Origin of the sequence: Citrobacter youngae, from assembly GCF_003818115.1 — a bacterium.
GTDB classification, from domain to species: Bacteria; Pseudomonadota; Gammaproteobacteria; order Enterobacterales; family Enterobacteriaceae; genus Citrobacter; species Citrobacter youngae.
The window spans coordinates 1-349884 of sequence record NZ_RPOI01000010.1 but is presented as its reverse complement, the minus strand read 5'-3'; the positions used below and the strand labels follow the sequence as shown (position 1 = coordinate 349884).

Here is a 349884-nt window from a genome sequence, read left to right as displayed (position 1 = left end):
TCCCAGCAAGGGGAAGGTCAAGGGTGTTTTTAGAAAAGATGAAAAAAGGAGGCGAAGGGGGAAAAACGGGAACGTCACGTCAGAGCGTTCCCGGTCTGTTATTGATTGAGGACGATAAGCGGCGTTCGATGCTCCGGTTCATTTATGACCGTGAGATCGGCACCGTACAGCGCGTTCAGCGCCCGTTGCTTCAGGACATCCTGCGGATACCCGTTATCAACAATCCTGCCGCGTTCCATCAATACCACGCGGTCGGCATAACGCGCTGCGAGGTTGAGATCGTGCAGGACGCAGCAGACGCTAAACTGCCGTTCACGCACCAGGCGACGCAGCAGACGAAAAAGGTGCTGCTGGTGGTGAATATCCAGGGCGGAGGTGGGTTCATCGAGAAACAACCATTTGGACCGAGGCTCGGGCTCCCAAAGCTGAACCAGCAGACGCGCCAGCTGTACCCGCTGTTGTTCTCCTCCCGACAGATGCCGGTAATCGCGCGCGGCCAGCGCCTGGCAGTCGCACAACGTCATGATGTGCTCCGTTTCATCGCCCGTATTGCGCGTGCGATACGGATGCCTGCCCATGCGAATGACCTCCTGAACGCTAAACGGGAAGGCCATATGACTGTTCTGGCGCATCACGGCACGGATTTTTGCCAGCTCGGTGATTGACCACTCGTCCAGCGGCTTGCCGAATAAGCTACAGCGCCCACTGTGAGGTTGCAGATAACCTGTGAGCTGGCGTAGCAGCGTCGATTTCCCGGCGCCATTCGGGCCAAGGATCGCGACGATCTCTCCTTGGGGTAGCGTCAGGGAAACATCGTCGGTCAGTCGTCTCCCCTGAATGTTGTAGATCAGATTTTCTGCGACGATCATGACACCCTCCGGCTACGCAGGATTAACCACAGAAAATACGGTCCTCCGATCAGGCTGGTTAACAGGCCAACGGGCATTTCGGCAGGCTGCACCAGAGTGCGGGCCAGCGTATCGGCAATCAGGAGTAGACAGGCGCCCGCCAGCGTAGAGCAGGGAATCAACCAGCGATGATCGGCGCCGGTAGTCATTCTGATCAGATGCGGGATCACCAGGCCTATAAAGCCAATTACGCCGCTGACGGAAACGGCAGCGCCAACCAGTAGCGAGCTGAGCAACAGTAACTGCTGGCGCTTACGCTTGACGTTCACGCCGAGGTAATGCGCCTCTTCATCACCCAATTGCAGCAAATTAAGCGTGCCCGCCATACAGACGGTGACAGCAATGGCTGGAAGAACAAAGGTACTGGCAACCAGCAGCGTTGGCCACTGGGCCTGGCCGAGATTGCCCATCATCCACAGTGTAAGTTGACGTAGCTGCTGCTCATCGCCCACATAGCTCAGCACGCCAATAGCCGAACCGCACAGAGCATTGATAGCGATACCAGCTAACAGCAGTTGCATCATTCCGCCGTGGTTATGCCGCTGGCTTATCAGGAAAATAATCGTGCAGACCACCATGCTGCCCGCGACGGCAAAAATCATCTGCTCATACAGCACCAACACCACGGGAAACGAAAAGGGGATAACTATCGCGATACCGACCATCAGCGCGGAGCCGCTACTGACGCCAAGCAGGCCAGGATCGGCCATCGGATTGCGAAAAAGCCCCTGCATAATGACCCCTGCCGTTGCCAGCGCTGCGCCTACCAGAACGGCCAGCAACACGCGGGGCAGGCGGATGTTCAACCAGATGTCACGGTATTCGTCGTTGAACAGCGCGCTGAAGCTAATGTTCAGCGCCCCCTGGCTGGCTCCGAAGAGCATCAGAGCGACCAACAACAGAGAAAGACCCGTCAGAATGCTGACGGAAGAAAGCGAGTCCTTAAGCACGCAACGCTCCATAACGTCTTTGCGGCGCGAAGTTCCCGCGCCGCGAGGGGTTTACGCGGGTTTCAGTCCTGGCTCAACCAAACTGTAAATCTGGTTATTGAGTGACGGAGCTGTAGCCAGTTCGTGAATGTGCCTGGCAACATCTGCGCGCATCACAAAACCATGGCACTCCTCGGCCTGTATCCGTTGCGCCTGACCTGTGGCTGCACCGTTCAGTAAACCGCCGGGGCGGAGAATGGCGTAGTCCAGTTGACTGGTTTGTAGCCAGCTTTCAGCCAACGATTTTTCGCGTACCGCCTGACCAAATGCGGCCCTGGCGCGTGGGGACAAAAAGGGCCAACTGTCGCCACAGCCAAGCGAAGTCACCAGAATCATGCGTTTGATCTCCGCTTTTTCTGCTTCATCAATGACGGTTCTGTGCGCCAGATAATCCTCGGCACCGCCCATGGAGGAGATCACCGTGGCATGTTGACCCGCTGCGCGACAGGCACAGGCGGTGACCTGGCTGTCGCAGGCGTCGCCAATGAAGACCTGCACACCTTTTTCCTGCAACCCGGCAGCGACCTGCGCGTTGCGAACGACGGCAATCACCGGACGTTGTTCCGCCAGTGCGAGTGCCAGTGTTTTCGCGCCGACGCCGCTACCACCTGCACCAAAAATGAGCCATGGAGCCATCAGGCATGTTCCTTTAAGGATGAAGACAGCGCGTGAAAGGCGCTGACCTGGTCGGCCAGTAGCTGACGATGCTCATCCCGACCGAGGAAAATTTTGAACATAGCGCTACCCGCCTGGTTAAAGAAGAGAATGGACGCGGTGTCCATGCCCATAAATTTGCGTTCAATCAGGGCAATATGCGTGCAGTTTTCTGCCTTGATATGACCGGTCATGCCTTTTTTGCCGCGCAGGTTGAAGTAACCGTGGCGGTGGAATCCTGAAGGTAATTCACCCGTGAATTCCAGTATGACATCAGCAGTATGGACCAGGGTGGTGACTTTGCCCCATTCGCTGACGGTTTCCCAGACGGTATCAAATTGACTGCCGGAAACCAGCGTCGGGGAGGGGAGGTTTTTCACCACCTCCAGCAGCGTGGTGTTGTACTGGGCTGCGATAGCTTCCAGCGTACCGTCCGGCTCAGTTTTCAAAAAATCCTGTAAAGAGACATGGCTCATACTTCACTCCTTTTATGGTTGCTCTACCGCAATGCGCGGCGCGTTAAGTGTTTGAATCAGTTCATCAAGAGACTGCAAAATATTGCTCGCCCAAAAACGCCCTTCATTGGTCAGGCGCAAACGGGTACTGGCATCTCGCGTCAGTCCTGCGTGATGCCACTGGGTCAGTAGCGGGGCCAGTTTTTGTGCGTGAGGCGTGAGTTCATCCAGCGGGACGCGGGCCGTTTCAATGCCGGCCTGGAGGGTGTGTCGCCACTGGAAACCACGCTCGGCGGTTCGCATCATCATCATGAGCGGTTTTTTTCCGGCGGCGATGGATTCATGCCATGTGGTCAGATTGCGCTCGACCATCCAGGAATAGCCATTGACCGATCCTCCTGCGCCAGAGCCGAATGCCAGACAGTCTGCTCCCTGTTTAATCAGCAGGTTGTACAGATTGCGTTCCCGCGTGGTTCGCGCCCAGTGGCTGTTGCTGATGCAGCGCCAGCCCGCGTTGTCCATAAAATCGCAACCCTGAAGATAAAGATCGCGACGTTCGGCAGGGGAGGGAACCGTTGTACGCCCGGTTTCAACCGCTTTGCCAAGCGGCGTATTGGGGAGCAGGTTCAGCGCATAAAGATCTACGCCGTCGAGGCCGATGTCGCGAGCAATCGCCAGATCATCGCCCCACAGTTTGGCGTCCTGTCCTGGCAGACCAAACAGCAGATCGCACACCACGGCGGCTCGATCCCGTTTTACCAGCCCCTGCATAAAGGCCGTCGCGGTCGGGCCGTCCGAAGTGCGCGCCATTTTCTTGCGGATCCGGCTGTTAAATGACTGAATGCCGATCGAAAACCGATTGGCACCAGCGTCAAGGCAGGCATCGATTCGCGCATCGTCAAAATTGAGTACCCGCCCCTCAATGGTGATTTCGCAGTCCGGCGCCAGAGGTAGCTTGTCACGCAGTGCGGTGATGATTCTGGCCAGATCCCGTGCCGACAGCGCAGACGGTGTACCGCCGCCAAAATAGACGGCGTGAATCGGGGCCGACTGATGCAATGGGCTATCGGCTTCCATCTCTATTTCGCGCAGCAGCGCGTTGGTATAGCGGGCGCAGTGATCCTCTTCAAAGCGGTTTTGATAAAAACCGCAGAAAGTACAATGTGTTGCACAAAAAGGGATATGCAAGTACACCAGCCGTTTACGCGGCGGGGTGGGTTGGCTGATGACATCCTGCCAGGTTTGTGACAATAGCTCTTTGGCAACCGGGATCGCCCCACGCCAGGGCATCGTGGCGCGGCGATCCTTAAAGGGCTGACTTCCCTCGAGCGCAAAATGCGCGGTGAGATCCAGCGAGTGTTCAGTTTTCATTGTTCTTTATAAATCCAGTTAGTGAGGCCAGAATTGCTGGTGCAGGGCTTCAACCGCATCGGCGACGCGCGGCCCCATACCCAGAATCAGCGCCTGGTCTACCGCCACAATGCGCTGGTTTTTCCAGGCTGCAGTGTGGGTAATACCGGCGATTGCGCTCAGACGAGCCAGACCGCCATCCACCATTTGCGACGTCACCACGATCACCTCTGGGTTGGCGGCGATCAGCGATTCCGCGCTGTAGCTTTTGTACTGTGCGTGAGTGGCGACATTTTGTGCGCCCGCAAGGGTCATAATGGCATCGGCAACGCTACCCTTGCCGGCGACCTGTGGCGCGCTGCCGCCAGCGGAGAGAATGAACATGGCTTTGACCGGCGCGTTTTTCGCTGCCACGCTGTGCTGAACGCGATCCAGACGTTGACGAATGCGATTGACCAACGTCTCACCTTGTTCAGGAATGCGCAGGGTTTGAGCCAGTTCCCGGATGTTGGCGTACATTTGCTCAACGGTGGCCGGGACGCGCGGCAACGTCACGACGTTAACTTTTTGCGCCCTAAGTTGATCCAACACGATTTGAGGGCCTGCATCCTGCCAGGTGATAAAGCTGTCCGGATGCAGCGATAAAATGCCCTCGCTGTTTAACTGCTTCCAGTAGCCGATATGCGGGAGTGCGGCAGTTTCGGGCGGATACGAGGTGGTTTCATCGACGCCGACCACCCGGTTGCCGACACCCATGGCGTAAATCAGTTCGCTAAGCGATCCGCCCGCCACCACCAGGCGGTCGGCGGACTGGGCACTAAAAACGCAGGCGAGGCTCAGTAAGCCAATCAAGAGTTTTTTCATCGTCAGAAATTCCACGCAAAGCCAACGGCGGCATTGAAACCAGCGTCTGGAATAGATTCATGCGCGGTTCTGTAACGCTTGTCGGTCAGGTTGTTGAGCGCGAGGTTGACCTGATACTGATCCTGCGGACCGAACTCGGTGTTGAATGCAAGGTTAAGCGTGGCCCAGCCTGGGTAGTTGATTTCCGTGGTGCCGGTATTATCTTTGGCGCTGGACGCTGCGCGGATAAAGACATCGGACGTCAGGTTAGCGACGTTCATCAACCAGGTATGTTTCAGGCCGACGCGTCCGGTCAGAGTGGGTTCGCCGGTATCCCAGGTTTTAAGGGTATTGCCTTCGTACTGACGGCGAATGAAATTACCGCTCAGGTAAGGTGAAACCGCCCAGCCGTTGTATTCTGCGGTGAGTTCCATGCCCCAGGTTTTGGCCCGATCGATGTTGTCGTAGTAGTAATAGCCGCCCCGTGAAGAGGTGGTATTACCGCTGCATACGGGTTGACCTGAACAAGCCAGACTGGCGATATAGTCTTTAGCTTCGGAGTAATAAATGGCACCGTCTATCAGCCACATATTCCCTTTATACCGCGCGCCCAGCTCATAGTTATTCGAGTGTTCCGCCTTCAGATTTGGGTTGCCGTAGGTCACGCTGCCACCTGCGGACGTCTGTGTGAACAACTGAGTCAGCGTAGGGAAGACATAGCCCTGGGCATATGCAGCCCGGAGTTCAAGATCTTTAAAACCGGAATAGCGTAGGCTGGTTGAGGTCACCAGTTCATCATCGTGAACGGAATTTCCCCCGGTAGATTGCCAGGTCGTACCGCTGCTTTGGATAGTTTGCGTATCGTTACGATTGAGCTTCGAAGACAGCCAGTACTGGCGTGCGCCCACGGTCCACGTCCAGTCATCGGCAAAGCGCCAGTCGTTTTGCGCGAATAACGAGGTGTTACTTTGCTCCGCTTCGTTGTATGACAGGGTGCGTGTTTGTGTATCGAAGAAGCCGGTAGCCGCGGTCTGGCGCGTGCTGCCGTCCGTGTCCTGTTTTATTTTGTCATGCTGGTACTGAGCGCCAATCACCAGCTCGTTGTTAGCAGGCAGGGAGAAGTTGCTCTGTAGCGTTACCCCCTGGGTATACTGTTTGTCGTTGGTATTGGTCTGATTGCTGACCGTCAGCGCTTTAATCATCGGGCTGGGGATAACCTGGGTCGTTTTGACCCGGTTTTCAAATTTGCGCTCTATTGTCTGGGTGTATGCGTCAACATGGATGTTCTTCAGGTAATCCCCATCGGCCGCGTAGTCGTAGAAAAGACCGATTTTCTCGCGTTCCAGCTTAGGAATTTTGACGCTAAAGTCGTCGAACTGGCCTTCCGGATCGTCAAACCAGGTTTGAGTGGACAGTTTGTAACGATCGAGGGAGAGTCCGATTTTGTGGCGATCGAAGTTGTAACCAAGCCACACGCCCTGGCCGTTATTACGGAAGTTGGTGTCGGGCAATCTTCCGTCAGGTGTGTCGCGGTCGCCCTGGTCGGAATAGCTACCATTGATGCGGTAGTCAAAGTTTCCGATGCTGCCCCAGGCCGCTGCTGATTCTTCCCATCCTGCCGTTGCGGAGTTATAAACAGCCTTAACGCTGCCGCCGAGGGGCTTATCGCCGCCTTTTTTGGTAATAAAGTTCACGACGCCGCCAATCGCCTGCGAACCGTAGAGGACAGAATAGGGACCTTTGACCACTTCAATCCGTTCCAGCGCGGATTCGTCAATCAGCAAACCGGCTCCGTAGTTTTGTCCGGCACGTTGGTAACTGACGACCTGGCCGTCGATCAAAATCAGCACCCGCGAAGAGGCTTCGCCACGGATACGAATTTGTTTCCGCCCTGCGAGGGCGTTATCGGTGACTTCGACGCCGGGAATATCTTGTAAATCATCAGCAATAGAAACGCTGGTGGAATTTTGCAGCGTCTGGCGATCGATAACCTGGATGGTTGCCGGGCTATCCCAAAGACTACTTTCTGTGCGATTAGCCGTGACGATAACCGTGTCTTCGTCGGACGTAGAAGCGTGTGCTGGAGAGGTAGCTGCAAAAGTGGCGCCGGACATGCATAATGTCAGGGCTGAAAGAATAAATGGCCTTTGGTTATTCCGTGGCAACATAAGAGAACCTTTATTGAATGTAAATGATCATCATTATCATTCGCGTTTATATATAAAATTGTTTCCCTTTGTTCAAGACGAAAGATGTAGAACCAATATATCTTTTGATTTGAGTCAATTTCGTGCAGTCATTAAATGCATAAATGTGATCTGAATCGGATATAACAATGTGAATTAAAAGGATTTGTGCATCGCGGTGATGGTGGGAAATGTGCAGGGTTCTCGGGTAAATCATTACGACAATCTGGGCTATAATGGGGCTCAGTACCAACAAGATCCGCGGGGGAAATGTGAATATTAGCGATGTTGCGAAAAGAACCGGTTTGACCAGCAAAGCGATACGTTTTTATGAAGAAAAAGGCTTAGTGACGCCGCCGCTGCGTAGCGAAAATGGTTATCGCACATACAACCAACAGCATCTGAATGAACTGACGCTGCTGCGCCAGGCACGCCAGGTGGGTTTTAATCTCGAAGAGTGCGGCGAACTGGTGAATCTGTTTAACGATCCGGCGCGTCATAGCGCAGATGTGAAAAAGCGTACCTTAGAAAAGGTCGCGGACATTGAGCGGCATATCAGCGAGCTGCAGGCCATGCGTTTGCATTTGCTGGCACTGGCGGAGAGTTGCCCTGGCGATGACAGCGCCGAATGCCCGATAATCGATAACCTCTCCGGCTGCTGCCACCATAAAGCAAAGGCTTAACGGCGAGGGGGATTAAGCATAAATACCACCGTGCCGCGGTACCACGGGGATTTCTCAAGCTGCGCTTCCGCCTGCGGGTCCCGGCTACCGTTTTGCACCAGCCCCAGCTTAAACGGAATGCGCAGACGACTGAGTGCAGGCAGATACGCCTGATAATTCGTTACCGTATGACGGCCCTGATAGCTCTGGACCACCAGTTCATCGACCGCCAGCGCATTCAGCGTGGCGACGTCGCCCGTTTTTGCCCAATCCAGAAGTCCAGTCACGCCAAGTGCGAACTCGGCCGGTAGCTGTTGGCGTAATTGCTGCAGAAAGCGCGCGTAATCGGCAAGCTGATGGGTCGCCGCGTCAAAATCAACCTGCAGGCCGACCACGTGATTCCCGGCGGTCTGCCAGCGTTGCATCAATCTTATGATGCGAGCCGGGATCGCCTCCGGTACGTCGAGCGTGGTAAAGCGCACGGTCAGCCAGATCGAGGGAAAAGACAGGCGGCTGACCGGCAGCCCGAGACGCTGGAAAACCACGTTACCCGAACGAACCAGCACCTCACCCTGATGCAGATAGACCGTTTGTGCGTCTTTCAGCTCATCACTGGCCTTCACGCCTGACCACAGCCAGAAGGCCGGATGCTCACGGGCGGCGACGATATCCGCCGCCTGTGCCTGGCCTGTCAGCAGCGCGGTTACCAGTAGTATTTGAGTTTTTGCGCCCACGGACTTCCCGGATATTGCGTTTTCAGTTGGGTGAACCAGCCTTTACGCTGCAGTTTATCCACGTCCTCACCGCCGCACTCGTTAGAGCCTGACGGCGCATAGCACATGATGGCGCGATACAGCGCGAAGCTCTTGTCTTCAACCTCAGCTTTCGGCGAAGTGATCACCTGCTGATAGTAGCTTTGCCTGTCGAACTGGCCGAACGGCTCCTTGCGCGATATTGCTGATTCAAGTACGTCGTTGCCAGCACTGTTTTTCCACAAATCGACGTGGGTTTGCGTGGTGCGGAAGAATTCGCCTAAGCAGTTCAGCGCGTGGGCATCATCCGCTTTTTTGCTCAATACCGTTACCGTTTCATTGAGGCTGCGACAGGTGTAACCGCGCTCGGCAGCGTCGCCATTCCAGTCGAAAATACTCAGATTAACGTCATCAAACGCGTCGCTAATAACCGGTGGAGTAATGGCGCTGGCCAGTTTTCTGTCATTCAACCAGTCGCCAAAGCGGTTTTCGGTAAGATCGCGTACCAGCAGCGTATGCAGGGCGATGGTACGCTCTTCATTGTTAGGTCCATGGACGGCCTGCTGGCGCAAAAGTTCAGGCGAGGCCTGTGTTTTCAGTATCTGCGAGCGAAAACGCAGGTTGGTTACTGCGCTTTCTGGGGCAAAAACCGCCGCCACGTCGCCGCTATAAACCAGCGTTGCGGCGAGCTTAGCCTGTACATACTGCTGCTGTTCGTTGTCCTGGCTGAGTTTTAGCAACTGCTGCCAGAAATCACGCGCCGCGCGCCAGTTCTTCTGGCCCATCAGCGCTTCGCCGTACAGCACCTGCTCACTGAAGGCGAGGGTATCGTGAGCGGCAAGTTTCTGCGCTGGCGTAACGGCCTGAATAATCGCCGCGTAGTTCTCCGTCGCCAGCCACAGATTCAGTTGCAGATCTCGCCATAGCGGCAATTTTTGGCTCTGCTCAAACACCGGTTTGCTGGCATCGAGCTGCGCCTGGGTCAGCGTGGGTTTACTGTTGTTATCCAGACGCAGCGCGCGCAGCAGTTCGATATAGCTGACATGCGGCGCATCGGGGAAGGCTTCTACCACGGACTGTTCGTAGAACGCCATACCGTAGACATTATCGTATTCGATGACAATTTCACGCAGTTGCCGAGCGTCAGCCGACTGCTGGAGCGTCTGCTCATACAACCCGGCCAGCTGCGGCCACGCCTGTAAATACCAGTTGATGCGACGCAGCATACCGCGCGCGGAGTCGGCATACAGGCCTTGCGGGTAACGTTGCAGATAGGCTTGCGCCTGCGTCTGAGCCTGAGTCGCGTCCTCGCGGTTAATTTTTGCAATATCAAAATCGCCGTATTCGCCCACGCTGTTCTGGCTGCTCTTGTTCAACGCCGCACGCATCAGCATGTATTGCGCGGTCTCTGCCAGCCACGGACGCTCACTTTTGGCAAGCTGAGTAAAATCCCGTTCGGCGCTGGCATAATCACCGGCATAGAAACTGGCGGCCGCGGCCAGATAATTTTTATAGGACTGAGCGGGTGAATCAGCCGGGAGGGTGGCAAGTGAAGACTCAATTTGCTCGCGGGTTGCCCCGGATAGCAGCCCCGTACGCGCCTGGGCTAAGGCCTGGCGCTGTTCCGCCGTTAACGTCGAGTCCCCCAGCAGTGCGGCAAAAAACGCGCTGACGCTCCCGGTGTTATTCGAAACATGACGGTTCTCAAGCTCAGCGTCGTTGACGTTTATTTCGTCTGCGCTAATGTTCAGTTCGGCCATCTGTCGGGAGAGTGGGCTGTTTTCGCCGGATACTGGAGTAGCGGCTGGCGGCGGGGCAACGTCATCCCACTGCGGATGATAGGCAAAATAGAAATCCCGGGAGCGGGTGATATCCGCTGGCATTGATTGCACCGGCAGAGCAAATGATTTTTCCTGGCTCAGCAGCCGCAGCAGGTTATCGCGGCTGTCGTTTTCCGGATTAAAGGTCGGCGTGCCTTTCAGCAGGCAGCTGTCGTCGCTCCATTTGCAGTCTTCCATATCGAAAGAGGCGAATGCCTGCGGGGCGGCGGTCAGTAATGTGCAAAGGGCAAAGGCAAGGGGTGTCTTCCTGACCATAGTCTTATTTCCTGTCTTTTTAGTGTGATACCGCTTTAATAATCAGGGTTATCCCTTCAACGGCTATGACTTCAACCTGCGTTCCGGCGCTCAAATCGTCGCGGGCGCTGACGGGCCATGAGCTATCGCCGACGCGCATATGTCCACGGCCATTGACCAGGCCAGTTTCCAGAATAAATCGACGGCCAACCAGCTGCTGCCCGCGTTGGTTAAGATGGCTGTCGGCGGGTTTTTGCTCCTGAACGCGCCTTGCCAGCCATTTCCACCACAGCCAGGCCGCCAGCAGGGTGAGGGCGGCGAACATCGCCCCCTGCCACGCCCAGTCTAGCGGAACGAGCCAGACGACCAGACCGGTAATTACCGCCGCTACGCCGCTCCACAACAGATAGCCGTTACCGCCCAGCATCTCGGCGGCGAGTAGCAAACCGCCGAGGCTGAGCCAGAAGATGTGGGGGTGCACCAGAATCATCGCTATCATGATTTTTTCCGCTCGCTGGCGCTGTCCTTAACCAGTTCGGCAATCCCGGCAATAGAGCCCATCAGGCTGCTGGCATCCAGCGGCATCATCACCACTTTGCTGTTATTTGACGAGCCAATATGCTGCAGCGCTTCGGTGTATTTCTGCGCCACGAAGTAGTTCACGGCCTGAATATCCCCGGCGGCAATAGCCTCAGAAACCATCTGCGTTGCGCGAGCTTCGGCTTCTGCGGAACGTTCACGCGCTTCAGCCTGTAAAAACGCGGACTGGCGTTCACCTTCCGCTTTAAGGATCTTCGACTGCTTCTCACCTTCGGCCTTGACGATTTCTGCCTGACGGATCCCTTCGGCCTCAAGAATGTAGGCGCGCTTGGTACGTTCGGCTTTCATCTGCGCGTTCATCGCGTCGATAAGTTCGGCCGGAGGACGCACGTCGCGGATCTCGATACGGGTGATTTTGATGCCCCAGGGATTCGTGGCTTCATCAACAATATGCAGCAGGCGCGTGTTGATGTTGTCGCGCTGGGAGAGCATTTCATCGAGTTCCATCGAACCGAGAACGGTACGAATGTTGGTCATGGTCAGGTTGATAATCGCCAGTTCCAGGTTGCTAACTTCATAGGCCGCTTTCGGCGCGTCGATCACCTGAATAAAGCACACGGCATCAATGGCGACGTTGGCGTTATCTTTGGAGATGACTTCCTGAGAAGGGATATCAAGCACCTGTTCCATCATGTTGATCTTACGACCAATGCGGTCCATGAACGGCACAACAAGGCTTAAACCCGGTTGCAGGGTTTTGGTGTAACGGCCAAAACGCTCTACCGTCCACTGATATCCCTGCGGGACGATTTTGACGCCAGCGCCGACGATGACCAGCGCGACAAAAATAAGAATAGGAATAAAAATGAGCATTGATGAAACCTCCTGTTGTGCTGTCCTTTACTGCCTCATTAATCAAATTATACCCGATTAATCAAGGGGGGTTCCCTTATAATAAATTACAGGCATATACCCTTCATACTTCAAGTTGCATGTGCGTTAGCTACGTTAGCTCACCCCAGTCACATAGTTAGCTATGCTCCTGGAGATTAATGAGGGACATCCATGTCCCCCACCGGAGGCCAGCCTTAAGCTGGTCAAATTCGTTCCTGACGAATTTGTCGCTCACTTGCCGCCTTCATGCAACTCGAATTATTTTGGGTATAGACTGTCTGCATGAAAGAGGTAAAAAAGGGATATGTAATGGAAGAAAGCAGCATTCTGCTTCAGTTAAAAAATGTCGCATGGCAGGCAGGGGAGACGCAGGTTCTCAATAACATCTGTTTTGATCTCCGCGCCGGAGAATTTAAGCTGATTACCGGCCAGTCTGGCTGCGGGAAAAGTACGTTACTCAAGATTGTGGCGTCATTAATGAGTCCGACTGCCGGTGAGATTCTGTTTAAGGGCAAGGATATAACTACCCTCAAGCCGGAAACGTATCGCCAGCAGGTCTCTTATTGCGCGCAAACGCCCGCTTTGTTTGGTGACACCGTTTACGACAACCTCATTTTCCCCTGGCAAATCCGTAATAAACGTCCGGAGCCGGATGCGTTTCTGAGCGATCTGGCCCATTTTGATCTCCCCGAGACGATCCTCAAAAAAAGCATCAATGAGTTGTCCGGTGGCGAAAAGCAGCGCGTCTCGCTAATTCGTAATTTGCAGTTTCTGCCCAAAATCCTGCTGCTTGATGAAATCACCAGCGCGCTGGATGAGGCTAATAAACGTAATGTGAACGAATTAATTCACCACTATGTTCGTGATAAGAATATTGCGGTGCTGTGGGTGACGCACGACAAAGATGAAATTACGCATGCGGATAATGTCATAACCCTTCAACCGCACGCCGGAGAAATGCAGGAAGCACGCAATGAACGAGCATAATATTACCAATGAGTCCCTGGCATTAGCGATGATGCTGGTGGTGGTGGCAATCCTGATTAGCCACAAAGAAAAACTGGCGCTGGAGAAAGATATTCTCTGGAGCGTTTGCCGGGCGGTGGTTCAGCTTATTATCGTCGGCTATGTGCTGAAATATATTTTTGGCGTTAACCACAGCATTCTGACCTTACTGATGGTGCTGTTTATTTGCTTTAACGCGGCTTATAACGCACAAAAGCGCAGTAAATATATTGATAAAGCTTTCCTCTCGTCGTTTATCGCTATCACGGTGGGGGCGGGATTAACGCTGGCGGTGCTGGTTTTGTCTGGTTCTATCGAGTTCACGCCGATGCAGGTCATCCCGATCTCCGGCATGATTGCTGGCAATGCGATGGTGGCGGTGGGGCTGTGTTACAACAATCTGGGGCAGCGGTTTAACAGCGAACAGCAGCAAATTCAGGAAAAACTCAGCCTCGGCGCGACGCCGAAAGTGGCCTCCGCGGCGCTGATTCGCGACAGCATTCGCGCCTCGCTGATCCCAACGATCGACTCTGCTAAAACGGTAGGGCTGGTGAGTTTACCGGGGATGATGTCCGGATTGATCTTCGCGGGTATTGATCCAGTAAAAGCGATTAAGTATCAGATTATGGTGACGTTTATGCTGCTTTCTACCGCCAGCCTGTCGACCATTATTGCCTGCTACCTGACCTATCGGAAATTCTATAATTCGCGCCACCAATTAGTCGTAACGCATTTGAAGAAGACGTGACGTGATGCCGGATGGCGGCTAGCGCTATCCGGCAAATGCGGCAGATTAGTACAACAGCGCGTACAGCTGGCGGCGGTATTTTGAGGCCAGCGCATCGCCGGTGCCGAGTGCGGCAAGGATCTCCTGGAAGGTCTTACGTGCCTGACCGTCGGCAGCAGTGAGATCTTTCTTCAGGTGGCTGAACAGCAGTTCCAGTGATTCCTCGTTACGTCCGACCTGATGTAACTGGATGGCCAGTTGAGTTGCCAGCGCCGCATCCTGCGGATTGCTGGCGACCTGCTGCTGCAGTTGCTGGATTTCCGGCGTATCCGCCGCCTGCTTCAGCAGTTCGATCTGTGCGATCAGCCCCTGATAACGGGTGTCCTGATCCTGCAACGGAATGGTTTTCAGCACCGCTTCGGCTTCGTCAGAGCGGTTCAGGGCGATTTGCGTTTCCGCCAGCAGCAGGCCAATTTCGCTGCTCTGGTTGGAGATCTGCCAGGCTTCTTTCAGCAGCGGCAGCGCGTCGGCGTGATTACCTGCTTCGATGAACTCGATAGCCTGACGCGCTTTCAGCTCTTCTTCGCTCGGCAACACTTTTTCCAGCAGCGCGCGGATAACCTCTTCCGGCTGCGGGCCCTGGAATCCGTCCACTGGCTGACCGTTCTGGAACAGATAAACCGTAGGGATGGCGCGCAGGCCAAACTGAGAAGCGATCATCTGCTCGGCGTCGCAGTCGAGCTTGGCGAGAATAAACTGGCCGTTGTACTGGGCGGCAAGGCTCTCCAGTACCGGCGTCAATTGCAGGCAGTGCTGGCTGCGCTCAGACCAGAAATAGAACAGGACCGGCGTGGTCATCGACTGTTCAAGGGTCTGCTGCAGGTTAGATTCGTTAATGTTAACAATATTCTGTGTGGACATGGAGTTACTCTCTTTTGTCGATTTCTTGTTACATGGGGGCTGACGCGCGTGCTTCAACTCAACCCTGTAAAATTTTGTCCATTATGCGGCCTGGCAACAGGCGTTTAAGTAGCATCACTGCCCAGGTCACCAACGTAACCGGATAACGTAGCTTCGGTTTGTCGCTCTCAAACGCATGACGCACTTTGGCGACAACGGCCTCCGGGCCCAATGTAAATCGAGCAGCAATACCGGGGTTCTCGACGGGCTTATCACTCTGGGTCTGGTTGACGTTTTCGGTAAAACGGGTGCGAATAGGGCCGGGTTCAATCAGGCTGACCTTAATCCCGCTGTGGCGCAGCTCCATACGCAGCGCGTCGGACCAGGCTTCCAGCGCGTATTTGCTGGCGGCATAGGCGCCGCGTCCCGGCGTTGAGATCAATCCCATCACCGATGAGGTCATCACGATACGTCCTTCGCCGTGAGGTTGCATGGCGGGCAACAGGCGCATGGTCAGTTGATGCGCGCCAAAGAAGTTGGCGGAAAATTGCTGCTCCATTTGCTCGCGGCTAATGGTGGACAGCGGGCCATAGACGCCGTATCCGGCGTTGTTAAAGATCCCATACAAACGATTATCGGTCAGGGCGATCACCTCGTTGGCGGCGCGATCCACGCTTTCGGGTGAATCCAGATCCAGCAATACGCCAGTGAATCCCATACTGTTCATACGCGCGACATCGTCAGGTTTGCGACAGCCTGCCAGAATTTGAAAACCCTGGCGTTTAAGCTCAAGCGCACTTTCCAGACCGATTCCGCTGGAACATCCTGTTATTAAGACCGATTTTTGCATAACTTTACCTGTCAGGATCTCCGTTGAATTACGAGTCGTGATTTACTAAAGGGGTCAATTGTTTCGCCATCCAGTCGGCAATAAACGGCTGGGCGTCACGATTAGGATGGATACCATCATCCTGCATCCATTGGGGTTTCAGATAGACCTCTTCCATAAAAAAGGGCAGCAGAGGAATATCAAACTCTTTGGCAAGCTTGGGATAAATCGCGCTAAAGGTTTCATTATAACGGCGACCGTAGTTAGCTGGCAGATGAATTTGCATCAGTAGCGGTTCGGCATTTGCCGCTTTCACGTCTTGCAAAATGGTACGCAGGGTTTGTTCAGTTTGGGCTGGTGCAAACCCGCGCAGGCCATCGTTGCCGCCAAGTTCGACCAGCACCCAGCGCGGCTGGTGCTGCTTGAGTAATGCAGGCAGACGGGCCAGACCCTGCTGTGAGGTATCACCGCTAATACTGGCATTTACCACCGGTGTTTTGCTGTGCCATTTATCATTAAGCAGTGCAGGCCACGCGGCGCTGGCGGACATACGGTATCCGGCGCTCAGGCTGTCACCCAGAATTAATAACGTGTCCGCTGCGGCGGCGCGGAAAGTTAACAGAACCAGGAACAGGAAAGGCCAATGCCAGCGGAAAACATTGTTGAAGTTCATCATCTTAAGAAATCCGTCGGTCAGGGTGATCAAGAGCTATCCATCCTTACCGGAGTTGAACTGGTTGTCAAACGCGCCGAGACCATTGCGTTGATTGGCGAGTCGGGATCGGGGAAATCCACGCTGCTGGCGATCCTCGCCGGGCTGGACGATGGCTCCGGCGGTGAAGTCAGCCTGGTGGGGCAGGCGCTGCACGCCATGGATGAAGAAGCCCGGGCGCAGCTTCGGGCGCGGCACGTGGGTTTTGTCTTCCAGTCATTCATGTTAATTCCAACCCTCAACGCGCTGGAAAACGTCGAACTGCCCGCGCTGCTACGCGGCGAAAATAGCGGAAAAAGTCGTGATGGGGCAAAAACGCTGCTGGAGCAACTGGGGTTGGGAAAACGCCTTGATCATCTTCCGGCCCAGCTTTCCGGCGGGGAGCAGCAGCGCGTAGCGCTGGCACGGGCGTTTAACGGACGCCCTGATGTGCTGTTTGCCGATGAACCAACGGGCAATCTGGACAGGCAGACCGGAGACAAAATCGCCGACCTGCTGTTTTCTCTGAACCGGGAACATGGCACCACCCTGATTCTGGTGACCCATGACCCGCAGCTGGCGGCGCGTTGCGATAGGCGTTTACGCCTGGTGAACGGACAGTTGCAGGAGGAGGCATGATTGCACGCTGGTTCTGGCGCGAATGGCGCTCGCCTTCATTACTGATAGTCTGGCTGGCGCTGAGCCTGGCGGTGGCCTGCGTGCTGGCGCTGGGCAATATCAGCGATCGCATGGAAAAAGGACTTAGCCAGCAAAGTCGTGAGTTTATGGCGGGGGACCGGTCGCTGCAAAGTTCGCGCGCTGTGCCGAAAGCGTGGATTGACGAGGCGCGACAGCGTGGTCTGCAGGTGGGTGAACAGATCACCTTTGCCACCATGACCTTTGCCCGGGATACGCCGCAGCTGGCGAACGTCAAAGCGGTGGATGATGTGTATCCGATGTACGGCTCGTTGCAAACCAATCCGCCGGGGCTGAAACCGCAGCCGGGCTCAGTGCTGCTGGCACCGCGTCTGATGGCGCTGCTCAACGTAAAAATCGGTGATTCCATCGACGTTGGCGATGCCACCCTGCGCATCGCCGGGGAAGTGGTGCAGGAACCGGATTCCGGTTTTAATCCTTTCCAGATAGCGCCGCGCCTGATGATGAACATGGCGGATGTCGAAAAAACGGCGGCGGTCCAGCCGGGAAGCCGGGTGACCTGGCGCTATAAATTTGGTGGTACGCCACAGCAACTGGAAGCCTATGAAAAATGGCTGCTGCCGCAGTTAAAGCCGGAACAGCGCTGGTATGGGCTGGAGCAGGATGAAGGGGCGTTGGGGAAATCTCTGCAGCGTTCGCAACAGTTCCTGCTGCTGTCGGCACTGTTAACGCTACTGCTGGCGGTTGCTGCCGTTGCCGTGGCGATGAATCATTACTGCCGCAGCCGTTACGATTTGGTGGCGATATTAAAAACGCTCGGTGCGGGCAGGGCGCAGCTGCGCAAGCTGATTATCGGCCAGTGGCTGATGGTGCTGGCGCTGTCTGGCGTGACCGGCGGGCTGTTCGGGCTGTTATTTGAGCGGGTGCTGGTGGTATTACTGAAGCCGGTTCTGCCAGGTGAGCTGCCGCCCGCTAGCCTGTGGCCGTGGCTGTGGGCACTCGGTACGATGACCGTCATTTCTCTGCTGGTGGGGCTACGCCCTTATCGCCTGCTGCTGGCGACGCAGCCGCTGCGGGTACTGCGTCGCGACGTGGTGGCAAACGTCTGGCCGCTCAAGGTCTATCTGCCCGTAGCAACGATAGTTGTGGTTGCGCTGCTGGCCGGATTGATGGGCGGAAGTATGCTGCTGTGGGCTGTACTGGCCGGGGCGGTGGTGCTGGCGCTGCTGTGCGGCGTGCTGGGTTGGATGCTGCTCAACGTACTGCGTGGCCTGACGTTAACGTCGCTACCGCTACGTTTAGCGGTCAGCCGGCTGTTGCGCCAGCCGTGGTCAACGCTCAGCCAGCTGTCGGCATTTTCGCTGTCCTTTATGCTGCTGGCGCTGTTGCTGGTGCTGCGCGGCGATCTCCTCGACCGCTGGCAGCAGCAAATGCCGCCGGAAAGCCCAAACTATTTTCTGATCAACATTGCCACCGAGCAGGTGGCGCCGCTGAAGACTTTCCTTGCTGAGCATCAGGTGATCCCGGAGTCGTTCTATCCCATCGTGCGGGCGCGTCTGACGGCAATCAATGACAAAGCGACCGAAGGTAATCAGGACGAGGCGCTTAATCGTGAATTGAATCTGACCTGGCAGGATACCCGGCCGGATCATAACCCGATTACCGCCGGAAGCTGGCCGCCAAAAGCGGGTGAAGTGTCGATGGAAGAGGGGCTGGCGAAGCGGTTAAACGTAAAGCCTGGCGATCGTGTGACCTTTATGGGCGATACCCAGGATTTCAGCGCCACGGTCAGCAGTCTGCGCAAAGTGGACTGGGAAAGCCTGCGACCGAATTTCTTCTTCATTTTCCCCTCCGGTGCGCTGGACGGGCAGCCGCAAAGTTGGTTAACCAGCTTTCGTTGGGAGAACGGCAACGGCATGCTGACGCAGCTTAACCGCGAATTCCCGACTATCAGCCTGCTGGATATTGGCGCTATTCTCAAACAGGTGAGTCAGGTGCTGGAGCAGGTGAGCCGCGCGCTGGAGGTGATGGTGGTGCTGGTTACCGCCTGCGGTATGTTGCTGCTATTGGCGCAGGTGCAGGTGGGGATGCGTCAGCGTCATCAGGAACTGGTGGTCTGGCGTACGCTGGGCGCGGGCAAGAAGCTGCTGCGTACCACGCTGTGGTGCGAGTTCGCGATGCTCGGGATGGTCGCCGGCCTGGTGGCGGCCATCGGGGCGGAAACGGCGCTGGCGGTGCTGCAAACCCACGTGTTTGATTTCCCGTGGGAACCAGACTGGCGGCTGTGGGTTGTGTTGCCGCTTTGTGGGGCATTGCTGCTCTCTCTCTGCGGCGGATGGCTCGGTTCACGTCTTCTTAAAGGCAAAGCGTTGTTCCGTCAGTTCAGCAGTTAATTCATATTCGTGATGATTACGCACCGGTTTTTTTAAATCGGTGCGTTTTTTTATCTATGTAGCACAAATTGATAACTACTTGATATTTAACAGCACAAATCAATAAAAACCCGACAACACGAGTGTATTAATAAACGTTAATATTTGTATGCTGAATAATTGGCAGGCTATCTATCAAGGTACAAATAATGACTATAAAAAAAACGGCGCTGGCAGTATCGATCGGCGCAGCAGTGGCATTAACGACTTTCGCCTCTCAGGCGGAAATCACGGTTCTGAAACAAGATCCGCATGCGGGCAATCCGCTGAGCCGTCTTAATTTCACCGTCGGCGGGAGTATTCGTCCGCAGTTCCAGAATATGGCCGGTGACGATGGTAAGAATGGCTACAAACGTAATGGTTTCGACGGCGGGACGCGTTTCCGCTTCGCCGCTGACTACTATCTGTTTGATGACATCAGTTGGGTGAGCTACTACGAGCTGGGTGTTAACTTCCCGGCGATGTTCAACTGGGACAATCACTATGCTAACGGTGCCAACGATACCACGCGTCGTATGCTGTACACCGGTCTGAAGAGCGCGACCTGGGGTACGCTGACCTTCGGTCAACAGAACAGCATTTACTATGATGTGGTGGGTGCGAAAACGGATATCTGGGACTACGACATGATCGGCCAGGCGCCAGGTAACGGGATCAATGGCGACTACGACGGTTCCTATCGTACACGTAAATCACTGAAGTATAAAAATACGGTAGGCGATGTTGATCTTTACGCGTCTTATCTGTTCAGCGATGACTACAACCCGAATAACGGCCTGCGTTACAAACGTAAAGGCGGCGGCTCGCTGGGTGTGGATTATCACATTACCGATGACCTGACCTGGGGTACGGCGTGGAACTACACCCGCGCGGAAATGCGTGGTAACACCAGCAAAACCTACGATCAAAACATCGTCGGTACCGCGCTGAGCTGGAAACCGGACAACTGGACCTTCTCAATGGGCGGCGGCTGGTATCAGAACTTCATGACCACCAAAAAAGTCTCGGTTAACGACTACTTTGCCGGTGATGCCTGGGGTCTGGAATACTTCGCGGGTTACACCTTCCCGGTTGGTCAGTATGCGCTGAAATCCGTTCAGCCATACTTTATGGGCGATCGTATTGAATACGTGAATGGTCGTAACTACCTGCGCACCGACAACGGTGTGGGTATCAGCTTCCAGCTGGATTACGGTTTCCGTGTGGATTACGAACACGTCTTCACCTCCAGCACCGACAATCTGGGTGATATGAACCTGGTTCGTCTGCGTTACGATTTCTAATCAAACGCCCGCTGCCCGATGCGCTTGCGCTTATCGGGCCTAAGAAAGCTGTTGTAGGCCGGATAAGGCACTTGTGCCGTCATCCGGCTTTTTCATGCCATCTCACATTTAAAAACACACTCTGCAACATCATGAAATAATTTCAAGGACAGCAGGTTGTGATCTGTGTCATGTTAACAATCAGCCTGTTAAACAGGTTAACAACAACAACGCCGCAAGAACGGCGTGAGACATGACACCACAACGTTAAAATGGAGAGATTATGGGATTGCGTCAGAGTTTACGCGTCGCGACCGGGGCGCTGTTACTGGCCTGTGGATTACAATTTGCTCATGCGAACAGTGATCCGCACACCATCGTATTTGGCGTCGCACCTGGGCCGTACGGCGATATGGTAAAACAAGCCATTGCCCCTACGCTGAAAGAGAAAGGCTATAAGGTCGTGGTGCGCGAATTCAGCGACTACGTGCAGCCGAACATGGCGCTCTCCAACGGCAGCATTGATGCCAACCTGTTCCAGCACTCGCTTTACTTTGACAAATTCACCGCCGATAAAGGCCTGAAGCTGAGCAAGCTGATTGTGGTTCCAACGGCCGGGATGGGTTTTTACTCACATAAAATCAAAAGTCTGGATGAGTTGAAAAAAGGGGATGTGATCACACTTTCCAACGATCCCACCAACCTGGCTCGCGGTCTGCGTTTCCTGCAGTCAATTGGCCTTATCACCATCAAAGATAACATCGACCCGACTAAAGCCTCTGAGCGCGATATCGCCAGCAACCCGAAAGGGCTGGTGTTTAAACCGCTGGAAGCGGCACAGCTGCCGCGCACGCTGGACGGCGTGACCGGCGCGCTGGTCAACGGCAACTTTGCAGTAGCGGCAAAACTGGATCTTGCCAGCGCCATCAAGCAAGAGCATCTGGATGAAAATCTTAAAAATATCATTGCGGTACGCAGTGAAGATGCGGATAAACCGTTCGCCAAAGATATTGTTGAGGCGGTGAAATCTCCGGCATATCGCGCCGTGATTGACGACCCGAAAAATATCTACAGCGCCTTCCAGAAACCGGAATGGATGTCGGCAGCCCAATAATCGCTGCGCACAAGGGTTAACAGGGGCAGCGACGACTGCCCTTTTCGCATTTCTGAGGTGGCTATGATTGAGATAGAAAAGGTTTGCGTGGACTTCGCCGCAGGCCGTGGAGCATCAACCCGGGCGGTTGATGACGTTAGCTTGCGCATTGGCGCAGGTGAGATATTTGGCATTGTCGGGACCAGTGGCGCGGGGAAAAGTACGCTGCTGCGCACCCTGAACGCCTTAACGCGACCGAGCCAGGGAAGCGTGAAGGTGAACGGCGTAGAAATTTCCGCACTGGAAGGCGCGCATCTACGTAAAGCCCGTCAGCGTATTGGTATGATTTTTCAGCACTTTAATCTGATGCATACCCGTACCGTGGCGCAAAACGTCGCCTTTAGCCTGAAGGCTGCCGGATGGGAACGCAGTAAAATTGGCCCGCGCGTGAGCGAAATCCTGTCGCTGGTGGGGCTGTCAGACAAGGCGAACCGCTTTCCGGTTCAGCTCAGCGGTGGGCAAAAGCAGCGCGTGGGTATTGCCCGTGCGATTGCTAATCACCCGGATGTGTTGCTGTGTGATGAACCGACTTCCGCATTGGATCTGGAAACGTCAGCCACGATTCTGACGTTGCTCAAGCAGATCAACCAACAGTTGGGGATCACGATCGTGCTGATCACCCATGAGATGAACGTGATCAAATCCATTTGCGATCGCGTGGCGGTGATGTCCGGTGGCAAGGTAGTGGAGTCTGGTGAGGTGTTTGATGTTTTTGCTCACCCGCAGCACGTTTTCACTCAGCAACTGGTGTCGCATACCCTCAATCTGACGCTACCCGACCGTCTGCGCCAGCATCTGCCCGGTCAGTTGCTAAAAATTCTGTTCATCGGTGATTCGGCAGAACAGCCGGTGTTGTCAGAAGTGGCGGTTAAATTTGGCGTGGCGGTGAACATTCTGCACGGCAAAATTGAATATATCGGCGAACGTGCGCTGGGGATTCTGGTGGTGCAACTCACCGCGCCGCATAACCCTTCTGCGGTGGATGTCGCCGTGGAACATATTCGTCAACGTACTGCACAGGTGGAGGTGATTCGTGGATGATTTATTGCCGGATTTGACGCTGGCGTTCAATGAAACCTTCCAGATGCTGAGCATCTCTACGCTGTTGGCGATTATTGGCGGTCTGCCGCTCGGTTTTCTTATTTTCGTTACCGATCGGCATTTATTCTGGCAAAACCGTTTTGTGTATCTGCTCAGCTCCGTGCTGGTGAATATTATCCGTTCGGTGCCGTTTGTGATCCTGCTGGTTCTGTTGTTGCCGCTCACCCAGTTTTTGCTCGGCAATACCATTGGACCCATCGCGGCGTCGGTCCCACTTTCGGTAGCAGCAATTGCTTTCTATGCCCGTCTGGTTGATAGCGCGCTACGTGAAGTCGATAAAGGCATTATCGAGGCGGCGGAAGCCTTTGGCGCCAGCCCGATGCGCATCATCTGCACCGTTCTGTTACCGGAGGCGAGCGCGGGTCTGCTGCGTGGGTTGACGATAACGCTGGTGAGTTTGATCGGTTACTCCGCAATGGCTGGGATCGTTGGCGGCGGCGGGGTAGGCGACCTGGCGATTCGCTTTGGTTATTACCGCTACGAAACCCAGGTCATGGTAGTCACCGTGGTGGCGTTGATTATTCTGGTGCAGGTCGTTCAGGTGCTGGGCGACTGGTTGGCGAAACGCGCAGACAAGCGCGACAGACATTGATTACTGTACGCTAAGCCAGTCAGCCACCTCCTGCCATGAGCCGCGAAAGACAATTTTCGCGGCTTTCTTTTCCAGCTGATAGCGATACATCGGGTCGTAATATTCGTTGAGCAACGGCACCAGCCAGCCCATATGCGCGTCGGTACTGCCGTTGGCTTGTTGCTCTTGCAGGGCGACGTCGAGCAGTGCGGTCAGCTCGGCAAAACGCTGTAAACCCAGACGGCGGCGGATAGCAAACAGGCCGTGATGCAAATATTCACAGTACTCCTGCCAGCCCTGATTCTCGCCATAAACGTGGGTGAAATCGTGGTGCATACGGACAAAATACTCTTCGTGCAGGCGCTCCAGCCGTAGCTCAAAAGGATCGTCCACCACCGCAATAGATGCCTGGCTCATGCGCTCGCGCAGGCATTCGGGCAGATGATTAGCGCCGATCATGCGGCCTTCGTCCTCAAGTACCCACAGACGCAGATCCTGACGGCTGTCGGTTTTCAGCATTTCGACCGCCAGCAGGTTTTCAAAGCTTGCCTGGCTCAGCTGCGGCTCAACGGTGCGACCAAACGAGGAACCTCGATGGTGTGCCAGACCTTCAAGGTCAATGCCGTTTGGCTGCTGTTGCACCAACTGCGTTTTACCGTTCCCGGTACAGCCGCCAATTAAGACAATCGGTTTTTGCACCAGTTCTTCCGTCAGTTGAATCGCTGCCTGGCGCAATGCTTTATAACCGCCTTGTATTAGCGGGTAGTCAACACCGGACTCGTGCAGCCACTGCTGCACAATGTGCGAACGCTGGCCGCCGCGCGCGCAACATAAGTAGCCCGCAGGATTTTGACGACAGGCATTAAGCCATGCCTTCATGCGTTGCTGGCGAGTCTCGCCACAAACCAGTTGATGGCCAAGCGCGAGGGCGGCCTCAGGCCCCTGACGTTTATAACAGGTACCTACGGCGGCACGTTCGTCATCGTTCATTAAGGGAAGGTTTATTGCGCCCGGCATTGCGCCCTGCTGAAATTCGACGGGGGCGCGTACATCGATTAAAGGCGTACCGGCGAGCAGAATCGCGCGATAGTCCGTTCCATCGTTCATGTTCAGTCCTGAAAATACAAAACAGCAATGGAGGAGATTTTACGCGCCAGAAGAGGGGCCGGGGAAGGATAAAATCAACTCCCCGGCATTAATGGCTTATTTCAGCTTTGACTGCGCCCAGATAATGCCGCTGGCATATTCCGGCGGCAGCAGGGGGATAAGCGCCTCCAGCGTCGCGCTAAGACGTGCAGTATCGCTGTCGCTCAGGTTCAGATGACCCACCTTACGACCTTCACGCACTTCTTTGTCATACCAGTGCAGGTGTACCAGCGGCAGCTTCAGCCAGTCGTAGTTCAGGTCGCTACCAATCAGGTTTACCATCACCGAAGGATTATTCACCACCGGCGTCGGTAATGGCAGGCTGGTAATGGCGCGCAGGTGCAGCTCAAACTGGCTGATGCTGGCGCCGTTTTGCGTCCAGTGCCCGCTGTTGTGCACGCGAGGCGCCAGTTCGTTGATCAACAGACCTTCCGGGGTGATGAAACACTCCATCGCCATCACGCCGACATACCCCAGTTCCTGCATGATGGCAGAGAGCATCGCTTCGGCCTGTTCTTGTTGTCTGGCGTTAGCCTGCGGGAAGACCACGCTGGTGCGCAGAATACCGTCCTGGTGCAGGTTATGGGTCAGCGGATAGAAGACGGTGCTGCCGTCGTGCGCACGAGCGCCTACCAGTGACACTTCACCAGAGAAATTGATTCCCTGCTCGACAATACACTCGCCGTAGCAATCATCCGGCAGTTGTTCGGTTTCATTGGCGCGTAAACGCCACTGTCCACGACCGTCGTAGCCGCCGACGCGACGCTTGACGATAGCCAGCGCACCCAGTTTGTCGAATACCGCAGGCCACTCGCTTTTATCCGCCAACAGTTGCCACGGCGCAGTTGCCAGGCCGAGCTTGTCGAAAAGCTGCTTTTGCGTGAGACGGTCGGCAATAATCGGGAAAACGTCGCGGTTAACAAACGCCGGGTGGCGCGCCAGTTCGCGGGTTAACGCGGTTTCCGGCCAGCGCTCGATCTCAGCGGTAATGACGCTTTGCTGAAAGGGGACGGCGGCGGGCTCTGCATCCAGTCCGACGGGCCAGACCGAAATGCCCAGCGGCTCGCCGGCCTGACGCAACATGCGCCCTAACTGACCGTTACCGAGTACGCAGACCTGCTTCATGCCGCACCTCGCGGGTCCGGGTTCTCCAGTACCTCATCGGTTTGCGCTTTGCGCCAGTCGCTCAGACGCTGATGTAATGCTTTGTCGTGTGTTGCCAGAATTTGTGCTGCCAGCAGGGCCGCATTTGCCGCACCCGCTTTGCCGATCGCCAGTGTTCCAACGGGAATGCCGCGCGGCATTTGAACAATGGAGTAGAGGCTATCTACGCCGCTCAACGCTGCGCTTTGCACCGGAACGCCTAACACGGGGACCAGCGTTTTCGCTGCAATCATGCCCGGCAGATGCGCTGCGCCGCCAGCACCGGCAATAATCACCTGATAACCGTTTTCTTCAGCGCTTTCGGCGAAGCTGAACAGTTTATCAGGGGTACGGTGAGCGGAGACGACTTCAACATGATGCGGAACGTCCAGCATTTCGAAGATTTCGGCGGCGAACTGCATGGTAGCCCAGTCGCTTTTGGACCCCATCACGATGGCGACACGCGCCGGATTATTGCGGGAAGACATGCGTCTAAAAACTCCTGTGGGTGTGCTTCACACTGCTTTAGAGGCGAGAGAGAATAGCACGTTTTAAAAACAAGGAAAACGATTGCGTTGCGTGTATGCAGACGTTTTCAGCCGTGATTAAAACGGAAAAGCGATCAGTTCAACGTCGTCAGGTGTGACTTTAATCATCGAACCTTCGGTGTGCCAGGCACCTAACACCACGCGGAAAGCGGGTTGCTCATTGGCCGTGAGTTCGTGGACAGCAGGACGGTGTGTATGTCCGTGAATTAACCACTGGACCTGATGTTTCTCCATTTCGGCAATGACGGCCTGTGGATTCACATCCATGATCTCCAGCGATTTACTGCTGTTGGCGGCAAGGCTTCCGGCGCGCATCTTCGCGGCAATACGTTGGCGAATGAATAACGGCAGGGAGAGAAACAATTTTTGTAGCCAGGGCTGATGAACCTTAGCCCGAAACGCCTGATAGCCTGCGTCGTCGGTGCACAAGGTGTCGCCATGCATGATCAGTACCTTGCGACCATACAGGTTGAGCACTTTTTCCTGAGGTAACAGGGTCATGCCGCTCTCACGGGCAAAACGCTTGCCGATCAGAAAATCACGGTTGCCGTGAATAAAAAAGCAGGGAACGCCGGAATCCGTCAGCGCTTTTATCGCTGCGGCCATTTCACGATGTAGGGGATTGGGATCGTCATCGCCTATCCAGGCCTCAAACAGATCGCCAAGAATGTACAGCGCATCAGCCTTTCGTGCATCGCCGGCTAAAAAACGCAGAAAACCGGCGGTGATCGCCGGTTCTTCCGTGCAGAGATGAAGATCTGCAATAAACAGTGTTGTCACGATTACTCGCTGACGGTCACGTTTTCGATGATAACGTCTTCTTTTGGTACGTCCTGATGCATACCGCTGCGACCGGTGGAAACGCCTTTGATTTTATCAACGACATCCATACCTTCGACAACTTCAGCGAACACACAGTAACCCCAGCCCTGCATGCTTTCGCCGGAGAAGTTCAGGAAGTCGTTGTCGGCAACGTTGATGAAAAACTGAGCAGTCGCGGAGTGCGGAGCCTGAGTACGCGCCATTGCCAGCGTTCCACGGGTGTTTTTCAGACCGTTGTTGGCTTCGTTTTTGATAGCCTCTTTCGTGGCTTTTTGCTTCATGCCCGGCTCAAAACCGCCGCCCTGGATCATGAAACCATTAATAACACGGTGGAAAATGGTGTTGTTGTAAAAACCTTCGCGGCAGTAGTCCAGGAAGTTTTTAACTGTTTCAGGCGCTTTATCATCAAACGTTTTGATTACGATATCGCCGTGATTAGTGTGGAAAGTAACCATTTTTGCATCCTGTTCCGATAGAGTGGTGCTTCGACCCTGGTCAGGGTCACATGATAGGGGCTTGTTATAGCATAACCGCAAGGTTCGATCACCTTGCAAAGTGTGCTGCTTCGGGGCCAATTTATAGGTATTATAGGGCTTTGTTATCCACACACGTCTACACGGAATCTTCGATGTTAAAAATCTTTAATACACTGACGCGCCAAAAAGAGGAATTCAAACCCATTCATGCCGGGGAAGTCGGCATGTACGTGTGTGGCATCACCGTTTACGATCTCTGTCATATTGGACACGGGCGTACCTTTGTTTCTTTCGACGTTGTTGCCCGTTATCTGCGTTTCCTCGGCTACAAGCTGAAGTATGTGCGCAACATTACCGATATCGACGACAAAATCATTAAGCGCGCGAATGAAAATGGCGAGAGCTTTGTGGCGCTGGTTGATCGCATGATTGCGGAAATGCACAACGATTTCGATGCGCTGAATATTCTGCGCCCGGATCTTGAACCGCGCGCGACGCACCATATCGCCGAGATTATCGAAATCACCGAACAGCTGATTGCCAAAGGTCACGCTTACGTTGCTGATAACGGTGACGTGATGTTTGACGTGCCGACTGACCCGAACTACGGTCAGCTGTCCCGCCAGGATCTGGATCAACTGCAGGCGGGTGCGCGTGTTGATGTGGTTGATGTGAAGCGCAACCCGATGGACTTTGTGCTGTGGAAGATGTCCAAAGAGGGTGAGCCGAGCTGGCCATCTCCATGGGGTGCAGGTCGTCCTGGCTGGCACATTGAATGTTCTGCGATGAACTGCAAACAGCTGGGTAATCATTTCGATATTCACGGCGGCGGCTCCGACCTGATGTTCCCGCACCATGAAAACGAAATTGCTCAGTCCACCTGTGCGCATGACGGTGAATACGTTAATTACTGGATGCACTCCGGGATGGTGATGGTTGACCGTGAGAAAATGTCCAAATCGCTGGGCAACTTCTTTACCGTGCGCGACGTGCTGAAATACTACGACGCCGAAACCATTCGCTACTTCCTGATGTCCGGCCATTATCGCAGCCAGTTGAACTACAGCGAAGAGAACCTGAAACAGGCACGCTCTGCGCTGGAGCGTCTGTACACCGCGCTGCGCGGCACTGACAAGTCCGTTGCTCCAGCCGGTGGCGAAGCCTTTGAAGCGCGCTTCATTGAAGCGATGGATGACGACTTCAATACGCCGGAAGCCTACTCCGTGCTGTTTGATATGGCGCGTGAGGTTAACCGTCTGAAGGGCGAAGATATGGCGGCAGCTAACGCTATGGCTGCGCATCTGCGTAAGCTGTCCGGCGTGCTGGGCCTGCTGGAACAGGAGCCAGAAGCCTTCCTGCAAAGCGGTGCGCAGGCGGATGATGGTGAAGTTGCTGAAATTGAAGCGTTAATCCAACAACGTCTGGATGCCCGTAAGGCGAAAGACTGGGCGGCAGCTGACGCCGCGCGCGATCGTCTCAACGAGATGGGCATCGTGCTGGAAGACGGTCCGCAGGGCACCACCTGGCGTCGTAAGTAAATCTCTATATTGCCGGATGGCGGCTAGTGCCTTATCCGGCCTACGATGGAATGATCGGTAGGCCTGATAAGCGTAGCGCCATCAGGCACTATTAATGACGTCTGTACCACCACAACACACCCATCATGACGGCTCCTGGCAGCCATACCCATATTAGCTCCGAAAGAATAACCTGATGCCCGTACGGCGTGGCGTAGCGCGATAGCGCAAACGGTGCGACCTTAATGACCTGCCACGGTGCGAAGAAGCGTTCATCTGACCACGGCCACAGCCAGCCAACGCCTTTTCCCCCGGTAGTGACAGAATCCAGCAGGCTGTGCGACAGCAGTGAAACCGTCAGGAATAACCAGCAGCGAATCAATCCCGCCTTAAACCATCGTCGGCCAATCAAAACACAGAGTAGTGGCACGATAAAGGCGAACAGCAGCGAGTGGGTAAAACCACGGTGACCAAATACGTTGCCGTAGGCGATGCCAAGCTTAAACGACAGCACGTCGGCATCCGGCAACATAGCCAGAATGACGCCAGTAAACAGTAAGCGCGGGGGGATGACTTTAAGCCCGAGACCTAACCCTAAGCAGAGTGGCACGGCCGCGTGGGTAACAATTGTTGGCATGATGATCGCTTCGTGTGGAAAAACGACATGCTAACAATTCACTGTGAAGTGGTGATGAAGTGATTATCTGAAAATGAGAGAGGAAGTGGCCGGACAGGGGGTTAGCCTCATCCGGCACCGGGGATCACGCCACGACGGTAATACTTTGGCCTTCAAAGCTTACGGTCTGTCCGGCAACGATTTTGCAGCGCTTACGCGTTTCTACTACACCATCGACCTTCACCAACCCTTCGCCAATGGCGATTTTTGCCTGGGCGCCACTTTCGCTCCAGCCTTCCAGCTTCAGCAGATCGCAGAGTTCAACATGCGGGTGTTTACCCAGTGAAAATGTGGCCATCTTAAACGTCCTTTACATCATGATATTCAACACACGCCTGCAGCGTGTTTTCGATAAGCGTGGCGACGGTCATAGGGCCAACGCCGCCCGGCACTGGCGTGATATATGACGCGCGTGCGGCAGCATCTTCAAAGACCACATCGCCAACAACCTTACCATTCTCCAGACGGTTGATGCCGACATCAATCACAATCGCACCTTCTTTAATCCACTCACCGGGAATAAAGCCTGGTTTACCGACGGCGACGATCAGCAGGTCAGCATGCTCAACGTGGCGACGCAGATCTTTGGTGAACCGGTGGGTAACGGTGGTGGTGCAGCCAGCCAGCAGCAGTTCCATGCTCATCGGGCGACCAACAATATTGGAGGCGCCAATCACCACGGCGTTCAGGCCATACGTGTCGATGTTGTAGCGTTCAAGCAGGGTCACGATACCGCGTGGGGTACATGGACGCAGGCGCGGCGCGCGTTGGCACAGGCGACCGACGTTATACGGGTGGAAACCGTCAACGTCTTTATCCGGTGCAATACGCTCCAGCACTTTGACGTTGTCGATACCCGCCGGCAACGGCAGTTGTACCAGGATACCATCGATGGTGGCATCTGCATTGAGCGTATCGATCAGCTCAAGAAGTTCCGCCTCGCTGGTGGTTTCAGGCAGGTCCCAGGAGCGGGAGACAAAACCCACTTCGTCACAAGCTTTGCGTTTACTTGCCACGTAAATCTGCGAAGCCGGGTTGCTACCTACCAGCACAACAGCCAGTCCTGGGGCGCGTAATCCAGCCGCTAAACGCGCCTGAACTTTTTGAGCAACCTCAGAGCGCACCTGCTGCGCAATCGTTTTACCGTCAATAATCTTTGCTGCCATCAGAGAGAGGATTCCGTCTGTTACGTTAAGTCGAAGGGGATGTCACTATTTTGTCAGAAGCGGGGCGTGCTGTCAGTTTTCGTTTGCGTTTTTACGTGCGGTGGAGTGTTTCGCATAGCCCGTGAGCGCGGCAACAGGTGTTGGACGTTGGTACGTAATTCATAAGCATGCTAATGAAACTTAACCTAAATGAAACAACTCATCACCCTGCTATTTTCATGGGTAATATCTCAGAAACCAGACTGTTACGTCTTGTTATGGCCGTTTTTGCCTCATTTCCATCCGGAATTTTCTTAGAGTCCAATAAGAATAAGCCAGGGTCATTAAAAGGAATTGCAGGTATTTTTCATTAATTGAAATGTTTAATTTATCCCGGTGACGAATTGTCATATTCGTGAAGATTAATTAGTGAATCAAATACTCAGGAGAGTGGGAGTACACGTTTCGCTAATTCTCTCTCGATATATATCTTTACAGGATGCAGAGATAATTTGCCTGACATTTAATGTCGATAATGATTCAAACGGATCCCGCAGGACGCTGGAGCCGGATGTGTGTAATTCAAGGGAAATCCATGAAACGTAAATTAATGACCTCTTCTGTTTTTGCCAGCATGATGTTAATGGCGGGCGCAGCGGTGGCGGCAGATCCGGTAAGCGTGAGCGGCGGTACGGTTCACTTTGAAGGTGAACTGGTCAATGCAGCCTGTGCAGTGAGCACTCAGTCAGCCGACCAGGTTGTCACATTAGGCCAATATCGTACCGCCAGCTTCACCGCAGTCGGTGACACCACGGCGCAAATTCCGTTTTCCATCGTGCTGAACGACTGTGACCCGAAAGTTGCTGCGACTGCTGCTGTTGCTTTCTCGGGCCAGACGGACCTCACCAACAACAGCCTGTTGGCTCTATCTTCTTCGGATAACAGCACCACAGCGGGCGGCGTAGGGATCGAAATCCTGGACAACACCTCTACCGCACTGAAGCCAGATGGCGCGACCTTCTCAACCGCTCAGGCGCTGGTGGAAGGCACCAACACCCTGCGTTTCTCCGCGCGTTATAAAGCCACAGCAACCAGCGCCACGCCGGGTCAGGCAAATGCGGATGCGACCTTCATCATGAAGTACGAATAAGCCGTTTGATTCTTGCAGGGAAGACTACCGCCTCATGGGATGAGGCACTATCCGGGGATGATGAAGGATGTGGCAGATGATAGGGAAAGGCGTAGCGCTGGCGGGAATGGTCTGCGTAATGCCGGCGTTTGCTCACACCGTGATACTGGAAAGTGGCCGTCTTCATTTACGTGGGCAACTGGTTAATGGTGCCTGTACGGTTGCCACAGACAGCCAGAGCTTACGGGTGCAGATGGGGCAGTACCGCACTAACGCGTTTTCCGGGACGGGAAGTTTTGCTTCTACCAGCGTACCGTTTTCGCTGCGACTAACGTCGTGCAGTGCTGATGTTTATGACCATGTGGGGATTGCCTTTGCGGGCGTTACGCCAGCCGAAGATCCACAGGTCTTTCTTGCCAGCGGCGATGCGTCTGCGGTTTCGGGGATTGGTCTGGCGTTGTTTGATGAGCGACAGCGACAAATAATTCCGAATGCGCTGCCGCTTCATTATGCCCCGATTTTAACGCAAGAGATGACGTTTCATTTCACTGCTCGCTATCGGGCTGTCTCGGAATATATAACGCCGGGAACGCTTCGTTCAGATGTGTGGTTTACGTTGGTGTATCCCTGATTTATTTCCTAACGATAATCACGCCAAAGGTATTTGTAGCTATGTTTAATTATCTAAAATCAGGCTTTATCATTTTACTGGCCTTATTTTCTGCCACCAGTGTGCAGGCATCTGGTGGAATTGCATTAGGTGCAACTCGCGTTATTTATCCTGCCGAGGCTAAACAAACGTCCCTCGCCATTAGTAATAGTGATACCAAAGAACGTTTCCTGATTAATTCATGGATAGAGAACAGCGCAGGCGTCAAAGATAAATCGTTTGTGGTCACACCGCCGCTGTTTGTCAGTGAACCTAAAAGTGAAAACACGCTGCGTATCATCTACGCGGGCGAGCCGCTGCCCAAAGACCGTGAATCGCTGTTCTGGATGAATGTGAAGGCTATTCCGTCGGTCAATAAAAATAGCCTTGAGGGGAAAAACGTTCTGCAACTGGCGATTTTGTCGCGCATCAAACTCTTTGTCCGCCCAAATAATCTGCCACAAATCGCGGAAGATGCGCCAGGCATGCTGCAGTTTTCCCGTACCGGCAACCACCTGAAAATCACCAACCCGTCAGCGTATTACGTCACGCTGGTCAATCTCAATGTCGGAAATACGAAGATTGATAACGTTATGGTTGCGCCAAAAAATGACACGCAGGTCCTGTTGCCGACTGGCGTTCAGGGAAACGTTACGTTCCAGACGGTGAACGATTATGGCGCAGTCACCACCGCTAAAACGGTTAGCGTGCGTTGAGAAAACGATGAATAAGACAACGTATTTTCCTGGCCTGTTACCGGGGGTTACGCCACCGCTGGCAGGGGTGGCGTTGTCCACGCTGGCCGCGCTCTTTCCCTCCTTCAGCCAGGGTGAAAGCTATTTCAATCCGGCGTTTTTATCTGCCGATACCGCTACTGTGGCGGATTTGTCTCGTTTCGAAAAAGGGAATCACCAGCCTGAAGGCGTTTATCGTGTGGATATTTGGCGCAATGATGAGTTTGTGGCCACCCAGGATATTCGTTTCGCCACCAGCGCGGGGAAAGCCGGAGAAAAATCCGGCGGGCTGATGCCGTGCTTTGATCTCGACTGGGTTAAACGCCTTGGCGTCAATATCACTGCGTTTCCGGCACTCAGTCAGGATGCGAACAATACCTGTATTAATTTGCCAGAGGCGATTCCTGGTAGCGAAATTGCCTTCGATTTTTCTACACTGCGTTTAAATGTCAGCCTGCCGCAAGCCTCAATGTTGAACAGTGCGCGTGGCTATATTCCGCCAGAGGAGTGGGATGAAGGTATTCCGGCGGCGCTGGTTAACTACAGCTTTACCGGCAGTCGCGGCAGCGATACCGACAGCTATTTCTTAAGCATGTTAAGCGGCCTGAACTATGGCCCATGGCGGCTGAGGAATAACGGTGCATGGAACTACTCGAAAGGTGACGGCTACCATTCGCAAAGCTGGAAAAATATTGGCACATGGCTTCAGCGCGCGATTATTCCGCTGAAGGGTGAGCTGGTGATGGGGGACAGTAACACTGGCAACGACGTTTTTGACAGTATCGGTTTTCGTGGTGCTCGTCTCTATTCGTCCGACAGCATGTATCCCGACAGCTTACAGGGCTATGCGCCAACCGTCCGTGGGATTGCGCGTACCGCAGCGAAACTGACTATTCGCCAGAATGGCTACGTGATTTATCAAAGCTATGTTTCGCCAGGCGCTTTTTCGATAACCGATCTTAACCCCACCTCGTCGAGTGGTGACCTGGACGTAACGGTTGATGAGAAGGACGGCAGTCAACAGCGCTATACGGTGCCGTATTCCACGGTACCTCTGCTCCAGCGTGAAGGACGTTTCAAATATGACGTTGTCGCCGGGGATTTTCGCAGCGGTAATAGCCAGCAGTCTTCGCCATTCTTTTTCCAGGGAACGTTAATTGCCGGGTTACCAGAAGGTTACACCGCGTATGGCGGCACGCAGTTAGCTTCACGCTACACCGCACTAGTGTTAGGTACTGGCCGCAACCTGGGAGACTGGGGAGCCGTCTCTGTCGATTTAACGCATGCCCGGAGCCAACTGGCGGATGACAGTACGCATCAGGGGCAATCGCTGCGTTTTCTGTATGCAAAATCACTGAACAACTTCGGTACCAACTTCCAGCTGTTGGGGTACCGCTATTCGACGCGCGGGTTTTATACCCTCGATGATGTGGCGTATCGCAGTATGGAAGGTTACGAGTACGAATATGACAGCGAAGGGAATCGCCACGATGTTCCACAGGTGAAGAGCTACCACAATCTGAGCTACAGCAAAAAGGGACGTTTTCAGATCAACATTTCGCAGAACCTTGGCGATTACGGATCACTCTATGTATCGGGTAGCCAGCAAACGTACTGGAACACCTCAGATACCAATACCTGGTACCAGCTGGGGTATGCCAGCGGTTGGCAGGGGATTAGCTATTCACTCTCCTGGTCATGGAATGAATCGGTCGGGATCTCTGATACCGACCGCATCCTGGCCTTCAATGTGTCTGTACCGTTCAGTCTGCTGACCGGGCGGCGCTACTCGCGTGATAACGCACTCGATCGCACCTACGCCACTTTCAATGCGAACCGTAACAGCAATGGACAAAACAGCTGGCAAAGCGGTATTGGCGGCACGCTGTTAGATGGACGCAATCTCAGCTACAGCGTTAATCAGGGACACAGCAGCTCCAACGGATACAGCGGGAGCGCTAACGCGAACTGGCAGGCGGCCTATGGCACGCTGGGCGTGGGTTACAACTATGACCGTGACCAGCATGACTATAACTGGCAACTCTCCGGTGGCGTCATCGGACATGCGGACGGCATTACGCTCAGCCAACCACTGGGCGATACCAACGTACTGATAAAAGCACCTGGGGCCCAGGGGGTGCGGATAGAAAACCAGACCGGCGTGCAGACCGACTGGCGTGGCTACGCGGTCATGCCGTATGCCACCGTTTATCGTTACAACCGCGTCGCGCTGGATACCAATTCAATGAATAACAACACCGATGTGGAAAATAACGTTAGCAGCGTCGTGCCCACGCAGGGGGCACTGGTACGTGCGGCGTTTGATACACGCATTGGCGTGCGGGCGCTTATCACGGTTAACCGGGATGGAAAACCGGTGCCATTTGGGTCGGTGGTTCGCGAAACCACGAGCGGCGTCACCAGCATGGTCGGTGAGGATGGACAAATTTATCTGAGTGGCCTGCCGCTCAAAGGCAACTTGTTGATCCAATGGGGTGAAGGCGCAAACGCACGCTGTGAAGCGCACTATACCTTGCCTGAAGAGAGCCTGAAACAGGCTGTAACGCTCACCAACGTGATGTGCCAACGACCGTCGGCACGACAGGGATAATATGATGAAACGACAAACCGTTTTGCTACTGGGAAGCGCTTTACTGCTTATAGCTAATACGTCATGGGCGACGGTCTGCCATAACTCGAACGGAACGCCAACGGACGTTTATTACGATCTGTCGAATGTGTTTAACAGCAGCAATAACCAACCGGGCCAGGTAGTGACATTGCCTGAAAAGTCAGGCTGGGTTGGGGTGAATGCAACCTGCCCGGCAGGGACGACGGTGAATTACACCTACCGAAGTTATGTGACAGAACTCCCCGTGCAAAGTACGGAAAATAACTTTCAGTATCTGAAACTCAATGATTACCTGTTGGGGGCCATGAGTATTACCGATAGCTACGCGGGGTTGTTTTATCCTCCACGTAATTATATCCGCATGGGGAATCACCCAAACGTTTCCAAACAGCAGCCTTTTGGCGTGATGGATTCGAAGCTGGTGTTTAAATTAAAAGTGATTCGTTCATTTATCAACATGGTGCCGATCCCGCGACAGACGATGTTCAGCGTCTATGTCACTACCAGCACGGGAGATGCGCTGAGTACGCCGGTTTACACCATAAGCTACAGCGGCAAGGTGGAAGTTCCACAAAACTGCGAGGTGAATGCCGGGCAAATCGTGGAGTTTGATTTTGGCGATATTGGTGCCTCGCTGTTCAGCAAGGCGGGAGCCGGTAACCGGCCCGAAGGTATCAATACGCAAACGAAAACGGTCGCCATAAAATGTACAAATGTTGCCGCGCAAGCTTATCTGACCATGCGGGTCGAGGCCGAAAAAGCGTCCGGGCAAATGATGATATCGGACAACCCGGATTTAGGTTTTATCGTGGCCGACAGCAGCGGTAAACCGCTGACACCCAACAATCTGTCCAGCACCATTCCCTTTCAGTTGGATGATAACGCTGCCGCGCGGGTTGGCATTAGAGCATGGCCAGTCAGCGTGACGGGCAATAAACCAGCGGAAGGGCCTTTCACCGCCCGTGGCTATCTGCGAGTTGATTATGAATAAGCAGAAAACAATGAGACGTCGTGCACTTTTCGTATTGATATCAGCAGTGTCAGCCAGTTCACTATGCCAGGCGGATACCTCGCTGGGTGAGATTAATATCGAACTGCACGGTAATATTGTGGACTTTACCTGTGCGGTTATTGCCAGTGACAATAATAAGTTGGTTGAACTAGGCACCTGGCCGACAAAACAATTAAAGACCACCGGGGATACGACCCAACCGGTTCCCTTCACGTTGAAACTTGAAGGCTGCCCGCCGGGGTCGGCCTCGATAACCTTTTCCGGCACGCCGGCAGCGGGTACCACGTTGTTGGCGCTGGACGATGCCGTGATGGCACAAAAGGTCGCGATTGAATTGCACGATAGCGACCGTACGCGATTACCGCTTGAACAAGCCAGCCAGACAGTAAGCATTGATGAAAATGGCAACGCTATGCTGACTTTTTTTGCCAACTATATTGCGCTGGCAGATGGCGTTCAACCGGGGATCGCGAAAGCAGATGCTACGTTTATGATTAACTACAATTGACATCATGCGCTGATAACGCACTCCCGAACGACGCCTCGCCGGGAGTGCGATCACATTAATTCATGCATCTTTGCATAATCAATTAGCTCAACAATGGTATGTAGTCCGAGCTTGGAATAGATGTTAGCTTTGTGAGCGCTGATTGTTTTATTACTCAATAAAAGTTGCTCAGCAATTTCTTTATTAGATAACCCATTCGCCAGATAACGTAAAACCGTTACCTCGCGGTTCGATAACGGCATGTCATTCAGCACACCTTTACGTATATTAATATTATTAATAAAGTTAAGCGTGTCTGAAGGGAAAAATGAATATCCTGATAAAATCATTTTCACCGCGTTATAGATATCATTGAGATCCTTTCGTTTGCTGACGAAGCCATTGGCACCGGCACGGATCGCCCGTCCGGCATAAAATGATTCAGACTTTGAGGATAGAAACAGTACCCGAGTTTTTTCCTGCAGAGATTTTATTCTCTTGAGTAATGTAAACCCATCGGAGCCAGGTAGTTCAATATCCAGAATGACCAGATCGACTGGATAAGTCCGTAGATGATCTATTGCTGCGCGGCTGTCATCGGTTTCCAGAACAACCTGAATATTACTATTCTTTTCGAGCAGTACTTCTATCGACATTCTGACAATAGGGTGTTCGTCCATAATGATAACGGATGCTGGTTTCATTGTTGTATGCCTCAAACTGTTTGTGTATCTTGCGATTTTGATAAAACATCAGGCGTTATAATATTGTCAAATAGCCAAGGATTGCTCTGGAAGAAGAACCGAATAAATATTATGTCATCCTTGTTTATTCGGTTGTTCTACGTCAGAACAATGAGTTTGTGGAATATCCATTTCACACCAGGGAAAACTTACAATTAATCAGAAAACAGTGAGGATTATACCTGCTCTGCACTTTCGGAAAAGGCTTACAGCACGTAAGTTCATAATGTCTGTTAGGATATCCTGAAAGATCAGGGCATGGTAATGACTATTGATATTAATCTCCTGCTGTTTGAATTATGGCAGATTGAAAAAATTTTTTAAATAGTAAAAACGACACAATGGACTAATTGTTTAGGTTTTGTTAAGGCGGCGAGGCAATTCTTTTTTGTCGAAATGTACTGAATCTGTCAGCTAAAGCAGGATACCTGCGCGACATATAATACCAGGAATAGTTGTAAATATTAAATGTTTGTAAAAATCACATTCGTTTTCTCAGTTGAAAATAAGTAATTTCCTATAAATTCTTATATCACAGAGGGTTAGGGTGTTAAATTAAATGGGGATAGGTAACGCTGAGGCGATGTATCAGATGCAAAAAACGCTGACGATGTGGCAACCCCAGCAGCGTGATCAGCTGGTTCAGGCGATAGATAACGCGGTGATAGGGTTGAGCCTGCAGCAGAGCAATCTTCTTTAATGATTTACCTTGTGACAGTAATGAGATCATCTCCCAGTCAGCCTGATTTATGTGCCCGGAGTGAATATGGTCTGGCGGCATAGATAATAAAGCATGGCGCATCTCCGGGAGGCGCTGACGGCGCGACAGGATATAGAATGGCCCAGCCATCGCAATAAAGTGCCTGAGCGCTTCGTGGCGACTGGGAAGTAATATGAAAATTTGAATATTATCCTGTTCTTTAATGAGTCGGCGAAGATATTCCAGAACATCGAAATATGAGCTTGATGCACCATCCATATCAACCACTAACTGACTCGCTTCAGACTCTTTCAACAGTGGCAGGGCCGATTCAATCGTCTGGAAGATGGCCGTGTGTGTACCAGAAAATAAATAGCGATTTAACGTATAGCCGAGATAGTTGTCTGTTGTGATAATCGCTTGAGATATTGTGTCGCCCGGTAATGTGTAATCAAGTTTTTGAGCCAGATACTCAATTCTGTCAAATTCCTGCGGCGCACAGTGATCATATTGCCAGGTACAGTGGGCGTTTCGTAAACGGCGATGCCGTTCCCGGCGTTTTACACTGCGCATCCTTCCTTTTTCCCTGTCCGTATCTATTGCGCCTGCTCTGGATAAATGGCTGGCCACAAATATCCCTGACCCAAATTTGCGCCAGCGCGCAGGGCAATTTCCTGCTGTTTTTGCGTTTCAATTCCTTCAACTACCACCAGGCTGGCGATTGCGCGCCCCATCTGAATAACCTAGCGGAGTTTTTCCGGCACATGACTGAGTGTCCAGAACGTATTTTTATCTAACTTCACCCCTGACAAATGCCAGTTGGCTGCGGTGAATGTGCCAAGCAGTTCCTCATTGACGTCATCCAGCCATATTGGGATACCATGGTCTTCAAGATGTTGAATTACGCCGTAGACGATCGCCCGCTGGGGTGTACTTAAAGAATAAAACGTATTTGGATCTTGTATTTCGATAATCAAGCTGGACGGAGAGGGCGTAATCAGGGAATGGAATAGCGGCCAACTCAGAAAGGCTTGCATCGGTAAATTCAGTGAGTAGCGCAATCCCTGTTGGTAGCACTTAATTTTGTCAATTTGCTGATAAAACAGATGCTGTCGATGCTGAACCGACAGTTGGTGAAAATATTTCTCACTGTTTATATTGGCGGGAAGATGTGTGAGGACCTCACAACCGTATCTCAACGCGGTAGACAAATCGACAATGGGCTCGAATTTAAGTGCGAATTGCAGGGGTTCTGCATCGCTGTTTTTAGCGGTAAAGACCGAGTACTCAGATTTATCATTCCATAATAGCAGGCTCGGTGCCACGATATCCCCCCTGGCGTCAGAGCAAATATTACCGAGTGTGTCTATTTGTTTCCCCGGAAATAATATACATAGGGTATTCTGGCAGCATGCGATTAGGTACAGTAGGTGCCGATACTTAATTGATGATGAGACATTTCTCAATAAAATGCCCGACCGCAAGATTCACTCTACTGTTGCAGAAAACTCAGGTGCGTCCTGATATACCTTAAAAATTGCTGATCATTTTTCACATCCAGCTTTTTCATAATACGGCGGCGAGTTGCTCTGGCCTGGATATCGCTGATGGAGAGAAGATGTGCTGTTTCAGCGAGCGTGTTACCGCTGGCAAGTAGCATTAAAAACTGGCGTTCCTCCACTGAAAAGTGGCGGGTGGTACAGTAATGGCAGATGGTTGCAGGCACACTGTGGCGGAGCGCGCGTTTTTGCAGAATCAGAATCAATTTTTGGGTTATCGCTTCAACATTATCTTCGCGATAGATAAGCGGCAGCATATACAGGCAGGGACGAAACATCAGCTTATCTTTATCGCCTCCGTTGCAGATGATAACCCGATGCTGGCGTCTGGTGTGGACGGGAACCTGATAACATCCTGCGCTGAGCCAATCGTCATCCAGTGAAATAAAGGCGATGTCTGCGCGATCGATATCTTCGGTAGGTAAAAAGCAGATGTCCTGATGCCACTCATTTGCCAGGCGGGAGATGATGATTTTCAGCCCATGTTCGAAATGACTATTTTCTTCCTTGATAGCGATACTTAACATTGACGAGGTCCTGAACAGCAGGGAAGGGGTTGGGGAATGTTAAGCAAAATCATTAATTTTCTAAATACTTGTAACCTTAAATCCCGCATTATGCTGGCTGAGTTATTACCAGGTGATTTCCTGGAACCCCATGAACGACCAGAAAAAAACAACATTCGTACACTTCGTCAGCAACCGGAACAAAAGGCATTGACTCAGCAGGCGCTGACCGTATAATTCACGCGTTTCATCTGCATGAAGTCATCACTTCTCTATGCGCCCTTAGCTCAGTTGGATAGAGCAACGGCCTTCTAAGCCGTAGGTCGTAGGTTCGAATCCTACAGGGCGTACCATTTCGATAAAATATCCTCCCGGCAAAGTTTTATTCCAGTAGGCATAACGTCTACATCAGCGGCTCTGAATTTAACTTTTTCTGCAGCGTTTTGGGGATATAAAAACGGGAGCCTGATCGCTCCCGTTTTCCTGTTTTTCTAACCAATATCACCGCACAACAAGTACGGGGCATTTGGCATGACGTACTACGGCAGCGGCGGTTGACCCCAACAGATAGGTGCTGAAACCCGGTTTATGGGATGCAATGACGATCAATTCGGCGTCCACGGCATCTGCCAGTTTAAGGATCTGATCTTTCGGTGGGCCATAAACCACATGGGTCTGCGTTCTGCCGGCGGGGATATTGAATTGCTTAACAATGTCGTCGAGCTTTTCGGTGGCTTTCGCCTGTATACCACTTCTGTCCGGGAACTCGTTGGAGTAGGCAAGCCCTAGTGATGCGTAGAACGGAACGGTAGGAATGACCGCTAAAAAATGAACCTTAGCGGTTTTTGCATGCGCTTCAACCTGCGGAATAACATGGCGAGTTAAATCGGCTTCAGAGATATCAATGGGCACCAGAATAGAGCGATACATATTCACTACCTCCTGTTTGTTTACCTCTGTCCTGAGTGTAGCGAACTTTATTTCTGTATAATAAGTGACCAGATCAAGATTGTGCGCGCATTTTGATATTCATGAATGTTATGTGATGAAGATACAACAACCACAATGGTGATTATTATTCGGCCAGCACAATAACATCTCCTGTCGCGGGGGCTTCTTGTCCTGGTAACCACAAACGTCCCCACGCGCCGGTGCAGTGGCAGCCGAGAAGTTTTTCTGGCTGCTGTTGTTTAATAAATCGTCGGGTTTGCCATAACGTATAGGGCGATGCGCAGCGTAAATGGAAGCCGCCGACCAGGGCATGAATTTTGCTGATGCCCGTTATTTGCTGGCAGTGAGCGACGATATTGGCGATGCCCCGGTGTCCGCAGCCGGTAATGATGACTAATCCACGGTCTGACTTGTAGATCAATACCCCTTCGTCAGTGATGTAGTCGCGTTGGGGAGGATTCTCATTGATGACACCGTAGGCCTGCGGTGCGGATACGGATATTTCTCCTGACCACAGAAAGCGTTCGCTAAGGGGCAAAGGCTCACGGGAGTACGCCATCTGCAGACGAGAGTAATCATTATCGCGCGATAATTTCTTGATTTTACGGGTATATCCTGCAAGCGTGAACGCAGCGTAACGTTCGCAGGCAATGTGTGGATGACAGATGATGCGGCTGTTATCGGGAAGCCACGGGACGCCGCCACAGTGATCATAGTGACCATGTGAGAGCACGACAGCGGTTAACTGAGACAAGTCTACGCCCATTAATGCGGCATTGTGCCTAAAACTGTCATCAGGCCCGGTATCAAATAATATCGTGGTGGTTTCATCCTGAACTAACAGACTTAATCCAGGTTTTGCCCGTAGGACTTTTTCTGCACCGCGGGCGCGCCTGTTTTCAAGTAACACCGTAAGGGTTAAAGCCATGCCTGACTCCAGCGTTAAAGCAGCATACTGTAACGCACAGAATGTAAGAGCGCTGTGATCTCAGCGCTCTTTGGGACGGTTAAAATTGACACTAACCACGGGAAAGCGCGCAGGCTATGTTGCTATCCAGGCCCGCACGCGTGTCTTGGTGGAGAGATGGATTACCCTTGCGTTGCTGCCTGTTCGCGATGTTTTTTCGCCTGCAGCTCATGTGAATATGAATGACTGTTATTCATTGACTGATGAACGACCATCGCTTTTTCATGTTCATTCATTTGCGAAAAAGACGGTGCACTAGCCCGCGTGGATTGGCTATTCTGCACCTGTGCTTTATGTGTTTGTGCCATTTGCTGATGAGCAGGTGTATCGCTGTTATTCATCATCTCGTGAGCCATAGCTGCCTGCTGATGCGTTGTGGATGTTTCTGCCGCATTAACGCCAGCTGAGATAAAAAAGGCGATAGCTAAAAAGGAAGATATCTTATTCATCATATTTCTCCAGTGTCGGTTTACAGGAGAATTATAATAATCAGGGGCTGTCAGTGAGGTGACAGGATTATGACGATGATGTCAGAGAATAATAATATTAATATCAGGTTTAATCGATGGCGCATTAGCGCCACCAATAATTATTAAGCGGCATATTTGGGTAATGTCAGAATAAAGCGGGTAGCGCGAGCGTCGGATGTCACGGAGACTTTTCCCTGGTGGGCAATCACAATCGATTTCACTATCGCCAGGCCAATACCGCTACCTTCGCCTTTACGCTGTCGTGAGGGATCGACGCGATAAAACCGGTCAAAGAGTCGTGGCAGATGTTCCGCGGCTATTGGCGTACCAGGATTTTCCACAATAATATGCACGAGATCATCAGCCTCTTTCACTCGCACGGTGACAGATTCGCCTTTGGGCGTATAGCGCATTGCGTTAGAGAGCAGGTTGCTCATTGCCCGGCGTAACATTAACGGGTCGCCAGAAACCCGGCATGCCCGACCTTCAAAGCGCAGGCTGACTTCGCGTTCTTCCGCCCAGGCTTCGAAAAAGTCGAACACTTTACTGACCTCATCCGCAAGATTCAGCGCTGTTTTTTCCGGGATCAACTGATTATTGTCTGCCTGTGCCAAAAACAACATATCACTCACCATCTTCGACATACGCCCAAACTCTTCGAGATTAGAGTAGAGCACATCTTCCAGCTCTTTCGTGCTGCGGGGATGGCTGAGGGCAATTTCTGTTTGCGTGACCAGGTTGGTGATTGGCGTGCGGATTTCGTGAGCAATATCAGCAGAAAAATTGGACTGACGTTTAAACACATCTTCGATTCGTTCGATCATATGATTAAATGACTCGACCAGTTGCTCAAGCTCAATCGGCACGGCCTGCGGGTCCAGGCGAACATCGAGATCTTTAGAGGTGATATTTTGGATGCGCCGACTGACATTACGGATCGGTTCATGACCTTTATAGACGGCGAACAGCACAATAAAAACAATCATCATGCTAATTAACGATGCTGTCATGATCAGTTTGTTTTTCAGATCGTTAATATAGTGCAGATGAAAATCAATCGATAACGCCATAAACAACGTATAGGCCGGTTTTCCGTCTGGCAACTGCCCAATGGGTAAACGAATCATTCGCCAGTTGGAGGATGCGTTTTTCCCGTGCGCATGTTCTGATGTTTGCAGCGTTGGGCCGGAAATTAAAAAGACATTACGGGTATGTGCATTTTTATCCGGCGTTGCCGTGGCGATAAACTGACGAAGATCCGGCGCATTAGGTGAATGGAAAATGGCCCTCTGATTGGCATCTTCCAGAGAAATAATGACGTTAGAATAACCCGAAACTACGTTTTTTAGTGTTTCCAGCCGACGCGATTCCGGTTCGTTCGGGTGGTTAATAATACGCTCCAGCGTCGCGCTGATCTCTTTTAAATCATTGATATCCTGCTCTGCGAAATGGACTTTCACCGAGTGGATCATTATCCATGCGAAAGCGAAAAATGAGGCGATAGTCGCCAGACTGATAAAAAAGGTTAACCGTGTTGCCAGCGAAAAAGGGCGCTGTAATCGTTTAGTTGCCATCCGGCACCTCAAGCATGTACCCCACGCCACGCACGGTCTGAATCAGTTTCGGCTCAAAGTCATTATCGATTTTGGCCCGCAGACGCTTCACGGCGACATCAATCGCATTGGTGTCGCTGTCAAAATTCATATCCCAAACCTGAGAGGCAATCAGCGAACGCGGCAACACTTCTCCCTGATGACGCAGGAAAAATTCAAGCAGCGTAAACTCTTTACTGGTCAGGGTAATGCGTGTGCCGTTGCGGGTGACCTTTCTGCTGACCAGATCGACCATTAAATCCGCGACCTGAAACTGACTTTCGACAATGACCGCGGCTCCCCGTCGCAGCAGCGTTCTGACCCGCGCCAGCAATTCTGCAAAGGCAAACGGTTTAACCAAATAATCATCAGCCCCCAGCTCCAGACCTTTGACCCGATGCTCAATGGTACCCAGTGCGGTGAGTAGCAGAATGGGCATGCCTTTATTGGCGGTGCGCAGCATCCGCACGATATCCCAGCCGTTTACATCGGGCAGCATGATGTCGAGAATGAGCAGGTCATAATCACCGGTCATTGCCAGGTGATATCCGTTCAGACCGTTGTCCGCCAAATCCACAACAAAACCCGCTTCCGTCAGGCCTTTCGTCAGGTATTCGCCGGTTTTTTTTTCATCTTCGACAATCAAAATCTTCATGACATTCTCCATCACGCACTGGCTGTGCGGATTTTCAATTCTAGAGAAGGCGGATCGGATAGCAATCGGTTATTGGGAAAATGACAGTTTTGTCATTTTCCTGTCACCGCTTAAACAGAGTCATTCAGGTATAAATTCACACATCTTTTATGGTTATCAGTCCGGTCTGGACGAGAAGAACTATGTACAAATTTAAGCTTCTTACCCTCAGCGCTATTTTTGTTCTGGCTGGCTGCTCGTTGGCTCCGGACTATCAACGTCCGGCATTGCCGGTTCCGCAGCAATTCTCCTTAAGTCAGCACACGCTGGTTTCGGCCCCGACGGGATATCAGGATACGGGCTGGCGTAACTTTTTTGTTGACTCCCAGGTGAAGGCGTTGATTGGTGAGGCGCTGGTCAATAATCGTGATTTACGCATGGCGGTACTGAAGGTTCAGGAAGCGAAAGCGCAATACGGTGTGACGGATGCCGATCGTTACCCACAGCTTAACGCTGGCTCCAGCGGTACCTATAGCGGGAAATTAAAAGGCGATAGCAGCACTAACCGGGAATTTGAAGCGGGACTGAATCTCAGTTTCGATCTGGATTTCTTTGGACGACTGAAAAATATGAGTGAAGCCGATCGGCAGAATTTTTTCGCCAGTGAAGAAGCGCGTCGAATGGTGCATATCTCATTAATTTCTAACGTGGCGCAAAGTTATTTCAACCAGCGTCTGGCTTATGCGCAACTGCAAATTGCCGAAGAAACGTTGCAAAACTACCAGCGCTCTTATGCGTTTGTCGAGAAACAGTTGATGACCGGCAGTACGAACGTGCTGGCACTGGAGCAGGCTCGCGGCGTGATTGAAAGCACACGCAGCGATATTGCCAAACGTCAAGGCGAACTGGCGCAGGCGAACAACGCACTGCAACTATTACTGGGGACGTACGGGAAATTACCGGACGACCGCGTGCGCAGTCGCGGTGATATAAAACCCGTGACACTGCCCCCCGCACTCCCATCGCAAATATTATTGCAGCGCCCGGATATTATGGAGGCCGAACATGGATTGCTGGCGGCGAACGCCAATATTGGCGCTGCACGAGCCGCATTTTTCCCATCGATTACGCTGACCAGCTCTGTATCCAGCAGCAGTGGCGATCTCTCCAGCCTCTTTAATGCGGCCAGCGGCATGTGGAATTTTGTCCCGAAAATAGACATTCCGATCTTTAACGCTGGACGTAATCAGTCAAATCTCGATTTAGCAAAAATCCGCCAGCAGCAATCGGTGGTGAATTACGAGCAAAAAATTCAGAACGCATTTAAAGAAGTTGCGGATGCACTGGTGTTGCGTCAAAGCCTTGCCGATCAAATTACCGGACAACAGCGTTATCTGGACTCATTACAAATCACGCTGCAACGCGCTCGTGCACTCTATCAACATGGTGCGGTTAGTTATATCGAAGTACTGGACGCCGAGCGTTCTTTATTCACTACACAGCAATCGTTGCTCGACCTTAACTATGCCCAACAGGTTAATGAAATTAAGCTGTTTGCTGCCTTAGGCGGTGGCTGGGTTGAATGATCCTTAATCTTAAATTCTCAGGAGTATATTGCATGAAAACTACCGCTAAAGCCGCTTTGTTTACTGTGTTATCTGTAGTCATGTTTAACGCTCAGGCCAATGAACATCAGCATGGCGAGATGATGAATATGGCGCCTGCGGCCCAGCAGGAGCAAGTGATTAGTGCGACAGGCGTGATTGAATCTATTGATATGGATAGCAAAAAAGTCACGATTAAACATGAACCTATTCCCGCAGTGAACTGGCCGGCAATGACGATGCGTTTCACGCTGGTATCTGATACCAGGGCCGACGATATTCAGCCAGGCGATAAAGTTGCATTTACGTTTGTTCAGCAGGGAAATCTCTCTGTCTTACGCGATATTCACATCAGTAAATAACGGATCTCGCTGGTCTCTTTTATTCTTGCCCGGGTTTTCCTGGACACGGGCGAGACTATCGCGCAATGGAAATCACTATGGCGTCTTTAAATATTAAAAATACCGCGCTTATTCTCGGCAGCATGATTGTCGGCGGAATTATTTCTGTCGGTGTGTATACCTATTATTCATCCGCAAAAGTATCGGCCGATACCGGCGCTGCTCAAAAAAAAGAAGAGCGTAGAGTTTTATTCTGGTACGACCCCATGTATCCCAATACGCGGTTTGATAAACCGGGTAAATCTCCGTTTATGGATATGGATTTGATCCCGAAATATGCCGATGAAGAGACGGCGAGTACATCCACACCGGGTGTGCGTATTGACCCGACACAGACTCAGAATCTGGGGCTAAAAACCGAACCCGTGCGCCGTGGGCCATTGCAATATGCACAAACTTTCCCGGCGAACGTCAGTTATAACGAATATCAATTTGTCATTGTCCAGGCGCGTTCGGCAGGCTTTATCGAGAAAGTTTATCCGCTGACTGTGGGCGACAAAATTAAGCAGGGCTCGCCGCTTATCGATCTGACAATTCCCGACTGGGTAGAAGCACAAAGTGAATATTTACTGCTGCGGGAAACGGGCGGCAGCGCGACGCAGGTTGAAGGTATTCTGGAGAGATTACGCCTGGCGGGAATGCCGGAGGCGGACATTCAACGCTTGAAAGCGACGCGGAAAATTCAGACTCGCTTTACCCTGAAGGCCCCTATTGATGGGGTGATTACCGCGTTTGATTTACGTACTGGTATGAACATCTCAAAAGATAATGTGGTCGCGAAAATTCAGGGAATGGATCCGGTTTGGGTCAGTGCTTCAGTCCCGGAATCTATCGCCTGGCTGATTAAAGACGCCTCGCAATTCACCATTACCGTTCCTGCCTGGCCGGGTAAATCCTTCACCATTAGCAAATGGAGTATTTTGCCGAGTGTGGATTCCACGACGCGCACGCTCCAGCTTCGTCTACAGGTTGATAACCCGGATGAGGCCCTTAAGCCGGGAATGAATGCCTATCTGCAACTAAAAACGCAAAGCGAGCCGATGCTGCTGATCCCGTCTAAAGCGCTGATTGATACCGGTACCGAACAGCGGGTTATCACCGTCGATAATGAAGGACGATTTGTACCTAAGCAGGTAGCCGTATTCCATGAGTCTCAGGGGTTAACGGCCATTCACTCTGGTTTGAGCGAAGGTGAAAACGTGGTGTCCAGCGGTCTGTTCCTGATCGATTCCGAAGCGAATATTTCTGGCGCCCTGGATCGTATGCGCGCCCAGGCAAACGGGACGCTCGCTGTACCCGCGATGCCAGCCCAGGCGACCCATTCACACTGAGGACATGATAAATGATTGAATGGATTATTCGCCGCTCGGTGGCAAACCGTTTCCTGGTGATGATGGGGGCGCTGTTTCTCAGTATCTGGGGCACCTGGACCATTGTGAATACGCCGGTTGACGCGCTGCCCGATCTCTCTGATGTGCAGGTGATCATCAAAACCAGTTATCCGGGGCAAGCGCCGCAAATTGTTGAAAATCAGGTGACCTATCCGCTGACCACCACCATGCTGTCGGTGCCGGGAGCGAAAACGGTGCGTGGTTTCTCGCAATTTGGCGACTCTTACGTATATGTCATTTTTGAAGACGGGACCGATCCTTATTGGGCGCGCTCCCGTGTCCTGGAATATCTCAACCAGGTGCAGGGGAAATTACCCGCTGGCATCAGTGCTGAAATGGGACCAGATGCGACAGGGGTCGGCTGGATATTTGAATATGCGCTGGTGGATCGCAGCGGCAAACATGATCTTGCCCAATTACGTTCCCTGCAGGACTGGTTCTTAAAATATGAATTGAAAACTATCCCTAACGTGGCGGAAGTTGCCTCGGTGGGTGGTGTGGTCAAAGAGTACCAGGTTGTCATCGATCCGATGAAGCTGACGCAATATGGCATCAGTCTGGGTGAGGTGAAATCGGCGCTGGATGCCTCAAACCAGGAAGCCGGTGGTTCATCTGTCGAAATGGCAGAAGCGGAATATATGGTCCGCGCCAGTGGGTATCTGCAGTCCCTTGATGACTTTAATAATATCGTGCTGAAAACTGGCACAGATGGCGTTCCGGTCTATCTGCGTGATGTTGCCCGCGTACAAATTGGGCCGGAAATGCGCCGCGGGATCGCCGAGCTGAATGGCGAAGGCGAAGTGGCAGGCGGCGTAGTGATCCTGCGCTCCGGTAAAAATGCGCGCGAGGTGATCTCCGCGGTTAAGGCTAAACTTGAAACGCTGAAGAGCAGTCTGCCGGAAGGCGTTGAAGTAGTTACAACATATGATCGCAGTCAACTGATCGATCGCGCGATTGATAACCTGAGCTACAAGCTGCTGGAAGAGTTTATCGTTGTGGCGCTGGTGTGCGCGCTGTTCCTGTGGCATATCCGCTCGGCGCTGGTGGCCATTATTTCTCTGCCGCTGGGACTGTGTATCGCGTTTATCGTGATGCATTTCCAGGGACTGAACGCCAACATTATGTCGCTTGGGGGGATAGCCATCGCGGTCGGGGCGATGGTCGATGCCGCAATCGTGATGATTGAGAACGCGCATAAGCGGCTGGAAGAGTGGGGGCATCAGCATCCGGGTGAAACGCTGGATAACGAAACCCGCTGGAAAGTCATCACCAACGCCTCGGTGGAAGTCGGTCCGGCGCTGTTTATTAGCTTACTGATTATCACGCTGTCGTTTATCCCTATCTTCACCCTTGAAGGGCAGGAAGGGCGGTTGTTTGGTCCGCTGGCGTTTACCAAAACCTACGCTATGGCAGGTGCTGCGTTTCTGGCCATTGTGGTGATCCCGATCCTGATGGGATTTTGGATCCGTGGCAAGATCCCGGCGGAAAGCAGCAACCCGCTTAACCGTTTCCTGATTCGTATTTACCACCCGTTATTGTTGAAAGTGCTGCACTGGCCGAAAACGACCCTGCTGGTGGCGGTGCTGTCGATCCTGACCGTCATCTTCCCGCTGAATAAGGTTGGGGGCGAATTCCTACCGCAGATTAACGAAGGCGATCTGTTGTATATGCCTTCAACCTTGCCGGGGATTTCCGCAGCGCAGGCGGCAGATATGCTGCAAAAAACCGATAAGCTCATCATGACGGTTCCTGAAGTGGCGCGCGTGTTTGGTAAAACCGGTAAAGCTGAAACGGCGACCGACTCCGCGCCGTTGGAAATGGTGGAAACCACCATCCAACTGAAGCCGCAGGATCAGTGGCGTCCGGGGATGACGATGGACAAAATCATTGAGGAACTGGACAAAACCGTTCGTTTACCGGGGCTGGCGAATCTGTGGGTCCCGCCAATTCGTAACCGTATCGATATGCTCTCTACGGGGATTAAAAGTCCTATCGGTATTAAGGTTTCGGGTACCGTGTTGTCGGATATTGACGCCACGGCAGAGCAAATCGAAGAAGTCGCAAGAACGGTGCCTGGCGTGGCATCCGCATTGGCTGAACGTCTGGTCGGCGGACGTTATCTTAGCGTAGATATTCATCGTGAAAAGGCCGCCCGTTATGGGATGACCGTCGGCGATGTGCAACTGTTTATCACCTCAGCGGTAGGCGGTGCCATGGTAAGTGAAACGGTTGAAGGTATCGCCCGCTATCCGATCAATCTGCGTTATCCACAAAGCTATCGCGATAGCCCGGAAACGCTACGGCATCTGCCGATACTGACGCCAATGAAACAGCAAATCACGCTGGCTGATGTTGCAGATGTGCAGGTGGTTTCGGGGCCGTCGATGTTGAAAACCGAGAACGCGCGGCCAACCAGTTGGATCTATATTGATGCCCGCGATCGCGACATGGTGTCGGTGGTGAACGATCTGAAAAAAGCGATTGCTGAAAACGTCCAGCTAAAACCGGGAACCAGCGTGGCATTCTCCGGGCAGTTTGAGCTGCTTGAGCGCGCCAGCCACAAGCTTAAACTGATGGTGCCGATGACGCTGATGATTATCTTCGTGCTGCTGTATCTGGCATTCCGTCGTTTTGGCGAAGCACTGTTGATTATCACCAGTGTGCCCTTTGCGTTGGTAGGCGGAATTTGGTTTCTCTACTGGATGGGATTCCATATGTCGGTCGCGACCGGGACAGGATTCATCGCACTGGCAGGCGTGGCTGCCGAATTTGGCGTGGTGATGCTGATGTACCTGCGCCACGCCATTGAAGCAGAGCCTGCGCTGGAAAACCCGCAAACCTTTACCGTAGATAAACTGGATGAGGCGTTGTACCACGGAGCGGTACTGCGTGTGCGTCCTAAAGCAATGACTGTCGCGGTCATCATTGCGGGTCTGCTGCCGATTTTATGGGGAACGGGAGCCGGGTCTGAAGTCATGAGCCGTATCGCTGCACCGATGATTGGCGGCATGATCACGGCACCTTTGCTGTCACTGTTCATCATTCCGGCAGCGTATAAGCTGATGTGGCTACACAGGCATCGCACCCAGAAATAGCCCCTGGTAGCGCTCGCCTTCAATCCTTTGAAGGTGGGCGCTATGATTCCAGCGCCTTCACCCGTTTACGGTACTCACCAGGCGTACAGCCGAATTCACGCAGAAAAACTTTGTGAAAAGATGACTCACTGGCATATCCCACCGATTCGGCAATCACGACCAACGGCTGGGCGCCGCGCGACAGCATCTGGGCGGCGAATTGCAGACGCAATGTAGTGAGTACGGCGAGCGGCGTGGAGTTTGAAACCTCGCGAAACAGTTGAGCAAAACTGGCCCGGGACATATGCGCGCGCTGCGCCAGTTCTTCAACACTCCAGGGATGTGCGGGTGATTCCAGCATCTGGAACACCACCGCTCCCAGTCGGGGATGTAATAGCAGATTCAGCACATTTTTAGCAGGGGGGGCCTGAGATAACCATTCGCGAACGGCAAGCGTGAACAGCGTGGCGCATTGCTGGCTGCACACAACGTTGGAACCGGGCAGCATGCTCAATGATTCCTGCTGCATCAGCCCGATCATCGCCTTAAGCCAGTGGTAAACGGGGCTATTTTCGCCAGGTGCCAGCAGCAAAACTTCCGGCAGCGCGGTTAAAAAATAGCGGGAGGATGTCTGTAGTTGCAGACTTCCGCAAACAATATGCGTTTGCTCTTCACCTGACTGGCACAACCGATGCGCGGAGTTTTGCGGCAAGATGACTACCGTACCAGGACGCAGTGTATAAGTGTTGCCATCAGGCATCTCCAGTAAAGCGCCACCCTGGGTTACCGTATGCCAGCGGATCACGGATAACTCACCTGCTGCATGAGGGAGTTGCCAGTCTCTGCTCAATACGCAGTTTTGATCAATAGAACCCTGCGGATCGTTAAGCATTAGCAAGCGGCTAAGTGCATCCATAAAGACTCCTGAACAATTTTTATTGTTGTTGATAGAACCGTAATTATCGCCATATTTTTACATTAAATTAATTTTATCAAATAGTTACTTTTTGTTTTGTTTGGCAGATTTTTGGTTTTTATTATTTGGTCTTAGACGATTGAACAAAAAATTGCGCGTTATGGATATGCTGGCCTGACAGGGCACTGCCTATAATCCAGAGTAACAAATGAACAATGACTTTGCGGAGAGGCAGCATGAAACAATATCAGGCGATCATTATTGGATTTGGCAAAGCAGGTAAGACGCTGGCGGCTACGCTGGCAAAGACGGGCTGGCGGGTAGCAATTATTGAGCAATCCAACACCATGTATGGCGGAACATGCATTAATATCGGCTGTATTCCAACCAAAACCCTGGTACACGATGCTGAGCTGCAGCATGACTTTGCAACTGCGATGCAGCGTAAGACTTCCGTGGTCAGTTTTCTGCGCGATAAAAACTTCCATAATCTGGCCAATCTGGAAAATGTGGACGTGATTGAAGGGCGTGCTGAATTTGTCGACAACCATACCGTGCGGGTAATGCAGTCGACAGGAACGCTTGAGCTGAGCGGTGAGAAGATTTTTATTAATACCGGTGCACAGTCGACGATTCCGGATATTGAGGGATTATCCAGTACGCCGGGCGTCTTTGACAGCACCGGGTTGCTGAATTTGACCCAACGCCCACAGCGCCTGGGTATCCTGGGGGGGGGCTATATCGGCGTTGAGTTCGCGTCGATGTTTGCCAACTTCGGCAGTCAGGTCACTATTTTTGAGGCTGCACCGCTGTTTTTGCCCCGTGAGGACCGGGATATCGCCGATGCGATCGCTGATATTTTACGCGATAAAGGCGTAGAGCTGATCCTCAATGCTAAGGTGCAGTCGGTTTCGTCTCATGATGGCGCGGTGCAGCTACAGATGCCGGAAGGGGAACAGGTTGTTGACGCACTGCTGGTCGCATCAGGCCGCAAGCCGGCGACGGAACAGCTGCAACTGAAAAAAGCCGGTGTCGATGTGAACGATCGTGGCGGCATTATTGTGAATAAATATTTGCGGACGTCGGCGGATAACATCTGGGCTATGGGAGATGTAACAGGGGGGCTGCAATTTACCTATATCTCACTGGACGACTTCCGTATTGTGCGTGATGGCCTGTTAGGCGAAGGGGTGAGAAACACCGGCGATCGGCAAAATGTGCCATATTCCGTCTTTATGACACCACCACTTTCCCGCGTGGGGATGACAGAAGAGCAGGCCCGTGCCAGCGGTGCGGCGGTACAGGTGGTGACGCTTCCCGTCGCTGCGATTCCACGGGCGCGAGTCATGGATGATACGCGTGGTGTACTTAAAGCTGTGGTGGACACGGATACGCAGCAGATATTAGGTGTCTCACTGCTGTGTGTGGATTCGCATGAGATGATTAATATCATTAAAACTGTGATGGATGCCGGGTTACCTTATACCGTGTTGCGTGACCAAATATTTACCCATCCAAGTATGAGTGAGTCATTAAACGATCTGTTTTCTCTCGTTCAATAATAAATATAGAGTCTGCATCTTTGCCCCACCTGTGTGGGGGTTTTTTGGCCCACGTCAGTGTATCCGCTATTTCAGCGGCACCTTCTGATGTCGAAGAGGACATTGCTACACTGGCGCAAGAAAAGCTGGCATCATCATGGAAAATTACTTCGATGAGAATTGATAGCAGTACTTATGTCACTGCAATTTTGTACAAGTAGGATTGCCGTCATGGAAAAATATCTTCGTTTACTGGGGCAGGGGGATCGAATTGGATTAACCTTGACCGATTAGCCGTTGGTCAGGATTGATGGGGGAAATTCTGGCATTTGCAACGCCAGTGGTCACCTTGTCGCTTTTAATTACCACACCAGAAGTATGGGTTATGCCATTGGGTGATTTACACTACGGCTTTCCGTATTTATCGGGGCGGGACGTCTGGTGCTAAAAAACACGTTAATGTTGGCTGGGGCAGTGATGATAATTGCTGATTCTGCCCGGGCAATCGTTAAACAACGGTATTGAATTTTTAACGCTGTATCCTCTGTAAGAGAGTTTGCCACTCTAATTTAATTCGGTATTTACCGGGGCCAGCATCATGCTGGCCTTTTTATCACTTAAGTTAAATTACGATTAATATACCTGAATGATACATTCATTCCTGTGAAATGAGACGTAATGGTATTGGTATCAGTTGGCTAATGACCACCTGCTGGATATTGTGCCTATAGGTTCAGCACCCCCCGTCCACGCTCTGTATTGTCAACTCCTTAGTTTTACAGCATTTTTTCTATTTTATTTCTATGCGATTATTGCTATTTATTATCTCAAAATCGCATTTTGAAAAGTCTTGTTATTCGCTTTTGTTATAGCTATTGCGTAGGTTTGCATGGTTTTAGGCATGGCTTAAGCTAAAATTAATTCTGATTAAATGTTTTTACGTATCAATAAGTGACGAAAGATAGTTAAAAACTTAAGTTTTAATCAACTGTTCGACATGGAATCCACTATGGTAATTAGGCACCAGGGGTGGATGCTGATCTCGCGTTTTTGTCTGTCATCAGACCGGGGCCGAGACATATCTTAAATATGGAAATAAGGGTTTTAGAATGAACTTTGGATTAGCAAAGGACAACAAGTTTGAGATCATCGCTATCCTTCGTGAAGAGCTGCATAAGAAGACGAAGCTGGAAGTTTTATGTGAAAACACCAGCGTCATCACGCAGTTAGAAAGGATCGATTTCGAACGCTTTGTGGTCACCGGTCATGAAGACATCATTCCTGAAAAGATCCAATACTTTATCCTGCACAGTGACAGCGGGATTATAAAATTTAGCGCCAGATTTGAAGCCACCCCATCAACAGGTGCTGAGGCAGGAATATCCTACCTCATCCCGGATATGATTTTCTTTGCCCAACAGCGACAGAATCAGCGGTTTTCTTTTCTGAAGGGGTTCGATTTTTTCTGTTTTGGTCGTTACAAAAACGGAGAGAACTACTCACTTAAGATTAAAAACATCTCTCAGGGTGGTTGTGCGTTAATCGCTAAAGATGTTAATGCCCGTTTTCTTTACAAGGATGCAGTGATTAAAAATGCTGCTCTGGATTTTGATACGTTCGGCAGTTTTCAGCTTGATCTAAAAGTCATTGATGTCGTCGCGATCAACGAATTTGATGAGGATAATCAATTGTATTCCTGTCATCAGGTTTCTTGCGAGTTCGATTTTAAGAACCGTCGTGAAGAGGCTGAAGTTGAGAAAACCATTATTAAATTTTTAATGAGTAATAAAATTAGAAGCTTATAAGGAGCGGTGAACAGGATGTTGATGTGTGGCAGTGATAATTTTGTGGGCAACGGTATGTTTGCCTACCTGACAAGCAAACATGTGCCGATAAAAACATTCCAGTTTGAGGATATGTTGCAGCAGTCGTCATTATGCCAGCATCAGACAATGGTTTTTAATATCATTAACAATGAACAGCCTTGTTCTGCCATTGTGCAGTTTTTGAATAAAAACCGGTTCAAGTTTTATAATAGCGTTGTCGTTATCGTTGCTGATAGTTTGGTGGCGAAATTATGTGTTGAATTATTATACGTTGAAAAAACCATAGTATTGACTGAGAAATCCTCATTGCGTGATTTTGCTCAGTTGGCTACGTTGTCGGTCGGGAAATGGAATCCCCGACTGTATCGTTCGCAGAAGAGATTGACGGAAAGAGAACAACAAATCCTCAATCTATTGGTAAGTGGTTATTCTGCCAAGGAAATCTCTGAGTTGGTTAGTCTGAACTATAAGACTATTCAGGCGCATAAGATGAGAGTTGTCGCCAAGCTGGGACTGACTAATACCTCTGATCTGAATAAACTGATTGTCAGATTTACCCACAGCATGTCTTTTTTACCCTAACCTGGCTATTCTTTTCTGATGTAACGCACTTAACAGCAGGTACAACTCGGGAGTGACTTTGACTGGTTTTTAATTTATATGATTTGTAGAGGGAGAGGGGGAATGTTTAATTCCGATGAGGTGCTCACCGCGCTTGAAAAGGCATTGAATACCAGTCAACTTTATATGGTTTATCAGCCTATTTTTAATTTACATACCGAGTGTATTAGCGGATTTGAAGCATTAATGCGGTGGAACAGCCCTCAGATGGGTATGATTTCTCCTGATGTATTTATTACGTTACTGGAAGACAGCGGCAATATATTTTCAATTGAAGATATGGTTGCCAGCCCGCCGTGGAATGTTGCGAGTACCTGGCCCGAACCTCTTGTATTATCAGTAAATATTTCTGCGCTTGAATTCTGCGATCCTCTTTTACCTCAACGAATCAGACAAAACCTGGCCGCTTCCGGCCTTCCGGTTCATCGCTGCCAGATTGAAGTAACGGAAACATCGCCGCTGTGTGACAGCCAAATAGCGGCGAAAAATATGACGGAACTGAAGGCAATCGGGGTCAAGTTAGCGCTTGATGATTTTGGTACCGGGCACGCTAATCTTAATTATCTGTTGAAATATCCTTTTGATACCTTAAAAATTGATAAAGAGTTTGTCACCGAAATAGAGCCCGACACTAAATCGACAAGGATTATTGAGGGTATCATTTCTTTAGCGCACAATTTTGGCATTGAAGTCCTGGCCGAAGGGGTTGAAACCCAGTCTCAACTTGATCGCCTGACGCAGATTGGCTGTGACAAAATTCAAGGCTTCTTCATTTCTCCCCCGGTGTTGGCAGAAGAGATTCCTTCACTCTTAGCGCAATATAGCCGTTAATCTCATCCCTCTTTGTTGTTCCCCTTAGTCTGAATTCTTTCGCGTTGTCGGGTGGCGGCGCCTGTGCCTTATCCGACCTGCAAGAACGAACACTAATCCGTAGGCGTGATAAGTGCAGCGTTTCAGGCAGCGCTGTATTCTGGAGTGACAAAAAAAGCCCCCTGTGAACAGGGGGCTTGCGAGTTTATGCCTGCTTAAAACGATTTCTTAAAGCCAATCGACGCATTGACCGGGGCTTCAACCTGCGATTTATTGCTGCCGTTGCTGAACTGTGTCCCCAGTTCGCCGTAGACCTGCAGATTTCGGTCGATAGACCATGACAGACCCGCTGCAACCTCGGTGCTGGAGTACTGCTGTGAAGATTCCAGCGTGGTGGTGGCGACCGCGTTGCTGAAGTGCGTTTTATCTTTGGAACCCAGACCCTGCCAGACGTTTACCCGGCCGTACGGCTGGAACTTGCCATGGTTGGTGTCGTAGTCCGCGACCAGACGCACGCCCAGACGCGCGGTAAACGAATCGGCGGTATCCATTTTCACTTTCGTTTGGGTCACACCATCCAGCGTGCTGTTATCAAAGTTGCTGTACTGATAGATCAACTGGGCCTGCGGTTCCAGGCTCCAGGCGCTGGCACCTAAACGGAATGCTTTACCCACTTCAGTTGAGGCCGTCAGCGTATTGCCTTTGACGGTGTAAGAGCCGTTGTTACCCGATGCTGACAGGCGGGATTTATGGTTCCCGTATTGCAGCACGTTATCGACATACATACCGTCACCAGAGAACCAGGTAGCATAACCGCCAACGTAAAATGCGTTGTCGTCGATGTTGCCGCCTTTGCCGTTGCTGCCCGTTTTACTGCCTTTTACATTGCTGTCGATATCCAGAATGCTGGTATACATACCGGCTTTCCAGCTTTCATTGGCGTACATATCGACGCCGACCTGAATACCCATGGTATGGGAACTGGTTTGCGTACCGGCTGCATCATCCAGTTTGGTTTTACCGGAATAACCAATCATTCTCGCCCAGGCGCGATTGTCTTCATCAATACCCGGTTTAACCTCATCACCCATACGCTGGTGCATGTTGCCCAACAGACTGATATCCCCCTGGCGAACCACGCTGGCGAGACCGGAATACAGCATGGTTTCCGGACGATATTCACTCCTCAGGTACCAGTTTTCGCCCTGGCCCTGAGCGTTTCCGGCGTGGAGCTGATACTCAAAGGCACCCGCAGCCATACGTTCAGCGACAAGATGGAAGGCATCCCGCGACGTTTGCGCCGTCGTCGTTGCACCGTTGAGCGCCGTGACCACTTCGATACCGTCACCCACGGTCGGTGCGCCAAGGCCGGAGCCGTCGACATCCAGCAGCGTGCTTCCGCTGGCTTTACCGCCATCAATAATCAGGCGATCAGCAATACCTGTGCCGCCGGCATTCTGCCGGGCAGCCATGTTGATAGTGCCTTGTTCGCCGCTGTAATCCCCTTTAACCGTTAAGGTTGTGCCTGGTTGCTGGCCGGTGAGCGACACATCGCCACCGTTGCTCAGCCCTGCGACTGTCTGGTTATAACCCTGGGTATTTAGGGTGGTGCCCGCGACAACATAGTGGTGCGAGGCGGCGCTCAGAGTATTGGTATCACCGGCTTGCAATACCCCGCTGGTGATTAGCGTTGCACCGCTGTAGCTGTTTTGGCCTTGCAGCTCCGTTGTACCGCTACCGGTCTGATGCAGTTGGCCTGCACCACTGATGTTTCCGCTTAACGCCAACGTATCGGCGCGATTAACGTTGAGCACGCCGTTATCAACGATATCCCCTTCAATACTCCCTATCGTACCGCCCGTGCCGAGCTGCAATACACCTTGTTCGATGGTGGTGCCGCCGGTATAGGTGTTATCCAGCGTCAGCGTCAGTGAACCTTTACCGGTTTTGGTCAGTTGACCGTTACCTTCGACTTCCGTCAGCAGGGACACATCATGTCCGTTGGTGTCGAATGTCCCACCACCAGATTCCAGCGTCACCTGACGGGCGGTATCAAACGCTTCACCATATTTCAGCGTACCGCCGTTAAAGGTGATTCCGGTCTCTGCTGCGCCGAGGTTGGTATCGCCTGCAACCTGAAGCGTCCCTGACGTGATAGTCGTGCCGCCGCTGTAGGTGTTGTTGCCCGTCAGGATTAACGTACCGAGGTCGCCTTTATTCAGACCACCGGTACCGCGGATCACGCTGTCAATGGTTGCGGTGTAGTTGACGCCATCGACCGTACCATCACCGACGCGAATCAACGTATTGGCGGTATCGGTAGTAATGGCTTCACCGCCGACGCGATAACCATCGGTAGCGAACTGCGCGCCGCTGATGATGACATCGCCTTTACTGTTATCGACGGTCACATTACCGGCTTCCCCCTGGAAGACGGCAAATGCGGCATCGGTAAACGGTGCATTCAGCGCGCCTTCTGGCGTCGATTCATCGGTGGTCCAGTTGTCGTTCCCCTGGCTGGATTGCCAGATACCGTCGCCGCCGTTGATGACGCCGTTATTTTTCAGCTCGCCATTCTCACCGCCGGTGCCGTCCCAGAAGCGCAGCGTCAGTCCGGCATGGTTGACCAGGTTGACCTGATTTTTCACCGATGTTTGTACATACAGGCTGTCAGCCGCTTCCGGCGCGTTAGCAATATCCATCACATTGTTAGTCAATGTGCCGGTGTAGTTGATGACGCGATAGACACCAACATCAAAGCTACCGCCCGGTGAGGTTTCAATGTTGAGCTTACCGTCGAGCGTCAGGGAGCCATTCACGTCGATCAGGTCGTTGAAAGCACCGCCCGGGGTATAAGCCTGACCAAACTGATAATCCAGTTGGGCGTTATCGCTCAGCGTCAGTGAACCGGTGGTCAGTTTGCCCACGCTGTTGATGGCGGCACCGGCGGTAATATGACCGTCGTCCAGCACATCAACCGCGCCGCCGATAATACCGTTTCCGCCGAGGGTGGCACCCGATTTCACTGTGACCTGTCCGGTAGAAGCAGATTGATTGCCGTTGACCAGCAACACACCCTCATTGACATCCGTGATACCGGTGTAGGTGTTGTCGCCTGTCAGGATTAACGTACCGTTACCGATTTTCACCAGGCTGCCGTCGTTGCCGCTGATAATGCCGCTGATGGTGTCTGGAAGGTGTAGATTCCCCAGCGACAGTTGCTTACTACCCAGTTCGACATTACCCGCACCGGACAATGAACCGATGGAAGTCTTGCTGTTGACTGTGCTGACATCTACCAGACCGCCTGCAAGGTTGACCACGCGGGTATTTTCTGCCATCGCCTCATCGGCCATGGTCATCAGCCCACTGTTGGTCACCATGGCATTCCCGCCGCTGGCATTGTCTTCCAGCGCCAGCGTGCTGTCTTTTGCCACGCTGACCGTCGCGTCCCCGGCTGTTGCATTGTTTGAGAGTACGGCTTTGGCTTTACCTGTCAGATTCAGTTTGGCACTGGCTGCTGTGACGGTATCGGCCAGCGTTAACAGGCTGTCGGCAATGTTCATGGTCAGTGATTGCAGACGGGTGTCTGCGCCGCTGACGTTGAGCGTTGCCCCATTATTAACCGTGATGGTGCTGCTCTCGTTGCTGCCGAACACGCCGGTTTTGCTGGCATTGACCGTCACATTGTTGCTATTACCGGTACCGGCAATTTCTGTGTCGCCTTTGTAGCTGTTGGCACGGTCGAGCGTCAGAATACTGCCGGCATCGCTTGAGCTACTGGTGACTTTCAGTTTGCCATCACCGGTAATCTCCCCGGTCGGCGTGAAGTGGTGCGAATTGAGATCGAATACGGCCGCATTAGCATTGGCGCCCAGCTCGATGGTGCGATTGCTGATCAAATCCGCGCCTAATTGTAGCGTCGAGGCGTTGTCAATCGCCAAATCGGTTCCGCTCTGTCCGAGGTTGTTGTCGGAGGAGATCTGCAACGTACCGCCATCAATGCGCGTACCGCCGCGATACGCGTTATCACCACTGAGGATCAGACGACCGAGGTCGGTTTTCACCAGTGTCAGTTTGTCGTTGGTGCTGGCTTCACGAAGGATTGACTCAATGGTTGCCGTAAAGTTTTGTCCCGCACCGCCGGCGCCTACGCGCAGCAACAGTTCACCGGTCCCCGGCGTCTGCCCCGCATGGGTGGCGTTTTCTGTGGTGGCCCAGGCGTTAAGTGCATCGCCTTTTACGACGTAACCATCGGCATCAAACTGCGCCCCGGAGAAGTTAACTTCACCTGCAGCGTTATCCACGGTAACGGTACCGCCTTTGGTGGTGAAGACGGCAAATGACTTCTGCGCCCACGGGGCGTTGCCCTCACCGGTGGATGTTGTCCAGTTGTTGTCGCCCTGAGCGCCGATCGCCATCCATTTGCCATCGCCACCGTCAATCTTGCTGTTGCCTTCGATGCCGGATGCGCCGTGACTCTGATTGACGGTTGCGCCATCCCAGAATTGTAGGGTAACGCCGTTGGCGTTCACCAGGTTGACCTGTTTGTCGATAGAGGTCTGGACAAAGATGTTGCTCTTATCCTGAGTGTCCGGTACAGCACCTAACTCCAGCGTCTGGTTATTCAGCGTACCGCCGTAGTTATAAATACGGTACACACCAGGCCCGAAATTCCCGCCCGATGACGTGGTGACATCCAGAGTTCCATCCAGTTGCAAATTGCCTGCGACGTTAATCAGGTCATTCAGCTTACCGCCCGGCGTATAGGCCTGGCCCAGTTCGAAAGCGGAGGTCGTTTTGCTGCCAAGCTGCAGATTGCCGTTAATGGATAACGTACCCGCACCGCCATCGCCAGCGCTGATAGTTGTGGCATCGTTCATCAGCACGTTGCCGCCGATAATGCCATTCCCACCCAGTGTGGATGTGCCGCTGACGGTGGTTGCGCCACGTGCTGCGCTTTGATCGCCATTCACCAACAGCGTGCCATGGGTGACAGTTGTGTCGCCGGTATAGGTGTTGTTGCCGGTCAGACGGGTAATGCCGTCACCTATTTGCTGCAGTGCACCGATACCGGATATAACGCCGTTCAGCAGGACGTCGTTGGCGCGATTAATTGCCAGTATGCCGTTATCGATGATGTCAGATTCGGTGCTGACTTCGCCCGTGTTTCCGCCGGAACCTAACTGCAACGTACCTGTTTGCGCAATGGTGGTAGAGCCTGTGTAGCTGTTGTTGGCGGTAAAGACCGTGGTGCCGCCCGCCGCACGTTCAAACTTCCCGTCACCGCTGATAGTACCGTTATAGATTTGCGCCGCGGTGTTATCACCCTGGGTATCGAAGATAACCCTGCTGCCTGCGCCCTGGGTTGTGACATTGTAGTCGCCAATACTGGCGGCAGTACTGGTTGGCTCGACATGGTCGCCGGTGCGCAGCGTTGCACCATTGTTTACAGCAATAGTTTTGCTTGCCAGACTCAGGTTTTCAACGATGCGGACATCCGCGTTTGACCCGCTGAGGGTCAGCGAATCCCAGCCGGTGCCAATATTCGTGCCGGTAGTCAGGTTGTCGCTGACCAGCGTTCCAATCTTCGCATCTTTTGTATCGGTGAAGGTGAGGGCGTTGCCCGTACCGGCAGCGGTAATGATGTGGCGCGTGTTCTCCAGCGTCACATTGCCGATGTTGGCTTTATTGTTACCGCCAGTACCGGCGAAATTCACTTCACCGGCATAGGTGCCGCTACGCCAGTTGAAGGTGTCCATACCTTCACCGGTATTGATTACGCCGCTGGTGACACCGCCGCTGATATCAATGGTGTCATTGCCTTTACCAGACTGAATGACCACCGCAGTGTCGGTGATGGCCTGCAGGGTGCCGGTGTTGGTAATGGCTTTACTGCTGTCACCGCTGGCGTCGATTACCGGGGAGGTGGTGCTGGCAGAGATAATCTTGCCACTGTTGGTTAACGCGCTGACGTTTTTCGCGATGATTGCCGAACCGCCAGCGCTGTCGTGCACGTTAATGTCGGCCTTGGTGTCGATGCGGCCATCAGTATTGGCGCGGATACCGCTGCCTTCGCTGTTCAGTACCTCAATGGTATAGCCTGTGCCGATGGTCAGATTGCCCGTTACTGCGTCACCATTGCGCTGTTCAAAGGCGAAGCCGGTACCTTTACCGTTAACGTTAAGGATGTTGTTAAGCCCATCTTTCATGTTCAGGGCTACGCTGGTGCGGATCCCCGCGCCGTCGTTGGAATCGATGGTCACATTTTGCAGTGTGATATTGGTGTTGTTAGCATCGTTTTGAATGCCTGCGCCCGTGCCATCAGCACGGATCTTCACATGCTGCGCTGACAGGTCGCCGGCTTTATCTGCCAGGCGAATGCCATCAGCAGTACCGTTGGTGGTAATGCTGTCGCCACTAATGCCGTTAATCTGCAGGCTGGCCCCTTCCGTCAGTAATACGCCAGCGGTGCCATCATCAACCTTAACCTGGCCCAGTTGATTAATTTGCGCACTGGCACCCGACGCGCGAACGCCGATGCCGTTGCTGACATGCAGGGCGCTGGAGGAGTTGTTGGTTAAGCTACCGCCTTGTTGAACGTCCACGCCGATACTGTCGATGCTGGCCAGATCGATAATTGATTTGGTATCGAGGATCAGGTTACCCAGATTTCTCGCTATATAGGCGATCACTTCATTGCCACTGGCTTCAGAGGTGATCTTCGCGTTTGAAGTAAGCGTAGTGCTGGTGGCATTACCCTCTGCGCTGCCATTCAACCGATGCGCCTGGCCATCAACCACCCCGGCAACGGTACGTTCACCTGTTAAATTAATGGTGGTTTTGTCGCTGATATTACCGCTGGCGCCGCCTTCGATGACCAGTGCTGCGGAATCGCTACCCTGCACGGTAAATGTGGCTTCACCAGTATCGACTTGACTGCCTGCACCGGTAGCGAGAACGCCAACGGAGTTCTTACCGCTGAGGGTAAGGTCAAGGTTGGAGCTGGCCTGGCCGCCAGGAGGGGTGGTGTTACCGGCCAGCAATGCGCCATTGGCGATACGGAAAATGGTGGTGCGATCCTGACCGTTGTCATTCATCACCGCCTGACCAATATTGGCGATCGCGTCTTTCCCATACAGATAATAGCCAATCTGATCGGTGTTGTTGAACACCGGGCTACTCAGGCTATCAACGTTAGCAATGGCGTTATCACGCACGTGTACGCCGATGTTCCCGGCCTTGTCCAGCGTAATGTTGGAGTAGACGTTGACCACGGCCTGACCTTTGGCGCCTCCTTCAGCCCAGATGGCGTAGTTACGATCGTTGATGCCACCCGTACCGCCCACGATAATAGAGCCTGTGGCACTGGTGGTTACTTCGGCATTTTTGTTATTGGCGCTGACGTGGATCCCCACGTTATTCGTGCCGTTGACGTTAATCTTGCCGTCGTTGCGGATTTCCTGATTATTTTCCGTGCCGCTGTCACGCACGGAGATACCGTAGTTCTTGTTGTTCCCCGCATCCCCATTACCATTGATGACGATGTTGCCCGTATTCAGTACGTTGCCTGTTGCGTTGCCGATCAAAATTCCTGCCGCGTTACGGACACCGGTACCCAACGTGATGAGACCGTTGTTAATCACCTCTTTGGCGCTTTTGGTCATAATTCCTGCGCTCAGGCTGGCACCACCTGGCATGATGACATCCTGGGTCAGGTTACTTGCGTCACGACCAAGGTAAATAGCGGCATCAGCACTGTTGGTAAAGGTCGCATTTCCGGCGACTTCCACGCCAAAGGCGGTGCCGTCACCGTAAGACGCACCGTTTTTACGTCCGTCGACGACGTTAATATTGCCGTTATTGACACCTTTTGCCTCGCCGGACAACTGCATACCAATAGCCAACGTCAGCGACGTATCAGGTTTATCCTTGCTCCAGGGATCGGCGGCAGATGCGGTACCGAAGTTATCGGTGGTGATCGCCTGGTTGATGGTGCCTTCGTTGGTGATAACGCTGGTACCTTGTCCCTGCATACCGAATGCGCCGTAGCTGTTAACGTTCTGATTACCATCTTTATCAATGAACAGACCTGAGTTGATAGTCCCGCGGTTGGTTGCCTCGGCGTTTTGCGCCAACATGCCAATCGCCAGGCTTTGCCCGCCAGAACTGCGTAGCGCGTTCAGCTCGCCGAGGTTGTTGATAACCCCACCGTCAATGGCTTTCATGACGCCATTGATACTGCCGTCAACGGCAATTATCGCCTCTTTGTTCAGAGTACCGGTGGTGCCAGCGCCGTTGGCATAAATGGCATGCAACTCACCGCGGGCGGCAGTGGCGTTGTTGATATGTGACTTTCCATCGGTCCAGACTTTGTAGTCCCAGGTGAGTTCATCAGACGGCTGGCTGGAATTAATTAAGCTATCGATATACCCGGCATACTTTGCTTGTGCTGCTGTGACGGTGGTGACCTCTTCAGCCTCCAGCCACAATTGGATTTGGCTGACCTTATCGCCATTGGCATTTTCTGCGGCGTCGGCACTTCTGCCCAACAGGAAGTCGTTAAAATCAGCCAACTCCTGCGTACTGGTAATGGTGAATGTGCGCACCCCGGTTTCGATAACCTTGCCATCTGCATCATAGCCATAAGTCATCAGCGACACATCATCGCCAAAGACAGAGGTTTGCGCTGAGCCGGTGAACGTTTGTGTGGGGATCACGGGTGCTGCGTTAAATTTTATATAGTTGTCAGACTGCCAGTTTACCTGGCTGTTGGCGCCTTGTGCTTCCAGTAAGGAGGAGTCTTTAGCCAGTAACTCGATGGTATTGGCTTTGTCGCGTACATTGAGCGTGTCATTACCTATGTTCAGGTTGGCCGTAGCACCATTGGTTGCCAGCGCGATACCAAACTGCTTATAGATTTCAGACCTGGTTGCATCATAAGTATTTAATACGGAATCGCCGATTTGCGATTTAGTAAGAAAGCGACTTAACACATTGGTATCATAGACCTTAATGGTTTCTGTGCCGTCCGGGAATGCCGGGTCAACCACCTCGAAGTTTTCGCTTTGAGAAGGCGTAGCCGATTGGTTATACGTCAGGTATTCCGCCAGCTCTTCTGCTGTGGTGATTGTTTTTGCACCCTGGCCTGGGCTGGTAGCCTGCAGCGTGATTTTTCCAGTTCGCAGTAACTCACTGATGGTGGTTGATTCTACAACGCCGCTTTGACCCGGATTAATCGTCGGGATTGCGCCGCTGATATTGAGTGTCTGACTGGCAGTATTATTTTCATATAAGAAGCCGTAGTCGTGGGGAACCTGATAAACGCCCGCAGAAATACCGTTCTGGAAGTCGTCAGAAATATTTCGATCGCCCGTAGTGGTAATCTGCGCAGCTGAGGCCATCATCGTAGCGCCACTTAATGCGCTGGCGGCCAGTACCGCAACAGTTTTACGTGAACTGCTTTTTTTCTTACCTCTGGTTAATTCAGAGACGACAACCCAGATGCCGAGTGCCGCGTTCCAAATAATGCTGTAAACCTTATTCATATATAACCCTCGTTTACATTCCTGTTATGTATGTGTTAATGCGTTGAGTTGTTGGCGATGGTTGGCACGCGGATGTGCTACCCGGTATGTCGATTTTCGAAAATAGCGATCCCTTCCGGGCCAGGCGGAATTAAAAAATGAGCCGAAAGAAAATCTGTTAATAATTAACTGTGATTACTATCCTTAAATAAGTCAGTTACGGCTGGCTATAGTGAGAAATGGTGTACTTGAGCCGGGTATTACTTTTACCCAGCTTTCTGGCAATGTTGCTTTTGTACGCCCCGATTGTTTTTTCGCTTTTTTGCGATACTCCGGCGATTTGTGCCAGTGACCACCCGCGGGCTAGCATCATCATCACATTGAATTCGTTGGTCGTTATTTTTGTTTGTAGTTCTTTGATATTGCGTGGATTTTTTCTGTCGATGATACGAGTGATTGTTTGCAATAGCTGATCAAGACTGGTGTCCTGATCGAGGAACTGCAGGGCCATTCCGCACACTGTTTGAAAAATAGAAAAAGTGGCTTCATCGGCTAACACGATGATCGTTGTGGATGGTCGTATAGCCATGTTGCGGATAATCCTGGCATATTTTAAAAAATCTGACTTGTCAGGATTAATAATGATGCAATCCGTTTCATAAGATAGCGTTTGGACGGCAGAAAGCGTCTGGGAGGAATGGTACGCGATATCAATATATAATGATGAGCCACGTAGGATTTCTCGCATGCCTAGCCAGGGGTAAATTGAGTCACCCAAAAAAATAGCTTTAGACATAACGATCTCCTTGAAATTTTGGTGCAAGCAGTCGCCTCTTTTTTTGGTTAAAAAAGAGTTTCTCGCGATGCATGAAATGTTAATTAATTCTCGTATGCCCTAAATAATTCAAGCTACAGGAAGTCCGGGGAGAGAATTCCCTGGCGTACAGATACTATGTGGCTGAGGTGAACTAACGCAGCCAACGCATATGTAACTTGAAGTATGACGGGTATATTTCGCTCTTTGCTTTGAACGTATCCTTATTTATTCGGATATCAACAGATAATATCTGTCTTTATTTAAATCATTAACTATTCTTAAAGTGGATATTACACTTTGTTAAAATTTAAGATAAATCGTTTATATCACCTCTGTGAAGATGATTGATAGATTTCGCTTATTGATCGGCGAAGTTTTGTGTCCGTCGATTCGATAATGACAGGGGATTCCTATAGGTTTAGAAGGGGAATACTGTTAATTGTTATTAATTTCAAACAGATATGTGATTTTCTTAACGGGGTAGGAAACAACCAGGAGAATTCTTAATCAAAGGCCGGGCAGGGAAGGAGCTAAATGTTTGGAAGGAGAAAATAGTGTTTAATTTGAATTAATGGGCTGAAAATGAAAATAATTTAGATTTATATTCTTGTTTTGTTAATATTTTAAGGTGTTTAATCTGAAGTAAGCTTTTTGTGCTTAATCTGAAAATCAGTCTTGCAGCCGCTTTTTTGTCTGCTTTTTGTACGCGCATTTTCTCAGCCAGCCAATAGCTCTTGCTCCACTTGTTGTACCTGCATTTCCAGCGTAGTGCGGATTTCGGTCAGTGCCCGTTGCTGATCGGAGAAGTAGGCTTCTTTGTCTGTTACTGAAGTAGCAAGACGCCAGGCGTTTTCCGCTTCCAGATCGCTAATCTCTTTGAGCAGCGCATTAATTTGCTCCCTGAGCTGCTGAATCTTGCTACGTAAATGCTGCAGATCGTTTAATCGATCACTTGCCATCATCGGTTCGAGTCCGCTTTGTAACTGGGTCAGCAATGCCCGAACTGCGGCCAGATCGGCATTTTGTCGTGCCTGATTAAGCTGCACCATCATCTGATGGGCTTTCTCTTTCAGGTCATCCGCTACCACGTCCGGGTGGCAAAGGCGACTGGCCTGACGCCACAGGCGTTTTAACTCATTACGTTCATCCGCTGAAAGCCGCTGGTCGCGGGTGTAGCGGTGCTGCGCATCCTGCTGTTGTTCCTGATATTCATCATATTCGTGGCTGGCTTCCTCCTGTGCCTGACGGGTCGCGCTGTCGTCCTGGCGAGAAAAGTCGTTTTCCAGTTCACGAATTTCCGCCAGCAGGGCGGTGATAAGCTCAGTCTGTTGCTGAATGCGCTGGCGAGTTTCCACGGATTCGCGGGAGTCCGAACTCAGATTTACCCAGTGCTGCTTGAGTTTCGCCAGTTGATCAACGGCCTGTGAAATATAGTGCAGACAGGACTGATAATCTTTTTCGCGACGTTTTCGTTCTGCTTCCTGCTTACGTTGTGCGCTGGCGGCCAACTGCTTACGCAGTTCGAGAATTCGGCTCATTAACGGTCCGAGGCGAAGATGATACAGGTCATTGAAATCATCGAGGATTTGAATGCGCGTGTTGCGCTTATCAATCAGATCACGCAGTTGGGTTTCAAGCGCTTTCAGTTCGAGCTTACTGGCGGCAATGCCGGGGTCCTGCCACGTTGATACTGCGCGCTGGGATTGTAGCCAGTGCGTAATTTCACGCAGGGCATCGCCGAAACGCCGTTCTTCAATCGCCTGCACGATGACGCCGGGAATGACTGGCAAAGGTTCATTTTTCAGATGCGCCAGCTGCTGGAAAATAATCTCTTCATCTTCCAGTTCGATGGCGCTTTTGACGATCTCAAGTCGTTTAATGATCTTATTCATGACAGTCGTTGCCTGGCGTGGTTCAAAAACGAGTGACTGAACCACGACAGGTTCACCCGTTTGAAAATGTTGGAAAAACAGTAAAGTGCATTCTGTGGCCTGCGATGCCTTTTCGTCCAGAATAATTAACTGTAATTATGAAAAAGCGGTACTGGCGCGCACTTCTTCATGTCTTTAAACCCTCGTTTCATCTTTTTTATTCACCGGCTAATTATTCTTGATCTGATAAAGATAATGCGTATAGTTCTCATTCTCTTTTGATATTAACAATCTGCGTGAATTCTGGTAAGGATCCTGACAATGAAAAAAACAACATCCGCTCTGGCATTGTTGGCTGCCGTTGCATTGAGCGGCTGCACAGCTAACGCCACGCCAGCCAGTAACCCGCTGGCACAGGAAAAAGCAATCGCACCGGCAGCAACGGATATTCAGCAACGCGCACTGGCTGACGGCTTGTATGAAATGGCGCTGAGTCCTGCGGGTGATGCGCTGTACGTCGCCAGCGCGGAAGGGTTCAAAGATGTTCAGGGTGGGGTGGTTTACAAGCTGGATCCGCAAACGCTGAAGACCATCGGTCTGAGCCACACCGATCTGAAAAACTTTGGTATGGCTATCTCGCCAGACGGTAAAACGGTGTATGTCACCAACTCTCTGGATGGTGGTCTAAGCGCGCTGAATGCCGCAGACGGCAAAGTGAAGAATCGCGTGCTGTTCCCGGAACGTAACCCGCAAGGTTTCCCATACGGTGCGCGTCAGGTACTGCTGCATAACGGTCTGCTCTATATTGGCGCCGTTGCCGATCCGGCGGTGATCTGGGTGGTTGATGCCGAAACGCTGAAACTAAAAACCCGGATTAAAAATACCGGTAAATGGATGACCGGACTGCATTACTCAGAAATGACGCAGCGTATTTATGCGGCAAATGGCGGCGGTGAAATCCTGGTTATCAACCCGCGTACTCAGCGCGTTGAAAAACGCTGGCAGCCGCTGGGCGATAAACCCGCGTTGCTGTTGAATATGGCGGAAGACCCGCAAACCGGTCGCCTGTTTGTCACCGACAATTCCAAAGCGAAAACGACATTGGTGTTGGATATTCATACGGGCAAGCTGCTCAAACAACTGGATATCGGGGATTCTCTGGCGGTGAAATTCAATGCGAAGCGTAATGAAATCTATATTACCCAGCGTGATTCCGGAAAATTGCTTAGCCTGAACGCAACGGATTACAGCGTGAAGAAAAGCTGGGAGCTCCTCCCCAATCCAAACAGCCTGTTGCTCTCTGCTGATGGCCAAACCTTGTTTGTCACCGTGAAACAGAAATTCAATAAAGACCACTCCACCTCCGCGCCAGATAACGTGGTGCGTATTGATCTGAATAAATAATAACAACATGTTGCCGGGGCGCTCTCCGGCAACGTCGTCAGACTTTTAATGGCATGGCTATGGACAACACTAAAACATACGCACAATTAATGAGAAAAACTGTGCTGGCCGCTACTATTGGCGCGCTTTCCGGCACGGTGAATGCTGCTGAAACCCCGACAGAAGCGGAAGATACCATTGTCGTACAGGCTGCAGAGGGACGTGATTTTAAACCCGGTGGCGATACGTTACTGCCTGCTTTCCTCGACGGCCAGGTCGCCAATGGCGGCAGGCTGGGGATGCTTGGTCAGCAAAATGCCATGGATGTGCCATTTAACGTTATAAGCTACACCTCAAAACTGGTCGAAGATCAGCAAGCTAAGACCGTAGCCGATGTTGTCGCCAATGACGCGAGCGTGCAGGCGGTGCAAGGCTACGGTAACTACGCAGAGACATACCGTATTCGCGGTCTGAAACTTGACGGCGATGATATGACCTTTGGTGGATTATCAGGTGTGCTGCCGCGCCAGGTGGTGGATACGCAGATGATCGATCGCGTTGAAATCTTTAAAGGCGCGAATGGATTGCTCAATGGCGCGGCCGGTAGCGGCGTTGGCGGGATGATTAATCTTGAACCCAAGCATGCAGACGATACGCCGATCACACGCCTTGGTATGGACTACACCAGTGACTCACAGGTGGGAACGTCGCTCGATGCCGGACGTCGTTTTGGTGACAATAACCAGGCCGGCGCCCGTGTGAATCTGTTGCATCGTGAAGGGGAGGGGGCGGTTGACGACGATAAACGTCGTACCACGCTGGCATCGCTGGGACTGGATTACCGTGGCGACCGTTTCCGCAGTTCATTAGACGTCGGGTATCAAAAAAAGACGTTTCACGGCGGTAACATGGGGATCAATGTCTACTATGTGCCATTTGTCCCCGATCTGCCGAAAAATACGCACAACTATAGCCAGAGATGGGGTTATAGCGATATTGAAAATGAGTTCGGAATGGCGCGCACGGAATATGATCTGACCGATAACTGGATCGCTTATGCTGGTTTAGGTGCGCAGCACGCGCATGAAATTGGTTTGTACAGTGCCCCGGAAATATACAACCAGGCCGGTGACGCCAAAGCCGGACGCCTTGATACCAATCGTATTATTGATGCGTTCAGCGGGATGGCAGGGCTGCGCGGGAATTTTGATACGGGTTTTGTGTCACATAAGGTTAATGTAGGCTATTCCGCCGTCACTAAAGAAGACAAAATCGCCTGGCGCATGGGGTCACGTGCCGCACGTCCGGACGTCAATATCTACGATACGCAAGCTGTAGCAAAACCAGCGGTGACGGCGACGGGAGGTAACTACAGCGATCCGTTAACCAGTGGACGTACGCGTAGCCAGGGGTGGTTACTCAGCGATACGTTGGGCGTGCTTGATGATCAGCTTCTGTTTACCGTCGGTGCCCGCCACCAAAAGGTCGTGGTACGTGATTACAACAAAGAAACAGGCGCTGAAAACGTTAAGAACAGTTTTGATGACAGCCGCTGGATGCCGACGTACGGTGTCGTATATAAGCCGTGGCAGGAACTTTCTCTTTATGCGAATCATACCGAATCGCTACAGCCTGGCAGCACCGCGCCAAGCAGTGCGGTGAACTACGGTCAAAGCACCGGAATCATCCATGCAAAACAGAATGAGGTTGGGGTCAAAACAGACTTTGGGCGTGTAGGCGGTTCACTGGCGCTGTTTGAAATCAAAATGCCGGTTGCGCAGTTGGATAGCCAGACCCGGTATTACGCAATCAACGGTGAGCAGCGTAATCGTGGCGTGGAGCTGAATGTATTTGGTGAACCGGTGTTAGGACTGCGGCTGAACGCCAGTGCAACGTGGCTGGATGCGACGCTCAGTAAAAATCAAAACGGTGTCAACAACGGTAAGACGGCAATCGGCGTACCGGACTTCTATGCGGTGCTGGGGGCTGAATATGATATTAAACCTGTTGAAGGACTCACCGCGACGGCACGGCTGAACCATTCTGGCGCTCAGTATGCCAACGCGGCAAATACCAAGAAACTCGACAGTTTTACCACACTGGATTTAGGTGTGCGTTACCGTATGTCACTCAATCAAAATCAGAACCAGATGATTTTGCGTGCAGGGGTCGATAACGTCACCAACGAGAATTACTGGTCAGGTATTGATGATACCGGGACTTATCTGTTCCAGGGCGAGCCACGCACGCTGAAGGTTTCCGTCAGTTACGACTTCTGATTTTTTTCCTGGGCCTCGGTGCGTTGGGCAAGGATGCCCGGCGTATCCAAACGATTGCGCCTTGCGACAACCAGGTTGAAATGTTAAAAGAAGCCCCTTCAATAAAAACCACACAGGGGTAGGGCGTGAAAAACGCGTCAACTGCATCTGACACCAGCGTGTCTGATGCCGCGTCGACGAATGAACCGACGCTTCAGCGGGGGTTGCAAAACCGCCATATTCAGTTAATTGCGCTGGGCGGCGCAATTGGTACAGGCTTGTTTCTGGGAATCGGCCCGGCTATTCAGATGGCGGGACCTGCTGTATTACTCGGTTACGGTGTTGCCGGGATTATCGCGTTTCTGATCATGCGTCAGCTGGGCGAAATGGTGGTTGAAGAACCCGTTTCCGGATCGTTTGCCCACTTTGCCTATAAATACTGGGGTCCGTTCGCGGGTTTCTTGTCTGGCTGGAACTACTGGGTGATGTTTGTGCTGGTTGGCATGGCAGAACTCACCGCAGCCGGAATTTATATGCAGTACTGGCTGCCTGATGTCCCAACCTGGATTTGGGCCGCGGCTTTCTTCGTGATTATCAATGCGGTCAACCTGGTCAACGTGCGTCTGTATGGCGAAACGGAATTTTGGTTTGCGCTGATCAAAGTCCTGGCGATTATCGGCATGATTGGCTTTGGTATCTGGATGCTGGTTTCCGGCAACGGTGGCGAACATGCAAGCATCGATAACCTCTGGCGTTATAACGGCTTTTTCGCGACTGGCTGGAATGGACTGATCCTGTCGTTGGCGGTGATTATGTTCTCGTTTGGGGGGCTGGAACTGATCGGAATTACCGCTGCCGAAGCGCAGGACCCGCAAAAAAGTATCCCGAAAGCGGTAAACCAGGTGGTGTATCGTATTTTGCTGTTTTACATCGGCTCATTGGTGGTGCTGTTGGCGCTGTATCCGTGGGTGGAAGTGAAATCCAACAGCAGCCCGTTTGTGATGATTTTCCATAATCTTGACAGCAACGTGGTGGCTTCTGCGCTGAACTTTGTCATCCTGGTGGCTTCGCTGTCGGTGTATAACAGTGGCGTCTACTCTAACAGCCGTATGCTGTTTGGTCTGTCGGTACAGGGAAATGCACCGAAGTTCTTAACCCGAGTCAGCCGTCGTGGCGTACCGGTAAACTCATTGATTCTGTCCGGCGCGATTACGTCGCTGGTGGTGCTGATCAACTATGTGTTGCCGCAAAAAGCCTTCAGCCTGTTGATGGCGCTGGTGGTTGCGACGCTGCTATTGAACTGGATTATGATCTGTCTGGCGCACCTGCGTTTCCGGGCGGCAATGCGTCGTAAGGGGCGTGATACTCAGTTTAAAGCGTTGCTGTATCCGGCGGGTAACTACGTGTGCATCGCCTTCCTTGGTATGATTCTGGTGCTGATGTGCACCATGGATGATATGCGCCTGTCCGCTATCCTGCTGCCCGTGTGGATCCTGTTCCTGTTCGTGGCCTTCAAACTGCTGCGTCGCAAGTCCCGCTAATATCTAACCGATCTCATCCTGGTGATGAGATCGGTCCTTTCTTCATGCTACCGATTAACGCTGAAAGACACCTGCCAGGGCGCGAATATCATTTCCGCTAGGGGATTGATGAATGCGTAAACCAAACTCTTCGACGACGGCAAAAATATGGTCGAAGATATCAGCCTGAATACTTTCATATTCCAGCCACACCACCGTATTGGTAAACGCATAAATTTCAATCGGTAAACCGTGGTCATCTGGTGCAAGTTGGCGCACCATTAATGTCATATCTTTGCGAATACGCGGGTGGTGGCGTAAATATTCGTTCAGATAAGCCCGGAAGGTGCCGATATTGGTCATCTGGCGATGATTCAATACGGACTCAGGCGCATCTAATTGCTGGTTCCACTCGCTGATTTCCTGGTGACGCGTGGTTAAATAGGGTTTCAGCAGATGCGCTTTATGCAATCGCTGGCGTTCATCTTCATCAAGAAAATGAATGCTGGTGGCATCGATGCTGATGCTGCGTTTAATTCTCCGACCACCGGAAGCCGACATCCCGCTCCAGTTTTTAAACGAGTCTGATACCAGCGACCAGGTGGGGATAGTGGTGATGGTGTTATCCCAGTTGCGCACTTTTACGGTGGTTAAGCCAATATCAATAACCGCACCATCTGCGCCGTATTTCGGCATTTCCAGCCAGTCACCAAGCTTGAGCATATCGTTGGCTGAAAGCTGTATTCCGGCCACCAGACCGAGAATCGGGTCTTTAAACACCAGCATTAATACGGCTGCCATGGCACCCAGACCGCTTATCAGTATTGCCGGCGATTGGCCTATCAGCAGGGAAATCATCAGGATCCCGACGAGGATGGCGGCAATCAGTTTGATACCCTGAAATATACCTTTCAAGGGTAACTGGGATGCGGCAGGGAGTTTTTGCGACAGGTTGAGAATAACGTCCAGCAGAGAAAACAGGGACAGCAGGGCGTACATCATGATCCACAGCTGTGCGCAAGTCACTAATATATCTGCCGCTTCACTGCCTTTTTGTAGCCAGAGTGTGGCCTGTATATTGACGATGATACCTTGTAGCGTAAACGCCAGACGGTGGAATAATTTGTTCTGCGTGATAATTTGCAACCACAGACGGGAACTGGTGCTGGCACGTTTTTCAAATGCGCGTAATACCACCCAGTGCAAAATAACGTGAACAATAATGGCGGTGATAAAAATAATGCCAAAAATCATCACCAGCGAGGTGGTGTGATTTATTTCAATGCCGAGTTCTTCTACCTGAGATATCAATTCCTGCATAATGTCTCCTTAATAAACAGCGGTCTATGATGACCGCTGTGTGGAGCTTATGCAAATGTGGGGATCAGACTTCTGTCAGCGTCGTTTCTTGCGGCAGACGTGATTTTGGCAGGGCGGCGTTGAAGTCTTCTACGCTGTGATGACCCACCGGGACCACGACAACGCTGGTGTAACCTTTTTCTTTCAGACCAAACTCTGCATCCATCACTGCCGCATCAAAGCCTTCAATCGGCACTGCATCCAGACCCATTGCTGCAACGCCCAGCAGGAAGTTACCGACGTTCAGGTACACCTGTTTTGCCATCCAGTGGTTGTCATCTTTCAGTTCTTTGCGATGCATATCAGCAAAGAAGGTACGACCTTTGTGGTTTGCGGCTTTGGCTTCAGGGGTGGCGAAGCGTCCATCGCGCTCTTCTTGATCCACCACGCGCTCCAGCCACGCATCGTCCATCGCCGTTTTGGCGCAGAACACCACGACGTGGGAAGCATCCAGCATTTTACGTTCGTTGAACACAAAGCCGCCGGCTGCGGACTTGGCCACCCGCGCTTTACCTTCATCAGTGCTGGCAACGATAAAGTGCCATGGCTGAGAGTTGGTACTGGACGGACTAAACTGCAGCAGTGTTTTTAATTTTTCGGCCTGCTCAGCGGTCAGTTTTTTAGTCGGATCGAATGCCTTAGTGGAGTAACGTTTTAAGGCGACAGAAACAATATCCATAACTACTCCTGGTGGTTTTTTATACCCTGCGGGTACGTTTTGTTTCAGCAGGGTACAGGGTTAGCGGGAAAATGATAAGACCGAAAAATGCAAAAACACTTATCGACGCTAACGATAAATCAGCCAGGCCGCAGGCGTTTTTGATCCCGCTTAGGCAGGCCGTCTACCACCCGATGCCATGAGTCGTTCACCAGGTCAGTCAGTAATGACTCGCTAATATCATCGCCGGGGTAGACGGATATCCAGTGCTTTTTATTCATGTGATAGCCCGGTTCGATACTGCGGTAAATCTGCTGATTCAGCAGTGATTTTTGTGGGTCTGATTTCAAATTAACCAACGGACGACCGCGCTGCTCTGAGACAATCATAAAAATCTTACCGCCGACTTTGAAGACATCGTATTCCGGGCCGAACGGCCAGCATTGCTCAGTAAAAGGCAGTTCGAGCGCAATACGTTTAGCACAAGCATGCAGCGTTTGGCCGTCCATTATTTTTCCTCGCGGGTCAGCGCGCGCCACATGGCCTCAAACCCCATCGAAATATATTCATTCGCGCGGGCAGGATCGCGGGCGGCAAATTCCATGGTTGTTTCTGCCAGTGAAAGAAAAAGCCCATCACCGAAGGCACGATATTCGTCAGACATAAATTCAGGGCGAACGGAACGATGACATAAATCGCGCAGTTCCGGGAACATATCATCAGCCTGCTGTTCGGTTTCTTTGCTGATCTTTTCGCTGACGGCCAGTTGGCGGATAGTGCGATGTCCACAAGTATGGTCCAGACCCCAACTGATGTAGCTGTTCCAGATGTAGTGAGTCATGGTTTTGGCATCGGTCACTGAGCGATCCAGATTTGCCATCATTGACTGGCAGAGGTCTTGCTTTAAATGGAGGTAAAGCTCGTTGATCAGATCATCTTTTGTTGCGAAATAGCGAAACAATGTTCCCTCTGCGACACCTGCATTGCGGGCAATTACGGCGGTAGAGGCCGCAATGCCTGATTGTGCAAATGCTGCGGTTGCAGCTTCCAGTAATGCCTGTTTTTTGTCTTCACTCTTCGGACGAGCCACTACACTTTACCCCTAAGTCTGTAAAAAATAGGATTGAATCACGGCCTTTGCAGCACCGCAACGGCGAATGTCAAAGATTGAAAATCATCTTGACGACAAACTTTCGATTTCTATAATGAGTGCTTACTCACTCATAATCAAGAGTCAGTCGCGCAACCCAGCGGAAAGGGGGCGCGTTTAAGGTCAGGATATGAAGCGTCTCACAGTTTGTGTGGTTGTTATTATGCTCATTGCCGCAGCAGCAAGTTTACCGTTTGTCCTCAATGCCGGATTTGGTCAGGCGCCGCAAGGAGCACAACTGAGTCAGGTTGAACAGTCGCCATACTATCGTGATGGACAGTTTCATAATCAGGTCCCGACCCCGGGCTATACCGGCAACAAAGGTATGCTGGCGGCCTGGTGGGAGTTTCTGATCGCGAAGCGAGAAAACGCGCGACCCGCGCAGCCGTTGCCACTTGTTGCGACCGATCTCGCCAGTTTATCGCCAGAGCAGGATACCCTTGTCTGGCTGGGACATTCCTCGTGGTATTTACAGTTGGCGGGCCAGCGTATTCTTATTGATCCGGTGTTGAGCAATTATGCCGCACCGTTTTCATTCCTGAATAAAGCTTTTGCTGGTGAGTATCCGTGGACCGCGCAGACGATGCCGGAGATCGATCTTCTTATTATCTCGCATGATCATTATGACCATCTGGATCTCGCCACCATCAAGGCCCTGATGCCGAAGATTAAGCGCGTGATTACGCCACTTGGCGTGGGATCGCACCTGCGTTACTGGGGAATGAACAGCGAGATTATTGAGGAACGTGACTGGAATCAATCCGTCAAAGTGACGGACTCGCTGATCGTCCATGTCCTGCCGGCCCGCCATTTTTCTGGCCGGGGGATTAAACGTAACCAAACGCTGTGGGCCAGTTTCATGTTTGAAACGCCGGAACAGAACGTTTACTACAGCGGTGACTCCGGCTACGGGCCGCATTTTAAAGCGATTGGCGAGCAGTTTGGCAAGGTCGATTTGGCAATCATGGAAAATGGTCAGTATGACCAGGACTGGAAGTTCATTCATATGATGCCGGAAGAAACCGCCCAGGCCGCGGCCGATCTCCACGCGAAAGCGGTATTACCCGGACATGCGGGTCGCTTCGTTCTGGCAAAACACACCTGGGATGATCCCTACAAAAGACTGGCACTTGCCAGTCGCCGCCAACATTACCGATTGCTGACGCCGATGCTGGGTGAGCCGGTAGCACTGTCCGAACCGGACCAACAGTTTACGGCCTGGTGGCAGCAGGCAACGCAATGAACAGAGGGGAGAGCATGATGACGATTTCTGCTCAGGTAATTGATACGATTGTTGAATGGATTGATGATAATTTGAACCAACCCTTGCGCATTGATGATATTGCGCGCCATGCGGGGTATTCAAAATGGCATCTGCAACGCCTTTTTTTGCAGTACAAAGGCGAGAGCCTCGGGCGTTATATCCGTGAACGTAAGCTATTATTAGCGGCACGCGATCTGCGCGATACCGACCAAAAAGTTTACGATATCTGTCTGAAGTATGGCTTCGATTCGCAGCAGACTTTCACGCGTATTTTTACCCGTACGTTTAGCCAGCCGCCTGGGGCGTATCGTAAAGAAAATCACAGCCGCACACATTAACGGTATACGGGTTCTCGCGGGTCTATTCTGCCAGCGAGAACCAACGCCGCCAGATGAAGCGCAGTACAAAATATTCAATCACCCCGAGAAGCAAGAACCACAGACAAAACAACAAAGTATAAAACTGATTAAGATCCATTAAATGAAAGGTTGTGACTAACTTTTGCGCCAACGCCAGGCCAAGCGAAGGGGCGGGCAGCAGCAGGCAGGAAAGCAGAGCCAACAGCAGTATCCCGGCGGCGGTCATCAGTGATTCAAGCGGGTGTTTCATGGCATTGTTAAACTTGAGTTAAAAAGCCATTGTCCGGGATCTCGTTGGTTAACGCAAACGTCGCGCTTAATGCCCCGCCCAGATCTCACAGTGTTTTTTCACCAGTCCACTCAGCGAGCCACCGTTTGCCACAAAATCACGCATGTGCCGCACCTCATTGTGACCCTTTTTCACCTGCTGATGTAAGGTGTGAACGGCACTCGCTGCCCCCACTTTTTCAGCCGACGCAGTGACAGTGTTCAGTAAGCGTAGCGTGTCATCCGCCAGGCAGTGGTGATCCCCGGTATTCACGTCGGTGAGTATTCCTTCCATACCAAAACGACAGGCCTGAAAACGGTTGAACTTGTACAACAGATAATCATTTTCCTGATGCCTGAATGGCCGTTCGGTGAGTAACCAGTGGGCGGTAGCCTGAATTAGACCGGCTATGTTGAGAGCATGCTCAAGGGTCAGCGGGGTATCCATCACCCGTACCTCTACCGTGCCAAAATGCGGACTGGGGCGGATGTCCCAGTGCAAATCTTTAATGCTGTCAATCATGCTGGTATACGCCAGTCGGCGAAAGAGCCTGGTAAATTCCTGCCAGTTGCTTACCCACGGCATCGGGCCATTATCGGGAAATCCGGAGAAAATGTTCAGCCGTGCGCAGGCAAAGCGTGTATCGGCAGCCTGCATATAGGGGGAGGCCGCAGAGAGCGCAATAAAGTGGGGGACAAATCGTGACAGGCCGTGCAGCAGGTAAATCGCATCGTCACCGTTGGCACAACCGATATGAACATGCTGACCGAAAACCGTTGCCTGCTGAATAAGGTAGCCGAAGTTCTCCAGGTTCCGCCGATAGCGTTCGTCATCACACACTTCCTGACGCTGCCATGTCTGAAATGGGTGCGTACCACCACCGCAGATTTCGAGGTGAAGCGTTTGGGCTGCGCGCAAAACAAGGTGTTGTATGGTGGAAAACTGCGCGGCCGCCTGGTCAACATTGCAACACACCCCGGTCGCCATTTCCAGCATACTTTCGGTGATATCGTGCTTCACCTCGCCGACAGTGAGTTCTGACTTCACGGCGTCAATCAACCTGGACGCGTCCTGACTCAGATCGTAGCCCGGAGGATTGATTACCTGCATTTCCAGTTCAATACCTAACGTAAAGGGGTCTGAGACATGAAAATCGGGAAGTGACATAGTGTTCCCCTGAGCGTTGATTTTTAATCAGTATAGAAGAGCGGCGATTTTCTGTTCCGCGTGAGAAATCCCTGACCAGTGCTTTGAAGGTGAAATGGCGGGTGCTATAAATTGGTTTTTGCTTGCATAACAGGGGTTGAACAGTGCCAGAGATAAATCTGTATGGGCAGACGGTGGGAGATGCCCTGCCGGACTGGAATGGCGCAACTGCGCTGCCACGGAGTGTGCTTATCGGACAATATTGCCGTCTGGAGCCCCTGAATGCTGACCGCCATGCCGCCGATTTGTTTGACGCCTACGCGCAGGCACCTGACGAACGTGACTGGACCTGGCTTGCCAGCACGCGTCCGGCGAGCGTAGAGGAGGCCGTGCGCTGGGTCACGGGTAAATCAACGGATGCCACTTTGGTTCCCTATGCGGTGATTGATTTACAATCCGGTCGCGCCGTGGGGTTAGTCTCATTTATGGCGATCGACCTTGTAAATGGCTCGGTCGAGATAGGCCATGTGACCTGGTCGCCACGAATGAAGAATACGGTGCTGGGTACTGAAACCGTCTGGCTGTTGCTGCGCCAGGCGTTTGCGCTGGGCTATCGCCGCGTGGAGTGGAAATGTGATTCCCTGAACATTGCATCCCGACGTGCGGCGGAGCGTTTAGGGTTTATCCATGAAGGGCGTTTTCGCCAAAAGATGGTGCGCAAGGGCCGTAATCGCGACAGCGACTGGCTATCAATGATTGACGATGAGTGGTCACAGTGTGACGCTGTTTTGCAGCGTTGGCTGGCAGCGGATAACTTTGATGAAAACGGGCGACAACGCCGATCGCTGGCGGCGTTTCAACCGGCATAGTGCGTTTTCCCTGACCACTCAAACAGAAAAGGCTGGCGAGTATGATGGCGGGGCCGGGCATAGGGTAATGATGTTTTCTTCACGCTGCAACCAGCTAACGTTAACGCTCAGCCCGGCGAGGCTTTGCGAAAATGACGGCGTGATTTGCAAGGTGATCTGCGTCGTGGTGAGAGCGATAACGTTGGCGCTGGAGAAGCCCGGAAGGTGCGTCAAGTGCGCTGAAAACGCCTTATACAGACTCTCTTTGGCGCTGAAGGCCAGGGTTAAGGCAAGTGGAAAGGGGAGTGACGCATGAAGCAAAACCTTTCTCTCAGTGTTGTCTATAATGCTGTCAGCCAGCTCAGCTGCGACCTGCGGCGAAAAAATAGCCTCAATATCCAGTCCGACGGGGTGGCGTGAGACGACAGCCAGTGCCGTTGTCGCGCTATGACTGATACTGCCAAAGAGGCCATGTGGCCACAGCGGTTGTCGCTGCTCGCCGATGCCGGGCACCGTTTTGATACCGTATTCACGTAAAGCATGTATTGCGGCGATACGTCCTGCCAGGTGCTCTGCTTTACGTTTACGTGCGCCAGCGGTTAGCTGGGCATGGTGAGGGAGCCAGAGCAGATCGTGCTCGTGAAAGCTGTTGGGATCAAATTCGATGATCTGCAGCGAATAGTCTGCGAAAGGCAACGATGTGTGTGTTGTACGCATGATTTTGTATCGTTTCCCTCTCCCCACCGGGAGGAGAGGGAACAACGCTATCAGAAGTGTGTATTCACGCTCATGAACCACGTACGACCCGGTTCGTTATAGGTGTACGCGCCAGCGCCCGCCATATAATTACCGGTAACGATATCGCCAGTGGTCTGGGCATTGCCTTCACGCCACAGACGTTTGTCAAAGACGTTATCCACCCCGCCGGTCAGGCTGACGTTTTTGGTCACGTCCCAGGTCGCGCTCAGGCCGACGATGCTGTACGGACTCACTTCTTGTGCCGAGCTGCCGGTTACCGGTTTACCCTGGTAATCGTATTTCTTCGGCTGCTGTTTGCCGTACCAGGTAAAGGTGGATTGCAGTGACAGATCTTCACGCGCCTGCCAGCTCAATGTTGAGTTCAGCGTGTACTCAGGAATAATCGACAGACGTTCGCCAGTCTCTTTATTCTTGCTTTGCAGCATGTAGGTGATGTTGTTGGTCCAGGTAACGGTTTCGCTAACCGGCACGTTCAACGTTCCTTCCAGGCCTTCTACCACCGCTTTAGGAATGTTTTCCCACTGATAGATATCGGTGTAGGTTGTTGTAGTCTTGCCCGTTGTTGCGTTTTTCTTGCTGATAGAGGTTCTGTCAAACGGTACCGTACCCGCTTCAATCTTGTTTCGGTAATCGTTGCGGAACCAGGTGACGCCAGCCAGCCAACCATCACGTTTGAACTCGAGACCAATCTCTTTGTTGATGCTGGTTTCAGCTTTCAGGTCATCGTTACCCATCATGTAGCAGCCAATACCGCTGGCAGAACCGGTGGCATAGCAGCCCTGGCCTTTACTGTACAGAATGTAATTCGGGTTGAGTTGGTACAGGCTTGGTGCTTTATAGGCGCGCGCGATACCCATTTTCAGCGTAAAGTCGTCGCCCAAACCTTGAGACAGGTTCAACGACGGGCTCCAGTTGTCGCCCACAATGCTGTGGTGGTCGAAACGCAGACCCGGTGTCAGCATGGTGCTGTCGGTCAGCTCCATGTTGTTTTCGGCAAACAAAGAGAAGATCTCGGCTTTCGAATATGGGCTGCGATCGGTGCTGCTGTAGCCTGGAATATTACCGCCCATAAAGGTCTGCGAGTTAGACAGCATGTCCTTCATGCGCTGCTGGTTCCATTCAGTACCCAGCGTCAGGTTTTGATTGACCAGTAGATCCAACGGAATGCTGATCTCACTGTGCAGCATGACGTCATTCAGGTCGGCATCGACATATTTTTGTGAAGCAGTCGGGTCGAAGATCCCCTCTGTTCCACCGGCCAGACCTTCCGGCGTGCGAGAGTTCCGCGTATGTTCGTACTGCACCCAGTTGCTGGTGGTGACACCATTATCCCAGCCGCCGTTCCAGGTCAGCGAGTAGTTCTGACGGTACAGACGGTTAGTTTCTTTACCGTAGTTATCTTTCACCAACTGGTTAGTGTTGGTATTTTGCGTGTCACCCGCGTACAGGTTGCCCTGGCGGCTATAACCCGCTTCCAGTTCCAGTGACTGAAGTGGGGCAAAATCCCAACGCACAATACCGTTGATGTCTTTGTTGATCACCCCTTCACGACCGGCGGGTAAGGTATTTGAATATGTGCCGGTACGTTCTGACTGATGACCCTGGTTGATGTCCCATGCGTCGGCCTGGGTTTTATCGAGATTACCGTACAGACGGAAGCTGAAATCTCCGCCCATTGGGCCGTTCAGGCTAAAGTTGGTGCGTTTGGTCGAACCTTCGTCTTTGTGTTCCGGGGCATTGAAATAGGTATCCCAGGAGCCGTGCCATTCACTGCTGCCTTTTTTGGTGATGATATTCACCACGCCACCCGCAGCACCGTTACCGTAGCGTGCCGCGGCTGGGCCGCGCAGCACTTCAATACGCTCGATCATTTCCGGCGGCACCCAGGCGGTATCACCACGGGTATCACGCTCGCCGCGCCAGCCCTGACGCACAGAGTTGCGGCTGGTGACCGGCTTGCCGTCGATCAAAATCAGGGTGTTTTCCGGGCCCATGCCGCGAATGTCTATCTGACGGTTGTTGCCACGTTGACCGCTGGTTGAGTTACCGGTCAGGTTAACGCCTGGCATGGTACGGATGATTTCCGACACGTCGCGAGCCGGAGGGTTCTTACGGATTTCATCTGCGGTGATGGTCGAAACGCCTGGAGCCTGCAGGTTCTGCTGAGCGGCGGTAACGACGATGGTGTCTTCATGAGAGATGGCGGCGCTATCGGTTTTATCTTCTGCCATCGCGGGCAGGGCTACCCCGTAAATCCCTAAATTGACCAATAAGGCCAGTGAATGAATCTTGTTGTTCATTGTATGTCCTGCTTTCTTTTAGCCACGAGTACCCGTGTGCCGTTTTGGGCACCAGGCCTGATGTCGCCCGCATCTGCGTAAACCCCTCCGTTCCAGAAAAAGTACGCAGCGCCAGGTCGGTTTATAAGTGGTGAAAAACTGTGTGCGCTTCCCACAGCGCGTCAATACGCTATTGCAAATGCAAATAGTTATCAATAATATTATCAATATATTTCACGCTCAAATATAAAATTTCACAATAAACATGGGGTTATGGCGGTGACGACGTTAATGATGGGAAGCGAGGCGTGGTGGCAGTCGAAAAAAGGCCCGGAGTGGGAGCGTGAAGACAACGGAAATTATCGGGTAACGTTCTGGTGGCGTGACCCGCAGGGAACGGAAAAAGAGTCCGCCATTCACCGCGTGTGGGTCTACATTACCGGCGTCACCGATCATCATCAAAACGCTACCCCTCAGTCGATGCAACGCATTGATGGAACGAATGTTTGGTGCTGTAGCATTTCCCTGAGCGCTAACTGGCGCGGCAGTTACTGTTTTATTCCAACAGAACGGAACGATATTTTTGCTACGCTGGCACCGGGTGAAACACCCGATCGCACTGTGCTACGCGAAGGCTGGCGACAACTGCTGCCGCAGGCCATTGCCGATCCTCTTAATCCACAGAGCTGGCAGGGCGGTCGTGGTCACGCGGTATCTGCGCTGGAGATGCCAGATGCTCCCGTACAGCCAGGATGGGATCGCCCTGAAAATCCCGACTTGCCCGCAGTATGCCTGCAATGGCACAGCGATCGGTTGGGTAATACGCGCCGGGTGTGGGTTTTCACCACCGGTGAAGCCAACCCGCAAGAACGTCCCCTGGCTATTCTGCTGGACGGACAATTTTGGGCACACAGTCTGCCTGTCTGGCCGGCGCTGACCTCACTCACTCATCGTGGCCAGCTTCCTCCCGCGGTATATCTCCTGATTGATGCCATTGATACGCCGCATCGCAGCCATGAGTTGCCGTGTAACGCTGATTTTTGGCTGGCAGTTCAGCAGGAATTATTGCCGCTGGTCAAAACCACGACGCCATTCACCGATGACCCGCAGCGTACGGTGGTTGCCGGGCAAAGTTTTGGCGGTTTGGCTTCGCTGTATGCTGGCCTGAACTGGCCGGAACGGTTTGGCTGCGTACTCAGTCAGTCCGGATCTTATTGGTGGCCGCATCGCGGTGGTCATCAGGATGGCGTGATTATTGAACAACTGAAGGCCGGAACGGTAAGCGTTCAGGGTCTACGTATTGTGCTGGAAGCCGGGACCCGCGAGCCGATTATTTTTCGTGCTAATCAGGCGCTATTCGCCCAATTTCCCTCTGCACCACAGTCTATTTTCTGGCGTCAGGTTGAGGGTGGTCATGATGCGCTTTGCTGGCGCGGCGGCTTAATGCAAGGGCTGATGACGCTCTGGCAACCGCTCACCGACACGCTTTAACCGGACGATGTTCCACGACAGGAGTTGAGTATGGAATTCAGTAACCCCTTCGATAACCCGCAGGGACAGTTTTACATTCTGCAAAACCCACAACGTCAATTCAGCCTTTGGCCTCAGCAGTGCTCACTTCCTGCTGGCTGGACGGTTGTGTGCGAACCGCAGTCGCAGGAAGTCTGCCAGCAATGGCTGGATGCGAACTGGACCACGCTGACGCCAGCGAACTATGTCGATGTACAGGAGGCGCAATGACTCAGCGCTTACCTTTAGTTGCGGCCCAGCCGGGGATCTGGATGGCAGAAAAGCTCTCCACATTGCCCTCGGCGTGGAGCGTTGCACACTATGTCGAATTAACCGGTGAACTGAATGCACCACTGCTGGCAAAGGCAGTCGTGGCCGGTCTGGAGCATGCGGATACCCTGCGGATGCAGTTCACTGAGGATAACGGTGAAATCTGGCAATGGGTTGATCCTACGCTCACCTTTGCTGAACCTGACATTCTCGATTTACGCAATGAATCCAGTCCGCACGAGGCGGCACGTGCGTTGATGCGGGCGGATCTGCAACAGGATCTGCGCGCTGACGGTGGCAAGCCGCTGGTCTTCCATCTGCTCATTCAGGTGGGAGATAAACGCTGGTACTGGTATCAGCGCTATCATCACTTACTGGTTGATGGCTTTAGTTTCCCGGCTATTACCCGCCAGATTGCTGCAATTTACACAGCGTGGCTGCGCGGTGAATCCACGCCAGCCTCGCCATTTACGCCGTTTGCCGAGGTCGTGGAAGAGTATCAACAGTATCGTCAAAGCGATGCCTGGCAACGTGATAGCGCATTCTGGGCTGAGCAACGCCAACAACTGCCGCCGCCGGCTTCATTGTCGAACAAACCGCTGCCAGGTCGCTCAGCCAGCGCGGATATTATTCGCATGAAGTTAACTGCACCTGAAGGTTCATTCCGCCAGCTTGCGTCACGTATGCCAGATGTTCAGCGTGCGGATCTGGCGCTGGCGCTGGTTGCATTGTGGCTCGGTCGTTTATGCAGCCGAATGGACTATGCTGCCGGGTTTATCTTTATGCGCCGTATGGGATCAGCTGCGCTTACCGCTACCGGACCGGTGTTAAATGTCCTGCCCTTTGGCGTGAGACTTGATGCAGCAGAAAGTCTCCCTGCGCTTGCGCAACGGCTGGCCGGGCAGATGAAGAAAATGCGCCGACACCAGCGCTATGATGCCGAACAAATTGTCCGCGACAGCGGGCGTGCAGCCGGGGCTGAACCACTGTTTGGCCCGGTACTGAACGTGAAAATATTCGATTATCAGCTGAATATTCCCGGCGTACAGGCGCACACCCATACGCTGGCGACAGGACCGGTGAACGATCTGGAGCTGGCGCTGTTCCCGGATGAAAACGGTGGGCTGAGCATTGAAATTCTGGCGAATAAGCAGCGATATGACGCCGCTACGTTGGCGCAGCATGCCTCGCGTTTAATCGCGCTTATCGAGCAGTTTGCCGACAATCCATCGCTATGCTGCGGCGACGCCGAAATGTTGTTACCGACAGAACATGAGCGGCTGGCGAAGATTAACGACACGAGCGTGGAGATCCCGTCCACTACGCTGAGCGCGCTGGTGGCGCAACAGGCCGATAAAACACCGGATGCCCCGGCGCTGGCCGATGCCCGCTATCAGTTTAGCTATCGCGAAATGCGTCAGCAGGTGGTGGCACTGGCAAAACTGCTGCGCGAACGCGGTGTGCGCCCGGGGGACAGCGTGGCGGTTGCCTTACCGCGCTCCGTTTTCCTGACGCTGGCGCTGCACGGCATCGTCGAAGCGGGGGCAGCCTGGTTACCGCTGGATACCGGATATCCGGACGATCGTCTGCGGATGATGCTGGAAGACGCCAAACCTACGTTGCTTATCACTACTGATGAACAACGGGTTCGTTTTAGCGGTATCCCTGGGCTGGAAAGCCTGTGCTACACCGCTCCGCTGCCAGAGCAAGATGACACACCATTCGCTTTATCACGACCAAATCATACGGCCTATATCATCTTCACTTCCGGATCGACGGGCAGACCAAAAGGAGTGATGGTGGGGCAAACCGCAATCGTTAACCGTCTGCTATGGATGCAGAATCACTATCCGCTGACGGCCGACGATGTGGTGGCGCAAAAAACGCCATGCAGTTTTGATGTTTCGGTCTGGGAATTTTTCTGGCCTTTCATTGCCGGCGCAAAACTGGTGATGGCTGAACCAGAGGCACATCGCGACCCGCTGGCGATGCAACAGTTCTTCGCGACGTTTGGGGTGACGACAACGCACTTTGTACCGTCGATGCTGGCGGCATTTGTGAGCTCACTGACGCAAGAAACGGCGCGGGAAAGCTGCTCCACGTTGAAACAGGTGTTTTGTAGCGGTGAAGCGCTGCCGGCAGAATTGTGCCGCGAATGGGAGCAACTGACCCACGCGCCGCTGCACAATTTGTATGGGCCAACCGAGGCGGCGGTAGATGTAAGCTGGTATCCAGCCTGGGGTGAGGAGCTCGCTGCCGTAACCGGCAACAGCGTACCCATCGGCTATCCGGTCTGGAACACCGGTTTGCGGATCCTCGATGCCATGATGCGTCCAGTGCCCATTGGTGTCGCCGGTGACCTGTACCTGACAGGGATCCAACTGGCGCAAGGTTATCTGGGGCGTCCGGATCTGACGGCGAGCCGTTTTGTTGCCGATCCCTTTAGCCCAGGCGAACGTATGTATCGTACCGGAGACGTGGCGCGCTGGCTGGAAAATGGTGCGGTGGAATATCTTGGGCGCAGTGATGACCAGCTAAAAATTCGTGGGCAGCGTATTGAACTGGGCGAGATTGATCGGGTGATGCAACAACTACCAGATGTGGAGCATGCTGTTGCCCATGCCTGCGTATTCAATCAGGCGGTAGCGACAGGCGGCGATGCGCGCCAGTTAGTGGGCTATCTGGTGTCACAATCGGGTTTACCGCTGGATATTTCGGCATTGCGCGAGAGTCTGCGCGCAACCCTGCCTGCACATATGGTACCGACAGTGCTGCTGCAACTGGCGGAGCTCCCGCTCAGCGCCAACGGCAAGCTGGATCGTAAAGCGTTACCAATGCCACAACTGACGTCACGTCAGGAAGGGCGGGCGCCGCGAGCAGGGACTGAAACCACTATTGCTCAGGCGTTCACGGCCTTGCTGGGCTGCGAGGTCAATGATGTTGAAGCGGATTTCTTTGCGCTTGGCGGGCATTCGCTGCTGGCGATGAAGCTGGCCGCGCAGTTGAGCCGCATTTTTGCGCGCCAGGTAACGCCTGGGCAGATTATGGTGGCCTCGACCGTCGAACAGCTCAGCGCATTGCTGGATAGCAATGATGACGAGCAGTCGCAACGGCTGGGATTTGAAACGCTGCTGCCGCTGCGTGAAAGCGATGGTCCTGTGTTGTTCTGCTTCCATCCGGCATCGGGTTTCGCCTGGCAGTTTAGCGTGTTGTCACGCTATCTTCCTCCACAGTGGTCGATTATGGGTATCCAGTCACCGCGACCGGATGGCCCGATGCAAACAGCAGAAAACCTGGATGCGGTGTGCGAACAGCACCTGGCAACGTTACTTCGTCAGCAACCTCATGGACCTTATTATCTGATTGGGTACTCGTTGGGCGGTACGCTGGCGCAGGGCATTGCTGCCCGATTACACGCGCGTGGAGAAACGGTCGCGTTTCTCGGCCTGCTGGATACCTGGCCGCCGGAAACGCAAAATTGGTCGGAAAAAGAGGCCAATGGACTCGATCCGGAAGTGTTGGCGGAAATTGATCGTGAGCGGGAGGCGTTTCTGACTGCTCAGCAGAGCAATGCATCCGACGCATTGTTTAGTGCCATTGAAGGTAACTACGCCGATGCGGTTCGACTGCTGAGTACGGCACATAGCGTACCTTTTGCGGGACACGCGACGCTGTTTGTTGCTGAACGCACGTTACCGCCGGGAGTCAGCCCGGAACGCAGTTGGTCGCCGTGGATTTCCAGTCTGGATATTTATCGCCAGGACTGCGCGCACGTTGATATCATTACGCCAATGGCTTTCGAGAAGATTGGGCCAGTCATGCGTGACTTGCTCAACGATATCCAATAAATAGACTCGCCACCTCTGCGGAGGTGGCGCGATTTACCTGTTTGCAGTGCGTCCTAACGGAACCACTAACGGCGTTCCGGCAACCGGATCGTCGATAATCATACACCGTAGCCCATAGATTTTTTCAATGAGCTCTGCCGTGACAATCTCTTTCGGCGCACCCTCGGCGACGATCTTTCCATCACGAAGTGCAATCAGATGGGTGGCATAGCGACACGCCTGATTCAGGTCGTGCAGAACGGCGGCCAGCGTGTAACCTTTCTCCCGGTTTAGCTCACTCAACAGCTCCAGCAGATCAATCTGATGGCTGATATCCAGCCAGGTGGTCGGTTCGTCGAGCAGCATAATCGACGTTTCTTGTGCCAGTACCATCGCTATCCACGCGCGTTGTCGTTGACCGCCGGAGAGGGTATCCACACTTTGCGCCGCCAGATGTGTGATCCCCGTGGCCTGCATCGCGTGGGTTACCGCGATTTCATCTTCTTTACGCCAGCGGGTAAATAAAGGTTGATGTGGATAACGCCCACGAGCAACCAGCTCCTGCACGGTAATATCGCCCGGCGTGGTGGCATTTTGCGCCAGCAGACCAATTCTGCGTGCGACCTCTTTACTGGGGTAATGTTGAATATGTTCACCATCGAGCCAGACTTTGCCGTGCGCGGGCGTCATCAGACGACTCAATGTACGTAGCAGCGTGGACTTTCCACAACCGTTGGGGCCAATAATGGCAGTGAAGTGACCATCGGGGATCGAGACATTAAGGTTTTCTGCCACGGTAAACTTGCCATAACCCAGCGTTAACTGGTCGCCACGCAAACGGGCTACTGATTCGGTCATTTTTTGCGGGACTCCTGAATTAACAAGACGATAAGGTAAATACCGCCGAGGCTTACGGTGACAACGCCAACCGGAAGCTGATAAGGCATAAATAGCTGCTGAGCGCATAAATCGGCCATCAGCAGTAGCAGGGCGCCGCACAGCGCCGACTGCGTTAATCCCCAACGTGCCGTGCCGCTAAGCCGACGCGCGATGTGTGGGGCAACCAGGGCAATAAACGAGATAGGTCCTGCCAGCGCGGTGGCCGCAGCGGTCAACACCACGGCGACCAGCATCATCATCAGACGTGAGCGTTCAACGCTAACACCGAGCGCACAGGCGCTGTCATCACCCATTTCCAGTAAACGCAGGCGGCGTACCAACAGCGCGGCGCACCCCAGCATCACGATAATCAGCGGCGCAGAAGGCCAGGTCTTCGCCCAGGTCAGACCGTTGAGCGATCCGGCGTTCCACAGCCCGGCGGTCAGCGCGGTTTCTAAGGACGCCTTCAGCAGCAGCCAGGTGTTGAAGGCCACCAGCATAGCGCGAATGCCGATCCCGATGATGATCAGCCGGAAGGTGTCGATGCCGTTGCGCCAGGCCAGCGCCCAGACCACCAGCGAAGTCAGGATCCCGCCGAGCATTGCCGCCAGTGCGATGGCGGTAAGATGCTGACCAAACAGCACCATTGCCACCAGTACGCCGCTCCAGGCACCGGTATTGAAGCCCATCACGTCCGGGCTACCCAGCGGGTTACGCATCAATGACTGGAATATCGCGCCGCTAACGCCCAGCGCCGCGCCAATCAGCAGCGCCATCAACACGCGTGGTAATCGCCACTCGGTCACCACCAGCGTAATGCTACGCGGTGCATCACCGAACAGGGCGGCAATAATTTGCGGGGTCTCGAGCATAACGGCACCGCTACGCAGGCTCCACAATCCAACGGCCAGGCAACCGACGACCAGCAGCAGACAACTGACAATCAGGCGACGGGAGAGGTGCATCATGCGCCACCCCCGCGCGATTTACGGCGTACCAGAAAGATAAGCACCGGCGCGCCGATAAACGCGCTGACGACCGAGACGCGCAGCTCGCCGGGCACAATCAGACGACCGATGATATCGGCAATCAACAGCAGGGAAGGGGTGGCCAGCAGAGTGACGGGCAGCGACCAGCGATGATCTGCGCCCACCAGCCAGCGTGCCATATGCGGCATCATCAGGCCGATAAAGGCGATAGGGCCGACGATGGCGGTCGCACTTCCGCACAGTACGGTAATCACCAACAGGCCAATAAACTGGGTACGCGCAACTTTGCTACCCAACGCCGTTGCGGTGTCGCTTCCCAGACTGAGGCTATTCAGAGCGCGGCTAAGAAACAGCGCGACAGCACCGGCTATCAGGACCGGGATCAGCACGACTTTCAGCGTCTGCAGGCTGCGGATATCCAGTGAACCGGCTTGCCAGAAACGCAACTGGTCGTAGACGTCCGGGTTGAGCAGGGCGATGCCTGTGGATAATCCTTCCAGAACAGCACCCAGCGCAACACCGGCCAATGTCAGACGTACCGGACTGAGCTGCCCGCCGCCCTGACTGCCGGTAAATGCCACGATCAGCGATGCGACCAGCGCACCGGCAAAAGCCATCAGCAGTTGTTCTTGCGCAGAGGAGAAGCCGAACAGTGCGGCCCCCAGCACAATAGCAAAGCTGGCACCAGAGTTGACGCCCAGAATACCGGGATCGGCGAGAGGGTTTCGCGTGAGCGTTTGCATCAGCGCACCCGCCAGGCCCAGTGCACCACCTGCGAGGAGCCCTGCCAGCGTACGCGGGAGTCGCGCGTCCAGCACGATGGTGCAATCGGCGCTTTGACAACTGCCGGTGAGTGCATCAAATACCACGGAGGTGGGCAGCGACTTTGCGCCAATAACCAGACTTAATGCCGTGGTGAGAACAAGTAGTAACAACAGTCCGGGCACGGCGAAGGCGCGTGTCACGGAAATAGAGCATGACATATCAACTTCCCTGATAATGATAGTAATTATCGTTATCGATCTTATTTGGATATGTTAGCATGTGCAGCCATTGAATGGATATTGAAAAAGTACCTGGTAAGGCTCTGTAATGAATCGACAATCCTGGCTGCTTAATCTCAGCCTGTTAAAGACCCATCCTGCATTTCGCGCCGTCTTCCTCGCCCGTTTTATTTCCATTGTCTCTCTGGGGCTATTGGGGGTTGCGGTCCCGGTACAGATCCAGATGATGACGCAGTCGACCTGGCAGGTCGGTTTGTCGGTTACGCTGACCGGGAGCGCCATGTTTATTGGTCTGATGGTGGGCGGCGTACTGGCCGATCGCTATGAGCGCAAAAAGGTGATCCTGCTGGCTCGCGGAACCTGTGGGATCGGTTTTATTGGCCTGTGTCTGAACGCACTGCTGCCCGAACCGTCGTTGCTGGCTATCTATATTCTTGGTTTATGGGATGGCTTTTTCGCCTCGCTGGGTGTCACTGCGTTGCTGGCGGCGACGCCGGCGCTGGTCGGGCGTGAAAATCTGATGCAGGCCGGGGCGATTACCATGCTGACTGTGCGTCTGGGATCGGTGATTTCGCCAATGCTTGGTGGGGTGTTGCTGGCGACCGGTGGCGTGGCCTGGAACTACGGCCTGGCGGCGGCGGGTACATTTATTACCTTGCTGCCGTTGTTGAGCCTTCCCGCATTACCGCCTCCGCCGCAGCCGCGCGAGCATCCTCTGAAATCGCTGCTGGCAGCATTTCGCTTTCTGCTTTCCAGCCCGCTGATTGGCGGCATTGCGCTGCTTGGCGGTCTGTTGACCATGGCGAGCGCCGTGCGCGTGCTGTATCCGGCACTGGCGATAAACTGGCAGATGTCGAGCGCACAGATTGGGTTACTGTATGCGGCTATTCCCCTGGGCGCGGCCATCGGGGCTTTAACCAGTGGGCAACTGGCGCACAGCGTGCGTCCGGGTCTGATTATGCTGGCATCAACTGTGGCCTCTTTCCTGGCTATCGGTCTGTTTGGCTTGATGCCCGTTTGGCAGCTTGGTGTGGTTTGTCTGGCGCTGTTTGGCTGGCTGAGTGCGGTCAGTTCTTTGTTGCAGTACACCCTGTTACAGACGCAGACGCCGGAAGCGATGCTCGGGCGAATTAACGGTTTGTGGACCGCACAGAACGTCACCGGCGATGCGATTGGCGCGGCGCTGTTAGGGGGGCTGGGGGCGATGATGACGCCTGCGGCCTCGGCAAGCGTCAGTGGGTTTGGGTTGGTGATTGTCGGTCTTTTACTGCTGCTGTTGTTGGGAGAAGTGCGCCGATTCCGGCAAGTTCCCGTGAATGTCTGATCGCGTTATGCTCTACGGATTGTAGGCCGGATAAGGCGTTAGCCGCATCCGGCGCTGGCAATTAAAACAGAGCCGACAGACGTTGCAGCAGCAGCGTTGCGCTGTAGTAGTCGAGACGGAAGGTTTCCGTGCCCAGCGCATAAACGCGTTTGTTTTGCACAGCAGGCAGATGCGCCAGCAGTGGATTAGCGTAAATCGCATCGGCATCTTTGCTGTCGCCTGCAAACAGGAACAGCGCTTCGCCATTCAGACCCGCCGCCAGGTTTTCACCACCAAGCTGGATAATATCGTGACGTTTACCCTGGCTCTGGCTGGTATGTAGTCCGGCAGGTAGTGGTGCCAGCGTGAAACCGAGCTGTTCCATCAGCTTGCCTTGCGCGGACTCCGGCGTCCACAGGTTGGCGCTGTGTGCGGCTGCGGTATACACCAGCGCACTGACTGGCTGTGGCGGCAGGGGGATACGTTGCTTTACCGCGAGCAGTTGCTTATCAAACTCAGCAATACGCGCCGCTGCCTGTTGCTCCTGCCCGGTGATTTCACCTAATTGTGTCAGCAGTGACTGCCAGCTTTTGTCGTCGTAATTAATGATAAGCGTAGGGGCTATGGTGGACAGTTGATCGTACAGTGCAAGCGCGGAATCTCCCCCGGTGGCGCTGACCAGAATCAGATCCGGCATTTGTGCTGCAACGGCTTCGGCGCTCGGCTCGCCAATATACAGGCGGCTCAGTTTGCGTTCTTTGGCGACGTCGCTCCACTGGCGTAAAAAGCCCTGAGCATCACCAATACGGTTATTCGGTGTCGTGGCACCGCTGGCAATGATAGGCGCATCAATAGCGAGCAGAGAACCGGTGAGCGTGACGCTGGTGGACACAATGCGCAGTGGCTTATGTTCCAGCGTGTGCGTGCCGCGGCTGTCGGTAACCTGGCGTGGCCAGTCAGCGGCATGGCTTAAAGAAATTCCTGAAATAACGAGTCCAACCAGTAACAGCGCAGTGCGGTAAAACGCGGAAAATCTCACAAATAAGCTTCCTGTTATCAATGTGGTTAATGCTTCTCATTTTCATTGTTACGCGTCAGGGATGCAAGCCTAAGTCGCACATTGTGTTACCACAAGAGTTGACATACTGACGCTTTGCTTTTAGGTTAGCGACCGAAAATATAAATGATAATCATTATTAAAGCCTTTATCATTTTATGGAGGATGATATGGACACGTCACTGGCCGAGGAAAAAACGCAGACTATGGCAACTCTCGCTCCCGACAGTTTTTTCTTTATGTCGCCGTATCGTAGTTTTACGACGTCAGGATGCTTCGCCCGCTATGCGGAACCGGCAATTGATGGTGATTCACCAGACAGCCCTTTCCAACAGAAAATGCACGCACTGTTTGCGCAGGCCAAATCGCAGGGCATCGCAAACCCCATTATGGTAGGGGCCATTCCCTTTGACACCCGCCAGCCCTCGTCGCTGTTTATTCCTAAATCATGGCAAAGCTTCTCACGCACGGCAAAGCAGCAATCAGCACGTTACTTTACTGCCCATCAGTCGCTGAATGTCGTTGAGCGTAAATCGATTCCTGAGCAGGATTTTTTCGAAGATATGGTCGCCAGAGCAGCGGCGCTGACGTCAACCCCGGAAGTCGACAAAGTGGTGCTGTCTCGCCTGATTGATGTGACCGCCGACGCCAATATCGACAGTGGTGCGCTGCTGGAGCGGCTGGTAGCGCAAAACCCGGCAAGCTACAACTTCCATGTGCCCATCGACGATGGCGGTGTACTGATCGGCGCCAGCCCAGAATTGCTGTTACGCAAAGAAGGCGACCATTTCAGTTCGCTGCCGCTGGCGGGATCTGCGCGTCGCCAACCGGACGATGTTCTGGACCGGGAGGCTGGGATCCGTCTGTTAGCTTCCGAGAAAGATCGCCATGAACACGAACTGGTCACCCAGGCGATGAAAGCGGTTCTGCGCGATCGCAGCAGCGAGTTGCAACTTCCTTCGTCTCCGCAACTGGTCACCACGCCCACGCTCTGGCATCTCGGTACCCCGTTTGAAGGTAAAGCCAATGCCCAGGAAAACGCACTGACGCTGGCTTGTCTGCTGCATCCAACACCGGCGCTAAGTGGCTTCCCGCATCAGGTCGCACGTAAACTTATCGCCGAACTGGAGCCGTTCGATCGCGAACTTTTCGGCGGCATTGTTGGCTGGTGTGATTCGCAGGGCAACGGCGAATGGGTCGTGACGATCCGCTGTGCGAAACTGCTGCGTAATCAGGTACGTTTTTTCGCCGGAGCCGGCATTGTGCCCGCCTCGTCACCGATTGCGGAGTGGCGTGAAACAGGTGCTAAGCTATCCACCATGTTGAATGTTTTTGGACTGCATTAAGCGCCTGGTCTACCAGGCTATTCAGGCCTTATCGACAGGCTCTAAGGAGCAATAATGAGTATTCCTTTCACCCGTTGGCCGGAAGAGTTTGCCCGCCGCTACCGTGAAAAAGGCTACTGGCAGGATTTGCCGCTGACCGACATTCTGACCCGCCACGCCGATTGCGACCAGACGGCGGTGATTGACGGGGAACGCCATCTTAGCTACCGCCAGTTAAATCAGGCGACGGATAATCTTGCCTGTAGCCTGCGTTGTCAGGGGATCAAATCCGGCGAGACCGCACTGGTGCAGTTAGGCAACGTGGCTGAGCTGTATATCACTTTCTTCGCACTGCTCAAACTGGGCGTGGCTCCCGTATTGGCACTGTTTAGCCATCAGCGTAACGAACTCAACGCCTACGCAGCGCAAATTAAACCGGCGTTACTGATTGCCGATCGCCAGCATGCGTTATTCAGTGACGACGAGTTTCTGAATATCTTTGTTGCCGAACACAATTCAGTGCGCGTGGTCCAGTTGCTCAATGATGACGGCGAACACAATCTGCAAACGGCTATAAGCCAACCCGCAACGGCGTTTACCGCCACGCCATCGCCTGCCGATGAAGTGGCGTATTTCCAGCTTTCCGGCGGCACGACCGGGACGCCAAAGCTGATCCCGCGTACCCACAATGATTACTACTACAGCGTGCGCCGCAGCAACGAGATTTGCCATTTCACTGGAGAAACGCGCTATCTGTGCGCTATTCCAGCGGCGCATAACTACGCCATGAGTTCGCCTGGCGCGCTGGGCGTTTTCCTCGCGGGTGGAACAGTGGTGCTGGCGGCAGACCCGAGCGCGACGTTGTGCTTTCCGTTGATTGAACAGCATCAGGTAAACGTTACGGCGTTGGTACCGCCAGCGGTGAGTCTGTGGCTGCAGGCAATTCAGGAGTGGGGCAGTAACGCACAACTGGCTTCGCTGAAACTGTTGCAGGTGGGAGGCGCGCGGCTTTCGGCTTCGCTTGCCGCTCGCATTCCGGCGGAAATAGGCTGCCAGTTGCAGCAGGTCTTCGGTATGGCGGAAGGGCTGGTGAACTACACCCGTCTGGACGACAGTCCCGAGCGCATCATCAATACCCAGGGCCGTCCGATGTGCCCTGACGATGAGGTTTGGGTGGCAGACGCTGACGGTAATCCTTTACCACAGGGCGAGACCGGACGCCTGATGACGCGTGGCCCGTACACCTTCCGGGGTTACTTCAATAGCCCTGAACACAATGCCAGCGCGTTTGATGCTAACGGATTCTATTGCTCTGGTGATCTGATCGCCATCGATCGGGATGGTTACATCACCGTGCAGGGGCGCGAGAAAGATCAGATTAACCGCGGCGGGGAGAAGATCGCTGCCGAAGAAATCGAAAACTTGTTACTGCGCCATCCGGCGGTGATTCATGCGGCATTGGTCAGTGTGGATGACGAACTGATGGGCGAGAAAAGCTGCGCCTGCCTGGTGGTGAAAGAGCCGCTGCGCGCGGTACAGGTGCGTCGTTTTCTGCGCGAACAGGGCGTGGCGGAATTCAAATTGCCGGACCGTGTCGAGTGCGTTGAGTCATTGCCGCTGACCCCGGTAGGCAAAGTGGATAAAAAACAATTACGTCAGTGGCTGGCATCACGTTCACCGGCCTGAAGGAGAAGAAGAAATGGCAATCCCTAAACTGCAGGCTTATGCGCTGCCAACGGCGCTTGATGTTCCGGCAAATAAAGTTGACTGGGCATTTGAACCAGAACGCGCCGCGCTGCTAATCCACGACATGCAGGACTATTTTATCGGCTTTTGGGGCGAGAACTGCCCGATGATGGAACAGGTAGTGGCCAACATCGCCGCGCTGCGTCAGTACTGTAAAGCACATAATATTCCGGTCTATTACACCGCGCAGCCGAAAGAACAAAGCGATGAAGACCGTGCGTTGTTGAATGATATGTGGGGACCCGGTCTGACGCGCTCGCCTGAACAGCAAAAAATCGTCGATGCGCTGGCACCGGACGAAGCGGATACCATTCTGGTTAAATGGCGTTACAGCGCGTTTCATCGTTCACCGCTGGAGCAGATGCTAAGAGACACTGGACGTAACCAGCTGATCATCACCGGCGTGTATGCGCATATTGGCTGCATGACCACCGCGACTGATGCCTTCATGCGTGATATTAAGCCGTTTATGGTCGCAGATGCGCTGGCGGACTTTAGCCGTGATGAACACCTGATGTCGCTGAAATACGTGGCGGGGCGTTCCGGTCGCGTGGTGATGACCCAGGAGTTACTGCCGACGTCTGTTCCGGACAGTAAAGATGCGCTGCGCAGCGTGATTCTGCCGCTACTCGATGAGTCTGAAGAGCCAATGGATGACGAAAACTTAATCGATTACGGTCTGGACTCAGTACGTATGATGGCGCTGGCGGCCCGTTGGCGGAAAGTGCATGGCGATATCGACTTTGTGATGCTGGCGAAAAAACCGACCATTGACGCCTGGTGGACGCTGCTCTCCCGCGAGGTGAAGTGATGGCCGGATTTGATTTCACAGGGAAAACCGTCTGGATAACCGGCGCGGGAAAAGGCATTGGCTACACCACGGCGCTGGCGTTTGTTGACGCCGGGGCACAGGTTACGGGCTTCGACCGCGAGTTCGCGCTGGCAGAGTATCCCTTTGCCACTGAGGTGATGGACGTGGCGAACGCGCAGCAGGTGGCGCAGGTATGCGAGCGTTTGCTGGCGAATACCGGGCGTCTCGACATACTGGTGAACGCCGCAGGGATCCTGCGTATGGGACCAACCGACGCGCTGAGCGTGGAGGACTGGCAGCATACCTTTGCCGTCAACGTGGGCGGAGCATTCAATTTGTTTCAGCAGACGATGGCGCAGTTTCGTCGCCAGCGGGGCGGGGCAATTGTCACCGTCGCATCGGATGCGGCGCACACGCCGCGTATCGGCATGAGTGCTTATGGGGCGTCAAAAGCCGCGCTGAAAAGCCTGGCGCTAACCGTGGGACTTGAACTGGCGGGCAGCGGCGTGCGCTGCAATGTGGTTTCGCCAGGCTCGACCGATACCGACATGCAGCGTACGTTGTGGGTCAGTGATGATGCGGAACAGCAGCGTATTCGAGGGTTTGGCGAGCAGTTTAAGCTCGGCATTCCGTTGGGGAAAATCGCCCGGCCGCAGGAGATCGCCAACACGATTTTATTCCTCGCCTCCGATCTGGCCAGCCACATTACGTTGCAGGATATTGTGGTGGACGGCGGCTCCACGCTGGGGGCATGACGATGATCTGGAAACGTCATTTAACGCTGGATGAACTGAATGCCACCAGTCAGAACACCATGGTGGCGCATCTGGGCATGGTTTATACCCGACTGAGTGATGATGTGCTGGAAGCCGAAATGCCGGTGGATGAGCGTACGCATCAGCCGTTTGGTTTGCTGCACGGCGGCGCGTCGGCGGCTCTGGCGGAAACGTTGGGGTCAATGGCGGGTTATCTGATGACTCGAGACGGGCAGTGTGTGGTGGGAACTGAGTTGAACGCCACGCATCACCGCGCAGTATCGCAGGGGAAAGTGCGCGGTGTGTGCCAGCCGTTGTATCTTGGGCGACAGAATCAAAGCTGGGAAATCGTCATCTTTGATGAACAGGGGCGGCGCTGCTGCACCTGCCGTTTAGGCACGGCGGTGATGGGGTGAAGTCACCCGGCAAAGTAAAATGAAATTGCAGGGTTAACAGGTAAATGAAGTGATCTAGTTAACAATGTAATGTAAATACTCAGTGATACTTCGGGTTTGCATGGTTGTCAGGTTGTTAAATCCAGAAAAGATGTTATAGAAACAAAATGTAACATCTCTCTGGATAGGACAACGGATAACAACTATGAATAAATCAGGGAAGTACCTCGTCTGGACAGTGCTCTCCGTAATGGGAGCATTTGCCCTCGGCTATATCGCATTAAACCGTGGTGAACAGATCAACGCGTTGTGGATAGTCGTGGCGTCGGTCTGTGTCTATCTTATCGCTTACCGTTTCTATGGCCTGTACATCGCGAAAAATGTACTGGCGCTGGACCCGACGCGTATGACGCCAGCCGTGCGTCATAACGACGGTCTGGACTATGTTCCCACCGATAAAAAAGTACTGTTTGGTCACCATTTTGCAGCGATTGCCGGAGCGGGTCCGTTAGTTGGACCGGTGCTGGCGGCGCAAATGGGCTATCTGCCGGGGATGATCTGGCTGCTCGCCGGGGTAGTGCTGGCCGGCGCGGTGCAGGACTTTATGGTGCTGTTTGTTTCTACCCGTCGCGATGGTCGTTCCCTTGGCGAACTGGTGAAAGAAGAGATGGGCCCAACGGCGGGTGTTATTGCGCTGGTGGCCTGTTTTATGATCATGGTGATTATCCTCGCGGTACTGGCGATGATAGTCGTGAAAGCGCTAACCCACAGCCCGTGGGGAACTTACACCGTAGCGTTCACTATCCCGCTGGCGATTTTTATGGGGATTTACCTGCGTTATCTGCGCCCGGGGCGCATTGGCGAAGTGTCGGTCATCGGTCTGGTGTTCCTGGTATTTGCCATTATTTCCGGTGGCTGGGTGGCGGAGAGTCCTACCTGGGCCCCTTATTTTGACTTTACCGGTGTACAGCTGACCTGGATGCTGGTGGGTTACGGTTTCGTGGCTGCCGTGCTGCCGGTCTGGCTGCTGCTGGCACCGCGTGATTACCTTTCTACCTTCCTGAAAATCGGCACCATTGTGGGTCTGGCGGTAGGGATCCTGATCATGCGCCCGACGCTGACCATGCCTGCGTTGACCAAGTTTGTTGACGGTACCGGCCCGGTCTGGAGCGGTAACCTGTTCCCGTTCCTGTTTATTACCATCGCCTGCGGCGCAGTCTCTGGTTTCCACGCGCTGATTGCCTCCGGCACCACGCCGAAGATGCTGGCGAATGAAGGTCAGGCCTGCTTTATCGGCTATGGCGGGATGCTGATGGAATCCTTTGTCGCCATTATGGCGCTGGTAGCGGCCTGCGTTATCGACCCGGGCGTCTACTTTGCGATGAACAGCCCGATGGCGGTACTGGCACCTGCCGGAACCACCGATGTGGTTGCGTCAGCGGCACAGGTCGTGAGCAGCTGGGGCTTTGTTATCACGCCTGATACGCTGCATCAGATCGCGAACGATGTCGGCGAACAATCCATTATCTCCCGTGCAGGCGGCGCGCCGACGCTGGCGGTGGGCATGGCGTATATTCTGCACGGTGCGCTGGGTGGCATGATGGATGTGGCATTCTGGTATCACTTCGCCATTCTGTTTGAAGCCCTGTTTATTTTGACGGCAGTAGACGCCGGTACGCGCGCCGCGCGCTTTATGCTGCAGGATCTGCTGGGCGTGGTGTCACCAGGGCTGAAACGTACCGATTCGCTGCCAGCGAACCTGTTGGCGACGGCGCTGTGCGTACTGGCCTGGGGTTACTTCCTGCACCAGGGCGTGGTGGATCCACTGGGCGGTATTAACACCCTGTGGCCGCTGTTTGGTATCGCCAACCAGATGCTGGCCGGTATGGCGTTGATGCTCTGTGCGGTGGTGCTATTCAAGATGAAACGCCAGCGCTACGCATGGGTGGCGCTGGTGCCAACCGCCTGGCTGCTGATTTGTACCCTGACCGCTGGCTGGCAGAAAGCGTTTAGCCCGGATGCGAAAATCGGCTTCCTGGCTATCGCCAACAAATTCCAGGCGATGATCGACAGCGGTAACATTCCGGCGCAGTACACCCAGTCGCAGCTGACGCAGCTGGTGTTTAACAACCGCCTGGATGCGGGTCTCACCATCTTCTTCATGGTAGTCGTTGTGGTGCTGGGTCTGTTCTCCATCAAAACTGCGCTGGCAGCGTTGAAAGAGGACAAACCAACGTCGAAAGAGACGCCGTACGAGCCGATGCCTGAGAATGTCGAAGAGATCGTGGCGCAGGCGAAAGGCGCGCACTAATATTCTCTTAACCAATGAGCCCTCTCCTGAACGGGGAGGGCGTTTGTACGACAGGGAATCACTATGTTTGAAACACTCGCCAAAGCCGGGAAGTATTTAGGTCAAACCGCCCGGTTAATGATCGGTGTGCCGGATTACGACAACTATGTTGAGCATATGCGCGTCACGCATCCGGACCAAACGCCAATGACCTACGAAGAATTTTTCCGCGAGCGCCAGGATGCGCGCTATGGGGGCAAAGGTGGCGCGAAGTGCTGTTGATTTTTTGCCGGATGGCGCTAACGCTTATCCGGCCTACAACATTGCATTGGCCGTAGGCCTGATAAGGCGAAGCCGCCATCAGGCAACCTGCACCATAGTCACACCGTAAACGTCTCTACCTTCTCAAATGCCGCACGCAGTGTTTCCGGTGTTAGCTCCACCGGCAGCGCGTGAATGGACTCCACCGGGCGCAGGGTATGCGCAATCACCTTATCGATTTCGGCGCGGTTTTGGATGTCCACTTCCAGTTGAGCCAACCGGGTTGGCAAATTGAAGCGCTGATAGGCGGTAATTAACTGCGCCAGCACAGCATCTTGTCCCAACAACGCACTCTGCACCAGTATGCCGTACGCTACTTTGGTGCCATGTAAAAATTTCTCCGTTTGCGGGAGGACGGTCAGGCCATTATGCACCGAGTGTGCCGCCGCCACGCGGGTGTAGCGCTCGCCCAGACCGCCGACCATGCCGCCTCCGGCAATGATCGCATCCACCACGTCGCAAAATGCACGGGTCAGTTCACCACGCTGCTTATCTGCCAGCGCCTGCTCGCTGCTCTGAAGGAGAACGTCGCGGATCGCCAATGCGCCGTTGATGCCAAGACGTACAGTCAGCGGCAAGGTTTCAGGCTGTGGGGCGAGCACAACCGCTTCGTACCATTTCGCCAACGTGTCCCCGATACCAGCCAGCAAATACGCGTCTGGCGCATTAAGCACGATCTCTGGCTCTACCAGTACCAAAAAATTGGCATCATCGAAAATTTCGAAATGCAGTGCCTGACCTGCATCGTTGTACCACACGGACAGCGGCGTCCAGGCAGCACAGGTGGCGGCAATGGTTGGGATTGCTACAAAGGGTAAACCAAGGCGGCGCGCCAGCGCTTTGGCTGTGTCGAGCAATGTCCCGCCGCCCACGCCAATCACCACGCTGCGATTCTCTCCTGACTCTGTTGCCAGTTGCCCAACATCTTTTTCGCTGCAATGACCCGTAAACAGCAGGTGTTTAGCCTCGGCAAGATGAAAGGCCTCTGGCAGATAAGGCCGGGCTGCATTGATGGCGCGCTCACCATATACCCAGACGGCGCGTGAGAGTTGATCCTTTGTGAAAAAATCGTTGAGTCTCGACAGGCTGCCGCGATGGGAAAAATAGTTAGCCGGGCCGGTGACGACGCGAATCTCGGTATTACTCATGTTGTGTTGTCCTTTTGGCTGTCCTGTCCAGGCAGGTTATTTTTATATAGACGTCTGAACGTCTTGATTGCCAAATACTAGCATCGTGCTATAGTGGCTTCAACCACAACATCACACGCTGGGATAACAATAATGAGTAATAACCCGCTGATTCCGCAAAGCAAACTGCCTAATCTGGGCACCACTATTTTCACGCAAATGAGCGCGCTGGCGCAGCAGCACCAGGCCATTAACCTCTCGCAGGGATTTCCTGATTTTGATGGTCCACTCTTTTTACAAGAACGTCTGGCGTATCACGTCGCGCATGGCGCAAACCAGTATGCGCCGATGACGGGCGTACAGCCGCTGCGAGAGGCCATTGCGGATAAAACCGCGCAGTTGTACGGCTATAGACCCGACGCAAATATCGAAGTGACCGTTACTGCGGGGGCAACGGAAGCATTGTACGCCGCGATCACGGCACTGGTACGGCCTGGCGATGAGGTGATATGTTTTGACCCGAGCTACGACAGCTATGCGCCCGCGATTGAATTATCCGGCGGCGAGGTTAAACGCATCGCGCTGCAACCGCCGTCTTTTCGCGTCGACTGGCAGGAATTTGCTGCGCTAATCAGTGACCGCACCCGGCTGGTGATCCTAAATACACCGCATAACCCCTCGGCTACGGTATGGCAGAAGGCGGACTTTGAGGCGTTATGGCAGGCCATTAACCGGCATGAGATTTATGTTGTCAGTGACGAAGTCTACGAGCATATCTGTTTTGCCACGCATGGGCATGCCAGCGTGCTGGCGCATCCGCAACTAAGGGCGCGTGCAGTTGCCGTTTCATCATTTGGCAAAACCTATCATATGACGGGCTGGAAAGTGGGGTATTGTGTTGCGCCACCGGCTATCAGCGCGGAGTTACGTAAGGTCCATCAGTATTTAACCTTCTCGGTCAACACGCCGGCACAACTGGCGCTGGCGGATATGCTGCGCGAAGATCCGACGCACTACCGTGAGCTGCCCGCGTTTTATCAGAGAAAACGTGATGTGCTGGTGAATGCGCTGCGTGACAGTCGGCTGGAAATACTACCCTGCGAAGGGACGTACTTTTTACTGATTGATTACAGTGCTGTTTCTGATCTCAACGATGTGGCGTTTTGCCAATGGCTGACTAAAGAGGTCGGCGTGGCGGCGATACCACTGTCCGTTTTCTGCGCCGATCCTTTCCCACATAAGCTGATTCGCCTGTGTTTTGCTAAGCAAGAATCGACGCTGCTGGCAGCGGCAGAACGCCTGGTTACGCTGTAGTGACGCGATTTCGTTACTTCACCGTCCAGGCTTTGGAGAATCGACGGTCGGCAAATAACTCTTGCAGACCGTTGATTTGCTTCAGACGTAAGACTTCGTCGCTATCCATTCCCAGTTCTTTACCGATTTTCTCTTCGCTCCAGCCTAATTGTGATAATTCACGAACGATTTCCGACATAGCATGGATTTGATGCCGCCCACGGGCACGATTGTGGCGGATTGTTGCCGCCATGCGCTCATGACGCCCGCGTTGCAGACAGGCAACGGGCAGATAACCTTTCAGGCGTGATTTTAGCGATGATTTGTTTTTGCCGATTTCATGTCGATGGAATCCGTCGACGATTTCATATTCTTCCGGGGTTGATTGAACCACGACGATCGGTTGTGTGAAGCCATCGGCTTCAATGGATTTCAGCAGTAGCTTTTTCTCCGGCGGCGCAACGTTATTTGGGTTGTAATCATTTGGCGAAATAGCGCTGTTTTTGATCCACAGAACGCAGTCTACCGGTTCATCACGGAAAGGACTGACGCTATGGATTGCCATCCTGAATTCATTGATTGCTTCAATTCGTTCTTCTTCTGAAAGGCCAGAAAGAAAACCGGTGAGTTCCTGAGTTAGTCGTCGTTGCATAAGATCCCCCATTCCTGGCGTTTGGTTTTCATACGTTCGTTATAACGCTGATAGTTTTTCATTTTTGTGGGACTGAATGAGAGTGCCCGACACCAGTAGTCATTATTCAGCAGTACTTTGCAGATCCGTCTCCATGAGGGGATATCTTTAGAACCAATATCGTTTTTCTGGGTTTGAGGAATATTATCGATCCCTTTTTTCTTGTACCACTGTAAATAGACGGCGATTTTGTTGCGGTAGTGCTCTGCGGTCTGTTGCGGCATGCTGTCTAATAGCAGCATGGCGTACGCTTGCCAGCTTAAATGCTCAGGTTTTAATATTTTCCGGTGGCCGTAAAAATGGTTGTCATGACCGGCGTATATTCCGCCGCTTTTAACGCCGCTAACCCGGGTGCACATGGCTGCCCATCGCTGTGGCTCAATAACATGATACAGCCACAGTCCCTGGCGTTGTTCCGGGCCAAAGGGTTCGCAAATGCGCATATATCGTGTTGGCACGCCAGCCTGGTACATCAGGTTATACAGGGGGTTGCATGGCATTTTTGTTTTCGCAAACCATGTCCATATATCGGCTGTTTTCCAGTCATACACCGGATAGATATACCAGGTGTGTCCTCCCGGTGCGGCGGTAGTCCACGGTTTGTCATCGGCAAAACGTTGCTTACGTGAATGGGCAATGGCGACAAAACGGTTATATGACTCGTCGGCACGGATGCCTACCATCATTGCCGCAGGACGTTTTTCTGAAAACCAGTCAGCGAACTCACGAACGAATTGTTCAAAGGTCATGCCGGGTTGGTAGAAATGAAAGAAACTGGGATCGGTAATCGCATCTGCTGGTGGTTGCCGCACCCATTGTGTATTGGGTTCCCAACACTGCCATTCCGGTTGAAATTGTGAGAGAGAATTTTGGGTGGTGAGCGGTATTGCTACCCAATAAAAACGTTCTATAACGTCAGAATAGTGTTCTCGTAGCGCTTCAACATAGTCGATAGTACAAGAGAACTGGGCTTCCCAGTCAATAAACAATACGCTTATTTTTTTATGTAACTGGCGTGCAAGAGTGGCGGTGAGATGCATCATGAGCCCGGAGTCTTTCCCTCCAGACAGTGAAACGCACACGCGAGGCAGTGTTTCCAAAGTCCAGGTAATGCGTTCCTGAGCGGCTTCCAGCACGCTCTGACTCAGAGGGATTTTGTAAACAGACATAGCAAGTCCATACTGAAAGAATAAAAGAGTAACATCTCTAATGTATACTTTGAATAAGATATGCCAATTTACGAAGCGTGCAACCTTTAAATACATTCACTTAATGTATTTAAAAATTTTTCTTATTTAGTTTATGTATAGTTCTTTGATGTGTCGCTTTTTTCGGTTTTTTTTTTTTTTTTTGCTATGGAATTCTCAAAGTTTTTGTTGTTAAGTGAGGCCCGGTTGTACATTAAAAATAGATTCATTGATGGTGGCTTAATATCTGTTTTGATTTTCTTTAAATTGAATAATGATGAATATAATTCAAAGGTTGGTTTAGGAATGAAACCAATGATATCTGTAATGGATATAATGTTGATAATTGACATCAGTGAATCACTAGAGAACCCGGTTTTACGATTGGCGAGAAAAGCATTTGTTTCCGACTGGTACTCTTTTACACCAGCATCGTCAGAGAGAAACCGCGAAAACTGTTCTTCCAATATTTCATTTAACGTTGTTTTTTCATTTATTCTGGGGTGGTTTTTGCCACAGACCAATACGGTCTCAATTGTCCTGAATGGGGTGCATATAATTGAGCGGTTAACGATCGGTGATGTCGTGATGACAACATCCGCTTTACGGTAGGCGAGTAAGTCTTCAGCGGTTTTCGATGTTATCAGAATATCACGATGTTCAATTTCAACATATTTGTCTTCCCTGATAGATTTAATTAACTCACTTATGTAGACATTGCTGATAATTTGCGGACTGTAAATGACGAATTTTTTCTTCAGACTGGAACTGTGCATGATATTTATTGTTTCTTCCAGACTGTTGAGATTGTTCTCAAGGTGATGGTGTAGATTGACCGCCGTTACGGTAGGCGTAATGCCTTTCCCTGCCCGAATAAACAAAGGATCATTGAATTGGGTGCGAAGCCTTTGTAGCGACTGGCTAACGGCTGAGGGGGTAATAAACAGCGTTTCGGCGGCTTTGCTTATGCTCAGATTCTGATAGATACACTCGAAAATAACCAGCAGGTTCAGATCGAATTTTTTGAGGTCGTAAAGGTTAGCCATACGCTAATTCCTGTTTTAGTTTAGTTGTGAAATATTTCATTTTGTTATGTATAAGTTGTAATGCATTATCGTTTCATATACATGTAAAACTTAATGAATAGTTTACTACTACTTAAAATAGCACAGGCAGGGTTATTTTTTCGGTAAAAAGTGCTAACGGGTTAATTGATATAGAAAAGAAGAATGATTGATATGAAAATAATATCAATCATTCGTTGTGTATATTTATTTGGCTCCCATAATAATATCCAGCTTCTCTTTGTCGGGCAAACCTACTGCCTGTTGCAGGGTATTATCTTTGCTCATGTAATAAATGGCGGGCGTGACATTGGCGCCTAAATCGTCCATTAGTTTTTGGTTGATATTCAGCGTCTTCATTTGCTCGGCAGGCGGGTTTGCTGGCAGCGCCAGCGTCATTTTGCCGCCGGAGGCTTCATAGTCGTGCCAGGTTTTAGCGGGGTCCTTGCTTGCCAGAATGGCCGCAGCAGTTGCCGGACTTTCGGGTTTTATTACGCCAACCAGCAACGTGCGCAGTTGAACTTTACCGGCGTCCACCCACGGGCGCGCCTGCTGCCAGAACTGTTTACAATAGGGACAGAAGGGATCGGCAAACACATACAGAATAACTGGCGCGTCTTTTTTGCCATCCAGAATCCACGACGCTTTTTCCATGCGTTGCCACATCTCGCGCCCGGCAGGGGCATAGATCTCTTTTTCTATCAGCGCATTACTCAGGTTTTCACCTTTCTCGTTATACATATAGCCGGAGATCGCCTGTTTTCCATCAGGCGTCACATAGATAGTGACCCCCATGTCCTGATATTTGCCCAGATAACCTTTCATGCCTCCCGGGGCGTCGAACGACTTCAGAATCGTAATGCCCTGTTTCTCAATCGCTTTCACGGGGGCAGGAAGCTCTTCAGCGTGGACGACAGCAGGGAGCAGAGCTAAGAGTAATGTACGTTTAAACATTGATTTTCCTTATAAAATTAGAAGGAAAGGGAGTTAAGTTGCAAAACCTATCGCAGACATAGGTAAGAACGACAGTCTGTCGATTGCCCTTTCGGTAGTTGGGTGATGTAATCCCAATCGCTGTTACGACCTTGGTTAAGGTAATGTAGAGCGCAACACATAGCCAGTTCTGCTGGCACTGAAGTTACTTGCGGGTAACTCGGGTAATGAGGCTCCCTGCAAAGGGAGCCTTTTTTACTTTTAGAATAGGGTTTACACCATGCGGTTGAGTCGGTTGTTAGTTAACGCTTATTGATTTGATAAAGGAAACGCATTAGCCCTTATCAATGATTTTCGTTAACTTATCCCTCAACGAAAACACGGAGGAAGTACAGATGTCTTTGATTAATACCAAAATTAAACCTTTCAAAAACCAGGCGTTCAAAAACGGTGAGTTCATTGAAGTAACCGAGAAAGATACCGAAGGTCGTTGGAGTGTCTTCTTCTTCTACCCGGCTGATTTTACGTTCGTATGTCCGACCGAGCTGGGCGACGTTGCTGACCATTACGAAGAACTGCAGAAACTGGGTGTGGACGTTTACTCTGTTTCTACTGACACTCATTTTACTCACAAAGCATGGCACAGCAGCTCTGAAACCATCGCGAAAATCAAATATGCGATGATCGGCGACCCGACTGGCGCCCTGACCCGTAACTTCGACAATATGCGTGAAGATGAAGGTCTGGCTGACCGTGCAACATTCGTTGTTGACCCGCAGGGTATCATCCAGGCAATCGAAGTTACCGCTGAAGGTATCGGCCGTGATGCGTCTGACCTGCTGCGCAAAATTAAAGCTGCACAGTATGTCGCTTCCCACCCAGGTGAAGTTTGCCCGGCTAAGTGGAAAGAAGGCGAAGCGACCTTAGCGCCATCTTTAGATCTGGTCGGCAAGATCTAAGTCTGTTTTGCCTTGCGGCGCTGCGCTTGCATAGGCCTACGAAACCGTAGGCCGGGTAAACGAAGTGCCACCCGGCAATCAATGGGCGCAGACGCGCCCATTTCATTCCAGCACCATGACGCAAGTTGCATTGATGCGGCCCCGCGAATTCGGCTTGCATGATGATGTTTTCAGAGAGGGAAGAATAATGCTCGACACAAATATGAAAACCCAGCTCAAGGCTTATCTTGAGAAACTGACCAAACCTGTTGAGCTGATTGCTACGCTGGATGACAGCGCTAAATCGGCAGAAATCAAGGAACTGCTGACTGAAATTGCTGAACTGTCAGAAAAAGTCACCTTTAAAGAAGACAATACTCTGGCCGTACGTAAGCCATCGTTTCTGATAACCAACCCTGGTTCTCACCAGGGGCCGCGCTTTGCCGGTTCTCCGCTGGGGCATGAGTTTACCTCTCTGGTTCTGGCGCTGTTGTGGACAGGCGGTCATCCGTCAAAAGAGGCACAGTCACTGCTGGAGCAGATCCGCGACCTCGACGGGGACTTTGAGTTTGAAACCTATTATTCGCTTTCCTGCCATAACTGCCCGGATGTGGTGCAAGCTCTGAACCTGATGTCCGTGCTGAACCCGCGTATCAAGCATACGGCGATTGATGGCGGTACATTCCAGAACGAAATTACCGATCGTAACGTCATGGGCGTTCCGGCGGTCTATATGAACGGCAAAGAGTTCGGCCAGGGTCGTATGACGCTGACTGAAATCGTAGCGAAAGTGGATACCGGTGCAGAAAAGCGCGCAGCGGAAGAGTTGAATAAGCGTGATGCTTACGATGTGCTGATCGTCGGTTCGGGTCCTGCGGGGGCGGCGGCAGCGGTGTACTCTGCACGTAAAGGCATTCGCACCGGTCTGATGGGCGAACGCTTTGGCGGTCAGGTTCTTGATACCGTTGATATCGAAAACTACATCTCTGTACCGAAAACCGAAGGCCAGAAACTGGCTGGCGCACTGAAAGCACATGTTGATGATTACGATGTTGATGTTATTGATAGCCAGAGTGCGAGCAAACTGGTTCCGGCAGCTCAGGAAGGTGGTTTGCATCAGATTGAAACGGCTTCCGGCGCGGTGTTGAAAGCACGCAGCATCATCATTGCTACCGGTGCAAAATGGCGCAACATGAATGTTCCGGGTGAAGATCAGTATCGCACCAAGGGCGTAACCTACTGTCCGCACTGTGATGGCCCGCTGTTTAAAGGCAAGCGTGTCGCGGTGATAGGTGGCGGTAACTCGGGTGTTGAAGCGGCTATCGATCTGGCGGGTATCGTCGAGCACGTGACGTTGCTGGAATTTGCCCCGGAAATGAAGGCAGACCAGGTGCTGCAGAATAAGCTTCGCAGTCTGAAAAATGTCGACATCATTCTGAATGCGCAAACCACAGAAGTGAAAGGCGATGGCAGCAAGGTCACTGGCCTGGAGTATCGTGACCGCGTGAGCGGAGATGTTCACAATGTGGAACTGGCTGGTATCTTTGTACAGATTGGTCTGCTGCCGAACACCAACTGGCTGGAAGGCGCCGTTGAACGTAATCGCATGGGTGAAATCATCATCGATGCCAAGTGCGAAACCAGCGTGAAAGGTGTTTTCGCTGCCGGTGACTGCACCACCGTACCCTATAAGCAGATTATCATTGCGACTGGCGAAGGTGCCAAAGCATCATTGAGCGCGTTTGATTATCTGATTCGCACGACAGTAGCATAAAAAAAGTAAGACATACCTGCAATGCCAAAACCGCCAGTTTCCCGCTGGCGGTTTTTTATTTCCGCCTCTCACAGATTGTTAATTCTTGAAACAATAAACCGCATAAAACATTATTTTAGTTAGCCCGATCATTTCTTTGGTCAAAGAAAGCGTTAAGGTTTCATTTATTATATTAGCCTGCACTATGTTTTTATTTGTTGTATGAATAAATGGTTGGTTAATTCATGGGTGAAATATATGAAACCCTGACGAGCTTTGAATCGACAGGGTTATTGTTGCGTGATTTTTTTATCTCTTATGACAGTACCACACTGAGAAGGGCTTATTCAGCCCTGGATAAAAATGCCGCGTCGCTAACAGAGCAGGAGTGGCTGAAAGCGGAGTACGACTTCAATGCGCTGTTTGTCGGACCACAGAAACTAAAGGCCGCGCCGTTTGCCTCGGTTTATCTTGAAGAAGATGCCCTCGTCATGGGTAAATCAACCCTGAGCATTCGGGAATTCATGGCAAATATAGGATTATCTATAAATAGTGTGAATAATATCCCGGATGATCATATTTCCTGCGTATTGGAATTGGCGGTTTTATTATCGGCTAATGCCAGAGCATCGTCAGAATACCAGGTTACCCTTACTCGATATGCATCTGAGTATATAGCGCTGTGGGTGCCCGAGTATATAGAAAAAATAAATATAAATGCACAAACCGCCACGTTGAAAAACGCAGCGGGAAGATTGTCTTCTTGGCTTGATGAATTAAAAACGAGAGTATCAATATGAGTAATGAACCGGGAGTTCTGAACAGACGTTCATTTTTGAAAGGGTTGATTGCCCTTGGCACGGTCGCAGCCCTGCCAGGGGGATTGCTGACTTCACGCTGTGCATTGGCGCAACCGCCCATTCCTTTTAACCCTAAAACCTACAAAATCTATCGTAACGCCTGTCCGCGTAACTGCTATGACACTTGTAGCCTGAAAACCTGGGTGAAGGATGACGTCATCACCTTTGTCGAAGGTGCACCGGAATCAACGTTTACGCATGGAACTCCGTGTGTGAAGGGACTGAGCTACCCACGCAGGGTATACAGTCCGGACCGCATTAAATATCCGATGGTTCAGGATGTTCGCGGTAGCGGTAACTGGCGTCGTATTTCCTGGGACGAAGCAATGCAGCGCATTGCGACCAAGATGCTGGAGATCAAAAAGAAAGACGGTTCAATGCTGGGTCTGGCGATGACCAAATATTCCGGCAAATTCGGGGTATTGAACTATGCGGTTGAAGGGATGATGTCTTCGCTGGGTTACACCACGCGTTTTGCTGGAACACCTTGCTGGCCGGCCGGTATCGATGCCCAGAACTACGATATGGGTGATATGTGGTGTAACGACCCGGAAGATTTTGTGAAAGCAAAATACATCATTATCTGGGGCGCTAACCCGGCCTGGTGCTCTATGCACACCATGAAGTATATCTACCAGGCGCGGGAGAAAGGGGCGAAAGTGGTCGTTATCGATCCGCTGTTAACCCAGACCGCTGCGAAAGCCGATCTCTATTTACGTGTTCGCCCTGGATCAGATGGCGCTCTGGCGCTGGGTATGGCACGCCACCTGGTGGACAAAGGATTGGTTGATCAGGATTTCGTCAACAACTATTCCCATGGTTACCCGGAATTCGAAGCCTATCTGCGTAACAGCGTTACCGTAGAGTGGGCGTCTGAGATTTGCGGGCTGTCGGCGGATGTTATTCGCCAGTTGGCGGAAGAATTTACCGCGGTTAACCCTGCTACCGTGTGGATTGGCTACGGCATGCAGCGTCATGTTAACGGCGGCGCTAACGTACGGGCGATCGATGCCTTTGTCGCAATGACCGGCAATATTGGCATTGAGGGCGGTGGCGCTCGCTACGGTCACCTGCATACCTGGGGCTTTAACTACAATGCCATGCTGCAAAAGCCACCGGTAGGCTCCATCGGTATGCCAGGTGCAGCGGGAACTACCAGCGAGTTTGGTTCTTCGGGGGAAGTCGCACAGTATTCCGATCGCTCATTGAATATCAACCAGACCGCAAAAGGAATTCTGGAAGCCAACGAGCCGCCTGTCCGAATGCTTTGGGTTGCCTGTAAGAACCCGTTTGCTCAGGATTTTGATCGCAGCAAGATGGAAAAAGCATTCGAAAAACTGGAAATGGTGGTCTGCGCCGATCAGTTCTTTAACGAAACCGTCCAGCATGCCGATATCGTTTTGCCTGTCACCACGGCTTTTGAAGAATGGAACGTAGACGCCTCATACTGGCACTACTGGCTCTCAATCAACCAGCCTGCAATTAAGCCAATGTACGAGGCAAAATGCGATCTGGAAATCGCCGTTTTACTTTCCCGCACAATCAACAAGCTGGAGCCGGGTTCTTGCACATTCCCGCAGGAGTTCGATCATAAGCGTTGGCTGGACCAGGAGTTCAATGATGGGATGGCCAAAATGTTTGGTATTTCCTCCTGGGATGATTTGCTGGAAGGACCGAAAAAAGCCATTCTGCCAAGTTCTGCGGCCTGGTATGACCGTAAGTTTAAAACGCCCTCTGGAAAGTTTGAGTTCAAATCTGAGCTGTGTGAGAAAAATGGCCATACGGCGCTGCCGGAATACAAACCGGAGGCGAAAAGCACGCTGCCATTCCACCTGTTTACACCGCATGTGCAGTTCGGTATCCATTCCCAATTTATCAACCTTGACTGGATGCAGGTCTTCTATCCGGAGCCGTTTGTCTATATGCATCCGATTTCCGCAGAAAAAAGAGGCATTGCCGAAAACGACCTGGTGAAAGTGTTTAACACCGTAGGTGAAGTAGAACTGCGTGCGAAGGTGACCGCTAACGTTCCGGAAGATTTCCTGGTGATGTACGAGGCGTGGTTCCCGAAACGGAAATACAACGTTCAAAACGTGGTGGCGGATACCCCAGCCGATATGGGGTTGATGAAAACCGGTGCGCCAGGTGCGGCTATCCACAGTCAGTTTGCGGATATCATTTTGATCAGTAAAGGAGCAGCGGCATGAGACGCGCGTTTTTAGTTAATAGCGATAAATGCATCGGCTGCCGTGGCTGTGCGATGGCGTGTAAAAGTTTTAACCAGCTGGAGCCTGAACGTTTCTGGCGCTACGTCTATCCGCTGGATAAAGAAATTTATCCGCATGAAGAGCGGGCGTTCTATTCGCTGGCCTGTAACCACTGCGAAAACCCGGCCTGCCTGGCGGCTTGTCCGGTAGAGGCGTACACCAAACGTGAAGATGGTGTCGTGGTGCATAACCCGGAGCGCTGTATTGGATGCAAAAACTGTATCCGCAACTGTCCATACGGTGCGCCTCGTTTCAATGAAGAGACGAAAAAGGCGGAAAAATGCAGCATGTGCTACGAGCGTCTTGATGTTGGCATGCAGCCAGCGTGCGTGAATGCCTGTCCGGTAGGTGCACTGACGCTTATTGACCTCGATGCCGATCCGATACCTGACAATGCGGTGCAGTTTCCGCCGGGATTCCCGCGTATGCCGCAGCTTAATCCAGGCACGCGTTTTATCCTCGCGCGTCAGCCGAAGCAGCCGGAGGGCAAGTAATGGAAAAGTATGAACTTCCTCTGGTCATTTTTACCGTACTGAGTCAGATGTCGGTCGGTATAACGCTCATTCTGACGCTGCGCGCGTTGCAAGGAAAACTGGAAAGCAAACGCCTGTACTGGTTGGTTAGCGGGCTGGTTCTGGCGGCGGCTTCCGTGGCGGCGGTATTGCACCTTGCGCATCCGGATCGCGCCTACAACGCCCTGATCAACCTGCAGCACGCCTGGCTCAGCCGTGAAATTCTCGGCGCAACGTTATACGGCGCGGCGGTGGGCGTGACGTTTTTGGCAAAAGGGCATAAAGTGCCGGCGGTTCTGGCTTCTGTTCTCGGGATCGCGCTGGTGGCGGTACAGGGGATGACCTATGCTGCACCGGCAATGGTGGCGATCGCCAACGGTCTGACGATGCTGCTGTTTTTCATTACGGTGTGGGTGATGGGCTGCGCGGCGATTCCGCTGCTTAACCTCGCGCCTGCCGTTGCCGCATTGCGCCAGGGGATTGTTGTGTGTATGGCGGTCATGATTGCCGCGCCTGTTATCTGGCTAAGCGGCGGCACCATCATGCAGATGACGGCGCATGCCTGGCTGACGTCGCCGCTTTATCTCGCAAGTCTGGTGTGTCTGGCGGTGGCCTTTGTGCTCAGCCGCCAGGGCGAGCGTAGTGCAAAAGCGCTCTTTGTCCTGCTGTTTGTTGGCATATTCCTGAGTCGTCTGACTTCTTTGGCGATACGGTCAGCACCATCGTGAATATCGGTCATTTGTATTGATCGTGGGGTAATAAAAACCCCTGTCAGGCGTTAACCTGGCAGGGGTTTTCTTTAGCGAATCAGTGGCGGTTAACGAACAACCAGCACTGGCAAAGTCGCGTGGCGAACAACGCTGGAAGCGTTTGAGCCGAGCAGATGGGTGCTGATTGATGGGTTACGCGACCCAATGACCACCACATCTGCATTCAACTCTTCACCTAACTCGTTGACCACGTCACGGACGCTGCCAAAGCGGACGTGTTGCTTAATACGGGAAGGATCGATGCTGAAGTGACCGACCATCGTTTGCAGACGGGTTTCCGCTTCGTGTTGCAGATGCTCTTCAAAACGACGAACGTCAGCCGCAAAGCGGTGCAGACTTAGGCTCGCTGAGCCTGGCAGCACATGCAGCAGATGGATAACCCCTTTATCCTGGGCCAGAAATTCTGCATGGCGAATAGCCTTGTCGCTCAGTTCCATTTCGAATACATCAACAGGCATTATGATTGTGTTGTACATAAACATTCTCCTTGTCATTACATGAACACATAACAGCATAGTATTAAAAATGATTCTGTCAGTCACGACACAGATTTATGTTTTGCGAACAGGAAAGAAAGCGAGGAGCAGGGGGATCTAACCGGAAAGAGGATGCGGATGCATCCCCTGTAAGATAAAGCGAGTGGCTTTGATAAGACAGAGTTAGCGCAGGTAGTCGCCTGCAGCTTCAGGCTGGTACTCAAGCTCAATAACTTCGAGGTGCGTTGAGGTCCCGCCTGGCAGTTCCCAGTGAATGGTATCACCCACGCGCAGCCCCAAAAGTGCAGCGCCGACAGGTGCCATTACCGAAAGCTGTGTGCTGCTGTCAGTCATAGTGGCCGGATACACCAGGGTACGCACACGGACTTCGCCATCACTCAGATTGCGGAATTTCACGCGGCTGTTCATGGTCACGACATCGTGCGGCATGGTTTCTGGAGAACACATTTGGGCACGATCCAGCTCGGCGTTAAGGGCGTCGGCAATCGGTAAACCAGCAAACGCAGGTTGCTCCAACAGGCGGTCAATGCGTTCCGCATCGAGGTCGTTAATGATGATAGTTGGTCTGGACATTTATTACTCCATGTCGTCGATACTGCGGGTGCGCAGGTAAATAATCCCAAAAGAAAACCCTCACCGTCAGGCGGCAAGGGTTTAGCTTTTATGATGATACTGAGACTTACCCCATGTTTGAAGTGATTTAGTTCACATTCAGGCAAATCATCAATATTGTCGCGTATGGTGTAATGTCAGCCAGTTAAGCATTATAGGGAACATGTGATTCCGGCTCAGGGTTCCGTTCACTTCAGCGTCATCACTTTTCTGCGGCACAGCCCCCGTGAACGGGCAAGGGAGGCTCGCCGCCGCCTCCCTTGCAACCCAGGCTCCCGGCGGGAAAATCGTCGCTACGCGATGTATTCGTCTTATGCCGTCTGCCTGTCGGGTCGGGGCCGAGCCTACGTCCATGCAGGCCGTCCCCTCTGTCCGCATCCCTGCGGACAGACCCGGTCAGCCGTCAACGCCTCATCGATTTTCAGCCGGACCGGGGTCATCGCTTCAACGCTCTGACTTCCAGCTCAATCTGTTTTGCTGTTTAAACAAAAAAAGTAGATGGTCAGGTGTGAGCTGGTCCGGCTGGAAATTGCCGACGTGTTTCCGTAAGGCCGGGAGAGCCTGCATGGATGCTGGCTCAGGGCGCGCTTTGCAGGGACGCTACCTCGCGCCCGGCCCGAAAGCCTGAAGGAATAATCGGAGGGAACCACGAAGTGGCAATTTTCCCGCCGGGAGCCGGGATTGTTAAGGGTACAGCGATAGTACCCTTAACACGTTCACAGGCAGTATGGTTTCAGAGAAGTGAAAAACATAAGGTGAACGGAACAATACACCAGAGGCAACAGGTTCATTACCTTTAGTTCGTTAACTGACAAGCATTACGCGTATGGTGTGATTTTAGCCGAAAAACGTGATCGTTCTCCAATTTGCATTATGCTTTTTAAGCGCTCGCTGCGGGCGCGTCAAACAACTCAGTGTTCCGCGACAGGAGATCTCATGAGCCAGTACGACAAACTTACCTTGAAAGACGGCAGCTATTTGCATTTCAAAGACTGGGGAAGCGGCCAGCCCATTGTGTTCAGCCATGGTTGGCCGCTGACGGCAGATGCGTTTGAGGATCAGATGTTGTTCCTCGGGTCGAAAGGATTTCGTGTGATCGCCCATGACAGGCGTGGGCATGGGCGTTCGGCCCAACCCTGGGATGGTCACAATATGGATCAGTATGCTGACGATCTGGCTGAACTTACCGCGCATCTCAATCTTAAAGATGCCGTCCATGTCGGACACTCTACCGGCGGTGGGGAAGTGGCTCGTTATATTGGCCGCCATGGGACGCAGAGGGTGGCAAAAGCGGTGTTAATTGGCGCGGTGACGCCCATTATGATCAAGACCGACTTTAATCCAAATGGCGTGCCGAAAGAGGTATTCGATGGCATCCGTGAAGGGGTTGTGAACGATCGTGCCGCCTTTTTCTATGAGTTGACGGCCGCATTCTATGGCTACAATCGACCGGGCGCAAAGGAGTCGAAGTCGGTCCGCGAAAGCTTTGTTGAACAGGGCTTACAAGGTTCCATCAAAGCGTTATATGACTGTATCCACGCGTTTTCAGAAACTGACCTGCGTGAGGATCTCAAAAAAATGACCATCCCGACGCTGGTGATCCACGGTGACGACGATCAGATTGTCCCGTTTGAAACCTGCGGCAAGGTTGCGGCAGAAATCCTACCAGATGCACAGTTGAAGGTGTATGCCGGAGGGTCTCACGGTATTTGCACCACCCATAAACAGCAGATCAACGCCGATCTACTCGACTTTATTCAGTCGTAATCGTTCGTGGATTGTTCTACGCTGATCCTCTTCCGTCAGGGGGATGAGCGAAGCATAATTTGTGCTGCGCTGACGTTAACTTCAACAGGGAACGCTATGTATTTCTATCAACCGTCACAGGGACACGGCCTGCCACATGACCCGCTCAATGCCATTATTGGGCCACGCCCTATTGGCTGGATTGCGTCGCGTGACGACAATGGTCGGCACAATCTGGCACCATACAGTTTCTTTAACTGTTTTAACTATCATCCGCCGATTATCGGTTTCGCCAGCAGCGGCTGGAAAGACAGCGTGCAGAATATTATCGAAACCGGTGAATTTGTCTGGAACCTGACGACTCTTGAGCTGGCCACTGCGATGAACGAAACGTCAGCCAGCTTGCCGCACGGTGAGGACGAGTTTTTTGCCGCCGGGCTTAGCAAGGCAGATAGCCGGATAGTCAACGTGCCGCGCGTGGCGCAAAGCCCGGTCAATTTTGAGTGTCGCTTATCGCAAAGCCTGCAACTGACTACCGCAGATGGCTCACCGGTTGATACCTGGCTGGTATTGGGGGAAGTGGTGGGCATCCACATCGATGAAACGCTGCTGGAAGAGGGCATCTATCAGACGGCGAAAGCGAAGCCGGTACTGCGCGCAGGTGGGCCAACGGCATATTATTCGATCAGTGAAACACACCGTTTTGATTTAGTTCGCCCGGACGCCCGAGCAAAACGCTAAGCTTACGGACCGACGCCAGCTTGCAGCGTCGGTCGCAAGTTTCAATATCCCACTTTGTCGATAATAAACTGTTTACCACAGCTACCTGGATGTGGTTGCGGTAAGAATGACTGTGCAGATAACGTCTGGTTGATGTTGTCGGCTTTCAGGGATAACTGGATCTCAGTGAGATACGCTGGATTGCCGTGGCAGCTTAGCTTCACAGCTTTGACGTTCTCTTTGCCCCAGCTTTTGGCAACTGCAGCGTCAAATGCGTTACGGCTGACGGTTTTGCCGTAGTTTTCCGCCAGGAATTTGCCCACCTCGCTGTTCTTAACCTCATTATTCAGCCGTACCATCGTGCCAAAGTACGCGTCGGGATCAAAACCGAAACACGCGCCATGTTTGGCATACTCGTAACGTTCCAGACAGGATCTCCCTCCAGCGCCGGGCATTACGGCGCTGAGTTTTGCTGCGCTTTCCAGCGACAGTCCGGTTTCGGGGGCCGCGCATTTACGGCTGGCACGTGCTTCAGGCAGGTTGGGAATAGGGCGAGTCGCGCAGCCAAAACGCATCCAGCGGCGGTTGTCGACTCCACGGGCGGCAATGGATTTAGGCAGGCTGGGCCATAAACCGTGAACGGTCAGGAAATCCGCTTTGTCTGCGCTCTCTTTTTGTAAACGACATTCGTCAGGCTCCTGACGATTACGCTCGTGTTGGCTCTGACAAAATCCGGTTTGCCAGGAGAGGGCCAGCACGTAACTGTCAAAATCAGCGTACTGTTTTGCCTGAAGTTCATCGGCCTGAGCTGCAGAAACTGGCAGCAGAAGCGCTGCCAGTAATGAAGAATAACGCCATGTTGATGTCATGATGATTTCGAATACTTATATAAATTATGAATATCATCTATTTAATCATAAAAAATGCCAGTCAGGTTTAGCTGACTGGCATCATTTTCATTAGGCGTGAACCGAAATGATTAGCTCCACATTGCCAGAATCGGCCAGCCGACCAGCAGAAGCATAGAGATGTAGATAACGCCGAAGATAGCACCCAGACGCCAGTAGTCTTTAGACTTCACATAACCACAGCCGTAGATGATAACGCCAGGGCCTGTTGCATATGGAGTCAGACAGCCCATGATACCGATGGACAGTACCAGCAGGATACACAGGTGTTCCATCGGCACGCCCGGGATACCTTTACCTACAGCCAGAATAACCGGCAGCATGGTGGCGGTGTGCGCAGAAAGGCTGGCAAACAGGTAGTGAGCAAAGTAGAACACCAGCACCAGCACGATTACTGTCGCGTTAGGCGAGAAACCTTCCAGGTGCGTACTCATGGTGTTGGCGAACCAGTCGATAAAACCGGAACGGGTTAAACCGTTGGCCATTACTACCAGAGTGGCAAGGTTGACCAGGGTGTTCCATGCGCTGTTATAGCGGGTAATGTCTTTCCACGGTACCACGTGCAGCGCCAGCATCAGGGAGACAGCCAGCAGGCCCACTGCGGTAGCGTCAATCAGCTTACCACCGAAAACCCACAGACCCAGGCTCAGTAAAACCAGACCGATCAGCGTTATCTCTTTACGGGTCAGTTTACCCATGGTTTTCAGTTCATCACCGGCCCATGCGGCAACTTCAGCACTGTGGGTGACTTCCGGCTTGTACAGAACATAGGACAGCCACGGAGCAACGATCAGCAAAATAATACCGACCGGCAGGAAGCTGAGGAACCATTGCAGCCAGCTGATTTGAATACCGGCAATTTTGTTGACGAATTCCAGACCCAGTACGTTTGGCGCAGCGCCGGTCACGAACATAGAGGAGCTCAGGCTGGTACTGATAACCATCATCCACATCAGATATCCGCCGATACGGCGCGCGGAAGGATCGTTAGGGAAGGATTTAAACAGCGGCGGCAGGTTTTTGATAACCGGGAATACAGTACCACCGGTACGCGCGGTGTTGGACGGTGTAAACGGCGCCAGCAGAATGTCGATGATAACAATCGCATAGCCCAGCGTCAGGGTACGTTTCCCCATGAATTTCACCAGGAACAGCGCGATACGACGACCCAGACCGGTGACTTCATAACCCAGTGCGAAGATAAACGCACCAAACACCAACCACACGGTGGTGCTGGAGAAGCCCGCCAGACCCCATTTCAGCGCTTGCTTACCCGCTTTAAATGCCGGGTCGGCCAGTTCTGAAGCATCAAACAGCAGATAGTTGCTGCCGATAACGCAGATCGTTACGGCGATAAAGCTGATCGCTGTTGCCGGAATTGGCTCCAGGATCATACCGACGATCATCGCCACAAACACGGCAAAGTAGTGCCAGGCCTGTGGAGGCATTCCATCAGGGACGGGGATAAGAAACATGACGCCCATTACGACCAATGGGGCCAGTAACTTCCATATTTTATCTTTTGCTAAAGACATGTGTGATTCTCCGGAAAGGATCTTTAATTGTGATAATGATGAACTTGTGAAATCTGAGCTAAGAACCAGGTGACGATCAGCAGATCGGCGCAGCCTCCGGGACTGAGGTTGCGTTCAATGCACTGTTGGTCGAACTGGTGTAGGTATTCGAGATCGGCAGGGGTACGAATCCCCCCTTGCTGTATCAGGGCGGTGGCCTGCTGCTGTAGCCAGCGCAGACCTTCTGCGCCGCCACGTGAAGCCACGTTGGTGTCGCCGTTGATTGACATCAGCAGCAATAAAGTGTCGAGTAACGCCAGTTCAGGGTCGCGGCCCTGAGTCAGCAGTGCGCGGTAGTGCGGCAGGGCATGCTGGATGACGAGCGGGTATCCCGCTTCGGCTTCGCCCCGTGCGCCGGTTAATCCCAGTTGCTGATAAAGACGTTGGCCAGCCGTGAGTTGTTGATTGTTCTGGCGCAGTTCGCGCTCGGTCAGGCCCCGGCAAAATGTTGCTGCCGTAGAGCAAATGGTTTCAGCGGTAACAGTCAGTTGGAGCTGGTGCAGGCGGCCAATGGCGGCACACAGCAGTCCCAGAGAAAAGATGCTGCCTTTGTGGGTATTTACCCCAGCGGTGGCGCGAAACATATCAGCTTCGCAGGCCATACCCAGCGGACGCAGTCCTTTCAATACATCCTCAGGCGACAGCTGTGCGCTAAACGCCCCATATTCAATAAAACGTGGCAGCCAGGCCTGAATCGCTTCGGCGCTGCGATGAAAATCTTCCAGCGCCATATCTTTATGCGCACCATTATTAATGCGATCCACCAGACCTGGCTTGGGCGATAAGTTGACTTCAGTCAGCATGGCGCGCCAGGCAAGCGTTGCGTAGGCGTCGGGCAGATCCAGTGGAAGGACTGCGTTATTCGTCGATGTTGCGGGAATCGGCATCATGCAGCAGTGCCTCCATTTGAATGAGTAAGTCGGAAAGCGCGTGGGTTTTACCCCGCGCACATTCTGCAGCGCTTTGCTCGCACAACAGACAGCGGCGGGCAGGAAGCGCGAAATGACGGCGGGACAGGATTTCTCCTTCAGGGGTCAGGACATCGATGTCCCATAACCGTCCCAGCGGATGTGAATGCTCAAGCCCGATAGTGGCGAGCTTGAGGTCGTGGGCTGGTGCCTCGATGGACAACAGACCTTCCGGACCGCTGGCGGAGACCAGCGCAGTTTGCTCCCTGACAATCCAGGATGATTGTTTCGCCAGCGCAAGCAGGGCGATGACGCCGTGATTAAAGATGCGACGGGTTAATTCGCTGTCTTTGATCGGACCTGGCGCTACCACGGTAAAAGAGACCAATGGCGCGTGGTGACGCGTGAGCCAGGCATGTTGCCTCGCTTGTCTCTCATCACGGCTGGCGAGCAGCTCGGGAATGGAAACCGCGTGGCAGGTGGCGTGTTCAGGGAGCAGGTGCATGGCTTATTCCTTCACCTGATGCACAACGTCAATCACTGAGCCATCGCGATAACGCACAACGGCAATTACGCGGTCAGTAAATTCGATTGCGCGTGGCTGACCGGTAAGCTGCTGTGCACGTTCGCGTAACCATTCAATGGACACGACTTTCATACCCGCTTCTTGCAGACGTTCTGCCAGCTCAGGGCGCGCAGGGTTGACGGCGATACCGTGGTCAGTGACCAGGATATCAACGCTGGAACCTGGGGTTACGCAGGTCAGGACGTTATCAACCAGCGTCGGGATGCGCCCGCGAACCAGCGGTGCGACGATGATGGAAAGCGCTGCGGCAACAGCTGTATCACAGTGACCACCGGATGCGCCGCGCAGTACGCCGTCAGAACCGGTCAGTACGTTAACGTTGAAGTGGGTATCCACTTCAAGTGCGCTCAGCACCACGACGTCCAGACGATCGACAGAGGCGCCTTTTGAGCCCCAGTTGGCATACTGGTTAGCACTGATTTCAATGTGATTTGGATTGCGGGCCAGGGACTCAGCCGCATTACGGTCGAAGCTCTGTACATCCAGCAGTTTGCGGATTAAACCTTTCTCATGCAGGTCAACGATGGTGGCAGTGATACCGCCCAGCGCAAAGTCAGCACGGATGTCGCGGCTGCGCATTTTGTCTTCCAGGAAACGAGTAACGGCCAGAGACGCGCCGCCGGTGCCTGTCTGCAGTGAGAAGCCTTCATTGAAGTAGCCGGAGTTAGCAATAACCTCTGCTGCGCTGCGGGCGATCAGCAATTCGCGCGGGTTGGTGGTCATGCGAGTGGCATCAGCACCAATTTTGTCCGCATCACCGACCTGATCGATCTGCACGATCAGATCCACCTGATCCTGGGTAATGCTGGCTGGATTATGCGGGTAGGTCAGCAGCTGTTCGGTCAGCAGGACAACCTGTTTTGCGTTTTCGGCGTCTACGCGGGCATAGCCCAGTGAGCCGCAGCACGCTTTACCGGTATAACCGTTGGCGTTACCAAACGGGTCACAGGACGGCACACCGAGGAAAGCGACATCAATGTTGAGCTCGCCGCTTTGTACCAGATGTACACGACCACCGTGAGAGTGGACCTGAACAGGTTCAGCCAGCAGACCGCGAGAGATCTCTTCTGCCAGCGGGCCACGCAGACCAGAAGTATAAATACGGCTGACGACACCCTGACGAATGTGTTCAACCAGCGGCGCATGGCAGTCGCTTAGGGAGCTGGAAGCCAGCGTCAGGTTTTTAAAGCCCATTGCAGCGATGGTATCCATCACCAGGTTGATCGTCAGATCGCCACCACGGAAAGCGTGGTGGAAGGAGATGGTCATGCCATCCTGTAAGCCTGAACGGCGAATGGCCTCTTCCAGGTTAGCGCACAGTTTTTTGTTGCGCGGTTTTTGCGCCTGTAATTCAACTTTTGCGGTGCTCTGATAAGCGGAAAGCTCGCTTTCTGCATGACGGCTCCAGGTCGCCACGCGATCCTGGCGTTGAGACTGTTCGATTTTCTGCGTCATTTTTTTGCCTTATTCTTCGCGAATGCCGGAAAGTTCTGCACGGGAGATAACCAGAAGGGCGCGCTCGATAACCGGGCTGTCGACCATCTTGCCGTTGAGGGAAACTACGCCACGGCCTTCACGGGCGGCGGCTTCAGCGGCTTCTACCACCAGACGTGCGTGAGCCAGCTCTTTGCGCGTCGGGGCATACAGGTTGTGCAGGAGTTCAATCTGACGCGGGTTGATGAGCGACTTACCATCGAAACCCAGTTGCTTGATGTGTGCGGCTTCGTGCAGGAAACCCGCTTCGTTATTGGCATCGGAATAGACGGTATCGAACGCCTGAATGCCAGCAGAACGCGCAGCCTGCAGAATTGAGCAGCGGGCAAACAGCAGTTCAGTACCTTCCGGGGAGCGTTCAGTGCGCAGGTTACGCACGTAGTCTTCTGCGCCGAGCGCAATACCGATCAGACGCTCGGAAGCATGGGCAATTTCTACCGCGCGGGTAATACCTAATGGTGATTCGATAGCGGCCAACAGACCGGTGCTGCCGGGTTCACGACCACAGGCTTTCTCGATGCGCAGGATTTCGCTTTCGATGTCGATGACATCCTGGGCGGTATCCGTTTTGGGTAAACGTACGATGTCAGCACCACCGCGTACCACGGCTTCAAGGTCGTTGATGCCCCATTCGGAGTCGAGGGCGTTTACGCGCACGATAGTTTCAACGTCGTGATACAGCGGATGCTGCAGCGCGTGATAGACCATGCGGCGCGCGGTGTCTTTCTCACGCAGTGCGACGGAGTCTTCCAGGTCGAACATCAGCGCATCTGCCGGGTAGATGAATGAGTTGCTGACCATCGCGGCGTTAGCGCCTGGTACGAACAACATGCTGCGGCGTGTGCGGGATTTACGTTGTTGTAAAGAATCGGAAATCATTGGCAATCCTCCCATGGCAGTGCCGGAATGCCGCTGGCGCGGGCCAGTAATGCTTCCAGTCGCGCACGTAAAATGCAGTCCAGTGCGCCTTTATCATCAACATTTAATTGCACGCCGCGGACGTTATAGCGGGACAGAACGTCCAGAATGGTGGCCCTGATGGCATCACCGAACTGCTTTTCGACGCTACTGTTAACCTGCAGGTCAATATCCTGCGTATCGAGCGGGGCGATGCGGATCATCACATCACCGGACTCGAGAGTGCCTGCGACGGCTGCCTGGTTTATTTTCATTTTTCACCTGTTGCTAATGCGGGGGTATTTTGGCGGACTGCCGCAGCCGATGAGGTTCGCTCAACCATGCTTTGCAAGTAGTGCAGCGTGGCTTCGGGTACCAGGGATGCGATAGCCGTGAGATCTTTTTTAACCAGCAGCTTGCGCACCCAGGAGGCGGAAATCGGCATCTCCTGGAAACACAGCCGCTCAATTTCCACCAGTTCAATCGGCGGGGCGGGAAGTGTTGGGGTCTCCAGCCAGTAGCGCATATCGTTGTTGTACTGGGAGGTGACGGTGCAATATGGCTCAGTACCGACGAAACGGTGCGTAACGCCGAGTGCCGGGGCCAGGTACTGACGGAAAATTTTCAGGTCTATTTCGGTGTAGCAGTGGTTAATAACGCTCTGCTCTTTAATGAAGTAGCACGGGAACGTGGCGCGAGAGATGATGTATTCCGAACCGCGGTGTACGGTTAAACGTGGAATATCTTTTGTCCCTTTGAGGACCAGGTCCAGTCGGTCTTCATACGGGAAACGCGAAGTATCTTCTTTCACCAAAAACAGATGCAGCCAGTCGCACTGTGCGGCGGCTTGTTGGATCAGAAAACGGTGCCCGTTGGTGAAGGGGTTGGCATTCATCACGATGCAGCCAATTTTTTTCCCTTCACGGCGCTGTTTTGCCAGTGATTCAGCGTAACGTTTGAGGCGAGTGGTGCTGTTTTCCATTAACACCATAATGCCGGGCACGCTGGTCAGCGTCGAAAAGCCGCACTGCTTAAACAGTGACTCATACTCGGTTTTGGTATAGATGAAGAGATGGGTGCAATGCCGCTCGTAGGCAAGGTTGATTAACTCAGTCGCCAGCGTCAGCGCTAAGCCTTCACCGCGTACGGATTCACAGATCGCGACGCATTTAATGATATTGCCGGCGATACCGCCACAAGCGATCAGACGGTCGTTACGGGTGACGGTGATAAATACTTCGACGGTGGTATCAACGCTCAAATCGTTCTCTTTCAGAAATTGAGCGATAACCGCCATCTTTTTATTTTCTGAGCGTTTAACTTGCGTGAATATATTATTACCGAACATAGTAAATAGAGCCCCGATGGTATATTTGTTACTGGGTTTCTGTTTTTGTTGCTCTGTTTAGCAACTTGATAACGTTTTGTTTGCAATTGAAGGGAATGTTTTTTTATTACGGAGTATTTCTTTTTTTCCCTGTTGCATACATCGTAAGGAGTATTTTGGCGGCAAATTTTGATTTATTTCACAATAAGTTAGATGGTTTTAATGTGTTTTATGGTTTTAAGTTTTTTAATTAATTTAACCCGAAAATAGCGTGTGGTTTTTATTTGTTTAATTGATTTAAGGTGGGGAATCTGTAACGATCCTATTTTAGGCCGTGACTTGTAAATAAAACATTTTTATTACATATACAACGAAAAATAAGTTTCGGTTAACGTCGGTGAGGAAAAAACATGTCAAAAAAGAAAAATAAAACACGGTTTCCTTTTTTTCGCAGCCTGGCGTTTCCGTTGCGTATTTTTCTACTCATTCTGGTCGTTTCTGTTTTTATCATCGCGGCGTTAGCACAATACTTTACCGCCAGCTTTGAAGATTATCTGACAACGCATGTCCGCGATATGGCAATGAATCAGGCGAAAATTATCGCTTCCAACGACAGCATTATTGCTGCCGTAAAGCACCGTGATTACGAGCGTCTGGCAACGATAGCGGATAAGTTGCAGAGCGGGACTGACTTTGACTATGTGGTTATTGGCGATACCCACTCGATCCGTCTTTATCACCCTAATCCGGATAAAATTGGCTACCCCATGCAGTTCACCAAACCCGGCGCGCTGGAGAAAGGGGAAAGCTACTTTATTACCGGTAAAGGGTCTATCGGGATGGCGATGCGCGCCAAAACCCCTATCTTTGATGATGATGGTAAAATCATCGGTGTTGTCTCAATTGGCTACCTGATCAGTAAAATAGACAGCTGGCGCTCGGATTTTTTACTTCCGATGGCTGGGGTGTTCATTCTGTTGTTACTGGTGCTTATGTTACTTTCCTGGTTTTTTGCCGCCCATATTCGGCGTCAGATGTTGGGTATGGAGCCTAAACAAATCGCGCGGGTGGTACGTCAGCAGGAGGCGCTGTTTAGCTCAGTCTACGAAGGCTTAATTGCTGTTGATCCTGACGGGTGCATTACGGCGATAAACCGCAGTGCGAGAAAAATGCTGGGGCTCTCGTCACCTGGACGTAAGTGGTTGGGTAAGCCGATTGCGGACGTCGTTCAGCCAGCAGACTTTTTTACCCAGCAGATTGCGGAAAAGCGCCAGGATGCGATGGTTAACTTTAATGGGTTGAGTGTTATTGCCAACCGCGAGGCTATCCGCTCAGGCGATGAACTGCTCGGGGCAATCATCAGTTTTCGTAGTAAAGATGAAATTGCTACCCTTAATGCGCAATTAACGCAGATCAAACAGTATGTAGAGAGCCTGAGAACGCTGCGCCATGAGCACCTGAACTGGATGTCGACCATCAATGGCCTGCTGCAAATGAAAGAATATGACAAGGTTCTGGCCATGGTGCAGGGAGAATCCCAGGCGCAGCAGCAACTCATTGATAGTCTGCGCGGCGCTTTCGCCGATCGTCAGGTTGCAGGCCTGCTGTTTGGCAAGGTACAGCGTGCGCGGGAACTGGGTCTCACAATGACCATTGTGCCTGGCAGTCAACTGCATAAACTTCCTGAGGGGTTGGATAGCACAGAGTTTGCAGCAATTGTTGGCAATCTGCTTGATAATGCTTTTGAAGCCAGTTTGCGTACCCAGCAGGGTAACAAGGTCGTTGAACTCTATCTGAGCGATGAGGGCGATGAGGTGATCATCGAAGTCGCCGATCAAGGTTGTGGCGTACCGGAAGCATTGCGCGAAAAAATATTTGAACAGGGTGTGAGCACTCGTACCGATGAACCAGGCGAACATGGCATCGGTTTGTATCTGATTGCAAGTTATGTGAGGCGCTGTAATGGGGTTATTACGCTCGAAGATAACGCCCCCTGCGGCACCTTATTTTCTTTATTTCTTCCGAAAGTGAAAAAAAACAATGACGGAACCATTAACGCTGTTAATCGTTGAGGATGAAACGCTACTGGCGGAAATGCATGCTGAATATATCCGCCATATACCCGGTTTTAGCCAGATATGGCTGGCGGGTAATCTTGCGCAGGCAAGAATGATGATTGAGCGTTTTAAGCCCGGTTTGATTCTTCTTGATAATTACTTGCCGGATGGCAAGGGCATAACTCTGTTACACGAGCTGACTCAGGCACGTTACCCTGGCGGCGTGGTGTTTACCACGGCAGCCAGTGATATGGATACGGTCTCAGAAGCCGTACGCAGCGGGGCGTTTGATTATCTGGTTAAACCCATAGCCTATGAGCGACTGGGGCAGACGCTTACCCGCTATCAGCAACGCAGAAGAATGCTGGCCGGTAATGACAGTGCCAGCCAAAAACAGATTGATGAAATGTTTAATGCCTATGCGCGCGGTGAGCCGAAAGGGGATTTGCCGACGGGGATCGACGCGCTAACGCTGAATGCTGTACTGAAGTTATTTGCTGATCCGACGGTACATCATACTGCGGAAACGATCGCCCAGGCGCTAACTATCAGCCGTACAACATCCAGACGCTACCTGGAGTACTGTGCCAGCCGCCATTTGATCATTGCAGAGATTATTCACGGGAAGGTAGGTAGACCGCAGCGTATTTACCACGGCGGCTAATACACGTCATCCTTTAAGCTGCCTCTTTGTTGGCTGCGTGCAGAAACCCCAGTCACATAGTTATCTATGCTCCTGGGGATGTATTCACTTGCCGCCGCGATGCAGCATAAATGATTTTGTGTATTAAGGTCAGGTATTAACAGGTATCGTTAACCGCCAATCAGGGCAGACGTTGCCGGTACCATCACTTCAGTGGCGATAATCACAATCAGCAGTCCGACCATTACCGGAACAGAAGTTCGTTTTACGACTTCAAACGGTGAAATCTTCGCCATCCCCGCGACAGCCACAACCACACCGGATACCGGGGAGATTGTGCGTCCGAGGTTTGACGCCTGCAGCATTGGGATCGAAAGGTAGGCAGGGTTGATACCGGAAGAGTGCGCCAGTTTTGGGATCATCTCAACGAAGGCGTAGAAAGGCGCGTTACCGGAGCCCGTGGTCATTGCGGCCAGCATGGTCAGAATCACCAGAACCAGCATCAGAATAATGCTCGCAGAACCAAATGAGGTGGCGATAGAGATCAGACTCTGAATAAAGCCAATGGTGCTCAGACCCTGAGCAAATACACCGGCTGCAACTAACAACATGACGACGTTAGCAAAGGCATCTGCCATTCCGCGGTAGGCGACTTCCAGACCTGAGAAAACCTTCTGGGTGTTGAATCCGCGGATGAACTCCAGCACTGCGGCAATAAGCATGCACAGCACCAGAATCGTGATAATGTGCAGTTGCGGGCCCCATTTACCATCAAAAATCAGTACACCGACGATCGGGGTAAACGGCAGAATGGCGTAAAACGAGGGAGCCGTAGTGGTGATTTCTGCCACATCTAACATTTCGTGAGAGATGTTCTCTTTTTTATCCAGATAGCGCTGCCAGAAGTAATGAGCAATCGCCATACCAATAATGGCAGCAATGGAAATCGGCAACGTGGTTTTAAACGCGAAGTCGATCAGTGGCATTTCCGCTGCTTTTGCAGCCAGCACGACATCCCCGGAAGTTGGAGAAAGAATGATTGCGGCAGGGGAGGCGCAAATGGCCGCCGCAGCACCACGACTGATCCCAACGTTAACCATGACCGGAAAGAGTGTCGCCATCAACAGCACGCCCAGCCCGGTTGCCGAAGAGACTGCCAGTGACATCAGGCAGGCAACAAAATAGGCGGCAATCATTAGCATGTAAGGCGAGTTGATATATTGCAGGGGCCTGGAGGCCAGCTTAACGACCATATCGTTCGCGCCGATATGCGTCATGTAGGCGGCAAAACCACACAGCATCATAATCATCATGCCGAGGTCGCCGCCGCGGCTCATCAGCAAAATTTTAATATATTCAACAATATCTGTCGCGGTGTAGCCGGTACTTTCGGCACTGCCGGGCAGAACTTTATGTCCCATCAGGGCGCTGATAATCAATAAAACCAGGCCCCCGACAAACAATACGCCGGTCGCGGAATAACCTTTAATGATGTAGCGAGCCACACCCACAATAACAACGACTCCAATAAGGAGTTCTATAAATGTCAACATTGTTTCCCCTGTCATATTGACGCCCAGAAAGTAAAAAAACTAAAAAAAGCATAAAGCGGTGTGAGAATGTGCCTAATAAACACCTGCCTCTTGCTGATTAAAATCAATAAAAATACGGATTCAACCGATGGCGCAGGCGTTTTTTCAACATAGCGGATGAAAAGGGAGTACGGCAATCAAAAACTGTGAAACACTCTGGTTTTATGTGTTATTTTGTTTTGTGATGATGCATCAATGTTAATTAATTGTAATTTATTTGGTGTTTTTGCGTAAAAGAAGCCGGTTAATAGAAATAAGAGAACATGTCACATATAAAAACCACAATAAATATAATGACAACGATCTGAAATTTATATGTGGAGAATATTCTGATTTTTTATTAGCGCATCTTTGTTAAGCTAACATTAAGGTTTTGTTTGCTACAATTAATACTAACTCCCAGGATGGTAATTAAGTCGTGATTGTCGCTAAACGTTATTTTCTCATTTTTTCATTTCTTTTTATTCAGTTAGCCTTTATTCCTCAGGGTTTTGCTGAGGATAAAGGGTGGTTTGATACTTTTAAAGATAATGTCAGTGAAACCTGGCAGCAGCCTGAGCATTATGATCTGTATGTGCCGGCCATTACCTGGCATGCGCGTTTTGCCTACGATAAAGAGAAAACCGATCGCTACAACGAACGTCCCTGGGGTGCAGGATTTGGCCAGTCCCGTTGGGATGATAAAGGTAATTGGCACGGGCTCTATATTATGGCCTTCAAGGATTCCTTTAATAAATGGGAGCCGATTGGCGGCTATGGCTGGGAAAAAACCTGGCGACCGCTGGCCGATGATAATTTCCGTCTGGGGCTGGGCTATACAGCTGGTTTCACCGCGCGCGATAACTGGAACTATATTCCCGTGCCATTGATCCTGCCGTTGGCATCGATAGGCTATGGGCCGGCAACGTTCCAGATGACCTACATTCCGGGTACGTATAACAACGGAAATGTCTACTTTGCCTGGATGCGTTTCCAGTTTTGACAGGCTACCTGTATTGTCAGGTAGATTATTATAAACCTGTTTAAAAACAGATGGATACATTGTTTGTCCGAAAAATAACGCGACATTTATCACTTTTTGACAAAGTTCGACTGGACAAAGTGCATCACAATTGTTGTACTGATACCCGACACAGCATTTGTGTCTATTTTTCATGTAAAGGTAATTTTGATGTCTAAGATTAAAGGTAACGTTAAGTGGTTTAATGAGTCCAAAGGATTCGGTTTCATTACTCCGGAAGATGGCAGCAAAGACGTGTTCGTACACTTCTCTGCAATCCAGACCAATGGTTTTAAAACTCTGGCTGAAGGTCAGCGCGTAGAGTTCGAAATCACTAACGGTGCCAAAGGCTCTTCTGCTGCAAACGTAATCGCTCTGTAAGCATACGACAGCAAGCATTCAAAACCCGCTTAATTGCGGGTTTTTTTTCGCCTAGTGTGCAGGAGAGGCAGAAACCAGCCAGAATGCCAGAGCCGTCATCGCAAATGAACCCAACAGGTTAACCAGCACATTCACCATTGCCCAACCAAAGCGTCCCTCTTGCAGCAAAAACACGACTTCTGCCGAGAAGGTTGAAAACGTCGTCAGTCCTCCGCAGAAACCGGTGGTAATGAGCACTTTCCACATTGGATCAATGTTTGTCATGCGGTTAAACCACGCCAGCCCCATGCCAATAATAAACGCGCCAATCAGATTTGCTGCCAGCGTACCGAATGGGATGGCCTGATGCAGCGGATTGAACCGCATGCTTAACATCCATCTTGCTACGCTTCCTGTACCGCCACCGATAAAAACTGCTAAAAGGAGTTGTAACACTGCATAATCCTGCTATTTGATTGTATATAGCGTGAGTGTAACGCTGAATAATCGTTGTTGGCGAGCTTAACCCATTTTTCTGGAGGGAATATGTTTGTTGCAGCAGGGCAATTTGCCGTGGGCCCCTCGTGGGAAAAAAATGCGGAAACGTGTGTCCAGTTGATGTCTCAGGCCGCAGGAGAAGGCGCATCTCTGTTGGTGCTGCCGGAAGCGCTGTTGGCCCGTGACGATCTCGACCCCGATCTATCGGTGAAGTCAGCCCAGCTACTGGAAGGCGGTTTTCTGACGCGGTTACAGCAAGAGAGTGCGCAAAATGAGATGACGACGATTCTGACGATTCATGTTCCCTCTGTACCTGGCCGGGCGTTGAACATGCTGGTTGCGCTACGGAGAGGTCGGGTTATCGCCCATTACGCAAAATTACATCTCTATGATGCCTTTTCGATTCAGGAGTCGCGGAATGTCGATGCAGGTGAGGCTGTAGCGCCATTACTGGACGTAGACGGATTAAAGGTAGGGTTAATGACCTGCTATGACCTGCGCTTCCCTGAGCTGGCATTGGCGCTCGCGTTACAGGGGGCTGAAATCCTGGTCTTACCGGCGGCCTGGGTGCGAGGATCGCTCAAAGAGCATCATTGGACAACGCTGTTGGCGGCAAGAGCTCTGGATGCAACCTGTTATGTGATTGCTGCGGGGGAGTGTGGTAATAAGAATATCGGTCAAAGCCGGGTTATCGATCCGTTTGGCGTGACGATTGCCGCTGCGGCGGAAACGCCTGCGCTGATAATGACGGAGGTTTCTGCTGAGCGGGTGAGGCAGGTCAGGGCGCAACTTCCTGTGTTACGTAACCGCCGCTTTGCGCCACCGCAATTATTATGACGTTTTTTTAAACAAGGCTTGATTCACCTTGTTACAGATTGCTATTGTGTGCGCGCGTCGAAAGGCCGTTAATATTCTCAGGTTAATATGGCGCTTTATGCAGCCTGGTTTAAGTTAAGAAGGTATCTATGGGTGAGATTAGTATTACCAAACTGCTGGTGGTTGCCGCACTGGTCGTTCTGCTGTTTGGTACCAAGAAGTTACGTACGCTGGGTGGAGACCTGGGGACGGCAATCAAAGGCTTCAAGAAAGCAATGAACGACGATAATACCGATGCCAGCAAAGAGGCTGATGGTAGCGTTCAGGCTGAGAAGCTTTCTCATAAAGAGTAATGTCAGGAGCATGATGCTCATACTGCATACTCTGCATGAAAAAAAACCGGCGATTTGCCGGTTTTTTTATTGCTGATATGTAAGTGAGTATTACACGATTACTTCACTTCCAGCCCTTTGGCCTGCATGTCAGCATGGTATGAAGAGCGAACGAACGGACCGCATGCCGCATGGGTAAAGCCCATCGCCATGGCCTCTGCTTTCATCTCATCGAACTCATCCGGGCTTACATAGCGTTGCACCGGCAGGTGGTGACGGCTTGGCTGTAAATACTGCCCCAGCGTCAGCATGGTCACACCATGACTGCGCAGGTCACGCATAACCTCAATGATTTCAGCATTGGTTTCGCCCAGACCCACCATCAAACCCGATTTGGTCGGGATCTCCGGATGCGCTTCCTTGAAACGTTCCAGAAGCTTCAGCGACCAGTTGTAGTCCGCCCCAGGGCGTACGTTACGATAAATACGCGGTACGTTTTCGAGGTTGTGGTTAAACACGTCTGGCGGCGTGGCGGTGAGGATATCCAGCGCGCGATCCATACGACCACGGAAGTCAGGCACCAGCGTTTCGATTTTAATCGACGGGCTTTTCTCACGAATAGCGGTGATACAGTCAGCAAAGTGCTGAGCGCCGCCGTCACGCAGATCGTCGCGGTCAACGGAGGTAATGACAACATAGCGTAGCGCCATGTCCGCAATCGTCTGGGCCAGTTTTAACGGTTCGTTAGCATCAGGGGCAACCGGGCGACCATGGGCAACGTCACAGAATGGGCAACGGCGAGTACAGATTGCGCCGAGGATCATAAAGGTCGCGGTCCCGTGGTTGAAACATTCTGCCAGGTTAGGGCAGGACGCTTCTTCGCAGACAGAGTGCAGGCCATTTTTGCGCATCGCTGCTTTGATACCCTGGATGCGAGTGGAGTCCGCTGGCAGTTTTATTTTCATCCATTCCGGCTTACGCAGCAGGGCTTCGCGCTCTGTTGCTACATTTTTTACCGGGATAAGAGCCATCTTATCGGCATCGCGGTATTTAACACCGCGTTCCATCACAATGGGTTTACTCATAGCTTGCGTGTTCCAGTTGCGAATTACGAAGGAAAGCGTTTCAATTCAAGGGAATGTTGCATTTATCAACTATTTTTGAATTAGTGATACGCAGTATATCATTGAAACGGGCCAGAAAGCAGCCTGACAGGCTGGCAAAATGTAAAATAGTTGTTGTTTTGTGCCATTTGCCACAACATATGCTGCGGCAAACGATAACCTGTTTCTCAGTCTGCGATGTACTCGTGGGGGGGATTGCCCAACAGCGCTAAAATGTTAGCCAGCAGACGAGGACGCACGCTCTCGGTCGTGGCTGCGCTATCCCACTGCGATACTTTCGCCATCTCCATTCCGGCGTAACCACAAGGATTGATACGCAGGAAAGGCGACAAATCCATATCCACGTTGAGCGCTAAGCCGTGAAACGAACATCCTCTACGAATACGTAATCCCAAAGAGCAGATTTTCTTCTCCCCGACGTATACGCCAGGCGCATCAGCGCGCGGATGGGCGTCAATACCTATCTCCGCAAGCGTATTCACCACGGTTTGTTCCAGCAGTGTTACCAGTTCACGCACGCCCAGTTTGCGGCGTTTGAGATTCAACAGAACATACATAACCTGCTGACCGGGTCCGTGGTATGTCACCTGACCGCCCCGATCGCTTTGGATAACGGGAATATCACCGGGCATCAGTACGTGCTCTGCTTTACCGGCCTGACCCTGGGTAAAGACAGGATAATGCTCTACCAGCCAGATTTCATCATGACTATGTTCATCGCGGGTATCGGTGAATTCGTGCATGGCTAGAGAGACTGGCTCGTAGGGTTGAAGACCGAGCTGGCGGACAAGAATTTTATCCTGATACAAAACGGCATCTCCGTAGATACTCACATAGAGTAGAGAATGTTAAAGAGGGGGAAAGTATATCACAGGGGGGAGGGGTTACCCGAGCGGGGATGCAGCGGGTAACCGACAGGCTTTTACAGCACCATACGTACGATATCGATATTACCTAATTCTTCGTACAGTGTTTCAACCTGCTCAATGTGTGTCGCATTAATAGTGATAGAGACCGAGTGGTAATTGCCTTTGCTGCTCGGTTTTACCGTTGGGGAGTAATCACCTGGCGCATGGCGCTGTACCACTTCAACCACCTGATCAACCAGCTCAGGCAACGCCTGCCCCATTACTTTGTAAGTAAATGGAGTAGGGAATTCAAGCAGTTCGTTAAGTTTGGTTTTCATGTCAGCTCCGGCGTTACATCAAAAAATAATAACTCCCACGGCGCGTGGGAGTTATCTGGATACCTAGTATATGGGGACGTAAATCACACTTTCAAGTGTTCGATTTTTAGCCAAACCAGTGATGGAACATTAATTTAATGTAATCAATGATTTTACCAAAGAAGTTGCCTTCCGGGATTTCCTGCAGAACCACCAGCGGACGCTGTTCAATAGTTTTGCCATCAAGCTGGAAGTTGATGGTGCCGACAACCTGGTTTTTCTGCAGCGGTGCATGCAGTTCCGTGGTGTTCAGAACATAGCTGGCTTTCAGATCTTTCATGCGGCCGCGTGGAATAGTCAGGTACACGTCTTTATCGACACCTAATGACGCACGATCGGTATTACCAAACCAGGCCGGTTCTGAAGCAAACTCTTTGCCGACTTTCAACGGGTTCACGGTTTCAAAGAAACGGAAGCCCCAGGTCAGCAGTTTTTTACTTTCAGTTTCGCGGCCTTTATAGGTGCGACCACCCATCACGGCGGAGATCAGACGCATCTGGCCTTCGGTTGCGGATGCAACGAGGTTGTAGCCAGCTTTGTCAGTGTGGCCGGTTTTGATACCGTCAACATTCAGGCTGTTATCCCACAGCAGACCGTTACGGTTGAGCTGGCGGATACCGTTAAAGGTGAACTCTTTTTCTTTATAGATAGAGTATTCGTTGGGCACGTCGCGAATTAGCGCCTGACCAATCAGTGCCATGTCACGGGCCGAGCTGTACTGACCGTCAGCATCGAGACCATGAACGGTCTGGAAGTGGGTGTTTTTCAGGCCCAGCGCATTCACATAGCTGTTCATCAGACCGACGAAAGCATCCTGGCTTCCGGCTGCGAAGTCCGCCATTGCCACGCAAGCATCGTTCCCTGATTGCAGGTTAATACCACGGATCAATTGAGAAACAGGAACCTGCATGCCAGGTTTGAGGAACATCAGCGATGAACCTTTAAAGACCGGGTTGCCCGTAGCCCAGGCGTCGTTGCCGACGGTGACCAGATCGGTTTCTTTGAATTTCCCGGCTTTCATCGCCTGGCCGATGACGTAGCTGGTCATCATTTTGGTCAGGCTGGCGGGGTCACGGCGAGAGTCCGCATTTTGTTCTGCGAGAACTTTGCCTGAATTGTAGTCAATCAGGATATACGACTCCGCATCGATCTGCGGAACACCCGGGATCATGGTTTTAATATTCAGGTCATCTGCATGGGCAGCAGAAAGAGAGGCTGCGCAGAGAGCCGCGGTGAGCGCCATGCGCTGCACGAAACGAGCGGAAAAAGTGGTCTTCATGGTCTGAACTACGACGTCCGTGGTGAAATTAAAAAAAGTGCCCTACTATAGCAAATGCATAACTGGCAGGCATCTGACTTTCCGCGTGACTTTGTTAATGTCATTTACAGAAATTGACAATTCAGATGCCTGGTTTACGTTATTACACGCCGGTGATGAAGGACTGTAATTGCGCCTCGGATTGCAGACGCTGCTGCAGTGTGGAGGCTTCAGCCTTGCTGGCGAATGGCCCCATCTGAATACGCCAAACGGCACCGTTTTGCACAACCCGGCCCGGAACGCCAAACTGCTGACTTAAACGCTTTTGATACTGCTGTGCACGCGCCTGCTCGCTTACCGCACCAACCTGAACGACGTAACGACCGTTGGCTGCAGCTGCCGGAGTGGCAACGGCGACGGCTGGTGCTGCTGCGACAGTCGGTGTTGTGGCTGGGGCAGTCACAGGGGCAGCCGGTTGTGGCGCTGGCGTCGGTTCGCTACCTTCAAGCACGCCGGAAGCGAGCGTAGTCGGCGCACCGAGGAATCCACCGCTGTTTACTGGTGCTCCGGTAGGGTCATCGCTTTTCAGCGTGGAATTGCTGATCGGGCGGATATCTCCTTGCGGCTGACCCGCATCCGGTGTAGCAGGCATGCTGCCACCGCCGCTTAAATCAGGGCGAGAGGGCAGGGCATAGGTTTGTTTGGCCACTGTCGTACAGGCCATACCTGGGCCGGACAGAGAACCATCCTGTGCGACAATGATAGGATCGATACGCACTTTCGTGTTGTTAGATGTGTTCAGACGATCGGCTGCTGCTCGCGACAGCGAAATGACGCGATCGTTGCCATATGGACCACGATCGTTAATGCGTACGACGATCATTCGACCGTTTGCCAGGTTAGTAATTCTGGCATAGCTTGGAATGGGCAGCGTCGGGTGCGCAGCAGTCAGCTGCATCGGGTCGAACGCTTCACCTGATGCGGTCAAATTACTTCCTGGCTCCGCATCGTAAATGGCGGCCAGTCCAGCCTGGCTAAAGCGGGAGGGATCCTGGACTATCTTGTAGCTCTTACCGTCACGCTGATAGTCCTGATTCGCCGTTGGGTTCAGGGGTTCAAAACGCGGATCGGCTCCGCTGATTTCAACAATCGGACCATTACACACCGCAGGTTGCGGCGCGACGGCAGCCTGTTGCTGACCATCATCACTTGAACACGCCGCGAGCATTCCTGCTGCGATGCAGATTCCAATCCACTGCTTACGCATTGCGTACCCCTTACACGCTTTTTGACAACATTTTTCTATGGGTGTGGATCGACATGACAATCCCGAACCCGGCCATCAGCACGATCAGTGCAGAGCCTCCGTAACTGACCAGTGGGAGTGGAACCCCAACTACAGGCAGAATACCGCTCACCATACCAATATTTACGAAGACATAAACGAATAATATCAACATTAAACCACCGGCCATGACGCGACCAAAGGTCGTTTGTGCGTGGGCGGCGATCCACAATCCGCGCATAATCAGCAAAATGTACAGGGCAAGCAGGATTAAAATCCCTACCAGACCCAGCTCTTCCGCCAGTACTGCAAAGATAAAGTCAGTATGACGTTCGGGCAAAAACTCCAACTGCGACTGCGTACCATGCAACCAGCCTTTGCCGCGTAGCCCACCTGAACCAATAGCAATTTTAGACTGAATAATGTGATAGCCCGCGCCCAGCGGATCGGTTTCCGGGTCGAGAAGCATCATCACGCGTTGTCGCTGGTAATCATGCATCAGGAAGAACCACAGTATTGGAATAAATGCGGCCACCAGAACCACAGCAACGCCGATTAAACGCCAGCTCAAGCCGGAGAGGAACAAGACAAACAGGCCGGAAAGCGCAACCAGGATTGAGGTGCCGAGGTCAGGCTGCGCGGCAACCAGCAGCGTGGGCATAAAAATGAGCACCAGCGCTATAGCCGTATTCTTCAGCGAAGGTGGGCAGACATCGCGGTTGATAAAGCGCGCCACCATCAGTGGGACGGCTATCTTGGCGATTTCCGAGGGCTGAAAACGCACGATTCCCAAATCCAGCCAACGTTGTGCGCCTTTGGAAATGGCGCCGAAGGCATCGACAGCAACCAACAGGATGATACAGAAGATATAGAGGTACGGCGCCCAACCTTCATAGACTCTGGGAGGAATTTGCGCCATCACCACCATGATGACCAGCCCCATAGCGATCTGGCCGACCTTACGTTCCATCATGCCAATATCCTGGCCGCTGGCGCTCCAGATGACCAGCGAGCTGTAGACCAGCAGAGCCAGCAAGATAAGCAACATTGTGGGATCGATATGAATTTTGTCCCAGAATGTTTTTTTGTTCGGATTATCCGTCACGATTATTGGTCCTCACCTGCTGCAACCGCCGGGTTTTCAGCAGGCAGATTGGTGTTGTTGTCACCCAACATAATGTGGTCAAGGATCTGGCGCATGAGTGTACCTACAGCCGGACCGGCCCCACCGTTTTCGAGGATCATCGCGACAGCGACCTCGGGTTTGTCATAGGGCGCGAATGCAGTCATCAGTTTGTGGTCACGTAAACGTTCGGCGATCTTATGTGCGTTATAGGTTTCATTGGCTTTCAGGCCAAATACCTGCGCGGTACCGGATTTCGCCGCAATTTTGTAGGGTGCGCCAGCAAAATACTTGTGCGCAGTCCCATTAGGGCGATTCGCTACACCGTACATACCGTCTTTGGCGATTTCCCAGTAGCCAGAATGAATGTCACCGACAGGAGGCTCATGTGGCTGTACCCACGGCACTTGCTTGCCGTTTTCCGCTGTGCTCATCAGCAGATGAGGGACTTTCACCATGCCGTCGTTGATGAGGATCATCAGCGCTTTGCTCATCTGGATAGGCGTTGCTGTCCAGTAGCCCTGACCGATACCGACAGGGATTGTATCACCCTGGTACCAGGGCTTTTTAAACCGTTTTTGCTTCCACTCGCGGGTTGGCATGTTACCCGCGCGCTCTTCAGCGAGATCGATGCCCGTATAATGGCCGTAACCAAACTTGCTCATCCACTCAGAAAGACGGTCAATCCCCATATCATAGGCGATTTGATAGAAAAACGTATCAGCGGACTCTTCCAGAGAACGGGTGATGTTCAGATGACCGTGACCCCATTTTTTCCAGTCACGGTAACGTTTCTCTGAACCGGGTAATTGCCACCAGCCCGGATCAAATAGCCCGGTATTGCGGGTAATAACGCCTGCGCTTAACGCAGAGACCGCAACATAAGGTTTAACCGTGGACGCCGGAGGGTAAACGCCTTGCGTGGCGCGGTTAACCAGTGGCGTATTGGGGTCATTGAGTAACCCGGAATAATCTTTGCTGGAGATGCCGTCCACGAACAGGTTCGGGTCATAGCTTGGCATAGAGACCAGTGCCAGGACACCACCAGTACGCGGGTCTGTGACCACGACGGCGGCACGGCTACCCGCCAGCAGCGTTTCAATGTATTGCTGGAGTTTCAAATCAAGCGTCAGATAGATATCGTGCCCGGCCTGCGGCGCCACTTCTTTAAGCTGGCGAATAACGCGGCCGCGGTTATTGACTTCAACCTCTTCATAACCGGTTTGACCATGAAGTACGTCTTCGTAATAACGTTCAATACCCAACTTACCGATGTCGTGCGTCGCCGCGTAGTTGGCCAGCTTGCCGTCTTTATCCAGGCGTTCAACGTCTTTATCGTTGATCTTCGATACGTAGCCGATCACGTGGGTCAGTGCAGAGCCGTAGGGGTAATAGCGGCGTTTATAGCCTTTAACTTCGACGCCAGGAAAACGATACTGATTCACGGCAAAGCGTGCGACCTGAACTTCAGTCAGGTTGGTTTTTACCGGAATAGAGGTGAAGCGGTGTGAACGGGCGCGCTCTTTTTTGAAGGCGGCAATGTCATCGTCCGTCAGATCGACGACGTTACGCAGCGCGTCGAGCGTATCCTGAATGTTGTCGACCTTTTCCGGCATCATTTCTATCTGATAAATGGTGCGGTTAAGGGCGAGGGGAATTCCGTTGCGGTCATAAATGATGCCGCGGCTGGGGGCGATAGGCACCAGTTTGATGCGGTTCTCGTTCGAACGGGTCTGATAATCAGTAAAGCGAACGATTTGCAGATTATAAAGATTGGCGATTAGCACGCCAGTGAGCAGCAAAATCCCCAAAAAAGCGACCAGCGCCCGGCGCACAAACAGCGCGGACTCAGCCGTATAGTCGCGAAAAGAATTCTGTAGTTTCATCCGCTGCTTAATCTACTCAAGAATCAATGATCACTCACGGTGATAAGGATGGTTGGTGGTAATGCTCCACGCCCTGTACAGACTCTCTGCGACCAGCACCCGGACAAGAGGGTGGGGAAGGGTTAATGCAGAGAGTGACCAGCTTTGCTCCGCTGCCGCTTTACAGGCGGGGGACAGTCCTTCCGGTCCGCCAATCAACAGACTGACGTCACGACCATCCAGTTTCCAGCGTTCCAGCTCGGTCGCCAGTTGTGGCGTGTCCCAGGGTTTTCCTGGGATATCAAGGGTGACGATGCGGTTTTTGCCTGCGGCGGCCAGCATCTGTTCACCCTCTTTGTCGAGAATGCGCTTAATGTCCGCGTTCTTGCCGCGTTTTCCTGCCGGGATTTCGATCAGCTCAAAGGGCATGTCTTTCGGAAACCGGCGCAGGTACTCCGTAAAACCGGTTTGCACCCAGTCAGGCATTTTCGTACCCACAGCGACAAGTTGCAGCTTCACGCATTAACTCCAGAGTTTTTCCAGTTCATACAGGCGACGGCTCTCTTCCTGCATAACGTGGACAATCACATCACCAAGATCGACGACGATCCAGTCAGCTACGTTTTCGCCTTCTACGCCAAGCGGCAGCAGACCGGCGGTGCGAGACTCCTGAACAACGTGATCGGCGATAGACATGACATGGCGGCTGGACGTGCCAGTGCAGATAATCATGCAATCGGTGATACTGGATTTGCCCTGAACATCTAAGGCGATGATGTCTTGACCTTTCAGGTCATCAATTTTGTCGATTACAAAATCCTGGAGTGCTTTACCCTGCAAGTGTTCCCCCTGGGTGAAAAAGAGTTAAAAACGTCTGTTAGTATACCTGAACCAGAGGCGATATCGGGACAAATGTCTCCGAAAGCGCTTTTGAGGTGCGCTATCATCCCACCCCACGCAACAGAATGCATCGCCATTTTTGTAAAACAATTTCTGCAAAGCTCTGAAAGGCGGGAAAAGTCAGGTTGCGGAGAATAGCAGCCTGTCATAGGGTGTCAATGGGAGAGAGGCCCTTCGGCAGAAAAAACAGTGCATTCACTCACCCTCGTGCCACACGGCGCGACTATTGAGAACTTTCAGAACTGCAAAGTCGTCACAAAAATCAATGGCACTCCAGCATCCCTGTTCGATGCGAAAGTGCCACATGGCGGCCGTGGGCATGGACAGCAGCCGGGCCACCAGTACGCTCAGTACGCCCTGATGACTTACCACCAACAGATTTTTACTGTCTTTGTATTCAGCAAGCTGAGGAATGAAACGTTCAACACGCTGTGAAAATGCCTGAAATCCTTCGCCATTAGTTGGGGTTGCGTTCTGCCAGTCGTTACACCATACGGCATAATTTTCAGCGTCTTCGCGTGCAAGATCGCGATGATCGCGCATTTCCCAGTCGCCAAAGAACATCTCATTAAGTTCAGGCATGACACGCACAGGAACATCGCGTTCCGCCAGAATCAGTTGGGTTGTATGGCGGGCGCGTTCGAGTTCGCTGCACAGAACGTTGTCGAAAGGGACATTGCGTAGCAGCCCACTCAGTGATTGCGCCTGAACAATCCCCCGTTCCGTTAGCGGTGTGGGGGCATGACCGCTGTATAACCCAGCGACATTGGCTTCGGTTTCTCCGTGACGTACTAACCAGAGTCTCATTTTTTCCTCTTGGGGCTATTCGCACAAAATATGATGCTTGCCCTGATTGCGCAGAGATTTTTTCAATAAAATACCCCTTTTTAACTGGAGCGGCACGATGTCTTTATTGAAGAGCGCGCACGGCGGTAATACCCGAGAAGCCGCCGCATTGTTGGGCATCCCGCCTGAGCAATTGCTGGATTTTAGCGCGAATATTAACCCGCTGGGTATGCCCGCAACCTTAAAATGCGCGCTTATCGACAATCTGGACAGGGCTGAATGCTACCCGGACGTTGACTACACCCAGTTGCATGCGGCGCTGGCGCAGCATCACCAGATACCTGTTTCGTGGATCCTCGCGGGGAATGGCGAAACAGAATCTATCTTCACCCTGGTTAATGGGCTCAAGCCGCGTCATGCGATGATTGTTGCCCCTGGATTTGCTGAATACCGCCGGGCGCTGGAATGGGGAGAATGTGCGATCCATGAATTTGCGCTGCGCGAGGAGGATGGCTGGCAGCTCACCGCCACGATCCTTGATGTGTTAACGCCAGAGCTGGACTGCCTTTTTCTCTGTACGCCCAACAACCCTACAGGGCTATTGCCCGATGGTCATCTGCTTGCTGCGATAGCAACGCGCTGCGCTGAATTGGGGATTACCTTGATTCTGGATGAAGCCTTTATCGATTTTATTGCCGGGGAGGAGGGTTTTATTCCGCGGCTACAAGAGAATCCGCACATTTGGGTTCTTCGCTCGCTGACCAAGTTCTATGCGATACCGGGGTTGCGACTGGGTTATCTGGTCAATAGCGATGAACAGGCCGTGGCACGGATGCGCAGCCGACAAATGCCGTGGTCAATTAACGCATTTGCCGCGCTGGCGGGAGAGCTGATTCTTAGCGATAGCGCCTACCAGCAGGCGACGTGGCAATGGCTGGCACAGGAAGGACAGCGATTTGATCAACAATTGCAAACACTGCCCGGCCTGACAGTCTATCCCGGTCGGGCTAACTATCGGCTGTTACGCTGCGATCGACCGGATATCGGTTTGCAAAAATCACTGCTGGAACAACATGTTTTGATCCGCAGTTGTGCCAATTACCCTGGCCTGGACGCGCGTTATTACCGGGTTGCTGTTCGCAGTAAGGACGAAAATGACCGCCTGTTGGCGGCATTAAACAACACGCTTAGCGGTACAAACCCTGCTGGTTGATATAGTCGAGCACGGCGCGTGGCAGTAAGTCGTCGCACGGCTCGCCTTTTTCCAGGCGTTCGCGGATAAGCGTGGCGGAGATATTGAACCACGGCGTTTCGGCAAGGTAAATCTTACCTGCCGGCAGATTATGCAGATCATCTGCCGTATGGGTCAGATGATTTTCCAGCCACTGCTGGTGCTGTTCCTGTGCCATTTCGAGCGGGTAACCCGGACGTCGACACACGATAAGATGGGTGTTGTCCAGAATCGTGTCGTAGTCATGCCAGGAAGGAAAGGTCAGCAGTGAATCCTGACCAATAATGAATGCCAGCGGTGCATCCGGGCCTTGTTCCACACGCCACTCTTGCAGCGTTTGCGCGGTGTACGAGGCGGTATCGCGTTTTAGCTCGCGTTCATCCAGTGAAAACAAAGGTTTGTCGGCAATGGCCAGCTCAAGCATATGTTTACGCTGGGCGCTGGAGGCTTCCGGTTGCGCACGATGTGGTGGCACGTTATTGGGCATGACAATGACCCGAGAGAGGCCAATCAGATTAGCCAGAATTTCAACGGGTTTCAGATGACCATAATGCACCGGATCAAAGGTGCCGCCGAACAGAGCCTGCAATGATTTCATATCAACCATCAATAAAAACATCTGCCAGTGATTTATGGCAAAGCAACAGGGAAAGTCCCTCAAGCTCTGCCCACACTGACTGACCATAGTCTTGTTTAAGCGTAATTTCCGTACGTGTTAACAGCGTGACCGCCTGACGTAACTGTGTGGGAGTCAGTCGGTTTAACGCTTCTCCCATCATGCCACGGCGATTTTGCCATACCCGATGTTTGTCGAACAATGCCCGTAATGGGGTATGGGTCGACTGCCGTTTCAGGTTCACCAGCAGTAATAATTCCCGCTGCAGAGTACGTAACAAAATAACGGGTTCACTGCCTTCAAGACGGAGCTGTTGCAGAATATGCAGCGCGCGTTTGCTTTTGCCCATCAGCAGCGCGTCCACCCAGTGAAACGGGGTAAAGTGCGCGGCATCGTTAACGGCTTGCTCCACACGAGGCAATGTTAATTTACCGTCAGGCCAAAGTAGCGACAACCGCTCCAGCGCCTGCGCTAACGCTAGCAGATTGCCTTCGTAGCAATAGCATAAGAGTTGGTTGGCGGCGTCATCCAACTGCAGATTATGATGTTTCGCCCTTGCGGCTGCCCAACGCGGAAGCTGTGCCTGTTCAGGTGTCTGGCAACTGACCAGTACCGCGTTATTCGCCAGTCCGGTATACCATGCGGCGTTTTCCTGGGCTTTGGTCAGCTTGTTACCACGAACAATAAGCAGCAGATCGTCATGTAGCAGTGTGACGAGCGAGGCAAGTTGTTCGTTAATGGCGGCATTGGGGCCATTTTCTGGCAGCTGCAGGAGTAACGTTTGACGGCTGGCAAACAGGCTCATCGCCTGGCAGAGTGAAAAAATTTCCCCCCAGTCGGTGCTGTTGTCCAGGGTGAAAGCGTGGTGTTCTTCGAACCCTTGCGTTGCGGCAGTCTGGCGGATGGCATCCTGGCTTTCCTGCAATAAGAGGGGATCGTTACCTAAGAGTAAATACGCCGCGCGCAGCCCTTCATTGAGCTGTGCGCGGAGTTGTTCAGGGTACAACTTGAGCATCAGTTACCCAGCGTGGTGGAAACACGCGCCGGAGAGGAGGACGCTGGCGCTGCAGTTTTCACTGCAGGCTCGACGTCATCGCCGGATGACTGAACATCAGCAATATGTACGCTTGGCAGTTTACGAATCAACTGCTCGGCCGCCTTGTCGTACATCTCTTTAACGATCATCTCCTGCTCGTTATCCTTCGCCAGTGCCGCTTGCGGGTTGTCGAAGAATGAACGATAGACTTTAGCGCTGATCGGGTAAATATCATGGCCCGGGATCAGGACTGAAGCACTCACGGACATCACCATCTGGTATTCAGCGGTTTGACCGTTCTGGAACACGGACGCGGTATCCTGCGAAATGCTGACCGCGCCAAGGCGTAAGGACGGAACGTCTTTGCGCGTTGAGCTGTCTTCCAGCAGTGTAACGCCATTCAAACGCAACTGATTACGCACCGCCCGGCTTAACGGGCCGTTCGGATCACCCGTGACCAGAATCATGGTTTTCATCGTGGGGGGAACCTGCGTAGTACTACGCAGATGCCAGCCACACCCGGCGGTGACCAGCACCGCCAGAGATAACAACAATGTTGTCAGAAATCGCACGCTTCCTCCCGCGCTTAGCCAACGACCAGATTGAGGAGTTTACCCGGTACATAAATCACTTTACGTACGGTAACGCCATCAAGATATTTTGCCACCAGAGGCTCCTGGCCAGCACGTTCACGAACCTGCTCTTCAGTGGCGTTTACCGGAACGGTGATTTTGCCACGTACTTTGCCGTTTACCTGAACCACAACCAGCGTTGAGTCTTCAACCATTGCGGCGTCATCAGCTACCGGCCACGGCGCATTGTCGATATCGCCTTCGCCTTTCAGCGCCTGCCACAGGGTGAAGCAAACGTGTGGGGTGAACGGGTTGAGCATGCGTACAACGGCCAGCAGCGCTTCCTGCATCAGGGCACGGTCCTGCTCGTCTTCCTGCGGTGCTTTCGCCAGCTTGTTCATCAGTTCCATAATCGCCGCAATTGCGGTGTTAAAGGTCTGACGGCGACCGATATCATCAGTCACTTTAGCAATGGTTTTGTGCACGTCGCGACGCAGCGCTTTTTGATCTTCCGTCAGTGCAGCAACGTTCAGCGCCGGAGCATCACCCTGTGAAGTGTGCTCATAAACCAGTTTCCAGACACGCTTCAGGAAGCGGTTTGCCCCTTCTACGCCGGATTCCTGCCATTCCAGGGTCATATCAGCCGGAGAGGCGAACATCATGAACAGACGCACGGTGTCCGCGCCGTAACGTTCAACCATGACCTGCGGGTCGATACCGTTGTTTTTGGACTTGGACATTTTGCTCATGCCGGTATACACCAGTTCATGGCCTTCAGCATCCTTCGCCTTAACGATACGACCTTTTTCGTCGCGCTCAACGATGGCGTCAACCGGAGAAACCCAGTTGCGTTCGCCGTTTGTGCCAACGTAGTAGAACGCATCGGCCAGCACCATTCCCTGACACAGCAGCTGTTTAGCCGGTTCGTCAGAGTTGACCATGCCCGCGTCGCGCATCAGTTTGTGGAAGAAGCGGAAGTAGAGCAGGTGCATGATGGCGTGTTCAATACCGCCAATGTAGATATCAACCGGCAGCCAGTAGTTTGCCGCTTCTGGGTCCAGCATGCCTTCGTTGTACTGCGGGCAGGTGTAGCGCGCGTAGTACCAGGAGGACTCCATAAAGGTATCGAAGGTGTCGGTTTCACGCAGGGCAGGCATACCGTTAACGGTGGTTTTCGCCCACTCCGGATCGGCTTTGATCGGGCTGGTGATACCGTCCATGACGACATCTTCTGGCAGAATTACCGGCAGTTGATCTTCTGGTGTCGGCAGTACGGTACCGTCTTCCAGCGTCACCATCGGAATTGGCGCCCCCCAGTAACGCTGACGGGAAACACCCCAGTCGCGCAGACGGTAGTTAACTTTACGCTCACCGACACCCAGAGCGACCAGCTTGTCGGCAATGGCGTTGAACGCGTCTTCGAAGGCCAGGCCGTCAAACTCACCGGAGTTAAACAGCACGCCTTTTTCGGTCAGTGCCTGCTCGGACAAATCCGGCTCTGCGCCTTCAGAAGTCAGAATTACCGGCTTGATGGACAGGCCATACTTGGTGGCAAATTCGTAGTCGCGCTGATCGTGACCCGGAACGGCCATCACCGCACCGGTGCCGTATTCCATCAGGACGAAGTTTGCCGCCCAAACCGGGATTTCTTCGCCAGTCAGCGGATGAACCGCTTTAAAGCCGGTATCGACGCCTTTTTTCTCCATGGTCGCCATTTCGGCTTCAGCAACCTTGGTGTTACGGCATTCGTCAATGAAGGCAGCCAGTTCCGGGTTATTTGCCGCCGCTTTTTTCGCCAGCGGGTGACCTGCGGCAACGGCCAGGTAGGTCGCACCCATAAAGGTATCCGGACGGGTGGTGTAGACGGTCAGCGTGTTGTCGTAACGGTTCACGTTGAAGGTGATTTCTACACCTTCAGAGCGGCCAATCCAGTTGCGCTGCATGGTTTTAACAGTATCAGGCCAGTGATCCAGGTTATCCAGATCACGCAGCAGTTCGTCAGCGTAAGCGGTGATTTTGATGAACCACTGTGGGATCTCTTTACGCTCAACTTTGGTATCGCAGCGCCAGCAGCAGCCGTCAATAACCTGTTCGTTCGCCAGTACGGTCTGGTCGTTAGGGCACCAGTTCACCGCAGAGGTTTTCTTGTATACCAGACCTTTTTTGTACAGTTCGGTGAAGAACTTCTGTTCCCAGCGGTAATATTCCGGGGTGCAGGTCGCCAGCTCACGGCTCCAGTCGTAACCAAAGCCCAGCATTTTGAGCTGGTTTTTCATGTACGCGATGTTGTCGTACGTCCACGGTGCTGGCGCGGTATTGTTTTTTACCGCCGCACCTTCCGCAGGCAGGCCGAACGCATCCCAGCCAATGGGCTGCAGTACGTTTTTGCCCAGCATGCGCTGATAGCGGGCGATCACGTCACCGATGGTGTAGTTACGTACGTGGCCCATGTGTAGTCGACCAGAAGGATAGGGAAGCATAGACAGGCAGTAATACTTCTCTTTGCTCTCGTCTTCGGTAACTTCAAATGTGCGCTTCTCATCCCAGTGAAGCTGTACTTTGGATTCTATCTCTTCCGGGCGGTATTGCTCTTGCATGGCAGCCAGTGGTCCTGTTTTCAATACAGCTACAAACGTAGCTCTAGATGTGGTGTTTCAGATCCGCATAGCATAGCCCAAACGCCCGCGTCAAAACAGCCTTTCGCGCATTCAGCGTTGAATTCCCGCAAGGATAATTCTGACACGAATTTACACACTCTGTGGACAGTCTTGCAAAGCGTAGCGTAAATAACGTCTATTATTATAGACAGTTAACGACCCAGGAGGCGAAGCGATGAACAAGGTTGCTCAATATTACCGTGAACTGGTGACGTCACTCAGCGAACGTCTGCGTAACGGCGAACGCGATATTGATGCGCTGGTGGAGCAGGCGCGTCAGCGAGTTATGCAGACCGGGGAGTTAACCCGAACCGAGGTGGAGGAACTCACAAGGGCCGTCAGACGCGACCTGGAAGAGTTTGCACTCAGTTATGAAGAAAGTCTCGATGAGGAGACAGACAGCGTCTTTATGCGGGTTATCAAGGAGAGTATCTGGCAGGAACTGGCCGATATTACCGATAAAACGCAGCTCGAATGGCGCGAAGTGTTCCAGGATCTCAGTCATCATGGGGTTTATCACAGCGGCGAGGTGGTTGGGTTGGGGAATCTGGTCTGCGAGAAGTGTCACTTCCATTTAGCGGTGTACACTCCGGATGTGCTGCCGCTGTGTCCGAAATGCGGACACGATCAGTTCCAAAGACGGCCATTTGAGCCGTAATCGCTTATTGCCGGATGGCGACGAAAAGCGTCTTATCCGGCCTACAAATTGCACGATTTTGTAGGCCGGATAAGCGTTAGCGCCGTCCGGCGTGTATCAGGCGTAAAACTTCAGCCGTTCCGCCAGCAGATCGACAAATCCCTGGCGATCAACGTCCACCATCACGGTGGCGTTTGGCTTATTGCCGCTCAGGAAGTAGTAGTCCACCACGGTCATGCCCTGCGTGTATTTGCCCTGAGTTTCCACACCAACCCAGCGATCAACGGTGGTAAACAGTTCCGGTTTCAGCAGCCAGGCAATAGTGCAGGGGTCGTGCAGCGGCGCGCCGATGAATCCCCATTTTTCGTCTTTGTGATATTCAAAGAAGAAGTCGAGTAGTTCAGCAACGATCGTTGAAACAGGATTGCCAATAGCGCGGAACCGTTCGGTATCTTCGCGATGTATTTGCGCTTTATGCGTCACATCCAGACCCGCCATTACCACAGGAATGCCCGACTGGAATACGATTTCAGCGGCTTCAGGATCCACGAAAATGTTGAACTCAGCGGCGGGCGTCCAGTTTCCGAGACCCATCGCACCCCCCATTATCACGATACGGGCGATTTTAGCGTGCAGTTCAGGATGGCTATTCAGTAGCAATGCCACGTTGGTTTGCGGCCCGGTGGAGACAATGGTCACTGGCTCTGGGCTGTCACGCAGGGTTTTCGCCATCAGTTCCACAGCGGTACAGGCCTGTGGCGCAAAGGCGGGTTCCGGGAGCGCCGGGCCATCTAACCCACTCTCGCCGTGGACGTTATCGGCAATAATCAGATCGCGCATCAGCGGTTTCACAGCGCCACCGGCGACGGGAATATCACTACGATTGAGCAGTGTTAGCATGCGTAATACGTTACGCAGCGTTTTGTCGGGCGTCTGGTTCCCGGCTGACGAGGTTACCGCTTTCACATCCAGTTCAGGTGAGGCGAGGGCGAGAACAATTGCGATAGCGTCGTCATGACCTGGATCGCAATCAAACAGGATCGGAAGTGCCATTGTTGCTCCTTGTAAGTGGGACTCTGTGACAAGGTTAACGCTGGGCTGTATCTGTTTCGAGAAGTGAAGAGGTAAATCGTGAGATGGCGCGCACATGGCGATGCGCGCCAGCAAGATTAGTGCAGGATTTTCGCGAGGAAGTCTTTGGCGCGGTCCGATTTCGGATTGGCGAAGAACTCTTCTTTCGGTGAGTCTTCAACAATTTTCCCTTCATCCATGAAGATCACCCGGTTCGCCACTTTACGCGCAAAGCCCATTTCGTGGGTTACCACCATCATGGTCATCCCTTCATTGGCCAGTTCAACCATAACGTCCAGTACTTCGTTGATCATTTCAGGATCAAGCGCCGATGTCGGTTCGTCAAACAGCATGGCGATAGGATCCATACATAGCGCCCGGGCGATAGCGACACGCTGTTGCTGGCCCCCGGATAGCTGGGCCGGGAACTTCTCGGCATGTGCTGACAGACCAACGCGTTCCAGTAACTTTTGCGCTTTGTCGCGGGCCGGCTTTTTATCGCGCTTAAGCACTTTTACCTGCGCCAGAGTCAGGTTCTCAATGATCGACAGATGCGGGAACAGTTCAAAGTGCTGGAACACCATACCAACACGAGAGCGCAGTTTGGCCAGATCGGTTTTTTTATCATTTACCACGGTGCCATCAACGGTGATGACGCCCTGTTGCACTGGCTCCAGGCCGTTTACCGTCTTGATAAGCGTTGATTTACCGGAGCCTGACGGGCCACAGACAACCACCACCTCACCTTTTTTCACTTCCGTGGAGCAGTCGGTCAGCACCTGAAAGTGACCATACCATTTAGAAACATTTTTCAGGGTAATCATTAAACTGTCCTTTTCTTCAAATAGCTGACCAACAACGATGCGCTCAGACTGAATACAAAATAAACGGCGCCAGCAAACAGGATCATTTCAACCTGCGTGCCGTCACGCTCACCAATGGTGGAGGCGGTACGGAAGAAATCTGCCAGACTCAATACATAGACCAGCGAGGTATCCTGGAACAGTACGATGCCCTGGGTAAGCAGCAGCGGCACCATTGCGCGGAATGCCTGTGGCAGAATGATCAGCTTCATCGACTGCCAGTGGGTCATCCCCAGCGCCAACGCGGCGCTGGACTGCCCACGAGAAATACTCTGGATACCGGCACGGATAATTTCGGAATAGTACGCGGCTTCAAACATCGAAAACGCCACCATCGCCGAGATCAGGCGAATATCGGTTTTTGGCGACAGGCCCAGCACGTTTTGCAGGAAACCGGGCACAATCAGGTAGAACCACAGCAGCACCATCACCAGCGGAATAGAGCGGAATACGTTGACGTAGCCCTTCGCAAACCAGGCAATCGGCGCAAAGCTCGACAGTCGCATGACGGCAAGGATGGTCCCCCAGACGATACCAATGACGACCGCTGTAACGGTGATTTTCAACGTGATGATCAATCCGTCCAGCAGATACGGCAGGGAAGGGACGATAGAACTCCAGTCAAATTCGTACATTATTTGCCTCCCAAATTGCCAGGCAGGCGGATTTTGCGTTCGACGAGATTCATCACCAGCATGATGACGGCGTTAATCAGGACGTAGGCCAGCGTGATGGCGGTAAACGATTCCCATGCGTGGGCGGAGTAATCCAGCAGCTTGCCCGCCTGCGCCGCCATATCCACCAGACCGATGGTGGAGGCGATTGCGGAGTTCTTCACCAGGTTCATCATCTCTGAGGTCATTGGCGGAACAATCACGCGATAAGCGTTTGGCAGCAGGACGTAGCGATAGGCTTGCGGCAGCGTCAGGCCCATCGCCAGCGCGGCGTTTTTCTGCCCGCGAGGCAGGGACTGAATCGCGGCGCGAACCTGCTCACAGACGCGCGCGGCGGTAAACAGCCCCAGACAAAGCATAGATGAGAGGAAGAACTGAATGTTGGGATCCAGTTCTGACTTGAACCACATGCCAATGTTTTCCGGCAGCAGTTCAGGAATGACCAGATACCAGGTAAAGAACTGGACGATGAGTGGAACGTTACGAAACAACTCAACGTACAGCGTGCCGATCCCGGAAAGGAAACGATTTGGTACGGTACGTAAAATGCCGAATAAAGAGCCTATGAGGAAAGCGATAATCCAGGCGGTGATAGATAACGCGACCGTGACCTGGAAACCACTCCAGAGCCAGCCGAGATAGGTGGTGTTGCCGAACGGGGCCTGTTGTAAAAAAATACCCCAGTTCCAGTCTATAGACATAAATCTACTCCAGAAAAAAAAGGGTAGCAGCGCTACCCTCGAAGATTGTTATTCGGCGTTTTGCGGTTTTCAGGCCTGATGGGGAACGACCATCAGGCTTATAGTCTGTCCGTGCCAAGTAACAATCGAGAGGGCAAGGTGAACTCGCCCCATTTATTTTTGTTAGTTAAGCGCTTTATCATTCGGTGATTTGAACAGAGCCTTCATTTCGTCTGACAGTTCGAAATTCATGTTCAGGTTCTTCGGTGGAATTGGATTTTTAAACCACTTATCAAACCATTTCTCAGCTTCGCCTGAGGTCTGAGCCTGGGCAATGGTGTCATCCATCAGCTTTTTGAACTCAGGGTCATCTTTGCGCAGCATACAGCCGTAGGCTTCCTGAGATTGCGGCTTGCCAACGATCTCCCAGTTGTCTGGTTTCTTCGCTTTCGCGCGTTCGCCAGCCAGCAGGGCGTCATCCATCATAAAGGCAACGGCGCGGCCGCTTTCCAGAGTACGGAAAGAGTCACCGTGGTCTTTCGCGCTGATGATGCGCATATCCATTTTTTGTTCTTCGTTCAGCTTGTGCAGCAGGACTTCTGAGGTCGTACCCGACGTCACAACCACGGCTTTGCCTTTCAGGTCAGCGAAATCTTTGACGTCACCGCCTTTTTTCGCCAGCAGACGGGTGCCGACAACGAAAATAGTGTCAGAGAAGGCTGCTTGTTTCTGGCGCTCGACGTTGTTGGTGGTGGAACCACATTCAAAGTCGAAGGTGCCGTTTTGCAGCAGCGGGATACGGTTTTGTGAAGTAATCGGGATCAGTTTTACCTGCAGATCGGGCTTGTTCAGCTTTTTCTTCACGGCTTCAACGATCGCGTTGGAGTAATCCTGTGAATAGCCGACCACTTTTTGCTGATTATCGTAGTAAGAAAACGGTACCGAGGATTCACGGTGCCCGACGACGATTACGCCATTTTTAGCGATCTTATCCAGCGTGCTGCCTGCCGCTGGTGCTGCGTCTTCTGCGTGCGCCAGACCAGCGGACATTCCCATGACCAGCATGGCTGTGGCGAGCTTACGTAATTGCATATCCAACTCCTTTATCGTCTGCGCCGGTGACGCATTGATACCCATTGTGATGTTGTTATTGTTTGCTACTTAAACGTGCAGTCTTGTATATGTTTGTTAACATTTAGTTTGGATGAATGTAAAGAATTTGCTGTGTTATTGTTTATTTTTGCGAAGTGCGCCGCACCATTTGGGGGCAAAAATATCCTGTTGCACTTTTCGGGTGCTACCTTCGCTCAACTTTGGTGCGACCAGGTTGCACATTCAGCCAAAACAGCGTTTGCCTTGTAGAACAAAGCAATAGACGTGCCAGAATGGGATGTGGGAAATGTTTATGGGCCGGATAAGCAAAGCGTTATCCGGCCGGGGAGGGGAGGTTACTTACGACGTTGACGCAGGCTCATGACCACCGCACCAAAGCCAAACAGTGCGGTCAGCAGCCACAGCGGCCAGTTACCGGTACGGGCATAAGGGGTTAAGCCCGTGGTCGGCGTAACGCTGGTGGTCAGAACCTGACGGGTAAACTGCGGGATCATCGCCTGAATTTCACCCTGCGGGCCAATCACCGCGGTAATACCGTTATTGGTGCTACGCAGCAGCGGGCGTGCCAGCTCCAGAGAACGCATCCGCGCCATCTGGAAGTGCTGCCACGGACCAATGGACTTACCGAACCAGGCATCGTTGGAGATAGTCAGCAGGTAGTCAGTATCCGGACGGAAGTTATCCCGAACCTGTTCGCCAAGAATGATTTCGTAGCAGATGGCAGCCGTCAGCTTAAAGCCGTGCGCATGCAGCTGTGGCTGTACATAAGGTCCACGGCTGAACGAAGACATTGGCAGGTCAAAGAACGGCGCTAACGGGCGTAGGATCGATTCCAGCGGGACAAACTCACCAAATGGGACAAGGTGATTTTTGTTATAGCGATTGGTCGAGTCATAACTGTACGGACTGTCTTTACCCAACGTGATGATGGTGTTGTAGGTGTCGTAACGATTCTGTTTGTTCAGGCGAGCATCTACAATCCCGGTAATCAGCGTGCTGTTTTTCGATTTCAGCAGGTCATCCATCATGCTCAGAAAACGCTGCTGGTTAATTTCCAGATCCGGAATAGCAGATTCTGGCCAGATGATGAGCTGTGATTTACCCATCTCGGGCTGGGTGGCGTCGAGATAAATCTTCAGGGTGTTGAGTAACTGACTTTCATCCCATTTGAGCGACTGCGGAATGTCGCCCTGTACCATCGAGACCTGGGTGGTTTTTTCCGGCTCAAGCGTGTACCACTGGATATAGCGCAATGGAAAAGGCAGAGCAAAGAGCACGAGTGCGGCAACCAGCGGCTTCCAGTTTCGCGTCACCAGCGCCAGCGCCAACAGGCCGCTAACCATCATCAGCAGGAAGTTAATCGCCTCAACGCCCATTACCGGCGCCAGCCCCTTTAACGGACCGTCGATCTGGCTATAACCGAACTGCAGCCACGGGAAGCCGGTCAGTACCCAACCGCGCAGGAATTCCGTGATTTGCCAGACTACTGGTGCGGCAATTGCCACCCGCAGCCAGGTGGTTTTCGGCCACAAGCGCGTCAACACGCCGGCAAACAGACCGGTGTAGAGGGAAAGATATGCGGCAAGCAGAACCACGAGGAAAATGTTAACCGGGCCGGGCATACCGCCAAACTGCGCGATACTGACGTAAACCCAGTTGATGCCGGAGCCAAACAGGCCCATTCCCCAGAAGTAGCCGATAGCGGCAGACTGGAGCGGGCGGCGGTTGAAGGTGAGAGCCTGCAGGCCCATCAGCGAAACAATCGCGGCGGGCCAGATGTCATACGGAGAGAAAGCCAGCGTCCCGCAGGCACCGAATAATAACGCCAGCAGCAGGCGAATACGCTGGCGTTCAATTAATGGGGCAAATGCCATGTAGTCTTAGATCCAGTTTCGGGTTTATTCGTCCAGTTTTGGCTGGGGTGAGTCGTCCGGAATTCTGACATGAACCTGAATAATACGGCGGCTGTCGGCCATTGCCACTTTAAACTGGTAACCATCAATGTCGATAGTTTCTCCACGCGCGGGCAGATGACCAAAGGCCTGCATGACCAGCCCGCCAATGGTATCGACTTCTTCGTCGCTAAAGTGGGTCCCGAAAGCTTCGTTGAAGTCTTCAATTGGCGCCAGCGCGCGAATAGTCCAGGTGTGGCGACTGAGCTGACGGAAATCAATATCGTCTTCTTCGTCGTACTCATCTTCAATTTCACCGACAATCAGTTCAAGGATGTCCTCAATGGTCACCAGACCAGATACACCGCCAAACTCGTCGATGACGATAGCCATATGATAACGCTGGGAGCGGAACTCTTTCAGCATGCGGTCAACCCGCTTGCTTTCAGGTACGACAACCGCCTGGCGTAACACTTTCTCCATGCTGAAGGCTTCGGCATCGCTGCGCATAAACGGCAGCAAATCTTTGGCCATCAGAATCCCTTCAATGTGATCTTTGTCTTCGCTGATCACCGGAAAACGCGAGTGGGCAGACTCGATGATCACATCGAGACATTCGTCCAGGGTCTGGTTGCGTTTCAGGGTAATCATCTGAGAGCGAGGGATCATAATGTCGCGTACGCGTTGGTCCGCAATATCCATCACCCCTTCGAGCATATCGCGCGTATCTTCATCGATAAGGTCGTTTTGCCCGGAATCACGGATCAGCTCCAACAGTTCGTCACGGTTTTTCGGTTCACCGTGGAAAAGTTGGCTCAGTAACAGGGAAAAAAATCCCTTTTTGCTGTTTAAGGTGTCACTACTGTGTGAATTGTCGTCGCTCATGGCGTCGTATGGGTTCTCATGTTAGTTAATAGGTCGCTCAATGCGCGTAAACTCAGCGCACGGCTTTATGGGAAGCCCGGGCAGATGCCCGACGGCTTATTCCTTCTCGGCAATGTACGGATCCTCATAGCCCAGAGCAAGCATAATCTCTGTTTCGAGGGATTCCATCTCTTCCGCTTCATCGTCTTCGATATGGTCGTAGCCGAGCAAATGCAGGCTACCATGCACCACCATGTGCGCCCAGTGGGCTTCAAGCGGCTTACCTTGTTCCTGCGCTTCTTTCTCAACGACCTGACGGCAGATGATCAAATCACCCAGCAGCGGCATCTCAATGCCCGGCGGGGCTTCAAACGGGAAAGAGAGCACGTTGGTTGATTTATCTTTCCCGCGATAGGTCAGGTTCAGCTCGTGGCTTTCCGCGTCATCGACCAGACGAATGGTGACCTCAGACTCCTCCTGAAACTGCGGGATCACCGCATCCAGCCAGCCCTGAAACTGACTTTCTGTGGGTAAACCGGATTCGTCTTCACATGCCAGCTGTAAATCGAGAATAACCTGACTCATTTTTGTTCCTGCTCCTGAGCTTCGCGCTTGCGTTCTGCAGCCTGCTCGGCTTTGCGTTTCTGTTCTGCTTCTTCCCAGGCTTCATACGCCGTGACGATACGAGCCACCACCGGATGGCGAACCACGTCTTCGCTATGGAAGAAATTAAAACTAATTTCGTCGACTTCAGCCAGCACTTCAATGGCATGACGCAGACCGGACTTGGTGCTACGCGGCAGATCAATCTGGGTGATATCGCCGGTGATAACCGCTTTGGAGTTAAAGCCGATACGGGTCAGGAACATTTTCATCTGTTCGATGGTGGTGTTCTGGCTCTCATCAAGAATGATGAACGCATCGTTTAACGTACGACCGCGCATATAGGCCAGCGGCGCAACTTCAATGACGTTACGCTCAATCAGCTTTTCAACCTTCTCAAAACCGAGCATTTCGAACAGCGCGTCATACAGCGGTCGTAAATAGGGATCGACTTTCTGGCTGAGATCTCCCGGCAGGAAACCGAGTTTTTCACCCGCTTCCACTGCCGGACGGGTCAGCAGAATACGACGGATCTCCTGACGCTCAAGCGCATCAACCGCAGCGGCAACGGCGAGATACGTTTTACCCGTACCCGCAGGGCCAACACCAAAGGTGATGTCGTGGTCGAGGATATTCGCAATGTACTGTGCCTGGTTCGGCGTACGCGGCTTAATTACTCCGCGCTTGGTTTTGATATTCACCGCTTTGCCAAATTCCGGCACGCTGTCTGCGCTTTGCTCAAGCACACGCGCTTCTTTAATTGCCAGATGAATTTGTTCAGGCTCAATGTCCTGCGTCTGACCGCGCATTGGTGCTGTATCGACGTACAGGCTACGTAAAATATCTGCCGCAGCGGTGACGCAAATTGGGCGGCCGGTCAGTTTAAAGTGGTTATCACGGCGGTTAATTTCGATGCCGAGGCGACGTTCCAGCTGTTTGATGTTGTCATCAAAGGGGCCGCAAAGGCTCAACAGACGGGCGTTGTCTGCGGGTTCAAGGGTGATTTCGCGAGTGTCTATGTTCAAACTGTTCCTCTTATGCATGTCTCGCCGGACGCTGAACATTTACCGGCATCTAAGGAAATTATTCACGCCATGGGGGAAAGGCGCAAGCATTGCAGCAAATATGGGGATGCCAGGGAAGATTACAAGGCCCGCCGGGACAGCGAGCCCAGGATTGTAGGCCCGATAAGTGTAGCGGTATCGGGCCTTTTTTACGTCTTTCAGCAGGATTAAGGCTGATAAATACCCACACCCAGATCGTTTTCTTTGCGGGTACGCGCAATGACCGATTCAGGGGATTCTGCGATGCGCAGGCCCATTTCGTCTTCGGTACGCACCACTTTACCGCGCAGGGAGTTCGTCCAGACATCGGTAATTTCTACGTCTACGAACTTACCGACCATATCCGGGTTGCCTTCAAAGTTCACGACGCGGTTATTTTCAGTACGGCCTGACAGTTCCATGATGCTCTTACGCGATGTGCCTTCAACCAGAATGCGCTGGGTCGTGCCAACCATACGACGGCTCCAGGCCATAGCTTGCTGGTTAATACGCTCCTGTAGAATGTACAGACGCTGTTTCTTCTCTTCTTCTGGTACGTCATCAACCATATCGGCGGCAGGGGTGCCAGGACGCGCAGAGAAGATAAAGCTGTAGCTCATGTCAAAATTGACGTCAGCGATCAGCTTCATGGTCTGCTCGAAATCCTGCGTGGTTTCACCAGGGAAGCCAACGATGAAGTCGGAGCTAATCTGGATATCCGGACGCGCTGCGCGCAGTTTGCGAATGATTGCTTTGTATTCCAGCGCGGTATGGGTACGACCCATCAGGTTCAGTACGCGGTCTGAGCCGCTCTGTACCGGCAGGTGCAGGAAGCTCACCAGCTCTGGCGTATCGCGATAAACTTCCACGATATCATCGGTGAATTCGATCGGATGGCTGGTGGTGAAGCGGATACGATCAATACCGTCGATCGCCGCGACCAGACGCAGCAGATCGGCAAAGGATCCGATCGTGCCGTCGTAGTTTTCACCACGCCAGGCGTTGACGTTTTGCCCCAGCAGGTTCACTTCACGCACGCCTTGGGCTGCGAGCTGGGCGATTTCAAACAGGATATCATCCGCCGGACGGCTGACTTCCTCACCGCGGGTGTAGGGCACCACGCAGTAAGTACAATATTTATTACAACCTTCCATGATGGACACAAAAGCGCTTGGACCTTCAGCACGCGGTTCCGGCAGGCGGTCGAACTTTTCGATCTCCGGGAAACTGATATCAACTACCGGGCTACGAGTGGTGCTTCCACGCACTTTGTTAATCATTTCCGGCAGACGGTGCAGGGTTTGCGGCCCAAAAATAATATCGACGTAATGCGCACGCTGGCGAATATGATCGCCTTCCTGAGACGCAACACAGCCGCCAACACCAATGATGAGCTTGGGATTTTTCTCTTTTAACAGTTTCCAGCGGCCCAGTTGATGGAACACTTTTTCCTGAGCCTTCTCACGGATTGAGCAGGTATTCAGCAGCAGCACATCCGCTTCTTCCGCCACGTCAGTCAGTTGATACCCATGAGTGGCATCCAGCAGATCGGCCATCTTCGATGAATCGTATTCGTTCATCTGACAGCCCCAGGTTTTAATATGGAGTTTTTTGGTCATCGACTTGCTCTTGCGAAATTGTGGCTGAAATGCAGGGCGCATAGTGTACTGCTTTGGCGCGGTTGTGACCAGTATGACGGATGTCAGCCTCAAGGGGTAAAAAATCCTGTAAACTTAAGCAATACATGTAACAGGATAATTGACCATGACAAATCAACCAACGGAAATTGCCATTGTCGGCGGGGGGATGGTCGGCGGCGCGCTGGCGCTGGGACTGGCGCAGCACGGATTTACGGTAACGGTTATCGAGCATGCCGTGCCCGCGCCGTTTGTGGCTGACGGACAGCCGGATGTCAGAATTTCGGCTATTAGCTCCGCCTCCGTGTCGTTGCTTAAAGGGCTGGGCGTCTGGGATACGGTGCAGGGGATGCGCAGCCATCCTTATCGTCGGCTGGAGACGTGGGAATGGGAAAATGCCCATGTGGTGTTTGATGCAGCGGAACTTAAGCTGCCGTTGTTGGGTTACATGGTGGAGAACACGGTCCTGCAACAGGCGCTCTGGCAGGCGCTGGAAGCTCATCCTGACGTGACGTTGCGCGTGCCCACCTCGCTGATTTCTTTACATCGACATAATGACCGGCATGAACTTGAGCTGGCAGACGGTGAAAAAATCAATGCGAAGCTGGTGATCGGTGCTGATGGTGCCAACTCTCAGGTACGCAAAATGGCCGGGATTGGCATCCATGCCTGGCAATACGCGCAATCTTGTATGCTGATAACTGTCCAGTGTGAAAACGCACCCGGAGACAGCACCTGGCAGCAGTTTACCCCTGACGGTCCGCGTGCATTTTTACCGTTGTTCGACGACTGGGCTTCGCTGGTGTGGTACGACACCCCGGCACGTATCCGTCAGTTACAAAGCTTAAGCATGGCGCAACTCCAGACAGAGATAGGCAAACATTTCCCTTCACGACTCGGTAGCGTTACGCCTGTGGCGGCGGGGGCATTCCCACTTACGCGTCGTCACGCGCTGCAATATGTGCAACCGGGGCTGGCGCTGGTAGGTGATGCCGCGCATACCATTCACCCACTGGCGGGGCAGGGCGTTAATCTGGGTTTTCGTGATGTCGATGCGCTGATTGATGTTCTGGTGAGCGCCCGCAGCTATGGTGAGGCGTGGGCCAGTCAACCGGTACTGAAGCGTTATCAGAATCGTCGTATGACCGATAACTTCATTATGCAAAGTGGGATGGATTTGTTCTACGCCGGTTTTAGCAACAACCTGCAGCCGCTGCGCATCATGCGTAATCTCGGGCTTATGGCCGCAGAGCGCGCAGGTGTGCTGAAGCGTCAGGCGCTGAAGTATGCGTTAGGGCTGTAGCTCGAGTGGTGCCTGATGGCGCTACGCTTATCAGGCCCTACAAGTCATGTAGGCCGGGTAAGTCTTGCCGTTACCCGGCGTTAGAAAAGCAAAAAGCTCGCCGAAGCGAGCTTTTTTAATATGGCTGGGGTACGAGGATTCGAACCTCGGAATGCTGGTATCAGAAACCAGAGCCTTACCGCTTGGCGATACCCCAACGGGTGCACCCACAGAGTGGACGACTTTTTGAAATTGGCTGGGGTACGAGGATTCGAACCTCGGAATGCTGGTATCAGAAACCAGAGCCTTACCGCTTGGCGATACCCCAACAATTTTTTGGATTTACCGAACGAGTCGATACGTCCTTAATATGGTGGCTACGACGGGATTCGAACCTGTGACCCCATCATTATGAGTGATGTGCTCTAACCAGCTGAGCTACGTAGCCTGATACTATCATATTCTTCGATGGCTGGGGTACCTGGATTCGAACCAGGGAATGCCGGTATCAAAAACCGGTGCCTTACCGCTTGGCGATACCCCAATGACCGTCGCGGTGAACCGCTATATCGAAGAAAAAATGGCTGGGGTACCTGGATTCGAACCAGGGAATGCCGGTATCAAAAACCGGTGCCTTACCGCTTGGCGATACCCCATCCGTGCAACGCTTACGGGTGAATGGTGCGGGAGGCGAGACTTGAACTCGCACACCTTGCGGCGCCAGAACCTAAATCTGGTGCGTCTACCAATTTCGCCACTCCCGCAAAAAAGATGGTGGCTACGACGGGATTCGAACCTGTGACCCCATCATTATGAGTGATGTGCTCTAACCAGCTGAGCTACGTAGCCATCTTTTTTTCGCGTAACCTTATCGGCGTTGCGGGGCGCATTATGCGTATTGAGCCTTGAAGCGTCAACCCCTTTTTCATTGAAAATAGCTGGAATGTGACTGTTTGGTTAGGTTGCGAACAGCATGACGCAATATTCGGCAATTATTAGTTATTAATTGTTTTTTAGCACAGAAAACAGACATAAAAAAAGAGCCCCGCAGGGCCCTTTTCTAAGGATTAACTTATTTATAAGCGGACTGGTGTACGCCAACCGCGCGACCAGACGGATCGTTCATGGTTTTAAACGCTTCATCCCATTCGATCGCTTTGGCGGAAGAACAGGCAACAGAAGGGCCGCCCGGAACACATTCCGCAGCGCTGGCAACCGGGAACAGTTCTTCGAAAATCTCACGATACAAATACGCTTCTTTCGACGATGGCGTGTTGTACGGGAAACGGAAGCTGGCGGTTTCCAGTTGTTGGTCGGAAACTTGCTCTGCAGCGACTTCTTTCAGCGTGTCAATCCAGCTGTAACCGACGCCGTCAGAGAACTGCTCTTTCTGCCGCCATGCGACGCTCGCTGGCAGGTAGGATTCAAAACATTCGCGCAGAACATGTTTTTCCATTTTGCCGTTGCCGCACATTTTATCCTGCGGGTTGATGCGCATTGCCACATCAAGGAATTTTTTGTCCAGGAAGGGCACGCGAGCCTCCACGCCCCAGGCTGACATGGCTTTGTTGGCACGCGCACAGTCGAACATGTGCAGCGCCTGCAGTTTACGCACGGTTTCTTCATGCAATTCTTTCGCGTCTGGCGCTTTGTGGAAGTAGAGATAACCGCCAAACACTTCGTCTGACCCTTCGCCCGACAGCACCATTTTAATGCCCATTGCTTTAATCTTGCGCGACATTAAGTACATCGGCGTCGAGGCACGAATGGTAGTAACATCGTAGGTTTCGATGTGATAAATCACGTCGCGGATAGCATCCAGACCTTCCTGCACGGTGAAGTGGATCTCGTGGTGCACGGTACCCAGATGGTTTGCTACTTCTTGTGCGGCTTTCAGATCCGGTGCGCCTTCGAGGCCGACGGCGAAGGAGTGCAGCTGCGGCCACCAGGCTTCACTGCGTTCCTGATCTTCAACACGACGCGCGGCGTATTTTTTGGTGATTGCGGAAATGACCGAAGAATCCAGACCGCCGGACAGCAATACACCATAAGGAACATCTGACATCAGGTGGCTTTTCACCGCATCTTCCAGCGCCTGACGCAGCTCGTTTTTATCGGTAACGTTGTCTTTTACCGCATCGTATTCAAACCAGTCGCGCTGGTAGTACTGACGAATTTCGCCGTCTTTACTCCACAGATAGCTACCAGCCGGGAATTCTTTAATCGTACGGCAAACAGGAACCAGTGCCTTCATTTCAGACGCAACATAGAAGTTACCGTGTTCGTCGTAGCCCATATACAGTGGGATGATCCCGATGTGATCGCGGCCAATCAGGTAAGCGTCCTGCTCGCTGTCGTACAGCGCGAAGGCAAACATGCCTTGCAGGTCATCCAGGAACTCTGGGCCTTTTTCCTGATACAGCGCGAGGATAACTTCACAGTCGGAACCTGTCTGGAACTGATAGCGATCGCCGTATTCAGCGCGCAGCGCCTGGTGGTTATAAATTTCACCGTTAACCGCCAGGATATGCGTTTTCTTCACGTTGTACAGCGGCTGAGCACCGGCGTTGACGTCGACGATGGACAGACGTTCGTGTGCCAGAATGGCGTTATCACTGGCGTAAATACCCGACCAGTCCGGGCCGCGATGGCGCATCAGACGAGACAATTCCAGGGCTTTTTTACGCAGTTCAACTGCGTCGGTTTTAATATCGAATACGCCAAAAATAGAACACATAACCTTCTCCGTTAACCTGTTGCGTGATGCTTTTTATGTTTGCTTGATAAAGAAAATGCCGCAAAGCGGGAGAGGGCGCAAGCGAATTGCGGGTCAGAAAATAAAAAATGCAATGGTCATTGTGGATTGGTGAAAAAAGATTATGCAATGAACATTGTTATTGATGAATCAGCAATGAAATGGTGATTTTATTGAATGGATGAGATTCTGTAGGCTGGATAAGGCGTTTAGGTCGCCATCCGGCAATAACGCTGTAGAATTGCCGGATGGCGACGCGGGGGCTCTTATCCGGCCTACGGATTAAATGACGTCAATCTCGGCAACGGAGGGATAGATCCAGCTTGGTCTGAATGGCATGTTGTCAATATCGTCAAGTTTGGATACGCCAGACAGTACCAGGATAGTTTCCAGACCCGCCTGGAAACCTGCCAGAATATCGGTGCGCAGATTGTCGCCAACAATGACCGTTTCTTCTGAGTGCGCCTGCATTTTGTTGAGTGCCGCGCGAATAATCCACGGGCTGGGTTTGCCGACATAAAACGGTTTACGACCGGAGATCTTCTCAATACCGGCGCACAGCGCACCACAGGCCGGGTAAAATCCGCGACCATGGGTATCGGGGTTAGTGGCGATAAAACGTGCGCCGTTAGCTACAAAGTATGCCGCTTTATGCATCATGTCCCAGTTGTACGAACGGGTCTCTCCGACAATGACAAAATCAGGGTTAACGTCGGTAATAGTAAAGCCAGCTTTATACAGCTCATGGATTAACGCACCTTCACCCACCACGTAGGCTTTTTTCCCTTCCTGACGACGAAGAAAATCAGCGGTAGCCATAGCGGAAGTATAAAAGACGCTATCGGGGACATTCACACCCGCGGTGGCGAAGCGGTTTGCCAGATCTTGCCCGGTCTGCGAAGGGTAGTTCGTCAGCAGGACTAACGGTAAACCTTTCTCCAGAATGCCGGTCAGAAAGTCTGCCGCACCTGGTACGGCAACATTGTCGTGCATCAGCACGCCGTCGATATCACAAATTACATTCTTAATGGTCATGGACAATCCGACATTAAAAAAAGAAGGCATTACTATACACAAAATACACTACATCATTCGAGTTGCATCAAGGCGGCAAGTCTGCGAACTCCTGGAGCTTACTGAAATAAGTGACCGGGGTTCGCAGATGTAGCTTGAAGGATGACGTGTATTAGCTTTCCAGCAAACGCTGCAGCAATGTCCCGTTGAGCATTGCGCGTTTCACCAGCGCAAATGCACCAATCGCTGAACGGTGATCCAGCGTGGAACGTACCACCGGCAAATTGTGGCGAAACGCCTTCAGTGCCTGATTATTAATGCAGCTTTCTATTGCCGGAAGCAGGACTTTATCTGCTTCGGTAATCTCACCGGCAATGACGACTTTTTGCGGGTTAAACAGGTTAATTGCAATCGCGATGGTTTTACCCAGGTGTCGACCAACGTGCTCGATAACTTCTGCTGCCAGATTGTCACCTTTGTTGGCTGCCTTACAGATAGCTTTGATACTGCAATCATCCAGCGTGAGCCGGCTTGGATAGCCTTGTTTTAGCAAGTTTTGTACGCGGTGTTCGATAGAAGCATTGGCCGCAATGGTTTCCAGACAGCCGAAATTACCGCAGTGACAGCGCTCACCCAGCGGTTCTACCTGAATATGACCAATCTCACCCACGTTGCCATTGCGACCGATAAAAATGCGGCCATTGGAGATAATCCCTGCGCCGGTTCCGCGGTGAACACGCACCAAAATGGAGTCTTCGCAATCCTGGCTTGCGCCGAAATAGTGCTCAGCCAGCGCCAGGCTGCGAATATCGTGACCAACAAAGCAGGTGACTTTGAAGCGTTTTTCAAGTGCTTCGACCAGCCCCCAGTTTTCAACCTGAATATGGGGCATATAACGAATGACGCCACTTTCGGGGTCAACGAGGCCTGGCAGGATGACAGAAATTGCGATCAACTCGCGGATTTTCCGCTGGCAACTGTCAATAAAGGTGGCAATGGTGTTGAGCAGCGCGTGCTCCAGCGTTTCCTGGGTGCGCTCGGGTAGCGGATAATGCTCTTCGGCAACCACTTTGCTGCTCATATCATAGAGCGTGAGCGTCGTATCGTGACGGCCAAGACGCACGCCAATTGCGTGGAAATTGCGGGTTTCGGTGACGATAGAGATAGCGCGGCGGCCCCCGGTGGAGGCCTGCTGATCGACTTCTTTGATCAGCCCGCGTTCGATCAGTTGACGCGTAATTTTGGTTACGCTGGCGGGGGCAAGCTGGCTTTGCTCGGCAATCTGAATTCGCGAGATTGGCCCATGCTGGTCAATCAGGCGATAAACCGCCGCGCTGTTAAGCTGTTTTACGAGATCAACATTACCTATTTGAGCTTGTCCGCCTGGTGTCATTCTTTCTCTTACTCAGTAACGACCTCGTTGCCATTAACGATGGTCTTGATAATTTTAAAGTCGTGCGTGAACGCGGTCAGGTTGGCTACTTTGCCTGGCGCGATGCTGCCGAGTTGTTTGTCGACGCCAATGGCGCGAGCAGGGTAGAGCGTTGCCATGCGCAGGACTTCGTCCAGTGCGATACCGCAATGTTCAACCAGATTGCGTACACCTTCGATCATGGTTAATGATGAACCGCTCAGCGTGCCGTTCTCATCAACACACAGTCCATTGCGGTAGTATATTGTTTTACCAGCGAAAATGAACTGCTCAATGTTTGCCCCCGCCGGCGCGGTCGCGTCGGTGACCAGGCACAGCTTGTCGCCTTTCAGGCGTTTAGCATTGCGGATGTTGGCATAGTCAACATGCATGCCATCGGCGATGATACCGCAATAAATATCTGCCTCATCCAGAATCGCGCCTGCCAGACCTGGTTCGCGACCGGTAATATAAGGCATCGCGTTGAACAGATGTGTTGCAAAGGAAATGCCTGCACGGAAACCGATTTTTGCTTCCTTCAGCGTCGCGTTAGAGTGGCCCGCAGACACCACGATACCTGCATTCACCAGTTGGGTGATCACTTCGACAGGAACCATTTCAGGCGCCAGCGTCACTTTGGTGATGACATCCGCATTATCGCACAGGAAATCGACAAGTGCAGCGTCCGGTTGACGCACAAATCCCGGATTATGCGTACCTTTTTTCACCAGGTTCAGCCACGGACCTTCAAGGTGTAGCCCTAATGCTTGATTTGGATGCTTAGCGAGGTATTCACGCATGACGCGAACGCCCTGCTTCATCAGGTCATCGCTGGTGGTGATTAGCGTTGGCAGATAGTTGGTGCAGCCAGATTTTTCATTGGCTTTTTGCATGATTTCCAGCGTCTCAACGGTAACGGCTTCTGCCGTATCGTTAAACTGTACACCGCCACAGCCGTTTAACTGCACATCAATAAAACCGGGGGAGACAATGGCTCCATTCAGCGAGCGCTGTTCAATCCCTGACGGCAATTCAGACAGTGGGCAAACGCTATCGATCAGGCCATTGGCGACAACAATCGCATGGTCATCAAGAATTTCGTGACCGGTAAAAATCCGGCCCTGGGTTAAAGCATACATTCCGACCCCCGATTTCAAAAAAATGCCGCCCTGCACGTTTTCGACAGGGCGGAGACATCATTACAGACCTTTAATATTTTCCGCTTCTAACTCGTTAAAGTATTTCAGCGTCTTCACTTTCAGTTCCATAGTGGAAGGTTCATCGCAGACCACAACTGCTTTCGGATGAAGCTGCAGACAGCTGATGGTCCACATATGGTTAACGTTGCCTTCAACAGCCGCCTGCAGCGCCTGCGCTTTCTGGTGACCCAGCACCAGGATCATTACTTCTTCAGCATCCAACAGGGTGCCCACGCCTACGGTCAGTGCATATTTAGGCACCTGGCTTACGTCGCCGTCAAAGAAGCGTGAGTTAGCTACGCGGGTGTCGTGGGTCAACGTTTTGATACGGGTACGGGAAGCTAAAGAAGAAGCGGGTTCGTTGAACGCAATGTGTCCATCGTTACCTACGCCGCCCATAAACAGATGGATTTTACCGTAAGAACGGATTTTCTCTTCATACTGACGGCATTCTGCATCAATATCCGGCGCGTTACCATTGAGGAGGTTGATGTTTTCTGCTGGAATATCAACATGATCAAAGAAGTTACGGTGCATAAAGCTGTGATAACTTTCCGGATGTTCCTTCGGCAGGCCAACGTATTCGTCCATGTTGAAAGTGACAACATGTTTGAAGCTCACCTGGCCCGCTTTGTGCATTTCGACTAATGCTTTATAGGCAGTCAGCGGAGTGCCGCCAGTCGGCAGGCCCAGAACGAACGGACGATCTGCCGTTGGTTTGAACGCGTTAATGCGGTTAACGATATGGCGAGCAGCCCATTTGCCGACTTGTTCAGCGGTATTCAGGGGGATCAGTCTCATTCTTCACCTCAAAAGTAAATGTAAGCAGTTGGCGGATTGAGTCTCTGTGCAGTATTAAGCGTAACCTGGTTTTGCATCGGTAAGGATCAATCCGTTTCGATTTTTTGAATGATAAAATAAGTTTTCGTAGTTAGCCAGTGTGAGGGAGGGTTAATAACGATATTTGGTGATTGGAATCACAAAAAACACGCTTTTAATTTGCGATACGAATTAATTTTTCACACACTCTGAATGTAGATGAATGGTTAATGTTGTTGTCCCAAAATCTCTTGCTGTTGCAGTTAGGAATGGTCGCACAATAAAAATATGGCTTCAAAGGAGCCTAATCGGGGTCTCGTAGGGGGAATAAAATGAATATTTTAGGTTTTTTCCAGCGGCTGGGTAGGGCGTTACAGCTCCCCATCGCGGTGCTGCCAGTCGCGGCACTGTTGCTGCGATTCGGCCAACCAGATTTACTGAACGTACCCTTCATCGCGCAAGCGGGTGGGGCTATCTTTGATAACCTCGCGTTAATTTTTGCTATCGGTGTGGCTTCCAGCTGGTCTAAAGACAGCGCGGGTGCGGCAGCGCTGGCAGGTGCGGTTGGTTATTTCATATTGACCAAAGCAATGGTTACCATTAACCCGGCGATCAACATGGGCGTGCTGGCGGGTATCATCACCGGTCTGGTCGGCGGTGCTGTGTATAACCGTTGGTCTGGCATCAAACTGCCTGATTTCCTGAGCTTCTTCGGCGGCAAACGTTTTGTACCCATCGCTACTGGCTTCTTCTGTTTGATACTGGCTGCTATCTTCGGCTACGTGTGGCCGCCGGTGCAGAATGCCATCCATGCGGGTGGTGAGTGGATCGTGGGCGCTGGCGCGCTGGGTTCTGGTATTTTTGGCTTCATCAACCGTCTGCTGATCCCAACCGGTCTGCATCAGGTGCTGAACACCATCGCCTGGTTCCAGATTGGCGAATTCACTAACGCTGCAGGTACCGTATTCCACGGTGATATCAACCGCTTCTACGCGGGTGACGGCACTGCGGGTATGTTCATGTCTGGCTTCTTCCCGATCATGATGTTTGGTCTGCCGGGTGCGGCTCTGGCGATGTACTTCGCCGCGCCGAAAGCGCGTCGTCCGATGGTCGGCGGTATGCTGCTGTCCGTTGCTATCACCGCATTCCTGACCGGTGTTACCGAGCCGCTGGAATTCCTGTTTATGTTCCTGGCTCCGTTGCTGTACCTCCTGCACGCCGTTCTGACGGGTATCAGCCTGTTCGTTGCGACGCTGTTGGGGATCCATGCGGGCTTCTCTTTCTCCGCAGGTGCTATCGACTACGTGTTGATGTACAACCTGCCGGCTGCAAGTAAGAACGTCTGGATGCTGGTCGCCATGGGTCTGGTGTTCTTCGTTATCTACTTCGTCCTGTTCAGCGCGGTTATTCGTTTGTTTAACCTGAAAACGCCGGGCCGCGAAGATAAAGAAGACGAGATTGTTACTGACGAAGCAAACAGCAATACCGAAGAAGGTTTAGCTCAACTGGCAACCAACTACATTGCTGCGGTTGGCGGTACGGATAACCTGAAAGCGATTGATGCCTGTATCACCCGTCTGCGTCTGACCGTTGGCGATTCTGCCCGCGTCAATGATGCGATGTGCAAACGCTTAGGCGCATCGGGTGTGGTTAAGCTGAACAAACAAACTATTCAGGTTATCGTGGGTGCGAAAGCTGAATCTATCGGCGACGAAATGAAGAAAGTTGTGGCACGCGGCCCGGTTGCGGCAGCGTCTACTGACAATGCCCCGACAGCGGCTGCCCCGATTGCAAAACCGCAGGCTGTCGCGAATGCGGTCACCATTGAAGCGCTGGTTTCTCCGATTACCGGTGATGTGGTTGCACTGGAGCAGGTGCCTGATGAAGCCTTCGCCAGCAAAGCAGTGGGTGACGGCGTGGCGGTAAAACCAACGGATAAAATCGTGGTTTCTCCGGCAGCGGGTACTATTGTGAAAATCTTCAACACCAACCATGCGTTCTGTCTGGAAACGGAAAAAGGCGCGGAAATCGTGGTCCATATGGGTATCGATACCGTGACGCTGGAAGGTAAAGGCTTTAAACGTCTGGTTGAAGAAGGTGCGGTTGTTGCAGCAGGTCAACCGATTCTGGAAATGGATCTGGAATACCTGAACGCCAACGCACGTTCCATGATTAGCCCGGTTGTGTGCAGCAACAGCGATGATTTCGGTGCGCTGGTCATTAAAGCCGAAGGTCATGTGGTTGCCGGTCAGACACCGCTGTATGAGATTAAAGGTAAATAACTGCTCCTGAGTAAAGTGAGTTAAGTGCCTTAAGCGGCGGGGGAGATTCCTCCGCCGCTTTTTTTTGCAGCAAATACTCTCATATATCCTGTTGAAACACCTTTTTTGTGCAACTAATAGTTGTCTCCTGACGTCGCTTATAAGATCATGTTCCGTTATACGTTGTTTACGCTTTGAGGAATCCACGATGAGTGAGGCTGAAGCCCGCCCGAGTAACTTTATTCGTCAGATCATCGATGAAGATCTGGCCAGTGGTAAGCACACCACTATCCATACACGTTTTCCGCCGGAGCCAAATGGCTATCTGCACATTGGCCACGCGAAATCCATTTGTCTGAACTTTGGCATTGCGCAAGATTACCAGGGCCAGTGCAACCTGCGTTTTGATGATACGAACCCGGTTAAAGAAGATATCGAGTACGTTGAATCGATTAAAAACGACGTTGAATGGTTAGGTTTCCACTGGACTGGCGACATTCGCTACTCTTCGGATTACTTCGATCAGCTTCACGCCTATGCGGTAGAGCTTATTAATAAAGGCCTGGCGTACGTTGACGAACTGTCAGCGGAAGAAATTCGCGAATACCGTGGCACGTTGACTCAGCCGGGTAAAAACAGCCCGTTCCGCGATCGCAGCGTTGAAGAAAACCTCGCGCTGTTTGAAAAAATGCGTAACGGTGGTTTTGAAGAAGGTAAAGCCTGCCTGCGTGCGAAAATCGATATGGCTTCGCCGTTTATCGTGATGCGCGATCCGGTGCTGTACCGTATTAAGTTCGCTGAACACCACCAGACCGGCAATAAGTGGTGCATCTACCCGATGTACGACTTTACCCACTGCATCAGCGATGCGCTGGAAGGCATCACGCATTCACTGTGTACGCTGGAGTTCCAGGATAACCGTCGTCTGTACGACTGGGTGCTGGACAACATCACTATTCCGGTTCATCCGCGTCAGTACGAATTCTCGCGCCTGAATCTGGAATATACCGTGATGTCCAAGCGCAAGCTGAACCTGCTTGTGACCGACAAGCACGTTGAAGGCTGGGATGATCCCCGTATGCCGACGATCTCTGGCCTGCGTCGTCGCGGTTACACCGCTGCCGCGATCCGTGAGTTCTGCAAACGCATTGGCGTGACCAAGCAGGACAACACCATTGAGATCGCTTCTCTGGAATCCTGTATCCGCGAAGATCTGAACGAAAACGCCCCGCGCGCGATGGCGGTTATCGATCCGGTGAAACTGGTTATCGAAAACTACCCGCAGGGCGAAAGCGAACTGGTCACCATGCCTAACCATCCGGGCAAGCCGGAAATGGGCAGCCGTGAAGTGCCGTTCAGCGGTGAAATCTGGATCGACAGGGCCGATTTCCGCGAAGAAGCGAACAAGCAGTACAAGCGTCTGGTGATGGGTAAAGAAGTCCGTCTGCGTAATGCTTACGTGATCAAAGCTGAGCGTGTCGAGAAAGATGCAGAAGGGAAGATCACCACCATTTTCTGCACCTACGATGCTGACACCCTGAGCAAAGATCCGGCCGATGGTCGTAAAGTTAAAGGCGTTATTCACTGGGTGAGCGCGTCCCATGCGCTACCGATTGAAATCCGTCTGTACGACCGTCTGTTTAGCGTGCCAAACCCGGGGGCAGCGGAAGACTTCCTGTCCGTTATTAACCCGGAATCGCTGGTTATTAAGCAGGGTTACGGTGAGCCTTCGCTACAGGCCGCTGTTGCTGGTAAAGCGTTCCAGTTCGAGCGTGAAGGGTATTTCTGCCTCGACAGCCGCTACGCAACAGCTGACAAATTGGTGTTTAACCGCACCGTGGGTCTGCGCGATACATGGGCTAAAGTAGGCGAATAAACCGTCGTTACGCATCATCTTTTCAAACGCCGCACTCTGCGGCGTTTTTTTCGCCTGAAAATGGTTAGCAGACTCTATTTGCGCAGCGAAATAATTGTTATTCAGGAATGGTTTTTGCCGTTTATATTTTTCTAACAAAAACCTTGTTTTATCAGCCACTCTGGACTGAAACCGATTTCATCTTTATGGAAAACAAGCCTTTTTTCAATTTTTCAACGCTTTTTTAACTCCCAATGAAAATGTAACAGAAAGCAATGAAATATGTGCGGTTGCTCATGTTCTTACATACTGGTTACAAAAAGAGATTGATAATTCGCGTCGCGAAAAATAGTCTATTCATTGTAGTCAATGAGGTTTTCTCAGCGCTACTTTTTTAATTTTTGCTTTTTCGCTGTCCGCTTTTATCGGCAGCATTTTTATGTCAAAGAGGATTAACATATGCGTACGTTTAGTGGCAAACGTAGTACGCTGGCGCTGGCTATCGCCGGTATCACAGCAATGTCGGGTTTTGTTGTCGCTCCACAGGTTCACGCCGAAGGTTTTATTGATGACTCTACCTTAACTGGCGGCATCTATTACTGGCAGCGTGAACGTGACCGTAAAGATGTGACCGACCACGACAAATACAAAACCAACCTTTCTCACTCCACCTGGAACGCTAACCTCGACTTCCAGTCCGGTTATGCGGCCGATATGTTTGGTATTGATATCGCAGCATTCACTGCTATTGAAATGAACGAAAGTAGCGAAAGCGGCCATCCAAACGAAATCGCATTCTCTTCAAAAAATAAAGGCTATGACGAAGATTACTCCGGAGATAAGAGCGGGATTAGCCTGTATAAAGCGGCAGCCAAATTCAAATTTGGCCCAACCTGGGCGCGCGCTGGTTATATTCAGCCAACCGGGCAAACTCTGCTGGCACCACACTGGAGCTTTATGCCTGGTACCTATCAGGGTGCTGAAGCCGGTGCCAACTTCGATTATGGTGATGCGGGTGCGCTGAGCTTTTCCTATATGTGGGCCAACGAATATAAAGCACCGTGGCATACCGAAGTCGATAAATTCTATCAGGCCGATAAAAAGACCAAAGTTGATTACCTCCATTCAATCGGCGCAAAGTATGACTTCAAAAATAACCTGCTGTTGGAAGCAGCATTCGGTCAGTCTGAAGGCTACGTCGATCAGTATTTCGCCAAAGCCAGCTACAAATTTGATTTAGGCGGTAACCCGTTTACCACCAGCTACCAGTTCTACGGTGCCCGCGATAAGGTTGATGACCGCACAGTTAACGACATTTATGATGGCACGGCCTGGCTGCAGGCACTGACCTTCGGCTACAAAGTGGCAGAAGTCGTTGATCTGCGACTGGAAGGGACCTGGGTTAAAGCTGACGGGCAGCAGGGCTACTTCCTGCAGCGTATGACCCCGACCTATGCGTCTTCAAACGGTCGTCTGGACGTTTGGTGGGATAACCGCTCTGACTTCAACGCCAACGGTGAAAAGGCCGTGTTCTTCGGCGCGATGTATGACCTGAAAAACTGGAACCTGCCTGGCTGGGCTGTGGGTGCATCATACGTTTACGCGTGGGATGCTAAACCGGCTACCTGGCAGCTCAACCCGGATGCGTACTACGACAAAAATCGTACTATTGAAGAGTCGTCTTACAGCCTGGATGCGGTCTATACCCTGCAGGACGGCCGTGCGAAGGGCACTATGTTTAAACTGCACTTCACCCAGTACGACAACCATTCAGATATTCCGAGCTGGGGCGGTGGTTACGGTAACATCTTCCAGGATGAGCGTGACGTGAAATTCATCGTTATTGCTCCGTTCACCATCTTCTAATGCCGACAGAGGCAGGCCGCAAGCCTGCCGTTTTGTTGAGGAATGTGTTATGAAAAAGCTGATACTCATCGCCGTCATGGCATCAGGGCTGGTTGCCTGCGCGCAATCACCCGCGCCGAAAGAAGATAGCCGTCTTAAGGAAGCCTATAGCGCGTGTATCAATACCGCGCAGGGTTCGCCGGAGAAAATCGAAGCCTGCCAAAGCGTGTTGAATGTGCTGAAGAAAGAAAAACAGCACCAGCAGTTTGCGAATGAAGAAAGCGTGCGCGTACTGGATTACCAGCAGTGTATCCAGGCAACGCGTACGGGTAACGATCAATCCGTTAAGGCCGATTGTGATAAGGTCTGGCAGGAAATTCGCAGTAATAATACGGCGAAATAAAACGTGGTATGAACAAGAACGGGCGGAGAGATTTCTTCGCCCGTTTGCATTTTAGCGTCGTTTCTCAATTGCCCACTTGAGTAATGCCGCACAACGGTAAAATCCGTGGGCAAATTTTCCGTATGGGATGGTCAGAAATAGCGCCATCACGACACCAAGATGAATAGCAAGCAAAATAGCCATCCCTGAGGTATCTCTGCCTGCCAACAACGCTAAGCCCGTCAGACTCGTCAGTAGCAGCAACAGGATAAAACCGCGATCCATCGGTTTTTGCCGTGCGTCGCCATGTAGCGGTGAGCGCTTAAGGTTCAGCCATAACAAACCCGCTGAGCCGACAACCAGGCCAATGCCGCCTAATGTGCCCAGCATGACCGGAACGCTGAGGAACGGATAGGGCGCTTCTATGTCGGCAAAGTAGTGATAGCCCGTTGCCACCACGGTGGCGGCAAAGCAGAGCAGAAAACCGTAGAAGGTGAAGTGATGGAAACGGCGGCGCATCAGGGTGAAGGCATCATCTGCTTCGTTACACCCTTTGCCGTGCCCGCCATCGAGATATTTCAGCGTCAGCGCATTATGAGAGGCTTCAGCAATGTCAGAGGAACGCGGCATCCCCGGAGAAATCTCCCGCCAGAAGCGGATAACGCCCGCCATCAGCAGACCCATCGCCAGAATAAAGACTGAACCAAACATCCATGCCAGCAGGTTATGCGGGAAAATTTGGTAGAAATCTCCGGCCAGCGGGGGATGGAGTAACGTGCCTGTTAAACCTATAGCGAGGAGTAAAAACAGGATCAGACCGAAAACCAGCGACAGCGTCACGGTGACGCCTGCACGACGATAAAGCGCGCCAAAGGCGGCGGGTTGCGTGTAGTGCTGATAGGTTTCCAGCCTTACTTCTGCCATTGCTTTCGGTACATTGATAGCAAATTCATGGGGCGGTGCGTATTGACACGCGTGCAGGCAGGCGCCGCAGTTATGGCACAAGTTGGCCAGATAGTTGATATCCGCTTTACCGAATTCCAGACGCTGAGTCATCGCCGGGAACACGGCGCAAAACCCCTCGCAATAGCGGCAGGCATTGCAGACTTGCATAACTCGTTCAACTTCAGCTTCCGGCTCGGTAAGCATTTTCGCTTCGATAATTAATTTCTCAAGCGGTTTCATGACGAGTCTCCTTACGTGCGGCCAGAGCGGCTTCTTTTCCGGCAATACGGCCAAAGGTGGTCCCAATCGACATGCCTACACCTGCGGTGTAGCCTTTTCCCAGCACGTTGCCCGCCATCATCTCCCCGGCGACGAACAGATTGCGACTTGGACGCCCGGCAAAATGCACTGCGGCGTGTTCATTCACCTTTAACCCCAGGTAGGTGAAGGTGATCCCCGGACGTAAGGCATAGCCATAGTAAGGTGGCGTATCCAGTGGTCGCGCCCAATGTGTTTTTGCCGGTGTCAGATTTTGTGTTGCACAGTTATCAAGAGTGGTGTGGTCAAAGTGGCCTGGCAGGCAGGCCCTGTTGTACTGCATGACAGTATGGGTAAAGCGCTCAGTATCCAGTCCCAACTGACGTGCCAGCTCTGCTAACGTAGTGGCCTGTGCGCCAGGAAAAACCGGGGGCATGAAGTGACCGATGGCTTTACTGTCGATAATGGAGTAACCAATTTGCCCGGGCTGGTGGGCGACCAGACGTCCCCAGATGGCATAACGTTTGGGCCAGAAATCCTCGCCTTCATCATAAAATCGTTCTGCATCGCGGTTCACTACGATGCCAAGCGAAACACAGTCCACGCGGGTGCAAATCCCGCCGTCATATAAGGGGGCCCGGGCATCAATCGCCACGCAGTGTGACTGGGAGGGGTCGCCGATGATGTCCGCGCCGGCATCGATCATAAATTTGAGCAGTACGCCCTGATTAAAGCGCGTGCCGCGAATGAGGAAGTTATCCGCAGGCCATTCACCGCGGGCGTTCTCACCCCAGGCTTCTCGCAGCCATTCGCGGTTAGATTCAAACCCGCCAGCGGCAAGCACGCAGGTTTTTGCCGGAATGCGCTCTGCACCAGCCAGCGCCGCTACGAACTCGCCGTTGTGCAGTTCAAGCGCCTGCACCGGTGTGTTATAGCGGATTTGCACCCCCAGTTTTTCTGCGCTGCGATAATAGGCATTCACCAGGGCTTTCCCGCCGCCCATAAAAAAGGCATTGGTTCGCGCCACGTGTAGAGCGCCAGAGAGTGGAGGTTGAAAATTGACGCCGTGCTGGCGCATCCAGTCGCGACACTGTGATGAGGTACGGATCACCAGACGTGCCAGGGCTTCGTTGGTATTTCCTTCCGTTACGCGCTGCAGATCTTGCCAATACTCCTCTTCTGGATAGCTCTCCACCAGTACATCCTGTGGCGCATCATGCATACAGCGTAAATTACGCGTGTGTTGGGAGTTTCCTCCGCGCCATTCACGCGGGGCTGCCTCAAGCAACAGTACCGAAGCGCCTTGCTCCCGGGCGGTTAAGGCGGCACATAGTGCAGCATTGCCGCCGCCAATCACCAGAACATCAACCATCGCATACTCCATTACCACTTAACCAATTGTTAAGTTTGTAATTAAAATGTATACGAGTAAGTTGTGTGGACGCTATGACGTGATGCTAAACAGCCCTTTAATTATTGTAAAGGATCGCACCTGGCCAGTGTCCAGATTCCACCAGTTGATGCATCACTTTGGCTAGTACCACACGGGCAGCGAGACCTGCTGGGGTGAGTTCATCGTCAGAAAGGCTGACCAAAAAGTTGGGGCGGCTAAGTATGGGATTATGGATGCCAATCACTCTTAATGTCTCTTTATCGAGATGGGAAATTGCCGCACCGGGCTGAAGTGTTGCACCGATTCCGCTGCGAACGGCGTGCATCAGTAGCGTCAGGCCGTCAATTTCTGTCGCGATCTCAATGTTCAGCGCATGCTCCTGGCTGATAGCATCCAGTCTGCCGCGCAGACCATGTCCTGGGCTTGGCATTATCAATGGAATACATGCCAATTGGGCTGGAGCAATATTGTCATCGGTAATATCAGCCAGTAGGGCATGAGTACCAATTAAAAATAGCCGTTCTTCGAGAATCGGTCTGGCGCTCCAGCGCAGGATCTTTTCTTTTTGAAATACCACCGCCAGATCAATCTGGCGGGTATTAATCATTCGTTCCAGGTTACCAGAGAGGCTTTCCACCACATGCAGGCGGACATCACTATAGCTTTCCCGCATGGCGTTGATGAAAGGCATCCCAAGAACGGAAGCAGTACTGGGGGCCATGCCGACGCTGACGTGCCCGGAAAGTCTGGCCTCCCGTGCGGCGAGGATCGCATCGTCTGCGTGACGGAGCGCCAGCTGTGCCTGGGCGTAAAATGCCAGTCCAGCGCTGGTGGGCGTCACGCCACGCGAGGTACGTTGCAGCAGACGTATGGCGAGTTCGTTTTCCAGGCGGGTCATTTGCTGGCTGAGCGCCGAAACACCGATACTGAGGTCGAGCGCCGCGCTACCCATGCTGCCGGTTTCTACAATGCGCACAAAATAACGTAGCTGGCGAAGTTCCATTTCGACTCTCCGGAAGGGACAATTGATTTTTACATTAAAGCAACACAAGAGTGGAGGGAAGGGGAAACGCGCTGATAACGCGCATAAAAAAAGCCAACCGGATGGTTGGCTTTTCAGAGAGCATTACATTACTTGCCGTCGTGCGCGTGCTCATCTTCGCGGCAATCGCCTTCAGCGCAGTGACCGTACAGATAGAGGCTATGGTTAGTTAAACGAATGCCATGTTTAGCCGCAATCTCACGTTGACGCGCTTCGATGGAGTCATCGCTGAACTCGACCACTTTGCCGCAGTCAAGGCAAATCAGGTGATCGTGATGATGCTGTTGAGTCAGTTCGAAGACGGATTTACCACCTTCAAAATTATGGCGGGTCACGATACCGGCATCATCAAACTGGTTCAGCACGCGATACACGGTCGCCAGACCAATTTCTTCACCCATGTCGATCAGGCGTTTGTATAAGTCTTCCGCACTGACGTGATGGTTATCCGGTTCCTGAAGAACTTCCAGAATCTTTAAACGAGGAAGCGTTACTTTCAGGCCAGCCTTCTTTAATGCGGTATTGTTGTCAGTCATGCGGAATCTGTCCTGTAGCTAAACGGTTCACTTCATTAACAGAAGTGACAGAAATTGCACTTGAGATAATGCGTATCATTATAGAACTGCCATGCCTAAATGAAAACTGCAAGTCTCTGGCAAATATTGTTAATCAAAACGTGGTATCACCAACAAACACACTGTGCAATACCCGATTGGCATCCAGCCATTGTACAGGGTCAGGCGAAAAAGTTACAAATTTGTAGCAATTATTTTGATTGGTTCTATCTATTGATGCGGCGCAGATGAATATCTACGCCGCACGAAATCAGGCATTGATGATTTCGTCGAGGTGCAGCTCTTCAGAGATCTGCTTAACCCATTTTTCTACGCGTTCAGCGGTCAGTTCCGGCTGGCGATCTTCATCGATAGCCAGACCGACAAAGTGGTCGTCATCTGCCAGACCTTTAGACGCTTCAAAATGGTAACCCGCCGTTGGCCAGTGGCCGACGATGGTGGCGCCGCGCGGTTCAATGATGTCACGGATGGTGCCTAACGCATCACAGAAATATTCTGCGTAATCTTCCTGGTCGCCACAGCCGAACAATGCCACCAGTTTACCGTTAAAATCAATGTCTTCGAGAGTAGGGAAGAAGTCGTCCCAGTCGCACTGCGCTTCACCGTAGTACCAGGTTGGGATGCCGAGCAGCAGAATGTCATACCCTTCCAGGTCTTCTTTGCTGCTTTTTGCAATGTCATGTACATCGGCAACGTCTTTACCAAGCTGTTTTTGAATCATTTTTGCGATATTTTCGGTATTACCGGTGTCGCTGCCGAAAAAGATGCCAGTGATTGCCATGAGTAAAATAACCTCTTGAAACTTATTGAAATGGTGGTGGCGCATTGCCCACGGATAAGGGCAATCATAGCAGAACAGTCAGGCATGCGGAAACAGCAAACACGCAGGACTGCACTCTGTGCTACACGATTTATGATTTAGAGCAGAAATTCAGACTAAGCCTGACCGCGCAATGCGGTGAGTTGGTTCATCAGCATCTCTTCGATGAGTTCACTGCGACTCATGTTGCGTGCCTCGGCCAGCTCGTTCAGAGCGTCAACGGCATCGGCGTTCAGTTTCAGTTCGACACGCTTAAGCCCGCGAACTTTGTCGCGTTTAAGCTGATTACGTTTGTTAATACGTAACTGTTCATCACGCGAGAGCGGATTAGTTTTGGGTCGTCCCGGGCGACGCTCCTGCGCGAACAGATCTAATGTCGTACGGTCCGTTTGTTCTTTGGCCATGATCTTGGTGACTTCGGGGAAACAATCAGCCAGGCGTCCGCCCGGATGGATAGCGCGCCATAATACATCAGCAGGGGAGGCGCGCCAACGCCCACGCGCGTAATCACGCGCGGACGCTGAGTTTTTAATCAGTTAACCTGCTCGCTCAGATAACGACGGATGGCGCGCAGCACCGCATCGGGTTTTTCCGCATGTACCCAATGGCCTGCGCCGGCAATAACGTGTGCGCGGGCCTGCGGGAATTGCGCCAGCAGCTGTTCGCGATACGCTTCGGTCACATAAGGTGAATTACCGCCGGGGATAAACAGCGCCGGGTGTTCCCACGCCGGAATGGTCTCCCAACCGACGATATGCGGATATTGATCCCACAATACGGGAACATTAAAGCGCCACTCGCCGTCAACAAAGGATTTCAGCAGAAACTGGATCACGCCTTCTTCTTGCAGGTGCTGACGCATAACGCTCGCCGCCTGCTGGCGCGAAGAGGATTGCGCGTCGGTGACTGCGTTAATGGCAGCAAAAATCTCATCGTGGCGGCGAACATGGTAGTCAACGGGAGCAATGTCGATGGCGACCAGCCGTTCGACACGTTCAGGAGCCAGCGCAGTCAGCGCCATAACGGCTTTACCGCCCATTGAGTGGCCAATAAAGATCGCTTTTTCAATCTGCCTGGCGTCCAGCGTATCCAGCAGATCTTGCGCCATGGCCGGATAATTCATCTCAGGTGAACGAGGGGAGAGACCATGATTTCGCATATCAACCTGGATGATGTCGTGATCGGCCACGAGATCGCGTGCCAGGATCCCGAGGTTATCCAGACTGCCAAACAGGCCGTGAACCAGGACGATGGGAGAATTATTGTGCGGGTTTTGCGCAGATTGCGCTCGGATATTCAATTTCATGGCAAAGTTCTTTTTTTCACACTGACGGGTTAGGGTATCATGTTGACCATTCTGCCACATGGCTGCAACAACTACGGTTACTCCGAGTTTTGCTGGTCACCAGGCTTGACGCTATCCGCTGTTAGGATTTGCCTTTACACTACAGCGTGTAAAGTCCTGACAACTTGTATTCAGCCAAACATTGCACTGGATTAAGATGAAAACGATTGAAGTTGATGATGAACTCTATAGCTATATTGCCAGCCACACCAAGCATATTGGCGAGAGCGCATCCGACATTTTACGGCGTATGTTGAAGTTTTCCGCCGCATCACAGCCTGTTACTCCGGTAGTAAAAGAAGTCCGCGCGGTACAACCTGTCGTGGAAGCCAAGCCGGTCAACCCTACGAAAGACAAAGTGCGCGCCATGCGTGAACTGCTGCTTTCCGATGAATATGCGGAACAGAAAAAAGCAGTGAATCGCTTTATGCTGGTGCTGTCTACACTTTACTCACTGGATAACAACGCGTTCGCCGAAGCAACGGAATCGTTGCACGGACGTACGCGCGTTTATTTTGCAGCGGATGAACAGACGTTGCTGAAAAATGGTAATCAAACCAAACCGAAACACGTGCCAGGCACGCCATATTGGGTGATCACCAATACCAATACCGGCCGTAAATGCAGCATGGTTGAACACATCATGCAGTCAATGCAATTCCCCGCGGAGTTGATTGAAAAGGTTTGCGGAACAATTTAATCCTTGCATTAGAAGGACCAGGCAATGGCAATCCACAACCGTGCAGGTCAACCTGCGCAACAGAGTGATTTGATTAACGTCGCCCAACTGACGGCACAGTACTATGTACTGAAACCAACAGCAGGGAACGCTGAGCACGCCGTTAAGTTCGGTACGTCCGGACATCGCGGTAGTGCGGGTCGTCATAGTTTTAATGAGCCGCATATTCTGGCTATCGCTCAGGCGATTGCCGAAGAACGTGCGAAAAACGGGATTACAGGCCCGTGCTATGTGGGCAAGGATACCCACGCGTTGTCTGAACCGGCTTTCATCTCTGTGCTGGAAGTGCTGGCAGCGAACGGTGTTGATGTCATTGTGCAGGAAGACAACGGCTTTACGCCCACCCCTGCCGTGTCGAATGCTATCCTGGTCCACAATAAAAAAGGCGGTCCGCTGGCTGACGGCATTGTGATCACGCCGTCCCATAACCCACCAGAAGACGGCGGAATTAAATACAACCCGCCAAACGGTGGCCCGGCAGATACCAATGTCACCAAAGTCGTAGAAGACAGGGCTAATGCACTGTTGGCTGATGGTCTGAAAGGCGTGAAGCGTATTCCGCTGGATGCCGCGCTGGCGTCCGGTCATGTTAAAGAACAAGACCTGGTTCAACCCTTCGTGGAAGGGCTGGCAGATATCGTCGATATGGCGGCAATCCAGAAAGCGGGTCTGACGCTGGGCGTTGATCCACTGGGTGGTTCCGGTATCGAATACTGGAAACGTATCGCTCAGCACTACAACCTGAATCTGACCCTCGTTAACGATCAGGTCGACCAGACTTTCCGCTTTATGCATCTCGATAAAGACGGCGCCATTCGTATGGACTGTTCCTCCGAGTGCGCGATGGCCGGTCTGCTGGCGCTGCGTGACAAATTCGATTTGGCATTTGCCAATGACCCGGACTATGACCGCCACGGTATCGTAACACCGGCTGGACTGATGAATCCGAACCACTATCTGGCGGTAGCGATCAACTACCTGTTCCAGCATCGTCCGCAGTGGGGCAAAGATGTTGCCGTCGGTAAGACGCTGGTGTCATCGGCGATGATTGACCGTGTAGTGAATGAGTTAGGGCGTAAACTGGTTGAAGTGCCGGTTGGCTTTAAATGGTTTGTTGACGGTCTGTTTGACGGCAGTTTTGGCTTTGGTGGGGAAGAGAGCGCGGGGGCATCTTTCCTGCGTTTCGACGGTACACCGTGGTCAACCGACAAAGATGGCATCATCATGTGCCTGCTGGCAGCGGAAATTACGGCAGTGACAGGCAAGAACCCGCAAGAGCATTACAACGAACTGGCGGCGCGCTTTGGCGCACCGAGCTATAACCGAATTCAGGCTGGGGCCACCTCCGCGCAGAAAGCGGCGTTGTCTAAGCTGTCTCCGGAAATGGTGAGCGCCAGTACGCTGGCGGGTGACCCGATCACCGCGCGTCTGACGGCGGCACCGGGCAACGGCGCATCGATTGGCGGCCTGAAGGTGATGACCGATAACGGCTGGTTTGCTGCGCGTCCTTCTGGTACCGAAGATGCTTACAAGATCTACTGCGAAAGCTTCCTCGGTGAGGAACACCGCAAGCAGATCGAGAAAGAAGCGGTCGAGATTGTCAGCGAAGTGTTGAAAAACGCATAAATCACCTGCCGGATAAGACGCTAGCGTCGTCATCCGGTATGAATGATGAAAAAGCCGGATAGCGTATCAGCTGATCCGGCTTTTTTATTCAGTGCATATTCACGGCATAAACCGATAGCCAATTCCGGTTTCGGTGAGAAAATGACGCGGGCGGGCCGGGTCCAGTTCCAGCTTCTGGCGCAGGTGTCCCATATAAATACGCAGATAGTGACTGTGTTCGACGGCGTTTGGTCCCCAAACCTGATTCAATAACTGACGTTGCGTCAGCACCTTCCCGGCGTTATTCAGCAATACCGCTAACAGGCGAAACTCAATCGGCGTCAAATGAATTTCTTCGTCACCCCGGTGTACGAGGCGGGCGGCGATATCCACTTTAACATTAGAAAAATGTACGATCGGTTCGGGAGACGTCCCGCTGGCGTGGCGACGCAATGCCACACGCAATCGCGCCTGTAGCTCGCCAATACCAAAAGGTTTGCTGAGATAGTCATCGGCTCCGACATCCAGCGCGGCGATTTTATCGCTTTCCTCACTGCGGGCTGAAAGCACAATCACCGGGATCGCGCTCCATTGACGCAGGTCGCGAATAAAATCAATGCCGTCGCCATCCGGCAGGCCGAGATCGAGAATGATGAGATCGGGTTTTCGCGTGGCGGCTTCCAGCAGACCACGTTGCAGCGTTTCCGCTTCAAATACACGTAGCCCATCGGCCTCCAGCGCGGTGCGTAGAAAGCGGCGAATGGCCTGTTCATCTTCAACAATCAGTACGTTCGTCACATATCCTCATGAAAATCTTCAAGTTCAGGGGGAATTTCCTGGGGCAGTGTAACACGAAAACATGCTCCTCCCTGCGCGCGATTGTGGACAGAAATAGTCCCGCCATGCACGTCTACAATGGCCTGACAAATTGCCAGCCCCAGCCCAACGCCTGGCACCGATGACTCTTTATTTCCCCGAGAAAATTTGTCAAAAACGCGCTGTTCCATACCCGATGGAACACCCGGCCCATTATCCCAGACGTCCAGTTGCAGGTGTTCGCCATCAACGCTGGCATCAATACCGATCTGCGCCTGTGGGCCCGCGTATTTGACGGCATTTTCCAGCAGATTAATCAGCACCCGTTCAAAGAGCGGGCCATCGACGTGAATCAATGTCAACGGTTCTGGTAACGACAGATTTATCGGGGCAGAGAGACCTGGCTCCAGCATCTGCAGGGCGCTGCCGACCACCTCTTCCAGCGTTAACCACTCCTTCTTAAGATTAAAGCCGCCAGACTGAATTCGCGCCATATCCAGCAGGTTATTCACCAGTCGGGTCGTGTTCAGGACGTGCTGGCGAATTTCGCTGGCCTGACGTGCGTGCGGCGATCCTTCGCTTGCCAGATCCAGCGTTAAGATTTCTGCCTGGCCGAACAACACCGTCAGCGGTGTGCGTAAATCGTGGGAAAGGGCGGCGAGCAGGGCATTGCGAATGCTTTCACGCTCGCTGGCAAACCGGGCCTGCTCTTCGCTGGCGGTTAGCGTCAGGCGTTCCAGCGCACTGGCGACCAGTAAAGTGAAGGTTTCCAGCAGGCGTTGCTGTTCGGGGATCATCAACTGGCGTAAATTTCCTGGTTCCACGACCAGCAGCCCATGCGTTTTGTCGGCGCTTTTTAACGGTAAAATTTGATACGGCACGCCGGGTAAGGTATCAGTGCCTGCGCCGGCGGGTTGCCCTTTATCAAAGCTCCATTGGGCAATAGCGTCATCCCAAGGCGTCATGCCCTGTTGATGGGTGAGAGGGGCCAGCTTACCGTTCTCGCCGGGCAGTAAAACCTGGCTACGGGCCTGGAACGTTGAGGCAATAAACTGTTCGCTGGTGGCGGCGATATCCTGTTGGCTGCGCCCTACAGCCAGTGCTTTCGACATCTCATACAAATGACGCGTACGCTGTTCACGATAACGTGCAACCCGGGCCTGATAACGCACCCCGGCGGTCAGATTACCGATAACCAGACCTACCGTTAGCATCACGGCAAAGGTAAGCAGGTACTGGACGTCGGAAACGGCAAGCGTGCCGCGTGGCGCAATAAAGAAGAGATCAAAGCTGGCGACGTTGATAAACGTCGCCACCACCGATGGCCAGCGCCCGTAGAACAGGGCGATCACCACCACGCCCAGTAGATAGAGCATCACCAGGTTGGCTGCGTCAAATGCAACCAACCACTGCATGGCAATCAATGTCGTAACAGCACACAATGCAGCAGCGACCACACAACCCTGGATTTGTACCCGCCACTTATCCTTAAAGGTGCGGTTATCTGCGGTTTGCAGCACAGGGCGTGCAGGGGGCTCATCGAGGGCTACAATCATCAGATCGAGATCCGGTGCGCGATGGGCCAGCTTGTCAGCAAAGGAGTCGCTGCGCCACCAGCGACGTGTAGTTGGACGCCCGAGGACAATTTTCCCCAGATTATGCTCACGGGCATAGCGGATCACCGCTTTATCTTCGGCAGGGTCGGAGAGAGTGGCCGTTTCAGCCCCCAGTTCCTGTGCCAGTCGCAGCGCGCTTAAGATTGCCCGCCGCCGTTTTTCGGGTAGCCGGTGTAGCGCAGGTGTTTCAACATATACCGCATGCCAGACGCTACCCAGACGCGCCGCCAGGCGTGCAGCCGCTCGCACCAGTTTCTCGCTGCCGGTGTTGTGTCCAATACACAGTAAAATGGCATCGCGAGTATGCCAGACTTTTTCTTCTCCCGGACGCCCCCGCCAGGCACGCATCTGATCGTCCACCCGATCGGCGGTGCGTCGCAGCGCCAGTTCGCGCAGCGCTATCAAATTACCTTTGCGGAAGAAATGCTCGATTGCACGCTCTGCCTGACCGGCAATATAGACCTTGCCTTCGTTCAGGCGCTGACGCAAATCGTCGGGAGGGAGATCGACCAGTACCACGTCGTCAGCGGCATCGAAAAAAGGATCGGGGACGGTTTCGCGAACCTGAATACCGGTGACGCCGCTGACCACATCATTCAGGCTTTCCAGGTGCTGAACGTTAACGGTGGTAAAAACATCAATCCCGGCTTCCAGCAGTTCTTCAATATCCTGCCAGCGGCGGGGGTGGCGTGAACCTGGCGCATTGCTGTGCGCCAGTTCGTCCATCAAAATCAGCGCCGGGCGGCGGGCGAGGGCGGCATCAAGATCGAACTCGCTGATATGCCGCCCACGGTGTGCCTGACGTTTCAACGGCAGCACGGTGAGACCGTCCAGCAGTGCGGCGGTCTCCTTGCGCCCGTGGGTTTCCACCACGCCAATCAGCACATCCAACCCCTGCGACCGCAGTCGCTGGGCCTCCGCCAGCATGGCCCAGGTTTTCCCCACGCCCGCACAGGCGCCGAAGAAAATTTTCAGTTTTCCCCGGTGCGGCGCGGTGGTCTGCTCCAGCAGGCGATCGGGGTTAGGACGTAGGGGTTCGCTATGCATGTCCTTTTTCTCAGTGCTTATCCAGCGCTAAATTAAGTTCCACCAGGTTCACCACCGGTTGGCCGATAAAACTGACCAGTGGCTTTTGCGTGTATTGTGCAACCAGGCGCGTGACTTCTTCAACGCTGAGGTTGCGAGCCTGCGCCACGCGCGGGATTTGCCAGGCCACCGCAGCTGGCGTCAGGTTGTTATCCAGCCCGCTGGCGGAAGCTGTTACCAGATCTACCGGAACGGCAGGATTTGCCTGCGGGTTGGCGGCACGCAGCGCGGCAATCCGGCTTTGCAGCTGTTTATCCAGTTCCGGGTTGCTGGCTGCCAGATTACTGCCGCCTGAAGCCATTGGATTATAGGGCATTTCCGCTGTGGCTGAGGGGCGTCCATGAAAATAACCCGCGGCGGTAAAATTTTGCCCGATCAGTGCAGAACCGCGAATTATCTGACCCTCACGCAGAAGCGACCCGTTAGCCTGGTGGGGGAACCACCACTGCCCAAGCGCGGTGGTCAGCAGCGGATAAACACCGCCGGTGATAAGCATCAGGAAAAGCAATGTTGATAATGCAGGACGTAATCCACTCATCTGAAACCTCACACCAGACCCAGCAGGGTCAGCAGTAAATCAATTACTTTGATACCGATAAACGGCACAACCAGGCCACCCAGACCATAGATCCACAAATTGCGGCGCAGCATCGCGGAAGCGGATAACGGCTTATAGCTCACGCCTTTCAGCGCCAGTGGGATCAGGAAGACGATGACCAGCGCATTGAAGATGACGGCGCTGAGGATCGCCGAATCCGGCGAATGCAGTCGCATGACGTTCAGTGCGTTAAGCTGCGGGTAAGTTGCGGCGAACGCAGCCGGGATGATGGCGAAATATTTCGCAACGTCGTTGGCGATACTAAAGGTGGTCAGCGACCCACGCGTCATCAGCATCTGTTTACCAATGTGCACCACTTCAATCAGTTTGGTGGGGTTGGAGTCGAGATCCACCATATTGCCCGCTTCTTTCGCTGCCTGGGTTCCGGAGTTCATGGCAACGGCCACATCGGCCTGCGCAAGGGCTGGTGCGTCGTTAGTTCCGTCGCCGGTCATCGCCACCAGACGACCTTCCGCCTGATACTGACGAATCAACGCCAGCTTGGCTTCCGGTGTGGCTTCGGCTAAGAAGTCATCCACTCCGGCTTCCGCGGCGATTGCGGCGGCGGTTAAACGGTTGTCGCCAGTGATCATCACCGTTTTGATCCCCATTTTACGCAGTTGGGCAAAACGTTCTTTAATCCCGCCTTTTACGATATCTTTCAGGGCAATCACACCCAGTACGTGGGAGCCTTCGGCCACCACCAGCGGCGTTGCGCCAAGGCGAGCAACGTTTTCGACCTTCTGCTCCACATCGGCAGGGAAGTGGCCACCGTTAGCTTCGACGTGACGACGAATGGCATCAACCGAGCCTTTGCGGATCATCCGGTTGTCGATGTTGATACCGCTCATCCGACTCTGCGCGGTAAACGGCACAAAGGTGGCATGGAGCGACTGTACGTCACGAATACGCAGGTTAAAGCGCTGTTTAGCCAGGACAACGATGCTGCGACCTTCCGGTGTTTCATCGGCCAGTGATGAAAGCTGCGCGGCATCGGCCAGCGTTTTTTCGTCCACGCCGTGGGCGGGCAGAAAATCTGAAGCCTGGCGGTTACCCAGCGTAATGGTGCCGGTTTTATCCAGCAGCAGTACATCCACGTCACCCGCCGCTTCTACTGCACGTCCGCTGGTGGCAATGACGTTCGCACCCAACATGCGGCTCATCCCGGCGACGCCAATCGCGGAGAGCAGCCCACCGATCGTGGTGGGGATCAGACAGACCAACAGGGCAACCAGCACCGTGATGCTGACTGCACTGCCGCCCCAGGCAGAGAACGGCCACAACGTGGCGGTTGCCAGCAGAAAGACGATAGTCAGGGCAATCAGCAGGATCGTCAGCGCGATTTCATTGGGCGTTTTACGCCGCTGTGCGCCTTCAACCATGGCAATCATTCGGTCGAGGAATGTTTCTCCGGGGTTGACGCTACACGCGATCACCAGCCAGTCGGAGAGGATGCGAGTCCCGCCGGTGACGGAGGCAAAATCGCCGCCGGATTCACGGATTACAGGCGCGGACTCACCGGTAATGGCGCTTTCATCCACCGAGGCGCCGCCTTCGATAACTTCGCCGTCACACGGGATAATATCGCCAGCTTCCACCAGCACGATATCCCCTTTACGTAACTCTTCGGCTGGCACGTGATCCATTTGCGCACCATATTTCGGTTCACGAAGTTTGCGGGCAAAGGCGGTTTTTTTAACCCCTTTCAGGCTGTTGGCCTGCGCTTTACTACGCCCTTCAGCCAGCGCTTCCGCAAAGTTAGCGAACAGAACAGTCACCCATAGCCAGAGGCTTATCGCGCCGGTAAACAGTGGATTACCTGACATATGGCCTGTCGCCATCGCCACCGTTAACAGGGTGGTCAGCAGGCTGCCCAGCCAGACGATAAACATCACCGGGTTACGCCACTGAGTATGTGGACTTAATTTTTTCACGGCGTCCATCAGCGCTTGTGCGACCAGAGAAGGTTCGAACAGCGCCAGTTGCTTGCGACTCATAGTCATGTGCTCCGCATCACTCAACGTAAAGAGAGGTATTCTGCTACCGGGCCAAGCGCCAGCGCAGGAACAAAGGTGAGGGCGCCAACCAGCAACACGGTACCGATCAACAACCCAACAAACAGCGCACCGTGGGTAGGTAGCGTGCCGGGACTTGCTGGCTGGCTCTTTTTACCAACAAGTGAACCGGCAATCGCCATCACCGGGATAATGACGCCGAAGCGGCCGAAGAACATGCATAAGGCCAGCAGGCAGTTCCAGAACGGGCTGTTGGCGCTTAACCCGGCGAAGGCGCTACCGTTGTTGTTCGAGGCGGACGACACGGCATACAGCACTTCGCTAAAACCATGCGGCCCGGGATTGAGCATGGCGCTACGCCCGGCATCGCTCATCATGGCTATCGCTGTCCCAAGCAGAACCAGCGCAGGGGTAACCAGAATCGCCAGCGCGGTCATTTTCATTTCACGGACATCGATTTTTTTACCCAGATACTCTGGTGTGCGGCCAATCATTAACCCGGCGATAAATACCGCCAGCAGCACGAACAGCAGCATGCCGTACAGCCCAGACCCTACGCCGCCGAAGACCACTTCGCCAATCTGCATCAACCACATCGGTACCATGCCGCCCAGCGCAGTGAAGGAGTCGTGCATAGCAATGACTGCGCCACAGGATGCGGCTGTCGTGACGACTGCAAACAGACTACTGACCAGCACGCCAAAGCGGCTCTCTTTACCTTCCATGTTGATATTGCTGTCTGCGCCAAACGCCATCAGATGCGGGTTACCCTGCACTTCGGCCCACATTACAACCGCCACGCAAACAACAAAAATAAGCGACATAGCCCACAGCAGGGTGCGTCCCTGTCGGCGATCGCCCACGACGTCGCCGAAGGCGAAACACAGCGCCGTGGGAATTAAGAAGATTGCCAGCATCTGGACCAGGTTGGTCAGTGCGGTTGGGTTTTCAAACGGATGTGAGGAGTTGGCATTAAAAAAGCCGCCGCCGTTGGTACCGAGCATCTTAATGGCCTCTTGTGAGGCGACAGGTCCCATCGGTAGCAGTTGTTTTGTCCCTTCGAGCGTGGTGATCGCCTGATAAGGCAGCAGGTTTTGCAGCGCACCTTGTTGGATGAAAAACAGCGCGATGAGCAGAGAAATCGGCAGCAATATCCACAGCGTAATGCGGACCAGATCCACCCAGGCGTTGCCCAGCGTGTTCATACTCTGGCGCGTAAAGGCGCGAGCCAGGGCAAAGATCACCGCAATACCGGTCGCCGCAGACAGGAAATTCTGCACGGTCAGGCCGGCCATCTGGCTGAAGTAGCTTAAAGTGGTTTCACCCGCATAGGACTGCCAGTTGGTGTTGGTCACAAAACTAACAGCGGTATTGAGCGCGAGATCCCACGATAGCCCCGGTAACTGTTGTGGATTCAGCGGCAGCAGGTTTTGCGCCATTAACATCGCAAACAGTATCAGCAGGCCGAGGATATTAAGTGCGAGGATCGCCAGCAAATAGTGCAGCCAGGTCATTTCCTGCTGCGAAATACCCAGCCCACGCCACAGCACACGCTCAACGCCGGCAAGGCCGGGTAAGGATGTGTTGTTGATAAGACGCGCCAGCCCAAAGCCCAGCGGCCTGGCGAGAACAAACAGCACCAGCAGGAAACTGGCGATGAGTAAAAATCCTTGCGCTGCCATCAGAACGCCTCCGCATTAATCAAGGCATACACCAGATAACCCAGTAACAAAAAGACCAGCACAATGCCGGTTATCACGCCTGCACTCACAGTGCACCTCCAGTGGCATAAATGTGATAACCAGAGCGTAGGTTTTTGGTTGCAAAGATTTTGCAAAAATCTGCGGGCGGGGTGTAAAAAAAGTATAAAAATGGCAAAGACCATTATTTAACTAATGATTAGTATTAATTTAACCTTTATGTAACTTAATTACGAATTTACGTTAAACGGAGCATCAATAGATAAAAATAAGTGGTCGGATGAGTAGCAAAATTACACACAAGGCGGTATTATTTTCATCAGTTAACCAAGTTTATTTTCCGGTGCGATTCACCGAACAGATATATGGGAGAGGATTATGGACTTTTATAAAGAATATCCAGCACACATTGTTTTCTTGCGCCGTACCTTTGCCGTACTGGCTGGTGTTCTGGCGCTGCCGGTCATGCTGTTCTGGAAAGACCGTGCCCGTTTTTACAGCTACCTGCATCGCGTCTGGTCGAAAACCAGTGATAAGCCGGTGTGGATGGAGCAGGCTGAAAAAGCCACCTGCGATTTCTACTAAGTTACCGTTCAGGCTCAAAAAAACCGCCAACAGCAATGTGGCGGTTTTTTTATACGTCGCAGTCTACACTTACCTGTGTAACGGATAAGGAGTGGCGATGAGCAAGAGAGTTCCTGTTGGTGTCCGCGCCTGTCTGACCGCAGAAGCGAACGATAAATTTCTGTTTGACGAGAATACGCTGGTACGTATTTATGCCTTGCATGAATTGCACCGACTGCGCCAGAGCGGATTATCACGTGGCGCATTGATTGATTTTCACACCCGTTACAAGCTGGTGTTACTGGCACACTCCCAACCGGAGTATCGTGAGCTCGGCCCTTTTGTTGCCGCAATCCACGAATGGGCAAGCCTCGATGCTTTTTATACGGAGTACCGTTTACGGTTGATTCATCTGTTGTTTAATAACGCGACCCGACGCAACCATACCAATGTCCTGATGCATGTGCAGGGCTATTTCCGTAACCAGCTCAATCTTCGTCAACGTCAGGAACTGACCTCAATAATCGATAACTATCGACGTGAGATGCAGCCGCTGCTTGCGCCATTGATGCTCCTCCAACACTATATGACGGAGAACCCGAACAGTTGGTTGTCCGGGCAACGTTACTTTGAACTCTGGCCTGCGATTCTGCGTTTACACGGCAAAGCTTAATTTTTATTTGGGAGTTTTATGACCACTCATCTGGTCTGGTTTCGGCGAGATTTACGTTTGCATGACAATCTTGCGCTGGCAGCGGCATGTCGGGATCGTTCGGCACGGGTATTGGCGTTATATATTGCCACGCCCGCACAGTGGAAAGCGCATGATATGTCACCGCGTCAGGCGGCGTTTGTCGGCAAGCAGTTGAATGCGCTGCAGACGGCGCTGGCAGAAAAAGGCATCCCGCTGCTGGTTTATGACGTCGGGGATTTCACAGCCAGCGTAGAGATAGTCAAAAATGTCTGCGCACTGCATGACGTTAGCCGACTGTTTTATAACTATCAGTACGAAATCAACGAACGCCAGCGCGATGCTCAGGTTGAAAAATCATTATCGCAGGTGGTCTGTGAGGGTTTTGACGATAGCGTAATCCTGGCACCGGGCGCGGTAATGACCGGGAATCATGAGATGTATAAAGTCTTTACACCGTTTAAAAATGCCTGGCTGAAGCGGTTAAAAGACAGTATCCCGGAGTGTGTTGCGGCACCAAAAGCCCGCGAAAGCGGCGCAATTCCCCCCCCATCAACGCCAATTACGCTCAATTATCCACAGCAGGATTTTGATGTGGCGCTTTTCCCGGTAGAAGAAAAATCGGTTATCGCGCAATTACGTCAGTTTTGCCAGCAGGGCGCGGCAGAATATGAGCAACAACGTGATTTCCCGGCAAATGAAGGCACCAGCCGGTTGTCGGCAAGCCTTGCCACCGGTGGGTTATCACCGCGTCAGTGTCTGCACCGTTTGTTAGTCGAGCAACCGCAGGCGCTAGAGGGAGGCTCCGGGAGCGTTTGGCTAAACGAGCTCATCTGGCGCGAATTTTACCGCCATCTACTGACGTACTATCCCGCACTTTGTCGGCATCAGCCCTTTATTCGCTGGACCGATCGCGTGCAATGGCAGAATAATCCGATGCATTTGCAGGCCTGGAAAACGGGTAGTACGGGTTACCCTATTGTGGATGCGGCGATGCGTCAGCTCAACGCCACGGGCTGGATGCATAATCGTTTACGCATGATTGCGGCCAGTTTTTTGGTGAAGGACCTGCTGATTGACTGGCGTAAAGGCGAACAATATTTCATGTCGCAACTGATTGATGGTGACCTCGCGGCCAATAACGGCGGCTGGCAGTGGGCAGCCTCAACCGGAACCGACGCAGCACCGTATTTCCGGATCTTTAACCCCACGACGCAGGGCGAAAAATTCGACCATGACGGTGAGTTTATCCGCCAGTGGGTGCCGGAACTGCACGACGTGCCGGGTAAAGCCATTCATGACCCGTGGCCGTGGGCGGAGAAAATGCAGGTGACGCTCAACTATCCTCGTCCGATTGTCGATCATAAACAGGCAAGGCTGGCGACGCTGTCGGCATATGAGGCGGCGCGTAAAGGGTAAAGGCATGGTGGATTTTGCGTAATACCTTCCAACAGAATGAACATGTTGCAGTCGGGTGATTTTAGCGCTGAAGCGTGCGCTCAGTACCGTGAATACCCTGCTGCACAAGTTTTCTCTCAGCAGTAAATTTCCGTCATCTGAATGAAAATGACGGAAATTAATGACAACGCCAACGACCTCCACCCCGCATGATGCGGTGTTTAAAACGTTTTTACATCATCCCGAAACTGCACGAGATTTTCTCGACATTCACCTGCCAGCTGAACTGCGGATGCTTTGCGATTTGAATTCGCTGCAACTGGAGTCAGAAAGCTTTATTGAAGCGGATTTACGTTCGCGCTACTCCGACGTGCTCTGGTCTTTGCACACACGCAACGGTGACGGTTATGTCTATGTGGTGATAGAGCATCAAAGTTCAGCCGAGCCACATATGGCTTTTCGTCTGTTGCGTTATGCGCTAGCGGCGATGCAGCGCCATCTGGACGCAGGGCACAAGGAACTGCCGCTGGTGATACCGATGCTGTTTTATCATGGCTGCCGAAGCCCCTATCCGTACTCATTGTGCTGGCTGGATGCCTTTGCCGACCCCGTGGCGGCAAGACAGCTTTATTCCAGCGCATTTCCGTTGGTAGACATAACGGTGGTACCCGATGATGAGATCATGGCTCACAGGCGAATGGCGCTGCTGGAATTAATGCAAAAACATATCCGTCAGCGGGATTTGATGGGGCTGGTAGAGCAACTGACCACGCTACTACTTACCGGATGCGCTAATGACACGCAACTGCAGGCGATGTTTAATTACATCCTACGATCCGGCGATGAATCTCGCTTTAATGAGTTTATGCAAGAGATGGCACAACGGATCCCCCAACATAAGGAGAGGCTGATGACTATTGCGGAGCGGTTACGGTTAGATGGATTACAGGAAGGTTTACAACAAGGGCTACAACAAGGCAAAGAAGTAGGAAAGCGAGAAGCTGCATTACGTATAGCGCAAACTATGCTGGAGCAGGGAATAGATCGCGCAATGGTACTACTAGTGACGGGGCTTACTGAAGAGGAACTCGCTGCAAGTTATGCGTAATTACCCGAAAAAACAGGCCCGAATAGTATTACATCATCGGGCCCTTACACTCAGGATTCTACCGCCAGCGGACGGTTTCTGAACTTAAGCGACTGGTACAGCCAAATCATCAGCACCAACGCCACACAGGCCAGCGCGCCCCAGGTAATTTCGCTAAAGACATCAATATAGGCGTTGATGGAATAGTTGATAGCACCGGAAGCATCAAACGCGCCCTGTGATGTCTGGTCGGCAATCACACCCGCCAGGTAGTTGGCAATGGCCCCGGAAAGCAGCATATAGATGCCGGTTAATACGCCGGTTACCCCTGGGATCTCAATGCGCGTAATTTGTGACATGGCGACAGGGTCGATAAACAGTTCGGCAAAGCCCATGACCGCTAGCCCCAATACCATCAGCGGCATGGAAGAGTGGCCGTAAGCTGCGGACCAACGGGCGCTTAAGGTCAGAATACAGAAACCCGCACTCATTAACCCCAGACCGAGAGCAAACTTACCCCAGATACGAACGGTACGATTGCCACTCACGCTTTCTTTGACCACCCAGGCCAGCACGATACCGCACAACATAACGGCGAAGGCGTTTACCGACTGAAACATGGCAGTAGGGACTGAATATCCCATCACGTCGCGATTAACAAAACGGTCGATATACAAGCTGATGGAGCTACCACCCTGCTGTGCAAAGGCCCAGAACAACAAGCTGAAGAAGGTCAGCGTGACGATAAGCCCCAGCTCTTTACGCTGTTTCTGCGTTTGCGCCTGACGGTAAATTTTTGCCAGAACAGCCAAACCAATGACGGTGGCGACAATCAGCGCGTACACGGACCACTCTTTCCAGAACAGGACGGTAATTAAAAGCGGTGCGGCGACCAGCAGAACCAGCAGCCAGGCCCAGTTCGGCAGAATGAGCGATTTGGCACACAGCACGGCTTTATTGACGCCGGTGGTGTGAGCGAAATGACGATTCCCGCATAAGAAAATGACCAGCCCGGCCAGCATACCGATAGCAGCCAGCGCAAAGCCCATTGCCCAACTGTACTCTTCCTGCACATAGCCGCAGGCGATAGGGGCAATAATTGAACCAATGTTACCGGCGGCATAGAGCAGAGAGAACCCGCCGTCACGGCGCGGATCTTCTGGTTTATACAATTCACCCAGCAGGCAACTGATGTTGGATTTAAACAAACCGTAGCCACAGACAATAATGGCCAGAGATAAATAGAGAAACACCGGAGCCATTTCACTGGCGCCCAGGACCAGATGTCCCACTGCCATCAAAAATGCGCCAATCATTACCGCCATGCGGTTACCGAGCACTTTATCCGCCAGGTATCCCCCGAGAATAGGCGTGACATACACCAGCGAACAGTAAGCACTGAACAGTTCATACGCGTGATTATCGTTGTACTTAAGCTGGTTAGTGAGATACAGGATCAGCAGTGCACGCATGCCATAAAAACTGAAGTATTCCCAAATTTGCAGCGCGACGACGTAATAAATCGCGCGCGGCTGAGATGCTTGTTTATTCATTATTTTCTCGAAGTAAATGCCTCACGACGGGAGGAACGTGCCGTGTGAGTGTGTTTCCTTAAAGTTGTAACTTTGATACAGATCTGATTATTTTTGCAATATGCTGTCTGATTGCATAAATATACATGAATAAAATCTCATGGTGGTAAGCAATTTACGTTTACAGGCCGCGTGATTGTTTCTTGATGTGTCAGCGAAATGGCTATCGACGAACGGAGATGAGGACGCTATTTTAACTGAAGCTGTGTTGCTGATTGGGCAGGCAGAATTTATGACAACGAGGACGATGATGAAAAACACCGAGCTGGAACAACTGATTAACGACAAGCTGAACAGCGCAGCCATAAGCGACTATGCACCGAATGGTTTGCAGGTTGAGGGCAAAGAAACGGTGCAAAAAATCGTGACCGGCGTAACCGCAAGCCAGGCATTACTGGATGAGGCTGTTCGCCTTGGGGCCGATGCGGTCATCGTTCATCATGGTTATTTCTGGAAAGGCGAATCTCCGGTTATTCGTGGCATGAAGCGCCGGCGTCTGAAAACGCTGCTGGAAAATGACATCAACCTGTATGGCTGGCATCTGCCGTTGGATGCCCACCCCGAACTGGGGAATAACGCACAGCTGGCCGCGCTCTTGGGGATCACGGTGATGGGGGAGATAGAGCCTCTGGTACCGTGGGGGGAACTCTCTATGCCGGTTCCTGGGCTGGAACTGGCATCCTGGATTGAAGCGCGTCTGGGACGTAAACCGTTATGGTGCGGTGATACCGGGCCTGAAAACGTTCAGCGTGTTGCCTGGTGTACGGGGGGCGGTCAAAGTTTCATTGATACCGCAGCCCGCTTTGGTGTTGATGCTTTTATTACCGGGGAAGTTTCTGAACAAACCATTCACTCTGCCCGCGAGCAGGGACTGCATTTCTATGCTGCCGGTCACCATGCTACCGAACGCGGCGGTATTCGTGCATTGAGCGAATGGCTGAATGAAAATACCGATCTGGATGTGACGTTCGTCGACATCCCTAACCCAGCCTGATAAAGAGGGACGAAAGTGCAGCGAGCGCGTTGTTATCTGTTAGGTGAAACCGCGGTGGTTCTGGAGCTGGAACCGCCGATTACGCTGGCAACTCAGAAACGCATCTGGCGTCTGGCCCAGCGTCTGGCTGATGCTCCGAATGTACTTGAAGCCATTCCGGGAATGAACAATATCACGGTGATCCTGAATTCCCCGCAGACGCTGGCGCTGGATGCCATTGAACGCCTGCAACGTTGGTGGGAAGAGAGCGAGGCGATGGAGCCGGATTCGCGCTTTGTCGAAATCCCCGTTATCTATGGCGGCGAATACGGGCCCGATCTGGCCGAAGTCGCCCGGCACAGTGGTTTGAGCGACAAGCAGGTCGTTGAATTGCATGCGTCAGTTGATTATGTCGTCTGGTTTTTAGGGTTTCAGCCGGGATTTCCCTATCTTGGGAGCTTACTGGAACCATTGCATACACCAAGACGAGCCGAACCGCGCTTACTTGTTCCGGCAGGGTCGGTGGGGATCGGCGGGTCACAAACCGGTATCTACCCGATTGCAACGCCCGGCGGGTGGCAATTGATAGGACGTACCGCCGTTAAGCTTTTTGATCCGCAGCGCGAGGAGCCGATCCTGTTACGGGCTGGAGATACTGTACGTTTTGTCCCGCAGAAGGAGGGCGTATGTTAAACATCATTCGTGCTGGCCTGTACACCTCCGTACAGGATGGGGGGCGTCATGGCTTTCGTCAGTCAGGGATAAGTCACTGCGGCGCGTTGGACAAACCGGCATTGAACGTCGCTAATCTGCTGGTAGGAAATGATGCGAATGCTGCTGCGCTGGAAGTCACGTTGGGTCAGCTGGTGGTGGAGTTTGACGCGGATGGTTGGTTTGCCTTGACCGGCGCGGGATGCGAAGCGCATTTGGATCGTACTCCGGTATGGAGCGGTTGGCGGCTGCCGGTTAAAGCCGGACAACGCCTGTCATTAAAACACCCGCATCATGGTATGCGCAGTTACCTGGCGGTGGCGGGCGGTATTGATGTTCCCGACGTTATGGGATCGCGCAGTACCGATTTGAAAGTTGGTATTGGCGGGTTTGAAGGACGTTTGTTACGTGATGGCGATAAGTTGGCGATTGGCGTTTCAACACGACAATTCAATGGCCCACAAGGGGTAAAACAGTTGATGTGGGGCAACCACATTCGTGCGCTGCCCGGACCTGAATATCAGGAATTTGACGAGGCATCGCAGGCATCGTTCTGGCGATCGCCGTGGCGACTGAGCCCACAGAGTAACCGTATGGGGTATCGCCTGCAGGGGCAGCCACTGACACGCGCGACGGACCGCGAGATGTTGTCACACGGTTTGCTCCCCGGCGTGGTACAGGTCCCGCATAACGGGCAGCCAATTGTACTGATGAACGATGCCCAGACCACGGGCGGATATCCGCGTATCGCCTGTATCATCGAGGCGGATATGTATCACCTTGCGCAGATCCCTCTTGGACAACCGATTCACTTTGTTCAGTGCTCGCTGGAAGAGGCGTTGAAGGCGCGTCACGATCAGCAGCGCTATCTGGAACAATTAGCATGGCGACTTAACGATGAAAATTGATTTGAATGCAGATCTCGGCGAAGGCTGTGCGAACGACGCGATGCTGCTCCAACTGGTGTCATCGGCCAATATTGCCTGTGGGTTTCACGCCGGTGATGCGCAGACCATGCTCTTAAGCGTGCGCGAAGCGCTAAAAAATGGCGTGGCAATAGGCGCGCATCCGAGCTTTCCGGATCGGGAAAATTTTGGTCGTAGCGCCATGACCCTGCCTGTGGAAACGGTTTATGCGCAAACGCTGTATCAAATTGGTGCGCTGGCGACCATCACGCGCGCTGAGGGCGGCGTGATGCGTCATGTCAAACCGCACGGCATGCTTTATAACCAGGCCGCAAAAGATCCTGTGCTGGCCGATGCGATAGCCAGAGCGGTTTATGCCTGCGATCCGTCATTGATACTGGTAGGGCTGGCGGGAAGTGAGTTGATCCGTGCCGGAGAACATTATGGCCTGGTGACGCGTCAGGAGGTTTTTGCAGATCGGGGGTATCAGGCTGATGGTAGTCTGGTTCCGCGTAGTCAGCCAGGTGCACTGATCGAAGACGAAGAGCAGGCGCTGGCGCAAACGTTAGAAATGGTGCAGTCCGGGAGAGTAAAAAGTCACAGTGGAACATGGGCAAGCGTAACCGCGCAGACGGTATGCATTCACGGGGATGGTGAGCACGCACTCGCTTTTGCCCGTCGTTTGCGCAGCGCCTTTAATGCATGCAATATTCAAATTAGCACGTAAGTTTATTCATACAAAACAATAAGATATTACACAACAACATAAAGGATTTAATTATGGGAGAGGCTATTTCTCTCTGGCCATTGACGGGGATCGCCGTCATCGTGGTCGGATTTCTTTTACGTTTTAACCCGGTATTGGTGGTTATCGTTGCCGGGATCGTCACCGGGCTGGCAGCGCATATGCCAATCGCCACTATTCTCGAAAAGCTGGGTGAAGGCTTTCTCAACACCCGCAACCTGCCGTTTATACTGCTGATTCCGCTGGCAGTCATTGGTCTGCTGGAACGTCACGGTCTGAAAGAGCGTGCCCAGGCGTGGATCGCGAAAATCCGCAGCGCCACCAGTGGTCGTCTGCTGATTGTCTATCTGTTTATTCGTGAAGCGACCGCCGCGCTGGGCTTGACCAGCCTGGGTGGGCATCCTCAGATGGTACGTCCGTTATTAGCCCCGATGGCTGAAGGGGCAGCGGAGAAAAACCACGGGGAATTGCCGGGGGCCGTGCGTTATCGCCTGCGTGCAATGTCTGCGGCGACTGACAACGTTGGTCTGTTTTTCGGTGAAGACATCTTCGTTGCCTTTGGGGCAATCATTTTCATGCACAACTTTATGCTGGAGTCCGGTGGGATCCAGACCGAGCCACTGCATATTGCTTTGTGGGGGATCCCAACGGCAATTTGCGCCTTCTTGATCCACGGTACGCGCTTGTGGCGTCTGGATAACTATCTGCAGCGTGAGGTGGCGAAAGCCAATGCGGCAGCGAAAGGAGCAGCGCAATGAATTTTCAGCAAAGCTATCTCTACTGGCTGGCGGGTGCGGTACTGTTGATTGTGGCGGTGATGTCATGGCAGGACAAAGCGAACCCACGCCGTCTGAGCACGGGGCTGTTTTGGGGACTGTATGGTGTGCTGTTCCTGCTTGGCGACTGGACGTACTCACTGTTTGGCGACAAACGCGCGGTGCATATTGCCGTCGGTGTTGCGGTGGTTGTCCTGGCGCTGATCGCCGGTTTTGGCGGCGTGAAGCTGGGCAGCTACCATCAGCGTACACAACAACAGCGTGAAGAAAGCGCCAGTCGACTGGGTAATCGCCTGTTTTTCCCGGCGCTGGCTATTCCGGTGGTGACCGTTATCGGTGTACTGATGTTTAATCATATTCCGGGCTTGCAGGATGCGCTGTTTGGGCCAGGGAATCACGCCACACTGGTCACGCTGTTTTCGATGACCGCAGGTTCGCTGATTGGTCTGGCAATGGCGATAAAAATGACCCATGAGCGCGTCCATCAGCCCATTCAGGAAGCCCGTCGTCTGCTGGACTCCATCGGTTGGGCGTTCATCCTGCCGCAAATTCTGGCGACGCTCGGGCTGCTGTTTACGGCTGCAGGGGTGGGCAGCGGCATTTCATACCTGACCCAGGAATACCTCGCGGTAGATAGCCGTTTTATCGCCGTGGCGGTGTACACCATCGGCATGGCATTGCTGACCATGGTGATGGGCAATGCGTTTGCTGCTTTCCCGATTGTGACCGCCGGGATCGGTATTCCAATTCTTGTGTTGCAGCATGGTGGTAATCCCGCGGTGATGGCGGCTATTGGCATGTTTTCCGGCTATTGCGGGACATTGATGACGCCGATGGCAGCGAACTTTAACATCGTGCCTGCAGCCCTGCTGGAGTTACCGGATAAAAACGCGGTGATTAAGGCGCAGGTGCCAACCGGCATACTGTTGTTGCTGGTTAACGTGTTCCTGATGTATTTCCTGATGTTCTTGTAAGGAGGAAGGATGAAAACGGTCTTAATCACCGGATTTGAACCCTTTGGCGGCGAGTCAGTTAACCCTTCCTGGGAAGTGGTCTCCGGGCTCGACAATGCTATCATCGCCGGGTGCCGCGTCGTTGCGCGTCAGCTACCGTGTGTGTTTGGCGAGTCTCTGGCCGTACTTAATGCCGCGATTGACGCGCTGTCACCGTCGTTGGTGCTGGCGGTGGGGCAGGCAGGAGGTCGTACCGATATTACCGTTGAGCGTGTGGCGATCAACGTGGACGATGCGCGTATCGCGGACAATCAAGGTCAACAACCGGTAGATGTGCCGATTGTCGCCGAGGGCCCGGCAGCATGGTTTAGCACGCTGCCGATCAAAGCGATGGTGATGGCGATGCGCAACGCGGGAATTCCGGCCTCGGTTTCCCAGACCGCTGGCACTTTCGTGTGTAACCACGTGATGTATGGCCTGCTGCATAAACTACGCGACGCCCCGGCGGTGAAGGGCGGTTTTATCCATATTCCTTATCTGCCACAACAGGCCGCCGCGCACCCCGGAGCGCCAAGTATGGCGAGCGAAACGGTGCGCCGGGCGCTGGAAATTGCCATTGACACTGCATTGCAGGTGAACAGCGATATTGCGGTGACGGGCGGTGCAACACACTAACAAAGGACAGTATTATGCCTGAAGGCCCGGAGATCCGCCGCGCGGCGGATAACCTGGAGGCGGCAGTCAAAGGCAAACCCCTGACGGATGTCTGGTTTGCCTTTGAGCAGTTAAAACCGTATCAATCCCAACTCATCGGGCAGAGTGTTACCCAGCTTGAAACGCGGGGGAAAGCCTTGCTGACCCATTTTTCCAATGGCCTGACGCTGTACAGCCACAATCAGCTTTACGGCGTGTGGCGAGTGGTCAATACCGGCAACATTCCGCAAACCACGCGGGTGCTGCGCGTCAGGCTGCAAACAGAGGATAAAACTATCCTGCTGTATAGCGCGTCTGATATCGAGATGCTGACGCCAGAGCAGCTTACCACCCATCCGTTCCTGCAGCGGGTTGGGCCTGACGTACTGGATGTACGTTTAACGCCCGATGACGTTAAAGCACGTCTGCTTTCATCCCGTTTTCGTAATCGCCAGTTTTCCGGTCTGTTGTTGGATCAGGCATTTCTCGCGGGATTAGGTAACTATCTGCGGGTAGAAATTCTCTGGCTGGTGGGGTTGACCGGGCAACATAAAGCGTCACAGATTAGCGATGAACAGTTGGATGCACTGGCGCATGCGCTGCTTGATATTCCTCGTCTGTCCTACAACACCCGTGGGCTGGCGGATGAGAACAAGCATCACGGGGCGCTGTTTCGCTTTAAGGTTTTTCACCGGGACGGAGAAGCCTGTGAGCGCTGTGGTGGGATCATCGAGAAAACGACACTTTCCTCGCGACCGTTTTACTGGTGTCCGGGCTGCCAGCATTAGGTAGGCTGTCTTGGCGCATGCGCTGAGATAAACCGCGCCACCGCCGGACCGGTCAATAAGATACTGAACAGCCGCAGGGTTTGCATCGCCATGATTAGCGCCATATCGGCGTGGCTGCCTGCGGCAATTACCGCGACGGAATCCACGCCACCTGGGCTGGTCGCCAGATAGGCGGTGAGAAAATCGATTTGCATGTAATGCGCCAGACCCCAGGCCATAGCGGCGCAGATCGCCATCAGTGAAAAAATGGACAACAGGATCTGCGGCAAAGGGCGCAGCGCCATTAAAAAGATCTGCTTGTCAAAACCCAGGCCGATTTGCCAGCCGATGGCCATATACGCTATCGCCAGTAGCCATTCCGGCAGTTCAATTACCATCACACCACCTGCGTTCAGCAGTGCGCCCGCCAGCATAGGCAGGAGCATGACGCCAGAGGGAATACGCAGTAAGCGCCCGGCTATACCGGCAACTGCGGCCAGCAAGATGGTGCTCAACAGATTAATACTCAGCGGTGGAAACCAGACGATTTGCTGACCGACCGTTTGCGCCTGATCGCCCATGACAAATCGGGTTACCAGCGCGGCAGCGCCGACCACCAACAGTACCCGCAGATACTGCATAAAGGCAACCAGGCGGATGTCAGCGCCATAATCCTGCGCCATCGCAACCATCGCGGCTGCCCCACCAGGTGATGAACCCCACGCGCCGGTGTTCCCTGGTAGATTGCTGTAGCGAACCAGCAGCCAGCCGATTACCGCGCTGCTAATGAGGGTTACCAGCAGGATGACAATTACCATCGGCCAGTGTGCCGCAAGCGTGGTTAAAATAGATCCTGTGAGGTTTTGCGCAATCATACAGCCGAGAACGGCCTGCGCGGCAAGAAATGTGCAGCGGGGAGGGTGCAGGGAGATCCCGCGCATACTGAAAATGATACCGACGATCATCGAACCGAGCAGCAATGCGCCTGGGAGATGTATCAACAGGAAGAACAGGGAAAGAAGGAGCGATAGCAGAAACAACAGGCTCCACTGTAAAACAGGCATCCCATGCTCCTGAGTTAAATGACGGAATTCTCAGTAAATCATAGAGAAAGCGTGATGAGAATAAAATAATGTGGATCAATAAAAACAGGCCGGACTCTGGCTTCAACGCCTTGTCCGGCCCGGGAGAGTTGATTGCTGTAAGCCGGACAGGCGCTAACGCTATCCGGCAGACAATTAACGCTTAATATCAGACTTAAAATCACGCTTGTCGTAGCCGGTGTACAGCTGACGTGGACGGGCGATTTTCATGCCATCGGTGTGCATTTCGTTCCAGTGCGCAATCCAGCCAACGGTGCGCGCCATGGCGAAGATAACGGTGAACATGGAGGACGGAATACCCATCGCTTTCAGAATGATGCCGGAGTAGAAGTCGACGTTCGGGTAGAGTTTCTTCTCGATGAAGTACGGGTCGTTGAGCGCAATGTGCTCAAGCTCCATGGCCACTTCCAGCAGATCGTCTTTGGTGCCCAGCTCTTTCAGCACTTCGTGGCAGGTTTCACGCATCACGGTCGCGCGTGGGTCATAGTTTTTGTAAACACGGTGACCAAAGCCCATCAGGCGGAAAGAATCATTCTTGTCTTTCGCGCGGCGAACAAATTCCGGAATGTGTTTAACAGAGCTGATTTCTTCCAGCATTTTCAGGGCAGCTTCGTTTGCGCCGCCGTGTGCCGGTCCCCACAGGGAAGCAATACCGGCCGCGATGCAGGCAAACGGGTTAGCGCCAGACGAACCCGCAGTACGTACGGTAGAGGTTGAGGCGTTCTGTTCGTGGTCGGCGTGCAGGATCAAGATACGGTCCATTGCGCGTTCCAGAATCGGGTTTACTTCGTATTTTTCGCACGGCGTGGAGAACATCATGTTCAGGAAGTTACCGGCGTAGGAGAGGTCGTTACGCGGGTATACGAACGGCTGTCCGATGGAGTATTTGTAGCACATCGCGGCCATGGTCGGCATTTTGGACAGCAGGCGGAAGGCGGCGATTTCACGGTGACGCGCGTTGTTTACATCCAGCGAGTCGTGATAAAACGCTGCCAGCGCTCCGGTGACACCGCACATAACGGCCATCGGGTGAGAGTCGCGGCGGAAACCGTGGAACAGACGCGTGATCTGCTCGTGGATCATGGTATGGCGAGTGACTGTGGTTTTGAACTCGTCGTACTCTTCCTGCGTCGGTTTTTCGCCGTACAGCAGGATATAACACACTTCCAGATAGTTGGACTCGGTCGCCAACTGGTCAATCGGGAAGCCGCGATGCAGCAAAACACCTTCGTCACCGTCGATGAAAGTAATTTTGGATTCGCAGGATGCGGTAGAGGTAAAACCTGGGTCAAAAGTAAACATCCCTTTTGAGCCAAGGCTACGAATATCAATAACGTCCTGACCGAGCGTACCTTTCAGCACATCCAGTTCAATAGCAGTATCACCATTTAGAGTGATTTTTGCTTTAGTATCAGCCATTTACGGTCTCCTTAGCGCCTTATTGCTTAAGACTGCCGGAACTCAAATTTGCCTTCGTGCATCAATAAACCGTTACCAGTTTGTTATTTGGCTCGCCGCTCTGCGAAAGAGGGGGTGACCTGGGTACAGAGCTATGGGCGCTTGCAGGTAAAACGGTCTTTTCATGGCGAATAAACTGCAAATCAAGAACTTAGCAATCCGAATTATTAAACCTGTCTATCACTAATAACTGTCCTGAAGGTATTGGTCAATACTTCCACACTGTTACATAACTAAATCTCCGGTGAAAGAGTGACCCCATAACTTTTACGCATTATATGCTTTTTCTGGTGTCGTTTGTAACAACTTTGTTTAATGATTGTCAAATCAGATGATTAAAAATTAAAATAATGTTGTTATCGTGACCTATGTCACTGTTCGGGATAAAACCCGACAAACTATATGTAGGTTAATTGTAATGATTTTGTGAACGTCCTATACTGCCGCCAGGTCTCCGGAATACCCTGCAATCCCGAGCCAACCAGCGTTGTAACGTGTCGTTTTAGCATCTGGAAGCAGTGTTTTATATGACGCGTAGTTATAGTAAGGACGCTGTCTGACCCGCACGCAGACCGGAGGAAGGAAATCCCGTCGTCTTTCAGGCTACAGGTGTCTTCATCTTCTGTACCCGAAGTCCAAAGGGAATAATAAGAACAGCATGTGGGCGTTATTCATGATAAGAAATGTGAAAAAACAAAGACCTGTCAATCTGGATCTACAAACGATCCGGTTCCCAATCACGGCGATAGCGTCCATTCTCCATCGCGTATCCGGAGTGATCACCTTCGTGGCGGTCGGGATTCTGTTGTGGTTATTGGGTACCAGCCTTTCCTCCCCTGAAGGTTTCCTCACCGCGTCATCCATTATGAATAACTTCTTTGTGGAGTTAATTCTGTGGGGGATCCTGATTGCGCTGGCCTATCACGCCGTTATGGGCATTCGCCATCTGTTAATGGATTTTGGCTATATCGAAGAAACCCTCGAAGCAGGGACACGCTCCGCCAAAATTTGTTTCGTTATTATTGTCGTGCTTTCACTTCTCGCAGGAGTCCTCGTATGGTAAGCAACGCCTCCGCATTAGGACGCAATGGCGTACATGACTTCATTCTGGTTCGTGCTACCGCTATCGTTCTGACGTTATACATCATCTATATGGTCGGCTTCTTCGCCACCAGCGGCGAGCTGACGTTTGAAATCTGGACCGGTTTCTTCTCATCGGCATTCACCAAAGTCTTCACCCTGCTGGCACTTTTCTCCATCTTGATTCATGCCTGGATCGGCATGTGGCAGGTGTTGACCGACTACGTTAAACCTCTGGCTGTGCGCCTGATTCTGCAACTGGCTATCGTCGTTGCGCTGGTGGTTTACGTCATTTATGGATTTGTTGTGGTGTGGGGTGTGTAATGAAACTGCCAGTCAGAGAATTTGATGCTGTTGTGATTGGTGCCGGCGGCGCAGGTATGCGCGCGGCGCTGCAAATTTCCCAGAGCGGTCAGACCTGTGCGCTGCTCTCCAAAGTGTTCCCAACCCGTTCCCATACCGTATCTGCGCAGGGTGGCATCACCGTTGCGCTCGGTAATACCCATGAAGATAACTGGGAATGGCACATGTACGACACCGTTAAAGGGTCGGACTACATTGGTGACCAGGACGCTATTGAATATATGTGTAAAACCGGTCCGGAAGCGATTCTGGAGCTGGACCACATGGGGCTGCCGTTCTCTCGCCTCGACAATGGCACAATTTATCAACGTCCGTTTGGCGGCCAGTCGAAGAACTTCGGCGGTGAGCAAGCGGCACGTACTGCGGCAGCGGCAGACCGTACCGGTCATGCGCTGTTGCACACGCTGTATCAGCAGAACCTGAAAAACCATACCACCATCTTCTCCGAGTGGTATGCGCTGGACCTGGTGAAAAACGCCGATGGCGCGATTGTCGGTTGTACCGCGCTGTGTATTGAAACCGGTGAGGTAGTTTACTTCAAAGCCCGTGCCACCGTGCTGGCGACCGGCGGTGCTGGCCGTATTTATCAGTCCACCACCAATGCCCACATTAATACCGGTGACGGTGTTGGTATGGCTATCCGCGCTGGCGTGCCGGTGCAGGATATGGAAATGTGGCAGTTCCACCCAACCGGTATCGCCGGAGCAGGCGTTCTGGTAACAGAAGGCTGCCGTGGTGAAGGTGGCTACCTGCTGAACAAACACGGTGAGCGCTTCATGGAGCGTTATGCGCCGAACGCGAAAGACCTGGCGGGTCGTGACGTGGTGGCGCGTTCCATCATGATCGAAATCCGTGAAGGTCGCGGTTGCGACGGCCCATGGGGTCCGCACGCCAAGCTGAAACTCGACCACCTGGGTAAAGAAGTACTGGAATCCCGTCTGCCGGGCATTCTCGAACTGTCTCGCACCTTTGCTCACGTTGATCCGGTGAAAGAGCCGATCCCGGTTATCCCAACCTGCCACTATATGATGGGCGGTATTCCGACCAAAGTCACCGGCCAGGCGTTGACCGTAAACGAGCAGGGCGAAGATGTGGTGATCCCTGGGCTGTTCGCAGTAGGTGAAATTGCCTGCGTATCCGTTCACGGTGCAAACCGTCTGGGCGGCAACTCGCTGCTGGACCTGGTGGTGTTTGGTCGTGCGGTGGGTCTGCATCTGCAAGAGTCGATTGCCGAGCAGGGTGACCTGCTGGATGCGACCGAAGATGAAATCGATGCTTCTCTGGCGCGTCTGAACCGCTGGAACGGTAACCGCAACGGTGAAGACCCGGTGGCGATTCGCAAAGCGCTGCAGGAATGTATGCAGCATAACTTCTCGGTATTCCGCGAAGGCGATGCGATGGCGAAAGGTCTGGAAGAGCTGAAAGCGATTCGCGAGCGTCTGAAAAATGCCCGTCTGGACGATACCTCCAGCGAGTTCAACACCCAGCGCGTTGAGTGCCTGGAGCTGGACAACCTGATGGAGACCGCGTACGCCACCGCAGTATCTGCAAACTTCCGTACTGAAAGCCGTGGCGCGCATAGCCGCTTCGACTTCCCGGAACGTGATGATGAAAACTGGCTGTGCCATTCCCTGTACCTGCCAGAATCGGAATCCATGACACGACGTCAGGTCAATATGGAACCGAAGCTGCGCCCGGCATTCCCGCCGAAGATTCGTACTTATTAATGCGGAGACAGGACAATGAAACTCGAGTTTTCAGTTTATCGCTATAACCCGGATGTTGACGACGCTCCGCACATGCAGGATTACACCCTGGAGGCGGAAGAAGGGCGCGACATGATGCTGCTGGATGCATTGATGCAGCTGAAAGAAAAAGACCCATCGCTGTCGTTTCGCCGTTCCTGCCGTGAAGGGGTCTGCGGCTCCGACGGTCTGAACATGAACGGTAAAAATGGACTGGCCTGTATCACACCTATTTCTGCGCTGAATCAGCCGGGCAAGAAAATTGTCATTCGCCCGCTGCCGGGCTTACCGGTTGTGCGCGATTTGGTGGTAGACATGGGGCAATTCTACGCACAGTATGAGAAGATTAAACCTTACTTGTTGAATAATGGGAAAAATCCGCCGGCTCGTGAGCATTTACAAATGCCTGAGCAGCGTGAGAAGCTCGATGGGCTGTATGAATGTATTTTGTGTGCATGCTGCTCAACGTCCTGCCCATCATTCTGGTGGAACCCGGACAAGTTTATTGGCCCGGCAGGCCTGCTGGCCGCGTATCGCTTCTTAATTGATAGCCGCGATACCGAGACCGACAGCCGCCTGGAAGGTTTAAGTGACGCTTTCAGCGTATTCCGCTGCCATAGCATCATGAACTGCGTCAGCGTATGTCCTAAAGGGCTGAACCCGACGCGCGCCATCGGCCATATTAAGTCGATGTTGCTCAAACGTAGTGCATAAATAGTTGTTGTTGCCGGGGAAGTGATTCCCCGGTAGTGCAGGAAACCTCTAAAAACTGCCACATTGATAGCAATAATCGTAGCCTGAACAGCGACGATTATTAGACAGTTTTTAAAGGTTCCTTAGCGGACGCAGAAAACACGACAGTCCGCAACAAGTGAACCCCGGCACGCACATCGGTGTGCGTGGTAGTATCCACGGCGAAATACTCGTCATAGATCACGTTGCATGTGCGTTGGCTGCGCTTGCTCACCCCGGTCACTTACTGGATGTAAGCTCCCAGGGATTCGCAAGCTTGCCGCCTTCCTGAAACGTGATCTATTTAGAGTATTAAATAAGCAGAAAAGATGCTTAAGGGATCACGATGCAGAACAGCGCTTTGAAAGCCTGGTTGGACTCTTCTTACCTCTCTGGTTCTAACCAGAGCTGGATAGAACAGCTCTATGAAGACTTCTTAACCGACCCTGACTCGGTAGATGCTAACTGGCGTTCGACGTTCCAGCAGTTACCTGGTACCGGAGTCAAACCGGATCAACTCCACTCAAAAACACGTGATTATTTCCGTCGGCAGGCGTTGATTACCCCACGTTACTCTTCTTCTATTTCCGACCCTGATGCCAATGTGAAGCAGGTTAAAGTCCTGCAGCTCATTAACGCCTACCGTTTCCGCGGTCATCAGCATGCGAATCTCGATCCGCTGGGACTGTGGCAGCAAGAAAATGTGGCCGATCTGGATCCGTCCTTCCACGATCTGACCGATGCGGATTTCCAGGAAAACTTTAACGTAGGTTCTTTTGCCGGCGGCAAAGACACGATGAAGCTGAGCGACCTGGTTGTCGCGCTGAAACAAACCTACTGCGGCCCGATTGGCGCCGAGTATATGCACATCACCAGCACCGAAGAAAAACGCTGGCTTCAACAGCGTATTGAGTCTGGCCGTGCCGCGTTCAGTAGTGAAGAGAAGAAACGCTTCCTCAGCGAACTGACGGCAGCGGAAGGTCTGGAACGCTACCTGGGTGCGAAGTTCCCGGGCGCAAAACGCTTCTCGCTGGAAGGTGGAGATGCGTTAATCCCAATGCTCAAAGAGATGATCCGCCACGCCGGCAACAGCGGTACCCGTGAAGTGGTGCTGGGTATGGCGCACCGTGGTCGTCTGAACGTTCTGGTTAACGTACTGGGCAAACGCCCGCAGGAACTGTTCGACGAATTTGCGGGCAAACATAAAGAACACCTCGGAACCGGTGACGTGAAGTACCACATGGGCTTCTCGTCGGATATCGAAACCGAAGGCGGTCTGGTACACCTGGCGCTGGCGTTTAACCCGTCGCACCTGGAAATCGTTAGCCCGGTGGTTATCGGCTCCGTACGTGCACGTCTGGATCGTCTGGACGAGCCAAGCAGCAATAAAGTGCTGCCAATTACCATCCACGGTGATGCGGCGGTAACCGGGCAGGGCGTGGTTCAGGAAACCCTGAACATGTCGAAAGCGCGTGGTTATGAAGTGGGCGGTACCGTGCGTATCGTGATCAACAACCAGGTGGGCTTTACGACCTCTAACCCGCTGGATGCGCGTTCTACACCGTATTGCACCGACATCGGTAAAATGGTTCAGGCGCCGATTTTCCACGTTAATGCGGATGACCCGGAAGCGGTCGCTTTCGTGACGCGTCTGGCGCTGGATTTCCGTAACACCTTCAAACGCGATGTGTTCATCGATCTGGTGTGCTACCGCCGTCACGGCCACAACGAAGCCGACGAGCCGAGCGCAACTCAGCCGCTGATGTATCAGAAAATCAAAAAGCATCCGACCCCGCGTAAAATCTACGCTGACAAGCTGGAAGCGGACAAAGTCGCCACGCTGGAAGATGCGACCGAAATGGTCAATCTGTATCGTGACGCACTGGATGCTGGCGAATGCGTGGTGAAAGAGTGGCGTCCAATGAACATGCACTCCTTCACCTGGTCGCCATACCTCAACCACGAGTGGGACGAAAACTACCCGAACAAGGTTGAAATGAAGCGTCTGCAGGAGCTGGCAAAACGCATCAGTACCGTGCCTGAAGCCGTTGAAATGCAGTCGCGTGTTGCCAAAATTTACGGCGACCGTCAGGCCATGGCCGCAGGCGAGAAGCTGTTCGACTGGGGTGGCGCAGAGAATCTGGCTTATGCCACGCTGGTTGACGAAGGCATTCCGGTACGTTTATCGGGTGAAGACTCCGGTCGCGGAACCTTCTTCCACCGCCACGCGGTGATTCATAACCAGGCGAACGGTTCAACCTACACGCCGCTGCAGCATGTGCATAACGGTCAGGGCACGTTCCGCGTATGGGACTCCGTGCTGTCTGAAGAAGCGGTACTGGCGTTCGAGTATGGTTATGCCACGGCAGAACCACGCACGCTGACCATCTGGGAAGCGCAGTTCGGCGACTTTGCCAACGGTGCGCAGGTGGTTATCGACCAGTTCATCTCTTCCGGCGAGCAGAAGTGGGGCCGTATGTGCGGTCTGGTTATGCTGCTACCGCACGGCTATGAAGGTCAGGGTCCGGAGCACTCCTCTGCACGTCTGGAACGTTATCTGCAACTTTGCGCTGAGCAAAACATGCAGGTTTGCGTCCCGTCTACCCCGGCACAGGTCTACCACATGCTGCGTCGTCAGGCGCTGCGTGGGATGCGTCGTCCGCTGGTGGTGATGTCACCGAAGTCGCTGCTGCGTCATCCGCTGGCAGTGTCTACGCTGGACGAACTGGCAAATGGCACCTTCCTGCCAGCCATTGGCGAAGTCGATGAACTTGATCCGAAAGGCGTGAAGCGTGTCGTGATGTGTTCTGGTAAGGTTTATTACGACCTGCTGGAGCAACGCCGCAAGAATGGCCAAAAAGATGTTGCCATTGTGCGCATCGAACAGCTCTATCCGTTCCCGCATAAAGCGGTGCAGGAAGCGCTGAAACCGTTTGCTCATGTACATGATTTTGTCTGGTGCCAGGAAGAGCCGCTCAACCAGGGCGCATGGTACTGCAGCCAGCATCATTTCCGTGAAGTAATTCCATTTGGGTCAGCTCTGCGTTATGCAGGTCGCCCGGCCTCTGCCTCTCCGGCAGTAGGATATATGTCCGTTCACCAGAAGCAGCAACAAGATCTGGTTAATGACGCGCTGAACGTCGATTAAATAAAGGATAAATAATGAGTAGCGTAGATATTCTTGTTCCCGACCTGCCTGAATCCGTAGCGGATGCAACGGTTGCAACCTGGCACAAAAAACCGGGCGATGCAGTACGTCGTGATGAAGTACTGGTAGAAATCGAAACTGACAAAGTGGTACTGGAAGTACCGGCATCAGCGGACGGTATTCTTGATGCGGTTCTGGAAGATGAAGGGACAACCGTCACTTCTCGCCAGATCCTTGGTCGCCTGCGTGAAGGCAACAGCACCGGTAAAGAAACCAGCGCTAAGTCTGAAGAGAAAGATTCTACTCCGGCACAGCGCCAGCAGGCGTCTCTTGCTGAGCAGAACAACGATGCCCTGAGCCCGGCGATCCGTCGCCTGCTGGGTGAGCATAACCTCGAAGCCAGCGCTATCAACGGCACCGGTGTCGGCGGTCGTATCACGCGTGAAGATGTTGAAAAACATCTGGCGAAAGCCCCGGCTGCGAAAGCTGAAGCAAAAGCGCCGGCAGCAGCGCCTGCGCCACAGGCTCAACTGGGCGCGCGTGGTGAAAAACGTGTTCCGATGACCCGTCTGCGCAAACGCGTAGCTGAGCGTCTGCTGGAAGCGAAAAATTCCACCGCCATGCTGACCACGTTTAACGAAGTCAACATGAAGCCAATCATGGATCTGCGTAAGCAGTACGGTGATGCGTTCGAGAAACGTCACGGTATCCGTCTGGGCTTTATGTCTTTCTACGTGAAAGCGGTTGTTGAAGCGCTGAAACGCTATCCGGAAGTGAACGCGTCCATCGACGGCGATGACGTGGTTTATCACAACTACTTTGATGTCAGCATGGCGGTCTCCACGCCACGTGGTCTGGTAACGCCGGTCCTGCGCGATGTGGATCTGCTGGGTATGGCAGACATCGAGAAAAATATTAAAGAACTGGCAGTCAAAGGTCGCGACGGCAAGCTGACGGTTGAAGATCTGACGGGCGGTAACTTCACCATCACTAACGGTGGTGTGTTCGGTTCCCTGATGTCCACGCCGATCATCAACCCACCGCAGAGCGCCATCCTGGGTATGCATGCCATCAAAGACAGGCCGATGGCGGTAGACGGCAAGGTTGAAATCCTGCCGATGATGTATCTGGCGCTGTCTTATGACCACCGTCTGATCGATGGTCGTGAGTCAGTAGGCTTCCTGGTAACCATTAAAGAGTTGCTGGAAGATCCAACGCGTCTGCTGCTGGACGTGTAGTTAATAAGAGTATCACCTGCCCTGTAGGCCTGATAAGACGCCAAGGCGTCGCCATCAGGCGATGCACCATTGCCGGATGGCGGCGTTAATGCCTTATCCGGCCTACAGGTTAAAGATAACGATTACCTGAAGGATGGACAGAACACATGAACTTACATGAATATCAGGCAAAACAACTTTTTGCCCGCTATGGCTTACCGGCACCGGTGGGTTATGCCTGTACTACTCCGCGTGAAGCAGAAGAAGCCGCTTCAAAAATCGGCGCTGGCCCGTGGGTAGTGAAATGTCAGGTTCACGCTGGTGGCCGCGGTAAAGCGGGCGGTGTGAAGGTTGTGAACAGCAAAGAAGACATTCGCGCTTTTGCTGAACACTGGCTGGGTAAACGTCTGGTTACTTACCAGACAGACGCCCATGGTCAACCGGTAAATCAGATTCTGGTTGAAGCAGCGACCGACATCGGTAAAGAACTTTACCTCGGCGCAGTTGTTGACCGTAGCTCCCGTCGCGTGGTCTTCATGGCCTCTACCGAAGGCGGCGTGGAAATCGAAAAAGTAGCGGAAGAGACCCCGCATCTGATCCACAAAGTGGCACTCGATCCGCTGGCAGGCCCAATGCCTTACCAGGGACGTGAGCTGGCGTTCAAACTGGGTCTGGAAGGTAAACAGGTTCAGCAGTTCACCAAGATCTTCATGGGTCTGGCGACTATCTTCCTGGAGCGCGACCTGGCGCTGATCGAAATCAACCCGCTGGTTGTCACCAAACAGGGTGACCTGATCTGCCTCGACGGCAAACTGGGCGCTGACGGCAACGCGCTGTTCCGCCAGGCTGACCTGCGCGAAATGCGCGACCAGTCTCAGGAAGATCCGCGTGAAGCGCAGGCTGCGCAGTGGGAACTGAACTACGTAGCGCTCGACGGCAACATCGGTTGTATGGTTAACGGTGCGGGCCTGGCAATGGGTACCATGGACATTGTTAAGCTGCACGGTGGCGAACCGGCTAACTTCCTTGACGTGGGCGGCGGCGCGACCAAAGAGCGCGTGACCGAAGCGTTCAAAATTATTCTCTCCGATGACAACGTAAAAGCAGTACTGGTGAACATCTTCGGCGGTATCGTACGTTGCGACCTGATCGCCGACGGTATCATCGGCGCGGTAGCCGAAGTGGGTGTTAACGTTCCGGTCGTGGTGCGTCTGGAAGGTAACAACGCTGAACTCGGCGCGAAAAAACTGGCTGATAGCGGCCTGAATATTATTGCAGCGAAAAGTCTGACGGATGCAGCTCAGCAGGTTGTTGCCGCAGTGGAGGGGAAATAATGTCAGTTTTAATTAATAAAGATACCAAGGTTATCTGCCAGGGCTTCACCGGTAGCCAGGGGACATTCCACTCCGAACAAGCGATTGCTTACGGTACGCAGATGGTTGGCGGCGTAACGCCAGGTAAAGGCGGCACCACGCACCTGGGCCTGCCGGTGTTCAACACCGTGCGTGAAGCTGTAGAAGCGACTGGCGCAACCGCCACTGTTATCTACGTTCCGGCACCGTTCTGCAAAGACTCCATTCTGGAAGCAATCGATGCAGGCATCAAGCTTATCATCACCATCACCGAAGGCATCCCGACCCTGGATATGCTGACCGTGAAGGTGAAGCTGGATGAAGCTGGCGTGCGCATGATCGGCCCGAACTGCCCAGGCGTTATCACCCCGGGCGAATGTAAAATCGGCATCATGCCGGGTCACATTCATAAGCCGGGTAAAGTGGGCATCGTTTCCCGTTCCGGTACCCTGACCTATGAAGCAGTTAAGCAGACTACCGACTACGGTTTCGGCCAGTCTACCTGTGTAGGCATCGGCGGCGACCCGATCCCGGGCTCTAACTTCATCGACATCCTGAAGCTGTTCCAGGAAGATCCGCAGACTGAAGCGATCGTCATGATCGGTGAGATCGGCGGTAGCGCGGAAGAAGAAGCGGCTGCGTACATTAAAGATCACGTGACCAAGCCGGTGGTTGGCTACATCGCGGGCGTCACCGCGCCGAAAGGTAAGCGTATGGGTCACGCTGGTGCCATTATCGCCGGCGGTAAAGGGACCGCGGATGAGAAATTCGCAGCTCTTGAAGCTGCAGGCGTGAAAACCGTTCGCAGCCTGGCCGATATCGGCGAAGCACTGAAAACCGTTATTAAGTAAGCCATAAAAATACAGCCCTGACTTTCTGCATGGTCAAGGGCTGGTCTAATTTCGACATGGTTGGCCATCTGATGATGGCCTTTTTTATTTTCTGCCATCCCGCATCATGCAATTTGATCACAATCATCTTCACAAATGAGATTATTTTTTGCGGCGAGCATCATTCTTTCTTTTGCCTGGATTTTGCATATTACCGCCTTTAGTCATATTAAGGTTGGAGGATGGCGTGTCGCTGAAAATTCAGGATGATTACTTACCATGTTTTTTCTCTATAGCAGAAGTCTTCTCCAATGCGACGGGGTTAGCAACGGTAGTCGTTGATGTTACAGGCAGAGCTCTCTCTGATTGCCATAACTTTAATTCATTCTGTAAGCTGATGAGAGCGAATAAACGCTACAGTGTTGGTTGCCAAACGTGCGATAAACAGTGTGTTTTTGAGGCACTGAAACAGTGTAAGCCCAGAATATTCAGCTGCCATGCAGGGCTAAGTCTGTTCTCCATACCATTAATTTATGAGGAGAATCTGCATGGTTTTATTATCTGTGGTCAGGTTCGGGCTAAGTACCAGGAATATAAAACCATCATCGTTGAAGATGAATCACGATGGATGTGTGATCCTCAAATAAAATCCGAGTGGGATCAGCTTGTTGCGGTTGATAATAATACGTTGGTGGCATCGGCTAATTTATTGCATTTTATTGTTAACAATTTTGAGGTGCAAAAAAAACAATCTGAAGTGGTATTCGATAAACCGACAAGTAACGTCCGGCACTATTTAACGGAGCTTTCTCGTCATGAGAAAAAACTACTGGCGGCACTGCGTTATATTGATGATAACCTGTATAGTGACTTATCTCTGGAGTCTGTGGCGGCACATGTCTGTTTAAGTGCAAATTATTTCAGCCGATTTTTTAAGAAGCGCCAGGGCGTTAACTTTAAAACCTGGGTGAGTCAGAAAAAAATGCAAAAGGCGGGGGAGTTATTACACGATCCGGTTCATTCAATAGACAGTATCGCCCGGAAACTTCAGTACGCACAAACCAGCTATTTTTGTCGCGTTTTCCGGGCGGCGCATCAAACATCACCCCAGTCTTTTCGTCACGCCAGACTCTCGCAGTAAAGATGTTCAGGGAGGTCTATAGCGGCAGGAATAAAAGACAGACGATCGCTCAGCGTGACGACATCGCCAATGACGATCAGTGCAGGCGGCGTAATGTTGGCTTCCTGCGCATTGCTCAGTAACGAGCCGAGGGTACAGGTCAGCCGGCGCTGATTCTCCCGGGTCGCGGACATGATGATGGCCGCGGGCGTCTCCGCCGGTTTCCCACCCATCAACAGTTCTTCACAAATAAACGCCAGATTCGCAATACCCATGACGATAACCAACGTACCGTTAAGTTTCGCCAGCTGGCGCCAGTCCTGCTGCTGGTTGCCTTCGCGTGTATGACCGGTCACCACGTGAAAACCAGAGGCGTAATCGCGATGTGTTACCGGGATCCCGGCACAGGTTAATCCCCCAATGGTTGAACTGATACCGGGGACGACTTCAAAAGGGATCCCCGGCTCAATAAGCCCTTCAACTTCTTCGGCCCCACGACCAAATACGTAGGGATCGCCACCTTTTAAGCGCACGATATTGTGATGCGTCTGGGCATACTGAACGAGAAGAGCGTTGATTTCATCCTGTGGCACACAATGAAATCCCGGATTCTTACCGACATTGATAAGCTCACAGTCAGCGGATGCCCATTCCAGAATCTTAGGATTGACCAACCTGTCGTAAATAATGACATCTGCTTGTTTAATGCACATCACTGCTTTGAGGGTGAGTAATGAAATATCACCGGGACCTGCGCCAACGAGCCAGACCTTTCCGAAAGTTTTCACATTGTGTCCTTTATCACGTCTAACAAAAAAAGGCAGAACCACTCCGGAGAATGATTAAAAGCAGTCGTTTGCCTGTAAGTTATAACGCTGAATTTTCCTAAATTATCACAAGGATAATATTGATTAATCTCGCAAAGTTTTTTCCACAATAAACAAGATGACTTGAAAAATTATTAAGAACTTATTGGCGCTATGTGTCTGAATTTAACCTTAATTAAATTGTGTTTATTGTTGTGCTTGAGTATTATTGGTTAATATTTATCCGCCATCAGTATGAACAAATCATGGATTGGATCAATGACATCAATGCCTGAAATAAAATATAACACTCGATGTTTATTCGGGTGATATGAATTATTTTTTATAAATTAAACTATTTTTGTACGCTGCATATGGAAGAGGTTATGAGAGGAAAAATACCCAAAACGGAGTTGCTGGTAACTTTTGAAGTGGTTGCGCGTCACGAAAGTTATACCCGGGCAGCTGAAGAGCTGGCTCTAACACAAAGTGCTGTTTTCCGCCAGGTGAATGCGCTAGAGGATTTTCTTAATACAGCGCTATTTAATCATGCCAAAAAGCGCATTTTTTTAAATGCGGCAGGCAAACACTATTTAACTATTGTTAAAGAAACACTGAACAAGCTTGAACGAGATACGACGACGATCATGACATGGCAGCCGACCGTACAAGTGATCGAACTGGCGGTTAACCCGACGTTCAGTACGCACTGGCTGATCCCAAACCTGCGTGAGTTCAATAAACTCAATCCTGATATTATCGTTAATATTCATTCTCTGGCGAATATTGGTGATTTTCTTAACCGGGAATATGACGCAGCGATCATGCGGGAAGATTTTTACTCGCCGTGGTCGGGGGTCGAGTACCTGTTCGAAGAGGAAATTCTGCCAGTGTGCAGCCGTTGCTTGCTTGCTGAACCGGACCGGAAGCTGTCCGTCGATGAACTGCTGAACGAATACCCGCTGTTGCATCAAAGTACCCGCATCAAAGGCTGGCAGGAATGGTTTGCGCTGTCCGATGTCAGCAGTCCGCTGGTGAATAAAGGTCCGCGATTTGATCTGTTGTCGATGCTGATTGCGGCGGTACGTTCCAATCTTGGCGTCGCATTGCTCCCCCGTTTTGCCATTCAGCACGATCTGGATAGTGGGGATATGGTGATTCCTTGCGATGTTCCAATGCGTACCGGGAATCGATTTATCATGACGTGGCGGGAGGAGAAATCAGAGTCCCTTCATTTGGAGATCTTCCGCAACTGGTTGCTAAATAAATCCGTGATGTCGGCTGCCTGATGGTGGCTTGCGCCTTATCAGGCCTACAGGTTTCGGTGTTCACCATAGGCCCGATAAGCGTATCGGTTTTGGGTAAATCGCCGGATGCGGCGTAAACGCCTTACCCGGCAAAAGAGCGATTACCAGTCGATCCCTGGCTGTGCCTGAATGCCGCTATCAAAAGCGTGTTTAACCGGGCGAAGCTCGCTGACCGTATCGGCAAGTTCAAGTAACAGCGCATGGCAACCGCGCCCGGTGACGATCACGCTCTGGTCGGCAGGGCGATTTTCGATGGCGCTGATTACCTCCTGCGTATCCAGATAGTGATAAGCCAACATATAGGTGAGTTCGTCCAGTACGACCAGATCGTAATGCGCATCAGCCAGCATGCGCTTACTTTCCAGCCACACTGCGGTGGCCGCCTCGATATCGGCTTCCCGGTTCTGGGTTTCCCAGGTAAAACCGGTACCCATAATATGAAACTCCACGCCGAGAGGGTGCAGTGTGTTGTACTCGCCATTATCCCACTGGCCTTTAATAAACTGCGCGACGCCAACGGTTTTTCCGTGACCAACCGCGCGTGTCGCCGTGCCGAAGGCTGCGGTAGATTTTCCTTTACCATTGCCGGTGAAGACAATCAGAATCCCTTTCTTCTCCGTTGCCGCCGCCACGCGGGTATCAACCTGCGCTTTCAGCTTCTGCTGACGCTGGCGATGTCGGTCATTGTTGGCTCGCGCTTCCATGATAGCTCCTTAATGTCCTGCCGGGCAGGTTGCGCAGCGATGCTGCTGCTCAAACTGACTGAAGAAGTTATTGCCTTTGTCATCTACTAATACGAACGCAGGCATATTTTTAACTTCCATCATCCACACCGCTTCCATGCCCAGTTCGGGATACTCAAGGCACTGCAGGTTCTTCACATACTGCTGGGCCAGCAGAGCCGCTGCGCCGCCAATGCTGCCGAGGCTAAATCCACCGTGTTTGTGACAGGCATCAGTGACCTGCTGACTGCGGTTACCCTTGGTGAGCATAATGAGACTTCCGCCTTGTGCCTGGAAAGCATCGACGTACCCATCCATGCGTCCGCCGGTTGTCGGCCCCATTGAACCGCAGGCCTGGTTTTCGGGGGTTTTGGCGGGGCCGGCGTAATAAACGATATGTTTTTTCATGTATTCCGGCATCGGTTCGCCGTTATCCAGGCGCGCTTTGATGTTTGCGTGGGCGATATCTCGGGCAACAACAATTGGGCCGCTTAACGACAAACGAGTCCCGATGGGCAGGGCGGAAAGGTCATGCAGGATTTCGCGTAACGGACGGTTCAGATCCAGTTGAACTGTCTGGGCGCCATTTTCCACCCGCTGTGAATCAGGGATAAATTTGCCCGGGTTATGCTCGAGTTTCTCCAGCCAGATACCGTGTTTGTTAATTTTGGCTTTGATGTTGCGGTCGGCAGAACAGGAGAGGGCCATGGCGATAGGGCAGGAGCCGCCGTGGCGCGGTAAGCGAATTACGCGAATATCGTGGGCAAAGTATTTGCCGCCAAACTGCGCGCCGATGCCAAACTCGCGGCTGGCATTGAGCAGTTCGGCTTCCAGTGCCGTATCGCGGAACGCCTGACCCAGCTCATTCCCGCTGGTGGGCAGGTTATCGTAATATTTGGTTGATGCCAGTTTGGCTGTCTTCAGCGCCTGATCGGCGGACAAGCCCCCAACCACGAAAGCGATGTGGTACGGCGGGCAAGCGGCGGTACCCAGCGATTTCATTTTTTCGATCAGGAAGGCTGTGAGCTTTTCCGGCTGCAGAATGGATTTGGTTTCCTGGAATAGCGCCGCCTTATTGGCAGAACCGCCGCCTTTGTTGACGAACAGGAATTTATACTCATTACCCGGCGTGGCGCTGATGTCGATTTGCGCTGGCAGGTTAGTCTGGGTATTGACCTCGGTATACATGTCCAGCGGGGCATTTTGCGAGTAACGCAGATTGTTTTCGGTGAAGGTGGTATATACGCCTTTGCTCAAGGCTTCGGCGTCATCGCTGCCTGTCCAGACATGTTGTCCTTTGCAGGCCACAATGGTTGCCGTCCCGGTGTCCTGACAGTTAGGCAGGACGCCTTTGGCCGAAACCTCAGCGTTGCGCAGCAGTTGTAATGCGACGTACTTATCGTTACCGCTGGCCTGCGGGTCGTGCAAAATGCTGGCTATCTGTTTCAAATGTCCGGCGCGCAGAAAAAATGAAGCCTCATAAAATGCCTGCTGTGCTAATAAGGTTAACGCTTCAGGCGCTACCTTAATCACTTCCTCTCCGTCTAACTCCGTTACCGTTACGTGCTGGTTACTCAGTAATTCATACTCGGTATTATCTTTACTCTGAACAAAGAGTTCCTGCCAGACAAATGGTTTAGACATGTTTACTTCTCACCTCTTCATTTTTGCCGGATGACGGCGTAAATACGTGCGCTAATCGTAGGCCGGATAGCGCTTCGCTTATCCGGCAGAGTGTTATTTTGCTAAAAAGACATTGGCCTGCGTCGCTTCGGCGACATATTCGATAGTTTGCTGGGCGCGAACGCTGTTACCGGCTTCGTCCAACGGCGGAGAGTAGACGGCAATGGCATATTTTCCGGGCACCACCGCAACCATCCCGCCGCCGACGCCGCTTTTCGCCGGAATGCCAACGGTGTACAGCCATTTACCGCTGCCGTCGTACAGTCCGGCAATCGCCATTTCCGCCAGCACTTGCGGAACATATTTTTCATTCAGCAACTGCTTGCCGTTGAACGGCGATTTCCCTTTGTTCGCCAGTACGGCACCCATTTTGGCCAGTTGCTCAACGGTGATATCCACCGAGCACTGACGGGTATAAATTTCGACGGCGTCGTCGGTGTTGCCATAGAAGCTGTTATAGGATTCCATCAGCTTCGCCAGCGCCTGATTGTGCTGGTTGGTCTCCATCTCAGATTTGTAAACCGGCTCATTAACCGTGAGCGTGGCATCGGCCCAGACGTTCAGGTTGTCGAGGATTTTGTTCCAGCGATCGGTTTTGTCTTTGGCTTCAATCAGACTAACGGTGCTCATGGCTCCGGCGTTTACCAGCGGGTTTTCCGGCGCGCCTTTGGTCAGTTCAACGGCTAAACCGGAATTAAATGGCATGCCAGTGGCATTGGCCCCGAGTTTATCCAGCACTACCTGAGGACCGTGCTGTTCCATGGCGAGCGCCATGGTGAAGACTTTACTCAGCGATTCCATGGGAAAGGGTTTGTTAACATCGCCAACCTGGTAGATTTTTCCGTCCACCGTAGCAATAGTGATGGCAAAATTATTTGGGCTGTAGCTCGCCAGGGCAGGGATGTAGTCGGCGACTTTTCCATCATTGTTACTTTTGTACTTTTGATGCGCCTGTTCTATCAATCTGGCGTAGTCCGGCGCGGTTTGCGCGAATGAGGTAGCGCTAAACAAGACGCTGAAAGAAAAGAGACTCACGCCGAGCAGAGTTTTAGTCATGGTGCTTTCCTGTTGGGGTACTTATCATGCGCCGGATGGCGGCGTACCGCCTGATCCGGCTTACGGATAATTAAACGTTATGTAGGCCGGATAAGCGCAAGCGCCATCCGGCAATAACGAGGTATCAGGACAACGCGACTTCTGTTTCGGTGACCGGGCGGTCTTGCTCCGGTGTTTTGACTGGCGCTGTTCCGCGGCAGCCTGAACCAAAGTGTTCACCTTCCCAGCGGCCTACAATGGCAGCGCCCATGGCATTACTCATGACGTTGGTGGCGGAACGACCCATATCGAGGAACGGATCGACGCCCATCAGCAGGATCAAACCCGCCTCCGGAATGTTGAACTGGTTCAGGGTAGCGGCGATAACGACCATCGAGGCACGCGGTACACCCGCCATCCCTTTAGAGGTCAGCATCAGAATTAACAGCATGGTAATTTGCTCGCCCATGCTCAACTCAATGTTGCACGCCTGGGCAATAAAGACGGTGGCAAAGGAGCAATAGGCCATGGAGCCTACGAGGTTAAAGGAGTAACCGATCGGCAGAACGAAGCTGGCAATTTTTGACGATACGCCGAATTTTTCCAGCTTATCCAGCGTGCCCGGGAAGGCTGCTTCAGAACTGGAGGTCGTAAAGGCCAGCAGTGCAGGCTCGAAGATTGATTTGGTCAAACGCGCGATGCAAGGCCCGACTATCATGGTTGACAGGCCAATCAGAATTGCCCACAGCATACCCAGCGTCAGGTAGAATTCACCCATGAAGATCCCGGCGCTGACCATTACACCCAGACCACGTTCGGCAATCAAACCTGAAATAGCGGCAAAAACGGTCAGTGGCGCAAACAGCATGACGTAGCCTGTCAGTTTCAGCATCACGTGCACCAGCGAATCCAGAACCTTAACGATAGGCTCGGCTTTTTCACCGATTGCGGCCAGGCTGCAACCAAGGAAAATGGAGAACACCACGATCTGCAGGATTTCGTTCCGCGCCATCGCGTCAACGATACTGGTTGGTACGGCATGTGAGATAAAGACTTTCAGCGTGAAGGGTTCAGACTTAACGGCGGCAACAGCGCCTGCGTCATGAGCAACAAAGTTGATGCCTGCGCCCGGCTGGAAGATATTAACGATAACCAGACCCAAGGCGATCGACAGCAGTGAGGCACAAATAAACAGGAAAAAAGTTTTAGAAAATATACGACCCAGCGTTTTGGCATCGCCCATCTTGGCAATACCGACAACCAGAGTTGAAATAACCAATGGCGCAATAATCATCTTCACCATACGTAAGAATATAGTGGTGAAAATGGAAATATCCTGTGCATATGATTTTGCTGTTTCAGCCGCGGCCATATTATTAATGGCCACCCCGGCAATCATGCCGAGTATCAGGCCTAATATGATCATCTTGGTTAAACTTATTTTCTTCATGTGTACTCCATCGGATAAAGGCTGGTAATTGGAATAATGTAGGGTGGCGTGTGCCTGAGCCTGGACAGCAGCTCAGGCGCACGCCTGTTGTGACCAACCGCATGAATATTCGAAGCACTGTGATACAGCTGAACTCTGTGCTCCAATGGCTGTTATTGTGTTTTTTTGTTACAGATCGAATTCAATACTTAATAATGGTGCGTGTTGCTGCGCGCCATAAACATCATTGTCACCGACATTGCCGGAAATAATATCGCGCGGCATGACAATTTTTACGGCATTTGCCGGATCGAACCACACAATATTGTGAATAAAGTCAGGTTCGACATTATATAACCCAGCAATAAGTTGCGGAGTTAATTGCTCTGAGCGTTTTACGCGCTGATAGTCTTCCCGGGTTTTAAACAAAATATCTAAAACCAGTTCGTACGGTCCGGCATTTTTTGAGCGAATGACCTGCGCCAGTGAACAAATTGAGTGTTTCATGCCTGAACTCCTTCTGGCGTCACCTGCTCAATGTGGAAATCAAACCGCAGTGCATCGCTGGCTTCAATCAGGTGATAGATCGAGAACTCATACACCGGCCCACTCTGAATATCAGATGGCGAGAACGGGAAGGCGAGGTTGCCCGCCGTGGCAATACGATTTTCATAGCCGTAGTGCAACAGGGTAGAGCGCACCAGCGAGCAAACGCTGTTGGCGATATCCTGCGTCGGCGCAACGACGTCCAGTAAAATCCCCAGTTCATGACCCGCGGTTTTCATCGGTTCATGGTTGCCCATCACGCCGTTCTTCCCGTACAGGTGGAACGTCATGCGGATGCTGTCGTCATTCAGGGAGAGGTTACGTGCTACGCTTGCCTGGACCTCTTCGAGAATGGTGTCAATTCCGGCAATCATAATCGGGTCGCGCGTTCCGGCGATGGTCAGGCAGCGGAAGCCAACCTGACGCGCGCCTTCCAGTTTCAACGCATACGGTGTTTCTTCATGACGTGAACCGCTGACATACACTTCGCCCTCGTTAACCTGGGTAAAGGTGCACGCTTTCAGGTTCAGCACACCGCCCGGTCCCGGCAGGAAGTACGGATCGGACTTCTCATACAGGGTGTGCGCCGCAGCAGACGTTTCAGTGAACTTACGCTTGGGATTGAACGCCTTCAGCGTAAAGCCGTTGTCGTCGATAATGCCCATCGCACAATCGGAGCCGGAGCCGGGGGTTGCTGCAATGGCAGCACACTCAAGGATCTTACCGCAGTGCAGCGCCAGACCTTCATCAAAGCCTTGCATAATCGGCAGCGCCGCGAAGCAGGCTGGATCGTAAGCGCGTCCGCCCAGAACAACCTGTGCCCCCGCTTTCAGCGCACGCTGGAAAGGCTCGACGCCCATCTGCGCGACAATGTAGGTGCTCTCTTCAATGGCCTCGTGAGTCAGTTCAGGCACAAAATCTAGCGCGGTGATTTTGCCGTTATCCAGCGCCTGATGAACGATTTCTTTGTCTACATCAGACGGGATCAGCGCCATTGAGAAGGACAGTTTTTCTTCCTGGGCAATCTCATGGATTATCTGGCGACACCACTCCAGATGCGGAGCGGCACCAGAACCACCGGCGGTACCGATCACGACCGGGATGTTGTTCTTAACGCCCGCCACGATCATATAGCGCAGATCGCGTTTTACCCCGGCTCTGTCGGTAAAGGGTTTACCTGCCCCCAGGTAGTGGGAGCCAGGATCGGAGGAACCTGCGTCAACAGCAATAAGATCCGGTGACTCTTCCATGGCTTTACGAAAACTTTCTTCCGGGAAGCCATAACCCAGGATAGCCGTCGGCGATAAGATCTTAAATGTGCGTGCCATCTCTTAATCCTTAGTTTGCAACAACGCGATGGTGCGATTCATCTCGTTAAACACGATGTTGAGACCTTCATCGAAACCCATACCCGGTTTAACCAGCATACGCATCGGACGCGCGGCAAGCGCCACGTGTACGCAGGTGCGGGCACTGATCTCGGTTTCGTTACAAGTACCGCCCTGATAAGCTTCCATGGCGTGTTTGTTGCAATACAGCACCGCATCAACGATGTTGTGAATACCGCCAAGATCAGGGGTTTTGATCTGTACCATGTGGCAGCTGCCCGCATCGGTAAAGTCCACGATATCCTGATAGGTGTTACACCATTCGTCGGCGACAATTTTCACGCCGGAACCCAGACGGGTCAGTTCTTTGGTGATGGCAGTCAACATGCGGATCTGATCCGGCTTGTTACCCGCATCTACTGGCCCTTCGATATACAGCGGCAGGCCCTGTGCTTCGGCTTCCAGGCTGGCGATGTATTCGGCGCAGCGCACGGGATCCATATCGAAGATCAAACCGATCGTGCCGTACACATCAATATGCAGCGTTGGGTGATAACGTTCGCTGGTGCGCAGGCTTAAAATGCGGTCGGACAACCAACGTACATACTCACGCAGTTTTTCGCCTTTAAAGCCCAGTTTCTCTTCCACGTTGTTGATCAGCGCATGCGGCAGGACGTCCACCCCTTTGAGGATCATTTTGTCAACGGCGATATAACGGTCGTCGCCGCTCTGACCAAATAATGGAATGGCTTCCGGCACGCACGGCAGTTGCCATTCATCGCAAACCACTTCAGTTTTCAGACGACCGGTAGCCAGCGCTGCCGCGTCGAGCAGCGCCTGAGACAGACCATAGCGGACGGCGGTATGCAGCAGATGACCGTCAATACGCAGTTGATCAAAGAAACGGGCGTTTGGCAGGAACGCATCAACGTCACGGCCTTCCAGCAGCGGTTTGATGTGATCGTTGAGGAACGGAATGAAATTTTCTGCCAGGAATAGCGGATCACGGCCACCTGCACCTGAATATTGCACCGCTGCGCAATCGCCCACCGCTACCGCGCCATTTTCCAGAATCAGTTGCACGGAAACGCATTCACCCGCCTGACGAACAGAGGTAAATCCAGGTGTTACCGGAGCGCCGGTATAGATAAACCCGTCATGACCGGCGCCATTTTTGATGGCCTGCTGATCGTCAAAATAAAATGAGGAGTAGCCAGCGGTGAAAAGGGCCTTTTTGATTTTCATTATGGTCTTCCTATTAATTTACTGTGGGATACGGCGTTGATGTCATCAATGACCATCTGGAAAGAAGGCTTGCGGCCTTCAAAATGTGCGCGCTCTGCGACATAGTCGTGGTGCAGGGCGAGAATATCTTTCGGCAGCGGAACCGCACCGGCTTCGAGAATACGGATGGCGCCTGTGTTATCGCGCACCGGCAGAATTTTGCCCGCATTGCAGGCGGCAGGTGCGAACGGCACATCCAGTACGCCAGCTTCAAAGGCCAGCACTGTACCGCGCGCAATGTCGCCATTACCCAGTTCGAAGACTTTTTTCAGTACTGCGCGGACTTCACTCTTAATCAGTTCGACTTCCTGCTCGACGGCAGCGCATTGCGGGAATTTCTGGTCGCTGACCATGTTGAGCATCTGGCGTGACGCTTTCAGACCCTGGGCGTTGGCTGCAGCCGTTGGGATACCGAACGCTTCGTGCGGGCTTTTGGTAATGACTTTCGTGGCACCGGACATACCGGCAACCGCCGCACCCCAGGCGATAACGGAGAAGGCTTTCGCTTCATCTTCCGGGAATCCGCCCATCCACTGGTGGAAAACGGTACTCAGTTCGTAATCGTCGAAGCCGTGGTTATGGAAGTATTCGTGGGACAGTTCACGCAGCGCCTGAATGGCGGCGATATCCTGCGTCAGGCTACCGACCTGGCCGTAGCCGACGGTAATGGATTTCACGCCTTGTTCCAGCGCCAGCAGACCTTCAATAATCGCCACCGAGTGGGACATAAACGGCGGGATCAGGGTACCGGTCAGCGGGCCAAACGGCTCACGGTTGATGCGAATGCCGTTCTCTTCGTACAGACCCATCAGGCGATCGCAGTACTGCCAGTCGCGGATGGATTTTTCCAGGGTGACGCGTTTAGCGTAAGGGATGTTGTAGGAAATACCGCCACCTTCGTAGCTGGTAAAGCCACTGGCCATGGCGATTTCAGCCAGCAGGCGCGCATCCGGCGTACCGTGGCGGACCTGGATTGGTTTTTCCAGCGACTCAGTCATACGGCGGCAGGCAGCAACCCCATGATTGACGACCGGTAAACCATTTAGTTTGGAGGTGCCCGCCTCGATAGATTTTTGGATCCCGACAGCTGCTTCTTCATAGCGGTTCAGACGGGTATAGGCATCGATGGTACTTGGCAGGAGGTCACATTCTTCCTGCAATGTTTTAAGCAGCTCAATATGTTCATCCATGAGTGCGACGCCTGCACGCGGCTGGCTCAGCGTTTTACCTTCTTGATCGGCCTTCAACAGCGCGAGGGAGAAGCGTTTTGAATCTGGAATTGATTGCTGGTACTTCACGCCATCTTCGAATTTCTCAACGTCTTTGCCGGTTTCCCAGGTTTGCAACACCTGGTGCCTTTCGGTCATGAATTCGTCGTGGGTCAATTTTTTATTTCGAAGTTCCATTCGTAGCTGCCTTTAGTTTTGTAGGGTTAAACACTGAATGCTGGTGCGAGCAGCGGCTTGCGGGTACAGCCTGGCGACGTTTGCCAGTAGCGGGAGCAGGCCATTTGAATCGCGGTAATACTCAAACTGATTCGGTAACAGAATTCTTTTACCCTGGTCGTCCAGCTCCCGGTATTTAAGCCAGTTATGGATATCGAACTGGCTGGCGCGAGAGAGCCATCCCCCTGAACCGACGACTTTGCGTATGGTGGTGAGATCGCGACCCATCTGTAAATCCACGTTACCGACGCAGGTGCAAACCTGCTTCTTAGTGCCCGCGTGGCGCTCAGTGGCATAGCCCACGCACAAACCGGCTAACAAAGTGTCGAAATATTTCTCTTCCTCGTTGACCGGCAGGTAGTCCGGCTGCCCAACCAGATGGCGCAGGTAGCGATAAAACGCTTCCTCACGTTGTGGTTGTTGGGCGAAAACAACTTTCACCATATCCTGCGTGCTTTCTCCCACCACGACGGCGGAAACGCGCATGCCCAAATCACCTTCAACGGTACGTTTGACGAACGGTTCAGGGACACCATGCAGGACAGTATCGGGGGAGAGGGTATTCGCGCTGGCTGAATAGACATCCGTGGTGGCGCCACCCATATCAATCAGCATGAACTCCTTCCATGCGTTGTCGTAATCGCTAATGGCTTTGACTAACTCATAGACCGTCCATGGCGTCGGCATTGGCTCTTCGCCTGTTTCGCCAACAATGACGTCCAGACCTTTACCTTTGACAATGCGTGACAAGAACACATCGCAAATCGCCTGGCGCGCGGCAAACGGATTCGGGTGATCGAGATCCGGCAGAATGTTGTCTACCGTGGTCAGATCTTTGTGTCCCAGAATCGTTTGTATTTCGTCCTGAATGTCCCGGTTTCCGGCGTAGATAATGGCGCAATCAAGCTTTGAACCTGCCAGCGCGTGCGCATTCGCCAGGCCGTAGCTTTCTTCGCCGCCGTCTGTACCGCCGGTAAACAACAGAATATCTGGCGGTGCAGATTCCAGTTCCTGGATGTCATGACGGTTCAGTTTGTACGAATAATATTGCGCGATTTTCGCTCCTGCCGAATGGGCGGTAACTTTTGCCGATTCCAGCGTAATGGAAGGCACCAGCCCCATTGCTGCCACGGCGAGTCCACCTTTGGCCGAGGAGGAGTATTTCAACTGCACTTCACCACTTTTCAGTAACGGGCGAGCATCGGCAACGTTCAGCACCTGATTCAGGCTGGCAAAAAAACCGTCTGCCAGATGATGTGTGGTGGTTGGGGTCAGGACATGGTTTACCAGGGTTAATTCCTCCCCTTCATGGGCGAAGAGGGCTGCCTTGGTCCATGTCGAGCCGATATCGACAGAAACTGTTTGCATCAGATGGCCTCTTCCAGGCAACGCTGCTCGAGGCCATTGTGTTGGTGAATATCATTAGTGATAAGCGCACAGACATCTTCCAGGTCGTGGCTCGGTGCGAAGACGCGGTTAAACCCCATCTCTTTAAATTTCACTTCGACATCGGCGAAGTCATGTTTTCCGACGACCAGGTTGCCGCCGACGTACAACAGGATGTCGCCGAGGCCACGTTCAATACAGCGCTCACGCAAGCCGAGGCAGTCAATGTCGCCGTGGCCGTAGATGGAAGACACCACGATGGCATCAGCGCCTGTTTCAATCGCGGCATCAATATATTCATCCTGGCTCACCATCACCCCGAGGTTGATTACGTGAAAATCATGAGCAGTAAAAACGCGATCCAGAACTTTATTGCCTACTGCATGGCAGTCAGCACCGATGACGCCAATAACAAGTGTAGATTTCTTCATGGGTAATCCTCTGTAGGGCTGATGGTCAATAAGTGAAAATTGTTTTCTAATATTTAGAGCATGGGTTTTGACAACCTTTTAATAGGGTTGGAGTTTCTGTGGAAGCGGAAAAGGAAGCAATTGATCTATTTTCAAAATATCCTGCGCAAAATGATTGTTATATTTTGCCTCCATAAAAATTCATTTAAATCAATGTGTTATAAATTAATTTCCATTAGTTATTTTATTTATTAGCGAATTACCTAATAAACCACTTGCCATGTTTGTGATCGAAATCTTATTTTGTGGCGCAGGCTTTGTCAGGGGTGTTTTTAATAATTTCGAAAATGGTATTCGCTAAATAACTTGTGAACGGCATAACGGTTTTTTATTTATTAATCTTATATGTCGTAAATTTTTTTGTTAAATTTAAGATAAAATGATAATGAATTGTTCGGAATATATATATTCTTTGGCATAGAAGCGATGTTGTGGTGGGAGTGATAACTTACAGTGATGATTTAAGCGAAACGGCGGGTCTCTGCAGGGAGATCGCCAAACCTCAGGGCGTCAGTCAATGCTTGCCGCTTCGCTTCCAGTTGAGATAGTTACATTGTGGTGTTAATTATAAGTAAAATTAAAATGAATGATTTGTATTAAATAATGATTACAGGACTTGCTAAACAAAAAACTGTGAGCTACCCAGCAATAGTGACTCTTTATCTGTCCATAATTTTGTCCCCCAGACTGGTTAAAAGATCGTGTAGATTTAAATAAATATCCTATCATTTGTAGTAACGGCAATTACTCATTGAAAAACATATCGTTAACATGGCGTTCACTAGTCACGCTAGCGATAAACACTATTAACATTTAAATTGAAAATTGATTTAAATCAATGTTTAAAACTTGGTAAACATCACCAAATGAGGTTAAATTGCTGCAGATCAAATTGGTCTGAAAGTGATAAATTAGCTATAAATTGATCACTATCGAAAAATGCAAATTTACCTCGATAAAAACCTGTTTATTGTAAGGATTTTACGGCGTAATATAATTGCGGGATCAATTTGAGTGTTTTATTAACATGTTTGTAACCTTTCATCATTGTCCTTTCTTCAAATGAGAAGAAAGAGCAGCGGGGGAAGGAAGCAAATAAATTTGTATTGGGGCATGCGTGTGACCCTTTCTAACGGGGTTCACTCTCGGAGTCTTCATGCGATGAGCAAGGAGTCATGATGTTAGATATAGTCGAACTGTCGCGCTTACAGTTTGCCTTGACCGCGATGTACCACTTCCTGTTTGTGCCACTGACGCTCGGTATGGCGTTCTTGTTGGCCATCATGGAAACGGTCTACGTCCTTTCCGGCAAACAGATTTATAAAGATATGACCAAGTTCTGGGGCAAGTTGTTTGGTATCAACTTCGCTCTGGGTGTGGCAACCGGTCTGACCATGGAGTTCCAGTTCGGGACTAACTGGTCTTACTATTCCCACTATGTAGGGGATATTTTCGGTGCGCCGCTGGCGATTGAAGGTTTGATGGCCTTCTTCCTCGAATCCACCTTTGTAGGTCTGTTCTTCTTCGGCTGGGACCGTTTGGGTAAAGTCCAGCATATGTGCGTCACCTGGCTGGTGGCCTTAGGTTCAAACCTGTCCGCACTGTGGATTCTGGTTGCGAACGGCTGGATGCAAAACCCAATCGCTGCGGATTTCAACTTTGAAACCATGCGTATGGAGATGCTGAGCTTCTCTGAACTGGTGCTCAACCCGGTAGCACAGGTGAAATTTGTTCACACTGTGGCTTCTGGTTATGTTTGTGGCGCGATGTTCGTTCTGGGTATCAGCTCCTACTATATGCTGCGCGGCCGTGACTTCGCGTTTGCTAAACGTTCTTTTGCTATCGCTGCCAGCTTTGGTATGGCTGCCATTCTGTCTGTTATCGTTCTGGGTGATGAATCTGGTTACGAAATGGGCGACGTGCAGAAAACCAAACTTGCTGCTATTGAAGCCGAGTGGGAAACTCAACCTGCACCGGCATCCTTTACGCTGTTCGGTATTCCGGACCAGGATGCGCAGGAAAACCATTTTGCGATTCAAATTCCTTATGCCCTGGGCATCATCGCTACCCGCTCCGTTGATACACCGGTCATTGGTCTGAAAGATCTGATGGTGCAGCACGAAGAGCGTATCCGTAACGGGATGAAAGCGTATCAACTGCTGGAAGAACTGCGTGCAGGTTCTACCGATCAGGCTGTTCGCGACCAGTTCAACAGCATGAAGAAAGATCTGGGCTATGGTCTGCTGCTGAAACGCTACACGGACAACGTCACCGACGCGACCGAAGCGCAAATTCAGCAAGCCACGAAAGACTCTATCCCTCGTGTTGCACCGCTGTACTTCGCATTCCGTATTATGGTGGCGTGCGGCATCCTGATGCTGGCTATCATTGCTGTGTCCTTCTGGACCGTGATTCGTAATCGTATCGGCGAGAAAAAATGGCTGCTGCGCACCGCGCTGTATGCGATTCCGCTGCCGTGGATTGCTATTGAATCCGGTTGGTTTGTCGCAGAGTACGGTCGTCAACCGTGGGCGATTGGTGAAGTGTTACCAACAGCCGTAGCGAACTCTTCGCTGACCGCTGGCGACCTCATCTTCTCGATGCTGTTGATTTGCGGCCTGTATACCCTGTTCCTGGTGGCTGAACTGTATCTGATGTTCAAGTTCGCACGCCTTGGGCCGAGTAGCCTGAAAACCGGTCGTTATCACTACGAGCAGTCCACTGTGACTTCTCAGCCGGCACGCTAAGACAGGAGTCGTCAAATGATCGATTATGAAGTATTGCGTTTTATCTGGTGGCTGCTGGTTGGCATTCTGCTGATTGGTTTTGCGGTCACTGATGGCTTCGACATGGGGGTGGGCATGCTCACCCGTTTCCTCGGTCGTAATGATACCGAGCGTCGAATTATGATTAACTCCATCGCCCCGCACTGGGACGGTAACCAGGTTTGGCTCATCACCGCGGGTGGCGCACTGTTCGCTGCCTGGCCGATGGTGTATGCCGCTGCGTTCTCCGGTTTCTATGTGGCGATGATCCTGGTACTGGCGTCTTTGTTCTTCCGTCCGGTCGGTTTTGATTACCGCTCCAAGATCGAAGACATGCGCTGGCGCAACATGTGGGACTGGGGCATCTTCATCGGTAGCTTCGTGCCGCCGCTGGTTATCGGTGTTGCGTTTGGCAACCTGCTGCAAGGTGTTCCGTTCCACATGGATGAGTACATGCGCTTGTACTACACCGGTAACTTCTTCCAACTGCTGAATCCGTTTGGTCTGCTGGCAGGGGTTGTGAGCGTAGGGATGATCATCACTCAGGGCGCAACCTATCTGCAGATGCGTACCGTAGGCGAACTACATCTGCGTGCACGTACCACCTCACAGGTTGCGGCGCTGGTGACTCTGGTTTGCTTCGCACTGGCCGGCGTTTGGGTTATTTACGGTATTGATGGTTATGTTGTGACTTCCGCACTGGATCACCACGCCGCTTCTAACCCGATGACCAAAGAAGTGGCGCGTGAAGCGGGCGCATGGATGGTGAACTTTAACAATGCACCTATTCTGTGGCTGGTTCCGGCGTTGGGCGTGGTTCTGCCGCTGTTGACCATTCTGACTTCCCGTATGGAGAAAGGGGCCTGGGCGTTCATCTTCTCCTCACTGACGTTAGCCTGCATCATCCTGACTGCCGGTATCGCGATGTTCCCGTTTGTGATGCCATCCAGCACCATGATGAATGCGAGTCTGACCATGTGGGATGCAACGTCCAGCCAGCTGACGCTGAATCTGATGACGTATGTAGCTTGTGTGTTCGTACCGATCATTCTGCTGTACACCGGCTGGTGTTACTGGAAGATGTTTGGTCGCATCACCAAAGAAGATATTGAAAGCAACACCCACTCTCTGTACTAAGTAAGGAGCTTAAAATGTGGTATTTCGCATGGATTTTGGGAACGCTTCTTGCCTGTGCATTTGGGATAATCACAGCGCTGGCGCTTGAGCACGTTGAATCAGGCAAGGCCGGACAAGAAGACAGTTGATGATCAACATTATCGCGGTGGTATACAACGCGATGGACAAGCGCCCCTTGCGGGCGCTTTCCTTTGTGCTGGCAATCGTGTTGGCCGGCTGCATATTCTGGGATCCGTCACGTTTCGCAGCTAAAACCAGTACGCTTGAAATCTGGCATGGTTTTCTGCTGATGTGGGCGGTCTGCGCAGGCATCATTCACGGCGTTGGCTTTCGTCCTCGCGCCGTACACTGGCAGGGCATCTTCTGCCCGCTGATCGCAGATATCGTCCTCGTTGTTGGTCTGATTTTCTTCTTCTTTTGAATAAGAAACATCCTTAAATATTTATGGGCTTGCATAAGCCCATAATTTTTTACTCTCCGTTTACTTTCCCCCATTCCAAAGCACCATTCCCGCGCGTATAGTAGCGAAGTTTGAAAGCACTAACCTAATTGCATTACCGGGATGTAAAGTGAAGACAGCGCGATATACAACGACATTCTTGATGCATCGCGGCGGCAAGAACGCGAGTCACCAGGCGCTTACAACGTTAAGCGACCGGTGTGAGTGGGCGAAGCCAACAAAGAGGCAGTAAGAATGAATAAGTATATTTTTCGATGGCCGGTTCGTGTCTATTATGAAGACACCGATGCCGGTGGGGTGGTTTATCACGCCAGCTACGTCGCTTTTTATGAAAGAGCACGCACAGAGATGCTGCGTCATCATCACTTTAGTCAGCAGGTTCTGTTGGCCGAACGTGTAGCCTTTGTGGTGCGCAAGATGACCCTGGAGTATTTTGCGCCTGCCCGGCTTGACGATATGCTCGAAGTCCAAACCGAAATTACGTCAATGCGTGGCACCTCATTGGTTTTCACGCAACGCATTGTCAACGCAGAGAACGTCGTGCTGAATGAAGCCGACGTTCTGATTGTTTGCGTTGATCCACTCAAAATGAAGCCTCGTGCGCTTCCCAAGTCTATTGTCGCGGAGTTTAAGCAGTGACTGACATGAATATCCTTGATTTGTTCCTGAAGGCAAGCCTTCTGGTTAAACTTATCATGTTGATTTTGATTGGTTTCTCAATCGCATCCTGGGCCATTATTATCCAGCGGACCCGTATTCTTAATGCTGCTTCACGTGAAGCCGAAGCGTTTGAAGACAAGTTCTGGTCCGGCATTGAATTGTCGCGCCTGTACCAGGAAAGCCAGGGGCGTCGTGATAATCTGGCGGGTTCAGAGCAAATTTTCTACAGCGGATTCAAAGAATTTGCGCGTCTGCATAGGGCGAATAGTCATGCGCCGGAAGCGGTCGTTGAGGGGGCATCCCGTGCGATGCGTATCTCGATGAACCGTGAACTGGAAACGCTGGAAACGCATATTCCATTCCTCGGCACTGTCGGCTCCATCAGCCCGTATATCGGTCTGTTCGGTACCGTTTGGGGGATCATGCACGCATTTATCGCGCTGGGCGCGGTAAAACAGGCGACGCTGCAAATGGTTGCACCGGGTATCGCGGAAGCGTTGATTGCAACGGCCATCGGTCTGTTTGCGGCAATTCCGGCGGTTATGGCTTACAACCGACTGAATCAGCGCGTGAACAAGCTGGAACTGAATTACGACAACTTTATGGAAGAGTTCACCGCGATTCTGCACCGCCAGGCGTTTACCGTTAGCGAGAGCAACAAGGGGTAAACCATGGCCAGAACGCGTGGACGAGGTCGTCGCGAACTTAAGTCTGAAATCAATATTGTACCGTTGCTCGACGTACTGCTGGTGCTGTTGCTGATCTTTATGGCAACCGCGCCGATCATTACGCAGAGTGTGGAAGTCGACCTGCCGGATGCGACTGAATCGCAAGCCGTCAGCAGTAACGACGAGCCACCGGTCATTATTGAAGTTTCCGGTGTTGGGCAATACAGCGTGGTGGTTGAAAAAGACAGGATGGATCAGCTGCCGCCGGAGCAGGTTATCGCGGAAGCGAAGAGCCGCCTGCAGACCAATCCGAAAACGGTATTTTTAATCGGTGGTGCGAAAGACGTGCCTTATGATGAAATAATTAAAGCGCTGAACTTGTTACACAGTGCAGGCGTTAAATCGGTTGGCTTGATGACGCAGCCAATCTGATGACGGCGTTTTGCTGGCTTGAAAGATAGCGCGTAACAGGCGAACAGTTTTTTGGGAACCGAGAGTGTCAAAGGCAACCGAACAAAACGACAAGCTCAAAAGGGCGATAATTATTTCAGCGGTGCTGCATGTCATTTTATTTGCAGCGCTGATCTGGAGTTCGTTCGATGAGCACATTGATGCTTCAGCCGGCGGCGGTGGCGGTTCGTCCATCGACGCCGTTATGGTCGATCCTGGTGCTGTTGTTCAACAGTACGACAGGCAGCAGCAACAGCAGGCAAGTGCGAAACGTGCAGAAGAACAGCGTGAGAAACAGGCGCAGCAGCAGGCCGAAGAGCTTCGTGAGAAGCAGGCGGCAGAGCAAGAGCGTCTGAAACAGCTGGAAAAAGAACGTTTAGCGGCGCAGGAAAAAGTGCGCGAGCAGGCGGAACAGCAGAAACAGGCTGAAGCCGCTGCGGCGAAAGCACAGGAGCAACAAAAGCAGGCTGAAGAGGCTGCGGCGAAGGCTGCTGCAGATGCGAAAGCTAAAGCAGATGCTCAGGCGAAACAAGCGGCAGATGCCGCGAAGAAAGCCGCTGCTGATGCCCAGAAGAAAGCTGAGGCGGAAGCTGCAAAAGCGGCTGCCGATGCTAAGAAGGTTGCCGAAGCACAAGCTGCTAAGGCAGCCGCGGACGCTGCGAAGAAAGCACAGGCTGAAGCCGCTAAGCAAGCAGCAGCCGAGAAAGCTGCCGCTGAGAAAGCAGAAAAAGCCGCCGCCGCGAAAGCTGCCGCTGCTGAAAAGGCTGCCGCTGACAAGAAAGCTGCTGCTGAAAAAGCTGCAGCAGATAAAAAGGCTGCAGCCGAGAAAGCTGCTGCCGATAAGAAAGCTGCGGCAGATAAAGCCGCTGCTGCGAAAAAAGCCGCTGCCGAAAAAGCCGCTGCCGCTTCGGGTGTTGACGACTTATTAGGTGACTTAAGCTCCGGTAAGAATGCACCGAAATCGGGCGGTGGAGCGAAAGGAAACGGCCAACCGGCGAAAGATAGTGGTACAAGTGGTGCAAATGGCGGTGCATCTGGCGCTGATATCAGTGCTTACGCATCTCAAATTCGTAATGCGATTCAGAGTCGTCTGTATGGCGCCGATTTGTATGCGGGTAAATCCTGCGTATTACATATCAAGTTAGCGCCTGATGGTCTGCTACTGGATGTGACCGAAGAGGGCGGGGATCCGGCATTGTGCCAGGCTGCGCTGACGGCTGCGAAAACAGCCAGAATTCCTAAGCCGCCTAGCCAGGCTGTTTATGAAAAAGTAAAAGATGCCAAACTGGACTTTAAACTGTAATAACGACCCCTGAGGAATCGGGGGAAACAGTCTAAGGTTGAGACAGAGTTCTGGTAGTTTTGTGTATTTGAGTTTGTTAACATTCTGCTAAATTATCGTGGGCGTTCCGTCCAGATAAGGGAGATATGATGAAGCAGGCATTACGAGTAGCATTTGGTTTTCTGATGCTGTGGGCAGCAGTGCTGCATGCAGAAGTACGTATCGAGATCACCCAAGGGGTGGACTCGGCACGCCCGATTGGTGTTGTCCCGTTCCAGTGGGCAGGGCCGGGCGCTGCACCTGAAGATATCGGTGGTATCGTAGGTGCTGACCTGCGTAACAGCGGTAAATTTAACCCATTAGACCGTTCTCGCCTGCCGCAGCAGCCGGGGACTGCGGCTGAAGTTCAGCCTGCTGCATGGTCTGCCCTGGGTATTGATGCCGTAGTGGTTGGCCAGGTTACGCCAAACCCGGATGGTTCCTATAGCGTTGCATATCAACTGGTTGATACCGGTGGCGCACCAGGTACCGTACTGGCACAGAACACATATAAAGTGAACAAGCAGTGGCTGCGTTATGCGGGCCATACCGCAAGTGACGAAGTTTTTGAAAAACTGACTGGTATTAAGGGCGCATTCCGTACTCGTATCGCGTATGTTGTTCAGACGAACGGTGGTCAGTTCCCGTACGAATTACGTGTGTCTGACTACGATGGTTACAACCAGTTTGTCGTTCACCGCTCTCCGCAGCCGCTGATGTCTCCGGCGTGGTCTCCGGACGGTTCTAAACTGGCCTACGTTACCTTCGAAAGCGGTCGTTCAGCGCTGGTTATTCAGACGTTGTCCAACGGCGCAGTGCGTCAGGTTGCTTCGTTCCCGCGTCACAACGGTGCACCTGCGTTTTCTCCGGATGGCAGCAAACTGGCGTTTGCCCTGTCTAAAACCGGTAGCCTGAATCTGTATGTCATGGACATCGGTTCTGGTCAGATCCGTCAGGTCACTGATGGTCGTAGCAACAACACGGAACCTACCTGGTTCCCGGACAGCCAAAACCTGGCCTTTACGTCTGACCAGGCCGGTCGTCCGCAGGTGTATAAAGTTAACGTCAACGGCGGTGCTCCGCAGCGTATTACCTGGGAAGGTTCACAAAACCAGGATGCTGATGTCAGCAGCGACGGTAAGTTTATGGTAATGGTAAGCTCGGCTAATGGTCAGCAGCACATTGCCAAACAAGATCTGGTAGCGGGTGGCGTACAAGTTCTGTCGTCAACGTTCCTGGACGAAACGCCAAGTCTGGCACCTAACGGCACTATGGTAATCTACAGCTCTTCTCAGGGGATGGGATCCGTGCTGAATTTGGTTTCTACAGATGGGCGTTTCAAAGCGCGTCTTCCGGCAACTGATGGTCAGGTTAAATTCCCTGCCTGGTCGCCGTATCTGTGATAATAAATAATTGATTAATAAAGGAATCATTGAAATGCAACTGAACAAAGTGCTGAAAGGGCTGATGATTGCTCTGCCTGTTATGGCTATTGCGGCATGTTCTTCTAACAAGAACGCCAGCAATGACGGCAGCGAAGGCATGCTGGGTGCCGGCACTGGTATGGATGCAAACGGTAGCGGCAACATGTCCTCCGAAGAGCAAGCGCGTCTGCAGATGCAACAGCTGCAGCAGAACAACATCGTTTATTTCGATCTGGATAAGTACGATATCCGTTCTGACTTCGCTGCAATGCTGGATGCGCACGCTAACTTCCTGCGTAGCAACCCGTCTTACAAAGTCACCGTAGAAGGTCATGCGGACGAACGTGGTACGCCTGAGTACAACATCTCCCTGGGTGAACGTCGTGCTAACGCCGTTAAGATGTACCTGCAGGGTAAAGGCGTTTCTGCTGACCAGATCTCCATCGTTTCTTACGGTAAAGAAAAACCTGCAGTACTGGGTCATGACGAAGCGGCTTACGCCAAAAACCGTCGCGCCGTACTGGTTTACTAAGAGAATTGCATGAGCAGTAACTTCAGACATCATCTGTTGAGTCTGTCGTTACTGGTTGGCATAGCGGCCCCCTGGGCCGCTTTTGCTCAGGCGCCAATCAGTAGTGTCGGCTCTGGCTCGGTCGAAGACCGCGTCACTCAACTCGAGCGTATTTCTAACGCTCACAGTCAGCTTTTAACCCAACTCCAGCAACAACTCTCCGATAATCAGTCCGATATTGATGCCCTGCGTGGTCAAATTCAGGAAAGTCAGTATCAGCTGAATCAGGTTGTTGAACGCCAAAAACAGATATTGCTGCAGATGAATAATCTTGGCAGCGGTAGCGCGCCTGCGGCGCAATCTGCGGCTGGCGATCAGAGTGGGGCGGCAACCCCGGCACCCGATGCGGGTGCTGCAGCTTCGTCAGGCGCACCGGCGCAAACTGGCGATGCGAATACTGATTACAATGCGGCAATCGCCCTGGTGCAGGATAAATCCCGTCAGGATGATGCGATCGTTGCATTTCAGAACTTCATCAAAAAGTACCCGGATTCTACTTACCTGCCCAATGCGAATTACTGGCTCGGTCAGTTGAATTACAACAAGGGTAAAAAAGATGATGCAGCGTTCTATTTTGCATCCGTAGTTAAAAACTTCCCGAAATCACCGAAGGCTGCAGACGCGATGTACAAAGTCGGCGTCATCATGCAGGACAAGGGTGACACAGCAAAAGCGAAAGCGGTTTATCAGCAGGTTATCACTAAATACCCTGGTACTGATGGCGCGAAACAAGCGCAAAAACGCCTTGGCGCGATGTAATGCACACCATGCGACCAGAAATCGTGTTATTTCTGGTCGCGTCGTGTGATTCCTAAGCAGTTGAGTAATTTACATCGAAATTTTTGTTGCGCTAAAATCTGAAATCAGTAATATATGCCGCCGTTGCCAAGGGATATCAAACAAACCAAAAGCAGCGCAAAAGTGGGTCGTTAGCTCAGTTGGTAGAGCAGTTGACTTTTAATCAATTGGTCGCAGGTTCGAATCCTGCACGACCCACCAATCGCTAAGGTGGAACGCGATTGTAAAACGTGAAGGATAACGTTGCGTAAGCAACGGCCCGTAGGGCGAGACGAAGTCGAGTCATCCTGCACGACCCACCACTAACTCAGTTAGTAAGTAGTATCCAGCGTAGTATCGGGTGATTAGCTCAGCTGGGAGAGCACCTCCCTTACAAGGAGGGGGTCGGCGGTTCGATCCCGTCATCACCCACCACTCGGGGCGTTAGCTCAGTTGGTAGAGCAGTTGACTTTTAATCAATTGGTCGCAGGTTCGAATCCTGCACGCCCCACCAGTGTAAAAAGGCGCCCTAAAGGCGCCTTTTTGCTATGCGCAGGATTTTTGATTCGAACCTGCTTGCCTGATGTGTTTCGCTTATCAGCCCTACAGACGACACGACTCATGTAGGCCGGATAAGACGTCAGTCGCCATTCGGCATGCATCACACGCAATTCTTGTGACTTTCTTACACCAATCCGCTATCTTGTTTAGCATACAAAACAATTCTAACCGAATATGGCGTGCGTCACGCTTTTAATCGGTTATTTCGTTAAGCCAGTAAAATGAGAAAGCAAGATGAGCGTGATGTTTGATCCAGAAGCAGCAATTTATCCGTTTCCGCCGAAGCCAGCGCTGCTGAGTGCGGATGAAAAGCAATTTTATCGTGAAAAAATCAAGCGACTGTTGAAAGAACGTGATGCCGTTATGGTCGCGCACTATTACACCGATCCTGAAATTCAGCAATTGGCCGAAGAGACCGGTGGCTGTATTTCTGATTCTCTGGAGATGGCGCGGTTCGGCTCAAAACATTCTGCCTCTACGCTGTTGGTTGCAGGAGTGAGGTTTATGGGGGAAACCGCCAAAATCCTCAGCCCGGAAAAGACTATCCTGATGCCGACCTTACAGGCGGAATGTTCATTAGATCTGGGTTGTCCGATTGATGCTTTCAGCGCGTTTTGCGATGCGCATCCTGATCGTACCGTGGTGGTTTACGCCAATACCTCCGCAGCCGTTAAAGCGCGAGCGGACTGGGTTGTCACGTCCAGTATCGCGGTAGAACTTATTGAGCACCTTGATAGTTTAGGTGAAAAAATCATCTGGGCCCCGGACAGACATCTGGGCAACTACGTGCAAAAACAGACCGGCGCAGATGTGCTCTGTTGGCAGGGAGCCTGTATTGTTCACGACGAATTTAAAACCCAGGCTTTATCGCGTATGAAAGCGCTTTACCCTGATGCCGCAATATTGGTGCACCCAGAGTCCCCTCAGTCTATCGTTGATATGGCCGATGCGGTTGGCTCAACCAGCCAGCTCATCACCGCAGCTAAATCGTTACCGCATAAGCAGCTGATTGTGGCGACTGACCGGGGCATTTTTTACAAAATGCAGCAGGCCGTTCCGGATAAAGAATTGCTTGAAGCGCCGACAGCCGGTGAGGGGGCAACCTGTCGCAGCTGTGCGCATTGTCCGTGGATGGCGATGAACGGCCTCAAGGCGATTGCTGAGGGCCTGGAACAAGGCGGAGCGGCTCATGAGATACATGTTGATGCTGCGCTGCGAGAAGGGGCGTTGTTGCCGTTAAACCGCATGTTGGAATTTGCGGCTACACTTCGAGCTTAATTATTTATTTTTGCTCTGGGGGAAAAGATGGACTTTTTTAGCACGCAGAACATCCTGGTACATATTCCGATTGGCGCGGGTGGTTACGATCTGTCGTGGATCGAAGCCGTGGGGACGATTGCCGGGTTGCTGTGTATTGGCCTGGCGAGCCTTGAAAAAATCAGCAATTACTTCTTCGGCCTGATAAACGTCACGCTGTTCGCGATTATCTTCTTTCAGATCCAGCTTTATGCCAGCCTGTTGCTGCAAGTCTTTTTCTTTGCCGCCAACATCTACGGCTGGTACGCCTGGTCCCGGCAAACCAGCCAGCATGAAGCGGAACTTAAAATTCGCTGGCTACCGTTACCAAAAGCGCTGGGCTGGCTGGCGGCCTGCGTGGTAGCGATCGGCCTGATGTCGGTCTATATCGATCCGGTATTTGCGTTCCTGACTCGCATTGCGGTCAACATAATGCAGACATTGGGGTTACAGGTTGCTGTGCCTGAACTGCAACCCGATGCGTTCCCGTTCTGGGATTCCTGCATGATGGTGCTATCGATTGTGGCGATGATCCTGATGACGCGCAAATACGTTGAAAACTGGCTGCTGTGGGTAATCATCAACGTAATCAGTGTGGTGATCTTTGCCCTGCAAGGGGTGTATGCCATGTCGCTGGAATACATGATCCTGACGGTTATCGCCCTCAACGGGAGCAGGATGTGGATTAACAGCGCGCGTGAACGAGGTTCCCACGCGCTGTCTCATTAATGGTGATGATGTGAATGGCCGGACACGCCCTGATACAGGTGGCAGTCCGGCCCATTGCATGGCTGATACTCCATCTGGATCGTCGCGTGTTCAATCTGGTAGTGATGGATAAGGAAATGCTGAATACGTTCCAGCAGGGCATCATGATCGTGCGGCGGGATCACCTGCACATGCAGCGTCATGACCGGCTTTTCACCCACCATCCAGACGTGAACATGGTGCACATTGCGAACTTCGGGAATATCCCGGCTGAGATGTCGCTGTAGGGCGGCGATATCCAGCGCATGAGGTGCGCCCTCCAGCAATTCATTGACGCTATCTTTTAACAATCGCCAGGCACTGCGCAGCACCAGTACGGAAACCAGAATAGAGAGAATAGGGTCCGCAGGGGTCCAGCCCGTCCAGATAATAATCAGCGCAGCGATGATCGCCCCGACCGAGCCGAGTAAATCCCCCATTACATGCAGTGCCGCGGCGCGGACGTTGAGGTTTTTCTCTTCACTGCCGCGATGTAAAACCCAAAAAGCAAGCACATTGGCCAGTAAACCCGCGACAGCAATAACCATCATCATGCCGCCCGCCACGGGACGAGGTGTCTGGAAGCGCTCAATCGCCTCCCAGACGATTAAAATGGTGATAACGACCAATGCGATGGCATTAACGAATGCAGCCAGCGTCGTGAGCCTCAGCCAGCCGAAAGTGTGGCGTATTGTAGGCGGGCGACGGGAAAACTGGACGGCCAGCAGCGCGAAAAGCAGTGCTGCTGCATCCGTAAGCATATGCCCGGCATCAGCCAGCAAGGCCAGCGAGCCGGAGAGTATCCCTCCCACCACTTCAACCAGCATGAACCCCGCTGTAATGCAGAAGGCGAACAGCAGTCGACGGGCGTTATTATCCTTTGGCTGGTCAGGGGAAGTATGAGTATGTGAGTGCGCCATTGTGCCATCCCTTTGTTATTCTCACCTTTACTGTATGACATCATACCGTTTTTGGGGGGATAAAATTAAAAAGGAGAGCTTCTATTCTCCCGTTATCAGCCACGTAAATATTGGGCATTGCCTTACAGTACAGTGGGTAAAAATCCACAATGTGCATCGATAGCCAGCACAGAATTTTGAAAATAATAATAAAATCCGCAATTACAGTTGGAATTTGCGGTTTGGATCTCATTATTCGCTACATTCTTGCGTTTTTTTGCGTAATCCCGGGATAACACGGTTCGTACTGTAAAACCCCGTTTACACTTTATGACTGAAGATATAGATTGGAGGGATTGCATTCATTTATATAAGTATGGCAACGCTGGAATAATCATGAATTATCAGAACGACGATTTACGCATCAAAGAGATCAACGAGTTATTACCGCCAGTCGCACTGCTGGAAAAATTCCCCGCTACTGAAAATGCCGCAAACACGGTGGCTCATGCCCGTAAGGCGATTCATAAAATTCTGAAAGGGAGCGACGATCGCCTGTTAGTGGTGATTGGGCCGTGCTCTATTCATGATCCGGCAGCCGCCAAAGAGTACGCCGCTCGCCTGCTGGCGCTGCGCGAAGAGTTAAAAGGCGAGCTTGAAATCGTCATGCGCGTCTATTTTGAAAAGCCGCGTACCACCGTCGGCTGGAAGGGGCTGATCAACGATCCGCACATGGACAACAGCTTCCAGATCAACGATGGGCTGCGCATTGCACGTAAATTGCTACTGGATATCAACGACAGCGGATTGCCGGCTGCGGGTGAATTCCTCGACATGATCACGCCGCAATACCTCGCCGACCTGATGAGTTGGGGCGCGATCGGAGCGCGTACCACTGAGTCCCAGGTACACCGCGAGCTGGCATCGGGTCTGTCTTGCCCGGTTGGTTTTAAAAACGGTACCGATGGCACGATCAAAGTCGCGATTGATGCAATCAACGCCGCAGGAGCGCCACACTGCTTCCTGTCCGTGACCAAATGGGGTCATTCGGCGATCGTGAATACCAGCGGTAATGGCGATTGCCATATTATTCTGCGCGGCGGCAAAGAGCCAAATTACAGCGCCCAGCACGTCGCAGACGTAAAAGAAGGTCTGATTAAAGCAGGACTCTCTGCGCAAGTGATGATCGACTTTAGCCATGCCAATTCCAGCAAGCAGTTCAAAAAGCAGATGGATGTTGCGAAAGACGTTTGTGGACAAGTCGCTGGCGGCGAAAAAGCGATTATTGGCGTGATGATCGAAAGCCATCTGGTCGAGGGTAATCAGAACCCGGATAGCGGTGAGCCGCTGACCTACGGCAAAAGCATTACTGATGCCTGCATTGGTTGGGAAGACACCGATGCAGTGCTGCGCCAGCTGGCGGATGCGGTCAAGGCGCGTCGCGGTTAAAGTTATCTTCCTCCCTTATTAAAACCGGCGAATCAGGCCGGTTTTTTTAATTAATATTAATAAGTTCATTTTATTTATATACTCAATATATTTCTAAGTTGAATATAAATATATTCCTAATTTTATCATTCCTGTAATAAATATATTAAATCCGGGGTTATCATATCCCCAGGATTTATATAAATATAAAGGGATGAATATGAATAAAAACTTTAACATCGTCTGGAATACCGCGCGTAATATGTATGTCGTGGCTTCTGAATTTGCACAGGGTGACAGTCAGATAAAAAACCAGGCCAGGGCGGCAGGCATCGCCACGCTGCTGGGGTTACTCTCTGGTCCGGCGATGGCGGATTATACCCCGACTGTTGCGGCCGGTGAGTCCGTTAGTGGAGAGACCCTGAATACCACAGATGACTATCAGGAGGTCTACGGCAGCGCCTTCAATACGACGATAGAAGGCGGATGGCAGTATGTCATGGACGGCGGACTGTCTCAGGATGCGCAGGTAACGGGAGGCACTCTCCAGATTCAGGAGAATGGCACCTCCGTGAATGCCGTGCTGAGCGGAAAAGGCCAACAGGATGTCGATGGTAGAGCAGAACACACTACCATCAATTCGGGAGCAAGAAACTATGTGTACGGAACCGCAGTGGATTCCGTCATCAATGCTGGCGGAACGGAACACGTTTTTGGGTTATCCAGCGGCGCGACCATCAATAACAAGGGTGTGCAGGAAGTCTATGGTATCGTTAAAAACACGACTGTAAATCAGGGGGGGGCGCTGGTACTTAGAACACACGACGACGGCAGAGAAACAGCCAGTTTCGCCAGCAACACTACCGTCAACAGCGGCGGCTCACTCTGGCTGGAATCAGATTATGCCATCCTTGAAGGTACTACCCTGATTAAAACCGGCGCCACCGTTAATGCCGTGACCGGTGTTATCACCAACAGTGGGATCCTGGATTATGACCTCGACGCGGGAGCCTCCCGTACCGAGAGCAACAGCATTCAGGGCATTGGGTCCCTGCAAAAAACCGGGCAGGGTACGTTGCTGCTTACCGGTAACAACACTTACGCTGGTGACACGCTTGTCGACGAAGGCACCCTCTGGCTCGCTGATTCTGCCGTTATCGGCGTCCCCACAGTATCTGGCTCATCTTCGCAGTTAATGGGCTACCTACCTTCCGGCTCTGTCAGCGTCGCTGCTGGGGCAACCCTCGGCGGTACCGGCGTTATCAATGATGATGTCTCGAATGCTGGCAACATCGCCATCAGTCAGAGCAATGAGACCGGTCACACCCTCACCATTAACGGCAATTACACCGGTAATAATGGCACGCTCTCCCTTAATACACAGCTGGGGGATGATGCCTCCCCGACGGATAAGCTCCTCATTTCCGGCGATACCGCAGGCACGACCACTGTCTTTGTTACTAATACTGGCGGGGACGGAGCCCTCACCACGCAGGGGATCGAGGTGATAGATGTCGGCGGTCAGTCTGACGGCGTCTTCACCCAGGGCAACCAGGTTCAGGTCGGATTGTATGAATACCGCTTTTATCAGGACGGTGGTGACTGGTATTTGCGCTCGCAGACCGTTACCCCGGTTAATCCTGACGATGGTGGCGATGTCACTCCGGTTAATCCGGATGACGGTGGCAATGCCGTCCCTGTGGACCCTCAGTATCGCGCTGATATCGGCGCCTATCTCGGCAACCAGTGGATGGCGCGTAATCTGCAAATGCAGACCCTTTATGACCGCGAAGGCAGCCAGTTACGTACCGATGACGGCAGTATGTGGATGCGCTTTAAAGCAGGTGATGCATCATCACAGGCTGCAAACGGTCATGTGGATATTGACAACAACTATTCTCAGCTCCAGATTGGCGGCGATATACTGAGCTGGGATGATAGCGTGCAGAGCCTGAAAGCAGGGCTGATGGTGAGCTATATCAACGCCGATACGGACAGCACCGGTAACCGAGGGGCGGATGGGAGCCAGTTTTCTGCCAGTGGTAACGTAGCCGGTTACAATCTTGGGGCTTATGCCACCTGGTTTGCGGATGCCAAGGACCATAGCGGGCTGTATGTGGATAGCTGGTACCAGTACGGCCTCTACAATAACAGCGTAAATAACGGCGACGTGGGTTCAAAGGATTATGATTCGACAGCCAGCGCTGTTTCTCTGGAAACGGGTTATCGGTACGACATTGGACTTGAAAACCTGAACACTGTCAGCCTGACGCCACAGGCTCAGGTGACATGGCAGCAATATAAAGCGGACGCGGTTGTGCAGAATGGAACGCGTATTGACGGACAAAACGGTGACAGCTGGAACACGCGCCTCGGACTGCGGGTAGATGGCAAGCTGCACAAGAATACCACGTCGGTTATCCAGCCGTTTGCGGAGGTGAACTGGTTACACACCAGCGATGATGTTGCCGTTTCGTTTGATGGCGCGCAGGTGAAGCAGGATCTTCCGGCAGATCGCGCCGAGGTGAAAGTAGGTATTCAGGCGAATCTGAATAGCCAGTGGAGCATCACGGGTCAGGTTGCTGGGCAAAAGGGACGTAATGATTATGGCGATCTCAACGGTAGCCTGGACGTCCGTTACAGCTGGTAAAGTGACATAAAAAACAGAGTAATCAGGCCTACAAGCAAGCTTGTAGGCCTGATGAAATTACTTCGCTTTACCCTGGTTGGCTACCGCTGCAGCTTTTGCTGCGATCTCGTCAGCGTTACCCAGATAGTAATGTTTGATCGGCTTGAAGTTTTCGTCGAACTCATACACCAGCGGTACACCGGTCGGGATGTTCAGTTCGAGGATCTCATCTTCGCCCATGTTATCCAGGTATTTCACCAGCGCACGTAGGGAGTTGCCGTGAGCGGCAATAATGACGCGCTCACCGCTTTTCATGCGCGGCAGAATGGTTTCATTCCAGTAAGGGATAACGCGATCGATAGTCAGTGCCAGGCTTTCGGTGACCGGAAGTTCTTTGTCGGTCAGTTTGGCATAACGCGGATCGTGACCCGGATAACGCTCATCATCTTTAGTCAGTTCCGGTGGGGTGACCGCAAAGCCACGACGCCATTGCTTAACCTGCTCGTCACCGTATTTTTCAGCAGTTTCGGCTTTGTTCAACCCCTGCAGTGCGCCGTAATGACGTTCGTTCAGTTTCCAGGATTTCTCAACCGGCAGCCAGGCCTGATCCAGTTCGTCCAGGACATTCCACAGGGTGTGGATGGCACGTTTCAGCACAGAGGTATAAGCAAAATCGAAGCTGTAGCCTTCCTCTTTCAGCAGTTTACCTGCCGCTTTTGCTTCGCCCACGCCTTTTTCAGACAGGTCAACATCATACCAACCGGTAAAGCGGTTTTCGTTGTTCCACTGACTTTCACCATGACGTACCAGAACCAGCTTAGTTACAGCCATACACTCACTCCTATAAATCATATTGAATGATAATAATTCTCATTATATTGCCGTAAAGTGTCAGCGGCAATGCTTACGCATAACCATAGCGAAAATAGCGGCACAGTGTAAGGTTCTTGTGAACTCAAGGTTGCGATTTTGTCTTTGAGTGGTGTGGTTTTGAGCGGATCTCGCGTGGGGATAAATGACGAGCCGGGTATCGGCTCGTCACGGTTAACTATCAGGCAGGAATAAACCGGTATTCCGTCACGCTGGCGTATTCTTCGCCCGGTCGCAGGAAGCAGTCTGGCTGCGGCCATTCCGGATGATTTGGGCTGTCAGGCAGAAACTCACTTTCCAGCGCCAGTCCCTGCCAGTCTTCGTAGGCGTCAGGCCCACGGGATGGTGTGCCGCCGAGGAAGTTACCGGAATAGAACTGCAACGCCGGGGCAGAGGTGTAGACCTCCATTTGCAGTTTTTCATCCTGGGACCAGACCATGGCGACCGGTTTGCGGGCATCGCCTTGCGTCTGTAACAAGAAAGCGTGATCGTAACCTTTCACCTTGCGCTGATCGTCATCGGCCAAAAATTCGCTGTCGATGCGTTTAGGTGCACGGAAATCGAACGAGGTGCCCGCCACGGGTTTCAGTCCGTCATGCGGGATACCCATTTCATCAACCGGCAGGTACGTATCGGCCAGAATCTGCAGCTTGTGCTGGCGGACATCCGTTTTGTCGCCGTCGAGGTTGAAATAAACGTGATTCGTCAGATTCACCGGACAGGGCTTATCCACTGTCGCACGGTAGGTAATCGAAATACGGTTATCATCGGTCAGGCGATATTGCGCGGTGGCGCAGAGGTGACCCGGAAAGCCCTGATCGCCATCGTCAGACGTTAAGGCGAACAGCACCTGACGGTCATTCTGATTGACTATCTGCCAGCGACGTTTGTCGAAACCGTCCGGCCCGCCGTGCAGCTGGTTGTCGCCCTGGCTTGGTATTAATTCAACTGTTTCGCCGGCAAAAGTATAGCGGCTGTTGGCGATACGGTTAGCGTAGCGACCAATCGAAGCCCCCAAAAATGCGGCCTGTTGTGGGTATTGTTCCGGGCTGGCGCAACCGAGTAATGCTTCGCGCACGCTACCATCGCTGAGCGGAATACGGGCAGACAGCAGGGTTGCGCCCCAGTCCATCAGCGTGACCACCATCCCTGCGTCATTGCGCAGGGTGAGCAGGCGAAACGGCTGACCGTCCGGAGCCTGCACGGGGATTTCGTTTAACATTGTCCGGCTCCTTGTGAGGGTTTGCAGACGTAGAATGTTTCTTTGATACCGGTTTTTGCTTCGTACTGCCCGGCGACAGCCTGCTTCACGGCAGGCACCAAATCTTGTGGGATCAGCGCCACGATGCAGCCGCCGAAGCCGCCACCGGTCATGCGTACACCGCCTTTATCGCCGATGGTCGCTTTGACAATCTCTACCAGCGTATCAATTTGCGGCACGGTAATTTCAAAGTCATCGCGCATTGAAGCGTGAGATTCCGCCATCAATTGACCCATGCGTAGCAGATCGCCTTTTTCCAGCGCCTGTGCTGCTTCAACGGTACGCGCATTTTCTGTGATGACGTGGCGGACGCGTTTGGCGACAATCGGATCCAGCTCATGGGCGACGGCGTTAAACGCTTCAAGGCTGACATCACGCAGCGCTGGCTGCTGGAAGAAACGTGCGCCGGTTTCACACTGTTCGCGACGGGTGTTGTACTCACTGCCAACCAGCGTACGTTTAAAGTTACTGTTGATGATCACCACCGCCACACCTTCCGGCATGGAAACGGCTTTGGTGCCCAGCGTACGGCAGTCGATCAGCAGCGCATGATCTTTCTTGCCCAGCGCGGAGATGAGCTGGTCCATAATGCCGCAGTTACAGCCGACAAACTGGTTTTCCGCTTCCTGGCCGTTCAGGGCGATCTGCGCGCCGTCGAGCGGCAGGTGATAGAGCTGCTGGAACACGGTGCCCACAGCCACTTCCAGCGAGGCGGAAGAGCTTAAGCCCGCGCCTTGCGGGACATTACCGCTGATCACCAGATCCGCGCCGCCAAAGGCATTACTGCGTTTTTGTAGATGCTTCACCACGCCACGCACGTAGTTCGACCATTGCTGGCTATCGTGGGCGATAATCGGCGCATCGAGGGAGAACTCATCAATCTGATTGTCGTAATCAGCGGCGATCACGCGAACTATTCGATCGTTGCGCGGCGCACAACTGATGACGGTTTGATAGTCGATGGCGCAGGGCAGAACGAAGCCGTCGTTATAATCGGTGTGTTCGCCTATCAGGTTTACGCGACCCGGAGCCTGAATGGTATGGGTGGCAGGGTAGCCAAACGTTTCTGCAAACAGAGATTGTGTTTTTTCTTTCAGACTCATTATTTAAACTCCGGATTCGCGAAAATGGATGTCGCTGACCGCACGCAGTCGCTCAGCCGCTTGTTCTGCCGTCAGGTCACGCTGAGTTTCCGCCAGCATTTCATAACCGACCATAAATTTACGCACGGTCGCGGAACGCAGCAGCGGCGGGTAAAAGTGTGCGTGCAACTGCCAGTGACCATTCTCTTCGCCGTTAAACGGCGCGCCGTGCCAGCCCATAGAGTAGGGGAAAGAGCACTGGAACAGGTTGTCATAACGACTGGTCAGTTTTTTCAACGCCAGCGCCAGGTCAGCACGCTGTTCGTCGGTCAAATCAGTAATACGCAGAACATGCGCTTTCGGCAGCAGCAGCGTTTCGAACGGCCATGCAGCCCAGTAAGGGACAACCGCCAGCCAGTGCTCGGTTTCTACGACCGTACGGCTGCCGTCCGCCAGTTCGCGCTGGACGTAATCAACGAGCATTGGCGTGCCCTGTTCAGTGAAGTACGCTTTCTGTAGGCGATCTTCACGTTCGGCTTCGTTGGGCAGGAAACTGTTGGCCCAAATTTGTCCGTGGGGGTGCGGGTTCGAGCAGCCCATCGCCGCGCCTTTATTTTCAAATACCTGCACCCAGGGATAGGTTTTGCCTAACTCTGCGGTTTGTTCCTGCCACGTCTGTACAATTTCTGTCAGCGCAGGGACGCTGAGCTCTGGCAGCGTTTTACTGTGATCGGGCGAGAAGCAGATCACGCGGCTGGTACCGCGTGCGCTCTGGCAACGCATTAGTGGGTCGTGGCTGTCGAGCGCGTCCGGGGTATCAGACATGAGAGCCGCAAAGTCATTAGTGAAGACATAGGTCCCGGTGTAATCCGGGTTTTTGTCACCGGTAACGCGCGTATTGCCCGCGCACAGGAAGCAGTCCGGATCATGCGCGGGCAGTACCTGCTTAGACGGAGTTTCCTGCGCCCCCTGCCAGGGGCGTTTGGCGCGATGCGGTGAAACGAGGATCCACTGCCCGGTGAGCGGGTTAAAACGGCGATGTGGATGATCGACAGGATTGAATTGCGTCATGATTGGTCCTTAATCCGAATATCCCTGTGGATGGCGTGATTGCCAGTGCCAGGTATCTTGTGCCATTTCATCCAGTGTACGCGTCACGCGCCAGTTAAGTTCGCGGTCTGCTTTGCTGGCATCGGCCCAGTAGGCAGGCAGATCGCCGTCGCGGCGCGGAGCAAAATGGTAGTTCACTGGCTTACCGCAGGCTTTGCTGAAGGCGTTGACCACATCCAGTACACTACTACCAACGCCAGCGCCAAGGTTGTAAATATGCACACCCTGTTTGCCCGCCAGTTTTTCCATTGCGACAACGTGCCCGTCGGCAAGATCCATTACGTGGATGTAATCGCGAACGCCGGTACCGTCTTCGGTCGGGTAGTCATTACCAAATATGGCCAGAGACTCACGGCGGCCCACGGCAACCTGCGCGATGTAAGGCATCAGATTGTTAGGGATGCCCTGCGGGTCTTCGCCCATGTCTCCTGACGGATGTGCGCCAACCGGATTGAAATAGCGTAACAACGCGATGCTCCACTCAGGTTGTGCTTTTTGCAGATCGGTCAGGATCTGTTCCACCATCAGCTTACTTTTGCCGTACGGACTTTGTGGTGTACCGGTCGGGAAGCTTTCAACGTAAGGAATTTGCGGCTGATCGCCATAGACTGTGGCGGAGGAGCTGAATATGAAGTTTTTCACGTTGGCGGCGCGCATCGCATTGACCAGACGCAGAGTGCCGTTGACGTTGTTGTCATAGTACTCCAGCGGTTTAGCAACGGATTCGCCGACGGCCTTCAGACCGGCAAAGTGGATGACCGTATCGATGGCATGATCGTGGAGGATTTCGGTGATCAGCGCTTCGTTACGGATATCACCTTCGACGAATGTCGGATGTTTTCCACCTAAACGCTCAATAACGGGCAGTACGCTGCGCTTACTGTTGCAAAGGTTATCAAGGATCACGACGTCGTGGCCATTCTTAAGCAACTGCACACAAGTGTGGCTTCCAATGTAACCGCTACCACCTGTAACCAATACTCTCATAATTCGCTCCGTTATGCCTATATCATGTAATGAAGATAGCATAACAAAGTTGTGAAAAGTGTGACATGGAATAAATTAGTGGAATCGTTTACACATGCCGATTCTCAACGTCTGAATTGCATTTTTTGATTTTAAATCATTGTGTTATTCAATGATTGCAGCTTTTATCTGAAAAATCAGGCTTAAAAAAGGGCGCATTAGCGCGCCCAGGCATGAAAATTAACGCAGTGATGTTTGTTGATAGGCGTAGATATCGCCTTCGGGCACAAACTCCAGTCGGTGGGTAATGCAGGCGGGTGCATCTTCAGCATGGTGAGAAACAAACAGCAGTTGGGTTTCACCTTCACCGATCAGAACATCAACGAAGCGGCGGATCAACTGGCGGTTTAGCGGATCCAGCCCCTGCAAGGGTTCATCAAGGATCAATAGCGTAGGGTGTTTAACCAGCGCGCGCACAATCAGCGCCAGCCGCTGTTGTCCCCAGGAAAGGCTGTGGAAAGGGGCGTCTGCAGTGCGTTTATCCATTCCCAGAATATCCAGCCACTGTTGTACCAGCTTGTGTTGTCTGTCTGATACGGCCTGATAAATACCGATGGAATCGAAGTAGCCTGAGAGAATGACGTTGCGCACCGTAGTGCTTACCCGGTAATCCAGATGCAGGCTGCTGCTGACGTAACCGATGTGTTTTTTGATATCCCAGATAGTTTCACCGCTACCCCGACGACGGCCAAACAGCGTCAAATCATTACTATAGCCCTGCGGATGATCGCCGGTGATTAAACTGAGCAGCGTTGATTTTCCCGCACCGTTTGGACCGACAATCTGCCAGTGTTCCCCTGGGTTTACCCGCCAGCTCAGATGATGAAGAATCGGGCGATCATTATAGGAAACGACCCCGTCGTTGAGCATAATCCGCGGTTCGTTCTCAGACAATATGCGACGTACGGAAGGCTCATCCGGTTCGGGCAGGGTAATACCATCAAGTCGTTCACTATGGGCTAGTTGGGCGATTAACGCTTGTTGCAGAAGACCCGTTTTTTCACCAGTTTCTGTCAATGTGCAATCGGCGAGTACGCCAGCAAATTGCACAAAATTGGGGATCTCATCAAAGCGGTTTAACACCAGCACTAACGTAAAACCGGCCTGATGTAACGCTGCGAGCAGCTCTGCCAACTGGCAACGTGAAGCCACATCCAGTCCGTCAAACGGTTCATCAAGGATCAGCAAATCGGGTTCAGACATCAGTGCCTGACAGAGCAGAGTTTTCCGCGTTTCGCCGGTGGAAAGGTATTTGAAACGTCTGCTGAGAAGTGAGGTAATACCAAACTGCTGTGCCAGGGCGGCACAGCGAGCAGGATCGCTGACTTCATCCTGAATAATTTCCGCAGTAGTGCGCCCGGTATCGTCTTCACCTGGGCTCAGAAGATCGGTGTTGTTACGCTGCCATTCGTCGCTGACCAGCTTTTGTAGCTGCTCAAAGGAGAGACGGGTTATACGCGTGAACTGGCTGCGGCGTTCGCCTTTTAGTAACGGTAATTCTCCGGCGAGCGCACGCGCCAGTGCGGATTTTCCGCTGCCGTTAGACCCCACAAACGCCCAGCTATCACCCGCGTTTAACGTCAACGAATTCAACTGAAGCGTTTTGGTATCACTCAGACGAAACGTGCCTTGCGAAATTTGCAACGATGACATTTTGTATCCCATTATCTGCAGCGATTAATAACAGGGATACGTGTTCTTCAGGCCGATGTCAATCACTCAGCACAGCGTTGCGATAATCACTCTGTCTGCGTTGAAATAGGCCGTGACATTCGCGCCTTCGTGCAGCGTCGCGGTATTTTCTGTCGGAATGGTCGCACACAGCGTCTGACCGTCTGGTAGCGTCATCAATACCTCGCACTGTTCCGAGCCGCGTTCGATATGGCTGATGGTGCCTTGCAATTGGTTATCGGCGGCCTGAGCGATAGCGTCATCCTGGGTAATTCCGACCCACGGCGCTTTCAACAGGATCAAGACTTCCTTGCCTTCATTAAGCCCCAGACGTTCACCGCTCTGCGCGGTAATCGCGACTTTCAGCCGGGTTGCGCCATCAGCCAGCAGGACGTCAACATGCTGCTGAACCTGGTCGTGGTCGCGCGCGGTTATTGTGCCAAACCACTGGTTACGAGCGCTGGTTTGCAGTGAAAAACGAGAGATGGCCGCCAGCAGACTATTAAGTGGAACCGCATCGTCATCGCTGAGGACATCGAAGGCTTTTTGCTGAATTTGCGCCAGCAGGTCGTACAACTGAATCAGGCGCTGGCCGTAGCGGGTTAACACTGCACCGCCGCCGCCTTTGCCTCCGGTGGCGCGCTCTACCAGCGTCTGCTCACTAAGCTGGTTCATTTCGTTAATCGCGTCCCAGGCGCTTTTATAACTGATACCTGCATCCTTCGCGCCCTGACTGATGGAGCCGGAAAGCGCAATGTGCTTAAGCAGAGAAATGCGGCGGGGATCGGCAAACAGTTTTTGCTGAAGTTTCAGTGTAAGTAGGATTTCGGCCTGCATAACAAGCTCCTGGCAAAAAAGGGTATTGTGACGGAAAACCGCGCCTGAGCAAAGCCGACCGCACAAAAGGGGAGTGCTTTTCTGTGTTATGTGGTTAGAATACAACTAAGGACTATATCTGGAGTTGACCATGTTAGAGTTATTGAAAAGTCTGGTATTCGCCGTAATCATGGTACCTGTGGTAATGGACATCATTCTGGGACTGATTTACGGACTGGGTGAAGTGTTCAACATTTTTTCCGGTATCGGTCAGAAAGACCAATCCAGACAGAACCATTGATTCCCCGAACGCCCGCTTAGCCGGGCGTTTTTTATTGCTCATTATCCAACTGCGTTAGTTCCTCAAGATCCTGCTTTCCCTGCCGATATTTTCTTTGTGTAACCTCTAATTGGTAGTAATAACCGCTGGGAAAATCCTGATTTACTCGTTATATTTGCGCCTACATAACGAAACTCAAAGGAGTTACAGATGGCACGTACATGGTTACGCTTGTTTGCAGGGGCAACACTTTCTCTTTCTGTTGCCGGACATGCACTGGCGGATGAAGGTAAAATCACAGTGTTTGCAGCGGCGTCGTTAACGAACGCGATGCAGGATATTGCCGCAGAATATAAAAAAGAGAAGAACGTTGATGTCGTTTCTTCTTTTGCTTCTTCTTCCACGCTGGCGCGCCAGATTGAAGCAGGCGCACCGGCCGATCTGTTTATTTCTGCCGATCAAAAGTGGATGGATTACGCGGTAGACAAAAAGTCTATCGATACCGCAACGCGCAAAACGCTGCTCGGTAACAGCCTGGTCGTTGTCGCGCCGAAAGCCAGTGCACAGAAAGACTTCACTATCGACAGCAAAACCAACTGGACCAGTTTGTTGAACGGTGGACGTCTGGCCGTTGGCGATCCGGAGCATGTTCCGGCGGGCATTTATGCCAAAGAGGCGCTGCAAAAACTGGGAGCATGGGATACCCTGGCACCGAAACTGGCTCCGGCTGAAGATGTTCGTGGCGCATTGGCGCTGGTTGAACGCAACGAAGCCCCGCTGGGCATTGTCTATGGTTCTGATGCCGTCGCCAGCAAAGGCGTAAAAGTTGTGGCGACCTTCCCGGAAGACTCACATAAAAAAGTGGAATACCCTATCGCGGTTGTTGATGGCCACTCCAACGCAACGGTCAGCGCGTTCTATGATTACCTGAAAGGACCGCAGGCTTCTGAAATCTTCAAACGTTATGGATTTACGACCAAGTAATGATACTGACCGATCCTGAATGGCAGGCCGTCTTACTGAGCCTGAAAGTTTCTTCCCTGGCCGTGTTGTTTAGCCTGCCGTTTGGGATCTTCTTTGCCTGGCTACTGGTACGCTGTAAGTTCCCAGGCAAAGCGTTGCTCGACAGCGTACTGCACTTGCCGCTGGTACTGCCTCCGGTTGTGGTGGGGTACCTGTTGCTGGTGGCTATGGGGCGGCGCGTATTCATGACCATTACCTTACCGCTGATGCTGCCCGGTATTATTGTCGGTACGGTGCTGGCGTTCGCGCGTTCACTCGGGGAATTCGGCGCAACCATTACTTTTGTTTCTAATATCCCAGGCGAAACGCGCACCATTCCTTCGGCGATGTACACCCTCATCCAGACGCCTGGTGGCGAAAGCGCGGCGGCAAGGTTATGCATTATTTCTATCGTGCTGGCGCTGATTTCGCTGCTCATTTCTGAGTGGCTGGCGCGAATTAGCCGTGAGCGGACGGGGCGATAATCATGCTGGAACTTAATTTCTCCCAGACGCTGGGAACCCACTGTCTGACGCTCAACGAAACGCTGCCAGCCAGCGGCATCACCGCGATTTTTGGCGTTTCCGGCGCGGGGAAAACCTCACTGATTAACGCCATCAGCGGCCTGACAAAGCCGCAATCCGGGCGCATCGTGCTCAACGGTCGGGTCTTAAACGACGTCGAGAACGGTATCTGTTTAACGCCGGAAAAACGCCGGGTGGGCTATGTTTTCCAGGATGCGCGCCTGTTCCCGCACTATAAAGTGCGCGGCAACCTGCGTTACGGAATGGCGAAAAGCATGGCCGGACAGTTTGATAAGCTGGTGGCGTTGTTGGGCATTGAACCCCTGCTTGACCGTCTGCCAGGCGGTCTTTCTGGCGGTGAAAAACAACGTGTCGCCATCGGTCGGGCGCTGCTTACTGCACCGGAGTTGCTGTTGCTTGATGAGCCGCTCGCCTCGCTGGACATTCCGCGTAAGCGCGAACTGCTGCCTTACCTGCAACGCCTGGCGCGTGAAATTAATATTCCGATGCTGTATGTCAGTCACTCGCTTGATGAAATTTTGCACCTGGCGGACAAAGTGATGGTGCTGGAAAACGGGCAGGTGAAAGCGTTTGGTTCGCTGGAGGACGTCTGGGGCAGCAGCGTGATGCACCCCTGGCTGCCGAAGGAACAGCAAAGCAGCATTCTGAAAGTCAGCGTACTGGAACATCATCCACACTATGCGATGACCGCGCTGGCGCTCGGCGATCAGCATCTGTGGGTCAATAAGCTGGATCAACCACTGCAAACCGCGCTGCGTATTCGTATTCAGGCATCAGATGTTTCACTGGTGCTCCAACCGCCGCAGCAGACCAGTATTCGTAACGTGCTGCGGGCGAAAGTCGCGCAGTGCTATGACGATAACGGTCAGGTGGAAGTACAGCTTGAGGTCGGCGGGAAAACGCTGTGGGCGAGAATTAGCCCATGGGCCAGGGATGAACTGGGTATCAAGCCTGGCCTGTGGCTGTACGCCCAAATTAAGAGCGTGTCGATTACTGCCTGATTACAACAGGTGGGAATAGATAAATTTCGCGATGCTGTCGGTGGTGTTGTCACCAATCACGATGTTGGCGCGGGCTTTGACTGCATCATCGGCATTGCCCATCGCCACGCCGGTACCTGCGGCTTCCAGCATACTGATATCGTTGAAGTTATCGCCAAAAGCGATCACGTTTTCCATTGATCCGCCCTGGGCTTCAATCCACTGGGCAAGGCGTCGTCCTTTGCTGTTGCCTTTACGGGCCACGTCAACCTGATCATGCCAGGACCACTCACACTCCAGCCCCAGTTGCTGTTCAACATGTTTACCAAACTGCTGCAGCTTTGGAATATCTTCGTCAGTCAGGGCAAATTTCCACACGGCGTTAACGTCATGCGCCGCCTGCGCCAGCGAAGGTACCTGGGTGAAGGTCGGGCGCTGTTCCGGCGGCAGGGTTTGCGCCCAGTTAGCGGTACGTACCACATGCCCGGTCGGGCGCTCATACAGCATGGCCTCATCCACATACATCAGCCCGTGGATCTGATGTTCATTCAGCATATCGATCAGTTGCAACGCCTGGTTAACCGGGAGGGGATCGGATTCCAGCACCTTTTTCGCCTGATAATCATACAAGTAGGTACCGTTGCAGCAAATTGCAGGTGTATCCAGCGCCAGTGCCTGATAAAAAGGATGAATAGCAACGTGATGGCGACCCGTGACAATGATAAGTTGGTAGCCTGCTTCTCTGGCGCGCGAGAGCGCTTCGAGAGAGGAGGGCAACAAGGTTTTTTTCGGGGTCAACAGGGTACCGTCTAAATCCAGGGCAATCACGCGTGCGGTCATAGGTTTTTCCAGATTAAGGTTGAGAATTTTGTCTGCTGGAATGGTACACCGAGACGGGAGCCGGACAAAATTCTGAGCCTTAATTAAGCATTCACCGTTAAAAGCGTCTACCTTAGGCGTGTGTCAGGCAATTGCAGCCACCTGCCAAAAGCAAAGGAGTTTTCATGAAGCAAACCGTTTATACCGCCAGCCCTGAGAGTCAGCAAATTCACGTCTGGAGCCTGAATCACGAGGGGGCTCTGACGCTGACACAGGTGGTTGATGTGCCGGGTCAGGTACAGCCGATGGTCGTCAGCCCGGATAAGCGCTATCTCTATGTTGGCGTGCGCCCGGAGTTTCGCGTGCTGGCTTACCGTATTGCGCCTGATGACGGTGCGCTGACCTTCGCGGCAGAGTCTGCGCTGCCGGGGAGCCCGACCCATATTTCTACCGATCATCAGGGGCGTTTTGTGTTTGTTGGCTCTTATAACGCGGGCAGCGTGAGCGTTACCCGTCTGGATGATGGCCTGCCGGTAGAGCTGGTTGACGTGGTTGAAGGTCTGGACGGCTGCCACTCGGCCAACATCTCACCAGATAACCGTACCCTGTGGGTTCCGGCGTTGAAACAGGATCGTATCTGCCTGTTTGACGTCAGCGATGATGGTCATCTGGTCGCGCAGGAGCCGGCGGAAGTGACTACCGTTGAAGGCGCAGGCCCGCGCCATATGGCATTCCATCCGAATCAGCAATATGCCTACTGCGTGAATGAGTTGAACAGCTCCGTTGACGTCTGGGAACTGAAAGATCCGTATGGCAAAATTGAGTGTGTGCAGACGCTGGATATGATGCCTGCTGATTTCTCTGATACCCGCTGGGCGGCAGATATCCATATTACGCCAGATGGCCGTCATCTGTATGCCTGTGACCGTACCGCCAGCCTGATTACGGTGTTTAGCGTCTCAGAAGATGGGAGTGTGCTGACGAAAGAAGGCTTCCAGCCGACCGAAACCCAGCCGCGCGGTTTTAATATCGACCACAGTGGGAAATACCTGATCGCCGCCGGGCAAAAATCGCACCATATCGCGGTGTATGAGATTGCAGGTGAACAAGGCCTGTTGACGGAGAAAGGTCGCTACGCGGTAGGGCAAGGTCCGATGTGGGTGGTGATTAACGCGTACTAACAATAGCGACGCCCGTTAGCGGGCGTCGCTATCTGTAAGATTGATTGCGAATGCTTTTGCTGTTTCTGTCTGTTTGATCCCCTTCTATAGTCAGTTGTACTCGCGTTTTTGTTGACGGCCTGTACCTCTTTTTCTTTAGCGCTGAATACCAGCGCCTGTTTTTGAAAAAAATGCTTTTCTACCAAAAATTGGAGCATTTTTTATAATCTTTTAATGTGCTTTTATAGTATTAATAATCCCGCAGAGTTATTTTTACATTAATTTTGCGAATGTAATTGTTATTTGTTTTTATAATATTAGCGGTGTTAATTATTAATTTTCTCAATGTGAAAAATATTTTCTTTCCTATATGGGGTATATATATGTCTGATTTAAGTTTCAGTGTTGCAAGTAGATCTATTTGTGATAAATTAGCAGATAAAAACATTGTAAAAAAAAGACCGCCAGTGGAGAGAAGGGGGCATCTTGCTGATAATCTCCAGTCAGTAAAACAGTCAGATAAAAAGATAAATGTATCTGATGGGATCTGCAAAATTAATAATTACCATGAATTAGATAAAGCGAATGTCCATCACAAACATCATCATAAATCGATTCAGGTTCAACGTCATCAAAGTAACAAAGGAAAAATTGAACATGCAAAATTAGAAAATAAAACTAACAAAGAATTTATTAATGAAATTAAAAATAATAATGGAGTTATAAACACTCGTGGTAATCGCATTCTTCCGTTATACGCTGGATGCGAGGTACAAATGTCTGTTAATGGCCAAAATGTAATAGTTAAGCCCTCTTTTGATTCAATTGGTCAGGTTGAGTTTTGCATAGCTAAACGAGGCAAGGAAGACGTTATAGCCAGAACATTGACGAAAAAAGAGATTATCACTATACTTTCAGAAGCAAAGAATAAATATAATAACACTTTATATACAGTAGACGTTAACGGAATTACATTCCCCTCTTCTCCAAAAGGTGAGAATAAATTTATTCCATGGAACCATATTCTGGCTACTACCCCTGAAAAATCCACTAATGCCAATAAGTATGAGGGAACAATGGCTAAGGGTGGTGAACTTATTTTATTTATCGATGAGAGTCAGGGGGGGCGTGGAAATCTAGCGGAGGTAAAACAGGAAACGATAATACCACTCAATGATATTATTGGTCGGCGAACGCTGAATACCGATCGTGATTTTCCTATGTATATTGATGATGGAAAAGGGAAATATAATAAATTTAGCGCTAGCGATACGGTTTCACCTTCTTTAAATGACATCGATAATAGGTTAAACAAAAGAAAGGAAAGCGCTGATCATGCTGCCCGTAACCTTCAGAAGGCCGAAAAAATGGCTGTCAAGGCTGAAGACGCGGCTAAAAAGAGTGATGCTACTGACAAAGAAAAGGCCTATGCAATAAAGGCAAGAAAAGACGCAGACAAAGCCCAGAGTATAAATGATGCCGCTCAAGCCGCTTTACGCAGTGTACGGGAGGGCATGATTACTATTTATTTTGAAATGGAAAGGCAATACGGTACGGCAGCCGTAAGAATGCTACAAGATTATATCATTCGTGTTCTGGCTGATAGAGATCTCAAGACACTCCATATTGATCGCAAAGGGAATATGAATGATGCAAGCAGGATGATTCTTTTACAAGCAGCCTCTGTATGGACAGAGAATGAGGGGCGTTTCATCGAATATGTTGCCAGAGAGCATCACATACCTTTTTTGCACTCTGATTTGATGTTTGCACAAATTCATTCTGCAGATAAAATACGAGGATCTTTAGGCAACATAGTTCCTCGCAGTCTAAATGATCTTGTCAAAGAAGAACGCGGTATCCTTGAATATTTGTATGGACGACATGATTTGCAAGCGCTATCCGCATCTGAGCGGGTTGAAATGATGGTTATTATTCAGTGCGTAAAGGATGGTGTGAGCCTCAGGCGTTTCTCGCCAATGATGTTGCGTAAATATCTCCCCATTATTGAAGAAATAGCAAAAGATCGCAAAAATATACTTTCAATGGATCATCAGAGTAATAAAATAGTTACCACTAATGACCCTCTTAGACACAAGGTAGGTGAGGAATTATCTTCACTGCTGCGCATTATTAGAGAGAATAAAGCAGATGTAGCCAAATGCGAAGATATGATAACCAATTACCTTTTTAAGGTTGGTCCAGGAAATGAAAATGAAATTATAAATGACTATGCTGATTTATTAAGCCATAACCCATTGATTTTAGAAGTGGAAAAAACGCATTTATACACAAAAGACCTCGAGCAAGTAAAACAGGAAATTAATGGCTTACTGTCTAATAAAATAAAGCTTGAGGCTGCCGGGAAGTCATCAATGCGTAAAGAGATAAAGGATATTCGGCATAAATTAAAAGAGTTATCCAGGATAAGAGCGGCATTAGAGATTGCCGTTAATCATATCAATAGCGGAAGTGAAAATACTATCCGATTTATTGGCCTGAATGAAAACGTTTCGAACACTAGTACTACTCAAAGCTATATCGATCGTTTATCTAAGTATGAAGGTAAAAAAGAAAGAGATGCTTTAGTAAAAACTTATCGCCAAAATATCACTGAGATGATATCCGGTAGCAGCGCACAAGATAAAATGTATTACTTTGAATTTTATATTCACAAATTCAGTTCTCTGTCCAAGGATTATCAGGACCGGATCAAATCTGGAACCGCTTCAGATAATGATAAATTCCTCGCTAAACTTTATTCCCATGAAGCTAAAAAAATGACCAGTCGGTTCAGTTATTATCTTTCGCATTTGGAAAAAGTAGGGATAAATAAACTGGAAAATAATTTACGTCCTGTAACGCAGAATGCGTTACACATGATAATACCAAAAAGACCAGAAGAAATTAAAGAAAAATTTGTAGCATTAAAGGGTCATGATAAACACTCGCGTAGGCAACAGAGTGTGCTTAAAATTGCACAGGAACTGGCAATCCAGGTAAAAATAATGGTGAATTGGCTTAAAGAAGACAATATGCCGAATGCTTTATTGATGGCCCAGTCTTTGGCTGAACAATTAAATACGGTGGTAAATAATCTCGAAACGGGTGAGCAACGTCCACAGGATGTTGGGGCAGAACCAGAGCGGGTGATTGTACAAGCCCAGGAACTGTTAGCACAAATTAACAAAAGTGGAAATAAATCACAATTATTGAATTATGCTCAGACATTAGTAACGCAATTTAATGAATTGAAAGAGCAATTAATGCGTGCAAATACGGCCCCAGATGGCGCTTTTTTGCGTACCAGTGCAATCGCTAATCATGATGAAAGCGGCCCTTCTTACGCCCGGTTGGATACCAAAGATGTGACGTTACTTAGGGCATCTTATAAAATCAGAAATGACAGCAAGGCGTATGAAAAACATTGGGAGAAAATTAAAAAAATTTATATTGATGCGGGCGCAAATGAAGGGTTGTATGATATTGCAGTCAACGATACGGGACTAAGCCTTGCTTATAAAAAGGAAGGTAAGGATGTTATTATTCAGTATGCCAGTAATGGAGATGTTCAGCCTGCGATTGATATGTCTACCTGGCGAGTTGTACCTTCAGAAAAAAATAAGGATGATCAATATAAATCCAATCACAACTTGTTTGTTGAAAAAATGATTGATCATGCTACGAGAGCTATCATCACTCCAGATATAAAAGATGAAGTGACTATGCAGGCTCTTAAATTATATGTGAAAGGTGCTTTTGGCCAGGATATTAATATCGTTGACGCTAAAAACTTTAATGTTAATCCCAAAGCTATCAACATCATCAGGCATAGTGATGGTTCGGCTCAACTGGTCACTATAAAAAATGGAGTAAATGAAATACATAGAAAAGAAACTGATATTTTTAATGTTGTTAGTCATGAGTTGCATGTGAAGGTCGGTAAAAAACGAGATATAGCACAGGATTCTGTTTCTTCAGAATTCATCAAAAATAAAGCAGAGGGTATGCTTTTTTATCCAGATCTACAGATTATTGTAAATCAAGTAGATGTCAGAAGGCCAAATGATGAAAATAGCTCTGAATATAAGGAGTACTTAAACAAGAAGCAAAGTCTGGGTGCCTTAAAAGAAAAAATAATAAACATAGGGCATTTTAATAAATTTATTTTGCGCTTACCCGAAGGGACCGCTTTTCGCATGACTAAGGATGGTTTTTTGCAAACGGCTGGTATTAATAGCGGTAATGCTATTCTTTCGCAAGTTTACAGCCATAGTGAAGGACGCATTGAAAATGCGGAGTATATTCCTCAGGTTATGACTTCAGATTCTATATCCACTGGTGTAGCGCAAGATGCAGATTTACTCAATCTAATGTTGGATTTGGATGATATCCCCAATCCAAATGTACCGAAAAAGCAAGTGGCACCCGATCTGGATGCTATATTAGGTGAGTTGTCTGCAACATTGCCATCAACAGAAAGTTCTGCTAATAAATTGCAAGCTGCTTATAAAATATCAAGAAATACTAAACCTGACATCGCGTTAACGTCTTCTGATAGGGGTGTTAATGCAAGTAGTATCACTGATGTGGCTCAGGAGGCGGCGACTCAAAAAAATGAACGTGTAGTAGTAAGTGATCGAGATACTGTAAATATTGAATCTCAAAATAGAACTTTGACCTCAGCAGATACTGTTAACCAACCTCAGCAAGTTAAAGATGTTGTAGATATTACAAGCGAAATATCAGATTTAAAGACGAAAATTCTCGATGCGATTGATTTCAAGAAGTTCCATTCACAAATTGATGGCGAAATAGCTGTTTTAGCTCTTTACTCATATTTGGCAAGTAAAGGCAGTCGTCTTCATGTTTGGCGCGCAGATGGACTTGGTAATGGATTGATTAATCGTGTTGACTTTAACGAGGGAGTGGTAAATAGAGGATTAGATATAGGGACGAAGTTGGAAACTAACAAGGATATTCACATTATTTTAAAAAACGGACATTATGATGGCTTTAGCCCATCATCAATGAAATCTGTTCAGGTACACGGTGATGGTAACTGTCTTTTTCATTCTGCGGCGGCGATGTTAAATCGAATTGCAATGAATAATGATGCTGCAATGAAGGGTGACTATCTCAATGCCATGACAAAAGTACATCTGGAAGACAATTTCGATAGGTTTGTTACGGCATTTTTTCATGCTTATGATGAAGTTGAAATTAGTCGGATGCAGGATGGAGACCTTAAAACCCATTCCCAAAAACTGTTCAGTCTTGTGAAAGAATATAAAAAATCCATAACAAAAACAAAAGAAACTGTCGATGTACAGCCCGCAGATGATTTACCTCAAAGCAAGACTTCAGAACGCGGACTCAGCAGAAAAGAACTCAACCGCCTTTACAGCAACCGGGCAGTGTTGGTGCAATAAGTAGATAGGTATGTTCAGGGATGGCGGTAAGCCATCCCTTTTCGCTGTTATTGCTTCGGCTCGGCAACCACTTTGCTACCGATACCGCGGTTGTTGTATTCCCACATGCGGTTGAAGTTGGTGTCGTTCAGGTTGCGCTGGATTTCACCTTTGTCATCTTCCGCACCGGTATTACCGGCAAACGGGCGTTTTGCGATAACGCTGTCAGCCCATGGTTTTGCCATGTTAAAGCCTTCGTTAATCACGCTGTCACGGATAACGACCTGGCCGTTAGTGTTGGAATCGACATCCAGTGATCGGCCTAACTGTGCCACGCCATCGCCACTTGCCGTGAAGCGGCTATTAATCGCCAGGAAACCGTAGTAGATGTTTGACAGAGTAGCCGGTGCGAACACGTAACCTTCCTGCTGCGTACGGGAATTCACAACACGGAAATCGGTGTTCTCGAACACCACTGCGCCACGACCAGAAACGATATCCACATCACCTTCAATGTAGCTGTTGGTTACCAGAGTTCGCGGTTGACGATCGTTTTCCAGACGGTTTTGTACGCCGCTGTTGGTCACGAAGAAGGTGTTCTGACGTCCCAGAATGTTAACCTTGTCGATCTGCACTTTATCGCCATCGGTACGCAGCGCAACGGCCGGGTGATTACCTGCATCAACGCTGTCACCGAGGTTATTTTCGATGGTCAGGTTCTGCAATTGCAGACCGTTGTTTTGCGACCAGACGACAGCAGAACACATCACGCCGATGTTGGTGCCGCGCTTGTTCTGGCAATTATCATACATATACCACGCAGGTTTACCCGGCATATATTTACCGCCTGGGTTCACCGTACGACGCCAGTCCGCGGTGCTCATTTCGCCATCAATAGCCTGGCCAATTTTCACATCCAGCGGTTTTTCGCCCATACCGTACAGCGTCAGGCTTCCCGTTGCTGCCGGGATGTAGACCGTGCCCTGATACTCACCTGGCATAATCGCGATGTACTGACGTTTGTTGGTACGTTTAATGATTGCCGCATCAACCGCGGCCTGAATGCTGGTATGCGTCACGCCCTGGGTGCCTGCCGGGCCAACGACAAAGTCAGGCTGCGCGGGCAAAGTAATAGAAGAGGGGCTCCACGGCGCAGTGTTTGGCGTCAGCGCGGAAAAATAGTGCGCAGCAACGAAGTTTTTCGCTTCATTGGCCGACAGAATCGGGCGCATAGACGTTCCTGGCGCGGTCTGATCGGAAGGAATTTGATCGGGCGGCGTAGAGCTACAGGCGGTCAGCGTCACGCCAAAAGCCATTGCCAGCGCCAGACGGGAAACTGATGATATGTTCACAGGTTGCTCCGGGCTTTGAAAGTTATCCATTAAAGCCTGCTTTTTTATACTAAGTTGAGCGAAACGGGAAGGCGAAAAGGTAAAAAGTTGTTTTTTATAGCAGCAATCTCGGGTGTAGAGAGTCCTTATATCACAATTAGATAACAATTTTGGTCCTTCAGGTTGACAACATCCACAGGATGCAAAATAAATGTCTATACAACCTATGACAAGTGGTGAGTCGAATGCAGCAATTTTTCCCTGATGATGCTATCTGGCGTAATGTCCGCCTGGCGACCATGGATCCTGAACGTGATACCCCGTATGGGCTGGTGGATGGTCATGCGCTGATCGTCCGCCAGGGTAAGATTCGCGATATCGTCCCGGAATCATCGTTATATCTCACACATGACAATACTTTTGATATGCAGGGCAGGCTGATTACGCCAGGCCTGATTGATTGCCATACGCATCTCGTCTTTGGCGGAAACCGCGCAGGTGAATGGGAGCAGCGACTAAATGGTGTCTCCTACCAGCAGATAAGCGCTCAGGGTGGGGGGATTAATGCCACCGTGTCGGCGACGCGCAGCGCCACGGATGAGCAGCTCTTACAGCTGGCGCAGGGGCGAATGGAACGGTTGATCAAAGAAGGCGTTACGTTGCTGGAAATCAAATCGGGCTACGGCCTGGATTTGACGACAGAAGAGAAAATTTTACGCGTCGTGGCTGCGCTGGCGGCAGAAAATACCGTCGAAATAAGCCCAACGCTGTTAGCTGCACATGCCACACCGGCGCAGTATCGCGATGATCCCGATAGCTACATTACGCTGGTTTGCGAGACGATTTTGCCGCAATTGTGGGAACAGGGTTTATTTGAAACCGTTGACCTGTTCTGTGAAACCGTGGGCTTTACGCTGGCGCAGAGCGAAAGCGTCTTTCAGGCCGCGCAGGCGCTGGGCATCCCGATTAAAGGCCATGTCGAACAACTGTCATTGCTTGGCGGCGCACAGTTGGTAAGCCGCTACCACGGGCTATCCGCCGATCACATTGAATATCTGGATGAAGCGGGCGTGGCGGCAATGAGCCAAAGCGGTACGGTCGGTGTGCTATTGCCCGGCGCATTCTATTTCCTCAAAGAGCAGCAGCGCCCACCGGTAGCGTTGCTACGTCAATATCAGGTACCGATGGCGGTAGCGACAGATTTTAACCCCGGTACCAGCCCGTTTATCAGCCTGCACTGGGCGATGAATATGGCCTGCGTTCAGTTTGGCTTAACGCCGGAAGAGGCATGGGCGGGGGTAACCCGTCATGCTGCCCGCGCGCTGGGGCGTCATGCCACTCACGGTCAACTGAAAGCCGGGTTTGTGGCCGACTTTGTGGTGTGGGATGCCGAACTCCCGGTCGAAATTCTCTATGAACCTGGTCGCAACCCAATCTATCAACGTGTATTTAAAGGGCAACCATCATGACCAACTGGCAACCCGCTTCTCCTGCGCTGTGGCAGGGACGTGATGACCGGGCCGAATCGCCGAATGCGCTGCGCCTGTTTCAGACTATCACCCAGAGCCCGACGTTTAGCCCAGAAATGTATCGCGAGCAGATAGCGTTGCTCGGGTTTGCCTGCGACGAAGGTGTTAAACGTAATCAGGGGCGCACGGGAGCTGCCGGAGCGCCCGATGTGCTGCGCAAGGCGCTGGCGAATTTAGCCAGCCACGATGGGCATCATCGACTGGTGGATCTGGGCAATATTGTGGTGCAGGCCCCCGATCTTGAGGGCGCGCAGCAGGCGCTACGCAATGCGGTACAGCGTTGCCAGCAGGAAAATATGCGCACCTTTGTTCTGGGGGGCGGACACGAAACCGCATATGCCCATGGTGCAGGTGTGCTGGACGCGTTCCCGCAGGCAAAAGTGGGGATTGTTAACCTCGATGCGCACCTGGACCTACGCTACGCCGAACAACCCACTTCCGGTACGCCGTTTCGTCAACTGGCGCACCTCTGTGAGCAACAGCAGCGTGAATTTCATTACGCCTGCGTTGGCGTCAGCCGGGCGGCAAACACCCAGGCGCTGTGGGATGAAGCGCAACGGCTGGGGGTTACCGTGGTCGAAGATCTGCACTGTCATACGGCGCAGGCGCAGCTGGCGCAATTTGTTGCAAACATGGATGTCATCTATCTGACAATCGACCTCGACGTGCTGCCGGTGTGGGAAATGCCCGCCGTATCCGCGCCTGCCGCGTTGGGTGTCCCGCTGGCGACGTTGTTGGGGCTGATTGAACCTCTTTGTCGCAGCGGTAAACTCCAGGCGGTAGATATGGTTGAGTTTAACCCGCGTTTTGATGATGATGGCAGGGCTGCGCGGGTTGCGGCGCGATTAGGCTGGCAAATCGCCCACTGGTGGCACTGACATACCTGATGGCGTAGCGCTTATCAGGTTCGGGTAATGCCTGTAAACTGTACCCACTCACATTTTCAGCTTAAGGAAGGCTCACGCATGCTCCCATTCCGTTCTGCTCCGGCTCCTTTTTACGAAAAGGTCAAACAGGAGATCAGCGAAAAAATTGCCAGCGGTATCTGGCAACCTCACGATCGCATTCCGTCTGAGGCAGAGCTGGTGGCGCAGTATGGTTTCAGCCGCATGACCATCAACCGGGCGCTGCGTGAGTTAACGGATGAAGGTTTACTGGTGCGTTTGCAGGGCGTGGGGACGTTTGTCGCCGAGCCAAAAGGTCAGTCCGCGCTGTTTGAAATTCGCAGCATCGCGGATGAAATCAACGCCCGTCAGCATCAGCACCGGTGCGAAGTGCTGACGCTGGAAAGAACCCGGGCAAACGCGCAGCAGGCTTTGGTATTAAACGTCAAAGAAGGCACCTCTATTTTTCACTCTGTCATGGTGCACTACGAGAACGATCTGCCGGTACAGATTGAAGATCGCTGCGTGAATGCCGAAATTGTGCCGGAGTATCTGGCGCAGGATTACAGCCAGACTACGCCGCATGCTTACCTGTCGCTGATAGCCCCTTTAACGGAAGGTGAGCATATTGTTGAAGCGGTACGTGCCAGCGCTGAAGAGTGCGCGCTGCTGAATATCAAAGAACACGATCCCTGCCTGCTGATCCGCCGCAAGACCTGGTCTGCGTCTTCTATTGTCTCTCATGCCCGTTTGCTGTTCCCGGGTTCCCGCTATCGCCTGCAAGGGCGGTTTATGTCCTGATACAGGACATGAAAACCGTGATTGCTGACGCAATATAATAAAAATGTATCTTAATTGTTAAAATCATCCTTGCGGTGACTTGTATAGACAAGTATATGTTACTTATCTATCCGACGTTCGCGAGGAGTTTTCTGTCATGTCCCATAGCAAATATCGTCAGCAGGATATTCGTGCCCCACGCGGCACCACCTTAACGGCCAAAAGCTGGCTGACCGAAGCGCCGCTGCGCATGTTAATGAATAATCTGGATCCCGATGTGGCGGAAAATCCGCATGAGCTGGTGGTTTACGGCGGGATTGGCCGCGCCGCGCGGGACTGGGAATGCTATGACGCCATCGTCAACGCGCTGACCAAACTGGAGACCGATGAGACGCTGCTGGTCCAGTCCGGAAAACCGGTAGGCGTATTTAAAACTCACGACAACGCACCGCGCGTGCTGATTGCCAACTCCAACCTGGTGCCACATTGGGCTACCTGGGAACACTTTAATGAACTGGATGCCAAAGGGCTGGCGATGTACGGCCAGATGACCGCCGGGAGCTGGATCTACATCGGCAGCCAGGGCATCGTACAGGGCACTTATGAAACCTTCGTTGAGGCCGGGCGTCAGCATTATCAGGGTAACCTGAGCGGACGCTGGGTTCTGACCGCCGGGCTGGGCGGTATGGGTGGTGCGCAACCCCTCGCTGCAACGCTTGCGGGTGCGTGTTCGCTGAATATTGAATGCCAGCAGAGCCGGATCGATTTCCGTCTGCGTACCCGTTACGTGGACGAGCAGGCCACCTCACTGGACGATGCGCTGGCGCGTATCGACAAATACACTCGCGAGGGTAAAGCGGTCTCCATTGCGCTGTGTGCGAACGCCGCCGACGTTGTGCCGGAACTGGTGAAGCGCGGTGTGCGCCCGGACATGGTCACCGACCAGACCAGCGCCCACGATCCGCTGCACGGTTATCTGCCGTCCGGCTGGAGCTGGGATGAGTATCAGGCAAAAGCGGTGTCCGATCCGCAGGGCACGGTGCAGGCGGCGAAACGCTCCATGGCAACGCACGTTGAGGCGATGCTGGCGTTTAGCAAAATGGGCGTGCCGACGTTTGATTACGGCAATAACATTCGCCAGATGGCCAAAGAGATGGGCGTGGAAAACGCTTTTGATTTCCCCGGCTTCGTACCTGCTTACATTCGACCGTTGTTCTGTCGCGGCATTGGCCCGTTCCGTTGGGTGGCGCTTTCCGGCGATCCGCAGGATATTTATAAAACCGATGCCAAAGTGAAAGAGATCGTGGCTGACGATAAGCATCTGCACCACTGGCTGGATATGGCGCGTGAGCGGATTAATTTCCAGGGTTTACCGGCGCGTATCTGCTGGGTCGGTCTGGAATGGCGGCAAAAACTGGGGCTGGCGTTTAATGAAATGGTGCGCAGCGGTGAAGTATCCGCGCCGATTGTTATTGGCCGTGACCATCTGGACTCTGGCTCTGTTGCCAGCCCGAACCGCGAAACCGAAGCTATGCGCGACGGTTCAGACGCCGTATCCGACTGGCCGCTGCTGAACGCGCTGCTTAATACCGCCAGCGGCGCGACCTGGGTGTCGCTGCACCACGGTGGCGGGGTCGGTATGGGCTTCTCTCAGCATGCCGGGATGGTGATTGTTTGCGATGGCACCGATGAAGCCGCGGCGCGTATCGCCCGGGTCTTACATAACGATCCGGCGACAGGGGTGATGCGCCACGCCGACGCCGGATATGACATTGCGGTGGAATGCGCCGTCGAAGAAGGGCTGAATTTGCCGATGGTTGCCGCGACGCAGGAGAAACGCTGATATGAACACCATGACACTCACGCCGGGCCATCTGAGTTTTACCCAGCTACGTGAAATCTGGCAGCAGCCGGTCAAACTGAGTCTGGATGCCGGGGCAATCGATGCTATTAACGCCAGCGTCGCCTGCGTCAATAATATTGTCGCTGAAGGCCGTACGGCGTATGGCATTAATACCGGCTTTGGCCTGCTGGCCCAGACCCGTATCGCCACGGAAGATTTGCAGAATTTGCAGCGTTCGCTGGTGCTTTCCCATGCGGCAGGTGTCGGCGAGGCGCTGGACGACGCGATGGTGCGTCTGATTATGGTGCTGAAAATCAACAGTCTGGCGCGCGGTTTTTCCGGTATTCGCCTGAGCGTGATTGAAGCGCTGATTGCGCTGGTGAATGCCGAGGTGTATCCGCTGATCCCGGCGAAAGGCTCAGTGGGGGCATCGGGTGACCTGGCGCCGCTGGCGCATATGTCTTTGACGCTGCTCGGAGAAGGGAAGGCGCGCTGGCAGGGGGAATGGCTCCCGGCGACCGAAGCGCTGAAAAAGGCCGGGCTGGAGCCGATTACGCTGGAGGCGAAAGAAGGGCTGGCGCTGCTCAACGGAACTCAGGCGTCCACCGCCTTCGCGCTGCGCGGATTAATTGAAGCTCAGGAACTGTTCGCGTCTGCAACGGTGTGCGGGGCGCTGACCACCGAAGCCGTGCTGGGCTCTCGTCGTCCGTTTGATGCCCGTATTCATGCCGCACGAGGACAGCGTGGGCAGATTGATGCCGCGACGCTGTATCGTCACGTATTAACTGACACCAGCGCGCTTTCGCAGTCGCATCATAACTGTGAGAAAGTGCAGGATCCGTATTCTCTGCGCTGCCAGCCGCAGGTGATGGGGGCGTGTCTGACGCAAATGCGCCAGGCAATGGATGTTCTGTTGGTCGAAGCCAACGCGGTTTCCGACAACCCGCTGGTATTTGCCGAAGAGGGGGATGTGATTTCTGGCGGTAACTTCCATGCTGAACCGGTGGCGATGGCGGCAGATAATCTGGCGCTGGCGATTGCCGAAATCGGCTCGTTATCGGAGCGACGTATTGCGCTGATGATGGATAAACACATGTCGCAACTGCCGCCGTTCCTGGTAAAAAACGGCGGGGTGAACTCCGGCTTTATGATTGCCCAGGTCACCGCGGCCGCACTGGCGAGCGAGAACAAAGCGCTGGCGCATCCGCATAGCGTGGACAGCCTGCCAACCTCCGCCAACCAGGAAGATCATGTCTCAATGGCGCCAGCGGCGGGCCGCAGACTGTGGGAGATGGCGGCGAATACGCGCGGCGTGATTGCCGTAGAGTGGCTGGCGGCGTGTCAGGGGATTGACCTGCGTGAAGGGTTAACCTCAAGCCCGCTGCTGGAGCAGGCGCGCCAGGCTTTACGCGAGCAGGTTGCCCATTACACGCAGGATCGCTTTTTCGCCCCGGATATCGAGTGCGCGACAGAACTGTTAGCGCAGGGCGCGTTGCTGCATTTAGTTCCGGAGTTTCTGTAAAAATGCCGGATGGCGCTTATCCGGCCTACAAACCAGCTCGTAGGCCGGATAAAACGCGTTAGCGTTGCCATCCGGCACGGAGGTTAGCTAAACATCGCCGTAATTGAGGCGCTGGCGAGCGAGTGGAAATGGACATTAAATCCAACCATCGCGCCGCTGGCGTCCTTATCGACATCAATACGCTCCACATCCAGTGCGTGAACCGTAAAGATATAGCGGTGGGTTTCCCCCTTCGGCGGCGCAGCGCCACCATAACCTGCTTTACCAAAATCCGTGCGTGTTTGCAGCACGCCTTCCGGCAACGCAACCAGCCCCGAGCCGTAACCTTGTGGTAAAACCCGGGTATCTGCAGGCAGATTTACCACCACCCAGTGCCACCAGCCGGAGCCGGTTGGCGCATCAGGATCGTAACAGGTCACGACAAAGCTTTTAGTCCCGGCGGGCACATCATCCCATGCCAGATGCGGGGAAATATTATCCCCGTCATATCCCATGCCGTTAAAGACGTGGCGATGAGGAAGCTTTTCGCCATCGCGCAGATCGTTACTGATTAGTTTCATGCTGACTCCTCTCGTTAGCCAAAAAGTGTAGCCAGAAACCGTAGAGCTTACCGCTGGTTAATCGCTAAAAAATGTTGCATTGCGCACAGCCTCGTTGACGGCCTGGGTCAGACGACACAGTTGTTCGGGCTTGATGATGTACGGCGGCATCAGATAAATGAGCTTACCAAACGGTCTTACCCACACGCCCTGTTCGACAAAGAACTTCTGTAAAGCGGCCATATTCACCGGATGCGTGGTTTCGATGACGCCGATGGCACCAAGCACGCGCACGTCGGCGACCCAACGGGAATCAGCCGCCGGGGCGAGCTCTGCCCGCAGCTGCGCTTCTATGTTCGCTACCTGCGAGCGCCACTCGCCGGTTTCGAGTAACGACAGGCTGGCGGAGGCGACGGCGCAGGCCAGTGGATTGCCCATGAAAGTCGGGCCGTGCATAAAACATCCGGCTTCACCGTTGCTGATGGTTTCCGCGACCTGGCGGGTGGTCAGAGTTGCGGAAAGGGTCATTGTCCCGCCGGTTAACGCTTTGCCAAGGCACAAAATATCCGGGGTGATATCGGCGTGTTCACAGGCAAACAGCTTGCCTGTACGACCAAATCCGGTGGCGATTTCATCGGCAATCAACAGGATACCTTCACGGTCACACATTTTACGGATGCGTTTTAACCATTCGGGGTGATACATGCGCATGCCGCCAGCGCCCTGCACAATCGGCTCAAGGATCACCGCCGCAATTTCGTGGCGATGCGCGGCCATCAGGCGGGCGAACGGTACCATATCCAGTTCGTCCCACTCGCCGCCCATGCGGCTTTGCGGGGCGGGCGCAAACAGGTTCTCCGGCAGATAACCCTTCCACAGACTGTGCATCGAGTTGTCGGGATCGCAGACCGACATTGCGCCGAAGGTGTCACCGTGATAACCGTTACGAAACGTCAGGAAACGCTGACGCGCTTCGCCTTTTGCCTGCCAGTATTGCAGCGCCATTTTCATCGCGACTTCCACGGCGACCGAACCAGAATCCGCGAGAAAAACGCACTCCAGCGCCTCGGGCGTCATCGCCACCAACTGGCGACACAGCGCAATAGCCGGGGCATGGGTAATGCCGCCAAACATCACGTGCGACATGGCATCAATCTGCGTTTTCATCGCGGCGTTCAGCTGCGGGTGATTGTAACCGTGGATCGCCGCCCACCAGGACGACATACCGTCAATCAGCCGCTCACCGTTGGCTAATAGCAGTTCACAACCTTCGGCACTGGCCACCGGATAAACCGGTAGCGGGGAGGTCATGGAGGTGTAAGGGTGCCAGATATGGCGTTGGTCAAACGCAAGATCGTCCGTTGTCATAATCGACTTGTAAACCAAATTAAAAAGATTTAGGTTTACGAGTCTACACCAAACTGACAACGAAACGTATATCAATATGGCTCATTCTTCTCGCTGGACAATGTCGCAAGTCACCGAATTATTTGAAAAACCCCTGCTGGATCTGCTGTTTGAAGCGCAACAAGTGCACCGTCAGCATTTTGATCCGCGGCAGGTACAGGTGAGTACGCTGCTGTCGATTAAAACCGGTGCCTGTCCGGAGGACTGCAAATACTGCCCGCAAAGTTCCCGCTATAAAACCGGTCTGGAAACCGAGCGTCTGATGGAAGTTGAGCAGGTTCTGGATTCCGCGCGTAAGGCGAAGCAGGCAGGTTCAACACGGTTTTGCATGGGGGCGGCGTGGAAGAATCCGCATGAGCGCGACATGCCTTATCTGGAACAGATGGTCCAGGGTGTAAAAGCGCTGGGGCTGGAAGCCTGTATGACGCTGGGCACGTTGGACGAAACCCAGGCTCAGCGACTGGCCAGCGCGGGTCTGGACTACTACAACCATAACCTCGATACCTCGCCGGAATTTTACGGCAATATCATTACCACCCGTTCGTACCAGGAGCGACTTGATACGCTGGATAAAGTGCGTGAGGCGGGGATTAAAGTCTGCTCTGGCGGTATCGTGGGGTTAGGGGAAACGGTTACCGATCGTGCCGGTTTATTGCTGCAACTGGCGAACCTACCCACACCGCCGGAAAGCGTCCCCATTAACATGCTGGTGAAAGTAAAGGGCACGCCGCTGGCCGATAACGACGATGTGGATGCGTTTGATTTTATTCGTACTATCGCTGTCGCGCGCATCATGATGCCGACCTCGTACGTGCGTCTTTCTGCCGGGCGCGAGCAGATGAACGAACAGACCCAGGCAATGTGTTTTATGGCCGGGGCCAACTCGATTTTCTACGGCTGCAAACTGCTCACTACACCCAACCCGAACGAAGACAAAGATCTGCTTTTATTCCGCAAACTCGGTCTGAATCCGCAGCAAACGGCGGTACTGGTGGGCGATAACGAACAGCAGCAACGTCTGGAGCAGGCGTTGCGCACCCCGGATACAGACGACTACTACAACGCGGCAACCGTATGACCTGGCAGCAAAAAATTGACGATGCGCTCACTTTGCGTCGTTCTGCTGATGCTCTGCGTCGCCGCTATGCGGTGACACAGGGGGCAGGGCGCTGGTTGTTGGCCGAGGGGCGTCAGTATCTGAATTTTTCCAGTAACGATTATCTGGGGTTGAGTCACCATCCACAGATAGTCTGTGCCTGGCAGCAGGGGGCTGAACGTTTTGGCGTCGGCAGCGGGGGTTCAGGCCATGTTAGCGGCTATTCCATCGCGCATCAGGCGCTGGAAGACGAACTGGCGCAATGGCTGGGTTATTCACGAGCATTGCTGTTCATTTCCGGTTTCGCCGCCAACCAGGCGGTGATCACAGCGTTGATGGGAAAAGATGACCGGATTGTCGCCGACCGCCTCAGCCATGCGTCGTTGCTGGAAGCGGCCAGTCTGAGTCCCGCCGTGTTACGCCGTTTTACCCATAACGACCCGCAACATTTGGCTCGTCTACTGTCTGCCCCCTGTCCGGGGCAGCAGTTGGTGGTGACCGAAGGCGTGTTCAGCATGGATGGCGACAGCGCACCGCTGGCGGAAACTCACGCTGAGGCGCAGCACCAGAATGCGTGGTTGCTGGTGGATGATGCCCACGGTATAGGCGTTAGCGGTGAGGAAGGGCGTGGCTCATGCTTCCGACAGCAGGTGAAACCTGAGCTGTTAGTGGTGACCTTCGGGAAAGGATTTGGCGTCAGCGGCGCGGCAATCCTGTGTTCAGACAGCGTGGCCGATTATCTGCTGCAGTTTGCCCGTCATCTGATTTACAGCACCAGCATGCCGCCTGCTCAGGCGCAGGCATTGCGTGCCGCGCTGGCAGTGATCCGCAGTCGTGAGGGCGATGAACGCCGGGAAAAACTGGCCATGTTGATCCAACGTTTTCGTGCTGGCCTGGATATTGCGGATTTCACGCTGGCAAACTCAGACAGTGCCATCCAGCCATTGATCGTGGGCGATAACCATAAAGCACTGCAACTGGCGGAGGTTTTACGCGCCCAAGGTTGTTGGGTGACCGCCATCCGGCCTCCTACGGTACCGGTCGGCACCGCCAGATTACGGCTGACGCTGACGCAGGCGCATGAATGCCAGGATATCGACCGCTTGCTGGAGGTGCTGCATGGCGCAGGTCAATAAACAGGCCATTGCTGCTGCATTTGGACGCGCCGCTTCCCACTATGAACAACATGCCGGGCTACAGTGCCAAAGCGCCGACGCCTTGCTGGCGCTGCTTGGTGAACGGGATTATGCACGGGTACTGGATGCGGGGTGCGGCCCAGGGCGCATGAGTCGCTACTGGCGTGAGCAGGGAAGCGAAGTCAGCGCACTGGATCTTTCTGAACAAATGCTGGCAGAGGCACAGCGGCAAAATGCCGCCCACCACTATCTGCTGGCGGATATTGAAGCCATCCCTCAAAACGCTGCCACTTTTGACCTGGCCTGGAGCAATCTGGCGGTGCAGTGGTGCAGCGATTTACACGGCGCGTTAAGTGAGCTTTGCCGGGTTGTGCGCCCCGGAGGCACGGTGGCGTTTAGTACCCTGGCACACGGCTCGATGCCGGAATTACGCCGGGCGTGGCAAGCGGTAGATGACCGGGAGCACACCAACCGTTTCTTGCCCGTGGAGCAACTTGAAAAGGCTCTGCATGGCTGGGACGTCGAGTATCAGCTTCATCCGGTGACACTGTGGTTTGACGATGCGTTGAGCGCCATGCGCTCGCTCAAAGGGATCGGTGCGACGCATCTCCATGATGGACGCGAACAGCGCGTACTGACCCGTTCACAGCTGCAGCAGTTACAGTTAGCCTGGCCCTCTGTACAGGGAAAATACCCGCTGACGTATCAACTTTTTTTAGGAGTAATTCAACGTGACCAGAACGTATTTTGTCACCGGGACGGACACTGAGGTTGGTAAAACAATTGCCAGCTGTGCGCTCCTGCAGGCCGCGGGGCAATTGGGTTATCGAACGGTCGGCTATAAGCCCGTGGCGTCCGGTAGTGAAATAACGGCTGAGGGTCTGCGTAATAGCGATGCTCTGGCATTACAGCGCAACAGCGCTGTGGCAGTGCACTATACGGCAATCAATCCCTATACCTTTGCCGAACCCACGTCACCGCATATCATCAGCGCTGACGAAGGTCGCCCTATTCAGGCCTCAGTGATGTCTGCGGGTTTACGCTTGCTTGAAGAACAGGCTGACTGGGTGCTGGTGGAAGGCGCTGGCGGTTGGTTTACGCCGCTTTCACCCACGCTGAGTTTTTCTGACTGGGTACAAGCAGAACAACTGCCGGTGATTATGGTGGTTGGCGTCAAGCTTGGCTGCATCAACCATGCCATTCTGACTGCGCAAGCAGTACAACAGGCTGGGTTGACGCTGGCGGGGTGGGTCGCCAATGATGTGACTCCGCCAGGGAAACGCCATGCTGAATATATGGCAACGCTGAAACGCGCGATTCCGGCTCCGCTGCTGGGGGAAATCCCATGGCTGGAGGACGAGCCAGAACGCGCAACGACAGGGCACTATCTCGACCTTAGCGTTTTGCCTCTGGCGCCATCCAGTCGTTAAGAAACGGGTCGCTGAGCTGCGCCAGTTGTCCCTGGGCCACATTGCGTCCGCGATGTAACAGGCAATAGCAATCAGCGACCCGACGAATAAACGGCAGGCTTTGCTCTGCGAGCATTATGGCGATGCCCAACTCCTGGCTTAGCCTCACAATCAGGTTCCCCAGCTTGTGGATATACGCCTGGCCCGTTCCTCGCGTAGGCTCATCGAGGATTAGCAGGCGTGGGCGTGTAACCAGCGCGCTGGCGAGTGCAAGCTGGTGCTGATTTTCCTCTGATAAGGCAACCCCTTTGGTCTGACGCAGACTGTACAACTGTGGGAAGAGGCGGTATATATCGCTGCTGTTCATCGTTTCGCTTTCTTCAACCGCCTGGCGCGCAATATGCAGATTTTCCTCGACCGTCAGTTGCGAAAAAATCCGTCTCTGTTGTGAAACGGAGTTAATACCCAGCGCAATGCGATTTGCCGCTGGGATCGGACTCAGATCGCGCGGTGGCGCGCCTGCCTGATGCCAGACCATCGTACCGCTTTCGATAGGCAAATTGCCGATGATGCAATTGGCCAGCGTCGTTTTCCCCATCCCCGGAAGTCCCAGCACACCGGTACATTTGCCGGGCTGCAGGTCGAGATCCACATCCCATAGCGTGTGCTGGTTACCGTAATAGTGATTCACTGCGCGAAGACTCAACATAGGTTTTCTCCATCATGAAGTTATCCGCCCGACAGGCCGGGGAGCAGAAGAAAATTGCAAATCTCTTGCCACAAATGGGAAATGCGCGAAAAACAGCGGGATAGCGTGATCCATCGGCAGCGATGTCTGGTTTTTAACGATCCGGGTTAATTTTGCGCACATTGCCAGTGCCTGGTCGCGTCGGGATGGTGCAGGCAGGTAAATGGTGAAAATGCGAGCAAGATCTCGACAGCCTCCAGGGCTCCGTTGGCTGATAAATATAAAAAAATGGCGATAATTTTTTTTTATCCCACCCGAAAAGAGCAAGTCGGTGTTTTTGCCAGGCGGCAGTCAGCACGGGCTGGAGGCAGTTATCCACTATTCCTGTGGATAACCTTGTGTATTAGAGTTAGAAAACACAATGTAAGCGAGAGAAGACGCGGCCTGCGACTAAATTGATGCGAAAGACGGCTCGAGAGAATAGTTATTGAAATACAGAATGTTAGATAAAAGCAATGGCTGTCGCGGAAGTGTCATGCGTTGCCATAAAACTTTCATCTGCCGTCTTGACAAATGTTAAAAAAGTCATTGGTTTGGGGATAACACATTTTTACTGGTGTTTTATCTCGCCAGCGCCAAAATTTTAGCCTGCTCTGACGGGCATTTTGATGGCGTAACAGAAATATTCTGGTGCGTTACTGTTTTTTCATCCAGTATATTTTACTGGCAAAATATACTGCTGCGAGTAAAATTACACACCTGCCCGCCCATTGCTTCAGGTAGCTGCTCATGAGTAAACCGTTCAAACTGAATTCCGCTTTTAAACCCTCTGGCGATCAGCCTGAGGCGATTCGTCGCCTGGAAGAAGGGCTGGAGGATGGTCTGGCGCATCAGACGCTGCTCGGGGTGACGGGGTCGGGGAAGACATTCACTATTGCCAACGTGATTGCGGATTTACAGCGTCCGACGATGGTGCTGGCCCCTAACAAAACCCTCGCAGCCCAGTTGTACGGCGAGATGAAAGAGTTCTTCCCGGATAACGCAGTGGAATATTTCGTCTCCTACTACGACTATTATCAGCCGGAGGCTTATGTCCCGAGCTCTGATACTTTTATCGAGAAAGATGCGTCGGTAAACGAACACATTGAACAGATGCGTTTGTCGGCGACCAAAGCCCTGCTTGAACGGCGGGATGTGGTGGTGGTGGCCTCTGTTTCCGCGATCTATGGTCTGGGCGATCCGGATCTGTATCTGAAGATGATGTTGCATCTGACGGTGGGGATGATTATCGACCAGCGCGCGATCCTGCGCCGGCTTGCTGAACTGCAATACACGCGTAACGATCAGGCATTCCAGCGCGGGACGTTCCGCGTGCGTGGTGAGGTGATCGACATCTTTCCGGCCGAATCTGACGATATCGCGCTGCGTGTTGAACTGTTTGATGAAGAAGTTGAGCGCTTGTCGCTGTTCGACCCGCTAACCGGGCAGGTTGAATCCACTATTTCGCGCTTCACCATTTACCCGAAAACCCACTACGTGACGCCGCGCGAACGTATCGTGCAGGCAATGGAAGAAATTAAAGTCGAGCTGGCGGAGCGCCGCAAAATCCTGCTGGCGAACAACAAACTGGTAGAAGAACAGCGTTTAAGCCAGCGTACGCAGTTCGATCTGGAAATGATGAACGAGCTGGGTTACTGCTCGGGGATTGAAAACTACTCCCGCTATCTGTCCGGGCGCGGCCCTGGCGAGCCGCCGCCGACGCTGTTTGATTACCTGCCTGCCGATGGCCTGCTGGTGGTGGATGAATCTCACGTTACGATTCCGCAAATTGGTGGCATGTACCGTGGCGACCGGGCGCGTAAAGAGACCCTGGTCGAATACGGATTCCGTCTGCCGTCGGCGCTGGATAACCGTCCGCTCAAATTTGAAGAGTTCGAGGCGCTGGCTCCGCAAACTATCTACGTTTCGGCGACGCCGGGCAACTATGAGCTGGAGAAATCCGGTGATGAAGTGGTCGATCAGGTGGTACGACCGACCGGCCTGCTGGATCCGGTCATTGAGGTGCGCCCGGTGGCGACGCAGGTTGATGACCTGCTGTCGGAGATCCGCACCCGTGCGGCGATTAACGAACGTGTGTTGGTCACAACGCTTACCAAACGCATGGCGGAAGACCTCACCGAATACCTCGAAGAACACGGCGAGCGGGTGCGCTATCTGCACTCCGACATCGATACCGTGGAACGTATGGAAATCATTCGTGATTTGCGTCTGGGCGAGTTTGACGTGCTGGTTGGTATCAACCTGTTGCGAGAAGGCCTGGACATGCCTGAGGTCTCTCTGGTGGCGATTCTGGATGCGGACAAAGAAGGGTTCCTGCGTTCGGAACGATCGCTTATCCAGACCATAGGTCGAGCGGCGCGTAACATCAACGGTAAAGCGATTCTCTACGGCGATAAAATTACCGCCTCAATGGCGAAGGCCATTGGTGAAACTGAACGTCGTCGCGAGAAGCAGCAACTGTATAACGAAGAACACGGTATTACGCCACAGGGGCTGAACAAGAAAGTCGTTGATATTCTGGCGTTGGGTCAGAATATTGCGAAGACCAAAGCGAAAGGCAAAGGGAAGTCACGTGCCGGGGCGAAATCCGAGGTTGTTGAGCTGGACATGACGCCAAAAGCGCTGCAGCAGAAGATTCACGAGTTAGAAGGTCAGATGATGCTGCATGCGCAGAACCTTGAGTTCGAAGAGGCCGCGCAGATCCGCGACCAGTTGCATCAGTTGCGCGAGCTGTTTATCGCGGCGTCTTAACGCGATGCCGGATGGCGGGGGAGACCCGTTATCAGGCCTACAAGCGCACCTGTAGGCCTGATAAGCGCAGCGCATCAGGCAAATACGTTCAACCTAACGCCTGCACCGCTTTCTCCAGCGCGCTATGCAGCAATTGACGGTCATGACGGTAGGGAATATCGCTGGCCTCCAGTTCATCCTGAATCACAATGCGGTCGGTCATGGCCGAAACATCGACTTTTGGTCCGACAATCACCGCATCAATCACCTTCTTACCAACATATTGCTCAATGATGGCCAGCTTATCGGCAAGCGTCAGGCTGGCGGCAGGCAGGCTGAGTTCGCGTCCCAGATTGCCGATATAAACCATTGGTGCCGGTGTGCGACGTAACGCCTGTGCCAGTTCGTCGAGCAGCAGGATCGGCATCAGGCTGGTGTAAAAACTGCCTGGTCCTATCAGAATCAAATCCGCTTCGGCGATGGTTTCAATCGCCTCTCGCGTGGCGGGAACTTTAGGTGAGAGCATTAATTCTTGCGGCAGGGTAGTGAGCTGGTCGATATTTACTTCGCCATACACTTCATGTCCCTGATCGTCGAGCGCCATCAGGTCCACCGGTAGTTCTGACATGGGAATTAAATGTGCATCAACTTTTAGCAGGCTACGAATTAAATTGATGGCTTCCAGAGGCCGCACGCTGAGGTGATCGAGCGCCTTTAACATCAGATTTCCGAGGTTATGGCCGGAAAGTTCGCCATTACCGCCAAAACGATACTCAAACATCGCCGATGCGACGCTTGGTTGGGTAATTAACTGGTTGAGGCAGTTCCGCATGTCTCCCCAGGCAATACCGCCTTCTGAACGGCGAATTCGCCCCGTGGAACCGCCGTTATCGGTGGTCGTGACGATGCCCGTCAGGCGTGAACCTAAAGAAGAAAGTGACGACAGAACGCGTCCTAATCCATGCCCTCCGCCGAGAGCGACAACGCGATCCAGATCTGCCAGCGTACGAGTGCGCATAGTTATTCCTGATATCAATTGATCGGCGCTACAGTAACGTAAATAGCGTGTTTTCAGCAATTATCCAGTCGGCATCTGCCGTAATTTTTTTCTGCGATCTACCCCTTTCTGACGACATCCACCTGATAGCAAGATGATGTATATCAATGCAAAACGATGGTTTTTGCTTATTCTGTAGCGAAATTGCACGATCATGCCGCTATATACAGATTTATACAGCGAAAGTGTACATGGCAAAAGTGTCATTTACACGCTAGTATCGGCATAACCACAATGTACTCGAAGCATGACGAGTATAAACACTCTAGCCTCTGCACCTGGGTCAAATGATACGGTGCTTTGGCCGTGACGATACGTGAATACGATTGTCACCAGGGCGCAGGAAGAAATGACTTCGCCTCCCGTATTTGGAAAGGTGTACATGGGCTCTCAACTTACCGATGCATTCGCGCGTAAGTTTTACTACTTGCGTTTGTCGATTACCGATGTGTGTAACTTTCGTTGCACTTACTGTCTGCCAGATGGCTATAAGCCAGGTGGTGTGACTAATAACGGCTTTCTGACCGTTGATGAAATTCGCCGCGTCACGCGTGCGTTCGCCAGCCTGGGAACGGAAAAAGTGCGTCTGACAGGTGGCGAACCGTCACTGCGTCGCGATTTTACCGACATTATTGCTGCCGTACGTGAAAACGACGCTATCCGTCAGATTGCGGTAACCACCAATGGTTATCGTCTGGCGCGCGATGCTGCTGCATGGCGCGATGCCGGGCTGACGGCACTCAACGTCAGCGTCGACAGCCTGGATGCCCGTCAGTTTCACGCCATTACCGGGCAGGATAAGTTTCAGCAGGTGATGGCGGGGATTGACGCCGCCTTCGATGCCGGTTTTGAAAAAGTGAAAGTTAACACCGTGCTGATGCGCGACGTAAACCATCATCAACTGGACACCTTCCTCGCCTGGGTTCAACCACGGCCGATTCAGCTACGTTTTATTGAACTGATGGAAACGGGTGAGGGCAGCTCTCTCTTCCGCAAACACCATATCTCCGGGCAGGTACTGCGCGATGAACTGCTTAAGCGCGGCTGGATCCACCAGTTACGCCAGCGCAGCGACGGTCCGGCTCAGGTTTTCTGTCATCCTGACTATGCCGGTGAAATTGGTCTGATCATGCCTTATGAGAAAGACTTCTGCGCCACCTGCAATCGCCTGCGTGTTTCATCCGTCGGCAAACTTCATCTGTGTTTATTTGGTGAAGGCGGGGTGAACTTGCGTGATTTGCTGACCGACGACACCCAGCAGGCTGCGCTTGAAGAACGTATCTCTGCCGCGTTGCTGGAGAAAAAGCAGACCCATTTCCTGCATCAGAACAATACCGGTATTACGCAAAACTTATCTTACATTGGCGGCTGATCGCTAAAAGGAGTTTCTCATGAGTCAGGTAAGCGCTGAATTTATCCCGACACGCATTGCTATTCTTACTGTTTCCAACCGTCGTGGCGAAGAAGATGACACCTCCGGCCATTATCTGCGCGACTCGGCGCTGGAAGCGGGTCATCAGATTGTTGATAAGGCGATTGTCAAAGAGAACCGCTATGCGATTCGCGCTCAGGTTTCAGCCTGGATTGCCAGTGACGATGTGCAAGTGGTGCTCATTACTGGCGGCACTGGGTTAACCGAAGGGGACCAGGCACCGGAAGCGCTGCTGCCGCTGTTTGACAGAGAAGTTGAAGGGTTTGGCGAAGTCTTCCGTATGCTGTCGTTTGAAGAGATTGGTACCGCGACGCTGCAGTCTCGAGCGGTTGCCGGGGTGGCCAATAAAACGCTGATTTTCGCCATGCCGGGGTCGACCAAAGCGTGTCGTACCGCCTGGGAAAATATCATTGCGCCGCAGCTTGATGCCCGTACGCGTCCGTGTAATTTCCACCCACATTTGAAGAAATAAGTATGTCGCAACTGACTCATATTAACGCCGCTGGCGAAGCGCATATGGTGGATGTCTCCGCCAAAGCGGAAACCGTACGCGAGGCACGTGCTGAAGCATTCGTGACCATGCGTAGCGAAACGCTGGCGATGATTATCGATGGCAGCCACCATAAGGGTGATGTATTCGCCACGGCGCGTATTGCGGGTATTCAGGCCGCCAAACGTACCTGGGATCTTATCCCGCTGTGTCACCCACTGATGCTGAGCAAGGTCGAAGTCAATCTTCACGCCGAGCCGGAGCACAATCGCGTACGCATTGAAACGCTGTGTCGCCTGACCGGTAAAACTGGCGTTGAAATGGAAGCGTTAACAGCAGCCTCCGTGGCGGCGTTGACCATTTACGATATGTGCAAAGCGGTGCAAAAGGATATGGTGATTGGTCCGGTGCGTTTGCTGGCAAAAAGCGGCGGCAAGTCGGGGGATTTTAAGGTGGATGCACATGATTAAGGTTCTCTTCTTTGCTCAGGTACGCGAACTGGTCAACACCGATGCGCTAGAAATGACGGCTGAATTTCCAACGGTAGAAGCGCTGCGCAAGCATCTTGCGGCAAAAAGCGATCGCTGGGCGCTGGCACTGGAAGACGGTAAGCTGCTGGCGGCGGTAAACCAGACGCTGGTCGATTTTGACCATCCTCTTAACGCGGGTGATGAAGTCGCTTTCTTCCCGCCGGTAACCGGAGGCTAAAATGACTGAAACGCGAATTGTTGTTGGCCATGCGCCGTTTCGCGTCGGGGATGAGTATCCCTGGCTGGCAGAGCGCGATGAAGACGGCGCGGTGGTCACCTTCACCGGTAAAGTGCGCAATCATAATCTGGGTGACAGCGTGCAGGCATTAATGCTGGAACACTATCCAGGGATGACTGAAAAAGCGCTGGCGGAGATTGTCGACGAAGCGCGTTCGCGCTGGCCGCTGGGCCGGGTAACGGTGATCCATCGTATTGGCGAACTGTGGCCGGGCGATGAAATTGTTTTTGTCGGTGTGACCAGTGCACATCGTAGTAGCGCGTTTGATGCCGGGCAATTCATTATGGATTACCTGAAAACGCGTGCGCCGTTCTGGAAACGCGAAGCCACGCCAGAAGGTGAACGTTGGGTCGACGCCCGCGACAGCGATAAGCAAGCAGCAAAACGCTGGTAGAGTACAATTGGTTTAGGCACATACTGACTCAGGAGATTGTCATGGACCGATTCCCACGATCCGATTCTATTGTGCAGGCCCGTTCCGGCCTGCAAACCTACATGGCGCAGGTCTACGGCTGGATGACCTGTGGGTTGTTACTGACGGCGTTTATTGCATGGTACGCGGCGAATACGCCTGCGGTGATGATGTTTGTCTTTTCCAGCAAAATTACCTTCTTTGGGCTGATCATTGCACAGCTGGCGCTGGTATTTGTCCTGTCCGGCATGGTGCAAAAGCTCAGCGCTGGAATGGCAACGACGCTGTTTATGCTCTACTCGGCGTTAACCGGTCTGACGCTATCAAGCATTTTCATTGTCTATACCTATTCGTCTATCGCCAGTACCTTTGTGGTCACCGGCGGGATGTTCGGTATCATGAGTTTGTACGGCTACACCACCAAACGCGATCTCAGCGGCTTCGGCAACATGCTGTTTATGGCGTTAATTGGTATCGTTCTGGCCTCGTTGGTTAACTTCTGGCTGAAGAGCGAAGCGCTGATGTGGGCGGTGACCTACATTGGGGTGATCGTGTTTGTCGGCCTGACCGCCTATGACACGCAAAAGCTGAAAAATATCGGTGAGCAAATTGACCTGCGCGACAGTTCCAACTTGCGTAAATACGCCATTCTTGGGGCGTTAACGCTGTATCTGGACTTCATCAACCTGTTCCTGATGCTGCTGCGTATTTTCGGTAATCGTCGTTAATTCTCTGTTGCCGGATAAGGCGTTACGCCCCATCCGGCACTACAGTCACGGTGATTTAGCCATCGCTTCCTCGTTTTTTACCCGCGCTTTTTCGTCCAACTTCGCTATCAGGTTTTTCCTCCTGCATCCTCGGTTTGAATGCGATCTTGTGTTTCGATCGCGGGTTGTGCTGGCGGCTCCACTTCAGTCAGGCGCGGAGTGTGTGCCGGTAGCCAACCGACCAGTGCCGGGAAGTGGCGTAAAAAGTGAAATGCTAATACGCTTTTGGTCAGGTTCCACCAGGTGCGTCTGGGTAACATTGATTCATCAACTCGCTGGCAGTCCTGCGCAATAATGGGAGTCAGATTGTCGCGCAGGATCTGATTGAAAGCACGGTCATGAATAATGAGATTGGCTTCCAGATTCAGCGACAGACTGAGCGGGTCAAGATTGCTGGACCCGACGGTAGCCCAGTGATCGTCCATCAGCGCCACTTTGCCATGCAGCGGCTTGCGGTGATATTCGTAGACGTGGACGCCCCCTTTGACCAGATAGTTATACAGCAGCCGGGCGCCCACTTTCACAATGGGTATATCAGGCTCGCCCTGAACGATGAGTTTTACCCGTACGCCGCGTCGTGCTGCTTTACGCAGGGCATGCAACAGACGATAACCGGGGAAGAAATAGGCATTGGCAATAATCACTTCCCGCTTTGCCTGCGCGAGCATTTTCAAATAATGGCGTTCAATATCATCGCGATGTTCCTCGTTATCACGCCAGACGAACAGCGCCTGCGCTTCACCGGGGCGATGATTTTCGACTGCCCGGTGATGCCGTCGCCACCAGCGGCGTACGGCGCTTTGTCCCGGCAGGTTTTCCAGCACGAATGTCAGAATATCAACCACAATCGGACCTTCAACACGCACAGCGTAATCTTGCTTGGCTTCCGGCCCGTAGTCAGACATGTGTTCGGCGGAGTAATTAATACCGCCGACGAAGGCGATGCGATCGTCAATGACCACAATTTTGCGATGCATCCGGCGAAACAGATTGGTGCGCATCCCGAACAGGCGTGGGCGCGGATCGTAATAACGGAAAACAATACCCGCCGCGGTTAACTCTTCGACAAAGCTGTCGCTTAGATCCGGTGAGCCGTAGCCGTCCAGCAACACCTCTGCGGCGATCCCGCGGTGTGCGGCAGCGAGCAGTGCGGCATGTAGCTGTTTCCCGACCGCATCTTCAAACCAGATAAAGGTCTCCAGAATGATTTTTTGCTCCGCGTGCTCAATCGCGTGAAATACGGCGGGATAGAACTGATCGCCATTTTCCAGTAGCTGAATTTGATTGCCTTCACGCCAGCCAGTTTTCATACACGAATCTCCGCGCTCAGGGGGGCATGATCGGACAAATGTCGCCAGTGACGCAGCGCCAGCGTCGTAGGGGTACTGGCATTCGCGTTTTTCACATAGATCCTGTCCAGACGCAGCAGGGGAAACTGCACTGGAAATGTTCGCGCCGGGCGACCGTGAGCGCGGGTAAAAATCTCGTCAAGGCCGGCCTGGCTCTTTAACGGATAATTTGCCTGTTGTCGCCAGTCGTTAAAATCGCCAGCAACCACCACGGGATCCGCGTTGGGCAGGGCATTGACCCAATTTGCCAGCATGCTGAGCTGTGCCTGGCGATGGGCTTCACGCAAACCGAGGTGGACGCACATCACATGAATCGGGCGGGAAAGCATCGGCGGCACAATGCGACAGTAAAGCACACCGCGTTTTTCACTCGTGCCAACGGATATATCACGGTTTTCATAATGCTCAATGGGGTAGCGCGATAGCACGGCGTTGCCGTGATGCCCCTGTGAATACACGGCATTGCGCCCGTAGGCGAAATCGCGCCACATGGTGTCGGCCAGAAACTCGTAATGGCTGGTATCCGGCCAGTTTTCTATCTGCAGTGAGTGTACGTCGTGAGCGCCCAGCACTTCCTGCAGGCACACAATATCTGCGCCAACTGCCCTGACGGCATCCCGCAGCTCGGGCAAAATAAAGCGTCTGTTAAAGGCGGTGAAACCCTTGTGAGTATTAATGGTGAGCACATTGAATGAAAATCGGTCTGCTGATTCGCTCATGATTCTCCCGTTGGCGTCACTTTCCTGACTCTCTCCATCATCCTTCGGGATGGGGGGTTTGACCGTATCGCGAATTCTGTGGCGAAATAAATAGTGTAGTCGCCGTCACAAAAAGATGCGGTGTTGCGGAATTTTCCGTAAAGTCCGGTACTCTGAATAATTAGTTAAAAATCCTTCAGGAGAAAAGCCATGAGGTGGCAACAACGTGTTCGTGTCGCAACGGGTCTAAGTTGCTGGCAGATTGTGTTGCATTTACTGGTAGTGGCGTTGCTGGTAATGGGCTGGATGAGCGGCAAGCTGGTGCACGTCGGCCTGGGATTATGCGTCGTGTATGGCGTAACGGTTATCTTAATGCTGGCATTGCAACGTCACCATGAACAGCGCTGGCGTGATGTGGCTGACGTGCTGGAAGAGCTGACGACCACGTGGTATTTCGGTGCGGCAATGATCGTACTGTGGTTACTGTCGCGTGTGCTGCAAAACAACGTGTTACTGGCGCTGGCGGGGCTGGCGATCCTTGCCGGACCCGCAGTGGTCTCGCTGTTGGCGAAAGACAAAAAGTTACATCACTTTGCGTCTAAACATCGCATACGCCGCTGAGCCTGTTGTGGCCGCTATCACCAATAGCGGCCACAAACTTCCCCAGACAATCTGCAGACTCGCATCCTTCAGGTAAATCTGTTTTGTGATGTCCGTAAAGTGACGGATCGGGTTTATCCATGTCAGATTCTGCAACCACACAGGCATATTTTCGACCGGAGAGACATATCCGGACAGCAAAATGGCCGGCATCATAAAGACAAAGACGCCGATAAATGCCTGCTGCTGTGTCGCGCACAGTGACGAAATCAGCAAGCCAAATCCCACCAGCGACAGTCCGTAAATCACCATCGTGAAGTAGAACAGCCCCAGTGAACCGGCAAACGGGATGTGATAGGCCCAGATGCCGATTGCCAGTACGATGGTGGCCTGAAAGGTGGCAACAATCAGTGCCGGCACCGCTTTACCGATGAAAATCTGCCAGGTGGTAAGCGGGGAAACCAGCAGTTGATCCAGCGTGCCTTGCTCGCGCTCGCGAGCAACCGAGAGCGAGGTGACGATCATTACGCCGATAGTGGTGATCATGGCGATCAGCGACGGAACCACGAACCATTTGTAATCCAGATTCGGGTTGTACCAGTTACGCACGACCAGCTCGCTGTTGTTTGGTTTCGGCTTGCCGTCCATCAACTCCTGCTGATACGTCTTAACGATCTGCTGCAGATAATTTGCGGCAATCTGCGCGCTGTTGGAGTTGCGCCCATCGAGAATTAGCTGCATGGGTGCCTGCTGGAAAGTATCCAGATTACGCGAGAAGTCTGCCGGGAAGCGCACCAGTAGCAGTGCTTTTTGCGTGTCGATAGTGGGTTGGATTTCCTGGGGACTTTTTAGCAGCAGAATATGGGTAAAGGCGCTGGCGCGGGCGAAGCGTTGGGTTAATTCCACCGAATGTTTACCGTTGTCTTCGTTATAGATAGCGATAGTGGCGTTGGTCACTTCCAGCGTTGCCGCAAACGGGAACAGGATCACCTGAATCAGTACCGGTAAAATCAGAATGGCTCGCGTTTGCGGTTCGCGTAGCAGCGATTGCAGCTCTTTACGAATTAACGTCCATAAGCGATGAAACATGCCCGTCCCCTTAATCCAGCCGACGTTTGGTTTTCAGCCACGTCAGGCCAATAAACATTACCGCCGAAGCGATTAAAAACAGCACGTTGATAATTAGCACCACTGGAATATTTCCCGCCAGAAACAGGCTTTGCAGGGTGCTGACGAAATAACGCGCCGGAATAATGTAGGTTACCGCCCGGATAATCGCGGGCATGCTGTCTATCTGGAAGATAAAACCTGACAGCATAATCGAGGGCAGGAAAGCGGCGTTCAGCGCGACCTGCGCGGCGTTAAACTGGTTGCGGGTAATAGTCGAAATCAACAGGCCCATGCCGAGCGTACTCAGCAGAAACAGGCTGGTAATGAAAAACAGGATCAGCAACGAGCCGCGATAGGGCACGCCAAGAATAAATACCGACACCAGCATACACAGCAGCATCGCCAGCATGCCCAGAAAGTAATACGGGATCAGTTTGCACAGCAGCAGCTCGACGCGGGTGACTTCGGTAGACAGCAGGGCCTCCATGGTTCCGCGTTCCCATTCGCGCGCTACCACTAATGAGGTGAGGATTGCTCCAATGACCGTCATTATGATGGTCACCGCTCCGGGAATAATAAAGTGCTGGCTGATGGCTGCCGGGTTAAACCAGTAGCGGGTCTGCACGTCGATCAAGGGCTTGAATGATTCTCCCCGGTCTTCCGCCCGCTGTTGTTGCCAGATCTGCCAGATACCTTCGACATAACCCTGTACAAAGTTGGCGGTATTCGGTTCGCTGCCGTCGGTGATCACCTGGATCGGCGCCACGTCGTTGGGTCGCGCCATCTGCTGGGCAAAATTCACCGGGATCACCACCAGCCCGCGAATGCGCCCGGCCTGCATTTTCTCAATCAATTCCTGACGGTTATCGCTGATGGTGGCGTCAATATACGGCGAGCCGGTCATGGTATGGGTAAAATCCAGCGCCTCCTCGCTTTGCTGTTCGAGCAAAATCCCTACCCGCAGCTTGCTGGAGTCGAGGTTGATCCCGTAGCCGAAGATAAACAGCAGCAGCAGCGGGATCACGACGGCAATCAGCCAACTGCTGGGATCGCGGACGATCTGGCGGGTTTCTTTCACGCACAGCGCGCGTACGCGACGCCAGGAGAGGGCGGAATTACTCATGCGCGTGCTCCTTATCCCAGTCATTGATTAGCGTGATAAACGCCTGTTCCATCGTTGGGTCCGGCGTGTCGCTATCGGCTGCTTGTGCTTTCAGGTCATCAGGCGTGCCGCTGGCAATCAGTTTGCCGCGATACACCAGCCCGATACGGTCACAGTATTCCGCCTCATCCATAAAGTGGGTGGTCACCATCACCGTGACGCCTTTTTCCACCATGCTGTTGATATGCAGCCAGAACTCCCGACGGGTGAGGGGATCGACTCCGGAAGTGGGTTCATCGAGGAACAGGATATCGGGTTCATGCATCAGCGAGCAGGCCAGTGCCAGGCGCTGCTTAAAGCCCAGCGGCAGATCGTCGGTGGCGTGAGACGCGATACTCTTCAGGCCAAATGCCTCGCTCATACGATCGATTTTCTCCTTCTGCGCCCGACCGCGCAGACCGTAGACGCCGGAGAAAAAGCGCAGGTTCTGCTCAACGGTCAGGTTGCCGTACAGGGAGAATTTTTGCGCCATATAGCCCAGATGCTGGCGTGCTTTGCCGGAGCTGACTTTCAGATCCATGTCCAGCACCAGCGCTTTGCCGGAGGTGGGAACCAGCAGGCCGCACATCATTTTAAAGGTGGTGGATTTACCGGCACCGTTGGGCCCTAGCAGGCCAAAAATCTCACCACGCTGTACGGAAAAGTCTACGTGGTCGGTCGCGGCAAAATCGCCAAACTTCTTGGTCAGCGCTTTGGCTTCGATCACCGTTTCGCCAGGCGTGCCTTCCACGGTATGCAGGATAGCGCCCAGCGGGGATTCCGATGTTCCGGCTCCGCCGAGTAAATCGATAAAGGCATCCTCAAAGCGGGGAGTCGTTTCGCTGATGTTAATCTCCGGCATGCCGTCTGCCCGACGAATATCGTCCGCAGTGGCTGCTTTTTTCAGGATTAAGCGTACCGATTTCCCCTGAATCATCCCGTCGCTGACCTGCGGTAGTTTTAACGCGCGTTGCAGCAGTCGGCGGTTATTTTCCTGCGGACTGCTCATCAGGAAACTGCGGCCCGCCATGGTTTGCGTCAGTCGCGTCGGTTCACCCTGATACAACAGTTCGCCTTCGTTCATCAGCAGTACATCGCGGCACTGCTCTGCTTCATCCAGATACGAGGTGCTCCAGAGGATCAACATGCCATCCCCGGCCAGCTCATGAACCATTTGCCACAGTTCACGACGGGAGATGGGGTCGACACCGACACCCGGTTCATCCAGCAACAATACTTTGGGTTCGCCGACCAGCGTACAGGCCAGCCCGAGCTTCTGTTTCATCCCACCGGAAAGTTTGCCCGCCAGTCGTCCGGTAAATGGCCCCAGCGAGGTAAATTCCAGCAGGCGGGCAAAGGTTTTTTCTCGCGCCTCACCGGTGACGCTGCGCAAATCGGCATAGAGATTGAGGTTCTCCATGACGGTTAAATCTTCATACAGACCAAATTTCTGCGGCATATAGCCCAGCACCGCGTGCAGCGCGCTGTCGTCTTTGATGGGGTCAAAACCAATCACCGCAGCACTTCCGGCATCAGGTTTTAATAATCCCGCCAGCATGCGCATCAGCGTGGTTTTGCCCGCGCCGTCCGGCCCGACAAGCCCGGTCACGTAGCCCGCATGCACGATACAGTCGAGCGGGGCGACGGCCGGTTTTTCCATACCGGCAAAGTTTTTTGTCAGCCCTTTGAGCGTAATAACGGCATCATTCATGCCGTGCCTCATCGCCAAATTTTATCGTTACCGGCATTCCCTGACGCAGCGCATCGTCCGCGTCGGTTACGACAATTCGCAGGCGATACACCAGATCGGTGCGCAGATCAGGAGTCTCGACCGTTTTCGGCGTAAATTCGGCGGTTGGTGACACAAAGCCGATTTTGCCGTGATACGGTTTGTTCGGGCGGCCGTCGGTATAGAGCAGGATCTCACGTCCTGGCTGCGCCTGGCTCAGATTGCGTTCGTCAACGTAGGCGCGGACCCATACCGGACGCGTGAGCGACAGCGTCAGCACCGTGCCCCCTTCGTTCAGCATGCTGCCGGGTTCAACCGCGCGGGTGAGAAGCGTACCGTCAGACGGCGAGGTCAGCGTGGTGTCATGCAAATTAAGCTCTGCCTGTGCCAGCTCGGCCTGAGCTTGTTCGAGCGTGGCTTTCGCCTGTTCGATGTCCTGCACACGATTACCGCTGCGATATTGGCTGAGTTTGTCCTGTGCGGATTTCAACGAGGCTTGCGCCTGGTCACGTGATGAACGGGCGTTTTCCAGGTCGTTAGCGGAGATGGTGCGGCTTTTCCACAATCCAACCTGTCGATTATAAAAGTTCTGTGCGTAATCATAGGCAGCCTGTGCCTGTTTGACGGCCGCTGCCGCCTGGGCGATCTCTTCAGCGCGATACCCGGCCAGCATCAGATCGTATTGCGCCTGGGCAGCGGCAACATTGGCTTTGGCCTGCATCAATGCGTTTTCATACGGTGCGCGGTCCAGTTCGCCCAGCACCTGACCGGCGGTAATCGCATCGCCTTCATCAACCGCCAGCGAGGCCAGCCTGCCGCCAACGCGAAAACTCAGGTTGACGCTACGGATATCGACATTGCCGTACAGCGTCAGGCCATTATCTTGCCGACTTTGATACCACCACGTTCCACCGGCAATCACGGCAACGAGGGCCGCGATAACCAGCCCGAGCACGACAGGTTTTTTCATGACTCCAGACTCCTTTGCGTTAAACCTTGCAGAATAAGATCGATGTGACAGGTGATCGTTTGGTCAATCAGCGCGGTTTTATCCTCATCAAATTGTGACCAACCCGTACGCAACAGAATGGTTTCTTTCCCCAGACGAAAAGCCAGCACCTCGCCGAGTATGGCGTGGGTATGCAGAATCATTTGGGTATCGTTGGCATCGCCGCCGGTATAGGCGGCAATCAGGCGCGTCAGGTGTGTATGCAGCGGATTGATAACCTGGTCGTGCACCAGTTGATAAGCCGCGGTGGGGGAAAGCTGTTCCCGCGAAATAAATTTGCTCAGGTTTACGGTGTCGTCCTGGGTGAGCAACATGATCATATTTTTGCAGGCGCGCAGGATTAATTCGCGCATCGCGCCACGATCCGGCTCTGGCTGAGCGAATAAACGCTCGGCCTCTTCAGCGTGCGGACGAAACTGCGAGCCGATAAAATCGGCAATCCACTGGGCGCAGGCGAGATATAAATCCTCTTTTGAGCCAAAATAGTAGGTGATAGCCGCTATATTTTGCCCGGCCTGCGCGGCGATATCGCGCGTGGTGGCGTGCAGACCATACTCGCCGAATTGTGCCAATGCGGCGGCAATGAGCTGGTTCTTCGCCTGTTCACCTTTGGTTGTCATGGTGGGGGTATTCATGGCACGACTCTGATCTTAATCAATCGATTGATTAAGATTATGACTGATATGCAGCCTTGTCCAGTCCGGACGGTTATTTTCCAGTGAAGGGATAATTTATGCGGCACATCACAAAAACTGCTACACTCCGCCCCTTCATGACATTGTGGTTTTTGTCATCTCTATTGTATGTATCTCCCTGAAAACGACACCGGTAACGGTCAGGGCGGTTCGGAGTTGTTATGTCTTTTGATTCCCTTGGTTTAAACCCTGAAATTTTACGTGCCGTTGCCGAGCAGGGTTACCGTGAACCTACCCCTATTCAGCAGCAGGCTATTCCTGCCGTGCTGGAAGGCCGCGATCTGATGGCCAGCGCCCAGACCGGTACGGGGAAAACGGCAGGTTTTACCCTGCCGCTGTTGCAGCACCTGATCACCCATCAGCCGCATGGTAAAAGCCGTCGCCCGGTGCGTGCGCTGATCCTCACGCCAACCCGTGAACTGGCGGCCCAGATTGGCGAAAACGTACGTGATTACAGTAAGTATCTGAATATTCGCTCGCTGGTGGTCTTCGGTGGCGTCAGCATTAACCCGCAGATGATGAAGCTGCGCGGTGGTGTGGATGTACTGATTGCCACACCTGGTCGTTTGCTCGATCTGGAACACCAGAATGCGGTGAAACTGGATCAGGTTGAGATCCTGGTACTCGATGAAGCTGACCGCATGCTGGATATGGGCTTTATTCACGACATTCGTCGCGTTCTGGCGAAGCTGCCGGCAAAACGCCAGAACCTGCTGTTCTCAGCAACGTTCTCTGACGATATTAAGTCGCTGGCCGAAAAGCTGCTGCACAATCCGCTGGAAATCGAAGTGGCGCGCCGTAATACCGCCTCAGAGCAGGTGACTCAGCACGTTCATTTCGTGGATAAAAAACGTAAACGTGAGCTGCTGTCGCAGATGATTGGTCAGGGCAACTGGCAGCAGGTGCTGGTGTTTACCCGTACCAAACACGGTGCGAATCATCTGGCTGAACAGCTGAATAAAGACGGTATCCGCAGCGCGGCGATCCACGGTAACAAATCTCAGGGAGCGCGTACCCGTGCGCTGGCCGATTTTAAATCCGGGGATATTCGCGTGCTGGTGGCGACCGATATTGCCGCGCGTGGCCTCGATATCGAAGAGTTGCCACACGTGGTGAACTACGAGCTGCCAAACGTCCCGGAAGATTACGTGCACCGTATTGGCCGTACCGGGCGTGCCGCAGCTACCGGCGAAGCGTTGTCTCTGGTGTGCGTCGATGAACACAAGTTGCTGCGTGACATCGAGAAGTTGCTGAAAAAAGAGATCCCGCGTATTGCAACGCCAGGCTACGAGCCGGACCCCTCCATCAAAGCCGAGCCGATCCAGAACGGTCGCCAGCAGCGTGGCGGCGGCGGTGGCGGTCGCGGTCAGGGTGGAGCAGGGCGTGGCCAGCAGCCGCGTCGTCAGGATGGCGGTGCGCCAAAAGCGAAGCCGCGTAGCGGCGAAGGCAAACCGGCAGGTGATAAGCCTCGTCCGCCGCGCCGTCCGCGCAAACCGTCTTCCGCACAGTAATTGCGAGCCCGGCCGAAAGGTCGGGCTTTTCTTTTTGCGACACGTCCCAGAAAGTGCCACAATAGTGGCTGTTTATACAGTATTTCAGGTTTTCTCATGGCACTTACGGCTGCGTTAAAAGCGCAAATCGCCGCCTGGTATAAGGCGCTTCAGGAACAGATCCCTGATTTTATCCCCCGTGCGCCGCAGCGGCAGATGATTGCTGACGTCGCGAAAACGCTGGCAGGTGAAGAAGGACGGCATCTGGCGATTGAAGCGCCGACCGGAGTGGGGAAAACCCTGTCGTATCTGATTCCCGGTATTGCCATTGCGCGTGAAGAACAGAAAACGCTGGTGGTCAGTACCGCTAACGTTGCGTTGCAGGATCAGATCTACAGCAAAGACCTGCCGTTGCTGCGTAAAATCATCCCCGATCTGCGTTTTACCGCTGCTTTTGGTCGTGGTCGTTATGTCTGCCCGCGCAATTTGGCCGCGCTGGCCAGTACCGAACCCAATCAACAGGATCTGCTGGCCTTTCTCGACGATGACCTGACGCCAAATAATCAGGAAGAACAAAAGCGCTGCGCCAGGTTGAAAGGCGATCTCGACAGCTATAAATGGGACGGACTGCGCGATCACACCGATATCGCCATTGACGACGGACTCTGGCAGCGTCTGAGCACCGATAAAGCCAGCTGTCTGAATCGCAACTGTCACTACTATCGTGAATGCCCTTTTTTTGTCGCCCGCCGCGAGATTCAGGAAGCCGAAGTGGTGGTAGCCAACCACGCGCTGGTGATGGCGGCAATGGAAAGCGAAGCCGTTTTGCCGGAGCCGAAAAACCTGCTGTTAGTCCTTGATGAAGGCCATCATTTGCCGGACGTCGCCCGCGATGCGCTGGAGATGAGTGCAGAAATCAGTGCCCCATGGTATCGACTTCAGTTGGATCTGTTCTGCAAATTAGTGGCGACCTGCATGGAGCAGTTCCGCCCGAAAACCACGCCGCCGCTGGCGAATGCCGAGCGGTTGAACGGTCACTGTGAAGAGCTGTATGAACTGATTGCTTCACTTAATAACATCCTCAATCTCTATATGCCCGCTACCCAGGAAGCGGAACACCGCTTTGCAATGGGAGAACTGCCTGGTGAAGTGATGGAGATCTGCCAGCGGCTGGCGAAACTGACGGAAATGCTGCGCGGCCTGGCAGAACTGTTCCTCAACGATCTCAGTGAAAAAACCGGTACCCACGATATTGTGCGTCTGCATCGGGTTATTTTGCAGATGAACCGGGCATTGGGCATGTTCGAGGCGCAAAGCAAATTGTGGCGTCTGGCGTCGCTGGCACAGTCATCAGGTGCGCCGGTGAGTAAATGGGCGACGCGCGAGGTGCGTGACGGACAGATCCACGTCTGGTTTCACTGCGTGGGGATCCGCGTGAGCGATCAGCTCGAAAGACTGCTGTGGCGTAGCGTACCGCATATTATTGTCACCTCTGCCACGCTGCGTTCTCTCAATAGCTTCTCGCGTCTGCAGGAGATGAGCGGTCTGAAAGAAAAAGCGGGAGATCGCTTTGTTGCACTGGACTCACCGTTTAACCACGTTGAACAGGGCAAAATCGTCATTCCGCAGATGCGCTACGAACCGTTAATTGATAACGAAGAGCAGCATATCGCGGAAATGGCCGCCTATTTCCGCGAGCAACTGGAAAGTAAAAAGCATCAGGGCATGTTGGTGCTTTTTGCCAGCGGACGGGCGATGCAGCGTTTTCTTGAGCACGTTACCGATCTGCGCTTGCTGCTGCTGGTACAGGGCGACCAGCCGCGCTATCGTCTGGTGGAGTTACACCGAAAGCGGGTGGAAAACGGTGAACGCAGTGTACTGGTTGGACTGCAATCTTTTGCCGAAGGTCTGGATTTGAAAGGCGAATTGCTGACCCAGGTACATATTCACAAAATCGCGTTTCCGCCCATCGATAGTCCGGTAGTGGTCACTGAGGGCGAGTGGCTGAAAAGCCTGAACCGCTACCCTTTTGAGGTGCAAAGCTTACCAGCAGCGTCGTTCAATTTGATCCAGCAGGTGGGGCGACTCATTCGTAGCCATGGCTGCTGGGGTGAAGTTGTGATCTACGATAAGCGGTTGTTGACCAAAAACTATGGCAAGCGTTTACTGAATGCGTTACCCATTTTTCCGATAGAGCAGCCTGCTGTGCCAGACGTTATAGTAAAACCAAAAGAAAAAGCGAAACCCACGCGCCGCCGTCGGCGTTAACGATGCGAGCAACAGGAAAGGAGTTATCGATGGATTACCGCAAAATCATCAAAGAGATTGGGCGAGGTAAAAATCACGCGCGTGACCTGGACCAGGATACTGCTCGCGGACTGTATACCCATATGCTGAATGGCGATGTACCGGATCTTGAAATGGGCGGCGTGCTGATTGCGTTGCGCATTAAAGGCGAGGGAGAAGCGGAAATGCTGGGCTTTTACGAAGCGATGCAAAACCACACCATTCGCCTGACGCCGCCGGTTGCCAAACCCATGCCCATTGTCATTCCCAGCTACAATGGCGCGCGCAAGCAGGCCAATCTGACGCCGCTGCTGGCTATCTTATTGCATAAGCTGGGCTTCCCGGTGGTGGTGCACGGCGTCAGCGAGGATCCTACCCGCGTGCTGACAGAAACCATTTTTGAGCTGATGGGGATCATGCCCACGCTGCATGCCGGCCAGGCACAGGCAAAACTGGATGGTCATGAACCGGTATTTATTCCGGTGCGCGCGCTGTGTCCGCCTCTGGATAAGCAACTGGCGATGCGCTGGAGAATGGGGGTGCGCAACAGTGCACATACGCTGGCGAAGTTGGCCACGCCGTTTGCAGAAGATGCCGCGCTGCGTCTTGCCAGTGTTTCTCATCCTGAATATGTCTCGCGAGTGGCGAAATTTTTTGGCGACATCGGCGGCCGTGGTCTGCTGATGCACGGTACCGAAGGCGAGGTGTACGCCAACCCGCAGCGCTGTCCGCAGATAAGCCTGATAGACCCGACGGGAGTGCGCGTGCTACAGGACCGCCAGAGTGAGATGCCTGACGAGCCAGTCCCACTGCCGGTAGCAAAAGATCCGGAAACCACTGCCCGCTGGATAGAACGCTGTCTGGCCGGAAGCGAGCCGATACCGGCCTCATTGAAAATTCAGATGGCCTGCTGTCTGGTGGCCACCGGAGAATCCGCCACGCTGGCAGACGGGCTTGCTCGCGTCGATCAAAGCTTCTGACCCTTTCTTCATCCCGACGGGCCTGTCATCTGGCCCGTCAGTCGTTCCTGTCCAGCCCCCTCTGCAACGTGAAATTTCTGCACGTTTATTGACCTCCTGGCGACCGTAGCGCAGCATAGTTTGTTGAAAAATAAGAAACACAACAAACACGCAACACAACAGGAGATAACAATGGACAGTGGACATCGCTTTCACGCGCCAACGCTACATGCGTTTATTCAGGCCGTTTTCCGACAGATGGGGAGTGACGAGCAGGAGGCGCAGTTGGTGGCCGATCATCTGATAGCCTCAAACCTCGCCGGGCATGATTCACACGGTATCGGGATGATCCCAAGCTACATTCGCTCATTCTCGCAGGGACATCTGCAGATCAATCGTCATGCCAAAGTGGTCAAAGATGCGGGCGCAGTGGTTACGCTGGATGGGGATTGCGCATTTGGTCAGGTAGCCGCGCATGAAGCTATCGCGCTGGGGATTGAGAAAGCACAGCAGTATGGAATTGCTGCGGTAGCACTGCATAATTCTCACCACATTGGGCGCATTGGCTACTGGGCGGAGCAGTGTGCGGCGGCGGGCTTTGTCTCTATACACTTTGTGAATGTGGTGGGGATCCCGATGGTTGCCCCGTTCCATGGTCGTGATAGCCGTTTTGGCACCAACCCTTTCTGCGTTGTGTTTCCACGTAAAAATGATTTCCCGTTGCTGCTGGACTACGCGACCAGCGCCATCGCTTTTGGTAAAACGCGCGTGGCGTGGCACAAAGGTGAGCCGGTTGCGCCGGGCTGTCTGATTGATGCTCAGGGGGCTCCTACTACCGATCCTGCCGTTATGCAGGAATCGCCATTGGGCTCGCTGCTCACCTTTGCCCAGCATAAAGGCTACGCGCTGGCGGCAATGTGTGAAATCATGGGCGGTGCGCTTTCTGGCGGTAAAACGACCCACGAAGCCAGTTTGCAGAACAGCGCAGACGCCATTATTAACTGCATGACCACGATCATCATTAACCCAACACTATTCGGTGCCCCGGACTGTGACAATCAGGTTTCGGCATTTGCTGAATGGGTCAAAGCGTCGCCGCATGCTGAGGATACGCCCATCCTGTTACCGGGTGAGTGGGAAGTGAATACCCGTGAAGAGCGGCTGGCGCAGGGTATCCCGCTTGATGCCGGAAGTTGGCAAGCGATATGTGAGGCGGCACAGCAAATCGGTATGCCGGATGCGGTATTGCAGGCGTTTCGCCAACGGCTTGAACGTTAGATAAAAAAAAGCCCGTCCAGTGGCGGACGGGCAAACAAAGGGTAACAAACAGGGTCAATGAGGGTTGGAGCATTGGGTCGTACAGGAATTCTGTTGGTTATTTGTAGATAACCGCGGTGCCGCTCATTTTGTCGTTGCCGACAGCGGAGGTGATGCTGTAACCACTTGCACCAGCAGCAGCTGCTTTTTCAGCCAGTTTTGCTTCCAGGCCGTCCAGCGTGGTGGCGCCATCAGCAGATACCACACCCATTTTATTCATGCTTTGCGCCTGAGTGGAGGTAACCGGCTCAGCAGCGAAAACACCAAATGACAGGGTAGACAGGGCGATAGCAGCAACAGCAAATTTAATGTTTTTCATGATTTTTCTCTCGCAGGTTTATTCGGTTAGTCGATGTTCTGTTCAGCAGACGTTGTTCTGTCGATGTGAGAAGTATCACGTTTTTTTCGGTGAGAGAAAATCGAATAGAATTGACGACATCAATCAAAAAAATTGAATGACAAATAACTTATTGAATATTAATAAATTCAGAAGAGGGATTTACAGTTCTTGTCATAGCGCTTTACAGAGAAAGTGACAACGGCACATTTTGCTACACCGCGAGTGAAAAAGCGTGCTCGTAAAGGAAATCGTATGCGCTGAAACTTTTGGTAAAGATGAGTCAACGTAGCTGGCTGTCTTTCGAACCTCTGCGATTATATCCTGAAAATGCAGAGTTATGTGAATCTTTATCCTGCTGGCAGGAGATGCACAAACGCACGCCGGGTACCGCTTCACGGCGCGCCTGCGGGATAGGATTGCCACATTCTTCACATTCATGCAGACTTTCCCCCGTCGGTAACTCACCGCGGGCGCGGGCAACAGCATCTTCAATCGTATTGTTGATCTGTTCGTTAACAGCGTCGTCATTTGCCCATCCGGATGCCATATGTACCTCCTGTTGATGTCTACAGAATAAGTATAGCGAATGTGATGGGCGAAAAACGACCACTCATCAGCGGTATCAGATTTCAGACCATTCGCGCAGCAGGTTATGGTAGAGATTGAGTAATGACAGGATCTCGCTACTTTCCCCATGACGTGCCTTCAGGGACTGAATGTTTTTATCCAGTTCAAACAGCATGGCGCGATTTTTGTCATCACGGATCATCGACTGGATCCACATAAACGATGCCACACGAACCCCACGGGTTACCGGCGTAACGCAGTGCAAGCTGCTGGAAGGGTAAAGCACCAGATCGCCTGCCGGAAGTTTCACCGCATGCTGGCCGTAGGTGTCATTGACCAGCAGCTCTCCTCCCGCATAATCGTCGGGATTACTGAGGAATAAGGTGGCGGAAAGGTCTGTGCGCATCCAGCCGTTTTCCGGGTGACTACGCACCGCGCCATCAACGTGAAAACCGTAGGTTTCGTTGTTCTGGTAGCGATTAAACAGCGGTGTGGAGAGCGTTTTCGGTAATGCTGCGGCGAAGAAAAGCGGGCTGTTATTCACCGCGGTTTGTACCGCCTGTTGCAAAATGCCGTAACGCTCACTTTGCGTATCCACCTGCTGGTTGTTTTTTACCTGCGCGCCCTGAGTGCCGGTGGTTGCGCGGCCATCAACCCAGTCGGCAGCGTCCAGTTGTTCGCGAAACCAGGCGACATCCTGCGCCGACAGAACGCCGGGAATGTGGTACATCATCAGTGTTTCTCCTGAAAGTGGGGCTTACGCCCCACGAGATGGATCAGAAATGCATATTGGCGGTGAGCAGGAAGGTTCTTGGCTCGTCCGGATGGTAACGGTATCCACTCTTGTTAATGGAGGATACATAATCGGTGTCGAACAGGTTATAGACGTTCAGCTGGAAATCGAGATTGCGGTTTACGCGATAGCCTAACTTGGCATCCGCAACCCAGTAGCCTTCAGTATAAGATGGCGTACCCACGGCGCCGTCCGAGCCGCGATGCATACTGCCCACGTAACGTGCGCCCGCGCCAACGGAAATATCATCGGTAGCCTGATACTGGCTCCACAGCGTGAAGGCATGTTCCGGCGTATAGGGCAGGGAAGAAGAACCATCCTGAGCAACGTTTTTGCCGCTGTGGATCGTGGCGCGTTGCTGGGTGTATCCCCCAATAACCTGCCATGCGGGAGTGATGTTGCCAGCTACAGAGAGTTCGTAGCCTTCAACGCGTTTCTCCCCGTACTGGGAATATGTTCCGTCGTCGTTCTGCTCTACTTCATTTTCAATATCCGTACGGAAAATCGCGGCGGTTAACAGCAGGCGCTTATCCAGCACCTCCCATTTGGTGCCGATCTCGCTGGTTTTCGCTTTCTGCGGTTTAAAATCGGTCCGGTTGGCGCTGTTACCGCTTCCGCCCTGTGCAAGGGCAAAGTTACTGCCGCCCGGCGGTTGCTGAGAAACGGCATAGTTAATGTAGACATTGCCGTTATCGGTCAGGTGATACAGCGCGCCCGCTTTCCAGTTCACCAGATTGCCTGATTTGGCAGTATCCACGGTCGTAACCGGAGAACCTTTGGCGACGCCTGTCGGACATGCAACTGCACCACGGCCAGAAGCACCGCACGCGGTGGCGCTGTCATACTCGGTACGATAATTATCCAGACGAATACCACCGTTCAGTTCAATATCACGCGTAATTTGCAGAGTATCGAAGGCGTAAATACCGAAGGTATCGGTCTGGCCGTTGGCGTTGGCGCCATTACGGGATAATCCACCAATGTTCACGTTGCTGTTCGGTGAGTAAATATTGACCGGCGGCGGGGTGATCGGGACTACGCCATAGTTGGTTTGCGTTTCGCGCGTCAGCTCCACACCGGTGCTGATGTCATGACCGATGGATCCCGTGTAAAACTTTGAGGTCAGGTTGGTCTGGTTGGTCAGGATTTTATTGCTGACATCTTTGGTATTTGCCAGGCGTGACCAGGTCCAGGTGTCGACGCTGCTGGTGGGTTGGGTGATGTTAGACGCGCCGCCCATTACCGCCGTCATCAGATAATCCTGTTTAATGCGCGACCAGCGGGTGGTGTTGCGAATCGTGGTGCTGTCGTTCAGGTCATGTTCAAAACGCATCGTCGCGGTATCGGTCGTCGAATCGTCGTAATCCGAGTTTGTACCGTAGAAATTATGCGTATCCACTTTTCCTGAATGATTCAGTGCAGAAGTACCTGCGGAAGGCGCGGAGTAACCCGGCAGGCCGATGGTGGGGACACCGCCATCCGGTGTGTTGTGTTGAGTAACGTGTAGATAGTTCAGATACAGTCGGTTCTCGGTACCTAAGCCAAAAGCGAGAGAGGGGGCCACGCCGTAACGTTCATTCTGCACGTTGTCGCGACCGGCATCATGCGTTTTTTCACCCATCAGGTTTAAGCGTACTGCGGTGGTGTCACCGATGACCTGATTGATATCCAGCGTTCCCCGGCGAAACCAGGCGCTACCGACGCTGGCTGAGGCATCAATACCTGAATCGGTGCGCGGCTGCTTGCTGATCATATTGATGGAGCCAGTGGGGGCACTGCGACCATAGTCGGTACCGGAAGGGCCTTTAATCACTTCAACCTGTTCGGTATTGAAGGTGTCACGCGTGACGCTACCAATATCACGAATACCGTCGATATAGATGCTGTTTGAGGTGTCAGCACCTCGCATATACACCGCATCGCCGGTGGTGGAGTTACCATTTTCACCCGCAAAAAATGCGCCAACACCCGGCACGTTTTTCAACGCATCAGTAAGATTGGTTGCTCCCTGATCCTTAATAACCTGCTCAGAAATGACCGTCATGGTGCGAGTGGTATCCGCCACCGGGCGGGAGAATTTAGGGTCGGCAGACTGTGTTGGGGCGTACAGCGAAGGTTTGGCCGCTTCAACGACCAACGTATCTTCTTGTTTTTTATCCTGATCGCCTGCGGCTACAGCCTGGGCTGCCGGAGACAGGCCAATGCACAGACCGGCAAAAAAAGTCAGTGAATGAAAACTACTGGACGGCAAGTTGCGATTTTTATCCATGTTAATGAATGACTTATTATTTTTGAGTAGAAGGTTTCACTCAAACGAAGGGACATCTCTGTGGACGTTATACCCTGCAGGCCTCGCCTGAATGAAATGCGTAATTGATAATAATTTTGATAAGCATTATCAATAAGTGTGACGTTTTAGCATTCATTACTTCAAAAATAAATACATTTATTTACATTGAATTCGAAATTCCAACATGGCGGTTACAGTTCATGCAGGGGATTTCAGAAAGAAAGGACAGCAAACTGCATTCAGGGCGAATGCAGTTGAGCTGAGGGAGAGTTACTTATAAATAGTTGCTGTACCGTACATCTGATTTTTACCGCCAGCGGAATTAACCACAAAACCTTTCGCGCCTTGCTCTTTGGCTTTTTCTGCCAGCTTACCTTCGAGGTCATCCAGACTTGATGCTCCGCTCACGGAAATCGTACCGGAGGCTTGTAGTGGACCGTTGGCAGGACTGGCATTGGGCTGGGCAGCAAAAGTCGCAAATGTCATGCCGGTAAGTATGGTAGCGGCAAGGAATGTGAGGCATTTCTTCATGATGATATCCTCTGAGAAACAACAGATCGTGCCTGATAAGTTTAGGTCGTCATTGCAGGGCATTTGCCGCAAAAAATCGACCAACAACAGGCTATTTTTTGAACGATGCAATTCGTATAAAAAATGAAATTTCCCTGCTGTGTATGTTTACCCCGTGGCGTTATGCGGGTATCTTACGCCGCTGTTAAAAGGAGAATGCTATGCCCCCCCAGAAACCGGGATTACATCCACGCAACCGCCACAATGGCCGCTATGATCTTGCGACGTTATGCCAGGTTACCCCCGAGCTGACGCAATTTCTCACCCTCACGCCCGGCGGCGAGCAGAGTGTTGATTTCGCCAACCCGCAGGCAGTTAAGGCGCTCAATAAAGCACTGCTGGCGCATTATTATGCGGTGGCAAACTGGGATATCCCGGAAGGTTTTCTTTGCCCACCGGTTCCGGGTCGTGCGGACTACATTCACCATCTGGCCGACCTGTTGGGTGAAACCACCGGAACCATCCCTGCAAATGCGAGCATCCTGGATATAGGCGTAGGGGCAAACTGTATTTATCCTCTGATCGGCGTGCATGAATACGGCTGGCGATTTACGGGCAGTGAGAGCAGTAGCGAAGCGTTTAACAGCGCTCAGGCGATCATAAACGGCAATCCGGGGTTAACCCGTGCTATTCGTCTGCGTCGTCAGAAAGATGCTTCGGCAATCTTCAACGGTATCATTCACAAAAATGAGCAGTATGAAGCCACATTGTGTAACCCGCCATTCCATGATTCTGCGGCCTCAGCCCGCGCAGGAAGCGAGCGCAAACGCCGCAATCTGGGCCAGGACAAAGATGATGCGCTGAACTTTGGCGGACAGCAGCAGGAGCTGTGGTGTGAAGGCGGTGAAGTGGCGTTCATCAAAAAAATGATCGCCGAAAGCCAGGCCTTTGGTCGCCAGGTAATGTGGTTCACCACGCTGGTTTCGCGCGGCGAGAATTTGCCTCCGCTGTACCACGCATTAACGGATGCGGGCGCGGTGAAAGTGGTTAAAAAAGAGATGGCCCAGGGGCAAAAGCAGAGTCGCTTTATTGCCTGGACCTTTATGGATAACGATCAGCGTCGTCGTTTTATGGCGCGTCAACGCTAAAGCGTGGGCTCGGCTGGCGGCAGCGGTTCGCTTGCCGCAGGGGTTGGGCCATGCACCGGTGCAGGCAAGACCTGATAGGTCTGTACCGGAGCGCGCACGTTGGCCAGATCGAAGTGTTTCTTTACCTGGCTGTCGAGCGCAAAACGTACCGTCCACTGCTTCAGCGGCAGGGTGGTAAACGAAACCCGCAGCGTGAAGGCCGTATTGGTTAACCCCACAATCCCGGCAAACGACGGCTCGCCAATGATAAGCCCGCGGATATCTTCTTTTTCCATCACCGCAGCAACCGCGTCTTTCAATGCCTGATTCGCTTTATCCGCATCCTCATGGCGGTCTACATCGTAATTGGCGACGACCGATCCAATGCCACGCACAAAATTGGCGAAGGTCGTTATCGATGACCACGGGATGATATGGTACGCCCCGGTGTCCTGACGCACGCCCACTGAGCGGATGGACATCCGTTCTACCGTACCGGTGAGTGGACCGATGGTCACCAGATCGCCGGTGTTCATGCCATTCTCGAACTGAATAAAGATCCCGGTAATAATATCTTTTACCAACGTTTGTGAGCCGAAAGAGATAGCCAGCCCCAGCGCCCCGGCACCAGCCAGTAAAGGGGCGATATTGACGCCAATTTCGGACAGCACAATCATGATAGTGATCGTGCTGATGATCACCGCCAGTGCGTTGCGAAACAGCGTCAGCAGGGTGCGAGTACGCGCGCTGGGTAACGGGCGACCATGAATATCGGAAGCCAGACGATTTTCAATCAGGCTGGCGAGGATCGTCCAGCCGATGGCGGAGAAGAATAAAATCAGCGCGATACGGATCAGGATATCCACCGTTTTTTCGCCGGCGCCGTAATGCAGCCAGTTCCAGAAGTCGAACAGTCCCCAGGCGTTGAGTAGCAGCATGACCGCGACGCACACTGTCAGGATCCTGGCCACGCTTAACGCCGTTGACAGCCAGCCATTTAGCCGCTTTTGTAATTCTGGATAGCTGCGCTGCGTGTGCGGCGACAGGGTAATGGTTTTGGCAATCCAGCGGGATAACATGCCGGATACAAAGGCGGCGATCCCGATGATCACCAGGCTGCGCAGCGTGGCGCCCATCATGAATTTCAGGCTGTTGCCTGGATCAAACAGCGAGAAGAAAAACAGCACAATGAAGTAGGCGCTGGCCAGCCAATGCCATACCAGCGCAAAAGCACGGATAAACAGGCTAAAGAAAGCTAAAGAGCGTGCGGCAAGATTCTGTAAGTGCTGGGTAATCTCATTCTTGTTTCTGAAAATCAGGTACAGCGCCCACAGCGTGATGCACAGCATGATGATGACATTTGCCATCGCGCCGACCTGCACATTAACCTGATTCGAAATAATGGGTACGGCAACGATAAGCCCGTAGCCAATCAGGCTGCTCAATGAACTCAAACGGCGATTCCAGTAGCGTGCGCCTGCATCCTGAATGTTAAACGGGCGCAGCTCGGTCACCGCCGGGCAAAATATCAGGCGCAAAATGGCCTTGAAGAACTCAATCAGCGCGAAAGCATTAAGAAACAAACTTTGCTGAAAGGCGATGGTGCGACTGCCGGCGTTCATTTTGTCGCTCAGTATCTGCCCGACAAACAAGGTGAGCGCCAGTAGAAGCAAATCGATAACGAATGCGCCAACGATCATCGCCGGAAGCTGGAGCCAGTTGCTGCGCTCACGGTTTTTGCGTCGTGCCCATTGTCCCATTTTGCGATACAGCGGCAGCGCGCACAGGCGAACCAGCCAGAAAAAACCGAACACTGACACCGCCAGCATTAAAAAATGCGTCAGGGCATTGGTGAATGTTTGCGGGTTAAAGATCTTATGCGGGGCATCGGTAATATTGCGATAAAGCTGGGCAAAGCGGCTGGAGAGGGCTTCACCGTAGTGGCGGGTGACATCCGTGACGTTTTCCAGTACCGTTTTTTCTTCCGTTAACGTGGGCGGGACAATGGTCGGCACCGGCTCGGCAGGAGGGGCAGTGGCCACTTTGCGTAACTGGCCGATCAGCTCCTGACGCGAGGCGTCATTTTCCAGCACATCGGCCAGGGCGCCGTAAGCCGCCTTTTTCTGTTCAATATCCGGCTCTTTCGCCAGTGTGGTTTGCGCGTTGGTTGACGTTGGCGTGGTGACGCCAGGGATCGTCACCGCCTGGGTCGGAAGACTCAACAGACAAACAATGATGAACAGGATCCTGCGCATCACTCCTCCTATGAGAAAATAAATTCAAAAGGATAAGTATAGATGTCAGGGCGGGAGAGAATTGAAATGAGAGGATTCTGGTGAAAAACCTCCCTTCGGGCGAAGGGAGGCAGGGCTATCAGGAAACGTGCTGCAAGAATTCCTGTAAGCGTTGGCTGGGCGGATTTTCAATCAGGGCCTGCGGATTGCCGTCCTCGGCAATACGTCCCTTATCGATGAAAATCAGGCGTGAAGCCACTTTTTCGGCAAAACCGATTTCGTGGGTCACAATCACCATGGTCATTCCTTCTTCCGCCAGATCCTGCATAACTTTCAGAACTTCGTGGCGCAGTTCCGGATCCAGCGCTGAGGTTGGCTCATCAAACAGCATCATTTTCGGCTTCACCGCCAGCGCACGGGCGATAGCCACACGCTGTTGTTGACCGCCGGACAGCTCAGAAGGGTAGTGATGCGCACGTTCGGCCAGACCCACTTTCGCCAGCAGTTCTTTCGCCAGTTTCTCGGCCTGTTCTTTATTTGCCCCGCGTACGCGCTGCGGCCCAAACATGACGTTTTCCAGCGCCGTCAGATGCGGGAACAGGTAGAACTGCTGAAACACCATCCCGGCTTCCTGGCGGATTAACCGCTCGTCTACCTTCGGATCGTTCACTTTCAGGCCGTCAACAATCAGGTCACCGGAGGTAATTTCTTCCAGCTTGTTAATGCAGCGCAGCAGGGTAGATTTACCGGAGCCAGATGGCCCGATAATCACCACGACTTCACCTTGTTTAATATTCAGATCGATGTTGTGTAGCACCTGGGTTGGACCAAAGTGCTTAGAAACGTTTTTAAATTCAATCACAGGATTTTCATCCTTCTTTCCAGACGACGCAGAATGAAGCTCAGCACCAGCGTAATGATCAGATAGAACACTGCAACGGCGCTCCAAATTTCCAGGGCGCGGAAGTTACCAGCAATGATTTCCTGACCCTGACGCGTCAGTTCAGCGACGCCAATGACGATAAACAGCGAGGTATCTTTGATGCTGATGATCCACTGGTTGCCCAGCGGTGGCAGCATACGACGCAGCGCGAGAGGTAAAATTACGTGACGGATAGTCTCCGTGCGTGAAAGTCCAAGCGCCAGGCCAGCCTCGCTGAATCCTTTGTGGATTGAGAGTACCGCGCCACGCGTGATTTCCGCGATATAGGCACCGGAGTTAATCATGATGGTGACAACAGCGGCGCTGAAGGGGTCAATACGCAAATCGTTAAACGCCATTGGCAGGGCGAAGTAGATAAACATCACCTGTACAACGATTGGCGTACCGCGGATGACTTCGATAAACACCAGCGCTACGTGGTTGGCTATCCAACCGCCGAAAGTACGCGCAAAACCTGCTGCAAGCCCGATAATCAGACCGCCAGCCAGACCGAGGATTGAAATCCACAGGGTCATTTTGGCGCCTTCTATCAAAAGCGGGATGGCGGGCCAGATGGCACTCCAGTCAAACTGCATATGTCGTTCCTGTTACCGTGGTGAAAAGAGTCAATTGCCCGTTTTACCGGATGTACTTATCCGGCCTACAGGTCTCAAAAATGCTGGCGTAGACCCGGCAAGCATCACGCTACCGGGCCTGTGCTGTAGATTATTATTTAGGTTCAGTACCGAACCATTTTTTGTAGATTTCGTTGTAAGTACCGTTCTCTTTCAGCGTTTTCAGCGCGCCGTTCACTTTCTCACGCAGTTCATCGCTGCCTTTCGGGAAGGCGATACCGTACTGCTGGGCTTCCAGGGAATCACCTACAGCTTTGAACTGACCGTTGCCCGCAGTCTTGATGAAATACAGAATGTTTGGTGTATCGTGCAGTACGGCGTCTGCGCGGTTGGTACCCAGTTCCATATACGCGTTATCGATGTTCGGGAACTGACGCAGGTCTTTAGTTTTGATGTTCGCTTTTGCGTAATCAACGGAACCGGTGCCGCCCTTCACTGCGACGACTTTACCGTCCAGATCTTTTACGCTTTTCACATCGTTATTGTTCGCTTTGACCATCACTAACAGGCCGCTTTTGTAGTAGCCGTCAGAGAAGTCGATGGCTTTTTTACGCTCTTCGGTAATAGTGATACCTGCCAGCGCCAAATCGACGTTTTTGGTTTGCAGAGCCGGGATGATGCCGCTGAAATCCATTGGTTTCAGTTCATAATCCAGCTTTAGTTCTTTGGCGACGGCAGCCCACAGATCCACATCAAAACCAACGTATTTGTCACCCTGTTTGAATTCAAAGGGAACAAAGGCGGTGTCGGTTGCGACAACCAGTTTCTTATCTGCGGCATGGGAGGACACCGCAAAAGCCAGGGTAAGTGCAGCCAGTGAAACTTTTAATACAGACTTCATAGGATTTCCTTTTATATCCACGGGGCGATCCCCTGCGAGAACATATGGCTTAATGAAAGAATCGTGCCAATTTTGCAACTCATTGTTTTAACAAGAGGGCGTCTCATTTTGTTGCACAATAAGTAGGGCAAAGCGGGCTGTTTGCACCGTTTCAGGGCACTCATTTGGTGCATGACGGACGCGGTGCAAACGGTATGACTATTTAGCGTAAAAATTGTTGATAAAACAATCTTTCGTTAACGATTGTGTGAGGTGATTATTACAAATAATTTACTTTGGAGTGACGAATGATCAATGTTGTGCACCATAGAAGTGCAAAACCCCCGCAAATGCGAGGGTAATAATAGGTATTTCTTATATGTCTGTTATTCGATGTTCGCTTCGATAAACCACAAGAATTTGTCGAGGTCACGGGAGGCCGCAGTGAAGATATCTGCTGTATCCTCATCTTTTGCTTCACTTATCGCTTTACGTACGCTGTTAGCAACCACGGCATAACGTTCGGCCAGCTCTTTTAAGTGGTCCTGTACGTTATGGATATCCAGCGGGTAGCTTTTCAGTGGCGTTTTGCTGTTAATAACCTGCGTTGTCCCCAGTGCCACACCGCCTAACTGTACGGCACGCTCAGCCATGGTATCGAGGTGATCGGTCAGTGCTGTCCGGAAACCATCCAGCATTTCATGTACGGCAATGAAGTTTGCGCCGCGCATATTCCAGTGTGCCTGTTTGGTGATCAATGACAGGTCGATGAATTGGATCACCTGCTGATTCAGCAGTTCAACGGTCGCTTTTTTATCGCTGTCGGTTACATCGTTACGGGTATAAAGGAGGGCTGATGCTTTTGTTTTTACCAGTTTTGCAGTACTCATAATCTCATATCCTCTTGATGTTTACGTCCCAAATCTTCAACGAGGATAAGTATAGCGCTAATTTCAGTTTTATTTTTCTGGTGTTGCCTATCACTTTAATAGCGAGGTGAGTGAAAATATAAAATATCGATATAAATCAATGAAATAAGTTATTTTAGCACAGCGTATTGTTATTATTGTGTTAATGCTATGCCTCAGCATAAATAGCGTGCTTCAACAGGGAGGTAGAGGGCGATAATAATAGTGGGGATAGATAACAAGATATTCTGCATGATTATGCAAACCATGCAGAATATTGGCAGGTTAATTCACGTCAATTTGCTTAATTTGCGGGTCCTTACGGATGGTGAGCGTAGAGCCCATGGACGCAGCAATAATCGCTCCCAGAGCCAGCGTCTGGATAAACGTCAGCGTTTCCCCGAGGAAAATCATTCCAGACACTGCAGCCAGTGCAGGCTCCATGCTCATCAGTGTCCCAAAGGTACGTGTAGGCAGTCGCGTTAATGCGATCATTTCCAGCGAATAGGGGAGCGCAGTAGAGAGGACCGCTACCGCTAAGCCCAACGGGAGAATAGACCAGTGCCACAGCGCATCGCCTGCCTGAATGACGCCAATCGGCACGAAAACCAGCGCTGCGATTAATGAGCCAACTGCGACCGTTGCCGGGCCATGCTCTTCGCCTGCGCGTTGCCCGGTAAGAATATAGATAGCCCAACAGGCGCCAGCACCTAATGCCAGCGCGGCACCGGTTAAATCAACGTGAGAAACATCCTGACCTAACGGTAGCAGGAACCACAGTCCGAGCACGGCCAGCGCAACCCAGATAAAATCCACCGGGCGGCGGGAGGAAAATAATGCCACCGCGAGCGGGCCGGTAAATTCCAGCGCTACGGCAATACCCAGCGGTACAGTCTGAATTGACAGGTAAAAGAGATAGTTCATCCCACCCAGAGACAAACCATAAAACAGCAGGGGAAGACGTTGCTCTTTGGCAAAACGTAAACGCCAGGGTTTAAAGAAGGCGATAAGGATGAGCGTTCCCAGTGCGAGGCGCAGGGCGGTAACGCCTGGCGCACCGACGAGAGGGAACAGCGATTTCGCCAGCGATGCGCCGCTTTGAATCGAGGACATAGCTATCAGCAAAACCAAAATAGGCAACCAGACTGGCGCTTTACGTGACGACCCCGGCATCCTTTCTCCTGTCAAATGATGGTTACACACCTTGCCCCGCGGGACGCCGCAGATTTGCTGCGATGCGCGTGAGTTTGTGTATAGAAAAGTAAAACAGCGAGTGTAATGGAAATACGCTCGGCTGGTTGAGTATTCGTTGAAAAAAAAATTACTGAGATCCGTACAATGGCATGAAAACGATGGATTAATAATCTGCGTGATTAGGAATTATCTGGATGAATGTGCCGTGTTGTGCGCGCAATAATGGCATAAATCATTAGAAAAGTGATGTTAATTGAAAGAGATAGCGGGTTTATGAAATGTTCTGTTACATGAAAAGCCTCGTTAGACATCGCGAATCGCAAAGAGTTTCCCATCAGTTTTTGGTATATTTAAAACTTAAGATTTACTTGAAGCACATTTGAGGTGGTTATGAAAAAAATTGCATGTCTTTCAGCACTGGCCGCTGTTCTGGCTTTCTCCGCAGGTACCGCTGTAGCTGCTACTTCTACCGTTACTGGTGGTTACGCTCAGAGCGATGCTCAGGGCGCAGCGAACAAAATGAACGGTTTCAACCTGAAGTATCGTTACGAGCAGGACAACAGCCCGCTGGGCGTGATCGGTTCCTTCACTTACACTGAAAAAGATCGTACCGACTCGTTTGGCGATTACAACAAAACCCAATACTACGGCATCACTGCAGGTCCGGCTTACCGTCTGAATGACTGGGCAAGCGTCTACGGTGTTGTAGGTGTTGGCTACGGTAAATTCCAGGATGCAGCAACGCCTGCTGACAAACACGACACCAGCGACTACGGTTTCTCTTACGGTGCCGGTGTGCAGTTCAACCCGATCGAAAACGTTGCTCTGGACTTCTCTTACGAGCAGAGCCGTATTCGTAGCGTTGACGTAGGTACCTGGATCGCGGGTGTTGGTTACCGCTTCTAATCACTTCGGTGATATAAAAAATCCGCCTCCAGGGGCGGATTTTTTTTGCCTGCAATTATGAGCTGTTAACGAGATTTGGTCTCGAAGATATCAGTGCCCAAATGGTTGTAGTCCACCTTCTGCAATTTAAAGTTGGTGATATACACTGGCCCGGCTTTTTTCTCAGAGATAAAGCGGTAGCTGTTGATAATTTCCTTCGCGCTGATCCCCGTCCACTGTGAGAAAAAACTCAGGAAATCATTGGCGGATCGACGGGCCTTAATCACCCGATGCGCTTTATCATCGCTGGACAGTACCATAAAGGGCACCTGGAAGTTCTGTTGGAACTGGTCATCATGCGCCAGGTACTGCACCTCTTTTCCGCGCTCTTTAAAGGCGAGGCCATGATCGGAGAAATAGACCATCGAGAAGCTACTGCCGCTGTTACGCAACTGCTCGTAAAGCTGGCGCAGCAGGTCATCCGTCTGCGTCATGGTGTACAGGTAACAGGAGGTCTCCTTGGACTGGACGAAAGTCTCATATTTTCCTTGTGTACGGTCGCAGGCCTGCGGGTGAGAACCCATTAAATGCAGCACAATCAGTTGCGGCTGGGTGCGTTCGGTGGCCAGCACCTGGGCGGTCATTTTCAACAGCGCTTCGTCACGGGTGTTTTTGTCCGCTTCGAAATCACCGTTTTTCAGGAACTGAACTTCATCTGCTCGCTTCGCAATGCTGGCGATTGCCGTATCGTATTCACCGATCTGCCCCTGATTGGAAAACCACCACGTCTGGAACCCAGCGCGGTTGGCCAGCGTGACAAAGTTATCCTGGAACTGAGGCTTATTATCGACGACCCGATTTAGCGTTAAGCCGAGCGATTTTTGCGTAGAACCACTGGCGGCAATGTAATCAGCAAAAATGTAGCCATTAACGGTGCTGGAAAACGGCGTGTTATCCCAGTGACCGCCAAACGCGCCTAACGCATCACGACGGGCGCTTTCACCGATCACCACAACATAGGTGTGATACTTCGGCTTCACGGCGGTGACTGTCCAGCTGTCTTTGACGCTCGACAGCTTCGCCATACGCTCTTGCTCATCAAGCACTTCGTTGTTATTGACGATAACGTCCTTGGCAAAGCGGAAAACCGGGTAACCGGTATCTTTTAACTTGAAAACGCCGCCCCATGCCAGGTTTTGTACCGGAGTAACAAAGAATGCAACGATGCTGAACAGCAAGCACAGGCTGTCGTACTTGTTCCAGCGACGTTTCTGCTCGTCTTTTTTACGCCGTACGGCGATAACGCCGAGCGCAAAAATAAACACGCCAACCAGGTAGTTGTACCAGGGGAAGATGGTCAGGATTTCGGTCGACTCTTCCATGTTGGTCGAGTGCAGCGCTAACAACGTATTAAAGTTTGGCGAGCCGTAAGCCTGGCCAAACGGAAAATACATTGCCGCAATCAACGAACAGACGCCAATCAGTGCTTTTTGCGCGCGCGGCGCAGTACGCCACAACAGCATCAATACACAGGTAAAGGCAACGCTATAAAGAAGGCTTAGTGGGTAGCCCAGCGCGAGGTTGATCAGCAAAGACTGTAAAAAGTAAAAGCCAGTCCACGGACTAATCGCCCGGCTGCGAGCAATGATTGAATCTTTGAGGGTTAAATTCATATGCCACTGTTGCAAAAACGCCATGTGCTACCCCTGGCGCAAAGGGTCATGCCTGCCTGAGAGAGCGAGAAGAGGGAATGGGTCCGCATCCGCGAGCCGCAATATATGCAGGGCTGCGAAAAGATAGAGTGTGTGCAAGAGAAGGTCAACTACTACAAAGAAATTGTTTTGAGAGGGCAACTGCAAAACAGACAAAAAGAAGGGTTATTCGGACGAAACCTATCACCGTAATCAGGTTACGGCAAAGAAATGAAGCGGCGTACCGCGACGCCGCATTATTTTGCTGAGGATTTATCCTGCTCTGGTTTGCCGTTAATCATGTCACACAGCATAGAGATCAGCATCAACCGTACTTTAAAGGGAGAGTGGCTAAACACGCGTATACACCTCTTAAATTCATTCATATAAACCTCCTGACTTCACGATCCCATCAGTCCTTGAGGGATGTCTTTATTATATACAGATATAGCACAGGCTATATTATATAGCTATTGCTAAAACGTTAATTTTTTGTGCCCACGCAACTCTGGTTTACAATGAGCGTTCTCTAATCAGATGCCGTTAACGCGTCACAGTAACGAGGAAGCAGAATGAGTCGTCGCGCAGGTATGCCAACAACAAAAAAAGTGACGCAATTGGTGAATGTCGAAGAACACGTTGAAGGATTTCGTCAGGTCCGGGAGGCTCATCGCCGTGAGCTGATTGATGACTACGTAGAGCTGATTTCCGATCTCATTATCGAGGTGGGTGAAGCACGCCAGGTAGATATGGCCGCGCGGCTTGGGGTTTCCCAGCCGACAGTTGCCAAAATGCTTAAGCGCCTTGCCTCCGTTGGGTTGATTGAAATGATCCCCTGGCGGGGCGTGTTTTTAACCGCAGAAGGTGAGCGATTAGCTCAGGAGAGTCGGGAGCGTCATCAGATTGTGGAGAATTTCCTGTTGATGTTAGGTATCAGCCCGGAAATTGCCCGTCGCGATGCGGAAGGAATGGAGCATCACGTCAGTAAGGAAACACTGGAGGCTTTTAGCCGGTTTACGCAACAGCAAGGAACGGGCTCTGAATGAGTTTCCCTTTATTACGCGCCTTGCGGCGCGATCGTTTTTTCCAGCTGTTAATCATCGTCGGGGTTGTACTGAGCCTGTTCACGCCATTTGCGCCCCGCTTATGGCCAGGGGCGATTGACTGGCACACGATTATTACGCTTAGCGGTCTGATGTTACTGACCAAAGGTGTGGAGCTCAGCGGCTATTTTGATGTGTTAGGGCGCAAGATGACCCGCCGCTTCAACACCGAACGCCAACTGGCGATATTTATGGTGCTGGCGGCGGCGCTGCTGTCGACGTTTCTGACCAACGATGTGGCGCTGTTTATTGTCGTCCCGCTGACCATCACCCTGAAAAAATTGTGCGCTATTCCGGTGAATCGCCTGATTATCTTTGAGGCGCTGGCGGTTAACGCCGGATCGTTGCTCACGCCAATAGGTAACCCGCAAAACATTCTGATGTGGGGGCGTTCTGGCTTGTCATTTGCCGCGTTTACCTGGCAAATGGCGCCGCTTGCGGGGGCCATGATGCTGACGCTGGTGGTGCTGTGCTGGTTCAGTTTCCCGAATAAAGCATTGCATTATCACACCGGTACGTCCGCACCTGACTGGCAACCGCGTCTGGTGTGGAGCTGTCTGGCGTTGTATATCATCTTCCTGACGGCACTGGAGTTAAAACAAGAGCTGTGGGGCCTGGCGATCGTCGCCGCGGGGTTCATGGTACTGGCTCGCCGTGTGATCCTCAGCGTTGACTGGACGTTGCTGTTAGTGTTTATGGCGATGTTTATTGATGTGCATTTGCTGACGCAGTTGCCGGTGTTACACGGAATAACCAGTCAGATTGGCACGCTTTCAGCACCGGGGCTGTGGTTGACGGCAATCGGCTTGTCGCAGTTTATCAGTAACGTTCCCAGCACGATTTTGTTGCTCAACTATGTTCCGCCGACGCTATTGTTGGCCTGGGCAGTTAATATCGGAGGGTTTGGCCTGTTGCCGGGGTCGCTGGCGAATCTGATTGCTTTACGCATGGCAAATGACCGACGCATCTGGTGGCGTTTTCATCTGTATTCGGTGCCGATGCTGATATGGGCGGCGTTGGTGGGATATGGCTTGCTGTTGATGATGTAATTGATGTGGTGTGCCGGATGGCGGCTGGCGCCTAATCCGGCCTACAGTGCTGGTAGGCCCGATAAGCGTAGCGCCATCGGGCATGTATAGCCGATTAGTTCAGACGAACCGGCATACCAGAACGGTTCTGTACCGCCTGCTCAACGACGGCCTGATCGACGTCAGACTGACCGGTGATGCTGGTAATGCTCTTATTCAGCGTAATTGGTACGATTTCCCCGCCTTCAAACTGTGCTTCAGTCGTAGACAGCGGGTTATGTACCTCGATGTAACGGCTGCCGTCTGGTTCGGTAGTGGCTTTTACCGGCTCATCGATAAACTGGACGCGAGTACCGACCGGCACATTTTCAAACAGGAACTTGATGTCGTCGTTACGCAGACGCACGCAACCGTGGCTGACGCGTAAGCCGACGCCGAAGTTAGCATTGGTGCCGTGAATGGCGTACAGGCGACCGATATACAGCGCGTACAGACCCATCGGGTTATCAGGACCTGCCGGAACAACTGCTGGCAGCGGTTCGCCCGCAGCGCGGTATTCCGCATGCATTTTCGCGGTTGGCGTCCAGGTTGGACCCGCTTTCTTACGTTCAACTTTGGTGGTCCAGTTGATAGGGGTGTCTTTACCTAACTGGCCGATACCGATAGGCAGAACGATGACGGTGTTAGTACCTTTCGGGTAGTAGTACAGACGCATTTCGGCGCTGTTAATCACAATACCTTCATGCACGGTATCCGGCAGGATCAACTGCTGAGGAATGTTCAGCACTGTGCCGCCTTTCGGCAGGAAGGTATCCACGCCCGGGTTAGCTTCCAGCATGTTAGACAGACCCATCTGATACTCCGCCGCAAAATATTCCAGCGGTTGGGTGTTGCCTTCAGGAATCGTGATGACCTGGTTCTGGCCAATCAAACGGCTGCCATCGGTAGGCAGCGGGTACGTGACGGCAGAAGCGGTGTTACAAAAACCAACTATTGCGAGTGCCGCCGCGAAAAGCGTTGTTAATTTCATATTCATGTTCATGTATGCGAGATTCAGTGCCAGGCAGGCTAGTGGGTTGAGATTTATGTAGTGTTGGGCAGGCATTATATGTGCATTCTGAGCAACAAGGAATTCGGATGTGTACTAAATCACATTTTTTTCCTTTTGCTTTCACTTTATCTGTGCTGCATGAACGGCGCGATCTTATTGCAGAGTTATGGCATAATAAGCGGTTTGTCACATATTTCTTTCTCTTTCAGGATACGCCAGTGTTAGTTTCCAGCAACGTCACTATGCAGTTCGGCAGTAAGCCGCTGTTTGAAAATATTTCCGTCAAATTTGGCGGCGGCAATCGTTACGGCCTGATTGGCGCGAACGGTAGCGGTAAATCCACCTTTATGAAAATTCTCGGCGGCGACCTCGAACCGACGCTGGGCAACGTTTCCCTCGATCCGAATGAGCGCATCGGTAAGTTGCGTCAGGATCAATTCGCCTTTGAAGAGTTCACCGTTCTCGACACCGTTATTATGGGTCACGCTGAACTGTGGGAAGTGAAGCAGGAGCGCGATCGCATTTATGCGCTGGCCGAGATGAGCGAAGAAGACGGCTATAAAGTGGCTGACCTTGAAGTTCAGTACGGCGAAATGGACGGCTACTCTGCGGAAGCGCGTGCGGGTGAACTGCTGCTGGGCGTCGGTATTCCGGTAGAGCAGCATTACGGCCCGATGAGCGAAGTCGCGCCCGGCTGGAAACTGCGTGTGCTTCTGGCACAGGCGCTGTTCTCTAACCCGGACATTCTGCTGCTCGACGAACCAACCAACAACCTGGATATCGACACCATTCGCTGGCTGGAGCAGACGCTGAACGAGCGTGACAGCACCATGATCATCATTTCGCACGACCGTCACTTCCTGAACATGGTCTGCACGCACATGGCGGATCTGGACTACGGCGAACTGCGTGTTTATCCGGGTAACTACGACGAATACATGACGGCGGCAACCCAGGCGCGTGAACGTCTGCTGGCCGATAACGCCAAGAAGAAAGCACAGATTGCCGATCTGCAATCCTTCGTCAGCCGCTTTAGCGCCAACGCATCTAAATCTCGTCAGGCGACCTCTCGTGCGCGTCAGATTGATAAGATCAAGCTCGATGAAGTGAAAGCCTCCAGCCGTCAGAACCCGTTCATCCGTTTCGAGCAGGATAAGAAACTGTTCCGTAACGCGCTGGAAGTGGAAGCGCTGGCGAAAGGTTTTGATGAAGGCCCGCTGTTTAAAAACTTCAACCTGCTGCTGGAAGTGGGGGAGAAGGTTGCCATCATTGGTGCCAACGGCGTGGGTAAATCCACCATGCTGAAAACGTTGGTTGGCGATTTGCAGCCGGACAACGGTACCGTTAAGTGGTCTGAAAACGCCCAGGTTGGTTACTACGCGCAGGATCATGAATACGAGTTTGAAAACGATCTGACCGTTTTCGAATGGATGAGCCAGTGGAAACAAGAAGGCGACGATGAGCAGGTTGTGCGCAGCTTCCTCGGTCGTCTGCTGTTCAGCCAGGACGATATCAAGAAGCCTGCAAAAGTGCTCTCCGGTGGTGAAAAAGGACGCATGCTGTTCGGTAAGCTGATGATGCAGAAACCGAATATTCTGGTGATGGATGAACCAACCAACCACCTGGATATGGAATCTATCGAGTCGCTGAACATGGCGCTGGAAATGTACCAGGGCACGCTGATCTTTGTTTCTCACGACCGTGAGTTCGTCAGTTCGCTGGCAACCCGCGTGATTGAAATTACGCCGGAACGCGTGATCGACTTCACCGGCAACTACGAAGATTACCTGCGAAGTAAAGGCGTCGAATAAGTCTCTCTCCCCGCACTTTTCTGAAAAAAAGTTCTACTGATTAATCTTAGCCACAATTGTGGCTAAGATACTTTCCATAACGACCTATGCAAGGAAAGAAAATGAGTCAGATGGAACCACTCTCTTTAGCCAATCTTAAATTAAACTTACTAAATTTAAACAACAGCAACGAGCATCCTTTCATTTTACGTGAAGATGGTGATGATATTGTTGCATCCTGGAATATCGAAGATGCTGAGTGGATAGATTATTTCAGTCAATACGGATTGCAAAAACAATATGAGTTAAGACTGTTTTTCAATGAAAGCAAAAAGCAAATTACTTATCGTGAAAAAACGACCGATGTGGAGTGGGATGCAGATTTGGGTGGGTTCAGATTAAGCAAATCTGTCCAGATCGGGAAACGCCTTGAGTTTTCTGCTGGGGGATCCTGGGGTAAAAAAGAAGATGGTAGCTTCGGTAAAATTGATGGCTATAAATTTGTATCAACGGAAATTACCGATCCTATTTTTGATATTGTTCGTGATGCGGGATGGCAGGTTCGTGGTCTGTTAGCAGACAAGAAGAAAAGGAAATTTGTTATTGCGGGAGCGGTGATTGCCGCACTGATTATTTTTATCGGCCTTGGCACTTTCCTTTTTTCCACGATGGGTGATTTGAAGGATGCTGCGCGAACAGAGATAGATTTGCTCCGTGATGGAAAATATATTCAGGCTTATCAGGCAAGCTCTTCTTCTTTGCAAAGAAAAATGAACAGCGAGGATTTTAAGCTTGTAACCGAGTCTGTTCATTTTGATGATATTAGTGAATACAGTTTCGATAGTTTCAATGTAGTAAATGATGTTGGTTCTTTGTCTGGAAGCGTAGAGTTTAAAAACGGAGAGTCTGGCGAGATTAACGTTACTATGCTCAAAGAAAAGGATAAATGGAAACTGGCAGCAATTTCAGTAGAATAAAAAAATACCCGGTTTTTATCATATAATGAAGAAAACCGGACTATTTTAAAAGCGATGAAAGGGGAAGGATTATTCCATCCCCAGCGCGCGTTTACCGTGGATATTCAAATCCTCCAGCGTGAAGCGTCCTTCCCAGTTCGTTTCATAATCCTCGCGCGGGAAATCACCCGGCGACGCGCCTTTTTCCAGCGCGGCTTTCACTTTGTGAGCGTAGGCCAGATTCTTTTCGCACATCGGTGCGGCAGGGATGTACATCACGTTGCCCCAACCCTGTTGATTTTCTACCGGCGCGACGGCGTGAATGACATCACAATGCCACCACACTGAGTCTCCGGCTTCCAGCTGTGGAATGCTGGTTAGCGCTTCAATCAGCAGCGGATGCCATTGCGCGGAAATCGGCAGGACTCTGCCGGGCGCGACGCCGCACAGTTCATCTTCCGGCACATCGTCAAGCAATGGGCGTAACAGCACATATGCCATCGCTTCTGGAATAGGGACCACGTGCAACAATCCCTGACCTGGCAGCATATCGGACAGTGCTGTCCAACCCTGGAAGGTACGGAAGACTGAACATTTGGTGGTGTTATCCACCGTGTACTCTTCTACTTCGGTGCGATGCGCTGCCTGCCACGGATCGTAATCGTCCAGTTTACCATTGAAAACATGAGCAAATACCCGCTGATACGCAGGCAGCAGCCAGCGTTCCAGCGCGCCGGAATCCGTATGCGCGCCCAGCCCTTTGGACGTGGTTCCCGGCGGACGGCGGCGTATACGGTCAGGGTAGATAACGCTGACATCCGGGTTAAACCATTGTTTACCTTCGCTTGAAAATGTCCAAAGACGATTGAGGAACGACTGGGCATTGGCCATTTCTTCACTCTGGCGGGCCTGCATCTGCGCCTGGGACCAGTAAATGGGGTAGATTTCAGGTCGCGATGCACTCAGGGTGCCGAAGAAGTTATCGCCCGGTCCTTTGTAGACGTCATCAAAATGGTTGCGATCCAGGTAATCGAGCATCGACTGATCCCATGCCAGCGCCTGTTCGCGGGGGAAATGCCCCTTAATGACCGCGCATCCGCGACGCTTAATTTCTTCACGCTGCTCTGCACTCACGCGACCCGCTTTAATATCCGCATAGGACAACACAGGCCATACCGGGGAGCCTTGCGCTTTGAGGGCGTTGATTTCCGCCACGCGGGTGGCAATGGCATCGCTCAGTTGATTGAAGATCAACTGAACATCCCCAAGCTGTACCCGCAGTTGCTGTTTCATCTGACGGATTGCCGCTTTGTGATCGGCGGGCAATGTGTCGCTGGTAAAAGTAAAAGCCATAACCACCTCGCATAACTTTCATTTGAAACTTATATAACTTACAAGTGCAATATAAGTTAAAAATAAGTTAATGCAAGTTTAAAAACTTGATGGTGTGCACGGAATGCAAAAACGGTGAGAACCGGAGCAGGTACTCCGGTTGGCAGGATCAGGCGTTAAAAGGCGAAGTGTTATCCAGCACCGCCTGAATCACGTTCAGCGCGCCTTGATGGTTATTATCGTCGGTCTGATAGCGGGCAATAAATTTGATGTTCTCGGCTGCATTAGCCATGGCGAAAGAGTAGTGCGCCATTTTCAACATTTCCGCGTCGTTGCCGCTGTCGCCAATGGCGACCACGTTTTGTGGTGACAGGTTCCAGCGTTTTAACAGACGGCTGATCCCGTTGGCTTTATGTAAGCCGGGAATGATCAGGTCGATAAACCCAAAGCCGCTGGTGACGGGCTTCATAATGCCGTCGAGAGCAGAATGAAGGTGATCGATAACTAATGGGATCTGTTGGTCAGGTAAATTCAGCGAGAACTTGAACAGCACATCGTCGATATCCTGGTAATCTTTTACGGGTTTCAGGCGATGGTAGTGTTTTGCCATCAATGCGACAAAGGACTCTGGGGCATTTTCGCTCACGTAGGCGCTTTGCAGTCCACAGGCCACAAAGTTGAGCTGCTTATCTTTGAGCAGTTCGCCAATGACAATGCGGGATTCGTGGCGGGTCAGCTCGCCGTGAAACAGTTGCTTACCATGTTCGAATACCAATGCTCCATTTTCGGCAACAAAGGAGATCTCATTTTTCAGCTCGGGGAAGAAGGAGATAAGCTGGTAGTACTGATTGCCGCTGGCCACGACAAATTCAATGTCTCTTTTTTTCAGTTCCTGGTACTGCGCCATAAAGCGTTCGCGATCGTATTGCTTGGCGTCGTCGAGAAACGTTCCGTCCATATCGGTGACGATAACGTTGATGGTCATATATGCTCCTGGCTTATAACTGCAACCAGAAACATTCTAATAACAATGTGACCTATAGCACAAATTTAATTTCGAATGAAAGTAAAAGGCCGGGTGGCAGCTTCGCCTTACCCGGCTAAAGGGAGAGTATGTAGGCCCGGTAAGCACAGTGCCACCGGGCGGGAGGGGGTTACAGCATATGTTCAGTGCGCGCGATGATATCGTCCTGCGCATCCGGAGACAGCGCGGTGAAGAAGGCGGAATAACCCGCGACACGCACCACCAGGTCACGGTACTGATCCGGGTGTTTTTTGGCTTCCAGCAGCGTTTCACGAGAAACGATGTTGTACTGAATATGCCAGCCTTTGTGCTCTTCAAAGAAGGTACGCAGCAGAATCATCAGCTTTTGTTTATCAGACTCATTTTCCAGCGTGGCCGGGTTCAGCTTCTGGTTTAACAGTACGCCGCCGAGGATTGAGCCGGTAGGCAGTTTACCTACAGAGCCAATTACCGCCGTTGGGCCGAGATGGTCCGTACCGGAGGCCGGGCTGGCGCCTTCTGCCAGCGGAGTATGCGCTTTACGGCCATCCGGCGTTGCCATGGTTGCCGCGCCAAATGGTACGTTTGCGGAGATAGACGAGGTCCCGGCATAGTAGTTGCCGCCAACCGGACCACGGCCGTAACGCGGGTTGTGATACTGTTTCAGCTCGTTGATATAGGTCTGATAAGCGCGAGCCAGCAGCGCATCAACGCTATCGTCATCGTTGCCGTACTTTGGCGCGCCGTTGATCAGGCGTTGACGCAACTGCTCGTGGGTCAGACCATCAAAATCATCAGCCAGCGCGGCGGCCAGTTGTTGTTGGCCGATAGTCCCCTGTTCAAAGACCAGTTTCTTCACTGCTGCCAGGCTGTTGCCGAGGTTGGCAATACCCACCTGCAGACCGGATACCCAGTCATACTTCGCGCCGCCTTGCTTAATGCTTTTCGCACGTTCAATACAGTCATCTACCAGCGCGGAGCACAGAATATCGTGTACGTTTTCTTCCAGCATGGTGTCGACGACATACTCTATTTCGATCGATTTGCGCGTGTAGTAGCGGATCTGCGTATCCCAGGCGTCCATCACTTCGTCGAAATTATTAAAGTTGCCGACTGAAAGCGCTTTTTCCTGCGGCAGGAATACTTTGCCGCTGGTGGCATCACGTCCGCCTTCCAGCGCCGCCAGCATCACGCGGGCAAAGTTAATAAAGCTCATGCCGGTGCAACGGTAGCCCCATTTGCCGCCAACGGCGGTTTCGATGCAACCAATAGCTGCGTAGTCATAGGCGTCCTGCGGTTCAATGCCCAGCTTAATGAATTCCGGAATGACGATTTCATCGTTGTTAAAGGCTGGCATCCCGAAGCCGCAGCGGATCACCTGCACGCAGGCATCCAGGAAGTCATTACTCATCCCAGCATGATAACGCACGCTGAGGTTCGGCTGGGTAGAGCGCAGTCGGCCACAGGATTCCAGAATGGCATAGGAGAGCGGGTTGACGGCATCTATCGCCTGACCGTTGACCAGGTTCTGGCCACCGATGGTCACGTTCTGATACAGCGGGCTGCCTGCTGAGGCTTTCGAGTGGGAGCCAGAGCGAATTTTGTTTACTTCCAGCAATTTCAGCCAGCAGCTGTGCAACAGCTCAATGGCGTGCTCACGATCGAGACTCTGGTTTAGTTCTACATCACGACGGTAGAACGGATAGAGGTACTGATCCATGCGGCCAAACGATACGGAGTGACCGTTCGATTCAATTTGCAGGATCAACTGGATAAAGTAGCACAACTGCAGCGCCTGCCAGAACGTTTTTGGCGGCTCATGGGCGATGACATCGCAGTTTTCCGCCATGGTCAGCAGTTCATCACGGCGGCTGGCGCGCGTTTCTGTGGACGCCATTTTACGCGCCAGCGCGGCAAAGCGCTCAATGTGCAGGCTGACGGCCTCCAGCACGATATCAATCGCTTTCAGGAACTGATCGCCATGGAGGTCTTCCAGACAAGTCAGATTAATGCGGGAACGACGTTCATCGACTTTGTGGCGCAGACCGTCGAGACCTTTTTCCAGCAGCAGCGGGAAGTTCACCGCCAGGTGTGCGTCGCCGGAGGTCATATTACCTTCAGCTTTGATAATGCCGGTTTCCAGCAGCCCTTTTTGTTCGTCGGTAAACATGCCGTAGCAGCGGTCCTGTACGGTCTGACCGCGCCACCATGGGCACACCTCATGCAATACGCGCTTGTTCTCTTCGCTAACCGCGAAGCCTGCACCGGGCCTGTCGGCGAGATCATCGATCTCTTTTTCAATCCAGGAGACGGTGTATTCCGGGAAGATTGGCGCGGCGCGTACTTCGCTTGCCTGGTTACCGATGATCAACTCGTCATGCTTGATCCAGATAGTGCGTTCCGCCAGGTGATGAGCCAGTGCCAGCGCACGGCGTACCGGGATGGGTTTATCCAGATGCTGTTGGTACATCTCGGTATAGTGCTGGGCGCGCTCGGTACAAACCGGCGGTTTCACGATGTGGATCAGGGCCGTTTTATGCGCTTTGATACGATCGCTGAGTGTGTCCAGTTTCAGAGTAGTCATGGCGATTATCCTCGTAGGGTCGCGGTTAAACCTTTAAGGCTGGCGTACTGCTGGGCAAATTTGAGCAGCGCAGGCGCATCAAGCGGTTTATCCGGGGCGTTGTAGGGTTGATTGAGTAAGTTGTACTTGTTGATGCCCAGCGTGTGGTAGGGCAAAAAATGGATCTCTCCGACGTGGAGTTCGTCGGCGGCAAAATCGGTAATGGCCTGAATAGCTGCTTCGTCAGCGTTGAATCCCTGAATCAGCGGGACGCGGATAATTATTTTTTTACCGGCGGCGGCCAGTTTTTTCAGGTTTTCCAGCACGCGAGAGGCGCTGCCATCGGTCCACTGTTTAAACGGCGCGTCGGCGACATGCTTTAAATCGGCCAGGAACAGATCAACGTAGGGTAATGACGGCTCAATATACTTCCAGGGAACATGCAAACAGGTTTCTACTGCCGTATGAATGCCTGCTTCGTGGCTGGCCTGGAACAATTCAGCCGCCAGCTCTGGCTGCATAAACGGTTCGCCGCCGGAAAGCGTGAGTCCCCCTCCGCTGCGGTCGTAAAACGGTTTATCCCGCAATACGGTCGCCATGATTTCGTCCACGCTTTTTACCTCTCCACAGACGGTCAGCGCCTGGGTAGGGCAGCAGTGGGTCAGCGCCGTCAGAGCATCATCGGTCAGTTTTTCGCGATGAATCAGCAACCCGCTCAGTGCCCGCTCAATCACCTCCGGTGCCGCCTGAGCACAAAGATCGCAACCATCAAGGCACAGACGTGCGTCATAGAGCAGATCCCGCGTCCGGGCGCGGCTTTCCGGATTCTGGCACCACCGACAGCCCAGTGAGCATCCCTTAAGGAACACCACGGTGCGGATACCTGGACCATCATGCGTGGAATAGCGCTGGATATTGAAAATCATAAGCGGCCTCTTTTCTTTCGTATAAAGATTAAATTACTTTCGAATGAAAGTTATATTGACGTGCGTCAACTAACCGCGAGGTTTCGCCGTGCTACCTTTTATTCATGCTAATTATTCGTTTGAGGAAAGGTGATGGAACTCTATTTAGATACGTCTGATGTTGCCGCGGTAAAAGCGCTGGCGCGTGTTTTTCCGTTGGCAGGGGTGACCACTAACCCAAGCATTGTGGCGGCAGGTAAGCAGACGCTGGACGTGTTACTGCCGCAATTGCAGGACGCGATGGGTGGGCAAGGCCGCCTGTTTGCACAGGTAATGGCGACCACCGCCGAAGGGATGGTCAGCGATGCGCGTAAACTGCGGGCAATCATCGCGGATATCGTCGTGAAAGTGCCGGTCACGGCAGAGGGTCTGGCAGCAATTAAATTGCTGAAAGAAGAGGGCATCCCGACGCTGGGGACCGCGGTTTACGGTGCTGCTCAGGGGCTTTTAGCTGCGCTGGCTGGCGCCGAATATGTTGCGCCATACGTTAACCGCGTGGACGCTCAGGGGGGCGACGGCATTCAGACGGTGACCGATCTGCAGGCCTTATTGAAAATGCATGCCCCGCACGCCAAAGTGCTGGCAGCCAGTTTCAAAACGCCGCGTCAGGCGCTGGATTGCCTGCTGGTCGGCTGTGAGTCCATCACGCTGCCGCTGGATGTCGCTCAGCAGATGATTAGCTCTCCAGCCGTTGATGCTGCCGTGGCGAAGTTTGAGCACGACTGGCAGAGCGCATTTGGTCGCACGTCGATCTGATGCTGTTGCCGGGTGGCGCTAACGCTTACCCGGCCTACGTTCGAGCCGTTGTAGGTCGGGTAAGGCGAAGCCGCCACCCGACTTTTTTACCGACTACAAACCTCGCACCCCGGATTACGCATCAGCTTCATTTCGCGAAACTGGCAGGTCATGGCGTCGTACATGACGATTTTTCCAGACGCCGGTTTACCGTAGCTTGCCAGCAGCTTAATGGCTTCCATCGCCTGTAACGATCCGATCACGCCGATTAGCGGGGCCATCACGCCTGCCTCGACGCAGGTCAGGGCGTTTTCACCGAACAGACGGCTCAGGCAACGGTAGCAGGGCTCGCCTTCCTGATACGTAAAGACGGTAATTTGCCCTTCCATGCGAATTGCCGCACCGGAAACCAGCGGAACCCCGGCGGCAAAGCATCCTGAATTCAGCTGATTGCGGATGCTGACGTTATCCGTACAGTCCAGCACCAAATCGTGTTCGGCGATAAGCGAGTGAATCTCGCTCTCGTCCAGCAGCGCATTCACTGGCGTAATGGCGATATAGGGGTTGATTCGCGCCAGGGCGTCGCGGGCGGAGAGCACTTTCGGCTGTCCAACGGTCGCATCGCTGTGCAGCGTCTGGCGCTGGAGGTTCGACACGGAGACCGTGTCAAAGTCGAGCAGGGTTAAATGTCCGATGCCCGCGCCCGCCAGATACTGAGTTGCCGCGCATCCCAGCCCTCCCAGACCAACGACCAGTACCCGCGCCTCCTTGAGCGCTTCCTGACCTTCGAAATCGAAGCCGCGCAGAATGATTTGCCGGTTATAGCGCATCATCTCCTGGTCGCTGAGTTCTGCCATTACAGGCCTCCAAACAGTGCGTTAAACGGCTCGACCTCAACCCATTCTCCGGCTTCGACGTTACCACGGTCGCGTTCCAGCACGATAAAACAGTTGCCCAGGCTAAAGGAGCTAAAAATATGCGAGCCCTGATGTCCGGTAGTGGTGACTTCCAGTTCGCCTTCTGCGGTACGCTGTAATACACCGCGCTGAAAATCCAGACGGCCAGGCGTTTTCTTCAGACGTGATGCGCTGCGCACGCGCTGGCGTGGCGGCAGTCCGCAGGCGGTGTTACCGCTGAGTTTCGCCAGTAGCGGTTGGACCAGTTGATAAAAGGTGAGGGCCGCTGACACCGGGTTACCCGGCAGGCCGCAAAACCAGCTGTTGCTTAGTTTGCCAAAGGCGAACGGTTTACCGGGTTTGATGGCCAATTTCCAGAAGGCAATTTCTCCCAGTTCTTCCAGAATGGTTTTGGTGTAATCCGCTTCGCCAACAGAAACACCACCGGAACTGATAACGACATCGGCCTGGCTGTCGGCTTCGATAAACGCGGCGCGCAGCGCGTTGGGATCGTCACGAATAATCCCTAAGTTGATCACCTCGCAGCCCAACTGCTGCAGCATCAGATGTACGGTCAGACGGTTAGTATCATAAATCTGTCCGTCGCCCAGCGGCTGACCCGGCAGTTGCAGTTCATCACCGGTGGAGAACAACGCCACGCGGACTTTGCGCACGACGGGGACATCGGCAATACCGAGCGAAGCCAGCACGGGAAGCTCGGCGGTGGTCAGGCGAGTCCCGGCGGGAAATACCACCGCGCCGTTGGCAATATCTTCACCGCGCAGACGAATATTTTGTCCGCTGCGGACGTCGGCGGTAAAACGCACACCGTCGTCAGTTTGTTCCGTTTGCTCCTGCATCACTACCGCTTCGCAACCGACAGGAACCGGGGCACCGGTCATAATACGGATGCAGGTTCCCGCAGGCCACTCGCCATGGAAAGGCTGACCGGCAAAGGCTTTACCTGCAACGGAGAGCGGCTGGCCGGATTGCAGATCAGCCAAACGCACCGCATAACCATCCATTGCAGAGTTATCGAATCCAGGGACATCAATCGGGGAGACGATGTCGGTCGCCAGAATACGACCAAAGCATTGAACCAGGGGCAGCGTTTCGACGGCGGTGAGTGGGGTAATACGCGAAAGCATCTGAGAGAGAGCCGTTTCAAGCGGCATCAGTCCGGCGGTAAATTCCATGTGAAGACTCCTGCGGGGCAAAATCGAATCCGGTTATTATGTCAGAAAATGGACGCGGACAGTATGCCACCTCAGGCTTAGGATCGGATCTGATAACGGTTTTCTGCCAGAGGATAGCGCGACAGGAAAAATGCCGTATAAACTCAATGTTTCTGCTTTTTTCCCTGGGGGCTAAATGACTCATAATATCCCGGACGCCATTCGACGCCAGGTGGATGCCGCCAGTGCGCTCATCCGCCAGATTTTCGAGGGGAATCTCGTTGCCATTCATTTGTATGGATCTGCTGTTGAAGGGGGATTAAAACCCCAAAGCGACATCGATTTACTGGTTACCATCAGGCAACCGCTGGATATGCAGCAAAGAAAAAAATTGATGCAGGATTTGCTGGCTATTTCTGCGCCTCCCGGCGTCTGCGTGCGGTATCGTGCGCTGGAAGTGACCGTTGTACTGTTCTCGCAGATTGTACCGTGGCGATTTCCACCGGCGAGAGAGATGCAGTTTGGTGAATGGTTGCGTGAAGATATCTGCGCTGGTGTGTATGAACCGGCGCAGGTGGATCCCGACCTTTCCATTCTGCTGACCCAGGCCCGGCGTGCCAGCGTACCGTTGTTCGGTGAACCCGCTGAGAGATTATTCAACGTCATCCCTTTTAGCGATATCGTACAAACATTTCGACATATCCTTGATATGTGGCAGAAACTGGCCGATTTAGAAGGGGACGAGCGGAATATTATCCTTGCTCTGGCACGCATCTGGTATAGCGTGGTTACGGGCAATATTGTCGCTAAAGATGAGGCTGCGTCCTGGCTGATACCGCAATTGCCCACTGAACATGCCGCCACGTTGCAGGCTGCGCGTGCGGAATATCTGGGGTTAACCAAACAGAACTGGGCCGCATGTATGCCGTCTGTTGAACGCTTTGTGTTTTATGCAAAAAAACAGATTACCGATCGGTTGAATTAATTTATTCAATAACGTCGGGGAATCTCCTGTTTGTTGAACACTGCTGCATGACCTGATGCGAAGAAGTGTGAGGGGCGGGCCTTTACCTTTACATGACGTCTGCATCTTTCTATATTCAAAAATCGAATCAATAACTCACAGAAATTCTGATATTTATAACCCCGTTACCTGCCACCTTAATGGATGAAAAAAATGGGCAAAGCAGTCATTGCAATTCACGGCGGCGCTGGGGCAATAACCCGCGCTGAGCTAAGCCAGGAGCAGGAGTTGCGTTATATACAGGCGCTGTCAGATATCGTTGAAACCGGTCAACGTATGCTAGAAGCGGGCCGAAGCGCGCTGGATGTTGTCACTGAGGCTGTGCGCCTACTGGAAGAGTGCCCTCTGTTTAACGCCGGAATTGGTGCTGTGTATACCCGTGATGAAACCCATGAACTGGATGCCTGCGTCATGGATGGTAATACCCTGCAAGCGGGTGCTGTCGCCGGAGTCAGTCATCTGCGCAACCCGATCCTCGCGGCGCGCCTGGTGATGGAACACAGCCCCCACGTCATGATGATTGGTGAAGGGGCAGAAAATTTTGCCATTGCCCAGGGTATGGAGCGCGTTTCGGCGGATATTTTCTCGACGCCAGAACGCTATGCACAGCTGCTGGCGGCGCAAGCAGCGGGTGAAACGGTGCTGGATCACAGTGCGACCCCGCTGGATGAAAACAATAAAATGGGTACCGTGGGTGCGGTTGCGCTGGATATGTTTGGCAATCTGGCGGCAGCAACATCGACTGGCGGGATGACCAACAAATTACCGGGTCGGGTGGGGGATAGTCCGCTGGTCGGCGCAGGCTGTTATGCCAATAACGCAAGTGTGGCCGTCTCCTGCACCGGAACAGGTGAAGTTTTTATTCGCGCGCTGGCGGCCTATGACATTGCGGCATTGATGGATTATGGCGGCCTGAGTTTATCAGAGGCGTGTGAACGCGTGGTGATGGAAAAATTACCGGCGCTGGGCGGCAGCGGTGGATTAATTGCTATCGATCATGAAGGGAATGTGGCTTTGCCGTTTAACAGCGAAGGCATGTACCGCGCCTGGGGATACGCAGGCGACACGCCCACCACTGGTATTTATCGGGAAAAAGGAGATACCGTTGCCACACAGTGATGAGCTTGATGCCCGTGATGTGCTGTCCGTCAGCAACCTGAATATTGCCTTTGAACAGGAGCAGCAACGCGTTAGCGCTGTGCGCAATCTGTCATTTCGCCTGAAGCGTGGCGAAACGCTGGCGATTGTTGGCGAATCCGGTTCCGGAAAATCGGTAACGGCCTTGTCGCTGATGCGTCTGATTGAACAGGCGGGCGGCGAGGTAAGCTGTGATGCGATGCTGCTACGGCGGCGTAATCGGCAGGTGATTGAACTCGGCGAGCAGAGCGCAGCCCAGATGCGCCATGTGCGTGGCGCGGATATCGCGATGATCTTCCAGGAGCCTATGACATCGCTTAACCCGGTGTTTACCGTCGGCGAGCAAATTGCCGAGTCTATCCGCTTGCACCAGGGTGCCAGTCACGAAGAGGCGATGGTAGAAGCGAAGCGAATGCTCGACCAGGTGCGAATCCCTGAGGCGAAGGCGATTTTATCGCGTTATCCGCACCAGCTTTCCGGCGGCATGCGCCAGCGTGTGATGATTGCCATGGCGCTGTCGTGTCGCCCTGCGGTGTTGATTGCTGATGAGCCGACCACCGCGCTGGACGTCACGATTCAGGCACAGATCCTGCAACTGATAAAAGTGCTGCAGCAAGAGATGTCGATGGGCGTTATTTTTATCACCCACGATATGGGCGTGGTGGCAGATATCGCTGACCGGGTGCTGGTGATGTACCAGGGTGAAGCGGTCGAAACGGGCAGCGTTGAGCAGATTTTTCATGCTCCGCAGCATCCTTACACTCAAGCGCTGTTGGCAGCAGTGCCGCAACTTGGGGAGATGCGCGGGCATGACCTTCCGCGACGCTTCCCGCTTATTTCTCTGCACGATCCTCATCATGTTGAACCTCAAACCGAGCAGGACACGGTAGTTGAGGGAGAGCCGATTCTGCGGGTTCGCAACCTGGTGACACGTTTTCCCCTGCGTAGCGGCATCCTTAATCGCGTGACCCGTGAGGTGCATGCGGTGGAAAACGTCAGTTTTGATCTCTGGCCCGGCGAAACGCTTTCACTGGTAGGCGAGTCGGGGTGTGGTAAATCAACGACCGGGCGGGCATTGTTGCGTCTGGTGGAGTCCCAGCGCGGGGAGATTTTCTTCAAGGGACAACGCATTGATACCCTGGCCGCCAGCAAGTTGCAGCCGCTGCGTCGGGATATCCAGTTTATCTTCCAGGACCCTTATGCGTCGCTCGACCCCCGACAGACGGTGGGATATTCCATCTTAGAGCCACTGCGGGTGCACGGTTTGTTGCAAGGCGATGCGGCGACAAAACGGGTCGCATGGTTGCTCGAGCGTGTCGGGTTGCTACCTGAGCACGCCTGGCGCTATCCGCACGAATTTTCCGGTGGTCAGCGTCAGCGTATCTGTATAGCCCGGGCGTTGGCGCTCAATCCTAAAGTGATTATTGCCGATGAGTCCGTCTCGGCACTGGATGTCTCGATTCGCGGGCAAATTATTAATCTGTTGCTCGACCTACAGCGGGAAATGGGTATTGCGTACCTGTTTATTTCCCACGATATGGCGGTGGTGGAGCGTATTAGTCACCGCGTGGCGGTGATGTACCTGGGGCAGATTGTTGAGATCGGCACCCGACGGGCGGTGTTTGAAAATCCACAGCATCCCTACACGCGAAAACTTATGGCGGCAGTCCCGGTTGCCGATCCATCGCATCAAAGACCACAGCGCGTGCTGTTGTCGGATGATATCCCCAGTAATATCCGCAAACGCGGTGAAGAGATCCCCCCGGTTTCACTACAGTTAGTGGAACCGGGGCATTACGTTGCGCGCGTGCCAGCGGAAAGTGCGCTTTCGCGTTTATGACAGGCAGGCAGGGTTTAAGGAGAATAACATGACAAAAATTGTTGCTCGGAAATGGCTGGTTGCTGTGGGAGTGGCCTCTGCGCTGGCCGCATCGCCTGGCTGGGCCGCCAAAGATGTGGTGGTTGCTGTAGGGTCTAATTTCACCACGCTCGACCCCTATGACGCGAACGACACGTTGTCGCAGGCGGTAGCGAAGTCGTTTTATCAGGGGCTGTTCGGCCTTGATAAAGAGATGAAGCTGAAAAATGTGTTGGCGGAAAGCTATACCGTTTCTGATGATGGCCTGACGTACACCGTTAAACTGCGACAGGGCGTGAAGTTTCAGGATGGGACTGACTTCAATGCGGCTGCGGTAAAAGCCAACCTTGATCGCGCCAGCAATCCGGAAAATCACCTTAAACGCTATAACCTGTATAAGAATATCGATAAAACCGAGGTGGTTGATCCTGCTACGGTGAAGATTACGCTGAAGCAGCCATTCTCTGCCTTTATCAATATTCTGGCGCATCCGGCTACGGCGATGATTTCTCCCGCCGCGCTGGAGAAATATGGCAAGGAGATTGGTTTCCATCCTGTCGGCACCGGGCCATATCAGCTTGATACCTGGAATCAGACGGATTTTGTGAAGGTTAAGAAGTTCGCGGGTTACTGGCAGCAAGGGTTGCCAAAGCTGGATACGATTACCTGGCGTCCGGTAACGGACAACAACACGCGTGCGGCAATGCTGCAAACCGGGGAAGCGCAGTTTGCTTTCCCTATTCCGTACGAGCAGGCGGCGTTACTGGCGAAGAATAAAAACCTGGAACTGGTCGCCAGCCCGTCTATTATGCAGCGTTATATCAGCATGAACGTCACGCAAAAACCGTTCGATAATCCGAAGGTGCGCGAGGCGTTGAATTATGCCATCAACCGTCAGGCGCTGGTGAAAGTGGCTTTTGCCGGTTACGCCACGCCGGCAACAGGCGTTCTTCCGCCATCAATAGCCTATGCGCAAAGCTACACGCCGTGGCCTTACGATCCGGCAAAAGCACGCCAATTGCTGAAAGAAGCGGGTTATCCCAACGGCTTTACCACCACGCTGTGGTCATCCCATAACCACAGCACCGCGCAGAAAGTGCTGCAATTTACCCAGCAGCAACTGGCGCAGGTGGGCGTGAAGGCTCAGGTGACGGCGATGGATGCCGGGCAGCGGGCGGCGGAAGTCGAGGGTAAGGCGCAGAAAGAAAGCGGGGTACGGATGTTCTACACCGGCTGGTCGGCGTCTACAGGCGAAGCGGACTGGGCGTTGTCGCCGCTGTTTGCGTCACAGAACTGGCCGCCAACCTTGTTTAATACCGCGTTCTACAGCAATAAGCAGGTGGACAGTGATTTAGCGGCGGCCTTGCAAACCAACGATCCGGCGCAGAAAGCGAAGCTGTACAAGGACGCGCAGGATATCATCTGGAAAGAGTCGCCGTGGATCCCGCTGGTGGTGGAGAAACTGATCTCGGCGCACAGTACGAATTTGACCGGATTCTGGATCATGCCCGACACCGGGTTTAGTTTTGATGACGCGGATTTGAAATAAGCTATTCATTCGGCCCTGCATGGACGGGGCCGGCGAAGGGAGTCTGATGCTCAACTATGTTTTCAAGCGCCTGCTGGGGTTGATTCCGACGCTGTTAATTGTGGCGGTGCTGGTATTTTTATTTGTTCACCTGCTACCCGGCGATCCGGCGCGGCTGATTGCCGGACCGGAAGCCGACGCCGAGGTGATTGAACTGGTGCGTACGCAGTTGGGTCTGGACCAGCCGCTGCATATTCAGTTCTGGCATTACATGACCAACGTGTTGCAAGGTGACTTCGGGACCTCGATGGTTTCTCGTCGTCCGGTTTCAGAAGAGATAGCCAGTCGTTTTATGCCGTCGCTATGGCTGACGATCGCCAGTATGGCGTGGGCGGTTTTGTTTGGTATGACGGCGGGGATCATTGCCGCCGTTTGGCGCAACCGCTGGCCTGACAGGTTGAGTATGACGCTGGCGGTCACCGGGATCTCGTTCCCGGCCTTTGCGCTTGGCATGCTGCTCATGCAGATATTCTCCGTTGAGCTTGGCTGGTTGCCCACCGTTGGCGCTGACACCTGGCTGCACTATATCCTTCCGTCAATTACGCTGGGTGCGGCGGTGGCCGCGGTGTTAGCCCGGTTTACTCGCGCATCGTTCGTCGATGTGCTCAGTGAAGACTATATGCGTACCGCGCGGGCCAAAGGGGTGAGTGAAACCTGGGTGGTATTAAAACATGGCTTGCGTAATGCGATGATCCCGGTGGTCACCATGATGGGGTTGCAGTTTGGCTTTTTGTTGGGCGGTTCTATTGTGGTTGAGAAGGTGTTCAACTGGCCTGGTCTTGGGCGATTGTTGGTCGACTCAGTTGAAATGCGCGACTACCCGGTGATCCAGGCCGAGGTGCTGTTGTTTTCTCTGGAGTTTATTCTTATCAACTTAGTGGTGGATGTGCTTTACGCTGCCATTAACCCGGCTATCAGGTACAAGTAAGGATGCGATTTTTTAACTGGCGCCGACAGGCGATTTTGAATGCAATGCCCCTTGTTAAGCCAGAGCAGATACGCACGCCGTGGCATGAGTTCTGGCGTCGTTTTCGCCGCCAGCGCATGGCGATGATTGCGGGTGTATTTGTCCTGGTCCTGATCGCGGTGGCGATTTTTGCTCGCTGGTTGACGCCATTTGATGCCGAGAACTACTTCGATTATGACCGACTGAATGATGGTCCCTCGATGCTGCACTGGTTTGGCGTTGACTCGCTTGGGCGGGATATTTTTAGCCGCGTACTGGTTGGCGCACAAATTTCTCTGGCGGCCGGGGTCTTTGCCGTCTTTATTGGCGCGGCGATTGGCACGGTACTGGGTCTGCTGGCTGGATATTACGAAGGCTGGTGGGATCGGCTGATTATGCGTATCTGTGATGTGCTGTTTGCCTTTCCAGGGATTTTGCTGGCAATAGCAGTGGTCGCCGTGCTGGGCAGCGGCATTGCGAACGTGATTATTGCGGTTGCGGTGTTTTCCATTCCGGCTTTTGCGCGACTGGTTCGTGGCAATACGTTGGTTCTCAAGCAACAAACATTTATTGAGTCAGCACGCAGCATTGGTGCCAGTGACGCGACCATCATTTTTAACCATATCCTGCCGGGGACGGTTTCATCGATCGTGGTCTTTTTTACCATGCGAATCGGCACGTCGATTATCTCTGCCGCGAGCCTGTCCTTCCTCGGTTTAGGGGCACAGCCGCCGACGCCAGAATGGGGGGCCATGCTCAATGAAGCGCGGGCTGATATGGTGATCGCGCCGCACGTGGCGATTTTCCCGGCGGTGGCGATATTCCTGACCGTGCTGGCGTTTAACCTGCTGGGGGATGGGTTGCGCGACGCGCTGGATCCGAAGATCAAAGGATAATACAAGGCCTGATAAGACGCGCTGGCGTCGTCATCAGGCGTTGCCGGATGCGGCGTAACGCCTTATCCGGCCTACGGTTGAGTTACGCTTATTAAACGCGAGTGCCCCACAGATCGTATTCATCTGCGTTTTCGACTTTCACGCGGAGGATATCGCCAGGCTGCACGTTGGTTTCGCCATTCAGGTACACCGCACCGTCGATTTCAGGGGCATCAGCCATACTTCGACCAATCGCGCCTTCTTCGTCAACTTCGTCCACGATGACCAGAATTTCGCGGCCCACTTTCTCCTGCAAACGTTCAGCAGAGATCTGCTGCTGCAGCTGCATAAAGCGGTTCCAGCGTTCTTCTTTTACCTCTTCCGGGATTTGATCTGGCAGATCGTTGGCTCCTGCACCTTCTACCGGGCTGTATTTAAAGCAGCCGACGCGATCCAGACGCGCTTCTTTCAGGAAATCGAGCAGCATCTGGAAGTCTTCTTCGGTTTCGCCCGGGAAGCCAACAATAAACGTTGAACGCAGGGTCAGTTCAGGGCAGATTTCACGCCACTGTTTAATACGTGCCAGCTGTCGGTCCACAGAGCCTGGGCGTTTCATCAGTTTAAGAATTCGCGGGCTTGCATGCTGCAGTGGGATGTCCAGATACGGCAGGATTTTCCCTTCCGCCATCAGCGGGATCACATCATCAACGTGCGGGTACGGGTAGACGTAATGCAGACGGGTCCAAATCCCCAGTTTTGACAACTGTTCGCACAGGTCAACCATGCTGGTTTTAACGGGCTCGCCGTTATGAAAACCGGTACGATGCTTTACATCCACACCGTAAGCAGAAGTATCCTGGGAGATAACCAGAATCTCTTTCACGCCCGCATCGACCAGACGTTTGGCTTCGCTGAGAACATCGCCAATCGGACGGCTCACCAGATCGCCACGCATCGACGGAATAATGCAGAACGTACAGCGGTGGTTACAGCCTTCAGAAATCTTCAGATAGGCATAATGGCGCGGCGTTAGCTTGACGCCCTGTTCAGGAACCAGGCTCAGGAAAGGATTATGCTTTGGTTTGGGAACATAGTGGTGAACGTGCTCCAGAACCTGTTCGTAGCTGTGCGGTCCGGTAATTTCCAGTACCTTCGGGTGGACCTCACGGATCTGATCGACTTTCGCGCCCAGACAGCCAGTGACGATCACCTTGCCGTTTTCGTTCAGCGCTTCACCAATGGCTTCCAGTGACTCCTGAACTGCGCTGTCGATAAAGCCGCAGGTGTTAACGATGACCATATCCGCGTCGTCGTAGCTTGGTACGACATCATAGCCTTCGGTACGAAGTTCGGTCAGGATGCGCTCAGAATCGACAAGGTTTTTCGGGCAGCCGAGGGAGACAAAGCCGATTTTCGGCTGGTGGGTTACATTGCTCATAGCGTAAAAAGTGTTCAGTTATTGGAATATTCAGGGCAGGGATTCTACAGAGTTCTGAACAAAAATTGTATCGCAATCTCAAATCATCAGCGGCCTGCCGGGCGCGGAATTAAAGATTATTTGTAAATTATGTTAATTTTAAGTGATGGATTGATCCTGGACACGACTTTGTTCAAAAAATAACCATACTATTAAGTTGCACCATAGTTGGAAAGAGGAGGAACAAGGTATGGTTGTTGACAGACTGAGAACCGATCTTCTCAACAAATTGATAAACGCCCGTATCGAACTTGCCGCTTATCTGCAGTTGAGAAAAGCGAAAGGCTATATGTCAGTCAGCGAGAGCGATCGTCTGCGTGATAACTTTTTTGAACTGAATCGCGAATTGCACGATCAATCACAGCTCCACGGTATGCATCTTGATCAGGAAGAGTGGAATGCCCTTCGTCGTGCTGAAGGGGCGTTAGCCGCCACCGCTGTTTGTCTGATGAGTGGACATCATGATTGTCCGAACTTTATTGCCGTTAATGCAGAGAAACTGGAAAACTGCCTGACAACGCTGACGCTGAGTATCCAGAGTTTGCAAGCTTATTCAACGCTGGAACACATCTGAACCAGGGGGAGGGCGCTCCCCCTTTTCGTTAAGATTATGTAAAAGTGGCGGGATAATTCCCCTTGCTGGCTACGCTTTAAGCAGAGCCATTAAGGAGGTGCTATGCGTCGACTCTTTCTCTGTGTTGCCTCACTGGCGTTGCTTTCCCCCTATGCCGCTGCCGTCAGGGTGGAGATCCTGCAAACCAAACTCGACCACCCGTGGTCGCTGGCCTTTTTACCCGATAATCGCAGTATGCTGATTACGCTCAGAGGAGGGCAACTTAGGCTCTGGCAACCCGATAAGGGGCTTTCCGACCCGCTGACCGGCGTACCCAAAGTCTGGGCGAATGGTCAGGGGGGACTGCTTGATGTGGCGTTGGCACCGGATTTTGCTCAATCCCGGCGGGTGTGGCTAAGCTTCGCGGAAGCTGACAGTGAAGGGAAAGCCGGAACAGCAGTAGGCTACGGGCTGTTAAGTGACGATCGTAAACACCTGCAGGACTTCCGGACGGTGTTCCGCCAAATGCCTAAGTTATCAACCGGGAATCATTTTGGCGGGCGTATGGTATTTGATGGCAAAGGTTATTTATTTATAGGCCTTGGCGAGAATAACCAGCGCATAACCGCTCAGGAACTGGACAAATTACAGGGCAAAGTGGTTCGACTAACAGACGAGGGCAAAATTCCACCGGATAACCCGTTTGTGAACCAGACTGGCGCGCGGGCTGAAATATGGTCGTATGGCATCCGCAATCCGCAGGGGATGGCGATGAATCCCTGGAGCGATGCGTTGTGGCTCAATGAGCATGGCCCGCGTGGCGGAGATGAGATCAATATCCCCGGGAAAGGCAAAAACTATGGATGGCCAATCGCGACATGGGGTGTTAACTACAGTGGTTTCAACATCCCCGAAGCAAAAGGCTCAATTGTGGCGGGCACCGAGCAGCCTATCTTTTACTGGGAAAAATCACCTGCTGTCAGTGGGATGGCCTTTTATAATCACGATACGTTCCCACAGTGGAGACACAAACTGTTTATTGGTGCGCTGAAAGAACAGGGGGTGATTGTGTTAAGCGTGAAAGGTAATACTGTGACGGAAGACGGGCGTATTTTGCATGACAGAGGGCAGCGAATCCGCGATGTGCGCGTCGGACCAGACGGTTATTTGTATGTATTAACCGACGAGTCCGACGGGGAATTGCTGAAAGTGAGTCCCTGACAGGATTAGCTGACCGGGATCATCACGACTTTCTGGAATGCCGGGCGCTCGGTGAGCTGTTGATACCAACGTTCCAGGTGAGGGCGCGGCGTCCAGCTCAGGCCGACATTAAACAGGTTATAGATGAACGGTGCGACGGCGATGTCCGCAGTGCCAAATTCAGCGCCAGAAAACCACGCCCGGTCGGCCAGCGCGTTGTCGAGAATGGCAAACAGGTTATCGCAGACCTTCGCACCGGCCTCAATGGCTGCCTGATCGCGTTGATCGGCAGGGGTTCTGACCAGACCAAATAAGATAACCCGATGTGCAGGGCTCAGCGTCTGGTTAGCCCAGTCCATCCATTTTTCACCCTCGGCACGTTTCGCCGGAGCGTCAACCCACAGTCGTTTTTGCCCGTACTGGGCCGCCAGGTAGCGGACAATGGTATTGGATTCCCACAGCAATACGTCTGTTTCGTCATCGCGTAGCAGTGGAACCAGTCCGTTAGGGTTCATCGCCAGATAGTCTGCGTCATGATTTACGCCATGCTGTCCCCCAGCCAGAATTTGGCTATACGGCAGTTCCAGTTCTTCGAGTGTCCACAATACTTTTTTTACGTTGGTCGAATTATTGCGACCCCACAGTGTAATCATAGTAACCCCGCAAATTAATTGAGCAGCTTTATGGCTGCATTCTCTATCTGACTCGCTCACATGGTGGGGTAAACCTAATATTTACGCAACAAGGCGCAAAAAAATCGTGATGAGAGCAGCGCAGCGCGGCGTTATTGCATAAACTTTAAAAACTTTACCAACTTACGGTTTCTTTAAGCTCGTTAGTGCGTTATTACTCACCGCACTTATTTTACACGTCATCCATCAGAACTTTTCTGTATGGTTGGCTGAGGCAACTTGGCCGGTTTTGTGTAAACACGGTGTGGTATGACGTGGTTTTTTGGAATGGATACTCGGGTGGCATTTATGACGCAATACTTCTCTTCCCTACGCAGCCTTGCTGCAGGTTCAGCACTCTTAATCCTTTTGGCGCCGACCGTACAGGCGGCGGAACAACCAACGGCCCCGCCGAGCGTTGACGCACGTGCGTGGATCTTAATGGATTACGCCAGCGGCAAAGTGCTGGCGGAAGGCAATGCCGATGAGAAACTGGATCCCGCCAGTCTGACCAAGATTATGACCAGCTATGTGGTCGGTCAGGCGCTAAAAGCCGGGAAAATTAATCTGAATGACATGGTTACCGTCGGGAAAGATGCCTGGGCGACCGGGAATCCGGCCCTGCGCGGCTCTTCGGTGATGTTCCTCAAGCCTGGCGATCAGGTTGCGGTGTCCGATCTGAACAAAGGCGTGATCATTCAGTCTGGTAATGACGCCTGTATTGCGCTCGCTGATTATGTTGCCGGCAGCCAGGAATCGTTTATCGGTTTGATGAACGGCTATGCGCAAAAACTGGGATTGACCAACACGACTTTCCAGACAGTACATGGTCTGGATGCAGCAGGGCAGTTCAGTACCGCGCGTGATATGGCATTGTTGGGTAAAGCGTTAATCCACGATGTGCCGGAAGAGTACGCCATCCATAAAGAGAAAGAGTTTACCTTTAATAAAATTCGCCAGCCTAACCGTAACCGCCTGCTGTGGAGTACCAACCTGAATGTGGATGGTATGAAAACGGGCACCACGGCGGGAGCCGGTTATAACCTGGTTGCATCCGCGACACAGGGCGATATGCGTTTGATCTCCGTGGTGCTGGGGGCAAAAACCGATCGCATTCGCTTTAATGAATCCGAAAAGTTGCTGACATGGGGTTTCCGCTTCTTTGAAACCGTTACGCCGATTAAACCGGACGCCACCTTTGTTACCCAACGAGTCTGGTTTGGAGATAAGAGTGAAGTCAATCTGGGCGCTGGGGAAGGTGGGTCTGTGACCATTCCGCGCGGTCAGCTTAAAAACCTGAAGGCGAGCTTTACCCTGACAGAGCCACAACTGACCGCGCCACTGAAGAAGGGCCAGGTTGTGGGGGCAATCGACTTCCAGTTGAACGGAAAATCTATTGAACAGCGTCCGTTGATGGTGATGGAAGCGGTGGACGAGGGGGGATTCTTTAGCCGGATGTGGGACTTCGTTATGATGAAATTCCACCAGTGGTTTGGTGGCTGGTTCTCTTAATCGCTGATGCCGGATGACGATATGAAAGCACCGTCATCCGGCACAAATTTAGTACATCAATTTGATATGCTGCGCTTTGGCATACTCGACAAACGCATCATCCGGGCGGTTATCGCTGATGATGGTATCAAAGCGTTTTAATTCGCCCATCCTCGCGGGACGCACTTTCCCAAACTTGCTGTGATCAACCACCAGAACATGGTACTGCGCCATCGACATCGCCCAGTGTTTAACCGGTAATTCCTCAAGGTTAAAACAGGTTGCGCCTTTATCGATATGCACGCCGGCTGCGGAATAAAAAGCGATATCCGGGCAGACGTTATTCAGGGTTTCCTGGAAATCGAGTGGCTTGAAAATAGCATTACTGGCATGGAATTCGCCGCCACATAAAATGACGCGGCACTGTGGTTTCTCCTGCAACACCAGAAACGTATTCAGTGAATAGCAGATTGCGGTGAACGGTAATTCATTATCGATCGCTTCAATGATCCACGGCGTTGTTGTTCCGCAGTCGAAGAAAACGGTCTGATGCGCCTGGACGAGGCTGGCTGCCTGTTGCGCAGCCCGGCGTTTTTCATCAACCAGGCGGGATTTTTGATCGCTGATTAAATAGTGGCTGGCGCTACGGGGTTCCAGAACAATATAGCCCCCAAGCAGTACGACCGGGGCCGTGTTATTATTCAGATCGCGACGAATGGTCATTTCTGATACACCCAGCAGTGTCGCGGCTTCTTTAAGGTGTAATTTATCGCTGCGTTTTAGCGCCTGCAGTAATTGACCAATACGCTCGTCGCGTCGAGTTTCCATAGTTCCCCTGGAGAGTAGAATACGTGCTCAGTTTCGCGCTTAATACTACTCTCTTTACCGTGGGTTAGTCACGTACCCAGCCTTTACGAATAGGCAGGGCAAAACAGGTGCGATAGCAGGTCTGCAAACCGTGGTACAGGGTTGTGCCGAATCGTTGCCAGATCATCTGGGCGCTCAGGCAGCCGATCAGACCTGCCAGTAACCCCCCCAGCATATCCAGCGGCCAGTGTACGCCGAGGTAAACACGCGACCAGGCAATCGCCACGGCGACGACCATCAACAGTGCTCCGGACCACAGGCGGTGCCAGAACAGGAAGGCCAACGCGAAGGTAAAGATAACCGTACCGTGGTCGCTCGGGAAAGAGTCATCTGCAGCATGGTGCAGGAAGTTGTAGCCGATATGATTGACGAATGGCCGGTCGTGAGGGAATAAATGTCCCATGATCCATGAAATGGTCAAGCCGACTGCCAGCGCAATCGCCATTTTTATGACCAACTGGCGCTGGATGGTCACGCGGTTTTGCGGCCCCCAAAGCCAGAGAATGATCGCCAGTAGCGGTACGATGCTAATCAGATCTTTGGCAATAAAAATGGCGAGCGAGATCGTCCATTGCGCAGAGTCCGGCGTGGCGTTGATCAGGTAAAAAAGCGAGTTGTTCAGATTTTCCAGCATAACATCCAGACTCAATGTAATCGTTAAAAAGGCCCATATTGGGGATCATAAAATTGCTTTCAGGCGATAAAAAGCGGTCTTGTCCTATTTGTCTGTTAACTGACTCTTTTTAAGACAATTAATGAGGCTTATTGAGCATGATAGCGGTCTCAACTTAAATTAACCTTAAAACAAAAAGCTATCGTGCAATTGAGTGTAAAAATGTGCGCATTTTGCTTTCAAATCACATAATTCACTATCACCAGTAAGGCGCATTTATTACACTTTGCGCGTTTTTTCATTTGTTAAGAGATTGCATGCAGAACCGTTTATCTTCAGGCGCCCGCTTGGGGCGTCAGGCATTACTTTTCCCTCTCTGTCTGGTGCTTTACGAATTCTCTACATATATCGGTAACGATATGATCCAACCCGGAATGTTG

Annotated in this window: 312 protein-coding genes, 11 tRNA genes, 5 pseudogenes and 1 riboswitch; of the genes and pseudogenes, 153 read left to right on the top strand and 175 right to left on the bottom strand. The window is 52.5% G+C overall.

What is annotated here, in order from left to right; genetic code table 11:
* Nucleotides 1–98: 98 nt before the first annotated feature.
* The 7 genes from EHN13_RS10410 to EHN13_RS10380 are packed head-to-tail and all read right to left on the bottom strand — an operon-like array spanning nucleotide 99 to nucleotide 7367.
* On the bottom strand, nucleotides 99–869 hold the full coding sequence (locus EHN13_RS10410; RefSeq protein ID WP_124021351.1) for a heme ABC transporter ATP-binding protein: 771 nt from the start codon (nucleotides 867–869) through the stop codon (nucleotides 99–101).
* Nucleotides 866–1858, bottom strand: a complete 993-nt coding sequence (locus EHN13_RS10405) for a FecCD family ABC transporter permease (protein ID WP_087053066.1) — start codon at nucleotides 1856–1858, stop codon at nucleotides 866–868. The genes EHN13_RS10410 and EHN13_RS10405 overlap by 4 nt, the downstream gene beginning before the upstream one ends.
* A 51-nt stretch (nucleotides 1859–1909) precedes the next feature.
* Nucleotides 1910–2533 carry an anaerobilin reductase gene (gene chuY, locus EHN13_RS10400; RefSeq protein ID WP_048212395.1) on the bottom strand — a complete coding sequence of 208 codons (624 nt, stop codon included), beginning with the start codon at nucleotides 2531–2533 and terminating at the stop codon, nucleotides 1910–1912.
* Nucleotides 2533–3027, bottom strand: coding sequence for a heme utilization cystosolic carrier protein HutX (gene hutX / locus EHN13_RS10395; RefSeq protein ID WP_003847520.1), 495 nt, complete (start codon nucleotides 3025–3027; stop codon nucleotides 2533–2535). The genes chuY and hutX overlap by 1 nt, the downstream gene beginning before the upstream one ends.
* A gap of 12 nt (nucleotides 3028–3039) precedes the next feature.
* Nucleotides 3040–4377: a heme anaerobic degradation radical SAM methyltransferase ChuW/HutW gene (gene hutW, locus EHN13_RS10390; protein ID WP_124021349.1), complete on the bottom strand. Its 1338-nt coding sequence runs from the start codon at nucleotides 4375–4377 to the stop codon at nucleotides 3040–3042.
* 18 nt (nucleotides 4378–4395) lie between these two features.
* A complete protein-coding gene (locus EHN13_RS10385) occupies nucleotides 4396–5220 on the bottom strand; it encodes a heme/hemin ABC transporter substrate-binding protein (protein WP_124021348.1) in 825 nt (274 codons plus the stop codon).
* Nucleotides 5221–5222: 2 nt separating this feature from the next.
* A complete protein-coding gene (locus EHN13_RS10380) occupies nucleotides 5223–7367 on the bottom strand; it encodes a TonB-dependent receptor plug domain-containing protein (RefSeq protein WP_124021347.1) in 2145 nt (714 codons plus the stop codon).
* Between the two features lie 290 nt (nucleotides 7368–7657).
* Between EHN13_RS10380 and cueR the strand changes: the two genes are divergently transcribed.
* Entirely contained in the window at nucleotides 7658–8068 is a 411-nt protein-coding gene (cueR, locus tag EHN13_RS10375) for a Cu(I)-responsive transcriptional regulator (RefSeq protein WP_003021822.1), read from the top strand.
* On the opposite strand, the gene EHN13_RS10370 is transcribed toward cueR, so the two are convergent.
* From EHN13_RS10370 to EHN13_RS10355, 4 genes are read right to left on the bottom strand one after another with little or no spacing between them, the layout of a single operon-like run.
* Nucleotides 8065–8781: a DUF3142 domain-containing protein gene (locus tag EHN13_RS10370; protein WP_058842539.1), complete on the bottom strand. Its 717-nt coding sequence runs from the start codon at nucleotides 8779–8781 to the stop codon at nucleotides 8065–8067. The two genes, cueR and EHN13_RS10370, sit on opposite strands and share 4 nt — an antisense overlap.
* Complete coding sequence (locus tag EHN13_RS10365; RefSeq protein ID WP_124021346.1) at nucleotides 8751–10895, bottom strand: PA5441 family protein; 2145 nt, start codon at nucleotides 10893–10895, stop codon at nucleotides 8751–8753. The genes EHN13_RS10370 and EHN13_RS10365 overlap by 31 nt, the downstream gene beginning before the upstream one ends.
* 19 nt (nucleotides 10896–10914) lie before the next feature.
* Nucleotides 10915–11373 carry an NfeD family protein gene (locus EHN13_RS10360; RefSeq protein WP_101741765.1) on the bottom strand — a complete coding sequence of 153 codons (459 nt, stop codon included), beginning with the start codon at nucleotides 11371–11373 and terminating at the stop codon, nucleotides 10915–10917.
* Complete coding sequence (locus EHN13_RS10355) at nucleotides 11370–12287, bottom strand: SPFH domain-containing protein (RefSeq protein ID WP_003021835.1); 918 nt, start codon at nucleotides 12285–12287, stop codon at nucleotides 11370–11372. Before EHN13_RS10355 ends, EHN13_RS10360 begins: the two co-directional genes overlap by 4 nt.
* A gap of 330 nt (nucleotides 12288–12617) precedes the next feature.
* Here EHN13_RS10355 and fetA point away from each other — a divergent pair, with 330 nt between their 5' ends.
* Together fetA and fetB are read left to right on the top strand one after the other, a co-directional pair.
* Nucleotides 12618–13295, top strand: a complete 678-nt coding sequence (fetA, locus tag EHN13_RS10350) for an iron efflux ABC transporter ATP-binding subunit FetA (protein WP_124021345.1) — start codon at nucleotides 12618–12620, stop codon at nucleotides 13293–13295.
* The gene (gene fetB, locus EHN13_RS10345; protein ID WP_016149725.1) at nucleotides 13282–14061 is read left to right on the top strand and encodes an iron efflux ABC transporter permease subunit FetB; all 780 of its coding nucleotides are present in this window, start codon (nucleotides 13282–13284) and stop codon (nucleotides 14059–14061) included. The genes fetA and fetB overlap by 14 nt, the downstream gene beginning before the upstream one ends.
* Before the next feature lie 45 nt (nucleotides 14062–14106).
* Here the strand turns inward: fetB and EHN13_RS10340 are convergent, their stop codons facing one another.
* Genes EHN13_RS10340 through tesA form a run of 3 tightly spaced genes read right to left on the bottom strand, consistent with a single transcriptional unit; the run spans nucleotide 14107 to nucleotide 16445 of the window.
* Complete coding sequence (locus EHN13_RS10340; RefSeq protein ID WP_048226259.1) at nucleotides 14107–14961, bottom strand: co-chaperone YbbN; 855 nt, start codon at nucleotides 14959–14961, stop codon at nucleotides 14107–14109.
* Between the two features lie 58 nt (nucleotides 14962–15019).
* Nucleotides 15020–15790: an SDR family oxidoreductase gene (locus tag EHN13_RS10335; protein ID WP_115643747.1), complete on the bottom strand. Its 771-nt coding sequence runs from the start codon at nucleotides 15788–15790 to the stop codon at nucleotides 15020–15022.
* A gap of 28 nt (nucleotides 15791–15818) precedes the next feature.
* A complete protein-coding gene (gene tesA, locus EHN13_RS10330; protein ID WP_101741825.1) occupies nucleotides 15819–16445 on the bottom strand; it encodes a multifunctional acyl-CoA thioesterase I/protease I/lysophospholipase L1 in 627 nt (208 codons plus the stop codon).
* Here tesA and ybbA point away from each other — a divergent pair.
* From ybbA to EHN13_RS10300, 6 genes are all read left to right on the top strand, one after another.
* Nucleotides 16413–17099 (top strand): putative ABC transporter ATP-binding protein YbbA, encoded by a 687-nt coding sequence (gene ybbA, locus EHN13_RS10325; protein WP_101741763.1) that lies wholly within the window; start codon nucleotides 16413–16415, stop codon nucleotides 17097–17099. The two genes, tesA and ybbA, sit on opposite strands and share 33 nt — an antisense overlap.
* A complete protein-coding gene (gene ybbP, locus EHN13_RS10320) occupies nucleotides 17096–19510 on the top strand; it encodes a putative ABC transporter permease subunit YbbP (RefSeq protein ID WP_124021344.1) in 2415 nt (804 codons plus the stop codon). The genes ybbA and ybbP overlap by 4 nt, the downstream gene beginning before the upstream one ends.
* A 188-nt stretch (nucleotides 19511–19698) precedes the next feature.
* Nucleotides 19699–20832: a porin gene (locus EHN13_RS10315; protein WP_124021343.1), complete on the top strand. Its 1134-nt coding sequence runs from the start codon at nucleotides 19699–19701 to the stop codon at nucleotides 20830–20832.
* A gap of 262 nt (nucleotides 20833–21094) precedes the next feature.
* A complete protein-coding gene (locus EHN13_RS10310; RefSeq protein WP_040232652.1) occupies nucleotides 21095–21925 on the top strand; it encodes a MetQ/NlpA family ABC transporter substrate-binding protein in 831 nt (276 codons plus the stop codon).
* Nucleotides 21926–21988: 63 nt separating this feature from the next.
* Nucleotides 21989–23005 carry a virulence-associated ABC transporter ATP-binding protein SfbB gene (sfbB, locus tag EHN13_RS10305; protein WP_124021342.1) on the top strand — a complete coding sequence of 339 codons (1017 nt, stop codon included), beginning with the start codon at nucleotides 21989–21991 and terminating at the stop codon, nucleotides 23003–23005.
* Complete coding sequence (locus EHN13_RS10300) at nucleotides 22998–23657, top strand: methionine ABC transporter permease (RefSeq protein WP_048212383.1); 660 nt, start codon at nucleotides 22998–23000, stop codon at nucleotides 23655–23657. Before sfbB ends, EHN13_RS10300 begins: the two co-directional genes overlap by 8 nt.
* Here EHN13_RS10300 and mnmH read toward each other — a convergent pair whose 3' ends face one another.
* The 5 genes from mnmH to ppiB all read right to left on the bottom strand — a co-directional run bounded on the left by mnmH (nucleotide 23658) and on the right by ppiB (nucleotide 27750).
* Entirely contained in the window at nucleotides 23658–24743 is a 1086-nt protein-coding gene (gene mnmH, locus EHN13_RS10295) for a tRNA 2-selenouridine(34) synthase MnmH (RefSeq protein WP_124021341.1), read from the bottom strand.
* Between the two features lie 96 nt (nucleotides 24744–24839).
* Nucleotides 24840–25907 (bottom strand): 5-(carboxyamino)imidazole ribonucleotide synthase, encoded by a 1068-nt coding sequence (gene purK, locus EHN13_RS10290; protein ID WP_124021340.1) that lies wholly within the window; start codon nucleotides 25905–25907, stop codon nucleotides 24840–24842.
* A complete protein-coding gene (gene purE / locus EHN13_RS10285) occupies nucleotides 25904–26413 on the bottom strand; it encodes a 5-(carboxyamino)imidazole ribonucleotide mutase (protein WP_005125240.1) in 510 nt (169 codons plus the stop codon). The genes purK and purE overlap by 4 nt, the downstream gene beginning before the upstream one ends.
* A 117-nt stretch (nucleotides 26414–26530) precedes the next feature.
* A complete protein-coding gene (gene lpxH, locus EHN13_RS10280) occupies nucleotides 26531–27253 on the bottom strand; it encodes a UDP-2,3-diacylglucosamine diphosphatase (RefSeq protein ID WP_048212380.1) in 723 nt (240 codons plus the stop codon).
* 2 nt (nucleotides 27254–27255) lie between these two features.
* Nucleotides 27256–27750, bottom strand: a complete 495-nt coding sequence (gene ppiB / locus EHN13_RS10275) for a peptidylprolyl isomerase B (protein ID WP_003021875.1) — start codon at nucleotides 27748–27750, stop codon at nucleotides 27256–27258.
* A gap of 173 nt (nucleotides 27751–27923) precedes the next feature.
* Between ppiB and cysS the strand changes: the two genes are divergently transcribed.
* The gene (gene cysS / locus EHN13_RS10270; RefSeq protein WP_048212379.1) at nucleotides 27924–29309 is read left to right on the top strand and encodes a cysteine--tRNA ligase; all 1386 of its coding nucleotides are present in this window, start codon (nucleotides 27924–27926) and stop codon (nucleotides 29307–29309) included.
* A 91-nt stretch (nucleotides 29310–29400) separates the two neighbouring features.
* Here cysS and EHN13_RS10265 read toward each other — a convergent pair whose 3' ends face one another.
* From EHN13_RS10265 to folD, 3 genes are all read right to left on the bottom strand, one after another.
* Entirely contained in the window at nucleotides 29401–29925 is a 525-nt protein-coding gene (locus tag EHN13_RS10265; RefSeq protein ID WP_124021339.1) for a metal-dependent hydrolase, read from the bottom strand.
* Between the two features lie 124 nt (nucleotides 29926–30049).
* Nucleotides 30050–30262, bottom strand: coding sequence for a ribosome-associated protein YbcJ (gene ybcJ / locus EHN13_RS10260; RefSeq protein WP_048212377.1), 213 nt, complete (start codon nucleotides 30260–30262; stop codon nucleotides 30050–30052).
* Between the two features lies 1 nt (nucleotide 30263).
* Nucleotides 30264–31130 carry a bifunctional methylenetetrahydrofolate dehydrogenase/methenyltetrahydrofolate cyclohydrolase FolD gene (folD, locus tag EHN13_RS10255; protein ID WP_005122057.1) on the bottom strand — a complete coding sequence of 289 codons (867 nt, stop codon included), beginning with the start codon at nucleotides 31128–31130 and terminating at the stop codon, nucleotides 30264–30266.
* 574 nt (nucleotides 31131–31704) lie between these two features.
* Between folD and fimA the strand changes: the two genes are divergently transcribed.
* From fimA to sfmF, 6 genes are all read left to right on the top strand, one after another.
* A complete protein-coding gene (gene fimA / locus EHN13_RS10250) occupies nucleotides 31705–32259 on the top strand; it encodes a type 1 fimbrial major subunit FimA (RefSeq protein ID WP_005122056.1) in 555 nt (184 codons plus the stop codon).
* A gap of 76 nt (nucleotides 32260–32335) precedes the next feature.
* Nucleotides 32336–32869: a type 1 fimbrial protein subunit FimI gene (gene fimI / locus EHN13_RS10245; protein WP_048212376.1), complete on the top strand. Its 534-nt coding sequence runs from the start codon at nucleotides 32336–32338 to the stop codon at nucleotides 32867–32869.
* Nucleotides 32870–32910: 41 nt separating this feature from the next.
* Nucleotides 32911–33603, top strand: a complete 693-nt coding sequence (gene fimC, locus EHN13_RS10240) for a type 1 fimbria chaperone FimC (protein WP_005122054.1) — start codon at nucleotides 32911–32913, stop codon at nucleotides 33601–33603.
* A gap of 7 nt (nucleotides 33604–33610) precedes the next feature.
* Nucleotides 33611–36232, top strand: a complete 2622-nt coding sequence (locus EHN13_RS10235; protein ID WP_061067462.1) for a fimbrial biogenesis usher protein — start codon at nucleotides 33611–33613, stop codon at nucleotides 36230–36232.
* Nucleotides 36233–36236: 4 nt separating this feature from the next.
* Entirely contained in the window at nucleotides 36237–37244 is a 1008-nt protein-coding gene (gene fimH, locus EHN13_RS10230) for a type 1 fimbria D-mannose specific adhesin FimH (protein ID WP_124021355.1), read from the top strand.
* A gap of 10 nt (nucleotides 37245–37254) precedes the next feature.
* The gene (gene sfmF / locus EHN13_RS10225) at nucleotides 37255–37773 is read left to right on the top strand and encodes a fimbria assembly protein (RefSeq protein ID WP_048212618.1); all 519 of its coding nucleotides are present in this window, start codon (nucleotides 37255–37257) and stop codon (nucleotides 37771–37773) included.
* 50 nt (nucleotides 37774–37823) lie between these two features.
* On the opposite strand, the gene fimZ is transcribed toward sfmF, so the two are convergent.
* The 5 genes from fimZ to fimW all read right to left on the bottom strand — a co-directional run bounded on the left by fimZ (nucleotide 37824) and on the right by fimW (nucleotide 41281).
* Complete coding sequence (fimZ, locus tag EHN13_RS10220; protein WP_005122050.1) at nucleotides 37824–38456, bottom strand: fimbria biosynthesis transcriptional regulator FimZ; 633 nt, start codon at nucleotides 38454–38456, stop codon at nucleotides 37824–37826.
* 589 nt (nucleotides 38457–39045) lie between these two features.
* Nucleotides 39046–39768 carry a fimbria biosynthesis regulator FimY gene (gene fimY, locus EHN13_RS10215; protein ID WP_115600804.1) on the bottom strand — a complete coding sequence of 241 codons (723 nt, stop codon included), beginning with the start codon at nucleotides 39766–39768 and terminating at the stop codon, nucleotides 39046–39048.
* Between the two features lie 23 nt (nucleotides 39769–39791).
* Complete coding sequence (locus EHN13_RS24325) at nucleotides 39792–39929, bottom strand: hypothetical protein (protein ID WP_232034652.1); 138 nt, start codon at nucleotides 39927–39929, stop codon at nucleotides 39792–39794.
* Between the two features lie 9 nt (nucleotides 39930–39938).
* Nucleotides 39939–40520 carry an EAL domain-containing protein gene (locus tag EHN13_RS10210; RefSeq protein ID WP_232034651.1) on the bottom strand — a complete coding sequence of 194 codons (582 nt, stop codon included), beginning with the start codon at nucleotides 40518–40520 and terminating at the stop codon, nucleotides 39939–39941.
* A gap of 167 nt (nucleotides 40521–40687) precedes the next feature.
* The gene (gene fimW / locus EHN13_RS10205) at nucleotides 40688–41281 is read right to left on the bottom strand and encodes a fimbria biosynthesis transcriptional regulator FimW (protein WP_101742354.1); all 594 of its coding nucleotides are present in this window, start codon (nucleotides 41279–41281) and stop codon (nucleotides 40688–40690) included.
* A gap of 36 nt (nucleotides 41282–41317) precedes the next feature.
* Here fimW and EHN13_RS10200 point away from each other — a divergent pair, with 36 nt between their 5' ends.
* Together EHN13_RS10200 and EHN13_RS10195 are read left to right on the top strand one after the other, a co-directional pair.
* Nucleotides 41318–41497: a hypothetical protein gene (locus EHN13_RS10200; RefSeq protein WP_040232627.1), complete on the top strand. Its 180-nt coding sequence runs from the start codon at nucleotides 41318–41320 to the stop codon at nucleotides 41495–41497.
* A gap of 39 nt (nucleotides 41498–41536) precedes the next feature.
* Nucleotides 41537–41613 (top strand) — tRNA-Arg (locus EHN13_RS10195).
* Between the two features lie 148 nt (nucleotides 41614–41761).
* Here EHN13_RS10195 and uspF read toward each other — a convergent pair.
* The 5 genes from uspF to cusR all read right to left on the bottom strand — a co-directional run bounded on the left by uspF (nucleotide 41762) and on the right by cusR (nucleotide 45895).
* A complete protein-coding gene (uspF, locus tag EHN13_RS10190; protein WP_061067464.1) occupies nucleotides 41762–42190 on the bottom strand; it encodes a universal stress protein UspF in 429 nt (142 codons plus the stop codon).
* Nucleotides 42191–42335: 145 nt separating this feature from the next.
* Nucleotides 42336–43139, bottom strand: coding sequence for an MBL fold metallo-hydrolase (locus EHN13_RS10185; RefSeq protein ID WP_048212370.1), 804 nt, complete (start codon nucleotides 43137–43139; stop codon nucleotides 42336–42338).
* Between the two features lie 161 nt (nucleotides 43140–43300).
* Nucleotides 43301–43627: a hypothetical protein gene (locus tag EHN13_RS10180; RefSeq protein ID WP_061067465.1), complete on the bottom strand. Its 327-nt coding sequence runs from the start codon at nucleotides 43625–43627 to the stop codon at nucleotides 43301–43303.
* A 143-nt stretch (nucleotides 43628–43770) separates the two neighbouring features.
* On the bottom strand, nucleotides 43771–45222 hold the full coding sequence (locus EHN13_RS10175; protein ID WP_101742357.1) for a Cu(+)/Ag(+) sensor histidine kinase: 1452 nt from the start codon (nucleotides 45220–45222) through the stop codon (nucleotides 43771–43773).
* Nucleotides 45212–45895 (bottom strand): copper response regulator transcription factor CusR, encoded by a 684-nt coding sequence (gene cusR, locus EHN13_RS10170; protein ID WP_048212367.1) that lies wholly within the window; start codon nucleotides 45893–45895, stop codon nucleotides 45212–45214. The genes EHN13_RS10175 and cusR overlap by 11 nt, the downstream gene beginning before the upstream one ends.
* Nucleotides 45896–46077: 182 nt before the next feature.
* Between cusR and EHN13_RS10165 the strand changes: the two genes are divergently transcribed.
* The 4 genes from EHN13_RS10165 (at nucleotide 46078) to EHN13_RS10150 (ending at nucleotide 52365) form a co-directional block, all read left to right on the top strand.
* Nucleotides 46078–47460 (top strand): efflux transporter outer membrane subunit, encoded by a 1383-nt coding sequence (locus EHN13_RS10165; protein ID WP_124021338.1) that lies wholly within the window; start codon nucleotides 46078–46080, stop codon nucleotides 47458–47460.
* A 32-nt stretch (nucleotides 47461–47492) separates the two neighbouring features.
* Nucleotides 47493–47840, top strand: coding sequence for a cation efflux system protein CusF (gene cusF / locus EHN13_RS10160; protein WP_061067467.1), 348 nt, complete (start codon nucleotides 47493–47495; stop codon nucleotides 47838–47840).
* A 77-nt stretch (nucleotides 47841–47917) separates the two neighbouring features.
* Nucleotides 47918–49210 carry an efflux RND transporter periplasmic adaptor subunit gene (locus tag EHN13_RS10155; RefSeq protein WP_124021337.1) on the top strand — a complete coding sequence of 431 codons (1293 nt, stop codon included), beginning with the start codon at nucleotides 47918–47920 and terminating at the stop codon, nucleotides 49208–49210.
* 11 nt (nucleotides 49211–49221) lie between these two features.
* Nucleotides 49222–52365, top strand: coding sequence for a CusA/CzcA family heavy metal efflux RND transporter (locus EHN13_RS10150; RefSeq protein WP_124021336.1), 3144 nt, complete (start codon nucleotides 49222–49224; stop codon nucleotides 52363–52365).
* A 40-nt stretch (nucleotides 52366–52405) separates the two neighbouring features.
* Here EHN13_RS10150 and rclR read toward each other — a convergent pair whose 3' ends face one another.
* Nucleotides 52406–53260, bottom strand: a complete 855-nt coding sequence (gene rclR, locus EHN13_RS10145) for a reactive chlorine-specific transcriptional regulator RclR (protein WP_124021335.1) — start codon at nucleotides 53258–53260, stop codon at nucleotides 52406–52408.
* A 236-nt stretch (nucleotides 53261–53496) separates the two neighbouring features.
* Here rclR and rclA point away from each other — a divergent pair, with 236 nt between their 5' ends.
* From rclA to EHN13_RS10115, 6 genes and pseudogenes are all read left to right on the top strand, one after another.
* Entirely contained in the window at nucleotides 53497–54822 is a 1326-nt protein-coding gene (gene rclA / locus EHN13_RS10140) for a reactive chlorine resistance oxidoreductase RclA (RefSeq protein ID WP_124021334.1), read from the top strand.
* Nucleotides 54823–54872: 50 nt separating this feature from the next.
* Nucleotides 54873–55022: pseudogene (locus EHN13_RS10135) on the top strand (YdgH/BhsA/McbA-like domain containing protein); the annotation flags it as partial.
* 65 nt (nucleotides 55023–55087) lie between these two features.
* Nucleotides 55088–55326 (top strand): annotated as a pseudogene (locus EHN13_RS10130) (DUF417 family protein); the annotation flags it as partial.
* 584 nt (nucleotides 55327–55910) lie between these two features.
* Nucleotides 55911–56606 (top strand): flagellar brake protein, encoded by a 696-nt coding sequence (locus EHN13_RS10125; RefSeq protein ID WP_101742361.1) that lies wholly within the window; start codon nucleotides 55911–55913, stop codon nucleotides 56604–56606.
* Between the two features lie 21 nt (nucleotides 56607–56627).
* Complete coding sequence (locus EHN13_RS10120; RefSeq protein WP_170927356.1) at nucleotides 56628–57209, top strand: helix-turn-helix transcriptional regulator; 582 nt, start codon at nucleotides 56628–56630, stop codon at nucleotides 57207–57209.
* Between the two features lie 102 nt (nucleotides 57210–57311).
* Nucleotides 57312–58079 (top strand): putative bifunctional diguanylate cyclase/phosphodiesterase, encoded by a 768-nt coding sequence (locus EHN13_RS10115; protein WP_048212357.1) that lies wholly within the window; start codon nucleotides 57312–57314, stop codon nucleotides 58077–58079.
* Nucleotides 58080–58273: 194 nt separating this feature from the next.
* On the opposite strand, the gene EHN13_RS10110 is transcribed toward EHN13_RS10115, so the two are convergent.
* The 3 genes from EHN13_RS10110 to EHN13_RS10100 all read right to left on the bottom strand — a co-directional run bounded on the left by EHN13_RS10110 (nucleotide 58274) and on the right by EHN13_RS10100 (nucleotide 70294).
* Nucleotides 58274–67606 (bottom strand): autotransporter outer membrane beta-barrel domain-containing protein, encoded by a 9333-nt coding sequence (locus EHN13_RS10110; protein ID WP_124021333.1) that lies wholly within the window; start codon nucleotides 67604–67606, stop codon nucleotides 58274–58276.
* 196 nt (nucleotides 67607–67802) lie between these two features.
* On the bottom strand, nucleotides 67803–68381 hold the full coding sequence (locus EHN13_RS10105; RefSeq protein WP_061067473.1) for a helix-turn-helix transcriptional regulator: 579 nt from the start codon (nucleotides 68379–68381) through the stop codon (nucleotides 67803–67805).
* A 737-nt stretch (nucleotides 68382–69118) separates the two neighbouring features.
* Nucleotides 69119–70294: a coiled-coil domain-containing protein gene (locus EHN13_RS10100; protein ID WP_048212354.1), complete on the bottom strand. Its 1176-nt coding sequence runs from the start codon at nucleotides 70292–70294 to the stop codon at nucleotides 69119–69121.
* Nucleotides 70295–70594: 300 nt separating this feature from the next.
* Between EHN13_RS10100 and EHN13_RS10095 the strand changes: the two genes are divergently transcribed.
* The 3 genes from EHN13_RS10095 to pheP all read left to right on the top strand — a co-directional run bounded on the left by EHN13_RS10095 (nucleotide 70595) and on the right by pheP (nucleotide 75455).
* The gene (locus EHN13_RS10095; protein WP_061067475.1) at nucleotides 70595–71677 is read left to right on the top strand and encodes a YncE family protein; all 1083 of its coding nucleotides are present in this window, start codon (nucleotides 70595–70597) and stop codon (nucleotides 71675–71677) included.
* Nucleotides 71678–71736: 59 nt separating this feature from the next.
* The gene (locus EHN13_RS10090; protein ID WP_124021332.1) at nucleotides 71737–73935 is read left to right on the top strand and encodes a TonB-dependent receptor; all 2199 of its coding nucleotides are present in this window, start codon (nucleotides 71737–71739) and stop codon (nucleotides 73933–73935) included.
* A 125-nt stretch (nucleotides 73936–74060) separates the two neighbouring features.
* The gene (pheP, locus tag EHN13_RS10085) at nucleotides 74061–75455 is read left to right on the top strand and encodes a phenylalanine transporter (RefSeq protein WP_061067477.1); all 1395 of its coding nucleotides are present in this window, start codon (nucleotides 74061–74063) and stop codon (nucleotides 75453–75455) included.
* 54 nt (nucleotides 75456–75509) lie between these two features.
* Here the strand turns inward: pheP and EHN13_RS10080 are convergent, their stop codons facing one another.
* From EHN13_RS10080 to EHN13_RS10065, 4 genes are all read right to left on the bottom strand, one after another.
* Complete coding sequence (locus EHN13_RS10080; RefSeq protein ID WP_124021331.1) at nucleotides 75510–76754, bottom strand: mechanosensitive ion channel family protein; 1245 nt, start codon at nucleotides 76752–76754, stop codon at nucleotides 75510–75512.
* A 64-nt stretch (nucleotides 76755–76818) separates the two neighbouring features.
* A complete protein-coding gene (gene nfsB, locus EHN13_RS10075; protein WP_061067479.1) occupies nucleotides 76819–77472 on the bottom strand; it encodes an oxygen-insensitive NAD(P)H nitroreductase in 654 nt (217 codons plus the stop codon).
* 119 nt (nucleotides 77473–77591) lie between these two features.
* Entirely contained in the window at nucleotides 77592–77960 is a 369-nt protein-coding gene (locus EHN13_RS10070; protein WP_048212349.1) for an MmcQ/YjbR family DNA-binding protein, read from the bottom strand.
* Nucleotides 77960–78541 carry a TetR/AcrR family transcriptional regulator gene (locus tag EHN13_RS10065; RefSeq protein ID WP_048212348.1) on the bottom strand — a complete coding sequence of 194 codons (582 nt, stop codon included), beginning with the start codon at nucleotides 78539–78541 and terminating at the stop codon, nucleotides 77960–77962. Before EHN13_RS10065 ends, EHN13_RS10070 begins: the two co-directional genes overlap by 1 nt.
* Nucleotides 78542–78731: 190 nt before the next feature.
* Here EHN13_RS10065 and EHN13_RS10060 point away from each other — a divergent pair, with 190 nt between their 5' ends.
* Both EHN13_RS10060 and EHN13_RS10055 read left to right on the top strand, forming a co-directional pair.
* Complete coding sequence (locus tag EHN13_RS10060; protein WP_124021330.1) at nucleotides 78732–79844, top strand: MBL fold metallo-hydrolase; 1113 nt, start codon at nucleotides 78732–78734, stop codon at nucleotides 79842–79844.
* Between the two features lie 17 nt (nucleotides 79845–79861).
* On the top strand, nucleotides 79862–80203 hold the full coding sequence (locus EHN13_RS10055; RefSeq protein ID WP_005122005.1) for a RamA family antibiotic efflux transcriptional regulator: 342 nt from the start codon (nucleotides 79862–79864) through the stop codon (nucleotides 80201–80203).
* A 22-nt stretch (nucleotides 80204–80225) separates the two neighbouring features.
* Here EHN13_RS10055 and EHN13_RS10050 read toward each other — a convergent pair whose 3' ends face one another.
* The gene (locus EHN13_RS10050) at nucleotides 80226–80474 is read right to left on the bottom strand and encodes a DUF1158 family protein (RefSeq protein ID WP_061067481.1); all 249 of its coding nucleotides are present in this window, start codon (nucleotides 80472–80474) and stop codon (nucleotides 80226–80228) included.
* Between the two features lie 66 nt (nucleotides 80475–80540).
* Nucleotides 80541–81659 (bottom strand): YbdK family carboxylate-amine ligase, encoded by a 1119-nt coding sequence (locus tag EHN13_RS10045; protein WP_061067482.1) that lies wholly within the window; start codon nucleotides 81657–81659, stop codon nucleotides 80541–80543.
* A gap of 143 nt (nucleotides 81660–81802) precedes the next feature.
* On the opposite strand from EHN13_RS10045, the gene EHN13_RS10040 reads away from it, so the two are divergent.
* Entirely contained in the window at nucleotides 81803–82507 is a 705-nt protein-coding gene (locus EHN13_RS10040; RefSeq protein ID WP_124021329.1) for a GNAT family N-acetyltransferase, read from the top strand.
* Between the two features lie 18 nt (nucleotides 82508–82525).
* On the opposite strand, the gene entD is transcribed toward EHN13_RS10040, so the two are convergent.
* Together entD and EHN13_RS10030 are read right to left on the bottom strand one after the other, a co-directional pair.
* The gene (gene entD, locus EHN13_RS10035; RefSeq protein ID WP_101742368.1) at nucleotides 82526–83203 is read right to left on the bottom strand and encodes an enterobactin synthase subunit EntD; all 678 of its coding nucleotides are present in this window, start codon (nucleotides 83201–83203) and stop codon (nucleotides 82526–82528) included.
* Between the two features lie 50 nt (nucleotides 83204–83253).
* Nucleotides 83254–85545, bottom strand: a complete 2292-nt coding sequence (locus tag EHN13_RS10030) for a TonB-dependent siderophore receptor (protein WP_124021328.1) — start codon at nucleotides 85543–85545, stop codon at nucleotides 83254–83256.
* A gap of 252 nt (nucleotides 85546–85797) precedes the next feature.
* Between EHN13_RS10030 and fes the strand changes: the two genes are divergently transcribed.
* Genes fes through entF form a run of 3 tightly spaced genes read left to right on the top strand, consistent with a single transcriptional unit; the run spans nucleotide 85798 to nucleotide 91151 of the window.
* Nucleotides 85798–87015: an enterochelin esterase gene (fes, locus tag EHN13_RS10020; protein ID WP_124021326.1), complete on the top strand. Its 1218-nt coding sequence runs from the start codon at nucleotides 85798–85800 to the stop codon at nucleotides 87013–87015.
* 30 nt (nucleotides 87016–87045) lie between these two features.
* Nucleotides 87046–87264: an MbtH family protein gene (locus tag EHN13_RS10015; RefSeq protein ID WP_061067489.1), complete on the top strand. Its 219-nt coding sequence runs from the start codon at nucleotides 87046–87048 to the stop codon at nucleotides 87262–87264.
* Entirely contained in the window at nucleotides 87261–91151 is a 3891-nt protein-coding gene (gene entF / locus EHN13_RS10010; RefSeq protein WP_124021325.1) for an enterobactin non-ribosomal peptide synthetase EntF, read from the top strand. The genes EHN13_RS10015 and entF overlap by 4 nt, the downstream gene beginning before the upstream one ends.
* 33 nt (nucleotides 91152–91184) lie before the next feature.
* Here the strand turns inward: entF and fepC are convergent, their stop codons facing one another.
* Genes fepC through fepD form a run of 3 tightly spaced genes read right to left on the bottom strand, consistent with a single transcriptional unit; the run spans nucleotide 91185 to nucleotide 93981 of the window.
* Complete coding sequence (gene fepC / locus EHN13_RS10005; protein ID WP_005123456.1) at nucleotides 91185–91988, bottom strand: iron-enterobactin ABC transporter ATP-binding protein; 804 nt, start codon at nucleotides 91986–91988, stop codon at nucleotides 91185–91187.
* Nucleotides 91985–92977, bottom strand: coding sequence for an iron-enterobactin ABC transporter permease (gene fepG / locus EHN13_RS10000; RefSeq protein ID WP_048212332.1), 993 nt, complete (start codon nucleotides 92975–92977; stop codon nucleotides 91985–91987). Before fepG ends, fepC begins: the two co-directional genes overlap by 4 nt.
* Nucleotides 92974–93981, bottom strand: a complete 1008-nt coding sequence (fepD, locus tag EHN13_RS09995) for a Fe(3+)-siderophore ABC transporter permease (protein ID WP_124021324.1) — start codon at nucleotides 93979–93981, stop codon at nucleotides 92974–92976. The genes fepG and fepD overlap by 4 nt, the downstream gene beginning before the upstream one ends.
* Nucleotides 93982–94090: 109 nt before the next feature.
* Between fepD and entS the strand changes: the two genes are divergently transcribed.
* A complete protein-coding gene (gene entS / locus EHN13_RS09990) occupies nucleotides 94091–95326 on the top strand; it encodes an enterobactin transporter EntS (protein WP_048212330.1) in 1236 nt (411 codons plus the stop codon).
* A gap of 61 nt (nucleotides 95327–95387) precedes the next feature.
* Here entS and fepB read toward each other — a convergent pair whose 3' ends face one another.
* Nucleotides 95388–96344 (bottom strand): Fe2+-enterobactin ABC transporter substrate-binding protein, encoded by a 957-nt coding sequence (fepB, locus tag EHN13_RS09985; protein WP_124021323.1) that lies wholly within the window; start codon nucleotides 96342–96344, stop codon nucleotides 95388–95390.
* 188 nt (nucleotides 96345–96532) lie between these two features.
* Here fepB and entC point away from each other — a divergent pair, with 188 nt between their 5' ends.
* From entC to EHN13_RS09950, 7 genes are all read left to right on the top strand, one after another.
* The gene (gene entC, locus EHN13_RS09980; RefSeq protein WP_115600786.1) at nucleotides 96533–97708 is read left to right on the top strand and encodes an isochorismate synthase EntC; all 1176 of its coding nucleotides are present in this window, start codon (nucleotides 96533–96535) and stop codon (nucleotides 97706–97708) included.
* A 54-nt stretch (nucleotides 97709–97762) separates the two neighbouring features.
* Nucleotides 97763–99373 (top strand): (2,3-dihydroxybenzoyl)adenylate synthase EntE, encoded by a 1611-nt coding sequence (gene entE / locus EHN13_RS09975; protein WP_124021322.1) that lies wholly within the window; start codon nucleotides 97763–97765, stop codon nucleotides 99371–99373.
* Between the two features lie 13 nt (nucleotides 99374–99386).
* Nucleotides 99387–100244, top strand: a complete 858-nt coding sequence (locus EHN13_RS09970; protein ID WP_061067495.1) for an isochorismatase — start codon at nucleotides 99387–99389, stop codon at nucleotides 100242–100244.
* Nucleotides 100244–100999, top strand: a complete 756-nt coding sequence (gene entA, locus EHN13_RS09965; protein ID WP_124021321.1) for a 2,3-dihydro-2,3-dihydroxybenzoate dehydrogenase EntA — start codon at nucleotides 100244–100246, stop codon at nucleotides 100997–100999. Before EHN13_RS09970 ends, entA begins: the two co-directional genes overlap by 1 nt.
* Before the next feature lie 2 nt (nucleotides 101000–101001).
* A complete protein-coding gene (gene entH, locus EHN13_RS09960) occupies nucleotides 101002–101415 on the top strand; it encodes a proofreading thioesterase EntH (RefSeq protein WP_048212612.1) in 414 nt (137 codons plus the stop codon).
* A 184-nt stretch (nucleotides 101416–101599) separates the two neighbouring features.
* Nucleotides 101600–103705 carry a pyruvate/proton symporter CstA gene (cstA, locus tag EHN13_RS09955; RefSeq protein ID WP_016152202.1) on the top strand — a complete coding sequence of 702 codons (2106 nt, stop codon included), beginning with the start codon at nucleotides 101600–101602 and terminating at the stop codon, nucleotides 103703–103705.
* A gap of 63 nt (nucleotides 103706–103768) precedes the next feature.
* The gene (locus EHN13_RS09950; RefSeq protein ID WP_003022064.1) at nucleotides 103769–103966 is read left to right on the top strand and encodes a YbdD/YjiX family protein; all 198 of its coding nucleotides are present in this window, start codon (nucleotides 103769–103771) and stop codon (nucleotides 103964–103966) included.
* Between the two features lie 98 nt (nucleotides 103967–104064).
* On the opposite strand, the gene EHN13_RS09940 is transcribed toward EHN13_RS09950, so the two are convergent.
* Nucleotides 104065–105153 carry an oxidoreductase gene (locus EHN13_RS09940; RefSeq protein WP_101742380.1) on the bottom strand — a complete coding sequence of 363 codons (1089 nt, stop codon included), beginning with the start codon at nucleotides 105151–105153 and terminating at the stop codon, nucleotides 104065–104067.
* 132 nt (nucleotides 105154–105285) lie between these two features.
* Here EHN13_RS09940 and EHN13_RS09935 point away from each other — a divergent pair, with 132 nt between their 5' ends.
* A complete protein-coding gene (locus EHN13_RS09935; protein ID WP_124021320.1) occupies nucleotides 105286–106446 on the top strand; it encodes a pyridoxal phosphate-dependent aminotransferase in 1161 nt (386 codons plus the stop codon).
* Between the two features lie 13 nt (nucleotides 106447–106459).
* Here the strand turns inward: EHN13_RS09935 and EHN13_RS09930 are convergent, their stop codons facing one another.
* The 4 genes from EHN13_RS09930 to dsbG all read right to left on the bottom strand — a co-directional run bounded on the left by EHN13_RS09930 (nucleotide 106460) and on the right by dsbG (nucleotide 110321).
* Nucleotides 106460–107077, bottom strand: a complete 618-nt coding sequence (locus EHN13_RS09930; RefSeq protein WP_124021319.1) for an IbrB-like domain-containing protein — start codon at nucleotides 107075–107077, stop codon at nucleotides 106460–106462.
* Nucleotides 107062–108285, bottom strand: a complete 1224-nt coding sequence (locus EHN13_RS09925; protein ID WP_124021318.1) for a phosphoadenosine phosphosulfate reductase — start codon at nucleotides 108283–108285, stop codon at nucleotides 107062–107064. Before EHN13_RS09925 ends, EHN13_RS09930 begins: the two co-directional genes overlap by 16 nt.
* Before the next feature lie 131 nt (nucleotides 108286–108416).
* On the bottom strand, nucleotides 108417–109349 hold the full coding sequence (gene citR, locus EHN13_RS09920) for a DNA-binding transcriptional repressor CitR (protein WP_124021317.1): 933 nt from the start codon (nucleotides 109347–109349) through the stop codon (nucleotides 108417–108419).
* Between the two features lie 225 nt (nucleotides 109350–109574).
* Nucleotides 109575–110321, bottom strand: coding sequence for a thiol:disulfide interchange protein DsbG (dsbG, locus tag EHN13_RS09915; protein ID WP_124021316.1), 747 nt, complete (start codon nucleotides 110319–110321; stop codon nucleotides 109575–109577).
* 374 nt (nucleotides 110322–110695) lie between these two features.
* Here dsbG and ahpC point away from each other — a divergent pair, with 374 nt between their 5' ends.
* The 6 genes and pseudogenes from ahpC (at nucleotide 110696) to EHN13_RS09885 (ending at nucleotide 117378) form a co-directional block, all read left to right on the top strand.
* On the top strand, nucleotides 110696–111259 hold the full coding sequence (gene ahpC, locus EHN13_RS09910; protein ID WP_002894394.1) for an alkyl hydroperoxide reductase subunit C: 564 nt from the start codon (nucleotides 110696–110698) through the stop codon (nucleotides 111257–111259).
* A gap of 187 nt (nucleotides 111260–111446) precedes the next feature.
* Nucleotides 111447–113012, top strand: a complete 1566-nt coding sequence (gene ahpF / locus EHN13_RS09905; protein ID WP_124021315.1) for an alkyl hydroperoxide reductase subunit F — start codon at nucleotides 111447–111449, stop codon at nucleotides 113010–113012.
* 224 nt (nucleotides 113013–113236) lie between these two features.
* A complete protein-coding gene (locus tag EHN13_RS09900) occupies nucleotides 113237–113791 on the top strand; it encodes a TorD/DmsD family molecular chaperone (protein WP_124021314.1) in 555 nt (184 codons plus the stop codon).
* Nucleotides 113788–116058: a molybdopterin-dependent oxidoreductase gene (locus EHN13_RS09895; RefSeq protein ID WP_124021313.1), complete on the top strand. Its 2271-nt coding sequence runs from the start codon at nucleotides 113788–113790 to the stop codon at nucleotides 116056–116058. The genes EHN13_RS09900 and EHN13_RS09895 overlap by 4 nt, the downstream gene beginning before the upstream one ends.
* Nucleotides 116055–116612, top strand: coding sequence for a 4Fe-4S dicluster domain-containing protein (locus EHN13_RS09890; RefSeq protein WP_101742386.1), 558 nt, complete (start codon nucleotides 116055–116057; stop codon nucleotides 116610–116612). Before EHN13_RS09895 ends, EHN13_RS09890 begins: the two co-directional genes overlap by 4 nt.
* Nucleotides 116612–117378: pseudogene (locus EHN13_RS09885) on the top strand (dimethyl sulfoxide reductase anchor subunit family protein). The gene EHN13_RS09890 and the pseudogene EHN13_RS09885 overlap by 1 nt, the downstream one beginning before the upstream one ends.
* A 69-nt stretch (nucleotides 117379–117447) precedes the next feature.
* On the opposite strand, the gene uspG reads toward EHN13_RS09885, so the two are convergent.
* Both uspG and rnk read right to left on the bottom strand, forming a co-directional pair.
* On the bottom strand, nucleotides 117448–117876 hold the full coding sequence (uspG, locus tag EHN13_RS09880) for a universal stress protein UspG (RefSeq protein ID WP_003022101.1): 429 nt from the start codon (nucleotides 117874–117876) through the stop codon (nucleotides 117448–117450).
* A gap of 183 nt (nucleotides 117877–118059) precedes the next feature.
* The gene (rnk, locus tag EHN13_RS09875) at nucleotides 118060–118470 is read right to left on the bottom strand and encodes a nucleoside diphosphate kinase regulator (RefSeq protein ID WP_003022104.1); all 411 of its coding nucleotides are present in this window, start codon (nucleotides 118468–118470) and stop codon (nucleotides 118060–118062) included.
* Between the two features lie 975 nt (nucleotides 118471–119445).
* Between rnk and EHN13_RS09865 the strand changes: the two genes are divergently transcribed.
* Both EHN13_RS09865 and EHN13_RS09860 read left to right on the top strand, forming a co-directional pair.
* Nucleotides 119446–120276 carry an alpha/beta fold hydrolase gene (locus EHN13_RS09865; protein ID WP_124021312.1) on the top strand — a complete coding sequence of 277 codons (831 nt, stop codon included), beginning with the start codon at nucleotides 119446–119448 and terminating at the stop codon, nucleotides 120274–120276.
* 96 nt (nucleotides 120277–120372) lie between these two features.
* Nucleotides 120373–120996, top strand: a complete 624-nt coding sequence (locus tag EHN13_RS09860; protein ID WP_124021311.1) for a flavin reductase family protein — start codon at nucleotides 120373–120375, stop codon at nucleotides 120994–120996.
* 41 nt (nucleotides 120997–121037) lie between these two features.
* Here the strand turns inward: EHN13_RS09860 and rna are convergent, their stop codons facing one another.
* From rna to citC, 8 genes are all read right to left on the bottom strand, one after another.
* Nucleotides 121038–121844, bottom strand: a complete 807-nt coding sequence (gene rna, locus EHN13_RS09855; protein ID WP_003835606.1) for a ribonuclease I — start codon at nucleotides 121842–121844, stop codon at nucleotides 121038–121040.
* A gap of 110 nt (nucleotides 121845–121954) precedes the next feature.
* Entirely contained in the window at nucleotides 121955–123418 is a 1464-nt protein-coding gene (gene citT, locus EHN13_RS09850) for a citrate/succinate antiporter CitT (RefSeq protein ID WP_048212313.1), read from the bottom strand.
* Between the two features lie 23 nt (nucleotides 123419–123441).
* Complete coding sequence (gene citG, locus EHN13_RS09845) at nucleotides 123442–124347, bottom strand: triphosphoribosyl-dephospho-CoA synthase CitG (protein WP_061067504.1); 906 nt, start codon at nucleotides 124345–124347, stop codon at nucleotides 123442–123444.
* Entirely contained in the window at nucleotides 124316–124870 is a 555-nt protein-coding gene (gene citX / locus EHN13_RS09840; RefSeq protein WP_048212311.1) for a citrate lyase holo-[acyl-carrier protein] synthase, read from the bottom strand. Before citX ends, citG begins: the two co-directional genes overlap by 32 nt.
* Before the next feature lie 3 nt (nucleotides 124871–124873).
* Nucleotides 124874–126406 (bottom strand): citrate lyase subunit alpha, encoded by a 1533-nt coding sequence (gene citF, locus EHN13_RS09835; RefSeq protein ID WP_048212310.1) that lies wholly within the window; start codon nucleotides 126404–126406, stop codon nucleotides 124874–124876.
* Nucleotides 126407–126415: 9 nt separating this feature from the next.
* On the bottom strand, nucleotides 126416–127324 hold the full coding sequence (locus EHN13_RS09830; protein WP_048212309.1) for an aldolase/citrate lyase family protein: 909 nt from the start codon (nucleotides 127322–127324) through the stop codon (nucleotides 126416–126418).
* A complete protein-coding gene (gene citD, locus EHN13_RS09825) occupies nucleotides 127321–127617 on the bottom strand; it encodes a citrate lyase acyl carrier protein (protein ID WP_005120843.1) in 297 nt (98 codons plus the stop codon). Before citD ends, EHN13_RS09830 begins: the two co-directional genes overlap by 4 nt.
* Entirely contained in the window at nucleotides 127614–128690 is a 1077-nt protein-coding gene (citC, locus tag EHN13_RS09820) for a [citrate (pro-3S)-lyase] ligase (protein ID WP_048212308.1), read from the bottom strand. The genes citD and citC overlap by 4 nt, the downstream gene beginning before the upstream one ends.
* 389 nt (nucleotides 128691–129079) lie before the next feature.
* On the opposite strand from citC, the gene dpiB reads away from it, so the two are divergent.
* Together dpiB and dpiA are read left to right on the top strand one after the other, a co-directional pair.
* On the top strand, nucleotides 129080–130741 hold the full coding sequence (gene dpiB, locus EHN13_RS09815; RefSeq protein WP_061067507.1) for a sensor histidine kinase DpiB: 1662 nt from the start codon (nucleotides 129080–129082) through the stop codon (nucleotides 130739–130741).
* Nucleotides 130710–131390: a two-component response regulator DpiA gene (gene dpiA, locus EHN13_RS09810; RefSeq protein WP_005120841.1), complete on the top strand. Its 681-nt coding sequence runs from the start codon at nucleotides 130710–130712 to the stop codon at nucleotides 131388–131390. Before dpiB ends, dpiA begins: the two co-directional genes overlap by 32 nt.
* 149 nt (nucleotides 131391–131539) lie before the next feature.
* Here dpiA and dcuC read toward each other — a convergent pair whose 3' ends face one another.
* Complete coding sequence (dcuC, locus tag EHN13_RS09805; RefSeq protein WP_048212305.1) at nucleotides 131540–132922, bottom strand: anaerobic C4-dicarboxylate transporter DcuC; 1383 nt, start codon at nucleotides 132920–132922, stop codon at nucleotides 131540–131542.
* Between the two features lie 457 nt (nucleotides 132923–133379).
* Between dcuC and pagP the strand changes: the two genes are divergently transcribed.
* Complete coding sequence (gene pagP, locus EHN13_RS09800; RefSeq protein ID WP_048212304.1) at nucleotides 133380–133943, top strand: lipid IV(A) palmitoyltransferase PagP; 564 nt, start codon at nucleotides 133380–133382, stop codon at nucleotides 133941–133943.
* A gap of 189 nt (nucleotides 133944–134132) precedes the next feature.
* Nucleotides 134133–134342, top strand: a complete 210-nt coding sequence (gene cspE / locus EHN13_RS09795) for a transcription antiterminator/RNA stability regulator CspE (protein WP_124021310.1) — start codon at nucleotides 134133–134135, stop codon at nucleotides 134340–134342.
* A gap of 51 nt (nucleotides 134343–134393) precedes the next feature.
* On the opposite strand, the gene crcB is transcribed toward cspE, so the two are convergent.
* A complete protein-coding gene (gene crcB, locus EHN13_RS09790) occupies nucleotides 134394–134777 on the bottom strand; it encodes a fluoride efflux transporter CrcB (RefSeq protein ID WP_043015566.1) in 384 nt (127 codons plus the stop codon).
* 90 nt (nucleotides 134778–134867) lie between these two features.
* Between crcB and EHN13_RS09785 the strand changes: the two genes are divergently transcribed.
* Entirely contained in the window at nucleotides 134868–135656 is a 789-nt protein-coding gene (locus EHN13_RS09785; protein WP_124021309.1) for a deaminated glutathione amidase, read from the top strand.
* A 128-nt stretch (nucleotides 135657–135784) separates the two neighbouring features.
* On the top strand, nucleotides 135785–135988 hold the full coding sequence (gene tatE, locus EHN13_RS09780) for a twin-arginine translocase subunit TatE (RefSeq protein ID WP_101742395.1): 204 nt from the start codon (nucleotides 135785–135787) through the stop codon (nucleotides 135986–135988).
* A gap of 98 nt (nucleotides 135989–136086) precedes the next feature.
* Here the strand turns inward: tatE and lipA are convergent, their stop codons facing one another.
* From lipA to EHN13_RS09730, 10 genes are all read right to left on the bottom strand, one after another.
* Nucleotides 136087–137052, bottom strand: coding sequence for a lipoyl synthase (lipA, locus tag EHN13_RS09775; RefSeq protein WP_003022702.1), 966 nt, complete (start codon nucleotides 137050–137052; stop codon nucleotides 136087–136089).
* Nucleotides 137053–137258: 206 nt separating this feature from the next.
* Nucleotides 137259–137900: a lipoyl(octanoyl) transferase LipB gene (gene lipB, locus EHN13_RS09770; RefSeq protein WP_048212301.1), complete on the bottom strand. Its 642-nt coding sequence runs from the start codon at nucleotides 137898–137900 to the stop codon at nucleotides 137259–137261.
* A gap of 113 nt (nucleotides 137901–138013) precedes the next feature.
* On the bottom strand, nucleotides 138014–138277 hold the full coding sequence (gene ybeD, locus EHN13_RS09765; protein ID WP_000850547.1) for a DUF493 family protein YbeD: 264 nt from the start codon (nucleotides 138275–138277) through the stop codon (nucleotides 138014–138016).
* Between the two features lie 106 nt (nucleotides 138278–138383).
* Nucleotides 138384–139595 (bottom strand): D-alanyl-D-alanine carboxypeptidase DacA, encoded by a 1212-nt coding sequence (gene dacA, locus EHN13_RS09760; RefSeq protein ID WP_048212300.1) that lies wholly within the window; start codon nucleotides 139593–139595, stop codon nucleotides 138384–138386.
* Nucleotides 139596–139737: 142 nt separating this feature from the next.
* On the bottom strand, nucleotides 139738–140841 hold the full coding sequence (gene rlpA, locus EHN13_RS09755; RefSeq protein ID WP_116360528.1) for an endolytic peptidoglycan transglycosylase RlpA: 1104 nt from the start codon (nucleotides 140839–140841) through the stop codon (nucleotides 139738–139740).
* A gap of 10 nt (nucleotides 140842–140851) precedes the next feature.
* Nucleotides 140852–141964, bottom strand: a complete 1113-nt coding sequence (gene mrdB, locus EHN13_RS09750; protein ID WP_003022718.1) for a peptidoglycan glycosyltransferase MrdB — start codon at nucleotides 141962–141964, stop codon at nucleotides 140852–140854.
* A 2-nt stretch (nucleotides 141965–141966) separates the two neighbouring features.
* Nucleotides 141967–143868: a peptidoglycan DD-transpeptidase MrdA gene (mrdA, locus tag EHN13_RS09745; RefSeq protein WP_048212298.1), complete on the bottom strand. Its 1902-nt coding sequence runs from the start codon at nucleotides 143866–143868 to the stop codon at nucleotides 141967–141969.
* Between the two features lie 30 nt (nucleotides 143869–143898).
* Nucleotides 143899–144366, bottom strand: coding sequence for a 23S rRNA (pseudouridine(1915)-N(3))-methyltransferase RlmH (gene rlmH, locus EHN13_RS09740; RefSeq protein WP_003022725.1), 468 nt, complete (start codon nucleotides 144364–144366; stop codon nucleotides 143899–143901).
* 3 nt (nucleotides 144367–144369) lie between these two features.
* Nucleotides 144370–144687 (bottom strand): ribosome silencing factor, encoded by a 318-nt coding sequence (gene rsfS / locus EHN13_RS09735; RefSeq protein ID WP_003022728.1) that lies wholly within the window; start codon nucleotides 144685–144687, stop codon nucleotides 144370–144372.
* A gap of 255 nt (nucleotides 144688–144942) precedes the next feature.
* On the bottom strand, nucleotides 144943–145554 hold the full coding sequence (locus EHN13_RS09730) for an adenosylcobalamin/alpha-ribazole phosphatase (protein ID WP_124021308.1): 612 nt from the start codon (nucleotides 145552–145554) through the stop codon (nucleotides 144943–144945).
* Nucleotides 145555–145651: 97 nt separating this feature from the next.
* On the opposite strand from EHN13_RS09730, the gene cobD reads away from it, so the two are divergent.
* Nucleotides 145652–146746 carry a threonine-phosphate decarboxylase CobD gene (gene cobD, locus EHN13_RS09725; protein WP_124021307.1) on the top strand — a complete coding sequence of 365 codons (1095 nt, stop codon included), beginning with the start codon at nucleotides 145652–145654 and terminating at the stop codon, nucleotides 146744–146746.
* Here cobD and nadD read toward each other — a convergent pair.
* Genes nadD through leuS form a run of 4 tightly spaced genes read right to left on the bottom strand, consistent with a single transcriptional unit; the run spans nucleotide 146721 to nucleotide 151585 of the window.
* Nucleotides 146721–147362 carry a nicotinate-nucleotide adenylyltransferase gene (nadD, locus tag EHN13_RS09720; RefSeq protein ID WP_086523834.1) on the bottom strand — a complete coding sequence of 214 codons (642 nt, stop codon included), beginning with the start codon at nucleotides 147360–147362 and terminating at the stop codon, nucleotides 146721–146723. The genes cobD and nadD overlap by 26 nt on opposite strands.
* A gap of 1 nt (nucleotide 147363) precedes the next feature.
* Nucleotides 147364–148395 (bottom strand): DNA polymerase III subunit delta, encoded by a 1032-nt coding sequence (holA, locus tag EHN13_RS09715; protein WP_124021306.1) that lies wholly within the window; start codon nucleotides 148393–148395, stop codon nucleotides 147364–147366.
* Entirely contained in the window at nucleotides 148395–148988 is a 594-nt protein-coding gene (lptE, locus tag EHN13_RS09710) for an LPS assembly lipoprotein LptE (protein WP_048212293.1), read from the bottom strand. Before lptE ends, holA begins: the two co-directional genes overlap by 1 nt.
* 14 nt (nucleotides 148989–149002) lie before the next feature.
* Complete coding sequence (gene leuS / locus EHN13_RS09705; RefSeq protein WP_124021305.1) at nucleotides 149003–151585, bottom strand: leucine--tRNA ligase; 2583 nt, start codon at nucleotides 151583–151585, stop codon at nucleotides 149003–149005.
* A gap of 235 nt (nucleotides 151586–151820) precedes the next feature.
* Here leuS and EHN13_RS09700 point away from each other — a divergent pair, with 235 nt between their 5' ends.
* Nucleotides 151821–152303 carry a zinc ribbon-containing protein gene (locus EHN13_RS09700; RefSeq protein WP_005121423.1) on the top strand — a complete coding sequence of 161 codons (483 nt, stop codon included), beginning with the start codon at nucleotides 151821–151823 and terminating at the stop codon, nucleotides 152301–152303.
* Between the two features lie 96 nt (nucleotides 152304–152399).
* Here the strand turns inward: EHN13_RS09700 and rihA are convergent, their stop codons facing one another.
* From rihA to miaB, 10 genes are all read right to left on the bottom strand, one after another.
* Complete coding sequence (gene rihA / locus EHN13_RS09695) at nucleotides 152400–153335, bottom strand: pyrimidine-specific ribonucleoside hydrolase RihA (RefSeq protein ID WP_048212291.1); 936 nt, start codon at nucleotides 153333–153335, stop codon at nucleotides 152400–152402.
* A gap of 116 nt (nucleotides 153336–153451) precedes the next feature.
* Entirely contained in the window at nucleotides 153452–154177 is a 726-nt protein-coding gene (gene gltL, locus EHN13_RS09690; protein ID WP_003022754.1) for a glutamate/aspartate ABC transporter ATP-binding protein GltL, read from the bottom strand.
* Complete coding sequence (gene gltK, locus EHN13_RS09685; RefSeq protein ID WP_003022757.1) at nucleotides 154177–154851, bottom strand: glutamate/aspartate ABC transporter permease GltK; 675 nt, start codon at nucleotides 154849–154851, stop codon at nucleotides 154177–154179. The genes gltL and gltK overlap by 1 nt, the downstream gene beginning before the upstream one ends.
* Nucleotides 154851–155591: a glutamate/aspartate ABC transporter permease GltJ gene (gltJ, locus tag EHN13_RS09680; RefSeq protein ID WP_003022759.1), complete on the bottom strand. Its 741-nt coding sequence runs from the start codon at nucleotides 155589–155591 to the stop codon at nucleotides 154851–154853. The genes gltK and gltJ overlap by 1 nt, the downstream gene beginning before the upstream one ends.
* A 162-nt stretch (nucleotides 155592–155753) precedes the next feature.
* Nucleotides 155754–156662 (bottom strand): glutamate/aspartate ABC transporter substrate-binding protein GltI, encoded by a 909-nt coding sequence (gltI, locus tag EHN13_RS09675; protein WP_048212290.1) that lies wholly within the window; start codon nucleotides 156660–156662, stop codon nucleotides 155754–155756.
* A 356-nt stretch (nucleotides 156663–157018) separates the two neighbouring features.
* Nucleotides 157019–158557, bottom strand: a complete 1539-nt coding sequence (gene lnt, locus EHN13_RS09670; RefSeq protein WP_124021304.1) for an apolipoprotein N-acyltransferase — start codon at nucleotides 158555–158557, stop codon at nucleotides 157019–157021.
* A gap of 24 nt (nucleotides 158558–158581) precedes the next feature.
* Nucleotides 158582–159460: a CNNM family magnesium/cobalt transport protein CorC gene (gene corC / locus EHN13_RS09665; RefSeq protein ID WP_003022770.1), complete on the bottom strand. Its 879-nt coding sequence runs from the start codon at nucleotides 159458–159460 to the stop codon at nucleotides 158582–158584.
* A gap of 96 nt (nucleotides 159461–159556) precedes the next feature.
* Nucleotides 159557–160024 (bottom strand): rRNA maturation RNase YbeY, encoded by a 468-nt coding sequence (gene ybeY / locus EHN13_RS09660; RefSeq protein WP_003835559.1) that lies wholly within the window; start codon nucleotides 160022–160024, stop codon nucleotides 159557–159559.
* Nucleotides 160021–161067 (bottom strand): PhoH family protein, encoded by a 1047-nt coding sequence (locus tag EHN13_RS09655; protein WP_003022776.1) that lies wholly within the window; start codon nucleotides 161065–161067, stop codon nucleotides 160021–160023. Before EHN13_RS09655 ends, ybeY begins: the two co-directional genes overlap by 4 nt.
* A gap of 206 nt (nucleotides 161068–161273) precedes the next feature.
* Nucleotides 161274–162704, bottom strand: coding sequence for a tRNA (N6-isopentenyl adenosine(37)-C2)-methylthiotransferase MiaB (miaB, locus tag EHN13_RS09645; protein WP_003831327.1), 1431 nt, complete (start codon nucleotides 162702–162704; stop codon nucleotides 161274–161276).
* A 145-nt stretch (nucleotides 162705–162849) separates the two neighbouring features.
* On the opposite strand from miaB, the gene ubiF reads away from it, so the two are divergent.
* Nucleotides 162850–164025: a 3-demethoxyubiquinol 3-hydroxylase gene (gene ubiF, locus EHN13_RS09640; RefSeq protein WP_101742418.1), complete on the top strand. Its 1176-nt coding sequence runs from the start codon at nucleotides 162850–162852 to the stop codon at nucleotides 164023–164025.
* A gap of 121 nt (nucleotides 164026–164146) precedes the next feature.
* On the opposite strand, the gene EHN13_RS09635 is transcribed toward ubiF, so the two are convergent.
* The 12 genes from EHN13_RS09635 to nagB form a co-directional block, all read right to left on the bottom strand.
* A tRNA-Gln gene (locus EHN13_RS09635) sits at nucleotides 164147–164221 on the bottom strand.
* A gap of 36 nt (nucleotides 164222–164257) precedes the next feature.
* A tRNA-Gln gene (locus EHN13_RS09630) sits at nucleotides 164258–164332 on the bottom strand.
* Between the two features lie 43 nt (nucleotides 164333–164375).
* A tRNA-Met gene (locus tag EHN13_RS09625) sits at nucleotides 164376–164452 on the bottom strand.
* 21 nt (nucleotides 164453–164473) lie between these two features.
* Nucleotides 164474–164548, bottom strand: a tRNA-Gln gene (locus tag EHN13_RS09620).
* 37 nt (nucleotides 164549–164585) lie between these two features.
* A tRNA-Gln gene (locus EHN13_RS09615) sits at nucleotides 164586–164660 on the bottom strand.
* 23 nt (nucleotides 164661–164683) lie between these two features.
* Nucleotides 164684–164768 (bottom strand) — tRNA-Leu (locus EHN13_RS09610).
* Between the two features lie 8 nt (nucleotides 164769–164776).
* Nucleotides 164777–164853 (bottom strand) — tRNA-Met (locus tag EHN13_RS09605).
* A 223-nt stretch (nucleotides 164854–165076) separates the two neighbouring features.
* A complete protein-coding gene (asnB, locus tag EHN13_RS09600) occupies nucleotides 165077–166741 on the bottom strand; it encodes an asparagine synthase B (RefSeq protein ID WP_003835552.1) in 1665 nt (554 codons plus the stop codon).
* A 300-nt stretch (nucleotides 166742–167041) separates the two neighbouring features.
* Entirely contained in the window at nucleotides 167042–167794 is a 753-nt protein-coding gene (gene nagD, locus EHN13_RS09590) for a ribonucleotide monophosphatase NagD (protein WP_048212284.1), read from the bottom strand.
* Between the two features lie 151 nt (nucleotides 167795–167945).
* Nucleotides 167946–169166 carry a DNA-binding transcriptional regulator NagC gene (nagC, locus tag EHN13_RS09585; RefSeq protein WP_048212283.1) on the bottom strand — a complete coding sequence of 407 codons (1221 nt, stop codon included), beginning with the start codon at nucleotides 169164–169166 and terminating at the stop codon, nucleotides 167946–167948.
* Nucleotides 169167–169174: 8 nt separating this feature from the next.
* Complete coding sequence (nagA, locus tag EHN13_RS09580; protein WP_061067522.1) at nucleotides 169175–170323, bottom strand: N-acetylglucosamine-6-phosphate deacetylase; 1149 nt, start codon at nucleotides 170321–170323, stop codon at nucleotides 169175–169177.
* A gap of 60 nt (nucleotides 170324–170383) precedes the next feature.
* Complete coding sequence (gene nagB / locus EHN13_RS09575; protein WP_003022803.1) at nucleotides 170384–171184, bottom strand: glucosamine-6-phosphate deaminase; 801 nt, start codon at nucleotides 171182–171184, stop codon at nucleotides 170384–170386.
* Nucleotides 171185–171534: 350 nt separating this feature from the next.
* On the opposite strand from nagB, the gene nagE reads away from it, so the two are divergent.
* The 4 genes from nagE to EHN13_RS09555 all read left to right on the top strand — a co-directional run bounded on the left by nagE (nucleotide 171535) and on the right by EHN13_RS09555 (nucleotide 177566).
* The gene (nagE, locus tag EHN13_RS09570) at nucleotides 171535–173484 is read left to right on the top strand and encodes a PTS N-acetyl glucosamine transporter subunit IIABC (protein ID WP_101742417.1); all 1950 of its coding nucleotides are present in this window, start codon (nucleotides 171535–171537) and stop codon (nucleotides 173482–173484) included.
* Nucleotides 173485–173671: 187 nt separating this feature from the next.
* A complete protein-coding gene (gene glnS, locus EHN13_RS09565) occupies nucleotides 173672–175339 on the top strand; it encodes a glutamine--tRNA ligase (RefSeq protein ID WP_115600772.1) in 1668 nt (555 codons plus the stop codon).
* 438 nt (nucleotides 175340–175777) lie between these two features.
* A complete protein-coding gene (gene chiP / locus EHN13_RS09560) occupies nucleotides 175778–177184 on the top strand; it encodes a chitoporin ChiP (protein WP_048212279.1) in 1407 nt (468 codons plus the stop codon).
* Between the two features lie 49 nt (nucleotides 177185–177233).
* Entirely contained in the window at nucleotides 177234–177566 is a 333-nt protein-coding gene (locus EHN13_RS09555) for a ChiQ/YbfN family lipoprotein (protein WP_005121405.1), read from the top strand.
* 51 nt (nucleotides 177567–177617) lie between these two features.
* Here EHN13_RS09555 and tcuB read toward each other — a convergent pair whose 3' ends face one another.
* The 8 genes from tcuB to ybfF form a co-directional block, all read right to left on the bottom strand.
* Nucleotides 177618–178730: a tricarballylate utilization 4Fe-4S protein TcuB gene (gene tcuB, locus EHN13_RS09550; protein WP_124021302.1), complete on the bottom strand. Its 1113-nt coding sequence runs from the start codon at nucleotides 178728–178730 to the stop codon at nucleotides 177618–177620.
* Nucleotides 178717–180120, bottom strand: a complete 1404-nt coding sequence (gene tcuA / locus EHN13_RS09545; RefSeq protein ID WP_101742414.1) for an FAD-dependent tricarballylate dehydrogenase TcuA — start codon at nucleotides 180118–180120, stop codon at nucleotides 178717–178719. Before tcuA ends, tcuB begins: the two co-directional genes overlap by 14 nt.
* Nucleotides 180121–180217: 97 nt before the next feature.
* Nucleotides 180218–181144: a tricarballylate utilization LysR family transcriptional regulator TcuR gene (gene tcuR, locus EHN13_RS09540; RefSeq protein ID WP_101742413.1), complete on the bottom strand. Its 927-nt coding sequence runs from the start codon at nucleotides 181142–181144 to the stop codon at nucleotides 180218–180220.
* A gap of 128 nt (nucleotides 181145–181272) precedes the next feature.
* Nucleotides 181273–181719 (bottom strand): ferric iron uptake transcriptional regulator, encoded by a 447-nt coding sequence (gene fur, locus EHN13_RS09535; protein WP_003022836.1) that lies wholly within the window; start codon nucleotides 181717–181719, stop codon nucleotides 181273–181275.
* Nucleotides 181712–181798 carry a ryhB-regulated fur leader peptide gene (locus EHN13_RS09530; RefSeq protein ID WP_100247215.1) on the bottom strand — a complete coding sequence of 29 codons (87 nt, stop codon included), beginning with the start codon at nucleotides 181796–181798 and terminating at the stop codon, nucleotides 181712–181714. Before EHN13_RS09530 ends, fur begins: the two co-directional genes overlap by 8 nt.
* Nucleotides 181799–182008: 210 nt before the next feature.
* Complete coding sequence (fldA, locus tag EHN13_RS09525) at nucleotides 182009–182539, bottom strand: flavodoxin FldA (RefSeq protein WP_003022839.1); 531 nt, start codon at nucleotides 182537–182539, stop codon at nucleotides 182009–182011.
* Between the two features lie 155 nt (nucleotides 182540–182694).
* Nucleotides 182695–182982 carry a LexA regulated protein gene (gene ybfE / locus EHN13_RS09520; RefSeq protein ID WP_005121400.1) on the bottom strand — a complete coding sequence of 96 codons (288 nt, stop codon included), beginning with the start codon at nucleotides 182980–182982 and terminating at the stop codon, nucleotides 182695–182697.
* A 128-nt stretch (nucleotides 182983–183110) separates the two neighbouring features.
* A complete protein-coding gene (ybfF, locus tag EHN13_RS09515) occupies nucleotides 183111–183884 on the bottom strand; it encodes an esterase (protein WP_101742421.1) in 774 nt (257 codons plus the stop codon).
* 196 nt (nucleotides 183885–184080) lie between these two features.
* Here ybfF and seqA point away from each other — a divergent pair, with 196 nt between their 5' ends.
* The gene (gene seqA, locus EHN13_RS09505) at nucleotides 184081–184623 is read left to right on the top strand and encodes a replication initiation negative regulator SeqA (RefSeq protein WP_061067527.1); all 543 of its coding nucleotides are present in this window, start codon (nucleotides 184081–184083) and stop codon (nucleotides 184621–184623) included.
* 24 nt (nucleotides 184624–184647) lie between these two features.
* Nucleotides 184648–186288 (top strand): phosphoglucomutase (alpha-D-glucose-1,6-bisphosphate-dependent), encoded by a 1641-nt coding sequence (pgm, locus tag EHN13_RS09500; RefSeq protein ID WP_124021300.1) that lies wholly within the window; start codon nucleotides 184648–184650, stop codon nucleotides 186286–186288.
* Nucleotides 186289–186387: 99 nt separating this feature from the next.
* On the opposite strand, the gene kdpE is transcribed toward pgm, so the two are convergent.
* From kdpE to kdpF, 6 genes are read right to left on the bottom strand one after another with little or no spacing between them, the layout of a single operon-like run.
* Nucleotides 186388–187065: a two-component system response regulator KdpE gene (gene kdpE, locus EHN13_RS09495; protein WP_124021299.1), complete on the bottom strand. Its 678-nt coding sequence runs from the start codon at nucleotides 187063–187065 to the stop codon at nucleotides 186388–186390.
* A complete protein-coding gene (gene kdpD, locus EHN13_RS09490) occupies nucleotides 187062–189746 on the bottom strand; it encodes a two-component system sensor histidine kinase KdpD (RefSeq protein ID WP_048212273.1) in 2685 nt (894 codons plus the stop codon). The genes kdpE and kdpD overlap by 4 nt, the downstream gene beginning before the upstream one ends.
* 10 nt (nucleotides 189747–189756) lie before the next feature.
* Nucleotides 189757–190323 (bottom strand): potassium-transporting ATPase subunit KdpC, encoded by a 567-nt coding sequence (kdpC, locus tag EHN13_RS09485; RefSeq protein ID WP_124021298.1) that lies wholly within the window; start codon nucleotides 190321–190323, stop codon nucleotides 189757–189759.
* Nucleotides 190324–190331: 8 nt separating this feature from the next.
* On the bottom strand, nucleotides 190332–192380 hold the full coding sequence (kdpB, locus tag EHN13_RS09480) for a potassium-transporting ATPase subunit KdpB (protein WP_115600769.1): 2049 nt from the start codon (nucleotides 192378–192380) through the stop codon (nucleotides 190332–190334).
* 20 nt (nucleotides 192381–192400) lie between these two features.
* Nucleotides 192401–194080, bottom strand: a complete 1680-nt coding sequence (gene kdpA, locus EHN13_RS09475; protein ID WP_048212270.1) for a potassium-transporting ATPase subunit KdpA — start codon at nucleotides 194078–194080, stop codon at nucleotides 192401–192403.
* Complete coding sequence (gene kdpF / locus EHN13_RS09470) at nucleotides 194080–194169, bottom strand: K(+)-transporting ATPase subunit F (protein ID WP_001670793.1); 90 nt, start codon at nucleotides 194167–194169, stop codon at nucleotides 194080–194082. The genes kdpA and kdpF overlap by 1 nt, the downstream gene beginning before the upstream one ends.
* Before the next feature lie 307 nt (nucleotides 194170–194476).
* Here kdpF and EHN13_RS09465 point away from each other — a divergent pair, with 307 nt between their 5' ends.
* The 4 genes from EHN13_RS09465 to EHN13_RS09450 all read left to right on the top strand — a co-directional run bounded on the left by EHN13_RS09465 (nucleotide 194477) and on the right by EHN13_RS09450 (nucleotide 197859).
* A complete protein-coding gene (locus EHN13_RS09465) occupies nucleotides 194477–194683 on the top strand; it encodes a YbfA family protein (protein WP_005122569.1) in 207 nt (68 codons plus the stop codon).
* 97 nt (nucleotides 194684–194780) lie between these two features.
* Nucleotides 194781–195335 carry a DUF1722 domain-containing protein gene (locus tag EHN13_RS09460; protein ID WP_124021297.1) on the top strand — a complete coding sequence of 185 codons (555 nt, stop codon included), beginning with the start codon at nucleotides 194781–194783 and terminating at the stop codon, nucleotides 195333–195335.
* An 18-nt stretch (nucleotides 195336–195353) separates the two neighbouring features.
* Nucleotides 195354–196772 (top strand): deoxyribodipyrimidine photo-lyase, encoded by a 1419-nt coding sequence (gene phrB / locus EHN13_RS09455; RefSeq protein WP_124021296.1) that lies wholly within the window; start codon nucleotides 195354–195356, stop codon nucleotides 196770–196772.
* A gap of 160 nt (nucleotides 196773–196932) precedes the next feature.
* Nucleotides 196933–197859, top strand: coding sequence for an Rpn family recombination-promoting nuclease/putative transposase (locus EHN13_RS09450; protein ID WP_101742405.1), 927 nt, complete (start codon nucleotides 196933–196935; stop codon nucleotides 197857–197859).
* 50 nt (nucleotides 197860–197909) lie between these two features.
* Here EHN13_RS09450 and dtpD read toward each other — a convergent pair whose 3' ends face one another.
* Nucleotides 197910–199391 (bottom strand): dipeptide permease DtpD, encoded by a 1482-nt coding sequence (dtpD, locus tag EHN13_RS09445; RefSeq protein ID WP_124021295.1) that lies wholly within the window; start codon nucleotides 199389–199391, stop codon nucleotides 197910–197912.
* Between the two features lie 289 nt (nucleotides 199392–199680).
* Between dtpD and ybgI the strand changes: the two genes are divergently transcribed.
* Genes ybgI through nei form a run of 8 tightly spaced genes read left to right on the top strand, consistent with a single transcriptional unit; the run spans nucleotide 199681 to nucleotide 205974 of the window.
* Nucleotides 199681–200424 carry a radiation resistance protein YbgI gene (gene ybgI / locus EHN13_RS09440; RefSeq protein ID WP_105242157.1) on the top strand — a complete coding sequence of 248 codons (744 nt, stop codon included), beginning with the start codon at nucleotides 199681–199683 and terminating at the stop codon, nucleotides 200422–200424.
* A 15-nt stretch (nucleotides 200425–200439) separates the two neighbouring features.
* Nucleotides 200440–201096, top strand: coding sequence for a 5-oxoprolinase subunit PxpB (gene pxpB, locus EHN13_RS09435; RefSeq protein WP_124021294.1), 657 nt, complete (start codon nucleotides 200440–200442; stop codon nucleotides 201094–201096).
* Nucleotides 201090–202022, top strand: coding sequence for a 5-oxoprolinase subunit PxpC (pxpC, locus tag EHN13_RS09430; protein ID WP_061067535.1), 933 nt, complete (start codon nucleotides 201090–201092; stop codon nucleotides 202020–202022). Before pxpB ends, pxpC begins: the two co-directional genes overlap by 7 nt.
* On the top strand, nucleotides 202012–202746 hold the full coding sequence (gene pxpA / locus EHN13_RS09425) for a 5-oxoprolinase subunit PxpA (protein ID WP_124021293.1): 735 nt from the start codon (nucleotides 202012–202014) through the stop codon (nucleotides 202744–202746). The genes pxpC and pxpA overlap by 11 nt, the downstream gene beginning before the upstream one ends.
* 53 nt (nucleotides 202747–202799) lie before the next feature.
* Nucleotides 202800–203522, top strand: coding sequence for a DUF969 domain-containing protein (locus EHN13_RS09420; RefSeq protein ID WP_005122560.1), 723 nt, complete (start codon nucleotides 202800–202802; stop codon nucleotides 203520–203522).
* Nucleotides 203519–204514: a DUF979 domain-containing protein gene (locus tag EHN13_RS09415; protein WP_124021292.1), complete on the top strand. Its 996-nt coding sequence runs from the start codon at nucleotides 203519–203521 to the stop codon at nucleotides 204512–204514. Before EHN13_RS09420 ends, EHN13_RS09415 begins: the two co-directional genes overlap by 4 nt.
* Before the next feature lie 9 nt (nucleotides 204515–204523).
* Entirely contained in the window at nucleotides 204524–205168 is a 645-nt protein-coding gene (gene pcp / locus EHN13_RS09410; protein ID WP_101742404.1) for a pyroglutamyl-peptidase I, read from the top strand.
* Nucleotides 205169–205182: 14 nt separating this feature from the next.
* The gene (gene nei / locus EHN13_RS09405) at nucleotides 205183–205974 is read left to right on the top strand and encodes an endonuclease VIII (RefSeq protein ID WP_124021291.1); all 792 of its coding nucleotides are present in this window, start codon (nucleotides 205183–205185) and stop codon (nucleotides 205972–205974) included.
* Here nei and EHN13_RS09400 read toward each other — a convergent pair.
* The 3 genes and pseudogenes from EHN13_RS09400 to EHN13_RS24135 all read right to left on the bottom strand — a co-directional run bounded on the left by EHN13_RS09400 (nucleotide 205971) and on the right by EHN13_RS24135 (nucleotide 208789).
* The gene (locus EHN13_RS09400; protein ID WP_048212257.1) at nucleotides 205971–207017 is read right to left on the bottom strand and encodes an AbrB family transcriptional regulator; all 1047 of its coding nucleotides are present in this window, start codon (nucleotides 207015–207017) and stop codon (nucleotides 205971–205973) included. The two genes, nei and EHN13_RS09400, sit on opposite strands and share 4 nt — an antisense overlap.
* A gap of 174 nt (nucleotides 207018–207191) precedes the next feature.
* Nucleotides 207192–208475, bottom strand: coding sequence for a citrate synthase (locus EHN13_RS09395; RefSeq protein ID WP_106671929.1), 1284 nt, complete (start codon nucleotides 208473–208475; stop codon nucleotides 207192–207194).
* Nucleotides 208476–208681: 206 nt separating this feature from the next.
* Nucleotides 208682–208789 (bottom strand): annotated as a pseudogene (locus tag EHN13_RS24135) (hypothetical protein).
* Between the two features lie 383 nt (nucleotides 208790–209172).
* On the opposite strand from EHN13_RS24135, the gene sdhC reads away from it, so the two are divergent.
* From sdhC to EHN13_RS09350, 9 genes are all read left to right on the top strand, one after another.
* Nucleotides 209173–209577, top strand: coding sequence for a succinate dehydrogenase cytochrome b556 subunit (gene sdhC, locus EHN13_RS09390; RefSeq protein WP_003831406.1), 405 nt, complete (start codon nucleotides 209173–209175; stop codon nucleotides 209575–209577).
* Nucleotides 209571–209918, top strand: coding sequence for a succinate dehydrogenase membrane anchor subunit (sdhD, locus tag EHN13_RS09385; RefSeq protein ID WP_061067540.1), 348 nt, complete (start codon nucleotides 209571–209573; stop codon nucleotides 209916–209918). The genes sdhC and sdhD overlap by 7 nt, the downstream gene beginning before the upstream one ends.
* Nucleotides 209918–211684 (top strand): succinate dehydrogenase flavoprotein subunit, encoded by a 1767-nt coding sequence (gene sdhA / locus EHN13_RS09380; RefSeq protein WP_003022919.1) that lies wholly within the window; start codon nucleotides 209918–209920, stop codon nucleotides 211682–211684. The genes sdhD and sdhA overlap by 1 nt, the downstream gene beginning before the upstream one ends.
* Nucleotides 211685–211699: 15 nt before the next feature.
* Nucleotides 211700–212416, top strand: coding sequence for a succinate dehydrogenase iron-sulfur subunit SdhB (gene sdhB, locus EHN13_RS09375; protein WP_032948848.1), 717 nt, complete (start codon nucleotides 211700–211702; stop codon nucleotides 212414–212416).
* Between the two features lie 364 nt (nucleotides 212417–212780).
* Nucleotides 212781–215582, top strand: coding sequence for a 2-oxoglutarate dehydrogenase E1 component (sucA, locus tag EHN13_RS09370; protein WP_124021290.1), 2802 nt, complete (start codon nucleotides 212781–212783; stop codon nucleotides 215580–215582).
* Between the two features lie 14 nt (nucleotides 215583–215596).
* Nucleotides 215597–216820, top strand: a complete 1224-nt coding sequence (gene odhB / locus EHN13_RS09365; RefSeq protein WP_003022925.1) for a 2-oxoglutarate dehydrogenase complex dihydrolipoyllysine-residue succinyltransferase — start codon at nucleotides 215597–215599, stop codon at nucleotides 216818–216820.
* A gap of 146 nt (nucleotides 216821–216966) precedes the next feature.
* On the top strand, nucleotides 216967–218133 hold the full coding sequence (gene sucC, locus EHN13_RS09360) for an ADP-forming succinate--CoA ligase subunit beta (protein ID WP_003022927.1): 1167 nt from the start codon (nucleotides 216967–216969) through the stop codon (nucleotides 218131–218133).
* Nucleotides 218133–219002, top strand: a complete 870-nt coding sequence (sucD, locus tag EHN13_RS09355; protein ID WP_003022929.1) for a succinate--CoA ligase subunit alpha — start codon at nucleotides 218133–218135, stop codon at nucleotides 219000–219002. Before sucC ends, sucD begins: the two co-directional genes overlap by 1 nt.
* A 226-nt stretch (nucleotides 219003–219228) precedes the next feature.
* Nucleotides 219229–220122: a PocR ligand-binding domain-containing protein gene (locus EHN13_RS09350; RefSeq protein ID WP_124021289.1), complete on the top strand. Its 894-nt coding sequence runs from the start codon at nucleotides 219229–219231 to the stop codon at nucleotides 220120–220122.
* On the opposite strand, the gene cobA is transcribed toward EHN13_RS09350, so the two are convergent.
* Nucleotides 220101–220889: a uroporphyrinogen-III C-methyltransferase gene (cobA, locus tag EHN13_RS09345; protein WP_048212251.1), complete on the bottom strand. Its 789-nt coding sequence runs from the start codon at nucleotides 220887–220889 to the stop codon at nucleotides 220101–220103. The genes EHN13_RS09350 and cobA overlap by 22 nt on opposite strands.
* 404 nt (nucleotides 220890–221293) lie before the next feature.
* Here cobA and EHN13_RS09340 point away from each other — a divergent pair, with 404 nt between their 5' ends.
* Nucleotides 221294–222196, top strand: coding sequence for a LysR family transcriptional regulator (locus tag EHN13_RS09340; protein WP_048212250.1), 903 nt, complete (start codon nucleotides 221294–221296; stop codon nucleotides 222194–222196).
* A gap of 119 nt (nucleotides 222197–222315) precedes the next feature.
* On the opposite strand, the gene cobO is transcribed toward EHN13_RS09340, so the two are convergent.
* The 10 genes from cobO to glmS all read right to left on the bottom strand — a co-directional run bounded on the left by cobO (nucleotide 222316) and on the right by glmS (nucleotide 233503).
* A complete protein-coding gene (gene cobO / locus EHN13_RS09335; protein ID WP_101742400.1) occupies nucleotides 222316–222918 on the bottom strand; it encodes a cob(I)yrinic acid a,c-diamide adenosyltransferase in 603 nt (200 codons plus the stop codon).
* Nucleotides 222919–222927: 9 nt separating this feature from the next.
* Entirely contained in the window at nucleotides 222928–224580 is a 1653-nt protein-coding gene (locus EHN13_RS09330) for a class I fumarate hydratase (RefSeq protein ID WP_124021288.1), read from the bottom strand.
* 93 nt (nucleotides 224581–224673) lie between these two features.
* Nucleotides 224674–225675: a glutaminase A gene (gene glsA, locus EHN13_RS09325; protein ID WP_061067544.1), complete on the bottom strand. Its 1002-nt coding sequence runs from the start codon at nucleotides 225673–225675 to the stop codon at nucleotides 224674–224676.
* A 124-nt stretch (nucleotides 225676–225799) separates the two neighbouring features.
* Nucleotides 225800–227104, bottom strand: a complete 1305-nt coding sequence (locus EHN13_RS09320; RefSeq protein WP_048212246.1) for a dicarboxylate/amino acid:cation symporter — start codon at nucleotides 227102–227104, stop codon at nucleotides 225800–225802.
* A gap of 168 nt (nucleotides 227105–227272) precedes the next feature.
* The gene (locus EHN13_RS09315) at nucleotides 227273–227590 is read right to left on the bottom strand and encodes a DUF4387 domain-containing protein (protein ID WP_048212245.1); all 318 of its coding nucleotides are present in this window, start codon (nucleotides 227588–227590) and stop codon (nucleotides 227273–227275) included.
* Complete coding sequence (locus EHN13_RS09310; RefSeq protein WP_124021287.1) at nucleotides 227587–228957, bottom strand: acyclic terpene utilization AtuA family protein; 1371 nt, start codon at nucleotides 228955–228957, stop codon at nucleotides 227587–227589. The genes EHN13_RS09315 and EHN13_RS09310 overlap by 4 nt, the downstream gene beginning before the upstream one ends.
* 3 nt (nucleotides 228958–228960) lie before the next feature.
* Nucleotides 228961–230202, bottom strand: coding sequence for a methylaspartate ammonia-lyase (locus EHN13_RS09305; RefSeq protein WP_101742398.1), 1242 nt, complete (start codon nucleotides 230200–230202; stop codon nucleotides 228961–228963).
* A complete protein-coding gene (locus EHN13_RS09300) occupies nucleotides 230202–231647 on the bottom strand; it encodes a methylaspartate mutase subunit E (RefSeq protein WP_048212243.1) in 1446 nt (481 codons plus the stop codon). Before EHN13_RS09300 ends, EHN13_RS09305 begins: the two co-directional genes overlap by 1 nt.
* 12 nt (nucleotides 231648–231659) lie before the next feature.
* Nucleotides 231660–233054 (bottom strand): methylaspartate mutase accessory protein GlmL, encoded by a 1395-nt coding sequence (glmL, locus tag EHN13_RS09295; RefSeq protein ID WP_124021286.1) that lies wholly within the window; start codon nucleotides 233052–233054, stop codon nucleotides 231660–231662.
* Entirely contained in the window at nucleotides 233054–233503 is a 450-nt protein-coding gene (gene glmS, locus EHN13_RS09290; protein ID WP_003022963.1) for a methylaspartate mutase subunit S, read from the bottom strand. The genes glmL and glmS overlap by 1 nt, the downstream gene beginning before the upstream one ends.
* Nucleotides 233504–234720: 1217 nt before the next feature.
* On the opposite strand from glmS, the gene cydA reads away from it, so the two are divergent.
* The 16 genes from cydA to pnuC all read left to right on the top strand — a co-directional run bounded on the left by cydA (nucleotide 234721) and on the right by pnuC (nucleotide 246361).
* Nucleotides 234721–236289, top strand: a complete 1569-nt coding sequence (gene cydA / locus EHN13_RS09285) for a cytochrome ubiquinol oxidase subunit I (protein WP_005125442.1) — start codon at nucleotides 234721–234723, stop codon at nucleotides 236287–236289.
* A 15-nt stretch (nucleotides 236290–236304) separates the two neighbouring features.
* Entirely contained in the window at nucleotides 236305–237444 is a 1140-nt protein-coding gene (gene cydB / locus EHN13_RS09280) for a cytochrome d ubiquinol oxidase subunit II (protein ID WP_005125441.1), read from the top strand.
* Nucleotides 237445–237458: 14 nt separating this feature from the next.
* Nucleotides 237459–237572, top strand: coding sequence for a cytochrome bd-I oxidase subunit CydX (gene cydX / locus EHN13_RS09275; RefSeq protein WP_003022970.1), 114 nt, complete (start codon nucleotides 237459–237461; stop codon nucleotides 237570–237572).
* The gene (gene ybgE / locus EHN13_RS09270; RefSeq protein ID WP_167469990.1) at nucleotides 237572–237865 is read left to right on the top strand and encodes a cyd operon protein YbgE; all 294 of its coding nucleotides are present in this window, start codon (nucleotides 237572–237574) and stop codon (nucleotides 237863–237865) included. The genes cydX and ybgE overlap by 1 nt, the downstream gene beginning before the upstream one ends.
* Nucleotides 237866–238138: 273 nt before the next feature.
* Nucleotides 238139–238543 (top strand): tol-pal system-associated acyl-CoA thioesterase, encoded by a 405-nt coding sequence (gene ybgC, locus EHN13_RS09265; RefSeq protein WP_124021285.1) that lies wholly within the window; start codon nucleotides 238139–238141, stop codon nucleotides 238541–238543.
* The gene (gene tolQ, locus EHN13_RS09260) at nucleotides 238540–239232 is read left to right on the top strand and encodes a Tol-Pal system protein TolQ (RefSeq protein WP_003022976.1); all 693 of its coding nucleotides are present in this window, start codon (nucleotides 238540–238542) and stop codon (nucleotides 239230–239232) included. The genes ybgC and tolQ overlap by 4 nt, the downstream gene beginning before the upstream one ends.
* A 3-nt stretch (nucleotides 239233–239235) precedes the next feature.
* Nucleotides 239236–239664 (top strand): colicin uptake protein TolR, encoded by a 429-nt coding sequence (gene tolR / locus EHN13_RS09255; protein ID WP_005125437.1) that lies wholly within the window; start codon nucleotides 239236–239238, stop codon nucleotides 239662–239664.
* 64 nt (nucleotides 239665–239728) lie between these two features.
* Complete coding sequence (gene tolA / locus EHN13_RS09250) at nucleotides 239729–240985, top strand: cell envelope integrity protein TolA (RefSeq protein WP_003022980.1); 1257 nt, start codon at nucleotides 239729–239731, stop codon at nucleotides 240983–240985.
* 128 nt (nucleotides 240986–241113) lie between these two features.
* On the top strand, nucleotides 241114–242406 hold the full coding sequence (gene tolB, locus EHN13_RS09245; protein WP_038638949.1) for a Tol-Pal system beta propeller repeat protein TolB: 1293 nt from the start codon (nucleotides 241114–241116) through the stop codon (nucleotides 242404–242406).
* Between the two features lie 34 nt (nucleotides 242407–242440).
* Entirely contained in the window at nucleotides 242441–242959 is a 519-nt protein-coding gene (gene pal, locus EHN13_RS09240) for a peptidoglycan-associated lipoprotein Pal (RefSeq protein WP_003022983.1), read from the top strand.
* A 9-nt stretch (nucleotides 242960–242968) separates the two neighbouring features.
* A complete protein-coding gene (gene cpoB / locus EHN13_RS09235; protein WP_048212240.1) occupies nucleotides 242969–243757 on the top strand; it encodes a cell division protein CpoB in 789 nt (262 codons plus the stop codon).
* Nucleotides 243758–243921: 164 nt separating this feature from the next.
* A tRNA-Lys gene (locus EHN13_RS09230) sits at nucleotides 243922–243997 on the top strand.
* 137 nt (nucleotides 243998–244134) lie between these two features.
* Nucleotides 244135–244210: transfer RNA gene (locus tag EHN13_RS09225), tRNA-Val, on the top strand.
* Nucleotides 244211–244213: 3 nt separating this feature from the next.
* Nucleotides 244214–244289: transfer RNA gene (locus EHN13_RS09220), tRNA-Lys, on the top strand.
* 281 nt (nucleotides 244290–244570) lie between these two features.
* Nucleotides 244571–245614 (top strand): quinolinate synthase NadA, encoded by a 1044-nt coding sequence (gene nadA, locus EHN13_RS09215; protein ID WP_124021284.1) that lies wholly within the window; start codon nucleotides 244571–244573, stop codon nucleotides 245612–245614.
* A gap of 27 nt (nucleotides 245615–245641) precedes the next feature.
* Nucleotides 245642–246361 (top strand): nicotinamide riboside transporter PnuC, encoded by a 720-nt coding sequence (gene pnuC / locus EHN13_RS09210; RefSeq protein WP_101741888.1) that lies wholly within the window; start codon nucleotides 245642–245644, stop codon nucleotides 246359–246361.
* Here the strand turns inward: pnuC and zitB are convergent.
* Entirely contained in the window at nucleotides 246358–247299 is a 942-nt protein-coding gene (gene zitB, locus EHN13_RS09205; protein ID WP_086523626.1) for a CDF family zinc transporter ZitB, read from the bottom strand. The two genes, pnuC and zitB, sit on opposite strands and share 4 nt — an antisense overlap.
* A 375-nt stretch (nucleotides 247300–247674) precedes the next feature.
* Here zitB and aroG point away from each other — a divergent pair, with 375 nt between their 5' ends.
* Together aroG and EHN13_RS09195 are read left to right on the top strand one after the other, a co-directional pair.
* On the top strand, nucleotides 247675–248727 hold the full coding sequence (gene aroG, locus EHN13_RS09200) for a 3-deoxy-7-phosphoheptulonate synthase AroG (RefSeq protein WP_003831449.1): 1053 nt from the start codon (nucleotides 247675–247677) through the stop codon (nucleotides 248725–248727).
* Nucleotides 248728–248926: 199 nt separating this feature from the next.
* Nucleotides 248927–251356: an autotransporter outer membrane beta-barrel domain-containing protein gene (locus EHN13_RS09195; RefSeq protein ID WP_170166184.1), complete on the top strand. Its 2430-nt coding sequence runs from the start codon at nucleotides 248927–248929 to the stop codon at nucleotides 251354–251356.
* 57 nt (nucleotides 251357–251413) lie between these two features.
* On the opposite strand, the gene gpmA is transcribed toward EHN13_RS09195, so the two are convergent.
* From gpmA to modE, 7 genes are all read right to left on the bottom strand, one after another.
* Nucleotides 251414–252166: a 2,3-diphosphoglycerate-dependent phosphoglycerate mutase gene (gene gpmA / locus EHN13_RS09190; RefSeq protein ID WP_003022999.1), complete on the bottom strand. Its 753-nt coding sequence runs from the start codon at nucleotides 252164–252166 to the stop codon at nucleotides 251414–251416.
* 220 nt (nucleotides 252167–252386) lie between these two features.
* Nucleotides 252387–253427, bottom strand: a complete 1041-nt coding sequence (galM, locus tag EHN13_RS09185; RefSeq protein ID WP_124021282.1) for a galactose-1-epimerase — start codon at nucleotides 253425–253427, stop codon at nucleotides 252387–252389.
* Complete coding sequence (gene galK, locus EHN13_RS09180) at nucleotides 253421–254569, bottom strand: galactokinase (protein ID WP_124021281.1); 1149 nt, start codon at nucleotides 254567–254569, stop codon at nucleotides 253421–253423. Before galK ends, galM begins: the two co-directional genes overlap by 7 nt.
* A 3-nt stretch (nucleotides 254570–254572) precedes the next feature.
* Nucleotides 254573–255619, bottom strand: coding sequence for a galactose-1-phosphate uridylyltransferase (gene galT / locus EHN13_RS09175; RefSeq protein WP_101741883.1), 1047 nt, complete (start codon nucleotides 255617–255619; stop codon nucleotides 254573–254575).
* Nucleotides 255620–255628: 9 nt separating this feature from the next.
* A complete protein-coding gene (galE, locus tag EHN13_RS09170; protein ID WP_040232497.1) occupies nucleotides 255629–256645 on the bottom strand; it encodes a UDP-glucose 4-epimerase GalE in 1017 nt (338 codons plus the stop codon).
* 219 nt (nucleotides 256646–256864) lie between these two features.
* On the bottom strand, nucleotides 256865–258337 hold the full coding sequence (gene modF, locus EHN13_RS09165; RefSeq protein WP_124021280.1) for a molybdate ABC transporter ATP-binding protein ModF: 1473 nt from the start codon (nucleotides 258335–258337) through the stop codon (nucleotides 256865–256867).
* 66 nt (nucleotides 258338–258403) lie between these two features.
* On the bottom strand, nucleotides 258404–259192 hold the full coding sequence (modE, locus tag EHN13_RS09160; protein WP_124021279.1) for a molybdenum-dependent transcriptional regulator: 789 nt from the start codon (nucleotides 259190–259192) through the stop codon (nucleotides 258404–258406).
* Between the two features lie 130 nt (nucleotides 259193–259322).
* Between modE and EHN13_RS09155 the strand changes: the two genes are divergently transcribed.
* The 4 genes from EHN13_RS09155 (at nucleotide 259323) to modC (ending at nucleotide 261999) form a co-directional block, all read left to right on the top strand.
* The gene (locus tag EHN13_RS09155; RefSeq protein WP_124021278.1) at nucleotides 259323–259472 is read left to right on the top strand and encodes an AcrZ family multidrug efflux pump-associated protein; all 150 of its coding nucleotides are present in this window, start codon (nucleotides 259323–259325) and stop codon (nucleotides 259470–259472) included.
* A gap of 189 nt (nucleotides 259473–259661) precedes the next feature.
* Nucleotides 259662–260435, top strand: a complete 774-nt coding sequence (gene modA, locus EHN13_RS09150; RefSeq protein WP_048212228.1) for a molybdate ABC transporter substrate-binding protein — start codon at nucleotides 259662–259664, stop codon at nucleotides 260433–260435.
* Nucleotides 260435–260938 (top strand): ABC transporter permease, encoded by a 504-nt coding sequence (locus tag EHN13_RS09145; RefSeq protein WP_124021277.1) that lies wholly within the window; start codon nucleotides 260435–260437, stop codon nucleotides 260936–260938. Before modA ends, EHN13_RS09145 begins: the two co-directional genes overlap by 1 nt.
* A gap of 2 nt (nucleotides 260939–260940) precedes the next feature.
* Nucleotides 260941–261999, top strand: coding sequence for a molybdenum ABC transporter ATP-binding protein ModC (modC, locus tag EHN13_RS09140; RefSeq protein ID WP_124021276.1), 1059 nt, complete (start codon nucleotides 260941–260943; stop codon nucleotides 261997–261999).
* Here modC and EHN13_RS09135 read toward each other — a convergent pair whose 3' ends face one another.
* Nucleotides 262000–262818, bottom strand: a complete 819-nt coding sequence (locus EHN13_RS09135) for a pyridoxal phosphatase (protein WP_061067554.1) — start codon at nucleotides 262816–262818, stop codon at nucleotides 262000–262002.
* Between the two features lie 164 nt (nucleotides 262819–262982).
* On the opposite strand from EHN13_RS09135, the gene pgl reads away from it, so the two are divergent.
* Together pgl and EHN13_RS09125 are read left to right on the top strand one after the other, a co-directional pair.
* Nucleotides 262983–263978, top strand: coding sequence for a 6-phosphogluconolactonase (pgl, locus tag EHN13_RS09130; protein ID WP_101741880.1), 996 nt, complete (start codon nucleotides 262983–262985; stop codon nucleotides 263976–263978).
* A 362-nt stretch (nucleotides 263979–264340) separates the two neighbouring features.
* Complete coding sequence (locus tag EHN13_RS09125; RefSeq protein WP_124021275.1) at nucleotides 264341–269389, top strand: OTU domain-containing protein; 5049 nt, start codon at nucleotides 264341–264343, stop codon at nucleotides 269387–269389.
* 47 nt (nucleotides 269390–269436) lie between these two features.
* Here the strand turns inward: EHN13_RS09125 and EHN13_RS09120 are convergent, their stop codons facing one another.
* On the bottom strand, nucleotides 269437–270720 hold the full coding sequence (locus EHN13_RS09120) for a putative acyl-CoA thioester hydrolase (protein WP_124021274.1): 1284 nt from the start codon (nucleotides 270718–270720) through the stop codon (nucleotides 269437–269439).
* 224 nt (nucleotides 270721–270944) lie between these two features.
* Here EHN13_RS09120 and hutI point away from each other — a divergent pair, with 224 nt between their 5' ends.
* From hutI to hutH, 5 genes are all read left to right on the top strand, one after another.
* Nucleotides 270945–272168 (top strand): imidazolonepropionase, encoded by a 1224-nt coding sequence (gene hutI / locus EHN13_RS09115; protein WP_124021273.1) that lies wholly within the window; start codon nucleotides 270945–270947, stop codon nucleotides 272166–272168.
* Nucleotides 272165–273106, top strand: coding sequence for a formimidoylglutamase (hutG, locus tag EHN13_RS09110; protein ID WP_124021272.1), 942 nt, complete (start codon nucleotides 272165–272167; stop codon nucleotides 273104–273106). The genes hutI and hutG overlap by 4 nt, the downstream gene beginning before the upstream one ends.
* 87 nt (nucleotides 273107–273193) lie before the next feature.
* Nucleotides 273194–273913: a histidine utilization repressor gene (locus EHN13_RS09105; RefSeq protein WP_124021271.1), complete on the top strand. Its 720-nt coding sequence runs from the start codon at nucleotides 273194–273196 to the stop codon at nucleotides 273911–273913.
* 136 nt (nucleotides 273914–274049) lie between these two features.
* On the top strand, nucleotides 274050–275735 hold the full coding sequence (gene hutU, locus EHN13_RS09100; protein ID WP_101741874.1) for a urocanate hydratase: 1686 nt from the start codon (nucleotides 274050–274052) through the stop codon (nucleotides 275733–275735).
* A gap of 1 nt (nucleotide 275736) precedes the next feature.
* Nucleotides 275737–277257, top strand: a complete 1521-nt coding sequence (hutH, locus tag EHN13_RS09095) for a histidine ammonia-lyase (protein WP_124021270.1) — start codon at nucleotides 275737–275739, stop codon at nucleotides 277255–277257.
* A gap of 83 nt (nucleotides 277258–277340) precedes the next feature.
* Here the strand turns inward: hutH and EHN13_RS09090 are convergent, their stop codons facing one another.
* A complete protein-coding gene (locus EHN13_RS09090; protein WP_124021269.1) occupies nucleotides 277341–277817 on the bottom strand; it encodes a kinase inhibitor in 477 nt (158 codons plus the stop codon).
* Nucleotides 277818–277874: 57 nt separating this feature from the next.
* Nucleotides 277875–279164 (bottom strand): adenosylmethionine--8-amino-7-oxononanoate transaminase, encoded by a 1290-nt coding sequence (gene bioA / locus EHN13_RS09085; protein ID WP_124021268.1) that lies wholly within the window; start codon nucleotides 279162–279164, stop codon nucleotides 277875–277877.
* Nucleotides 279165–279240: 76 nt separating this feature from the next.
* Here bioA and bioB point away from each other — a divergent pair, with 76 nt between their 5' ends.
* From bioB to bioD, 4 genes are read left to right on the top strand one after another with little or no spacing between them, the layout of a single operon-like run.
* Entirely contained in the window at nucleotides 279241–280281 is a 1041-nt protein-coding gene (bioB, locus tag EHN13_RS09080) for a biotin synthase BioB (protein ID WP_124021267.1), read from the top strand.
* Nucleotides 280278–281435 (top strand): 8-amino-7-oxononanoate synthase, encoded by a 1158-nt coding sequence (gene bioF / locus EHN13_RS09075; protein WP_124021266.1) that lies wholly within the window; start codon nucleotides 280278–280280, stop codon nucleotides 281433–281435. Before bioB ends, bioF begins: the two co-directional genes overlap by 4 nt.
* Nucleotides 281419–282204 (top strand): malonyl-ACP O-methyltransferase BioC, encoded by a 786-nt coding sequence (bioC, locus tag EHN13_RS09070; protein ID WP_116361006.1) that lies wholly within the window; start codon nucleotides 281419–281421, stop codon nucleotides 282202–282204. The genes bioF and bioC overlap by 17 nt, the downstream gene beginning before the upstream one ends.
* Nucleotides 282167–282865 carry a dethiobiotin synthase gene (bioD, locus tag EHN13_RS09065; protein WP_048212217.1) on the top strand — a complete coding sequence of 233 codons (699 nt, stop codon included), beginning with the start codon at nucleotides 282167–282169 and terminating at the stop codon, nucleotides 282863–282865. The genes bioC and bioD overlap by 38 nt, the downstream gene beginning before the upstream one ends.
* Here the strand turns inward: bioD and EHN13_RS09060 are convergent.
* Entirely contained in the window at nucleotides 282831–283553 is a 723-nt protein-coding gene (locus EHN13_RS09060; protein WP_124021265.1) for an ABC transporter ATP-binding protein, read from the bottom strand. The genes bioD and EHN13_RS09060 overlap by 35 nt on opposite strands.
* A 768-nt stretch (nucleotides 283554–284321) precedes the next feature.
* Between EHN13_RS09060 and uvrB the strand changes: the two genes are divergently transcribed.
* On the top strand, nucleotides 284322–286343 hold the full coding sequence (gene uvrB / locus EHN13_RS09045; protein WP_124021264.1) for an excinuclease ABC subunit UvrB: 2022 nt from the start codon (nucleotides 284322–284324) through the stop codon (nucleotides 286341–286343).
* A gap of 88 nt (nucleotides 286344–286431) precedes the next feature.
* Here the strand turns inward: uvrB and yvcK are convergent, their stop codons facing one another.
* Entirely contained in the window at nucleotides 286432–287340 is a 909-nt protein-coding gene (yvcK, locus tag EHN13_RS09040; RefSeq protein WP_124021263.1) for a uridine diphosphate-N-acetylglucosamine-binding protein YvcK, read from the bottom strand.
* A gap of 288 nt (nucleotides 287341–287628) precedes the next feature.
* Nucleotides 287629–287774: riboswitch (molybdenum cofactor riboswitch) on the top strand.
* On the opposite strand from yvcK, the gene moaA reads away from it, so the two are divergent.
* The 6 genes from moaA to EHN13_RS09010 all read left to right on the top strand — a co-directional run bounded on the left by moaA (nucleotide 287762) and on the right by EHN13_RS09010 (nucleotide 291209).
* Nucleotides 287762–288751, top strand: coding sequence for a GTP 3',8-cyclase MoaA (gene moaA, locus EHN13_RS09035; protein WP_124021262.1), 990 nt, complete (start codon nucleotides 287762–287764; stop codon nucleotides 288749–288751). It overlaps the preceding riboswitch by 13 nt.
* A 19-nt stretch (nucleotides 288752–288770) precedes the next feature.
* Nucleotides 288771–289283, top strand: a complete 513-nt coding sequence (gene moaB, locus EHN13_RS09030) for a molybdenum cofactor biosynthesis protein B (protein ID WP_048212213.1) — start codon at nucleotides 288771–288773, stop codon at nucleotides 289281–289283.
* Nucleotides 289284–289285: 2 nt separating this feature from the next.
* Entirely contained in the window at nucleotides 289286–289771 is a 486-nt protein-coding gene (gene moaC / locus EHN13_RS09025; protein WP_003035188.1) for a cyclic pyranopterin monophosphate synthase MoaC, read from the top strand.
* Nucleotides 289764–290009, top strand: a complete 246-nt coding sequence (gene moaD, locus EHN13_RS09020) for a molybdopterin synthase sulfur carrier subunit (RefSeq protein ID WP_101741864.1) — start codon at nucleotides 289764–289766, stop codon at nucleotides 290007–290009. Before moaC ends, moaD begins: the two co-directional genes overlap by 8 nt.
* Nucleotide 290010: 1 nt before the next feature.
* On the top strand, nucleotides 290011–290463 hold the full coding sequence (gene moaE / locus EHN13_RS09015) for a molybdopterin synthase catalytic subunit MoaE (RefSeq protein WP_101741863.1): 453 nt from the start codon (nucleotides 290011–290013) through the stop codon (nucleotides 290461–290463).
* 41 nt (nucleotides 290464–290504) lie between these two features.
* Entirely contained in the window at nucleotides 290505–291209 is a 705-nt protein-coding gene (locus EHN13_RS09010; protein WP_040230421.1) for a Bax inhibitor-1/YccA family protein, read from the top strand.
* Nucleotides 291210–291316: 107 nt separating this feature from the next.
* Here EHN13_RS09010 and clsB read toward each other — a convergent pair whose 3' ends face one another.
* Together clsB and EHN13_RS09000 are read right to left on the bottom strand one after the other, a co-directional pair.
* Nucleotides 291317–292558 (bottom strand): cardiolipin synthase ClsB, encoded by a 1242-nt coding sequence (gene clsB, locus EHN13_RS09005; RefSeq protein WP_124021261.1) that lies wholly within the window; start codon nucleotides 292556–292558, stop codon nucleotides 291317–291319.
* Nucleotides 292555–293316, bottom strand: coding sequence for an endonuclease/exonuclease/phosphatase family protein (locus EHN13_RS09000; RefSeq protein ID WP_124021260.1), 762 nt, complete (start codon nucleotides 293314–293316; stop codon nucleotides 292555–292557). The genes clsB and EHN13_RS09000 overlap by 4 nt, the downstream gene beginning before the upstream one ends.
* A 189-nt stretch (nucleotides 293317–293505) precedes the next feature.
* Here EHN13_RS09000 and EHN13_RS08995 point away from each other — a divergent pair, with 189 nt between their 5' ends.
* Nucleotides 293506–293916: a YbhQ family protein gene (locus EHN13_RS08995; protein ID WP_048212208.1), complete on the top strand. Its 411-nt coding sequence runs from the start codon at nucleotides 293506–293508 to the stop codon at nucleotides 293914–293916.
* On the opposite strand, the gene EHN13_RS08990 is transcribed toward EHN13_RS08995, so the two are convergent.
* Genes EHN13_RS08990 through cecR form a run of 5 tightly spaced genes read right to left on the bottom strand, consistent with a single transcriptional unit; the run spans nucleotide 293878 to nucleotide 299519 of the window.
* Entirely contained in the window at nucleotides 293878–294984 is a 1107-nt protein-coding gene (locus EHN13_RS08990) for an ABC transporter permease (RefSeq protein ID WP_061067575.1), read from the bottom strand. The genes EHN13_RS08995 and EHN13_RS08990 overlap by 39 nt on opposite strands.
* Before the next feature lie 10 nt (nucleotides 294985–294994).
* Nucleotides 294995–296128: an ABC transporter permease gene (locus EHN13_RS08985; protein ID WP_061067576.1), complete on the bottom strand. Its 1134-nt coding sequence runs from the start codon at nucleotides 296126–296128 to the stop codon at nucleotides 294995–294997.
* Nucleotides 296121–297857, bottom strand: a complete 1737-nt coding sequence (locus EHN13_RS08980) for an ATP-binding cassette domain-containing protein (RefSeq protein WP_124021259.1) — start codon at nucleotides 297855–297857, stop codon at nucleotides 296121–296123. Before EHN13_RS08980 ends, EHN13_RS08985 begins: the two co-directional genes overlap by 8 nt.
* Complete coding sequence (hlyD, locus tag EHN13_RS08975; protein WP_124021258.1) at nucleotides 297850–298845, bottom strand: secretion protein HlyD; 996 nt, start codon at nucleotides 298843–298845, stop codon at nucleotides 297850–297852. Before hlyD ends, EHN13_RS08980 begins: the two co-directional genes overlap by 8 nt.
* On the bottom strand, nucleotides 298842–299519 hold the full coding sequence (cecR, locus tag EHN13_RS08970) for a transcriptional regulator CecR (protein WP_003035216.1): 678 nt from the start codon (nucleotides 299517–299519) through the stop codon (nucleotides 298842–298844). The genes hlyD and cecR overlap by 4 nt, the downstream gene beginning before the upstream one ends.
* A 221-nt stretch (nucleotides 299520–299740) precedes the next feature.
* Between cecR and rhlE the strand changes: the two genes are divergently transcribed.
* The 4 genes from rhlE to EHN13_RS08950 all read left to right on the top strand — a co-directional run bounded on the left by rhlE (nucleotide 299741) and on the right by EHN13_RS08950 (nucleotide 305592).
* Entirely contained in the window at nucleotides 299741–301090 is a 1350-nt protein-coding gene (rhlE, locus tag EHN13_RS08965) for an ATP-dependent RNA helicase RhlE (RefSeq protein ID WP_048212203.1), read from the top strand.
* A gap of 96 nt (nucleotides 301091–301186) precedes the next feature.
* The gene (dinG, locus tag EHN13_RS08960) at nucleotides 301187–303337 is read left to right on the top strand and encodes an ATP-dependent DNA helicase DinG (RefSeq protein WP_048212202.1); all 2151 of its coding nucleotides are present in this window, start codon (nucleotides 301187–301189) and stop codon (nucleotides 303335–303337) included.
* A 29-nt stretch (nucleotides 303338–303366) separates the two neighbouring features.
* Nucleotides 303367–304335, top strand: a complete 969-nt coding sequence (gene ybiB / locus EHN13_RS08955; protein WP_048212201.1) for a DNA-binding protein YbiB — start codon at nucleotides 303367–303369, stop codon at nucleotides 304333–304335.
* Between the two features lie 171 nt (nucleotides 304336–304506).
* A complete protein-coding gene (locus tag EHN13_RS08950) occupies nucleotides 304507–305592 on the top strand; it encodes a malate/lactate/ureidoglycolate dehydrogenase (protein WP_061067581.1) in 1086 nt (361 codons plus the stop codon).
* Between the two features lie 97 nt (nucleotides 305593–305689).
* Here EHN13_RS08950 and ybiJ read toward each other — a convergent pair whose 3' ends face one another.
* The 5 genes from ybiJ to mcbA form a co-directional block, all read right to left on the bottom strand.
* Entirely contained in the window at nucleotides 305690–305950 is a 261-nt protein-coding gene (gene ybiJ, locus EHN13_RS08945) for a DUF1471 family protein YbiJ (RefSeq protein WP_048212199.1), read from the bottom strand.
* A gap of 301 nt (nucleotides 305951–306251) precedes the next feature.
* On the bottom strand, nucleotides 306252–306518 hold the full coding sequence (locus EHN13_RS08940; protein WP_048212198.1) for a DksA/TraR family C4-type zinc finger protein: 267 nt from the start codon (nucleotides 306516–306518) through the stop codon (nucleotides 306252–306254).
* 75 nt (nucleotides 306519–306593) lie between these two features.
* On the bottom strand, nucleotides 306594–307271 hold the full coding sequence (gene ybiX, locus EHN13_RS08935) for a PKHD-type hydroxylase YbiX (RefSeq protein WP_115643668.1): 678 nt from the start codon (nucleotides 307269–307271) through the stop codon (nucleotides 306594–306596).
* 43 nt (nucleotides 307272–307314) lie between these two features.
* On the bottom strand, nucleotides 307315–309600 hold the full coding sequence (locus EHN13_RS08930; RefSeq protein ID WP_124021257.1) for a catecholate siderophore receptor Fiu: 2286 nt from the start codon (nucleotides 309598–309600) through the stop codon (nucleotides 307315–307317).
* 291 nt (nucleotides 309601–309891) lie between these two features.
* Entirely contained in the window at nucleotides 309892–310152 is a 261-nt protein-coding gene (gene mcbA / locus EHN13_RS08925; protein ID WP_048212195.1) for a DUF1471 family periplasmic protein McbA, read from the bottom strand.
* A 200-nt stretch (nucleotides 310153–310352) separates the two neighbouring features.
* On the opposite strand from mcbA, the gene rlmF reads away from it, so the two are divergent.
* The gene (gene rlmF / locus EHN13_RS08920; RefSeq protein WP_048212194.1) at nucleotides 310353–311279 is read left to right on the top strand and encodes a 23S rRNA (adenine(1618)-N(6))-methyltransferase RlmF; all 927 of its coding nucleotides are present in this window, start codon (nucleotides 310353–310355) and stop codon (nucleotides 311277–311279) included.
* Here the strand turns inward: rlmF and ybiO are convergent.
* From ybiO to rhtA, 6 genes are all read right to left on the bottom strand, one after another.
* Complete coding sequence (gene ybiO, locus EHN13_RS08915; RefSeq protein ID WP_124021256.1) at nucleotides 311276–313513, bottom strand: mechanosensitive channel protein; 2238 nt, start codon at nucleotides 313511–313513, stop codon at nucleotides 311276–311278. The two genes, rlmF and ybiO, sit on opposite strands and share 4 nt — an antisense overlap.
* Before the next feature lie 118 nt (nucleotides 313514–313631).
* Nucleotides 313632–314354 (bottom strand): glutamine ABC transporter ATP-binding protein GlnQ, encoded by a 723-nt coding sequence (glnQ, locus tag EHN13_RS08910; RefSeq protein ID WP_042309588.1) that lies wholly within the window; start codon nucleotides 314352–314354, stop codon nucleotides 313632–313634.
* The gene (gene glnP / locus EHN13_RS08905) at nucleotides 314351–315010 is read right to left on the bottom strand and encodes a glutamine ABC transporter permease GlnP (protein ID WP_005123684.1); all 660 of its coding nucleotides are present in this window, start codon (nucleotides 315008–315010) and stop codon (nucleotides 314351–314353) included. The genes glnQ and glnP overlap by 4 nt, the downstream gene beginning before the upstream one ends.
* Before the next feature lie 133 nt (nucleotides 315011–315143).
* Nucleotides 315144–315890 (bottom strand): glutamine ABC transporter substrate-binding protein GlnH, encoded by a 747-nt coding sequence (glnH, locus tag EHN13_RS08900; RefSeq protein ID WP_048212192.1) that lies wholly within the window; start codon nucleotides 315888–315890, stop codon nucleotides 315144–315146.
* Nucleotides 315891–316255: 365 nt separating this feature from the next.
* Nucleotides 316256–316759 carry a DNA starvation/stationary phase protection protein Dps gene (dps, locus tag EHN13_RS08895; protein WP_005123679.1) on the bottom strand — a complete coding sequence of 168 codons (504 nt, stop codon included), beginning with the start codon at nucleotides 316757–316759 and terminating at the stop codon, nucleotides 316256–316258.
* Between the two features lie 303 nt (nucleotides 316760–317062).
* A complete protein-coding gene (gene rhtA, locus EHN13_RS08890; RefSeq protein WP_048212191.1) occupies nucleotides 317063–317950 on the bottom strand; it encodes a threonine/homoserine exporter RhtA in 888 nt (295 codons plus the stop codon).
* 411 nt (nucleotides 317951–318361) lie between these two features.
* Between rhtA and ompX the strand changes: the two genes are divergently transcribed.
* Nucleotides 318362–318877, top strand: coding sequence for an outer membrane protein OmpX (gene ompX / locus EHN13_RS08885; protein ID WP_048212190.1), 516 nt, complete (start codon nucleotides 318362–318364; stop codon nucleotides 318875–318877).
* A gap of 65 nt (nucleotides 318878–318942) precedes the next feature.
* On the opposite strand, the gene EHN13_RS08880 is transcribed toward ompX, so the two are convergent.
* Nucleotides 318943–320529 (bottom strand): phosphoethanolamine transferase, encoded by a 1587-nt coding sequence (locus EHN13_RS08880; RefSeq protein ID WP_061067588.1) that lies wholly within the window; start codon nucleotides 320527–320529, stop codon nucleotides 318943–318945.
* 275 nt (nucleotides 320530–320804) lie between these two features.
* A complete protein-coding gene (mntS, locus tag EHN13_RS08875) occupies nucleotides 320805–320933 on the bottom strand; it encodes a manganase accumulation protein MntS (RefSeq protein WP_061067589.1) in 129 nt (42 codons plus the stop codon).
* Between the two features lie 186 nt (nucleotides 320934–321119).
* Here mntS and mntR point away from each other — a divergent pair, with 186 nt between their 5' ends.
* Both mntR and EHN13_RS08865 read left to right on the top strand, forming a co-directional pair.
* On the top strand, nucleotides 321120–321593 hold the full coding sequence (gene mntR, locus EHN13_RS08870) for a manganese-binding transcriptional regulator MntR (protein WP_003831586.1): 474 nt from the start codon (nucleotides 321120–321122) through the stop codon (nucleotides 321591–321593).
* A complete protein-coding gene (locus EHN13_RS08865) occupies nucleotides 321590–322699 on the top strand; it encodes an anion transporter (RefSeq protein ID WP_124021255.1) in 1110 nt (369 codons plus the stop codon). The genes mntR and EHN13_RS08865 overlap by 4 nt, the downstream gene beginning before the upstream one ends.
* Before the next feature lie 94 nt (nucleotides 322700–322793).
* Here EHN13_RS08865 and ldtB read toward each other — a convergent pair whose 3' ends face one another.
* On the bottom strand, nucleotides 322794–323714 hold the full coding sequence (ldtB, locus tag EHN13_RS08860) for a L,D-transpeptidase (protein ID WP_003035268.1): 921 nt from the start codon (nucleotides 323712–323714) through the stop codon (nucleotides 322794–322796).
* Nucleotides 323715–323947: 233 nt separating this feature from the next.
* On the opposite strand from ldtB, the gene EHN13_RS08855 reads away from it, so the two are divergent.
* Both EHN13_RS08855 and EHN13_RS08850 read left to right on the top strand, forming a co-directional pair.
* Nucleotides 323948–325540: an ABC-F family ATPase gene (locus EHN13_RS08855; RefSeq protein ID WP_008784214.1), complete on the top strand. Its 1593-nt coding sequence runs from the start codon at nucleotides 323948–323950 to the stop codon at nucleotides 325538–325540.
* Nucleotides 325541–325641: 101 nt separating this feature from the next.
* Nucleotides 325642–326496, top strand: a complete 855-nt coding sequence (locus EHN13_RS08850) for a hypothetical protein (protein WP_061067591.1) — start codon at nucleotides 325642–325644, stop codon at nucleotides 326494–326496.
* A gap of 69 nt (nucleotides 326497–326565) precedes the next feature.
* Here EHN13_RS08850 and EHN13_RS08845 read toward each other — a convergent pair whose 3' ends face one another.
* The 4 genes from EHN13_RS08845 to EHN13_RS08830 form a co-directional block, all read right to left on the bottom strand.
* Complete coding sequence (locus EHN13_RS08845; RefSeq protein WP_124021254.1) at nucleotides 326566–327828, bottom strand: DUF1479 domain-containing protein; 1263 nt, start codon at nucleotides 327826–327828, stop codon at nucleotides 326566–326568.
* A 148-nt stretch (nucleotides 327829–327976) separates the two neighbouring features.
* A complete protein-coding gene (locus tag EHN13_RS08840) occupies nucleotides 327977–328792 on the bottom strand; it encodes a Cof-type HAD-IIB family hydrolase (protein WP_048212185.1) in 816 nt (271 codons plus the stop codon).
* A gap of 169 nt (nucleotides 328793–328961) precedes the next feature.
* Complete coding sequence (locus EHN13_RS08835) at nucleotides 328962–331394, bottom strand: glycyl radical protein (RefSeq protein WP_124021253.1); 2433 nt, start codon at nucleotides 331392–331394, stop codon at nucleotides 328962–328964.
* A 5-nt stretch (nucleotides 331395–331399) separates the two neighbouring features.
* Nucleotides 331400–332299 carry a glycyl-radical enzyme activating protein gene (locus tag EHN13_RS08830; RefSeq protein WP_061067594.1) on the bottom strand — a complete coding sequence of 300 codons (900 nt, stop codon included), beginning with the start codon at nucleotides 332297–332299 and terminating at the stop codon, nucleotides 331400–331402.
* 132 nt (nucleotides 332300–332431) lie between these two features.
* Here EHN13_RS08830 and fsa point away from each other — a divergent pair, with 132 nt between their 5' ends.
* Complete coding sequence (gene fsa / locus EHN13_RS08825) at nucleotides 332432–333094, top strand: fructose-6-phosphate aldolase (RefSeq protein ID WP_048212182.1); 663 nt, start codon at nucleotides 332432–332434, stop codon at nucleotides 333092–333094.
* A gap of 86 nt (nucleotides 333095–333180) precedes the next feature.
* Here the strand turns inward: fsa and moeB are convergent, their stop codons facing one another.
* Both moeB and moeA read right to left on the bottom strand, forming a co-directional pair.
* The gene (moeB, locus tag EHN13_RS08820) at nucleotides 333181–333930 is read right to left on the bottom strand and encodes a molybdopterin-synthase adenylyltransferase MoeB (RefSeq protein ID WP_101741846.1); all 750 of its coding nucleotides are present in this window, start codon (nucleotides 333928–333930) and stop codon (nucleotides 333181–333183) included.
* Nucleotides 333930–335165 (bottom strand): molybdopterin molybdotransferase MoeA, encoded by a 1236-nt coding sequence (gene moeA / locus EHN13_RS08815; protein WP_061067596.1) that lies wholly within the window; start codon nucleotides 335163–335165, stop codon nucleotides 333930–333932. The genes moeB and moeA overlap by 1 nt, the downstream gene beginning before the upstream one ends.
* A 175-nt stretch (nucleotides 335166–335340) precedes the next feature.
* Between moeA and EHN13_RS08810 the strand changes: the two genes are divergently transcribed.
* The 6 genes from EHN13_RS08810 to gsiD all read left to right on the top strand — a co-directional run bounded on the left by EHN13_RS08810 (nucleotide 335341) and on the right by gsiD (nucleotide 342593).
* Entirely contained in the window at nucleotides 335341–336129 is a 789-nt protein-coding gene (locus EHN13_RS08810; protein WP_124021252.1) for an aminoglycoside adenylyltransferase family protein, read from the top strand.
* 192 nt (nucleotides 336130–336321) lie between these two features.
* The gene (gene iaaA / locus EHN13_RS08805) at nucleotides 336322–337287 is read left to right on the top strand and encodes a beta-aspartyl-peptidase (RefSeq protein ID WP_061067598.1); all 966 of its coding nucleotides are present in this window, start codon (nucleotides 336322–336324) and stop codon (nucleotides 337285–337287) included.
* On the top strand, nucleotides 337274–339145 hold the full coding sequence (gene gsiA / locus EHN13_RS08800) for a glutathione ABC transporter ATP-binding protein GsiA (RefSeq protein ID WP_048212177.1): 1872 nt from the start codon (nucleotides 337274–337276) through the stop codon (nucleotides 339143–339145). The genes iaaA and gsiA overlap by 14 nt, the downstream gene beginning before the upstream one ends.
* Nucleotides 339146–339173: 28 nt before the next feature.
* Entirely contained in the window at nucleotides 339174–340712 is a 1539-nt protein-coding gene (gsiB, locus tag EHN13_RS08795; RefSeq protein WP_048212176.1) for a glutathione ABC transporter substrate-binding protein GsiB, read from the top strand.
* A gap of 46 nt (nucleotides 340713–340758) precedes the next feature.
* A complete protein-coding gene (gsiC, locus tag EHN13_RS08790) occupies nucleotides 340759–341679 on the top strand; it encodes a glutathione ABC transporter permease GsiC (RefSeq protein WP_048212175.1) in 921 nt (306 codons plus the stop codon).
* A 2-nt stretch (nucleotides 341680–341681) separates the two neighbouring features.
* Entirely contained in the window at nucleotides 341682–342593 is a 912-nt protein-coding gene (gsiD, locus tag EHN13_RS08785; protein ID WP_048212174.1) for a glutathione ABC transporter permease GsiD, read from the top strand.
* A 91-nt stretch (nucleotides 342594–342684) separates the two neighbouring features.
* Here gsiD and rimO read toward each other — a convergent pair whose 3' ends face one another.
* Nucleotides 342685–344010, bottom strand: coding sequence for a 30S ribosomal protein S12 methylthiotransferase RimO (gene rimO, locus EHN13_RS08780; protein WP_101741841.1), 1326 nt, complete (start codon nucleotides 344008–344010; stop codon nucleotides 342685–342687).
* Nucleotides 344011–344239: 229 nt separating this feature from the next.
* Here rimO and bssR point away from each other — a divergent pair, with 229 nt between their 5' ends.
* Nucleotides 344240–344623: a biofilm formation regulator BssR gene (gene bssR / locus EHN13_RS08775; protein WP_048212172.1), complete on the top strand. Its 384-nt coding sequence runs from the start codon at nucleotides 344240–344242 to the stop codon at nucleotides 344621–344623.
* A gap of 102 nt (nucleotides 344624–344725) precedes the next feature.
* Nucleotides 344726–345823 carry a PQQ-dependent sugar dehydrogenase gene (locus tag EHN13_RS08770; RefSeq protein WP_124021251.1) on the top strand — a complete coding sequence of 366 codons (1098 nt, stop codon included), beginning with the start codon at nucleotides 344726–344728 and terminating at the stop codon, nucleotides 345821–345823.
* 5 nt (nucleotides 345824–345828) lie between these two features.
* On the opposite strand, the gene EHN13_RS08765 is transcribed toward EHN13_RS08770, so the two are convergent.
* Complete coding sequence (locus EHN13_RS08765; protein ID WP_048212170.1) at nucleotides 345829–346455, bottom strand: glutathione S-transferase family protein; 627 nt, start codon at nucleotides 346453–346455, stop codon at nucleotides 345829–345831.
* Between the two features lie 327 nt (nucleotides 346456–346782).
* Here EHN13_RS08765 and dacC point away from each other — a divergent pair, with 327 nt between their 5' ends.
* Nucleotides 346783–347985 (top strand): serine-type D-Ala-D-Ala carboxypeptidase, encoded by a 1203-nt coding sequence (gene dacC / locus EHN13_RS08760; RefSeq protein WP_124021352.1) that lies wholly within the window; start codon nucleotides 346783–346785, stop codon nucleotides 347983–347985.
* Nucleotides 347986–348033: 48 nt separating this feature from the next.
* Here the strand turns inward: dacC and deoR are convergent, their stop codons facing one another.
* Together deoR and ybjG are read right to left on the bottom strand one after the other, a co-directional pair.
* Entirely contained in the window at nucleotides 348034–348792 is a 759-nt protein-coding gene (gene deoR / locus EHN13_RS08755; protein WP_048212169.1) for a DNA-binding transcriptional repressor DeoR, read from the bottom strand.
* Between the two features lie 64 nt (nucleotides 348793–348856).
* Nucleotides 348857–349465, bottom strand: a complete 609-nt coding sequence (ybjG, locus tag EHN13_RS08750) for an undecaprenyl-diphosphate phosphatase (protein ID WP_048212168.1) — start codon at nucleotides 349463–349465, stop codon at nucleotides 348857–348859.
* 296 nt (nucleotides 349466–349761) lie between these two features.
* On the opposite strand from ybjG, the pseudogene EHN13_RS08745 reads away from it, so the two are divergent.
* Nucleotides 349762–349884, top strand: a pseudogene (locus tag EHN13_RS08745) (multidrug transporter MdfA); the annotation flags it as partial.

Bases quoted from the DNA above. Each gene is read 5' to 3' on its own strand.
- EHN13_RS10410 (WP_124021351.1), bottom strand. From the start codon at position 869: ATGATCGTCGCAGAAAATCTGATCTACAACATTCAGGGGAGACGACTG.
- chuY (WP_048212395.1), bottom strand. From the start codon at position 2,533: ATGGCTCCATGGCTCATTTTTGGTGCAGGTGGTAGCGGCGTCGGCGCG.
- hutX (WP_003847520.1), bottom strand. From the start codon at position 3,027: ATGAGCCATGTCTCTTTACAGGATTTTTTGAAAACTGAGCCGGACGGT.
- hutW (WP_124021349.1), bottom strand. From the start codon at position 4,377: ATGAAAACTGAACACTCGCTGGATCTCACCGCGCATTTTGCGCTCGAG.
- EHN13_RS10385 (WP_124021348.1), bottom strand. From the start codon at position 5,220: ATGAAAAAACTCTTGATTGGCTTACTGAGCCTCGCCTGCGTTTTTAGT.
- EHN13_RS10380 (WP_124021347.1), bottom strand. From the start codon at position 7,367: ATGTTGCCACGGAATAACCAAAGGCCATTTATTCTTTCAGCCCTGACA.
- EHN13_RS10365 (WP_124021346.1), bottom strand. From the start codon at position 10,895: ATGGTCAGGAAGACACCCCTTGCCTTTGCCCTTTGCACATTACTGACC.
- EHN13_RS10360 (WP_101741765.1), bottom strand. From the start codon at position 11,373: ATGATAGCGATGATTCTGGTGCACCCCCACATCTTCTGGCTCAGCCTC.
- EHN13_RS10355 (WP_003021835.1), bottom strand. From the start codon at position 12,287: ATGCTCATTTTTATTCCTATTCTTATTTTTGTCGCGCTGGTCATCGTC.
- fetA (WP_124021345.1), top strand. From the start codon at position 12,618: ATGGAAGAAAGCAGCATTCTGCTTCAGTTAAAAAATGTCGCATGGCAG.
- fetB (WP_016149725.1), top strand. From the start codon at position 13,282: ATGAACGAGCATAATATTACCAATGAGTCCCTGGCATTAGCGATGATG.
- EHN13_RS10340 (WP_048226259.1), bottom strand. From the start codon at position 14,961: ATGTCCACACAGAATATTGTTAACATTAACGAATCTAACCTGCAGCAG.
- EHN13_RS10335 (WP_115643747.1), bottom strand. From the start codon at position 15,790: ATGCAAAAATCGGTCTTAATAACAGGATGTTCCAGCGGAATCGGTCTG.
- ybbA (WP_101741763.1), top strand. From the start codon at position 16,413: ATGCCAGCGGAAAACATTGTTGAAGTTCATCATCTTAAGAAATCCGTC.
- tesA (WP_101741825.1), bottom strand. From the start codon at position 16,445: ATGATGAACTTCAACAATGTTTTCCGCTGGCATTGGCCTTTCCTGTTC.
- ybbP (WP_124021344.1), top strand. From the start codon at position 17,096: ATGATTGCACGCTGGTTCTGGCGCGAATGGCGCTCGCCTTCATTACTG.
- EHN13_RS10315 (WP_124021343.1), top strand. From the start codon at position 19,699: ATGACTATAAAAAAAACGGCGCTGGCAGTATCGATCGGCGCAGCAGTG.
- EHN13_RS10310 (WP_040232652.1), top strand. From the start codon at position 21,095: ATGGGATTGCGTCAGAGTTTACGCGTCGCGACCGGGGCGCTGTTACTG.
- sfbB (WP_124021342.1), top strand. From the start codon at position 21,989: ATGATTGAGATAGAAAAGGTTTGCGTGGACTTCGCCGCAGGCCGTGGA.
- mnmH (WP_124021341.1), bottom strand. From the start codon at position 24,743: ATGAACGATGGAACGGACTATCGCGCGATTCTGCTCGCCGGTACGCCT.
- purK (WP_124021340.1), bottom strand. From the start codon at position 25,907: ATGAAGCAGGTCTGCGTACTCGGTAACGGTCAGTTAGGGCGCATGTTG.
- purE (WP_005125240.1), bottom strand. From the start codon at position 26,413: ATGTCTTCCCGCAATAATCCGGCGCGTGTCGCCATCGTGATGGGGTCC.
- ppiB (WP_003021875.1), bottom strand. From the start codon at position 27,750: ATGGTTACTTTCCACACTAATCACGGCGATATCGTAATCAAAACGTTT.
- cysS (WP_048212379.1), top strand. From the start codon at position 27,924: ATGTTAAAAATCTTTAATACACTGACGCGCCAAAAAGAGGAATTCAAA.
- EHN13_RS10265 (WP_124021339.1), bottom strand. From the start codon at position 29,925: ATGCCAACAATTGTTACCCACGCGGCCGTGCCACTCTGCTTAGGGTTA.
- ybcJ (WP_048212377.1), bottom strand. From the start codon at position 30,262: ATGGCCACATTTTCACTGGGTAAACACCCGCATGTTGAACTCTGCGAT.
- folD (WP_005122057.1), bottom strand. From the start codon at position 31,130: ATGGCAGCAAAGATTATTGACGGTAAAACGATTGCGCAGCAGGTGCGC.
- fimA (WP_005122056.1), top strand. From the start codon at position 31,705: ATGAAACGTAAATTAATGACCTCTTCTGTTTTTGCCAGCATGATGTTA.
- fimI (WP_048212376.1), top strand. From the start codon at position 32,336: ATGATAGGGAAAGGCGTAGCGCTGGCGGGAATGGTCTGCGTAATGCCG.
- fimC (WP_005122054.1), top strand. From the start codon at position 32,911: ATGTTTAATTATCTAAAATCAGGCTTTATCATTTTACTGGCCTTATTT.
- EHN13_RS10235 (WP_061067462.1), top strand. From the start codon at position 33,611: ATGAATAAGACAACGTATTTTCCTGGCCTGTTACCGGGGGTTACGCCA.
- fimH (WP_124021355.1), top strand. From the start codon at position 36,237: ATGAAACGACAAACCGTTTTGCTACTGGGAAGCGCTTTACTGCTTATA.
- sfmF (WP_048212618.1), top strand. From the start codon at position 37,255: ATGAGACGTCGTGCACTTTTCGTATTGATATCAGCAGTGTCAGCCAGT.
- fimZ (WP_005122050.1), bottom strand. From the start codon at position 38,456: ATGAAACCAGCATCCGTTATCATTATGGACGAACACCCTATTGTCAGA.
- fimY (WP_115600804.1), bottom strand. From the start codon at position 39,768: ATGCGCAGTGTAAAACGCCGGGAACGGCATCGCCGTTTACGAAACGCC.
- EHN13_RS24325 (WP_232034652.1), bottom strand. From the start codon at position 39,929: ATGGGGCGCGCAATCGCCAGCCTGGTGGTAGTTGAAGGAATTGAAACG.
- fimW (WP_101742354.1), bottom strand. From the start codon at position 41,281: ATGTTAAGTATCGCTATCAAGGAAGAAAATAGTCATTTCGAACATGGG.
- EHN13_RS10200 (WP_040232627.1), top strand. From the start codon at position 41,318: ATGTTAAGCAAAATCATTAATTTTCTAAATACTTGTAACCTTAAATCC.
- uspF (WP_061067464.1), bottom strand. From the start codon at position 42,190: ATGTATCGCTCTATTCTGGTGCCCATTGATATCTCTGAAGCCGATTTA.
- EHN13_RS10185 (WP_048212370.1), bottom strand. From the start codon at position 43,139: ATGGCTTTAACCCTTACGGTGTTACTTGAAAACAGGCGCGCCCGCGGT.
- EHN13_RS10180 (WP_061067465.1), bottom strand. From the start codon at position 43,627: ATGAATAAGATATCTTCCTTTTTAGCTATCGCCTTTTTTATCTCAGCT.
- EHN13_RS10175 (WP_101742357.1), bottom strand. From the start codon at position 45,222: ATGGCAACTAAACGATTACAGCGCCCTTTTTCGCTGGCAACACGGTTA.
- cusR (WP_048212367.1), bottom strand. From the start codon at position 45,895: ATGAAGATTTTGATTGTCGAAGATGAAAAAAAAACCGGCGAATACCTG.
- EHN13_RS10165 (WP_124021338.1), top strand. From the start codon at position 46,078: ATGTACAAATTTAAGCTTCTTACCCTCAGCGCTATTTTTGTTCTGGCT.
- cusF (WP_061067467.1), top strand. From the start codon at position 47,493: ATGAAAACTACCGCTAAAGCCGCTTTGTTTACTGTGTTATCTGTAGTC.
- EHN13_RS10155 (WP_124021337.1), top strand. From the start codon at position 47,918: ATGGCGTCTTTAAATATTAAAAATACCGCGCTTATTCTCGGCAGCATG.
- EHN13_RS10150 (WP_124021336.1), top strand. From the start codon at position 49,222: ATGATTGAATGGATTATTCGCCGCTCGGTGGCAAACCGTTTCCTGGTG.
- rclR (WP_124021335.1), bottom strand. From the start codon at position 53,260: ATGGATGCACTTAGCCGCTTGCTAATGCTTAACGATCCGCAGGGTTCT.
- rclA (WP_124021334.1), top strand. From the start codon at position 53,497: ATGAAACAATATCAGGCGATCATTATTGGATTTGGCAAAGCAGGTAAG.
- EHN13_RS10125 (WP_101742361.1), top strand. From the start codon at position 55,911: ATGAACTTTGGATTAGCAAAGGACAACAAGTTTGAGATCATCGCTATC.
- EHN13_RS10120 (WP_170927356.1), top strand. From the start codon at position 56,628: ATGTGTGGCAGTGATAATTTTGTGGGCAACGGTATGTTTGCCTACCTG.
- EHN13_RS10115 (WP_048212357.1), top strand. From the start codon at position 57,312: ATGTTTAATTCCGATGAGGTGCTCACCGCGCTTGAAAAGGCATTGAAT.
- EHN13_RS10110 (WP_124021333.1), bottom strand. From the start codon at position 67,606: ATGAATAAGGTTTACAGCATTATTTGGAACGCGGCACTCGGCATCTGG.
- EHN13_RS10105 (WP_061067473.1), bottom strand. From the start codon at position 68,381: ATGTCTAAAGCTATTTTTTTGGGTGACTCAATTTACCCCTGGCTAGGC.
- EHN13_RS10100 (WP_048212354.1), bottom strand. From the start codon at position 70,294: ATGAATAAGATCATTAAACGACTTGAGATCGTCAAAAGCGCCATCGAA.
- EHN13_RS10095 (WP_061067475.1), top strand. From the start codon at position 70,595: ATGAAAAAAACAACATCCGCTCTGGCATTGTTGGCTGCCGTTGCATTG.
- EHN13_RS10090 (WP_124021332.1), top strand. From the start codon at position 71,737: ATGGACAACACTAAAACATACGCACAATTAATGAGAAAAACTGTGCTG.
- EHN13_RS10080 (WP_124021331.1), bottom strand. From the start codon at position 76,754: ATGCAGGAATTGATATCTCAGGTAGAAGAACTCGGCATTGAAATAAAT.
- nfsB (WP_061067479.1), bottom strand. From the start codon at position 77,472: ATGGATATTGTTTCTGTCGCCTTAAAACGTTACTCCACTAAGGCATTC.
- EHN13_RS10070 (WP_048212349.1), bottom strand. From the start codon at position 77,960: ATGGACGGCCAAACGCTGCATGCTTGTGCTAAACGTATTGCGCTCGAA.
- EHN13_RS10060 (WP_124021330.1), top strand. From the start codon at position 78,732: ATGAAGCGTCTCACAGTTTGTGTGGTTGTTATTATGCTCATTGCCGCA.
- EHN13_RS10055 (WP_005122005.1), top strand. From the start codon at position 79,862: ATGACGATTTCTGCTCAGGTAATTGATACGATTGTTGAATGGATTGAT.
- EHN13_RS10050 (WP_061067481.1), bottom strand. From the start codon at position 80,474: ATGAAACACCCGCTTGAATCACTGATGACCGCCGCCGGGATACTGCTG.
- EHN13_RS10045 (WP_061067482.1), bottom strand. From the start codon at position 81,659: ATGTCACTTCCCGATTTTCATGTCTCAGACCCCTTTACGTTAGGTATT.
- entD (WP_101742368.1), bottom strand. From the start codon at position 83,203: ATGCGTACAACACACACATCGTTGCCTTTCGCAGACTATTCGCTGCAG.
- EHN13_RS10030 (WP_124021328.1), bottom strand. From the start codon at position 85,545: ATGAACAACAAGATTCATTCACTGGCCTTATTGGTCAATTTAGGGATT.
- fes (WP_124021326.1), top strand. From the start codon at position 85,798: ATGGCGGTGACGACGTTAATGATGGGAAGCGAGGCGTGGTGGCAGTCG.
- EHN13_RS10015 (WP_061067489.1), top strand. From the start codon at position 87,046: ATGGAATTCAGTAACCCCTTCGATAACCCGCAGGGACAGTTTTACATT.
- entF (WP_124021325.1), top strand. From the start codon at position 87,261: ATGACTCAGCGCTTACCTTTAGTTGCGGCCCAGCCGGGGATCTGGATG.
- fepC (WP_005123456.1), bottom strand. From the start codon at position 91,988: ATGACCGAATCAGTAGCCCGTTTGCGTGGCGACCAGTTAACGCTGGGT.
- fepG (WP_048212332.1), bottom strand. From the start codon at position 92,977: ATGATGCACCTCTCCCGTCGCCTGATTGTCAGTTGTCTGCTGCTGGTC.
- fepD (WP_124021324.1), bottom strand. From the start codon at position 93,981: ATGTCATGCTCTATTTCCGTGACACGCGCCTTCGCCGTGCCCGGACTG.
- entS (WP_048212330.1), top strand. From the start codon at position 94,091: ATGAATCGACAATCCTGGCTGCTTAATCTCAGCCTGTTAAAGACCCAT.
- entC (WP_115600786.1), top strand. From the start codon at position 96,533: ATGGACACGTCACTGGCCGAGGAAAAAACGCAGACTATGGCAACTCTC.
- entE (WP_124021322.1), top strand. From the start codon at position 97,763: ATGAGTATTCCTTTCACCCGTTGGCCGGAAGAGTTTGCCCGCCGCTAC.
- EHN13_RS09970 (WP_061067495.1), top strand. From the start codon at position 99,387: ATGGCAATCCCTAAACTGCAGGCTTATGCGCTGCCAACGGCGCTTGAT.
- entA (WP_124021321.1), top strand. From the start codon at position 100,244: ATGGCCGGATTTGATTTCACAGGGAAAACCGTCTGGATAACCGGCGCG.
- entH (WP_048212612.1), top strand. From the start codon at position 101,002: ATGATCTGGAAACGTCATTTAACGCTGGATGAACTGAATGCCACCAGT.
- cstA (WP_016152202.1), top strand. From the start codon at position 101,600: ATGAATAAATCAGGGAAGTACCTCGTCTGGACAGTGCTCTCCGTAATG.
- EHN13_RS09950 (WP_003022064.1), top strand. From the start codon at position 103,769: ATGTTTGAAACACTCGCCAAAGCCGGGAAGTATTTAGGTCAAACCGCC.
- EHN13_RS09940 (WP_101742380.1), bottom strand. From the start codon at position 105,153: ATGAGTAATACCGAGATTCGCGTCGTCACCGGCCCGGCTAACTATTTT.
- EHN13_RS09935 (WP_124021320.1), top strand. From the start codon at position 105,286: ATGAGTAATAACCCGCTGATTCCGCAAAGCAAACTGCCTAATCTGGGC.
- EHN13_RS09930 (WP_124021319.1), bottom strand. From the start codon at position 107,077: ATGCAACGACGACTAACTCAGGAACTCACCGGTTTTCTTTCTGGCCTT.
- EHN13_RS09925 (WP_124021318.1), bottom strand. From the start codon at position 108,285: ATGTCTGTTTACAAAATCCCTCTGAGTCAGAGCGTGCTGGAAGCCGCT.
- citR (WP_124021317.1), bottom strand. From the start codon at position 109,349: ATGGCTAACCTTTACGACCTCAAAAAATTCGATCTGAACCTGCTGGTT.
- dsbG (WP_124021316.1), bottom strand. From the start codon at position 110,321: ATGTTTAAACGTACATTACTCTTAGCTCTGCTCCCTGCTGTCGTCCAC.
- ahpC (WP_002894394.1), top strand. From the start codon at position 110,696: ATGTCTTTGATTAATACCAAAATTAAACCTTTCAAAAACCAGGCGTTC.
- ahpF (WP_124021315.1), top strand. From the start codon at position 111,447: ATGCTCGACACAAATATGAAAACCCAGCTCAAGGCTTATCTTGAGAAA.
- EHN13_RS09900 (WP_124021314.1), top strand. From the start codon at position 113,237: ATGGGTGAAATATATGAAACCCTGACGAGCTTTGAATCGACAGGGTTA.
- EHN13_RS09895 (WP_124021313.1), top strand. From the start codon at position 113,788: ATGAGTAATGAACCGGGAGTTCTGAACAGACGTTCATTTTTGAAAGGG.
- EHN13_RS09890 (WP_101742386.1), top strand. From the start codon at position 116,055: ATGAGACGCGCGTTTTTAGTTAATAGCGATAAATGCATCGGCTGCCGT.
- uspG (WP_003022101.1), bottom strand. From the start codon at position 117,876: ATGTACAACACAATCATAATGCCTGTTGATGTATTCGAAATGGAACTG.
- rnk (WP_003022104.1), bottom strand. From the start codon at position 118,470: ATGTCCAGACCAACTATCATCATTAACGACCTCGATGCGGAACGCATT.
- EHN13_RS09865 (WP_124021312.1), top strand. From the start codon at position 119,446: ATGAGCCAGTACGACAAACTTACCTTGAAAGACGGCAGCTATTTGCAT.
- EHN13_RS09860 (WP_124021311.1), top strand. From the start codon at position 120,373: ATGTATTTCTATCAACCGTCACAGGGACACGGCCTGCCACATGACCCG.
- rna (WP_003835606.1), bottom strand. From the start codon at position 121,844: ATGACATCAACATGGCGTTATTCTTCATTACTGGCAGCGCTTCTGCTG.
- citT (WP_048212313.1), bottom strand. From the start codon at position 123,418: ATGTCTTTAGCAAAAGATAAAATATGGAAGTTACTGGCCCCATTGGTC.
- citG (WP_061067504.1), bottom strand. From the start codon at position 124,347: ATGATGCCGATTCCCGCAACATCGACGAATAACGCAGTCCTTCCACTG.
- citX (WP_048212311.1), bottom strand. From the start codon at position 124,870: ATGCACCTGCTCCCTGAACACGCCACCTGCCACGCGGTTTCCATTCCC.
- citF (WP_048212310.1), bottom strand. From the start codon at position 126,406: ATGACGCAGAAAATCGAACAGTCTCAACGCCAGGATCGCGTGGCGACC.
- EHN13_RS09830 (WP_048212309.1), bottom strand. From the start codon at position 127,324: ATGATTTCCGATTCTTTACAACAACGTAAATCCCGCACACGCCGCAGC.
- citD (WP_005120843.1), bottom strand. From the start codon at position 127,617: ATGAAAATAAACCAGGCAGCCGTCGCAGGCACTCTCGAGTCCGGTGAT.
- citC (WP_048212308.1), bottom strand. From the start codon at position 128,690: ATGTTCGGTAATAATATATTCACGCAAGTTAAACGCTCAGAAAATAAA.
- dpiB (WP_061067507.1), top strand. From the start codon at position 129,080: ATGTCAAAAAAGAAAAATAAAACACGGTTTCCTTTTTTTCGCAGCCTG.
- dpiA (WP_005120841.1), top strand. From the start codon at position 130,710: ATGACGGAACCATTAACGCTGTTAATCGTTGAGGATGAAACGCTACTG.
- dcuC (WP_048212305.1), bottom strand. From the start codon at position 132,922: ATGTTGACATTTATAGAACTCCTTATTGGAGTCGTTGTTATTGTGGGT.
- cspE (WP_124021310.1), top strand. From the start codon at position 134,133: ATGTCTAAGATTAAAGGTAACGTTAAGTGGTTTAATGAGTCCAAAGGA.
- EHN13_RS09785 (WP_124021309.1), top strand. From the start codon at position 134,868: ATGTTTGTTGCAGCAGGGCAATTTGCCGTGGGCCCCTCGTGGGAAAAA.
- tatE (WP_101742395.1), top strand. From the start codon at position 135,785: ATGGGTGAGATTAGTATTACCAAACTGCTGGTGGTTGCCGCACTGGTC.
- lipA (WP_003022702.1), bottom strand. From the start codon at position 137,052: ATGAGTAAACCCATTGTGATGGAACGCGGTGTTAAATACCGCGATGCC.
- ybeD (WP_000850547.1), bottom strand. From the start codon at position 138,277: ATGAAAACCAAACTTAACGAACTGCTTGAATTCCCTACTCCATTTACT.
- dacA (WP_048212300.1), bottom strand. From the start codon at position 139,595: ATGAAGACCACTTTTTCCGCTCGTTTCGTGCAGCGCATGGCGCTCACC.
- rlpA (WP_116360528.1), bottom strand. From the start codon at position 140,841: ATGCGTAAGCAGTGGATTGGAATCTGCATCGCAGCAGGAATGCTCGCG.
- mrdA (WP_048212298.1), bottom strand. From the start codon at position 143,868: ATGAAACTACAGAATTCTTTTCGCGACTATACGGCTGAGTCCGCGCTG.
- EHN13_RS09730 (WP_124021308.1), bottom strand. From the start codon at position 145,554: ATGAGACTCTGGTTAGTACGTCACGGAGAAACCGAAGCCAATGTCGCT.
- cobD (WP_124021307.1), top strand. From the start codon at position 145,652: ATGTCTTTATTGAAGAGCGCGCACGGCGGTAATACCCGAGAAGCCGCC.
- nadD (WP_086523834.1), bottom strand. From the start codon at position 147,362: ATGAAATCATTGCAGGCTCTGTTCGGCGGCACCTTTGATCCGGTGCAT.
- holA (WP_124021306.1), bottom strand. From the start codon at position 148,395: ATGCTCAAGTTGTACCCTGAACAACTCCGCGCACAGCTCAATGAAGGG.
- leuS (WP_124021305.1), bottom strand. From the start codon at position 151,585: ATGCAAGAGCAATACCGCCCGGAAGAGATAGAATCCAAAGTACAGCTT.
- EHN13_RS09700 (WP_005121423.1), top strand. From the start codon at position 151,821: ATGAACAAGGTTGCTCAATATTACCGTGAACTGGTGACGTCACTCAGC.
- rihA (WP_048212291.1), bottom strand. From the start codon at position 153,335: ATGGCACTTCCGATCCTGTTTGATTGCGATCCAGGTCATGACGACGCT.
- gltL (WP_003022754.1), bottom strand. From the start codon at position 154,177: ATGATTACCCTGAAAAATGTTTCTAAATGGTATGGTCACTTTCAGGTG.
- gltK (WP_003022757.1), bottom strand. From the start codon at position 154,851: ATGTACGAATTTGACTGGAGTTCTATCGTCCCTTCCCTGCCGTATCTG.
- gltJ (WP_003022759.1), bottom strand. From the start codon at position 155,591: ATGTCTATAGACTGGAACTGGGGTATTTTTTTACAACAGGCCCCGTTC.
- gltI (WP_048212290.1), bottom strand. From the start codon at position 156,662: ATGCAATTACGTAAGCTCGCCACAGCCATGCTGGTCATGGGAATGTCC.
- lnt (WP_124021304.1), bottom strand. From the start codon at position 158,557: ATGGCATTTGCCCCATTAATTGAACGCCAGCGTATTCGCCTGCTGCTG.
- corC (WP_003022770.1), bottom strand. From the start codon at position 159,460: ATGAGCGACGACAATTCACACAGTAGTGACACCTTAAACAGCAAAAAG.
- ybeY (WP_003835559.1), bottom strand. From the start codon at position 160,024: ATGAGTCAGGTTATTCTCGATTTACAGCTGGCATGTGAAGACGAATCC.
- miaB (WP_003831327.1), bottom strand. From the start codon at position 162,704: ATGACCAAAAAACTCCATATTAAAACCTGGGGCTGTCAGATGAACGAA.
- ubiF (WP_101742418.1), top strand. From the start codon at position 162,850: ATGACAAATCAACCAACGGAAATTGCCATTGTCGGCGGGGGGATGGTC.
- asnB (WP_003835552.1), bottom strand. From the start codon at position 166,741: ATGTGTTCTATTTTTGGCGTATTCGATATTAAAACCGACGCAGTTGAA.
- nagD (WP_048212284.1), bottom strand. From the start codon at position 167,794: ATGACCATTAAGAATGTAATTTGTGATATCGACGGCGTGCTGATGCAC.
- nagC (WP_048212283.1), bottom strand. From the start codon at position 169,166: ATGACACCAGGCGGACAAGCTCAAATAGGTAATGTTGATCTCGTAAAA.
- nagA (WP_061067522.1), bottom strand. From the start codon at position 170,323: ATGTATGCTTTAACCCAGGGCCGGATTTTTACCGGTCACGAAATTCTT.
- nagB (WP_003022803.1), bottom strand. From the start codon at position 171,184: ATGAGACTGATCCCCCTGAATACCGCTGAACAAGTCGGCAAATGGGCT.
- nagE (WP_101742417.1), top strand. From the start codon at position 171,535: ATGAATATTTTAGGTTTTTTCCAGCGGCTGGGTAGGGCGTTACAGCTC.
- glnS (WP_115600772.1), top strand. From the start codon at position 173,672: ATGAGTGAGGCTGAAGCCCGCCCGAGTAACTTTATTCGTCAGATCATC.
- chiP (WP_048212279.1), top strand. From the start codon at position 175,778: ATGCGTACGTTTAGTGGCAAACGTAGTACGCTGGCGCTGGCTATCGCC.
- EHN13_RS09555 (WP_005121405.1), top strand. From the start codon at position 177,234: ATGAAAAAGCTGATACTCATCGCCGTCATGGCATCAGGGCTGGTTGCC.
- tcuB (WP_124021302.1), bottom strand. From the start codon at position 178,730: ATGAAACCGCTTGAGAAATTAATTATCGAAGCGAAAATGCTTACCGAG.
- tcuA (WP_101742414.1), bottom strand. From the start codon at position 180,120: ATGGTTGATGTTCTGGTGATTGGCGGCGGCAATGCTGCACTATGTGCC.
- tcuR (WP_101742413.1), bottom strand. From the start codon at position 181,144: ATGGAACTTCGCCAGCTACGTTATTTTGTGCGCATTGTAGAAACCGGC.
- fur (WP_003022836.1), bottom strand. From the start codon at position 181,719: ATGACTGACAACAATACCGCATTAAAGAAGGCTGGCCTGAAAGTAACG.
- EHN13_RS09530 (WP_100247215.1), bottom strand. From the start codon at position 181,798: ATGATACGCATTATCTCAAGTGCAATTTCTGTCACTTCTGTTAATGAA.
- fldA (WP_003022839.1), bottom strand. From the start codon at position 182,539: ATGGCAATCACTGGCATCTTTTTCGGCAGCGACACCGGTAATACCGAA.
- ybfE (WP_005121400.1), bottom strand. From the start codon at position 182,982: ATGGCCAAAGAACAAACGGACCGTACGACATTAGATCTGTTCGCGCAG.
- ybfF (WP_101742421.1), bottom strand. From the start codon at position 183,884: ATGAAATTGAATATCCGAGCGCAATCTGCGCAAAACCCGCACAATAAT.
- seqA (WP_061067527.1), top strand. From the start codon at position 184,081: ATGAAAACGATTGAAGTTGATGATGAACTCTATAGCTATATTGCCAGC.
- pgm (WP_124021300.1), top strand. From the start codon at position 184,648: ATGGCAATCCACAACCGTGCAGGTCAACCTGCGCAACAGAGTGATTTG.
- kdpD (WP_048212273.1), bottom strand. From the start codon at position 189,746: ATGCATAGCGAACCCCTACGTCCTAACCCCGATCGCCTGCTGGAGCAG.
- kdpC (WP_124021298.1), bottom strand. From the start codon at position 190,323: ATGAGTGGATTACGTCCTGCATTATCAACATTGCTTTTCCTGATGCTT.
- kdpB (WP_115600769.1), bottom strand. From the start codon at position 192,380: ATGAGTCGCAAGCAACTGGCGCTGTTCGAACCTTCTCTGGTCGCACAA.
- kdpA (WP_048212270.1), bottom strand. From the start codon at position 194,080: ATGGCAGCGCAAGGATTTTTACTCATCGCCAGTTTCCTGCTGGTGCTG.
- EHN13_RS09465 (WP_005122569.1), top strand. From the start codon at position 194,477: ATGGACTTTTATAAAGAATATCCAGCACACATTGTTTTCTTGCGCCGT.
- EHN13_RS09460 (WP_124021297.1), top strand. From the start codon at position 194,781: ATGAGCAAGAGAGTTCCTGTTGGTGTCCGCGCCTGTCTGACCGCAGAA.
- phrB (WP_124021296.1), top strand. From the start codon at position 195,354: ATGACCACTCATCTGGTCTGGTTTCGGCGAGATTTACGTTTGCATGAC.
- EHN13_RS09450 (WP_101742405.1), top strand. From the start codon at position 196,933: ATGACAACGCCAACGACCTCCACCCCGCATGATGCGGTGTTTAAAACG.
- dtpD (WP_124021295.1), bottom strand. From the start codon at position 199,391: ATGAATAAACAAGCATCTCAGCCGCGCGCGATTTATTACGTCGTCGCG.
- ybgI (WP_105242157.1), top strand. From the start codon at position 199,681: ATGAAAAACACCGAGCTGGAACAACTGATTAACGACAAGCTGAACAGC.
- pxpC (WP_061067535.1), top strand. From the start codon at position 201,090: ATGTTAAACATCATTCGTGCTGGCCTGTACACCTCCGTACAGGATGGG.
- pxpA (WP_124021293.1), top strand. From the start codon at position 202,012: ATGAAAATTGATTTGAATGCAGATCTCGGCGAAGGCTGTGCGAACGAC.
- EHN13_RS09420 (WP_005122560.1), top strand. From the start codon at position 202,800: ATGGGAGAGGCTATTTCTCTCTGGCCATTGACGGGGATCGCCGTCATC.
- EHN13_RS09415 (WP_124021292.1), top strand. From the start codon at position 203,519: ATGAATTTTCAGCAAAGCTATCTCTACTGGCTGGCGGGTGCGGTACTG.
- pcp (WP_101742404.1), top strand. From the start codon at position 204,524: ATGAAAACGGTCTTAATCACCGGATTTGAACCCTTTGGCGGCGAGTCA.
- nei (WP_124021291.1), top strand. From the start codon at position 205,183: ATGCCTGAAGGCCCGGAGATCCGCCGCGCGGCGGATAACCTGGAGGCG.
- EHN13_RS09400 (WP_048212257.1), bottom strand. From the start codon at position 207,017: ATGCCTGTTTTACAGTGGAGCCTGTTGTTTCTGCTATCGCTCCTTCTT.
- EHN13_RS09395 (WP_106671929.1), bottom strand. From the start codon at position 208,475: ATGGCTGATACTAAAGCAAAAATCACTCTAAATGGTGATACTGCTATT.
- sdhC (WP_003831406.1), top strand. From the start codon at position 209,173: ATGTGGGCGTTATTCATGATAAGAAATGTGAAAAAACAAAGACCTGTC.
- sdhD (WP_061067540.1), top strand. From the start codon at position 209,571: ATGGTAAGCAACGCCTCCGCATTAGGACGCAATGGCGTACATGACTTC.
- sdhA (WP_003022919.1), top strand. From the start codon at position 209,918: ATGAAACTGCCAGTCAGAGAATTTGATGCTGTTGTGATTGGTGCCGGC.
- sdhB (WP_032948848.1), top strand. From the start codon at position 211,700: ATGAAACTCGAGTTTTCAGTTTATCGCTATAACCCGGATGTTGACGAC.
- sucA (WP_124021290.1), top strand. From the start codon at position 212,781: ATGCAGAACAGCGCTTTGAAAGCCTGGTTGGACTCTTCTTACCTCTCT.
- odhB (WP_003022925.1), top strand. From the start codon at position 215,597: ATGAGTAGCGTAGATATTCTTGTTCCCGACCTGCCTGAATCCGTAGCG.
- sucC (WP_003022927.1), top strand. From the start codon at position 216,967: ATGAACTTACATGAATATCAGGCAAAACAACTTTTTGCCCGCTATGGC.
- sucD (WP_003022929.1), top strand. From the start codon at position 218,133: ATGTCAGTTTTAATTAATAAAGATACCAAGGTTATCTGCCAGGGCTTC.
- EHN13_RS09340 (WP_048212250.1), top strand. From the start codon at position 221,294: ATGAGAGGAAAAATACCCAAAACGGAGTTGCTGGTAACTTTTGAAGTG.
- cobO (WP_101742400.1), bottom strand. From the start codon at position 222,918: ATGGAAGCGCGAGCCAACAATGACCGACATCGCCAGCGTCAGCAGAAG.
- EHN13_RS09330 (WP_124021288.1), bottom strand. From the start codon at position 224,580: ATGTCTAAACCATTTGTCTGGCAGGAACTCTTTGTTCAGAGTAAAGAT.
- glsA (WP_061067544.1), bottom strand. From the start codon at position 225,675: ATGACTAAAACTCTGCTCGGCGTGAGTCTCTTTTCTTTCAGCGTCTTG.
- EHN13_RS09320 (WP_048212246.1), bottom strand. From the start codon at position 227,104: ATGAAGAAAATAAGTTTAACCAAGATGATCATATTAGGCCTGATACTC.
- EHN13_RS09315 (WP_048212245.1), bottom strand. From the start codon at position 227,590: ATGAAACACTCAATTTGTTCACTGGCGCAGGTCATTCGCTCAAAAAAT.
- EHN13_RS09310 (WP_124021287.1), bottom strand. From the start codon at position 228,957: ATGGCACGCACATTTAAGATCTTATCGCCGACGGCTATCCTGGGTTAT.
- EHN13_RS09305 (WP_101742398.1), bottom strand. From the start codon at position 230,202: ATGAAAATCAAAAAGGCCCTTTTCACCGCTGGCTACTCCTCATTTTAT.
- EHN13_RS09300 (WP_048212243.1), bottom strand. From the start codon at position 231,647: ATGGAACTTCGAAATAAAAAATTGACCCACGACGAATTCATGACCGAA.
- glmL (WP_124021286.1), bottom strand. From the start codon at position 233,054: ATGCAAACAGTTTCTGTCGATATCGGCTCGACATGGACCAAGGCAGCC.
- glmS (WP_003022963.1), bottom strand. From the start codon at position 233,503: ATGAAGAAATCTACACTTGTTATTGGCGTCATCGGTGCTGACTGCCAT.
- cydA (WP_005125442.1), top strand. From the start codon at position 234,721: ATGTTAGATATAGTCGAACTGTCGCGCTTACAGTTTGCCTTGACCGCG.
- cydB (WP_005125441.1), top strand. From the start codon at position 236,305: ATGATCGATTATGAAGTATTGCGTTTTATCTGGTGGCTGCTGGTTGGC.
- cydX (WP_003022970.1), top strand. From the start codon at position 237,459: ATGTGGTATTTCGCATGGATTTTGGGAACGCTTCTTGCCTGTGCATTT.
- ybgE (WP_167469990.1), top strand. From the start codon at position 237,572: ATGATCAACATTATCGCGGTGGTATACAACGCGATGGACAAGCGCCCC.
- ybgC (WP_124021285.1), top strand. From the start codon at position 238,139: ATGAATAAGTATATTTTTCGATGGCCGGTTCGTGTCTATTATGAAGAC.
- tolR (WP_005125437.1), top strand. From the start codon at position 239,236: ATGGCCAGAACGCGTGGACGAGGTCGTCGCGAACTTAAGTCTGAAATC.
- tolB (WP_038638949.1), top strand. From the start codon at position 241,114: ATGAAGCAGGCATTACGAGTAGCATTTGGTTTTCTGATGCTGTGGGCA.
- pal (WP_003022983.1), top strand. From the start codon at position 242,441: ATGCAACTGAACAAAGTGCTGAAAGGGCTGATGATTGCTCTGCCTGTT.
- cpoB (WP_048212240.1), top strand. From the start codon at position 242,969: ATGAGCAGTAACTTCAGACATCATCTGTTGAGTCTGTCGTTACTGGTT.
- nadA (WP_124021284.1), top strand. From the start codon at position 244,571: ATGAGCGTGATGTTTGATCCAGAAGCAGCAATTTATCCGTTTCCGCCG.
- pnuC (WP_101741888.1), top strand. From the start codon at position 245,642: ATGGACTTTTTTAGCACGCAGAACATCCTGGTACATATTCCGATTGGC.
- zitB (WP_086523626.1), bottom strand. From the start codon at position 247,299: ATGGCGCACTCACATACTCATACTTCCCCTGACCAGCCAAAGGATAAT.
- aroG (WP_003831449.1), top strand. From the start codon at position 247,675: ATGAATTATCAGAACGACGATTTACGCATCAAAGAGATCAACGAGTTA.
- EHN13_RS09195 (WP_170166184.1), top strand. From the start codon at position 248,927: ATGAATAAAAACTTTAACATCGTCTGGAATACCGCGCGTAATATGTAT.
- gpmA (WP_003022999.1), bottom strand. From the start codon at position 252,166: ATGGCTGTAACTAAGCTGGTTCTGGTACGTCATGGTGAAAGTCAGTGG.
- galM (WP_124021282.1), bottom strand. From the start codon at position 253,427: ATGTTAAACGAAATCCCCGTGCAGGCTCCGGACGGTCAGCCGTTTCGC.
- galK (WP_124021281.1), bottom strand. From the start codon at position 254,569: ATGAGTCTGAAAGAAAAAACACAATCTCTGTTTGCAGAAACGTTTGGC.
- galT (WP_101741883.1), bottom strand. From the start codon at position 255,619: ATGACGCAATTCAATCCTGTCGATCATCCACATCGCCGTTTTAACCCG.
- galE (WP_040232497.1), bottom strand. From the start codon at position 256,645: ATGAGAGTATTGGTTACAGGTGGTAGCGGTTACATTGGAAGCCACACT.
- modF (WP_124021280.1), bottom strand. From the start codon at position 258,337: ATGTCATCGTTGCAAATTTCGCAAGGCACGTTTCGTCTGAGTGATACC.
- modE (WP_124021279.1), bottom strand. From the start codon at position 259,192: ATGCAGGCCGAAATCCTACTTACACTGAAACTTCAGCAAAAACTGTTT.
- EHN13_RS09155 (WP_124021278.1), top strand. From the start codon at position 259,323: ATGTTAGAGTTATTGAAAAGTCTGGTATTCGCCGTAATCATGGTACCT.
- modA (WP_048212228.1), top strand. From the start codon at position 259,662: ATGGCACGTACATGGTTACGCTTGTTTGCAGGGGCAACACTTTCTCTT.
- EHN13_RS09145 (WP_124021277.1), top strand. From the start codon at position 260,435: ATGATACTGACCGATCCTGAATGGCAGGCCGTCTTACTGAGCCTGAAA.
- modC (WP_124021276.1), top strand. From the start codon at position 260,941: ATGCTGGAACTTAATTTCTCCCAGACGCTGGGAACCCACTGTCTGACG.
- EHN13_RS09135 (WP_061067554.1), bottom strand. From the start codon at position 262,818: ATGACCGCACGCGTGATTGCCCTGGATTTAGACGGTACCCTGTTGACC.
- pgl (WP_101741880.1), top strand. From the start codon at position 262,983: ATGAAGCAAACCGTTTATACCGCCAGCCCTGAGAGTCAGCAAATTCAC.
- EHN13_RS09125 (WP_124021275.1), top strand. From the start codon at position 264,341: ATGTCTGATTTAAGTTTCAGTGTTGCAAGTAGATCTATTTGTGATAAA.
- hutI (WP_124021273.1), top strand. From the start codon at position 270,945: ATGCAGCAATTTTTCCCTGATGATGCTATCTGGCGTAATGTCCGCCTG.
- hutG (WP_124021272.1), top strand. From the start codon at position 272,165: ATGACCAACTGGCAACCCGCTTCTCCTGCGCTGTGGCAGGGACGTGAT.
- EHN13_RS09105 (WP_124021271.1), top strand. From the start codon at position 273,194: ATGCTCCCATTCCGTTCTGCTCCGGCTCCTTTTTACGAAAAGGTCAAA.
- hutU (WP_101741874.1), top strand. From the start codon at position 274,050: ATGTCCCATAGCAAATATCGTCAGCAGGATATTCGTGCCCCACGCGGC.
- hutH (WP_124021270.1), top strand. From the start codon at position 275,737: ATGAACACCATGACACTCACGCCGGGCCATCTGAGTTTTACCCAGCTA.
- EHN13_RS09090 (WP_124021269.1), bottom strand. From the start codon at position 277,817: ATGAAACTAATCAGTAACGATCTGCGCGATGGCGAAAAGCTTCCTCAT.
- bioA (WP_124021268.1), bottom strand. From the start codon at position 279,164: ATGACAACGGACGATCTTGCGTTTGACCAACGCCATATCTGGCACCCT.
- bioB (WP_124021267.1), top strand. From the start codon at position 279,241: ATGGCTCATTCTTCTCGCTGGACAATGTCGCAAGTCACCGAATTATTT.
- bioF (WP_124021266.1), top strand. From the start codon at position 280,278: ATGACCTGGCAGCAAAAAATTGACGATGCGCTCACTTTGCGTCGTTCT.
- bioC (WP_116361006.1), top strand. From the start codon at position 281,419: ATGGCGCAGGTCAATAAACAGGCCATTGCTGCTGCATTTGGACGCGCC.
- EHN13_RS09060 (WP_124021265.1), bottom strand. From the start codon at position 283,553: ATGTTGAGTCTTCGCGCAGTGAATCACTATTACGGTAACCAGCACACG.
- uvrB (WP_124021264.1), top strand. From the start codon at position 284,322: ATGAGTAAACCGTTCAAACTGAATTCCGCTTTTAAACCCTCTGGCGAT.
- yvcK (WP_124021263.1), bottom strand. From the start codon at position 287,340: ATGCGCACTCGTACGCTGGCAGATCTGGATCGCGTTGTCGCTCTCGGC.
- moaA (WP_124021262.1), top strand. From the start codon at position 287,762: ATGGGCTCTCAACTTACCGATGCATTCGCGCGTAAGTTTTACTACTTG.
- moaB (WP_048212213.1), top strand. From the start codon at position 288,771: ATGAGTCAGGTAAGCGCTGAATTTATCCCGACACGCATTGCTATTCTT.
- moaC (WP_003035188.1), top strand. From the start codon at position 289,286: ATGTCGCAACTGACTCATATTAACGCCGCTGGCGAAGCGCATATGGTG.
- moaD (WP_101741864.1), top strand. From the start codon at position 289,764: ATGATTAAGGTTCTCTTCTTTGCTCAGGTACGCGAACTGGTCAACACC.
- moaE (WP_101741863.1), top strand. From the start codon at position 290,011: ATGACTGAAACGCGAATTGTTGTTGGCCATGCGCCGTTTCGCGTCGGG.
- EHN13_RS09010 (WP_040230421.1), top strand. From the start codon at position 290,505: ATGGACCGATTCCCACGATCCGATTCTATTGTGCAGGCCCGTTCCGGC.
- clsB (WP_124021261.1), bottom strand. From the start codon at position 292,558: ATGAAAACTGGCTGGCGTGAAGGCAATCAAATTCAGCTACTGGAAAAT.
- EHN13_RS09000 (WP_124021260.1), bottom strand. From the start codon at position 293,316: ATGAGCGAATCAGCAGACCGATTTTCATTCAATGTGCTCACCATTAAT.
- EHN13_RS08995 (WP_048212208.1), top strand. From the start codon at position 293,506: ATGAGGTGGCAACAACGTGTTCGTGTCGCAACGGGTCTAAGTTGCTGG.
- EHN13_RS08990 (WP_061067575.1), bottom strand. From the start codon at position 294,984: ATGTTTCATCGCTTATGGACGTTAATTCGTAAAGAGCTGCAATCGCTG.
- EHN13_RS08985 (WP_061067576.1), bottom strand. From the start codon at position 296,128: ATGAGTAATTCCGCCCTCTCCTGGCGTCGCGTACGCGCGCTGTGCGTG.
- EHN13_RS08980 (WP_124021259.1), bottom strand. From the start codon at position 297,857: ATGAATGATGCCGTTATTACGCTCAAAGGGCTGACAAAAAACTTTGCC.
- hlyD (WP_124021258.1), bottom strand. From the start codon at position 298,845: ATGAAAAAACCTGTCGTGCTCGGGCTGGTTATCGCGGCCCTCGTTGCC.
- cecR (WP_003035216.1), bottom strand. From the start codon at position 299,519: ATGAATACCCCCACCATGACAACCAAAGGTGAACAGGCGAAGAACCAG.
- rhlE (WP_048212203.1), top strand. From the start codon at position 299,741: ATGTCTTTTGATTCCCTTGGTTTAAACCCTGAAATTTTACGTGCCGTT.
- dinG (WP_048212202.1), top strand. From the start codon at position 301,187: ATGGCACTTACGGCTGCGTTAAAAGCGCAAATCGCCGCCTGGTATAAG.
- ybiB (WP_048212201.1), top strand. From the start codon at position 303,367: ATGGATTACCGCAAAATCATCAAAGAGATTGGGCGAGGTAAAAATCAC.
- EHN13_RS08950 (WP_061067581.1), top strand. From the start codon at position 304,507: ATGGACAGTGGACATCGCTTTCACGCGCCAACGCTACATGCGTTTATT.
- ybiJ (WP_048212199.1), bottom strand. From the start codon at position 305,950: ATGAAAAACATTAAATTTGCTGTTGCTGCTATCGCCCTGTCTACCCTG.
- EHN13_RS08940 (WP_048212198.1), bottom strand. From the start codon at position 306,518: ATGGCATCCGGATGGGCAAATGACGACGCTGTTAACGAACAGATCAAC.
- ybiX (WP_115643668.1), bottom strand. From the start codon at position 307,271: ATGATGTACCACATTCCCGGCGTTCTGTCGGCGCAGGATGTCGCCTGG.
- EHN13_RS08930 (WP_124021257.1), bottom strand. From the start codon at position 309,600: ATGGATAAAAATCGCAACTTGCCGTCCAGTAGTTTTCATTCACTGACT.
- mcbA (WP_048212195.1), bottom strand. From the start codon at position 310,152: ATGAAGAAATGCCTCACATTCCTTGCCGCTACCATACTTACCGGCATG.
- rlmF (WP_048212194.1), top strand. From the start codon at position 310,353: ATGCCCCCCCAGAAACCGGGATTACATCCACGCAACCGCCACAATGGC.
- ybiO (WP_124021256.1), bottom strand. From the start codon at position 313,513: ATGCGCAGGATCCTGTTCATCATTGTTTGTCTGTTGAGTCTTCCGACC.
- glnP (WP_005123684.1), bottom strand. From the start codon at position 315,010: ATGCAGTTTGACTGGAGTGCCATCTGGCCCGCCATCCCGCTTTTGATA.
- glnH (WP_048212192.1), bottom strand. From the start codon at position 315,890: ATGAAGTCTGTATTAAAAGTTTCACTGGCTGCACTTACCCTGGCTTTT.
- dps (WP_005123679.1), bottom strand. From the start codon at position 316,759: ATGAGTACTGCAAAACTGGTAAAAACAAAAGCATCAGCCCTCCTTTAT.
- rhtA (WP_048212191.1), bottom strand. From the start codon at position 317,950: ATGCCGGGGTCGTCACGTAAAGCGCCAGTCTGGTTGCCTATTTTGGTT.
- ompX (WP_048212190.1), top strand. From the start codon at position 318,362: ATGAAAAAAATTGCATGTCTTTCAGCACTGGCCGCTGTTCTGGCTTTC.
- EHN13_RS08880 (WP_061067588.1), bottom strand. From the start codon at position 320,529: ATGAATTTAACCCTCAAAGATTCAATCATTGCTCGCAGCCGGGCGATT.
- mntS (WP_061067589.1), bottom strand. From the start codon at position 320,933: ATGAATGAATTTAAGAGGTGTATACGCGTGTTTAGCCACTCTCCCTTT.
- mntR (WP_003831586.1), top strand. From the start codon at position 321,120: ATGAGTCGTCGCGCAGGTATGCCAACAACAAAAAAAGTGACGCAATTG.
- EHN13_RS08865 (WP_124021255.1), top strand. From the start codon at position 321,590: ATGAGTTTCCCTTTATTACGCGCCTTGCGGCGCGATCGTTTTTTCCAG.
- ldtB (WP_003035268.1), bottom strand. From the start codon at position 323,714: ATGAATATGAAATTAACAACGCTTTTCGCGGCGGCACTCGCAATAGTT.
- EHN13_RS08850 (WP_061067591.1), top strand. From the start codon at position 325,642: ATGAGTCAGATGGAACCACTCTCTTTAGCCAATCTTAAATTAAACTTA.
- EHN13_RS08845 (WP_124021254.1), bottom strand. From the start codon at position 327,828: ATGGCTTTTACTTTTACCAGCGACACATTGCCCGCCGATCACAAAGCG.
- EHN13_RS08840 (WP_048212185.1), bottom strand. From the start codon at position 328,792: ATGACCATCAACGTTATCGTCACCGATATGGACGGAACGTTTCTCGAC.
- EHN13_RS08835 (WP_124021253.1), bottom strand. From the start codon at position 331,394: ATGACTACTCTGAAACTGGACACACTCAGCGATCGTATCAAAGCGCAT.
- EHN13_RS08830 (WP_061067594.1), bottom strand. From the start codon at position 332,299: ATGATTTTCAATATCCAGCGCTATTCCACGCATGATGGTCCAGGTATC.
- fsa (WP_048212182.1), top strand. From the start codon at position 332,432: ATGGAACTCTATTTAGATACGTCTGATGTTGCCGCGGTAAAAGCGCTG.
- moeB (WP_101741846.1), bottom strand. From the start codon at position 333,930: ATGGCAGAACTCAGCGACCAGGAGATGATGCGCTATAACCGGCAAATC.
- moeA (WP_061067596.1), bottom strand. From the start codon at position 335,165: ATGGAATTTACCGCCGGACTGATGCCGCTTGAAACGGCTCTCTCTCAG.
- EHN13_RS08810 (WP_124021252.1), top strand. From the start codon at position 335,341: ATGACTCATAATATCCCGGACGCCATTCGACGCCAGGTGGATGCCGCC.
- iaaA (WP_061067598.1), top strand. From the start codon at position 336,322: ATGGGCAAAGCAGTCATTGCAATTCACGGCGGCGCTGGGGCAATAACC.
- gsiB (WP_048212176.1), top strand. From the start codon at position 339,174: ATGACAAAAATTGTTGCTCGGAAATGGCTGGTTGCTGTGGGAGTGGCC.
- gsiC (WP_048212175.1), top strand. From the start codon at position 340,759: ATGCTCAACTATGTTTTCAAGCGCCTGCTGGGGTTGATTCCGACGCTG.
- gsiD (WP_048212174.1), top strand. From the start codon at position 341,682: ATGCGATTTTTTAACTGGCGCCGACAGGCGATTTTGAATGCAATGCCC.
- rimO (WP_101741841.1), bottom strand. From the start codon at position 344,010: ATGAGCAATGTAACCCACCAGCCGAAAATCGGCTTTGTCTCCCTCGGC.
- bssR (WP_048212172.1), top strand. From the start codon at position 344,240: ATGGTTGTTGACAGACTGAGAACCGATCTTCTCAACAAATTGATAAAC.
- EHN13_RS08770 (WP_124021251.1), top strand. From the start codon at position 344,726: ATGCGTCGACTCTTTCTCTGTGTTGCCTCACTGGCGTTGCTTTCCCCC.
- EHN13_RS08765 (WP_048212170.1), bottom strand. From the start codon at position 346,455: ATGATTACACTGTGGGGTCGCAATAATTCGACCAACGTAAAAAAAGTA.
- dacC (WP_124021352.1), top strand. From the start codon at position 346,783: ATGACGCAATACTTCTCTTCCCTACGCAGCCTTGCTGCAGGTTCAGCA.
- deoR (WP_048212169.1), bottom strand. From the start codon at position 348,792: ATGGAAACTCGACGCGACGAGCGTATTGGTCAATTACTGCAGGCGCTA.
- ybjG (WP_048212168.1), bottom strand. From the start codon at position 349,465: ATGCTGGAAAATCTGAACAACTCGCTTTTTTACCTGATCAACGCCACG.